General features: G+C 70.6%; 390 protein-coding genes, 19 tRNA genes, 1 other RNA gene, 4 pseudogenes and 3 riboswitches. Of the genes and pseudogenes, 208 read left to right on the forward strand and 206 right to left on the reverse strand.

Annotated elements, in window-relative coordinates:
- Positions 1-346: 346 nt before the first annotated feature.
- Entirely contained in the window at positions 347-1,276 is a 930-nt protein-coding gene (locus ACFYQ6_RS18625) for a Yip1 family protein (protein WP_361578867.1), read from the forward strand.
- A gap of 89 nt (positions 1,277-1,365) precedes the next feature.
- Here ACFYQ6_RS18625 and ACFYQ6_RS18630 read toward each other — a convergent pair whose 3' ends face one another.
- Together ACFYQ6_RS18630 and dcd are read right to left on the reverse strand one after the other, a co-directional pair.
- Complete coding sequence (locus ACFYQ6_RS18630; RefSeq protein WP_361578870.1) at positions 1,366-1,866, reverse strand: phosphoribosyltransferase; 501 nt, start codon at positions 1,864-1,866, stop codon at positions 1,366-1,368.
- 6 nt (positions 1,867-1,872) lie between these two features.
- Positions 1,873-2,448 (reverse strand): dCTP deaminase, encoded by a 576-nt coding sequence (gene dcd / locus ACFYQ6_RS18635; protein ID WP_104787147.1) that lies wholly within the window; start codon positions 2,446-2,448, stop codon positions 1,873-1,875.
- 490 nt (positions 2,449-2,938) lie between these two features.
- Between dcd and ACFYQ6_RS18640 the strand changes: the two genes are divergently transcribed.
- The 6 genes and pseudogenes from ACFYQ6_RS18640 (at position 2,939) to ACFYQ6_RS18665 (ending at position 6,601) form a co-directional block, all read left to right on the forward strand.
- A tRNA-Gly gene (locus ACFYQ6_RS18640) sits at positions 2,939-3,012 on the forward strand.
- A gap of 329 nt (positions 3,013-3,341) precedes the next feature.
- Positions 3,342-4,088 carry a hypothetical protein gene (locus ACFYQ6_RS18645; protein ID WP_388763832.1) on the forward strand — a complete coding sequence of 249 codons (747 nt, stop codon included), beginning with the start codon at positions 3,342-3,344 and terminating at the stop codon, positions 4,086-4,088.
- A gap of 127 nt (positions 4,089-4,215) precedes the next feature.
- Positions 4,216-4,464 (forward strand): type II toxin-antitoxin system CcdA family antitoxin, encoded by a 249-nt coding sequence (locus ACFYQ6_RS18650; RefSeq protein WP_329043579.1) that lies wholly within the window; start codon positions 4,216-4,218, stop codon positions 4,462-4,464.
- Complete coding sequence (locus ACFYQ6_RS18655; protein ID WP_124277768.1) at positions 4,461-4,862, forward strand: DNA-binding protein; 402 nt, start codon at positions 4,461-4,463, stop codon at positions 4,860-4,862. The genes ACFYQ6_RS18650 and ACFYQ6_RS18655 overlap by 4 nt, the downstream gene beginning before the upstream one ends.
- A 259-nt stretch (positions 4,863-5,121) precedes the next feature.
- Positions 5,122-5,289, forward strand: a pseudogene (locus ACFYQ6_RS18660) (transcriptional regulator); the annotation flags it as partial.
- Between the two features lie 562 nt (positions 5,290-5,851).
- The gene (locus ACFYQ6_RS18665) at positions 5,852-6,601 is read left to right on the forward strand and encodes an SDR family oxidoreductase (protein ID WP_329230476.1); all 750 of its coding nucleotides are present in this window, start codon (positions 5,852-5,854) and stop codon (positions 6,599-6,601) included.
- 106 nt (positions 6,602-6,707) lie between these two features.
- Here ACFYQ6_RS18665 and ACFYQ6_RS18670 read toward each other — a convergent pair whose 3' ends face one another.
- Positions 6,708-7,145, reverse strand: a complete 438-nt coding sequence (locus tag ACFYQ6_RS18670; protein ID WP_388763835.1) for a hypothetical protein — start codon at positions 7,143-7,145, stop codon at positions 6,708-6,710.
- Between the two features lie 177 nt (positions 7,146-7,322).
- Between ACFYQ6_RS18670 and ACFYQ6_RS18675 the strand changes: the two genes are divergently transcribed.
- A complete protein-coding gene (locus ACFYQ6_RS18675) occupies positions 7,323-7,634 on the forward strand; it encodes an NIPSNAP family protein (protein ID WP_388763837.1) in 312 nt (103 codons plus the stop codon).
- A gap of 68 nt (positions 7,635-7,702) precedes the next feature.
- Here the strand turns inward: ACFYQ6_RS18675 and ACFYQ6_RS18680 are convergent, their stop codons facing one another.
- From ACFYQ6_RS18680 to ACFYQ6_RS18690, 3 genes are all read right to left on the reverse strand, one after another.
- Entirely contained in the window at positions 7,703-8,335 is a 633-nt protein-coding gene (locus ACFYQ6_RS18680) for an SMI1/KNR4 family protein (protein ID WP_388763839.1), read from the reverse strand.
- Positions 8,336-8,414: 79 nt separating this feature from the next.
- Positions 8,415-9,362 carry a DMT family transporter gene (locus ACFYQ6_RS18685; RefSeq protein WP_388763841.1) on the reverse strand — a complete coding sequence of 316 codons (948 nt, stop codon included), beginning with the start codon at positions 9,360-9,362 and terminating at the stop codon, positions 8,415-8,417.
- Positions 9,359-10,177, reverse strand: coding sequence for an SDR family NAD(P)-dependent oxidoreductase (locus ACFYQ6_RS18690; RefSeq protein WP_388763843.1), 819 nt, complete (start codon positions 10,175-10,177; stop codon positions 9,359-9,361). Before ACFYQ6_RS18690 ends, ACFYQ6_RS18685 begins: the two co-directional genes overlap by 4 nt.
- Positions 10,178-10,319: 142 nt before the next feature.
- On the opposite strand from ACFYQ6_RS18690, the gene ACFYQ6_RS18695 reads away from it, so the two are divergent.
- The 3 genes from ACFYQ6_RS18695 (at position 10,320) to ACFYQ6_RS18705 (ending at position 12,400) form a co-directional block, all read left to right on the forward strand.
- Positions 10,320-10,901 carry a TetR/AcrR family transcriptional regulator gene (locus tag ACFYQ6_RS18695; RefSeq protein ID WP_388763845.1) on the forward strand — a complete coding sequence of 194 codons (582 nt, stop codon included), beginning with the start codon at positions 10,320-10,322 and terminating at the stop codon, positions 10,899-10,901.
- Between the two features lie 413 nt (positions 10,902-11,314).
- Positions 11,315-11,893, forward strand: coding sequence for a fasciclin domain-containing protein (locus ACFYQ6_RS18700; RefSeq protein ID WP_388763847.1), 579 nt, complete (start codon positions 11,315-11,317; stop codon positions 11,891-11,893).
- Between the two features lie 51 nt (positions 11,894-11,944).
- Positions 11,945-12,400, forward strand: a complete 456-nt coding sequence (locus tag ACFYQ6_RS18705; protein WP_388763849.1) for a hypothetical protein — start codon at positions 11,945-11,947, stop codon at positions 12,398-12,400.
- On the opposite strand, the gene ACFYQ6_RS18710 is transcribed toward ACFYQ6_RS18705, so the two are convergent.
- Complete coding sequence (locus ACFYQ6_RS18710) at positions 12,373-13,152, reverse strand: polysaccharide deacetylase family protein (protein WP_388763851.1); 780 nt, start codon at positions 13,150-13,152, stop codon at positions 12,373-12,375. The genes ACFYQ6_RS18705 and ACFYQ6_RS18710 overlap by 28 nt on opposite strands.
- A 194-nt stretch (positions 13,153-13,346) precedes the next feature.
- Positions 13,347-14,558: a macrolide family glycosyltransferase gene (locus ACFYQ6_RS18715; RefSeq protein ID WP_361578908.1), complete on the reverse strand. Its 1,212-nt coding sequence runs from the start codon at positions 14,556-14,558 to the stop codon at positions 13,347-13,349.
- Between the two features lie 334 nt (positions 14,559-14,892).
- Between ACFYQ6_RS18715 and ACFYQ6_RS18720 the strand changes: the two genes are divergently transcribed.
- From ACFYQ6_RS18720 to ACFYQ6_RS18730, 3 genes are all read left to right on the forward strand, one after another.
- Positions 14,893-15,639 carry a DUF1838 family protein gene (locus tag ACFYQ6_RS18720; RefSeq protein ID WP_388763853.1) on the forward strand — a complete coding sequence of 249 codons (747 nt, stop codon included), beginning with the start codon at positions 14,893-14,895 and terminating at the stop codon, positions 15,637-15,639.
- Positions 15,640-15,791: 152 nt separating this feature from the next.
- A complete protein-coding gene (locus ACFYQ6_RS18725) occupies positions 15,792-16,388 on the forward strand; it encodes a hypothetical protein (protein ID WP_388764180.1) in 597 nt (198 codons plus the stop codon).
- Entirely contained in the window at positions 16,385-17,395 is a 1,011-nt protein-coding gene (locus tag ACFYQ6_RS18730) for a nucleotidyl transferase AbiEii/AbiGii toxin family protein (protein ID WP_361578917.1), read from the forward strand. The genes ACFYQ6_RS18725 and ACFYQ6_RS18730 overlap by 4 nt, the downstream gene beginning before the upstream one ends.
- A 132-nt stretch (positions 17,396-17,527) precedes the next feature.
- Here the strand turns inward: ACFYQ6_RS18730 and ACFYQ6_RS18735 are convergent, their stop codons facing one another.
- The 3 genes from ACFYQ6_RS18735 to ACFYQ6_RS18745 all read right to left on the reverse strand — a co-directional run bounded on the left by ACFYQ6_RS18735 (position 17,528) and on the right by ACFYQ6_RS18745 (position 22,831).
- Positions 17,528-18,406, reverse strand: a complete 879-nt coding sequence (locus ACFYQ6_RS18735) for a glycosyltransferase family 2 protein (RefSeq protein WP_361578920.1) — start codon at positions 18,404-18,406, stop codon at positions 17,528-17,530.
- A 236-nt stretch (positions 18,407-18,642) separates the two neighbouring features.
- Positions 18,643-20,946, reverse strand: a complete 2,304-nt coding sequence (locus ACFYQ6_RS18740) for an esterase-like activity of phytase family protein (RefSeq protein WP_388763856.1) — start codon at positions 20,944-20,946, stop codon at positions 18,643-18,645.
- Between the two features lie 523 nt (positions 20,947-21,469).
- Entirely contained in the window at positions 21,470-22,831 is a 1,362-nt protein-coding gene (locus ACFYQ6_RS18745; RefSeq protein WP_388763858.1) for an SGNH/GDSL hydrolase family protein, read from the reverse strand.
- A gap of 569 nt (positions 22,832-23,400) precedes the next feature.
- Here ACFYQ6_RS18745 and ACFYQ6_RS18750 point away from each other — a divergent pair.
- Both ACFYQ6_RS18750 and ACFYQ6_RS18755 read left to right on the forward strand, forming a co-directional pair.
- The gene (locus tag ACFYQ6_RS18750; RefSeq protein WP_388763860.1) at positions 23,401-25,059 is read left to right on the forward strand and encodes an ABC-F family ATP-binding cassette domain-containing protein; all 1,659 of its coding nucleotides are present in this window, start codon (positions 23,401-23,403) and stop codon (positions 25,057-25,059) included.
- A 120-nt stretch (positions 25,060-25,179) separates the two neighbouring features.
- Positions 25,180-25,869: a class E sortase gene (locus tag ACFYQ6_RS18755; protein ID WP_361578932.1), complete on the forward strand. Its 690-nt coding sequence runs from the start codon at positions 25,180-25,182 to the stop codon at positions 25,867-25,869.
- A gap of 61 nt (positions 25,870-25,930) precedes the next feature.
- On the opposite strand, the gene ACFYQ6_RS18760 is transcribed toward ACFYQ6_RS18755, so the two are convergent.
- Both ACFYQ6_RS18760 and ACFYQ6_RS18765 read right to left on the reverse strand, forming a co-directional pair.
- Positions 25,931-28,360, reverse strand: a complete 2,430-nt coding sequence (locus ACFYQ6_RS18760; RefSeq protein ID WP_361578935.1) for a glycosyl hydrolase family 65 protein — start codon at positions 28,358-28,360, stop codon at positions 25,931-25,933.
- Positions 28,360-29,121 carry an HAD-IA family hydrolase gene (locus ACFYQ6_RS18765; protein WP_361578938.1) on the reverse strand — a complete coding sequence of 254 codons (762 nt, stop codon included), beginning with the start codon at positions 29,119-29,121 and terminating at the stop codon, positions 28,360-28,362. Before ACFYQ6_RS18765 ends, ACFYQ6_RS18760 begins: the two co-directional genes overlap by 1 nt.
- A 165-nt stretch (positions 29,122-29,286) precedes the next feature.
- Here ACFYQ6_RS18765 and ACFYQ6_RS18770 point away from each other — a divergent pair, with 165 nt between their 5' ends.
- Complete coding sequence (locus ACFYQ6_RS18770) at positions 29,287-29,505, forward strand: hypothetical protein (RefSeq protein ID WP_388763863.1); 219 nt, start codon at positions 29,287-29,289, stop codon at positions 29,503-29,505.
- Positions 29,506-29,744: 239 nt separating this feature from the next.
- Here ACFYQ6_RS18770 and ACFYQ6_RS18775 read toward each other — a convergent pair whose 3' ends face one another.
- The 3 genes from ACFYQ6_RS18775 to ACFYQ6_RS18785 form a co-directional block, all read right to left on the reverse strand.
- A complete protein-coding gene (locus ACFYQ6_RS18775) occupies positions 29,745-30,581 on the reverse strand; it encodes a transglycosylase family protein (protein ID WP_361578944.1) in 837 nt (278 codons plus the stop codon).
- Positions 30,582-30,752: 171 nt separating this feature from the next.
- A complete protein-coding gene (locus ACFYQ6_RS18780) occupies positions 30,753-31,502 on the reverse strand; it encodes an N-acetylmuramoyl-L-alanine amidase (protein WP_361578947.1) in 750 nt (249 codons plus the stop codon).
- Between the two features lie 138 nt (positions 31,503-31,640).
- A complete protein-coding gene (locus ACFYQ6_RS18785; protein ID WP_361578950.1) occupies positions 31,641-32,285 on the reverse strand; it encodes a ScbR family autoregulator-binding transcription factor in 645 nt (214 codons plus the stop codon).
- Between the two features lie 104 nt (positions 32,286-32,389).
- Between ACFYQ6_RS18785 and ACFYQ6_RS18790 the strand changes: the two genes are divergently transcribed.
- Complete coding sequence (locus ACFYQ6_RS18790; RefSeq protein WP_388763865.1) at positions 32,390-33,301, forward strand: ScbA/BarX family gamma-butyrolactone biosynthesis protein; 912 nt, start codon at positions 32,390-32,392, stop codon at positions 33,299-33,301.
- A gap of 24 nt (positions 33,302-33,325) precedes the next feature.
- Here the strand turns inward: ACFYQ6_RS18790 and ACFYQ6_RS18795 are convergent, their stop codons facing one another.
- On the reverse strand, positions 33,326-34,090 hold the full coding sequence (locus ACFYQ6_RS18795; RefSeq protein WP_361578955.1) for a glucose 1-dehydrogenase: 765 nt from the start codon (positions 34,088-34,090) through the stop codon (positions 33,326-33,328).
- 276 nt (positions 34,091-34,366) lie between these two features.
- On the opposite strand from ACFYQ6_RS18795, the gene ACFYQ6_RS18800 reads away from it, so the two are divergent.
- Both ACFYQ6_RS18800 and ACFYQ6_RS18805 read left to right on the forward strand, forming a co-directional pair.
- On the forward strand, positions 34,367-35,275 hold the full coding sequence (locus ACFYQ6_RS18800; protein ID WP_388763867.1) for a zinc-binding alcohol dehydrogenase family protein: 909 nt from the start codon (positions 34,367-34,369) through the stop codon (positions 35,273-35,275).
- A 39-nt stretch (positions 35,276-35,314) separates the two neighbouring features.
- Positions 35,315-36,391, forward strand: coding sequence for an acyltransferase family protein (locus tag ACFYQ6_RS18805; RefSeq protein WP_388763869.1), 1,077 nt, complete (start codon positions 35,315-35,317; stop codon positions 36,389-36,391).
- A gap of 121 nt (positions 36,392-36,512) precedes the next feature.
- On the opposite strand, the gene ACFYQ6_RS18810 is transcribed toward ACFYQ6_RS18805, so the two are convergent.
- From ACFYQ6_RS18810 to ACFYQ6_RS18825, 4 genes are all read right to left on the reverse strand, one after another.
- Positions 36,513-36,821 carry an SCO5918 family protein gene (locus ACFYQ6_RS18810; protein WP_388763871.1) on the reverse strand — a complete coding sequence of 103 codons (309 nt, stop codon included), beginning with the start codon at positions 36,819-36,821 and terminating at the stop codon, positions 36,513-36,515.
- A gap of 60 nt (positions 36,822-36,881) precedes the next feature.
- Entirely contained in the window at positions 36,882-38,444 is a 1,563-nt protein-coding gene (locus ACFYQ6_RS18815; RefSeq protein ID WP_361578963.1) for a DEAD/DEAH box helicase, read from the reverse strand.
- A gap of 303 nt (positions 38,445-38,747) precedes the next feature.
- On the reverse strand, positions 38,748-38,951 hold the full coding sequence (locus ACFYQ6_RS18820) for a cold-shock protein (RefSeq protein WP_014155340.1): 204 nt from the start codon (positions 38,949-38,951) through the stop codon (positions 38,748-38,750).
- A 305-nt stretch (positions 38,952-39,256) separates the two neighbouring features.
- Complete coding sequence (locus tag ACFYQ6_RS18825; RefSeq protein ID WP_361578965.1) at positions 39,257-39,601, reverse strand: MerR family transcriptional regulator; 345 nt, start codon at positions 39,599-39,601, stop codon at positions 39,257-39,259.
- Positions 39,602-39,996: 395 nt separating this feature from the next.
- On the opposite strand from ACFYQ6_RS18825, the gene ACFYQ6_RS18830 reads away from it, so the two are divergent.
- Positions 39,997-40,215, forward strand: coding sequence for a hypothetical protein (locus ACFYQ6_RS18830; protein WP_361578967.1), 219 nt, complete (start codon positions 39,997-39,999; stop codon positions 40,213-40,215).
- Between the two features lie 55 nt (positions 40,216-40,270).
- Here the strand turns inward: ACFYQ6_RS18830 and ACFYQ6_RS18835 are convergent, their stop codons facing one another.
- The 4 genes from ACFYQ6_RS18835 to ACFYQ6_RS18850 form a co-directional block, all read right to left on the reverse strand.
- The gene (locus ACFYQ6_RS18835; RefSeq protein ID WP_361578969.1) at positions 40,271-40,684 is read right to left on the reverse strand and encodes a hypothetical protein; all 414 of its coding nucleotides are present in this window, start codon (positions 40,682-40,684) and stop codon (positions 40,271-40,273) included.
- A gap of 52 nt (positions 40,685-40,736) precedes the next feature.
- Positions 40,737-42,431, reverse strand: coding sequence for a SpoIIE family protein phosphatase (locus tag ACFYQ6_RS18840; protein ID WP_388763875.1), 1,695 nt, complete (start codon positions 42,429-42,431; stop codon positions 40,737-40,739).
- Positions 42,432-42,568: 137 nt separating this feature from the next.
- Entirely contained in the window at positions 42,569-46,117 is a 3,549-nt protein-coding gene (locus ACFYQ6_RS18845) for a glycosyltransferase (RefSeq protein WP_361578973.1), read from the reverse strand.
- Positions 46,118-46,214: 97 nt separating this feature from the next.
- On the reverse strand, positions 46,215-46,949 hold the full coding sequence (locus tag ACFYQ6_RS18850; protein ID WP_361578975.1) for an alpha/beta hydrolase: 735 nt from the start codon (positions 46,947-46,949) through the stop codon (positions 46,215-46,217).
- Positions 46,950-47,109: 160 nt separating this feature from the next.
- On the opposite strand from ACFYQ6_RS18850, the gene ACFYQ6_RS18855 reads away from it, so the two are divergent.
- The 3 genes from ACFYQ6_RS18855 to ACFYQ6_RS18865 all read left to right on the forward strand — a co-directional run bounded on the left by ACFYQ6_RS18855 (position 47,110) and on the right by ACFYQ6_RS18865 (position 49,740).
- Positions 47,110-47,595, forward strand: coding sequence for a peroxiredoxin (locus tag ACFYQ6_RS18855; RefSeq protein WP_361578977.1), 486 nt, complete (start codon positions 47,110-47,112; stop codon positions 47,593-47,595).
- Between the two features lie 106 nt (positions 47,596-47,701).
- On the forward strand, positions 47,702-48,223 hold the full coding sequence (locus ACFYQ6_RS18860) for a hypothetical protein (RefSeq protein ID WP_361578979.1): 522 nt from the start codon (positions 47,702-47,704) through the stop codon (positions 48,221-48,223).
- An 83-nt stretch (positions 48,224-48,306) separates the two neighbouring features.
- Positions 48,307-49,740, forward strand: a complete 1,434-nt coding sequence (locus tag ACFYQ6_RS18865) for an SPFH domain-containing protein (protein WP_361578981.1) — start codon at positions 48,307-48,309, stop codon at positions 49,738-49,740.
- A 33-nt stretch (positions 49,741-49,773) separates the two neighbouring features.
- Here the strand turns inward: ACFYQ6_RS18865 and ACFYQ6_RS18870 are convergent, their stop codons facing one another.
- Positions 49,774-50,919 carry a hypothetical protein gene (locus ACFYQ6_RS18870; protein ID WP_388763878.1) on the reverse strand — a complete coding sequence of 382 codons (1,146 nt, stop codon included), beginning with the start codon at positions 50,917-50,919 and terminating at the stop codon, positions 49,774-49,776.
- A 211-nt stretch (positions 50,920-51,130) separates the two neighbouring features.
- On the opposite strand from ACFYQ6_RS18870, the gene ACFYQ6_RS18875 reads away from it, so the two are divergent.
- A complete protein-coding gene (locus ACFYQ6_RS18875; RefSeq protein ID WP_388763880.1) occupies positions 51,131-51,874 on the forward strand; it encodes a type 1 glutamine amidotransferase in 744 nt (247 codons plus the stop codon).
- Positions 51,875-51,941: 67 nt separating this feature from the next.
- On the opposite strand, the pseudogene ACFYQ6_RS18880 reads toward ACFYQ6_RS18875, so the two are convergent.
- A pseudogene (locus ACFYQ6_RS18880) lies at positions 51,942-52,148 on the reverse strand (Uma2 family endonuclease); the annotation flags it as partial.
- Positions 52,149-52,323: 175 nt separating this feature from the next.
- On the opposite strand from ACFYQ6_RS18880, the gene ACFYQ6_RS18885 reads away from it, so the two are divergent.
- Both ACFYQ6_RS18885 and ACFYQ6_RS18890 read left to right on the forward strand, forming a co-directional pair.
- Positions 52,324-52,794, forward strand: coding sequence for a TrkA C-terminal domain-containing protein (locus tag ACFYQ6_RS18885; RefSeq protein ID WP_361578987.1), 471 nt, complete (start codon positions 52,324-52,326; stop codon positions 52,792-52,794).
- A 2-nt stretch (positions 52,795-52,796) separates the two neighbouring features.
- Entirely contained in the window at positions 52,797-54,044 is a 1,248-nt protein-coding gene (locus tag ACFYQ6_RS18890; protein ID WP_361578989.1) for a cation:proton antiporter, read from the forward strand.
- A 134-nt stretch (positions 54,045-54,178) separates the two neighbouring features.
- On the opposite strand, the gene ACFYQ6_RS18895 is transcribed toward ACFYQ6_RS18890, so the two are convergent.
- Together ACFYQ6_RS18895 and ACFYQ6_RS18900 are read right to left on the reverse strand one after the other, a co-directional pair.
- A complete protein-coding gene (locus tag ACFYQ6_RS18895) occupies positions 54,179-55,123 on the reverse strand; it encodes a M56 family metallopeptidase (protein WP_388763882.1) in 945 nt (314 codons plus the stop codon).
- Between the two features lie 11 nt (positions 55,124-55,134).
- Entirely contained in the window at positions 55,135-55,749 is a 615-nt protein-coding gene (locus ACFYQ6_RS18900) for a BlaI/MecI/CopY family transcriptional regulator (RefSeq protein WP_388763884.1), read from the reverse strand.
- A gap of 148 nt (positions 55,750-55,897) precedes the next feature.
- Between ACFYQ6_RS18900 and ACFYQ6_RS18905 the strand changes: the two genes are divergently transcribed.
- Positions 55,898-56,353, forward strand: a complete 456-nt coding sequence (locus ACFYQ6_RS18905) for a TerB family tellurite resistance protein (protein ID WP_356745116.1) — start codon at positions 55,898-55,900, stop codon at positions 56,351-56,353.
- 193 nt (positions 56,354-56,546) lie between these two features.
- Here ACFYQ6_RS18905 and ACFYQ6_RS18910 read toward each other — a convergent pair whose 3' ends face one another.
- Positions 56,547-57,620, reverse strand: coding sequence for a helix-turn-helix domain-containing protein (locus ACFYQ6_RS18910; RefSeq protein WP_361578994.1), 1,074 nt, complete (start codon positions 57,618-57,620; stop codon positions 56,547-56,549).
- A gap of 315 nt (positions 57,621-57,935) precedes the next feature.
- On the opposite strand from ACFYQ6_RS18910, the gene ACFYQ6_RS18915 reads away from it, so the two are divergent.
- From ACFYQ6_RS18915 to ACFYQ6_RS18930, 4 genes are all read left to right on the forward strand, one after another.
- The gene (locus tag ACFYQ6_RS18915) at positions 57,936-58,574 is read left to right on the forward strand and encodes a hypothetical protein (protein ID WP_361578996.1); all 639 of its coding nucleotides are present in this window, start codon (positions 57,936-57,938) and stop codon (positions 58,572-58,574) included.
- Between the two features lie 99 nt (positions 58,575-58,673).
- Complete coding sequence (locus ACFYQ6_RS18920; protein WP_388763887.1) at positions 58,674-60,818, forward strand: flotillin family protein; 2,145 nt, start codon at positions 58,674-58,676, stop codon at positions 60,816-60,818.
- Between the two features lie 451 nt (positions 60,819-61,269).
- A complete protein-coding gene (locus ACFYQ6_RS18925) occupies positions 61,270-66,156 on the forward strand; it encodes a DNA repair ATPase (RefSeq protein ID WP_388763889.1) in 4,887 nt (1,628 codons plus the stop codon).
- Positions 66,157-66,173: 17 nt separating this feature from the next.
- Positions 66,174-68,186, forward strand: coding sequence for an NAD-binding protein (locus ACFYQ6_RS18930; RefSeq protein WP_388763891.1), 2,013 nt, complete (start codon positions 66,174-66,176; stop codon positions 68,184-68,186).
- A 105-nt stretch (positions 68,187-68,291) separates the two neighbouring features.
- Here ACFYQ6_RS18930 and trpS read toward each other — a convergent pair whose 3' ends face one another.
- Complete coding sequence (gene trpS / locus ACFYQ6_RS18935) at positions 68,292-69,350, reverse strand: tryptophan--tRNA ligase (RefSeq protein ID WP_388763893.1); 1,059 nt, start codon at positions 69,348-69,350, stop codon at positions 68,292-68,294.
- A 474-nt stretch (positions 69,351-69,824) separates the two neighbouring features.
- On the opposite strand from trpS, the gene ACFYQ6_RS18940 reads away from it, so the two are divergent.
- The 3 genes from ACFYQ6_RS18940 (at position 69,825) to ACFYQ6_RS18950 (ending at position 72,108) form a co-directional block, all read left to right on the forward strand.
- A complete protein-coding gene (locus tag ACFYQ6_RS18940) occupies positions 69,825-70,928 on the forward strand; it encodes an LLM class flavin-dependent oxidoreductase (protein WP_388763895.1) in 1,104 nt (367 codons plus the stop codon).
- On the forward strand, positions 70,925-71,590 hold the full coding sequence (locus ACFYQ6_RS18945; RefSeq protein ID WP_388763897.1) for an FMN reductase: 666 nt from the start codon (positions 70,925-70,927) through the stop codon (positions 71,588-71,590). Before ACFYQ6_RS18940 ends, ACFYQ6_RS18945 begins: the two co-directional genes overlap by 4 nt.
- A 95-nt stretch (positions 71,591-71,685) precedes the next feature.
- Positions 71,686-72,108, forward strand: coding sequence for a universal stress protein (locus ACFYQ6_RS18950; protein WP_388763899.1), 423 nt, complete (start codon positions 71,686-71,688; stop codon positions 72,106-72,108).
- A gap of 208 nt (positions 72,109-72,316) precedes the next feature.
- Here the strand turns inward: ACFYQ6_RS18950 and ACFYQ6_RS18955 are convergent, their stop codons facing one another.
- Together ACFYQ6_RS18955 and ACFYQ6_RS18960 are read right to left on the reverse strand one after the other, a co-directional pair.
- Complete coding sequence (locus ACFYQ6_RS18955; RefSeq protein ID WP_361579008.1) at positions 72,317-72,688, reverse strand: hypothetical protein; 372 nt, start codon at positions 72,686-72,688, stop codon at positions 72,317-72,319.
- 320 nt (positions 72,689-73,008) lie between these two features.
- Positions 73,009-73,419 (reverse strand): hypothetical protein, encoded by a 411-nt coding sequence (locus tag ACFYQ6_RS18960; protein WP_361579010.1) that lies wholly within the window; start codon positions 73,417-73,419, stop codon positions 73,009-73,011.
- A gap of 127 nt (positions 73,420-73,546) precedes the next feature.
- Here ACFYQ6_RS18960 and ACFYQ6_RS18965 point away from each other — a divergent pair, with 127 nt between their 5' ends.
- From ACFYQ6_RS18965 to ACFYQ6_RS18975, 3 genes are all read left to right on the forward strand, one after another.
- Positions 73,547-74,404 (forward strand): hypothetical protein, encoded by an 858-nt coding sequence (locus ACFYQ6_RS18965; RefSeq protein ID WP_361579012.1) that lies wholly within the window; start codon positions 73,547-73,549, stop codon positions 74,402-74,404.
- Positions 74,405-74,536: 132 nt separating this feature from the next.
- Positions 74,537-75,475 (forward strand): NADP-dependent oxidoreductase, encoded by a 939-nt coding sequence (locus ACFYQ6_RS18970; RefSeq protein WP_361579014.1) that lies wholly within the window; start codon positions 74,537-74,539, stop codon positions 75,473-75,475.
- Positions 75,476-75,512: 37 nt separating this feature from the next.
- Entirely contained in the window at positions 75,513-75,758 is a 246-nt protein-coding gene (locus ACFYQ6_RS18975) for a DUF2630 family protein (RefSeq protein ID WP_361579016.1), read from the forward strand.
- Positions 75,759-76,104: 346 nt separating this feature from the next.
- On the opposite strand, the gene ACFYQ6_RS18980 is transcribed toward ACFYQ6_RS18975, so the two are convergent.
- Positions 76,105-76,509 carry an RNA-binding S4 domain-containing protein gene (locus tag ACFYQ6_RS18980; RefSeq protein WP_388763903.1) on the reverse strand — a complete coding sequence of 135 codons (405 nt, stop codon included), beginning with the start codon at positions 76,507-76,509 and terminating at the stop codon, positions 76,105-76,107.
- Positions 76,510-76,599: 90 nt separating this feature from the next.
- Positions 76,600-78,660 carry a PhoX family protein gene (locus ACFYQ6_RS18985; protein ID WP_361579020.1) on the reverse strand — a complete coding sequence of 687 codons (2,061 nt, stop codon included), beginning with the start codon at positions 78,658-78,660 and terminating at the stop codon, positions 76,600-76,602.
- Between the two features lie 324 nt (positions 78,661-78,984).
- Between ACFYQ6_RS18985 and ACFYQ6_RS18990 the strand changes: the two genes are divergently transcribed.
- Entirely contained in the window at positions 78,985-81,246 is a 2,262-nt protein-coding gene (locus ACFYQ6_RS18990) for a VWA domain-containing protein (protein ID WP_388763905.1), read from the forward strand.
- Here ACFYQ6_RS18990 and ACFYQ6_RS18995 read toward each other — a convergent pair.
- Positions 81,180-82,373, reverse strand: a complete 1,194-nt coding sequence (locus ACFYQ6_RS18995; RefSeq protein WP_361579206.1) for a HAMP domain-containing sensor histidine kinase — start codon at positions 82,371-82,373, stop codon at positions 81,180-81,182. The two genes, ACFYQ6_RS18990 and ACFYQ6_RS18995, sit on opposite strands and share 67 nt — an antisense overlap.
- 62 nt (positions 82,374-82,435) lie before the next feature.
- Positions 82,436-83,089: a response regulator transcription factor gene (locus ACFYQ6_RS19000; protein WP_161198899.1), complete on the reverse strand. Its 654-nt coding sequence runs from the start codon at positions 83,087-83,089 to the stop codon at positions 82,436-82,438.
- Positions 83,090-83,236: 147 nt separating this feature from the next.
- On the opposite strand from ACFYQ6_RS19000, the gene metG reads away from it, so the two are divergent.
- The gene (metG, locus tag ACFYQ6_RS19005) at positions 83,237-84,850 is read left to right on the forward strand and encodes a methionine--tRNA ligase (RefSeq protein WP_388763907.1); all 1,614 of its coding nucleotides are present in this window, start codon (positions 83,237-83,239) and stop codon (positions 84,848-84,850) included.
- Positions 84,851-85,004: 154 nt separating this feature from the next.
- Here metG and ACFYQ6_RS19010 read toward each other — a convergent pair whose 3' ends face one another.
- Positions 85,005-85,760 (reverse strand): hypothetical protein, encoded by a 756-nt coding sequence (locus ACFYQ6_RS19010; RefSeq protein ID WP_361579026.1) that lies wholly within the window; start codon positions 85,758-85,760, stop codon positions 85,005-85,007.
- Between the two features lie 312 nt (positions 85,761-86,072).
- Positions 86,073-87,890, reverse strand: a complete 1,818-nt coding sequence (aspS, locus tag ACFYQ6_RS19015; RefSeq protein ID WP_361579028.1) for an aspartate--tRNA ligase — start codon at positions 87,888-87,890, stop codon at positions 86,073-86,075.
- Between the two features lie 185 nt (positions 87,891-88,075).
- Between aspS and ACFYQ6_RS19020 the strand changes: the two genes are divergently transcribed.
- A complete protein-coding gene (locus tag ACFYQ6_RS19020; protein WP_388763910.1) occupies positions 88,076-90,199 on the forward strand; it encodes a SpoIIE family protein phosphatase in 2,124 nt (707 codons plus the stop codon).
- 253 nt (positions 90,200-90,452) lie between these two features.
- On the opposite strand, the gene ACFYQ6_RS19025 is transcribed toward ACFYQ6_RS19020, so the two are convergent.
- From ACFYQ6_RS19025 to ACFYQ6_RS19035, 3 genes are all read right to left on the reverse strand, one after another.
- Positions 90,453-91,523, reverse strand: a complete 1,071-nt coding sequence (locus ACFYQ6_RS19025) for an AI-2E family transporter (protein ID WP_388763912.1) — start codon at positions 91,521-91,523, stop codon at positions 90,453-90,455.
- A gap of 89 nt (positions 91,524-91,612) precedes the next feature.
- Complete coding sequence (locus ACFYQ6_RS19030) at positions 91,613-92,569, reverse strand: pirin family protein (RefSeq protein WP_388763914.1); 957 nt, start codon at positions 92,567-92,569, stop codon at positions 91,613-91,615.
- A 151-nt stretch (positions 92,570-92,720) separates the two neighbouring features.
- The gene (locus ACFYQ6_RS19035) at positions 92,721-93,161 is read right to left on the reverse strand and encodes an SseB family protein (protein ID WP_073750539.1); all 441 of its coding nucleotides are present in this window, start codon (positions 93,159-93,161) and stop codon (positions 92,721-92,723) included.
- Between the two features lie 171 nt (positions 93,162-93,332).
- Between ACFYQ6_RS19035 and ACFYQ6_RS19040 the strand changes: the two genes are divergently transcribed.
- The 5 genes from ACFYQ6_RS19040 to ACFYQ6_RS19060 all read left to right on the forward strand — a co-directional run bounded on the left by ACFYQ6_RS19040 (position 93,333) and on the right by ACFYQ6_RS19060 (position 100,877).
- Entirely contained in the window at positions 93,333-95,159 is a 1,827-nt protein-coding gene (locus tag ACFYQ6_RS19040) for an acyl-CoA dehydrogenase (protein WP_388763916.1), read from the forward strand.
- Between the two features lie 254 nt (positions 95,160-95,413).
- Positions 95,414-96,712: a M18 family aminopeptidase gene (locus ACFYQ6_RS19045; RefSeq protein ID WP_361579038.1), complete on the forward strand. Its 1,299-nt coding sequence runs from the start codon at positions 95,414-95,416 to the stop codon at positions 96,710-96,712.
- A gap of 102 nt (positions 96,713-96,814) precedes the next feature.
- Complete coding sequence (locus tag ACFYQ6_RS19050; RefSeq protein ID WP_014155295.1) at positions 96,815-97,036, forward strand: DUF6458 family protein; 222 nt, start codon at positions 96,815-96,817, stop codon at positions 97,034-97,036.
- Positions 97,037-97,167: 131 nt separating this feature from the next.
- Positions 97,168-99,969, forward strand: a complete 2,802-nt coding sequence (locus tag ACFYQ6_RS19055; protein ID WP_361579040.1) for a BTAD domain-containing putative transcriptional regulator — start codon at positions 97,168-97,170, stop codon at positions 99,967-99,969.
- Between the two features lie 209 nt (positions 99,970-100,178).
- Positions 100,179-100,877 carry a DUF4232 domain-containing protein gene (locus ACFYQ6_RS19060; protein ID WP_361579042.1) on the forward strand — a complete coding sequence of 233 codons (699 nt, stop codon included), beginning with the start codon at positions 100,179-100,181 and terminating at the stop codon, positions 100,875-100,877.
- A 4-nt stretch (positions 100,878-100,881) separates the two neighbouring features.
- Here the strand turns inward: ACFYQ6_RS19060 and ACFYQ6_RS19065 are convergent, their stop codons facing one another.
- Complete coding sequence (locus ACFYQ6_RS19065; RefSeq protein ID WP_361579044.1) at positions 100,882-102,693, reverse strand: NHL domain-containing thioredoxin family protein; 1,812 nt, start codon at positions 102,691-102,693, stop codon at positions 100,882-100,884.
- 64 nt (positions 102,694-102,757) lie between these two features.
- Between ACFYQ6_RS19065 and ACFYQ6_RS19070 the strand changes: the two genes are divergently transcribed.
- Positions 102,758-103,264, forward strand: coding sequence for an LURP-one-related family protein (locus ACFYQ6_RS19070; RefSeq protein ID WP_361579046.1), 507 nt, complete (start codon positions 102,758-102,760; stop codon positions 103,262-103,264).
- A gap of 95 nt (positions 103,265-103,359) precedes the next feature.
- On the opposite strand, the gene ACFYQ6_RS19075 is transcribed toward ACFYQ6_RS19070, so the two are convergent.
- Positions 103,360-104,151: a carbon-nitrogen family hydrolase gene (locus ACFYQ6_RS19075; protein WP_361579048.1), complete on the reverse strand. Its 792-nt coding sequence runs from the start codon at positions 104,149-104,151 to the stop codon at positions 103,360-103,362.
- A 200-nt stretch (positions 104,152-104,351) separates the two neighbouring features.
- Between ACFYQ6_RS19075 and ACFYQ6_RS19080 the strand changes: the two genes are divergently transcribed.
- Positions 104,352-105,176 carry a maleylpyruvate isomerase family mycothiol-dependent enzyme gene (locus ACFYQ6_RS19080; RefSeq protein WP_361579050.1) on the forward strand — a complete coding sequence of 275 codons (825 nt, stop codon included), beginning with the start codon at positions 104,352-104,354 and terminating at the stop codon, positions 105,174-105,176.
- Positions 105,177-105,302: 126 nt separating this feature from the next.
- On the opposite strand, the gene ACFYQ6_RS19085 is transcribed toward ACFYQ6_RS19080, so the two are convergent.
- On the reverse strand, positions 105,303-106,610 hold the full coding sequence (locus ACFYQ6_RS19085) for an MFS transporter (RefSeq protein ID WP_361579052.1): 1,308 nt from the start codon (positions 106,608-106,610) through the stop codon (positions 105,303-105,305).
- Positions 106,607-107,290: a GntR family transcriptional regulator gene (locus ACFYQ6_RS19090; protein ID WP_361579054.1), complete on the reverse strand. Its 684-nt coding sequence runs from the start codon at positions 107,288-107,290 to the stop codon at positions 106,607-106,609. Before ACFYQ6_RS19090 ends, ACFYQ6_RS19085 begins: the two co-directional genes overlap by 4 nt.
- A 182-nt stretch (positions 107,291-107,472) precedes the next feature.
- Here ACFYQ6_RS19090 and ACFYQ6_RS19095 point away from each other — a divergent pair, with 182 nt between their 5' ends.
- A complete protein-coding gene (locus tag ACFYQ6_RS19095; RefSeq protein ID WP_388763920.1) occupies positions 107,473-108,372 on the forward strand; it encodes a D-alanyl-D-alanine carboxypeptidase family protein in 900 nt (299 codons plus the stop codon).
- A gap of 216 nt (positions 108,373-108,588) precedes the next feature.
- Entirely contained in the window at positions 108,589-109,536 is a 948-nt protein-coding gene (locus ACFYQ6_RS19100; RefSeq protein WP_361579058.1) for a serine hydrolase, read from the forward strand.
- A gap of 75 nt (positions 109,537-109,611) precedes the next feature.
- On the opposite strand, the gene ACFYQ6_RS19105 is transcribed toward ACFYQ6_RS19100, so the two are convergent.
- Genes ACFYQ6_RS19105 through pdhA (ACFYQ6_RS19115) form a run of 3 tightly spaced genes read right to left on the reverse strand, consistent with a single transcriptional unit; the run spans position 109,612 to position 113,161 of the window.
- Positions 109,612-111,006, reverse strand: coding sequence for a dihydrolipoamide acetyltransferase family protein (locus ACFYQ6_RS19105; protein ID WP_388763923.1), 1,395 nt, complete (start codon positions 111,004-111,006; stop codon positions 109,612-109,614).
- An 11-nt stretch (positions 111,007-111,017) separates the two neighbouring features.
- Positions 111,018-111,998, reverse strand: coding sequence for an alpha-ketoacid dehydrogenase subunit beta (locus ACFYQ6_RS19110; protein ID WP_361579062.1), 981 nt, complete (start codon positions 111,996-111,998; stop codon positions 111,018-111,020).
- A gap of 2 nt (positions 111,999-112,000) precedes the next feature.
- Positions 112,001-113,161 (reverse strand): pyruvate dehydrogenase (acetyl-transferring) E1 component subunit alpha, encoded by a 1,161-nt coding sequence (pdhA, locus tag ACFYQ6_RS19115; protein WP_361579064.1) that lies wholly within the window; start codon positions 113,159-113,161, stop codon positions 112,001-112,003.
- A gap of 346 nt (positions 113,162-113,507) precedes the next feature.
- On the opposite strand from pdhA (ACFYQ6_RS19115), the gene ACFYQ6_RS19120 reads away from it, so the two are divergent.
- The 3 genes from ACFYQ6_RS19120 to ACFYQ6_RS19130 all read left to right on the forward strand — a co-directional run bounded on the left by ACFYQ6_RS19120 (position 113,508) and on the right by ACFYQ6_RS19130 (position 116,065).
- On the forward strand, positions 113,508-114,167 hold the full coding sequence (locus ACFYQ6_RS19120) for a response regulator transcription factor (RefSeq protein WP_361579066.1): 660 nt from the start codon (positions 113,508-113,510) through the stop codon (positions 114,165-114,167).
- A gap of 208 nt (positions 114,168-114,375) precedes the next feature.
- Positions 114,376-114,999, forward strand: coding sequence for a pyridoxamine 5'-phosphate oxidase family protein (locus ACFYQ6_RS19125; protein WP_388763926.1), 624 nt, complete (start codon positions 114,376-114,378; stop codon positions 114,997-114,999).
- A 1-nt stretch (position 115,000) separates the two neighbouring features.
- Positions 115,001-116,065: a phosphotransferase gene (locus ACFYQ6_RS19130; RefSeq protein WP_361579068.1), complete on the forward strand. Its 1,065-nt coding sequence runs from the start codon at positions 115,001-115,003 to the stop codon at positions 116,063-116,065.
- A gap of 46 nt (positions 116,066-116,111) precedes the next feature.
- Here the strand turns inward: ACFYQ6_RS19130 and ACFYQ6_RS19135 are convergent, their stop codons facing one another.
- Positions 116,112-117,713 (reverse strand): protein kinase, encoded by a 1,602-nt coding sequence (locus tag ACFYQ6_RS19135; protein ID WP_361579070.1) that lies wholly within the window; start codon positions 117,711-117,713, stop codon positions 116,112-116,114.
- 293 nt (positions 117,714-118,006) lie between these two features.
- On the opposite strand from ACFYQ6_RS19135, the gene ACFYQ6_RS19140 reads away from it, so the two are divergent.
- The 6 genes from ACFYQ6_RS19140 to ACFYQ6_RS19165 all read left to right on the forward strand — a co-directional run bounded on the left by ACFYQ6_RS19140 (position 118,007) and on the right by ACFYQ6_RS19165 (position 125,730).
- Positions 118,007-119,641 carry a protein kinase gene (locus ACFYQ6_RS19140; protein ID WP_361579072.1) on the forward strand — a complete coding sequence of 545 codons (1,635 nt, stop codon included), beginning with the start codon at positions 118,007-118,009 and terminating at the stop codon, positions 119,639-119,641.
- Positions 119,642-120,230: 589 nt separating this feature from the next.
- Positions 120,231-120,539, forward strand: coding sequence for a hypothetical protein (locus ACFYQ6_RS19145; protein WP_361579074.1), 309 nt, complete (start codon positions 120,231-120,233; stop codon positions 120,537-120,539).
- A gap of 80 nt (positions 120,540-120,619) precedes the next feature.
- Positions 120,620-121,315, forward strand: coding sequence for a PadR family transcriptional regulator (locus ACFYQ6_RS19150; RefSeq protein WP_361579076.1), 696 nt, complete (start codon positions 120,620-120,622; stop codon positions 121,313-121,315).
- A gap of 136 nt (positions 121,316-121,451) precedes the next feature.
- Positions 121,452-122,216, forward strand: a complete 765-nt coding sequence (locus ACFYQ6_RS19155; protein ID WP_361579077.1) for an ABC transporter ATP-binding protein — start codon at positions 121,452-121,454, stop codon at positions 122,214-122,216.
- Entirely contained in the window at positions 122,213-125,077 is a 2,865-nt protein-coding gene (locus ACFYQ6_RS19160; RefSeq protein WP_361579079.1) for an FtsX-like permease family protein, read from the forward strand. Before ACFYQ6_RS19155 ends, ACFYQ6_RS19160 begins: the two co-directional genes overlap by 4 nt.
- A 104-nt stretch (positions 125,078-125,181) precedes the next feature.
- Positions 125,182-125,730 (forward strand): bacterial proteasome activator family protein, encoded by a 549-nt coding sequence (locus ACFYQ6_RS19165; RefSeq protein ID WP_361579081.1) that lies wholly within the window; start codon positions 125,182-125,184, stop codon positions 125,728-125,730.
- 311 nt (positions 125,731-126,041) lie between these two features.
- Here ACFYQ6_RS19165 and ACFYQ6_RS19170 read toward each other — a convergent pair whose 3' ends face one another.
- The 7 genes from ACFYQ6_RS19170 to pdhA (ACFYQ6_RS19200) form a co-directional block, all read right to left on the reverse strand.
- Positions 126,042-127,043 (reverse strand): NAD(P)H-quinone oxidoreductase, encoded by a 1,002-nt coding sequence (locus tag ACFYQ6_RS19170; protein WP_361579083.1) that lies wholly within the window; start codon positions 127,041-127,043, stop codon positions 126,042-126,044.
- Positions 127,044-127,173: 130 nt separating this feature from the next.
- Positions 127,174-128,316 carry a potassium channel family protein gene (locus tag ACFYQ6_RS19175; RefSeq protein ID WP_361579085.1) on the reverse strand — a complete coding sequence of 381 codons (1,143 nt, stop codon included), beginning with the start codon at positions 128,314-128,316 and terminating at the stop codon, positions 127,174-127,176.
- On the reverse strand, positions 128,274-129,878 hold the full coding sequence (locus tag ACFYQ6_RS19180) for a molybdopterin-binding protein (protein ID WP_388763931.1): 1,605 nt from the start codon (positions 129,876-129,878) through the stop codon (positions 128,274-128,276). Before ACFYQ6_RS19180 ends, ACFYQ6_RS19175 begins: the two co-directional genes overlap by 43 nt.
- Positions 129,879-130,087: 209 nt before the next feature.
- The gene (locus ACFYQ6_RS19185; RefSeq protein ID WP_356742036.1) at positions 130,088-130,963 is read right to left on the reverse strand and encodes an NTP transferase domain-containing protein; all 876 of its coding nucleotides are present in this window, start codon (positions 130,961-130,963) and stop codon (positions 130,088-130,090) included.
- A 285-nt stretch (positions 130,964-131,248) separates the two neighbouring features.
- The gene (locus ACFYQ6_RS19190) at positions 131,249-132,700 is read right to left on the reverse strand and encodes a dihydrolipoamide acetyltransferase family protein (RefSeq protein WP_388763932.1); all 1,452 of its coding nucleotides are present in this window, start codon (positions 132,698-132,700) and stop codon (positions 131,249-131,251) included.
- Positions 132,700-133,731, reverse strand: coding sequence for an alpha-ketoacid dehydrogenase subunit beta (locus ACFYQ6_RS19195; protein ID WP_361579092.1), 1,032 nt, complete (start codon positions 133,729-133,731; stop codon positions 132,700-132,702). The genes ACFYQ6_RS19190 and ACFYQ6_RS19195 overlap by 1 nt, the downstream gene beginning before the upstream one ends.
- Positions 133,728-134,891 carry a pyruvate dehydrogenase (acetyl-transferring) E1 component subunit alpha gene (gene pdhA, locus ACFYQ6_RS19200; protein ID WP_361579094.1) on the reverse strand — a complete coding sequence of 388 codons (1,164 nt, stop codon included), beginning with the start codon at positions 134,889-134,891 and terminating at the stop codon, positions 133,728-133,730. Before pdhA (ACFYQ6_RS19200) ends, ACFYQ6_RS19195 begins: the two co-directional genes overlap by 4 nt.
- A gap of 210 nt (positions 134,892-135,101) precedes the next feature.
- Here pdhA (ACFYQ6_RS19200) and ACFYQ6_RS19205 point away from each other — a divergent pair, with 210 nt between their 5' ends.
- Entirely contained in the window at positions 135,102-135,623 is a 522-nt protein-coding gene (locus tag ACFYQ6_RS19205; RefSeq protein WP_388763935.1) for an Lrp/AsnC family transcriptional regulator, read from the forward strand.
- An 11-nt stretch (positions 135,624-135,634) separates the two neighbouring features.
- Here the strand turns inward: ACFYQ6_RS19205 and ACFYQ6_RS19210 are convergent, their stop codons facing one another.
- Entirely contained in the window at positions 135,635-136,225 is a 591-nt protein-coding gene (locus tag ACFYQ6_RS19210; protein WP_388763937.1) for a TetR/AcrR family transcriptional regulator, read from the reverse strand.
- 123 nt (positions 136,226-136,348) lie between these two features.
- Here ACFYQ6_RS19210 and paaN point away from each other — a divergent pair, with 123 nt between their 5' ends.
- Positions 136,349-138,049, forward strand: coding sequence for a phenylacetic acid degradation protein PaaN (paaN, locus tag ACFYQ6_RS19215; protein WP_388763938.1), 1,701 nt, complete (start codon positions 136,349-136,351; stop codon positions 138,047-138,049).
- A 123-nt stretch (positions 138,050-138,172) separates the two neighbouring features.
- On the opposite strand, the gene ACFYQ6_RS19220 is transcribed toward paaN, so the two are convergent.
- The 3 genes from ACFYQ6_RS19220 to ACFYQ6_RS19230 are packed head-to-tail and all read right to left on the reverse strand — an operon-like array spanning position 138,173 to position 141,020.
- Entirely contained in the window at positions 138,173-138,883 is a 711-nt protein-coding gene (locus ACFYQ6_RS19220) for a TrmH family RNA methyltransferase (RefSeq protein ID WP_361579103.1), read from the reverse strand.
- A complete protein-coding gene (locus tag ACFYQ6_RS19225) occupies positions 138,880-140,151 on the reverse strand; it encodes an HTTM domain-containing protein (RefSeq protein WP_361579105.1) in 1,272 nt (423 codons plus the stop codon). The genes ACFYQ6_RS19220 and ACFYQ6_RS19225 overlap by 4 nt, the downstream gene beginning before the upstream one ends.
- Positions 140,148-141,020: a DUF5819 family protein gene (locus tag ACFYQ6_RS19230; RefSeq protein ID WP_388764182.1), complete on the reverse strand. Its 873-nt coding sequence runs from the start codon at positions 141,018-141,020 to the stop codon at positions 140,148-140,150. Before ACFYQ6_RS19230 ends, ACFYQ6_RS19225 begins: the two co-directional genes overlap by 4 nt.
- 115 nt (positions 141,021-141,135) lie before the next feature.
- Between ACFYQ6_RS19230 and paaA the strand changes: the two genes are divergently transcribed.
- Genes paaA through ACFYQ6_RS19255 form a run of 5 tightly spaced genes read left to right on the forward strand, consistent with a single transcriptional unit; the run spans position 141,136 to position 144,702 of the window.
- Positions 141,136-142,164, forward strand: a complete 1,029-nt coding sequence (gene paaA / locus ACFYQ6_RS19235; RefSeq protein WP_361579107.1) for a 1,2-phenylacetyl-CoA epoxidase subunit PaaA — start codon at positions 141,136-141,138, stop codon at positions 142,162-142,164.
- Positions 142,161-142,451, forward strand: a complete 291-nt coding sequence (paaB, locus tag ACFYQ6_RS19240) for a 1,2-phenylacetyl-CoA epoxidase subunit PaaB (RefSeq protein ID WP_356742022.1) — start codon at positions 142,161-142,163, stop codon at positions 142,449-142,451. The genes paaA and paaB overlap by 4 nt, the downstream gene beginning before the upstream one ends.
- Positions 142,448-143,149 carry a 1,2-phenylacetyl-CoA epoxidase subunit PaaC gene (gene paaC / locus ACFYQ6_RS19245; protein ID WP_361579110.1) on the forward strand — a complete coding sequence of 234 codons (702 nt, stop codon included), beginning with the start codon at positions 142,448-142,450 and terminating at the stop codon, positions 143,147-143,149. Before paaB ends, paaC begins: the two co-directional genes overlap by 4 nt.
- Positions 143,143-143,640, forward strand: a complete 498-nt coding sequence (gene paaD / locus ACFYQ6_RS19250; protein WP_388763941.1) for a 1,2-phenylacetyl-CoA epoxidase subunit PaaD — start codon at positions 143,143-143,145, stop codon at positions 143,638-143,640. The genes paaC and paaD overlap by 7 nt, the downstream gene beginning before the upstream one ends.
- Entirely contained in the window at positions 143,641-144,702 is a 1,062-nt protein-coding gene (locus ACFYQ6_RS19255) for a 2Fe-2S iron-sulfur cluster-binding protein (RefSeq protein ID WP_361579114.1), read from the forward strand.
- Positions 144,703-145,187: 485 nt separating this feature from the next.
- Here ACFYQ6_RS19255 and ACFYQ6_RS19260 read toward each other — a convergent pair whose 3' ends face one another.
- From ACFYQ6_RS19260 to ACFYQ6_RS19275, 4 genes are all read right to left on the reverse strand, one after another.
- Entirely contained in the window at positions 145,188-145,532 is a 345-nt protein-coding gene (locus tag ACFYQ6_RS19260; RefSeq protein WP_361579116.1) for a rhodanese-like domain-containing protein, read from the reverse strand.
- 68 nt (positions 145,533-145,600) lie between these two features.
- Complete coding sequence (locus ACFYQ6_RS19265; RefSeq protein WP_388763944.1) at positions 145,601-146,620, reverse strand: J domain-containing protein; 1,020 nt, start codon at positions 146,618-146,620, stop codon at positions 145,601-145,603.
- Positions 146,621-146,677: 57 nt separating this feature from the next.
- Positions 146,678-148,135: a DUF2252 domain-containing protein gene (locus ACFYQ6_RS19270; RefSeq protein WP_388763946.1), complete on the reverse strand. Its 1,458-nt coding sequence runs from the start codon at positions 148,133-148,135 to the stop codon at positions 146,678-146,680.
- A 292-nt stretch (positions 148,136-148,427) separates the two neighbouring features.
- Positions 148,428-148,775, reverse strand: coding sequence for a helix-turn-helix domain-containing protein (locus tag ACFYQ6_RS19275; protein WP_361579122.1), 348 nt, complete (start codon positions 148,773-148,775; stop codon positions 148,428-148,430).
- 152 nt (positions 148,776-148,927) lie between these two features.
- On the opposite strand from ACFYQ6_RS19275, the gene ACFYQ6_RS19280 reads away from it, so the two are divergent.
- A complete protein-coding gene (locus tag ACFYQ6_RS19280; protein WP_361579124.1) occupies positions 148,928-149,539 on the forward strand; it encodes an NAD(P)H-dependent oxidoreductase in 612 nt (203 codons plus the stop codon).
- A 547-nt stretch (positions 149,540-150,086) separates the two neighbouring features.
- On the opposite strand, the gene ACFYQ6_RS19285 is transcribed toward ACFYQ6_RS19280, so the two are convergent.
- A tRNA-Leu gene (locus ACFYQ6_RS19285) sits at positions 150,087-150,169 on the reverse strand.
- A 315-nt stretch (positions 150,170-150,484) separates the two neighbouring features.
- Between ACFYQ6_RS19285 and ACFYQ6_RS19290 the strand changes: the two genes are divergently transcribed.
- From ACFYQ6_RS19290 to pknB, 6 genes are all read left to right on the forward strand, one after another.
- Entirely contained in the window at positions 150,485-151,345 is an 861-nt protein-coding gene (locus ACFYQ6_RS19290) for a DUF3662 and FHA domain-containing protein (RefSeq protein WP_361579126.1), read from the forward strand.
- 10 nt (positions 151,346-151,355) lie between these two features.
- The gene (locus ACFYQ6_RS19295; RefSeq protein WP_145808189.1) at positions 151,356-151,871 is read left to right on the forward strand and encodes an FHA domain-containing protein; all 516 of its coding nucleotides are present in this window, start codon (positions 151,356-151,358) and stop codon (positions 151,869-151,871) included.
- Positions 151,872-152,000: 129 nt separating this feature from the next.
- Positions 152,001-153,476: a Stp1/IreP family PP2C-type Ser/Thr phosphatase gene (locus tag ACFYQ6_RS19300; RefSeq protein WP_361579129.1), complete on the forward strand. Its 1,476-nt coding sequence runs from the start codon at positions 152,001-152,003 to the stop codon at positions 153,474-153,476.
- 21 nt (positions 153,477-153,497) lie between these two features.
- On the forward strand, positions 153,498-154,898 hold the full coding sequence (locus tag ACFYQ6_RS19305; protein ID WP_388763949.1) for an FtsW/RodA/SpoVE family cell cycle protein: 1,401 nt from the start codon (positions 153,498-153,500) through the stop codon (positions 154,896-154,898).
- Positions 154,895-156,352 (forward strand): penicillin-binding transpeptidase domain-containing protein, encoded by a 1,458-nt coding sequence (locus ACFYQ6_RS19310; protein WP_361579133.1) that lies wholly within the window; start codon positions 154,895-154,897, stop codon positions 156,350-156,352. The genes ACFYQ6_RS19305 and ACFYQ6_RS19310 overlap by 4 nt, the downstream gene beginning before the upstream one ends.
- Before the next feature lie 168 nt (positions 156,353-156,520).
- The gene (gene pknB / locus ACFYQ6_RS19315) at positions 156,521-158,500 is read left to right on the forward strand and encodes a Stk1 family PASTA domain-containing Ser/Thr kinase (RefSeq protein ID WP_361579135.1); all 1,980 of its coding nucleotides are present in this window, start codon (positions 156,521-156,523) and stop codon (positions 158,498-158,500) included.
- Positions 158,501-158,581: 81 nt separating this feature from the next.
- Here the strand turns inward: pknB and ACFYQ6_RS19320 are convergent, their stop codons facing one another.
- The 5 genes from ACFYQ6_RS19320 to ACFYQ6_RS19340 form a co-directional block, all read right to left on the reverse strand.
- Positions 158,582-159,310 (reverse strand): class E sortase, encoded by a 729-nt coding sequence (locus ACFYQ6_RS19320; protein WP_388763951.1) that lies wholly within the window; start codon positions 159,308-159,310, stop codon positions 158,582-158,584.
- A gap of 26 nt (positions 159,311-159,336) precedes the next feature.
- Entirely contained in the window at positions 159,337-160,818 is a 1,482-nt protein-coding gene (locus ACFYQ6_RS19325) for a class E sortase (protein WP_388763953.1), read from the reverse strand.
- On the reverse strand, positions 160,815-161,453 hold the full coding sequence (locus tag ACFYQ6_RS19330; protein WP_361579140.1) for an aminodeoxychorismate/anthranilate synthase component II: 639 nt from the start codon (positions 161,451-161,453) through the stop codon (positions 160,815-160,817). The genes ACFYQ6_RS19325 and ACFYQ6_RS19330 overlap by 4 nt, the downstream gene beginning before the upstream one ends.
- Entirely contained in the window at positions 161,450-161,638 is a 189-nt protein-coding gene (locus tag ACFYQ6_RS19335) for a hypothetical protein (RefSeq protein ID WP_361579142.1), read from the reverse strand. The genes ACFYQ6_RS19330 and ACFYQ6_RS19335 overlap by 4 nt, the downstream gene beginning before the upstream one ends.
- A gap of 136 nt (positions 161,639-161,774) precedes the next feature.
- Positions 161,775-162,500 (reverse strand): DUF881 domain-containing protein, encoded by a 726-nt coding sequence (locus tag ACFYQ6_RS19340; RefSeq protein WP_388763955.1) that lies wholly within the window; start codon positions 162,498-162,500, stop codon positions 161,775-161,777.
- A 178-nt stretch (positions 162,501-162,678) separates the two neighbouring features.
- On the opposite strand from ACFYQ6_RS19340, the gene crgA reads away from it, so the two are divergent.
- Positions 162,679-162,933: a cell division protein CrgA gene (gene crgA, locus ACFYQ6_RS19345; RefSeq protein ID WP_073750650.1), complete on the forward strand. Its 255-nt coding sequence runs from the start codon at positions 162,679-162,681 to the stop codon at positions 162,931-162,933.
- Between the two features lie 243 nt (positions 162,934-163,176).
- Here the strand turns inward: crgA and ACFYQ6_RS19350 are convergent, their stop codons facing one another.
- Entirely contained in the window at positions 163,177-164,082 is a 906-nt protein-coding gene (locus ACFYQ6_RS19350) for a rhomboid family intramembrane serine protease (protein ID WP_361579147.1), read from the reverse strand.
- A 155-nt stretch (positions 164,083-164,237) separates the two neighbouring features.
- A complete protein-coding gene (locus ACFYQ6_RS19355; protein ID WP_361579149.1) occupies positions 164,238-164,765 on the reverse strand; it encodes a peptidylprolyl isomerase in 528 nt (175 codons plus the stop codon).
- 347 nt (positions 164,766-165,112) lie between these two features.
- Between ACFYQ6_RS19355 and ACFYQ6_RS19360 the strand changes: the two genes are divergently transcribed.
- Complete coding sequence (locus tag ACFYQ6_RS19360) at positions 165,113-165,841, forward strand: DUF5324 family protein (protein WP_361579151.1); 729 nt, start codon at positions 165,113-165,115, stop codon at positions 165,839-165,841.
- 238 nt (positions 165,842-166,079) lie between these two features.
- Here ACFYQ6_RS19360 and ACFYQ6_RS19365 read toward each other — a convergent pair.
- Positions 166,080-166,152 (reverse strand) — tRNA-Ala (locus tag ACFYQ6_RS19365).
- A gap of 170 nt (positions 166,153-166,322) precedes the next feature.
- On the opposite strand from ACFYQ6_RS19365, the gene ACFYQ6_RS19370 reads away from it, so the two are divergent.
- Together ACFYQ6_RS19370 and ACFYQ6_RS19375 are read left to right on the forward strand one after the other, a co-directional pair.
- Positions 166,323-166,871, forward strand: a complete 549-nt coding sequence (locus tag ACFYQ6_RS19370; RefSeq protein ID WP_361579153.1) for a DNA-binding protein — start codon at positions 166,323-166,325, stop codon at positions 166,869-166,871.
- A gap of 101 nt (positions 166,872-166,972) precedes the next feature.
- A complete protein-coding gene (locus ACFYQ6_RS19375) occupies positions 166,973-168,361 on the forward strand; it encodes a serine/threonine protein kinase (protein ID WP_388763958.1) in 1,389 nt (462 codons plus the stop codon).
- 4 nt (positions 168,362-168,365) lie between these two features.
- Here ACFYQ6_RS19375 and ACFYQ6_RS19380 read toward each other — a convergent pair whose 3' ends face one another.
- Positions 168,366-169,703, reverse strand: a complete 1,338-nt coding sequence (locus ACFYQ6_RS19380) for a hypothetical protein (RefSeq protein WP_388763959.1) — start codon at positions 169,701-169,703, stop codon at positions 168,366-168,368.
- A 485-nt stretch (positions 169,704-170,188) separates the two neighbouring features.
- Positions 170,189-170,323 (reverse strand): DLW-39 family protein, encoded by a 135-nt coding sequence (locus ACFYQ6_RS19385; RefSeq protein WP_003958712.1) that lies wholly within the window; start codon positions 170,321-170,323, stop codon positions 170,189-170,191.
- Between the two features lie 282 nt (positions 170,324-170,605).
- Here ACFYQ6_RS19385 and ACFYQ6_RS19390 point away from each other — a divergent pair, with 282 nt between their 5' ends.
- Positions 170,606-170,965, forward strand: coding sequence for a DUF6344 domain-containing protein (locus tag ACFYQ6_RS19390; RefSeq protein ID WP_388763961.1), 360 nt, complete (start codon positions 170,606-170,608; stop codon positions 170,963-170,965).
- A gap of 388 nt (positions 170,966-171,353) precedes the next feature.
- On the opposite strand, the gene ACFYQ6_RS19395 is transcribed toward ACFYQ6_RS19390, so the two are convergent.
- The 9 genes from ACFYQ6_RS19395 to dnaA form a co-directional block, all read right to left on the reverse strand.
- Positions 171,354-171,430 (reverse strand) — tRNA-Ile (locus ACFYQ6_RS19395).
- A gap of 71 nt (positions 171,431-171,501) precedes the next feature.
- On the reverse strand, positions 171,502-172,098 hold the full coding sequence (locus ACFYQ6_RS19400) for a DUF3566 domain-containing protein (protein ID WP_356741983.1): 597 nt from the start codon (positions 172,096-172,098) through the stop codon (positions 171,502-171,504).
- A 93-nt stretch (positions 172,099-172,191) separates the two neighbouring features.
- Positions 172,192-174,819 (reverse strand): DNA gyrase subunit A, encoded by a 2,628-nt coding sequence (gene gyrA / locus ACFYQ6_RS19405; RefSeq protein ID WP_361579162.1) that lies wholly within the window; start codon positions 174,817-174,819, stop codon positions 172,192-172,194.
- Positions 174,820-174,865: 46 nt separating this feature from the next.
- The gene (gene gyrB / locus ACFYQ6_RS19410) at positions 174,866-176,935 is read right to left on the reverse strand and encodes a DNA topoisomerase (ATP-hydrolyzing) subunit B (protein WP_361579164.1); all 2,070 of its coding nucleotides are present in this window, start codon (positions 176,933-176,935) and stop codon (positions 174,866-174,868) included.
- A 436-nt stretch (positions 176,936-177,371) separates the two neighbouring features.
- A complete protein-coding gene (locus ACFYQ6_RS19415; protein ID WP_356741980.1) occupies positions 177,372-177,932 on the reverse strand; it encodes a DciA family protein in 561 nt (186 codons plus the stop codon).
- Complete coding sequence (recF, locus tag ACFYQ6_RS19420; protein ID WP_356741978.1) at positions 177,929-179,059, reverse strand: DNA replication/repair protein RecF; 1,131 nt, start codon at positions 179,057-179,059, stop codon at positions 177,929-177,931. The genes ACFYQ6_RS19415 and recF overlap by 4 nt, the downstream gene beginning before the upstream one ends.
- Positions 179,060-179,127: 68 nt before the next feature.
- A complete protein-coding gene (gene gnd, locus ACFYQ6_RS19425; RefSeq protein ID WP_145808025.1) occupies positions 179,128-180,006 on the reverse strand; it encodes a phosphogluconate dehydrogenase (NAD(+)-dependent, decarboxylating) in 879 nt (292 codons plus the stop codon).
- A gap of 144 nt (positions 180,007-180,150) precedes the next feature.
- Positions 180,151-181,281, reverse strand: coding sequence for a DNA polymerase III subunit beta (gene dnaN, locus ACFYQ6_RS19430; protein ID WP_031090399.1), 1,131 nt, complete (start codon positions 181,279-181,281; stop codon positions 180,151-180,153).
- Positions 181,282-182,332: 1,051 nt separating this feature from the next.
- Positions 182,333-184,111 (reverse strand): chromosomal replication initiator protein DnaA, encoded by a 1,779-nt coding sequence (dnaA, locus tag ACFYQ6_RS19435; protein WP_361579166.1) that lies wholly within the window; start codon positions 184,109-184,111, stop codon positions 182,333-182,335.
- Between the two features lie 381 nt (positions 184,112-184,492).
- Between dnaA and rpmH the strand changes: the two genes are divergently transcribed.
- From rpmH to ACFYQ6_RS19480, 9 genes are all read left to right on the forward strand, one after another.
- A complete protein-coding gene (rpmH, locus tag ACFYQ6_RS19440) occupies positions 184,493-184,630 on the forward strand; it encodes a 50S ribosomal protein L34 (RefSeq protein WP_014047156.1) in 138 nt (45 codons plus the stop codon).
- 18 nt (positions 184,631-184,648) lie between these two features.
- Entirely contained in the window at positions 184,649-185,020 is a 372-nt protein-coding gene (gene rnpA / locus ACFYQ6_RS19445; protein ID WP_361579167.1) for a ribonuclease P protein component, read from the forward strand.
- A complete protein-coding gene (gene yidD / locus ACFYQ6_RS19450; RefSeq protein WP_103760661.1) occupies positions 185,017-185,376 on the forward strand; it encodes a membrane protein insertion efficiency factor YidD in 360 nt (119 codons plus the stop codon). Before rnpA ends, yidD begins: the two co-directional genes overlap by 4 nt.
- 3 nt (positions 185,377-185,379) lie before the next feature.
- The gene (gene yidC, locus ACFYQ6_RS19455) at positions 185,380-186,648 is read left to right on the forward strand and encodes a membrane protein insertase YidC (RefSeq protein WP_361579169.1); all 1,269 of its coding nucleotides are present in this window, start codon (positions 185,380-185,382) and stop codon (positions 186,646-186,648) included.
- Between the two features lie 14 nt (positions 186,649-186,662).
- Positions 186,663-187,172: a R3H domain-containing nucleic acid-binding protein gene (locus ACFYQ6_RS19460; RefSeq protein ID WP_073750684.1), complete on the forward strand. Its 510-nt coding sequence runs from the start codon at positions 186,663-186,665 to the stop codon at positions 187,170-187,172.
- A 109-nt stretch (positions 187,173-187,281) separates the two neighbouring features.
- Complete coding sequence (rsmG, locus tag ACFYQ6_RS19465; RefSeq protein WP_073750685.1) at positions 187,282-188,001, forward strand: 16S rRNA (guanine(527)-N(7))-methyltransferase RsmG; 720 nt, start codon at positions 187,282-187,284, stop codon at positions 187,999-188,001.
- A 302-nt stretch (positions 188,002-188,303) separates the two neighbouring features.
- A complete protein-coding gene (locus tag ACFYQ6_RS19470) occupies positions 188,304-189,398 on the forward strand; it encodes a ParA family protein (protein WP_361579213.1) in 1,095 nt (364 codons plus the stop codon).
- Positions 189,395-190,492 (forward strand): ParB/RepB/Spo0J family partition protein, encoded by a 1,098-nt coding sequence (locus tag ACFYQ6_RS19475; RefSeq protein WP_388763966.1) that lies wholly within the window; start codon positions 189,395-189,397, stop codon positions 190,490-190,492. The genes ACFYQ6_RS19470 and ACFYQ6_RS19475 overlap by 4 nt, the downstream gene beginning before the upstream one ends.
- Positions 190,493-190,817: 325 nt before the next feature.
- The gene (locus tag ACFYQ6_RS19480; protein ID WP_145808008.1) at positions 190,818-191,435 is read left to right on the forward strand and encodes a GNAT family N-acetyltransferase; all 618 of its coding nucleotides are present in this window, start codon (positions 190,818-190,820) and stop codon (positions 191,433-191,435) included.
- Between the two features lie 84 nt (positions 191,436-191,519).
- Here ACFYQ6_RS19480 and trxA read toward each other — a convergent pair whose 3' ends face one another.
- The 7 genes from trxA to ACFYQ6_RS19515 form a co-directional block, all read right to left on the reverse strand.
- Positions 191,520-191,852 (reverse strand): thioredoxin, encoded by a 333-nt coding sequence (gene trxA / locus ACFYQ6_RS19485; RefSeq protein WP_361579174.1) that lies wholly within the window; start codon positions 191,850-191,852, stop codon positions 191,520-191,522.
- Positions 191,853-191,899: 47 nt separating this feature from the next.
- On the reverse strand, positions 191,900-192,871 hold the full coding sequence (trxB, locus tag ACFYQ6_RS19490; protein ID WP_361579176.1) for a thioredoxin-disulfide reductase: 972 nt from the start codon (positions 192,869-192,871) through the stop codon (positions 191,900-191,902).
- 126 nt (positions 192,872-192,997) lie between these two features.
- A complete protein-coding gene (locus ACFYQ6_RS19495) occupies positions 192,998-193,936 on the reverse strand; it encodes an anti-sigma factor family protein (protein WP_388763969.1) in 939 nt (312 codons plus the stop codon).
- Positions 193,933-194,637, reverse strand: coding sequence for an RNA polymerase sigma factor SigM (gene sigM / locus ACFYQ6_RS19500; RefSeq protein WP_388763970.1), 705 nt, complete (start codon positions 194,635-194,637; stop codon positions 193,933-193,935). The genes ACFYQ6_RS19495 and sigM overlap by 4 nt, the downstream gene beginning before the upstream one ends.
- A 26-nt stretch (positions 194,638-194,663) precedes the next feature.
- On the reverse strand, positions 194,664-196,367 hold the full coding sequence (locus ACFYQ6_RS19505; RefSeq protein ID WP_388763972.1) for a serine/threonine protein kinase: 1,704 nt from the start codon (positions 196,365-196,367) through the stop codon (positions 194,664-194,666).
- A 131-nt stretch (positions 196,368-196,498) separates the two neighbouring features.
- Entirely contained in the window at positions 196,499-198,685 is a 2,187-nt protein-coding gene (gene murJ / locus ACFYQ6_RS19510; protein ID WP_388763974.1) for a murein biosynthesis integral membrane protein MurJ, read from the reverse strand.
- Between the two features lie 49 nt (positions 198,686-198,734).
- Positions 198,735-201,041, reverse strand: coding sequence for a DUF6049 family protein (locus ACFYQ6_RS19515; protein ID WP_361579186.1), 2,307 nt, complete (start codon positions 201,039-201,041; stop codon positions 198,735-198,737).
- Between the two features lie 197 nt (positions 201,042-201,238).
- Here ACFYQ6_RS19515 and ACFYQ6_RS19520 point away from each other — a divergent pair, with 197 nt between their 5' ends.
- Complete coding sequence (locus ACFYQ6_RS19520) at positions 201,239-202,681, forward strand: CCA tRNA nucleotidyltransferase (protein WP_361579188.1); 1,443 nt, start codon at positions 201,239-201,241, stop codon at positions 202,679-202,681.
- Between the two features lie 152 nt (positions 202,682-202,833).
- On the opposite strand, the gene ACFYQ6_RS19525 is transcribed toward ACFYQ6_RS19520, so the two are convergent.
- From ACFYQ6_RS19525 to ACFYQ6_RS19535, 3 genes are all read right to left on the reverse strand, one after another.
- On the reverse strand, positions 202,834-204,123 hold the full coding sequence (locus tag ACFYQ6_RS19525; RefSeq protein ID WP_388763976.1) for an MFS transporter: 1,290 nt from the start codon (positions 204,121-204,123) through the stop codon (positions 202,834-202,836).
- Positions 204,124-204,205: 82 nt separating this feature from the next.
- Positions 204,206-205,288 (reverse strand): inositol-3-phosphate synthase, encoded by a 1,083-nt coding sequence (locus tag ACFYQ6_RS19530; RefSeq protein ID WP_361579192.1) that lies wholly within the window; start codon positions 205,286-205,288, stop codon positions 204,206-204,208.
- A gap of 62 nt (positions 205,289-205,350) precedes the next feature.
- Entirely contained in the window at positions 205,351-206,052 is a 702-nt protein-coding gene (locus ACFYQ6_RS19535; protein WP_361579194.1) for a helix-turn-helix transcriptional regulator, read from the reverse strand.
- A gap of 387 nt (positions 206,053-206,439) precedes the next feature.
- Between ACFYQ6_RS19535 and ACFYQ6_RS19540 the strand changes: the two genes are divergently transcribed.
- A complete protein-coding gene (locus ACFYQ6_RS19540; RefSeq protein WP_361579196.1) occupies positions 206,440-209,136 on the forward strand; it encodes a transglycosylase domain-containing protein in 2,697 nt (898 codons plus the stop codon).
- Between the two features lie 163 nt (positions 209,137-209,299).
- Positions 209,300-210,805 carry a glycosyltransferase family 87 protein gene (locus ACFYQ6_RS19545; protein WP_388763979.1) on the forward strand — a complete coding sequence of 502 codons (1,506 nt, stop codon included), beginning with the start codon at positions 209,300-209,302 and terminating at the stop codon, positions 210,803-210,805.
- Between the two features lie 7 nt (positions 210,806-210,812).
- On the opposite strand, the gene ACFYQ6_RS19550 is transcribed toward ACFYQ6_RS19545, so the two are convergent.
- The 3 genes from ACFYQ6_RS19550 to ACFYQ6_RS19560 form a co-directional block, all read right to left on the reverse strand.
- A complete protein-coding gene (locus ACFYQ6_RS19550; protein WP_356741943.1) occupies positions 210,813-211,844 on the reverse strand; it encodes an alanine racemase in 1,032 nt (343 codons plus the stop codon).
- Between the two features lie 74 nt (positions 211,845-211,918).
- The gene (locus ACFYQ6_RS19555; RefSeq protein ID WP_145807979.1) at positions 211,919-213,037 is read right to left on the reverse strand and encodes a peptidoglycan bridge formation glycyltransferase FemA/FemB family protein; all 1,119 of its coding nucleotides are present in this window, start codon (positions 213,035-213,037) and stop codon (positions 211,919-211,921) included.
- A gap of 183 nt (positions 213,038-213,220) precedes the next feature.
- The gene (locus ACFYQ6_RS19560) at positions 213,221-213,568 is read right to left on the reverse strand and encodes a hypothetical protein (RefSeq protein WP_361579534.1); all 348 of its coding nucleotides are present in this window, start codon (positions 213,566-213,568) and stop codon (positions 213,221-213,223) included.
- A 286-nt stretch (positions 213,569-213,854) separates the two neighbouring features.
- Between ACFYQ6_RS19560 and rpsF the strand changes: the two genes are divergently transcribed.
- The 4 genes from rpsF (at position 213,855) to rplI (ending at position 215,573) form a co-directional block, all read left to right on the forward strand.
- Positions 213,855-214,145, forward strand: coding sequence for a 30S ribosomal protein S6 (rpsF, locus tag ACFYQ6_RS19565; protein WP_006604399.1), 291 nt, complete (start codon positions 213,855-213,857; stop codon positions 214,143-214,145).
- Between the two features lie 69 nt (positions 214,146-214,214).
- On the forward strand, positions 214,215-214,829 hold the full coding sequence (locus tag ACFYQ6_RS19570) for a single-stranded DNA-binding protein (RefSeq protein WP_361579532.1): 615 nt from the start codon (positions 214,215-214,217) through the stop codon (positions 214,827-214,829).
- 42 nt (positions 214,830-214,871) lie between these two features.
- Positions 214,872-215,108 (forward strand): 30S ribosomal protein S18, encoded by a 237-nt coding sequence (gene rpsR, locus ACFYQ6_RS19575; protein ID WP_003967857.1) that lies wholly within the window; start codon positions 214,872-214,874, stop codon positions 215,106-215,108.
- A gap of 18 nt (positions 215,109-215,126) precedes the next feature.
- A complete protein-coding gene (rplI, locus tag ACFYQ6_RS19580) occupies positions 215,127-215,573 on the forward strand; it encodes a 50S ribosomal protein L9 (RefSeq protein WP_014155197.1) in 447 nt (148 codons plus the stop codon).
- A 213-nt stretch (positions 215,574-215,786) separates the two neighbouring features.
- Here the strand turns inward: rplI and ACFYQ6_RS19585 are convergent, their stop codons facing one another.
- A complete protein-coding gene (locus tag ACFYQ6_RS19585) occupies positions 215,787-217,124 on the reverse strand; it encodes an MATE family efflux transporter (RefSeq protein ID WP_361579530.1) in 1,338 nt (445 codons plus the stop codon).
- A gap of 476 nt (positions 217,125-217,600) precedes the next feature.
- Here ACFYQ6_RS19585 and dnaB point away from each other — a divergent pair, with 476 nt between their 5' ends.
- Complete coding sequence (gene dnaB, locus ACFYQ6_RS19590; RefSeq protein ID WP_356742080.1) at positions 217,601-219,058, forward strand: replicative DNA helicase; 1,458 nt, start codon at positions 217,601-217,603, stop codon at positions 219,056-219,058.
- Positions 219,059-219,242: 184 nt separating this feature from the next.
- Here dnaB and ACFYQ6_RS19595 read toward each other — a convergent pair whose 3' ends face one another.
- Both ACFYQ6_RS19595 and ACFYQ6_RS19600 read right to left on the reverse strand, forming a co-directional pair.
- Positions 219,243-219,806: a dihydrofolate reductase family protein gene (locus ACFYQ6_RS19595; protein WP_361579528.1), complete on the reverse strand. Its 564-nt coding sequence runs from the start codon at positions 219,804-219,806 to the stop codon at positions 219,243-219,245.
- A gap of 183 nt (positions 219,807-219,989) precedes the next feature.
- Positions 219,990-220,706, reverse strand: coding sequence for a dienelactone hydrolase family protein (locus ACFYQ6_RS19600; RefSeq protein WP_361579526.1), 717 nt, complete (start codon positions 220,704-220,706; stop codon positions 219,990-219,992).
- A 326-nt stretch (positions 220,707-221,032) separates the two neighbouring features.
- Between ACFYQ6_RS19600 and ACFYQ6_RS19605 the strand changes: the two genes are divergently transcribed.
- Both ACFYQ6_RS19605 and ACFYQ6_RS19610 read left to right on the forward strand, forming a co-directional pair.
- Positions 221,033-221,617, forward strand: coding sequence for a dihydrofolate reductase family protein (locus ACFYQ6_RS19605; RefSeq protein WP_361579524.1), 585 nt, complete (start codon positions 221,033-221,035; stop codon positions 221,615-221,617).
- A gap of 110 nt (positions 221,618-221,727) precedes the next feature.
- A complete protein-coding gene (locus ACFYQ6_RS19610; protein WP_388763984.1) occupies positions 221,728-223,107 on the forward strand; it encodes a serine hydrolase domain-containing protein in 1,380 nt (459 codons plus the stop codon).
- Positions 223,108-223,185: 78 nt separating this feature from the next.
- On the opposite strand, the gene ACFYQ6_RS19615 is transcribed toward ACFYQ6_RS19610, so the two are convergent.
- From ACFYQ6_RS19615 to ACFYQ6_RS19625, 3 genes are read right to left on the reverse strand one after another with little or no spacing between them, the layout of a single operon-like run.
- Positions 223,186-224,349, reverse strand: a complete 1,164-nt coding sequence (locus ACFYQ6_RS19615; protein ID WP_361579520.1) for a winged helix DNA-binding domain-containing protein — start codon at positions 224,347-224,349, stop codon at positions 223,186-223,188.
- Between the two features lie 46 nt (positions 224,350-224,395).
- Entirely contained in the window at positions 224,396-224,848 is a 453-nt protein-coding gene (locus ACFYQ6_RS19620; RefSeq protein ID WP_361579518.1) for a GNAT family N-acetyltransferase, read from the reverse strand.
- 28 nt (positions 224,849-224,876) lie between these two features.
- A complete protein-coding gene (locus tag ACFYQ6_RS19625) occupies positions 224,877-225,335 on the reverse strand; it encodes a MarR family transcriptional regulator (protein WP_356741931.1) in 459 nt (152 codons plus the stop codon).
- Between the two features lie 139 nt (positions 225,336-225,474).
- Between ACFYQ6_RS19625 and ACFYQ6_RS19630 the strand changes: the two genes are divergently transcribed.
- On the forward strand, positions 225,475-226,719 hold the full coding sequence (locus ACFYQ6_RS19630; protein ID WP_388763986.1) for an MFS transporter: 1,245 nt from the start codon (positions 225,475-225,477) through the stop codon (positions 226,717-226,719).
- On the opposite strand, the gene ACFYQ6_RS19635 is transcribed toward ACFYQ6_RS19630, so the two are convergent.
- From ACFYQ6_RS19635 to ACFYQ6_RS19655, 5 genes are all read right to left on the reverse strand, one after another.
- Entirely contained in the window at positions 226,619-227,131 is a 513-nt protein-coding gene (locus ACFYQ6_RS19635) for a DUF2269 domain-containing protein (RefSeq protein ID WP_388763988.1), read from the reverse strand. The genes ACFYQ6_RS19630 and ACFYQ6_RS19635 overlap by 101 nt on opposite strands.
- Positions 227,132-227,286: 155 nt before the next feature.
- A complete protein-coding gene (locus ACFYQ6_RS19640; RefSeq protein WP_361579513.1) occupies positions 227,287-227,766 on the reverse strand; it encodes an NUDIX hydrolase in 480 nt (159 codons plus the stop codon).
- A gap of 52 nt (positions 227,767-227,818) precedes the next feature.
- Positions 227,819-228,715, reverse strand: coding sequence for a LysR family transcriptional regulator (locus ACFYQ6_RS19645; RefSeq protein WP_361579511.1), 897 nt, complete (start codon positions 228,713-228,715; stop codon positions 227,819-227,821).
- A gap of 277 nt (positions 228,716-228,992) precedes the next feature.
- Positions 228,993-230,117 (reverse strand): cystathionine gamma-lyase, encoded by a 1,125-nt coding sequence (locus ACFYQ6_RS19650; RefSeq protein WP_361579509.1) that lies wholly within the window; start codon positions 230,115-230,117, stop codon positions 228,993-228,995.
- A 65-nt stretch (positions 230,118-230,182) separates the two neighbouring features.
- Positions 230,183-230,560: a phage holin family protein gene (locus tag ACFYQ6_RS19655; RefSeq protein WP_361579507.1), complete on the reverse strand. Its 378-nt coding sequence runs from the start codon at positions 230,558-230,560 to the stop codon at positions 230,183-230,185.
- Positions 230,561-230,638: 78 nt separating this feature from the next.
- On the opposite strand from ACFYQ6_RS19655, the gene ACFYQ6_RS19660 reads away from it, so the two are divergent.
- The 4 genes from ACFYQ6_RS19660 to ACFYQ6_RS19675 all read left to right on the forward strand — a co-directional run bounded on the left by ACFYQ6_RS19660 (position 230,639) and on the right by ACFYQ6_RS19675 (position 233,083).
- Entirely contained in the window at positions 230,639-230,956 is a 318-nt protein-coding gene (locus tag ACFYQ6_RS19660; RefSeq protein ID WP_326737448.1) for a cupin domain-containing protein, read from the forward strand.
- A gap of 160 nt (positions 230,957-231,116) precedes the next feature.
- Positions 231,117-231,326: a DUF5326 family protein gene (locus tag ACFYQ6_RS19665; protein ID WP_361579558.1), complete on the forward strand. Its 210-nt coding sequence runs from the start codon at positions 231,117-231,119 to the stop codon at positions 231,324-231,326.
- A 450-nt stretch (positions 231,327-231,776) separates the two neighbouring features.
- Positions 231,777-232,544, forward strand: a complete 768-nt coding sequence (locus tag ACFYQ6_RS19670) for a helix-turn-helix domain-containing protein (RefSeq protein WP_361579504.1) — start codon at positions 231,777-231,779, stop codon at positions 232,542-232,544.
- A gap of 101 nt (positions 232,545-232,645) precedes the next feature.
- Positions 232,646-233,083, forward strand: a complete 438-nt coding sequence (locus ACFYQ6_RS19675; RefSeq protein ID WP_145807947.1) for an SsgA family sporulation/cell division regulator — start codon at positions 232,646-232,648, stop codon at positions 233,081-233,083.
- A gap of 63 nt (positions 233,084-233,146) precedes the next feature.
- Here ACFYQ6_RS19675 and ACFYQ6_RS19680 read toward each other — a convergent pair whose 3' ends face one another.
- Positions 233,147-234,502 carry a YibE/F family protein gene (locus ACFYQ6_RS19680; RefSeq protein WP_361579502.1) on the reverse strand — a complete coding sequence of 452 codons (1,356 nt, stop codon included), beginning with the start codon at positions 234,500-234,502 and terminating at the stop codon, positions 233,147-233,149.
- Between the two features lie 71 nt (positions 234,503-234,573).
- Positions 234,574-234,707, forward strand: a riboswitch (TPP riboswitch).
- On the opposite strand from ACFYQ6_RS19680, the gene thiC reads away from it, so the two are divergent.
- Positions 234,700-236,493 (forward strand): phosphomethylpyrimidine synthase ThiC, encoded by a 1,794-nt coding sequence (gene thiC / locus ACFYQ6_RS19685; RefSeq protein ID WP_361579500.1) that lies wholly within the window; start codon positions 234,700-234,702, stop codon positions 236,491-236,493. (Overlaps the previous riboswitch by 8 nt.)
- A gap of 171 nt (positions 236,494-236,664) precedes the next feature.
- Here thiC and ACFYQ6_RS19690 read toward each other — a convergent pair whose 3' ends face one another.
- The 3 genes from ACFYQ6_RS19690 to ACFYQ6_RS19700 all read right to left on the reverse strand — a co-directional run bounded on the left by ACFYQ6_RS19690 (position 236,665) and on the right by ACFYQ6_RS19700 (position 240,023).
- Positions 236,665-237,489 carry a hypothetical protein gene (locus tag ACFYQ6_RS19690; protein ID WP_361579498.1) on the reverse strand — a complete coding sequence of 275 codons (825 nt, stop codon included), beginning with the start codon at positions 237,487-237,489 and terminating at the stop codon, positions 236,665-236,667.
- Positions 237,490-237,671: 182 nt separating this feature from the next.
- Entirely contained in the window at positions 237,672-238,736 is a 1,065-nt protein-coding gene (locus ACFYQ6_RS19695) for a metallophosphoesterase (protein ID WP_361579496.1), read from the reverse strand.
- 174 nt (positions 238,737-238,910) lie between these two features.
- A complete protein-coding gene (locus tag ACFYQ6_RS19700) occupies positions 238,911-240,023 on the reverse strand; it encodes a LacI family DNA-binding transcriptional regulator (protein ID WP_361579494.1) in 1,113 nt (370 codons plus the stop codon).
- A 403-nt stretch (positions 240,024-240,426) separates the two neighbouring features.
- Between ACFYQ6_RS19700 and hisC the strand changes: the two genes are divergently transcribed.
- From hisC to ACFYQ6_RS19725, 5 genes are all read left to right on the forward strand, one after another.
- Positions 240,427-241,506, forward strand: coding sequence for a histidinol-phosphate transaminase (hisC, locus tag ACFYQ6_RS19705; protein ID WP_388763994.1), 1,080 nt, complete (start codon positions 240,427-240,429; stop codon positions 241,504-241,506).
- 312 nt (positions 241,507-241,818) lie between these two features.
- Positions 241,819-243,327: a cytochrome ubiquinol oxidase subunit I gene (locus ACFYQ6_RS19710; protein ID WP_388763996.1), complete on the forward strand. Its 1,509-nt coding sequence runs from the start codon at positions 241,819-241,821 to the stop codon at positions 243,325-243,327.
- 19 nt (positions 243,328-243,346) lie between these two features.
- A complete protein-coding gene (gene cydB, locus ACFYQ6_RS19715) occupies positions 243,347-244,348 on the forward strand; it encodes a cytochrome d ubiquinol oxidase subunit II (protein WP_361579490.1) in 1,002 nt (333 codons plus the stop codon).
- Between the two features lie 102 nt (positions 244,349-244,450).
- Positions 244,451-248,026, forward strand: coding sequence for a thiol reductant ABC exporter subunit CydD (cydD, locus tag ACFYQ6_RS19720; RefSeq protein WP_361579489.1), 3,576 nt, complete (start codon positions 244,451-244,453; stop codon positions 248,024-248,026).
- A gap of 61 nt (positions 248,027-248,087) precedes the next feature.
- Positions 248,088-249,794, forward strand: coding sequence for a GAF domain-containing protein (locus ACFYQ6_RS19725; protein WP_388763998.1), 1,707 nt, complete (start codon positions 248,088-248,090; stop codon positions 249,792-249,794).
- A 221-nt stretch (positions 249,795-250,015) separates the two neighbouring features.
- Here the strand turns inward: ACFYQ6_RS19725 and ACFYQ6_RS19730 are convergent, their stop codons facing one another.
- Both ACFYQ6_RS19730 and ACFYQ6_RS19735 read right to left on the reverse strand, forming a co-directional pair.
- A complete protein-coding gene (locus ACFYQ6_RS19730; RefSeq protein ID WP_388764000.1) occupies positions 250,016-250,858 on the reverse strand; it encodes a Cof-type HAD-IIB family hydrolase in 843 nt (280 codons plus the stop codon).
- Positions 250,859-251,177: 319 nt separating this feature from the next.
- Complete coding sequence (locus ACFYQ6_RS19735) at positions 251,178-252,089, reverse strand: LLM class flavin-dependent oxidoreductase (protein ID WP_388764002.1); 912 nt, start codon at positions 252,087-252,089, stop codon at positions 251,178-251,180.
- 188 nt (positions 252,090-252,277) lie between these two features.
- Here ACFYQ6_RS19735 and ACFYQ6_RS19740 point away from each other — a divergent pair, with 188 nt between their 5' ends.
- Positions 252,278-252,568: a hypothetical protein gene (locus tag ACFYQ6_RS19740; RefSeq protein WP_361579481.1), complete on the forward strand. Its 291-nt coding sequence runs from the start codon at positions 252,278-252,280 to the stop codon at positions 252,566-252,568.
- A 26-nt stretch (positions 252,569-252,594) separates the two neighbouring features.
- Here the strand turns inward: ACFYQ6_RS19740 and ACFYQ6_RS19745 are convergent, their stop codons facing one another.
- Positions 252,595-253,137, reverse strand: a complete 543-nt coding sequence (locus tag ACFYQ6_RS19745; RefSeq protein WP_388764004.1) for an RNA 2'-phosphotransferase — start codon at positions 253,135-253,137, stop codon at positions 252,595-252,597.
- A gap of 351 nt (positions 253,138-253,488) precedes the next feature.
- The gene (locus tag ACFYQ6_RS19750) at positions 253,489-255,315 is read right to left on the reverse strand and encodes an SDR family oxidoreductase (RefSeq protein WP_388764006.1); all 1,827 of its coding nucleotides are present in this window, start codon (positions 255,313-255,315) and stop codon (positions 253,489-253,491) included.
- A gap of 356 nt (positions 255,316-255,671) precedes the next feature.
- Here ACFYQ6_RS19750 and ACFYQ6_RS19755 point away from each other — a divergent pair, with 356 nt between their 5' ends.
- From ACFYQ6_RS19755 to ACFYQ6_RS19780, 6 genes are all read left to right on the forward strand, one after another.
- Positions 255,672-256,646, forward strand: a complete 975-nt coding sequence (locus ACFYQ6_RS19755; protein WP_388764186.1) for an ABC transporter ATP-binding protein — start codon at positions 255,672-255,674, stop codon at positions 256,644-256,646.
- Positions 256,636-257,544: an ABC transporter permease gene (locus tag ACFYQ6_RS19760; protein WP_356741885.1), complete on the forward strand. Its 909-nt coding sequence runs from the start codon at positions 256,636-256,638 to the stop codon at positions 257,542-257,544. The genes ACFYQ6_RS19755 and ACFYQ6_RS19760 overlap by 11 nt, the downstream gene beginning before the upstream one ends.
- Complete coding sequence (locus tag ACFYQ6_RS19765; protein WP_388764008.1) at positions 257,541-258,452, forward strand: ABC transporter ATP-binding protein; 912 nt, start codon at positions 257,541-257,543, stop codon at positions 258,450-258,452. The genes ACFYQ6_RS19760 and ACFYQ6_RS19765 overlap by 4 nt, the downstream gene beginning before the upstream one ends.
- A 30-nt stretch (positions 258,453-258,482) precedes the next feature.
- A complete protein-coding gene (locus ACFYQ6_RS19770; RefSeq protein WP_361579472.1) occupies positions 258,483-259,202 on the forward strand; it encodes an ABC transporter permease in 720 nt (239 codons plus the stop codon).
- Between the two features lie 289 nt (positions 259,203-259,491).
- Positions 259,492-260,187 carry a hypothetical protein gene (locus ACFYQ6_RS19775; protein ID WP_388764010.1) on the forward strand — a complete coding sequence of 232 codons (696 nt, stop codon included), beginning with the start codon at positions 259,492-259,494 and terminating at the stop codon, positions 260,185-260,187.
- A gap of 254 nt (positions 260,188-260,441) precedes the next feature.
- Positions 260,442-260,528 (forward strand) — tRNA-Ser (locus tag ACFYQ6_RS19780).
- Between the two features lie 138 nt (positions 260,529-260,666).
- On the opposite strand, the gene ACFYQ6_RS19785 is transcribed toward ACFYQ6_RS19780, so the two are convergent.
- From ACFYQ6_RS19785 to ACFYQ6_RS19825, 9 genes are all read right to left on the reverse strand, one after another.
- Positions 260,667-261,482: an HAD family hydrolase gene (locus ACFYQ6_RS19785; RefSeq protein WP_361579468.1), complete on the reverse strand. Its 816-nt coding sequence runs from the start codon at positions 261,480-261,482 to the stop codon at positions 260,667-260,669.
- Positions 261,479-262,756, reverse strand: coding sequence for a serine--tRNA ligase (gene serS, locus ACFYQ6_RS19790; RefSeq protein WP_388764012.1), 1,278 nt, complete (start codon positions 262,754-262,756; stop codon positions 261,479-261,481). The genes ACFYQ6_RS19785 and serS overlap by 4 nt, the downstream gene beginning before the upstream one ends.
- 810 nt (positions 262,757-263,566) lie before the next feature.
- Positions 263,567-264,502 carry a prephenate dehydratase gene (gene pheA, locus ACFYQ6_RS19795; protein WP_361579464.1) on the reverse strand — a complete coding sequence of 312 codons (936 nt, stop codon included), beginning with the start codon at positions 264,500-264,502 and terminating at the stop codon, positions 263,567-263,569.
- A gap of 245 nt (positions 264,503-264,747) precedes the next feature.
- Entirely contained in the window at positions 264,748-266,067 is a 1,320-nt protein-coding gene (efeB, locus tag ACFYQ6_RS19800) for an iron uptake transporter deferrochelatase/peroxidase subunit (protein WP_388764014.1), read from the reverse strand.
- Between the two features lie 5 nt (positions 266,068-266,072).
- Positions 266,073-268,217, reverse strand: a complete 2,145-nt coding sequence (locus tag ACFYQ6_RS19805) for a copper resistance CopC/CopD family protein (RefSeq protein WP_388764016.1) — start codon at positions 268,215-268,217, stop codon at positions 266,073-266,075.
- A 13-nt stretch (positions 268,218-268,230) separates the two neighbouring features.
- Positions 268,231-268,677 (reverse strand): copper chaperone PCu(A)C, encoded by a 447-nt coding sequence (locus tag ACFYQ6_RS19810; protein ID WP_361579459.1) that lies wholly within the window; start codon positions 268,675-268,677, stop codon positions 268,231-268,233.
- Positions 268,674-269,330: an SCO family protein gene (locus tag ACFYQ6_RS19815; RefSeq protein WP_361579458.1), complete on the reverse strand. Its 657-nt coding sequence runs from the start codon at positions 269,328-269,330 to the stop codon at positions 268,674-268,676. The genes ACFYQ6_RS19810 and ACFYQ6_RS19815 overlap by 4 nt, the downstream gene beginning before the upstream one ends.
- 45 nt (positions 269,331-269,375) lie before the next feature.
- Positions 269,376-270,107 (reverse strand): YcnI family protein, encoded by a 732-nt coding sequence (locus tag ACFYQ6_RS19820; RefSeq protein WP_361579456.1) that lies wholly within the window; start codon positions 270,105-270,107, stop codon positions 269,376-269,378.
- A 105-nt stretch (positions 270,108-270,212) separates the two neighbouring features.
- On the reverse strand, positions 270,213-271,019 hold the full coding sequence (locus ACFYQ6_RS19825; RefSeq protein ID WP_388764019.1) for a hypothetical protein: 807 nt from the start codon (positions 271,017-271,019) through the stop codon (positions 270,213-270,215).
- Between the two features lie 259 nt (positions 271,020-271,278).
- On the opposite strand from ACFYQ6_RS19825, the gene ACFYQ6_RS19830 reads away from it, so the two are divergent.
- Positions 271,279-271,839 (forward strand): ATP-binding protein, encoded by a 561-nt coding sequence (locus ACFYQ6_RS19830; protein WP_388764021.1) that lies wholly within the window; start codon positions 271,279-271,281, stop codon positions 271,837-271,839.
- Between the two features lie 60 nt (positions 271,840-271,899).
- Here ACFYQ6_RS19830 and ACFYQ6_RS19835 read toward each other — a convergent pair whose 3' ends face one another.
- Both ACFYQ6_RS19835 and ACFYQ6_RS19840 read right to left on the reverse strand, forming a co-directional pair.
- Positions 271,900-273,363: an aminopeptidase P family protein gene (locus ACFYQ6_RS19835; RefSeq protein ID WP_388764023.1), complete on the reverse strand. Its 1,464-nt coding sequence runs from the start codon at positions 273,361-273,363 to the stop codon at positions 271,900-271,902.
- Positions 273,364-273,461: 98 nt separating this feature from the next.
- On the reverse strand, positions 273,462-274,886 hold the full coding sequence (locus tag ACFYQ6_RS19840; protein WP_388764188.1) for a PP2C family protein-serine/threonine phosphatase: 1,425 nt from the start codon (positions 274,884-274,886) through the stop codon (positions 273,462-273,464).
- Between the two features lie 602 nt (positions 274,887-275,488).
- Between ACFYQ6_RS19840 and ACFYQ6_RS19845 the strand changes: the two genes are divergently transcribed.
- Positions 275,489-276,172 (forward strand): bifunctional DNA primase/polymerase, encoded by a 684-nt coding sequence (locus ACFYQ6_RS19845; RefSeq protein ID WP_388764025.1) that lies wholly within the window; start codon positions 275,489-275,491, stop codon positions 276,170-276,172.
- 747 nt (positions 276,173-276,919) lie between these two features.
- Here ACFYQ6_RS19845 and ACFYQ6_RS19850 read toward each other — a convergent pair.
- From ACFYQ6_RS19850 to ACFYQ6_RS19860, 3 genes are all read right to left on the reverse strand, one after another.
- A complete protein-coding gene (locus ACFYQ6_RS19850) occupies positions 276,920-277,885 on the reverse strand; it encodes a DUF5926 family protein (protein ID WP_388764027.1) in 966 nt (321 codons plus the stop codon).
- A 125-nt stretch (positions 277,886-278,010) separates the two neighbouring features.
- Positions 278,011-278,616: an ATP-binding protein gene (locus ACFYQ6_RS19855; RefSeq protein WP_388764029.1), complete on the reverse strand. Its 606-nt coding sequence runs from the start codon at positions 278,614-278,616 to the stop codon at positions 278,011-278,013.
- A 140-nt stretch (positions 278,617-278,756) separates the two neighbouring features.
- Positions 278,757-279,584: a glycerophosphodiester phosphodiesterase gene (locus tag ACFYQ6_RS19860; protein WP_361579442.1), complete on the reverse strand. Its 828-nt coding sequence runs from the start codon at positions 279,582-279,584 to the stop codon at positions 278,757-278,759.
- Between the two features lie 198 nt (positions 279,585-279,782).
- On the opposite strand from ACFYQ6_RS19860, the gene ACFYQ6_RS19865 reads away from it, so the two are divergent.
- Together ACFYQ6_RS19865 and ACFYQ6_RS19870 are read left to right on the forward strand one after the other, a co-directional pair.
- Positions 279,783-281,270: a S1C family serine protease gene (locus tag ACFYQ6_RS19865; protein WP_388764031.1), complete on the forward strand. Its 1,488-nt coding sequence runs from the start codon at positions 279,783-279,785 to the stop codon at positions 281,268-281,270.
- Positions 281,271-281,328: 58 nt separating this feature from the next.
- Positions 281,329-281,415 (forward strand) — tRNA-Ser (locus ACFYQ6_RS19870).
- 153 nt (positions 281,416-281,568) lie between these two features.
- Here ACFYQ6_RS19870 and ACFYQ6_RS19875 read toward each other — a convergent pair.
- Complete coding sequence (locus ACFYQ6_RS19875) at positions 281,569-282,324, reverse strand: GntR family transcriptional regulator (RefSeq protein ID WP_388764033.1); 756 nt, start codon at positions 282,322-282,324, stop codon at positions 281,569-281,571.
- Between the two features lie 78 nt (positions 282,325-282,402).
- Between ACFYQ6_RS19875 and ACFYQ6_RS19880 the strand changes: the two genes are divergently transcribed.
- The 5 genes from ACFYQ6_RS19880 (at position 282,403) to ACFYQ6_RS19900 (ending at position 284,474) form a co-directional block, all read left to right on the forward strand.
- On the forward strand, positions 282,403-282,681 hold the full coding sequence (locus ACFYQ6_RS19880) for a hypothetical protein (protein WP_388764035.1): 279 nt from the start codon (positions 282,403-282,405) through the stop codon (positions 282,679-282,681).
- 12 nt (positions 282,682-282,693) lie between these two features.
- A complete protein-coding gene (locus tag ACFYQ6_RS19885; protein ID WP_388764037.1) occupies positions 282,694-283,005 on the forward strand; it encodes a hypothetical protein in 312 nt (103 codons plus the stop codon).
- A gap of 199 nt (positions 283,006-283,204) precedes the next feature.
- A complete protein-coding gene (locus tag ACFYQ6_RS19890) occupies positions 283,205-283,429 on the forward strand; it encodes a hypothetical protein (RefSeq protein WP_388764039.1) in 225 nt (74 codons plus the stop codon).
- Positions 283,426-284,169, forward strand: coding sequence for a GntR family transcriptional regulator (locus ACFYQ6_RS19895; RefSeq protein ID WP_388764041.1), 744 nt, complete (start codon positions 283,426-283,428; stop codon positions 284,167-284,169). The genes ACFYQ6_RS19890 and ACFYQ6_RS19895 overlap by 4 nt, the downstream gene beginning before the upstream one ends.
- The gene (locus ACFYQ6_RS19900) at positions 284,166-284,474 is read left to right on the forward strand and encodes a hypothetical protein (RefSeq protein ID WP_388764043.1); all 309 of its coding nucleotides are present in this window, start codon (positions 284,166-284,168) and stop codon (positions 284,472-284,474) included. Before ACFYQ6_RS19895 ends, ACFYQ6_RS19900 begins: the two co-directional genes overlap by 4 nt.
- A gap of 328 nt (positions 284,475-284,802) precedes the next feature.
- Here ACFYQ6_RS19900 and ACFYQ6_RS19905 read toward each other — a convergent pair whose 3' ends face one another.
- Positions 284,803-285,636, reverse strand: coding sequence for a DUF4365 domain-containing protein (locus ACFYQ6_RS19905; RefSeq protein WP_388764045.1), 834 nt, complete (start codon positions 285,634-285,636; stop codon positions 284,803-284,805).
- Positions 285,637-286,819: 1,183 nt separating this feature from the next.
- Between ACFYQ6_RS19905 and ACFYQ6_RS19910 the strand changes: the two genes are divergently transcribed.
- Positions 286,820-287,728 (forward strand): hypothetical protein, encoded by a 909-nt coding sequence (locus ACFYQ6_RS19910; RefSeq protein WP_388764047.1) that lies wholly within the window; start codon positions 286,820-286,822, stop codon positions 287,726-287,728.
- A gap of 1,197 nt (positions 287,729-288,925) precedes the next feature.
- Positions 288,926-289,936 carry a DUF262 domain-containing protein gene (locus ACFYQ6_RS19915; protein ID WP_388764049.1) on the forward strand — a complete coding sequence of 337 codons (1,011 nt, stop codon included), beginning with the start codon at positions 288,926-288,928 and terminating at the stop codon, positions 289,934-289,936.
- Positions 289,937-290,463: 527 nt separating this feature from the next.
- On the opposite strand, the gene ACFYQ6_RS19920 is transcribed toward ACFYQ6_RS19915, so the two are convergent.
- Positions 290,464-290,928, reverse strand: coding sequence for an NUDIX hydrolase (locus ACFYQ6_RS19920; protein ID WP_026241770.1), 465 nt, complete (start codon positions 290,926-290,928; stop codon positions 290,464-290,466).
- Positions 290,929-290,946: 18 nt separating this feature from the next.
- Here ACFYQ6_RS19920 and ACFYQ6_RS19925 point away from each other — a divergent pair, with 18 nt between their 5' ends.
- The 14 genes from ACFYQ6_RS19925 to ACFYQ6_RS19990 all read left to right on the forward strand — a co-directional run bounded on the left by ACFYQ6_RS19925 (position 290,947) and on the right by ACFYQ6_RS19990 (position 300,980).
- Positions 290,947-291,726: a GntR family transcriptional regulator gene (locus ACFYQ6_RS19925; RefSeq protein ID WP_003967790.1), complete on the forward strand. Its 780-nt coding sequence runs from the start codon at positions 290,947-290,949 to the stop codon at positions 291,724-291,726.
- A gap of 139 nt (positions 291,727-291,865) precedes the next feature.
- Positions 291,866-292,225 carry a hypothetical protein gene (locus ACFYQ6_RS19930; protein WP_094211126.1) on the forward strand — a complete coding sequence of 120 codons (360 nt, stop codon included), beginning with the start codon at positions 291,866-291,868 and terminating at the stop codon, positions 292,223-292,225.
- A gap of 2 nt (positions 292,226-292,227) precedes the next feature.
- The gene (locus ACFYQ6_RS19935; RefSeq protein ID WP_388764052.1) at positions 292,228-293,580 is read left to right on the forward strand and encodes an FtsK/SpoIIIE domain-containing protein; all 1,353 of its coding nucleotides are present in this window, start codon (positions 292,228-292,230) and stop codon (positions 293,578-293,580) included.
- Between the two features lie 79 nt (positions 293,581-293,659).
- Positions 293,660-293,845 carry a hypothetical protein gene (locus ACFYQ6_RS19940; protein ID WP_388764054.1) on the forward strand — a complete coding sequence of 62 codons (186 nt, stop codon included), beginning with the start codon at positions 293,660-293,662 and terminating at the stop codon, positions 293,843-293,845.
- On the forward strand, positions 293,845-294,510 hold the full coding sequence (locus ACFYQ6_RS19945) for a DUF2637 domain-containing protein (protein ID WP_388764056.1): 666 nt from the start codon (positions 293,845-293,847) through the stop codon (positions 294,508-294,510). The genes ACFYQ6_RS19940 and ACFYQ6_RS19945 overlap by 1 nt, the downstream gene beginning before the upstream one ends.
- Positions 294,511-294,528: 18 nt before the next feature.
- On the forward strand, positions 294,529-294,714 hold the full coding sequence (locus ACFYQ6_RS19950) for a hypothetical protein (RefSeq protein ID WP_359629545.1): 186 nt from the start codon (positions 294,529-294,531) through the stop codon (positions 294,712-294,714).
- A 5-nt stretch (positions 294,715-294,719) separates the two neighbouring features.
- Entirely contained in the window at positions 294,720-294,911 is a 192-nt protein-coding gene (locus tag ACFYQ6_RS19955) for a mobile element transfer protein (RefSeq protein ID WP_388764059.1), read from the forward strand.
- A 12-nt stretch (positions 294,912-294,923) separates the two neighbouring features.
- On the forward strand, positions 294,924-295,079 hold the full coding sequence (locus tag ACFYQ6_RS19960) for a hypothetical protein (RefSeq protein WP_010060553.1): 156 nt from the start codon (positions 294,924-294,926) through the stop codon (positions 295,077-295,079).
- 27 nt (positions 295,080-295,106) lie between these two features.
- On the forward strand, positions 295,107-295,421 hold the full coding sequence (locus ACFYQ6_RS19965; RefSeq protein ID WP_388764061.1) for a SpdD-like protein: 315 nt from the start codon (positions 295,107-295,109) through the stop codon (positions 295,419-295,421).
- A gap of 91 nt (positions 295,422-295,512) precedes the next feature.
- Complete coding sequence (repSA, locus tag ACFYQ6_RS19970; RefSeq protein WP_388764063.1) at positions 295,513-296,928, forward strand: replication initiator protein RepSA; 1,416 nt, start codon at positions 295,513-295,515, stop codon at positions 296,926-296,928.
- A gap of 2 nt (positions 296,929-296,930) precedes the next feature.
- Positions 296,931-297,152, forward strand: coding sequence for a helix-turn-helix domain-containing protein (locus ACFYQ6_RS19975; RefSeq protein WP_362886506.1), 222 nt, complete (start codon positions 296,931-296,933; stop codon positions 297,150-297,152).
- The gene (locus ACFYQ6_RS19980; protein ID WP_388764065.1) at positions 297,152-298,279 is read left to right on the forward strand and encodes a tyrosine-type recombinase/integrase; all 1,128 of its coding nucleotides are present in this window, start codon (positions 297,152-297,154) and stop codon (positions 298,277-298,279) included. Before ACFYQ6_RS19975 ends, ACFYQ6_RS19980 begins: the two co-directional genes overlap by 1 nt.
- Before the next feature lie 347 nt (positions 298,280-298,626).
- Positions 298,627-298,980, forward strand: coding sequence for a hypothetical protein (locus ACFYQ6_RS19985; protein ID WP_388764067.1), 354 nt, complete (start codon positions 298,627-298,629; stop codon positions 298,978-298,980).
- A gap of 11 nt (positions 298,981-298,991) precedes the next feature.
- Entirely contained in the window at positions 298,992-300,980 is a 1,989-nt protein-coding gene (locus ACFYQ6_RS19990) for an NACHT domain-containing protein (RefSeq protein ID WP_388764068.1), read from the forward strand.
- Positions 300,981-301,349: 369 nt separating this feature from the next.
- On the opposite strand, the gene ACFYQ6_RS19995 is transcribed toward ACFYQ6_RS19990, so the two are convergent.
- The gene (locus tag ACFYQ6_RS19995; RefSeq protein WP_388764070.1) at positions 301,350-302,435 is read right to left on the reverse strand and encodes a hypothetical protein; all 1,086 of its coding nucleotides are present in this window, start codon (positions 302,433-302,435) and stop codon (positions 301,350-301,352) included.
- Positions 302,436-302,539: 104 nt separating this feature from the next.
- Positions 302,540-303,417, reverse strand: a pseudogene (locus ACFYQ6_RS20000) (bifunctional DNA primase/polymerase).
- Between the two features lie 377 nt (positions 303,418-303,794).
- Here ACFYQ6_RS20000 and ACFYQ6_RS20005 point away from each other — a divergent pair.
- From ACFYQ6_RS20005 to ACFYQ6_RS20015, 3 genes are all read left to right on the forward strand, one after another.
- Positions 303,795-304,106: a hypothetical protein gene (locus ACFYQ6_RS20005; protein WP_361579434.1), complete on the forward strand. Its 312-nt coding sequence runs from the start codon at positions 303,795-303,797 to the stop codon at positions 304,104-304,106.
- A 220-nt stretch (positions 304,107-304,326) separates the two neighbouring features.
- The gene (locus tag ACFYQ6_RS20010) at positions 304,327-304,881 is read left to right on the forward strand and encodes a SigE family RNA polymerase sigma factor (RefSeq protein ID WP_361579432.1); all 555 of its coding nucleotides are present in this window, start codon (positions 304,327-304,329) and stop codon (positions 304,879-304,881) included.
- A 152-nt stretch (positions 304,882-305,033) separates the two neighbouring features.
- Positions 305,034-306,680, forward strand: coding sequence for a long-chain fatty acid--CoA ligase (locus ACFYQ6_RS20015; RefSeq protein ID WP_361579430.1), 1,647 nt, complete (start codon positions 305,034-305,036; stop codon positions 306,678-306,680).
- A 171-nt stretch (positions 306,681-306,851) separates the two neighbouring features.
- Here the strand turns inward: ACFYQ6_RS20015 and ACFYQ6_RS20020 are convergent, their stop codons facing one another.
- Together ACFYQ6_RS20020 and ACFYQ6_RS20025 are read right to left on the reverse strand one after the other, a co-directional pair.
- Positions 306,852-311,063: a PAS domain-containing protein gene (locus ACFYQ6_RS20020; protein ID WP_388764072.1), complete on the reverse strand. Its 4,212-nt coding sequence runs from the start codon at positions 311,061-311,063 to the stop codon at positions 306,852-306,854.
- 414 nt (positions 311,064-311,477) lie between these two features.
- A complete protein-coding gene (locus ACFYQ6_RS20025; protein WP_388764074.1) occupies positions 311,478-311,948 on the reverse strand; it encodes an SSI family serine proteinase inhibitor in 471 nt (156 codons plus the stop codon).
- 415 nt (positions 311,949-312,363) lie between these two features.
- On the opposite strand from ACFYQ6_RS20025, the gene ACFYQ6_RS20030 reads away from it, so the two are divergent.
- Both ACFYQ6_RS20030 and ACFYQ6_RS20035 read left to right on the forward strand, forming a co-directional pair.
- Positions 312,364-312,454, forward strand: a tRNA-Ser gene (locus tag ACFYQ6_RS20030).
- Between the two features lie 207 nt (positions 312,455-312,661).
- Positions 312,662-312,734, forward strand: a tRNA-Arg gene (locus tag ACFYQ6_RS20035).
- Between the two features lie 261 nt (positions 312,735-312,995).
- Here ACFYQ6_RS20035 and ACFYQ6_RS20040 read toward each other — a convergent pair.
- The 4 genes from ACFYQ6_RS20040 to ACFYQ6_RS20055 form a co-directional block, all read right to left on the reverse strand.
- Positions 312,996-314,192 (reverse strand): NAD(P)/FAD-dependent oxidoreductase, encoded by a 1,197-nt coding sequence (locus tag ACFYQ6_RS20040; RefSeq protein WP_388764076.1) that lies wholly within the window; start codon positions 314,190-314,192, stop codon positions 312,996-312,998.
- Between the two features lie 93 nt (positions 314,193-314,285).
- Positions 314,286-315,230: an RNA polymerase sigma factor SigJ gene (sigJ, locus tag ACFYQ6_RS20045; RefSeq protein ID WP_388764078.1), complete on the reverse strand. Its 945-nt coding sequence runs from the start codon at positions 315,228-315,230 to the stop codon at positions 314,286-314,288.
- 184 nt (positions 315,231-315,414) lie between these two features.
- A complete protein-coding gene (locus tag ACFYQ6_RS20050) occupies positions 315,415-315,834 on the reverse strand; it encodes a hypothetical protein (protein ID WP_361579420.1) in 420 nt (139 codons plus the stop codon).
- A 124-nt stretch (positions 315,835-315,958) separates the two neighbouring features.
- Complete coding sequence (locus tag ACFYQ6_RS20055) at positions 315,959-316,738, reverse strand: hypothetical protein (protein WP_361579419.1); 780 nt, start codon at positions 316,736-316,738, stop codon at positions 315,959-315,961.
- Between the two features lie 137 nt (positions 316,739-316,875).
- Between ACFYQ6_RS20055 and ACFYQ6_RS20060 the strand changes: the two genes are divergently transcribed.
- From ACFYQ6_RS20060 to ACFYQ6_RS20095, 8 genes are all read left to right on the forward strand, one after another.
- The gene (locus ACFYQ6_RS20060) at positions 316,876-317,763 is read left to right on the forward strand and encodes a DUF2797 domain-containing protein (protein ID WP_361579417.1); all 888 of its coding nucleotides are present in this window, start codon (positions 316,876-316,878) and stop codon (positions 317,761-317,763) included.
- 56 nt (positions 317,764-317,819) lie between these two features.
- Positions 317,820-318,710, forward strand: coding sequence for an amidohydrolase family protein (locus ACFYQ6_RS20065; protein ID WP_388764081.1), 891 nt, complete (start codon positions 317,820-317,822; stop codon positions 318,708-318,710).
- Positions 318,711-318,870: 160 nt separating this feature from the next.
- Entirely contained in the window at positions 318,871-319,608 is a 738-nt protein-coding gene (locus ACFYQ6_RS20070; RefSeq protein WP_361579413.1) for a response regulator transcription factor, read from the forward strand.
- A complete protein-coding gene (locus ACFYQ6_RS20075; protein WP_361579411.1) occupies positions 319,601-321,307 on the forward strand; it encodes a HAMP domain-containing sensor histidine kinase in 1,707 nt (568 codons plus the stop codon). The genes ACFYQ6_RS20070 and ACFYQ6_RS20075 overlap by 8 nt, the downstream gene beginning before the upstream one ends.
- Before the next feature lie 26 nt (positions 321,308-321,333).
- Positions 321,334-322,638, forward strand: coding sequence for a bifunctional glycosyltransferase family 2/GtrA family protein (locus tag ACFYQ6_RS20080; RefSeq protein WP_361579409.1), 1,305 nt, complete (start codon positions 321,334-321,336; stop codon positions 322,636-322,638).
- Positions 322,635-324,806: an ArnT family glycosyltransferase gene (locus ACFYQ6_RS20085; RefSeq protein WP_388764084.1), complete on the forward strand. Its 2,172-nt coding sequence runs from the start codon at positions 322,635-322,637 to the stop codon at positions 324,804-324,806. The genes ACFYQ6_RS20080 and ACFYQ6_RS20085 overlap by 4 nt, the downstream gene beginning before the upstream one ends.
- Positions 324,807-324,983: 177 nt before the next feature.
- Positions 324,984-326,504, forward strand: a complete 1,521-nt coding sequence (locus ACFYQ6_RS20090) for an MFS transporter (RefSeq protein ID WP_361579405.1) — start codon at positions 324,984-324,986, stop codon at positions 326,502-326,504.
- 57 nt (positions 326,505-326,561) lie between these two features.
- Positions 326,562-327,353 carry a TetR/AcrR family transcriptional regulator C-terminal domain-containing protein gene (locus ACFYQ6_RS20095; RefSeq protein WP_361579403.1) on the forward strand — a complete coding sequence of 264 codons (792 nt, stop codon included), beginning with the start codon at positions 326,562-326,564 and terminating at the stop codon, positions 327,351-327,353.
- Here the strand turns inward: ACFYQ6_RS20095 and ACFYQ6_RS20100 are convergent.
- From ACFYQ6_RS20100 to ACFYQ6_RS20120, 5 genes are all read right to left on the reverse strand, one after another.
- Positions 327,347-328,294, reverse strand: a complete 948-nt coding sequence (locus ACFYQ6_RS20100) for an NAD(P)-dependent oxidoreductase (RefSeq protein WP_388764086.1) — start codon at positions 328,292-328,294, stop codon at positions 327,347-327,349. The two genes, ACFYQ6_RS20095 and ACFYQ6_RS20100, sit on opposite strands and share 7 nt — an antisense overlap.
- 8 nt (positions 328,295-328,302) lie before the next feature.
- A complete protein-coding gene (locus ACFYQ6_RS20105; RefSeq protein WP_388764088.1) occupies positions 328,303-328,773 on the reverse strand; it encodes a PPOX class F420-dependent oxidoreductase in 471 nt (156 codons plus the stop codon).
- A gap of 32 nt (positions 328,774-328,805) precedes the next feature.
- The gene (locus ACFYQ6_RS20110; protein WP_361579397.1) at positions 328,806-329,624 is read right to left on the reverse strand and encodes a YceI family protein; all 819 of its coding nucleotides are present in this window, start codon (positions 329,622-329,624) and stop codon (positions 328,806-328,808) included.
- Positions 329,625-329,799: 175 nt separating this feature from the next.
- The gene (locus ACFYQ6_RS20115) at positions 329,800-332,301 is read right to left on the reverse strand and encodes an MFS transporter (RefSeq protein WP_361579396.1); all 2,502 of its coding nucleotides are present in this window, start codon (positions 332,299-332,301) and stop codon (positions 329,800-329,802) included.
- A gap of 23 nt (positions 332,302-332,324) precedes the next feature.
- Positions 332,325-332,837, reverse strand: a complete 513-nt coding sequence (locus ACFYQ6_RS20120; protein WP_361579394.1) for a MarR family winged helix-turn-helix transcriptional regulator — start codon at positions 332,835-332,837, stop codon at positions 332,325-332,327.
- Between the two features lie 327 nt (positions 332,838-333,164).
- On the opposite strand from ACFYQ6_RS20120, the gene ACFYQ6_RS20125 reads away from it, so the two are divergent.
- On the forward strand, positions 333,165-333,380 hold the full coding sequence (locus tag ACFYQ6_RS20125; RefSeq protein WP_361579392.1) for a hypothetical protein: 216 nt from the start codon (positions 333,165-333,167) through the stop codon (positions 333,378-333,380).
- A gap of 260 nt (positions 333,381-333,640) precedes the next feature.
- On the opposite strand, the gene ACFYQ6_RS20130 is transcribed toward ACFYQ6_RS20125, so the two are convergent.
- The 6 genes from ACFYQ6_RS20130 to ACFYQ6_RS20155 form a co-directional block, all read right to left on the reverse strand.
- A complete protein-coding gene (locus tag ACFYQ6_RS20130; protein WP_104787558.1) occupies positions 333,641-334,507 on the reverse strand; it encodes an RNA polymerase sigma factor SigF in 867 nt (288 codons plus the stop codon).
- A 234-nt stretch (positions 334,508-334,741) separates the two neighbouring features.
- Entirely contained in the window at positions 334,742-335,599 is an 858-nt protein-coding gene (locus ACFYQ6_RS20135; protein WP_361579389.1) for an RNA polymerase sigma factor SigF, read from the reverse strand.
- Between the two features lie 187 nt (positions 335,600-335,786).
- Entirely contained in the window at positions 335,787-336,080 is a 294-nt protein-coding gene (locus ACFYQ6_RS20140) for a Dabb family protein (protein WP_361579387.1), read from the reverse strand.
- Between the two features lie 11 nt (positions 336,081-336,091).
- Positions 336,092-336,280 carry a hypothetical protein gene (locus tag ACFYQ6_RS20145; protein WP_145807776.1) on the reverse strand — a complete coding sequence of 63 codons (189 nt, stop codon included), beginning with the start codon at positions 336,278-336,280 and terminating at the stop codon, positions 336,092-336,094.
- 356 nt (positions 336,281-336,636) lie between these two features.
- Positions 336,637-338,244 carry an MDR family MFS transporter gene (locus ACFYQ6_RS20150; protein ID WP_361579554.1) on the reverse strand — a complete coding sequence of 536 codons (1,608 nt, stop codon included), beginning with the start codon at positions 338,242-338,244 and terminating at the stop codon, positions 336,637-336,639.
- A gap of 109 nt (positions 338,245-338,353) precedes the next feature.
- Positions 338,354-339,001 (reverse strand): TetR family transcriptional regulator, encoded by a 648-nt coding sequence (locus tag ACFYQ6_RS20155; RefSeq protein ID WP_361579385.1) that lies wholly within the window; start codon positions 338,999-339,001, stop codon positions 338,354-338,356.
- 344 nt (positions 339,002-339,345) lie between these two features.
- Between ACFYQ6_RS20155 and ACFYQ6_RS20160 the strand changes: the two genes are divergently transcribed.
- Entirely contained in the window at positions 339,346-340,137 is a 792-nt protein-coding gene (locus ACFYQ6_RS20160) for a hypothetical protein (protein ID WP_361579383.1), read from the forward strand.
- 64 nt (positions 340,138-340,201) lie between these two features.
- Here the strand turns inward: ACFYQ6_RS20160 and ACFYQ6_RS20165 are convergent.
- The 4 genes from ACFYQ6_RS20165 to ACFYQ6_RS20180 form a co-directional block, all read right to left on the reverse strand.
- A tRNA-Ser gene (locus ACFYQ6_RS20165) sits at positions 340,202-340,286 on the reverse strand.
- Positions 340,287-340,364: 78 nt separating this feature from the next.
- The gene (gene tadA, locus ACFYQ6_RS20170) at positions 340,365-340,793 is read right to left on the reverse strand and encodes a tRNA adenosine(34) deaminase TadA (RefSeq protein WP_361579552.1); all 429 of its coding nucleotides are present in this window, start codon (positions 340,791-340,793) and stop codon (positions 340,365-340,367) included.
- 81 nt (positions 340,794-340,874) lie between these two features.
- Positions 340,875-341,447: a hypothetical protein gene (locus ACFYQ6_RS20175; protein WP_361579550.1), complete on the reverse strand. Its 573-nt coding sequence runs from the start codon at positions 341,445-341,447 to the stop codon at positions 340,875-340,877.
- Between the two features lie 218 nt (positions 341,448-341,665).
- Positions 341,666-341,848: a hypothetical protein gene (locus tag ACFYQ6_RS20180; RefSeq protein WP_388764191.1), complete on the reverse strand. Its 183-nt coding sequence runs from the start codon at positions 341,846-341,848 to the stop codon at positions 341,666-341,668.
- A gap of 169 nt (positions 341,849-342,017) precedes the next feature.
- Here ACFYQ6_RS20180 and upp point away from each other — a divergent pair, with 169 nt between their 5' ends.
- A complete protein-coding gene (upp, locus tag ACFYQ6_RS20185; protein WP_073750868.1) occupies positions 342,018-342,653 on the forward strand; it encodes a uracil phosphoribosyltransferase in 636 nt (211 codons plus the stop codon).
- A 39-nt stretch (positions 342,654-342,692) separates the two neighbouring features.
- Here the strand turns inward: upp and ACFYQ6_RS20190 are convergent, their stop codons facing one another.
- The 5 genes from ACFYQ6_RS20190 to ACFYQ6_RS20210 all read right to left on the reverse strand — a co-directional run bounded on the left by ACFYQ6_RS20190 (position 342,693) and on the right by ACFYQ6_RS20210 (position 347,155).
- Positions 342,693-343,289, reverse strand: a complete 597-nt coding sequence (locus tag ACFYQ6_RS20190) for a LytR C-terminal domain-containing protein (protein WP_361579548.1) — start codon at positions 343,287-343,289, stop codon at positions 342,693-342,695.
- Between the two features lie 141 nt (positions 343,290-343,430).
- Positions 343,431-343,727 carry a type II toxin-antitoxin system VapB family antitoxin gene (locus tag ACFYQ6_RS20195; protein WP_003955420.1) on the reverse strand — a complete coding sequence of 99 codons (297 nt, stop codon included), beginning with the start codon at positions 343,725-343,727 and terminating at the stop codon, positions 343,431-343,433.
- A 202-nt stretch (positions 343,728-343,929) separates the two neighbouring features.
- Entirely contained in the window at positions 343,930-345,447 is a 1,518-nt protein-coding gene (locus ACFYQ6_RS20200; protein ID WP_388764193.1) for a M20/M25/M40 family metallo-hydrolase, read from the reverse strand.
- Between the two features lie 247 nt (positions 345,448-345,694).
- Complete coding sequence (locus tag ACFYQ6_RS20205; RefSeq protein ID WP_361579380.1) at positions 345,695-346,306, reverse strand: HhH-GPD-type base excision DNA repair protein; 612 nt, start codon at positions 346,304-346,306, stop codon at positions 345,695-345,697.
- 417 nt (positions 346,307-346,723) lie between these two features.
- The gene (locus tag ACFYQ6_RS20210; RefSeq protein ID WP_361579378.1) at positions 346,724-347,155 is read right to left on the reverse strand and encodes a hypothetical protein; all 432 of its coding nucleotides are present in this window, start codon (positions 347,153-347,155) and stop codon (positions 346,724-346,726) included.
- Positions 347,156-347,339: 184 nt separating this feature from the next.
- On the opposite strand from ACFYQ6_RS20210, the gene cbiE reads away from it, so the two are divergent.
- Entirely contained in the window at positions 347,340-348,677 is a 1,338-nt protein-coding gene (gene cbiE, locus ACFYQ6_RS20215) for a precorrin-6y C5,15-methyltransferase (decarboxylating) subunit CbiE (RefSeq protein ID WP_388764092.1), read from the forward strand.
- Entirely contained in the window at positions 348,674-349,423 is a 750-nt protein-coding gene (gene cobM / locus ACFYQ6_RS20220) for a precorrin-4 C(11)-methyltransferase (RefSeq protein ID WP_388764094.1), read from the forward strand. The genes cbiE and cobM overlap by 4 nt, the downstream gene beginning before the upstream one ends.
- Before the next feature lie 170 nt (positions 349,424-349,593).
- Here the strand turns inward: cobM and ACFYQ6_RS20225 are convergent, their stop codons facing one another.
- Positions 349,594-350,712 (reverse strand): cobalt-precorrin-5B (C(1))-methyltransferase, encoded by a 1,119-nt coding sequence (locus ACFYQ6_RS20225; RefSeq protein WP_388764096.1) that lies wholly within the window; start codon positions 350,710-350,712, stop codon positions 349,594-349,596.
- A gap of 20 nt (positions 350,713-350,732) precedes the next feature.
- Here ACFYQ6_RS20225 and ACFYQ6_RS20230 point away from each other — a divergent pair, with 20 nt between their 5' ends.
- A complete protein-coding gene (locus ACFYQ6_RS20230) occupies positions 350,733-351,473 on the forward strand; it encodes a cobalt-precorrin-6A reductase (protein WP_361579544.1) in 741 nt (246 codons plus the stop codon).
- A 258-nt stretch (positions 351,474-351,731) separates the two neighbouring features.
- On the opposite strand, the gene cobJ is transcribed toward ACFYQ6_RS20230, so the two are convergent.
- The 3 genes from cobJ to cobG are packed head-to-tail and all read right to left on the reverse strand — an operon-like array spanning position 351,732 to position 355,237.
- Entirely contained in the window at positions 351,732-353,267 is a 1,536-nt protein-coding gene (gene cobJ / locus ACFYQ6_RS20235; RefSeq protein ID WP_388764097.1) for a precorrin-3B C(17)-methyltransferase, read from the reverse strand.
- Complete coding sequence (locus tag ACFYQ6_RS20240) at positions 353,264-353,890, reverse strand: precorrin-8X methylmutase (RefSeq protein WP_099173151.1); 627 nt, start codon at positions 353,888-353,890, stop codon at positions 353,264-353,266. Before ACFYQ6_RS20240 ends, cobJ begins: the two co-directional genes overlap by 4 nt.
- Positions 353,891-353,935: 45 nt before the next feature.
- Positions 353,936-355,237, reverse strand: a complete 1,302-nt coding sequence (gene cobG / locus ACFYQ6_RS20245) for a precorrin-3B synthase (protein WP_361579368.1) — start codon at positions 355,235-355,237, stop codon at positions 353,936-353,938.
- Positions 355,238-355,458: 221 nt separating this feature from the next.
- Positions 355,459-355,614: riboswitch (cobalamin riboswitch) on the forward strand.
- Positions 355,615-355,647: 33 nt separating this feature from the next.
- On the opposite strand from cobG, the gene cobN reads away from it, so the two are divergent.
- From cobN to ACFYQ6_RS20275, 6 genes are all read left to right on the forward strand, one after another.
- Positions 355,648-359,247: a cobaltochelatase subunit CobN gene (gene cobN / locus ACFYQ6_RS20250; RefSeq protein WP_361579366.1), complete on the forward strand. Its 3,600-nt coding sequence runs from the start codon at positions 355,648-355,650 to the stop codon at positions 359,245-359,247.
- Positions 359,248-359,321: 74 nt separating this feature from the next.
- The gene (locus tag ACFYQ6_RS20255; RefSeq protein WP_361579365.1) at positions 359,322-360,077 is read left to right on the forward strand and encodes an IclR family transcriptional regulator C-terminal domain-containing protein; all 756 of its coding nucleotides are present in this window, start codon (positions 359,322-359,324) and stop codon (positions 360,075-360,077) included.
- Positions 360,078-360,384: 307 nt separating this feature from the next.
- The gene (locus ACFYQ6_RS20260; RefSeq protein WP_388764100.1) at positions 360,385-361,668 is read left to right on the forward strand and encodes a peptidase; all 1,284 of its coding nucleotides are present in this window, start codon (positions 360,385-360,387) and stop codon (positions 361,666-361,668) included.
- Positions 361,669-361,863: 195 nt separating this feature from the next.
- The gene (locus tag ACFYQ6_RS20265; protein ID WP_361579361.1) at positions 361,864-362,478 is read left to right on the forward strand and encodes a glyoxalase; all 615 of its coding nucleotides are present in this window, start codon (positions 361,864-361,866) and stop codon (positions 362,476-362,478) included.
- 42 nt (positions 362,479-362,520) lie between these two features.
- Positions 362,521-362,970 (forward strand): helix-turn-helix transcriptional regulator, encoded by a 450-nt coding sequence (locus ACFYQ6_RS20270; RefSeq protein ID WP_361579359.1) that lies wholly within the window; start codon positions 362,521-362,523, stop codon positions 362,968-362,970.
- A 5-nt stretch (positions 362,971-362,975) separates the two neighbouring features.
- Positions 362,976-363,386 carry a VOC family protein gene (locus ACFYQ6_RS20275; RefSeq protein ID WP_356741749.1) on the forward strand — a complete coding sequence of 137 codons (411 nt, stop codon included), beginning with the start codon at positions 362,976-362,978 and terminating at the stop codon, positions 363,384-363,386.
- Positions 363,387-363,487: 101 nt separating this feature from the next.
- Here the strand turns inward: ACFYQ6_RS20275 and ACFYQ6_RS20280 are convergent, their stop codons facing one another.
- Positions 363,488-364,618 (reverse strand): hypothetical protein, encoded by a 1,131-nt coding sequence (locus ACFYQ6_RS20280; RefSeq protein WP_388764103.1) that lies wholly within the window; start codon positions 364,616-364,618, stop codon positions 363,488-363,490.
- 355 nt (positions 364,619-364,973) lie between these two features.
- On the opposite strand from ACFYQ6_RS20280, the gene ACFYQ6_RS20285 reads away from it, so the two are divergent.
- Positions 364,974-365,468 carry a DUF4234 domain-containing protein gene (locus ACFYQ6_RS20285; RefSeq protein ID WP_388764105.1) on the forward strand — a complete coding sequence of 165 codons (495 nt, stop codon included), beginning with the start codon at positions 364,974-364,976 and terminating at the stop codon, positions 365,466-365,468.
- Between the two features lie 144 nt (positions 365,469-365,612).
- Here the strand turns inward: ACFYQ6_RS20285 and ACFYQ6_RS20290 are convergent, their stop codons facing one another.
- Positions 365,613-366,281 carry a TetR/AcrR family transcriptional regulator gene (locus ACFYQ6_RS20290; protein ID WP_388764107.1) on the reverse strand — a complete coding sequence of 223 codons (669 nt, stop codon included), beginning with the start codon at positions 366,279-366,281 and terminating at the stop codon, positions 365,613-365,615.
- Between the two features lie 251 nt (positions 366,282-366,532).
- On the opposite strand from ACFYQ6_RS20290, the gene ACFYQ6_RS20295 reads away from it, so the two are divergent.
- Complete coding sequence (locus ACFYQ6_RS20295; protein ID WP_388764109.1) at positions 366,533-367,090, forward strand: hypothetical protein; 558 nt, start codon at positions 366,533-366,535, stop codon at positions 367,088-367,090.
- Positions 367,091-367,567: 477 nt separating this feature from the next.
- Here ACFYQ6_RS20295 and ACFYQ6_RS20300 read toward each other — a convergent pair whose 3' ends face one another.
- From ACFYQ6_RS20300 to ACFYQ6_RS20320, 5 genes and pseudogenes are all read right to left on the reverse strand, one after another.
- The gene (locus ACFYQ6_RS20300; RefSeq protein ID WP_388764111.1) at positions 367,568-367,984 is read right to left on the reverse strand and encodes a hypothetical protein; all 417 of its coding nucleotides are present in this window, start codon (positions 367,982-367,984) and stop codon (positions 367,568-367,570) included.
- Between the two features lie 341 nt (positions 367,985-368,325).
- Positions 368,326-368,748 carry a PIN domain nuclease gene (locus ACFYQ6_RS20305; protein ID WP_361579353.1) on the reverse strand — a complete coding sequence of 141 codons (423 nt, stop codon included), beginning with the start codon at positions 368,746-368,748 and terminating at the stop codon, positions 368,326-368,328.
- On the reverse strand, positions 368,745-368,960 hold the full coding sequence (locus ACFYQ6_RS20310) for a type II toxin-antitoxin system VapB family antitoxin (RefSeq protein ID WP_361579351.1): 216 nt from the start codon (positions 368,958-368,960) through the stop codon (positions 368,745-368,747). The genes ACFYQ6_RS20305 and ACFYQ6_RS20310 overlap by 4 nt, the downstream gene beginning before the upstream one ends.
- Positions 368,961-369,162: 202 nt before the next feature.
- Positions 369,163-369,549: pseudogene (locus ACFYQ6_RS20315) on the reverse strand (transposase); the annotation flags it as partial.
- Positions 369,550-369,775: 226 nt separating this feature from the next.
- Positions 369,776-369,863 (reverse strand) — tRNA-Ser (locus ACFYQ6_RS20320).
- A 130-nt stretch (positions 369,864-369,993) separates the two neighbouring features.
- On the opposite strand from ACFYQ6_RS20320, the gene ffs reads away from it, so the two are divergent.
- The 6 genes from ffs (at position 369,994) to ACFYQ6_RS20350 (ending at position 379,229) form a co-directional block, all read left to right on the forward strand.
- Positions 369,994-370,090, forward strand: an RNA gene (ffs, locus tag ACFYQ6_RS20325) — signal recognition particle sRNA small type.
- A gap of 80 nt (positions 370,091-370,170) precedes the next feature.
- Entirely contained in the window at positions 370,171-372,393 is a 2,223-nt protein-coding gene (locus tag ACFYQ6_RS20330) for a DNA polymerase III subunit gamma and tau (protein WP_361579349.1), read from the forward strand.
- Positions 372,394-372,647: 254 nt separating this feature from the next.
- Complete coding sequence (purD, locus tag ACFYQ6_RS20335) at positions 372,648-373,901, forward strand: phosphoribosylamine--glycine ligase (RefSeq protein WP_361579347.1); 1,254 nt, start codon at positions 372,648-372,650, stop codon at positions 373,899-373,901.
- Positions 373,902-374,283: 382 nt separating this feature from the next.
- Positions 374,284-376,041 carry a hypothetical protein gene (locus tag ACFYQ6_RS20340; protein ID WP_361579345.1) on the forward strand — a complete coding sequence of 586 codons (1,758 nt, stop codon included), beginning with the start codon at positions 374,284-374,286 and terminating at the stop codon, positions 376,039-376,041.
- A 393-nt stretch (positions 376,042-376,434) separates the two neighbouring features.
- The gene (locus tag ACFYQ6_RS20345) at positions 376,435-377,898 is read left to right on the forward strand and encodes a N,N-dimethylformamidase beta subunit family domain-containing protein (RefSeq protein ID WP_361579343.1); all 1,464 of its coding nucleotides are present in this window, start codon (positions 376,435-376,437) and stop codon (positions 377,896-377,898) included.
- A gap of 404 nt (positions 377,899-378,302) precedes the next feature.
- Entirely contained in the window at positions 378,303-379,229 is a 927-nt protein-coding gene (locus tag ACFYQ6_RS20350; protein WP_388764114.1) for a phosphoribosylaminoimidazolesuccinocarboxamide synthase, read from the forward strand.
- A 41-nt stretch (positions 379,230-379,270) separates the two neighbouring features.
- On the opposite strand, the gene ACFYQ6_RS20355 is transcribed toward ACFYQ6_RS20350, so the two are convergent.
- The 8 genes from ACFYQ6_RS20355 to ACFYQ6_RS20390 all read right to left on the reverse strand — a co-directional run bounded on the left by ACFYQ6_RS20355 (position 379,271) and on the right by ACFYQ6_RS20390 (position 384,031).
- A tRNA-Gly gene (locus tag ACFYQ6_RS20355) sits at positions 379,271-379,346 on the reverse strand.
- A gap of 22 nt (positions 379,347-379,368) precedes the next feature.
- Positions 379,369-379,992: a response regulator gene (locus tag ACFYQ6_RS20360; RefSeq protein WP_388764116.1), complete on the reverse strand. Its 624-nt coding sequence runs from the start codon at positions 379,990-379,992 to the stop codon at positions 379,369-379,371.
- Positions 379,989-381,365, reverse strand: coding sequence for a sensor histidine kinase (locus ACFYQ6_RS20365; protein ID WP_388764117.1), 1,377 nt, complete (start codon positions 381,363-381,365; stop codon positions 379,989-379,991). The genes ACFYQ6_RS20360 and ACFYQ6_RS20365 overlap by 4 nt, the downstream gene beginning before the upstream one ends.
- A 92-nt stretch (positions 381,366-381,457) precedes the next feature.
- Complete coding sequence (locus tag ACFYQ6_RS20370; RefSeq protein ID WP_361579335.1) at positions 381,458-382,228, reverse strand: ABC transporter permease; 771 nt, start codon at positions 382,226-382,228, stop codon at positions 381,458-381,460.
- Complete coding sequence (locus ACFYQ6_RS20375) at positions 382,225-383,187, reverse strand: ABC transporter ATP-binding protein (protein ID WP_361579333.1); 963 nt, start codon at positions 383,185-383,187, stop codon at positions 382,225-382,227. Before ACFYQ6_RS20375 ends, ACFYQ6_RS20370 begins: the two co-directional genes overlap by 4 nt.
- Before the next feature lie 131 nt (positions 383,188-383,318).
- Positions 383,319-383,391, reverse strand: a tRNA-Gly gene (locus ACFYQ6_RS20380).
- Between the two features lie 79 nt (positions 383,392-383,470).
- Positions 383,471-383,542: transfer RNA gene (locus tag ACFYQ6_RS20385), tRNA-Gly, on the reverse strand.
- 153 nt (positions 383,543-383,695) lie between these two features.
- Positions 383,696-384,031: an Lsr2 family protein gene (locus ACFYQ6_RS20390; RefSeq protein WP_361579331.1), complete on the reverse strand. Its 336-nt coding sequence runs from the start codon at positions 384,029-384,031 to the stop codon at positions 383,696-383,698.
- A 386-nt stretch (positions 384,032-384,417) separates the two neighbouring features.
- Between ACFYQ6_RS20390 and purS the strand changes: the two genes are divergently transcribed.
- From purS to ACFYQ6_RS20430, 8 genes are all read left to right on the forward strand, one after another.
- Positions 384,418-384,669, forward strand: coding sequence for a phosphoribosylformylglycinamidine synthase subunit PurS (purS, locus tag ACFYQ6_RS20395; RefSeq protein WP_099173088.1), 252 nt, complete (start codon positions 384,418-384,420; stop codon positions 384,667-384,669).
- On the forward strand, positions 384,666-385,346 hold the full coding sequence (purQ, locus tag ACFYQ6_RS20400; RefSeq protein WP_361579329.1) for a phosphoribosylformylglycinamidine synthase subunit PurQ: 681 nt from the start codon (positions 384,666-384,668) through the stop codon (positions 385,344-385,346). The genes purS and purQ overlap by 4 nt, the downstream gene beginning before the upstream one ends.
- Positions 385,343-387,592 (forward strand): phosphoribosylformylglycinamidine synthase subunit PurL, encoded by a 2,250-nt coding sequence (purL, locus tag ACFYQ6_RS20405; RefSeq protein WP_388764121.1) that lies wholly within the window; start codon positions 385,343-385,345, stop codon positions 387,590-387,592. The genes purQ and purL overlap by 4 nt, the downstream gene beginning before the upstream one ends.
- A gap of 106 nt (positions 387,593-387,698) precedes the next feature.
- Positions 387,699-388,223: a helix-turn-helix domain-containing protein gene (locus tag ACFYQ6_RS20410; protein ID WP_361579325.1), complete on the forward strand. Its 525-nt coding sequence runs from the start codon at positions 387,699-387,701 to the stop codon at positions 388,221-388,223.
- Positions 388,224-388,328: 105 nt separating this feature from the next.
- Entirely contained in the window at positions 388,329-389,156 is an 828-nt protein-coding gene (locus tag ACFYQ6_RS20415) for a M23 family metallopeptidase (RefSeq protein WP_361579323.1), read from the forward strand.
- A gap of 40 nt (positions 389,157-389,196) precedes the next feature.
- The gene (locus ACFYQ6_RS20420; RefSeq protein ID WP_388764123.1) at positions 389,197-390,495 is read left to right on the forward strand and encodes a hypothetical protein; all 1,299 of its coding nucleotides are present in this window, start codon (positions 389,197-389,199) and stop codon (positions 390,493-390,495) included.
- 237 nt (positions 390,496-390,732) lie between these two features.
- Positions 390,733-391,533, forward strand: coding sequence for a sterol carrier family protein (locus tag ACFYQ6_RS20425; RefSeq protein WP_361579319.1), 801 nt, complete (start codon positions 390,733-390,735; stop codon positions 391,531-391,533).
- Between the two features lie 37 nt (positions 391,534-391,570).
- Positions 391,571-392,395, forward strand: a complete 825-nt coding sequence (locus ACFYQ6_RS20430; RefSeq protein WP_388764125.1) for an META domain-containing protein — start codon at positions 391,571-391,573, stop codon at positions 392,393-392,395.
- Between the two features lie 25 nt (positions 392,396-392,420).
- On the opposite strand, the gene ACFYQ6_RS20435 is transcribed toward ACFYQ6_RS20430, so the two are convergent.
- Positions 392,421-393,881 (reverse strand): sulfatase-like hydrolase/transferase, encoded by a 1,461-nt coding sequence (locus tag ACFYQ6_RS20435; RefSeq protein WP_361579315.1) that lies wholly within the window; start codon positions 393,879-393,881, stop codon positions 392,421-392,423.
- 311 nt (positions 393,882-394,192) lie between these two features.
- Positions 394,193-394,312 (reverse strand): putative leader peptide, encoded by a 120-nt coding sequence (locus ACFYQ6_RS20440; RefSeq protein ID WP_388764127.1) that lies wholly within the window; start codon positions 394,310-394,312, stop codon positions 394,193-394,195.
- A 576-nt stretch (positions 394,313-394,888) separates the two neighbouring features.
- Here ACFYQ6_RS20440 and purF point away from each other — a divergent pair.
- Together purF and purM are read left to right on the forward strand one after the other, a co-directional pair.
- Entirely contained in the window at positions 394,889-396,415 is a 1,527-nt protein-coding gene (gene purF / locus ACFYQ6_RS20445; protein ID WP_356741704.1) for an amidophosphoribosyltransferase, read from the forward strand.
- A 57-nt stretch (positions 396,416-396,472) separates the two neighbouring features.
- On the forward strand, positions 396,473-397,546 hold the full coding sequence (gene purM / locus ACFYQ6_RS20450; RefSeq protein WP_361579312.1) for a phosphoribosylformylglycinamidine cyclo-ligase: 1,074 nt from the start codon (positions 396,473-396,475) through the stop codon (positions 397,544-397,546).
- A gap of 155 nt (positions 397,547-397,701) precedes the next feature.
- Here purM and ACFYQ6_RS20455 read toward each other — a convergent pair whose 3' ends face one another.
- Positions 397,702-397,959: a DUF3073 domain-containing protein gene (locus ACFYQ6_RS20455; protein ID WP_031097368.1), complete on the reverse strand. Its 258-nt coding sequence runs from the start codon at positions 397,957-397,959 to the stop codon at positions 397,702-397,704.
- 358 nt (positions 397,960-398,317) lie between these two features.
- Positions 398,318-399,415, reverse strand: coding sequence for a Glu/Leu/Phe/Val dehydrogenase dimerization domain-containing protein (locus ACFYQ6_RS20460; protein WP_361579310.1), 1,098 nt, complete (start codon positions 399,413-399,415; stop codon positions 398,318-398,320).
- A 176-nt stretch (positions 399,416-399,591) separates the two neighbouring features.
- Here ACFYQ6_RS20460 and ACFYQ6_RS20465 point away from each other — a divergent pair, with 176 nt between their 5' ends.
- Both ACFYQ6_RS20465 and bldC read left to right on the forward strand, forming a co-directional pair.
- Positions 399,592-400,437 (forward strand): hypothetical protein, encoded by an 846-nt coding sequence (locus ACFYQ6_RS20465; protein ID WP_388764130.1) that lies wholly within the window; start codon positions 399,592-399,594, stop codon positions 400,435-400,437.
- Between the two features lie 660 nt (positions 400,438-401,097).
- Complete coding sequence (gene bldC / locus ACFYQ6_RS20470) at positions 401,098-401,304, forward strand: developmental transcriptional regulator BldC (RefSeq protein WP_003949541.1); 207 nt, start codon at positions 401,098-401,100, stop codon at positions 401,302-401,304.
- Positions 401,305-401,860: 556 nt separating this feature from the next.
- Here bldC and ACFYQ6_RS20475 read toward each other — a convergent pair.
- The 3 genes from ACFYQ6_RS20475 to hrpA form a co-directional block, all read right to left on the reverse strand.
- The gene (locus ACFYQ6_RS20475; protein WP_388764132.1) at positions 401,861-402,220 is read right to left on the reverse strand and encodes a DUF6274 family protein; all 360 of its coding nucleotides are present in this window, start codon (positions 402,218-402,220) and stop codon (positions 401,861-401,863) included.
- A 138-nt stretch (positions 402,221-402,358) separates the two neighbouring features.
- A tRNA-Asp gene (locus ACFYQ6_RS20480) sits at positions 402,359-402,433 on the reverse strand.
- Between the two features lie 117 nt (positions 402,434-402,550).
- Positions 402,551-406,483, reverse strand: coding sequence for an ATP-dependent RNA helicase HrpA (hrpA, locus tag ACFYQ6_RS20485; RefSeq protein WP_361579304.1), 3,933 nt, complete (start codon positions 406,481-406,483; stop codon positions 402,551-402,553).
- A 272-nt stretch (positions 406,484-406,755) separates the two neighbouring features.
- On the opposite strand from hrpA, the gene ACFYQ6_RS20490 reads away from it, so the two are divergent.
- Together ACFYQ6_RS20490 and ACFYQ6_RS20495 are read left to right on the forward strand one after the other, a co-directional pair.
- The gene (locus ACFYQ6_RS20490) at positions 406,756-407,517 is read left to right on the forward strand and encodes a DsbA family protein (RefSeq protein WP_388764134.1); all 762 of its coding nucleotides are present in this window, start codon (positions 406,756-406,758) and stop codon (positions 407,515-407,517) included.
- Complete coding sequence (locus ACFYQ6_RS20495; RefSeq protein WP_361579300.1) at positions 407,514-408,356, forward strand: cytochrome c biogenesis CcdA family protein; 843 nt, start codon at positions 407,514-407,516, stop codon at positions 408,354-408,356. Before ACFYQ6_RS20490 ends, ACFYQ6_RS20495 begins: the two co-directional genes overlap by 4 nt.
- Positions 408,357-408,406: 50 nt before the next feature.
- Here ACFYQ6_RS20495 and ACFYQ6_RS20500 read toward each other — a convergent pair.
- The 4 genes from ACFYQ6_RS20500 to ACFYQ6_RS20515 form a co-directional block, all read right to left on the reverse strand.
- Positions 408,407-408,483 (reverse strand) — tRNA-Phe (locus ACFYQ6_RS20500).
- Between the two features lie 22 nt (positions 408,484-408,505).
- Positions 408,506-408,580: transfer RNA gene (locus tag ACFYQ6_RS20505), tRNA-Asp, on the reverse strand.
- Between the two features lie 39 nt (positions 408,581-408,619).
- A tRNA-Glu gene (locus ACFYQ6_RS20510) sits at positions 408,620-408,692 on the reverse strand.
- A gap of 262 nt (positions 408,693-408,954) precedes the next feature.
- Complete coding sequence (locus ACFYQ6_RS20515; protein ID WP_388764137.1) at positions 408,955-410,490, reverse strand: metallophosphoesterase; 1,536 nt, start codon at positions 410,488-410,490, stop codon at positions 408,955-408,957.
- 124 nt (positions 410,491-410,614) lie between these two features.
- Between ACFYQ6_RS20515 and ACFYQ6_RS20520 the strand changes: the two genes are divergently transcribed.
- The 8 genes from ACFYQ6_RS20520 to ACFYQ6_RS20555 all read left to right on the forward strand — a co-directional run bounded on the left by ACFYQ6_RS20520 (position 410,615) and on the right by ACFYQ6_RS20555 (position 420,276).
- Complete coding sequence (locus ACFYQ6_RS20520) at positions 410,615-410,968, forward strand: metallopeptidase family protein (RefSeq protein WP_015578045.1); 354 nt, start codon at positions 410,615-410,617, stop codon at positions 410,966-410,968.
- Positions 410,965-411,462: a fluoride efflux transporter CrcB gene (gene crcB, locus ACFYQ6_RS20525; protein ID WP_388764139.1), complete on the forward strand. Its 498-nt coding sequence runs from the start codon at positions 410,965-410,967 to the stop codon at positions 411,460-411,462. The genes ACFYQ6_RS20520 and crcB overlap by 4 nt, the downstream gene beginning before the upstream one ends.
- Positions 411,459-411,833, forward strand: a complete 375-nt coding sequence (locus ACFYQ6_RS20530; protein WP_361579294.1) for a CrcB family protein — start codon at positions 411,459-411,461, stop codon at positions 411,831-411,833. The genes crcB and ACFYQ6_RS20530 overlap by 4 nt, the downstream gene beginning before the upstream one ends.
- A 127-nt stretch (positions 411,834-411,960) precedes the next feature.
- Positions 411,961-412,524: a hypothetical protein gene (locus ACFYQ6_RS20535; RefSeq protein ID WP_361579292.1), complete on the forward strand. Its 564-nt coding sequence runs from the start codon at positions 411,961-411,963 to the stop codon at positions 412,522-412,524.
- A gap of 210 nt (positions 412,525-412,734) precedes the next feature.
- Positions 412,735-414,957, forward strand: a complete 2,223-nt coding sequence (locus tag ACFYQ6_RS20540) for a DEAD/DEAH box helicase (protein WP_388764142.1) — start codon at positions 412,735-412,737, stop codon at positions 414,955-414,957.
- 306 nt (positions 414,958-415,263) lie between these two features.
- Entirely contained in the window at positions 415,264-418,368 is a 3,105-nt protein-coding gene (locus tag ACFYQ6_RS20545; protein ID WP_388764144.1) for an FG-GAP-like repeat-containing protein, read from the forward strand.
- A 185-nt stretch (positions 418,369-418,553) separates the two neighbouring features.
- Positions 418,554-420,110: an amino acid permease gene (locus tag ACFYQ6_RS20550; RefSeq protein ID WP_388764146.1), complete on the forward strand. Its 1,557-nt coding sequence runs from the start codon at positions 418,554-418,556 to the stop codon at positions 420,108-420,110.
- A gap of 92 nt (positions 420,111-420,202) precedes the next feature.
- A tRNA-Lys gene (locus ACFYQ6_RS20555) sits at positions 420,203-420,276 on the forward strand.
- Positions 420,277-420,677: 401 nt separating this feature from the next.
- Here the strand turns inward: ACFYQ6_RS20555 and ACFYQ6_RS20560 are convergent.
- Complete coding sequence (locus ACFYQ6_RS20560; protein WP_388764148.1) at positions 420,678-421,004, reverse strand: SCO4225 family membrane protein; 327 nt, start codon at positions 421,002-421,004, stop codon at positions 420,678-420,680.
- A gap of 460 nt (positions 421,005-421,464) precedes the next feature.
- Here ACFYQ6_RS20560 and ACFYQ6_RS20565 point away from each other — a divergent pair, with 460 nt between their 5' ends.
- Entirely contained in the window at positions 421,465-422,700 is a 1,236-nt protein-coding gene (locus ACFYQ6_RS20565) for a PP2C family protein-serine/threonine phosphatase (RefSeq protein ID WP_388764150.1), read from the forward strand.
- 52 nt (positions 422,701-422,752) lie between these two features.
- Here ACFYQ6_RS20565 and ACFYQ6_RS20570 read toward each other — a convergent pair whose 3' ends face one another.
- Positions 422,753-423,151, reverse strand: coding sequence for a VOC family protein (locus tag ACFYQ6_RS20570; protein ID WP_388764195.1), 399 nt, complete (start codon positions 423,149-423,151; stop codon positions 422,753-422,755).
- 93 nt (positions 423,152-423,244) lie between these two features.
- Between ACFYQ6_RS20570 and ACFYQ6_RS20575 the strand changes: the two genes are divergently transcribed.
- Positions 423,245-424,237 (forward strand): helix-turn-helix transcriptional regulator, encoded by a 993-nt coding sequence (locus ACFYQ6_RS20575; RefSeq protein ID WP_388764152.1) that lies wholly within the window; start codon positions 423,245-423,247, stop codon positions 424,235-424,237.
- A gap of 15 nt (positions 424,238-424,252) precedes the next feature.
- On the opposite strand, the gene ACFYQ6_RS20580 is transcribed toward ACFYQ6_RS20575, so the two are convergent.
- The gene (locus ACFYQ6_RS20580; protein WP_014155014.1) at positions 424,253-424,708 is read right to left on the reverse strand and encodes a MarR family winged helix-turn-helix transcriptional regulator; all 456 of its coding nucleotides are present in this window, start codon (positions 424,706-424,708) and stop codon (positions 424,253-424,255) included.
- Between the two features lie 175 nt (positions 424,709-424,883).
- On the opposite strand from ACFYQ6_RS20580, the gene ACFYQ6_RS20585 reads away from it, so the two are divergent.
- Complete coding sequence (locus tag ACFYQ6_RS20585) at positions 424,884-426,338, forward strand: MFS transporter (RefSeq protein WP_388764153.1); 1,455 nt, start codon at positions 424,884-424,886, stop codon at positions 426,336-426,338.
- Positions 426,339-426,914: 576 nt separating this feature from the next.
- Positions 426,915-428,255: an ABC transporter substrate-binding protein gene (locus ACFYQ6_RS20590; protein ID WP_388764155.1), complete on the forward strand. Its 1,341-nt coding sequence runs from the start codon at positions 426,915-426,917 to the stop codon at positions 428,253-428,255.
- Positions 428,256-428,603: 348 nt separating this feature from the next.
- Here the strand turns inward: ACFYQ6_RS20590 and ACFYQ6_RS20595 are convergent, their stop codons facing one another.
- The 4 genes from ACFYQ6_RS20595 to ACFYQ6_RS20610 all read right to left on the reverse strand — a co-directional run bounded on the left by ACFYQ6_RS20595 (position 428,604) and on the right by ACFYQ6_RS20610 (position 431,133).
- Positions 428,604-428,825, reverse strand: a complete 222-nt coding sequence (locus tag ACFYQ6_RS20595) for a hypothetical protein (RefSeq protein ID WP_361579249.1) — start codon at positions 428,823-428,825, stop codon at positions 428,604-428,606.
- A gap of 56 nt (positions 428,826-428,881) precedes the next feature.
- Positions 428,882-429,172, reverse strand: coding sequence for a hypothetical protein (locus ACFYQ6_RS20600; RefSeq protein WP_388764157.1), 291 nt, complete (start codon positions 429,170-429,172; stop codon positions 428,882-428,884).
- A gap of 67 nt (positions 429,173-429,239) precedes the next feature.
- Positions 429,240-430,625, reverse strand: a complete 1,386-nt coding sequence (locus tag ACFYQ6_RS20605) for an FAD-binding oxidoreductase (RefSeq protein ID WP_388764159.1) — start codon at positions 430,623-430,625, stop codon at positions 429,240-429,242.
- Positions 430,626-430,827: 202 nt separating this feature from the next.
- Positions 430,828-431,133: a hypothetical protein gene (locus ACFYQ6_RS20610; protein ID WP_388764161.1), complete on the reverse strand. Its 306-nt coding sequence runs from the start codon at positions 431,131-431,133 to the stop codon at positions 430,828-430,830.
- Between the two features lie 204 nt (positions 431,134-431,337).
- Between ACFYQ6_RS20610 and ACFYQ6_RS20615 the strand changes: the two genes are divergently transcribed.
- The 4 genes from ACFYQ6_RS20615 (at position 431,338) to ACFYQ6_RS20630 (ending at position 435,018) form a co-directional block, all read left to right on the forward strand.
- Positions 431,338-431,411, forward strand: a tRNA-Met gene (locus ACFYQ6_RS20615).
- Between the two features lie 137 nt (positions 431,412-431,548).
- Positions 431,549-432,295, forward strand: a complete 747-nt coding sequence (locus ACFYQ6_RS20620) for a MerR family transcriptional regulator (RefSeq protein ID WP_388764163.1) — start codon at positions 431,549-431,551, stop codon at positions 432,293-432,295.
- A 131-nt stretch (positions 432,296-432,426) separates the two neighbouring features.
- Positions 432,427-433,584, forward strand: coding sequence for a PP2C family protein-serine/threonine phosphatase (locus tag ACFYQ6_RS20625; protein ID WP_388764165.1), 1,158 nt, complete (start codon positions 432,427-432,429; stop codon positions 433,582-433,584).
- A gap of 232 nt (positions 433,585-433,816) precedes the next feature.
- A riboswitch (cyclic di-AMP (ydaO/yuaA leader) is annotated at positions 433,817-433,969 on the forward strand.
- Between the two features lie 11 nt (positions 433,970-433,980).
- Positions 433,981-435,018 (forward strand): M23 family metallopeptidase, encoded by a 1,038-nt coding sequence (locus ACFYQ6_RS20630; protein WP_388764167.1) that lies wholly within the window; start codon positions 433,981-433,983, stop codon positions 435,016-435,018.
- Positions 435,019-435,247: 229 nt separating this feature from the next.
- Here ACFYQ6_RS20630 and ACFYQ6_RS20635 read toward each other — a convergent pair whose 3' ends face one another.
- The 4 genes from ACFYQ6_RS20635 to ACFYQ6_RS20650 all read right to left on the reverse strand — a co-directional run bounded on the left by ACFYQ6_RS20635 (position 435,248) and on the right by ACFYQ6_RS20650 (position 440,579).
- Complete coding sequence (locus ACFYQ6_RS20635) at positions 435,248-436,702, reverse strand: PrsW family intramembrane metalloprotease (RefSeq protein ID WP_388764169.1); 1,455 nt, start codon at positions 436,700-436,702, stop codon at positions 435,248-435,250.
- 70 nt (positions 436,703-436,772) lie between these two features.
- Positions 436,773-437,672 carry a tRNA (guanosine(46)-N7)-methyltransferase TrmB gene (gene trmB / locus ACFYQ6_RS20640; protein WP_361579233.1) on the reverse strand — a complete coding sequence of 300 codons (900 nt, stop codon included), beginning with the start codon at positions 437,670-437,672 and terminating at the stop codon, positions 436,773-436,775.
- Entirely contained in the window at positions 437,665-438,921 is a 1,257-nt protein-coding gene (gene lhgO / locus ACFYQ6_RS20645; RefSeq protein WP_388764171.1) for an L-2-hydroxyglutarate oxidase, read from the reverse strand. The genes trmB and lhgO overlap by 8 nt, the downstream gene beginning before the upstream one ends.
- Before the next feature lie 170 nt (positions 438,922-439,091).
- Positions 439,092-440,579, reverse strand: a complete 1,488-nt coding sequence (locus ACFYQ6_RS20650) for a sporulation protein (RefSeq protein ID WP_388764173.1) — start codon at positions 440,577-440,579, stop codon at positions 439,092-439,094.
- A 943-nt stretch (positions 440,580-441,522) separates the two neighbouring features.
- Between ACFYQ6_RS20650 and ACFYQ6_RS20655 the strand changes: the two genes are divergently transcribed.
- On the forward strand, positions 441,523-443,634 hold the full coding sequence (locus tag ACFYQ6_RS20655; protein WP_361579227.1) for an asparagine synthase-related protein: 2,112 nt from the start codon (positions 441,523-441,525) through the stop codon (positions 443,632-443,634).
- A 249-nt stretch (positions 443,635-443,883) separates the two neighbouring features.
- Positions 443,884-447,114 (forward strand): ATP-binding protein, encoded by a 3,231-nt coding sequence (locus tag ACFYQ6_RS20660; RefSeq protein WP_388764175.1) that lies wholly within the window; start codon positions 443,884-443,886, stop codon positions 447,112-447,114.
- 82 nt (positions 447,115-447,196) lie between these two features.
- Here ACFYQ6_RS20660 and ACFYQ6_RS20665 read toward each other — a convergent pair whose 3' ends face one another.
- Positions 447,197-449,236 carry a sigma-70 family RNA polymerase sigma factor gene (locus ACFYQ6_RS20665; protein ID WP_388764177.1) on the reverse strand — a complete coding sequence of 680 codons (2,040 nt, stop codon included), beginning with the start codon at positions 449,234-449,236 and terminating at the stop codon, positions 447,197-447,199.
- Positions 449,237-449,883: 647 nt separating this feature from the next.
- Complete coding sequence (locus ACFYQ6_RS20670) at positions 449,884-450,687, reverse strand: helix-turn-helix domain-containing protein (protein ID WP_361579223.1); 804 nt, start codon at positions 450,685-450,687, stop codon at positions 449,884-449,886.
- Between the two features lie 384 nt (positions 450,688-451,071).
- Between ACFYQ6_RS20670 and ACFYQ6_RS20675 the strand changes: the two genes are divergently transcribed.
- Both ACFYQ6_RS20675 and ACFYQ6_RS20680 read left to right on the forward strand, forming a co-directional pair.
- Positions 451,072-452,460 (forward strand): NAD(P)/FAD-dependent oxidoreductase, encoded by a 1,389-nt coding sequence (locus tag ACFYQ6_RS20675; protein ID WP_361579221.1) that lies wholly within the window; start codon positions 451,072-451,074, stop codon positions 452,458-452,460.
- Between the two features lie 322 nt (positions 452,461-452,782).
- Entirely contained in the window at positions 452,783-454,435 is a 1,653-nt protein-coding gene (locus ACFYQ6_RS20680; RefSeq protein WP_361579219.1) for a SpoIIE family protein phosphatase, read from the forward strand.
- 6 nt (positions 454,436-454,441) lie between these two features.
- Here the strand turns inward: ACFYQ6_RS20680 and ACFYQ6_RS20685 are convergent, their stop codons facing one another.
- Positions 454,442-455,737 carry an MFS transporter gene (locus ACFYQ6_RS20685; protein ID WP_361579538.1) on the reverse strand — a complete coding sequence of 432 codons (1,296 nt, stop codon included), beginning with the start codon at positions 455,735-455,737 and terminating at the stop codon, positions 454,442-454,444.
- Positions 455,738-455,874: 137 nt separating this feature from the next.
- Here ACFYQ6_RS20685 and ACFYQ6_RS20690 point away from each other — a divergent pair, with 137 nt between their 5' ends.
- On the forward strand, positions 455,875-456,432 hold the full coding sequence (locus ACFYQ6_RS20690; protein WP_361579217.1) for a MarR family transcriptional regulator: 558 nt from the start codon (positions 455,875-455,877) through the stop codon (positions 456,430-456,432).
- Positions 456,433-456,823 lie beyond the last annotated feature (391 nt).

The raw sequence follows: 456,823 nt of genomic DNA on the forward strand, positions 1-456,823 counted from the left end.
GCCCCCCCCCACCCCCCCCCCCCCCCCCCCCCCCGCCCCCGCCCCCCCCCCCCCCCCGCCCGCCCCGCCCGCCCCCCCCCCCCCCCCCCCGCCCACCCCCCCCCCCCCCCCCCCCCCCCCCCCCGCGCCGCGCCCCCCCCCCCCCCCCGGCCCCGCCCCCCCCCCCCCCCCCCCCCTTCCCGGGGTGCCCAGGGGCGCCCGGGGGCTCCAGGGGCACGTCAGCGGGCGGTCCGGGGTGGGGTGGGCCCCCCAGGGTCCCCTTAGGGGATGTCACAGGTAGGCCGCAAAGGGCCCCTGTTCCCCCGGCTCCCGCCCCGCACCCGTACGGACCAGGTACGTTCGATGTGTGGCTGGATTCAGGATCGGACGCGGCCGGGACAACCGCACACCGCAACAACACCCGCAGCAGCAACAGCCGTACGGCGCGCAGGCACCATCGCAGCAGCCGTACGGCGGGCAGTCGTGGCCTCCGGCAGGAGGCAACGGCGCACCGTACGGCGGCCCTCAGGGAGCCCCGTACAACGGCGGGCACGGCGGCACCGCACACGGGGGTGGCAACGGACACGGAGGCGGGCACGGCGAGCCGGAGTACTTCGGCGACCCGTACCACCAGCCCGCGCAGCACGACCCGTACGCCAACGCCCCCGGGCACACCCAGGCGTTCAGCATCGGCGAGGACCCGTACGGCGACGGCAGCACCTACCAGGGCGGCCAGGCCCCCGCGCAGCCGTCGGGGCCCAGGCTGCACTGGAAGCAGCTGCTGAGCGGCATCGTGATGCGGCCGGGACCGACGTTCTGGCAGATGCGCGACTACCCCGTCTGGGGCACCGCGATCACCGTCACGTTCGTCTACGGCCTGCTCGCGCTCTTCGGCTTCGACCAGGCCCGCGACGAGGCGATCCACGCCGAGGTCTCCACGGCCGCCCCGTACGTGATCTTCACGGGCCTGGGCTTCGTCCTCGGTGGACTGGTCCTCGGCGCGGTGACCCACACCCTGGCCCGCCAGCTCGGTGGCACCGGCTCCTGGCAGCCGACCGTCGGCCTGTCGATGCTGATCATGTCGATCACGGACGCGCCCCGCCTAATCTTCGCCCTCTTCCTGGGCGGCGAGAACTCCCTGGTCCAGATCCTGGGCTGGGTCACCTGGCTGGCCGCGGGAGCGCTGTTCACGTCCATGGTGAGCAAGTCCCACGACCTGCCGTGGCCGAAGGCGCTGGGCGCCTCGGCGATCCAGCTGATCGCACTGCTCTCGATCATCAAGCTGGGCACCATCTGACCGACCCGGTCCGGACGTGGGAGGACCCCGGTGGCATGACGCCACCGGGGTCCTCCCGTATCCGCGCCATGTCCCGGCGCGGGCTGCTGCTACGAGTCGAGAACCTGTCCCTCACGGCGCACGACCGGCTTCTCCACGCTCCACGGGAAGTTGATCCACCGGTCGGTCTTCTTCCACACGTACTCGCACTTCACGAGCGAGTGCGGCTTCTCGTAGATGACCGCGCTGCGCACCTCGGCCACATGATCGATGCAGAAGTCCCGGACCAGCTTCAGCGTCTTGCCGGTGTCGGCGACGTCGTCGGCGATCAGGACTTTCTTTCGGGTGAAGTCGATGGCGTTCGGGACGGGCGCCAGCATGACGGGCATCTCCAGGGTGGTGTTCACCCCGGTGTAGAACTCCACGTTCACCAGGTGGATGTTCTTGCAGTCCAGGGCGTACGCCAGACCACCGGCGACGAAGACCCCGCCCCGCGCGATGCTCAGCACGACGTCCGGCTCGTAGCCGTCGTCGGCGACCGACTGGGCCAGCTCACGCACGGCACGCCCGAAGGCCTCGTAGTCGAGATTCTCCCGCTCTTCAGCAGCCACGCAGCATCACACCTGAGTCCGATGGAAATTCATGAACGAACGCGAGGCGGTCGGCCCTCGCTGCCCCTGGTAACGCGATCCGTAGCGCTCGGATCCGTACGGGAATTCCGAGGACGAGGTCAGCCGGAACATACACAGCTGCCCGATCTTCATTCCCGGCCAGAGCTTTATCGGCAGCGTCGCCAGATTCGACAGCTCCAGGGTCACGTGCCCCGAGAATCCGGGGTCGATGAAGCCGGCCGTCGAGTGCGTCACCAGCCCGAGCCGCCCCAGCGAGCTCTTCCCCTCCAGCCGCGACGCCAGGTCGTCGGGCAGCGAGATGACCTCGTACGTCGACGCCAGGACGAACTCCCCGGGGTGGAGGATGAACGCCTCGTCGCCTTCCGGCTCGACCTGACGCGTCAGGTCCACCTGCTCGACGGCGGGGTCGATATGCGGATAGCGGTGGTTCTCGAACACCCGGAAGTAGCGGTCGAGCCGCACATCGATGCTCGAGGGCTGCACCATCGAAGCGTCGAACGGGTCAATGCGAACCCGCCCGGCATCGATCTCGGCCCGGAGGTCCTTATCTGAGAGAAGCACGCACCGAGGATACGCAGAACGCGCGAGCCGACCCCAACCGGACCGTCCCGCGCGTCCCCGCCTCAGATCTCCGACGCCCCGCTAACGCTCCTCGAACACCACGGGAACCGCCTGCCGCAACCGCGCACAGCGCGGACAGCGGATGAGCCGCCCGGGACCGATCCGCTCGGACCCGAGCTGCTGCATCGGGAACGACGAGGTAGCGAAAACGTGCCCTTCGGCACAGCGGACGACGGTGCGCTCCATCGACTCCATCAAGTCCCTTCCCCAACAAGCCTTGGACGAGACCGCCACATTAGGGGATGAACAGGACGCCACTCCAGGCGGCACTCCGACCACCCACGCTACGCCCCCAACTCACCGCCCCCGCACCCGCGTCCACCTCACGACCCGCGCCCCGGCACGACACACAGACCCCACGGCGACGACGCCGGGGGCCTGCGATGGGGTACAGTGTGGGCGATGCACTGCCGGATGATCGGCGCGCTTCGCGGGTGTAGTTTAATGGTAGAACATGAGCTTCCCAAGCTCAGAGCGCGAGTTCGATTCTCGTCACCCGCTCCACGAAAAGCCCCAGGCCAGCGGCCGGGGGCTTCTTTGTTGTCTGGACCAGTTCAGGTATCTCGTGCCATGTCCGTGCCAGATGCCTGGTCATCCGCCTCTTCACGCCGGGCTCGCACGAGCTGGTCGAGGCCGGCCACAACCTCGCGCTGCCGCTCCAGGCGAGAAAGGCCAACAGAACGACGGCCCGCATGCCCGCTTCCGACGTGGTGGCCCCTTCAGCACGCCTGCCCGTGGTCAGCTCCGCGGCCCGCCTGGCACAGACGGCGACGTCCGTCCGCACCGCCGTAGACCATGAGAATTGCATCCGCCGTCTGGTCTAGGTTTTGCCTGTGAACCACAGCTGTTCCAACGGCGGCGCACCCCGCGAGCCCGACTTGCCGCCTTACCAGATAGTCCTGTCGGAAACTGATTGGGATTCGCTCGAGACGCCTTTCGGGAACGGTGAGAACCTCCCCGAGGTCCTCACACGGCTGCTGACACCCGACCCCAGGGCCCAGGTCAACGCTCTGTCAGAGCTAGGTGAGATGGTCGGCCACCAGAACACCATCTACGAAGCCACCGCTCCCGTCGCCATGTATGTCGCCGGCATCCTCACCCACCCGGCGGCTACGACCCCCCGGCCCTATCGCAAGGCCCCCATCCGCGCGGCACTGTTGAACTGGTTGGTTTCCACGGCTTACGACGCCTCCGACGAGGTTGCGAGCCGCACGGAGCAGTACTTCCCTGGCTTCCTGGCCCCCGGCACCGTCGTGGCGTCCTTCCGGGACCTGCGCCCGATGCTCTACCAGGCGGTCTCGCCCTTCCTCCGAGACAGCCATGAGGACGTGCGCGAAGCCGCCGTTGTCGCCGCGCTCATCCTCGCCGAGCACCCCGCGCTCGCCGAACACCGCGATCACCTCGCCGTGCACGCGCGCGCCATCCTGGACACCAGCGGCGACGACCCCAACCGGCGTGTTGCCCGGAGGGCGCTCGAAGCGTGGGGCCACGACGCCCCCGACTCCGAGCCTTTCCTGGAGGAGTCCTGGGACTGGGGGCCGCACGGTGATGGCCGCAGCCATCTCGAACCGCCCTTCTGACCGATACGCGCATGGTCGGCGGGCTCGTACTCCCGGCGCCGGAAACCGCACTCTCCGGTCGCGAAACCTTGACCAGAAGGATCGGTGCCGCAAAAAGCCTGCACGCATACTCCAGTATGCTTACCGCATGTCCTCAACGACTCGCATCACCGTCACGCTCCCCAGCGACCAGGTGGCGGAGCTTCGCAAGCTCACGGACAACGTCTCCGGCTATGTAGCGGAAGCCGTGGCCCGCCAGATCCGGCACCAACTGTTGGGCGACGACCTTCGCCGGCACGAGGAGGAGCATGGAGGCTTCAGCGACGAGGAGCTCGCCGAGGCCCACTCGAAGATCTTCGGCGCCACCAACTCCTCCAAGGGCGCGGACGCAGCGTGAGCGAGCGCATCGAAACCGTCGTCCTGGACTCGGAAGGACTCTCCGCCTGGATCGCGCAGGACCGCAAGCTCCTCGCGATGCTTCAGGTCTTCCACGACATGGGAGCCGACCTGGTGATCGGGGCGAACACCATCGTGGAAGTAACCCACCCCCGTACCAACATGCCCCGCCTGAACTGGGCCCTGTCCCGCATCAAGGTGGAGCCGGTCACCGAGCAGGCGGCGAAAGCGGCAGCGGAGCTGCTCAAAGGTGCCGGACTGCACGGGCACAAGTACGCCATCGACGCCACGGTCGCCGAGGTCGCGCTCCGCCAGCCGAAGCCCGTCGCCCTGCTGACGTCCGACAGCGATGACATGACCAAGCTCTGCGGCAACCAAGTCCGCATCATCCCCCTGTGACCAGTCCGCACGCCCGGAGCACGCGTCGCACTGCCAGCTCTCGTGCCCCATCCGTGCCCAGCAGAGCGGACAACAGCGGTCAGATACGGCTCCCAGAGACCGGGAGCCATCCACCTACCCAATCCAAAATCGCAGGTCAGAGCCCTCCAACAGCGTAAGAACCGTTGATTCCCAAGCTCAGAGCGCGAGTTCGATTCTCGTCACCCGCTCCACGAAAAGCCCCAGGCCAGCGGCCGGGGGCTTCTTTGTATGCGGCACCTTGCCGCTGCCCGCCCGGCGCCTGCCCACAGCGCTCTCCGAGCTTGCCGGCCTCGAGCACGGCACAGTGAGCTTGCCGCTTCACCTGGCGTGGTCGGGACTGACTACGTTCGATCTCGATCAGCCCCGGCTGCGGATGAGCTACTACCGCATCGTGCTGACCGAGGGCCAGTGGATAGGAGGTGCGGTCGAAGGCGAGGCGGCTGGTGGATCGGGGCCGGGCACCGGCAGCAACGGCCGGATCCAGTGATACGCGGCATCCGCCAGATCCGAGTCGTAGGGCCGGGCCCGGTCGGGCCGGTCAGCCGCGATCCCGAACCGGGGAGCGAGCCAGTCGCACGACACGTCGGACGAGTTGAGGGCCACGGGCACCGGCACCGGCACGTGCAACAAGGACAACAGGGCCTCCTGTCGCACCCGAGCCTCAGCACCTCCGAACTGCACCAGGGGCCCTGTCCTCATGCACAACGACCGCGGAACCACCCGGCCTATCAGCCACTTTCGATCCCACCGCACTCAAGATCGATACGGCAACCGCCTCTTACGGTCCGTTCCGGATCGGTGACCTGAGGCGAAGGGGCGGATGTCGGGCACGTTGGACCGGTTCGCGGCTCCGCCATCCGGGTGAGGAGCCTGCGGCACCTGCCCGTTGACTCCGACGATCGGCGGTCGTACCGTGCGGCGGGCAGAGATGTGACCGTCGTTCATAACCGAGGACGTGGGGTGGGGTCGTGGGGCAGCGCAGGGTCGTGGTGTCGGGTGGCGGTACGGGGATCGGGCGGGCGGTGGCCGAGGTCTTTGCGGCGGACGGCGACCACGTCGTCCTCATCGGGCGGCGCGAGGGGCCCCTGGAGAAGGCCGCCGGAGAGCTCGACGCCGCGCATGGTGCGGGAACGGCCTCCTGGGTCGCCGCCGATCTGAGCGATCCCGGCCAGGTCCGCAGAGCCGTGGAATTCTGCAGCGCGGGCGGCGCACAGGTCGACGTGGTCGTCGCCAACGCCGGCGGCAACGTCGCACCGGCCCACGACGGCACCCTCGAAGGCGTCGCGGACAGCTTCCGCCGCAACTTCGAGGCCAACGTCCTCACTGCCGTGCTGCTCACCGAAGGGCTGCTGCCGCACCTCACCCGGCCCGGCGGCCGAATCATCCAGATGTCGTCTATCGCCGCGCTGCGCGGCCCCGGTTCGTACGGCGGCTCCAAGGCCACCGTCAACACCTACACCGTCGATCTGGCGCAGAAGCTCGGCCCGCAGGGCATCACCGTCAACGCGGTCGCCCCAGGCTTCGTCGCCGACACCGAGTTCTTCGGCGACCGGGCCACGCCCGAGTTCGTCGCCGCCCGGACCGAGCAGTCGCTGACGGGCCAGGCGGGCCGACCCTCGGACATCGCCGCCGCGGTGCACTATGTGGCGTCACCTGAAGCGGCGTACATGACGGCGCAGATCGTGCATGTGAACGGAGGTGCGGCGCTGGGGCGATGACGGTCCGTTACCGGATCGCTGCCGCCACGCGCGCGACCAGCCCGACTCCGCACTCGCTGCGCCGGCATGGGGATCTCGCGGCCATGGGCCCCGCCGGCCTTCGCGATCAGCGCCCGTAGATGTGGCCGCGTACCAGCGGGTCGTGTTCCAAGATGAAGTCGGACACCTTCCAGAACTCCGACAACCTCGGGTGCTGGAGAGCAGCCTCACGATCGAGCTTGGTGCCGAACAGTGGACCGTCGGGTTGCGCAAGCCCGGCAGTCACCAAGCTCGAAGCCGGGGTGTCCTGCCCAGCCACTGGACCGACGCGGCATGCGAACGACACGTGATCGCTCCACTGATCAGATCCAACGCCCCAGGTTCCGAAGATCACGTCTATCCACGCATCGTGGTCCTTGTCCCTGTGGTGGTAGCAGTTCGCGAAGTAGACGGCGTACGCGGCATCGTCAGCGTGGATGAAGTTCCACGCCCGTTCGATCGGAGCTTGGCAGCAGTCGCACTGGAACTCACGAGTCTGCCGGTCCGGGCCAAAGGTCAGTGACATGCCGGCCATCATGCGGCACGATCGATCACCCCCGACCAGCAGCCCCGTTTCCGTGCCCACCCGCCCCCGACCGGACAGGGAACCGCGGGGACAGCGGTCGCCGAGGCGTCGGACAGCGGAACGTCGCCACGGCCCCGTGCGTAGGGGCGCCCGCGCGTGACACGGCATCATGCAGGCATGATCACTGTTCACCTGAAGTACGAGATCGACGCTGACAAGGTCGAGGATTTCGAGGAGTACGGTCGCCGCTGGGTCCGGCTCGTCAACCGGTTCGGCGGAACGCACCACGGCTACTTCCTGCCGAGTGAGGGCGACAGCGACATTGCCTACGCCTTGTTCTCCTTCCCCAGTCTGGCCGCGTACGAGCAGTACCGCTCGGACAGCATGTCCGACCCGGAGTGCCAGCAAGCGTTCGACCTGGCTCGGCAGACCCGCTGCATCAAGCGCTACGAGCGCCGGTTCCTGAGGCCGCTCGACGGGGTGTCCTAGGTGGGCTTCGCGGCCATGCCCTGAGCCTCCATGAACAGGGCCCATCCGTGCGCAGCGGACAGTAGCGGTCATGCCGTCCGTTCACTCAGCGGTGCGAAGTCCCATCTCAGGCACCGCTGCTCATTCACTGCGGGTACGTAGTCGCCCAAGGGCTGGTCGGTCTCGAGGGACGTGGCGAGCGTGTCCATGAGCACCGGCAGGGAAGCCCACATCGCATGTGGTCTGCGCATGACGCCTTCGGTGGCCTCGGTTTCGTGCACGCGTCCCCGGTCGATCTCGGGTCGGTGGTCCAGGACGAGGTGACCGCCCCCTTGGTCCCGGGCGATGGGGATCAGCTGCGGATGGCCGTACAGGACGCTGCTGACCCCGATTTCCATGAAGTCGTCGTCCACCTCGTCGCCCTTGTCCTCTGCCGTGGCCTTGTCGTGGAAGCCGGTGCAAAGGGTCCACTCGGCCGCTGTCTGACGGGCACTCATCAGCCTGTAGGACCCCGGCAGCAGCGAGTGTCGTTGGTCGAGGAGGCCGTCGTGTCGCAGTAGCGATGTCACCAAGGGCTTGAGAAGCGGTCTGCCGATGACACGTTCGGTCGCGGCGATGACCGCCGGGTCCGCGGGTGGTGCAAGCGCGGCGTAGGTCGCCGACGCGTGCTCTGCCAGCCAGTTCTCGATGCGGGTCCACGACTCACTGATCGAAGCGGTCATGGCTGGGCATCCTGCCACCTGGCGCTGACAGCCCCCGGGCGCAGCCGGTCGGTGGCCACCCCGTCGTGATGCTCCTGCGCTACGAACGTTCGAACAGCTGCGGTGCTCGCTGTCCGGCGTCGGTGCGGTCCGCTGGGCGGTCGGCCCGCTCCGCGCCGCCGGTCCGCGCGGGCTGCCGCATACCGATCAGGACGCCCGTGCCGACGAGCAGTGCGCCGGCGACATCCGCGACGCCTGGCTCGCCGAGTCCGAGTACGACCGTGGTGATCAGCGCGCCCACCGGGACCAGACCGGCGAAGAGCCCGGCCCGCGCGGCGCCCAGGCGGCGCAGCGCGTCGTACCAGAGGAAGAAGGCGGTGGCCGTGACGAGTACGCCGAGGTACCCGAAGGCGGCCGCTTCTGTGGGGGTGGGCAGGCGGAGGGAGCCCGTACCCTCCAGGGCGATGCTCGCGGCCAGCAGCATGGGCACGGCCAGCGCCGCGGGATAGGCGGCGACTCGCAGGGGGCCGAGCTTGGGCAGCAGCGGAAGAGCGAGCAGCGAGAAGGCGACCTCTCCTGCGAGGGCTCCCAGCGACAGCAGCACACCGCGCAGGCTGCCGCCGCCGAAGCCTGCGGCGACGGCGGCGCCCAGCGTGACGACCGCCGCGGCGGCGACGGTGCGCGCCGCCGGACGGCGGCCTTCCGTCAACGGCCCGACGAGTGCGAGGACGATGGGGATCGCTCCGACCACCGTGCCGATCGTGGCGGGGCTCGCGTGCCGGGTGGCTTCGACCAGGAAGATGTTGAAGCCCGCCAACCCGGTGGCGGCCAGCGCCAGAAGCAGCAGGAAGTCACGGAAGGTCAGGCCGGCGCGCGGCAGACGGCGGTGGCGTACCACGGCCAGGAGGATCGCCGCGGCGAGCGCGTAGCGCAGGGCCTGTCCGCTGAGAACGGGGTGGTCGGCGATCGTCGCGGAGACGGCCGTCGAGGTCCCGACGAGCAGCATCGCGGCGGCCGCGCCCGCGGCCGGAACGGTGGAGGAACTCACGCCGCGTACTCCTTCGGCTGTGGGGCGGTGCCCTCAGGGCCGAGGACCTTACGGGTGACACGCTCGGCGAGGGCGGCGACCAGGGTGCGCGGGCGGCGCGGCAGCAGATGCGCGGACAGGGCGTTGCCGAGGCCGGGCGTGACGTAGCCGCGGTCGCGGTCGAGTGCACGCAGTGCGGCCCGTACGACCGGCTCCGGTGTGGTCATCGAGCCGTTGACCGCCGCTTTGCGGGTGCCGATGGCGTCGAAGAAGGGGGTGTCGACCGGCCCGGGGCACAGAGTCAGTACGCGAATGCCCCGCCCGCGGTACTCCTGGCGCAGGGCGAGCCCGAAGTTGAGCACGAAGCCCTTGGCCGCGCTGTACACGGCGAAGTACGGGGACGGCTGGAAACCCGCGGTGGAAGCGACGTTCACCACGGCGCCCTTGCCGCGCTCCAGCATGCCGGGGAGCAGTTCGTGCGTGAGGTCGACGAGCGCGACGACGTTCACCATCAGCTGGTCGTGGTCGCGGTCCGCGGCGATGTCCTCGAAGCGACCGCACGTGCCGAAGCCGGCGTTGTTGACCAGCAGGTCGACGCTCAGGCCGCGCGAGGCGAGACGTCCCGCGATCTGCCGGGCCGCATCGGGCTCGGCGAGGTCCTGGACCAGGACGTGGGTCCGGATGCCGTGCTCCGCGGTGAGGCGCTCGGCGAGGGCGGTGAGCCTGCCCTCGGAACGCGCCACCAGGATCAGATCGTGTCCACGGGCCGCGAGCTGGGCGGCGAACTCCGCCCCGAGGCCGGATGAGGCACCGGTGATGAGCGCTGCACTGTGCACGGGAAATCTCCTCCACTCAGCGGGTAACTGAGACTGAAGCGTACTCACTTTCCACCAAACTGCAACAGCGTTGATGCAGTTAACTCAAATATAGCTCGGAGGTGTATCTTTTCGAAGGCCAAGCAGAAGAGCGGGAGGCGCCATGAGTGAGTCAGCGGCACGGCCGTTGCGGGCGGACGCGGAGCGCAGTGTCCGCGCGATCCTGGAGGCAGCCGAGCGCGTGCTCTCCAAGGACCCCGGCGCGTCGATGGAGCAGATCGCGGCTGCGGCGGGGGTGGCCAGGACGACGATCCATCGCCGGTTCGCCCATCGGCAGGCGCTGATCGAGGCGCTGGCCTCCTCCGCCGCCCGCCAGCTCGTCCAGGCCGTCGAGGACGGCCGGCCGGACACCGCCCCTCCGCTGGTGGCACTGCACCGGATCACGGCCAACGTGCTCGAGGTCAAAGGCGCCTGGACCTTCGCCCTGGAACTCCCGGCCGACCCCGGCAGCGAAGCGGCGGCCCTCCACGAGGACCTCGGCCGGCACTGCATCACCGTGCTGGAACGGGCCCGGGCGGACAAGCTCATCGACGAGGCGGCCGACCTGCACTGGGTACGGCGCGTCTACTACGCGCTCCTCGGAGAATCCCTGCACGGGAGCCCGGACGACACCGGCATCGACACCGACACCCTCGCCGCCCGCATCATCGACACCCTGCTGCACGGTGCCGGCCCACGCACCTGAGCTCGCCGTGGACCCGGGGGCGATCACGCGGAATCCGGATCATTCCGATGCCCGGTGGGGTCCGCTCCGGCAGGCCCCGGACAGCGGACGGGTCGTCCACAGCCGGTTCGCCGAACAGTTCTTCGTCCCGGCTTCGGTGGCCGAGCTGGTCGGCGCCTCCGGACAGGGGACGCCGGTCGGCATTTCTGCGTCGACAGCGCAGGTCTTGGGGTGCCCGGGGCGGACGCACCCCGCCCCCATCCGCAACCCGAACGGCTCCACCAGCGGGAACGAGGCATCTGTGTGACGCTGGATGACGGGCGTACGGGATACGTAGGGCGTGCGCCGTGGTGGCTGCGACACCGGCCGGGCGAGCGTTCGCGGGCCGGGTGCCGGACCAGTCCAGGCAGAGACCTCCCCGGAGGAGATGACTCATGAACAGCACTCGAATCCGCCGATCCGTCCTCGCCACGTCAGCGGCAGTGGTCCTGCCCGTGGCGCTGGGAATCGCCGCCCCGGCCGCATCGGCCGACAGCAGCTCGGAGCCGTTCGGCCCAGGCTGTTCGTCCGTGCCGAAGGAAGGTACGGGCGGCCTCGACGACATGGCCGACGACCCGGTGGCCACCGCGGCCTCCAACAACGCCGAGCTGTCCACGCTCGCCAGCGCGATCAAAGCCGCCGGTCTGGTCGACACGCTGAACGACTCCAAGGACATCACGGTGTTCGCACCGACGAACGCAGCGTTCGAGAAGATCCCGAAGGCGGACCTGGACGCCCTGCTGGCCGACCAGGACCAGCTGACCAAGGTCCTCACCTACCACGTGGTGGGCGAGACGATCACGCAGAAGGAGCTCGCGGACGGAAACTTCAAGACCCTGGAGGGCAGCAACCTCACCACCTCGGGGTCGGGAGACTCCTTCACCGTGAACGACTCGGCGAAGATCGTCTGCGGCGGCATCCCGACCGGGAACGCGACGGTGGAGCTCATCGACACCGTGCTGATGCCCGAGTAGCAGGCGAAGGGCAGCGCGACGTGCTGCCCGCTCGCGGCGCGCGGGATGGTCGTGGCACAGCGTGCCCGCAGGAAGCCGCGGACCTGCTGGACATCCGCCGGGGAAGACCGCCGGCCCGGTGACCTCCAGGCCCAGGGCGGTGGTCCGGTTCTCGTACCGGACCACCGCCCTTCCGGCTGCCCGGCGTGGAGGCGCGCCGAGTCCGGCGCAGGGTCGTCCCCGGCCGCCCCCTGCCGTTCGCTTCCGCCCGGCACGCTCGGCCAACTCGCGGGGCACGAAACGTCATACGTCCCGCTGAGCTCCGACTGCCTGCCGGCCGACGGCCGGGTCGTGGCGGCCGAGGGCTCCTACGGCTCGCTCAACGCCCTGACCGTCGGTTTCGCTCTGGCAGCGGTGCTGTGCCTGCTCGCCGTGGGGTCTCTGGACGAGTACCGAGCGCGGGCCGGGACCGAGGCCGACCGGCAGCGGGGGCCGTTCGCTCACCGCGCGGGGAAGCCGAAGACGTAGCCCTGCTCCCTCAGCCAGGGCAGCACCTGGCGCAGGGCCTCCACGGTCTGGGAGCGTTCCCCGCCGGCGTCGTGGAAGAGGACGGTGGGCCCGTTGGCGATCTCGCTCTTGACGGTGGCGACCATGGCGTCCGCGCCCGGACGTTCGAAGTCCCGGGAGTCGACGTTCCAGCCCAGCGGACGCATCCCGTGGGAAGCGGCGAGCTGTCGGCTGTACGGGGTGAACGCGCCGCCCGGGGCCCGGTAGTACTGCGACCGCACGCCTCCGGACGCCTTGATGATCATGCGCTCGGCGTCCAGGATCTGCTGGGACTGGTACGCCTCGGACTTGGTGTCCATCGTGGTGTCGTGCGAGACCGTGTGGTTGCACAGCCTGTGCCCGTCCGCCACGACGGCCTTGACCAGGTCGGGGTACGCCTGCGCCTGGGTGCCCACCATGCAGAACGTGGCCTTCACACCGCTGTCCTTCAGCAGCCGCAGCACCTGCGGCGTCCAGTTCGGGTCCGGGCCGTCGTCGATGGTGATGTTGACGCCCTGGTCACCGCGGTCGGAGGCGTGCACGATCTCGGCCGACACCGCGGCCACCTTCTGGTCCTCGCCCCGGGTGTCCGGCGCCGAGACACCCGGCTGCGGCCGCCCCTCGCCGGGGTCGGCCTGCGCGGTCCACACCGAGGTGGCGGCGGCCAGGGTGGTCACCCCGAGTGCCGCCGCGAGAAGACGGCCGTTCCATCCCCTTCCCTTGTGCTTCGCCATGTCCGCCCGCCCCTTTTGCCGTCTCCGCCGATGCAGTGCACCCATGAGGACATGCGAACGCCCCGGCAGGCTCCGTCTGTTACCGACCACGGACGAATCCACAGGGGACCGGCGACAAACAGAGGAGTTCCGCGACAGCCGGGGACGACGCCGGCAGGACAGCTGCACGCGTACGCCCCCGGAGTGCGGGAGGCTCAGGTCAGCATGTTCTCGATGAGGTCGGCGGCGCGCGAGGTACCGCCCTCGGCCAGGGCTTCCGCGCGGAGCTGTGCCAAGCGCCGGGCGACCTCCGCGTCGGTGGTGAGTTCCTCCAGGGCCGCCCTGAGGGCCCCCGCCGTGGCGTCGGGGGTGTCGATACGACGAGCCACGCCCAGTTCCACGAGCCGGTCGGCGTTCATGAACTGCTCGGCGGCCTGCGGTACGGCGATCATGGGGACGCCTGCCAGCAGCCCTTCGCCGCAACCGCCCATGCCCGCATGGGTGACGAAGGCGTCCGCCTGGGCCAGGATCGCCCGCTGCGGGACCCACGGGTGCACCTCGACGCGGGGCGGGATGCTGCCGAGTTCGCGCGCGTCGGTGTACCGGCCGATCTGGAGGACGACGTGCCAGCCGGGCAGGTCGCCGTACGCCGCGAGGCACTGGCGGTAGAACTCCGGCTGCCTGGTGTACGCCGAGCCCAGCGAGATCAGCAGGACGTTCTCCGCGTCCGCCGGGCGGGTCCAGCCGCCGTCGCCCGCCGACGCGTCGAAGCAGGGTCCGACGAAGGTCACCTTGCCGGCGTCGACCTTGTCGGCGTACGGCTGCATCGCCCGGGAGATCAGCGCCAGGGCCCGCGCGGGAGGCCCGGAGAACGCGTCCACATCGGTGGTGGACGCCCCGCAGCCGGCAAGCCACCGCGCGAACCGTGCCCGGTAGGCGTCGGCTCCCGGCAGTTGCCGCAGCTGTGCCGCGACCTCCTGCTCGTAGCCGTCCCAGGCCACGAACGTCGGGGACAGCTGCACGACCGGCCGGTTCTGCGACTCGGCGAGGGCCCGCGCGGCGTAGGCGCCGATGTCGTACAGGTACAGGTCCGCCGGATCGTCGTCGTACGCGGCGCGCAACTGGGGAAGCGCCTGGACGGCGTCGTCGAGGAAGAGGCCCATCGCGGCGATCGGGTCGGCGGGCCAGTCGTTGTCGGCGACCGGCAGTCCCGATGTGCAGGGGACGAGTTCGGCGCCGGTGGGCGCGATGAGTTCGGACACCGCGGGGTCGTTGGCGTAGGTCACCCGATGCCCACGGGCGACCAGCTCGCGGATGATGTCGAGGCTGGGCAGGACGTGGCTGACGGCGGGGATGCCGGCCATCGCGATGTGGGCACGGCGGCGCGAGGTCGAAGACGTGGAAGGCGCGGAAGGCGCGGAAGGCATGGACGGCATGGAAACTCACTCTTCTCAGGGCTACGGCGAAAGGGACACGGCGAGCCGGCGCGCCGGGCCGGGCCTGTGAGGGCTCGGCCGCAGGCGGCGCACATGGACTCGCGGGGGCCGGGGCACGAGGGCCCCAGCCGCTGTCAGCCGTAGATCTGAGGGAGATGCATGCCGGCGACTATAACCGCCGCGCGTCCCCGGGGCCTTCGATTTTCGCCATCCTCCGTCCGCTGCCGGTGGAGCCCACCATGGCCGGCGGGCTCCACCGGCTCACGCCCACCGGCCCTGGCCTGATTCACCTCCCGCCGGGGCGAGGGGAGCGCAGAGTGGTTGCATGACGACGCCCGCAGAGCAGCTCCGATCCTTCGCCCGCACCCGGGCCTCGCTCGACGGCGAGGAGGTCACGTACTGGTGGTCCGGAGACGTGTACTCCTGGGCGCCGGACGAGCCCTACCGGCGCGTCTTCGGCTTCGAAGGGCTCAACGTCGCCCGGCTGGTCGAGGACGCCGAGGCGGGACCGGACGCCTACCGACTGCTCACCCGCGAGGCCGCCTTCTACCTGGACCCCGTGAGCCGCGAGATCCTGGAGACCTGGCAGGACCTGCCGGTGGTGCACGTCTGGAACGACCCGGCGAACCAGAAGTGGCGCCCCTTCCCGATCCCCCGGACCGATCTCGGCGGACAGGTCTGCTTCAGCCTGGAGATCCCCCTGGCGTACCCCTCGCCGCTGCCGGTGGCGGAGTACCCCGTCCACTCGGCAGGCGACACGTACAAGGCACTTGAGCTCTTCCAGTTCTTCGCCGACAAGGCCGATCTGGCCGGCCCGGCACCCGGAGTCCCTGCCACCATGTCGTGGTCCCGGATGTCCCCGTGGCTCCCTTGGATGGCCCGGGGCCAGGCACCCGGCGGCCTCACCTTCCACTGCCGGGGACGCAAGCTCGGCTCGTACGCCGAGGTCCCCGAGCGCACGCGTGCCTACATCGCCGCCCGTCACCCGGAGTTCGCCCGCGCGCCGGAGGAGTGGAGCGAGCCGAACGAGACCAGCTGGACCTACTTCCGCAATCTCAACCCGCCGAAGTAGCCCCGGAGCAGGCGTGGTCGACCCGCCCGCAGCGAGGTACACGTGCCGCCTCGCACGCGCCACCGCCGACGCGTGCGCGAGGCGGGACCCCGTATATCCGGATGCCGCGGGCTGACGGACTGCGGCAAGCTTCAGGGGTGTACGAGAGCCATATGACGGTGCTGTGCGACGGGGACGAGCTGCACAGACTGGAGCAGTGGGCGGAGCGCCGCAGTGGTGTGAAGTTCACGCACATCCAGCTGGCCCGGGGCCGGACGGCTTCCCAGCCGATGCTGACGCTGCGCGGAACGCGGGCCACCTACGCCGAGGAAATCTCGGCCGTGCGGCACGCCGTGCGGTCCCTCGCCGGGGACGGCTTCGACGTGGCGCGGGTCAAGGTCGAGTGCCCGCCGTGGGCGGAGGAGGTGCCGCAGGCGGACGCGGACATGGCAGCTCAGGACGGCGGGCGCCACTTCGAGCACCATGTGAAGCTGCTGCTCGGTCCGTCCCACGACCGGGAAGCCCTGGTCGCCGTGGCCGTACGGCACGGCGCCCACGTCTCCTGGAACGCGCGAAGGCGGCACGCGGACGGCCGGGAGGAACGGTTCGTCACGCAGCGCTGCCACGCGGTGGGAGCGAGCAGCGCGGAACGAGCCCTGCACGCCCTGCTCTCGGAGCTGAAGGCGTACGAGGTCCTTGCGGTGGAGCGCGAATACGTGCTGCTCGACAGTGGGCCGAATCTCGACGAAGGGTGGCTGGAGCCGGTATGAGCACGCACGAGGACAACGCATCGGACGAGCCCGGCAGGCAGGACGCGCAGGCGCCCTCGGGATCACGGCTCGCCTGGGTCCGCTCCGCTTCCGATGTGCCCCGGACCCTCCTGCGGGTGATGGACGCCGACGCGGTGCAGAAGGAGGTGTTCGATCCGGCGCTCAAGCAGTTCCCCTACGCCTTCCGCGCTTCCGACCCCGCCTTCCCGTCCCCCGTGGCGACGCGGGCGTGGCAGGCCGCGCGGGCCGAGGCGCTCGCCGCGGTACGGGACGGAGCGGCAGCCTCGCGGTGGGCACCCTCGCTGGTCCTCCGCGGCAGCATGCTGATGGCCCTGTGGTTCGGCGAGGAGGCCCGGGAACCCGGTGACCTGGACTTCGTGGTCGCTCCACCGTCGTGGCGGATGGAGGAGGAGCGGACCTCGGAGCTCCTGGCCGGCGTCGCCGCGGCGGCCGGGGAACGGGCCGCGGCGGGTTCGCACGGGGTGCGTATCGACGCCTCGGGCGCCGTGTGCGAGGACATCTGGACGTACGAGCGGGTGCCGGGCCGCCGGATGATGCTGCCGTGGGAGGCGCCTGGGACCCCGGGCGGCTGGGTACAGCTGGACTTCGTCTTCGGTGAGTCGCTTCCCGAACCGCCGGAGCGCATTCCGGCGCCGTCCGGGGGCCTGCTCCAAGGGGCCACCCCAGCACTGTCGTTGGCGTGGAAGGTGCTGTGGCTGGTCGTCGACGGCTGGTCGCAGGGCAAGGACCTCTACGACGCGGTCCTGCTGGCCGAGCGCCACCCACTGCCGAACGCCCTGCTCCAGGAGGTGTTCCGGCTGGGCGGTGAGTGGCCGGTACCCGGGCGGGACCGGGTGCTCGGTGCGGACGTGACCGATGCCCTCCAGTACGTCGAGTGGCGCCACTTCGCCGACGAGTACCCACAGTTCGCGGGGCGGGAGCAGGAGTTCGTCGCGCGGCTGGAGGCGGCACTCGCGCCGACGTTCGCGGACGACCCGGCGGAATGACCGGCGGACGTCCGAGCCGGGCCGTGAACCCGCGTCCGTGGGCCCGGCAGGCAGGCGTCCAGATGAGCGGCGGGCGTCCGAGCCGGGCCGTGCGCCAGGCCGTGGACCTACCTCCGCGGGTCCGGCAGGCGCCTAGATGACCGGCGGGCGTCCGAGCCGGGTCATCCGCCACGCCGTGGACCAGCGCATGGGCCGCCTCACGCCGCACGGCCGTCGCACGCCCTCGACGAAGCCGCCGGACCAGGCCCGGAGTCCCGGAAGCGATCTCGTGCGGGCGACGGTGAGGAGGGTCCACACGCCGAGGTAGAGGGGGACGAGCAGGGCAGGGAGGTTGCGCTTGGCCAGCCACACCCGGTTGCGGGCCGTCATCCGGTAGTAGACGGCGTGGCGGGCCGGGCTGGTCCTCGGGTGCTGGAGCAGCAGTTCCGGTTCGTAGAGCACCGTCCATCCCGCGTCGAGCGCACGCCAGGCGAGGTCGGTCTCCTCGTGGGTGAAGAAGAAGTCCTCGGGCCAGCCGCCGGTCTCGTCGAGCATGCGCATGGAGAGGCCGTGGCCGCCGCCGAGAAAGGTCGTCACCTCGCCCCGGCGCATCGGGTCCTTCGCGCCCAGTCGGGGTACGTGCCGGCGCTGGGTCTCGCCCGTCTCGTCGGCGATGCGGAAAGAGACGATGCCCAGCTTCGGGTCGGCCGCGTACAGGTCGGCGAGTCGGCGGAACACGTCGGTGTCGACGAGCAGTCCGTCGTCGTCCAGGTCCACCAGGACGTCGACGTCACCGGACGAGCGGAGCATCTCGATGGCCACGTTCCGGCCGCCCGACACCCCCCGGTTCTCCGGCAGCTCGACCCCGGTCACGCCTTCCGGCAGTTCGGGGAGCGATCCTCGGCCGTTGCCGACCACGACGACGCGGGCGGCCGGCTCGTCCTGTGCGGCCACAGAATCGAGCAGCGCCCGCAGCTCGGCGGGCCGCGTCCCCATCGTCAGCACCGCCACACCCACACGCGGTCGCGCCACAGCCCACTCCGTCCCACCGCTCGGCAACACCCGGAGCCCGGATGCTAGCGGCTGGACGGCCCCGGCCATCAACCCGGTGGGTGTCCCCACCTCGGTCTTCGTTCACCTGGCGCTCAGTCGGACTTCCTCGGTGCTGCGTCGGCCGGGCGCCCGCTCCCGCACAGCACTACGGCCGCCGGCTGGGTGCCGGCGGCCGTTGCGTGCTGTCGTGCGTATGGGCGCGCACTGCGGTGGAATCAGTCGCGACCGAAGATCTTCCTGCCGGAACCGAGGCGCAGGAAGGCCGTCTCGCCGGTGGCGTCGTCCACGCCGTCGTTGTCGGTCACGGCGTAGAGCTGACCGTCGCCGCCCACGGTCAGTCCTTCCAGCTTCTCCTGCGTCCAGCCGTTCGTGGCCCGCAGGTCGGGCAGTACGTCGTGCGCGAGCTTCTTGGGCAGGACCCGCAGCTCGCCGGCGGGGGCGGCGGACTTCGGGAGGCCGACCGTGTACACCCGCTTGATCCTGGCGGACGGGCCGTTCAGCTTGTCCCGCTCGATCACGGCCAGCTTGTCACCGACGACGGTGATCTCGGAGAGGCCGATCCAGTCGCCCGGGGTGTCGGTGGTGCCGATCCGGTAGCCGTACCAACTCCAGGTGCCCGTCGCCACGTCGTACCGGCCGAGCCGGACGAGACCGGCCGGGTCACCCTTGACCTCACGCTGCAGCGTGGCCCAGACCACCTCGTGACCCTTGCGGTCGGTGGTGGCCGTGACCCCTTCGAAGCCTTGCTTCGTCAGCCCCGCTGCGATGTCCGCCGGGAGCGGGACGACCTGCCGGGTCACGCCGTCGCGGTCGAGCCTGACCAGCTTGTTGCCGTCGCCGGTGGCGCCTTCCACGGCGAGCCAGAAACCGCCCTGGGGCCGGGCGAAGATGCCTTCGGCGTCGTAGCCGGCCGGCCGGCCCTCGGCGTCCTCGACGGTGAGCGCCCGGGTGATGACCGCCGGCCGGCGCGAGGTGTCGACGGTCAGGATCCGCGTGTCGGAGTACGCCGCGTCCGTGACGCTGTACAGCTGGTCCGGCCTGCCGGGGGCGGCGGACAGCGCACCCAGCGCGCCCCAGCCGATCGGTGCGCCGGTGGGGTCCGGGGCGGAGACGACGCCGGGGGTGGCGGGGGTGCCCGTGCCCAGCCGGAAGAGGCTCACCGAGGCCCGTACGTTCACCGAGGCGTCGTCCTCCTCGCTGGAGACCGCGAGCAGATCGCGTGACGGGATCGGCAGCAGGCCCTCGGGGCCGTTGGAGGTGGGCAGCACCTGCCGGAGGACGGGGGCCGTCGGCCGGGTCAGGTCGTAGACGGCGACGAAGTTGCTGCGTTCCGAGCCGACGAAGGCGTAGCGCACCCCGCGGTAGGTGGCGACCACGACGCCCTCCGGCTCGGTGCCCTTCTTGCCTGCGCGGTCCTCGTTGTGGAGGCCGTACCGGACGGCGAGCCGCTCGAAGCTGTTGCCCGCGTCCCAGGCGACCTTGCCCGTACGGCTGTCGAAGACGGACCAGCCGCGGGTGCCGCCCTTCCAGTCGCCCTCGTTGGCCGTCGCGAGGTAGCGGTCGTCGATCCAGCTGACGGCGTCGGGCTCGCGGGGCACGCCGGTGATCGAACCGGTCTGGTCGATCACGCCGTCCTTGACCGTGTCGATGCCGTCCACCGTGGCCGTACCGGCGCTGAACGCCTTGGTGACACGGCCCGTCGGCAGGTCCACCAGCGCGATGCCGTTGTTCTCCTGAAGGGTCACGGCGAGCTGGTCGCGGCCGTTGACGGAGACGTACTCCGGCTCCGGGTCGGCCGGAGCGGCGATCCCTGCGTCGGCCAGCACGGGCAGAGCGGTGCCGTCGGGCCGGGTCAGAGGTACGGCCCGGGTGCTCCAGGTCTGCGGGGAGCCGCCCTTCAGGTCGACGATCTGCACGAATCCGGCAGGAGCCTGGGGGAGGTCGCCCTCCTCGCCTCCGGGCGGGGTCGCCTCCTCGTCGCGCTCGTTCTCGATCGCGACGGCGGCGTACCGCTTGTCCTCGGTGACGGTGACGGAGTCCGGCTGGCCACCCAGGTCGAAGCTGCTGACCCGCTTGCGGTCGCGCAGCGAGATGACGTCGAGGCGTCCGGACGGGTCCGAGTAGCCGGCGCTTGTGTTCACCACGACCAGGACGTACCGGCCGACCACGGCCACGGAGGTCGGCTCGTCCTCGGCGTCGCCGAGTTCGGCCAGCGACAGCGTGCCGAGGCCGCGCGGCTTCCCGGGCTCACTGATGTCGAGGAATCCGATGCGGCGCGCGAGGGCGTCCGTGTAGACCAGGGTCCGGCCGTCCTCACTGGCCGCCGAGATCTCGGCGACGGTCGGGGAGGCGGGGTCCTCGCCGGCGGGCCGGTTCTGGAAGACCGGGTAGGTGGCCGTGCGGTCGAAGGCGACCGGCCACCGCGGCGTCTGGTGCGCGCTCGCCGTACCCGTACCGGCCAGCAGGCCCGCGGCGACAGCGACGGCTGCCAGCGCGGCGTGGGTTCTCTTCGGGGGCATCGATTCTCCGTTGCACGACAGTGGCACGACAGTGTCGGAGCGAGATGGTCCCACCTGTGGGCGAGCGGGAAGCGGCGCCCGGGTGAACAGCCGTCCAACCACCGGTTCCGCCCCCGGTCGCCATCCGTTCCGCCCCGTTGTGGAGCGGCGGTCGGGGGGCCCGTCCCGCGCACGAGGAAGCCCCAGGCCTGGTGGATCGGCCTGGGGCTCGTGGTCCGTGGCGGGCGGCCAGGGGTGTGCCGGGCTTGTGGCGTGCCGCGGCGGGCGCCCGTTCGCGGGTGTGCTGGGTGGGCTGCGGGTCGAGGAGAGGATCGGAGATCGGGGTCGGGGTCGGGGCCTGGGCCGGGTCTCAGGGGTGGGCGCAGCAGACGTTCGCGAGGTACGGAGTGCCGCGGTGCCCGGATTCCACCCTCGGCCACGGAGATGAACGGCACCTGAAGAACTGCTTTGTACCGGCTGTGGGAACCCGCCCCGACCGGCCTCCTGCCGTCCGTCCGGGATTCCGCCTCCCCGGCCGCCGGCCTCAGCGGAGCAGCCGCAGCGGGACGGCTCGGGCCATCGCCTCGGCCCCCTCGTCGTCGGGGTGGAGGTGGTCGCCGCTGTCGTAGGCCGCGAGGAGGCGCTGCGGGTCGGCGGGGTCGCGCAGCGCCTTGTCGAAGTCGATCACCGCGTCGTACTCCCCGCTCGTGCGGATCCAGCGGTTGAGTGCCTGGCGGGCCGCCTCGTTCTCCGGGGTGTAGAAGCCGAGGGTGTCGTCCTTGAACGGCAGGATCGTCCCGCCGTACGCCTTCAGGCCCAGGTCGTGCGCGCGGGCGATGATCTGGCGGTGTGCCTCGACGAGGTCCGCGGCCGTGACCCGCTCCGATTCCGGGGCCACGGTGCCGGGGTGGCCGAGGTCGTTGACACCGAGCAGCACGATCAGGTGCTCGGCGCCCGGCTGGGAGGCGACGTCGCGGTCGAAGCGGCGCAGGGCGCTCTGGCCGAAGTACGCGGCGAAGTTCTCGGCGTCGGAACCGGCGGACGGGTTGGGGTCGTGCAGCAGGCGGTTGCCGCTGATGCCCTCGTTGAGCACGCCCACCGCGTTCGGGCCCTCGGCCGCACGCAGCCGGCCCGCGAGGAAGTCGGGCCAGCGGTGGTTGGCGCCGACATCGGTGTCGGATCCGTCGGTGATCGAGTCACCGAGCGTGACGACGGCCGAGGAGGGCCGGGCGGTACTCACGCTCACACCGGTGAGAAAGTACCAGCGGTCGAAGGTCGACGTCGGCTCGATGACGGTGTCGTCCGTGACGTTCCCGGCGGCCACGTGGTTGTGCTGGAGGGCGAAGGCGTGGAGCGTCGAGCCCGGAGTGGGCTCGGGAAGGTGGATGCTCACCACGAGGTCCGTACCGGCGGGCACCTTCAGGGCGACGGGGTCGCTGAGCAGCGGGGCGCCCGCGGGGACGCTCACGGAGGTGCGTCCGCCGAAGGTGAGCTGCCTGTCGGTACGCGGGTCGATGCGGGTGCCCGCTCCGCCACCGGCCGCGCGGGCCACGCGGGCCTCGCCGATGACCAGGGGCGCGCTGCCGAACTCGTTCGACAGCCGGATGCGGACCCGGTCCCCGCCGATGCTGGTGCGGACGGTCTGGCGAATCGTCTCGTCGTCGAACGCCGTGGTGTCCGACGCCGGAGTCGCGGTCGGCGTGGTGGCCCATGTCCCGGTCCACGCAGGGGCGCCGGCGCCCGGCTTCGGCGCGGGCTCGGACGAGGAGGCGGGAGCGTTCGCGGCGGCGAGGAGCAGTGCGCCGGTCAGCACGGCGACCAGCGGGCGGGCAGCCCGTCGTGCCCGTGAGCGGATACGTCGTACGGGGCCATGGCGTGCCGGAAGGTGCGCGGAGTTCGGTCTCATGGAGGTGCGGCTCCTGGGCTGGGAGACGGGACGAGGGTGTCGACGTGCCTGGGTCGCGCTCACGCGGTGCAACCGAAAGTTTCGGACTCTTCTTCGATCGAGCGAGCAGACGCTAGGGATTTCCGCGGACCCCCGTCAAGAGGGCCTGCCACCCACGCGCCGCTTCACACCCGCCCAACGCGCCGCTCCAGACCCGCCTGTGCGCCCGTACCCACCCCGCCCGTGCGCCCGTTCCCCACCCCGCCCGTGCGCCCGTTCCCCACCCGGCCTGTGCGCCCGTTCGCCACCCGCCCGAACCACTCGCGGTGTACAGTTTTGGAGTCCTGTTGTCTCCGATAGAGGTGGACGTTGCGCATCTGAGGTCCGCGATCATCGCGCGGTACGGCCCCTGCCGTAGCCCGTCACGCCCTGTCGGCTTTCCTGCCGCCCGTGACCCCGCGTGGATGCGACCTCGGTGCATGAACCGTCCCCCGTTCGCCGGAGGACCGCACCCCTTCTCCCTCGGCCGGTCGCCGCGTGGTGCTCGCACACGAAGCCCCTGTTCACATGCTTGCGACCGCGAGGATCACATGTCTCAGCCCACCACGCCCGCCGCTTCCCTCAGCTGCTCCGCCCTGGTCTTCCGCCACCCGGACGGCACGGAGGTCTTCGACGGGCTCTCCCTCAGCATCGGACGGGGCCGGACCGGCCTCGTCGGGACCAACGGCTCCGGCAAGTCCACCCTGCTGCGGCTGCTGGCCGGCCGGCTCCGGCCCGCCTCGGGGTCGGTGGCCGTCGAGGGGCGCCTCGCCTACCTGCCGCAGAACATCACCCTCGACACGGATCTGCGCGTGGAGGACGCCCTCGGCATCACCGAGCGGCGTGCGGCGCTGCGCGCGATCGAGGCCGGAGACGTCTCGGAGAAGCACTTCGAGACGGTCGGCGACGACTGGGACGTCGAGGAGCGGGCTCTCGCGACCCTGGGCGCGCTCGGCCTCGGCGATGTCGGACTCGACCGCACCGCCGGGGAGTTGTCCGGCGGTGAGACGGTGCTGCTGCGGCTTGCGGCGCTGCTGCTGGAACGCCCCGACGTAATTCTGCTCGACGAACCGACGAACAATCTCGACGTGTTCGCGCGCCGCCGTCTCTACGACGCCGTCGAGTCCTGGCGCTCCGGTGTGCTCGTCGTGGTCAGCCACGACCGTGACCTGCTGGAACGGGTCGACCGCATCGCCGATCTGCGTGCGGGAACGGTGAGTTGGTACGGCGGCGGCTGGTCGGACTACGAGGAGGCTCTGGCCACCCAGCAGGAGGCGGCCGGGCGCATGGTGCGGGCCGCCGAGTCCGACGTACGCCGCCAGAAGCGCGAGTTGGAGGAGGCCCAGACCAAGGTCGCCCGCAGGCAGCGCCACAACAAGAAGATGGACGCCCAGCGACGCGCGCCGAGGATCGTGGCGGGTGCGCACAAGCGGTCCTCCCAGGAGGCGGCCGGAAAGCTCCGCGGCCTGCACGAGGACCGTCTGCAGGAGGCACGCGAGCGGCTCGACACCGCCTCGGAGGCGATCCGCGACGACGCGGAGATCCGGGTGCGGCTCCCCGGGACCGCCGTACCCGCGGGCCGCACGGTCCTGACCCTGGAAGGGCTGCGGCCCCGCTTCGGCAGCCTGCGCGACGCGGGCCTCCACGTGCAGGGCCCCGAACGCATCGCGCTCATCGGCCGCAACGGCGCGGGCAAGACGACGCTGCTGCGCACCCTCACCGGGGAGCTGGCACCGGAGGCGGGCGAGGCCAGGACCTTCGTGCCGCTGCGCTTCCTGCCCCAGCGGCTGGACGTGCTGGACGACGAGCTGAGCATCGCGGCGAACGTCGCCCGCTTGGCGCCCGGGACCACGGACAACGAGATCCGCGCCCAGCTCGCGCGCTTCCTGTTCAAGGGGGCGCGCGCCGAGCAGCAGGCGGGCACGCTCTCGGGCGGCGAGCGGTTCCGCGCCACCCTCGCGGCGACGATGCTCGCCACCCCGGCACCGCAGTTGCTGATGCTGGACGAGCCGACCAACAACCTGGACCTGGCGAGCGTGCGGCAGCTGACGAGCGCGCTCGGTTCCTACGAGGGCGCGCTCGTGATCGCCGGCCACGACCTGCCCTTCCTGGAGTCGGTCGGGATCACCCGCTGGCTGCTCGTGGGGGAGGAACTCACCGACACGACCCTCGACGAGGTGCGTGAGCTGCTGGACCCGGGCGCGGCCTGACGACCGGTGGTGTACTGGAAGGTGCGGGCCGCTCCCGCCCCGCCTGCCAAGCCGGGCCGCTCCCACGGCCCTGCCAGCCAGACCTCCACCGGTCCCACCGGCTACCGATCCGGAAGCGCCATGCACGCTCGCCGTGTGATCCGCCGTCTCCCCCGCGCCTGCGCCACCGCCGCCGTCGTGGCCCTGGCCGCCGGCTGCTCGGCAGCGGCGGCGGCCGGGCCGCCCCCGGCCGCCGCCGTGCCGGCTCCGGTGACGGTGACGACGGCGGCCGTCACCCCGGCGGACCGGACCGACCCGCGCACCGTCACGGCGGAACTCGGCATCCCTTCGATCGGTGTCGCGGACCTGCCCGTGGTGCCGTACGAGGGCACGACCGACGACACGGCGGGGACCCGTGTGCAGGACCGCGGTGTGGCCGCCAGCCCGTACGGCGAGCACGGCGGCGTCGGCCCGGGCGAGGTCGGGAACTACCTGGTGACCGCCCATCGGCTCTCCGCCGGCGGCCCGCTCCGCGACCTGCCGTCGCTGGAGAAGGGTGACGAGGTCGTGGTCACGGAGGGTGGCACGGTGTACGAGTACCGGATCACCGGGACCCGGCAGACGTCGTTCCGCTCCGAGCGCTCGCTCGCCGAGCAGCGGGCCGAGGTCCCGGGCGAGCCCGGCGAGAAGCCGACGAAGGCCATGATCACCCTCTCCACCTGCGCGACCCCGGAGGACGACGCGGCCGGGAACTTCTGGCGCGACGCGCACCACAATCCGGAACACCGCATCGACAAGATCGGCGTCCTGGTCTCCTCGCGGCCCTCGTGATCCGCGCGCCCGTCCGCGCCGGGACCCGTACGGCGAACGGGCCCGGGCCGCCGTCATGCGGTCACGCGCCGCCGGGCATGTCGGTCGGCAACTCCAGCCAGCGCGCCGTCCCCGGCTGGACCACGTACGAACTGCCGTCGAGCCGCACCCGGACCCCCGGCCGTTCCGAGTCCGGTACGGCGATGCGGAGGCGCTCGGCGCGCAACCGCAGGTCCACGTCCCAGTGCCGGCGGAAGCGGAGCCGCATGCGGAACTTCGAGAGCTGCGGCAGCGTGGCCGGGGCTAGCCACAGGGCGTCGTCGCGGGTCTCCAGTCCGGTCATCCCGCGCTGCACGAAGTCGAGGGTGCCGGCCATCGCGCCCAGGTGGATGCCCTCCTCCGTCGTACCGCCCTGGATGTCGGCGACGTCGCCGATCAGCGCCTCCTCGCAGTACACCCAGGCGTCGTCGCGGTGCACCCGGGCCAGCACCCAGGCGTGGACGAGGGAGCTGAGGGTGGAGCCGTGGCTCGTGCGCTTCACGTAGTAGTCGACGGTGGCACGCCAGGTCTCGTCGTCGAGTTCGTGTCCGAGCCTCCGGAACAGCGAGGCGAGTTCCCTGGGTGAGAAGAGGTAGCCCAGCATCAGCACATCGGCCTGCTTGGACGCCTGGTAGCGGTTGACGGTGTCCCCCTCGGCCTCCAGGATCCGGTCCAGGCGCCGGATGTTGCCGTACCGCTCCCCGTAGCCCTCCCAGTCCAGCTCGGCCAGGTCCCCGTAGCCGGCGAACTGGCTGATGACGCCCCGGTGACGGGGCACGTACAACCGCCGCGAGATGTCGTCCCAGCGGTCCAGCTCCGCCGGGTCGAGCCGGATCAGGTCGAGGAGCTGACGGCAGCGGCTCGGCGGCAGCGAGCGGCAGAGTTCGCCCGCCCGTGCCAGCACCCAGGCCGCCGTCACGTTCGTGTACGTGTTGTCGTCGAGCCCCGCCGCGTCGGAGTCCGGATAGGCGTCGTGATACTCGTCCGGCCCGACGACCCCCCGGATGCGGTACCGCCCGAGGCCGTCGTCCCAGGTGGCGCTCTCCGCCCAGAAACGGGCGATCTGCATCATCATCTCGGCGCCCTTGGAGTAGAGGTACTCCGTGTCACCGGTGGCCTGGCAGTACTGCCACACGTTGTACGCGACCGCCGAGCCGACGTGGTGCTGCAGCCGCGAGCGGTCGGGCAGCCAGCGCCCCGAGCGCGGGTTGAGGTGGACCTCCTGGGTCTCCTCGCGCCCCTCGTCGGCGCTCTGCCACGGATACATCGCGCCCTTGCGGCCCACGGCGCGCGCGGCGGCGCAGGCCGCGGGGAGCCGCCGGTGGCGGTAGTCGAGCAGGCCCCGGGAGATCTCGGGGAGATGCAGATTCAGGAAGGGCAGGACGAACAGCTCGTCCCAGAACACGTGCCCCCGGTACGCCTCCCCGTGCAGTCCTCTGGCGGGCACCCCGACATCGAGTCCGGCGGTGTGCGGGGAGAGCGTCTGGAGCACGTGGAAGAGGTGCAGCCGCAGGATGCGCCCGGACTCACCCGGCACCTCCAGCTTGACCTGCTGCCACAGGTCCGCCCAGGCCCTGCGGTGCGAGGTCAGCAGCCGGGAGTACGCCGGAGCCGCGTCGACCGCGGACACGGCGGCCCGCAGCGGGCTGCCGATCGCCGGGTCCCGTGAGGTGTAGAGGGCCACCGTCTTGTCGACGACGGCATCCGCGCCCGGTGCCAGCGGCAGCATCATCGTCTGGTGGACCGCGCGCGGCTCCTGCCGGGGCTCGGCCCGGTGCTCGCCGTCGCGTTCCGGGCCGCAGGAGGCCAGGGTGCGGGCGGCCAGCGCGATGCCGATGTCCGACTCCACGGTGCGGCAGCGCAGCCACACCGCGGACTCCGCTTCCGTGCCGGTCTCCCAGCCGGTGAGGTGCCGGTCGGCCAGCTCCCGGTAGCGCGCGACCCCGGTGTTGCGGACATCGCCGTCGATCCCGGCCTCCACCTCCAGCTCCCCCGACCAGCCCTCGGCGGAGAACGTCGTGTGGAGCGCGGCGAGATGGGGGTCGCCCATGTGCACCAGCCGCTCCTGCTCGACGGTCAGCCTGCGGCCGTGCCGGTCCGCGTAGACCGAGCGACGGGTCAGCGTGCCGCCGCGCAGGTCGAGGAACTGGCCGTGCTCCACGAGGTACGCGTGGTCGGGGGCCAGCCACGGGCCGGGTCGGGTTCCCGCCGGGTGGATGCGGTAGCGCAGGGGCAGCCAGTTGGGGAGGTTGACCAGGTCCTCGTTCTCGACCTGGCGCCCCTGCACGGACGACGTGAGCCGGTTGTAGCAGCCCGCCACGTACGTGCCCGGGTAGTGGACGTCGCCCGAGGCTGTCTCGGGCGCGGCTCCCCTGGTGGCGAAGTAGCCGTTGCCGAGGGTGCACAGGGCCTCGCGCAGCCGCTCCTTCTCCGGGTCGTACCCCTCGTACGACCACACCCAGCCCCGTGCCATCAGTTCGCCCCACTGATCAGCAGGTCTCCCGGATCGGACACCACCAGGTCCGCGCCGTGCCGGCGGAGGGCGGCGGCGCCGTCGGCGGTGTCGGTCCGGTCCACCCCGACGACCAGGCCGAAGCCTCCGCGGCGGCCCGCCTCCACACCGGCCAGCGCGTCCTCGACGACCGCGGTGTCACCCGGGGGGACCCCCAGACGCCGTGCCGCCTCGGTGAACAGGGCGGGATCGGGTTTGCCCGGCAGGTCCAGGCGGCGCGCCTCGTTGCCGTCGACCACGGCGGTGAACAGGTCCAGGAGGCCGGCTCCGGAGAGCAGCTCGGTCGCGTGCCGGGAGGCGGACGCCGCCGCGAACGGCACCCTCGCGTCGCGCAGCACGTGCAGGAGACGGACCGTGCCGGGCCAGACGGCGATCGGGGCGGTGCGCATGCTCCGGGTGAACGCCTGGTCCTTGCGCGCGGCGACGGACCACACGGTCCCGGTGCCTGGGGGGTCGTCGGGGCTGCCTTCGGGCAGATCGATCCCGCGGGCCGCGAGGAAGGCCGCCGCACCGTCCTTGCGTGCTTTGCCGTCGACGTAGCGCCGGTAGTCGTCCGCCTCGTCGAAGGGCTGCTGTCCCTCGTGCACGGCCAGGCAGGCGTCGAACGCCTCCTTCCAGGCCGCGGCGTGTGCCGGAGCGGAGTCGGTGATCACTCCGTCCGTGTCGAAGACCACCGCGTGCACGGAGAGCAGGACTGCGGCCGGTGACGGTGCGCGTGCCATGACCGGGTGGTCCCTTCGTCGAGGCGTCCCCCGTTCCATGGCACCAGGTTCCGGGCGTCACCGCTTCCTGTGGCTCCGGCAGGCGCTCCTCGTGCCTCACCGAGTCGCGTGGGGTAAAAAGTCTGGAAAGTTTCGCTTTGTTCCCCTGAGGGCTACCGTGAAGGCATGGCCAGTACCGAGCGTCAGACCGATCGGCAGGCTGAATACGCATGTCCGGCCTGCAAGAAACCCGTCGAGACCGTGCTCGCGCGGCACAAGACCCTTGGCATCTTCGTCCCGCACTGGGGACCGGGCCCCTGCCACAATCCCGCGTGCCACAGGTACACGGAAAGCCCCGGGGCGCAGAGCGGTCACATCGAGGACTCGGGCGCCGTCGGACGCTGAGACCCACCGCGAGCCGGACCCGCGCGCGCTTCGTGCCCTTGCCGCGCACCGCGTGTCCTTGATCCGCGCCGCCTCGTACGGCCGGGGCGTGTCCGCCCGCCGGGCCTTCGAGGAGATGGTCTGCCGTCCGCACCATCGATGTCTCCTTGCGTGGGGTGCCGTTCACCGGCGAAGCCGTCAGGACCTCGGGGAGCTCAGGCCCTGGGGAAGCCGGGCCCGAAGGTGGTGCCGGTGTGCGTTCAGGCGTTCAGGCGCAGGCGCTGACCGGGGAAGATGAGGTCCGGGCCACGGTCCAGGACCTCACGGTTCAGCTCGTACAGCGCGTGCCAGCCACCGGACACGTCGGCCCGCTCCGCGATCGTCGAGAGGCAGTCGCCGGACTCGACCACGTACGTCTCCTCGTCGGCGAGGTCCTCGGAGTGATGCTTCGCACTGCTGCTCCCGCTCGCGGAGCTGCTGCCGGAGGCGCTTCCGCTGCCGGAGCTGCCGTACGAGCTGCCGGAGGAACCGTCGGACGAACCGCTCGTGGTGCTGCCGGACGAGCCGCTGCCCGAACCGCCGGACGACTGCCGCTGCGGAGCTGCCTGCGCCGTGTCGTTCTGACCGGAACCGCCGGAGCCGTTCGACGAGGAGGTCGACGAGCCGTTCGCACCGAGACGTCCGCAGGTGGGCCAGGCGGAGAGTCCCTGGGAGCGGGCGACGCGCTCACCGACCGCGATCTGCTCGGACCGGGTGGCGAGGTCGGCGCGCGGTGCGTACTGCCCGCCGCCGTAGGCCTTCCAGGTGGAGGGCGCGAACTGGAGCCCCCCGTGGTAGCCGTTGCCGGTGTTGATGTTCCAGCGGCCGTTGCTCTCGCACTCGGCGATGCGGTCCCAGTCGGTCCCGGCGACGAAGGCGGGCGCCGTGACGGTGGGGGCGGTCGCGGTGCGGGCGGTCACCGTGGGGGCGGCGACGGCCTGGGCGGGGACCTGTGCGGCCTCGGCGCTGCGGCCGGAGAGGCCCAGCACGCTCAGCAGTACGAGCAGAAGGGCGAGCACCGATTCGACGGGCCGCTGGGCGAGGGGTGATGCCGGCATGACGGTAGTCCTCCGCTGTGCTCCGAAAGGTGTGCAAGGGCACGAACAGATAAGCCGCCGATATGCTTTTAGCTTGGCTTTGACGCGTGCGACGCCCGCACTTTCACCCGGGTGGTGGGTCCGCCACGGTCCCGCCCCCGCCCCGCGCGCCGACGGGCGCGGGGTGCGCGCTCAACCGCTGCGCCGCGCCTGGGCTGCCGCCCTCAGCCGGACCATCTCCGCCCGGATGGCGGGGAGTTGAGTGTAGAGCGCCTCACCGGGGCAGTACGTCTGGAAGGTGTCCCGGTGGCCTGCGACGGCGTGGAGGTAGACCTCTTCGCCACGCTTGTAGAGACTCTCGTCGTTCGTGGAGACCATCCGCACGAAGCCCTCCGGGTCGATGTCCCGGCTGAGCTTCCACGCGCCCACCTTCGCGATCCCCTCGATGAGCGCCTTCGGCACCGGGACGCCGGGGTCGTAGGTGCCCAGGGCCGCGATCCCGACGCTGTGCGCGTTGAAGCCGGTGGCGTGGGCGCCGCGCACGGAGCGTCCGACGCCGCCCGCCCTGCCCTCGTAGATAGTCCCGCAGCGGTCGACGACGAAGTTGTAGCCGATGTCGTCCCACCCCTCGCCGCGGACGTGCGCCTCCTCCATCGCCCGGAGCATCTCGGGGGCGTCGGCGCAGTCGTAGCGGTTGGTGTGCCCGGTGTGGTGGACGAAGACCGCCCGCACCGTCCCGGTGTACACCGCGTCCTCCTTGACCAGACTCTCGTCCGCGTGCCAGGCCGCCCGGCTCACGATCGGGGGCCTCGGCGCCGCGGGAGGGGCCGCCGGCTTCGCGGTGGCGGGTGCGGGCGCGGCGAGCCGTACCGGCGCGTCCCGCAGGACCAGGAAGGCGAGCGGCACGACCATGGCACCCACGGCTGTTCGGCGAAGCCACATAGGCCCACCATGCGTGCTGACCAGCCATTTCGCAGATGCGCGCATCCGGACGGGTGAACACGGCGGTACTCCCCGCGCACCCGGCCGGATGCACACGGCGACGCCCCCGCGAACCTCCCCGGACCGTGGACCCGGAGGTCAGGAGACGGCGACCACCCGCTGCTGCTCGATGATGCGTGCCGCGCGGTGCGGGGACGTGTCGAGCCGGGCCAGCACGCCCGGGACCGCGTTGTTGGGGAGGATGAGCTCGAAGAGAGCGGAGATCTCGGAGACCAGGTCCAGCGGCTCGGCCATGGACTCGGTCACCAGCTGCACACCGGTCCACGCACCGACGACCAGCCTGGAGGTCGCTTCGGGATCGACGTGCGGAAGGAGCTCGCCGCGCTCCTTGGCCTCGGTGAGTATGTCGGTGCCGAGAGCGATCCAGTCCGGCCAGCGGGTACCGAAGAGCCCGCGCGCCCGGGGGTCGACGGAGAGCCGGATCGACGCGCTGAGCAGCGGTTCCCGTGGCAGCCGGTAGGCGAGCAGGAGGGCCATGTCCACCCATTCCTGCAGCTTGAAGGTCTGCGGGGTCACCCCGTCCAGGGTCACAGCCTCCTGGAGGACCCCACGGGCCAGCTCTTCCTTCGACGTGAAGTGGAAGTAGAGGGCGCCTCGCGTGAGACCCGCCCGGGCGAGGATCGCGGCGATGGTGGCGGCATCGTAACCGTGCTCGTCGAAGACCTCGGCAGCGGCTTGCAGAAAGATGCGGCGCGTGCGGATCGCCCGTTGCTGTCGTGCCAACTCGCGCCCCCCTTGAACGTGCATGACGCTACTTCAAAAAGTACCGGTGAACCGGTATCCTATCAGCGCTGCAACGACCATTTTGCGCCAGGTCCGGGGGGGCCGTGCCCGACATATCTCCCGTTCCGCACCCACCGCTCGCTGCGGTCGAGGGGCAGAACGGAATCCTCAAGGACCACGTCCACCTGCAACGTTCCGACATGGTTCTCCTCACGTCCTGGCAGCGCGTGGAAGATGGCGAGTTCTCGCTGCACGGGACCTGGCCGGCCCCAGCCGCCGGCCTCCCGTACGACCAGCGGATGCTCACCCAGACCGTCCGCCAGAGCGGCCTGACCATCGCGCACGCAGCCTACGGTGCGCCCCTGTCCGATCACACCGTTCTGAACTACTTCGACCTGACCGTTGCTCCGGGATTCGGGATACCGGCCGGCGCGCCCTGCGACATCAGCGTCGACGTCTCGGTCAAGCACGCCAAGGAGCGTGGCGGAAAAGTCAGTTCACTCGACATGGAGTTCCGCATCTTCCAGGGCGGCAGCATGGTGGCCCGCGCGGAATCCGAGTTCGGCTGGCTCTCCACGCGTGTCTACCGACGGCTTCGCGGCGAGCACTTCGTCATCGACTGGAACGCGTGGCCGCTGCCCGCTCCGGTCGATCCCCGCACCGTCCGCAGGACCGAACCCGCCGACGTGGTCCTGTCGGCCGGCGACAGGCCCCTTCGCTGGCAGTTGCGCAACGACATCGGCAACACCGTGCTGTACGACCACCCGGTCGATCACGTCCCTGGTCTCGCCCTCATAGAGGCGGCTCACCAGGCCGCGATCGCCGCCGTGTATCCCGCCACCCTCGAAGCGACCACCGTGAACTGCGCGTTCGAGATGTACACCGAGTTCGACCGCCCCTGCTGGATGGAGGCGGAGGTGCTGCCGGCCGCCCCAGGGGAGGCCTCCGTCCTGGTCACCGCGACGCAGGACGGAAAGACGGTCTTCCGGGGAAGGCTCAGCGGTCCCTGCGCCTGACGGCCCCGAACGGGCCGCAGCCGCTCACTGGTTGATGAAGCCGCCGTCCACCGGGAGAACCGTGCCCGTGAGGAACGGGCTGCGGTCGCTCAGCAACCAGGCGGCGGCGTTGGCGATCTCCTCCGGCTCGGCCGTACGCCCCTGCGGGGTCATGCTGTTGACCATCTCCTCCAGACCAGGGTTGCGCCCGAACCAGTCGGCCGTGATCTCGCTGCGCGTGGTGCCGGGCGCCACCGCGTTGACCCTGATGCCCTGTTGGGCGTACTCGTCCGCCGCGGCCCTGGTGAGCCCGACGACGGCGTGCTTGGCCGCTATGTAGGGTGCGGCGGCGGGTATGGCGACGAGTCCGCCCACGCTGCTGTTGTTCACGATCGCGCCGCCCGACGCGTTCGTCAGCATGGCCGCGATCTCGTGACGGAGGCAGTTCCACACGCCGCGCACATTGGTGTCCATGACGGCGTCGTAGACGTCGTCGCCCATCAGGTGCAGGGGAGTCCGGTCGCCGCCGAGCCCCGCGTTGTTGAAGGCCGCGTCCAGGCGCCCGTAGGTGTCGACCGCGAAGGCCACGGCCCGGGCGGCGTCCTCGGCAACCGTGACATCGCAGACGACATAGGAGGCTTGTGCCCCCTTCTGTGTCAACTCGTCCGCCAGCGAGGCCAGTCGGTCCTCCCTGCGTGCGGCCAGGACGACCGTCGCACCCTCCTGGGAGAACACTCGCGCCGCCGATGCGCCGATACCGCTGCTCGCCCCGGTGATCAGGACGACTTTGCCGTTCAGGAGATCGCTCATGGGCGCAGTCTGGCAGGCCTCCCCGGCCACGACCACGGCCTTCCCGTACCGCCCGGTCCTGCCCGGAGCAGCCGGGACTCCGGTGCGTGCGGGCCGGCGGACACTACGGGACCCGGTGCCCGAAGCGTGCCCCTGTGCCGCGACGCAGAGTCACCCGCAGAACAAACCGCTCGTCCCGTTTCTGTCGCACTGGTATTCGGCCGAATCCGCAGCCAGGACCGCCAGCGCGTTCCGGAACACCGGGCGGCCCTGGATGGCCGCGCGATACCGTGCGGCATGCTCGCCATCCAGTTCGACCATTTCGGTGGTCCCGAAGTCCTCCGCCCCGTCGAGCTGCCCACCCCGGTGGCGGGCCCCGGCGAAGTCCTCCTCACCGTCGAAGCGGCCGGGGTGAACTTCGCGGACACCCACCAGGTCGACGGTTCCTACCTCGCCGCCGATGCGCTGCCCCACGTCCCCGGCAGCGAGGTGGTGGGTCGCACCCCCGAGGGCAGGCGGGTGCTGGCCCGTGTCTCCCACGGCTACGCGGAGCAGGTGACCGCCAAGGAGTCCGCCGTCCTGGACATACCCGAGGATCTCGACGCCGCACAGGCGCTGGCCCTGATGGTCCAGGGTCTGACGGCCTGGCACCTGCTGCGCTCCGCCGCCCGGCTGCGCACCGGGGAGAGCGTCGTGGTGCATTCGGCGGCGGGCGGCGTCGGCAGCCTGGCCATCCAGCTGGCCAGGGAGTTCGGAGCGGGCCGGGTGCTGGCCCAGGTCTCCACCCCGGCCAAGGAGCGCCTCGTCCTGGGCCTCGGGGCGGACGCGGTGGTGAGCTATCCCCTCGCCGACAAGGCGGACATCGTCCTGGACGGCGTCGGCGGGGAGCTCTTCGACCAGGCGCTGGGGTCGCTGGCCTCCTTCGGCCGGCTCGTGACCTACGGCAACTCCGCCCGCACGGGCTTCACCCCGGTCGACCCGGCCCTCCTGAACCGCCTCAACGCCTCCGTGGCCGGATTCTGGCTGCGCCCCACGCTCGCGCTCCCGGGGGCGGTCAGCGGGCCCCTCAAGGAGCTCTTCACCCTCGTCGCCGAGGGCCGCCTCCGGCCGGTGACGGGCAGCAGCTATCCACTCGCCGAGGCCCGGAGGGCCCACGAGGACCTGCTGGCCCGCCGGACCACCGGCAAGGTGATCCTGACCACGTGAGGGGGCTCGGGGCCCGGCGGAGCTTTGTAGGGTGACCGGATGCCCTCGCTGACCTCACGCTCCCCGGGTCCCGCCGCCGACGGCGCCGGAGCACCGGCCCCCACGTCCGCCCGGCCGGGCCGTGACCCGTACTTCGACAACGCGAAGTACCTGGCCATCGTGCTCGTCGCGATGGGGCACGCCTGGGAACCGCTGCCCGGCAGCGGTCGTCTGGTCGAGGCGGTGTACACCTTCGTCTACACCTTCCACATGCCGGTCTTCATCCTGATCGCCGGATACTTCTCGCGCGGCTTCGAACTGCGGCAGGACCGGGTGTGGAAGCTCGTCACCAGCCTCGTCGTGCCCTACATCGTCTTCGAGATCGCCTACACCCTCTTCGAGCGCCTCACCGGAGCCCCCGGATTCCCGCTGAGCCCGCTCACCCCGTACTGGCTGCTCTGGTTCCTGCCCGCGCTGTTCCTGTGGCGGCTCACCACCCCGTTCTGGCAGACGGTCCGGTGGCCGGTCGCGGTGTCTCTGGCCGTCGCGGCCGTGGGGGCGGTGACCAGCAACATCGGGGGCGACCTGCAGCTCCAGCGCATCCTGCAGTTCCTGCCGTTCTACGTGCTGGGACTGCGACTGCGGCCCGAGCACTTCGCGTTCGTACGCCGCCGCGCGGTGCGCATCGCGTCCGTGCCCGTCTGCCTGGTCGCGCTGGCCGCCGCCTACTGGGCGGTGCCGCGCACGACGACCTCGTGGTTCTTCCGCCGGTACGGCGCCGAGCAGCTCGGCTCACCCGCCTGGACCGGCGCCCCTGTGACCCTGCTGCTGTTCGTCTGCGCCGTGGTGCTCAGCGCCTGCTTCCTCGCCTGGGTCCCCGGCCGCAAGCTGTGGATGACGGCGCTCGGCGCGGGCACGCTGTACGGCTACCTGCTGCACGGCTTCGTCATCAAGGGCGCGGTGAAGCTGGACCTCTTCGAGGCGGACGTACTGTCCACGCCGCCGGGCCGGATCCTGGTGTCGGCCGCCGCCGCGCTCATGGTCACCGTCCTGTGCAGCCCGCCTGTACGGCGGGTGTTCCGGTACGTCGTCGAACCCCGGCTCGACTGGGCCAGGAAGCCGGCGACGGCGCCCTGACGGGCTCGTCCGCGACGCCTCCGCCATCCTGGACGGGGATCCGGGCCCCGGCGGGCCGGGAACGCACCGCACCCCCGGAGCCGACGGCCCCGGGGGTGCGGTGTTCGCGGTGCTCGCGGGCTCAGACGACGCCGGGCGAGCCGAGCAGCGCGGACGCGTTCTCCAGCGGCGTGAGGGGCACCGCGGGAGCGGGCACCTCCGCCGGCCGGCAGGTGAAGCCGAGGCGCGACAGCGCCCTGGTGACCTCGGCGGCACTGAAGTCACGGCGGTCCTGCCGGGTGATGACTTCGCCGACCTGCTTGACGGGGTAGACACGGCGGCCGACGACCACCGCGTCACCGATGACGGGTTCGGGCTTGATGCCCTTCATCGATGCCTCCACCTCGTTCTTGAACAGATCGAAGGGGAAACGGGCGATGACACAGCGCATGGGGCCTCGACAAGGTCGTAGAGAAAGCCGGACGGGGGCGGCCGGATCACGGCCGGACCGCTACGCGGCCTTGTTGGTCCGGCGCTGGGCCGCCGCCGCACGGGCCTGCGGCGTCGCCGTGTTGGCGTTGGAGCGGCGTCCCTGACCGGGACGCGCACCGCGCCGTCCACGGGGGCCGGAGCCACTGCCCTTGCGCTCCGTCACGGGTGCGCTGATCGTGACCGGCACGCCCGAGGGCGCCTGGGCGCCGGTGATACGGCTGAGCTCCGCCTCACCGGAGCGCACCTGGGCGACCTGCGGCGTGATTCCGGCGTCGACCATCAGCCGGGTCATGTCACGGCGCTGGTTGGGCAGCACGAGCGTGACGACGCTGCCGGACTCCCCGGCCCGCGCGGTACGCCCGCCGCGGTGCAGGTAGTCCTTGTGGTCGCTGGGCGGGTCCACGTTGACGACGAGGTCGAGGTTGTCGACGTGGATGCCGCGCGCGGCCACGTTCGTGGCGACCAGGACCGTGACGTGGCCGGTCTTGAACCGGTCCAGCGTGCGGGTCCGCTGCGGCTGCGACTTACCACCGTGCAGCGCCGCCGCCCGCACACCGCTGTTCAGCAGGTGGTCGGTGAGCTTGTCCACGGCGTGCTTGGTGTCCAGGAACATGATCACCCGGCCGTCGCGGGCCGCGATCTCCGTGGTGGTGGCGTACTTGTCGGCGCCCTGGACGTAGAGCACGTGGTGCTCCATCGTCGTCACCGCGCCGGCCGCGGGGTCGACGGAGTGGACCACCGGGTCGTGCAGGTAGCGGCGGACCAGCAGGTCCACGTTGCGGTCCAGCGTCGCCGAGAAGAGCATCCGCTGGCCGTCGGGGCCGACCTGGTCGAGCAGCTCGGTGACCTGCGGCATGAAGCCCATGTCGGCCATCTGGTCGGCCTCGTCCAGGACGGTGATCGCGACCCGGTCGAGCTTGCAGTCGCCGCGCTCGATGAGGTCCTTGAGCCGGCCCGGGGTGGCGACCACGATCTCGGCGCCGCCGCGCAGCGCGCTGGCCTGGCGGCCGATCGACATGCCGCCGACGACCGTCGCCAGCCGCAGCCTGAGCGAGCGGGCGTACGGGGTGAGCGCGTCGGTGACCTGCTGGGCCAGTTCCCGGGTGGGGACGAGCACGAGGGCCAGCGGACGGCGTGCGTCGGCGCGGTTGCCCGCCGTGCGGGCGAGGAGGGCCAGACCGAAGGCGAGCGTCTTGCCCGATCCGGTGCGCCCACGCCCCAGGACGTCCCGTCCGGCGAGCGAGTTCGGCAGGGTGGCCGCCTGGATGGGGAAGGGCACCGTCACGCCCTCGGCACCCAGCGCCGCCAGCAGGGGCGCGGGCATCTCCAGGTCCTCGAAGGACTCCACGGCGGGGAGGGCGGGGGTGATGGTCACCGGCAGGGCGAACTCACCGGACGGGGCGGAGCGCCGGCCGTAGCCGCCGGAGCGCTTCGGCCCGCCTGAGCGGCCCTGCCCGCCCGGGGCGCCCGGCCTGCCGGATCCCGCGGAGCGGAATCCGTTGGCGGTGCGACTGCCGTTGGACCCACCGGAGCGGGTCCGGGAAAATCGGTCGTTCGTGCGAGATGTGCGATCGCGGTTCAATGGAGAACCTTTCCCTCGAATGGCACGTGTCGAGGGATTCTTTCCGGGCGGCTGCAGCCATGTACGGCGCCAAGAATCGCAAGAACGAGCCGGTGAAATAACTGAGAACGAAGTCCGTCCACCGGATGAACCAGCAGTATTCGGTACTCCATATGACTGCATGAACCGACCACTTCACGGTCGGCGCACCTCGGGGATTACCGCGACGGTGCGACGGCCGTGGTCACGGCCGGGAAAAACACAACGAGCTGGGGCCCGCACCCCAAGGTGCGGGCCCCAGCTGCGTCATGCGACCTGAGCAGATCAGGCGGGGGTGATGTTCTCCGCCTGCGGGCCCTTCTGGCCCTGCGTGACGTCGAAGTTCACCTTCTGGCCTTCCTGCAGCTCACGGAAGCCCTGGGCGGCGATGTTCGAGTAGTGGGCGAAGACGTCAGCGCCGCCACCCTCCTGCTCGATGAAGCCGAAGCCCTTTTCCGAGTTGAACCACTTCACGGTGCCAGTAGCCATGTCATATCTCCTTCGGGGCGTTGCCCGTGGACCCGCACTGTGCGAGTCCTACGTCGCCGCAAATGATTGCCCCGTCCGGAAGAGACCGGAAATACAAAAGCGCACCCACCGGAGTGAAAACGGCGAGAGCACTTGAAGTTTTGGGAACCACAACTGCAACTGAGATCAACCGTAGCACGATTCGGGCACAGACGAGCTGTACGCCATATCACTCGCCCGGCGCTCCGTCGCACACGGCATAAACTCTCATCGCTGATTGCGCGCATTTCTGTGCCGACGGAAACAGATATACACCCGCGCGCCGGTCAGGAATCGGCGCCACTCCGGCCGGCCGCGGGCCGTCGCAGCTCTTCGTTGAGGCGCAGGGCCTCTTCGAGCTGGTCCTCCAGGATGACGATGCGGCAGGCCGCGTCGATCGGCGTGCCCCCGTCCACCAGCTCGCGGGCCCGGGCCGCGATGCGGAGCTGGTAACGCGAGTAGCGGCGGTGGCCGCCCTCGGAGCGCAGGGGGGTGATCAGGCGGGCTTCACCGATGGCCCTCAGGAAACCCGGCGTGGCACCGATCATCTCCGCGGCTCGCCCCATCGTGTAAGCGGGGTAGTCGTCGTCATCGAGACGGTCCGTGGCATGCGACGGAGATTCCGGGGGCATCTGCACCTCTTCTGTAGCGCTCCGGGCCACCGATATGGCCTGGCTGCACAAGAAACCCTAGGCGTAGGGGTAGGTCATGTCTATTGCCGCCGGAACAGCTTTCCGCCGGCCCGGGTGTCCGCCACCGCGCGCGAGGCGCCGCGCGGGCACCCGCGGAAGCGGTCCGTAGCCGCATGATCACCCCAACAGGGCTGACCGACCGGTCAGTTGTCGGCAGCCCTGGGAAGGGTCATACTGCTCCCGGTAGCCCTTCACGCATCCCCCGTCGTGAAGGGCTACTTCACGTGGGCCCCGTATCCACCGGCCCCGGCCGGCGGCCCCGATTGCGCTCCCGCACAGGACCCGGTTACGTGGTCCGGAGGGAAGGGTCAGCGACGCGACCGGGAGGCACGCAGATGCCCAGGACACCCTCGAACTCCAAGGCCGGTCTGCTCCTGAGCCTGGGCGGAAGCGCGGTCGCCGTCGTCCGCACCGTGAAGCAGATGCGCAGGGCCAGAGGAACCCAGGACAAGCTGACCACCCTGAACACCGCGGCGGGACTGCTGCCCCTGATCACGTCAGCCCTGCTGGTCCTGCGCCGGCTGCGCGGGCGCTCCCGCCGGAAGGCCCGATGACCTGAAGGCCGGGGCGCATCCGCCGGAAGGCCCGATGACCTGAGGACAGGGGCGCTCAGAGCGCCCCGGCCGGCGAGCCCGCCCGTGTCCGCCCGCGAAGCCGCTCCAGCACCCGGCCGCGCAGCAGCTCGTACTCCGCGCGGAGCCGCACGATCTCGGCGGGACGCTCGATCACCACACCCCCGGTCACGATCTCGTGCGCGGCGAACTGCTCGCGCGTCAGGTCGATCTCGACTCCCTCGCCCAGCCGGTTCCACCAGTGGAAGTCGACCTGCTCGCCGTCGACCCGCACCTCGCCCCGGATCAGCTCGCCGCCCAGCAGGTCGTTGACCACGAGCGCGGTGACCCCGCACTGGTCCCGGGCGGGGTTTCCCGGATTCCACCGCGGGCGGTGCTCGGGCGTGGTCGTGTCCGCGTCCCAACTGCTGCGGACGGCGGCTTCGACATCGGTGAGAAGCAGAGGTTCCATGCAGCCGATCCTCGCACCCGCCACTGACAACGGCCGTGGCCGAGGAGGGCGTTCAGTATCCCCGGCTGCGTGAGACGAGTACCGCGATGTCGTCCTCGGCGGTGTCGGCGAAGCGGTCCACGACCTCCTCCAGCAGGTCCTCCAGACGCCCGCTCGCCGGAAGCGTGAGCCGGGCGAGCCGTTGGATCGACGCGTCGATGTCCTCGCCCCGGCGCTCCACCAGACCGTCGGTGTACATGAAGAGCACCGTCCCGGGACCGCACGGCAGCACCGTCGTCACGTACCCCCCGAAGCCGGTGCCCAGGGGAGGCCCCACCGGTATCCGAGCCACCCGCGCCGCAGGCGCCCCCGGGTCGATGAAGGCCGGCGGCGGATGACCCGCGCTGGCCACCTCGCAGACGCCCTCCCGCCGGTCGACGACCGCGACCAGGCAGGTCGCCGCACGGTCGAGGCCGGACTGCTCCACGGCCCGGTCCAGCCGCTCCAGGATGCGGTGCGGCGGCTGTTCGTCGTCGGCCATGATGCGGAGCATCGAGCGGTAGTTGCTCATGGCGACGGCGGCCTCCACCCCGTGGCCCATCACATCGCCCATCACCTTGAGGTGCCGTCCGCCCTTCAGCGGGATGGCGTCGAACCAGTCGCCCCCGACCAGCGCCCCCTCGCCCGCGGGGAGGTAGAGGGACGCGATCTCGATGCCGTCGTTCGGCACGCGCGGCTCGGAGAGCAGCGAGCGCTGGAGCTCACGGGCGACGCCGTGCTCGTGCGTGTAGCGGTAGGCGTGGTCGACGTCGACGGCGGCGCGGCCCGCGAGCGTCCGGGCGACGACGACGTCCAGTCCTTCGGTGAACGGCGGCGAGTCCCCTGCCCGCAGCAGGCTGAGCGCCCCCATCGGGCGTCCGCGCGCGGTGAGCGGCACGACGACGGCCGAGTGCAGTCCGACCGCGCGGTAGGCGGCAGCCCGCTCGGCGCCGGGCGCGGCCCGGGCGAGCTCGTCGTCGCCGCTGAGGTCCACGAGCACCGGCTCGTCGTCGGCGAGGCAGCGGGGCACCGCCGCGTCCTCCTGGTAGTCGACGTCCGCCCCCGGACCGCCGAAACCCTCGATCGCGTCGTGCAGCGCCGGAATCGCCGCCGCCCCGCAGCGCTGCAGCCGGATCGCTCCGGACGGCGGCTCCCGCCTGCCGTGTCCGTTCTCCTGCGGGATCATCTCGACGACGGCCGCGTCGGCCATCACGGGCACCACGAACTCCGCGAGCTGCTGGCAGGTGGATCGCGCGTCCAGCGTCGTACCGATCCGTGCGGCCGCGTTGTCCAGCAGCGTCAGATAGCTCTTGGCCCGCCGCAGCTCCTCCCGCTCGTTCTCCTTGGCCGTGACCTCCTGGGCGATCCCGACCAGCCCGCGGACCCGGCCGTTCTCCTCCATACGGTGGAGGCCGACACGCCAGTACCGCCGCTCGATGAGCGAGTCCACCCAGGTCCGCCCGGTGACGGTGATCTCCCGGGGCCGCCCGTCGGCCAGGACCTGGCGCATGACGTCCGTGCGGACGTCCATCTCCGGAAGCACCTCGGAGACGGACCTGCCGAGGTGTGCGGCGGCAGGCACCCCGTTGAGCCGTTCGAGTGCGGGGTTCACGTAGACGTAGCGCAGCTCCGTGTCGAAGACCGCCACCCCGGCCGGGCTGTTGCTGATCACGGCGGCCAGACCGGACACGTCGAAGGGCGGCGGGTGGGCGTGCTCTTCGGCCTGCAACGGAGCCTCCGGAGGGATGCGTACCCGGCGAGTGCGAGCGGTCCGCACCCCCTGCGGCCCGGCGCCCTGGCTCCTCATCGTCCGCCGCTCCGCCGGGCCCCGCATCTCAGCGCCCGGCCCGGCGGAGCGCGCAGGTGTCAGCCGGTCACCGCGGGCGCGACGGGCGCGTCCGGTGCGGCGTCCGCGGTCTGCGCGAGCACGGAGGCCGCGGCGTCCGCCCAGGTCACCTCGCGGGCCAGCACCTCCCGGAGCTCCGCGGCCCGGCGGAACGCGCTGGGCAGGTCGGCCAGGACCATGTCCGTCTTGCGCGCCCAGGCCTCGGCGTCCACGTCGTCGTCCCCGGACATCGGCACGACCACCCGGGCCGCCACCTCGTCGCCGAGCTTCTCCCGCAGCAGCTCGGCCAGGCCGCTCGCCTCGCTGATCAGGACCGGGACACCCGCGGTGAGCGCCTCCAGACCGACCAGGCCGAAGCCCTCGGCCCGTGAGGGCATGAGGACGATGCTCGCCCGCCCCATGTCCTCCGCCAGTCGCGTCCGGTCCGCCGAGTAGACCCGCACCACGACCTCGAGCCGGGAGTTGTCGGCCCAGCCCTCGATCGCCTTCCGCTGCTGGTCCGCCCCGGTCCTGGGCACCCCCCGCACCACCAGGCCGATCCGGCTGAGCCGTTCCCTGTCGCGCCAGGCGGCGACCTTTCCGCAGGCGCGGGCCGCCAGGTCCAGCCCCTTCAGGTGGTGGTCCTCCATGCGCCCGACGACGAGCACCTTCAGGGGGGAACCGGCGGGAGGCGTCCTCGGGGTGCCGTCCGCGACGTCGAAGCCCGGATCGAGACGCAGCGGCGCCTTCTCCAGCTCGCCGAGGAAACGCCCGTACAGGTGGGGGCCCACCGTGACCACGCGGTACGCGTCCTTGCCGAGCCGCCGCTCGGTCTCCGTACGGTCTTCGGCGGCCAGCGCCATCTCGGTGTCACCGCCGGGCTTGAGCCACTCGATCTCGTCCGGCGCCATGTGGATGAAGTGCAGACGCCGGGCGTCCTCGAAGAAGTGGTTCACCAGCAGCGCCGCCGCCTGTCCGGTGATGCGGCTGTGCCCGATCACCAGGTCCACGGAGGTGCCGGCCGGCAGCTTCGGCCGCATGGTCAGGCGCACGTCGTCGCCGACGTCACCGGCGCCGGGCGCCACGAGGAGGTTGACCCCGCTCTCGCGCGCGGCGGTCAGCTCGGCGTCCGATGCGCTCAGCACCACGCAGTGGACGACCGCGCCCGCAGCCGCCAGGGCCGTGCACAGGTCGCGGTTGAAGGTGCTGAGCCCGCCGTGGGCCGACCACCATTCGGTCGCGACCACCAGGACGACCTTCGGCCCACGCACCACGGGGGCGGTGGCGGCGGCCCGGTGCCCGGCCACCGCGGGAGCGGAGGTGCCCTGCGGTTCGGAGGCGGTGGGGGCGACGGCGTCGGCCCCCGGCCCTGCCTCGCCGGGCGCACCGGCTCCCGGGCCGTCCGGCACGGGGGCGATGCTCCGGACGAGCTCGGCCGCCCGGCCGATCGCCGCGAGGAGATCGACCCCGGCCTCCTCCGGGAAGTCGATGCCCCCGCCCTCCGGGCGAAGCTGTGGCATCAGCAGATAGCCGACCCTGGCGTCGGGCACGGCGAGCGGCGCGACATCCGCCGCCGCCAGGCCCAGCATCTCGGCGGCGGCCTGCCAGTTCTCGTTCATCAGGTGCGCCATCGCGGCGTTGTACCTGCTCAGCGCCTTGGCGGTCGGGTCCTCCGCCAGCTCGACCGCGTGCTCGGCCCAGGTGAGGGCGGCGTCCGGCTCGCCGCTGGTCAGGGAGAGGTACAGCAGGTTGTTGGCGGCCTGGCCGGACCGCTCCAGTGCGAAGGCCTCGCCCAGCAGTTCCAGCGCGCCGGCGCGGTCCCCCCGCTCGTACGCCGTGTACGCGGCGGTCACGTAGTTCTCCGCGAGATCCGCGCGCAGCGGGCCGGTGGCCTTGCGCAGCCACGCCGTCAGCTCGTCCCAGCGCCTGACCGGCACCCTGACCCGGTCGATCCGCAGCTCGCCGCCGAGGGCTGCGACCCGCTCCGCCGCGGCCAGGAACGCCTCGTCCCGCGACAGGTCGTAGTCTGCGGCGTCCGGCGAGTAGAGCCAGCGGTCGGCCGTGTACTCGCCGTACACACAGGTCACCGTGGTGAGGTCGAGGGCGGCGGGGCGTCCGGCCTTGAGGACGGCCTGGTGCAGGAACTGCACCGTCGGCGGGATGGGGTTCGTGTCGCTCGCCGTCAGGCCCTCCAGCGCCAGCAGCGCCCCGTCCACGTCCTCCTGGCTCATCCCCGGGCAGCAGGTGGACAGTCGGCGCACCTCGCCGCCCGCCAGCTCGCTGAGCAGGCAGGAGAGCCTCATCGTCAGGAGTCCGGCGGTCTCACGCCTGCCCAGGAGCGGGGAATGCGGCTCACGTTCGACCCGGCCGACGGTCCACAGCCGTACGTAGATCTCGTCGAAGAGGTCCGGCCCCTCCTCGAAGCGGACGGTCTCGGAGTCCGCCAGGACACCCGCCGCGATCATCTCGGCCCGGCACTCGACGAGCTCCTCGCGGGTGACCGACCCGCCGCCCAGCACGCTGTACGCGAACCAGATGTCGTCCAGGGTCGCGCGGTCCAGCGCCCAGCACAGCACGTTGAAGGCCCTGAGCCGCTCGGGCGGCATCTCACGGACCGCGCGGATGAGGGCGCGGTCGCGGACGTCCCGGTTGCTCTCCATGCGGGAGCGCACCGCCTCCAGCATGTCCGGTGTCAGCGCCATGGTGGAGGCGGCGCCGGTCTGCCAGCGGGCGAACATCTCGTGGCAGTAGAGCTGGATCTCGTACGGATTGCCGTCCGTGAGCCGTACGAGTTCGTGTGCGGTCTCCCGCAGCCCTTCGGAGAGCAGCCGCAGGAGGCCCAGGTGGAGCAGGGGCTGGAACACGCAGGCGGCGATGTCCGACGGCTCCTCGAAGCGCTCGACCTTGATCTCCGTGAACTGACGGAGCAGCGGTGAATACACCTCGTCGATCGTGCTGAGCAGGCTCTGCGTGCCGGCGAGCACGAAGACGAAGCCGTCGAGCCGGGTGCCGAGCGAGCGCAGGACGGAGAGGACCTCCTGCTCCCCCGCGATCAGCTGGGCCTCGTCGATGAGCAGGGCGATGGGCCGGCCGAGGGACTTCACGAAGTGGGCGAGGTCCAGCCGCAGCGGGGTCTCCGGCACCACACCGAGCGGCCCGGCGAGGGCGAGGGCCTCGGGGAACTGGAGCGGGCACCCGGGCTCCGGGGCCGCCCCCGCGAACATCCTGCGTATCAGGGCGCCGGAGAGGGGCACGGGGTCCGTGAGCACACCCTCGGCCATGACGGCTTCCGCGACCTCCTCGTACACCTTGCGGAAGAAGGCCGAGGCGGAGGCGTGGCCGGGGACGAGATCCACCCGGACGGGCAACAGGCCCCGCTCCCGGGCGAGATGCTCGGTGCGGTTGAGGAGGCTCGTCTTGCCCGACGCGCGCTGTCCGTGCACGGCGATGTGGATCGACGCCCGGTCGAGGCCCGCCTGACCCAACTCGTAGTCGATGGTGGCCAGTTCCGCGGCGCGGCCGACGAACAGAGCGGCATTGCGGACGGGGTTCCGGTAGTCGTACGGGTTGGGCACTTGGGATTTGTCCACGGGCTCCCCCTCACCTCGCCGACCATGCTACGCGCAGCCGCCGACACCGTAACGGGTCAGCTCCCGGGCGGACTTGGGCCTCGAAGCCGCCGTGTCCTCACTCCTGGCACGACCGGCGCGCGAATCTGCCACCCGGTCCGGCGGGCAGACCCGCCAGGGCTATCGTGCCGTCGGCCGCACGCGCGCCGGCCGGCAGATCCAGGGCGGCGGCGACGCGGTCGGGCACCGGTCCCTGGCCCAGCAGGCCCCGGACGAGGGTGGCGGCCAGGTGGTGCCAGACGCCTGCCCTGCGGATCATCGCGTGGTCGCTTCCCGGGATCGTCACCAGGCAGGTACGGGCACCCGCGCGGCGGGCCCTGGCGGTGAGCGACTGCGACGCCAGGGGGCTGGTCACCCGGTCCCGGGTGCTGTGCAGCAGCACGACGTCCCGCCCCGACAGCTGCGTCACCGGGTCACCGGGCGGGCACCAGGGGGCCAGGCCCACCACCGCGCGCACGAGCGGGTGCCCGGCGGCGTGGAGAGCGGCGCGGGCGCCCATGGAGTGCCCGAGCAGCACCACGGGGACGTCTCCCGCCTCGTGCCGCAGGTCGTCCAGTACCCGTAAGGCGTCGTGCAGGGGGTCCTCGCGGGGGCCGTTCCACCCTCGGTGGGTGTAACGGACCCGCTGCACCCGCACCTTGGAGTCGTCGCTCACCGCGCGGGACACCGCGCGCGAGACGGGCAGCATCCGCAGACCCGGCAGATTGAGAGGTCCGGGCGCGGGAGCGGCGAGGCCCGTCTCGTAGCCGCCGTGGAGGACGAGCACTGCTGCCGACGGCGGTCTTGCGGTCACACGTGTACCTCCGGTTCGGTGTGCGGGGCACCGGTGCCCCGCACACCCCATATTCGGTCCCGGACGGCGTACGGATGGGTCGAACGTGTCGATGCGTGGAAAGTGCCGTTCACTGTACGAGGCCCGAATCCATCCGTATGCGACCCAAGGAGGCGCTCCCATGGCGTCAGGACCCCAGATCGGCTCGCCCGCACCGGACTTCACGCTCCCCGGCGGCATACTCGCCGACGACACCTTCGACCGGGGCGACTACACCCTGTCCGCCGCGCGCGGCCGCAGCGTCGTCCTCGCCTTCTACCCGGGCGACAACACGACCGTCTGCACCAAGCAGCTCTGCTCGTACTCCTCGGGCTTCGAGACCTTCGAGGGACTCGACGCCGAGGTCTGGGGAATCAGTCCACAGGGTGTGGACAGTCACGAGTCCTTCGCCCGGGGCCACGGCCTGCGCATGCCGCTCCTGGCCGACACGGGACGCGAGACCGCCCGGGCCTACGGGGTCACCGCCCCCGGCATCGGCGTACGCCGCTCGGTCTTCCTGATCGGGCCGGACGGTGTGCTGCGGTGGAAGCACGTGGCCCTGCTCGGTGCCACGTTCCAGTCGCTCGACACGCTCGCCGAGCAGCTCTCCGGCATCAAGTCGGCCTAGAAACTGCCGGACTCCGGCAGTACCCGTGGCGGGCACCGTATGGGACCATTCAGCCAGTTCGACGGAAACATCTCGGGGGATCTGCGAACGCTGGGGGAGTGATCGCGTGACCGTCCTTCTCGGTCTCGGCATTGCGGGAATCGTGCTGCTGGTCCTCTCCCTGATCTTCGACGGAATTCTCGAAGGGCTGCTCGGCGACGCGCTGGGCGGGCTGCTGAACGGTTTCTTCGACGGCCTGCTCTCCCTGCCCGTCATCGCCGGCTTCCTCTCGATGCTCGGCTTCGGTGGCGCGATCGTCCTGGGCACCACGGATGCGGGCACCCCGGTGGCCGTCGCCGCGGGTGCCGGGGCGGGGATCGTCGCGGCCTGGCTGACCTGGAAGTTCAGCCAGGCCCTGATGCGGGATCAGACCACGGCCACACCGCGCGGCGAGGACCTCGTCGGCACCTCGGGATCCGTCGTCACGCCGATCCCGGCCGACGGCTACGGCGAGGTCCTGCTGCGGCTCGCGGGCCAGACGGTGAAGTTCGCCGCGAAGAGCGCCGTTCCGGTCGAGCGCGGCGCCGAGGTCTGGGTCGAGGCCACCCTCTCGACCACCTCGGTCACGGTCCGCCCCGTCGAGCGCTGACCACCACCGAGCCACACGCCTGTGCGACACCCGTACAGCCGAACAACTGCCGTCCCGTCGGGAGGGCAGGGGGGACACCTCTCATGAGTCCAGTAGTGATCGCCATCATCGGCATCGTCGTCCTCGTCGTGCTCCTGGCCCTCGCCGTGATCACGCGTTACAAGGTCGCGGGGCCCAGCCAGGCCTTCATCATCACCGGCCGCCGCGGCAAGAAGTCCGTCGATCCGGTGACCGGCCGCACCAGCATCGACAACAGCGGCCAGAAGGTCGTCGTCGGCGGCGGCGTGTTCGTCGTGCCGTTCGTCCAGCAGAAGTTCACCCTGGACCTCTCCAGCCGGCACATCCCCGTCGCGGTACGCGGAGCCGTCACCCTGCGCGGCGTGAAGTCGAACCTCGAAGGCGTCGCGATCGTCAAGGTCGGCGGCAGCGAGGACGCCATCCGCGCCGCGGCCCAGCGCTTCCTCCAGCAGCAGAACGGCATCGTCGGCTTCACCCAGGAGGTGCTCTCCGGCGCCCTCCGCGCCATCGTCGGGCGCATGTCCGTGGAGGACATCATCCGCGACCGGGCCGCCTTCGCGGGCCAGGTCGCCGAGGAGGCCGAGGCCAGCCTCTCCGGTCAGGGCCTCATCCTGGACGCCTTCCAGATCCAGGACATCACGACCGAGGGCTCCTACCTGGAGGACCTGGGCCGCCCCGAGGCCGCCCGCGCCAAGCAGGAGGCCGACATCGCCGAGGCCATCGCCCGGCGCGCCTCCGAGCAGGCCCGGCTGAAGGCGGCCGAGGAGATCGCCATCGCCGAGCGGACGTTCTACCTCAAGCAGGCCGAGATCAAGGCCGAGACCGAGGCGGCCGCCGCCAAGGCCAACGCCGCGGGACCGCTCGCCGAGGCGGCCCGCCAGCAGGAGGTCCTCGCCGAGCAGGAGAAGGTCGCCCAGCGCCAGGCGGCACTGACCGACCGCGAGCTCGACACCAAGGTCCGCAAGCCCGCCGACGCCGCCCGCTACCGCGCGGAGCAGGAGGCCGAGGCCCGCCGCATCGCCCAGGTCAAGGAGGCCGAGGCGGACGCCGAGCGCTCCCGTCTGACCGGTCAGGGCGAGAAGCTCCACCGCTCGGCCCTCGCCGACGCCGTACGCATCGAGGGCGAGGCCGAGGCCGCCGCGATCGCGGCGAAGGGTTCCGCCGAGGCCGAGGCCATGCACAAGAAGGCCGACGCCTTCGACCGGTACGGCGACGCGGCCGTCCTCCAGATGCTGGTGGAGGTGCTGCCCCAGGTCGTCGCCAAGGCGTCCGAGCCGCTGAGCGCCATCGACAAGCTGACCGTCATCTCGACGGACGGCGCGACCCAGCTGTCCCGCACGGTCACGGACAACGTCACCCAGGGCCTCGAACTCCTCAGCTCCACCACGGGAGTCGACCTGGCGGCACTGCTCCGCACCCTCCAGGCGAAGACGGGCGCCACCGCACCCGCCGTGCCCTCCCCCGCCGCGAACGGCGAGAAGATCGAGATCAGGGACTGACCTCGCCCGCCCCCGTGCCCGGCCGGCCGAGGTTCACCGGCCGGGCACACCCGCGTCCGGAGCCGTCCCGGCCTCGGCCGCCCGGACGGCCGCGAACCTCTCCCGCCAGGGGATTCGGGCGTACGGATCGGAGTCGTCCGCCGCCTGGGCGGCTGCTTCCGCGGCGAGCTGCGCGGACCGGGCCTCGGACCACGCCGCCCACGCGGCGTCCCGCCTGCACGGCCCGCACTGTGTCTCGCCGTCCTTGCCGTCCTCGCCGTCCTCGCCCGGCTCCGGCCGGAAGACGTGCTCCTCCCCCGGCCCGGTGCAGACGGCCAACGGCACGGCCGCCACCGGGAGCCGCGGCGCAGGCACGGCCGCCTCCGTCACGGACGGGCCGGGCGGCCCCTCGGGGAGCTTCTGCACCAGCCTGTGCCGCAGGAACCCGATGGCGGACCGCACTCCGTCCACCGGCAGATCGCTGGTCAGCACCCTGCGCATCTCGGCGGCCGTGACCCCGCGCCGCAGCCACACCACGGCGAGCTTCACCAGCTTGCGGGCCTCCGCCACGCCCAGATGCAGCGAACGGTGCACATGCCGCAGCGAGAGCAACACCCGCTCGGCCTCGGCCGCTTCCGGCTCGGCAGCGGGCAGGTCCGCCTCGGGAAGGTCCGTCTCCGGGATGTCCGCCTCTGGGCTGTCCGGTTCGGTGGGTGGGCGGGAAGAGTTCTTCTCACGTTCTTCGTCCACCGGTTCATAGCCACCGACAACGCGAACCCCCGGCTGACCGACCGTCGGATTCCGCTCACCCGGAGACACCACCACGGGTACCGGACTCCCGTCCTGGACCGCTCGGGCCTCCGGGGCCTCCCGGGCCTCCCGGGCCTCCCGGGCCTCGTCCGGGCTGAGGACGACGTTCGCGAGGAGCTGCTCGGTCGTCCAGAACCCCCGCCCGCCCTGCTGCCGCCACTCGTACAGGAAGCCGTGCACGACCAGCAGTTTCTTGGCCTTCTGGTACGCCCGCCCGGTGATGCCGAGGGCCCGCGCGTGCTCGCTGAGCGCCGCACCGCGCCGGTCGGCGGGGAGCCCCTGCACGTAGAGGAGGAGGATCTTCGCGTCACTGCTCAGACGCTGATTGCGGACCAACTCGTTCGCGGCCTTCGTATAGCCGCGAGAGGGCGCGATAGCATGCCAAAGCATCTCTGGTGGGGTCCTTGTCCACTGGCGATGAAGGTCCTCGGGCTGTGCTCCTACACACGTCCGGGGACCGCGCCATGTGCGCGCGTGCACACAGCGTGATGACGCGATCACGCTACCGCAGCCGAACCCCCGTACCTGACCTACGGCGTGACGTTCACACCTGGGAGTGACCGGGGCATATTCCGGTCATGGACGACGGCAGGAGCAGCCCATGAGCGTCACCGGCACGACGGCCACGGCACTGGCGGTCCAGCACCAGCCCGGCGGCGGGCTGGGCCGGTGGGCGCAGTGGCTGGCGGAGCGTGGGGTGACGCCCCGTGTGGTCCACGCGTACGAGGGCGAACCCCTCCCGGACCGGCTGGAACACTCAGCCCTCATCGTCCTCGGCGGCGCCTACCTGCCCGACGACGACGTCAACGCGCCCTGGCTGCCCGCCACTCGGAAGCTCGTACGCCAGGCCCTCGCCGAGGAGACACCGATGTTCGGCATCTGCCTGGGCGGCCAGATGCTCGCCCAGGTCGCCGGTGGCGACGTACGCGGAAACCACGGGACACCCGAATTCGGCAGCACCCGGCTCAGCCTGCGCCCCGAGGCCGCCACGGACCCGGTGTTCCAGGGCCTGCCCGCGCACCCTGTGGCCATCGAGAACCACGTCGACGCCATCACCGCGCTCCCTGCCGGCGCCCACTGGCTGGTCCACAGCGAACACTGCCCCTACCAGGGCTTCCGCGTCGGTTCCGCGGCATGGGGCGTGCAGTTCCACCCCGAGACGACGGCCGAGCGCATCCTCGGCTGGAACCGCGACCGGCTGGACCGCCACGGCGCCCCCGCTCCGGAGACGCTGCACGCGCTGGCCCTGCGGGACGAACCGGCGGCCACCGGCAGCTGGCGCACCGTCGCCCACCGCTTCGCCGACGTGGTGACCGCGACGGCCGGGCGGGCGGGCCTGCGGTAGCGGGTACCGGCGGTCGCATCGGGTCCGCCTTCTTGTACCGGGGGCCCTGACACCGCCGGAGGCATCGTCAGGCGGACGGCAGAGCGCTCGTGTCGATGTCCACCTCGAACGGGGCGGGCAGGCGCACCACCGCGCCGAAGGGATGCGGTCCGTCGACGCGGGTGTAGCCCAGCCGGCCCGGCTCGGAGAACAGCGTCACGCTGCCCTCCATCCGGTCGGCGAGGAGGGACAGAGGCGCCCCGTACTCCGCGTATCGACGGCGCTTCACCACCCGGCCACGACATCGTGCCCGTCCGGTACCGCCCCTGACGCCATCCGTCGCCGGTGGGCCCGTCCCGTCGTCCCCGCGCTGCCGGACGGCCGGATTCGGCCTCCGGTTAGGGTAATGAGCGGATAAAGAGTTGACCAAAAGCGTCGCCCCGCCGCCGCGCGCTCCTCGGGAGGAAGCCATGGGAACCCACCGCACATCGCTGCCAGGAGTCGGCGTGCAGTACGACTACACCACCGAGTCGGGGCAGCACATCTCCGTGGTGGTCCACCACGACGGGCGGAGGTTTCTCGGGTTCTACGAGAAGGACGACCCAGATTCGTGCGTACTCTCCGTGCCCCTGACCACCGCCGAGGCCACCGGGCTCGCGCACCTCATAGACGCGGCGCCGATCGACGCGGTGCGGACCGAGGGGATCGACCTGGTCACCGAGCACATTCCGCTCGGCGCCCGGTCTCCGTACGGCGGCCGGCTGCTCGGGGACACACGGGCACGGACACGGACGGGCGCCTCGATCGTGGCCGTGCTGCGCACGCACAGTGCGCATCCGTCGCCCGGGCCGGACTTCCGGCTGGCCATCGGGGACACGCTCGTCGTCGTAGGTACGCGTGAGGGCGTCGACACGCTCTCCGAGATCATTGCGGAGGGCTGACCGTGCACGACACGACCGCACTGCTGGTGGAGCTGGGCTCCGTCATCCTCGGGCTCGGCATCATCGGAAGATTCGCCGGGCGAATAGGGCTCTCGCCGATCCCCCTCTATCTGCTGGCCGGGCTCGCCTTCGGTGAGGGCGGGCTGCTGCCGCTCGGCGCCAGCGAGGAGTTCACCGCCATCGGGGCGGAGATCGGCGTCATCCTGCTGCTGCTCCTGCTCGGGCTGGAGTACAGCGCCTCGGAGCTCGTCACCAGTCTCAAGACGCAGTACCCGTCCGGAGTCGTCGACTTCGTCCTGAACGCGACACCGGGCGCAGCCGCCGGTCTGATGCTCGGCTGGGGGCCCGTGGGGGCCGTCGCGCTCGCGGGGGTCACCTGGATCTCGTCGTCCGGTGTGATCGCCAAGGTGATGACCGACATGGGACGGCTCGGCAATCGCGAGACGCCCGTCATCCTCGGCGTCCTCGTCATCGAGGACCTCGCGATGGCCGTCTATCTGCCGCTGCTCACCGCGATGCTGGCCGGGGTCGGTCTGGCCGGTGGCAGCATCGCGCTCCTGATCGCGCTCGGGACGGTGGGCTTCGTGCTCTACCTGGCGCTGCGTCACGGGCGGCTCATCAGCCGTGCCGTGTCGTCCGACAACCCGGAGATGCTGCTGCTCGTCGTGCTGGGGCTCACCGTCCTGGTGGCCGGCGTCGCCCAGCAGCTCCAGGTGTCCGCGGCCGTCGGCGCGTTCCTCGTGGGCATCGCGCTCTCCGGTGAGGTGGCCGAGGGCGCACGCAAGCTGCTGACGCCGCTGCGGGACCTGTTCGCGGCCGTGTTCTTCGTGTTCTTCGGGCTGTCGACCGACCCGGCCGAGATCCCTCCGGTGCTGCTCCCCGCGGCGCTGCTGGCGATCGTCACGGTCTTCACGAAGATCGGCACCGGGTGGTACGCCTCGCGCCGTGCGGGCATCGGTCCGCGTGGCCGTTGGCGCGCGGGCGGCACCCTGGTGGCGCGCGGGGAGTTCTCGATCGTCATCGCGGGGCTGGCCGTGGCGACGGAACCCCGTATCGGGCCTATCGCGACCGCCTACGTACTGATCCTCGTGATCGCCGGGCCGCTCACCGCCCGGTGGACGGAGCCGGTCGCCTCCAAGCTCCAGGCCGCACTGGCCGCCCGGCGGAAGAAGCCGGTCGCGGTGGCCGACGAGCCGATGCCGTCGCACGACGACCTCACTCCGGAGCACGCCGGGCGCGACTCCGACTGACGCAGCACGCCGGGCGGGACCCCGCCTGGCGGTGTACGCCGGGCGGGACTCCGGCTCACGGAGCACGCCGGGCGCGACTCCGGCTCACGCAGCACGCCGGGTACGACTCCGGCTGACGGGGCGTCCGGCAGGGGTCAGAGCGGTGTCGCCGCATGCAGGATGCGCACGAGCGTCACGGTCGCGTTGAGCGACGACACCGCCGAGGCCGCCGTACCCATGGTCGCGACCAGCGCCGCGAGGCCCAAGTGCGCCGAGGCGGGCGGCCAGAGCCCGGACGGGGGCTCGGGGTCGAGCAGCGCCGCGACCCTGCGGGGGACGGGGCCGGCCGTCGCGAAGGCGGGGAGCGCGCCGGGTCCCGGCGGGCGTTGCGAGAACAGCGCCGCCTTGCCGACGGCCGTGGCGACCGCCCGCCGGCTGCGGACCGCGTAGGCCGCCTCCTCGTCCGCCCAGCGTTCGGTGCTGTACGCCACCGCCGTGCGCAGGGGCAGGAGGAACGGGTTGGCGCGCGCCGCGAGCTGCGTCGCCAGCAGGTGGCGGTGGTGCCCGGCCGTCAGATGCGCGCGTTCGTGCGCGACGAGCGCCTGTCGCTCACGGAGGTCGAGGCAGTCCAGCATCGCGGTGGAGACGACGACCCGGCCCTCACGACCGCGCGTTCCCGGCAGGGCGTACGCGTACGGGTCCGGGGACTGCACCACCGCGAGGCCGTCGGGGCCGGTGGAGGGCGGCAGGGCCCGGGCGGCGCGTATCCGGGTCCTGATGTGCCGCGACAGGGTGCTGCCACAGGCCACGAGCACCACCGCCAGGACACCGATGGCGACCGGGCCGGTCCTCTCCTCGTAGGGCAGAGCCGCGCGCACCTCGGGGTCGGACCAGCTGTCGGGGAGCGGGTTGCCGGGGAGCTGCGCCGTACCCACCACCACGAGCAGGGCCAGGCACAGGGTGCTGCACAGCGCCAGCGTCGTCCCGACGGCGGCCAGCAGGCGGGTGGCGCTCCTGGGGTGCAGGTGCTGTTCGGCGAGGCGCGCCATGGGCAGTGCGGTCAGCGGCAGGACCAGAGGCAGGTAGACGAAGACGCCCATCGTGGTGGCTCTCAGCCTTCCGGAGCGTCGGGGTCACCGGGGGCGACGGGCCGCGCGGGACCGCCGGGCGCGGCCGGGCTGGGGCTCCCGGGTGCGGCAGGGCTCCCGGGCGCGGCGCCGGGGTCTTCTGCGCCGGGCGCGGCGAGAGGGTCCTCTGCGCCGGGCGCGGCGGGCTCGCCGGCCTCGGCGCGCTCGTCGGCCGCAGCGGGTTCGTCGGCCTCGTCGGCCGCGCGGGAGAGCAGCTCGCGCAGCCGGGCCTCGTCGCCCGGGGAGAGCGCGGAGACGAAGCGGGCGAGGACGGCCTCCCGGTCGCGCTCCCCGTCCAGGACCCGGCGCATCCGCAGGGCTGCGAGGCCCGCCTCGTCCGAGGCGGAGGTCCAGACGTAGGAGCGGCCCTGACGGGTGCGGGTCACCGCGTTCTTCGCGTAGAGGCGGGAGAGGATCGTGATGACGGTGGTGTAGGCGAGGTCGCCGTCGAGGTGTTCCTGTACCCACCCCGCCGTCGCGGGGCCGCCCGCGGACCGCAGCACGGTGAGGACCTGTGACTCCAGCTGTCCCTGGCCACGCCTGGGCAGCCGTGGGCCGTCCGGGGTGGTGCCGTCGTCCCTGGCTCCGCTCCTGTTCATCCGCCGCATCCTACTGAGTGCCCGGACCGATCGTCCGAACACGCGTATGTCGGCCACCGTGCTGCCGGGGTCCATCCACCGTTCTTCTACACCGCTGTAGAGTTTGATGCGTTCCCGCACCACCCGCACCGCAACGTATGGAGACGACATGGCCCTCTGGGATCGGATCAAGGAATCCGCGTCGACGATGCAGACGCAGTTGGAGGCGAAGAAGAACGACCTCAAGAGCGGGGCGTTCCGGGACGCGAGCATGGCCATGTGCGCCCTGGTCTCCGCGGCCGACGGTTCCATCGACCCGTCCGAGCGGCAGCGCGTCGCCACGCTGATCGCCACCAACGACGTGCTCCAGAACTTCCCCGCGGACGACCTCCAGCGCCGCTTCAACGCCTACGTGGACAAGCTGACCGCCGACTTCGCCTTCGGCAAGGTCAGCGTGCTCCAGGAGATCGCCAAGGCGAAGAAGAAGCCCGCCGAGGCGCGCGCCGTCATCCAGATCGGCATCGTCATCGGCGGCGCCGACGGTGACTTCGACAAGTCCGAGCAGGCCGTCGTGCGGGAGGCGTGCTTCGCACTCGACCTCCCGCCGCACGAGTTCGACCTGTAGGCGCGACCGTCGCGTGCGGCCCGGAGCACCGGGCCGCGCGCCCTCGCCGGGGCCGCGCGCCCTCGCCGGGGCCGCGCGCTCTCGCCGGGGCCGCGCGCCCTCGCCGGGGCCGCGCGCTCTCGCCGGGGCCGCGCGCCGTGCGCTCCTCGCCGAGCCGGGACCGAGCCCTCTCTCCGGGCCGGGGCCTCCCCGTTCAGAGGTCCTTCGCCGGCCAGTCCAGCAGCCTGGCGCCGATCACCGCGGTCTGGAGCGTGTACCGGTGCATCGGGTCGGAAGGGTCCGAGCCGGTGAGCTTGTGTATGCGCTCCAGCCGGTACGTCAGCGCGCGCACGCTCAGCGACAGCCTGCGGGCCGTCTCCGCCGCGACGCAGCCCGCGTCGAAGTACACCGACAGCGTCCGCAACAGCGGTTCCGCGCCGCCACGCGCCCGCCGGAGCGGGCCGAGCTCACTGCGCACGAGGTCCGCCATCGCCTGCCGGTCCCTGGTCAGCACCGGGTAGACGAGGAGGTCGGCGGCGTACAGCACGGGGTCGTCGAGCTCCATCCGCCGCGCCAGATCGAGGGCTTCGAGCGCCTCGTCGTAGGAGTGCACCACCCCGCCGGGACCGCGGTGAGGGCGGCCGACCGCGACCTGACCGCCGTCCGTCGCGGCGTGGGCCTGCTTCGCGAAGTACCGCAGGACGTCCGGCTGACTGCCGGGGGCTATGCAGACCAGCCGCCCGTCCTTGGTGGTCAGCAGGATCTTGCGTCCGCTGAAGCGCGCGAGGAGTGCGGACTCCACACTGCGGGGCACGCCGTCGGACTCGGTGTACGCCTCGGGACCCGCCGCCACCGCGACCGCGTGGGCCCGGGACAGCCTCAGCCCGAACCGGGTGGCGCGCTCCGCGAGCCGGCCCAGGTCACTGCGTCCGTACAGGAGGTCGTCGATGAACTCCCGCCGTGCCGCCTCCTCACGCCGCACGGTCAGGCGCTGCGCGCGCTCGAAGCCCTCCGCGAAGGCATCGACAGCCTGCTCCACCGCGGCCAGCACGGCATCCGTGGCGGCCGGCCCGCCCCGGGAGGCGGCGGACGGCCAGGCGGTGCGGGTGGCGGCGAGGTGGCGGTTGACCAGGGCCCTCAGCTGGTGCCCGGCCTCCGCGGCCTCCCGGCCCAGCATGCGCCTCGTGTCCAGCTCGTCCCGGGTGAGCCGGCGGCCGGTGTCCGCGACCTCGGCCAGGATCGGGCCATAGCCCTCCAGAAACCGCTCGGGGATCTCGGGCTCCGCCACGGCACACTCCTCCGCACTCTCTCCGGCAATGTCATCTCCTCAACGCACGAGGGCCGGTGCCGGTGCCCGGCAGGCCGGCTCCGCGAAGGCTGCCGGATCCCGGCAGTGCGAAGGCGCCGTCCGGCTGACAGGATTGCTTCAGCAACACACGGGGGAATCACGGGGGTTGCGGGGGACCCACGGGGGATCACGGGGGAAGGAACCGGTTGCTGCGGCGCCGTACGCGGTGACGCAGCGCCGGTGCCCCTGCTCACGCGCCACAGACCCGGCCCCCAGGACTGTACGGCGTGCGACGGGGACGGAGGGCAGGGCCGGATGACCGACTTCCTTTCCGCCGCACTCACGTTTCCGGCCGTCGTTCTCGGCGGGGCACTGGTCGTCGTCGTCTGCTTCTGGCTGCTGGTGCTGGTGGGAGCGGCGGGACACGACTCCTTCGACACCGACCTCGACAGCGAAGCGGTCGGCTTCGGCGGGATGCCCGTCTCCGTGTCGGTGTCACTGTTCGTCGTCGTCGCCTGGTTCACCGGCCTGGCCGGCTCGGTCCTGGTGCTCCGCAGCGGAGTCACCGGCACCCTCCGGGCCGTGTCGCACCTCGTCGTCCTGGCGGGGGCGCTCCTGATCGCCTGGGGGGTGGTCCGCATGCTCGCACGCCGGCTCCGCCGGTACTTCCCCGCGGAACCTCCTCCGTCCCGCGAGGACTTCGTGGGCCGGATCTGCACCATCCGCACGGGCTCCGTCAGCGACGACTTCGGACAGGCCGAGGTCGCGGCGGACGACGGATCGACCGCGATCGTGCAGGTACGGCAGCCACTGCGGCCGTCGGCGCCCGCCGAGGTGTTCACCTCCGGCAGCACGGGCCTTCTCTACGCGTACGACGCCGACGGCGAGTTCTTCTGGGTCTCGCCGTACGACGCCGAGCTCGCCCCGCGCCCCCTGCCGCGCGAGGCCCGCTGACCCGCGGCTCCACCTCCCCGGGCCCCTGGCCCGTGGTTCCGCGCGCCCTGATGCGGGGCGCCCCTCCCTCCTCGTACCTCTCCACCCGCAAGGACTGACATGGATGCCATCTCCTGGGGCATCGGCGTGATCGTCGCCGTTGTCCTGCTCGTCACCATCGCCCTGCTCTTCGTCGTCACCCGTCTCTTCCGCAAGGTCGAGCAGGGGAAGGCGTTGATCATCTCCAAGACGAAGAAGGTCGACGTCACCTTCACCGGTGCCGTGGTCCTGCCGGTGCTGCACAAGGCCGAGACCATGGACATCTCGGTGAAGACCATCGAGATCCGCCGGACCGGGCGTGAGGGCCTGATCTGCCAGGACAACATCCGCGCCGACATCCACATCACGTTCTTCGTCCGCGTCAACAAGACCGTCGAGGACGTCATCAAGGTCGCGCAGGCCATCGGAACGGAGCGGGCCAGCGACAAGGCCGCCATCCAGGAGTTCTTCGCCGCGAAGTTCTCCGAGGCGCTCAAGACCGTCGGCAAGCAGCTCGACTTCGTCGACCTCTACACCAAGCGCGAGGAGTTCCGGGACCGGATCATCCGGGTCATCGGGACGGACCTGAACGGCTATCACCTCGACGACGCCGCGATCGACTTCCTGGAGCAGACGCCGATGGCGCAGCTCGACGGCGCCAACATCCTGGACGCGCAGGGCATCCGGAAGATCACCGAGCTGACGGCGATCGAGCACGTACGGACCAACGAGTTCCAGCGGACCGAGCAGAAGGAGATCACGCGGCAGGACGTCGACGCCCGCGAGACCATCCTGGAGCTGGAGCGCCGGCAGGCCGAGGCGGAGATCAAGCAGCGGCGCGAGGTCGAGACCCTGCGGGCCCGTGAGGAGTCGGCCACCGCCCGGGTGCAGGAGGAGGAGCGGCTCGGTTCGCAGAGCGCGTTCATCCGTACCGAGGAGCAGCTCGGCATCCAGCGGGAGAACCAGGCGCGCGAGGTCGCCGTCGCGCAGAAGAACCGTGAGCGGGTCATCGCGGTGGAGAACGAGCGCATCGAGAAGGACCGTCTGCTGGAGGTCATCGGGCGCGAGCGGGAGACCGAGCTGAACCGGATCGCCGCGACGAAGGAGGTCGAGGCCGAGCGCCGTGAGGTCGCGGACGTGATCCGGGAACGGATCGCGGTGGACCGTACGGTCGCCGAGCAGGAGGAGTCGATCCTGACCCTGCGGTCCGTCGAGGAGTCCGAGCGCACCCGCAGGTCGGTGATCATCGCGGCCGAGGCGGAGGCGCAGGAGAAGCTGGTCAAGGACATCAAGGCCGCCGAGGCCGCGGAGGCGGCGGCGGTCCACCTGGCGGCCGAACAGCTGACGCTGGCGGATGCCCGGTTGAAGACGGCCGACCTCGACGCGCAGGCGAAGCTGCGGCTCGCCGAGGGCATCCAGGCCGAGTCGGCCGCGGCGGGGCTGGCCGAGGTCCAGGTCAGGAACGCGGAGGCCGAGGTCACCGAGAAGGCCGGTCTCGCGGAGGCCCAGGCGACCGAGGCCCGGCTCAGGGCAGAGGCGGAGGGGGCCCGGCTCAAGGCGCTCGCGGCCGCGGAGGGCACGCAGGCGCAGGCCACGGCGGACGCAGCGGTGATCGGCGAGAAGCTGAAGGCGGAGGCGGCCGGGCTCACGGAGAAGGCCGCGGCGATGGCCGCGCTCGACGAGGCGTCCCGCGGGCACGAGGAGTACCGGCTGCGGCTGGCCGCGGAGAAGGAGATCCGGCTGGCGGAGTTCGACGTACGGCGGCAGGTGGCCGAGGCGCAGGCGACGGTCCTGGCGACGGGGCTGGAGAACGCGGACATCGACATCGTCGGCGGGGACTCGGTCTTCTTCGACCGGCTCGTCTCGTCGATCTCGCTGGGGCGGAGCGTGGACGGGTTCGTGGAGAACTCGAAGACCGCGCAGGCGCTCGCCGGGCCGTGGCTGGACGGCAGCGGGTCCTTCACGGACGACCTGACCCGGGTCCTCGGGTCCGTCTCCTCGGGGGACGTGCAGAACCTGACGGTGTCGGCACTGCTGATGCAGCTGATGCGGGGGACGTCGGGGGCGGCGTCGGGGCAGGTACGGCAGTTGCTGGCCGCGGCGGAGGAGCTGGGGCTGGCGGGGATGACGGTGTCCTCGCTCGCGGGGGGTGTGGCTGAGGCTTCGCCGGTGCCTTCCCCTTCGTCCGCGGCGTCCCGGAACGGGGCCCCGGCGGGGGTGGCGTAACCGGACCGGGTCCGCTCCGGCCCCGGTCCCGCCCAGGGCCGCGGCCTCCGGCGGGGCCCGGGGCCGTGGGGGCCGGGGCCGTGGGGGCCGGGCCGTCCTGGCCCCGGGCCCTGGCCCCGGGCCCTGGCCCCGGGCCCTGGTTCCGGCCCCGGACCTGGCCCCGGACCCTGGCCCTGGCTCCGGGCCAACGGCGTAAGGGTTCCGTCCTCGAACGCCGGACGGGCTCGATTTCCGGCCCCGGGGCCGAGGGGAGGCGGCTCACCCGGGGCCGAGGGGCAAACGGCACCCAGGGCCAAGGGGCAGACGGCACCCGGAGCCGAAGGCCAGGCGGCACCCGGAGCCGAAGGACAGACGGCTCACCCGGAGCCGAGGGCAGGCGGCTCATTCCGGGAGGGGCGGGCGGCTCACCCGGGGCCGTCCAGTAGTTGAGATCTCGTAGGGAGCCGTAGGCATGGACCGTGACACCACACTCACCGATGGCGGTGCCCACGAGGTGCTGCGGCGCCGGCTCGGGGCGCAGGCCGACGAGCTCGTCCGGCGGGCCGAGGCGCTCAACGCGCGCCGCACCGAGGAGTTCGGGTCGGCCGGGCTGCGGCTGACGGCGACCGAGCAGGTGCACACCGAGCGCCCCTCGCTGGCCCGGGACCTCGTGGCGGTCGGCAGCCGGCTGCTGTTCGGCTTCGAGCGGGGGCCCGGGGCGGGCGGCGAGGCAGGCGTCGGTGACGTACTCGTCCTGCGGGAGGCCGGCCTGGACGAGGTGACGCGCGAGGGGCCGCTGGCGGACGAGGCGTTCGTCCGGGAGTTCGCCGGCCTGCACCGCTACTTCCGTGACGCCCGGCTGCTGCGTCTGCGCAAGGCCAACGGCCGGCTGATCGCCGTCTTCCGTACCGGGGACGGCGCCGAGGACGTCCGCGTCCTGCGGTGGGCCCTGCATCCGGACGGGACACCCGGGGAGTTCCTCGACGCCCGGGGCGAGCGCGACCACGTCTTCCCGCCCACGCACGACTTCGACTGGACCCCGGCGGGCAGGGACGCCCACCGGCCAGGCCGCCATCCGCACATCTCCGTCGCCGGCGGCGCGCTCTTCGTCGACACCCTGGGCGGCACACTCACCGTGAAGACGGAGGACGACACCGAGAGTCCCGACGGGATCTACGAGGAGCCCGTCGACGAGCCCCTCCAGTCCCTGGCGGACGCCGACGTCGAGTACGCCACGGCCGGCCCTCTGATCCTGCTGCGCGTGAGGCCGTACAAGGAGGAGGTCTGGCGTCACCTGGTCTTCAACACGCTGCTCGGCGCGGTCCGGCGGCTCGACGCGATCGGGCCGTCGTGTCACCGGCTCCCCGAGGACCAGGGGATCATCTTCCCCGGCGGCTACTACCTCACCACGGGCGCGGCCAAGACCTTCGACACCGCCGAGGAGCTCACCGACCCGCTCTTCGAGGGCACGGTCAGCTCACCGAACGGCGAGGACGTGCTGTACGTCTTCCGCTCCCGCGACGAGAGCCGCACCCTGCTCCTCCCGTACAACCTGATCCGCCAGGAGGTCGCCACCCCGCTGCTCGGCCGGGGCCACGCACTCCTGGACGACGGCACCCTCGTCCTGCTGAAGGGCGGCGGGGAACGGCCCGCCCGTGTGCACCCCCTGCAGCGCTGGCAGACCCCGTACGTCTCCGAGACCTACGCGGCCTCGCGCCCCGCGGGGACCGGGCCGCTCGCCCGGACGGGCAATGCCGACCTGGTCCGCGGGATCTCCGACTGCCTCGCCCTGGCCCACGGCATCCGCGACATGACGCCGACCACCGCGGTGTACACCCGGCTCGTCGCCGACTGCGCGCGGGCCGGCGACCGCTACCACTGGCTGACCGAACCGGAACTCGGTCTGCTCGCCGAGCCGTTGGGTGAGATCGCGGAGACCGCCCAGCAGGTGCTCGCCGAGTTCGGGACGGTGCAGGAGCTGACCCGGCAGGCCGCCGAGGCCCTGGACACGACGGCCGCCCGGCTCACCGCCCTGGCCCGCCGCACCCGGGGCGAGGCCCCGCGCTCGGCCGCCGCCTGGGTCGAGCGGCTCACCGAACTGCGCCTCACCCACGGCCATCTGGCGACGCTCGCCGAGATGCGGTACGCCGACACCGGGCGGATCGCCGAGCTGTCCGCCGAGGCGGAGGACGACCTGGCCTCGGCCGCCCGCCGGGCGGTCTCCTTCCTGGCCCGGGAGGACGCCTTCGCGGGCTACCACGAGGAGCTCACCGCCCTCACCGGGACCGCCGCGGCCCTGACCACCGTCGCGGAGGCGCCGGCGACCGGTGACCGGCTGACGGAGATCACCGAAGGGCTGGCGACCGTCACGGACGTGGTGGCCGGGCTCGACATCGGGGACGCGACGGTCCGCACGTCGATCCTGGAGCGGATCGCCGGGGTGCTGGGACACGCCAACCGGGCCCGCGCCACCCTCGACGCCCGCCGCAGGGAACTGCTGGCGCAGGAGGGCAGGGCGGAGTTCGCCGCCGAGTTCGCCCTGCTCGGGCAGGCCGTCACGGGGGCGCTGGCCGCCGCCGGCACCCCCGAGGCCTGCGACGAGCAGCTGGCGCGGCTGCTGCTCCAGCTGGAGAACCTGGAGGCGCGGTTCGCGGAGTCCGACGACTTCCTCGACCGGCTGACCGACCGCAGGACCGAGGTCCACGAGGCGTTCTCGGCCCGCCGGCAGACCCTCCAGGACGCCCGTGCCCGCCGCGCTGAGCGGCTCGCCGGCTCGGCCGCCCGGATGCTGGAGACCGTCACCCGGCGTCTGGCCACGCTGGAGGACCTGGACGCCGTCCACACGTACTTCGCCTCCGACCCGATGGTCGCGAAGGTCCGGCGCACCGCCGACGAGCTGCGCGGCCTGGGCGACCCGGTGCGCGCGGAAGAGCTCGACGGGCGTCTCAAGGCGGCCCGCCAGGAGGCCGGCCGCGCGCTGCGCGACCGCGGCGAGCTCTACGCGGACGGCGGCACGGTGCTCAGGCTGGGCCGCCACCGCTTCGCGGTGAACACCCAGCCCTTCGACCTGACCCTGGTCCCGCACGGCGACCGGCTCGCCTTCGCGCTGACCGGCACCGACTACCGGGCCCCGGTCGACGACCCGGCGTTCGCCGCGACCCGCCCGTACTGGGACCGGCTGCTGCCCTCGGAGTCACGCGACGTCTACCGCGCCGAGCACCTGGCCGCCCGGCTGCTGGACGAGCACGGTGCCGACGCCCTGGCGGGCGCGCCGGACCTAGCCGCGCTCGTCCGGGAGGCGGCCGCGGCGGCGTACGACGAGGGGCATCAGCGCGGTGTCCACGACGAGGACGCCACCGCGATCCTGACCGCCCTGCTGCGGCTGCACGCCGAGGCCGGGTTGCTGCGGTACGAACCCGCCGTACGCGCCGCCGCCCAGCTGTTCTGGGCGCACGAGGCCGACGACGCCCTGCGCACGTCCTGGACGCGCCGCGCCGTGTCGCTGGCGCGGGCCCGTGACACCTTCGGCCTCGCCCCGGCGATCGCCGTCCTCCAGGAGGAGTGGGCGGCGGCGATGGGCACGGGGGCCGCGGCCGCCGCATACCTCTTCGAGGAGCTGACGAGCGGCCCCGCGGGGTTCGTCACGAGCGCCGCGACGCGTACGTTCCTGGAGAAGTTCCGCCGGGCGACCGGCACATCCGCGTACGACGACGACCTCGCCACGCTCCACGCGGACCTGCCCGCCCGGCGCCAGCTGGTCGAGGGCTGGCTCGGTTCGTACGCCGCCGCGTCCGGGACCGGGACGACCGCCGGGGACCTGGCGGAGGCCGCGGCGGTGGAGCTCTGCCCGGACCTGCGCCGGTACGACTGCGACGCCCCGCTCACCGTGACCGTGAGCGGGCTCCTCGGCGACCATCCCCGCGTGGACCGGGGCACGCTGCCGGTCCGGCTGGACGAACTGCTGGCGCGCACCGCGGAGTTCCGGGCCGATGCGGTGCCCGGGTTCCGCGCCTACCAGCGGCTGCGGACCTCGCTGGTCGACGAGGAGCGTGCCCGGCTGCGGCTGGACGACCACCGGCCGCGCGTGATGCCGGCCTTCGTCCGCAACCAGCTGCTGGACGAGGTGTACCTGCCGCTGATCGGCGACAGCCTGGCCAAGCAGCTCGGCACCGCCGACGCGGACCGCCGCACCGACTCGCAGGGCCTGCTGCTGCTCGTCTCCCCGCCCGGCTACGGCAAGACGACGCTCATGGAGTACGTCGCCGACCGGCTCGGCATGGTCCTGGTGAAGGTCAGCGGCCCGAACCTCGGCCACGACGTGACGTCCCTCGACCCGGCGCAGGCGCACGGTGCGACCGCCCGCCGCGAGGTCGAGAAGATCAACTTCGCGCTGGAGTCGGGCAACAACACCCTGCTGTACCTGGACGACATCCAGCACACCTCGCCGGAACTCCTCCAGAAGTTCATTCCGCTCTGCGACGCCACCCGCCGTGTCGAGGGGGTGCGGGACGGTGAGCCACGGAGCTACGACCTGCGGGGCAAGCGGTTCGCGGTGGTCATGGCGGGCAACCCGTACACCGAGTCCGGGGCCCGGTTCAGGATTCCGGACATGCTCGCCAACCGGGCAGACGTATGGAATCTCGGCGAGGTCCTGACCGGGCGGGAGGACGTCTTCGCGCTGAGCTTCGTGGAGAACGCCCTGACGGCCAATCCGGTGCTGGCGCCGCTCGCGAGCCGCTCCCGCACCGATCTCGCGCTGCTCGTGCGCATGGCGTCCGGCTCCGGGCCCACCGCACACGCCGACCGGCTGGAGCACACCTACGCACCGGCCGAGCTGGAGCGGATCGTGTCCGTCCTGCGCCATCTGCTCACCGCCCGGGACACCGTCCTCCGGGTGAACGCCGCGTACATCGCCTCGGCGGCGCAGGCGGACGCGTCGCGCACCGAGCCGCCGTTCCGGCTGCAGGGCTCGTACCGCAACATGAACAAGATCGCCGAGCGGATCGTGCCCGTCATGAACGACGCCGAGCTCTCCGCCGTGATCGACGACCACTACGCGGGCGAGGCCCATACGCTCACCACGGGCGCCGAGGCGAATCTGCTGAAGCTCGCCGCCCTCCGGTCGACGCTCACCCCGGCGCAGGCGGAGCGCCTGGCCGCGATCACCGCCGCCTACGTGCGCACCCAGGCACTCGGCGGGCCCGACGGGGACCCGGCCACCCGGGCGGTCGGTGCGCTGGGGCTGCTCGCGGACCGGCTCGCGGCGGTCGAGGCGGCCATCGAACGGGCCGGCAGCCCGCGCGCGATGCCCGCGGACCCACGCCTCCGTCACGCGATGATCACCGACACGCCCGACTGAGCCAGGGGGAGCAAGGCATGCTGGGTTCCGTGTCCTCACTTCCGCAACAGCCCCAACACCCGCCGAGCAGAGGCCACATGGTGGTCTGCGGCGACGACACCCTCGCCCGGCGGCTCGCCGTCGAACTGCGCTATGTGTACGGGGAGCGCGTCACGCTCCTGCTCCCGCCGGGCCGTGACACCACCAGGCCGGAGCTCCCGCTGACCCAACGGGCGCGCGCGGTAGCCCTGTTCGGCAGGATGTCGGCGGCGATGAACCGCAACGGGGCGGGCGGCGGAAGCGGCGCCGGCGACACGAACGCCGGGGTCGAGGCCGTCCGCATCATGGAGGCGCACGAGCCCTCCGACGAGGTGCTGGAGGAGGCGGGGGTCGACCGCGCCGCCGCGCTCGCGCTCGTCTACGACGACGACGAACTCAACATCCGTGCCGCCCTGACGGCCCGCCGGCTCAACCCGCGTCTGCGGCTGGTCATCCGGCTCTACAACCGCAAGCTCGGCCAGCACCTGGAGACCCTGCTCGACCAGGCGGCAGCCGTCTCGATGCCCGGTATCGACCCCGCCGTCCTGGACGCCTCCACCACCGTCCTGTCCGACGCCGACACCGCGGCCCCGGCCCTTGCGGCCACCGCGCTGACGGGCAGCAGCAAGGTCATCCAGGCCGAGGGCCTGCTGCTGCGCGCCGTCGAACGCACCCCGCCCCGGCCGGGCGAGCTCGCCGACCCCGGTCTGTGCACACTGGCCCTGCTCTCCTCCACCAGCCAGGACCCGGCGGGCACCGAGGGGTCCGACAGCAGCGGGGACGAGGGCCCGCAGCTGCTGCCCGACCGGGAGACCGTGAACGCCGCCACAGGCAGGGGCACCGTCGTCCTGGAGGCGATCAGCCAGGCCGGACCCGACCGGGGACCCAGCCGGATGGGCGGCAGGGGCGCCCCGCTCGGCCAGGTCTTCTCGCGCCGGCTGCGCTGGTCCGCCCTGGGGGTGGCGGCGGCCGTGGTCGCCCTCGCCGTGGCATCGGTGATCACCACGGGCGACAGCCCGCTGCACGCCGCCCACATGACCCTGCTCGACCTGCTGGCGATGGGCGACCCCGCCGTGGAGGACGCCGACTCGCAGTCCCGCCAGATCATCCAGCTGCTCTCCGGGACCGCCGGGCTCCTGCTGCTGCCGCTGCTGGTCGCCGCGGTCCTGGAGGCCTTCGGCACCCTGCGCACCGCGTCCTCGCTGCGCCGGCCGCCGCGCGGCCTGTCCGGACACGTGGTGCTGCTCGGTCTCGGCAAGATCGGTACGCGCGTCCTGGTGCGGCTGCGCGAGCTGGACATCCCCGTGGTGGTCGTCGAGGAGGACCCGGAGGCGCGCGGCATCCCCCTGGCCCGCAGCCTGCACGTCCCGACGGTCGTGGGCGACGTGACCCAGGAGGGCGTCCTGGAGGCGGCCAAGATCCGCCGGGCCCGCGCGCTGCTCGCCCTGACCAGCGTCGACACGACGAACCTCGAAGCCGCGCTGTACGCCCGCTCGGTGAAGCCGGACCTGCGGGTGGCGCTGCGCCTGTACGACGACGAGTTCGCCACCGCCGTCTACCGCACCCTGCGCACCGCACACCCGCAGGCCCTGACCCGCTCGCGCTCGGTGTCCCATCTGGCGGCTCCGGCCTTCGCGGTCGCCATGATGGGCCGGCAGATCCTGGGCGCGGTCCCGGTCGAGCGCAAGGTGATGCTGTTCGCCGCCCTGGAGGTGGCCGGGCACCCCCAGCTGGAGGGCCGGACCGTCGACCAGGCCTTCCGCGCGGGCGCCTGGCGGGTCCTGGCCCTGGACGCCACCCCGCCCGCCGACCGCGTCCCCGATCTGGCCGCCGTACCGCCGTACGACCCCCTCGGCCCCTCGGGGCCCGGCGGCCCGGACCGCCCCGCCGGGCTCGTCTGGGACCTGCACCCGGGCTACGTGCTGCGGGCGGAGGACCGGGTGGTGATCGCGGCGACCCGGCGCGGCCTGGCCGAGCTGCTGCGCGGACAGCACTCCGTGGCCCGGCGCTGAGCGGGGGCGGTCGCGCACGCGGGGCGGCCGTGCGCGTCGATGACGATGTGGTGCGGCGAGAGAGGCGTGCCGGCGGTGTGCCCGGAGGAACCGCCCCTTCATGCCTCAGCGGAACATCCCCATGGCGTCCCGCACCTCCCGCAGGGTCGCCTCGGCCACGGCGTTCGCCCGCTCGTTCCCGGCGCGCAGCACCTCGCGGACGTACTCCATGTCCCGCGCGTACTCCACCCGGCGGGCACGGATCGGGGCCATCCGCGTGTTGACGGCGTCCGTCACGGTCCGCTTGAGCCCTGACGCGCCGCCGCTCCCGATCTCCTCGGCGAGCTCGGACGGGTCGCGGTCGAGGCAGAGCGCGGCGAGCAGCACCAGACTCGACACCCCGGGCCGCCGCTCCGGCTCGTAGGTGATGTGCCGTTCCGCGTCGGTGGTCGCACCCTTGATCAGCCGGGCGGTCTCGTCCGCGTCGGCCCCCAGCGCGATGGCGTTGCCCCGGCTCTTGCTCATCTTGGTGGCGTCGGTGCCGAGCAGCAGGGGGGCTGCGGAGAGCAGGGCGTCCGGTTCGGGGAAGACGGCTCCGTACCGCTCGTTGAAGCGCCGGGCGACGGTGCGGGTGATCTCCAGGTGCGGCAGCTGGTCCTGGCCCACGGGCACGAGGTTGCCCTTGCAGAACAGGATGTCGGCCGCCTGATGCACCGGGTAGGTGTACATGAGCCCGCTGACCGCGGCCTGCCGTGAGTGCGCGATCTCGTCCTTCACCGTGGGGTTGCGCCCGAGTTCGGCGACGGAGACCAGGGACAGGAACGGCAGCATCAGCTGATTGAGCGCGGGGACCGCGCTGTGGTTGAAGACCGTCGCGCGGACGGGGTCGATGCCGATGGCCAGATAGTCCAGGAGCAGCCCCTCCACATGCTCGGTGAGGCGCTCGGCGACGTCCCGGTCGGTCAGGACCTGGTAGTCGGCGATGAGGACGAAGACGTCCACACCGAGGTCCTGGAGGCGCACCCGGTTGTGGAGGGTGCCGAAGTAGTGCCCCAGGTGCAGGGCGCCGGTGGGCCGGTCCCCGGTGAGGACGCGGAAGCGGCCCGGATCGGCGGCGAGCTGCCGCTCCAGTTCGGCGCTGCGGCGCTGGGCGGGGCTGACGGTCAGGTCGGCGGTGACGGTCACGTGGCTCTCCTCGCTGGTGGTCTACGCGTGGAGGACGGCCCGCCGGAGGGTGCCGGGGCAGCAGAAAGGGCCGTCCTTGTCAGAACGGCCCTGGTTCCGTGCAGATGAGTGGCCGCTCCTAGGAGGAGCGCCACCAGTTTCGGCACGGCACGGAGGTCATGGCTCCGAGTGTAGCGGGCACCGGTCTCCGGGCCCAGGAACCGGCGACCGGGGCCGGCGCGGTGGCGGCCGGCGGGCCCGGCACACGGCGGCACGGGCGGGGACAGCGCGGGAAAGGGCGGCGATGACGCGGCACGGGCGGCGCGGGCGGCAGCGGGCGGCGAAGACGCAGCGCGGGCGCCGGGCGGCGATAACGCGGCACGGTCGCGCGGGCCTTCGGGAGGGGGCGGAATAGGTGAGGGGGGCACTCCGTTGTAGGGTGTGTCCAGATAGTTCAACGTTCAACCAACCGCTCTACGCTTGGAGGCGGGCGCCATGCAGTTCGGGATCTTCACCGTCGGGGATGTCACCACCGACCGCACGACAGGTACGACACCGAGCGAGAACGAGCGGATCAAGGCGACCCTCGCGATCGCGCTCAAGGCCGAGGAAGTGGGCCTGGACGTCTTCGCGACCGGCGAGCACCACAACCCGCCGTTCGTCCCGTCGTCGCCGACGACCACGCTCGGCTACATCGCCGCCCGCACCGAGAAGCTGATCCTCTCCACCTCCACCACCCTGATCACCACCAACGACCCGGTGAAGATCGCGGAGGACTACGCCACGCTCCAGCACCTCGCCGACGGCCGCGTCGACCTGATGATGGGCCGCGGCAACACCGGACCGGTCTACCCCTGGTTCGGCAAGGACATCCGCCAGGGCATCCCGCTCGCGATCGAGAACTACGCGCTGCTCCACAAGCTGTGGCGCGAGGACGTCGTCGACTGGGAGGGGAAGTTCCGCACCCCGCTGCAGTCCTTCACCGCGACCCCGCGCCCGCTGGACGGCGTACCGCCGTTCGTCTGGCACGGCTCGATCCGCTCCCCGGAGATCGCCGAGCAGGCCGCCTACTACGGCGACGGCTTCTTCCACAACAACATCTTCTGGCCGATGGAGCACACGAAGAAGATGGTCGACCTCTACCGGCGCCGCTACGCCCACTACGGGCACGGCACCGCCGAGCAGGCCATCGTGGGCCTCGGCGGCCAGGTGTTCATGCGGAAGAACTCGCAGGACGCGGTACGGGAGTTCCGCCCGTACTTCGACAACGCCCCGGTCTACGGACATGGTCCCTCGCTGGAGGACTTCACCCAGCAGACCCCGCTGACCGTCGGTTCCCCGCAGGAGGTCATCGAGCGGACCCTGTCCTTCCGCGAGGACGTCGGCGACTACCAGCGCCAGCTCTTCCTGATGGACCACGCGGGACTTCCGCTGAAGACGGTCCTGGAGCAGCTCGACATCCTCGGCGAGGAGGTCGTGCCCGTACTGCGCAAGGAGTTCGCCCGCCTGCGCCCGGCCGGAGTGCCGGACGCCCCCGTCCACCCGGCGGTCGCCTCCGCCCGTGCCGCCGCCGACGCCGACCCGAAGGAGCTCCGATGACCACGCCCGCCACGGCCCCCCTGAGGATCGTCGCCGTCGCGGCCGGGCTCAGCAGCCCGTCGTCCACACGGCTGCTGGCCGACCGGCTCGCCGAGGCCACCCGCGAGAGGCTGGCCGCCGGCCAGGACCGCCGGGTCGAGGTCGAGGTCGTCGAACTGCGCGATCTGGCCGTCGACATCGCCAACCACCTGGTCACCGGCTTCCCGCCGGCCGGCCTGAAGAAGGCGATCGACGCGGTGACCGGTGCGGACGGGCTGATCGCCGTGACGCCCGTCTTCACCGCCTCGTACAGCGGACTGTTCAAGTCGTTCTTCGACCTGATCGACAACACGGCGCTGACCGGGAAGCCCGTCGTCATCGCGGCGACCGGCGGGACCCCCCGCCACTCGCTGGTCCTGGAGCACGCGATGCGCCCGCTCTTCGCCTATCTGCGGGCCGTGGTCCTGCCGACCTCCGTGTACGCGGCGTCGGAGGACTGGGGCTCCCAGGGCGACGAGTACACCGAGGGGCTGCCGTCCCGGATCCGGCGCGCGGGAGGCGAGCTCGCCTCCGCCGTCACCGGGCGGACCGTCTCGGGCGCGTCCCGGGCCCTCACGCTCGACGACGGCGAGGACGCGGTCGTTCCGTTCGCGCAGCAGCTCGCGGAGCTGAGGGTCGGCTGACGGTGGGCATCGGGGGTCCGGAAGGGCCCCCGATGCCCGATTTGACTAGAGTTGCCGATGAATGCCGGAGAAGTTCGAGAACATCGGAGGCAGACATGGGCAGGATCGTCGTGGGCGTGGACGGATCGGACGCGTCGGTCAAGGCGCTGCGCTGGGCGGTACGCCAGGCGGAGCTGACCGGTGACACGGTCGAGGCCGTCAACAGCTGGGAGTACCCCTCGACCAGCTGGGCGTCCATGATGCCGGGCATGCCCGAGGACTTCGACCCGCAGGCCGTGGCGACAGTGGCCCTCACCGAGGCCCTGGAGGAGGCCCTCGGCGCCGAGGGCGCGGCGGCCGTCGAGAAGATCGTGGTGATCGGCAACCCCGCCCAGTCCCTGCTGGACCGCTCGAAGGGCGCGAACCTGCTGGTCGTGGGGGCACGCGGCTACAGCGGCTTCAAGGCGACGCTGCTGGGCTCGGTCAGCCTCCACGTCACCCAGCACGCCACCTGCCCGGTCACCGTCGTACGCGACTGAACCGGGCGGGACCGTACGACGAAGGGCCTGGCCCCTGCGCACGCTCCGTGCCCCGTGCCTGGGGAGGCGCGAGGCATGCCGGCGCGGTGGGCCCGCCGGGTGCCGGACGCACGTGGACGCCCACGAGACGTGAACTTCACGGTGCGCGGCGTCGCGGTACGTCAGGCCCCGGCGCCCACGGGGGCGCGGTGCGCGGTGTCGCGGTACGTCAGGCCTGAGAGGTGATGTGGCTGATCACCTGGTCGAACTCCTTCGTGGGCGAGAAGTCCACGAAGTCGCAGTCCTCCAGCGCCTCGGGCACGTGCCCGGGTGCCCAGTAGAACGCCTGGCCCTCCTCGTAGACCTCGTACGCCTCCGCGTCGGTACCGGTCCGCAGCTTCAGCCGGCCCTTGAGCACATAACCCCAGTGATGGCAGGGACACATGTCGTCGGGGAGGCCCTTGAGCGCCGGGCCCATGTCCGCGCCCTTCACGAGCCGGATGAAGGCGACCATCAGATCGCCGCCGATCTCCTTCTTGCGCAGCTCCACGTCGGCGGTCTGCATCGCAACGGGCGTCTCGTTCCTTGTCGTTGCCGTCATGGCTCCTCCAGAGCCTTACTCCGCCCCTCCATCAGTCTGGTACCGGCCCGGGAGCGGCGCGACGGCAGAGGGCGGCGGCAGCCGACGAGAAGGAGGCGCCGTCACTTCCGGTTGCAGAACCGCATCGTCGCCGGGCCGGACACGACCACGAACAGCGCGGACCGGCCCAGCGACCAGGCGATGTCCGTCGCGGGCCAGTTGCCTGCCGTCAGCGCTCGCACACCGCCGCCCGGGGCTGTGGGGCGTATCGCACGGAATGCACTCGTCCGGCCGCCGGTGCTGCTCCGGCGGCCGTACGGGCCGGTACCGGGCCCCGGAGGTCAGTTCTCGCGCGTGTAGTAGCTGTAGAACATCGTGCAGAACGTCCCCGCGGCGACCACCAGACCGATCACGGTGGACGTCAGCACGCTGTTGCCGTTCAGGCTGGAGAGGAACCCGACCGTGCCGCCGGCCAGCACTCCGTAGCCCGCGGCGCGCAACTCCCGGGGCAGGGCCCACCTGACCCGCATGAGCGCGTAGCAGAGCACGGCGAAGACGACTCCGGAGACGACGCCCAGCCAGATCTGCCCGGCCGTCGTGGTCCCTCCGTCCCGATTGATGAAGAAGGCCCAGAACCCGACGATCACACCGAGGACCACGGGCACCGCCCAGGCGAGCACGGTGGGCTCCCGCCCGGCAGGGGTGCGGGCGTGCGTACGGCGGCGCGTCGGCATCGTTGCGTGTGTGGCCATGACGGCACAGCTCCTTCCGTCGCCCCCGTCCCTGTGTCCCTCCAGCGCACACCCGGCCGGGGCCCTCGGCAACTCGAACGGCCTACGGCCCGGGGCGCGCCGCCGTCGCGCGGGATTGGCTGGTCCCGTGCGGACCACTCTCTCAGCGGCGCTCTCGGCGGTACTGCTCGTGCTCCTCGCCGTGCTGGTGCCGGTGAGTGCTCTCTCCGCGTGGGTCGACCTGGAACTGGACGACACCGACCGCTACCTCGCCGCCGTGTCCCCGCTGGCCTCGGACGAGGACGTCCGGGAGACCGTGGCGGCCCTGGTCACGGACGAGGCGATGAAGAACATCGACGTGGGGCCGCTCCAGGACACCGTGGAGGAGTTCCTGCACGAGGCCGCCCTGTCGTTCACCGCCACCGAAACCTTCCGGCGCGCCTGGGGCAGCGCCAACCGCGCGGCGCACCAGGACGTGACCGCCGCCCTGCGCGGCGAGGACGGCCAAGCCGTGACCATCGACCTGGCGCCCGTGATCAGGGAGGTCAAGCAGGAGCTGACCAGCAGGGGCGTGCCGTTCGCCGACCTGATCCCCGTACAGGAGACGTCGATCACGGTGCTCCCCGCGGACCGCGCCGACGATCTGCGGTCCTCGTTCGGGTGGCTGCGCCACTGCAGTGTCTGGCCGGCGGTCGGGACGGTGGTGCTGCTTGTCCTCGTGCTGGGCCTCACCCTGGTACGCGGCGGCCTCCGCGCCGGGTTCGTGACGGCGGCCGTGGCGGGAGGCGGGCTGGTGCTCGGTGCGGTCCTGCTCAGGATCGCCGTCGCCGTGGGCCGTGACCGGGTGCTGGACGAGGTTCCGGGCACCGACCGGGGCGCGGCGGCGGCGGTGTACGACGCGCTGACCGCCTCCCTGCGGACGACCGTGTGGATCGTGCTCCTGGTGGGGGCGGTCCTGGCCGTCGTCGGCCTGGTCGGACGGGTGGCGGCGGCCCGCCGGGGGTAGGGCGGCGGGACGGGCGGCGACGCCGCCGAAGTGCCGACGCCCTCACACGCCCCGGGCCCGACATGCGCGGGTGCGTGGGCCGGGCGAGAGTGGGATTCGTGAGAGCAGGGGGTCGACTGAGAGGTCTGCCGTATGCGAGCCGTCGCTGTCAGCGCTTTCCGTGCGGAGCCGTGTCTCGTCGAACTGCCGAAGCCTGACCCCGGAGCGGGCGAGGTCCGGGTGAAGGTCGAGTACGCGGCGCTCAACCCTCTCGACTGGCAGACCGCGGACGGGGCACTCGACGGAGTCGCCCCGCACGTCTTCCCGCTGGTACTGGGCACGGACTTCGCCGGCCGGGTCGACATGGTCGGCAGCGGCGACAACCGCTTCCGGGTCGGCGACCCGGTCCTCGGCAGGGTGACGGCGCCGCCCGTCGGGCGCTGCGGAGCCTACGGCGAGTACGTGTGCGTCCCCCAGGACTCGCCGATCTCACTCGTGCCGCGCGATCTGCCGCTCCGGACCGCGGCGGCCCTCCCCACCGCGGGGGCGACCGCCGCGCAGATCCTGTCGAGCTCGGCGGTCCGCGGCGGGGTGAGCCTGCTCGTCGTCGGTGCCACGGGCGGCGTCGGCAGTTTCCTGACCCAGCTCGCGGCGGCACGCGGCACGGGTGTCATCGCTGCCGTGCGGGGCGACGAGGGGCGGCGGATGGGGGCGCTCGGCGCCACCGCCACCGTGGACACGACCGACCCGGGAGCGCTGGAGGCGAGGGTGCGGGAGCTGTACCCGGGTGGGGTGGACGCGCTCGTCGACCTCGTCTCCACGGACGCCGCCACGTTCGCCTCGTACGCCGCGCTGCTGGCGGACGGCGGGGTCGCGGTCACCACCAGGGGCGTGGCGGCCCCGGCGGGCATCGCCTGGACCGACTTCCGCCTCGCCCCGACGGCCGCCCTGCTCGACGAACTGACCTCCGCGGTGGCGGACGGGGCACTGGAGGTCCCCGTCGAGATGGAGCTCCCCCTGGAGAAGGCACCGCAGGCGCTCATCCAGAACCGCGCGGGCGGGGCGCGGGGCAAGACGGTCTTCGCCGTCTGACGCGCGCCCGTCACCCGAGAGAGACCGGGAGAGGCTCATGGCCGACCAGGACATATTCGAGCGCATCGACGTGCTGGTCACCGAGGAACGGGCGCTGCGCTCCCGCCCCACCGCCTCGCTGGGCCTCTCCTCCGAGGAGCGGTCGCGGCTGCACGAGGTGGAGGTCCAGCTCGACCAGTGCTGGGACCTGCTGCGGCAACGGCGTGCGCTCGCCGAATACGGCGGGGACCCTTCGACGGCGAAGGTGCGGCCCGCCGACGAGGTGGAGGGGTACCGGAGCTGACACCGCCCACCCGGACCGGATCGGACCGGCCACTTCGGCTTCTGCGGATGGTGTCGGACCGCATCGGACCGGGCCGGGCTCGCACGGGGCCGGTGCCTGTTCCGGACCGGCCACTTCGGCCTCTGCGGATGGTGTCGGACCGCATCGGACCGGGCCTCGCTCGCACGGGGCCGGTGCCTGTTCCGGACCGGCTACTCCGGCCTCTGCGGATGGTGTCGGACCGCATCGGACCGGGCCTCGCTCGCACGGGGCCGGTGCCTGTTCCGGCATGGCACGGCACGGCCTGATCCTTGTCTGGCCCGTCCGACAACGGGCGTCAGTGTCCCCGGCCTCAGCCCCTCAGGCTTCAGACCGGGTTCGGGCCGCGCCCCTGGAGGCGCTCGATCTCGCGGCGGTCCCGCTTGGTCGGACGCCCCGCGCCCCGGTCGCGGACCGGGACCTGGACCGCGGCCTCACGCGGGGGCGGGGGCGGGCTGTTGTCGACGAAGCACTCCACCGCGACCGGCGGACCCACGCGCTTCTTCACGATCTTGGACACGACCACGATCCGGTCCCGGCCCCCGTGCCGCAGCCGCACCTCGTCCCCCGTGCGCAGGGACTGCGCGGGCTTGGCCCGCTCGCCGTTGACCCGCACATGCCCTGCCCGGCAGGCGGCAGCGGCCTGCGACCGGGTCTTCGTCAGCCGGACCGCCCAGATCCAGGCATCGACCCGGACACTTCCCTCCGCCTGCGGCGCCTCACCGGAAACCATGGGACCGACTCTAATCCGGTGAGGCGGCGCGGTGGGGCCGGGAGCCGAAAGCGCTCACGGCCCCACCCCTGTCGCAGGCGTTCTCCCGTCTCAGACGCCGATGTCGCTGCCGTCCTTGCGCCACACGGCGACCACCGAGGGACGCACGATCTTGCCGGGACCGTCCGGCCAGGTGCTCGCCGGCTTCTCGACGGACGCGCCGTCGACCTCGCCCGGGTGCTGCACGGCGACCAGGACCCGGCGGTCCTGGATCACCGGGCCGCAGGTCTCGGCGCCGGTCGGCACGGTCAGGAACTGCTTCAGCTCACCGCGCCGCTCGCCCTGCGTGGCGACCCCGAACAGCCCGTCGTGCGATCCCAGCTGGTTGCCGTCCGTGGAGATCCACAGGTTGCCGTGGTCGTCGAAGGCGACGTTGTCCGGGCAGGAGATGGGGCTGACCTTCTCCTTCGGGAACCCGGAGAAGTACGTCGCCGGGTCCTCCGGGTCGCCCGCGACGAGGAAGAGCCGCCAGGCGAAGCCGTCGCCGGCCGGGTCGTCCCAGTGCTCGGCGAGCTCCAGGATCTGACCGTGCTTGTTGGCGTTGCGCGGGTTGGCCTCGTCCGCGCCGGCCTTGCCCGCCTTGCCGCGGTCGGTGTTGTTCGTGAGGGCGACGTAGACCCGGCCGGTGCGCGGGGAGGGCTCGACGTCCTCGGGACGGTCCATCTTGGTCGCGCCGACCTTGTCACCGGCCAGCCGGGTGAAGACGTAGACCTCCTCGGCCGTCATGCCCGGCACGTGCGAGGTCGTGCCGGTCGCGAGCGGGATCCAGACGCCGCTGCCGTCGAACTCGCCGTCGGCGGGGAGCTTGCCCGTGCCGTCGAACTCCGCCGTGGGGGAGTCGCCGGTCAGCTTGGCGACGTACAGCGTGCCCTCGTCGAGCAGCGTGAGGTTGTGCTCACGGGCGGCCCGGGAGTTGCCCTTCTTCATCCGCTTGCTGGAGACGAACTTGTAGAAGTAGTCGAATCGTTCGTCGTCGCCCATGTAGACCACGGGACGGCCGTCGGCGGTCAGCCGCGGCTGCGCCGCCTCGTGCTTGAAGCGTCCGAGCGCGGTCCGCTTGCGCGGCGTCGAGTCGGGGTCGTACGGATCGAGTTCGACGACCCAGCCGAAACGGTGCGCCTCGTTGGGTTCCTGCGCCAGGTCGAAGCGCTTGTCGAACCGCTCCCACTTGCGCTCCGTGGCGGCCGTCCCGATGCCGTAGCGCTTGTCGGTGTCGCTGGAGCCGTTGGCGAAGTACTGGTTGAAGTTCTCCTCGCCGTGCAGCGTGGTGCCCCAGGGGGTGGTGCCGCCCGCGCAGTTGTTGAGCGTACCGAGCACCTTGCGTCCGGTGCGGTCGGCCGAGGTACGCAGCAGAGGGCTGCCCGCGGCCGGGCCGGTGACCCTGAACTCGCTGGTGGCGGTGAGGCGGCGGTTCAGCGGGTGGCGGCTGACCGGGCTGAGCCTGCCGGTGCGGTTCTCCTCCTGGACGACGACCACGGAGAGTCCGTGCGCCGCCCAGGCGATCTCGACCTGCTCACGGGTCGGGCTGGCCGGATCGTATCCACGGAACATCAGGATCTCGTCCGTGTACTCGTGGTTGGCGACCAGCACCTGACGGCCCCGCTCACCACGCAGCGGCAGCAGGGAGAGGAAGTCGTTGTTGTAACCGAACTGGCCGGCCTGGGCCTTCGCGGACTGCTTGTCCGGATCGAAGGCGGGGGCTCCGCGAAGAATCGGTTCGCCCCAGCGGATCACGACGTTCTGGCCGTAGCCCTCCGGGATCGTCACCACGTCGGCCTTGTTCGGCGCCACGGCCGCGAAGCGCAGGCCACGGGCGCCCGACGCGCCGGGCTTCGGCCTGTCGCTGTGGCGGCCCTGGAGCGCCGCCGCCTCGGCGGCGGGCGCCACCGGGCCGGCGAGAGCGGCGGTTCCGGCGGCCGTGGCGACGGTCACCACGGCTGCGGCGCGCATCATCGACCGGCGTGACAGGGCACCGGCGATGATGTCGCCGGCGTACTCGTTGTCGCTGGTGTTCGGAATGTCCTGGAAGCAGGCGTCACCGCAGCGGTAGCGGCAGGTCAGCGCAGAACGCCCGCCCGGGTGCGAGCCGATGAGCGGCAGCAGGTTGCGCACGTTTTCGTCCCTCCGTCTGTGTGTCGCACGTGACGGTAGGAGCGCATACGCGCCATACGTGGGACTACTGATGAACGGAGGGTGAAGTCCAGGACACCGCTGTCCGCCGGGCGGATCGCCCCTCACCCAGGCCCTGTTCAGGTCCTTTTCCTGTTCCCGCTCCGGACCGGGCCGGGACCCGGCCGGAGCTCGGCCGACGCGGGGGCGGGCCGCGCCACCGAACGGCCGGATCCGGCCGCTAACCTTACGTATCCGCCCTGGCCAGGGATCAATTCCCGCAGTACGGACATTTATCGCACCCAACTCATGCGAAAGGCCTCGCCCATGGGCATTCGGAGCTTGCTGCGCAAGGTGTTCGGCCGCACGGAGCAGGATGAGCCGGCCACGGCCACCGTCCCGCCCCAGGCCGAGCGCACCCAGCCCACGGAACCGGAGGCGGAGCCCACGACTTCGGCGCCCGCGTCCGTGAAGGCCTCGGTACCGGCACCGTCCTCCCCCTTGCCGGGCGGCCGGTCCACGGACGTCGAGCATGACAGCGGACAGGCGTCGGACCTGGTGGCAGCGGCCTTCGACAAGGCGGCTGCCACTCCCGCCCCGGCCACCACGCCGAAGGTGCCGGCCCAGGCGACCGACCCGGAGACCCGGGCGGCCGCGGAGGCGGGCACCTCCGACGCCTCGGACGCCCCTGCCGCGCCTGCCGCGCCTGCCGCCTCGGACGCTTCGGACGCCCCGGTCGTCCCTGCCGCCTCCGACGCGCCTGTCGAAGCGGCGACTTCCGACGCACCTACCGAGCCGGAGGCTTCCGAGCCGCCTGTCACGCCTGTCGCGGAGGTCGAGGACGAGCCGGTCGCGCAGGCGCCGATCGCGAGCGACGTCGCCCCTGAGCCGGAGATCGCGGCACCCGCCGTGTCGCCGGAGCCGAAGGACGCCCCCAGGTCGGCAGTCGAGGCCGAACCCGCCGAGCCCGCCGCCGAGGCACCGGCCGTCGAGACCCCCGCCGCCGAGGCACCGGTCGTCGAGGCACCGGCCATCGAGGCACCCGTCGCCGACACTCCTGCGGTCGAGACCCCCGCCGCCGAGACCCCCGTCGCCGAGACCCCCGTCGCCGAGACCCCTGCGGTCGAGACCCCCGCCGCCGACACTCCTGCGGTCGAGACCCCCGTCGCCGAGACCCCCGTCGCCGAGACCCCTGCGGTCGAGACCCCCGCCGCCGACACTCCTGCGGTCGAGACCCCCGCCGCCGAGACCCCCGCCGCCGAGACCCCTGCGGTCGAGACCCCCGCCGCCGACACTCCTGCGGTCGAGACCCCCGCCGCCGAGACCCCCGCCGCCGAGACCCCCGTCGCCGAGGCACCGGTCGTCGACACTCCCGCGGTCGAGGCACCCGCCGCGGAGACCACCGTCGTCGAGGCACCTGCGCTCGAGACCCCCGCCGCGGAGGAGACCGTGGAGACCACGGCAGCGGAGCCCGCCGTCGAGGAGCCGGTGGCCGCGACGCCCGCTGCCGAGCCGAAGGCCGAGGTCGCCGCCGAGGAGCCCGCCACCGGCTCCGCCCCGGAGGCCGACCCCGCACCGGTCGCCGAGCCCCAGGCCGCCGCCCAGGAGAAGCCGGTCGCGGCCCCCGAGTCCGTCACCGCGGAGCCGGCAGCCGTCACGGAGTCCGAGCCCGTCACGGCCCCCGAGCCCGTGGCCGAGGCCGAGCCCGTCGCCGCCGCGCCGGTCGCCGAGGCCCCCGCGGAGCCGGTCATCAAGATCACTCCCGAGCTGGCCGCCGCCACGTCCGTCCCCGCTCCGGAGACCGGAACCGAGCCCGGAACCCCGGCCGATCCCGCCGCCGATCCCGCCGCCGAATCCGCCGCCGAATCCGCCGCCGGCTCCGCCGACGTACCCGCAGGCAAGCCCGCCGTCACCCTCGCCCGGGTCAAGGCCGCCGCCCCCGAGCTCGTCACCCCGTACAAGGCCGCCCAGGCCGCGCTCAAGGCGCACGGACTGACGGGTCTGCGGGCCACCGTCTACCTGGTGCTCGACCGCTCCGGTTCCATGCGGCCGTTCTACAAGGACGGCAGCGCCCAGCACCTGGGTGACCGCACCCTCGCGCTCGCGGCGCACCTGGACGCGGACGCCACCGTGCCCGTCGTCTTCTTCTCGACCGACATCGACGGCACCGGGGCGATCGACCTCACCGCGCATGAGGGCAGGATCGACGAGCTGCACGCCGGCCTCGGCCGCCTGGGCCGTACGAACTACCACCGGGCCGTCGAGGAGGTCGTGACGCACTACGAGAAGTCCGGTGCCACCGGCCCGGCTCTGGTGATCTTCCAGACGGACGGCGCTCCGGACGCGAAGGTGGCGGCCAAGCAGGCGCTCGCGGACGCGGCGCGGCTGCCGCTGTTCTTCCAGTTCGTCGCGTTCGGCGACGAAGACGCGAAGGGCTTCGACTTCCTGCGCAGGCTGGACACGGCGAACGCCGGGTTCTTCCACGCCGGCCCCGCCCCGCGCGAGGTGCCCGACGCGACGTTCTACCGGGAGGTCCTCGCCGGACTGCCCGCGTGGGCGGCCGCCCGAGGAGCCCTCGCGCAGGACTGATCGACCGGCAGCCGCACGGTCACGGCGAGCCCGCCCCCCGGGCAGGGTTCCGCCGTGGCCGTGCCGCCGTGAGCCAGCGCGATGGACCGCACGATCGACAGGCCGAGCCCGGAGCCCTGGCCCATACGGTCCCGCCCCTCACCGCGCCGGAACGGCTGGAAGAACCCCGCGATGTCCGCCTCGGCCACGACCGGCCCCGTGTTGCGGACCACCAGCTCCCCGCCCGCCGACAGCGACACCCGCACCGAGCCGCCGGGCACGTTGTAGCGCACCGCGTTGGAGAGCAGATTCGCCACCAGCTGCGCGAGCAGCTGCCGGTTCCCCCGTACGCCGCACGGCTCGGCCTCCACCGTGAGTTCCGGACGGAAGGCAGCCCGCTCCGTCACCGCCGTCGGCCGGGCGGCCTCCTCCGTCACCACCTGCGCGAGATCGACCTCCTCGCGCTCGCTCTTCGCCAGCCCCCGCTCGCTGCGCGCCAGGACCAGCAGGCCCTCGATGAGCCGCTCACTGCGCCGGTTGCTGTCCAGCAGCGTCTGCCGGGTGCGTACGAGATCCTCCGGCGAGGGGTCGTCGAGACCCACCTGGATCGCGGCCCGCTGCGTGGCCAACGGGGTCCTCAGCTCGTGCGAGGCGTTGGCGATGAAGCGCCGCTGGCTGTCGAACGCCTTCTCCAGCCGCGCCAGCAGCGCGTCCAGCGTCTCCCCCAGCTCCTTCAGCTCGTCGTCGGGGCCGCTCGACGCGATCCGCTCGTGCAGGGTGTGCTCGGAGAGCCGCCGCGCCTTCGCCGTCATCGCGTGGACGGGCCGCAGCACCCGGCCCGCGGTCCACCAGCCCACTCCGACCGCGCACCCCGTCATGACGAGCAGGGCGGCGGCCGACCAGTACAGGAGTTCCCGGCTCGCGGCGTCACTCACGTCGTCGGTGACGTCGTAGACCGTGGGCGGGCCGAGGCGGCCCCGGGCGTGCAGCGGGCCGTTGACCGCGAAGCCCGGCTGGGAGACGGCGGCGGAGGTGGCGATGGCCCGCGCCTGGGAGTCCGTACCGGCGCGGGAGGCCAGATTCACCGTGGTGAGCAGCGCCGTACCGAGGACCAGGAAGACCCCGCCGTACACCAGCGCGATCCGCATCCGGATCGTCGAGTGCCGCCCCGGGGGCACACCGGTGGCGCGCACCAGCCTCAGCAGCCGGCTCACAGGGCGTACCCGACGCCCTGCACCGTGCGGATCAGCGCGGGCTCACCCAGCTTGGCCCGGAGCTTGCTCATGCAGACGCGGACCGCACCGGTGAAGGGGTCGGCGTTGGCGTCCCACGCCCGCTCCAGCAGTTCCTCCGCGCTGACCGTTCCCCCGTCGGCCTCCAGCAGCAGCTGGAGCACCGTGAACTCCTTCGGCGACAGGTCCAGGTCCCTGCCGTCCCGGGTGGCGGCCCGCCGGACGCTGTCGAGCCTGATGCCGTGTCTCTCCAGCTGCGGCGGCACCGGCCTGGCGCTGCGGCGTCGCAGGGCACGCACCCGGGACACCAGCTCGGGGAACTCGAAGGGCTTGCTCACGTAGTCGTCGGCCCCGAGGTCGAGCCCCTCCACCCGGTCCTCCATGGTCCCGGAGGCGGTGAGCATCAGGATCCTGGTCCGTGAGCCGGCGGACACGAGCCTGCGGGCCACGTCGTCGCCGTGGACCCGGGGGAGATCACGGTCGAGTACGACGACGTCGTAGTCGTGCAGCCCGAGGTAGGCGAGGGCCGCGTCCCCGCTGTACACGGTGTCGACGGCGAATCCGGCCCGCCGCAGTCCGGTCGCCACCAGCTCCGCCAGAATCTCCTCGTCCTCGGCGACCAGTACCCGCATCGTGTTGTCCCCTGCCTCGCGCACGCGTGCCCACTCCTCCCAGGATGCGTCTTTGGTACGGGAAAGGATGTTTCGCAAAGCTCTCCACGGGCGGGCCGGCCGTTATCGATGTGAGTGGATCTCCCACGGGCCGTTAGGATTTCGACCATGGCGGCCACTGGATCCGAGAAGCAAGGGGGCGACGGCGTGAAGAGTTTCTACGTATCGACCCCCATTTACTACGTCAACGACGCTCCTCACCTGGGCCACGCCTACACGACCGTCGCAGGCGACGTGCTCACCCGCTGGCACCGCCAGCGCGGCGAGAAGGTGTGGTACCTCACCGGCACGGACGAGCACGGTCAGAAGATCATGCGCACGGCCGAGGCGAACGACGTCACCCCCCAGGCCTGGTGCGACAAGCTCGTCGAGGAGGCCTGGAAGCCCCTCTGGGAGCACCTGAACATCGCGAACGACGACTTCATCCGGACGACGGAGAAGCGGCACACGGACCGTGTGCAGGAGTTCGTGCAGGACCTGTACGACAAGGAGCAGATCTACAAGGGCGGGTACGAAGGCCCGTACTGCGTGGGCTGCGAGGAGTACAAACTCCCCGGCGACCTGATCGAGGCCGAGGACGGCACGAAGCTCTGCCCGATCCACAAGAAGCCGGTGGAACTCCTCAAGGAGGAGAACTACTTCTTCAAGCTGAGCGAGTACGGCCCGAAGCTGCTCGAGTTCTACGCGGCCAACCCCGGCTTCATCCAGCCGGAGTCGGCCCGCAACGAGGTCGTCAACTTCGTCACCCAGGGCCTGCAGGACCTGTCGATCTCGCGCTCCACCTTCGACTGGGGCGTCCCGGTGCCGTGGGACGAGAAGCACGTCATCTACGTGTGGGTCGACGCGCTGCTCAACTACGCGACGGCGGTCGGCTACGGCGCCAACCAGGAGAAGTTCGACGGCACCTTCCCGGCGAACGTGCACCTGGTCGGCAAGGACATCCTGCGCTTCCACGCGGTGATCTGGCCGGCCATGCTGATGGCGCAGGGCCTGCCGCTGCCCGGCAAGGTCGCGGCGAACGGCTGGCTGATGGTCGGCGGCGAGAAGATGTCCAAGTCGAACCTGACGGGCATCAAGCCGCAGGACCTGACCTCGCACTTCGGCGTGGACGCCTACCGCTGGTACTTCCTGCGCGCCATCGCGTTCGGCAGCGACGGCTCGTTCTCCTGGGAGGACTTCACCGCCCGCTACACCTCCGAGCTCGCCAACGACTACGGCAACCTCGCCTCGCGCGTCGCGGCCATGGTCGGCAAGTACTTCGGCGGCGCGCTCCCGGAGGCCACGGCCGCCGGTGACGCGGAGCGCGCGGTCCAGGAGGGTCTGGCGAAGGCGGTCGCCACCGCCGACACGAAGATCGGCGAGGAGCTGGACTTCCAGGGCGGCATCCTGGCGATCTTCGACTTCGTGAAGCAGGTCAACGGCTACATCACGGAGCAGGAGCCGTGGAAGGTCGCCAAGGACGAGTCGCCGGAGGGCCAGGCCCGGCTCGCGACCATCCTGTACACGGCGGCCGAGTCGCTGCGCGGTGTCGCGGTCCTGCTGAACTCCGTGATGCCCGACACCTCGCAGAAGCTGTGGGACTCCCTGGGCGCCGAGGCCTCCCTGGGCGCCCTGGCCGACCAGCGGGTGCAGGACGCGGGCGACTGGGGCCTGCTCCCGGTCGGCTCGACGGTGACGAAGGGCGCGGTGCTGTTCCCGCGCCTGGAGGAGAAGCCCGCGTAGGCGGTGTGCACGACGAAGGAGCCCGGCCCCCGAGCACATCGGAGTCCGGGCTCCTTCGCTGTACCCGTTCGTGCCGCACACCGTCGGGCGGCGGGCGGGCCCTCGTCCCGGTGCCGCCACCTGCGTACGGGCGGATCACGACGCGCTGCGCCTCTCACCGGGCCAGCGATGCGGCGTCCCCCATCACGATCACGGGGTACTTCGCGGGATCGAGGGTGCGCAGCAGCTCCCGCATCCGGTCCTCGGTCACCGATACGCAGGCCTGCGTGGGGCCGTCGTGGTCCACATGGATCCAGATGCCTCCGCCCCTCTCCTCGCCGAGCGGCCGGGTGCGGTCCAGCGGGCTCGTGCCCGGGGTGCGGTTGTAGTTGATGGCGACGACATGGTCGAAGGACCCCTCCAGCGGTTCCCCGAGGAAGCCCTCACCACTCACCGCGAACCGGGACTCCTGGTCGTACGGGAGCAGCGAGCCGGGGTCGGGCAGCAGACCGCCGGCGTCGGTCAGACCGAAGACCCCCACGGGTGACCGCAGGTCGTTCGCCAGATGGTGGTCGGTCCAGCCCTCCATACCGTTGTGGGCCGGCCAGGGCCCCGCCCCGGGTCTCCAGCCGCGGGCGGGGTCCTCGCGGCTGTAGATCACGACGGTGGAGCGGTTGGAGTCACGGCCCTGGCCGGTCACGACGACCGCCTGCCGTGCGGAGGCGGGGATCTGCCCGCGGGTCTCCGGGCCGAGTCCGGGGATCTCCGCGGGAGGGACGGCGGGTTCCACCGGAAAGGGCGACGCGGCCGGGGACCCGGGGCCGGCCGCGCCGCGGGGCGTGGAGGCGGTCTGCACGGCACCGGCGGAACAGCCGATGACCAGCAGGAACAGGGTGACGAGCATGACGTAGGGGCGACGCGGGGCGGTCACGGTGCGGGGCTCCTCGGTGACGGGACGACGGGCGCTTCCGGTGCCAGTCTTTGCCGGGCCCGGCGGCGCCGAATCCGAACCGGGGCCATCCGGATGTACCCGCTCCGTGTACCCGGAGTCCGGAAAGTTCAGACTGTCCCCCGTACACGCGCAGAGGGCCCGGAACCATGGGTGGTTCCGGGCCCTCTGCTGGGGTCCGTCGGCGTGGGTGTGCCCCTGTGCGACTCCGGAGCAGACCGGCGGCACCTACGGAAACAGCCCCCGGGCGACCGGGGGCTGTTTCACGTGGAACCGAAGCGGAACCGCTGACGCCTACTTCGCGCCGGTGTCCCTCGCGACCGAGTCCTTGGCCTCCGCCTTCTCCTTCGTCGCCGCGACAGGCTTGCGCAACTGGATGTGCAGCTCCCGCAGGCGGGTCTCGTCCAGCTCGCTCGGGGCGCCCATCATCAGGTCCTGGGCGTTGCCGTTGAGCGGGAAGGCGATCGTCTCGCGGATGTTGGGCTCGTCGGCGAGCAGCATCACGATGCGGTCGACGCCCGGGGCGATGCCACCGTGCGGCGGGGCGCCGAGACGGAACGCGCGCAGCATGCCCGCGAACTCCCGCTCGACCGTCTCCGCCTCGTAACCGGCGATCGCGAAGGCCTTCAGCATGACCTCGGGCTCGTGGTTACGGATGGCGCCGGAGGACAGCTCGATGCCGTTGCAGACGATGTCGTACTGCCACGCGAGGATGTCGAGCGGGTCCTTCTCCTCCAGGTCCTTCATGCCGCCCTGGGGCATGGAGAACGGGTTGTGCGAGAAGTCGATCTTTCCGGTTTCCTCGTCCTTCTCGTACATCGGGAAGTCGACGATCCAGCAGAAGCGGAAGACGCCTTCCTCGAAGTGGCCGGCGCGCTTCGCGGCCTCGACGCGGACGGCGGACATGATCTTCGAGACCTCGTCGAACTCACCCGCGCCGAAGAAGACCGCGTGGCCGGGGACGAGGGACAGCCGCTCGGTGAGCGTCTTGACGTCCGTCTCCGTGAGGAACTTCGCGATCGGTCCGGCCAGCGTCCCGTCCTCGCCCACACGGACCCAGGCGAGGCCCTTGGCGCCGTGCTCGACGGCGTACTCACCCAGGCCGTCGAAGAACTTGCGGGACTGGCCGGCGGTGTCCGGCACCGGCAGGGCGCGGACGTGCTTGCCGGCGAACGCCTTGAACCCCGAGTCGGCGAAGACGTCCGAGATGTCGACGAGCTCCAGCTTGGCCCGCAGGTCCGGCTTGTCGTTGCCGTACTTCAGCATCGACTCGCGGAACGGGATGCGCGGGAAGGGCGAGGTGACCTCGCGGCCGTTGCCGAACTCGGTGAAGAGCTCGGTCATCAGCTTCTCGATCGGCTGGAAGACGTCCTCCTGCTCGACGAACGACATCTCGACGTCGAGCTGGTAGAACTCGCCGGGCGAACGGTCGGCGCGTGCGTCCTCGTCGCGGAAGCAGGGCGCGATCTGGAAGTAGCGGTCGAAGCCGGAGATCATCAGCAGCTGCTTGAACTGCTGCGGCGCCTGCGGAAGGGCGTAGAACTTGCCCGGGTTCAGGCGGGAGGGCACGACGAAGTCGCGGGCGCCCTCGGGGGACGTCGCGGCGAGGATCGGGGTCGCCATCTCGTTGAAGCCGAGAGCCACCATCTTGGAGCGGATGGAGGCGATCACGGACGAACGCAGCATGATGTTGCGGTGCATGCGCTCGCGGCGCAGGTCGAGGAAGCGGTACTCCAGGCGCCGCTCCTCGTTGACCCCGTCCTCGGCGTTGATCGTGAAGGGCAGCGGGGCGGCCTCGCCCAGCACCTCGACCTCGGTGACCTCGATCTCGATCTCACCCGTCGGGAGCTCCGGGTTGACGTTGTCGGCGCCACGCGCGGAGACCTTGCCGTCGATGCGGACGACGGTCTCCTTGGTCAGCTTCGACAGGGCGTCGTTGCCGGGGGTGCCGGGGCGCGCGACGAGCTGCACCAGACCGTAGTGGTCACGCAGATCGATGAAGAGGATGCCGCCCAGGTCTCGGCGATTGTGCAGCCAGCCGCTCAGCCGGACGTCGGTACCGACGTCAGAGGCGCGGAGCTCGCCGCAGGTGTGGGACCTGTACCGATGCATCGTCGTTCATCCAGTCTTCGCGGTCGGGGGTGGATTGACACCCCAGGCTACCGCCCGTAGGGGCACCACTTCATTGCCATTGACGCCGCACACCCGCCCGGGACGCCCGTGCGGGCCCCGCCATGCCCTTCCGGGCGGCCGTCCCTCGGTGGCGTCGAGGGGAAACATCTTCCTAAAGTGGGGCAATGCGCACCGAGGAGATCCTGGCTGCGATCGGGACCGGTCTGTGGAGCTGGGACAGCTCGGCAGGCACGGTCACGCTCGACGCCGAGGCGGCCCGGCTGCTCGGACTGCCCGCCGAGCCCACGGTCCGCCCCGGTGACGAGGTGCGCCCCCGCTTCCACCCCGCCGACTGGAACGAGATCGACGGAGTGGTGAACTTCGCGATCGCCGAGGACACCGTGGCCGAGGCGAGGATGCGGATCCTGGACGAGAACGGCGAGGTCCTCCGGACGGTGCGCAGCCGCTCGAAGCCGGTCCCGGTCAAGTCACCCGGCCGCCATGTGTACGTACTGATGGGCACCCTCCAGGAGGTCGCGGAGCCCCAGGCGGGCTCGGCCGCCGCCACTCCCCTCACCGGTGACTGGCGCCGCTCGCGCGAGGCGTTCCTGCTGGACGCGGGCCGGGCGCTGGCCGAGGCGGGGTCCACGGAGGAGGTACTGCGGGTCGCGGGGTCGCTCTCCATGCCCGGCTTCTCACCGGACGGGCTCGCCCTCTTCGGGGTGGCGGGGGACCGGCTGACGGTCATCGGGCACCACGGGCACAACGTCGGCGACGAGGAACCGTTCACCGAAATGCTGCTGGAGACCGACTACCCGGCGGCCGAGGTCGTGCGGACCGGCCAGGCGATCTACCTCTCGTCGCCCGAGGAGTACCGCAAACGCTTCCCGACCACCTGGCCCCTCGCCCAGGGCTTCGGCCGCCAGTCCTGGGCCTTCCTGCCCCTGATCTCCTCGGGGCACACCATGGGCGCCTGGATGGCCGGCTTCCGGCACAGCGTGGCCTTCTCCCCCGACGAGCGCTCCGTGCTGACGACGGTCGCGCGGATGCTGGCGCAGGCACTGACCCGTGCCGGGGTGGCGGAGACCGAGCGCGAGCTGTCGCTGGGCCTGCAGAAGGCGATGATGCCGTCGCTCGGCCCCGGCGTGCCCGGGCTGACGGTGGCGGCGCGCTACATCCCGACGGGCGGCGGGCTCCAGGTCGGCGGCGACTGGTACGACATGATCCCGCTCCCCAACGGCCGTATCGCCCTCGTGATCGGTGACGTGCAGGGTCACGACGTGCGGGCGGCGGGGCTGATGGGCCAGCTGAGGATCGCCCTGCGGGCCTACGCCACCGAGGGGCACCGCCCCGACGCCGTACTCGCCCGGGCCTCGCGGTTCCTGTCCGGGCTCACCGACGCCTACGGCGTCGCCGACGGGGAGGACGCGTCCGACGCGATGCGCTTCGCCACCTGCCTGTACGCGGAGGCCGACCCGGAGACCGGAACCCTCGACATCGCACGGGCAGGCCACCCCGACCCGGTGGTCATCAGCGTGGACGGCACCGCCGTGATCCGGCAGACGGCGGGCGGGCTGCCGCTGGGCATCGACAAGGACGCCGACTACCCCACGACCCGTGTCGTGCTCGGGCCCGGCGAAACGATCATGCTGTGCACGGACGGGCTCATCGAGACGGGCGGCCACGACATGGCCACCGGCTGGACGAGGCTGCGGCCGGTCCTCGAAGAGCCGGTCGAGGACCTGGAGAGGCTCGCCGACGCCCTGGTCCAGGCCGTGCACGGTCCGGGTTCGCACTACACGACGGGGCCGCTGGTGGACCGCCGTGAGGACGACATCGCGGTCCTGGTGCTTCGCCGCGACGGCGCGCGTACCCGCAGGAGCCCGGGCCGCCGCTCGGCCATGACCATCGCCCAGGCGGAACCCGAGCGGGTCGCCGCGGCCAGGCAGCAGCTCCGGGAGCTGCTGCACGACTGGGCGGACTCGGAGCAGATCGACTCCGCGGAGCTGATGGTCTCCGAGATGGCCACGAACGTACTGGTCCACACGGACGGCGACGCGCTGCTCGTGGCGGAGGTGAGGGGCGAACGCGGCGAGCGACGGCTCCGCGTCGAGGTGGCCGACACCAGCGACGAGCTGCCGCACAAGCGGCGGCCGGGCGAGATGGCGTCCAGCGGCCGGGGCCTGGTGCTGATGGAGATGCTCGCCGACGCGTGGGGGGTCGACCCGCGGGGCGAGGGGAAGTCGATCTGGTTCGAGCTGTACGAGTCGGCCGAGCCCGCGGAGTTCGCGGCGGCCGGCGGGTCCTGACCAATGGGGGTGGCCGGTTGGTCCTGACCACTCGGGGCGGCCAGCGGGCCCCGACCTCTCGGAGTGGCCGGCAGGTCCTGACCCTCACCGCGGCCGGCAGGTCCTGACCCCTGACGGCGGCCGGTGGGTGCCGACCCTCACGGCGGCCGGTGGATCCCGACCCTCAGGCGGCCGGCAGGTCCCGACCCTCAGCGCGGCCGGCGGCTCCCGACACCGGGCCCCGGCACACCACGCGCCCCTCGGCTCCGGCGCGTCACGGCCCCTCGGGCGCTCCGCCGTGCTCCGCCTCGTACCCCTTGCGCAGTTCGCCGATCACTCCGAACGCCGCGGCGCACACCGGCACCGCGAGCAGCATGCCCAGCAGTCCGGCGACGCTCGCTCCCGCGGTCAGCGCGATCATGATCATGGCTGGGTGCATCTGCACCGTGCGGCTCTGGATGGCGGGCTGGAGCACGTGCCCCTCCAGCACCTGCACGGCGAGCACCACGCCCAGCGCCCAGAGCGCGATCACGAAGCCCCGGTCGGCGAGCGCGACCAGCACGGCGACCGCCCCGGAGATGAACGCCCCGAGATACGGGATGTAGGCGCCGACGAAGACCAGCGCGCCCAGCCCCACCGCCCCCGGCACCCGCAGGATCAGCAGCCCCACCGTGATGCACAGCGCGTCGATCAGAGCGATGAAGGTGGTGCCGCGCATGAAGCCCTCGACGGCCTCGAAGGCCCTGCGCCCCATGGCCTCCACGAGATCTCCCGTGCCACGCGGGGCGACGGTGTGGGCGAGGCTCACCGCACGGTCGGAGTCGCGCAGGAAGAAGAAGGTCAGCAGCAGGGCCAGGACGCCTGTGGTCACCAGTGAGCCGATCAGGCTGATTCCCGTGAGCAGCCCGCCCGCCGCGCTCGCGCCGAACTTCTCGACCAGGCCCTTCGCGTTGTCCGCCAGGTCGTCGACATTCGCGACGCCCTCGATGTCGAAGTGGTCGACGACCCACTGCGCGGTGTCCTTCAGGGAGGCCACGATCTGGTCGCCCGTGTCGACGAGGGCGGTGACGACGATGTACCCGGCGCCCCCGCCCACGGCGACGAGCAGGACGCAGGTGAGGCCGGCCGCGACCGACCTGTTCACCTTCCGCGCGGTCAGCCAGCGGTGCACGGGCCCGAGCAGGGCCGTCCCCAGCAGCGCCAGCAGGACCGGCGTGACCGCGGTCTTGAGCGCGACGCACAGCCAGATGGCCACCGCCGCGACACCCGCCACGAGGAGCAGAACGCCGCACCAGGCGGCCGTCCGCCGCGCGACATCGGGCAGGAGGGGCTTGCGGGTAGGCACTCTCCCACCCGATCACGGGCCGGGAACGGTGTCCTTCCCGCACGGGCGTACGGGTGACGAACCGTCACCCGTACGCCCTCAGGATCCGGTCACATGCCGTGGACGGCGGGGACCTTGCCGAGACGGCCGGCCTGGAAGTCCTCGAAGGCCTGCTTGAGCTCGTCCTGGGTGTTCATGACGAACGGCCCGTAGTGCGCCATCGGCTCACGGATCGGACGTCCGCCGAGCAGCACGACCTCCAGGTCCGGGGTGTTGCCGTCCTGCGTCTCGTCGGCGCGGACGGTCAGCGAGGACCCCTTGCCGAAGACCGCGGTCTGGCCGGTGTGGACGGGGCGCCGCCCCTCACCGACGCTGCCGCGCCCGGCGAGGACGTACGCGAGGCCGTTGAAGTCCTCGTGCCAGGGGAGCGTCACCTCGGCACCCGGCCGGATCGTCGCGTGCACCATCGTGATCGGGGTGTGCGTGATGCCCGGGCCCTCGTGTCCGTCCAGGTCACCGGCGATGACGCGCAGCAGCGCGCCGCCGTCGGGGGAGGTGAGCAGCTGGACCTGACCGCCTCGGATGTCCTGGTAGCGGGGGGCCATCATCTTGTCCGCCTTGGGCAGGTTCACCCAGAGCTGGAGGCCGTGGAAGAGGCCTCCGGACATGACGAGCGCCTCCGGCGGCGTCTCGATGTGCAGCAGACCGGAGCCGGCCGTCATCCACTGGGTGTCGCCGTTCTCGATGGCACCACCGCCACCGTGGCTGTCCTGGTGGATGAAGCTGCCGTCGATGATGTACGTGACGGTCTCGAAGCCGCGGTGCGGGTGCCAGGGAGTCCCCTTCGGCTCGCCTGCCGCGTACTCCACCTCACCCATCTGGTCCATCATGATGAACGGGTCGAGGTGCCGGTAGTTGATCCCGGCGAAGGCGCGCCGCACCGGGAATCCCTCGCCCTCGAAACCGCTGGGCGCGGTCGTGACGGTGAGCACGGGACGTGCCTGTGCGTCGGCCGGGGCCGCGACCTTGGGCAGGGTCAGCGGGTTTTCGACGGTCACTGCGGGCATGGGAGCCACCTCCGGGTTTCTTCTGGTCCTAATTTAGTTGAACGATGAACATCTTGCAAGGCCGTATCCATTCCCGCCCTCCCCCGGACAGCACCGAGGGCCCGCACCGGATCGGTGCGGGCCCTCAGAGTGCCCTGACGGGGGAAGCGTCTCAGCCGTACATGCGGCGCATCGCGAAGTCCACCATCTGTTCGACCGCCTTGGCGTCGAAGACCATGCGGTGATCACCCTCCATGTCCAGGACGAAGCCGTAGCCCGTGGGCAGGAGGTCGATCACCTCGGCCCCGGTGATCACGAAGTACTTGGACTCCTTGCCCGCATAGCTCCGCAGCTCCTTGAGCGTGGTGAACATGGGGATCACCGGCTGCTGGGTGTTGTGCAGGGCCAGGAATCCGGGGTTGTCGCCACGCGGGCAGTAGACCTTGGCCGTGGCGAAGATCTGCTGGAAGTCCTCCGCGGACAGCGAACCGGTCGTGAAGGCCCGTACCGCGTCGGCCAGGGACGGCGGCGAGGGCTCGGGGTACAACGGCTGCTCGCCGTAGCCGCCGCCCATCTGCTGCTGTGCGCCTGGGTTCTGGTCGTAGCCATACATGCCGCAAAGAGTAATCGGACACATCTGTGCCTCGAGGGGTTGCGTCTTATTACTGACGGGTAGCATCATCGTGGGGGTCAGGTGATATACCCACGCCAGGCCGTCCGTCGCCCGATCCTCACTCCTCCACGGGGCGCTGCGCGCCACTGCTATTGATTACGGAGCCTTCCCATGGGGCACTACAAGTCGAATCTCCGCGACATCGAGTTCAACCTCTTCGAGGTGCTCGGGCGCGACAAGCTGTACGGCACGGGCCCGTTCGCGGAGATGGACGTCGACACCGCGAAGAGCATCCTGGACGAGGTGACCCGCCTCGCGGAGAACGAGCTCGCCGATTCGTACGCCGACGCCGACCGCAACCCGCCGGTCTTCGACCCCGAGACGAACACCGCGCCGGTCCCCGCGTCCTTCAAGAAGTCCTACCAGGCCTTCATGGACTCGGAGTACTGGCGCCTGGGCCTGCCCGAGGAGATCGGCGGCACGACCTCCCCGCGCTCCCTGATCTGGGGCTACGCGGAGCTGCTGCTCGGCGCCAACCCGGCGGTCTGGATGTACTCCTCCGGCCCCGCGTTCGCCGGCATCCTCTTCGACGAGGGCAACGACGCGCAGAAGAAGATCGCCGAGATCGCCGTCGAGAAGCAGTGGGGCTCGACGATGGTGCTGACCGAGCCGGACGCCGGCTCGGACGTGGGCGCAGGCCGCACGAAGGCGGTCGAGCAGGAGGACGGCTCCTGGCACATCGAGGGTGTGAAGCGCTTCATCACCTCGGGCGAGCACGACATGTCCGAGAACATCATCCACTACGTACTGGCGCGTCCCGAGGGTGCCGGCCCCGGCACCAAGGGCCTCTCCCTCTTCATGGTCCCGAAGTTCCACTTCGACTGGACCACCGGCGAACTCGGCGCGCGCAACGGCGTGTACGCGACGAACGTCGAGCACAAGATGGGCCTCAAGGCGTCCAACACCTGCGAGATGACCTTCGGCGACCAGCACCCCGCCAAGGGCTGGCTGATCGGTGACAAGCACGACGGCATCCGCCAGATGTTCCGCATCATCGAGTTCGCCCGCATGATGGTCGGCACGAAGGCCATCGCGACGCTGTCCACGGGCTACCTCAACGCGCTGGAGTACGCCAAGGAGCGCGTCCAGGGCACCGACCTGTCGCAGTTCATGGACAAGACGGCCCCCAAGGTCACCATCACGCACCACCCCGACGTGCGCCGCTCGCTCGTGACGCAGAAGGCGTACGCCGAGGGCATGCGCTCCCTCGTGCTGTACACCGCCTCCGTCCAGGACGCGATCCAGGTCAAGGAGGCGGCCGGCGAGGACGCCAAGGCGCTCAACGGCCTCAACGACCTGCTGCTGCCGATCGTGAAGGGCTACGGCTCCGAGAAGTCCTACGAGCAGCTCGCCCAGTCGCTCCAGACCTTCGGTGGCTCCGGCTACCTCCAGGAGTACCCGGTCGAGCAGTACATCCGTGACGCCAAGATCGACACCCTGTACGAGGGCACGACGGCGATCCAGGGCCAGGACTTCTTCTTCCGGAAGATCGTCCGCGACCAGGGCGCCTCGCTCAACACCCTCTCCGAGGAGATCAAGAAGTTCCTCGCGGGTGCCCAGGGCAACGAGGAGCTGGCCGGTGCGCTGGACAACCTCGCCAAGGCCGCCGTGGACCTCGAGGCGATCGTCGGCACGATGATCACCGACCTCACCGCGACCGGCGAGGACGTCAAGAACATCTACAAGGTGGGCCTCAACACCACCCGCCTGCTGATGGCCTCCGGCGACGTCGTCGTGGGCTACCTGCTCCTCAAGGGCGCGGCCGTGGCCTCCGAGAAGCTGCGCAACGCCTCCGCGAAGGACGCGGCGTTCTACCAGGGCAAGATCGCCGCCGCGAAGTTCTTCGCCGCGAACATCCTGCCGGGCGTCTCCGCCGAGCGCGCGCTCGCCGAGACCGTCGACAACTCGCTGATGGAGCTGGACGAGGCCGCGTTCTGACAGCGCCCGGCCCCCGACGCCGCCGCCCGGACCTCTCCGGGCGGCGGCGTCGTCGTACGCCGGGAACCGGCCCGGCCGCGGGGGCTGCCCGGGCGGGGCCCCCGGTGGACGGGAACGCCGGCCGCCGGCAACGGCGTTGCGCACGGCCGCCGGGCCTCCTTCGGCACAGGCCAGGGCTGCTTTCCGGACACCCCCGGTCGGTGGCCGCCGTCCGCGGTGGGGCGTCCCCGTCCGCCGTCGTTAAAGTGAAGAACATGAGCTCTCCCCTCCGCTTCGACCGCGGCCACACCGACGATCTGATGGCCTTCCTGATGGCCTCCCCCTCCCCCTACCACGCTGTTGCCACCGCCGCCGCGCGTCTGGAGAAGGCCGGTTTCCGCCGGGTCGAGGAGACGGAGGCGTGGGACGGCTCCACGGGCGGCAAGTACGTCCTGCGCGGCGGAGCGATCGTCGCCTGGTACGTGCCGGAGGGCGCCTCGGCCCACACGCCGTTCCGGATCGTGGGGGCTCACACCGACTCCCCCAACCTGCGCGTCAAGCCCCTGCCGGACACGGGGGCCTACGGCTGGCGCCAGGTCGCTGTCGAGATCTACGGAGGCACGCTCCTCAACACCTGGCTCGACCGCGATCTCGGGCTGGCCGGGCGGCTCTCGCTGCGCGACGGCACGCACCGGCTCGTCGACATCGACCGGCCCCTGCTGCGGGTGCCCCAGCTGGCCGTGCACCTGGACCGGTCCGCCAACCCCGAGGGCCTCAAGCTCGACCGGCAGCGGCACATGCAGCCGATCTGGGGCCTGGGCGAGGTCCAGGAGGGCGACCTCATCCGCTTCGTCGCCGAGGAGGCGGGCGTCGCCCCCGAGGACGTGACCGGCTGGGACCTCATGCCGCACCCCGTCGAGCCGCCCGCCTACCTGGGCCGCGACCGTGAACTGCTCGCCGGTCCGCGCATGGACAACCTGCTCTCGGTGCACGCCGCGACCGCCGCTCTGGCCGCCGTGGCCGGGCAGCCGGACGACCAGATCCCGTACATCCCCGTGCTCGCCGCCTTCGACCACGAGGAGAACGGCTCGCAGTCCGACACGGGCGCCGACGGCCCCCTGCTCGGCACGGTCCTGGAGCGGTCCGTGTTCGCCCGCGGCGGCGCGTACGAGGACCGCGCGCGCGCCTTCGCCGGGACCGTCTGCCTCTCCTCGGACACGGGTCACTCGGTGCACCCGAACTACGCGGAGAAGCACGACCCGACGCACCACCCGGTGGCCAACGGCGGGCCGATCCTCAAGGTCAACGTCAACATGCGGTACGCGACCGACGGCGGCGGCCGTGCGCTCTTCGCCGCGGCCTGCGAGAAGGCGGGCGTGCCCTGGCAGACGTTCGTCTCCAACAACTCGATGCCGTGCGGGACGACCATCGGCCCGATCACCGCGGCCCGGCACGGCATCCAGACCGTCGACATCGGTGTGGCGATCCTGTCGATGCACAGCGCGCGCGAGCTCTGCGGCGCCGACGACCCGTATCTCCTGGCCAACGCCCTCGCCGCGTTCATGGCGGGCTGAACCCACCGTCCCAACCGTCCTCATGGACATGGTTGTTGCCTCGCCGGGTACGCGACTCCTACACCGGCCCGGAGTCACCGGGCCGTCGAGGAGGCGGAAATCATGGGACTCGGAGGATGCATTCTCCTGATCGGTGCCGGGGCGATTCTGGCGTTCGCCACCGACTGGGAGATGGACACCGTCAACGTCGACCTGGTCGGCTGGATCATGATGCTCGTCGGCCTCGTCGGGGTCTTCGTCTACGTGAGCATCGCGCGCCGCCGGCGGATGGTCGTCCCGCCCACCACCACGGTGGTGGCGGACGACGAGCGCCGCTACCAGTGACCTGACGGGCGGGCGTCCGCCCCCTGGCAGGAGCGTGCGTGACGGTGCGTCGGCCCGGCGGTGGCCGGATATTCTGGGCACCTGTCCGGGCCCACACCCCGGGTGCGTCCTGCCCGGAAGGAAAGCCGCTCGTGGAGTTCCGGCTGCTCGGCACGGTCTCCGTCGACACCCGCACCGGGCCCCTGCCGCTCGGGCCCGCGAAACGGCGCAGCCTGCTCGCCGCCCTGCTGCTGTCGGCGAACACCCCCGTCCCGGTGGCCCGGCTGACGGACTCCCTGTGGGGCGAGGAGCCCCCTCCGCGCGCCCGTGGCGTCATCCAGGGACACGTCTCACGCCTCCGCGCCCTTCTGACGGGTGCGGAGGCACAGGCGTACGGGGTGGAGCTGCTCACGCTCGGCGACGCCTACGTGCTCCGGGTCCCGGAAACCCTGCTGGACTACCAGCGGTTCGAGGAACTGCTGATGCTGGCCCGGCAGCAGCGCAGCGCCAACGACACCGTGCGCATGCTCGACGAGGCCCTGTCCCTGTGGCAGGGCCCGCCGCTCGGCGGAGCGTTCACGGAGGGGCCGCTCCAGGCCGCGGCGCACACGCTGGAGGAGTCGCGGCTGGCGACCGTCGAGGAACTGGCCAGGGCCTACGGGAACCTCGGCGAGCACCACCGCGCGGCATCCGTACTACGGGCGGAGGCGGTCGCCCATCCGATGCGGGAGTCGCTGGCGGCGGCCCTGATACTGGCGCTGTACCGGGCGGGGCGCCAGTCGGAGGCCCTGGACTGGTTCCACCGTACGAGGCGGCTGCTCGCGGACGAGCTGGGCATCGACCCCGGACACGAACTCGCCGACGCGTACGCGCTGATCCTGCGCGGCGATCCCCGGCCCGGGCCCGCCCCGGCCGGGGGCTCGGATGCCGACCCGCCCGGAGCGGTGCGGTCCGGTACCGGTCCGGCGGCGGAGCCAGGCGCCGCCGCGGCTGCCGGCCCCCCGCGTGTCCCCACCGCGCACAGTCACTCCGTGCTCCCGCACCCCACCGATCTGCTGCCCCGCGCTCCCCGTGGCTTCCACGGACGCACCACCGAGCTGGCCGCGCTCACCCGGGCCGCCGCGGGTGAGGCACCCGTGTGCCTGGTCACCGGCCCGGCGGGGGTGGGCAAGACGTCGCTGGCCCTCCAGTGGGCGCACCACAGCCCCGCCGCCTTCCCGGACGGCCGGCTCTTCGCCGATCTGCGCGGGTTCAGCGAGACGGGCGAACCCGCGCTCATCGACGTCCTGCGTGAGTTCCTGCTGGCCCTCGGCGTCGCTCCGCGCCGCGTCCCGGAGTCCGTGAGCGCCGCTGCCGCACTCTTCCGCTCCCTCACCGACCGGCGCCGGCTGCTCGTGGTCCTCGACAACGCCCGGGACTCCGCCACCGTCCGGGCACTGCTGCCGGGCGGTACGGACTGCGTCACCCTCGTCACCAGCCGCAACCGGCTGGAGGGCCTGATCGCCTCGGACGCGGCCCGGCCCGTCCCTCTCGGCACCCTCGAACCCCAGGACGGCACGGCTCTGCTGGCCGGTGTGCTCGGCGAGGAGAGAATCCTCGCCGAGCCTGTGGCGGCGCGCCGGCTCGCCGAACTCTGCGGAGGGCTGCCGCTCGCCCTGCGTGTCACGGCGGCCCGGCTGGCCGGCCGGCCGCAGTGGACGCTCGCGGGTCTGGCCGACGAACTGGCCGACGAACGCGGCCGGCTGACGTTCCTCGACGTGGACGACACCGGTGTCTCGGCCGCGCTGCGGCTGACCGTCCAGCAGCTTCCGGCGGACGCGGTGCGGCAGTTGGCCCGGCTCGGCCACCATCCCGGCGGCCACTTCGATCCGCACACCTGCGCCGCTCTCGCGGGGACCGATCCCGTCGCCGCCGCGGCGGCCCTGGAGCGTCTCGGCTCCGCGCACCTCGTCACCGAGACCGCGCCGGGACGCTGGGTGCTGCACGACCTGGTGCGCCTGTACGCGCGCGGTCTCGACCCGGATTCCGGGGCCGAGGCGCTGATCAGCGTCCTCGACCACTACATCGCCACCGCGCTCGCCGCCGCCGACACGGCCGAGCCCGGGGGCGAACCGTGCTTCGTACTGCCGGAGGACTTCCGCCCCGCCGCCGTACGGGACTTCGCCGACCGCGCCGCGGCGATGCACTGGCTGGCCGCCGAACGCGACGACCTGGCCCGGGCGGCCGTGGCGGCCCGGGGCGCCCGTCTGCACGACAGGGCCTGGCGGATCATCCTGCTCCAGTGGCCGCAGGTGGTGTGGCGGGTGCGGGACAGCTGGGCTCCCCTGCTGGAGCTGGCGCTCGACTCCGCCCGCGCGCAGCAGGACCTGTACGCCGAGTCGAGGGTGCTGAACCTGCTGGGGTGGGTGCTGACGGAGGAGGGAAGGACGTCCGAGGCGCTGACCCTCCTGGAGCGTTCGCCCGGCCTCGCGCGGCGGGCCGGTGACCGGCTGGGCGAGGCGACGGCCCTGATCAACCTGGCCGTCGTCCAGGCCGGGCAGGGTGAGCTCGACAGGGCGCTGGAGGGCTGTGGCCGGGCCGTCGCGCTGGCTCAGGAGGAGAAGGACCGGCACACGGAGATGCTCGGCCTTCAGCACCTGGCCCGGCTGCAACTCGTCGCCCACCGCCCCGGGGACGCTCTCGAATCCGCGCGTACGGCGTTGGCCCTGGGGCCCGAGCACGAGGAGGCGGCCCGCCGGTCCCTGCTGCTGGCGGTGTCCGGTGAGGCCCGTCTGGCGCTCGGCGACGAGGAAGAGGGAGTCCTGCTGCTGGACCGGGCAGCCGAGGAGGCGGAACGAGCCGGATACGACGAGGGCGCCGTACGGGCCCTGGAGGTCCTGCTGCGGGTCTCACCGCGCGCGGATCACCGGACACGGCACGCCCAGGCACTCGGCCGGCTCACCGACGTGGGCTGACCCGGCACGGCCCGTGCCGCAGGCTCCCTGCCCCGGGCGGAGGGGGGACGGGAAGGACCGCGCGAGCGCCCGGGGAACGGACGTCAGCGGTACGGCAGCGCGACGGCAGCGGAACGTGAGCGACGCGCTCCAGACTCAGGGATGTCAGCAGCTCACGGCGCTTCGGTCTCGACCGGCCGACCGCCTCGTCCCACTCCGGGGGAGTCTCCATGCGCACCTTCCGCACCCGCAGCACCGTTCTCACCGCCGCGGCCACCGCCGTACTCGCCCTCTCCCTCACCGCCTGTGGCGGGGACGGCACCGGTACGAAGTCCGCCGGCCCGGCGGAGAGCGGCTCCACGGCTGCGGCCTCCGCGGTGAAGTCCGCGCAGAACGCGGGCTCCACGGAGAGCGACGGTGCGCAGCAGGACACCGGCGACGCGGGCGACGCGAAGACCACCGGCAGCGCGAAGACCGCGGGTGGCACGAAGACCGGGAGCGGCGGCGGTGTGGCGGCGTGCACCACCAAGGGCCTGGCGATCAGCGCCGAGGTCCAGGACGGCCCGCCCTACACCCACATCGTTCTGACCGCCGAGAACACCTCCGGCCACAGCTGCCAGATGCAGGGCTTCCCCGAGATCCGGTTCCTGGAGAACGCCCGCGGCACCGTGCCGGCGGTCGGCAAGAGCAAGCCGGCCGGCCCGGTGGTCCTCGCCCCCGGTGCTCCCGCCTACGCGGCCGTGAGGCTGTCGGACGGGGGTATGGACGAGGACGTCGAGACCGTGAAGGACTTCTCCGTCACGCTCCAGGGCAACGCCGGCATGGCCATCGTGAAGGCTCCCGGCGCCGAGGGCATCTCCGTGGACCCGGCGAAGTGGGCGACCGGCTACTGGACGCCCGAGCTGCGCAGCGGCGCGGACGAGTTCTGAGCCGTCAGCCCTGCTCGTCCATCCCCGCCAGCACCAGCGGGAGCCTGGACGTCCCTGTGGCGGTGACGTTCACGGGGACGCCCCAGTCCTGCTGGTGAACATGGCAGGCCGGGTACTCGTTCTCCGGATCGTCGTCGCAGGACGCCGCCATCGCGGACACGTGCAGGACGCCCTCGCCGTGGCCGTCCGCCAGGACCAGGTCACGGCTCAGGTCCGTACCCTGCCCCGCGCCCTCGGCCAGCAGTTCCGGCGGGGTCGACGAGACCAGCAGCCGGGTCGAGGGGCCGTAGCGGGTGTCCAGCTTCTGCCCGGCGGGGGCCTGGAAGACCACGTCGAGCCGCAGCGTGCCCGGAGCGATCTCGGTGGCCGCCCGCTGCGTGCGGTGGGCCGTGTCGGCCACCCGCACCGCCTCCTCGGGGAGCCGCAGCCGGGTCAGCCGGTGCCGTGCGGACTCGACGACGACCAGATCGCCCTCCACGAGCACCGCGTCGCTCGGCTCCCGGAGATCGGTGGCCAGCGTGGTGACCTCGCCGCTCTCCGGGTCGTACCTCCGCAGCGCGTGGTTGTACGTGTCGCTGACCGCGACGGAGCCGTCCGGGAGGGCCGTGACGCCCAGCGGGTGCTGGAAGAGTGCCTGGGCGGCGGGGCCGTCGCGGTGGCCGAAGTCGAAGAGGCCCGTCCCGACGGCGGTGTGGACGCCGCCTTCCAGGTCCACGTAGCGCAGTGCGGAGGTCTCCGAGTCGGCCACCCAGAGCCGGTCCCCGGCTGCGGAGAGGCCGGACGGCTGCGCGAACCACGCCTCGTCCGCGGGCCCGTCGACGAGACCCTCGTTGGTCGTCCCCGCGGCGACCCGCACCGTGCCCTGCTCCGGGTCGTAGGTCCACAGCTGGTGCACCCCCGCCATGGCGATCCACAGCCGGTCACCGAACCAGGCGATGTCCCACGGCGACGACAGGTCCACCTCGGTGGCCGGACCGCTGGTGGCCGAGCCCTGCCACCACTGGCGGCCGGTCCCGGCGAGGGTGCTGGTCACCCCCGTGGCGAGGTCGAGAGCCCTGATCGCGTGGTTGACCGTGTCGGCGACGGCGATGCGGCCGTCGGGCAGGAAGGCGAGCCCTTGCGGCTCGCTGAACCGGGCCTGACCGGCTCCGCCGTCCGCGAATCCACGCTCCCCCGTACCGAAGTGGCCGCGCACGGTCTCGCCGTCCGCCTCCAGCTCGACGAGGCGGTGACGGGTCGTGTCGGAGACCAGGAAACCGCCGTCCGGCAGGGCGAGCGCCTTGCCCGGGAAGCGCAGGTGCGTGGCGACCGGCTCGGGGGCCACGTAAGGGCCGTCCCCGCGCCGGAGCGTGCCCTTGGCCCCGTGCTCGGCCTCCAGCTCCTCGACCAGCTTCTCGATGGCGTGCGCGTGCCCCTCGCCGGCGTGCTGGGCGACGACGTACCCCTCCGGGTCCACCACGACGAGCGTCGGCCAGGCGCGTACGGCGTACTGCTTCCAGGTGGCAAGCTCGGGGTCGTCGAGGACGGGGTGGTGCACCTCGTAGCGCTCGACGGCGTCCACCACGGCCTGATGCTCGGCCTCGTGCACGAACTTCGGCGAGTGGACCCCGATGATCACCACGGTGTCGCGGTGCTTCTCCTCCAGCTCACGCAGCTCGTCGAGCACGTGCAGGCAGTTCACACAGCAGAACGTCCAAAAATCAAGGATCACGATGCGTCCTCGCAGGTCAGCGAGGGTGTACTGCCGGTCGCCTGTATTGAGCCAACCGCCCCTGCCGACCAGTTCGGGGGCGCGGACGCGTGCACGTGCTGTCATGACACCAGTCAACAGCACCGTGGCCTGCACGCATTCCGGTCAGGCGTCGGGGAACCTGTGATCCATGAGACTTCTCGTACGTGAGCGACTGCTCGGCGTCGGCGACGACTACTGGATCGAGGACGCCGACGGGCGGAAGCTCTTCCTCGTCGACGGCAAGGCCATGCGGCTCCGCGATACCTTCGAGCTGAAGGACACGAGCGGCAGGGTGCTGGTGGAGATCCGCCAGAAGCTGATCAGCCTGCGCGACACCATGGTCATCGAGCGCGACGGCGAGGAGCTCGCCCGGATCAAGCGGAAGCGGCTCTCGCTGCTGCGCAACCACTACCGGGTGACCTTGGTCGACGGCACCGAGCTGGACGTCAGCGGGAAGATCCTGGACCGCGAGTTCGCCATCGACTACGACGGTGAGCTGCTCGCCCAGATCTCCCGGCGCTGGCTGACCGTCCGTGACACCTACGGGGTCGACGTCGTGCGGGAGGACGCCGATGTGCCGCTGCTGCTCGCGGTGGCCGTCTGCGTGATCGTCCTCGCCGACAAGGAACACGACAAGGAGCACGGCGAGGACTGACAGGCCGATGGCCCTGTTTCACGTGAAACAGGGCCATCGGGAGGCTGGGCGGACACGGGGCTCAGCGCGGTGCGGCGAGCCCCAGGACACGGGGCTCAGCGCGGTGCGGCGAGCCCCAGGCGCCGGTCCTTCAACGCCGGGAACTGTGCCCGCGTGGTGGCCGTCCTCCCCGGATCGAACTCCACGGTGAGGACCTCCTCGCCCGCTCCCGCCTCGGCGAGCACCTCGCCCCAGGGGTCGACGACGATGCTGTGGCCGGCCTGCTCGACCCCTGCGTGGGTGCCGGCGGAACCGACCGCCAGGACGTACGCCTGGTTCTCCACGGCGCGCGCCTGGGCGAGCAGCGTCCAGTGCGAGCGGCGGCGCTCCGGCCAGCCCGCCGAGACGACCAGGGTCTCGGCCCCGGCGTCGACGAGGCCCCGGAACTGCTCGGGGAAGCGGAGGTCGTAGCAGGTGGCGAGCCCCAGGGTGGTCTCCGGGAGCGCGACGGTCACGAGCTCCTCGCCTGCCCCCATCATCACCGCCTCGCCCTTGTCGAAGCCGAAGCGGTGGATCTTGCGGTAGGCGGCGGCCCGCTCCCCCTGGGGCGAGAACACCAGCGTGGTGTTGTAGAGGGTGCCGTCCCCGGCCCGCTCGACGAACGAACCGGCGTGCAGCCAGACCCCGGCCTCGGCAGCCGCCTTCGCCATGATGTCGTGCGTGGGGCCGCTCAGCGGCTCCGCCTCGTCGGCGAAGGCGGTGTAGGCGAATGCTCCGACGGGCCAGAGTTCCGGAAGGACCACCAGGTCCGCCCCCCGCTGGGCCACGACCAGTGAAGCCGCGCGCTCTCTACGGGAATTGACCGATTCATCCGGGTTTACTGCGATCTGGATGAGGGAGGCGTGCACACTACCACCGTCCTGGCATGAGAGTCGTCAACACGGGCCTACGATCGTCACACGAAAGCACTGCCGGGGTGCCTGCTCGCAGCGTAACTTAGCGAGCGAACCTCCCACGCAGCCCGCAGACAGCACCGTCGGTGCCGGCCGCCAGCCGGCGCACTCCCTGCTCTCCAGCCCATGCACCGCAGAACCGCACGAGGGGTCCCGTGACCGTCCATCCCAGCCTCCAGACCTACGCCGATGCCTGGACCCACTCCATCGAGTCGATAGCCGAGCTGGTCAAGCCACTCGCCGAGGGGGAGTGGAACGGCCGGACGCCCTGCCCGGGATGGTCGATACGCGACATCGTCTCGCACGTCATCGGCATGGAGTGCGAGCAGCTCGGCGACCCCCGCCCGATCCACACCCTGCCGCGCGACCTCTACCACGTGCAGAACGACCACCAGCGCTACATGGAGATGCAGGTCGACGTCCGGCGCCACCACACGGCGCCCGAGATGACCTCCGAGCTGGAGTACACGCTCATCCGCCGCATGCGGCAGCTGCGCAACGAGACACGTGCCCCCGAGACCATGGTGCGGGCCCCCCTCGGCGCCGAGCAGACGCTGGAACTGGCGCTGCGCATGCGGGCCTTCGACGTCTGGGTGCACGAGCAGGACCTGCGGACGACGCTGGGCCGGCCCGGCAATCTGGATTCCCCCGGCGCCCTGATCGTGCGCGACACCCTGCTGCTGGCGCTGCCGAAGGTGGTCGCCAAGGACGCGGGCGCTCCGCCCAACTCGGCCGTCGTCTTCGACGTGCACGGCCCGCTGGAGTTCCTGCGCACCGTCCGGGTCGACGCCGAGGGCCGCGGTTCGGTCGACGGTGCGCCGTCGCTCGGCCCCGCGGCGACGCTGGCGATGGACTGGGAGACGTACTACCGGCTGGCGTGCGGCAGGGTCCGGGCGGCGGCCGTGGAGGACCGGATCAAGATCGACGGTGACCAGGAGCTGGCCGGGGCGATCCTGCGCCACTTCGCCGTCACCCCGTGAGCGGGAAGGGCGCCCGGGGACCGGCCGGGGCGCCCTGAGCGCGGGCCGGGGCGCCCGTCCCGCCGCGGGGCCGGGACGGGCGCCCCGCGGGGAGCGGCTCAGGCGGGCACGTGCTCAAGGAGCGGCTCAGGCGGGCACGTGCACGGCTTCCACCCTGCTGACCACGTGGTGGTCGCGTTCCCGGTGCGTGGCACGGACGTAGAGCCGCAGGATCTGCACGACGCCGATCGCCTCCAGGACGAAGACCGAGGAGAACGCGACGCGGTAGTCGTCCCCGGTCGCGTCCAGCAGCACGCCGACCGCGAAGAGCGTGGTCATCGAGGCGATGAAGCCTCCCATGTTGACGATGCCCGAGGCGGTGCCCTGCCGCTCCGGCGGGTTGGCCGGGCGGCCGAAGTCGAACCCGATCATCGACGCGGGGCCACAGGCACCCAGCACCACGCACAGCGTGATCAGCAGCCACATCGGCGCGTGGTCGCCGGGGTAGAAGATCGCGCACGCCCAGACGAGCGCGGTCATCGCGACCGTCCCGAGGGCGAGCGGCGCGCGTGCCGCGTGGTGGCGGGCGATGACCTGCCCGTAGACGAGGCCCACCACCATGTTCGAGAGCACCACCAGGGTGAGGAGTTCGCCGGCGGTGCCCCTGCTCAGCCCCTGCGCCTCCACCAGGAACGGCATGCCCCACAGCAGCAGGAAGACCATGCCCGGGAACTGCGTGGTGAAGTGCACCCACATCCCGAGCCGGGTGCCCGGTTCGCGCCAGGACGCGGCGATCTGCTTGCGTACGTACGTCGCTCCGGCGTGCTCCGCGGGCGGCGGCTCGTGGCCCTCAGGGTGGTCCTTGAGGAAGAGAAGCAGCAGGACCAGTACCACCACGCCCGCCAGCGAGCTGCCGACGAAGGTCGTGGTCCAGCCGAACCCGTGCAGCGCGCGGGCGATGAAGAGCGTCGAGACGAGGTTGCCCGCCATGCCGAAGAGCGCGGCCACCTGCCCGATCATCGGCCCCCGCCGGGCGGGGAACCACCGGGCGCCGAGCCGCAGCACGCTGATGAACGTCATCGCGTCGCCGCAGCCGAGCAGAGCGCGGGAGGCGAGCGCCATCCCGTACGAGGGGGAGAGCGCGAAGCCGAGCTGGCCGAGCGTGAACAGCACCGCCCCGATGGTGAGGACCCGCTTCGTCCCGAGCCGGTCGACCATCAGGCCCACGGGTATCTGCATGCCCGCGTAGACCAGCAACTGGAGGATGGAGAACGTCGACAGGGCCGACGCGTTGACGTCGAACCGGTCGGCGGCGTCGAGCCCCGCGACACCCAGGCTGGTGCGGAAGATGATCGCGACGAAGTAGACGGCGACCCCGATGCCCCAGACGCGGACGGCGCGACGGCCACCGGGCGGGTCTCCGGGCAGGGAGAGGGTGGGCGCGGCCGAGCTCATCGGTCATCCCCCCGGACCAGCACCTTGACCCGGCTGACATGGCGCCGTACGACCTGCGCGGCTTCCTCGGCGTCGCCGGACCTGATGGCTTCCAGCAGCTCGCTGTGCTCCGTGATGTTGGCCGCGATCCTGCCGGGGTGCGCCTCCATCACGGCCACGCCCATCCGCAACTGCCGGTCGCGGAGCTGGTCGTAGAGGCGCGAGAGGATCTCGTTGCCCGCGTTCTTCACGATCTCCGCGTGGAAGCAGCGGTCCTTGACGGACACGGCGGCCAGGTCTCCCGCCTCGGCGAGTTCCCGCTGCTCCTCCAGGAGCTGTTCGAGCCGGGCGATCAGCCGCGGCGGGGCGGGGACCGCCTTGCGCGCGGCGAACTCCTCGACGAGCAGCCGGGTCTCCACCACGTCCGAGATCTCCTGGGCGGAGACGGCGAGCACCAGGGCACCCTTCTTCGGATAGAGCTTGATCAGCCCTTCGACCTCCAGGCGGAGCAGCGCCTCGCGCACCGGGGTCCGGGAGACGCCGACGGCCTCGGCCAGGTCGCCTTCGGTGAGCAGGGTGCCGCCCTCGTACCGGCGGTCGAGCACCGCTTCCTTGATGTGGGTGTAGACGCGCTCGGCGGCGGGCGGGGGCTTGGGGTCCGCCTTGCGGGCGGCTGGGGGGACAGGGGGTGCGGCAGGCATGCACACAGCATAGATACAAGATGGGTACGTACGCCGCCGCGTCCGCGATCCGGACGCCGGAACCACCCGAACTCACCCGAACTCACCCGTTCGGGCGTACAGCCATCCGCCGCGCTCGCGAGTCTCATGTCAGGGCGGCACTCCCGTGCGACAGCCCTCAAGGGACATTTGGAGCGTCTACTTTGACACACGGCATTACGGGCACCCGCCGCGCCTCCGTCGCGGCCACGGTCGCCCTGACGGCGAGCGCCGTCATCGCGAGCGCGGCATTCGCCTCCACCGCGCAGGCCGCCACTCCGGCCGTTCCCAAGATCGTCGCCCCCGGCGGCTTCGTGATGAACGACGGCACGACCAAGACCCTCTACAGCAAGGCGGCGGACACCCGTCGCCCCACGGGCTCCACGGCCAAGATCATGACCGCCCGGGTGGTGCTCGCGCAGAAGAACCTCAACCTGGATTCCAAGGTCACGATCCAGAAGGCGTACAGCGACTACATCGTCTCCAAGGGCGCCTCGTCCGCCCGGCTGATCGTCGGCGACAAGGTGAGCGTCCGTCAGCTTCTCTACGGTCTGATGCTGCCGTCCGGCTGCGACGCCGCGTACGCGCTGGCCGACAAGTTCGGATCGGGCACGACCCGCGCCGCACGCGTGAAGTCCTTCATCGGGAAGATGAACGCCTCCGCCAAGTCCCTCGGCCTGAAGAACACGCACTTCGACTCGTTCGACGGCATAAGCAATGGATCGAACTACTCGACCCCCCGCGATCTCACGAAGATCGCCAGCAGCACGATGAAGAACTCCACGTTCCGCTCGATCGTGAAGACGAAGTCGACGAAGCAGAAGGTGACCACGAAGAGCGGTGGCTACCGCTACATGTCGTGGACCAACACCAACAAGCTGCTCAGCACCTACAGCGGCATGATCGGCGTGAAGACGGGCTCCGGCGCGAACGCCAAGTACTGCCTCGTCTTCGCCGCGACCCGCAGCGGCAGGACGGTGATCGGGGCGGTCCTCGCCTCCACGTCCGAGACCACGCGGACGTCCGACGTCAAGAAGCTCCTGGACTACGGCTTCAAGAAGTAGCCCCGCGCCCACGGGCAGGCAAAAAGGCAGGTGGGCACGCGCGGTCGTCGCGCGGGCCCACGCGTCACGGGTCCACCGAAAGTGTCTTTGTCATGTCGGCGTACATCCATGCGGGCCGCTCATGAGTCTCGTATCGGGGCCTCTCCATATCCCGGTCCCCTCTACGCATTCGCGAACTCGGAGCGTTCATTGATATCGAGCCGCAAGACCCGCCCCATGGCCGGCCACAAGGCCCGCAGCAAGCGCCTGCGCAACGCCGTCGTCGCAGCGGTCGTGTCCGGTGGCGTGATGCTGGCGGTCACGCCCCTCATGTCCTCCGCCGAGGCCGCTGTACCCCTGCCGACGCTCAGCGCCAAGGGCGCGTACCTGCAGGACAGGGCCACCGGCGTCAAGAAGTACGGCAAGAACGCCGACATCAAGCGGCAGATGGCCAGCACCACCAAGGTCATGACCGCCGCCGTGGTGCTCAACACGCCCGGCGTCGATCTGTCCCGCAAGGTGACCATCTCGCAGACCTACCGCGACTACGTCACGGCCCAGGGCGCCAGCACCGCGGACCTGAAGACCGGTGACAAGGCCACGGTCCGTCAGCTGCTCCACGCCCTGATGCTCCCGTCCGGCTGCGACGCGGCGTACGCCCTGGCCGACACCTACGGCGTGGGCACCACCCGGGCAGCCCGGACGAAGCAGTTCATCGGTCAGATGAACAAGAAGGCCGCCGAGCTCGGGATGACGAACACCCTCTTCGACTCGTTCGACGGCATCTCGTCGACCGGGAACAACTACTCGACCCCGCGCGACCTCGCGCAGCTCGCCAGCTACGCGATGCGGGGCTCCACCCTGCGCGGCATCATGAGCACCACCAAGTACGTGACCCCCGTGACGACCAGCACCGGCGCGCTGCGCACGTACACCTGGTACAACACCAACAAGCTGCTCGGCTCCTACAGCGGCGCCGTCGGCATCAAGACCGGCACCGGCACCGCGGCAGGCCCCTGCCTCATCTTCGCCGCCACACGAGGCGACAAGACGTACGTCGGCGTCATCCTGAACGGCACCGACCGCTACAACGACGCGGCCAAGCTGCTGGACTACGGCTTCGGTTCCACCACCGCGACGACCATGAAGCTGCGTACGCTGCCCCCGGGCGCCCAGCGCGACTGATCCGGCACCGGACACGGACAGCTGGACACGAACAGAAGGGTGCGGCCACCGACCGGTGGCCGCACCCTTTGTCCGTCAGGCCCAGGTGATCAGGCGCTTCGGCTGCTCCAGGACCGCCGCGACGTCCGCGAGCACCTTGGAGCCGAGCTCTCCGTCGACGAGCCGGTGGTCGAACGACAGCGCCAGCGTGGTGACCTGGCGGGGCTTCACCTTGCCCTTGTGCACCCACGGCTGGAGCTTGATCGACCCGACCGCCAGGATCGCGGACTCCCCGGGGTTGAGGATCGGCGTACCCGTGTCGACGCCGAAGACGCCGACGTTGGTGATGGTCACCGTCCCGCCGGCCATGGCGGCCGGGGAGGTCCTGCCCTCACGCGCCGTGGAGACCAGCTCGCCCAGTGCCTCGCCCAGCTCGGGGAGGGTCTTGGCGTGCGCGTCCTTGATGTTCGGCACGATCAGACCGCGCGGGGTGGCGGCGGCGATACCCAGGTTGACGTAGTGCTTCTGCACGATCTCCTGGTTGGCCTCGTCCCAGGCGGCGTTGATGCCCGGGTTCCGCCTGATCGCGACCAGGAGGGCCTTGGCGATGATCAGGAGCGGGTTGACCCGGACCCCCGCCATGTCCTTGTCCTCCTTGAGCTCCGCCACGAGCTTCATCGTGCGCGTCACGTCGACGGTGACGAACTCGGTGACGTGCGGAGCCGTGAAGGCACTGCCGACCATGGCCTGGGCGATGGCCTTGCGCACTCCCTTGACGGGGATGCGGGTCTCCCGCCCGTCCGTGCTCGCGGGCACGGCGACGGGCTCGGCGGTCACGGCCCGCGCCGCGGCCTGCTCGGGGACCTCGGCGGGGGCCGGGGCCGCCGCCGCGTGGACGTCCTCACGGGTGATGACGCCGCCCTCGCCGGTCGGGGTGACCGTGGTGAGGTCGATGCCCAGGTCCTTCGCGAGCTTGCGCACCGGCGGCTTCGCGAGCGGGCGGGCCTCCCGCATAGCCGCGCTGTGGCCGTTCATCTCCGCCTGCACCGCCGCGGCGGCCGGGCCGGGGATCTCGACCCCCTTGCGGGCCCGGCGCTTGGTGGAGGTCTCGGCCACGCCGTAGCCCACCAGCACCGGCTGGCGGCCCTTGGGGGCCTCCGGCTCGGCGTCGGGAACGGGCTGCTGGACGGTCTCCGCAGTCGCGGCCGGAGCGTCACCGCTGCCGGGCGCCACGTCCACCGCGATGATCACTTCGCCCACGTCGACGGTGGTGCCCTCGGGGAAGCGCAGCTCGTGCACCACCCCGTCGAAGGGGATCGGCAGCTCCACGGCCGCCTTCGCGGTCTCGACCTCGCACACCACCTGACCGTCGGTGACGGTGTCGCCGGGCTGGACGAACCACTTGAGGATCTCCGCCTCGGTCAGTCCCTCGCCCACATCGGGCATCTTGAACTCGCGGAAACGAGCAGACGTCTCGGTCATCGTCGTCACGACCCCTCTCCTCAGAACGCCAGCGAGCGGTCGACGGCGTCGAGCACCCGGTCGAGACCCGGAAGGTACTCGTCCTCGAGCCGGGCGGGCGGGTAGGGGGCGTGATAGCCGCCGACCCTCAGCACCGGGGCTTCGAGGTGGTAGAAGCAGCGCTCGGTGATCCGGGCCGCGATCTCGGCGCCGGAGCCGTAGAACACCGGCGCCTCGTGGACGACCACGAGCCGGCCGGTCTTCTCGACCGAGGCCTGCACGGCGTCGAAGTCGATCGGGGACATCGACCGCAGGTCCAGGACCTCGATCGACTTGCCCTCCTCCTGCGCCGCGGCGGCCGCCTCCAGGCAGACCTTCACCATCGGGCCGTACGCGACGAGCGTGAGGTCGGACCCCTCACGTGCGACGACGGCCTTGTGGAGCGGGAGAGGGATGGACTCGGTGTCCAGCTCCCCCTTGTCCCAGTACCGGCGCTTGGGCTCGAAGAAGATGATCGGATCGTCGCTCTGGACGGCCTGCTGCATCATCCAGTAGGCGTCGGCCGCGTTGGACGGCGAGACGACCTTCAGGCCGGCCACGTGCGCGAACAGGGCCTCGGGCGACTCGCTGTGGTGCTCGACGGCACCGATGCCGCCGCCGTACGGGATGCGGATGACGACCGGCAGCTTGATCTTGCCGAGTGCGCGCGCGTGCATCTTCGCGAGCTGCGTGACGATCTGGTCGTACGCGGGGAAGACGAATCCGTCGAACTGGATCTCGACGACGGGCCGGTAGCCACGCAGGGCCAGGCCGATCGCCGTACCGACGATGCCGGACTCGGCCAGCGGGGTGTCGATGACCCGGCCTTCCCCGAAGTCCTTCTGGAGCCCGTCCGTGATGCGGAAGACCCCTCCGAGCTTGCCGACGTCCTCGCCCATGACGAGGACCTTCGGGTCGGTCTCCAGTGCCTTGCGGAGCGACTCGTTGAGCGCCTTCGCGATGGACATCTTCTCAACGGCCATGGCTAGTTGCCCTCCTCGGCGAACGATGCCTGGTAGGCGGCGAACTGGGCGCGCTCCTCGTCGACCAGCGGGTTGCCGTCGGCGTAGGCGTGGTCGAAGATCGCCAGCCGGTCCGGGTCGGGCATGGCCCGTACCGCTTCGCGGACCCGCTTGCCGAGGGCCTCGCTCTCCTCCTCAAGCGCGGTGAAGTAGGCCGCGTCGGCGAGGTCCTGCTTCTCCATGTACGCGCGCAGCCGCAGGATCGGGTCCTTGGCCTCCCAGGCCACCCGCTCCTCGTCCGCCCGGTACTTGGTCGGGTCGTCGGAGGTGGTGTGCGCACCCATGCGGTAGGTGAACGCCTCGACGAGGGTCGGCCCCTCACCACGCCGGGCACGCTCCAGCGCCGACCTGGTGACGGCCAGGCAGGCCAGGACGTCGTTGCCGTCGACCCGGACGCCGGGGAAGCCGAAGCCCTGCGCACGCTGGTAGAGCGGCACGCGCATCTGCTTCTCGGTCGGTTCGGAGATCGCCCACTGGTTGTTCTGGCAGAAGAACACGACGGGGGCGTTGTACACGGCGGAGAAGGTGAAGGCCTCCGCGACGTCGCCCTGGCTGGACGCGCCGTCACCGAAGTACGCGATCACCGCCGAGTCCGCGCCGTCCTTGGCGACGCCCATGGCGTAGCCGGCGGCGTGCAGGGTCTGCGAGCCGATGACGATCGTGTACAGGTGGAAGTTGTTGGTGCTCGGGTCCCAGCCGCCGTGGTTCACGCCTCGGAACATGCCGAGCAGATTGGTCGGGTCGACGCCCCGGCACCAGGCCACGCCGTGCTCCCGGTAGGTCGGGAAGACGTAGTCGTCGTCGCGCAGTGCACGGCCGGAGCCGATCTGCGCGGCCTCCTGGCCCAGCAGGGAGGCCCACAGGCCCAGCTCACCCTGACGTTGCAACGCGGTCGCCTCGGCGTCGAACCGCCGGGTCAGGACCATGTCCCGGTAGAGACCGCGGAGCTCGTCCGCGCTCAGGTCGATCTCGTAGTCCGGGTGCTCGACGCGGTCGCCCTCCGGCGTCAGCAGCTGCACCAGCTGCGGGCCGGAACCCTCCGTCGTCTTCGCGGGCGTCTTCGCGGCGCTGGTCCGCTTGCTGCTGCGTCGCGGTTTGCGCGCGGCAGTGCTCTCCACGGTCACGTGCGTGCTCCTCCGTCGGTCCGGCCCCCGGGATGGCCGGGAACCAGTGCGGCTCGCCTGTGTCCGGACCCGTGCACGGGGTGGGTGCCGCTCGGCCGGGAACAGGCGTGACAGGTGCCCCGGCGAGCGTCCTGCCATAAGCACGTTACCCAGTGCATCGCATAACTGCGAAACACCTTGTGACCTGCGATTTTGCTTGGATTTCCAAGTAAATCGCAAAATTCGTGAACTCCTGCTGGTCACAGCACTGGCAACAGCCTGGCAGGCGGCCGGAACAACGGCACGTTATCCCGGCCGACAGCCCCAGGGAAGGGCGGACGACCAGCGAGTGTGTGAGACTGCGAATGTGCGCGAAGAAGGAAAAATCACGGTATTCCTGCTCGATGATCACGAAGTCGTCCGGCGTGGCGTCCATGAGCTGCTCTCCGTCGAGGAGGACATCGAGGTCGTGGGCGAGGCCGGCACGGCGGCGGACGCGCTCGCGCGCATTCCGGCGACCCGGCCCGATGTCGCCGTCCTCGACGTGCGCCTGCCGGACGGCAGCGGGGTGGAGGTCTGCCGCGAGGTGCGCTCGCGGGACGAGAACATCAAGTGCCTGATGCTCACCTCGTACGCCGACGACGAGGCCCTCTTCGACGCGATCATGGCCGGGGCCTCGGGATACGTCCTGAAGGCGATCCGCGGCAACGAACTGCTCAGTGCCGTACGGGACGTGGCGGCCGGGAAGTCCCTGCTGGACCCCGCGGCCACCGCCCGCGTACTGGAGCGGCTGCGTGAGGGCAAGGACGGCAAGGGCGACGAGCGGCTCGCGAGTCTGACCGACCAGGAGCGCAAGATCCTCGATCTGATCGGTGAGGGTCTGACGAACCGCGTGATCGGCGAGCGGCTGCATCTCGCGGAGAAGACCATCAAGAACTACGTCTCCAGCCTGCTCGCCAAGCTGGGCATGGAGCGGCGCTCGCAGGCGGCGGCGTACGTGGCGAGGCTTCAGGCCGAGAAGCGCTGACCGCCCGGCGCTCGCAGGCGGCGGCTTACGTGGCGAGGCCTCAGGCCGAGAAGCGCTGACGGCCCGGCGCTCGCAGGCGGCGGCTTACGTGGCGAGGCCTCAGGCCGAGAAGCGCTGACGGCCCGTGCTCCGTCCGGGACCTTGGTCCCGGCCCGTCCGGGGCGGCGGACTCTTACCCGGCCCCTACACGTCGCGGACAGTGGGAAGCATGCTTTCCTCCCGCCCCTCCGACACCTCGGGCCGCACCGGCACCTCCGTCACCGCGAGCTCCGCCGCCGGGGCCGGTCCCGGCGTGCCAGGTGGCTCCCACGGCGCCGGACCCGGCGTGTCAGGTGGCTCCCACGGCGCCGGACCCGGCGCGTCGGGCCGCTCCCGCCACGCGGGCCCCTCCGCGACCTCCAGCTCGGACACCTCCCGTGCCATGGAGCTGCTCGGGAGCGTCCGCTACGGCCGGCTGGCGATGAGCATGCGCGCCCTGCCGTTCCTGGCGGTGGCCCGGCACCTGGTGATCGAAGGGCGGGTGGTCCTGCGGATGCACCGGGGGCTCGGCTTCCACGAGTCCTGCGACGGAAGCGTCATCGCCTACGGGGCGGACAACTTCAACTCCCCGGCCTCCGGCGCCGTCCAGGACCTCTGGTCGGTGCAGTTCACGGGGCCCGCCGAGATCGTCCGCCCCGCCCCCGACCAGCGCGAACGCTTCGGGACCGGCCCCGCCGAAGTGAACGGGGAGCACTTCGATCCCGTGTACCTCCGGCTCGATCCGCACGTCGCGCACATGCACACTCTGGCCTTCGACGCAACTCCGTCAGGGCGGACACACAGCGTCACCTAACATGTGGCGAGTGCTGCGCTCATCTGTGACCCTCCCACCTGTTCCTCCGGTCGGCGAGGTCATGCGCCGCTACCCGGACGCCGGTGAACCCCTGGCCTGCGAGCCCCTCACCAAGGGCCTGCTCAACCACGGTTACCGCGTGTCCACCACCCGCGGGTCGTACTTCCTCAAGCACCACCTCGACAAGCACCACCTGGACGACGCCAGCGGCGACCACGCCACGATCGTCCGGCAGCACCGGGCCACCCAGCAGCTGCACTCCCTCGGCGTGCCGGTCGCCCCGCCCCTCGCGGACACACAGGGTCACACGGTGACGGTCATCGACGGGCAGCGCTACGCCCTGCACCAATGGGTGGACGGCCTCCACCGGGACGGCACTCAGCTCACGACCGCCCAGTCGCGGCGGCTCGGGGCGCTCCTCGGGACCGTGCACATGGGCCTGGACCAGGTCATGGAGGCGGACTCGCCGCCTCCGGTACGGCGGGGGCAGAGCACCAGCCCCGACCCCGCCGAGACGTTCACGCTGATCGACGAACTGCTGACGGCAGCGCGGGGCATGGGGCCGAGGGATGCGTTCGACGAGCTCGCCGTGCACCGTCTCGTCGAGCGGCGCGCCCTGCTGGAGCGGCACGCGCACCGGCGTCCGCCCACTCCCGGCGGGGCGGCCAGAGGCTGGGTGCACGGCGACTTCCACCCGCTCAACCTGCTCTACCGGGGCGCCGACCCAGTCGCGATCGTGGACTGGGACCGGCTCGACGTGCAGCCGCGCGCGGAGGAGGCCGTACGTGCTGCGGCCATCTTCTTCGTCCGCCCGGACGGGAAGCTGGCGCTGGAGAAGGTGCGGGCGTACGCCCGCGCGTACCGACGCTCGGCCGGCGCGGGCGCGGCGGAGATGGCGGCCGCTGTGCACCGGGTGTGGTGGGAACGCCTCAACGACTTCTGGATACTGAGCTGGCGCTACCGCTTCCACGACCGCAGGGCCGACCCGCAGTTCCCTGCGGTGTCGGCCCTGGCGGTGTGGTGGACGCGTGAGTACGAGGCGGTCGGCGAGGCGTTCACCGGGTGAGGGGCGCCGGGTGAGGGGCGCCCTCGTGTCCCGGTGGTGGCTTCCCTCAGCCCGCGGTGGTGCCGGCGGCCCCGGCAGCGGATCCGGCCGCGGCCCCGGCCGACGTACCGGTCGTGGTGCCCTCGGTCGTCGTGCCTCCGGTGTCGTCACCGGTGCCGCCGTCGTCGCCACCACCCTCGGTGGTCCCGCCGTCGTCGCCGGTTCCGCCGTCCGTCGTCGTCCCGCCGTCGCTGGTGCCCGGGTCGGGTGACGTGGGAGTCTCCGACGGCTTCTCCGTGGGCTCGGTCGGCTCCTGCGTCGGGGTCCACGTCGGGTCGTCGGTGGGCCACGTCTGGCCACCCGAGGAACTGTCCGGCTCCTCGGTCTCCTTCGTCTCCTCGTCCGTCGGCTCCGCCGACGAAGGGGTCGGCGAGGGGCTCACCGAGGTGGAGGGCGCGGTCGGGGACTTCTTGGTGCCGCCGCCGTCGTTCGCCGCCTGGACGGCGAACGCCACACCCGCGCCGATCGCGATCAGCGCAAGGAGCACGAACAGCCACATCTTGCCGCGGCCGCCCCCGTTGTGGTGACCGCCGGCGTACGCCCCGTCGTCGGGGTTCATGGGCGGCAGGATCGGCCCCTGCGAGGTGTCCCCGTGCATCGGGCGCCCCATGGCCGCCGTGCCGCCGCCGATGTTCATCGCGGCCGTGCGGTCGCCGCCGTGCGTCTCGACCGGGCCGGTGTTCCACGTGCCCGTGTGGCCGCCCTGTACCTGGAGCATCTGCAGGCTGTACTGGACGAGGCCGCGCATCTCCTCGGCGCTCTGGAACCGGTCGTCCGGGTCCTTCGCGAGAGACCGCATCACCAGGCCGTCCAGCTCCGGCGGGACGGAACCGGCGACGTCCGAGGGCGGGACCGGGATGTCCTGGACGTGCTGATACACCACCGAGAGAGGGGTCTCACCGGTGAACGGAGGCCGCAGGGCGAGCAGTTCGTAGAGCAGGCAGCCGGTGGCGTACAGGTCGGAGCGGTGGTCGACCGCCTTGCCGAGGGCCTGTTCGGGGGAGAGGTACTGCGGCGTGCCCATGACCATGCCGGTCTGCGTCATCGTCGACTGCGCGCCGTGCAGCGCGCGGGCGATGCCGAAGTCCATCACCTTGACCGCGCCGGAGTGCGTGATGATCACGTTCGCCGGCTTGATGTCACGGTGCACGATGCCGTGCTGGTGGGAGTACGCCAGGGCTTCCAGGACGCCCGAGACGATGATCAGCGCCTGCTCGGGCGGCGGGGCCTCGGCCTCGAGCAGGAGGTCCCTGATGGTGTTGCCCTCGACGAGCTCCATCACGATGTAGGGCACGGTCGCCCCGCCCACGACGTCCTCGCCGGAGTCGTACACGGCGACGATCGCGTGGTGGTTGAGCCCCGCGACCGACTGCGCCTCACGCGTGAAGCGCGCCTTGGAGACCGGGTCCTCGGCGAGATCGGAGCGGAGCAGCTTCACCGCGACCGTGCGGCCCAGACGGACGTCCTCCGCGGCGTAGACCTCGGCCATGCCGCCGCGGCCGAGCCGGTGCGTCATGCGGTACCGGCCGTCCCCGACCACACCTCCGACGCCCCAGGAGTCGGTGCCATCCGAAACTCCGCCGCCGTTTGCTTCGGATTCGGGTGCCATCAGTCCTCGCCGTCGTTTCTGTCCGCGCGTCCGCGGGTTCTCACGGTGCCTTGCTGCATTGCCACGTCACGCTACAGCCTCCGTGCGACGCGCCGGTTCACAGAGTGACGGGCCATCCAATCGGCTGGCGCGCCGCTCGCGCAAATTCCATGCGGTTCCTGTAACGCTTCCGAGACGCTTCTTGTGCGTAGGGTCACGGAACGGGCACCTGGCTTGACGTGTCGTACCCCTCGGGCAGACTTGGCCCGTAACAAGGATGATCGCGTCCGTCGGGCGCCGAGGGGGAGCAAGTCATGAGCCACGACGGCGCACACGGCGCACAGGGGCGCTACGCGGGCGGTTCCGTGGCCGGCGGCCGCTACCAGCTGCGCGACCTGCTCGGCGAAGGCGGGATGGCATCCGTCTACCTCGCCTACGACACGGCCCTCGACCGCCAGGTCGCCATCAAGACGCTGCACACGGAGCTGGGGCGCGAGCAGTCCTTCCGCGAGCGGTTCCGGCGCGAGGCGCAGGCCGTCGCCAAGCTCCAGCACACCAACATCGTCTCGGTGTTCGACACGGGCGAGGACGAGCTCGGCGGCGCGCTGATGCCGTACATCGTCATGGAGTACGTCGAGGGGCAGCCGCTCGGCTCCGTGCTCCAGTCGGACATCCAGCAGTACGGCGCGATGCCCGCCGACAAGGCGCTCAAGGTGACGGCCGATGTGCTGGCCGCCCTGGAGACCAGCCACGAGATGGGCCTGGTCCACCGCGACATCAAGCCCGGCAACGTGATGATGACCAAGCGTGGCGTCGTCAAGGTGATGGACTTCGGCATCGCCCGCGCCATGCAGTCGGGCGTCACGTCGATGACCCAGACCGGCATGGTCGTCGGGACCCCGCAGTACCTCTCCCCCGAGCAGGCGCTCGGCCGCGGCGTCGACGCGCGCTCCGACCTGTACTCGGTCGGCATCATGCTCTTCCAGCTGCTCACGGGACGTATCCCGTTCGACGCGGACTCGCCTCTCGCCATCGCGTACGCGCATGTGCAGGAGGAGCCGGTCGCCCCGTCCAGCATCAACCGTTCGATCACTCCCGCGATGGACGCCCTCGTCGCCCGCGCGCTCAAGAAGAACCCGAACGAGCGCTTCCCCAGCGCCGCGGCGATGCAGGACGAGATCGCGCGCGTGCTGAACGCGAGCGGCCCCACGGGCGCACCGGCGATCGTCGGCGGCGTCAGCCCGGCGAACAGCGGCTCGGGTGTCGGCTCCGCCGTCTTCCCGCCCGTCGACCAGGGCACGCCCGCGCCGCAGAGCGTGCAGACGCCGTACGCGCCCCACCCCCACCAGCAGCACCAGCCTGGTCCGTACGGTGCGCCCACTTCCGCGCCCACGCCGGGATATGGCTACCCGCAGGCGCCCCAGCCGTACGGAACCCCGGGGCCTCTGGGGCACCAGACGCCTCCTCCGTACACGATGTCCCCCCAGACCACGGGCGGGGCGGGCGGCGGCGGCTCCAAGCGGAACATGCCGGTCCTGGTCGGTGCGATCGTCGTCGCCCTGCTCGCGATCGGCGGTCTGGTCACCTTCCTGAACATGGACGACGACTCGTCCGGCAAGAACGACGACCCCGGCTCCGGCGAGACCACGGTGGCCGGCGAGCACAAGGCCCCCGAGCGGAACCGGACGATGGACACGGAGGACTGCACCGACGCCACGGAGGACACGGACGACCCGGCGAAGGTCCAGGCTCCGAGCTTCCTCTACAAGGACATCCTTTCGGTGAAGGAATGTGCCCTGGCCGCTGGTTGGACGATCAAGGAAGTCGAGGAGCCCGGAAACACGTACGCGGAGGGTCAGGTCGTGGACCAGTTCCCGTCCTCCGGCACGGCGGTTTCCGAGGACGGCGCCCACTTCGAGCTGAGGATCTCCACCGGCGATCCGGCCTGACCGGCAGTCCGGTTCGAGCGAGGATCCGGCCCGAGCGGCAGTCCGGTTCGGGCGACGATCCGGACTGAGCGGCATCCGGTTCGAGTGACGATCCGGACTGGGCGGCAAATCGGTTCGAGCCACGATCCGGCCTGGGCGGCAAATCGGTTCGACCGGCAGTCCTGCTCGACCGGTGATGCGGCTTCGGCCGGCCGATCCGGCTCCGCCGGTGATCCCGTCCGGAGCCGGCTCGACGGTCCGCGGGGTTCCGGGCGGGGCGACCGGGCCCTGCGCGCCGCCTGAAGCCGCTCGACGTCCAGCGGTCGGCCGCACCCAGGATGCCGGACAAATTCGGGCATGTGACGCTGATTCCATGCCTCCAGGACTCCCGGCTTCACGGTCGTCACGGTGCGTGGTCTGCCTCGTGACGGCGGCCGGAGTCGCGTTCGGCCCCGTCACCTGGGCGCACGGCGAGGGCGCCGGGGCCGCCTCCCCACGTTCGGCCCTGTCGGCGGCCACGGCACATTCCGAATCACCCTCCCCCGATGCCGGCTCTTCCGGCGATGTCGGCTCTTCCGGCGGAAAGAGCCCCTCCGCCGGGGAGCCGTCCATGGCCGGGCGGCCGGCCGGGGAGGGCCGGGCCCGGCCGGGCCGGTCCCTGTCGCCGCTGGAGCTCGCGGAGTCCGAGGCCGCGGCCGACGAGGAGCCCCCCGAGGCGGATCCCGAGGCGGATCCCGGTGCGGTGCCCCCCTTCACGCCCCCGCCCGGCGCCTTCCCCGAACCGGGCGAGACGCGGCAGCGGCAGGCACTGGACGAGCCCGCCGTTCGCCAGGTGCGCGACGTGTCACTGGGTACCGGAATCACCTTGGTCGGCCTGGGGCTGGCGTTTCTCGCGTTCCGCATGCGCCGCGCCAACTGACCCCGCGAGGGCCCGTAGCCGTCACCGGCCCGGACCGGCGGAGCTTGCGTCGACCAACATACTGGGTATACATACTCAGTATGTCGATCCGTCACGGCCTGCTGGCCCTCCTGGAGCGAGGGCCTCGGTACGGCTCCCAGCTCCGGACCGAATTCGAGTCCCGCACCGGTTCCACCTGGCCGCTGAACGTCGGGCAGGTCTATACGACGCTCAATCGCCTGGAACGCGACGGACTGGTCGCCCAGGACGGCGAGGACGACGCCGGACACGCGCTCTACTCGATCACCGACGGCGGCCGCGACGAGCTGCGCAGCTGGTTCGAGACGCCCGTCGACCGCACCAGCCCTCCGCGTGACGAGCTGGCGATCAAGCTCGCGATGGCGGTCGGGGCTCCTGGCGTCGACATCCGGGCCGTCATTCAGGCCCAGCGGAGCCACACGCTGAGGGCGATGCAGGACTACACCCGGCTGAAGGCCCAGGCCCTGGCCGATGTACCCACCGACCGCGACGAGGTCGCCTGGCTGCTCGTCGTGGAGCAGCTGATCTTCCAGGCCGAGGCCGAGGCCCGCTGGCTGGACCACTGCGAGTCCCGTCTCGTCCGGCTGGCCGCAGCCGCCGCCACCGAGCCCTCGTCCGGATCGCAGCCGGGTCCGGGACCGGGACCGGGCGCAGGGTCGGGCGCCGCGCCGGGCGACGGATCGAGCACGGCCTCCGGTCCGGGCGCCGGTCGCGGTGCCTCCCGTGCCGACAGGAGCCGGTCCCGGCTCCGGCGCTGACCGGCTCCGGCGCCGACCTGCCTGGCCGCCGCCGCCTCCTCTGACTCTGCCGCCGACTCCGCCGTTGCCTGCGCCTCCACCTCCCGTACGTCACGTCCCGCTCGTCGTCCGTCGTTCCTAGGGGGAACACGCCGCCATGCCCTCATCCGTCTCCTCCCCGCCCGTCGCCGTGCCCGGGGGCACGCCCGTCCTGGAACTGCGGGCGCTCACGCGCACCCACGGCTCCGGCATCGCCGAGGTGCACGCTTTGCGCGGCGTCAGCCTCTCCGTGCACGCCGGGGAACTCGTGGCCGTCATGGGCCCGTCCGGGTCCGGCAAGTCCACCCTCCTGACCCTGGCCGGCGGTCTCGACACCGCGAGCAGCGGCCAGGTCGTCATCGAGGGCCAGGACATCTCCGCGCTCGGCCACAAGGACGTCGCGGCCCTGCGCCGGCGCAGCGTCGGCTATGTGTTCCAGGACTACAACCTGATCCCGGCCCTCACCGCCGCGGAGAACATCGCCCTGCCGCGCGAGCTCGACGGCGTACCCGTGCGCAAGGCCCGCAGGGAGGCCCTCGCAGCGCTGGAGGAGATGCGCCTCTCCGAGATCGCCGACCGTTTCCCCGACGAGATGTCCGGTGGCCAGCAGCAGCGCGTCGCCATCGCCCGCGCCCTCATCGGTGACCGGCGTCTGGTGCTCGCCGACGAGCCGACCGGTGCGCTCGACTCCGAGACCGGCGAAGCCGTCCTCGCCCTCCTTCGCAACCGCTGCGACCGGGGCGCGGCCGGGGTCATGGTGACCCACGAGCCCCGGTACGCCGCATGGGCCGACCGGGTCGTCTTCCTCAGGGACGGCTCCATCGTCGACCAGACGCTGTCGTCGGGCGCCGACTCGCTCCTGACCGCCGAGGGTGCCCGGTGAGCGTCCTGACGGGGTGGCGAGCCGCCCTCCGGATCGCCCGGCGTGACGCCCTGCGCGCCAAGGGCCGCAGCGCGCTCGTCGTCGCGATGATCGCCCTGCCCGTGCTCGGGGTGACCGCGGCGGACGTCACGTACCGCAGCTCCACGTCCACGGCCGCCGAGGAGCTGACGGCGGAGATGGGGGCGGCGGACGCGGTGTTCAGCACTGCGGGAGCCGGGCGCGTACCGGTGGAACAGCTGCCGGACCGCACGCTCTGGGAGACCGCGCCCGGGGGACCGGTGCCCCCGGACGGCGCCCCGGAGGCCGTCGACGTGCGGGGCGCTCTGCCGAAGGGCTCGACGTACCTCACCGAGCAGTCCGTGCCCGCGGCCGTCACCACCCGGCACGGCATCACCGACACCGAGATCGTCGAGCTGCGCACCTCCGCCCCCGCCGTGCGCGGCAAGCTCGAACTGGTCGACGGCGCCTACCCGGCCCGCGACGACGAGGTCGTCGCCACCGAGCCCTTCCTGGCGTCCACGGGACTCCACATCGGATCGCGTACGACACTGCGGGGCCCGGGGCTGACGTACACGATCACCGGCAGCGTGGAGCTGCCCGCCGATCTCGGCAGGAAGGCCCTCTACGCCGATCCGGGCACCGTCGTCGCGCCGTGGAAGAAGGCGGCCCAAGGCGACCCGAGGATCGCACCACCCCGCCCGGACGACCCGAAGTGGCTGGTCGACGGGCCGGCCGGGACGGGTATCCGCTGGTCGGACGTCCTCGTGGCCAACCGGATGGGCCTCCTCGTGCTGTCCCGTCAGGTGGTCCTCGACCCGCCACCGGACTCCGAGGTCCCCTACGCCACCCGCCTCGCCCCCGCCTACGACTACGGCGACGGTTCGGCGGAACTCGGCGCCGCGGTCGTGACGGTCGTCGCCATGGCGGTCCTGGAGATCGTGCTGCTGGCCGGCCCGGCGTTCGCCGTCGGCGCCCGGCGCTCGCGCCGCCAGCTCGGGCTCCTGGGTGTCTGCGGAGGCGACCGGAGCCAGGTACGGGCGGTGGTCCTGGCCGGAGGCGTGGTGCTCGGGGCCGCGGGCGCGGTGGCCGGTGTGGTCGCGGGCCTCGCGCTCACGGTCCTGTTCCGTCCGCTGATCGAGGACTGGACCGGATCCCGGTTCGGGGAGCTGGAGATCCGGCTGTGGGAGGTGCTGGCGATCGCCGTGATCGGCCTCGTCACGGGTGTCCTCGCGGCGCTGGCCCCGGCGCTCGTGGCCGGGCGCCAGTCCGTCCTGGAGTCGCTGACCGGCCGGCGGGGGACGCGGCGGAGCTCCCGTGTCCTGCCGGTCGTGGGCTGTGTGGTCATGGCGGGCGGGGTGGCCGTCGCCGTGTTCGGCGGCACCGAGGGCGACACGACGCTGGTCGCCGGTGGCTCGGTCGTCGCCGAGCTGGGAGTGCTCGCCTGCATCCCGGTCATCGTCGGCTTCCTCGGCCGGCTCGGGGCGCGGCTGCCGCTCTCCCCGCGGATGGCGCTGCGTGACGCCGCCCGCAACCGGGGACGCACGGCTCCGGCCGTCGCCGCCGTGATGGCGGCGGTCGCGGGCACTGTCGCCATCGCGACGTACACGAGCAGCGTGATGGCTGAGCACACCTACGACCACATCCCCACGCTCACCCCCGGCACCGCCGCGCTCGTGGCCGGCAGTCCGTCGGCCGTCGACCAGCTGGGCCACGCGAGGGCGGCGGCACGACAGCACCTGGCGCTGAGCGGCGGCCGCGCCGACATCGCACGGGTCTGGGCCGGCTCCGACTGCGGGGTCTACTACGAGGAGGAGAACGGCTGCGGCACGCTCACCCTGGTCAAGCCCACCGGTGAGGGGCACAGCTGCCCGCTCCAGGGCGCGGGCGCCGGAAGGCTCGCCGAGAAGCTCTCCGCCGAGGCGCACCAGAAACTGATGCGCACCCCCGCCTGCATCGACGAACACATCAGCGCGGCGGCCTTCTACACGAACGAGAGTCACATCGTCGTCGGCGACGCCTCACTGCTCGGTTCGTACGTGAAGCTCGACGATCCCGCGGCCGCCGAGGCGCTGGCGGCCGGAACCCCCGTACTGCTCAACTCCGCCTACGCGCGGAACGGCCAGGTCACCCTGAAGGCCGTGCACAGGTACAACCCCCGGGACAAGAAGAACCGGGAGCTGCACCCGGGCAAGGCCAGGACCACGACGGACCGGCTGAAGGTGTACGTCGCGCCGGCGGAGTACGCCGCCACACCCGGGATCCGCATGATCCTTCCGCAGAGCGCGGCGAAGCGCCTGGGCCTGCACACGGAGGACTACGCCAGCGTCTTCCCCGTTTCGCACACGCCCACAGAAGCGCAGCAGCAGACGATGTCGGCCGCGTTCGCCCAGGCCGGGGACGGGGTGCACCTCCAGACGGCGGAAGGGCCCCGGTCGCGGGACGAGGATGTGATCCTGCTGATCCTCGCCCTGTTCGCGGGAGTGGTGACGGTGGGTGCCGCCGCCATCACCACCGGGCTCGCCAAGGCCGACGCCGAGGCCGACCTCACCACGCTCAGCGCGGTGGGCGCGCCCCCGGGGGTGCGGCGCTCGCTCTCCGGATTCCAGTGCGTGGTGGTGGCGCTCACGGGCGTCCTGCTCGGCACGGCGGCCGGGATCGTGCCCGCGGTGGCGCTGCGTCTGGTCGACCTGCGCGAGGCGATGGCTGCCATGCGGGAGCAGCCCATGGACTCCGCGTACACCCCTGTCGTGCTGCCCTGGGAGACGATCGGGCTGCTGGCGGTGGTCGTACCCCTGGTCGCCGGGTTGCTGGCCGCGGCGTTCGCCGGGTCGCGTCAGGCCCTGGCGCGGCGCGCGGGGTGACCGGCAGCGGCTGATCGGACGGCCTGGTGCCTCCGGAGAGGGGTGATCATCCCTTACCGGGGGCACCACCATGTGGGGAGGCCCGTGTGCGAGACAATGGCGTCATGGAGATGCCGAGGAATGAACGGTCGCAGGAGCACCCCCAAGTCCTCGTAGTGGGACAGGACGGAATGGCTATCGGCGGCGGTGGCGGTGACGACGACTCGCGCGAGGTCCCGGTGACGGAGATGGTCGAACAGCCCGCGAAGGTCATGCGCATCGGCAGCATGATCAAGCAGCTTCTCGAGGAGGTCAGGGCGGCACCTCTCGACGAGGCGAGCCGCGTCCGCCTCAAGGAGATCCACGCGAGTTCGGTGAAGGAGCTGGAGGACGGCCTGGCTCCCGAGCTCGTGCAGGAGCTGGAGCGGCTCTCGCTGCCGTTCACCGAGGAGTCCGTGCCCTCCGAGGCCGAGCTGAGGATCGCTCAGGCCCAGTTGGTCGGATGGCTGGAAGGGCTCTTCCACGGAATCCAGACAGCTCTCTTCGCCCAGCAGATGGCGGCCCGCGCACAGCTGGAGCAGATGCGCCGGGCCCTCCCTCCGGGCGTCGGCCATGAGGACGAGGACGGTGCGGTGGATCCGCACGGCCCGGCACGCTCCGGCCCGTACCTGTAGGTCCGAGCCACCGACCACCGCTCACCCCAGGGGCCCGGCACACATGGCGTGTGCCGGGCCCCTGTGCGGTCGTGGGGCGGTCGGGCCCCGGGCCTCGGGCACCCCGCCCCAGGGCCTCGGGGCTCGGGGCTCGGGGCTCGGGGCTCGGGGCTCGGGGCTCGGGGCCAGGCGGACAGGCTGGTCCGGCGGCTCGGGCTGCTCTGCGTCAGCCCGCTGGGAGTGTCAGGCCTTCGGGTGTCGGGTCCTTCGGTGGCAGCCCGATGGGTGTCAGCCTGCGGGTGCCAGGGCCTTCGGGTTCAGCCCGCTGAGTGTCAGGCCTTCGGGGTGTCAGCCTTCGGCGCGATGAGGAGGATCTTGCCGATGTGGCTGCTGGACTCCATCACCCGGTGGGCTTCCCCCGCCTCCGCCATCGGCATCGTGCGGTCCACGATCGGCCGGACGACGCCTCCGGCGATCAGCGGCCAGACATGCTCCCGTACCGCTGCGATGATCGCGGTCTTCTCCGCGAGCGGGCGGGCGCGCAGCGACGTGGCCGTGACCGCAGCCCGCTTGCTGAGCAGGGCGCTCAGATTCAGTTCGCCCTTCGCTCCGCCCTGGAGTCCGATGATCGCCAGCCGTCCGTTCACGGCCAGGGCCCGGACGTTCCGGTCCAGGTACTTCGCTCCGACGATGTCGAGGATGACGTCCGCACCGGCGCCGTCCGTCGCCTGGCGCAGCTCTTCCACGAAGTCCTGCTCGCGGTAGTCGATGAGGATGTCGGCGCCGAGTTCCTGGCAGCGCGCCAGCTTCTCCGGGCCGCCCGCCGTCACCGCGACGCGGGCTCCGACGGCCTTGGCGAGCTGGATCGCCATCGTGCCGATGCCACTGGAACCGCCGTGGATGAGGACGGTCTCACCGGGGCGCAGATGGGCCACCATGAAGACGTTCGACCAGACCGTCGCCGCCACCTCGGGAAGCGCGGCGGCATCCGCCAGATCCACACCCTCGGGTACGGGCAGGAGCTGTCCGGCCGGTACGGCGACCTTCTCCGCGTAGCCGCCACCTGCCAGCAGCCCGCACACCTCGTCGCCGACAGACCACCCGGTCACCCCGGGGCCGAGCCCGGTGATCCGGCCGGCGCACTCCAGACCGGGGTAGGGCGAGGCGCCGGGGGGCGGGTTGTAGAAGCCCTGCCGTTGGAGGACATCGGCACGGTTGACCGCGCTGGACACGACCTCGACGAGGACTTCACCCTCGCCAGGTACAGGATCGGGGACCTCGGCCCATACGAGCGCTTCGGGGCCGCCTGGTTCGGGGATCGTGATCGCATACATGGCCGCGAGGCTACTCCGTGCGAGCTCCAGGACGAGGGTGGACCTGCCCGCGCCACCGCACGGCCGTCAACCGGGGGCGCCGAAGGACCTGCCCACGCCACCGCCCGACACGGAACCGGGGCGCGAGACCCTAGTGACGCTGGTTGGGACCCTGAGGGAGCCCTGTAGGCGACGCGTGGAGCGGTGAGGCACGCACGATCGTGATCACCCGGTCCGTCAGCTGCAGAGGGCTGGCTGCCGGATCGTCGTAGCCGAGCAGCCGGTGGCCGCGCAGCACGCTGACCACGAGGTCGTCGGTCTCCCGGACGTTCTTGCCCACCTCGGCCTTTATGACCGGCCGTTCGACGAGGTCGAGTCCACTGCCCTGCTGGATCAGATCCTCCATCACCGTGCCCGCGCTCGGGCTGAGGACGGAGAGGCCCAGGAGCCGTCCCGCCGCACTCGCACTGGTGATGACGGCGTCCGCTCCGGACTGCCGCAACAGGGGCGCGTTCTCCTCCTCGCGCACGGCCGCCACGATCTTGGCGCCCTTGTTGAGCTGACGCGCGGTCAGTGCCACCAGTACGGCGGTGTCGTCGCGTTGCGTGGCGATGATGATCTGACGCGCCTTCTGGACCTCGGCACGCAACAGCACGTCACTGCGCGTCGCGTCTCCCAGCACACCCACGAAGCCTTCGCTATTGGCCGCTTCGATCACTTTGCCGGCCGGATCAACGATGACGATCTGTTCTTTCTTCAGACCCGTCGCGCAGAGCGTCTGAATCGCCGAACGGCCCTTCGTGCCGAAGCCGACGACAACGGTGTGTTCACGCAAGTTGGTTCTCCAACGGTTCAGCCGGAAGTCCTCCCGGGTCCGTTCCGTCAGGACCTCGAGGGTGGTGCCGACCAGGATGATCAGGAAGAGCACGCGCAGCGGCGTCACCAGCACCACGTTGACGAGCCGGGCCGGGTCACTCTGCGGGACGATGTCGCCGTACCCGGTCGTCGAGAGGGTCACCGTCGCGTAGTAGACGGCGTCGAGGAAGTCGACCTTCTCGTCGGCGTTGTCGTAGTACCCGTCCCGGTCGGCCCAGACGATGAAGACGGTGGTGGCCAGAACCGTGAGAGCCATCGCAAGTCGCTTGGCCACCTGGCGCAGCGGTCTGTCCACCACCCTGCGCGGAAGCAGCACCCGGGTGGGTACGACGTTCTCGTCTGCGCGCCTGGCCATCGCGTCGTGGCCGGGAAGTTTCACGTGAAACACCCTTCCGTCCAGGGCGTCGCCGAGGCCCACGGTAGATCGAGGATCTCCACCTCGGTGCCGGACCGTACCCCGCCGGGCGGCACCACGGCCAGCCCGTCGGCGGCGGCGATCCCACGAAGCATCGCGGGGCCGTTGTAATGCAAGGGCACAACCTTGTCGTCGCGGTGGACTACAGGGACGAGTCGCGTGTCGTGCGGATGTCCGTGCACCTCTTGATGGACGGGCGTGCGATACGGGTTCTGGGCAGCCCGGCCCGCGAGCCCTCTGAGCAGAGGTTCCGCCAGCGTGAGCAGTCCGGAGACCGCGGCCAGCGGATTACCCGGCAGGCCCACCAGACAAGGGCCGCCCCCGGCGAGCCTGGCCAGAAGCATCGGATGGCCGGGGCGTACGGCCACACCGTCGACCAGCAGCTCGGCTCCGATCCTCGCCAGAACCGGGTGGACGTGGTCCACCGGGCCGGCGGCGGTCCCGCCCGTGGTGAGGATGAGGTCGGCGTCGGAGGAGACGAGAGCGTCATGAAGTGCCGCGGCATCATCTCCGAGGCGCCGGGGTTCGGCGACCTCCGCACCCAGGGCCTGAAGCCAGGGGCCGAGCATGGGGCCGAGCGCATCCCGGATCAGCCCCTCGTGCGGCAACCCCGCCGTGAGCAGCTCGTCCCCGAGAACGAAAATGTCCACGCGTGGGCGCGGTACGACGACGAGCGCGTCGTACCCGGCGGCAGCCGCCAGCCCGAGCACGGGCGGGGTCACCACCGTCCCGACGGGCAGCAGCTCGTCGCCGGAACGGCACTCCTGGGCCCGGGGCCGGATGTCCTGCCCAGGAACCACCTCGCGAGTCGCGTGCAGCAGCCCTCTGACCTCGTCGAAGTGCGCGTGCTCGCTGCGGATCACGGCGGTCGCCTCCGCCGGGATGCGGGCACCCGTGGCGATCCGTAGCGCTTCCCCGTCCGGCAGCGGTGACACGGCGCCACGCCCGGCGAGCAGGCCTTCGGCCTGCGCTGCGGCCCACGGCCCCGGCCCGGCGACGACCCAGCCGTCCATGGCCGAGGTGTCGAAGGAGGGAAGGTCGGTGAGAGCTACGACCGCCTCGGCCAGCACATGCCCGAGGGCCCGGTTCAGGGGGAGCCGATGGGCCGCGAGAGGCGCCTCGCGGCCGAGGGCACCAGCCAGGCCGCGCGCACGGGACCAGGCCGTGGCCGCGGTGCGGTGGGAGTGCGTGGAGGAGGCAGAACCGCCGGCCGGCGACGGCTCGGGAGTGCTGTGGCTATGAGAGGTGCGGTGGGTACCGCGAGCGTCGGAGGTGTTAGAGGCGCCGGAGGCGCCAGGGATGCCGGGAGTGCCGGAGGCCTCGCTGCTGTGAGCAGCAGGCCCAGGAGCCGCCGCGCCCTGGGACGAACCCGAAGCCCTGGGACCGGGAGACGCGGGGCGGCCCGACGCGGGGCCGGCCGACGCGGGGCCGGCCGACGCGGGGCGTGAGGTTGCAGAAGGACCCAGGGTTGCCGGGCCGGACGCCGGGCCGGAGGGCGCGGGGCCAGGAGACGCGGGCCCCGGTGTCTCCTCGTCGGAGGACGCGGGGCCTGGGGGAGTGCTCATACGCACGCCCGAGTCCCGTGGCGTGGGCGAAGAGGCCGGGCTTGCCGTTCCAGGCCGGTCCGGCGTGGAACGAGCGGTTTGCGGCTGACGCCCGACCAGAGCCAGCGCCTGTTCGACCGCGCGCTCCTCCTCAGCCGCCCGCTCCGCCTCGGTGGCACGCCGGACCTCGGCCGCGGCAGCCGCTGCCCGGGCCTCGCCTCCGTCAGCCGTCATGGCGTGCCGGGGCCGCTGCCCGCCCCCGTTTCCTCCTCCCACCGGAGCGCGAGGGCCGTGGCCTTGCGAGAGGCGTCCGCCACTGCCTCGGCTGCGGCCTCCGGGCTCAGGCCGCTGCTTGCCTTCGCCGCGGCGTACCCCACCAGGAAGGTGGTCAGCGGCGCGGCAGGCCTGGCGACGCCGTGGGCGGCATCACGGGCGAGGTCGAGCAGGACGCCGGTGTCGACGTCGAGTTCGATGCCCAGTTCGGTCTTGACTGCGGTGATCCATTCGTCCAGCACGGTCCCATGCTCCCTGATCCGCGCCCTGGCGGCACCAATGTCCTCCCAGGTGTCGCAGTCGAACGAAGCGAGGGGCCCCGCCTCGACCCGGGCCAGGTCCAGTTCGGCCGTGAGCAACCGCAGCGGAAGGCCGGCCAGGCTGCCGTGCTCGGTGGCCAGGAGGGCGAGCTCGCGGCGCAGCGGCTCGGCTCGGTACGCCGCGACCAGCGGCTGGTCCCGGCCGTCCGGATCGACACACAGGGCGCCTTCACGGCCTTCGGCCCGGCTCGCCTCCAGCAACGAGCGCACGGTCGCCTCACCGAGGAACGGCAGATCCGCGGACAGCACCAGCACGCTCTCCGCACGCGTGTGCCGGACCCCGGCTCCGAGAGCGGCCAATGGCCCTCCGCCCTGCGGCACTTCTCGCGTCCAGGAGACCGGCCGCGCCGTGGGTCTGCGCCCACCGACCACCACGGTGGATCCGGCGTCGGCACAAACGGCGAGCACCCGGTCGAGCAGCGCGCGGCCACCCACCCGGAGCCCTGGTTTGTCGGCTCCCCCGAGGCGTTTCGCGGCCCCGCCGGCCAGGACGATGGCGTCATACGCGGTCATGCCCCGAGTATGCGGGCCGTCCGCTCACGACGATCCCCGGGGGACCGAAGTCACGGACCGGGCCCGGGCCCGTTCTGACCGGAGGGGGCTGCCCGCACAGGCCCGCGTCCGAGGCCGACGGGACGGACCCGGCCCGCGTCCTTCCCGCCGCGTTGCCCGGCAGCGGCCCGTTGCCCCTCGCCGCCGCGTTGTCCCGGCACCGAACCGTTGCCCCTCGCCGCCGCGTTGCCCAGCACCGGCCCGTTGCCCAGCGCCGGGCCGTTGCCCAGCGCCGAACCGCCTCCGTCACAGGGAGCGCAACAGCACCGCCGGTTGCTCCACGCAGTCGGCCACGTACCGCAGGAAGCCACCCGCCGTGCCGCCGTCACAGACCCGGTGATCGAAGGTGAGCGAGAGCTGGACTACCTGGCGGACCGCCAGCTCGCCCTCGTGCACCCAGGGCTTGGCCACGATCCGCCCGACTCCGAGCATCGCCGCCTCCGGGTGGTTGATGATCGGCGTCGAACCGTCCACGCCGAACACCCCGTAGTTGTTCAGCGTGAACGTCCCGCCCGTGAGCTGCGCCGGGGTCAGCTTCCCGTCGCGCGCCGCCTCGGTCAGCCGGGCGATCTCCGCGCCGATCGACTCCGTACTACGCGTATGCGCGTCCCTGACGACCGGGACGACCAGGCCTCGGTCCGTCTGCGCGGCGAATCCCAGATGTACCCCGGACAGCCGCACGATCTCCCGGGCCTCGGTGTCCACCCGGGAGTTGAGCTCGGGGAAGCGGGCGAGAGCGGCGGTGCAGATACGTGCCAGCAGGGCCAGCACCGACACCTTCGGCTCTGTGGCCTTGCCGTCGGCGGCGTTCATCGCGGCTCGTGCCGCCATCAGTTCGGTGGCGTCGGCGTCCACCCAGCACGTGGCATCCGGAATCTCCCGCCGGCTGCGCGCCAGCTTCTCCGCGACAGCCCCCCTCACCCCACGCAGCGGGATGCGCTCCTCCGCCGTGTCCCGCACATGCCCGGCCACCGATGCCGCTTCGGCCGGTGCCGCTTCGGCCGTGCGCTCCTCGTCCATGGCACTGATCGCGGACTCCACGTCGGTACGCAGAATCAGCCCGTTCCGTCCCGTGCCGACGATCTGCCGGAGATCGAGACCGTGTTGACGCGCCAGCTTCCGCACCAGCGGGGAGATGACGGCGACAGGACCCTGGGTCAGCGCCGCACCGGGAGCGGAGGCACGCTCGGCAGCCGCAGTGAGCTCCGCCTTTCCGGACGGCGCGTCCGACGACGTCCCGCCCGGAGACGTCGCGCCCCGAGAAGCCGTGCCCGGTGTCGACATCGGCGCGGGCCGTACCCGTCGGCGCCGGGCGACCGGTGCGCCCGTGCCGTACCCGACCAGCACGTTGCCGGACGTCCCGCCGCTCCTGTCCGCGTCAGCTCGCGATCCGGCGCCCGTGTCCGCGTCGGAGCGCGCTCCGGCCTCCGCGTCCCCCGTCACCGGCTCGACCGACCCGACCGCCACCGTCAGCAGCGGTGCACCGACCGGCAGCTCCGTGCCCTCCGCCCCGAATCTGGCCGTCACCACGCCCCCGTACGGGCACGGCACCTCGACCATGGCCTTGGCCGTCTCCACCTCGACGACCGGCTGGTCGATCGCCACGACGTCGCCGACCTCCACCAGCCAGCGCACGATCTCGGCCTCGGTCAGCCCTTCCCCGAGGTCCGGCAGCTTGAATTCGAGCACCTGCGCCATCAGCTCTCGGCCTCCCACTGAAGACGGGCGACCGCGTCGAGCACCCGGTCCACACCCGGCAGATGGTGCCGCTCCTGCATGGGCGGCGGATAAGGGATGTCGAAGCCCGCGACGCGCAGGACCGGCGCCTCCAGATGGTGGAAGCACCGCTCGGTGACCCGCGCCGCGATCTCGCCGCCAGGGCCGCCGAACCCCGACGACTCATGGACGACCACCGCACGTCCGGTGCGCCGGACCGACGCGGTCACCGTCTCGTCGTCGAACGGCACCAGCGAACGCAGGTCGACCACCTCGAGATCCCAGCCCTCGGCCGTCGCCGCCTCGGCGGCTTCCAGGCACACCGGGAGGGAGGGACCGTAGGTGATGAGGGTCGCGCTGCGGCCGGGGCGCCGGACCACGGCTCGTCCGATCGGCTCGACCGCGACCGGCGCGTCCGGCGACCAGTCGGCCTTGGACCAGTAGAGGCGCTTCGGCTCCAGGAAGACCACAGGATCGTCGGAGGCGATCGCCTCCCTCAACAGACCGTAGGCGTCCTCGACCGTGGCCGGCATGACGACGTGCAGACCGGGAGTCGCCATGTAGTAGGCCTCCGAGGAGTCGCTGTGGTGCTCGACCCCGCCGATACCGCCGCCGTACGGCACCCGCACCGTGATCGGCAACGGCATGGCGCCCCCGGTGCGGTTCCGCATCTTGGCGACATGACTGACCAGCTGCTCGAACGCCGGATAGGCGAAGGCGTCGAACTGCATCTCCACGACAGGACGCAGGCCGTACATCGCCATGCCCACGGCCGCACCGAGGATCCCCGCCTCGGCCAGCGGGGTGTCCGTGCAGCGCTCGTCGCCGAACTCCTTCGCCAGCCCGTCGGTGACACGGAAGACTCCGCCGAGCGTGCCCACGTCCTCGCCGAGGACATGCACCGACGGGTCCTGCGCCATCGCGTCGCGCAAGGCGCGGCCGAGAGCCTGCGCCATCGTGGCGGGCCTGGCGCGGTCCGTCCGATCGCCGGGCGCCGCCGCAACCGTGCTCATCGGCCGCCCTCCGCACCGGTCTCGTCGTGCCCGGCGGCTTCCGCGTCGAGCTCGGTGCGCAGCCGCGCGGCCTGCTCACGCAGCTGCTCGGTCTGCTCCCCGTAGACATGGGTGAACAGGTCCATCGGGTCGAGTACCGGATCCGCGTTCATCTGCTCACGCAGACCCGCCGCCATCCGCTCCGCCGCTTCCCGCACCTTCTCCACACCGTCCTCGTCCAGCAGCCCTCGCCCGGTCAGTTCCCTTTCGAGAAGGCTGATCGGGTCGTGGGCGCGCCACGTCTCCACCTCGCTGTCGACGCGGTACCGCGTGGCGTCGTCCGCGTTCGTATGGGCGTCCATGCGGTACGTGACGGCTTCGACCAGCGTCGGTCCTTCACCACGCCTGGCCCGCGCCACGGCCTCGCTCAGCACCTGGTGCGTCGCCGCCGCGTCGTTGCCGTCGACCAGCCGTCCCGGCATCCCGTATCCCACGGCCTTGTGCGCGAGGGACGGCGCAGCCGTCTGCTTGGCCAGCGGGACGGAGATCGCGAAGCCGTTGTTCTGTACGAGGAAGACGACCGGCGCCTTCCACACGGCCGCGAAATTCAGTGCTTCGTGGAAGTCGCCCTCACTGGTGCCGCCGTCACCGACCATCGCGAGTGCGACCACGTCGTCGCCCTTGATACGAGCCGCGTGCGCCAGTCCGACGGCGTGCGGCAACTGTGTGGCCAGCGGTGTGCAGAGCGGGGCGATGCGGTGTTCCCGCGGGTCGTACCCGGTGTGCCGGTCCCCCCGCAGCAAGGTCAGCGCCTGGACCGGGTCCAAGCCACGCGCCACCGCGGCAAGGGTGTCGCGATAGCTGGGGAAGAGCCAGTCACGGTCCTCCAGGACGAGCGCCGCCGCGATCTCGCACGCCTCCTGACCGGTGCTGGAGGGGTACACCGCGAGCCTGCCCTGCTTGGTCAGGGCGGTGGCCTGCGCGTTGTACCGCCGGCCGCGCACCAGCTCTGCGTAGAGCCGCAGAAGCAGCTCGGGATCGGCGTCGGCCGCGGCGTCCGTACCGAGCACCCGGTACGGCTCGGGGTCCGGGAGCAGCGGCGCGGGGTCGGTGAGCGGCTTCCAGGCCGGGGGCGGCGTGGGCCGGTAGGCGGCTGCGCCGGGCAGCTCTTGGACCGTCATGACAAGCACCTCCTGGCATCGGGTGGGAACGAGGGGTGTCGATATCTGCGGGGATGTCCGGACGTGGGTGGGCACCGGTGTGGTGTGCCTCACCTACCGATTGTTCGGTCGCGGGCGCAATTTGGCTACAGGCACCTTCAGCCTGTGGACAAACGGTTATCCACAGCCTGAGATAGAGGCAGGTCGTCCACAACAGGGAGGCGCGGGCAGATGGCAGCTGAACAAATGGCCGACCGGAGCGGGGAGCCGGTCCGCACTCCGCCTCCACGCCCGCTGGACTCCACCGACCGCGCGATCCTGCGCATCCTCCGGACGGATGGCCGGGCCTCGATACGGGCGGTCGCCGAACGCGTCCACGTGTCGAGGGCCAACGCCTACGCCAGGATCAACCGCCTCGTCGAGGACGGCGTCATCCGTGGTTTCAGCGCACGCGTGAACCACGAACGGGCGGGGCAGGCCGCCTCCGCCTACATCACGCTCAAGATCGTCCAGAACTCCTGGCGCACTGTGCGCGAAGAGCTCCAGGCGTTGCCGGGCGCCACCCACATCGCGCTGGTCAGCGGCGACTTCGACGTCCTGCTGCTTGTGCACACCCCTGACAACCAGGCGCTGCGCGAACTGGTCCTGACCCGGATCCAGGCCATACCTGAGGTGCTCTCCACCCGCACCCTGCTGGTGTTCGAGGAGACCGACCTGGGCCCGCGCCCGGACCGCCCCTCCGAGCTCGCCTGAGGCGCCGGGAATCAACCGGCTCGCATGCCCTCGAAGGCGAGCTGCACGACCGTGTCGGCGAGCTGATCCGCCTCCGCGGAACCGCCCGGCTGCGGCCGGTACCACTCGACCAGGGAATTCACCATGCCGAAGAGCAGCCTGGTCGCCAGACGTATGTCCACGTCGGCGCGCAGGTCACCCTCGGCCACCGCCGCCTTGAGCAGATCGGACACCCTCTGGTCGAACTCACGCCGCCGTTCCAGGGCCCAGCGCTCCGTCGTGGTGTTGCCGCGTACGCGCAGCAGCAGCGTGACGTAGGGCAGCTCGTCCATGAGCACCTCGACCGTGCGGCGCGTGACGTACTCGACCCGGGCGATCGCCCGTCCCTGTATCGCCCCCGCTTCGTCGAGGATGCCGAACAGACCGTCGATGGCCCGGCTCACCGCACGCCTGAGCAGCTCCTCCTTGCCCGCCACGTGGTGGTAGATGGAGGACTTGGAGATGCCCGCCGCCTTGGAGAGGTGCTCCATGGACGTGCCGTCGTAACCGCGCTCGTTGAACACACGGACGGCAACGCTGAGGAGTGTCTCCGGGGTGTACGTGTCCCGCTTGGCCGTGGTCATGAACGCGATCCTCCCCCATGAGTTGTCCACAGGTTCCTTGGGGCCCCTTGTCCCGACCGATCGTTCGGTTACTCTAACTCCGTCCGCACATCCCTGCCCAGCTCGACGAGGAGTTGGTCCGTCATGGCCGCCGCGCTTTCCCCTGAGAAGCTGTCCGACACCCATCGCACGACGCTCGACCAAGCCCTCGACGCGATCCGCACACGCGCCTACTGGTCCCCCCATCCTGAGCACCCGAAGGCCTACGGCGAGGGCGGGCTCGCCGGCAGCCTCGGAGCCGCAGAGGGCAAGGCCGCGTTCGAGGCCGTCCTCGGTACCCGGCTGGATCTCGGCCAGCCCGGCACCGACGGCTGGACCGGCGGGGAGGTCTCGCCGTACGGGCCGGAGCTGGGCGTCGAGTATCCGCACTGCGATCCGGACGTCCTGCTGCCCGCGATGAGCGCGGGCGTGGCGTCCTGGCGTGCGGCGGGGCCCGAGACGAGGGCGCTCGTGTGTCTGGAGATCCTCGCCCGGATCAGCGCTCGCACCCACGAGCTCGCCCACGCCGTGATGCACACGAGCGGGCAGGCGTTCGTCATGGCGTTCCAGGCGGGCGGCCCGCACGCCCAGGACCGTGGCCTGGAGGCGGTGGCGTACGCCTACCAGGAGCAGACCCGCACCCCGCAGTCCGCCGACTGGTCGAAGCCGCAGGGCAAGCGCGACCCGCTCCAGCTACGTAAGTCGTTCACGGCGGCAGGGCGGGGGGTCTCGCTCCTGATCGGCTGCAACACCTTCCCCACGTGGAACGGCTACCCGGGCCTCTTCGCCTCGCTCGCGACCGGCAACCCCGTGCTCGTCAAGCCGCACCCACGGGCTGTGCTGCCGCTGGCGCTCACCGTCCAGCTGGCCCGCGAGGTGCTCTCCGAGGCGGGCTTCGACCCGAATCTGGTCGCGCTTGCGGCCGAACGGCCCGGCGAGGGCATCGCCAAGACCCTTGCGGTACGGCCCGAGATCAAGATCATCGACTACACGGGTTCCACCGCTTTCGGTGAGTGGCTGGAGACCAACGCCCGCCAGGCCCAGGTCTACACGGAGAAGGCCGGCGTCAACACGGTCGTCCTCGATTCCACCGACGACTACCGGGGCATGCTCTCCAACCTGGCCTTCTCACTCTCGCTCTACAGCGGCCAGATGTGCACGACCCCGCAGAACCTGCTCATCCCGCGCGACGGCATCACGACCGACGCGGGCCCCAGGTCCTACGAGGACGTCGTGACGGACATCGCGGAGGCGGTGAACGGCCTCCTCGGCGACGACGCCCGGGCCAACGGCCTGCTGGGTGCCCTGGTCAACCCGGACGTGAAGGCGCGCCTGGACGGGGCCGCGGCCCTCGGTGATGTCGCCCTCGCTTCACGCCCGGTGACGAACCCCGACTATCCCGACGCCGTCGTGCGCACCCCTGTCCTGGTCAAACTGGACGGCTCCAAGCCCGACGACGGCGCTCCCTACCTGTCGGAGTGCTTCGGCCCGGTCGCGTTCGCGGTCGCCGTCGACTCGACCGCCGACGCCTTGGGTCTGCTGCGCCGTACAGTCCGCGAGAAGGGCGCCATGACCGTCGGCGCGTACACCACATCCCCCGAGGTGGAACGCGCGGTCGAGGACGTCTGCTTCGACGAGTCGGCTCAGCTCTCGCTGAACCTCACCGGCGGCGTCTACGTCAACCAGACGGCGGCCTTCTCCGACTTCCACGGATCCGGCGGCAACCCGGCGGCGAACGCGGCGCTCTGCGACGGGGCGTTCGTCTCCAACCGCTTCCGCGTGGTGGAGGTGCGCCGCCAGGCCTGAGACGCGGGCTCTCCGGCGGGCGGGTACAGACCCGGTGGAGCGGGCTTCCGCTCCACCGGTGACCACGCGCGGGCCCCGTCGATCACCGCGCCCGGGCCGTCGGGCACCGCGCTCGCCCGCCCGTCACGGTGTCCGGGGATCCGGGATGTCCGCGTACCGCTGCACCCAGGCATGCATCGCGATGGCGGCAGCCGCTCCCGCGTTGATCGACCGCGTGGAGCCGAACTGCGCGATCGAGCACACCATGGCAGCGTGTCGGCGGGCTTCCTCCGTCAGCCCGGGCCCCTCCTGGCCGAACAGGAGCACACACCGGCGCGGCAGTTCCGTGCGCTCCAGAGGGACGGCACCGGGAAGGTTGTCGATCCCGATGATCGGCAGTCCCTCCGCTTCCGCCCAGGCCGTCAGATCAGCCGTGTCGGGGTGGTGACGGACATGCTGGTAACGGTCGGTGACCATCGCGCCGCGGCGGTTCCAGCGGCGGCGACCCACGATGTGGATCTCCTTCGCGAGGAAGGCGTTGGCTGTGCGTACCACCGAGCCGATGTTGAAGTCGTGGCCCCAGTTCTCCACCGCCACGTGGAAGTCGTGCCGTCGCAGATCGAGGTCGGCGACGATGGCCTCCCGCGTCCAGTACCGGTAGGCGTCCCCCACGTTGCGCCGGTCACCCGCCGCGAGGAGCTCGGGGTCGTAGCGCTCCCCCTCGGGCCACGGCCGCGGGTGCGGCCCCACTCCGACCGGTTCGCCGTATCCGTCGTCGTACTGGACGGGTTCCGCGGACGGATCGGAGGCCGCTGTCGCCCTGGGCTCTTCTGTACTGCCGGTCTCGCTGCTCACCTGACGAGCGTATGGCCACTGCCGTCATCGCTGCGCGGGGCCTCCTCCTCGCCGGCCTCCGCCCGCCGCTGGCCCGGAACACGCAGCTTGCCCGCCGCGCCCGAGAGGAGCCGCTGCCGGCCGAGGGTCACTTTCCGTCCGACCCACACCAGGAAGACCGTCGGCAGGAAGACGGCGTCCGCGGCGATCATCGCCATCGAGAAGAAGGGAAGCCCCAGCAGAACGGCGATCCCCGCGTGCTCACCGATCATGAGGACCAGCAGGACGTTCTTGACGCGCCGGTTGAACAGCGTGAACGGGAAGGCGACCTGCACGATCACCGTGGCGTACGTCAGCACCAGGACCGCCATCGCGCTGGACGCGAGGATGCCTGAGAGCTCGGGCCACGGCGTGAAGTAGTCCAGCTTGAGCGGGTAGTAGAGAGCTGTCCCGTCCTGCCAGCGGGAGCCCTGGATCTTGTACCAGCCGGCGGTCGCGTAGATCAGACAGACCTCGGCCATGATCACGAGCAATGCCGCGTTGTGGGCGAGGTTGGCCACCACGTCGAAGAGCGCCTGCAGCTCGCGGTCCGGCGCGTACCTGTTCGCCGCCCACCAGGCTCCGTTCCCCAGCCACAGGACCCACAGCAGGGACGGCAGCCACCACGTGCCGCCGAGGCCTCCCGTCAGCGAGGCGGGCAGGAGGAAGGCCCCCAGCACCACCCACAGGACCGGCCCAGCGATGTCCCGGGGGCGTCCGCCGCCTTCCGAGTGCCACGCGGCGTTTCGTGCGGCACGGCGCGCGTCCAGGGACCACACGCGCGCGCAGCGCGTCAGCATCAGGTAGATCGCCATCAGGTGGATGACGTTGTCGCCGCCGTCTCCCATGAAGATGCTGCGGTTCTGCAGGGAGAGCACACCGGCCATGAACAGCACGGAGGTCGCACGGGTCCGCCAGCCGGCCATCAGCAGCGCGGCCGAGATGAGCGTCAGCGCGTAGACGGTCTCGAACCAGAGCCTGCTGTCCGACCACATGAGGGCGGTGAAGGCGTCGTTGTTGCTGATGAGCCGACGGGCCATGTCCCAGCGCCACGGGCTGTCCGGGCCGTACAACTCGTGCCGGTGCGGCAGCTCGCGCAGCAGGAACAGCAGATACGTGGCGGAGACACCGATCCGCACCACGGCGCTCTGGTGGGCACCGAGCGGCGAAGCGGTGATGTGCTGGACGGCCTCGGCGAGCGAACGGCGGCGGGCTCCGACCTCATTCCGGAACTGTGCGGATGCGCTCATTTCCCGGCCTGCCCGCCCTGTGCCCTGGATGTCCGATCCGCGCCCGGCGTATCCGGGAGATCGGAGGGCGTGACGGTCCACCACGGGAGTACCCGGTAGTCCGGTCGGGTGCTGATCTTCTCGTCGCTCCACGCAGGAGCGCCGACCGACCGGACGGCGGACCGCACCTGGATGCGCTCGACCGTGCCGCCGTGGCCGCCTTCGAGGAGGCGCAGCATCACGATGCGGCGGATGTAGCGCTCGGACAGCTCTCCGCGCAGGCCGTTGGGGCGGTTCTCGCCGTCGTGCGAGGCGGTGTAGAAGTCCCAGGCGCGTCGGAGTTCGTTCTGGTCCACATGGCTGGGGAGGAGGTTGCCGCGTATCGCCTCGCCGTCCTGCTGCGACAGATCGATCCATCGTGTGGTGGTGCGGCCCTCGGCCCCCCACACCTCGGCGCGGGCGTGGACGGAGATGTTCTGCTGGAGCGGATTGGGAGCGAAGAGCTTCCAGTTCTGCTCGAACTCGGGGTAGACCCAGTCGTCCACCACCTCGCCGTGCTGCTTCGTCAGCGTGTTGGACGGTGCGACGTGCAGAAAGATCACGGCCAGATGCCCCACCGCCAGCAGCCCGATGACGGACAGGGCCAGGGCCGCGACCACCTGGTACGGAAGCGGGAGAGCCGCCATACCGCCGCCCGGGAGGAAGGCCGGGCCGTGACCTTCGGCGGCGCCCGGCGGCGTCTCGGCGGCCGGAGGGCCCGGAGCGCCGGTCCGGGCGTCCGGTATGCCTACCGGCGCGGCCCTCTCGTCCTGATCGGCGTACGGGCGGCTCGTCACGCCGGGCCAGGCGGTTTTCTCGTTTTCGGTGCGCCCACCGCGGTCCGCGTCCATCCCGCCCCGATCGCCGTCGATCACCGCTCAGTTATCCACAGGGTTGACACCCTACGGGCCTGCGACCCACCATTGAAGTCAAGGAACCGAACGATCGGTCGGTAGGGAGCCCGGGATGGCGGCAGTGACTGCGGACCAGACGACGCAGAGGACGGCAGGCACCGCGGATGCGGCGGATGTGGCACGCCTGGCGGTGTTCGACGCCGCCGTGGCCGCCGACGACCGCATCGAGCCGCGAGACTGGATGCCCGACGCGTACAGGGCCTCGCTCGTCCGCCAGATGGCGCAGCACGCACATTCCGAGATCATCGGCATGCAGCCCGAGGCCAACTGGATCACGCGGGCGCCTTCGCTCCGCCGCAAGGCGATCCTGATGGCGAAGGTCCAGGACGAAGCGGGGCACGGGCTGTATCTGTACAGCGCGGCGGAAACGCTGGGGACCAGCCGCGAGGAGATGCTCGACAAACTGCACGCCGGCCGCCAGCGCTACTCCTCGATCTTCAACTACCCGACGCTGACCTGGGCGGACGTCGGAGCGATCGGCTGGCTTGTGGACGGCGCCGCGATCACCAACCAGGTGCCGCTCTGCCGCTGCTCCTACGGCCCGTACGCCCGCGCGATGGTCCGGATCTGCAAGGAGGAGTCCTTTCACCAGCGCCAGGGGTACGAACTGCTTCTCGCCCTCAGCCGGGGCACGCCTGCCCAGCACGAGATGGCACAGGACGCGGTGAACCGCTGGTGGTGGCCGTCGCTGATGATGTTCGGCCCGCCCGACGACGCGTCGGCGCACTCGGCGCAGTCGATGGCCTGGAAGATCAAGCGGCATTCCAACGACGAGCTGCGCCGGCGCTTCGTGGACATCTGCGTCCCCCAGGCCCAGGCCCTGGGCCTCACGCTCCCCGATCCGGACATCCGGTGGAACGAGGAGCTCGGGCAGCACGACTACGGCGCGATCGACTGGACGGAGTTCCAGGAGGTCCTCAAGGGCAACGGCCCCTGCAACGAACAGCGGCTCGCCCAGCGGCGCACGGCTCACGAAGAGGGCGCCTGGGTCCGCGAGGCGGCAGCGGCATACGCGGACAAGCACGCGGCACGGCCCGGCACAGCCGGACCGGCCGCCCAGCCAGTGGAGGCCACCGCATGACCAGCTCGACCGACTGGCCCCTGTGGGAGGTGTTCGTGCGCTCCCGGCGCGGTCTGTCCCACACCCACGCCGGCAGCCTGCACGCGCCGGACGCCGAGATGGCCCTGCGCAACGCACGCGACCTGTACACCCGGCGCTCGGAAGGTGTCTCCATCTGGGTGGTTCCCTCGACGGAGATCACCGCTTCCTCGCCCGACGAGAAGGACTCGTTCTTCGAGCCCGCCGGTGACAAGCCCTATCGCCACCCCACTTTCTACGAGATCCCGGAAGGGGTGAAGCACCTGTGAGCGCTGCCCTCGCCCTCGGCGACGACGCACTGGTGCTCTCGCACCGCCTGGGGGAGTGGGCCGGTCACGCTCCCGTCCTGGAGGAGGAGGTGGCTCTGGCCAACATCGCCCTGGATCTCCTGGGACAGGCCCGGATGCTGTTCTCGTTCGTGGGGGACGAGGACGAGCTGGCCTTTCTGCGCGAGGAGCGCGCTTTCCGCAACGTGCAGTTGGTGGAGCAGCCGAACGGCGACTTCGCTCACACCATCGTCCGCCAGCTCTACTTCTCCGTGTACCAGCACCTGCTGTACGAGCAGTTGGCGGCCGGGGAGGGCGAGTTCGCGGATCTCGCGGCGAAGGCCGTCAAGGAAGTGGCCTACCACCGCGACCACGCGGAACAGTGGATCCTGCGACTCGGTGACGGCACCCCGGAGAGCCATGAACGCACACAGCGCGCTCTGGACGCGCTGTGGAGGTTCACCGGCGAGCTGTTCGAGCCCGTCGAGGGCATCGATGTCGATCACCGCTCCCTGAGCGACGGTTGGCTGGCCGCTGTGACCTCCGTGGTGGAGCGGGCCACCCTCACCGTCCCGTCGGGTCCGCAGGCAGGCGCCTGGACGGCCGGAGCGGGGCGGCAGGGTCTGCACACGGAGCCGTTCGGGCGCATGCTCGCCGAGATGCAGCACCTGCACCGCAGCCACCCGGGGGCGTCATGGTGACCGAGACCCCACTGGAAGCGGAGCTCCACCGGCTGGCGGGATCCGTGCCCGATCCCGAGTTCCCGGTTCTCACCCTCGACGAGCTCGGTGTGCTCCGCGAAGTGCGGGCGGACGGGCGGGACAGGGTCACTGTGCGGCTCACCCCCACCTACACCGGATGTCCCGCCATCGAAGCCATGTCCAGCGACATCGAGCGCGTCCTGCGCGCCCACGGTGTCGAAGAGGTGTCCGTGGTCACCGTGCTCGCCCCGGCATGGTCGACGGACGACATCAGTGACGAAGGACGCCGCAAACTCGCGGAGTTCGGGATAGCGCCGCCACGGCCCGGAGGCCGAGCGGGCGGACCGGTTCCGCTCACGCTCTCGGTCCGCTGTCCCCACTGCGGCTCCACGGACACGGAGTTGCTGAGCCAGTTCTCCTCGACGGCGTGCAAGGCACTGCGCCGCTGCGTGGCCTGCCGCGAACCCTTCGATCACTTCAAGGAGTTGTAGATGTTCCATCCGCTCCGGGTCAGCGCGATCGAACGGATCACGGACGACGCGGTCGCTGTCACCTTCGCCGTGCCCCCAGAGTTGCGCGAGACCTTCCGGCACAGGCCCGGCCAGCACCTGAATGTGCGCTACCGGACCGACGGCGAGGAGATCCGGCGGTCGTACTCGATCTGTGCACCAGCGGCGCGACCGCCGGCCGATCCCGCCCTGCGGGTGGGCATTCGCATGGTCGACGGTGGAGCGTTCTCCACTTATGCCCTCAAGGAGCTGGCCGTCGGAGACCAGGTGGAGGCGATGGCCCCGATGGGCCGTTTCATCCTCGACCCGCGTCCCGGGCACTTTGCCGCGATCGTCGGCGGCAGCGGAATCACACCGGTGCTGTCGATCGCGTCGACGCTCCTGGCGCGGGAGCCTCAGGCGCGCTTCTGCCTGATCCGCAGCGACCGTACGGCGGCCTCGACGATGTTCCTCGACGAGGTGGCAGAGCTGAAGGACCGCTATCCGGACCGGTTCCAATTGGTCACCGCACTGTCCCGTGAGGAGCAGGCAGCCGGGCTCCCCTCCGGTCGGCTGGATCGCGAGCGCCTCACAGGGCTGCTGCCCGCGCTGCTGTCCGTGCCCGACGTGGACGGCTGGTTCCTGTGCGGGCCACTCGGGCTGGTCAAGGCGGCCGAGGGCGCGCTCCGTGAACTCGGCGCCGACCGCTCACGCATCCACCAGGAGATCTTCCACGTCGCCGACGAGGGTGCGGCACGGACGCCTGCCGCCAGAGGGGACGCCCCTGCGGAGAGCACGCTGACGGCGACCCTCGACGGCAGGTCGGGGAGCTGGCCGGTGGCGGCGGGCGAATCCCTGCTGGACACCGTGCTGAGAAGCCGCGCGGACGCTCCCTACGCCTGCAAGGGGGGAGTGTGCGGAACCTGCCGGGCCTTCCTGGTCGCGGGCGAGGTCAGGATGGACCGCAATTTCGCCCTGGAACCTGAGGAGACAGGAGCCGGCTTCGTGCTCGCCTGCCAGTCGCACCCCGTCACACCGGAAGTGGAGATCGACTTCGACCGCTGACGGCTTCACCACCGCCGGGCATCACGGGCGGCACCCCACGGCCTCGCCCGTGGAAGCTCGCCCGTGAGGCAGGCCCGGCAAGAGCGAACCTCTCGGGCGGGTGCGCCCTCCGACGCCCGAGACGCGGCCTCGGACATAAGGGCCGAAGAGACGCCGCTGCGGCCGCACGGGCCTGTACCCGTCTCTGGTGTGCCTCCCGTCGGCATCAGGGGGGCACCACCCGCCCGCCTGACCACCCGCCCGTGGGCCCGTCTGGACAGACCGAGTGACCGACGGATCGAGTGACCGACGGACCGAGTGACCAACGGACCGAAGGACCGACAGGCCGAGTGACCGAGTGACCGACGGATCGAGTGACCAACGGCCGGGCACCCACGGCGAGACGGCCAGGCGGCCCCGGTGGACCGACGGTCGGTCACTCGGTCTGTCGGTCCGTCGACCGTCGACCGTCGGTCCGTCTCGCTGTCTGACCGTCTGGCCGTCCGTCAGAGGACGAAAGCCGCGTTCCCGGTGTCCGTGACCATCGGACGGCCTGCACCGTCCCAGGCCAGCATGCCGCCATCGATGTTCACGGCATCGATGCCCTGCTGCACCAGGTACTGGGTGACCTGGGCGGACCGACCGCCCACCCGGCACATCACGTGCACACGCCGACCGTCGTCGGCCGCCTCGGTCAGCTCGCCGAAACGGTTCACGAAGTCGCTCATAGGAATGTGCAGCGCGCCCTCGACATGCCCGGCCGCCCACTCGTCGTTCTCCCGGACATCCAGCACGAAGCCGTCCGACGGAACCGCCGCGGCATCAACCGAGGGCAGCGGAGCGAAATTCATGGGTCATGCCTTCTCTCGTAGATACACGCCAGGGCTGTCGCAGATACGCGCCAGGGCTGTCGGAAACGCTACTGCACCAGGCCCGCGAGCTCCGCCTCACGCTCTGCCACCGTCGCCAGAAGCTGCTCGCCGATGTCGTCCAGCAGCCGGTCGGGGTCCTCAGGCGCCATCCGCAGCATCGAACCGATGGCACTCCCCTCCAGCTCCTGCGCCAGGACCGTGAGCAGTTCCTTACGCCGGGTGAGCCACTCCAGCCGCGCATAGAGCTCCTCGCTCTCGCTCAGCCTCAGCTGCGGCGCCACCGGCCCTGCCTCCCACTCGGTGGACAGTTCCCTCAGCAGGGCCACGTCGCCACGCCCGTAGGCCGCGTTGACACGAGCGATGAACTCGTCCCGCCGCGTCCGCTCCTTCTCGTCCGGCGCCAGGTCCGGATGGGCCTGGCGGGCCAGCTCCCGATAGAGCTTGCGCGCCTCCTCGCTCGGCCTGACCCGCTTCGGCGGCCGGACGGGCTGTTCGGTGAGCATGGCCGATGCCTCGGGCGAGAGCCCGTCCGAGTCCATCCAGTCGTGGAAGAGCTCGTCGACGCCCGGCATAGGCATCACGATCGCGCGCGCCTCCTGAGCCTTGCGCACATCCTCCGGATCACCGGTCCTCGCGGCCCGCGCCTCCGCGATCTGCGCATCGAGCTCGTCCAGGCGCGCGTACATCGGGCCGAGCTTCTGGTGGTGCAGCCGGGAGAAGTTCTCCACCTCGACCCGGAAGGTCTCGACCGCGATCTCGAACTCGATCAGTGCCTGCTCGGCCACGCGGACAGCTTTCGCGAGCCGCTCCTCCGGCCGGGGCGCGCCCGCCTCACCGGTCGGTGCGCCACCAGTCCCCGCCTCACCGGCTGCGTCCGAGTTCGGCTCACCGGCCCCGTCACCCGCGGCAGGCCCTGACCGCAGATCACCCTGGGTCGCCTCCGGCGTTCCCTGCGCATGCTGCGGCTGTTCCTGCCGGTCCTGGTCCTGGTCCTGCCGGTCCTGGTCCTGGTCCTGCCGGTTTTCGTCGTTCCGGGTGGTCGGCACCCCGGCGGCTTCGTGGGTCACCCGTCCAGCGTATGGCCATGCCCGACCTGTGAGGACACGCGGCGGACACGAAACCGCTCAGACGCCGAGCTCGGCGGCTATTCGTCCGTTTCGGACGGCCCGGACGAGCTCGGCATGATCCGCCTCGGTCCTGTCCGCGTACGTCACGGCGAAGTCGGCCACCGCCGAGTCCAGCTCCGCGTTCTTTCCGCAGTAGCCGGCCAGCAGCCGGGGGTCGGCGCTGTGCGCGTGGGCCCGCGCCAGCAACGCCCCGGTCATCCGCCCGTAGTCGTCGACCTGGTCGGCCGAGAGTGCGGCCGGATCCACGCTCCCCTTGCGATTCCTGAACTGGCGCACCTGATACGGCCTGCCGTCGACCTCGGCCCAGCCGAGCAACATGTCACTGACGACCTGCATCCGTTTCTGCCCGAGCACCACCCGGCGCCCTTCGTGCACGACATCGGGAACGTCGAAGCCGGCCTGCGGAAGGTACGGCGCCAGGGCTGAAGGACGGGCTTCCTTGACCTGCAGGACCAGCGGCTCGCCTCGGTGATCCAGGAGCAGCACCACGTACGACCGGGTCCCCACGCTTCCGGTGCCGACCACCCGGAAGGCGACGTCGTGGATCGCGTAGCGAGCCAGCAGCGGAACCCTGTCCTCCGAGATCGTCCCGAGGTAGCCCTCGAGCCCTGCCGCAACCGCTGCGGCCTCCGCATCGGGCACCCTGCGCAGTACGGGCACAGCGTCCACGAAGCGACGGCCGCCGTCCTCGCAGACCTCCGTGGACCTGGCCGCGAATCGGGCGCTCGTGTTGTTGCGTGCCTTGGCCGAGACCCGCTCCAGAGTCCCCAGCAGGTCACGCGCGTCCGTGTGGGAGACGAGTTCCTCGTCGGCGATCGCGTTCCACGCGTCAAGCGCCGACAGCCCGGCCAGAAGACGCATCGTGCGCCTGTACGCGCCGACGGTGTCGTAGGCAGCCTGTCGGCACGTCGCCTCGTCCGCCCCCACTCCACGGCCCGCGAGGACCAGCGAGGTGGCGAGCCGCTTGAGGTCCCACTCCCACGGGCCGAAGACGGTCTCGTCGAAGTCGTTGAGATCGATGACCAGGCTGCCGCGCGCGTCGCCGTACAGACCGAAGTTGGCCGCGTGCGCGTCGCCGCAGAGCTGGGCACCTACACCCGTGACCGGCGTGCCCATCAGGTCATGGGCCATCAACCCGGCCGCCCCGCGCAGGAACGCGAACGGCGTCGCAGCCATGCGCCCCACCCGGATGGGCGTCAGACCGGGCACCCGGCCCTGGTTCGACTCCTCGACGGCCCGCACCGCGTCCGGCCGGCCGGCGGGCAGGACCAGTGAACTGTGCGAAGACCTGGGGACCTTACGCCGCAGGGCCTTGCCGGCATCCTTGGGGGAGACCGGAGCGGGTCCTGTCTGCCGCGCCCCTGCGGGCACCCGCGGCGCGAAGCCGGGCACCACCGGGATGCGCCCGTCCCCCGCTGCCCGTTGTTCCGGCACCGTCGTCCTGACTTCGCCCATGGAGCGCCGCCTCCCCCGCCCTTGTCCAGCCGTTCCGTCCGACCGACATCAACTTCGGACGACCGTACAACTGTCCTGCCGCAGCCGTCGTCCCCTGTGGACAACTACCGGGGCAGCCTGTGGACAACCAGGTGGGGCGGGCAAGAACACCCCCGTGACCTGCGCCGCCCGGCGGGTCACCGGCCGACCGTCGCCCTGATGCTGCGGTACGACACGGCCGACGAATGAAGCCGGCCCCCAGGGCCGTTCACGCACACCCTCGTCCGGCCGCTGCCCTGCCTGGCGTGGCCGATCAGCAGGCGCCGCCCGGGTCCCTCAGGTACGAGTTCGCCCACTTGCCGAGCTCCGCGAGGGCAGGCCCCATGGCGGTCCCGGCCTCGGTGAGGCTGTAGGACACACGCAGCGGCGGCCCTTCGTCCACCTCGCGCAGCACGAGACCGGCCGCACCCAGCTCGGTGAGGCGGTCCGACAGCATGCGTTCGCTGATGCCTGGAATCGCCCGGCGCAGATCCGCGAAGTGGACGGGCTGCTGCATGAGCACCGACACGATCGGGCCGGTCCAGCGCTTCCCGAACAGCTCGAAGACGCGGGTGATGCCCACGTCGACCCGCCGACAGGCCTGCTCGCTGTGATCCGCCATGGCACCAGGGTACTGCGTCACCGTGAGGGGCTTATTTTTAGTAAGCAACTGTGTTATTAATAGCTACGTACAAATCAAACAGCCCTCCACGTCAGCTTCACGGCTCCTGCGATCCGCTCCGGGCCGTCAGTCCGATTCATCTGGAGATCACCATGGCCACGCTCCTCCACCTCGATTCCGCCGTATTCCCCCAGGGCTCCGTTTCCCGTGAGGTCACCGCCGCGTTCGTCACGGCATGGCGCGAGCAGCACCCGGAGGGACGCGTCGTGTATCGCGACCTCGCAGCTGATCCTCTGCCGCACCTGGACGCCTCCGCCGTGGCCGCCGGCGCCGACGACGCGCTGCGCGGGGAACTGGCCTCCGAGCTGACGGACGCGGACGCAGTGCTCATCGGGGCACCGATGTACAACTTCTCGATCCCGTCCACCCTGAAGGCGTGGCTGGATCAGGTGATCATCGTCGGCCACAACTCCGGCCCTGACGGTCCCGTCGCCGGCACGCCCGTCACGGTCGTGGCGAGCCGCGGCGGTTCGTACGCGCCTGGCACCCCGCGCGAGGACTTCGAGTTCGTCCAGAACTATCTGGAGAAGGTCCTGACGGGCATGCTGGGAGCCGAAGTCGACTTCATCGTGCCGGAGTTGACGCTGGCCCATTCGAAGCCGGAGATGGCCGAACTCATTCCGCTCGCGGACGCGTCCCGCGCCAAGGCGTTCGACGACGCGGCGGAGAAGGCCAAGGCGCTGGCCGCACGCTTCGCCGCCTGACAGTTCCCCACGCCGCCAGCGGGCACAACCGGACAGCCGCCAAGCGCTTCGCACCACCCGCGGGCGCCGCCTGGGCAGCCGACAGCTCCGCACGCAGGAACGCCCCGCGCCACCCGAGGAGCAAAGCGACTCACTCCGCCGCCGCGCCCGGCGCACCGAGCGCACCTCTGGCGCCTGAACGCCCCTTTCGGCATGCATCCGACGTTTCACGTGAAACAGAGGCAGCAGACCACCGCGGGCGGCCCTCTCATCAAGAGGCACCCTCCACCCCAACCGGCCTCACAGCCACAGCCTCAAGCGCACTCCCCCGGACGCAACGCCGCGCAGACCCGTCCGCACCCGTCCGGCCCCGCCGGCAACGGCGCTCCGGATTCACAGCAACTCGACAGGCCACGCGCCGACCGGTGATTCCCACAGCCGCACGAGCCACGCCGACCGCGCAGAGGACATACAGACAAATTCACACAACGAAGAACCCCCGCACCGGATGAGATCCAGTGCGGGGGTTCTGTCGAACCAACCTGACAGTTGCAGCAACTGCCCGTTGTGCGCGAGGGGGGATTTGAACCCCCACGTCCCTAAGGACACTGGCACCTGAAGCCAGCGCGTCTGCCGTTCCGCCACTCGCGCAAGAGTGGTGCTTTCAAGCTCTCCCACCGTGTGGTGCGAGCGCCTGGCGACAAACGGAAGATTAGCACGCTGGACAGGGTGGATTCACATCCGTTGTTTCGCGGGACCCACGGAGGGAACCGGGAACGCGGGAAGCCCGGCCCCACTCCTCCTGAGTGCACCCGGAGTGCGGGACACTGTCAGGAGGCCACCTCTACGATCCGTGTGAGAGGTGACACTCATCCACTGTGCAGACAAGGGGAACCAGCCGATTTCCCGACGCGTGGATACGATCAGTAAGCAGTACAGGGATGACGACACCGGAGGAGGTGCCCCATGGGAGTCATGAAGCGTTTCGAGCAGCGTCTCGAAGGTCTGGTCAACGGCACCTTCGCCAAGGTCTTCAAGTCCGAGGTGCAGCCGGTCGAGATCGCCGGAGCTCTCCAGCGCGAGTGCGACAACAACGCGACGATCTGGAACCGCGAACGGACCGTGGTGCCCAACGACTTCATCGTCGAGCTCAGCACCCCCGACTTCGAGCGCCTCAGCCCGTACTCCGGACAGCTGGGTGACGAGCTGGCCGGCCTCGTACGCGACTACGCCAAGCAGCAGCGCTACACCTTCATGGGCCCGATCAAGGTTCACCTGGAGAAGGCGGACGACCTGGACACGGGTCTCTACCGCGTGCGCAGCCGGACCTTGGCGTCGAGTTCGTCACAGCAGCAGGGGCACCAGAGCGGCCCCGCTCCTCACGCCCAGCCGAACCGGCCCGGCCCCCAGGGGCAGGGTGGGTACGGCTACCCTCCCACCTCCGCTCCTCCCATGCCCGCGGCACCGCCGCCGGGATCCGGGCGGCCCGGAGGCCCTTCCAGCGACTGGCGCCAGCCGGCCGCGTCCGGCCCCATGCCGGACGCGCAGGTACGGCGCTGGATCGAGATCAACGGCACCCGCCATCAGATCTCCCGCCCGACGTTGGTGATGGGACGAAGCACCGACGCCGACGTGCGGATCGACGACCCCGGTGTATCCCGCCGGCACTGTGAGATCCGGACCGGAACGCCCTCGACGATCCAGGACCTCGGGTCCACCAACGGCATCGTGGTGGACGGGCAGCACACCACCCGCGCTACGCTCCGCGACGGCTCGCGGATCGTCGTGGGCAGCACCACCATCGTTTACCGGCAAGCCGAAGGGTGAAGCGGGGGCAATGTCAGAGCTGACCCTGACGGTCATGCGGCTAGGTTTCCTGGCTGTTCTGTGGCTATTCGTAATCGTGGCCGTCCAGGTCATCAGAAGCGACCTGTTCGGTACGCGTGTCACGCAGCGCGGCTCTCGCCGCACTGCCGGTGACGCCCGCCCGCAGCAGGCGCGCCAGCAACAGGCGGCGCCGCCTCAGCAGCGCCAGCAGTCCGGGCGCCAGCGGCGCGGGGCGCCCACCAAGCTGGTCGTCTCCGAGGGCACACTCACGGGCACCACTGTCACGCTCCAGGGGCAGACCATCACCCTGGGCCGGGCGCACGATTCAACGATCGTGCTGGATGACGACTACGCGTCCAGCAGGCATGCCAGGATCTACCCGGACCGTGACGGCCAGTGGATCGTCGAGGATCTCGGGTCCACCAACGGCACCTATCTCGACCGGACCCGGCTCACCACCCCGACACCTGTTCCGCTGGGCGCGCCGATCCGCATCGGCAAGACCGTCATCGAGCTGCGGAAGTAGTACGACAATGAGCGAGCGGAGCGAGCGAGCCTCGGCGGCCCTGACGAAGGACCCCGCCCGGCTCCCGACCGGAGGGTGGGCAGTGTGGCTCGAGACCGGCTGTACCCCGAACCGACGGGCGAGGTGCGCATGAGCTTGTCCCTGCGCTTCGCCGCCGGATCGCACAAGGGCATGATCCGGGAAGGCAACGAGGACTCCGGTTACGCCGGACCCCGGCTTCTCGCCATCGCCGACGGCATGGGCGGCCAGGCGGCCGGCGAGGTCGCCAGCTCCGAGGTGATCTCCACCCTCGTCCAGCTCGACGACGACGTACCGGGCTCCGACATCCTCACCTCGCTCGGCACGGCGGTCCAGCGGGCCAACGAACAGCTGCGCGTCATGGTCGAGGAGGACCCCCAGCTCGAGGGCATGGGCACGACGCTCACCGCCCTGCTCTGGACCGGTCAGCGTCTCGGGCTCGTCCACGTCGGTGACTCCCGCGCCTACCTGCTGCGCGACGGCGTCCTGACGCAGATCACCCAGGACCACACCTGGGTCCAGCGCCTCGTCGACGAGGGCCGGATCACCGAGGAAGAGGCCACCACACACCCGCAGCGCTCCCTGCTGATGCGCGCCCTGGGCAGCGGCGACCACGTGGAGCCCGATCTCTCCATCCGCGAGGTCCGGGCCGGCGACCGCTACCTGATCTGTTCCGACGGCCTCTCGGGCGTGGTCTCCCACCAGACGATGGAAGAGACCCTGGCCAGCTACCAGGGCCCCCAGGAGACCATCCAGGACCTCATCCAGCTCGCCCTGCGCGGCGGCGGTCCCGACAACATCACCTGCATCGTCGCCGACGTCCTGGACGTCGACAGCAACGACACCCTGGCCGGGCAGCTCAACGACACCCCCGTCGTCGTCGGCGCCGTCGCCGAGAACCAGGCGGCCCAGGCGAACGACGGCCGGGCCATGGAGACCCCGGCGGGACGCGCGGCCGGCCTCGGCCGCCCCGTGCCTCCTCCGGCCGGGGGCTTCGGCCCTCCCGGCAGCGGTGACGACATGGGCTACGGCTCAGGTCCGGACGGCGCCTTCAACTCCTACAGCGACGACGACTTCGTGAAGCCCCGCAACGGGCGCAGGTGGCTGAAGCGGTCGTTCTACATCGTGCTGGCGCTCGCCGTCATCGGCGGCGGCGTGTACGGCGGCTACCGCTGGACCCAGACGCAGTTCTACGTGGGCACGAAGGACGACAACGTCGCGCTGTTCCGCGGCATCAGCCAGGACCTCGCCTGGGTGTCTCTCTCGAAGGTCGAGGAGAACACCGAGATCGAACTCAAGTACCTCCCGCCCTACCAGCGCAAGAAGGTCGAAGCGACCATCGCCGAGGGCAACATCACCGACGCGCGCAAGAAGATCGGCGAGCTCGAAGCCCAGGCCTCCGCCTGCAAGAAGGACGCGCAGCGCCGCGCCGCCGAGGCGGACGCCGCCAAGGACCAGAACGAGACGGCCGACAGCAATTCCGCCAAGTCCCCCGCCGAGGGGACCAAGACGAACGCGACTCCCACTCCCGGCCCCAGCCTCTCGGAGGAAGAGAAGAAGCTGGCCCTGCAGTGCGGTAAGCAGTAAGCCGTAGGGGGCCTTCAGCACATGAGCGTTGTCACCAACACGACCACCATCGGCGCGATCGACGCACCGAGCCGCCGCAACACGGAACTGACGCTGGTCGCCTTCGCCGTCCTCATCTCGGTGTTCGCGTACGCCAACGTGGGCCTCGCCATCAACGGGGAGCTGCCCTCCGGCATGCTCGGCTACGGGCTCGGACTCGCCCTGCTCGGTGGCGTCGCGCACCTCGCCATCCGGAGATTCGCGCCGTACGCCGATCCGCTGCTGCTTCCGCTGGCCACCCTGCTGAACGGGCTCGGTCTGGCATTCATCTGGCGTCTGGACCAGTCGGAACGCTTCCAGCAGACCGAGAACTTCGTGGCAGCTGCCTCCAAGCAGCTGCTGTTCTCGGCGGCGGGCGTCGCCCTGCTGGTCGTGGTCCTGCTGGTCCTCAAGGATCACCGCATCCTGCAGCGCTACACCTACATCTCCATGCTGGTCGCGCTGTTCCTGCTGATCCTCCCGATGTTCTTCCCCGCCGTGAACGGCGCCAAGATCTGGATCAAGATCCCCGGTGTCGGCACGATCCAGCCGGGAGAGTTCGCGAAGATCATCATCGCTGTCTTCTTCGCCGGGTACCTCATGGTCAAGCGTGACGCACTGGCCCTGGCCAGCCGCCGCTTCATGGGGCTCTACCTGCCCCGCGGCCGTGACCTGGGACCGATCCTCATGGTCTGGGCCTTCTCGATCCTGATCCTGGTCTTCGAGACCGACCTCGGATCCTCGCTCCTGTTCTTCGGCATGTTCGTCGTCATGCTGTACGTCGCCACGGAGCGCACCAGCTGGATCGTCTTCGGTCTGCTGATGTCGGCTGCGGGGGCGGTGGGTGTGGCCACCTTCGAACCCCACGTGCAGCAGCGAGTCACCGCTTGGCTCGACCCGTTCGCCGGATGGGGGAAGTACGACGCCAGCGAGCAGATGTCCCTGTCCCTCATGGCCTTCGGCTCCGGGGGCACCCTCGGTACCGGCCTCGGTCAGGGCAACTCGGACCTGATCGGCTTCGCCGCCAACTCCGACTTCATCCTCGCCACCGTCGGCGAGGAGCTCGGTCTGGCCGGGATGATGGCGGTGCTACTTGTCTACGGCCTGATCGTCGAGCGCGGCGTCCGCACGGCGCTCGCCGCCCGCGACCCCTTCGGCAAGCTCCTGGCGATCGGGCTCTCCGGTTCCTTCGCCATCCAGGTGTTCGTCGTCGCCGGCGGCGTCATGGGGCTCATCCCGCTGACCGGTATGACCATGCCGTTCCTCGCGGCCGGTGGTTCCTCCGTCATCGCCAACTGGGCCCTCATCGGCATCCTGATCAGAATCAGTGACACCGCCCGCCGTCCCGCCCCGGCCCCCGCACCGTCCCCGGACGCCGAGATGACCCAGGTGGTCCGACCGTGAACAAGCCGCTCCGCAGGATCGCGATCTTCTGCGGGATCCTGGTCCTGGCCCTGCTGATCCGCACCAACTACATCCAGTACGTCCGTGCCGACGAGCTCAACTCGAACGAGCACAACCGCCGCGTCCAGATCGAGCGCTACGCCCACGAGCGCGGCAACATCATCGTCGACGGCGAACCCGTCACGGACTCCGTGGAGACGACGGACAGCGACTTCAAGTACAAGCGGGTCTGGAAGAACGGGCCCATGTGGGCACCGGTCACGGGCTACTCCTCGCAGGCCTTCGACTCCTCCCAGCTGGAGAGCATCGAGGACGGCATCCTCACCGGCAACAGCGACCAGCTGTTCTTCGACCGCACCCTGTCGATGTTCACCGGCGAGAAGAAGACCGGCGGGAACATCGTCACCACCCTCGACGGTGCGGCCCAGAAGGCCGCCTTCAAGGGCCTGGGCGACAAGAAGGGCGCCGTCGCCGCGCTCGACCCGCAGACCGGTGCGATCCTCGCCCTGGCCAGCACCCCCTCGTACGACCCCTCCGTCTTCGCGGGCAACTCGATGAAGGACTCCGACGCGCGGCAGAAGCTCCTGGAGGACGAGGACAAGCCGATGCTGAACCGGGCCCTGCGGGAGACCTACCCGCCCGGCTCGACGTTCAAGGTCGTCACGGCCGCTGCGGCTCTGGAGAACGGCCTCTACACCGACATCGACGCGAAGACGAACTCCCCGCTGCCCTGGAAGCTCCCGCTGTCGACCAACCTGCTGCAGAACGAGGGCAGCATCCCCTGCAAGGACGCCTCGCTCCGCGAAGCCCTGCGCTGGTCGTGCAACACCGTCTTCGGCAAGATGAGCGACGACCTCGGCAACAAGAAGATGATCGAACAGGCCGACAAGTTCGGCTTCAACGAGGAAGTCTTCACTCCGGTCAGGGCCGACGCCAGCGTCTACCCCGAGGACAACCGCCCGCAGAACGCCATGGCGGGCATCGGGCAGGCCTCCAACCGCGCCACTCCGCTCCAGATGGCCATGGTGGCGTCCGCGATCGCCAACGACGGCAAGCTCATGCAGCCGTACATGGTCGCCGAGCGCCAGGCACCCAACCTGGACGTCATCTACACGCACGAGAAGGAGCAGCTCAGCCAGCCGCTCTCGGCGGAGAACGCCCAGAAGGTGCAGCAGATGATGGAGACCGTCGTCGCCGACGGCACGGGAACCAACGCGCAGATCGACGGCGTCACCGTGGGTGGCAAGACCGGCACCGCGCAGCACGGCCTCAACAACAGCGAGAAGCCCTACGCGTGGTTCATCTCGTACGCCAAGACCGACAGCGGCTCCCCGGTCGCCGTGGCCGTGGTGGTCGAGGACGGGAACGCCAACCGGGACGACATCTCCGGTGGCGGTCTGGCGGCACCGATCGCCAAGAGCGTGATGAAGGCGGTACTCGACGGAAAGAAGTGACAACCGTCACAACTTCTGTCCACACCAGCACATTGGGATACCGGTCGGATATCAGCTGAAGGGTGCGGGCCGATCACGCCGGGCGTGCCCGGTAGCGTATGCGCGAACAGCGCACCGCCGGACCACACACGGGTGCGGTCGGGACTGACGGAGAGGGCTGGATCAGTTATGGAAGAGCCGCGTCGCCTCGGCGGCCGGTACGAGCTGGGCTCGGTGCTCGGCCGTGGTGGCATGGCCGAGGTCTACCTCGCGCACGACACCCGGCTCGGCCGCACCGTAGCTGTGAAGACGCTGCGGGCCGATCTCGCCCGCGACCCGTCCTTCCAGGCACGGTTCCGCCGTGAGGCCCAGTCCGCCGCCTCGCTCAACCACCCCGCGATCGTCGCCGTCTACGACACCGGCGAGGACTACGTCGACGGTGTCTCCATCCCGTACATCGTGATGGAGTACGTCGACGGGTCGACCCTCAGGGAGCTGCTGCACTCCGGCCGCAAGCTCCTGCCGGAGCGGACCCTCGAGATGACCGTCGGGATCCTCCAGGCGCTGGAGTACTCGCACAGGGCGCAGATCGTCCACCGCGACATCAAGCCTGCGAACGTCATGCTGACGCGCACCGGACAGGTCAAGGTCATGGACTTCGGCATCGCCCGGGCCATGGGCGACTCCGGCATGACGATGACCCAGACCGCCGCCGTCATCGGCACCGCCCAGTACCTCTCCCCGGAGCAGGCCAAGGGCGAACAGGTGGACGCGCGCTCCGACCTGTACTCCACCGGTTGCCTGCTCTACGAACTGCTGGCCGTCCGGCCCCCGTTCGTCGGTGACTCTCCCGTCGCGGTCGCCTACCAGCACGTACGCGAGGAACCGCAGCCTCCGAGCAACTTCGACCCCGAGATCACGCCCGAGATGGACGCGATCGTGTTGAAGGCGCTGACCAAGGACCCCGACTACCGCTACCAGTCGGCCGACGAGATGCGGGCCGACATCGAGGCCTGCCTCGACGGCCAGCCGGTCGCGGCCACGGCGGCGATGGGTGCGGTCGGCTACGGCGGCTACGACGGCTACAACAACGACCAGCCGACCACCGCTCTGCGGGCGGCCGACCCGGGTGGCGCGCAGACGTCCATGCTGCCCCCGGTCAACCCCGACGACGGCGGTTACGGCTACGACGACCGTCCGGACCGCCGGCGCCAGAAGAAGAGCAACACCTCGACGATCCTCCTCGTCGTCGCCGGCGTCCTCGTGCTGATCGGCGCGATCCTGATCGGCCGCGCGGTGTTCAGCGAGACGGACAGCGGCGGCGGCAAGTTCGACGTGCCGAACATGGTCGGCTCCACGGTCGAAGAGGCGCAGAGGCTCGCGGACAACGCCGACATCGTCCTGAAGGTCGGCCCCAGCGAGCCCTGCGAGACCCAGGAGAAGGACTCGATCTGCAGCCAGAGCCCGTCCGCGGACGAGCAGATGGAGGCGGGCGAGACGGTGACGGTCGTCGTCTCCTCCGGTGCCCCCAAGATCGAGGTCCCGGACGTCCTGGAGAAGTCCGAGGACAGTGCCCGTAAGGCGCTGGAGGACAAGGGCTTCACGGTGACCGTGAAGACGGCCGAGTCCGACAAGACCAAGGACACCGTCATCGCGCAGGACCCCGAGGGCGGCTCGGAGGTGGAGAAGGACACCGAGGTCACGATCACGGTGGCCAAGGAAGCCACCCAGAACGTCCCCGGCGTGGTCGGCCGGTCCTACGCGGACGCGGAGGCCCAGCTCAAGGGTGTCGGATTCGCCAACGTCTCCAGGACCGACGTCGAGTCGGACCAGCCTGCCGACACCGTGATCGAGCAGACTCCCGAGGCGAACAGCAAGCAGTCCAAGGACGTCCAGATCGTTCTCAAGGTCTCGAAGGGTCCCGCTCAGCCGGAGCAGGTCACCATCCCGGGCGACATCCTCGGCAAGCGGTACCAGGACGCGAAGGCCACGCTCGAAGGCATGGGCCTCGTGGTGGCGCTCGCCCCCAACTCGCCGGACAAGCCGAACGCCCTGGTGATGAAGGCCGAGCCCGGAGGCAACTCCCAGGTACCGAAGGGAAGTACCGTCACGCTCACCACGGTCGGGGGTGGGGACGCGAACCTCTTCGGTGGAGCGTCAGGCGACTGACCGCACGGCTTCGTACCTACGCGCACGCAAGGGCCCCGGTCACCGTTCGGTGACCGGGGCCCTTGCGTGCGTCCGTGGCTGCTACCGAAGCTCCGCCGGCTTCGTGCGGTCCCGGTCCACCTTCTCGGTGCGGACCAGCTCGCCCCACACGATGTAGCGGTACTTCGACGTGTAGACGGGCGTGCACGTGGTCAGCGTGATGTAGCGGCCGGGCTTCTTGACTCCCGACTCCTTGGGCACCGCGGCGATCGCGTCGACGTTGAACTTGGAGGTCTCCGGCAGCTTCGCGTAGACCTTGTAGACGTACCAGGTGTCCTTGGTCTCGAAGACGACCGCGTCGCCCTTCTTCAGCTTGTCGATGTTGTGGAACTTCGCGCCGTGGCCGTCCCGGTGGGCGGCGAGCGAGAAGTTGCCCTGCTCGTCCGAGGGAAGGGCCGACTTCACGGGATCCGTGTAGTAGCCGGCGATGCCGTTGTTCAGGGTCGTGGTGTCGGTGCCCTTCTTGACCAGCACCTCGCCGTTCTTCATCGCCGGGACGTGGAGGAAGCCGATGCCGTCCCTGGTGTCCAGATCGCCCGGCCCGCCGGCCCAACGGTCGCGGACGGTGTTGCCCTCCTTGTCGGCCGCGCGGTCGGCGAGGACGTTGGTCCACCACAGCGAATAGACGACGAAGAGCCCCAGCACCAGACCGGCCGTGATCAACAGCTCACCGAAGAGACTCACCGCGGTCGCGACGGGATGCCGCTTCCTGTACCGCACCGGGGTCTCCGACTCGCCGGTGCGCTCCGCCTGTTCGGTCCTCGCTGCCACCGCACCCGTCCCTGTCGTGATGATGTTCAGCCGACGAGCGCGTCGGGCTTCCCCTTGCTCCGCGGGCGTTCGTCGACCATTTTGCCCCACACGATCATTCGGTACGTACTCGTGAATTCCGGGGTGCAGGTGGTCAGCGTGATGTACCTGCCCGGCCCCGTGAAGCCCGAGCCCGGGGGCACTTCGTCGATCACGGCCACATTGGACGGCGACGTCTGCGGAAGGATGCTGGCCATCTCGTACGTGTAGTAGGCGTCCTGCGTCTCCACGACGATCGGGTCGCCCGGCTTCAGCTTGTTGATGTAGCGGAAGGGCTCACCATGGGTGTTGCGGTGGCCCGCCACCGCGAAGTTCCCCTGCTCCGCCGAGGGCATCGCCGTCTTCAGCTTGCCCTCGCCGTAGTGACCGATCATGCCGCGGTCGAGGACCTTCTCCTTGCTGATGCCCTCGGCGATCGGCGCGACCACGTCCAGCTTCGGGATGTGCATGATGGCGAATCCCTGTCCGGGCTCGAAGGCTCCCGGGGAGCGTTCGCCGTTCGCCCAGTCGTCCTGGATCTTGTTCGTCTCACGGCCGGCTATCTGATCGGCGCGGACGTTGGTCCACCACAGCTGGTACGTGACGAAGAGGAGCATCAGCACACCGAAGGTGATGAACATTTCGCCGACGACCCGGCTGGCCACGACCGCGGGGCTGTCCTTGGCCGCGCGTGCCGCGCGCCGGGCCTCGAGCCGTGACATCGGAGCCGCGGGCTCCGCCGATGCCGACGCCGACGCGTCCGTGGCCGGCCGCGGTTCCGGCCGCCGACGCCCGCGCCCCTTGGCCGCCCGTCTGCGCTCCGCCCGGCCGCCCGTCGGCGAGGGCTCCGGCACGGGCGCCGGGGCATCGGGGGTGGCCTGCCGTGAGGCCTCCCGGGCGTCGGCCGACCGCAGTGCGACCGTCTCGTCGTGCCGGACCCTCCGGGCGCTGGGCACCGGCCGTGCGGGAGCGGGAGCGGACCCTTCGATCCCGGATCCTTCGGGAACGGACCCTTCCGGAACGGATCCTTCGGGAGCGGAGACGGGCATGACGGCCGTGACGTCAGGCATCGGCGTGGGCACCGGCGTCCCGGCCGGGTTCCCGGGCACTGACGCCGGTGCGCGCCCAGCCTGCTGAGGCGGGGGCGCCGCCCCGGGGCCGGGCATCGTCGCCGTGCCCTGGACCGTGTTCGCCGTGGGCGCCTCTCCGGGCCCCTGCTGCCCGTACCAGTCCCGTTGGTAGCCCTCGGGGTCGTACCACTCGCCCGGGGGCTCAGCGGGGCCCTCAGCCGCCGGACGGGGCATCTGCCGGCCCCCGCCGTCGGCCGGACCGCCCTCCGCCCGGAACCACGGCGAGGCGTGCTGCCCCGGCAGCGGATCGTTCAGCGGGTCCGCGAGCTGCTCCACCGCCGCCGCGAAGGTGCCGTCGGGCTCGTACGCACCCTGCGGGTACGAGCCTTCCTGCCCGGCGCCGGGGCGGAGTGAGGTCACGCCGCGGCCTTGCCCACCACCGGGGCGAGCCCCGCCGATCTCGCGACAGCGCCCGCGTCACCGCACTGCTCCAGCCAGTTGGCGAGCATCAGGTGGCCGTACTCCGTGAGCACCGACTCGGGATGGAACTGCACGCCCTCCACGGCGTGTTCACGGTGCCGCAGCCCCATGATGATGCCGTCGGCGGTACGCGCGGTGACCTCGAGCTCGGGCGGGACCGTCGCGGGTTCCGCGGCGAGCGAGTGGTAGCGGGTCGCGGTGAACGGGGACGGCAGGCCGGCGAACACGCCCTTGCTCTCGTGCAGGACGGGTGAGGTCTTCCCGTGCAGCAGCTCCGGCGCCCGGTCCACGACTCCGCCGTAGGCGACCGCCATCGACTGCATGCCCAGGCAGACACCGAAGACCGGAACGCCTTCGCGCGCGCAGTGATGCACCATCTCGATGCAGACGCCCGCCTGTTCTGGGGTGCCGGGGCCGGGGGACAGCAGGACGCCGTCGAAACCGTCGTCCGCGTGGTCCGTGGTCACCTCGTCGTTGCGCACCACTTCGCACTCGGCGCCGAGCTGGTAGAGGTACTGGACGAGGTTGAAGACGAAGCTGTCGTAGTTGTCGACGACGAGAATGCGTGCGCTCACTGACCGGACCCCGCTCCGCTGGTGCTCTCGCCGTCCACCGTCACGTCACCGAACGGGAGCAACGGCTCCGCCCAGGGGAAGACGTACTGGAAGAGCGTGTAGACAACGGCCAGGGCCAGCACGAGCGAGATGAAGCCCCGCACCCATGCGTTGCCCGGCAGATGCCGCCAGATCCAGCCGTACATGCTGTTGCCTCCATTCGGTACGGCACCAGACTAAACGGCCGGGGCACGGGCGTGGGTCAGCTGTGGAAAGCCGCCGGGACGCGTCCTTCACGGAGCGGCGGACCCGTCGAAGCCACCGGCGCCGGCGTCCCGCGGACTAGTCCACAGGCTGTGCGTAGTGGAGGTCGACGGTGCCCGAGTAGCCGGGGAGCGTCGTCCTGTCGTCCTCCTCGACCTTCCAGCCCAGGCCGTACGCCTTCACGTACAGCTGGTAGTTCTGGATCGCCGTGGAGTCGTCGAGCGCCTGCCGCAGCTTCTCCTGGTCGCCGACGGCTGTGACCCTGTACGGAGGCGAGTAGACGCGCCCCTGGAGGATCAGGGTGTTCCCGACGCAACGTACCGCGCTGGTGGAGATCAGCCGCTGGTCCATCACCTTGATGCCCTCCGCCCCGCCCTCCCAGAGGGCGTTGACGACGGCCTGCAGGTCCTGTTGGTGAATGACCAGGTCGTTGGGCTGCGGCTCGGGGTATCCGGGGTTCGCGGTGGCGTCCGGCGGGGCGTCGTTCAGCGTGACCGAGAGGGCCTCCCCGGTGACCGGCGTCGTGCCCGCGGCCTTCTCCAGCGCTTCGAGTTCGGCGTCCTCGGCGCGGGTGCTCCCGTCGTCCCGCCGGGCCAGGGTGTCGATGTCCGCGCGCACGGAAGCGGTCGACTCGTCCAGCTCCGCGTTCTTCTCGCTGCGCTGCTGGATGAGATCGGAGAGCTTGAGCAGCGAGGAGTCCGTGCGGATGTCGGTCCCTTTGGCCGTGTTCGCGCTGGTGACGAAGATCAGTCCGGCAAGGGCGAAAACGGCAGCGGTGAGGCTTTGGACCGGCCACCGGGACATGCGCCGGGCCGGGCCTCGAGGAGAGTCGGCAGAATTGCTCAACGTACCCTTATCTCCTTAGGCGCCACGGAAGCACTACGCTAACGGACGCCCCGGGGAGGCAGCATTCCCCCTCGCGCCCCGGCGCCAGCCACAGATCCCTGCGCGGTCACGCAGCGCATCGACAGGAGAGTCCCTCGTGCCGAAGTCACGTATCCGCAAGAAGGCAGATTTCACGCCTCCGCCGGCCAAGCAGGCGACGAGCATAAAGCTGACCAACCGCAGTTGGGTGGCGCCGGTGATGCTGGCGCTCTTCCTGATCGGTCTGGCCTGGATCGTGGTCTTCTACGTCACCGAGGGCGACCTGCCGATCAGCGCACTGGGCAACTGGAACATCGTCGTGGGCTTCGGCTTCATCGCAGGCGGCTTCGGCGTCTCCACACAGTGGAAGTAGCTCTGCCCTGAAGTTACCCACAGAGTTATCCACAGGTAGGGGAAAAGGTCAGACGATCTGTGGATAACTTCCCTCGAAGTTGACGCCGGTGTGACTACACACTTGCGCATCGCGGGAGCCTGCGCCCCTTGTCCTGACTGGGAAAACCCGGTTCAGCGACAAGGGGCACACCTGTTCCACACGTCATGCACAAGATCCGGCACGCTCTGTGGACAACCACACCTCTGGAGCAACGGCTTCCGCTCAGGTGAGCGCAGCGCTCCTGGCGAGGACGATGGCCACGACCGCCCCCAGGACCAGCGCGCACGCGCCGTACTGCACGAGCTTCCTGCGCTCCCGCGGCGCGTGGACCATGGCAATCGCGATCAGTGCACCGGCGACCAGCCCGCCCACGTGAGCCTGCCAGGCGATCGCGCCCCATGGGTTGAAGGTGAAGATCAGGTTCACCACGAGCAGCGCGATCACCGGCCGCATGTCGTAGTTCATCCGGCGCATCAGGACGGCTGTCGCACCCAGCAGTCCGAAGACGGCTCCGGACGCTCCGAGCGTTCCCTGCGCGGGGTCGGAGATCCAGTAGGTGAGGGCGCTGCCCGCGAGGCCCGAGAGCAGGTAGAGCGCGAGATAGCGGGCACGGCCGAGGGCGGCCTCCAACGGGCCGCCGAGCCACCACAGCCCCAGCATGTTGAACGCGATGTGCCACACCTCCTGGTGCAGGAACATCGAGGTGACCAGCCGGTACCACTGCCCCTCGGCCACCCCCTGCACCCCGGCCGAGGCATCCCCCGTGTGGGCCCGGCCGAACAGCAGCAGCTCGTCGACCAGTGGACGCCCTGCCACCGAGACCGCGATGAAGACGGCGATGTTGATGACCAGCAGGATCTTGGTGATCAGCCGCGGATCCTCCGCGACGCTGCCGCCCGCCAGCGTGCGCGGCCGGCTCGCCGCCGGGTGATGACCCGTGCCGGAGCCCTCACGGACGCATTCCGGGCACTGGAAGCCCACCGAAGCCTCGATCATGCAGTCCGTGCAGATCGGCCGCTCGCACCGCACGCAGCGGATCCCCGTCTCCCTGCCCGGATGCCGGTAGCACGTGGGAGGACCGCCCGCAGCCGCGGACGCGTCCTGGTCGTTCGGCGGCTGCTGCTCCATCGGTCACGGCCCCTTCGGTCCTCGTCCGTGGCGGTGGCACAGATGCGTCCGCCCCGCACGCCCGTTATGTAACAGTACGGACGAGCAGGGCGGTTGGTTCCCCGCACGGTGACGCGCCTCTTCGGGTGGCGGCCGCACTCACGCCCGGCGAGAGGTCAGCGGGTCTCGATGGCGACCGATTCGAGCACCACGTCCTGCAGCGGGCGGTTGGTGCGCGGGTTGGTGGGAGCCGCCGCGATGGCGTCCACGACCTTCCTGCCCGCGTCACCGGCGACTTCCCCGAAGATCGTGTGCTTGCCGGTCAGCCACGCGGTCGGCGCCACGGTCACGAAGAACTGCGAGCCGTTGGTCCCCGGTCCCGCGTTGGCCATCGCGAGCAGGTACGGCCTGTCGAACGCGAGGTCCGGGTGGAACTCGTCCCCGAACTCGTAGCCGGGACCGCCCGTCCCGTTGCCCAGCGGGTCGCCGCCCTGGATCATGAAGCCACCGATGACGCGATGGAAGACCGTGCCGTCGTACAGCCTGTCCGTGGACTTCCTGCCGGTCTCGGGATTGGTCCACTCGCGCTCGCCGGTGGCGAGCTCGACGAAGTTCTTGACCGTCCTGGGAGCCTGGTTCGGCAGCAGCCGGATCTCGATGTCACCCAGGCTGGTCCTCAAAGTGGCGTAAAGCTCCTCGGCCACGGTCTGCCTTCCGTAAGTCCTCGCTGGTGACCCCCGATCCTCGCACGGAGCACCCCTCGGACAGCCCGGTCGCAGCCCGGGACATGAGGCACTCACCTCGTTGCCCGCTTTCCTGCACCTTTCCCACACTTCCTGCGGGACGGATACGGCCAAGTGCCCGACGACGCGAAGCGCCCCGACACGAACCGTGGAATCGTCGGCGGCACGCTCCCCTTGCACCGTATTGCCCGAGAATGACGTTCATGACCCGGATGCCCGTCCCGCATGGCGCTCGATGCCTCAGCGGGCATGATTTTCAAATGGGTGGATAGGCGGAGTACCTACCCGCCACCAAGGAGGAGGATCCCGTGACCCGCATCGACAGCGTGCGCGCCGCAACCTACTCGGCGAAGGACAGTGCGCAGCACGCCGCGGAAGTGGTGGCGCCTTACGCCGACACGGCCAAGGAACAGGCCGCGCACTACGCGCAGGAGGCTCGTGCACTGCTCGCGCCCAAGGTGTCGAAGGCAGCCGCCCAGGCCCGCGTCCAGTACAGCGCGCATCTCGCACCGCGCATCGAACAGGCACTGACCCACGTACCCCCCAAGGTCGACCACGCCGCGCAGAAGGCCGCGGCACGGACGCGCACCGCTGCCCGCACCGCAGCGGACTACACCGTGCCGCGCGTCGAGTACGCGGTGGCCGCGAGCCGGCCCATGGCCGAAGAGGCGACGGCCCGCAGCGCTGCCGCACTGGCCGCACTCCGTGGCCAGGTGACGGCCAAGGAGATCCAGAAGCTCGTCAGGAAGCACGAGCGACGGGCCAGGGCGGGCAAGCTGGCCAAGGGCTTCATCATCCTGGGAGCCCTGGCGGGTGGAGCCTTCGCCGCCTGGAAGTGGTGGGACAAGCAGGCCAACCCGGACTGGCTCGTCGAGCCGCCCGCCCCCACCGAGGTGGGCGACGACCGCGCCCCGCTGACTTCGGTCGACGGCAGCGGCCAGCCCGTGCTCGACCCGGAGGTCCGGGTCAAGCAGGACGACGCCGAGGCCGGGTCCGACCCGACGGACGGCGACGGGCGCGACGACCGCCACCAGTAGAAGCATCCACTGCCCTCCCGGGCAGGGCGCCTCGGAGGGGCGCCGGACGACCTCACGGTCTCCGGCGCCCCTCCGTCGTTCCACGTGAAACAGAGGGCCCGCCGGAGAAGCCAGAGAAGTCTCCGCGTTTCACGTGAAACACGGCCCCCACGTGAGACCGGACATCACGCGGGCCCCGGACACACGGGAGAGCCCCCCGGACCCGCGCTGACGCGGGTCCGGGGGGCTCTCCGGAATGTGGAGCCTAGGAGATTCGAACTCCTGACATCTGCCTTGCAAAGGCAGCGCTCTACCAACTGAGCTAAGGCCCCGAAATGCGGACACCACGGGACACATTCATGCCGCGCCATCCGTCGCAGAACAGAGTACCGGGTGACCCCCTGATTCCTCCAAAACGATTGGGACTCCCGGTCCGCAACGGCTCTCCGTAAGATGCACGACGAGGTTCGCAGCAGCGAAGCCGCAGCGAAGGGGAGACGCAATGGACGCAGCGCAGCAAGAGGCCACGGCTAGAGCCAGAGAGCTCCAGCGCAGCTGGTACGGGGAGCCGCTGGGGGCGCTCTTCCGCAGACTGATCGACGACCTCGGCCTCAACCAGGCGCGCCTCGCCGCCGTGCTCGGGCTGTCCGCTCCCATGCTCTCCCAGCTGATGAGCGGCCAGCGGGCCAAGATCGGCAACCCTGCGGTCGTCCAGCGGGTCCAGGCCCTCCAGGAACTCGCCGGGCAGGTGGCGGACGGCAGCATCAGCGCGGGAGAGGCCACCGAACGGATGGAAGAGATCAAGAAGTCTCAGGGCGGCTCGGTCCTCACCAACACCGGTCAGACCGCGACCACCGGCGGAGCCCCCACCGTGCGACGTGTGGTCCGGGAGATCCAGTCCCTGCTGCGCTCGGTCGCCGCGGCCGGAGACATCATCGATGCCGCCGACTCCCTCGCCCCGGCCCACCCCGAACTGGCAGAGTTCCTCAGGGTCTACGGAGCGGGGCGCACCGCCGACGCGGTCGCACACTACGAGGGCCACCAGAGCTAGAGCAGGACCCGAGGCCGGGAGCCGACCCGAGGCGGGGCGGCCGGGGCAGTACCGACAGCCGGGGCACGAACCGATACGTGAACGGGAGCGGGCGCAGCGCAATGGGTGAGGTCTTCGCTGGTCGGTACGAGCTGGTGGATCCGATCGGACGTGGTGGGGTCGGCGCCGTATGGCGCGCATGGGACCACAGACGCCGCAGGTATGTGGCGGCGAAGGTCCTCCAGCAGAGCGATGCGCACACGCTGCTGCGCTTCGTCCGTGAGCAGGCGCTGCGCATCGAGCATCCGCATGTTCTCGCGCCTGCCAGTTGGGCGGCCGACGACGACAAGGTCCTCTTCACGATGGATCTGGTCAGCGGGGGATCGCTGGCCCATGTCATCGGCGACTACGGCCCGCTGCCCCCGCGCTTCGTGTGCCTGCTGCTCGATCAGTTGCTCTCCGGGCTGTCCACCGTGCACGCCGAGGGGGTGGTGCACCGGGACATCAAGCCGGCCAACATCCTCATGGAGGCCACCGGCACGGGCCGGCCGCACCTGCGGCTCTCCGACTTCGGCATCTCGATGCGCAAGGGCGAACCTCGGCTCACCGAGACCAACTACGTGGTCGGTACGCCGGGTTACTTCGCACCCGAGCAGATGATGGGTGCGGAGCCCGACTTCCCGGCGGACCTCTTCGCCGTGGGCCTCGTCGCGCTCTATCTGCTCCAGGGGCAGAAGCCCGACTCCCAGGCGCTGATCGAGTACTTCGCCGCGCACGGCACTCCCGGTGCCCCACAGGGTGTGCCGGAGCCGCTGTGGCAAGTCCTCGCGGGTCTGCTGCAGCCGGACCCGCACGCCCGCTTCCGTACGGCCACCGGTGCGCGTAAGGCCCTGACCGCGGCCGTCGAGATGCTGCCGGAGGCGAGTGCCGAGGACGAACCGGTAGAGGTCTTCGACCAGATCGGCCCGCTGCCCGCCGGTTTCGGCCCCGAGGGGCCGGAGGGCCCCGCCGGCCGCGGCGGCCCCGTCGGCTCGCTGAGCGGCCCTCAGGCGCCCGCTCAGGCGGTCGGCCCCACGCCAGTGCCCCAGCCGTCGCCACAGCCGTCACAGCAGCCCCAGGGCGCTGGACAGCAGCCGTACGCGCCGCACCCCGCGATGTCGGAGACGGGCAGCTTCCATCTCGCACCGCCCCCTCAGTCACAGGCACCCCAGGGGGTGCCAGGGGCGCAGCCACCCTCGCCTCCCGTTCCGCTCCAGGGTTCCCCCTACGCCGACACCCCTCCGGCGGATCTCGCCCACGCCGTCACGGCGGCCGTGCCGTACGGCTCGGCACCCACCCGGGCCTACACCGCTCAGCATCCCCAGGCTCCCCGGACGGTCACGCCTCCCGCTGCCGCCCCGCAGACATCGCCCGTAAAGCGACCGGGACCGCCACCGAAGGTGGCGATCCCGGTCCTGCTGGTGGCTCTGATCTGCTTCGCGGTGGGCATCTGGGCTCTCACCCAGACCTGACCGGCTACCAGGCCTGCGGGGGCGGCCCTCCGAGCGGCTGGTGCCCGCCACCCGTACCGGGCGGCATGGCGGCCGCCCTGCGCCTGGCCAGCAGCGTCCACACCCCGAGTCCGAGCACCAGCACGGAACCCGTGCCGATTCCGGCGGCGGCCACCATCTTCATGGTGTCGCTCTCGCCGGCCTCGGGTGCGCTCTGACCGCTCTTGGCCATGTCCCTGTCGTCGTCGGTGACGCCGAAGATGCCGGCGTCTCCCTGATAGGGCGAGGGCTTGCTGTCGTTGACGACATTGACCTTGAGCGTCAGGCCGATGGGGTCCTGCCCGTAGTGCTCAGCAACCTTGGGGGAGAGCGTCACCGACAGGTAATACCAGCCCGCGAAGCGCATCGCGCTCACGTCCGACGCCACGTCGTACCGGTTCTCGTACGCGACAGGAGGCAGCGGGTTCAGCGCCACCGAGGTCGGAGCCCCGGAGTACGACAGGGTCGCGTCCTCCACGTGACCCCGGACAGGATTGTCCAGCGCCACCGCCAGGGCGTTGCCGAGGAACTCGGTCGACTTACCGCTGTTGCTCAGCGCGGCCGTGGCGAAGATCTGCTGGCCCCAGTCCACGGGCACCCGGTAGAACCGGGTCTGGCCGGGCGCGACGGCGTCCACCCACTCGCCGGCCTCGAGACTGGTCGCGTCGTAGTAGCTGCTTCCGCCGGCCCGCTTCTGCTTCCCCGCGGCGGGAGCCGGTGACGAGGAGGGCCAGTTCTCCGGCGCCTCGGTCGGTGGCGTCTCACCTTCCTTCAGGGCGGGCTCGGTCTCGAAGCGCAACTCGAGGTCCCACGCGCCCGGCGAGGAAGTCGCCTTGCTCTCCCGCTCGATGAGGACGTTGTACGTACCGCCCGCCTTGCAGATGGTGCTGTCCTTCCGCACCGTCCGATGGGCGTACGCGGCGATCGGGCGCGGGAACTCGGCCGACCCGAAGGCCGCGTCCCCGGAACTGCACCGGTTGTCGTCGAGGTCCCTGAGGCTGATCGTGATGCCGTCCCCGTAGGCGACCTTTCCGCCGGTCTTCGGTACCACCACCGCGGAGACGTACGCATCGGTGCCGGCGTCGAGCTCCAGCCGGTAGTACAGCTTCTGGCTCCCCTCGATGGAGCTCTTGTAGACCGATCCCGGCTTCAGTTCCTCCGCCTCGGCGTTCGACTCCGCGCCCTGGACCGATGTCGCCGCCGGATCGAACGTGTACGCCGCGGGGCCGTCGGCCGCGTGCGCCTGGCCCGGCAGCGCCGCCACCGCGCACATCGCCGCGAGCGATGCCAGCGTCACCCGGCCCCTGTTGCGCTGCCTGTTCACGCGCTTCCCCTCGTCGTCTGCGTGCCTGCCCTGCGCCGGCTGCGACGAGCCCGGCGGCCGGGTGCGGCCCCGGCGCCCGCGCCGGCAGCGGGCACGATGCCGGTCCATCCTGCACCGCCCGTACCGCCGGTGTCTTCCGCCGCCCCTGTTTTGCCGTCGCCGCCTGTGCCGAGGGTCAACGGGCGCTGCCGGAAGCCTGTTTGCCCCTCCACTCGAAGGAGCCGAAGACCTGGCCGTCGGTACCGTCCCCACCAGGGCGAACGGGCCTGGTCCGCCACTCTCGACGCACGGCGTCGCTCCGCCTCACCCGTGCTCCCGCCGAGTCCTCCTCGACCCCGGCCCACCACGCACCTTTGCTCACGCAAGCCACCGATGTGCCGAGGTGACCTCAAGGGAGCGGGGGTCACGGGCGCGCCACAGCGCACCCGGGGCAGCACAAAGCCCCGGCCGCTCGGCGACCGGGGCTTTTAGCAGACTGTTCCGTCTCACACACCCGAACCTGCGGGCACGGAGTCGGTCGCCTCCGTCCACAGATCCTGCTCGGCGCGATCCGCCTGGATCTGGCGGTACACGAGGAGCCCGCCGATGGCGGCCAGTGCGACCAGGAGAAGCTTCTTCACCGCGCGACCTCGTCTTTCCTTGACGTAAGGGACTTCTGCCGCCCGACTATACACACCGGCCGATACCGTTCGGTGACCTGCCCGGAAGCCTGTGGCCGCTTGTTCCCGGCCCTCTTCCGGACCCCTCACGACACCTCGGAAGCGGTTTTTCGGACCGGTTGAACCATACGAGTGGTGTTCATCAGAAGATCGGCGCACCGGGGGCGTCGGTACCGGATTCCCCGGCCCGGATCCACATCATCGGAAAGGTAAGCAAACCGGACCACCTGAAAGCGAGGGGCCATGAGCACCTTCAGGGTCAAGAGCATCTGGACCGCCTTCATCACCGCCTTCTTCGCACTTCTCGCCTCGATGGGCCTGGCCACCGCGCAGGCCACGGCCGCGGAGCCGGCGACCACGACCCACGAGCACACGGGTGCGACCGCGGCAACCGCGACCACCCCGTCCGTGCGATGGACCCTTCCGCGTGACAGGGCGCTGCCACCGACGATGAAGCAGCGCATCCGCGCCGAGGCTCACGGATCCTCCCCCGCCACGCGCCAGCTGTCCCCGGACGCCACGGACACCGCGTACGCGACGAACAGCACCCGCTCCACCCACGGCGCCGCGCCTGCCGGGGACTCGTCCCCGCTGCCACCCTGAGCGCCCCGCACACTCGTTCAGGCCCCCGCCCCGGTACACACCGGCGGGGGCCTTTTCCGTGCGCCCGTAACGGCATGCGTCCATGCGGCATGCGCCTGTGCGGCATACGTCCGTGCGGCACCCCTGGACCGAACCGGGGCCAGGGGCCCGCCCGGCGTCGGCGCGCACCCCGTCCACGCCCCCCCCGGGGGGCGGACGAGCCACTCCCGAGGGCCGTGGCGCTGCGGGCCCGGCAGTACCGAGGGCACACCGACAGGCGCCACAGGTGAACTGGCTCACATCACGGCCTCCGCGGCCGGTGAACAGCACCCACAGTGCGGTGAGCCCGCACGAGCAGCCCTGGATACGCGAGAACCCCCCACCGTGATCGGTGAGGGGTTCTCGTGTCTGGTGGGGCTAACAGGATTTGAACCTGTGGCCTCATCCTTATCAGGGATGCGCTCTAACCAACTGAGCTATAGCCCCGCCGCGCTGCTGCGCTGACTTCTGAAGATTAGCGCACGTCGGGGCCAGTCCCAAAATCGATACCCGGTCGCCTACTCGTCCTCGGCGAGAGTGAGCTCCACGCCACCCACGAAGCCGGCCGACAGGTTGTAGATGAACGCGCCCAGCGTCGCCAGCGCGGTGGCCAGCACCACGTCGATCACCGCGATGACCGAGGTGAAGATGAGGACGCGCGGCAACGACAGGAACGACTGCAGATCGAAGCCGTTGCTCTCGTTCGAACCGGTGGCCTCGCTGATCGTGCCGCCCACGGTGGAGAAGACGCCCATCGCGTCCATCACCATCCACAGGACCGCGGCGGCGACCACCGTGCAGATGCCGAGCGCGATGGAGAGCAGGAAGCTGACCTTCATCACCGACCACGGATCGGCCTTGGCCACCCTCAGCCGCGCCTTACGGGTACGCGGAGTGGTCCGCGCCCCCGTGCGGGGCAGCCGGGTCGCCTGTACGCCGCCCACGCCCTGCGCTCCGCCCTGTGTGCCGCCGCCCTGCGTACCGCCCGCCGGGGACGGATACGCCTGCGGCGGGTGGTAGGGCCCCGCCTGGCCCGGTGCGGGCTCACGCTCGCCGGGCAACGGCCCGGTCGCGTACCCCTCGTACTGCGGCTGCGGTCCCCGAGTGTCCGTCACAGTGCCCCCTTGGGAGTCCGTGGCAGGACCACGGACGCCGCTCGCGCCTGCTCCGGAAGCGGCCGAACCGGCGCCCGTGGCTCCACTCACGCTCTACTCCTCGTGCTCCCCGGCCGAAGGCGCCGTGCCCTCGACTGTGCCCTCGACCACGTTCTCGGCATGGGCCTCGACCGTGGCGCCTTCGGCCTCATCGGTCCCGTCGACCTCTTCGGCCTCACGACCGGCCTCGGCGTTGCGCGCGATGCCGACGACGGCATCACGCTTGCCCAGATTGATCAGTTGGACGCCCATGGTGTCACGGCCCGTCTCCCTGACTTCATTGACTCGCGTACGAATCACACCACCGCCGAGCGTGATGGCGAGGATCTCGTCCGCCTCCTCCACCACCAGCGCTCCGACCAGCGAACCCCGGTCCTCGACGATCTTGGCAGCCTTGATGCCCAGACCGCCACGGCCCTGGACGCGGTACTCGTCCACCGCGGTGCGCTTCGCGTACCCGCCGTCGGTGGCAGTGAACACGAACGTACCGGGCCGGACAACATTCATCGAGAGCAGTTCGTCGCCCTCACGGAAACTCATGCCCTTCACGCCGGACGTGGCGCGGCCCATGGGGCGCAGCGCGTCGTCCGTCGCGGTGAACCTGATCGACTGGGCCTTCTTGCTGATGAGCAGCAGGTCGTCCTCGGCAGAGACCAGCTCCGCGCCGATCAGCTCGTCGTCGCTGCCGTCCTGCGTCTCGCGCAGGTTGATGGCGATGACACCGCCGGAGCGTGGGGAGTCGTAGTCCTTGAGCGCCGTCTTCTTCACCAGGCCGCCCTTGGTGGCCAGGATCAGGTAGGGCGCCGCCTCGTAGTCTCGGATCGCCAGGATCTGCGCGATCTGCTCGTCCGGCTGGAACGCCAGCAGGTTCGCGACGTGCTGGCCGCGCGCGTCCCGGCCGGCGTCCGGCAGTTCGTAGGCCTTGGCCCGGTAGACCCTGCCCTTGTTCGTGAAGAACAGCAGCCAGTGGTGCGTGGTGGACACGAAGAAGTGGTCGACGATGTCGTCTTCCCTGAGCTTCGTGCCGCGGACGCCCTTGCCGCCGCGCTTCTGCGAACGGTAGTCGTCCGTCTTGGTGCGCTTGACGTAACCGCCGCGGGAGATCGTGACGACGATGTCCTCCTCGGCGATCAGGTCCTCGATGGACATGTCGCCGTCGAAGGGCACGAGCTTGGAGCGCCGGTCGTCGCCGAACTTGTCGACGATCGCGGCCAGTTCCTCGCTCACGATCTGCCGCTGCTTCGCGGGCGAGGCCAGGATCTCGTTGTACTCGTTGATCTTCGCCTGGAGTTCGTCGTGCTCCGCGGTGATCTTCTGGTGCTCCAGCGCGGCCAGGCGGCGCAGCTGCATCTCCAGGATCGCGTTCGCCTGGATCTCGTCGATCTCCAGGAGGCCCATCAGGCCCTCACGCGCGATCTCCACCGTGTTGCTGCGGCGGATGAGCGCGATGACCTCTTCGATCGCGTTCAGCGCCTTGAGCAGCCCGCGCAGGATGTGCGCCCGCTCCTCGGCCTTGCGCAGGCGGAACTTCGTGCGCCGGACGATGACCTCGATCTGGTGCGTCACCCAGTGACGGATGAACGCGTCGATGGAGAGCGTGCGCGGCACCCCGTCGACGAGCGCCAGCATGTTCGCGCCGAAGTTCGTCTGCAGATCGGTGTGCTTGTAGAGGTTGTTCAGCACGACCTTGGCGACCGCGTCACGCTTCAGCACGACGACCAGTCGCTGGCCCGTGCGCGACGACGTCTCGTCACGGACGTCCGCGATGCCGCCGATCTTGCCGTCCTTCACCAGGTCGGCGATCTTCTGCGCGAGGTTGTCGGGGTTGGTCTGGTACGGGAGCTCCGTGACGACCAGGCACTGCCTGTTCTGGATCTCCTCGACCGCGACGACCGCCCGCATGGTGATCGAGCCACGGCCCGTGCGGTAGGCCTCCTCGATGCCCTTGCGGCCCACGACCAGCGCGCCGGTCGGGAAGTCCGGGCCCTTGATCCGCTCGATGAGGGCGTCCAGGAGCTCCTCGTGCGAGGCCTCCGGGTGCTCCAGGTACCACTGCGCGCCGGCGGCGACCTCACGGAGGTTGTGCGGCGGGATGTTCGTCGCCATACCGACCGCGATGCCGGCGGAACCGTTCACCAGGAGGTTCGGGAAGCGCGCCGGCAGAACCGTCGGCTCCTGGTTGCGGCCGTCGTAGTTGTCCTGGAAGTCGACGGTCTCCTCGTCGATGTCCCGGACCATCTCCATGGACAGCGGCATCATCTTGCACTCGGTGTACCGCATGGCCGCGGCCGGGTCGTTGCCCGGAGAACCGAAGTTGCCGTTGGAGTCCACCAGCGGCATGCGCATCGACCAGTGCTGCGCCAGTCGCACGAGCGCGTCGTAGATCGAGGAGTCGCCGTGCGGGTGGTACGTACCCATGACGTCACCGACGACGCGGGCGCACTTGTAGAAGCCCTTCTCGGGCCGGTAGCCGCCGTCGTACATCGCGTACAGCACGCGGCGGTGGACGGGCTTGAGACCGTCCCGTACGTCGGGCAGCGCACGCGACACGATGACGGACATCGCGTAGTCGAGGTAGGAGCGCTGCATCTCCGTCTCGAGCCCCACGGGCTCGACACGCATGCCCACGCCCGGGACAACGGGCTCCTCTTCGGGCATCACAGGGGTGTTCTCGTCGGCCATTGCTGGTCAAAGTCCTTTCGCACTGCGGCTTGCTTGTACGGCCGACTCAGATGTCGAGGAAGCGGACGTCCTTGGCGTTGCGCTGGATGAACGAGCGCCGCGCCTCGACGTCCTCGCCCATCAGCACCGAGAACAGGTCGTCGGCCTGCGCCGCGTCGTCCAGCGTGACCTGGCCCAGCACACGGTGGTCGACGTCCATCGTGGTGACGCGCAGCTCCTCGGCGTTCATCTCGCCGAGACCCTTGAAGCGCTGGATCGAGTCTTCCCTGATGCGCTTGCCGTTCTGCTTACCCAGGGCCACCAGGGCGTCGCGCTCACGGTCCGAGTACGCGTACTCGAAGTCGTCGCGGCCCCACTTGATCTTGTAGAGCGGCGGGCGCGAGAGGTAGACGTGCCCGGACTCCACCAGCGGCCGCATGAAGCGGAACAGGAAGGTCAGCAGCAGGGTGTTGATGTGCTGGCCGTCGACGTCGGCGTCCGCCATCAGGATGATCTTGTGATAGCGGAGCTTCTCGATGTCGAAGTCCTCGTGGACCCCGGTGCCGAAGGCGGAGATCAGCGCCTGCACCTCAGTGTTCTGCAGGATCTTGTCGATACGGGCCTTCTCGACGTTCAGGATCTTGCCGCGGATGGGCAGGATGGCCTGGTACATCGGGTTACGGCCGGACTTCGCGGAACCACCGGCGGAGTCACCCTCGACGATGAAGATCTCGCACTTCGTCGGGTCGTTGGACTGGCAGTCGCTCAGCTTGCCGGGCAGCGAGGCGCTTTCCAGCAGCCCCTTGCGCCGGGTGAGGTCCCGGGCCTTGCGGGCCGCGACACGGGCCGTCGAGGCCGCGATGCCCTTGCGGATGATGTCGGCGGCCTCGTTGGGGTTCCGGTCGAACCAGTCCGTCAGCTGCTCGTGGACGACCTTCTGGACGAAGGTCTTCGCCTCGGTGTTGCCCAGCTTCGTCTTCGTCTGGCCTTCGAACTGGGGCTCGCCCAGCTTCACCGAGATGATCGCCGTCAGGCCCTCGCGGACGTCCTCACCGGTGAGGTTGTCGTCCTTCTCGCGCAGCAGCTTCTTGTCGCGCGCGTAGCGGTTGACCAGCGAGGTCAGCGCCGCGCGGAAGCCCTCCTCGTGCGTGCCGCCCTCGTGCGTGTGGATCGCGTTGGCGAAGGAGTAGACGCCCTCGGTGTACTGCGTGTTCCACTGCATGGCGATCTCGGCCGAGAGGAGGCGGTCCTTGTCCTCGGCCTCGATGTCGATCACCGACTGGTGGATGAGGTCGCCCTTGCGGGAGTTCAGGTACTTGACGAAGTCGACGATGCCGTTCTCGTAGTGGTACGTGACCGTCCGGTTCGGCTCCTCCTCGGAGACCTCGACCGCCTCGGCGCTGTCGGCGCCCGCCGTGGCCTTCGCCGACTCGCGCTCGTCGGTGAGCTTGAGGGTGAGCCCCTTGTTGAGGAACGCCATCTCCTGGAAGCGGCGCGAGAGCGTCTCGAAGGAGTAGTCGGTGGTCTCGAAGACGTCTCCGTCAGCCCAGAAGCTGACGCTCGTCCCCGTCTCGTCGGTGGCCTCGTGACGCGCCAGCGGGGCGGTCGGGACACCGAGCTTGTAGTCCTGGGTCCAGCGGTAGCCGTCCGTCTTGACCTCGACGGAGACCCGGGTGGACAGGGCGTTGACCACGGAGACGCCGACGCCGTGCAGACCGCCGGAGACGGCGTAACCGCCGCCGCCGAACTTGCCGCCGGCGTGCAGGACGGTGAGGACGACCTCGACGGCCGGCTTGCCTTCGGACGGCACGATGCCGACGGGGATGCCGCGACCGTTGTCGATCACGCGCACCCCGCCGTCGGCGAGGATCGTGACGTCGATGGTGTCCGCGTGTCCGGCCATGGCCTCGTCGACCGAGTTGTCGACAACCTCTTGCACGAGGTGGTGGAGACCGCGCTCACCGGTGGACCCGATGTACATGCCGGGTCGCTTGCGGACCGCGTCCAGGCCTTCGAGCACGGTGATCGCGCTCGCGTCGTACGAGGCGGTCACCTCGCCGTGCTCACCGGCTGTGGACGGAATGTTCTCGTTGGGGTTGCCGGAATCGGCCACGAAGCGCCCTTTCTGGCACAGCACAGGCCGTTCTCCGGCAGGCGGGAGCGGCTGCGTCGTTCGGCTTGTATCGACGAATCCCGCGAGGAAGCGGGATTGTCCACCAGTCTACCGGTAGCGCCGACATGAATGGGGGTTTGCCGGTGCCTGAGTACGCATGTGCCGCCCTGAATGAGGCGCTGACGACTCCCCATATTCAGGAAGGGGCCCTGAGAGGCTCACGAGGGCATTGCGCGCTTCGGGCTGTCAACCTCCCGCTACGGTGAGGGACGCCTCGCGCTCCCCGTACGGAGCAAAAGCAGACATAGCCCCACAGAACGGAATAGCTGAGTCGTCGGCAAACCCGGACAGAAGCGGGCGGGCCGGCTGCGGGGCCGTCCGGGAACGCACCGGGGCCCGGACGGGACCGGGCCGGAGCACGGACCGCATCCCGGAGGCCCCGGGGGACCAAAAGGCCTGCTCAGCCGTAGGTGTCCCCGGGACCCTTGCTCCCCGGAGCACGAAGAGGGCCGAAATTGCGCTGTGGGCCGCCGGGGCCGAGCACCTTGATCATCCGCACCGTTCCGTGCCCGAGATCCGTGTTCAGCCTCGCGACGAGCTGCGGTGCCAGCAGCCGCAGCTGCGTCGCCCACGCCGTCGAGTCGCACTGCACGGTCAGAACCCGCTCGGCCGGATCCTCGTCGTACCGCACGGGCACGCAGTGATTGGCCAGATCCTCACCGACGATCTGGGGCCACCGCCCCATCACGCCGCCCACCGCGGCGGGCGTCTCCCACCCGCGCTCGGTGATCAGTCGGTTGATCGCCGACCCCAGCGGCAGCGGATCACGGCCGTCGGAGCGTGCTCCCGAACGGAGCCCGCCACCGCGCCTGGCCTGCTTCTTCTGCTGCGCCGCGGCGCCCCGCGCCCGGGCCTGCTCCTTCGCCGCCCGCAGCGCCACGCGCGCCAGGTCGACGCCCGACACCTCCGGCTGCTTCGCCGGGCCCGGTGTGGCCTCGCCCTGCTCGCCGGAGCCGCTCACAGCCGCTCCACCACCCCGGCGGAGACCGCGTAGCGCGCTCCCGCCAGTACTCCCGGGACGTCGTCGTCCACAGCCGCCGTCACCAGGACCTGTTCGCCGGGGGCCACCAGTTCCGCCAGCCGCTCACGGCGACGTGCGTCGAGCTCCGCGAACACGTCGTCGAGCACCAGCACCGGCTCGTTCCCCTCGGTGCGCAGCAGGTCGTAGGAGGCCAGGCGCAGCGCCAGTGCGTACGACCAGGACTCCCCGTGGCTCGCGTACCCCTTCGCCGGCATGCCGCGCAGGCCGAGCACCAGGTCGTCCCGGTGGGGGCCCACCAGCGTCACGCCTCGCTCGATCTCCTGCTTGCGGGCCTGGACCAGCGCCGCCATCACCTGTTCGTACAGCTCCTCGCGGGTGCGCGCCGGCTCGACATCGGCCCCGACGGAACTGCGGTACTCCAGAGTCACGGGGCCCCCACCGGGAGCGACGTCGGCGTACGCCTTGTCCGCGAGCGGCTGCAGGGTCGCGATCAGGTCCAGCCGCTGCGCCAGCAGCTCGGCACCGACACGGCCCAGATGCTGGTCCCACACGTCCAGAGTGGACAGGTCCATCGACCGGCCGCCGTGTCTGCGGGCCATGGCCGCGGACTTCAGCAGGGTGTTGCGCTGCTTGAGCACCCGTTCGTAGTCGGAGCGGACGCCCGCCATGCGCGGGGACCGGGCCGTGATCAACTCGTCCAGGAAGCGACGCCGCTCACCGGGGTCGCCCTTCACCAGGGCAAGGTCCTCGGGGGCGAAGAGCACCGTCCTGACGATCCCCAGGACATCACGCGGTCTGACCTGCGACGACCTGTTGATACGTGCCCGATTGGCCCGGCCGGGGTTGAGTTCGAGCTCGATCAGCTGGGACCGCTCGCCCTGGGTGACCGCGGCGCGTACCACGGCGCGCTCGGCGCCCATCCGCACGAGCGGGGCATCCGACGACACCCGGTGGCTGCCGAGCGTCGCGAGATAGCCGACGGCCTCGACCAGATTGGTCTTGCCCTGTCCGTTGGCTCCCACGAACGCGGTGACGCCCGGGTCGAGAGGAACCTCGACCCGGGCGTACGAGCGGAAGTCGGCCAGCGAAAGATGCGTGACGTGCATGGTCGCCGACCCTTCCGACTGCGTGCTCTGCTGTGTACTGCTGTGCCCGACGCCTTTCGGCGTCCGGCCTACTTCTTGTTCTCGACCGCGTGGCCGCCGAACTGGTTGCGCAGGGCGGCGATCATCTTCATCTGCGGCGAGTCGTCCTGCCGCGAGGCGAAGCGGGCGAACAGGGACGCGGTGATCGCGGGCAGCGGCACGGCGTTGTCGATGGCGGCCTCGACCGTCCACCGGCCCTCGCCCGAGTCCGCGGCGAAGCCACGGAGCTGGTCGAGGTGCTCGTCGTCGTCCAGCGCGTTGACCGCCAGGTCGAGCAGCCAGGAACGGATGACCGTGCCCTCCTGCCAGGAGCGGAAGACCTCACGCACGTCCGTGACGGAGTCGACCTTCTCCAGGAGCTCCCAGCCCTCGGCATACGCCTGCATCATGGCGTACTCGATGCCGTTGTGGACCATCTTGGCGAAGTGGCCGGCGCCGACCTTGCCCGCGTGGACCGAACCGAAGTCACCTTCCGGCTTCAGGGCGTCGAAGATCGGCTGGACCTTCTCGACGTTCGCGGTCTCGCCGCCGTACATCAGGGCGTAGCCGTTCTCCAGGCCCCAGACGCCGCCGGAGACGCCGCAGTCGACGAAGCCGATGCCCTTGATGCCCAGCTCGACGGCGTGCTTCTCGTCGTCGGTCCAGCGGGAGTTACCGCCGTCGACGACGACGTCGCCCGGGGAGAGCAGCTCGGCCAGCTCGTCGATGGTGGACTGCGTCGCGGCGCCTGCCGGGACCATCACCCACACGACGCGCGGGCCCTTGAGCTTGCCCACAAGCTCTTCGAGGCTGTGGACATCGGCGACGTCCGGGTTGCGGTCGTAACCGATGACCGTGTGCCCTGCGCGGCGGATGCGCTCGCGCATGTTGCCGCCCATCTTGCCGAGACCGACGAGACCGAGCTCCATCAGAGATTCCTTTAGCGTTGTGCCGATTCGTACCTGGGACCGAGCCTACGCCCGGCCGGCACGCACGGCGGGGTGCAGCCCGGCGGGCTCGCTCGGCGCTGAGCCTGTCCACCGAAAGCTGCCATGACAGGGACGACGGCCGGATCAGCCCGAGAGGCGCACCGGCATGATCAGGTACTTGTACGCGTCGTCCGCCTCGGCGTCGACGGCGGGACGGCCGCTGAGCAGGGCCGGCTTCGTCGACGTCGTGAAGGAGAGCTGGGCGACCGGGGAGTCGATCGCGCTCAGGCCGTCCAGCAGGAAGGTCGGGTTGAAGGCGATCGAGATGTCATCGCCCTCGAGCACGGCGTCGACGCGCTCCACAGCCTGTGCGTCGTCGCTGGAACCGGCTTCCAGGATCAGCACACCCTGCTCGAAGCTGAGACGCACCGGCGTATTGCGCTCGGCGACGAGGGCGACGCGCTTGACGGCCTCGACGAACGGGGCGGTCTCGATGACGGCGACCGAGTTGAACTCGGTGGGGAAGAGGGTGCGGTACTTCGGCAGGTCGCCCTCGAGGAGCCGCGTGGTCGTACGGCGGCCCGCGCCCTCGAAGCCGATGAGCCCCTCGCCCGCGCCGGACCCGGAGAGCGCCAGAGTCACCGTGTCACCGCTCGTGAGCGCCTTGGCGGTGTCCAGGAGCGTCTTGGCGGGCACCAGGGCCACTGCGGAGGCGTCGGGGTTCTCCGGCTTCCACAGGAACTCGCGGACCGCGAAGCGGTAGCGGTCGGTGGACGCGAGGGTGACGGTGTCGCCCTCGATCTCGATCCTCACACCGGTCAGGACGGGCAGGGTGTCGTCGCGTCCGGCGGCGATGGCGACCTGGGCCGCCGCGGAGGCGAAGACCTCACCGGGAACGGTGCCCGTGGCGGTCGGCATCTGCGGCAGTGCCGGGTACTCCTCCACAGGAAGGGTGTGGAGTGTGAACCGCGAGGAGCCGCAGACCACGGTGGCCCGTACACCGTCTGTGGAAATCTCCACCGGACGGTTGGGGAGAGCGCGGCAGATGTCGGCGAGGAGCCGGCCGGAGACGAGCACCGTGCCGTCCTCCTCGATCTCGGCGTCCACGGAGACCTTGGCCGAGACCTCGTAGTCGAAGCTCGAGAAGCTGAGGGCACCGTCCTCAGCCTTCAGGAGAAGGCCCGCAAGAACGGGCGCCGGCGGACGGGCCGGGAGGCTGCGGGCCACCCAGGCCACCGCCTCCGCGAGTACATCGCGCTCCACCCGGATCTTCACCGGAACCGCCTCCTGCTGTTGCTCGCTCGCCCTGCTGGCCTTCGTCGTCTGACCGGGGCTCCCTGCCGAAGGGCTGGGGAGGCCGCCGGGGTCCAGTCTGACGTACGGCACCGACACTCGTTGCTGCTCGGGGTCAAGTCGCGCCAAGAGGTTCGCCGAGCTCGCCGCTCGAGTTGTGCACAGGTCCCACTTCGAAGCTGATTCCTGGCTAACTCTGAGTGGTAGTAGTAGTAGGCCCTGTGGAAACCGTGGATAACGTCATCTGCGCAGGTCAGAACCGGTTTTTTGTCCACCGGACCTGTGGGCGACACCGGTGGACAACCAGGCGCTTCTGTGGACACGCGAAAGTTCTGCACACCCGATGCACAGGGCTGGGTGACTTCTCCCCAGGGCTGTCCCCAGCTTTACCCACGTTCCCCACAGCTCAACCGAGGCCCCTGGTGTGACGCCTTTCACTCTCGGCAGTGAAAGGCGGTGTCGGGTTGCCGAACAGTGGACAGGGGTGTGGAGAAGCTGGGGACAACGAGCCGCTGCCTGTGGGCTGCCGGTGGACAACAGCGATGACGCCCTGTGGACGAAATTTCTGTCCACAGGCTGTGGATCATCGTTGACCACAAATCCCCAGGGGTCTGACCTGGCCTGATGGAGTATCGGCAGCGGGCTCTGTGGACGCAATCTGAACAACTTCACAGTCCCCAGGCTGTGGACGCCAGATTCTCCCTTCATCTGTGGAGAAGGGCCGTGTGGGCGCCCGTATTCGAACACTCCCTCTCGGCGGGGCCGTGCCAGGGGCCGTCCACCGGGAGCGGATCGGGTGCGCCGCGCCGTATCCGGAGCTGTTCCCCGGTACCGGTCCGGTCATTCCTGGAGCCGCTCCCGGAGCTTGCCGAGTCTGGCGCCGGGGTCTCCACGCCAGGCTCTCGAGCCGAGCCTCCGGGCACAGCGACTGGCTCTGGTGGCGGGGCCCGGCCCGGTGCCGGGTACGGCGAAGGGCGCCCCGCGAGGACGTCGTACGGTCCCTGCGAGGCGCCCCGGGGCGCGGCCCGGCCGGTCAGCCGTTCTTGATGCGGTTGGTGAGCTCGGTGACCTGGTTGTAGATGGAGCGGCGCTCCGCCATCAGCGCGCGGATCTTCCGGTCGGCGTGCATCACCGTGGTGTGGTCCCGGCCTCCGAACTGGGCGCCGATCTTGGGCAGGGAGAGATCCGTCAGCTCGCGGCACAAGTACATCGCGATCTGGCGTGCCGTCACCAGGACACGGCTGCGTGACGATCCGCAGAGGTCCTCGACCGTCAGTCCGAAGTAGTCCGCGGTGGCCGCCATGATGGCCGGCGCGGTGATCTCAGGAGCGGAGTCCTCGCCGCCCGGGATCAGGTCCTTGAGCACGATCTCGGTCAGACCGAGGTCGACGGGCTGCCGGTTGAGGCTCGCGAAGGCGGTCACGCGGATGAGCGCGCCCTCCAGCTCGCGGATGTTGCGCGAGATGCGGGAGGCGATGAACTCGAGCACCTCCGGCGGGGCGTTGAGCTGCTCCTGCACCGCCTTCTTGCGGAGGATCGCGATACGCGTCTCCAGCTCGGGCGGCTGCACATCCGTGGTGAGGCCCCACTCGAAGCGGTTGCGCAGCCGGTCCTCGAGCGTCACCAACTGCTTGGGAGGACGGTCCGAGGACAGCACGATCTGCTTGTTCGCGTTGTGCAGCGTGTTGAAGGTGTGGAAGAACTCCTCCTGCGTCGACTCCTTGCTCGCCAGGAACTGGATGTCGTCGACCAGAAGGATGTCCACGTCGCGGTAACGCTTGCGGAAGGTGTCGCCCTTGCCGTCGCGGATCGAGTTGATGAACTCGTTGGTGAACTCCTCGGAGCTCACGTACCGCACGCGGGTGCCCGGGTAGAGACTGCGGGCGTAGTGCCCGATGGCGTGGAGCAGGTGAGTCTTGCCGAGCCCCGACTCCCCATAGATGAAGAGAGGGTTGTACGCCTTCGCGGGGGCTTCGGCCACGGCGACCGCCGCCGCGTGGGCGAAGCGGTTGGACGCGCCGATGACGAAGGTGTCGAAGAGGTACTTCGGGTTCAGCCGCGCGTGCGGCTCGTTGGTGCCGGGCGGAGGCGCGGACTGCGTGCCCATGGGGCCGGCGCCGGTTCGTTCGGGCCCGGGCCGGCGGTGCTGCGGCTGCTGGTCCTGGAGATCGTGACGGTCGCGGCCGTCACGCTGCTGTTCATAGCCCTGGTGCTCGGGCTGCTGCGGCCGGTAGTCGTGCTGCGGCTGCTGCGGACGCGGACTCGCGTACGGGTCGCGGTCCTGGTAGCCGCCGTGCCGCGGTTGCCAGGACAGGTCCTCCTGGACCCGGGGCCAGGCTCCGGGCTCGGGGCGGTGCTGCTGGTAGTCCGGGTAGGCGGGCCGGGCCGTCGGCATGCCGTCGTCGGAAGACCTCGGTCCGTAGGCGTCGTACGCGTCGATGTGCGGAGAGTCGTCGCGCTGTGGCCCCTGGTAGCGGTGGGACTGCTGGCCCTGGTGCGACGAGTGCATGGGCGGCGCGGGCGGAGCGGGAGGCTCGTTCGCGGAGTCGTCGACGGTGATCGCGATGCGGATCGGGCGCCCGCACTCGCGGGTCAGCGTCTCGCTGATGAGCGGGGCGAGCCGGCCCTCCAGGACACGCTTGCCCCACTCGTTGGGTACGGCGAGGAGCGCCGTGTCCGCCACGAGGGCCAGAGGCTGGCAGCGCTCGATCCACTGCTTGTCCTTCGGCTCGATGCCCTGCTGGCCCTCCCCGAGGAGTTGTTCCAGCACTCGTGGCCACACTGCGGCAAGATCGGCAGGTACGTCAGCCACAAGGCACGCTCTCTCGCATGTCCCACGAATGTGTGCTTCTCGGGACGGGATGGGTCGGGTCGGGTGAGGCCCGGCAGTCAGGAAGGAAAAGAACCGGAGTTCAGCCACGGTAGTCAGGCCGACCCGCGTGGTTCAAGTTGTTGTCCACAGGCTGTGTACAGCACGGGCCCCCGAGGAGCCGGTTTGACCGGATGGCGTAGCCGCGCGTACCGTGACCAGGTCGAGTTGTCGATGGCTGCTGCCGCCTGCCTCCGATGGGCAAAGATCACGATCTGTGATTGTGAAGCGGTGCACTAAGGCGTTTACGCGAGTTCCTCGTGGGCGCACGGTGACAGCCAGGCGATGTCCCGCCAACACACGAATCATTTCTGGAGCCCCCGAGTGAGCAAGCGCACCTTCCAGCCGAACAATCGTCGTCGCGCCAAGACCCACGGCTTCCGGCTGCGTATGCGTACCCGTGCCGGCCGCGCGATTCTCGCGAACCGCCGTGGCAAGGGTCGCGCCAACCTGTCCGCCTGATCGCGGTCAGGTCATGACGTGCTGCCTTCCGAGAATCGGCTGAGGCGGCGCGAGGACTTCGCAGCCGCTGTACGTCGGGGACGTCGGGCCGGACGCCCGCTACTCGTCGTGCATCTACGCAGCGGTGTTACGGACCCGCACGTGACAGGGGAGAGTGCTCCCCCGCCACGTGCGGGTTTCGTTGTCAGCAAAGCAGTGGGTGGAGCGGTCGTCCGGACCGCGGTGAAGCGTCGGCTTCGCCATCTGGTGCGCGAACGGCTGGCTCAGCTGCCCCCCGGTAGCCTTGTTGTCGTACGAGCGTTGCCCGGATCAGGTGACGCCGACCATGCACAGCTGGCCCGAGACCTGGATGCCGCACTTGAGCGGCTGCTGGGAGGGGGCGCGCGATGAAGTACCCGCTGCTGGCCCTGATCAAGCTGTATCAGTGGACGATCAGCCCGCTCCTCGGGCCTGTCTGCCGTTACTACCCGTCGTGTTCCCACTATGGATATACGGCGATCGACCGGCACGGTGCGATCAAGGGAACTGCGCTGACCGCTTGGCGCATCCTGCGGTGCAATCCGTGGTCACCCGGCGGCGTGGATCACGTACCGCCACGCAAACGTCCGCGTTGGCACGAACTGCTGCGCAGCTGTGTGCGCGGCGGCAAGGGCGGGGACTCCGCCGCCGATGTGCCTTCCGGGGGGTCGGTCTCCGAACCCCTGAGCCCGGCCACAGAGACTTCGCCCAATGCTCAAGGAGCCTGATTAGTGGACACGATTGCCAGTCTGTTCAGCTTTATCACCACACCTGTCTCGTGGGTCATTGTCCAGTTCCACAAGCTGTACGGAGCCCTCTTCGGCGATGACACGGGCTGGGCCTGGGGCCTGTCCATCGTGTCCCTCGTGATCCTGATCCGGATCTGCCTGATCCCGCTCTTCGTGAAGCAGATCAAGTCGACCCGGAACATGCAGGTGCTCCAGCCGAAGATGAAGGCGATCCAGGAGCGCTACAAGAACGACAAACAGCGTCAGTCCGAAGAGATGATGAAGCTGTACAAGGAGACGGGTACCAACCCCCTCTCCTCGTGCCTTCCGATTCTGGCGCAGTCCCCGTTCTTCTTCGCCCTGTATCACGTGCTGTCGTCCATCGCCTCGGGCAAGACCATCGGCGTGATCGACCAGCCGCTGCTCGACAGCGCGCGTCAGGCGCACATCTTCGGCGCCCCGCTGGCCGCGAAGTTCATGGACAGCGAGGAGAAGGTCGCGGCGCTCGGCGCCTCGCTGACCGATGTCCGCGTCGTCACGGCGATCATGATCGTGATGATGTCGGCCTCGCAGTTCTTCACGCAGCGCCAGCTGATGACGAAGAACGTCGACCTGACGGTGAAGACCCCGTACATGCAGCAGCAGAAGATGCTGATGTACATCTTCCCCGTGATCTTCGCCGTCATGGGTATCAACTTCCCCGTCGGTGTCCTCGTGTACTGGCTGACCACCAACGTCTGGACCATGGGTCAGCAGATGTACGTGATCAACCAGAACCCGACGCCGGGCAGCAAGGCACAGGACCAGTACCTGGGCCGTGTGCTGAAGAGCGTGACCTCTCATGGTCAGGTGCGGGGCAGGACGCGGCGTAACACCGTGAAGCGGATCGTGGCCAAGGGCCCGGACCGGAACGACATCGAGCGCAAGTTCATCACCGGTCTGGGCAAGCTGGGCCTCGCCGCCCAGGAGGACGGGACGGTGGCGAAGAGCGAAGCAGCCGTCATCGAGGCCGAGGGCGGCGCCGCGCACAAGCGTCAGCAGCCCAAGCGCCAGACCAAGGCGAAGCGTCAGACTGCCGCCACGCATCCCGGCGCGGCGAAGGACTCCGACTCCACCGGCTCGGAGTCCAAGACCTCGCTGGAGAAGCAGGACGCAACGCAGGACGACAAGCCGAGCACGGCGGGCAAGCCCGCCGCGTCCGGCTCCTCACGCCAAGCCAAGTCCGGACCGCGCAAGGGCCCGCAGCGGCCCAAGCACCCGTCCAAGAAGTAAGAAGGAGTCCATCCGTGACGGAAGGCACCACCACCACAGCCGCTGAGGGCAGCGACACCCTGACCCGCCTCGAGCAGGAAGGGGAGATCGCGGCCGACTACCTCGAAGGCCTGCTCGACATCGCCGACCTCGACGGCGACATCGACATGGATGTGGAGGCGGACCGGGCCGCGGTCTCGATCATCAGCGAATCGGCGCGTGACCTGCAGAAGCTCGTGGGCCGCGACGGCGAGGTGCTGGAGGCGCTCCAGGAGCTGACGCGCCTGGCCGTGCACCGCGAGACCGGGGACCGGAGCCGTCTGATGCTGGACATCGCCGGCTTCCGGGCCAAGAAGCGCGAGGTCCTCGCCGCACTGGGTGCCAAGGCTGCGGACGAGGTGAAGAGCTCTGGCGAGCCGGTGAAGCTGGAGCCGATGACGCCGTTCGAGCGCAAGGTCGTGCACGACGCCGTAGCGGCAGCAGGTCTGCGCAGCGAGTCAGAGGGCGAGGAGCCGCAGCGCTTCGTCGTCGTCCTGCCGGCCTGACCGGATCCTTGTACTGTCGGCCCCGTCTGTTCGCAGGCGGGGCCGATCTTTGTCAGCCTGATAGTCAGCCACCCACAGTGCGCTAGTGCGGAACGGAAGGACGGTCCCCGTGACGGAGGCAGCAGCAGAGCTCCCTCAGGCGCCCAAGGAGGCGCAGGCGGTATTCGGTGAGTTCTTTCCAGAGGCTGTCCGGTACGCGGAGCTGTTGGCGGACGCGGGGGTCAAACGAGGACTCATCGGTCCTCGCGAGGTGCCGCGACTCTGGGAGCGCCACCTGCTGAACTGTGCGGTTCTCTCCGAGGTGGTGCCCGAGGGCGTCACGGTGTGCGACGTGGGTTCGGGGGCCGGGCTTCCCGGTATCCCGCTCGCGCTGGTGCGTCCTGACCTGAAGATCACGCTGCTCGAGCCGTTGCTGCGGCGCACGAATTTCCTTCAGGAAGTCGTCGAGCTGCTGGGCCTGGACCACGTGACGGTGGTCCGGGGCCGCGCTGAAGAGGTGCTCGGGACCCTGCAGCCGGTGCATGTGGTGACCGCGCGGGCGGTGGCTCCGCTCGACCGGCTCGCAGGATGGGGCGTACCCCTGCTCCGCCCGTACGGAGAGATGCTGGCCCTCAAGGGGGGAACCGCCGAGGAAGAGATCCAGGGCGCCCGTGCTGCTCTGAGCAAGCTGGGCGTGGTGGAGACAGAGGTGCTCCACGTCGGCGAAGGGCTGGTGGATCCGGCCTCGACGGTGGTGCGTGTGGTGGTCGGGGAGAGTCCGGGTGGTGTGAGGTTCGCCGCAAAGCGGGCCAAGGCTGCCAGGGTCGGCCGGACGCGTCGGCGCCGTTGAGGGCGGGGCGCCCTCGTTGATCACGAGGCGCTCAAACCCTTTTGTGTAGTTAAGGCATTTTTGCGTTGATGCTCCATGCAAGCAGCGATATGTGCTGGCTGCGGAGTGTCGGGAGTCTGCCGCTGGACCGCAGAGGCATCGTGTTTCACGTGAAACGTCGCTCTCTGCTGCAGGGAATCATCGGCCGCGGTCGTGCGGCTGCCGCGCCGCGCGACCGCAAGCCCGTAAGGGCTACAGAGTTGTCCACAGAAGCGGATTCATCCACAGAACAGTCGGCCTCGCTGGTTCGCAACCCCGAAAGCATGGCAGGCTCTGTTCATTGCGAGCCTGAAGTCGAGGAGAGTGAATCCTTGCGGTCCGACGCCAACATCGCGGGACCGATGACCGATCCGGTCCCCGGTCCCCGTACCGAGTCCTTGGGGGACGGTGTTTCACGTGAAACACCACCGCCCATGGACGACACACCCATTGGTCGTGCGGCTCAGCTGGCGGTCGAGGCCCTTGGCCGCGCTGGCGAGGGTCTGCCACGACCAGACCGGACACGCGTCATGGTGGTTGCCAACCAGAAGGGTGGTGTCGGCAAGACGACCTCGACGGTCAACCTTGCCGCCTCGCTCGCGCTGCACGGGGCGCGCGTCCTTGTGGTGGACCTCGACCCGCAGGGCAACGCCTCAACGGCTCTGGGGATCGACCACCACGCTGAGGTCCCCTCCATCTACGACGTCCTCGTGGAGAGCATGCCGCTCTCCGAGGTGGTTCAGCCCGTTCCGGACGTCGAGGGCCTCTTCTGCGCGCCGGCAACCATCGATCTCGCCGGTGCGGAGATCGAGCTGGTCTCGCTGGTCGCGCGGGAGAGCAGGCTCCAACGAGCGATCCAGGCGTACGACCAGCCGCTGGACTACATCCTCATCGACTGCCCGCCCTCGCTCGGCCTACTCACGGTCAACGCTCTCGTGGCTGGTGCCGAAGTGCTCATCCCGATTCAGTGCGAGTACTACGCACTGGAGGGTCTCGGACAGCTACTGCGCAACGTCGACCTGGTCCGGGGGCACCTGAACCCCGACCTTCATGTCTCCACCATCCTGCTCACCATGTACGACGGCAGGACGCGACTTGCGTCTCAGGTGGCCGAGGAGGTGCGCAGTCACTTCGGCAAGGAGGTGCTGAGGACCAGCATTCCGCGATCCGTGCGCATCTCGGAGGCGCCGAGCTACGGGCAGACCGTTCTCACCTACGATCCGGGCTCCAGCGGCTCCCTCTCCTACCTCGAGGCCGCCCGCGAGATCGCCCTGCGGGGCGTGGGTGTGCACTACGAGGCCCACCACGCCCCTGCGGGTGAGCCTGCCCACACGGGCATTCAGAACAGTCAGCAGAGCAATCCGGAGGGCATGCAGTGAGTGAACGTCGTAGAGGGCTGGGGCGTGGACTCGGTGCACTGATCCCCGCAGCTCCGCAGGAGAAGCAGGTCACTGGTCCCGCGGCCGGTGCGAACGCGTCGGGCTCCTCGCCCGTCCTTACCGCTGAGCGGGGAGTGGCCGCCGCGAAACTGGCAGGGCTCCCGTCCGGGACGGTGGTTCCGGAGCCGAGTTCGCCTGTCGCGGACCTGGAATCCGTTCCGGAGCAGACCGATTCCGCAGGTGCGTACTTCGCTGAGCTGCCTTTGGCGTCGATCACGCCGAACCCCAGGCAGCCGCGTGAGGTCTTCGACGAGGATGCCCTGGCAGAGCTGGTCACCTCCATCAAGGAGGTCGGGCTCCTCCAGCCCGTCGTCGTCCGCAAGGTTGCCGATGACCGCTACGAACTCATCATGGGTGAGCGCCGGTGGAGGGCTTGCGGCGAGGCAGGTCTGGAGCGCATCCCGGCCATCGTCCGGGCGACGGACGACGAGAAGCTGCTCCTCGACGCGCTCCTGGAGAACCTGCACCGGGCGCAGCTGAATCCCCTTGAAGAGGCGGCGGCGTACGACCAGCTGCTGAAGGACTTTAAGTGCACTCACGATCAGCTGGCGGACCGGATCGGCCGGTCCCGGCCGCAGGTGTCCAACACTCTCCGTCTGCTGCGGCTTTCCGCGCCCGTGCAGCGCCGGGTCGCCGCCGGTGTTCTTTCGGCCGGTCATGCACGGGCGCTCCTGTCGGTGGACGACTCGGATGAGCAGGACCGGCTCGCTCACCGCATCGTGGCTGAGGGGCTGTCGGTTCGCGCGGTGGAGGAGATCGTGAATCTCCTCGGCTCGGAGCCCACGAGCTCTGCGAAGCCTCGAGGCCCTCGGGCCGGTGGGAGGGTCTCACCGGCCCTGACCGATCTTGCTTCGCGTCTCTCGGACCGCTTCGAGACGCGGGTGAAGGTCGACCTGGGGCAGAAGAAGGGAAAGATCGTCGTCGAGTTCGCCTCGATGGAGGATCTGGACCGCATTCTCGGCAGCCTCGCTCCGGGTGAGGGCCGTGTGCTGGAGCAGAGTGTTGAGGAAGAGCACGCAGACGACGACGCCTGAGCCTGTTGCTGAAGGCGGCGTCGAGTCGTAGCCGACGGGCGGGTCTGGTTCCGGGAAGTTCTCCGGAACCAGACCCGCCCTTTGCTCTCTCTCGGTATCCCCATCACCTCTGGGTGGATACGATGCGTTCTGGTATGGCGTATCCACCACCGTGATCCACCTCAGAGGAGGCGGCGGCCGTGCGATCAGTGAATCGCAGCCACCTGTTGTCAGTCGGGTTGGGGCTTGGAGCTGTCGGGGGGTTCGTCGGCAGCCTGTTCCGAGAACGGAGTGCGCTGGCAGCCGCACGCGATGCGGCGGGCGAAGGAAGTGAGGAACCGCCTTCATGGGGCGTCGGCTCGTACCGCTCACATTGGACAACCTTCCGGATCTCCCCAGGCGCTGCCGCTCGTGTGTCTTCTGGGAACTTGATCCGGTCAGCGGAGAAGCTGCGGTAAAGGCGGGCCGGCCCGAGCTCGAGAAGGAAGCCTGGATCTCCGCCGTGCTCCTCGAATGGGGTTCGTGCGGGCGGGTCGTCTATGTGGATGATGTAGCGGCAGGCTTCGTTCTCTATGCACCGCCCGCGTACGTTCCCCGCTCCACCGCGTTTCCCACCAGCCCCGTCTCCCCCGATGCCGTGCAGCTGATGACCGCGTTGATCACACCGGGCTTTCAAGGTCAGGGACTGGGCCGCGTGATGGTGCAGACGGTGGCCAAGGACTTGCTACGCCGAGGCTTCAAGGCGATCGAGGCCTTCGGTGACGCCCGGTGGAAGGAACCTGCGTGTGTACTGCCGGCCGACCATCTGCTGGCCGTCGGCTTCAAGACCGTGCGTCCCCATCCAGTTCATCCGCGGCTTCGGCTCGAACTGCGTACGACGCTCTCCTGGAAGGAAGACGTCGAGCTGGCCTTGGACCGGCTGCTCGGCGCTGTACAGAAGGAGCCGGCGCTGAGGCCTCTCTGAGGGGTTGCGCATGGCAGGCACGGAGAACGCGGAACGGGCCCACCCCGGAGGGTGGGCCCGTTTCACGTGAAACAACGGTCGCTGCTACTCGCTGATGAAGCTCTCCAGGTCGCGAAGAATCGCGGCTTTCGGCTTGGCACCGACGATGGTCTTGGCGACCTCGCCGCCCTGGTACACGTTGAGCGTCGGGATCGACATCACGCCGTACTTGGCTGCGGTGGCCGGGTTCTCGTCGATGTTGAGCTTGACGATCTCGATCTGGTCGCCGTGCTCGGCTGCGATGGCCTCCAGCGAAGGCGCGATCTGGCGGCACGGGCCGCACCAAGCGGCCCAGAAGTCCACCAGCACGGGCTTGTCGTTCTTCAGGACGTCCTCGTCGAAGGAGTCGTCGGTCACGTTCTTCAGGGCGCCGGCCACGGCGGCCTCCTTAACTTCGCGGGGGTGTGGGGTCGAGGGGGATGCAGTCAGACTGCCGGGGTCTTCTCCGGCTCGGCGAGCTGCTCGTCGGAGAGTGCGGCCAGGAAGCGCTCTGCGTCGAGAGCTGCCGAGCAACCGGTACCGGCTGCGGTGATGGCCTGTCGGTAGGTGTGGTCGACGACGTCGCCCGCGCCGAACACACCCTTCAGGTTGGTACGCGTCGAGGGGGCCTGAACCTTGAGGTAGCCCTCGTCGTCGAGGTCGAGCTGGCCCTTGAAGAGCTCCGTGCGCGGGTCGTGGCCGACGGCGATGAACAGGCCGGTCACCGGAAGCTCAGAGGTCTCACCGGTCTTGGTGTTGCGCAGGGTGAGGCTGGAGAGCTTCTGGTCCCCGTGGACCGTGGCGACCTCGCTGTCCCAGGCGAACTTGATCTTGGGGTCGGCGAAGGCACGCTCCTGCATGGCCTTGGAGGCCCGCAGCGAGTCACGACGGTGGACGATGGTGACGGACTTGGCGAACCTGGAGAGGAACGTCGCCTCCTCCATCGCGGTGTCGCCGCCGCCGACGACGGCGATGTCCTGGTCCTTGAAGAAGAAGCCGTCGCAGGTGGCACACCAGGAGACGCCGCGTCCGGAGAGGGCGTCCTCGTTGGGCAGGCCCAGCTTGCGGTGCTGGGAGCCCGTGGTGACGATGACAGCCTTGGCGCGGTGCACCGTGCCAGCGGTGTCCGTGACGGTCTTCACGTCTCCGGAGAGGTCGACGGAGACGACATCGTCAGGGATGAGCTCGGCGCCGAAGCGCTCGGCCTGGGCCCGCATGTTGTCCATGAGCTCAGGACCCATGATTCCGTCCTGGAAACCCGGGAAGTTCTCCACGTCGGTGGTGTTCATCAGCGCACCGCCCGCGGTGACGGCGCCCTCGAACACCAGCGGCTTCAGCGACGCGCGAGCGGTGTACAGGGCGGCGGTGTAACCGGCCGGCCCGGAACCGATGATGATCACATTACGGACGTCGCTCACGGGTTATTCCTCGTCTCTGCAGACTGCCTACTGCCTACTGGGGTCGGTTCCACGACTCTCACCCCACCCAACGGATCCTACGGGGCATGCATTCCCGAAGTCCCGGACCGGCTCTCGGCTCCGTCCTCAGGGGCGCGCGTAGGACTGCGTGAGCAGCAGCTGTCCCTTTGCCGCGGGGGTGGAGGTCACGCACGAGGCATCGACGACGTAGGCCTGCACACGCCTGGAGTCCGTGGCGTGGGGCAGTACGACAAGGAAGGCGTCAGTGCCCTGGTAGCGGCCCTCTTCGACTGCCAACGCGGGTGCGGTCCGGCCGGTGCCCTGCTGTACGCACGGGGGGACGTTCACGACCGGCGTGCGGAGAGGGGTGCGGGGCGACGCGGTGCCGGGGGGCACGTGTTCGGGGGAGGACTTGGTGTCCATGGAAGGCTTGTCCAAGGCCTCAGGGGACTCGGATACCGCCATCCCGGCCAGGAGCGTGCGGACCTGTCCCTCCAGCGTGCGCTCCGAGAAGTCCTCGCCGCTCTTCTTGGCGGAGCTGGCCCCCTGATCAGCCATCACGCCCGCTGAATGCCCTGAGAGCTGTGTCGACTGCAGAAGGAAGACGCTCATGCCGACGGCTGCCGCACCGAAGGCGGTGCCCAGGATCACGGTGCGTCGACGACGCCGGGTGGAGCTCCTGCCGGGACCGGTGGTGCCCCTGGGTCGCCCTGCGGGCCTGGGCACGGACGGGCTCTCCGTTGACGGTGCCTCGGATGTTTCACGTGAAACATGGCCTTCGGAGGCGGGCTCTTCGGAGGCGGGGCCTTCGGGGGCCGAGGCCGCTTCCACTGCCAGAGCGACGTCGATCCGGTCGGCGACATCGTCGGGCATGGGTTCATGGACCGAGAGGGATCCGACGAGTGAGCGGATCTCCTCCAGCGAGGCGTGGAGCTCGGTGCACTGCTCACACGTGTCCAGGTGGCGGCGGAGTTCGGCCTCGCGCGCCGGCGGGAGGAGGCCCTCGGTGAGGTCCGAGATCTCCGAGACGTCTGGGTGCTGAGCTGTGTCGGCTGTGGATGTCATGCGAGCCCACCTCCACCTTTCACAGCCGCAGGGTCGCCGTCGCCTGCATCTCTTGGTCCTGACGCCGGTGGGACGGATGTCCCCCGTGCACGGTTCCTTTCCATGATGCCGTCCTCCCTGTCCCCTCTATCGACGCGTAGATGGGTGAGCAGAGGGAGGAGTCTGGCCCGGCCCCGAGCGCAACGGCTCTTCACCGTCCCTGTGGGTACGTCGAGGATGCGGGCCGCCTCGGCGACGGGATACGCCTGCATGTCCACGAGGACGAGTGCGGCACGCTGCTCTGCGGGCAGCGTGGCGAGTGCGGCCAGGAGCTCTCGGTGCAGATCCTGCCGTTCGGCGGGTGCCTCGGCGGACTCGTGCGGCTCCATGAGCTGGTCCAGGCGTTCGGCGTCGTCGACCGGCGCGGTCTTGCGTGAGGCCGACTTGCGGGCGCGGTCGAGACAGGCGTTGACGGTGATCCTGTGCAGCCACGTGGTGACGGCGGACTGGCCCCGGAAGGTGTGGGCCGCTCTGAACGCGGATACGAGAGCGTCCTGCACCGCGTCGGCCGCTTCCTCACGGTCTCCCAGCGTCCGCAGGGCCACGGCCCAGAGGCGATCACGATGCCGCCGTACGAGCTCACCGAACGCGTCGGGTTCGCCGGCGACGTGCTGAGCCAGGAGATCCTGGTCGCTGGTGTCGGCGAATCTGGCGTCGTCCAACGGTGAGCCCCCCTCCCCTGGTGCGGTCAGCTGGTGACCTTGATGTCCGAGATCTTGCCTCGGTAGTTCCCGTCGTCGCTCGGCGGGAGTTTGGTCAGCCAGACCAGAAGGTATCGCGCCTTCACCTGCTTGTCGGGCTTGAGGGAGACCTTTGCTCCAGAACCGTGGGCGGCCTTGGTGAAGCCGTCGGGCATCTGCGGGACGGACGAGTCCTCGGTGGTCCTCAGCTCGACGGAGGTGGTGCCCCCGAGGAAGGACACATCGACCGTGCCCACCTGCTGAACCTCGCCGAGGTCGAGGACGACCCCGACACCTTCCTTGAGCCTGCCGAAGTCGGCGCTGTAGTAGCCGTCGGTGCTCCAGTAGGAGCCCTTGTCCCCGTCGTAGACGTTCTTTATGGTGGCCGGCTTCTCCGACCCGTCAGCGCCCAGCGGATCGTAGTCCTGGGCTCCCACGACGGTGAGGGGCTTGTTCGGCGCGACGGCGTTGTTGTCGTCGCCTCCGTCGTCGTCGGTGGTCTGTGTGGGGGCCGGCTCTCCGGAGTCGTTGCCCCGGTCGAGGACGGTCTCCGCGAGCTGCCAGCTGCCGAGGCCCAGAGCGGCGATGAGCAGCGCGGAGACGGCCCACTTGAGTGCCTTGCCGGTGCGGCTCTGCAGAGGGGGCGGAGGAACCGCGATGACCGGCTGAGTGGCCGACGACGGACGCGCCGAGGGACGTCCGTAGGTGCCCTGCTGATACGTCGTGCGCTGGTACTCGGGTGGTGCGGTGAAGGTCGGCTCCGGCGGCAGGATGCGGGGCATGGCCGCGACCGCCTTGGCCAGCTCGTCAGGCGTGGTGCACGGCTGCTCCTGGCGCGACGCGGTGGCGCCGTCGTTGGCGAGCGCACGCATGGCGAGTTCGGAGAGGCCGCGGTGCACGCCTGCCCTCACCTGGTCCGGAGGGATCAGGCCCAGGTCCTTGGGGAGCCCGGAGAGGCCGTACGCGTCGCTCTCGTAGGGCCAGCGCCGGGTCAGGGCGGCGTAGAGGAGGGCGCCGATGGCCTCGGTGTCCGTGCGCAGCGGCTGGTCAGCGGTGATGCCACGCAGCGCGGCGTTCACCGCGAGTCCGCGAATGCGGTACTGCCCGGTCGAGCTGCGCAGCACGGCACCGGGGGTGAGGCGCAGATGGGCGAGCCCTTCGCGGTGGGCGGCTGCCATGGCCTGGGAGATCTGGCTCACGAGCTGGTAGGCGTCATGGGCTTCCATCGGCCCGGCCGCCAGCAGCGCGGTGAGCTCCGTGGCGTCGGGGAGCCATTCGTGGACGACGTAGACGAGGTCGTCCTCCTCCACGGCGTCCAGGACCTGGACGAAGCGCGGGTCGCCGAGCAGCGCTGAGGAACGGGCCGCGGCCAGCACGGAGCGTGCGCGCGGATGGTCGGCGGGCAGAAGATGCACGCCCACCGCACGGCGCAGCTTCTCGTCCACGGCCCGCCAGCTGCTGAAACCGTCCAGCCGGGTGACGCACTCTTCGAGGCGGTAACGCCTGGCCAGCTTGTGGCCGCTGTGGAGATCGGGCGACGCCGGTACGGCGGCCGAGCCGTCACGCCCGCTCTCCGCGTCCTTGGAGCTCGCGCCCTCTGCGTCCTGGGTTTGTGCCGTCCCGTCGGTCGTGGCCGCGTCCGCCTTGGCGGTCAGCGGCTCGTCGCCGCTGTTGTCGGCCACGTCGACAGCAGCCGTGCTACGTTCCGCCACCGTCGTTCCTGCCTCCCCATCCGTTGCGCGATGCCAGCCAGCTCTGCACAGTCACGCCAATTGTGCCCACACTCCGGCGCTATGCACGACACGCGGTGTCCGGCGATGGTTGTGCGCGGCCCGGAGTCCGTTCAGCGTCCGAGCCGTCCCCGGACCATGCCGACCATGCCGTTGAGCTCTTCGATCCGCATCTTCTTCGCCGCGACGAAGAAGATGCCCAGGAGTACGACGCTGCCGCAGACGAGGGCCACGACCGAGCCGCCCGCCCCCTCACCGAGCGTCCGGAGAAGGGCGAAGCCCACGCCGCCGCCCACGACTGCCGCGGGGACGGCCGCCAGGCAGAGACGGGCGTAGGTACGCACCACGCGGGCCCCGTCGAGGTCGCCGCCGAGCCGGTTGCTCAGTCGGCGCCATGCGATGCCCACGCCGACCGCGTAGGCCAGCCCGTAGGAGGCCGCCATTCCCACGACTGCCCACTGGGCCGGAAGAATCACGTAGCAGAGGGCGGACGCCGCCGCATTGACCGCTGCGACGATGACCGTGTTGTAGAACGGGGTCCGGGTGTCCTCGTACGCGTAGAAGCCACGCAGGACGACGTACTGCACGGAGTACGGGATGAGGCCGAGGCCGAACGCCATCAGGATGAAGCCCATGGAGCGGGCTGCTTCGGTGCCGCTGGACGCGTAGAGCAGCGTGCACATCGGCAGACCGAGCGCCAGGAACGTGAAGGCGACCGGCACGATGGCCACCGCGGAGTTGCGCAGCCCTTGCGAGATGTCGTCGCGGACGGCGCCGGGGTCGTTGTCATGCGCCGCACGGGAGATGCGCGGCAGCAGGGCGGCCATGACCGAGACGGTGATGATGGCCTGCGGCATGCCCCAGATCAGCTGCGCGTTGGAGTAGGCGAGGAAGCCCGAACCGTCCTTGTCCGCGAGCTTGCCCGCGGACGTGGCGAGCTGCGTGACGACCAGCACGCCCGCCTGGTTGGCCAGAACGAACAGAACCGTCCACTTGGCGAGCCTTATCGTCTTCCCGAGCCCGTGGCCCCGCCAGTCGAAGCGGGGGCGGAAACGGAACCCTGCTTCGCGGAGATACGGGATCATCGCCAGGGCCTGGACGACGAGGCCGAGCAGCGTGCCGATGCCCAGGAGGCGGACGCCTTCCGCCGGGATCGTCTCCACGCCCATCCTGGACTCGGCCGACGTGCCGTAGACCCAGATGAACAGGCCGAAGGTGAAGATCATGACGATGTTGTTCAGGACCGGGGTCCACATCATCGCGCCGAATCGTCCGCGGGCGTTGAGGATCTGGCCCATCACCACATGGACGCCCATGAAGAAGATGGTCGGCAGGCAGTACCGGGCGAAGGTGACCGCGACGGTGTCCGCCGCCGGCTCGTTCGCGATCGTGCTCGACATGAGGTGCACGAGCCACGGAGCGGCGAAGACCGCGATCGCGACGATCACGCCGAGGGCGACCATGACGAGGGTCAGTAGCCGGTTGGCATAGGCCTCGCCGCCGTCCTCGTCGTCCTTCATGGAGCGGACGAGCTGGGGGACGAAGACCGAGTTCAGCCCACCGCCCACGGTGAGGATGTAGATCATCGTGGGGAGCGTGTACGCGATGGTGAAGCTGTCACCGAGCAGTGCGGCGCCCAGCGCCGCGGTGATCACCAGGCTGCGGATGAACCCGGTGAGGCGGGAGACGAGGGTGCCGGCCGCCATCAGGGCGCTCGACTTCAGTATCCCCGCGGCCCGTCCCCCGGACTTCGGAGGCACGGGAGCGGGAGCGGCCTGTGGCTCGGCAGGGGGCCCTGGAGGCCTGCCCGAGCCTTCCTGGTCACGGAAGAGGTGGGCGAAGGCGTCCTGGTCCCCGCGGTCGTCGGACGCCTGGGTCACCAGGTCGTCGACCCCCACGTACTGGGTCGTGGCGGCATTGTCCCCGTACGGGAGGTGGCGGGAGGGGCCTGCGGGCTCCGGTGGGGGCGTCTGGGCCCAGATACGGGGGTCGGGGGCGTGCTGGGCGGCGGGAGGCTGCTGGTAGAGCGCCTGCGGCTCCTGATAGGTGCCTGGAGGCGGCGGGGGGTGGGCGGCGCGGTCGTAGAGCGCCTCGGCCACCGGGTCCTGCGCGGCGAGGTCCTGAGCGCGGTACGGATCGTGGTCGTACGCGTGCTGGAGGTACGGGTCCGGCGTCTCTCCGGACGGGAGATACGGGTCGGGATCCCCGGGCCGGCCGCCGCCCTGTGGCACCGGCGGACCGCCGGAAGATCCAGCTCCGCCCGCGCCCTGGCCGCGGTCACCGTCGTACGGCGCGTTCATCGAAACCCCACCTCATTGTCCCCGGCCGACCGGCCCCGACAGACATCGCTCAACGGTCCACTTTCTCACCCGGGCCCGACGGGGCCTCGCTCACCGGACCGGTGTCCGGGGTCGGGTCACTCGGCTGCTCGGGTTCACCGCCGTTGTTTCCGCCCGTGTCGCCTGTCCCGCCCGCGGCGGCGCGCTTGCGGTGGGTGTACATCCTGATTCCTGCCAGCACCAGCAGCAGCAGCCCGCCGGCGATGACCAGCAGCACCGTCGGTGTGACCTCCGAGACCTTCACCGTGAAGGTCATCTCCTCGCCGTACGGCGCCCCGTCCTCCGTGAAGAGCCGCGCGGTGACCTGCGCCTGTCCGTTCGCGTTGGCGGCGGCGTCGAACTTCACGGACTGGCTGTGACCGCCCGCGATCGTGACCGGCTGCTCGGCGACGGCACCGCCGCCGTTGAGCTTGAGGCGGGTGGCGTTGCCCGACGTGAGCCGGAGCACGAGGTTGTCCACACCCTGGACCAGTTTGTTCTGCACGGTCACGGGGATCGTCGCGCTGCGCCCGGACAGGGTGACGTCCGACTTCGCGATCAGCTGGACCTCGTTGGTCAGGCCCTGCAGATAGGTTCGGACCGCGTCGCGGTACTGCTGAGCCTCCAGCTGCCTGCCACGCCACGACGTGGACACGGAGCGGTTGATCGCGTTCCCGAAGGGGGTCACCACCCGGTCCGGCTGGGTGAGGATGACCTGGAAGCTGTCGAGCGAGTCCTGAGTGGTCCGGATGTCCTGGAACGCCTGGGTGGGCAGCTCCTGGCTGCGCAGCTTCTTCGGGTACTGAGAGGCCCGCGGCACCTTGGTGGTCGCCTTCGCGTCCGGCTTCTGTTCGGCCGCCGCCGTCAGGTCGAGGGGCTGTGTCCAGCGCTCGCCGTCGAGTGCCTGGAGGGCTCGCGCCATGCTCTGTGCCTGCGCGGCCGTGGGCGTACGCTGCGGCGCCACGACGATGCTGCGCTCGTTGTCCGGCGCCTGTTCCGTCAGTGCCAGCGTCTGGGCGAGGAACTTCTGCACGGCGAGCGTGGAATTGCCGGCCTTGGCCATCTCGCCCGTGAACGCCGTGGAGAGCCGGTAGTCGGAGACGACCGCGGTGGTGCCGCCACCGATCGGCCTGGCCGCGGTCGGCGTGTAGAGCAGCCCGCCGGTCTCCTCGAGGCTGTCGCTGCGGGCGATCACCTTGTGGGCGCCGGCCGAGGTGGCGACATCGACCACGGAGGGATCGATCGCGCCGTTCACCGGCCAGGCGAAGTCGGTGGACGGCTTCACGTGCAGGACGGTCTCCACCGTTGTGCTCGCCACCTCGGTGGCCGTCTGCAGGTGGCTGAGGGTCCCTGAGACGTTCTTCCCGCGATGGGCGATGGAGGCCAGATCGGGGTCGGCGAACGGCAGGGCCACCACCTTGCCGTCCTTGACGGCCGCTTCCAGAGCCGTGAGCCACTTCTTGGCGATGGCCTGGTTCGTCCCCGCGACGGTGGTGTCACCGACGCGGACGCGGTAGTTCCTCGTCATCGCGTCGACAGAGGCGAGCAGGTCCGGGTCGATCACCCACGTCACCGGGAGCTGGCGACCGAGCGCCACCAGCTGTTCCAGCCGGCCGCCGGGCGCGAGTTCGAGGGCCAGGTCGTCGCTGGCGAAGACGGGAGTCTGCTGTTCGTCGGACCCCGTCTCGGCGGTGACGTGGGCCGAGGCGATCAGCGGCCAGAGGAAGGTCAGCTTGGTCTTGCTCGCGGTGTCCTCGGGCTGCCAGGGAAGGAAGGTTCGTTGGATCCCGAGAACCTGGTCGTAGGCGTAGTCGGTGGTCCTGCCGGTGATCGAGACCCCGAGCTGGTAGACGCCCTCGTCGTCCAGACCCAGCTTGTCCACCGGGACGGCGAGCGTGAAGTCCTGGCTGACCCCTGAGGCGAGCTTCGCGACCTTCACCGTGTAGGAGCCGCCGAGCTTGGCCGGGTCACTGCCGGGCTGGTAGCCGGTGCGTCCGGCCGCCTCGTCGATCGCGGCTCTTCCGGACAGCCTCGGCCCGACGCGCAGGTCGACCTCGGCGTCCGTGATCGTCTTCTTGCCCTTGTTGGTCAAGGTTCCGGAGACGCTCAGGGTGTCGCCCTCGACGGGTGCGCTGGGTGAGAGCGTGTCCAGGGACACAGCGACGGTGCGCGAGCCGGTCGGGGCCTTGGCTGCCGCCTCGGCATGTGCGGAGGGGGCCGCGGGCCCTGCCAGGAGGCCGGCGAGCAGCGGCGCACCGACGATCAAGGAGGCTGTGCGCCGGAGCCACCGGCGGGCAGGGGAGGGAGTCATCCCCTGAAAGTCTGCCGCCTCGGCCACGCGTATCCGTCCCTCGTCGTCGTCAGCTGGTATCGGTCTTGCCGGTCTCTGCGTCCCCGCATGGTAACGATGTGCCCGAGTGCTGAGTGCCGGGGTCCGCGTCACATGATCGCGAGAGTCTCGTGATCGGGAGAGTCTCGCAGGGCGGCAAGAAACGATGACGCCCGGGCCGGTCCGTGCACGTACCCTTTTCTGTTGTGCCGAACGCCAACGAAGACAGCCCCCGTGCACTGAGCCAGGTGCAGCACCGCGCAGTCAGCGAACTGCTGCGGGTGTCCCCGGTCGCCGACGACCTCGCCCGCCGATTCCAGGAGGCCGGGTTCGGCCTCGCCCTGGTCGGTGGGTCGGTCCGCGATGCGTTGCTCGGCAGGCTCGGAAACGACCTCGACTTCACGACCGACGCCCGCCCGGAGGACGTTCTCAAGATCGTCCGCCCTTGGGCGGACTCGGTCTGGGAGGTCGGAATCGCCTTCGGCACCGTCGGCTCGCAGAAGGACGGCTACCAGATCGAGGTCACCACCTACCGGTCGGAGGCGTACGACAGAACCTCGCGCAAACCCGAGGTGTCCTACGGCGACTCGATCGAGGAAGACCTCGTACGCCGCGACTTCACGGTCAACGCCATGGCCGTCGCGCTGCCGCACAAGGAGTTCATCGACCCGCACGGCGGACTCGACGACCTGGCGCAGCGTGTACTGCGCACTCCGGGCACGCCGGAGGAGTCCTTCTCCGACGACCCGCTGCGCATGCTGCGCGCGGCCCGCTTCGCTGCGCAGCTGGACTTCGAGGTCGCCCCGGACGTCGTCAAGGCGATGACGGACATGGCGGGACGCATCGAGATCGTCTCCGCCGAACGCGTCCGTGAGGAGCTCAACAAGCTGCTGCTCTCCGCGCACCCCCGCAAGGGCCTGGGGCTGCTCGTGGACACGGGCCTGGCCGATCAGGTGCTGCCGGAGCTTCCCGCGCTGCGTCTGGAGAGTGATGAGCATCACCGTCACAAGGATGTCTACGAGCACTCCCTGACCGTCCTGGAGCAGGCCATCGACCTGGAGGAGGAAGGCCCGGACCTCGTGCTGCGCCTGGCCGCCCTGCTCCACGACATCGGGAAGCCCAGGACGCGGCGCTTCGAGAAGGACGGCCGCGTCTCCTTCCACCACCACGAAGTCGTGGGGGCGAAGATGGCCAAGAAGCGGATGACGGAGCTCAAGTACTCCAACGACATGGTCAAGGACGTCTCCAAGCTGGTGGAGCTCCATCTGCGCTTCCACGGATACGGCGACGGTGAATGGACCGACTCCGCCGTGCGCAGGTATGTGCGGGACGCGGGGCCGCTGCTGGAGCGGCTGCACAAGCTGACGCGCTCGGACTGCACGACGCGGAACAAGCGCAAGGCGAACGCCCTGTCGCGCACCTATGACGGACTCGAGGAGCGCATTGCGCAGTTGCAGGAGCAGGAGGAGCTGGACGCGATCCGGCCCGACCTGGACGGCAACGAGATCATGCGGATCCTCGGCGTGGCACCGGGGCCTGTGATCGGTAAGGCCTACGCCTTCCTGCTGGAGCTGCGCCTGGAGAACGGGCCCATGGGGCATGACGCCGCGGTGGAGGCCCTCAAGGAGTGGTGGGCCGCTCAGGACTGAGGCTGGAGCCGGCGGTCCGATCCATGCGGCAGACCTTGGCCCGCATGTTCTGGGCCGCATGTTTCACGTGAAACATGCGGCGTGCTTCAGGGCTGGGAGCCGGAGGGGCGGAAAGTGAGGGGCGTTGTTTCACGTGAAACAACGCCCCTCACTCATTTCTCGGTGCGGGCGCGCTGGGGCGTGGCACGCACACGACGCCAACGGAGCAGGGCCACCGAGACGGCGGCATAGAGAGTGGCCACGGTGAGGACCACGGCGATGGACCGCCCGTCAGGGGGGAGGGCGAGAGCGGACATGGCTGCCGCCGCGACGAAGGCGACATTGAACAGCACGTCGTAGAGCGAGAAGACCCGGCCGCGGTAGGCGTCGTCCACAGAGGTCTGCACCTCGGTGTCTGTCGCGATCTTCGCTCCTTGGGTGACGAGACCGAGGACGAACGCGGCCGCCAGCATCGGTGCGGGCGCGAACGGCAGGCCCAGCGCCGGTTCCAGGACAGCAGCCGATCCGGCGCAGCCCGCCATCCAGCCGTAGCGCCCGAAGCGGCTCACGGCCCAGGGGGTGATCAGGGCGGCGACGAAGTATCCGGCGGCCGAGGTGCCGAGCGCCAGGCCGAGCAGGGCCAGGCCGTCGGACTCGTTGTCGGACCAGGCGTAGCGGCACAGCATCAGGACCATGACGGTGAGCGCCCCGTAGCAGAAGCGCATCACCGTCATGGCGGCCAGCGCTTGGGCGGCGTTCCGGCGCTCGGCCAGATGGCGCAACCCCGCGACCAGCCCGCGCGCCGTGGTGGCCAGTGCTTCCCGCAGGCGCACACGGTGCTCGCTCAGGTCGGGCCCCAGGAGCGGGCGCGGCAGAGTCAGCGAGGCCAGAGCCGAGAGCAGGTAGAGGGCCGCGCCCAGCAGGACCACGGCGGCATCGGATCCATCGGTCAGCAGACGGATGCCCAGGGCCAGACCTCCACCGGCCGTGGCCGCCAGCGTGCCGGCGGTCGGGGAGAGGGAGTTGGCGAGGACGAGCCGGTCGGCGTCGACCACGCGAGGGAGGGCGGCCGACAGGCCGGCCAGTACGAAGCGGTTCACGGCGGTGACGCAGAGGGCCGAGGCGTAGAAGAGCCAGTCCGGTACGGAGCTCAGGAGCAGCAGAGCCGTACAGCAGGCCAGGGCGGCACGGAGCAGGTTCCCGTACAGGAAGACCTGACGGCGCGGCCAGCGGTCGAGCAGGACTCCGGCGAACGGGCCGATCAGTGAGTACGGGAGCAGCAGCACGGCCATGGCCGAGGCGATGGCCGCCGGCGTCGCCTGTTTCTCCGGGGAGAAGACGACGTAGGTGGCGAGCGCGACCTGGTAGACACCATCGGCCGACTGGGAGAGCAGTCGTACGGCGATAAGGCGACGGAAGTTCCGAAGGCGCAGGAGTACGCCCAGATCACGCACGACAGGCATGTGGGCAAGGGTCACACACGTGGGGGGTCCCGCGGCGCATTGCCCCGGGACCCCCCAGATGAAGAAGCGGTGAGCTGCTGGATCAGCGCTCGACGTCGCCGCTGATGAACTTCTCGACGTTCTCGCGGGCCTCGTCGTCGAAGTACTGAACCGGCGGGGACTTCATGAAGTACGAGGAAGCCGAGAGGATCGGGCCACCGATGCCGCGGTCCTTGGCGATCTTCGCGGCGCGCACGGCGTCGATGATGACACCGGCCGAGTTCGGGGAGTCCCAGACCTCGAGCTTGTACTCGAGGTTCAGCGGAACGTCACCGAACGCGCGGCCCTCGAGGCGCACGTACGCCCACTTGCGGTCGTCCAGCCAGGCCACGTAGTCCGAGGGGCCGATGTGGACGTTGTCCGCACCGAGCTCGCGGTCACGGATCTGCGAGGTGACGGCCTGCGTCTTCGAGATCTTCTTGGACTCCAGGCGCTCACGCTCGAGCATGTTCTTGAAGTCCATGTTGCCGCCGACGTTCAGCTGCATGGTGCGGTCCAGGATGACACCCCGGTCCTCGAAGAGCTTCGCCATCACGCGGTGCGTGATGGTGGCGCCCACCTGGGACTTGATGTCGTCGCCGACGATCGGGACGCCGGCCTCGGTGAACTTGTCCGCCCACTCCTTGGTGCCGGCGATGAAGACCGGGAGGGCGTTGACGAAGGCGACCTTGGCGTCGATGGCGCACTGCGCGTAGAACTTCGCAGCGACCTCGGAACCGACGGGCAGGTAGCAGACGAGGACGTCGACCTGCTTGTCCTTGAGGACCTGGACGATGTCGACGGGGGCCTCGGCGGACTCCTCGATCGTCTCGCGGTAGTACTTGCCCAGGCCGTCGTGGGTGTGGCCGCGCTGAACGGTCACGCCCGTGTTCGGCACGTCGGCGATCTTGATGGTGTTGTTCTCGCTGGCGCCGATGGCGTCCGCGAGGTCGAGGCCGACCTTCTTCGCGTCGACGTCGAAGGCGGCGACGAACTCGACGTCGCTCACGTGGTAGTCGCCGAACTGCACGTGCATCAGACCGGGCACCTTGCCGGCCGGATCGGCGTCCTTGTAGTACTCGACGCCCTGCACCAGTGAGGCGGCGCAGTTGCCCACGCCGACGATGGCTACGCGAACCGAACCCATGCCGATTGCTCCCTGTGTGTTCTCGGTGTTCCCCGATGACGCCGTGCGGGTCCGCGGGGGTTTCACTTGGTGTCGTCGGACGGATCCGGCCGGGTGTTGTCCCGGTGCCGGGGCAGGCCGCCCGTCTCTCCTGTTGTGTCTTCTTGAGAGGAGCTCTCGGGTGAGGATCGTCGCTGATCCCGCCCCGAACGCTCACTCTCGATGAGCTCGTTCAGCCAGCGCACTTCGCGCTCCACGGACTCCATGCCGTGTCGCTGCAGCTCAAGCGTGTAGTCGTCGAGTCGTTCGCGGGTCCGGGCGAGAGAGGCGCGCATCTTCTCGAGGCGCTCCTCCAGCCTGCTGCGGCGGCCTTCGAGGACTCGCATCCGCACGTCGCGCTCCGTCTGGCCGAAGAAGGCGAAGCGAGCGGCGAAGTGCTCGTCCTCCCAGGCATCCGGGCCGGTGTGCGAGAGCAGTTCCTCGAAGTGCTCCTTACCTTCAGCCGTCAGCCGGTAGACGATCTTGGCGCGTCGCCCGGCCAGTGAGGACGCGGGGGCGACCCCACGGCCCGCAACGGGCGGCGACGCCGGAACGCTCCCCGGTTCCTCGATCAACCAGCCGCTGGCCACCAGCGTCTTGAGGCAGGGATAGAGGGTGCCGTAACTGAAGGCGCGGAAGATCCCCAGCGAGGTGTTGAGGCGCTTGCGCAGCTCGTACCCGTGCATCGGGGACTCGCGGAGCAGGCCGAGTACGGCGAATTCGAGGATGCCGGAGCGTCTGCTCACCTTCGCTTCCTCCTTCGCCTGGTGCTTCCGCGGGGCCGCTGGGCCGACCTTATGCCGTGCTGATGTATCGACTCGATACATCAGCACGATAGATCGGCTTGTGATGTTCGACAAGGGGCCGGTTCGTGAGCGGCGTCACATCAAGGATTCATAGGGAGTGACTTGCGTAATTTGGGGTGAAGTTCGGTCCCCGGAGGTTTTTGACCGTGCGTAGTCTGTGCGGCATGCAGACCACCGGGAACCGCGAGACGCCGCCGAGCGTCAGTCATCGCGGACTGCCGGATGTACTGCGGGTGAGCCTTCCGCAGGGCTTGTCCGTAATTCGGGGGGACCGGATCTCAACTGCCGCTTCCAGGCGCTCTCGCCTGCCCGAGGAGTAGTCGTTCCATGAGCGAGCACCGTCGCAAAGCGCCGCAACCTCAAGGTGGCGGGCGCGCAGCGGCCAGACGAGCCGCCCAACAGCCTGCTGGACGTCGCACCGACTCGTCACGCAGAGCAACGTCAGCATCACCTTCCGAAGCGCACGGCGAGGAGCCGACGTACGGAAGCCGTGCCGAGGCCCGCCGCGCCGCGCAGCGCGGCGGAGGCAGGCGGCGGGGGGCCGGGGACAGCACCGGTCACGAAGGCCGCGGCCGGGGTCGCGCGGACTCCGGCAAGAAGCGCTTCATCGACTACCCGAGAGCCGGAAAGTACGGCTTCCGGCGCTGGGTGCCCTCGTGGAAGCTGGTCTCCGGACTGTGCCTGGGCTTCCTGGGCCTCATGATGGGCGCGGCCGGCATCGCGTACGCCCTGGTGGTGCCTCCCGAGGTCAACGACCTGGCCAAGGCCCAGAACAACGTCTACTACTGGGCCAACGGAAAACAGATGGTCGCCACGGGCGGGTCCGTCAACCGCCAGGCGATCGAGTACGCCCAGATCCCCGAAGCGATGCGCAACGCCGTCATCTCGGCCGAGAACAAGACGTTCGAGACCGACCGGGGCATCGACCCCATGGGTATCGCCCGCGCGGTCTGGAACATGGCCAAGGGCGGTGAGACCCAGGGCGGTTCGACGATCACCCAGCAGTACGTGAAGAACTCGCGCCTGACCCAGGACCAGACCCTGAGCCGGAAGGTCAAGGAGCTCTTCATCACGCTCAAGGTCGGCGAGACCGTGGGCAAGAAGAAGGTCATGGAGGGGTACCTCAACGTCTCCTACTACGGCCGGGGCGCTTCCGGACTTCAGGCTGCGGCCCGTACGTACTACGGCAAGGACGCCCAGGAACTGGACGCGAGCGAGTGCGCCTTCCTGGCGACGCTGCTCAAGGGTGCGAGCTACTACGACCCCGCGGGTGCTCCCGACGTCGACCCGGTGCAGGCCACGAAGGCGAAGAACACCGCGCGGGCGAAGGCACGCTGGGCCTGGATCCTCGACGAGGAGGTCAAGGACGGGCGCCTGAGCGCCGCGGAGCGCGCCAAGTTCAAGACCTTCCCGATGCCCAAGCCCAAGATGGCGGACGCCAAGCTGGGCGGCCAGACCGGTTACCTGGTCGACCTCGCCACGAAGTACTTCCTGGCGCACAACGACCGGAACGTCACCGAGAAGGAACTGGCCCTCGGCGGCTACGAGATCCACACGACCTTCGACGAGAACAAGGTCAAGCAGCTCCAGAAGTCGGTCAAGCGCGTGTACGACGAGAAGATCGACGAGGAGAAGCGCCCCGACCTGGACTCGCACGTCGAGTTCGGCGGCGCTTCGGTGGACACCGAGACGGGCGCCATCGTCGCCACGTACGGCGGCCAGAACGCGACGGAGCACTACACCAACAACGCCGACGCGACCGGTGCGCAGGTCGGTTCGACCTTCAAGCCGTTCGTGCTGGCGGCCGCGATGCAGTACGGGAAGCGCAACCCCGAAGGCGGCGAGACGCAGAGTGAGTCGGAGCGCACCCTCGTCTCGCCGAAGAGCGTCTACAACGGCGACAACAAGCTGCAGATCAAGAAGTACAACGGCGAGGTCTGGCGCGACAAGGACCAGAACGACTGGCGCCAGACCAACGACGGCGACCACAACTACGGTCCGATCACCCTGCGGTACGCCATGCAGGAGTCCGCGAACTCCCCGTACGTCCAGCTCGGCATGGATGTCGGCACCGACAAGGTGAAGCAGGCCGCCCTCGACGCGGGACTGCGCGACGACCAGTACCTGGCGGACTCGAACTACCCCTCGTTCTCCATCGGTACCTCCTCGCCCAGTGCCATCCGGATGGCAGGCGCGTACGCCACCTTCGCCACCAGCGGCAAGCAGCGCGAGCCCTTCTCGGTGACCGAGGTGAAGCACGAGGGCACGGTCATCTACCAGCACAAGACGGTGACCAAGCCCGCGTTCTCGAGTGCGATCGCGGACAACGTCACCGACGTGCTGAAGAACGTCGTCGAGAACGGGACCGGCACGCCGGCCCAGCTGGAGGGGCGTGACGTGGCCGGCAAGACCGGTACCACCGACGGCAACAAGTCGGCGTGGTTCGTCGGCTACACCCCGCAGCTGTCCACGGCCGTCAGCATGTTCCGGCTGGACGACGACGAGACGAAGAAGAACCGCGAGTTCCTGGAGATGTTCGGGACGGGTGGCGAGGAGAAGATCCACGGTGCCTCGTTCCCCGCGCAGATCTGGCACGACTACATGGCCGAAGCGGTGAAGGGAACCAAGGTCAAGACCTTCCCGAAGCCGGAGCCCCTCGGCGACCTGGTCTACGGAGGCGGCGCGCCCAGCCCCAGCCCGACGCCCAGCCCGACGCCCTCGCCCTCGGCGTCCAGCGAGATGCCCGAGAGCCCGTCGCCCACCCCGACCACCCCGTCCCCCTCGCCGAGCAACACGTGCGCGCCGCTCGACTGGGAGTGCAAGAACAACCAGAACGGCGGGACCACCGACGGATCCACGGACGGCGGGACCACGGACGGCGGGAGCACCGACGGCGGGACGACCGACGGCGGGACGACGGACGGCGGGACGACGGACGGCGGGACCACCGACGGCGGGACGACGGACGGCACGTCGAACGGCAACGCCAACGGCAACGGCGGATTCATCGGAGGCGGCGGATAGCAGTACGGAGGGCGGTGGCCGGTGCCACCGCCCTCCGGGAGCCCGCTCAGGGCCCCGCACGCGCACGACGAGGGCCGTCGGCACCTGCCAGGTGCCGACGGCCCTCGTGTGTCCCGCACGCGGCCCACGCCCGTCCACAGCGCCGTACGGCAGGATGTGCGGCATGCCAAGCGCAGAAGACACGAGCGTGCACCAGGAGCCGTCCGTCGTACCGCCCACGCGGCAGGACGAGATCGCCGCGGCGGGGAGCGAGCTGATCGGCGGGCCCGCGGGCCGCTGGGCGCGGTTCGGGACGGGGCCGCTGACGCCGGTGCGGGTCATCGTGCTGGTGATGATCGGGATGTTCGCACTCGGCATGGTGCAGAAGATCCCCTGCTACGACTGGGCGTGGTTCCGCGGTACCAGTTCGCAGTACACGCACGCCTGCTACTCCGACATCCCGCACCTCTTCGCCGGGCGAGGCTTCGCCGACGGCCTCGTGCCGTACGCCGACCGGCTCAGCGGCGACATGGCGTACCTGGAGTACCCGGTCCTGACCGGCCTCTTCATGCAGATCGCGTCCTGGCTGACGCTGACGTCCTCGTCGGATCCCATCCAGCAGCGGGAGCAGATGTACTGGATGGTCAACGCGGGCATGCTGATGATCTGCGCGGTGATCCTCGTCGTCTGTGTCGCCCGCACCCACCGGCGCCGGCCGTGGGACGCCCTGCTGGTCGCCCTCGCTCCGGCTCTCGCGCTCACCGCGACGATCAACTGGGACCTGCTGGCCGTCGCGCTGACGGCCGCCGCGATGCTCGTGTGGTCCCGGGGCAGGAACCTCGCCTTCGGCCTCCTCATCGGCCTGGCGACCGCCGCGAAGCTCTACCCCGTGCTGCTCCTCGGCCCTCTGCTGGTCCTGTGCTGGCGGGCGGGGAAGTGGCGGGCGTACGGGGCCGCGCTCTTCGGCGCGGCGGCGGCCTGGCTACTGGTGAACCTTCCGGTCATGGTCTACGCCCCCGAGGGGTGGAAGAAGTTCTACACGTTCAGCCAGGAGCGGCAGATCGACTACGGCTCGTTCTGGCTGGTCATCACCCAGCGCACCGGCAGGCCCATCGACGTCGGCACGGTGAACACGGCCTCCGTCCTGCTGATGATCGTGCTCTGCGCGGGGATCGCCGGCCTCGCCCTCACGGCCCGGCACCGGCCTCGCTTCGCCCAGCTCGCGTTCCTGGTGGTGGCGGCCTTCATCCTGACGAACAAGGTCTACTCGCCGCAGTACGTGCTCTGGCTGATCCCGCTGGCGGCGCTGGCCAGGCCCCGCTGGCGGGACTTCCTGGTCTGGCAGGCCTGCGAGGTCATGTACTTCCTGGGGATCTGGTTCTACCTCGCGTACACGACCAGCGGCGACAAGCACCAGGGGCTGCCGCAGGAGGGCTACCAGGTCGCGGTCGCCCTGCACCTGCTGGGAACGCTCTACCTGTGTGCTCTCGTCGTCAGGGACATCCTGGCGCCGGAGAAGGACCCGGTGAGGCGCGACGGGTCCGACGATCCGTCGGGCGGGGTGCTCGACGGGGCGCCGGACCGGGGCGCCCTGGCACAGGTGCGCACCCGCCCGGCCCCGCACGCCGAACCCGCGGTCGAAGGACCGCGGGTCGAGTGGGGGGCCGCCGGCCGAGAGGGCTCCCGATAGGGGCCGTCTACCGGTCCACGAGGCGGTCGAACTGGGTGGTCGTGTGGCGCAGATGGGCCACCAGTTCGTCGCCGACCCTCGGCTCCTGCGCGTCCGAGGGCACGAAGAGGATGGACACCTGCATGTGCGGCGGCTCGGCGAACCAGCGCTGCTTGCCCGCCCAGACGAACGGTGACAGGTTGCGGTTGACCGTGGCCAGCCCGGCTCGGGCGACACCCTTGGCACGCGGCATCACGCCGTGCAGGGCCTTGGGGGCCTCCAGGCCGACGCCGTGGGAGGTCCCCCCGGCGACGACCACCAGCCAGCCGTCCGACGCCGCCTTCTGCTGGCGGTAGCCGAACCGGTCCCCCTTGACGACGCGCGTCACGTCGAGCACCGCCCCCCGGTACTCGGTCGCCTCGTGGTCACCGAGCCAGAGCCGTGTGCCGATGCGCGCGCGGAAGCGGGTCTGCGGGAACTGCTGCTGGAGCCTGGCCAGTTCCTCGGCGCGCAGATGGCTGACGAACATCGTGTGCAGCGGCAGCCGGGCGGCACGCAGCCGGTCCATCCACGTGATGACCTCCTCGACCGCGTCCGAACCGTCCGTGCGGTCGAGCGGCAGGTGCAGCGCGAAGCCTTCGAGGCGCACGTCCTCTATGGCGGCGTGCAGCTGGCCCAGCTCCTCCTCCTTCACGCCGTGCCGCTTCATCGAGCTCATGCACTCGATGACCACCCGCGCGCCCACCAGGGCGTGTACGCCGTCCACGGAGGAGACGGAGCGGATGACACGGTCGGGCAGCGGCACCGGCTCCTCGCCCCGGCGGAAGGGCGTGAGCACCAGGAGGTCGCCGCTGAACCAGTCCTTGATGCGGGCTGCCTCGTAGGTGGTCCCGACGGCCAGCGTGTCGGAGCCGAAGCGGATCGCCTCGTCGGCCAGCCGTTCGTGCCCGAAGCCGTATCCGTTGCCCTTGCAGACCGGGACGAGCCCGGGGAACTGGTCGAGCACGGACTTCTGGTGCGCCCGCCAGCGCGCGGTGTCGACGTAGAGGGAGAGCGCCATGGCCGGCCCGGAACCTTTCTGGTGGCTGCGGTGTGAGAGAAGGGGGGAACTGATGGATGGGGGTCGGGACGCGGTCAGCGTCGCGACATGTACATGTCCAGCGCCTTGTGCAGGAGCTTGTTCAGGGGGAAGTCCCACTCGCCGACGTACTCGACGGCTTCCCCGCCGGTGCCGACCTTGAACTGGATCAGACCGAAGAGATGGTCCGTCTCGTCCAGGGAGTCGCTGATCCCGCGGAGGTCGTAGACGGTGGCGCCCATCGCGTACGAGTCGCGGAGCATGCGCCACTGCATGGCGTTGGAGGGGCGGACCTCGCGGCCGATGTTGTCCGACGCTCCGTACGAGTACCAGACGTGCCCCCCGACGACCAGCATCGTGGCGGCCGAGAGGTTCACGCCGTTGTGCCGGGCGAAGTACAGCCGCATGCGGTTGGGGTCCTCGGAGTTGAGCACCGTCCACATGCGCTGGAAGTACGAGAGCGGGCGCGGCCGGAAGTGGTCGCGCACAGCGGTGATCTCGTACAGCCGCTGCCACTCGGCGAGGTCCTCGTAACCGCCCTGGACGACCTCGACGCCGGCCTTGTCGGCCTTCTTGATGTTGCGGCGCCAGAGCTGGTTGAAGCCCTTGAGCACGTCCTCGAGCGAGCGGTTGGCCAGCGGGACCTGGAAGACGTAGCGGGGCTGTACGTCGCCGAATCCGGCGCCGCCGTCCTCGCCCTGCTGCCAGCCCATCTTCCGCAGCCGGTCCGAGACCTCGAAGGCCCGCGGCTCGATGTGGCTGGCCTCGACGTCACGCAGGCGCTTCACGTCGGGGTCCTGGATGCCCGACTTGATGGCGGCCGAGTCCCAGCGGCGGATGACCACGGGCGGGCCCATCTTCACCGAGAAGGCCCCCTGCTGCTTCAGGTGGGCGAGCATCGGCTGGAGCCACTCGTCCAGGTTCGGGGCGTACCAGTTGATGACCGGGCCCTCGGGGAGGTACGCGAGGTACCGCTTGATCTTGGGCAACTGGCGGTAGAGCACCAGTCCGGCGCCGACCATCTCGCCGTTCTTGTCGAACCAGCCGAGGTTCTCCGAACGCCACTCGGTTTTCACGTCAGCCCACGCCGGGACCTGGCAGTGACTGGCCGAGGGCAGATTCTGGATGTAGGCCAGATGCTGTTCTCGGCTGATGGTCCTCAGGGTCAGGCTCATGCGGGGCGCTCCTCGGCAGGTGTGTCCCCATCGGTCAGGGGCTCCGGCTCTCGCGCCGAAGCCTACTGTGACCGACGGGCGCCCGGTCTGGCCCGTCTGGACCGGATCGGGCGCCACTCCCGCGGGACCGCCCCGCTGTGCGCTGCGTGGGGCGGTCGGCCTCGCCTGGTGCGGCTGTGCCGGTCAGGTGACGACGCCGCCGAAAAGGCCGCCGTGCGCCATGCCGAGATAGAAGCCGACCGCGGACGATCCGATCCCCATGATCAGACCGAACCGCTCCCAGGTGGTCCTGGAGATGTACTGCCCGTAGGCACCGGTCAGGATGCCGATCAGCCCGGCCCACGAGCTGATCAGGTGCAGGCTGTGGAACATCGCCGTGACGAACGCGAGGATCCCGAGGACCCCGGTCACCACCATCAGCGTTTCCTGGAGCGGGTGCGGCCTGCCGTCCGTCGCGAAGAGCGAACCGGTGGCCGGACGGGTCGCCCGGCGACGGACGGGGCTGCCGGCAGGTCGGAGTGTCTGTGCCATGGAGCACCTCCTGGCGGGAAGGGCGGTGCAATGTAGCGCCTCTCACACCGCATCTGTCTCGATTGTGCGCCCTGAACACCGGATTTCAACCGGAAGCCTGTCTGCGGGTACTCTGTACGGTCTGCACCGGTGTCTGCCCTGAGCCAGCACTGCGGCCCCCCTCGACTCTCGAAGACGGGCGTTGTCAGTGGCGGCTGTTTTACTCGGAGACACTGATGCTCACGCATCACGACCCTCCTGCCACGGAACGACCGTGGCCGCTGAGTCCAAAGGAGGTGGGTTCCACATGCGTCACTACGAGGTGATGGTCATCCTCGACCCCGATCTCGAGGAGCGAGCAGTCTCCCCGCTGATCGAGAACTTCCTTTCCGTCGTCCGTGAGGGCAACGGAAAGGTCGAGAAGGTCGACACCTGGGGCCGTCGTCGTCTCTCTTACGAGATCAAGAAGAAGCCTGAGGGCATCTACTCGGTCATCGACCTGCAGGCCGAGCCTGCGGTCGTCAAGGAGCTCGACCGACAGATGAACCTGAACGAGTCGGTCCTCCGGACCAAGGTCCTCCGTCCCGAGACCCACTGAGCATCTAGCTCAGCGGTCATCGGGTTCGAGTAGCAAGCAGCCAGAAGCAATCCCGCCGAGAGGTTCACCATGGCAGGCGAGACCGTCATCACGGTCGTCGGCAATCTCGTCGACGACCCCGAGCTGCGCTTCACCCCGTCCGGTGCGGCGGTCGCGAAGTTCCGTGTCGCGTCCACTCCCCGCATCTTCGACCGGCAGACCAACGAGTGGAAGGACGGCGAAGGCCTGTTCCTCACCTGCTCGGTCTGGCGTCAGGCGGCGGAGAACGTCGCGGAGTCGCTCCAGCGAGGCATGCGCGTCGTCGTGCAGGGCCGGCTGAAGCAGCGGTCCTACGAGGACCGTGAGGGTGTCAAGCGCACGGTCTACGAGCTGGACGTCGAGGAAGTCGGCCCCAGCCTGAAGAACGCCACGGCCAAGGTCACCAAGACCACCGGTCGCGGTGGCCAGGGCGGCGGCCAGGGTGGATACGGCGGCGGCCAGCAGGGCGGCGGCAACTGGGGCGGCGGTCCCGGTGGCGGCGCCCAGCAGGGCGGCGGCGGTGCTCCCGCTGACGACCCGTGGGCCACCGGCGCTCCGGCCGGCGGCCAGAGCGGGGGCCAGCAGGGCGGCGGGGGTGGCTGGGGCGGAAGCTCCGGCGGCTCCGGCGGTTCCGGCGGCGGCTACTCGGACGAGCCTCCCTTCTAGGGCTGCTCGTACCCCACTTCTTGATCACACAGGAGAAACACCATGGCGAAGCCGCCTGTGCGCAAGCCTAAGAAGAAGGTCTGCGCTTTCTGCAAGGACAAGACCCAGTACGTGGACTACAAGGACACGAACATGCTGCGGAAGTTCATTTCCGACCGCGGCAAGATCCGTGCCCGCCGCGTCACCGGCAACTGCACGCAGCACCAGCGTGACGTCGCCACGGCAGTCAAGAACAGCCGTGAGATGGCGCTGCTGCCCTACACGTCCACCGCGCGATAAGGGAAGGGTGACCGAATCATGAAGATCATCCTCACCCACGAGGTCACTGGCCTCGGTGCCGCCGGCGACGTCGTGGACGTCAAGGACGGGTACGCCCGTAACTACCTGGTTCCGCGTGGCTTCGCCATCCGTTGGACCAAGGGTGGCGAGAAGGACGTGGCGCAGATCCGCCGCGCCCGCAAGATCCACGAGATCGCGACGATCGAGCAGGCCAACGAGATCAAGGCCAAGCTCGAGGCCGTCAAGGTTCGTCTGGCTGTTCGCTCCGGCGACGCCGGCCGTCTCTTCGGCTCCGTCACCCCGGCCGACATCGCCTCGGCGATCAAGTCTGCCGGTGGTCCGGACGTCGACAAGCGTCGCGTCGAGCTCGGTTCGCCGATCAAGACGCTCGGTGGGCACCAGGTGTCCGTCCGTCTGCACCCCGAGGTTGCCGCGAAGCTCGGTATCGAGGTCGTTGCTGCCTAAGGGCACAGCTCAGCAGAGCTAGGTGAAGGGCCGCACCCCCTGGGTGCGGCCCTTCGTCGTGCTGCTCGCCGTTGTGTTCGTTGGGTCGTCGACGTGCGGCGATGGTCTTCGCGCCTGAAGGCGCCCTGTTTCACGTGAAACGAGGTGCAGGGTGCGTGGGCGGCTCCTGAGACCGGCCATCGAAGTCGGCCGTCGAAGGCGCGGAAGGGGCGCTCAGCGGGAGGCGCCGGTCACGATCCAGCGTCCTGACCGCATGCGCAGCCAGAGCGTCAGCAGGCGGACCACCATCATGAGGGCCATCGCCCACCACAGTGCGGTGAGGCCTCCTCCGAGGCTGGGGATGAGCAGAGCGACCGGGGCGAAGACCGCCAGAGTCAGGATCATGGCCCACGCGAGGTAGCGGCCGTCACCTGCTCCCATCAGCACCCCGTCCAGGACGAAGACCACCCCGGCGACGGGCTGGGAAAGAGCCACCACGAGCAGGGCGGGCAGCAAGGTGGCCCGTACGGAGGCGTCGGCGGTGAACAGCGGGATGAACAGAGGTCTGGCGAGCACGATCAGCAGCCCGAGGACCACGCCGGAGGCGATGCCCCACTGGACCATGCGGCGACATGCCTCTCGCGCCCCCTTGGCGTCGTCCGCACCCAGGTAGCGGCCGATGATGGCCTGTCCCGCGATGGCGATCGCGTCCAAGGCGAAGGCGGCGAGGCTCCAGAGCGACAGGATGATCTGGTGAGCGGCGATGTCCGTGTCACCGAGCCGAGCGGCGACGGCGGTGGCGATCATGAGCACAGCGCGGAGCGAGAGCGTACGGATGAGCAGAGGGGCGCCTGCCTGGGCGCTGGCCCTGATACCCGCGACGTCGGGACGCAGTGAGGCTCCGTGCCGGCGCGCCCCGCGCACCACGACGATCAGATAGGCAATGGCCATGCCTGCCTGGGCGATGACCGTGCCCCATGCGGAGCCGGCGATCCCCAGCCCGGCGCCGTAGACGAGTACGGCGTTGAGAGCTCCGTTGGCGGCGAACCCGCCGATGGCGACGTACAGCGGTGTACGTGTGTCCTGAAGTCCACGCAGGACCCCGGTCGCCGCCAGCACCACGAGCATCGCCGGAATGCCGAAACTGGAGATCCGTAGATAGGTGATGGCGTACGGGGCCGCGGTGTCGGACGCGCCGAAGACCTCGACCAGCCAGGGAGCCAGGGGAAGCGTGGCCGCGACGACGACGGCGCCGATCAGGAGCGCGAGCCAGATGCCGTCCATGCCCTGACGGATGGCGGACGCCAGATCTCCCGCGCCGACACGGCGGGCGACGGCGGCCGTCGTGGCGTAGGCGAGGAACACGAAGATGCTCACCGCGGTGGTCAGCAGGGCTGCCGCCACCCCGAGGCCGGCCAGTTGTGGAGTGCCCAGGTGGCCGATGATGGCGCTGTCCACGATGACGAAGAGCGGCTCCGCCACGAGCGCGCCGAATGCCGGGACGGCGAGTGCGATGATCTCGCGGTCGTGTCGTCGGCGGGAGGGCGGCTGCGCTGCGGAGGCCTTGGTCATGGGGGTCAATCTAATCTTCCACAGGTAAGAGATGCAATGCGCTCGTGGTCCTTACTTCTCCCTGGGTTTCAGGTTCGGCCGGTGGTCGGTTCCGGTGATCTTGTGCCGGGGGCAAAAGTTTTTCTCCCCCACAGCCGGTGGACGGAGAAAGGCCAGGTCAAAGCGGTCAAGCCTGGCCGCGTATGAGTTTGTCCACAGTGCTGTCCCCCGGTCCGTGCACAGGATCCGACGGGTTCTCCACAGCATCTGGTCCGTCGTCCACATGCCCTGTGGATAACCAGATTGGCTGACGGTGGAGACCGGCCTACCGTGGTGCGGCGCCCGCACTCCGTTCCGGCTTGGAAACCAGCAGAACTTGACGCGCCGGAACCGGAGTCGGGCGTCTTGTTTGTCGGTGCCGTGCCGTAAGAAAGAGTGGCACGGCTAGGTCCGCGAAGCGGACGGGAGGAGGTGGCCCGGTGAGCATTCCCGAGCCTTTGGACGATCCCTGGGCCGATGTCGGTCCCAGTGACCGTCTGCCCGTCTCCCGTCAGCGCCGCGGGGAGGGCAAGGGGCGCGACGAGCAGCACGAGCGAGGCCGGGAGAGCGGCTGGGACGGCGGGTCGTCGGGCTTCGAGCGGGTGCCTCCGCAGGATCTCGACGCCGAGCAGTCCGTCCTCGGCGGCATGCTGCTCTCCAAGGACGCCATCGCCGACGTCGTGGAGATCATCAAGGGCCACGACTTCTACCGTCCGGCACACGAGACGGTCTACACGGCGATCCTCGACCTGTACGCCAAGGGGGAGCCCGCCGACCCGATCACCGTGGCGGCCGAGCTGGTCAAGCGCGGCGAGATCACCAAGGTCGGCGGGGCGCCGTACCTGCACACGCTGGTGCAGTCGGTGCCTACCGCGGCCAACGCCTCGTACTACGCCGAGATCGTCCATGAGCGGGCCGTCCTGCGGCGCCTCGTGGAAGCCGGCACGAAGATCACCCAGATGGGATACGCGGCCGACGGCGACGTCGACGAGATCGTGAACTCGGCGCAGGCCGAGATCTACGCCGTCACCGAGCAGCGCACCAGCGAGGACTACCTGCCGCTCGGCGACATCATGGAGGGCGCTCTCGACGAGATCGAGGCCATCGGTTCCCGCAGCGGTGAGATGACCGGTGTGCCGACCGGCTTCACCGACCTCGACGCCCTGACGAACGGCCTGCACCCCGGCCAGATGATCGTCATCGCGGCCCGTCCCGCCATGGGTAAGTCGACCCTCGCCCTGGACTTCGCCCGCGCGTGCTCGATCAAGAGCAACCTCCCGAGCGTGATCTTCTCCCTGGAAATGGGGCGCAACGAGATCGCGATGCGCCTCCTGTCCGCCGAGGCCCGGGTCGCCCTGCACCACATGCGCTCCGGCACGATGACCGACGAGGACTGGACGAGGCTCGCCCGTCGCATGCCGGACGTGTCGGCCGCGCCGCTCTACATCGACGACTCGCCGAACCTCTCCATGATGGAGATCAGGGCGAAATGCCGACGCCTCAAGCAGCGCAACGAACTCAAGCTGGTGGTCATCGACTATCTGCAGCTGATGCAGTCGGGTGGGGCCAAGAGGGCCGAGAGCCGTCAGCAGGAGGTCTCGGACATGTCGCGAAACCTCAAGCTGCTCGCCAAGGAGCTGGAGCTTCCCGTCATCGCCCTCTCGCAGCTGAACCGTGGTCCCGAACAGCGCACGGACAAGAAGCCGATGGTCTCCGACCTCCGCGAGTCCGGTTCCATCGAGCAGGACGCCGACATGGTGATCCTGCTGCACCGGGAGGACGCGTACGAGAAGGAGTCCCCCCGCGCGGGCGAGGCGGACCTGATCGTGGCCAAGCACCGTAACGGCCCGACGGCGACGATCACGGTGGCGTTCCAGGGCCACTATTCCCGCTTCGTGGACATGGCCCAGACCTGAGTGTTCCCTGCGGGGTCTCGGATTGCGTGGCCGGATCTCACGGCCGACGGCCGAGCGATGGCATGTCCGCCACGAATCCGAGACCGGCAGGTCAAGCCGTTCGTTCGTAGAGGTGATCGGGCCGTGATGCCGGTGCCCGGCATCCGCCGGTCCGCTCAGGTGGACCGGATCTGCGGGAAGTCGCTCAGCGCCTTGTCTCGTATCTGGTCAGGACCACGCCGTCGGGAAACGTCCGCGTCTCCACCAGATTCAGGTTCACCCAGCTGTCCAGCACGGTGAAGAACGGCGTGCCGCCGCCCACCAGGACCGGCGCGGTGGCCAGCACGTACTCGTCGATCAGCCCGGCCCGCATGGCCGCCGCGGCGAGCGTCGCGCCGCCGATGTCCATCGGGCCGCCGTCCTCGGCCTTGAGCCGGGTGATCTCGGCGACCGCGTCTCCGGGGACCAGGCGGGTGTTCCAGTCGGTCCTGTCGATCGATGAGGAGAACACCACTTTCGACATGTCCCGCCAGCGGCGCGCGAACTCGATCTCCGCCGGGGTGGCGCCGGGCTGCTGGTCACCGGTCGGCCAGTACGAGCTCATCGTCAGCCACAGCTTGCGCCCGTACAGCGTCAGGTCGGTCGCCCGCAGCTGGTCGGACCAGTACTGGAACAGCTCGTCGCTCGGCACGCTCCAGCCGATGTCGTCGCCGGGGGCGGCGATGTAGCCGTCCAGGCTCAAGTTCATGCCGTAGGTCAGTTTCCGCATGACGCCAGCCTTCCGTGAGTGGGTCTCACGCGTACAGACCGACACGGCGCGGGAAACTCATCGGAGGACCTCGTCGGAGATCGGCATGTCGTCGGCGGCGAGACCCCCTGTGCCCGCGGCTCTCGGAAGCCGTGTGGCCCCCGGGCGGCCGTGCCGGGGCGACAGGGACCCAGGCACCTCCGCTCACGGCATGCATTCCGCGAGCAGGCCGACGACGTCGTTCCAGGCCCGCCGAGCGTGCTGCGGGTGGTGGCCGACGCCCGGGAGCACGGTCTGGTCGACCGGCGGGTGGTGGAAGGCGTGCAGGGCGCCGCCGTAGACCACGAGGCGCCAGTCGACGCCTGCGGCCTGCATCTCGGCGGCGAACGCGTCCCGTTGTTCCGCCGGCATGATCGGGTCCTCCGATCCGACCCCGGCCCACACAGGGCAGCGGATGCGTGCGGCATCGCCTGGAGGGCCCGTCGTCAGTGCGTTGACCGTCGCGATGGCACGCAGGTCGACCCCGTCGCGCCCGAGTTCCAGGGCGATCGCGCCCCCGGTGCCGTAGCCGACAGCGGCGATGTTGCGGGGATCCGTCCGCGGTTCGGCACGCAGCACGTCCAGCGCCGCGTGGCCGATGTTCCGCATCCTGTGGGGATCGGCCAGGAGCGGGTTCACACGGGCCAGCATCTCCTGGGGGTCGGTGAACCAGTGCCCGCCGTGGATGTCGAAGGCCAGGGCCACATAGCCCAGTTCGGCAAGGGCGTCCGCGCGTCGGCGCTGGAAGTCGTTCAGACCTGGACCCTCGGGCCCGATCAGTACGCCCGGCCGTCGAGCGGTACCGGCCGGGAGCGCCAGATGTCCGATCATCGTCATGCCGTCGGCCGGATACTCGACCGTGCGTGTCGTCACCGTAGTCATGGTCCGGACGTTAGTGAGGACGAGGGCCGGTCGGGGCGGACTTGTCCGTCAGCAGAAACGGGGGCGAGCCCGGCAGAAACGGGAACGGGGGCACCACGCTCTCCTGGGCGGCCTCCCCGGAACGCCTCCTGGCTGCACGCGTGCCTTCCCGGTCGCCATGAACCGGCGGGCGAGCGACCCAACCGGGGTACCCCCGCGCCGACTTCGAGGACACCGGCGGAGGCTTGCGCGATCACTGTGGCTGAAGCAGTGTGAGCGCGGTTATCGTGCCGGAACCCGCGGTGTGGTCCGTTCACGGCCGACAAGCCTTTTACGAACGGGGATCCATGCGCAAGCTCACGTACTTCGTCGCCTGCTCGATCGACGGCTTCATCGGGGATCCGGCCGGTGACGCCTCCTCGATGATGTCCTACGTCACCGAGGAGTTCCTGGAGTTCCTGAAGTCGGAGTATCCCGAGACGATCGCGGTGCAGGGGCGCGAGATCCTGGGAGTCGGTGACGCCAGGAACCAGCGTTTCGACACCGTGGTCCAGGGGAGGGCCAGCTATCAACTGGCCCTGGACGCGGGCATCACCAGTCCGTACGGCCAGATGCGGGAGCTGGTTGCCTCGCGGTCACTCGGTGAGTCCCCCGATCCGAATGTGGAGATCATCTCCGAGGACCTGGTCGGCCGGATCAGGAAGCTCAAGGCGGAGGAGAGCGGCCAGGACATCTGGCTCTGCGGAGGCTCCCGGCTGGCCGGTGAGCTGATCGACGAGGTCGACGAACTCGTCGTCAAGACCTATCCGCAGGTGTACGGAGCGGGCATGCCGATGTTCGGGACGGAGTTCGCGGCCATCGACTTCACTCTGGAGAGTGTGCGCACCTTCGACAACGGCGTGCTGGTCAGGACGTACAGCCGTATCCGCTGAGCCCGGACACCGTGTCCTGCCGGGCATGGGGCGCGGCTGATGCCGACAGGGGCCGGCGGCGCCCGGTAAATGGGTTCGTCACGCGGTGAGGGCCCGGGTCATCCTTGGGCATGACCTCATCCGATGCACTGCTTTCCAGTACCCGCCGAGCCCTGCTGCACCGCATCGCCAGGGCGCAGGCCGAAGGCCGGACCCCGTCCCTCGCCGCCGCCGTCCAGCGCGAGGGGCGGGTCGCCTGGAGTGGTGCGCGGAGCTGCGTGGACGGCCATGAGCCCGACGGCGACACGCAGTACAGGATCGGCTCCATCACCAAGACGTTCACCGCGGTTCTGGTGATGCGTCTGCGCGACGAGGGGCTGCTCGATCTGGACGACCAGCTGGAGAAGCATCTGCCCGGTACGGGGGCCGGGCAGGCGACCATCTTCCAACTGCTGGGACACAGCGCAGGTCTGGCGGCCGAGACGCCGTCCCCCTGGTGGGAGCGGACGCCGGGGAGCACCCGCCCCGAGCTGGCCGATGTGCTCGGTGAGAGGCCGGTGGTCCACCCGGCGGGGCACGGGCACCATTACTCGAATCCCGGCTACACCCTGCTCGGTTCGCTCGTCGAGGAACTGCGCGGTGCGACGTGGGCGGAAGTGCTGCGCCGCGAGATCCTGGAACCGCTGGGCATGGATCGTACGGCTCCGCACGCGTCGGCTCCGCACGCGGGAGGATGGGCGGTCCACCCATGGGCGGATGTCATGCTGCCCGAGCCGGCCGAGGACCTGGGGCTGATGGCGCCCGCAGGGCAGCTCTGGTCGACCACCACTGATCTTCTCCGGTTCGCCTCTTTCCTGGCGCGGGGTGATGAACGCGTGCTGAGTGCGTCCTCGGTCGAGGAGATGCGTGCCCCCGCCGCCCCGCCCGAGGCCGGCGACTGGACAGGAGCCTATGGGCTCGGCCTCCAGTCGGTACGGCGGCAGAGTCGCACACTCATCGGCCACTCGGGATCGCTGCCGGGCTTCCTCGCCACCCTGTGGTTCAGCGTCGAGGACGACGTGGCTGCCGTGGTGCTCTCCAACGCCACCTCGGGTCCGCTCACGGGGACGGTCGCGGGGGACCTCGTGGAGATCGTCGCCGAGGCGGAGCCGAGGATCCCGGAACCCTGGCGCCCCATGCCCGAGGTCGACGAGGAGCTGCTGGCGCTGACCGGTCCCTGGTACTGGGGGACCTATGCGTACGGCCTGAAGCTGCTGGCGAACCGCGGCCTGGAGCTCCTCCCGTTGCGAGGCCCCGGCCGGTCTGCACGCTTCAGGGCGTGCCCGGACGGGACGTGGACGGGCCTCAACGGTTACTACGCGGGAGAGACGCTCCGGGCCGTGAGAGCCGACGACGGCTCGGTGGACCACCTCGATCTGGGTTCGTTCGTCTTCACCCGGGAGCCGTACGACCGGAGCGCCGCTGTCCCCGGCGGTGTGGACGACGGTGGTTGGCGAGGTCTTCCCGTCTGAGCGCGCCGGTCCGCCGTTTCACGTGAAACGGCGGACCGGCCGGGCCGGGCGTGGGCCCTTTCGCTCCACGAGGACGGCTCAGGCCGTCAGCTCGCGCTCCAGAGGCGTACGGAAGCGGGGAGTGACCCGGGCTTCGCCCACCCATGCCGACAGTCGGGAGGCCTCCGCCTCGATGAGCTCTGCGGCCTCCCTGCCCACATCGGAGAGCAGCCGCCAGACCGGCTCGCCGTCTGCCCGCTGAGCCCAGCCGCCGACGATCTCGCCGTTCCACCAGACCGTGGGCCCGATGTTGCCGGCGCGGTCGAAGAGCGCGGGACGGTGGGCGGCGGGCAGGTGAAACCCGCGGTCCGCCCATCCCATCGCGCTCGGGTCCAGGCCGGGCAGCAGAGCAGCCCAGGGCTCGGGGGTGGGCTCCGCGTCGTGGTCGCCCGGGGCCACCCAACCGGACGCTCCGCTGTCGAGCAGAACCTCTTCGGCACCGCAGGCGGCCAGAGCCGCACGCGTCTGGCGGATGCCCCAGCCCGTCCACCACTTGAGGTCGGCCTCCGTCGCGGGGCCGTACGAGCGGAGCCAGCGGCCGGCGACGTCGGCCCGTGCCCGGTCGGGGTCGGCGGTGGGCCAGGGCTCGGAGGCCGTCCAGCGGAACTGGCTGGAGGTCCAGGAGCCGCGTGGCCGGTCCCGCCGGATGCGCCCGTCGGCGGCCAGAACCCGGATCACACGGGAGGCCACGCCCTGCACCGTCTCCTGCTTGGTGCCGGGGAAGGCGGTGATCTTCGTCCGCAGCGCCGGTACGGCGGCTGAGAGCTCGCTTCCCGTGGCCTGGCCGAGGGAGGCCAGAGCGGCCACGGTGTCCCGCTCGGTGTCGGCGAGCCACCGTTCGTCCAGCCCTTGCCCGTCCTCTCGGAGATGCTTGAGGAGCCGGCGGCGCTCGTCGGCTGCCACGGAACGGGCGTTGGACGCGTCGACGGCGGGCGCTACCTCCGTGGACATGGTGAAGAGGGTGTTCCGCATGGACAGCAGCCGCACCAGGGAGACGTCCTCGTAGAGCGCCCGCTCCACCGCCGCGACCGAGGGATCGGCCAGCCTCGCGCACGCGGAGAGGTACACGGTGGCGGCATCGGTCGCGTGCAGGGCCACCACGGCGTCGGCCACCGTGACCACGGAGGCCGCCCGCACGGAGGGAGCCAGCAGATGGCGTCGGCCGAGCCTGGCCCGGCGCTGTTCGTCGTCGATGCGCTGCACGTGCTTCCTTCCGCAGTGCTGAGAGCCGCCGCCCGGAGGCACAGGGTCAGAGTGCGAGTTTGAACCCCACATGGCTCGGGGTGAACCCGAGCCGCTCGTAGAAGCGGTGGGCGTCGGTGCGGCTCGCGTCCGACGTCAGCTGCGCCAGCTGGCAGCCTTGGCGCCGGGACTCGTCCACCGCCCACTGGATGAGCTGGGTACCGAGGCCGCTGCTCCGTTCATCGGCGTGGACGCGGACGCCCTCGATGACCGACCGGGTCGCGCCTCGCCTGGACAGCCCGGGCACGATCGTGAGCTGGAGGGTCCCCACGACGCGCGTCTCGCGCACCGCCACCACCAGGTGCTGGTTGGGATCGCCGGCCAGCCGCCGGAAGGCGGCGTCGTACGGGGCGAGGTCGTCCAGGGACTCACGCTGTGCACCGAGGGGGTCGTCGGCGAGCATGGCCACGATGGCCGGGATGTCGGTGAGTGCCGCGGGGCGTATGTCGAGATCGTTCATGATCGGCAGACTACGCAAACCGTCCGGTTCAGGCGGGGACCTTGAGTGCCTCGACCGTACGGACCAGAGGGGCGAGCTCCGGATTCTCGGCGGCCTCGTCCAGTGCCGCGCGCAGCGCGGTGTCGTTGGTCGGCCTGGCCTGGCTCAGCAACTCGAGCCCCGCTTCGGTGACGTCCGTGTAGATGCCTCGCCGGTCCGTGTCGCACAGATACCGGGTGAGCAGGCCCCGGTCCTCGAGTCGTGTGACCAGCCGGGTGGTGGCGCTCTGGCTCAGCACCACGGCGTCCGCGACCTGCTTCATCTGCAGGTGGCCGCCCGTGCCGCTGTGCTGGCGGCTCAGGACGTCGAGCAGCGAGAACTCGCGAGCGCTGAGGTCGTGGTGAGACTGCAGCGCCCGTTCGATGCGGGCCTCGATCTTGCCGTGGAGCAGGGAGAGGGCGCACCAGCTCTGGGCGAGGGCCGTCAGTGCGGGATCGGTCGCTGTCATGGGTCTCTCCTCCGGGCGGGAGCTGCTTGCCTCCAGGATAGGGCACGTACGCAATAGCCCGCGTTTGCAATTATCAGGCGTCTGCAATTATTGTGGACGCTCGTAAGGTGCACGCGCAATCTTCAGGGAAGGTGAACCCATGCCGCTCGCGCTCCTCGCCCTCGCCATCGGGGCATTCGGTATCGGAACCACCGAGTTCGTGATCATGGGGTTGCTCCCTGATGTCGCGGCGGACTTCCAGGTCTCGATCCCGACCGCAGGGTTCCTGGTGACCGGCTACGCGCTCGGCGTCGTACTCGGCGCTCCGCTCATGACGTTCCTGGGCACCCGGGTGACCCGCAAACGCATGCTGATGGTCCTGATGGGCCTCTTCATCGTCGGCAACATGGTCTCCGCACTTGCCCCGGTGTTCGGGGTCATGCTCGCCGGCCGGGTCATCGCCTCACTCGCCCACGGAGCCTTCTTCGGCATCGGTTCGGTCGTGGCCGCGGACCTGGTCGCCCCGGCGAAGAAGGCCGGTGCCATCGCCATGATGTTCACCGGGCTCACTGTCGCCAACGTCGTCGGAGTCCCCTTGGGGACGTACGTCGGCCAGAACTTCGGCTGGCGCATCACATTTCTCGTCGTCGCCGCACTCGGCGTACTGGGGCTCCTCGGTGTGGCGAAGCTTATTCCCGAGCAGCCCAAGCCCGAAGGCGTGCGCATCCGCCACGAACTGGCCGCATTCCGGAACGTCCAGGTGCTGCTCGCCATGGCGATGACCGTGCTGGGCTTCGGTGGCGTCTTCGCGGCGATCACCTACATCACGCCGATGATGACGGAGACCGCCGGCTACGCGACGTCTTCCGTCACCTGGCTGCTGGTGCTCTTCGGGCTCGGCATGGTCGGCGGGAACCTGCTCGGAGGGAAGTTCGCCGACCGTCATCTGATGCCGATGCTCTATGTGTCGCTCGGTGCGCTTGCCACGGTCCTGGCCCTGTTCACCCTGACCGCACACAACAAGGTCACCGCCGCGATCACCATCGTCCTCATCGGAGGACTGGGTTTCGCGACCGTGCCCCCGCTCCAGAAGCGTGTACTCGACCAGGCCGCGGGCGCGCCCACCCTGGCGTCGGCAGTCAACATCGGGGCCTTCAACCTCGGCAACGCGCTCTCCGCCTGGCTCGGCGGGATCGTCATCGCGGCAGGTCTCGGATACACCGCGCCCAACTGGGTCGGCGCGGCTCTGGCTGCCTCGGCACTGCTTCTGGCGCTGCTCTCCGGTGCGCTCGAGCGCCGCACGGTCACCCCAGGCCGGCTGGTCGCGACACACTCTCCCGAGCCGGCCGCAGCCGTCGGCCCCGGCGAGTCGGTCCCCACGGCTTCAGCACCGATATCGCGGTGACGAAGAGATAGGTGGCCGTGGCCACCGAGGGCGCGATGACGAGGTCGATGTCAGCAGCGCCCCGGGCCGCGGCCTCGTCGATCGCCGGGCGTAGGGCGAAGACCGACAGGCCCGCTGTGATCAGCGTCAGCCAGAACTTCGCCCAGACCCACCGGTGCCTGGCCAGGCCCCACGAGGTGCCGAGCGCCAGGGCCAGGCCGCTGACCAGGGACAGAAGAGCGACCGGCACGACGAGCCAGTCGCTGAAGACCTTCATGGCACGGGTGGCTGCCTCGGCCGTAGCGGCGTCGTGGGTGAGGAACGCGGTGAGGCCCAGAGCGAGCAGCCCCACAGCGAGGCCCAGCCAGCCCACGGAGATGGCCACATGGGCGACGAGGATGCTTCGGCGAGCCGGACGCTTGAGTGGTTTCACGTGAAACACAGTGGCAAGCACGCAGCGCCAGGTCATCTGACAGCGGGAGTATCCGCGTCTACCGGCCCGGGCGTACACGCAGTGCCGGGCTACCGGGCTCGGCCCGCCCCGGGTGCTGGGTCGCGGGCATCAGCCCGCGGGTCGGGTACCGGGTATCAGCCCAGGTCCGGTGCGTGCATCGCTCGCACGCCCTCGATGTTGCCGTCCAGGTAGTGCCGCAGGGACAGTGGCACGAGATGGACGGCCGCGATACCGACGCGGCTGAAGGGCACGCGCACGACCTCGTACTCCCCACAGGGTTCGTCGATCTCCGGGCCGTGCCGGAGCGACAGGTCCATGGACGCCAGTCGGCAGACGAAAAAGTGCTGCACCTTCACGCCGGTGACGCCGTCACCCGCGATGTGTTCGACGGTGTCGACGAAGCAGGGAACGACGTCGACGACCTTTGCGCCGAGTTCCTCGTCGAGCTCGCGGTGCAGCGCTTCGACGACGGTGGCGTCCTCCGGCTCGACGCCGCCACCGGGCGTGAGCCAGTACGGGTCTACTCCTGGCTTTGTCCGTTTGATGAGGATGAGGTCGTCGCCGTCGAGCAGGACGGCCCGTGCTGTGCGCTTGACCACTGGACGTTCGGTCATGGCAAGAGAGTGGCCCAGGAAACCCGGTCTGAAACTCCCCTGAGCCGACCGGTCACCAGTCCACGGCAGCGCGCACCAGCCACTCGTGCGCCCGCGCGATGTGCGGGAGACCGAGTGTGCCGGTGCGCGCGACGAGGAAATACGTGCGGAGCGGCGGCACCGGCGGGTCGAGCAGCGCCACGACCTCACCCCGCTCAAGTGCGGCGGCGCAGAGATAACGCGGCAGTACGGCGAGGCCGGCGCCCGCTGCCGCGCATTCCAGCACGCTGCGGAGATCCGGCGCGATCACGGCGGCGGAAGCGGCGGGGCGGCTGTCGAACACGGCTGCCCAGTAGCGGGCGACCAAGGGGAGACTTTCGTGCACCTCCACGACCGGAAGCTGTTCCAGGATGACGGGCCCCTTGTGCCGCAACGCCCCTGGCCCCAGGCGCCCGGCCCAGCGGGGCGCCGCGACCAGCACGTGTTCCTCGTCGCAGAGTGTGGTGGAGGTGAGCAGCCCACCGCGCGGACGGGCTGTGGTGATGGCCAGATCATGGTGTCCTGCGGCCAGGCCCTCCAGCGCCTCCTCGGAATGGGCGAGGAAGCTGCTGCGCAGGGCGAGCCCTTGGGCGACCAGCGGGGTAAGGGCGGGCAGCGCACGCATGGACGTGAATTCCGGAGGCCCGGCCAGGTGCAGGGTCCGTACCCCGGACTCCTCGTCGAGTCCGGCCTCGACGATGTCGACCAGCGCGTCCAGGTGCGGCGCGGCCCGGTGCGCGAGCTCGTCGCCGACCGTGGTCGGGGTGACTCCGCGGGCCCTGCGCAGGAACAGAGGGCGTCCCAGCTGGCGCTCCAGCGTCCGTATCTGCGAGGTCACGGCCGGCTGGGAGAGACCGAGCAGCGCGGCTGCCCGGGTGAAGGAACCGGCTCGGTGCACGGTGACGAACGTGCGGAGCAGGGCCAAGTCCATGGTTCGCCCCCCTCCGACACTGCGCCAGCCCGCACCGTCCGTCGCGATCGCCCAACCATAAATATGTCGATAGGCCGCTGTCGCTACTGTGATTGGACACTGACGCACAGTCAACTAGCCTTGTCCAGGCGGTTCTCGGCGCTGGAACCGGGGCGGTCCGAGCCATGAGGGGGGAGGCCCGGACCGCTCGTCCCGGGCGGGGCCGGTCCGGTGGACGGGGACGCCCGTCCCGGACCGGCCCCGCCAGGACCGGTCGTGCTCAGGGGGAGCGCGTCGGTCAGAGCGCGGCCTCGTCGAGCGCGCGCACGACGTCCGCCAGCAGGTCCTCGGGGTCCTCCGCTCCCACCGAGAAGCGGACGAAGCCCTCCGGCACGGCGTCTCCGCCCCAGCGCGCCCGGCGCTCGGCGGTGGAACGCAGTCCGCCGAAACTCGTCGCGTCGTCGACCAGTCGCAGCGCGGCCAGGAAGCGCTCAGCGGTGTCCGCGTCGGCCAGCACGAAGGAGACCACGGAGCCGAAGCGCCGCATCTGCCGGACGGCGGTCGGATACGAGGGGTCGCCGGGCAGCCCTGGGTAGCGCACCCCCGACACGTCCGTCCGCTCGGCCAGCACCTCGGCCAGGGACAGCGCGGTCGCGCACTGACGGTCGACGCGCAGCTGGAGGGTGGCCAGCGAACGGTGTGCGAGCCAGGCCTCCATGGGGCCGGGGATCGCCCCGACCACCTTGCGCCAGCGGCGCACGCCCGCAGCGAGCTGCGGATCCCGGCAGGTCACATGGCCGAGCAGGATGTCCCCGTGGCCCGTCATTCCCTTGGTGTCGCTGGCCACGGAGAAGTCCGCGCCCAGTTCGAGGGGGCGCTGTCCCAGCGGGGTGGCCAGGGTGTTGTCGACGGCGACGAGCACACCCGCCGCACGGGCCGCCTCGACGAGCCTGCGGACGTCACAGACGTCGAGTCCGGGGTTGGAGGGGGTCTCGATCCAGAGGAGCTTCGCACCCTGCAGGAGCTCCAGCTGGGCATCGCCGCCGGTGGGCGCGGTCCGCACCTCGACGCCGTACGCCTCCAGCTGTTCCCGCACCAGAGGAAGAGCCTGGTAGCCGTCGTCCGGGAGGACCACGACGTCGCCCGCGCGCGCCTGGGACAGCAGCACGGCGGAGACGGCCGCCATGCCGGAGGCGAAGACCGTCGTCTCGACCTGCTCCCCCGGCGCCTCCAGCTCGCCGATGGCCCGCTCCAGGTGGGTCCAGGTCGGGTTCGTCTCACGGCCGTAGGTGTAGGGGCCGACCGGTTCTCCGGACAGGTGGAAGTGCGCGGCGAAGACCGGACCGGGAAGGGTGGGTTCGTACTGTTCCGGCGCCGGCAGGCCCGCTCGTACCGCCAGTGTTCCGTCGCCCGTGGTGCTCATTCTTGATTCCTCATCTCTCCCCGGCGTTCACCGGACCGCTCTGCACTGTGTCACCAGGGGACGGATCAGTCCTCGTCGGGGAGCACGACATTGAGGGCCCAGGACACGACCGAGATGATCAGACCGCCCAGCACAGCCGTCCAGAAGCCCTCGACGTGGAAGTTCAGATCGACGAGGTCGGCCAGCCAGGAGGTCAGCAGCAGCATCAGCGCGTTGACCACGAGTGTGATCAGGCCGAGCGTCAGGATGAACAAGGGGAGCGTGAGCAGCTGCACGACCGGCTTGACGACGAAATTCACCAGGCCGAAGAGGAGCGCCACCAGGACCAGGGTGAGCGCCTTGCGCCCGGTGTCGTCCCCGGTGAGCGTGATGTCCTGGAGCAGCCAGATGGCCACGGCCAGCGCACCCGCGTTGGCGATCGTCTTGACTACGAAATTCTTCATGTGTCTGATCGTGGCAGACATGATCGGTGGCGGACACCGGCACAGCAGACCGGCACGGGCGCGAGGGGCGGACGGACGATGAAGGCATTCAGACTCGACGAGCTGGAGGCGGAACGCGCCGCCAACGACGGTGCTTATCTGCAGTTCATCCGGGAACGCAACATGTCGGTCGGCCTGTACGCCCTCGACGCCGGCGAGCTCGACCCTCAGCAGCCGCACAAGCAGGACGAGGTGTACTTCGTCGTGAGTGGGCGCGCCTCGATCACGGTCGGCATGGAGACCACTCAGGTGGGGCGGGGGAGCGTCGTCTACGTACCGGCGGGGACGGCCCACAAGTTCCACCACATCACCGAGGACCTCCGGGTGATGGTGGTCTTCTCGCCGCCGGAGGGCTGAGCGACCCGAGGTCTCCCTGGTGCCGGGCGCTCGCGGACCCGGGCGTTCCCTAGGGGATCGCTCAGGGGACTTCAAGGGCTCCCGGCACCCCGCCGGCCCCCCTCGCGCCTCTAGCATCGAAGCAGCAGGAACTCACAGAGACGAGGTAGCGGCGATGGCGGTGCGGGAGATTTTCGCGGGGATGCCCTGGTGGGTGAAGTGGGTCGCGGTGCCCCTCATCGCGATCGTGGTGTTCGGCGGACTGATCGCCAGTGTGATCGGCTTCGTCATCGGCCTGCTGTTCAAGGTGCTGGTCTTCGTCGTCCTGGTCGGCGGTCTGGTCTTCGTGGTGCGGAAGTTCCTGTCCTCCTCCGAGCGCAGCGACTGGTAAGGGGGCCGGCAGGCGTACGGTCGCTGCCGACGAGCCGGGCGCACGATCGTGGCCCGGCACGCCCAGGGCCAGGTTGACGATCTGGCCGCGCCCGCACTGACCAGGCGCACGACCGGCGCAGGCGCACGTACGGGGGCCTGCGCGCAGGGCCGGGCCGGCGCGCGGGCGGCAGGCGCACGCCGGAGCGCGCGGGGCCTGCGGTCCGGTTATGGGGCCGCGCATTCGGCGATTAGCCCAGCAGAGCTAAGTCCGGGACGAAACCTCACCCGTGACTGAACGTGCCGATACAGTGACGTAACGCTGCCGCCAGCTGGGAAATGACGGCCCGTCACCATCCTGCCCAGTGGTTTGTGCGACCGTCCGGTCTCCGGACCCCAGGCTCGCGGCGGGCCCGTGGGGGCGGCCCCCGCGGGAGGGCTGAGAGCCCGTCACCATGCCTGGGGGTGACCTGTGACCACGGCATCGAGTACCGCTGTCCCGACGTTGATCGGTTCGGTTCAGCGTGCGTTGAGACTTATGGAGGCTGTGGGCACTCATCGGGACGGGGCTCCGGCGAAGCAGCTCGCCCGTGAGGCGGGACTTCCCCTTCCCACCGCCTATCACCTGCTGCGCACCCTGACGCACGAGGGCTACCTCCGCAGGGAGAACGGCGTCTTCCTCTTCGGCGACGCCGCGGAACGTCTGGGCGGTGGTCCTGCGACCCCGCGGCCCGGCGTGATCGTCGACTCGCTCGCGCACTGGGCGGACGTCATCGGTGCCCCCGTCTACTGCGCCCTGTACCGGGACGGCGAGATCGAGATGGTCGCGGTCGCCGACACCCCCTCACTGCCCGCGGTGCGTGAGTGGGCCTCGTTCCGCGAGACGGGTCATGCCCACGCCCTCGGCCAGTGTCTCCTGAGCCAGCTCGACGAGCGTGCGCGGGAGGATCATCTGGACCGGCACCCCGTCCGCCCGTTGACTCGTTACTCCGTAAGGGACCGTCAGGCGTTTCTGGCCAGGCTGAGATCGATGAAACGTACGGAACCTGTCATCGAACGACAGGAGTACGTGATGGGAACGGTCTGTGCCGCCATTCCGATCACCGTCGGCTCCGCTGTGGCGGCCATGGCTGTTTCTCTCCCCTTGCGCCAAGAAGAACGGTTGCTCCCCGCAGTCGAACAACTACGCTGCGAAGTGACCACCCTCTTGCGCTCGTTCGTGTTCTCTATCAGTATCTGAAAAATCACTCCTTGTGATCTGCTATCGCTTGCACCACGATGGCGTCAATAGGGCCACGGGGGATCATTCCTGGCCAGTTTCATCTACTGCGGGGTTGAACGATGCGCGAGTCGGTTCAAGCAGAGGTCATGATGAGCTTCCTCGTTTCCGAGGAGCTCTCCTTCCGTATTCCGGTGGAACTCCGGTACGAAGTCAGCGATCCGTATGCGATCCGGATGACCTTCCATCTGCCCGGTGACGCCCCCGTCACCTGGGCGTTCGGCCGTGAGCTGCTGCTCGACGGCCTCAACAGCCCCAGTGGTGACGGCGATGTGCACATCGCCCCCACCGAGCCCGAAGGGCTCTCCGATGTACACATCCGCCTGCAGGTCGGTGCCGACCGTGCGCTCTTCCGGGCCGGGACAGCACCCCTTGTGGCCTTTCTCGACCGGACGGACAAACTGGTGCCACTGGGTCAGGAGCACACGCTGGGTGACTTCGACGGCAATCTCGAAGAGGCTCTGGGGCGCATCCTCGCCAAGGAACAGAACGCCGGCTGAGCTCGAAGGCCCGGCTGAACATCGAACACCGGAGGCCCGGCTCCATGTCTCCGGCCTCGCGGCTCACGCCTTGCGGCGCCGGCCCCTCCCGGTCCGCGCGGGTGCAGGAGCTCCGGCTTCCGCGCCGGGCCCCGTGCGGTCCGCGGAGACCACCAGGGCCGCGAGCACCGTCGTCACCGGCACCGAGGCGACCAGCCCGATCGATCCGACCAGTGTCCGGACGATCTCCTCCGCCACCAGTTCACTGTTGGCGACGGTCCCCACGCTGCTCTGGGCGATGGAGAAGAGCAGCAGCAGGGGCAGGGCGGCGCCCGCGTAGGCCAGGACGAGGGTGTTGACGACCGAGGCGATGTGGTCGCGCCCGATCCTGATGCCCGCCCGGTAGAGCCGCCGCACGCCCATTGTCGGATCGGCCTGGTGCAGCTCCCAGACCGCCGACGTCTGGGTGACGGTCACGTCGTCGAGCACACCGAGCGAACCGATGATCACACCGGCCAGGAGCAGGCCGCTCATGTCGATCTCCGGATAGAGCCCGTGGATGAGACCGGTGTTGTCGTCCGTGTTTCCGGACAGGCTGGCCCAGTCGATGAACAGCGAGCCCAGCAGCCCGATCAACAGGAGTGAGATGAGGGTGCCGATGACGGCCACGGATGTGCGGGCCGTCAGGCCGTGGCAGGTGTAGAGGGCGATCAGCATGATGGCGCTCGCCCCGATCACCGCGACGACGAGCGGATTCGAGCCCTGCAGGATGGCCGGCAGGATGAACACGGTCAGTACCCCGAAGGAGACGGCGAGCGCGATCAGCGCCATGAGCCCGCGCATCCTCCCGACCACGACGACCGCGAGGGCGAAGATCCCGGCCAGGATGGCCATCGGCAGCGCGCGGTCCACGTCCGTCACCGAATACTGCAGGTCACGAGGGGCGTCGGGGGCGTATGCCACCACCACGCCCTGGCCTTCGTGGAGTTGGCGGGGGGCGTCGGGCTGGACGACCTCGACGAACGTACGGCCCTTGTCCTTGCCGGTGGTCACCTCGACCGTCGCCTTCTTGCACTGCCCCGACTGCGCGTTGACGGCCTCCTGCCCCGAAGCGGTCGACGTGTCGCCGGTCGGCGGGACCTGCGACGCGTTGACGTCCGCGCAGTCCACCGACACGACCTTCGTCACCCGGCCCTCCTGGGTCTGCCGGTCGAAGCCGACCCCCGTGCGCTCGTGGGCGGGGGCGCCGCCCGGCCAGAACGCCACGAGACCCACCAGGACCGCGGTGGCGAAGGGGATGACCACGGCAGCGATGACCTTGCGCAGATGCTTGGACACCGGCGCGGCGGGGCCATGGGTGTGGCTGTGGGCGTGCACATGACTCTGCGTACTGCCTGTTGCGGGGCCGTGGGGTTCGGGGGCGCTTCCGGGAGACGTCACGGGGCGATCATCCCAAGAACCCGGGAGGCCCTCTGGCCAGCACGCCAGACGGGAGGTTAGCGTTGAGGCACATTTGTACACGCGGGAGCTCGGAGCACCGGGCTGAGAGGGCGCTGACCTCCGTACATCCGTACGGAACACGCTGCGCCGACCGCCGAACCTGTTACCGGGTAATGCCGGCGTAGGGAGTAGGTCTCATGACCACAGCGGACGCACGCACGCCTGCCTCGGGGCGGATTGCGCAGAATGCGCAGAACGACGAGGCCGGGAAGTCCATCGGCTGGCACAAGGGATACGTCCAGGGCTCACGCCCGGACCTCCGGGTGCCGGTCCGTCAGGTGCACCTCACCAACGGCACGGACGTGACGCTGTACGACACGTCCGGGCCGTACACCGATCCCGCCACCGACACCGACGTACGCCGCGGCCTCGCGCCCCTCCGGGAGAGCTGGATCATCGCCCGCGGGGACACCGAGGAGTACGCGGGCCGCCCCGCGCGCCCCGAGGACGACGGTCTCAAGCACACGTCGCCCCGTGGCGGGCTGCGCAACCTCGACGCGGTCTTCCCCGGCCGCCCACGCCAGCCCCGGCGCAGCAGGGACGGCGGGCCGGTGACCCAGCTCGCCTATGCCCGGCGCGGCGAGATCACTCCGGAGATGGAGTACGTGGCGATCCGGGAGAACGTCGGACCCGAGGTGGTGCGCGAGGAGATCGCGGCGGGCCGGGCGGTACTGCCGGCGAACGTCAACCACCCGGAGATCGAGCCGATGATCATCGGTAAGCGCTTCCTGGTGAAGGTCAACGCCAACATCGGCAACTCGGCGGTCACCTCGTCCATCGAGGAGGAGGTGGACAAGATGACCTGGGCCACCCGGTGGGGCGCCGACACGGTCATGGACCTCTCCACCGGCCGCAACATCCACACCACCCGCGAGTGGGTCCTGCGCAACTCCCCGGTGCCGATCGGCACCGTGCCCCTCTACCAGGCACTGGAGAAGGTCGACGGCCGCGCCGAGGAGCTGACCTGGGAGATCTACAAGGACACGGTGATCGAGCAGGCGGAGCAGGGCGTCGACTACATGACGGTGCACGCCGGGGTCCGCCTTCCGTACGTCCCGCTGACGGCCCGTCGCAAGACGGGGATCGTCTCCCGCGGGGGATCGATCATGGCGGCGTGGTGCCTGGCGCACCACAAGGAGTCGTTCCTCTACGAGCACTTCGAGGAGCTCTGCGAGATCCTCGCCGCCTACGACGTGACGTACTCGCTGGGCGACGGGCTGCGTCCGGGCTCCATCGCCGACGCCAACGACGAGGCGCAGTTCGCCGAGCTCCGTACGCTCGGCGAGCTCAACACGGTCGCCAAGCGGTTCGGCGTCCAGACGATGATCGAGGGTCCGGGCCATGTCCCGATGCACAAGATCAAGGAGAACATCGATCTCCAGCAGGAGATCTGTGAGGAGGCCCCGTTCTACACGCTGGGCCCTCTGACCACCGACGTCGCTCCCGCGTACGACCACATCACCTCGGGCATCGGCGCGGCGATGATCGCCTGGTGGGGGACGGCGATGCTCTGTTACGTCACACCCAAGGAACACCTGGGTCTCCCCAACCGCGATGACGTCAAGACGGGCGTCATCACGTACAAGATCGCGGCTCATGCGGCGGATCTCGCCAAGGGGCACCCGGGGGCACAGGAGTGGGACGACGCGCTGTCGGACGCCCGCTTCGAATTCCGCTGGGAGGACCAGTTCAACCTGGCGCTCGACCCGGACACGGCACGGGAGTTCCACGACGAGACGCTGCCGGCCGAGCCGGCGAAGACGGCGCACTTCTGCTCGATGTGCGGCCCGAAGTTCTGCTCGATGAAGATCTCCCACGACATCCGGCGGGAGCACGGGGACGAACAGGCCGACATCGAGGCGGGGATGGCCGAGAAGTCCAGGGAGTTCGCGGCAGCCGGTAACAGGGTCTACCTGCCGATCGCGGACTGAGGAAGGGCCGCTGTCCTCCGGGTGCGACCGGGGGACAGCGCCGGTCTCCCTCCCGGCGTGACCGGGGGACAGCGCCGGTCTCCCTCCCGGCGTGACCGGGGGCATGGCCGGGGTGCCCGCCGCTGCCGGTGAACCGCGCGCACTCCCGCGCGTGCTCACGGGCCGTTGCGGTTACTCCGGCTGGTGCTCGGGGCCCCCGAAGTCCGGGCTGGTGAAGTCGGGGCTGGTGAACGTCGGGCGCGGGCCGGCCGACGGCCCGTCCTGCGGTCCGGTGAAGTCAGGCCTGCTGTAACCGATCTTCGGGATGCGACCGGCCGAACGGTGCGGTGTGCGCGAGGCGGGTCCGGCGGTCGGGTCGGCCAGGGCGTCCCGCAGGAAGGGCAGGATGCCGCGTTCCAGCAGGGCGTGCCGCCAGGCTTCCCGGGCGCGCGCCACGTCCTCCGGAAGTTCCTCCTCCTCGTCCACGGCGGGCAGCGCGGTGGCGCCGTTGTGCAGCGCGGTGAGAAGGAGCCCCACCGCCGCGACGAGGATGGCCGCGGCGGCGACAGCCGCGAAGAACCATCCGGCGGTGACCATGGTCCCGGCGAAGGCGAGGGCCGGGCTGACTGCCTTCAGCACATAGCCGACCAGCAGAAATATCAAGGCGGCCGCGCCCGCTAGAACGGGAGCGAGCGCGGTGATCACCGCCAGGGTGCCGGCGCCCTCGGTGTCCGGTTCCCCGGTGGCGGGTTCGAGGACGGAGTCGCGATCCCCCGGATCGTCGGGCCCACGCAGCTCGCCCCGGACCTTCACGTAGTGCTGGTACTCGGTTGTGGCCGCCGCGGTGATCAGCGGTGTGGCTTCCAGCGCCATGGTCCGCAACTGTTCCGCATTGAGTCGGTCACCGATTCCGGCCAGATCCGGTCGTTCGTGAGCGTGACGCAGCGCGTCGGCAAGGATCCGCTCGTATTCGGGGCGGTCCTCGGCCAGCAGGTGCGGAGCGCTATTCATGTGCATCCCCCGATGCTCCGTAAGGCCTGACCGACCGCGCAGGGCCGGGCGATCGGGCGGAAACGGAGGAGAGCCTGCTACTGATAGGCCGATGGTAGAGCGCCTACGGCACGGCGTGACAGGGGGTTTCCGGAAATAGGCCCAGCAGCCCGCGGTGTCAGGTCGTGATGCGTCTTCCCTCGCGGGCGTCAGTCATGCAGGGGGAGTTGGACGACCAGCAGCTTTCCGGCCATGGTCACTCCGCCGTCCATGGCGATGGCCAGCCCCTCCGCGTAGACGTGCGGACCGTCCACCACGGGACGTGCCGCCTCCTCGCCGTCCTCCGAACCGACCTCGCCCAGCAGGTACGGAATGGGGCTGTGACCGTGGACGACGCGCTGTCCGCCGTACGTCGACATCAGTTCACGGACGGCCTGCGCCCCGCCCTCGTCGCGGAAGGCGAACCGCTTGGTGAGCTTGCGGAAGAGGTCCCAGCACTCGTCGGCGTCGTTCCGCGTGAGGATGGCGTGCACGGTGTCGTTGACGTCCTCGATGGTGGACCCGTAGTCGAGGTAGGCCGTCGTGTCGGAGTGCATCAGCAGATGCCCGTCCTCCTCGACCACCGCGTCGAGCCGCGCCATCCACTGGAGGTGGACGTCCTGAAGCCGCTCCATGTCCGTCTTCTGGCCGCCGTTGAGCAGCCAGGCGGCCTGGAAGGTCGCGGTGCCCGCACCGGAGTTCACCGGGGTGTCGCCGAACTTCTTGGCGCCGATCAGCAGCAGCTCGTGGTTGCCCATGAGGGCCTTGCAGTACCCGCCCGCCGCCGCGGCCTCCGCGGAGAGACGCATGACGAGATCGATGACGCCGATGCCGTCCGGGCCTCGGTCGGTGAAGTCGCCGAGGAACCAGAGTCTGGCGTTGCCGGCCGCCCAGCTGCCGTCCGCGTCGACGAGACCCTGCTCGCCCAGGGCGGCCAGGAGCTCGTCCAGATAGCCGTGGACGTCTCCCACGACGTACAGCGGTCCGCGGCCCTGGTCGTCGGCCGGCCGGGGCTCCGGGACGGCCTGCACCTGGACGGTGTCACCGCGGTTGATCACCGGAAGATCGCGCTCGGTGGGGGTGTACCCCTCCGGCGGCTCGTCGCCCACCGCGGCGTTGCCGGGGTGCGGCACCGGCGGGGGCGGCGGCATCGGCGCCTGCGCATACGGCGGTACGCGGAAGTCACGCAACGTCGCTGTCCGCACTACGGGTTCCTGACCGGCCCCCTGAGTCATCGACCCCTCCACCACCGTCGCGCCGCCGTACACCTGACGGGCCCTGCCTGGTAGAGGTGGTCCGCGGTGTCGTGCGCCCATCATAGGAATGCGGATCGTGCTGTGTGACGCACCAGGGGTGGTGAATCCTCGCGCGCACCAGGTTCACCGACCCTTTGGTCCGGATTGGACCGATCAGTCCCCGGCGGGCGACCGCGGTGCGCTGACCGTGGTGCGTGGCGGACGCCGCTGGGAGGACGTCCGGACGATGAGCTCCGTCGGTATCACCTGCTCCACCGGCCCCTCGTGCTCGACCCCTTCGATGGCGTCGATGAGGAGCTGGACGACTGCCGTGCCGATTCTGCGGGGCTTCAGCGAGAGCGTCGTGATGGGGGGCTCGGTCGACGCGTACACGGTGGACTCGCTGCAGCAGACCAGCAGGAGGTCGTCAGGGACCCGCAGACCGTAGCGGCGGGCGGCGGCGAGCAGATCGGTCCCGTTGGGATCGAAGAGCCCGTAGACGGCGTCGGGGCGGTCCGGGCGGGCGAGGAGACGGTCGGCGGCGACGGCCCCGGCGCAGGGGTCGTGGGCGGGGTAGGACTCGTAGACCGGGTCCTGGCCGACCCGCTCGCACCAGTGGAGGTAGGCGGTGGTGGAGAGGCGGGTGTACGTGTCGGTGGTGGTGCCGGTCAGCAGGCCGATACGGCGTGCTCCCGCGGCCGCGAGGTGGTCCAGCAGGTCGAGCACCGCCGCCCGGTGATCGTTGTCGACCCAGGCCGTGACCGGGAGCGACCCGTCCGGGCGGCCGTCGGAGACGACGGGCAGCCCCTGGCGCACGAGTTCGGTGACCACGGGGTCCTGGTCGGAGGGGTCGATCACGACCGTTCCGTCGAGGGCGACGTTCGACCAGACGTCGTGTCGTGAGGTGGCGGGCAGGATCACGAGCGCGTAGCCACGGGCGAGAGCGGCCGAGGTCGCGGCCCTCGCCATCTCCGCGAAATACGCGAATTCGGTGAAGGTGAAAGGTTCATCCCCGTAGGTGGTCACGGTCAGGCCGATAAGTCCTGACTTGCCGGTACGGAGGGTTCGGGCCGCCGCGGACGGGCGGTAGCCCAGGCGTTCGGCGACCTCGCGGACATGGCGGCGGGTGGCATCCGGGAGCCGGCCCTTGCCGTTGAGGGCGTCGGACACGGTCGTGATGGAGACCCCGGCCGCCGCGGCTACATCCCGGATGCCCGCCCGTCCTTGCCGGCCGTTGCGCCGGGGCGTATCTGTCCGGCTCACCTGGTGCTTCCCTGCTGCTGTCATAGCGAGCCGATAGTAGGGCTCCGACGCGGGGTCGGGGCGGACGCATATGCACGCATTGACAGGCACGTTTCTGCATGGTCAGTAAGGTGTAAATGCCTTGTGAAGCAAGGGCGTTGAGGCCCTGGAGGTTGATGTGTCATGCATCGACGCGCATGGACCTGCTGAATGGCCCATATCTCGAAGAGGTCTCAACTCACCTGTTCGAGGGATGCGCGCCACGGAGTGAGCGACCGGCGCGCGGCGGTATGCGTGACGCTCCCCCTCTCGGGTGGGGCGTCGGAGCCACGCGTGCCCGGCACCTCGTCCGCGGCGGACGATTTCGGATTCCGGCCATTCGCAGGAGAGCCCAATCCTCATAAGGTGAGCAGTATTGCTGTGAACGGACGGTCGAGGAGGACCTGCGGTGAGCGAGACGAGCCCCAAGCTGCGCGCCGAGCTGGACGGCGTCCCTGCGTATGTGCCGGGCAAGCCGGCGGGTGCCGAAGGAGCGGTTGCCTTCAAGCTGTCCTCCAACGAGAACCCCTATCCCCCGTTGCCGGGCGTCATGGAGTCGGCGCTCGCCGCCGCCTCCACCTTCAACAGGTACCCGGACATGGCCTGCACCGGCCTGATGAACGAGCTGGCCGACCGGTTCGGCGTGCCCGTCTCCCATCTGGCCACCGGGACCGGCTCGGTCGGTGTCGCTCAGCAGCTGCTCCAGGCCACGTCCGGGCCGGGTGACGAGGTCATCTACGCCTGGCGCTCGTTCGAGGCGTACCCGATCATCACCCAGGTCAGCGGCGCGAGGTCGGTCAAGGTGCCGCTGACCGGCGGAGAGGTGCACGATCTCGACGCGATGGCCGGAGCGGTCACCGACCGGACCCGGCTGATCTTCGTCTGCAACCCGAACAACCCGACCGGCACCGTGGTGCGCAGGGCGGAGCTGGAGCGGTTCCTGGACCGGGTGCCCGCCGATGTGCTGGTGGTGCTCGACGAGGCGTACAAGGAGTTCATCCGGGACGCCGACGTGCCGGACGGCATCGAGATCTACCGGGAGCGGCCGAACGTCGCCGTGCTCCGTACCTTCTCCAAGGCCTACGGCCTCGCGGGGCTGCGGGTCGGCTTCGCGGTGGCGCACGAGCCCGTGGCCGCGGCCCTGCGCAAGACGGCCGTTCCCTTCGGCGTCAGCCAGGTCGCCCAGGACGCGGCGGTGGCGTCGCTGCGTGCCGAGGACGAGCTGCTGGGGCGGGTCGGCACGCTGGTGGGCGAGCGCACCCGGGTGTACGACGGCCTCGTGCGCCAGGGCTGGACCGTTCCGGAGTCCCAGGCGAACTTCGTCTGGCTGAGGCTCGGTGACCGCACCCTCGACTTCGCGGGCGTCTGCGAGCGGGCGGGGGTGGTGGTGCGGCCGTTCGCCGGTGAGGGCGTACGGGTCACGATCGGGGAGACCGAGGCCAACGACGTGTTCCTGAAGGTGGCGGAGGCCTACCGACAGGAGCTCTGACGGTTCCCGTCGTCCAGGATTTCCGGTGGCCCCGGCCCTCGCTCGTCGAGGTCCGGGGCCACCGCCGTCCCGGGGTCACCGCCGTCCCGGGCGCGCGCCGACGCGTCAGCGTCACCCGGTGGAAGCTGTCCGGTATCCGGGTGTTCGGGGGGTCGGCCGGAAAGCACCCCCCGGGCGAATGGCTCGATCAGGTGTGCGCCATAATTGCTTGTGAATGTGAACGCGTTCACAAGCGGGTCCCGTTTCTCCCATGATCGGGGGAATTCACGAGGCAAGCCGCGGCTGTGACACGGCGACGTAAGGAGAAGCGGCGTGGACCTGGCTCTGGCACCGGAGACGCTGGCGCGATGGCAGTTCGGCATCACCACCGTCTACCACTTCCTGTTCGTCCCCCTGACGATCTCGCTCGCCGCTCTCACGGCCGGCCTGGAGACCGCGTGGGTGCGGACGGGCAACGAGAAGTACCTCAGGGCCACCAAGTTCTGGGGCAAGCTGTTCTTGATCAACATAGCCATGGGCGTGGTCACCGGCATCGTCCAGGAGTTCCAGTTCGGCATGAACTGGTCCGACTACTCGCGCTTCGTCGGCGACGTCTTCGGAGCTCCGCTGGCCTTCGAGGCGTTGATCGCGTTCTTCTTCGAGTCCACCTTCATCGGGCTGTGGATCTTCGGCTGGGACAAGCTGCCGAAGAAGATCCATCTCGCCTGTATCTGGATGGTCTCCCTCGGCACCATCCTCTCGACGTTCTTCATCCTGGCCGCCAACTCCTGGATGCAGCACCCCGTCGGCTACCGCATCAACGAGGAACGCGGCCGTGCCGAGCTCACGGACTTCTGGCACGTGCTCACGCAGAACACCGCGCTCGCCCAGTTCTTCCACACGATCACGGCGGCCTTCCTCGTGGGCGGGGCGTTCATGGTCGGCGTCGCCGCCTTCCACCTGGCCCGCAAGAGGCACATCCGGGTGATGCGGACCTCGCTCCGGGTCGGCCTGGTCACGGTGGTGGTCGCCGGACTGCTCACCGCCGTCAGCGGGGACATCCTCGGCAAGGTGATGTTCAAGCAGCAGCCCATGAAGATGGCCGCGGCCGAGGCGCTGTGGGAGGGCGAGTCCGGGGCACCCTTCTCGCTCTTCGCGGTCGGTGACGTCGCCGAGGGACACAACACCGTCGAGGTCTCGATCCCCGGAGTGCTGTCCTTCCTCGCGGACGACACCTTCACCTCGTACATCCCCGGCATCAACGACATCAACAAGGCGGAGCAGGAGAAGTACGGCCCCGGCGACTACCGGCCCAACATCCCGGTGGCGTTCTGGAGCTTCCGCTGGATGATCGGCTTCGGCATGGCCTCCTTCAGCCTCGGCATTCTGGGGCTCTGGCTGACGCGGAAGAAGTTCATGCTGCCGGAGGCGCTGCGCACCGGTGAGGACGACGTACCGAATCTGGTGCTCTTCAAGAGCAAGGCGCTCAGCCCGAAGCTCGCCAGGCTCTACTGGATCACTGCTCTGTGGACCATGCTCTTCCCGCTGATCGCCAACTCCTGGGGCTGGATCTTCACCGAGATGGGCCGCCAGCCCTGGGTGGTCTACGGCGTCTTCCAGACCCGTGACGCGGTCTCCCCCGGAGTGTCGCAGGGCGAGGTCCTCACCTCGATGATCGCCTTCACGGCCCTCTACGCGGTGCTCGCCGTCGTCGAGGTCAAGCTGCTCATGAAGTACATCAAGGCCGGTCCGCCCGAGCTCACCGAGGCCGACCTCAACCCGCCCACCCGGATCGGCGGCCATGACCAGGACGCCGACCGGCCGATGGCCTTCTCCTACTGAGAACAAGCGGAGCTGAGAGATGGAACTCCACGACGTCTGGTTCGTGCTCATCGCCGTTCTCTGGATCGGCTACTTCTTCCTGGAGGGTTTCGACTTCGGCATCGGTGTCCTCACCAAGCTGCTTGCCCGCGACCGCAAGGAACGCCGTGTCCTGATCAACACGATCGGCCCGGTCTGGGACGGCAACGAGGTGTGGCTGCTGAGTGCGGGCGGAGCGACCTTCGCCGCCTTCCCGGAGTGGTACGCCACCTTGTTCTCCGGTTTCTACCTGCCCCTGCTGATCATCCTGCTCTGCCTGATCGTGCGCGGGGTGGCCTTCGAGTACCGGGCGAAGCGGCCCGAGGAGCGCTGGCAGACCAACTGGGAGCACGCGATCTTCTGGACCTCGCTGATCCCCGCGGTCCTCTGGGGTGTGGCCTTCGGGAACATCGTCAGGGGCGTGAAGATCGACGCCGACATGGAGTACGTCGGCAACCTCTGGGATCTGCTGAACCCGTACGCCCTCCTGGGCGGACTGGTCACGCTCTTCCTCTTCACCTTCCACGGCGCGGTCTTCGCCGCGCTCAAGACCGTCGGGGACATCAGGGCCAGGGCGCGTGGGACGGCCCTCAAGCTGGGCGTTGCCACCGCGGTGCTCGCGCTGCTCTTCCTCGTCTGGACCCAGGCGGAGAACGGGAACGGATGGAGCCTCGTCGCCATGGCGATCGCCGTGGTGGCGCTCGTCCTGGCCATCGGAACCATCGCCGCAGGACGTGAGGGCTGGTCCTTCGCCTTCTCCGGCGTGACCATCGCCGCGGCCGTCGCGATGCTCTTCCTGACGCTGTTCCCGAACGTCATGCCGTCCTCGCTGAACGAGGCCTGGAACCTGACGGTCAGCAACGCCTCGTCGAGCCCTTACACCCTCAAGATCATGACCTGGTGCGCCGGCATCGCCACTCCGGTGGTGCTGCTGTACCAGGGCTGGACGTACTGGGTGTTCCGCAAGCGCATCGGCACGCACCACATCGCCGACGCGCACTGAACCCGCCGGCGCGCGCCCACCGCAGGGCGCGCGCCGACATCCGCTGACGCGAGGCGTGTACGCCGACGCGCCAGACATGAGCTCACTGGGGAGCTGTTTCACGTGAAACCGATCGACCCGCGCCTGCTCCGGTACGCCCGCGCCACCCGTTCCTTCCTGGCCGCGGTCGTGGCACTCGGGCTGGTCGGAGCGGCTCTGGTCATCGCCCAGGCCATGCTCATCGCAGAGGTGGTGGTGGGCGGATTCGAGGACGGGCTGACCGCTGCCGGTCTCCGCACCCCCCTGCTCCTGCTGGCGGTGGTCGCGCTGGGGCGGGCCTTCGTGGCGTGGCTCACCGAACTGGCCGCGTACCGGGCGAGCTCCGCGGTCAAGTCCGAGCTGCGCGGACGGCTCATGGAACGCGCGGCGGACCTGGGCCCCGGCTGGCTGAGCGGGCAACGCACCGGATCCCTGGTCGCGCTGGCCACCCGTGGGGTCGACGCGCTGGACGACTACTTCTCCCGTTACCTGCCGCAGCTCGGCCTCGCCATCGTGGTGCCGGTGGCGGTGCTCGCCAGGATCGTCACCGAGGACTGGGTGTCGGCGGCCATCATCGTGGTGACCCTGCCACTGATTCCGCTCTTCATGATCCTCATCGGGTGGGCGACCCAGTCCCGGATGGACCGTCAGTGGCGACTGCTGTCGAGACTCTCCGGGCACTTCCTCGACGTGGTCGCCGGGCTGCCGACCCTGAAGGTCTTCGGCCGCGCCAAGGCGCAGGCCGAGTCGATCCGCACGATCACCTCGCAGTACCGCACGGCGACGCTGAAGACGCTCCGGATCGCCTTCCTGTCGTCGTTCGCCCTGGAGCTGCTCGCGACGCTGTCCGTGGCCCTGGTCGCGGTGACGATCGGGATGCGGCTCGTCCACGGAGAGCTGGATCTCTACACGGGGCTGGTGGTGCTCATCCTGGCGCCCGAGGCCTACCTGCCGATCCGCCAGGTGGGCGCGCAGTACCACGCGGCCGCGGAGGGACTCTCGGCCGCGGAGGAGATCTTCGCGGTGCTGGAGACCGAGACCGTGGCCGGTGGCACCCGGGAGGTGCCGCAGTCGCTGCGCCTTGAGCTGGAGGGTGTGACGGTCCGGCACGAGGGTCGCGTCGACCCCTCGCTCGACGGCGCGTCCCTCGTGGTCGAGCCGGGAGAGACCGTCGCCCTGGTCGGCCCGAGCGGGGTCGGCAAGTCCACGCTCCTCGACGTGGTTCTGGGATTCGCCGTGCCCGACGAGGGGCGGGTCACGGTCGGAGGGACCGAACTCTCCGCCCTCTCCCCCGAACGCTGGCGCGAGCAGATCGCGTGGGTGCCGCAGCGTCCGCATCTCTTCGCCGGGACGATCGCCGAGAACGTACGGCTCGCACGTCCGGACGCGGATGACGAAGCGGTACTCGCCGCCCTGCGGGACGCGGGGGCGCACGACTTCGTGACCGCCCTGCCGGACGGTGTGAGGACGCCTCTCGGTGAGGAGGGTGCCGGGCTGTCGGCGGGCCAGCGTCAGCGGATCGCTCTGGCCCGGGCGTTCCTCGCCGACCGGCCGCTGCTGTTGCTGGACGAGCCGACGGCGAGCCTGGACGGTGAGACGGAGGCCGGCATCGTCGACGCGGTGAGGCGTCTGGCGGCCGGGCGCACCGTGCTGCTGGTGGTGCACCGGCCCGCCTTGCTGTCGGTCGCGGACCGGGTGGTGGAGCTCGCACCGAGGGCCTCGGGCAGGCTGCCGGCGCGCGCGGCGTCGGGGGTGGGTGCGGGCGGCGTGGGTCCTGTGGCTTCCGCCGCTGTCTCCCGCGCGGGCCTTCAGGGCGACGGAGAACTGCCGGACGTGGGAGAGACCGGGCTGCTGAAGGACACCTCCCCGGGCGCGGGCGGCCGGGTGCTCGCACGGGTCCGCGAAGCCGCGGGTTCCCAGCGCGGGAAGTTGGGCCTGGCACTGCTGTTGGGCAGTCTCGCCGTGGGGTCGTCCGTCGGCCTCATGGCCGTCTCCGGATGGCTGATCTCGCGCGCCTCCGAGCAGCCACCCGTGCTGTATCTGATGGTGGCCGTCACCGCGACCCGGGCCTTCGGGATCGGCCGGGCCGTCTTCCGCTACGCCGAGCGGCTGGTGTCGCACGACGCGGTGCTCAGGATGCTCGCCGAGCTCAGGGTCGCCGTCTACCGGGGGCTGGAGCGCATCGCGCCCGCCGGTCTCCGCACGACTCGGCGGGGCGACCTGCTGTCCAGGCTGGTCTCCGACGTGGACGCCTTGCAGGACTACTGGCTGCGGTGGCTGCTGCCCGCCGGCACCGCGCTCGCGGTCGGGGTGGCATCCGTCGGGTTCGTCGGCTGGATGCTGCCGGAAGCGGGCGCCGTCCTGGCGGCCGGACTGCTTCTCGCGGGTGTGGGGGTTCCGTGGCTCACCGGCGTCTGCGCCCGGCGGGCCGAGCAGAGGCTGGCCCCGGCCCGGGCCGCGCTGGCCGTCCGGGTCGCCGACCTCCTCGGCGGGACGGCCGAGCTGACCGTCGCGGGCGCGCTGGGCGCCCGTAAGGAGCAGGTGCGGGCCGCGGACACCGTCCTCACGCGGATCTCCTCGCGGGCGGCGACGGCCACCGCGCTCGGCGGCGGGCTCTCCGCGCTGATCTGCGGGCTCACCGTGGTGGCGGCGGCGGTCGTCGCACTGCCCGCGGTGTTCGACGGGCGACTGGAGGGCGTCGAGCTCGCCGTCGTCGTCCTCACCCCGCTCGCCGCCTTCGAGGCGGTCACGGGGCTGCCGCTCGCCGTGCAGTACCGCCAGCGGGTGAAGAGGAGCGCCGAGCGGGTCTTCGAGGTCCTGGACGCACCCGTGCCGGTCAGGGAACCGGCCGAGCCCGTCAAGGCGCCGTCGTCGCCCTTCCCGCTCGACGTACGAGGGCTCTCGGCCCGGTACGAGGGAGCGGAGCGCGACGCGTTGTGCTCGGTGGATCTGACGTTGCTCCCCGGCAGGAGAGTCGCGGTCGTGGGGCCGTCCGGATCGGGCAAGACGACGCTCGCACAGGTCCTCCTGCGCTTCCTGGACGCGCGGGAGGGGACGTACAGCCTCGGCGGTGTCGAGGCCTCCGCGCTGGACGGGGACACGGTCAGGAGTTTCGTCGGGCTGTGCGCCCAGGACGCGCACGTCTTCGACAGCTCCATCCGCGAGAACCTGCGGCTCGCCCGCACCGACGCGACGGACGGCCTGCTGCGGGACGCTCTCGCCGGGGCCCGGCTGCTGGACTGGGCCGAGTCGCTGCCGGACGGGCTCGACACACTGGTGGGTGAGCACGGTGCCCGGCTCTCGGGCGGGCAGCGGCAGCGACTGGCGCTGGCCCGCGCGCTCCTTGCCGACTTCCCCGTACTCGTGCTCGACGAGCCCGCGGAGCATCTCGACCTGGCCACGGCCGACGCCCTGACCGAGGATCTGCTGGCCGCCACCCGAGGGCGTACGACCGTGCTCATCACGCATCGGCTCGCGGGACTCGACGCGGTGGACGAGGTCCTCGTGATGGACGAGGGCCGGGTGGTGCAGCGTGGCCCGTACGCCGCACTGGCCGCCCAGGACGGGCCGCTGCGCCGGATGCTCGAACGCGAGCAGGAGCCCGTGCGGGCGGGGGCGGAGGGAATGCGTCCGGTGGAGGCGGCGTCAGTGCGGGCCTGAGCACGGTGCACGGCCCCACATCCGACTTTCCGGACCTTTCCTCGCTCATTAGGCTCGGGGCATGCCGGAGCAGGAACCGAATGATTCGACCGAGGCCTCGCGGCCGACCGCCGCGAGGCTTCGGGGGCTCTCCGCCGAGCTGACCGCCCGGGTTCCCGCCCTGCTGGAAGCCACCAGGTCCGTCGGCACGGGACTCGAACTCCACTCCACCCTGGAGCGCATCTGCGAGACGGCGGCGGAGCTCGCCCGCGCCCGGTACGCGGCCATCGGGGTCGTGGACAGGCCGGGGGAGAGCCTCTGCGACTTCGTCACCTTCGGCGTTCCGGAGGGGACCGCCCGGGCCGTCGGGCGTCCGCCCGACGGTCACACCGGTCTCATCGGCGCGCTGATCACGGAGGGCGTCCCCATCGGTCTGGAGGACCTGGGCGCCGACCCGCGCTTCTGCGGCTTCCCGCCCGGCCATCCGCGGATGCGGACGTTCCTCGGTGTCCCGATCCGGGTCCAGGGCAAGATCTTCGGCAATCTCTACGTGATGGAGAAGCAGGACGGTGGCGCGTTCGGCGAGGACGAACTGCAGATGCTGCGGGTACTCGCCACGGAGGCCGGGATCGCCGTCGCCCACGCGCGGACGTACGAGGCCGCCCGTCAGCGCGAACGGTGGATCAACGGTTCGGTGGCCGTCACGACCGCCCTCCTCTCGGGAGGGGACGCCGACGAGGCCCTGACCGTCGTCGCCGAGCAGGCCCGTCGCCTCGCCGATGCCGCTGCGGGCATCGTGATGCTCCCGGCCGAAGAAGGGGGCCTGGAGATCGTCGCCGTCGCCGGGGACAAGCCGGCCGCGTCACTCGGGGTGATCATTCCGCCTCGGAGTCCCGTGGTGGCGGCGCTCCTCAGGGGCGAGGAGGTCTTCCTGGACGATCCGGCCACCGACCCTCGCATGATCACCAGGGTGGCCGACCAGTTCGGCCCGCACATGCTGCTCCCCCTGCGCAGCGGCGGCCGTGTGCTGGGCGCGCTCGCCATTCCGCGGGAGCGGGGCGGACGGCCGTTCACGCAGACGGAGCGGACGCTGGCGACGCACTTCGCCGCGCAGGCGGCACTCGCGCTGAAGCTGGCCGAGGCCCAGCGGGACAGGGAGCGGCTCGCCGTCTACGAGGACCGGGACCGGATCGCCCGGGACCTCCACGACCTGGTGATCCAGCGCCTGTTCGCCACCGGGATCATGCTGGAGGGCGCCCAGCGGCGCTCGCCCGTCCCCGCGGTGCGGGAGGGGGTCGGGCGGGCGGTCGACGAACTGGACGTGACCATCCAGGAGATCCGCACGGCGATCTTCGCGCTGCAACAGGAGCCCGCCGAGGCGCCGTCCGGGCTGCGGACCCGGGTGCTACGGGAGATCAACATGGCAGCGGTGCCGCTGGGGTTCACGCCCTCGCACCGCTTCCTCGGGCCCGTGGACTCACTCGTGGGGGAGCTCGCGGGCAAGAACCTCATCGCCGCGCTGCGCGAGGCGCTGTCCAACACCTTCCGGCACGCCAGGGCCTCCCGGGTCGAGGTGGGCGTGGACGCGACCGCCGTGCTGCCGGACGGCCGGGAGGCGGTACGGCTGTCGGTCACGGACGACGGGGTGGGCATCCCGGAAGGCGGCCGGCGCAGCGGTCTGCGCAACCTCGCGAGGCGTGCGGAATCGCTGGGCGGCTCCAGCTGGTTCGGGCCGGGTGCCGGGGAGGACGGCGGCGGTACGACCGTGATCTGGCAGGTCCCGCTGTGACGGCGAGCTGAGCGCCTCGAGGGGCCCGTGCCTGTTGCGCGGGCCTGCTCGGGCACCAGCCTGTTCCGCCGGCCTGGCGCGCATGTGCCTGTTCTGCTTCCGCCGGCCCGGCACCTGCCGGCGCGCACGTGCCTGTTCTGCGGGCGCCTGTGCATGCGCTGTCTGCGAACGCGCCGTTCCGCGGCCCCCCGCTCGCTGCTCTGTCGTCCCGGTACGCGGGCTCAGCGCGTGGCGAGGATCCGCTCGATGACGACCGCGACCCCATCCTCGTTGTTCGTGAGCGTCACGCCGGAGGCGGCGGCCACGGCGTCCGGATGGGCGTTGCCCATGGCGAACGAGGCTCCCGCCCAGCTCAGCATCTCCACGTCGTTGGGCATGTCGCCGAAGGCGACCACTTCCTCCGCGGCGATGCCGCGCTCCGCGCAGCACGTGGCGAGGGTGCCCGCCTTGGAGACCCCGAGGCCGCTGATCTCCAGCAGGGCGGTCGGGCTGGACCTGGTGAAGGACGCACGGTCCCCCGCGGTCTCGCGTGCCAGCGCCAGGAAGGCGTCCGGGGCGAGCTCGGGGTGGTGGGCGAGGACCTTGAGGACCGCGGTTCCGGTGCCCGGGGCCTCCTCGTGCAGCAGCTTCTCCGCGACGGCGACCGTGGCGCCCGGGTCCATGTGGAACGGCGGGTAGGCCGGTTCGTAGTGGATGCCGGTGGCCAGTTCGACGGCGAACGACACCCCGGGCGCGGCCTCGCGCAGGACCCCGACCACATCCAGGGCGACCGCGCGGTCCAGTGGGAAGACCTCGAGGAGCCGGCCGTCGTGGAGATCGGCGACGGCGGCCCCGTTCGCGCAGATGGCCATGCCGTGGCCCTGGACGTGGGCGCTGACGACGTCCATCCAGCGGGCGGGCCTGCCGGTGACGAAGAAGACCTCGATCCCCGCTGCTTCGGCCGCCGCCAGAGCGGCGATCGTGCGGTCCGACAGGGTCTTGTCGTCGCGCAGGAGGGTGCCGTCCAGATCGGTGGCAATCAGACGGGTCACGGCAGGCAGGGGTGAGTCGGAGGCTGAGGTCACCCGGTCATTCTCCCGTACGAAGTCGCACGGGCGTGCAGAGGGTCGCACATTTGAGAGCACAAGCCCCTGAACTGGGGTACATGACCACGGTATATGCCAAGGGCTCGCGGCCCGCCGCCTGGGCGGAACACACCGCGGGCCACGAGGCGGATCACGCGCCGGCCATCAGGCGGGAACGACTGACCACATGAGGTCCCGACGGCCCGTACCCAGAGCCGGGTCGCCCGTTCACCAGGGCCCGAACGGCCCTCGCAGGGCCGGGAAGGGCCGTCCCCCAGGCCGGGCGCGGACAGCGTCGGCCTGGGGAGAGGGGCCGGGCTCAGGTGAGCTGGGCAATGCCTTCCGTGGCGATGCGGTCGAACACATCGAGGTCCGCTGCGAAGTCGGAGTCCGGTACGGGCCAGTGGACGACGATCTCGGTGAAGCCCAGCTCGAAGTGCGTCCCCGCGAAGTCCACGAACGCGTCGAGGGACTGGAGCGGACGGTCCGGCGTGAAACCGGTGAGGAGGATCTTGTCCAGCTCGCCGGCGTCCCGCCCGACCTCGTCGCAGGCCGCGCCGAGCCGGCTGACCTGGCCGCGGATGGCGGCCACGGACTGCTCGGGGGTACCCGCCTCGAAGAGCTTCGGGTCACCGGTGGTCACCCACGCCTGGCCGTACCGTGCGGCGAGCTTCAGCCCGCGAGGTCCGGTGGCGGCGATCGCGAAGGGAAGCCGCGGCCGCTGGACGCAGCCGGGGATGTTCCGTGCCTCGTTGGCCGCGTAGAACTCGCCCTCGTGCGTCACGGAGGGCTCCCGGAGCAGACGGTCGAGCATCGGGACGAACTCGGCGAAGTGGTCGGCACGTTCCCTCGGCGTCCACGGCTCCTCACCGCTCCTGCGCAGGGTCGTGGCGTCGAAGCCGTTGCCGCCGGCGCCGATGCCGAGCGTGATCCGGCCGTCGGACACGTCGTCGAGGGTGATGAGGTCCTTGGCGAGCGTCACCGGGTGCCGGAAGTTGGGCGAGGTGACAAGGGTGCCCAGGCGCAGCCGGTCGGTGGCCGAGGCAGCGGCCGTCAGGGTCGGGACCGCGCCGAACCACGGGCCGTCACGGAAGGTGCGCCACGCCAGATGGTCGTAGGTGTACGCGGCGTGGAAGCCCAGGTCCTCGGCCCGCGCCCACAGGGCCCGGCCGCCGTCGTTCCAGCGGTGGATGGGCAGGATCACGGTGCTCAGTCGGCGGGAGGAGGTCATGGCCACGACTCTACGGCGACGGCTGCGGGGCTACGCGAGGCGCCTCGGGCAGGGGAGGAACGCCGGGCAGGGCGGGCGGCAGTGGTTGCCGGGGCGGGGGGCCGGAGCGACGCTGGAGAGGAACCCGGCCGGTCCTGCCCGCGCAGGTGCACGGCGCCTGCCGGGGTTCGCCGGAAGGAATGGTCGCCATGAGGATGCTGCTCACCGCGCACATGGACACCGAGACCGCCAACCACGCGGTGTCCGACGGAACCATGTCGAAGGTCATCGAGGAGGTCGTCGAGCACCTCAAGCCCGAAGCGGCGTACTTCACGCTCCAGAACGGTCAGCGCACCTGCCTGATGGTGTTCGACATGGAGGACTCCGCCCAGATGCCGCCGCTCCTGGAGCCCTTGTTCCACGCGAACTCCAGCATCAGCCTGCAGCCGGCGATGAACCTGGAGGATCTGAAGGCGGGGCTGGGTGGCATGAAGCGCTGATCCCCCGGGGAGCCGGCGGCGGGCGGTCATTCGCGTAGACGCAGGAACTCGGGCGGCACCGAGTCGATGAGCCATACCCCGTTGGCGCTGACGTGGAAGACGTGGCCGGCCCGGTGCATGGCCCCCGAGTCCACGGAGAGGACGACCGGCGCGCCCCGTCGCGCGCCGACGCGCACGGCCGTCGCGCGGTCGGGGGAGAGGTGGACGTGGTGCCGGTTCATGGGCCGCAGCCCTTCGGCGCGGATGCCGTCGAGAACCCTGGCCACCGTGCCGTGGTAGAGGTACGCCGGCGGCACGGCGGCGGGCAGGTCGAGGTCCACGGTCACCGAGTGGCCCTGGTTGGCCCGGATGCGGCCGGCGTCGACCGCGAAGCGCTGCTTGTCGTTGGCGGCGACCACGTGATCGAGCTCCTCCCGGGTGATGACGAAGCCGTTGCGGGCGCACGCCCTCAGCAGCTCGTCCACGTCCACCCAGCCGTGCGGATCGAGGCTGATGCCCAGCCGCTCCGGCTGGTGCCGAAGATGCTTCGACAAGTACTTGGACACCTTGACGGTGCGTTGTTCGTCCATGCCGTCAGCGTCCCGCGCCGGCATCCAGTGGCGCACCCACATTTCACTCGACGTTTTCGGCTTTCGTTACTGCTCGAAGGTTTGATCCACAGCCAACTCCACTTATCCACAGGTAATTTGACAATTCTGTGGACAAGTGGCGTGTCCTTCAAGGCATTTGCGCAACTAGACGCATGCTTACGTCAATTGTCCGCTCGGGGGCCGGCTGGGCGCTCCAGTCCTGCTTCCGTACAAGGGAGATGTGCAAGTGCACGCGCACAAGCTGGAGTTGGCTGCATCCTCGCCCCGCGGGGCCGAACGACGCAGTAAAGGGCGCCGGTTCGGCAAACAAGCCGCCAACTGCCGTTTGGCTCAGAGCGGCGGTTTCAGTCGTGCCACCCTCCGAAGCGCCCGAGGGCTGTACCGGGACAGCAGGCGCGCGCCACGCGCTTCGGGTGTCACCGGCACCACGGCGCGGTTGTGTGCCACCGCCTCCAGGATCGTTTGAGCGACCTTCTCGGGCGGGTAGTTACGCAGTCCGTAGAGCCGCCCGGCGCGTGCTCGCAGGCGCTCCTCCTCCGCCTTCTCGGTCCCGGCGAATCGTGCCGTGGCGGTGATGGAGGTGTTGATGAAACCGGGGCATACCGCACTGACGCCGATCGACTGCTCGGCCAGTTCGGCACGCAGGCACTCGCTGAGCATCAGCACCGCAGCCTTCGACGCGCTGTACGCGGGAAGCGCGCGCGACGGCTGATACGCCGCCGCCGAAGCGACGTTGACGATGTGGCCGCCTTGGCCTCGGTGGCTCATCCGCTCACCGAAGACCCTGCAGCCGTGGATGACTCCCCACAGATTGACGTCGAGGACGCGCCGCCAGTCCTCGGTGGTGGTGTCGAAGAAGGACCCCGAGACTCCGATGCCGGCATTGTTCACCAGGACGTCGACGACGCCGTGCTCCGAGGAGACCCTCTCGGCGAGCTCCTCCATCGCCTTCTCGTCCCCGACATCGGCCACTTCGCTCCACGCGCCGGGTGCACCGGCCTTCAGGGCCGCCTCCACGGTCCGGGCCACGCCCTCCTTGTCGACGTCCACCGCCACGAGCCGTGCGCCCGCCGCCGCGAAAGCCAGAGAGGTGGCGCGCCCGATCCCTGAGGCGGCTCCCGTCACCAGGACCAACTGGCCGCCGAATCGGTCCGCATGAGTTCCGGTCGCGCGCATGGGCGCCGTCACGGAACGTGCGGAGAGCTCACGACCGGGTTCCACGGGTGCGTCACGGCCGGGTTCCGCGCCTCCGGCGGGACCGGAGCCCTCGGACAGGACGAACTCCGACACCCAGGACGCGATTTGGTCGGGCCTCGTACGTGGAACCCAGTGCTTCGCGGGAAGGCTGCGGCGCACCAGTCGGGGCACCCACGCGTCCAGCTCGTCGTAGAGGACAGGTGAGAGGAAGGCGTCGCCGGTGGGCGTGATCAGCTGGACCGGGACGTGGGCGTGGGCGTCTGGACGCGGGCGGCGCAGGCGGAAGCGGATGTTGTCGCGGTAGAGCCAGGCACCGTTGGCCGCGTCCTGAGGGAGGGAGGACGTCGGGTACCCGTCCGCAGGAAGCTTCTCCATCCGTTGCAGGAGCCGTGGCCACTGCCTGCCGAGCGTCCCGCGCCAGGCGAGCTCGGGCAGCACCGGGGTGTGCAGTGCGTAGACGTACCAGGACTTGGCTCCCTGGCCGAGCAGCTGCGCCACGCGGCGTGGGTTCGGGTGCGACATCCTGCGCTTGATCCAGTGCCCGAAATGGTCCAGGCAAGGTCCGGACATCGAGGTGAAGGACGCGATCCGGCCTCTGGTCCGCTCCACCGTCGCGAATTCCCACGACTGTACGGAGCCCCAGTCATGGCCGACCACATGCACCGGATCGTCCGGGCTCACGGCGTCCGCGACGGCGAGGAAGTCGTCGGTCAGCTTCTCCAGGGTGAAGCCACCGCGCAGCGGGAGGGGAGCCGTCGATCTGCCGTGCCCCCGCACGTCGTAGAGCACCACGTGGAACCGGTCCGCCAGGCGTCGCGCGACCTCGGACCAGACCTCCTTGCTGTCCGGATAGCCGTGCACCAGCACGATCGTCGGCTGCGCCGGGTCGCCCAACTCGGCTACACACAGCTCGATTCCGCCCGTACGAACCCAGCGCTCACGCGCTTCTCGCAGATCCACGCCGTCTCCTCGTCCTGTTCCGGCGTCGCGGTACGCGTCCGTAACGTGACAACGACGAATGTGGCAACCGCCGGGCGGCCGCGTCAAGGGATGCCCGGAACCTGTGAACGGCGCCCTGTGGACGACATCCCCTGGACGACGCCCTGTGGAAACGGTCTGTGGATGTGTCGCCCCCCATGCCCTGCCGGTGGACCCCGGAGCCGCGTCCACCTCCGTGGGGTCCCCCTACGGGTCCGTACACCTGGAGTCGGACGCCGATACAGGCGTCTGGTCTGACGACGCCCGGGGCGCGCGCCACTACCTTCGTAGACGTGACTGTGATCGCAATCGAAAGCCTGAGCAAGCGGTTCCCGAGGGTGACCGCGCTTGACCGGCTCTCCTTGGACATCGGACCGGGCGTGACCGGTCTGGTGGGTTCCAACGGGGCCGGCAAGTCCACACTGATCAAGATCCTTCTGGGTCTCTCCCCCGCCACCGAAGGCCGGGCCGCGGTGCTCGGGCTCGACGTCGCCACCGAAGGGGCCGCGATCCGGGAACGGGTGGGGTACATGCCGGAGCACGACTGTCTGCCGCCGGACGTGTCGGCGACCGAGTTCGTCGTGCACATGGCGCGGATGTCCGGGCTGCCGCCGACCGCGGCGCGTGAGCGCACGGCGGACACCCTGCGCCACGTCGGCCTGTACGAGGAGCGCTACCGGCCCATCGGGGGCTACTCCACCGGTATGAAGCAACGGGTGAAGCTGGCGCAGGCGCTGGTCCACGACCCGAAGCTCGTCCTGCTCGACGAACCGACCAACGGTCTCGACCCTGTCGGACGCGACGAGATGCTGGGCCTGATCCGCCGCGTGCACACCGACTTCGGGATCTCGGTGCTGGTCACCTCGCATCTCCTCGGCGAGCTGGAGCGGACCTGCGACCACGTCGTCGTCATCGACGGCGGCACCCTGCTGCGCTCCAGTTCCACGAGCGATTTCACCCAGACCACCACGACACTGGCCGTCGAGGTCACCGACAGCGACGCCCACCCCGACGGGACGGACGCCCTGCGCGAGGTCCTCACACGCGCCGGGATCAAGCTCGTCGGACACGACGGCCTCGACGCCGAGGGCCTGCCGGGCGCAGGGCACATCCTCCTGGTGGAGGCCACGGGCGAGGAGACGTACGACCTGGTCCGCGACAGCGTCGCCGGGCTCGGACTGGGACTTGTCCGGATGGAACAGCGGCGCCACCGCATCGCCGAGGTCTTCCGCACCGAAGAGGCACCCCAGGCGGCCGTGGCCGCGGCGGCGGGTGCCGGACAGCAGAAGGGGAGCGGTCGCGATGAGCACTGAGACCGGGACCGTGGCCGGGAACGAGACCTCCCGGATCCACAACATCGGATACCGCTCCTACGACGGCGTCCGGCTGGGAAGGGCCTATGCCCGCCGTTCGCTCTACTCGCAGTCCCTGCGGGGCTCGTTCGGGCTGGGGAGGTCCGCCAAGTCCAAGGTGCTGCCGATGCTCCTGTGCGGGGTGATGTGCATGGTGGCGCTGATCCTCGTCGCGGTCGCCATGGCGACGCCCGGCATGACGAAGCTCCCCATCGAGTACACGGCCTTCGCGATCTACCTGCAGGCCGTGATCGGGCTCTTCATCGCCTCCCAGGCGCCCCAGTCGGTGTCCAGGGACCTGCGCTTCAAGAGCGTGCCGCTGTACTTCTCACGGCCGATCGAGCGCGTCGACTACGTGCTCGCCAAGTTCGCCGCGATGGCCTCGGCCCTCCTCATCCTCACCGGGCTGCCGCTCGTCATCCTCTACGTGGGCGCGCTGCTCGCGAAGTTCGACTTCGCCGACCAGACCAAGGGCTTCGGACAGGGGATGGTCTCGGTGGCGCTGCTCTCCGTCCTGTTCGCCGGGCTCGGGCTGGTGGTCGCCGCACTGACACCGCGACGGGGCTTCGGGGTCGCCGCGGTGATCGCCGTCCTGACCATCACCTACGGCGCGGTCTCCACCGTCCAGGCGATCGCCTGGGAGACGGACTCCGCGAACGCCATCACCTGGCTCGGACTGTTCTCCCCCATCACGCTGATCGACGGGGTGCAGACGGCCTTCCTCGGCGCCTCCTCCGCCTTCCCCGGTGGCGAGGGGCCCGGAGCCGCCGCCGGTGTCGTCTATCTGATCGTTGTCCTCGCGCTCGTCCTCGGCTCGTACGCCGTGCTGATGCGCCGCTACCGGAGGGTCGGGCTGTGACCACCATCGAGATCGATCACACCTCCCGCTGGTTCGGGAACGTGGTCGCCGTCAACGACGTGAGCATGACGGTGGGCCCCGGCGTCACCGGTCTGCTCGGCCCCAACGGAGCCGGCAAGTCCACGCTGATCAACATGATGGCCGGGTTCCTCGCGCCGTCGACCGGCACGGTGACGCTCGACGGCACGCAGATCTGGCGCAACGAGTCGGTGTACAAGGCCATCGGGATCGTTCCGGAGCGGGAGGCGATGTACGACTTCCTGACCGGCCGGGAGTTCGTCGTGGCCAACGCCGAGCTGCACGGACTCGGCGACGCGGCGGCGCACAGGGCGCTGGCCACGGTCGAGATGGAGTACGCGCAGGACCGCAAGATCTCGACGTACAGCAAGGGCATGCGCCAGCGCGTCAAGATGGCGTCGGCGCTGGTCCACGACCCCTCGGTGCTGCTTCTGGACGAGCCGTTCAACGGCATGGACCCGCGCCAGCGGATGCAGCTGATGGACCTGCTGCGCCGCATGGGCGCGGAGGGCCGCACCGTGCTCTTCTCCTCGCACATCCTGGAGGAGGTCGAGCAGCTCGCCTCGCACATCGAGGTCATCGTGGCGGGCCGCCATGCGGCGTCCGGTGACTTCCGGAAGATCCGGCGGCTGATGACGGACCGGCCGCACCGCTATCTCGTACGCTCCAGCGACGACCGGGCCCTCGCCGCCGCGCTCATCGCCGACCCCTCTACGGCCGGGATCGAGGTCGACGTCACGGAACAGGCCCTGCGCATCCAGGCGGTCGACTTCGGCAGGTTCACCACGCTGCTGCCGAAGGTGGCACGTGAGCACGGGATCCGGCTGCTGACCGTCTCACCGTCCGACGAGTCCCTCGAATCGGTCTTTTCCTATCTCGTAGCGGCCTGAGTAGTGGCCTGAAAGGAGCTGTGAAGCGTCATGTACGACCCCACAGTCGCCCGGCTCACCTACCGGGCCCTGCTCGGCCGGCGCCGGGCCGCCATCCTGTTCGTCCTGCCCGTCCTCCTGATCGCCATCTCGGTGGCGGTAAGGGCGTTCGCCGGCGCCGACGACGGTGTGGCCTCCGGCGTGCTGGGCGGATTCGCCCTGGCCACGATGGTGCCGCTGATCGGTGTCATCGCCGGGACGGGCGCCATCGGGCCCGAGATCGACGACGGTTCGATCGTCTATCTGCTGGCGAAGCCGGTGAAGCGCCCCACGATCATCCTGACCAAGCTGATCGTCGCGATCGCGGTCACGATGGTCTTCTCCGCGCTGCCGACCTTCGTCGCCGGCCTGATCCTCAACGGCAACGGCGGGCAGATCGCCGTCGCCTACACGATCGCGGCGCTGGTCGCCTCGATCGCGTACAGCGCGCTGTTCCTGCTGCTGGGCACGGTCAGCCGGCACGCGGTGGTCTTCGGTCTCGTGTACGCGCTGGTGTGGGAGGCACTCTTCGGCAGCCTGGTGCCGGGCGCCCGGACGCTCAGCGTTCAGCAGTGGTCCCTCTCGATCGCCGAGAAGGTGGCCGGGGACGGCCTGGTCACCGCGGACGTCGGTCTGCCGCTGGCGACGGTCCTGCTGGTCGCGGTGACGGTCGTGGCCACGTGGTACGCGGGCCAGAAGCTGCGGGCGCTCAAGCTCGCCGGCGAGGAGTGAGACCGGACCCCTCGCACACGCAGCCCTCGCCCTTCTCCTTCGGGCGGGGGCTGTCCTCTGAGCGGACAGTGACGGAGTAACTGTACGGTTATCGGCTCGTTGGTCCGGTTGCGTGGAGGCAACTGGAATCTGTGGCGTCGAGCTTTCGTGAATTCGGGGAATGCCGGAAGCGGTGAGGCGAGCGCCCCCACCGGCCGGTCATCGAGCAGTGGCAACCGTGAGCGACCTCCGCCCTCGCAGCCCGGGGACAGGGCTCTCCCTGCCGTTCCCCCGCACGAGAGGCACACCCATGCCCACGGAAGTCGCCCTGCTCGAATCCCAAGCCCTCCGGGCCGAGCAGATGGGCCGCGTCGAAGTCCTCGACAAGATCAAGAGCCTCGTCATGCTTCCTGATGGAATGCACCTCCGCGCGGAGGAAGTGGCTCGCTACTTCGAAGTATCCACAACCTCGGTCAGGAGGCTGACGGACCGGCACCAGAGGGAGTTGGTCGGTAACGGCATGACGGTGCTGCGGGGCGCTGAGCTGCAGTCCTTCCATAGCGAGATGGTGTCGCTGTGGAAGGGCGAGGGCCTGGGAAGTTATCCACAGGCCGCAGCCACGCAGCTCCGGCTCTACACCCGCAGGGCCGTGCTCAACGTCGCCATGCTTCTTCGCGACAGTGACATCGCGCGCAGCGTCCGCACCCGCCTGCTCGACGCGGAGGAGGACCTCAGAGCCCCCTGTGTCTCGCTCGAGCGGCGCGTCACCCGGATCGAGGGCTGCCTCGCCGACGTGGGGAGCGCGCTCCAGGAGCTCGGCCCCGTGCTCGGCCGGATGTCGCAGCGACTCGACTCCCTGGACCGGAAGCTCGATGTCACGCACCAGGTCGTCAATGCCGTCAGCATCCGGCTCACCGACGTATCGCACGACGTGATCCGCCTCGATGCCCGCATGGACGACCTCGCGCACCGGCTGAGGGATCTGGGCCGCCGTACGAGCGGCTGACGTGCGTCCGGGTGCAGCCGGAAAATGGGTGGCCCCCGGACTCCGGTCTCCGGCACAGTGAGGGGGCGGCGCGGGGAGGCGCCGTCCATGAGGACCGGGAGAGGAGCGCGGCGATGACCAGGAGTCCGAGTCCGTCGTGTTCCCGACAGGGCGGTCCGCAGCCGGCGCCGCGGTAGCTTCATCAGCTGCCCGCGCAGCCGCCGCAGCAGGACACCCGGGGTGGCCCACAGCGCGTGACGCGTGGCCACCCTCCCGGAGGATTGGCCGAGTGGTAAGGCAGCGGCTTGCTAAGCCGTCGTCGGGGCGCGAACCCCGCGCGCGTTCGATCCGCGCATCCTCCGCACTGGCCCGGAAGCGTCACTGCCCTCCGGGGCCACCACCTGCGCCGGTGGCCCGGAAGCGTCAACTGCCGCAGAGGCCACGACGAGCGCCGGTGGCCCGGAAGCGTCAGCTGCCCTCCGGCCCTCCGGACTCACCGCTCACGCGCGGGTGGCCGTCCGGAGCAGTTCCTCCAGCACCACCGCGATGCCGTCGTGCTCGTTCGACGCGGTGATCTCGTGCGCCACGGCCTTCAGTTCGTCGTGGGCGTTGGCCATGGCCACGCCGTGCTGGGCCCATCCGAACATGGGGATGTCGTTCGGCATGTCGCCGAACGCCAGCGTGTCCGCCGCCTTGAGACCCAGCCGTCGGGCGGCCAGGGAGAGACCGGTCGCCTTGCTCAGTCCCAGGGGCAGGATCTCGACGACCCCCGGGCCTGCCATGACCACGTTCACCAGGCTGCCGACGGCCTGCCGAGCCGCCTCCGCCAGGGCGTCGTCGTCGAGCTCCGGATGCTGGATGTAGACCTTGTTCAGCGGAGCGGTCCACATCTCGGCCGGATCATCCATGACGTGGGTGGGCAGCGGCCCCTCCTGCACCCGGTAGCCGGGCCCGACGAGAACCTCGCCCTGGAGTCCGTCACGGCTCGCGGCCAGCGCGAGCGGACCGACCTCCGCCTCGATCTTGGACAGCGCGAGTCCGGCGAGCTGCCGGTCCAGGGTCAGGGAGGTCAGCAGCTTGTGCTCGCCGGCGTGGTAGACCTGCGCGCCCTGGCCGCACACGGCCAGTCCTTCGTAGCCCAGGTCGTCCAGGATGTGCCGGGTCCAGGGCACTGCCCGTCCGGTGACGACGATGTGGGCCGCGCCGGCCGCGGTGGCCGCGGCCAGCGCCTTTCGCGTGCGCTCGGAAACAGTGTGGTCGTCGCGCAGCAGGGTCCCGTCGAGATCCGTCGCGACGAGCTTGTAGGGGAAGGTCACTTGGAGACCGGCTCCAGAAGCTCGCGCCCGCCCAGGTACGGACGGAGAACCTCCGGCACCCGCACCGAGCCGTCGGGCAGCTGGTGGTTCTCCAGGATGGCGACGATCGTGCGCGGTACGGCGCAGAGCGTGCCGTTCAGCGTGGCCAGCGGCTGGACCTTCTTGCCGTCGCGCATGCGGACGGAGAGCCGGCGGGCCTGGAACCCGTCGCAGTTCGATGCGGAGGTCAGCTCGCGGTACTTGCCCTGGGTCGGGATCCACGCCTCGCAGTCGAACTTCCGCGAGGCCGAGGCCCCCAGGTCGCCGGTGGCGACATCGATCACCTGGAACGGCAGCTCCAGGCCGGTGAGCCACTGCTTCTCCCAGTCCAGGAGCCTGCGGTGCTCGGCCTCGGCGTCCGCGGGGTCGACGTACGAGAACATCTCGACCTTGTCGAACTGGTGGACGCGGAAGATTCCCCGGGTGTCCTTGCCGTACGTACCCGCCTCGCGGCGGAAGCAGGGGGAGTAGCCGGCGTACCGCAGGGGCAGCTTGTCGGCGTCGATGATCTCGTCCATGTGGTACGCCGCGAGGGGCACCTCGGACGTGCCGACCAGGTAGTAGTCGTCCTTCTCCAGGTGGTACACGTTCTCCGCGGCCTGGCCGAGGAAGCCCGTGCCCTCCATGGCGCGGGGACGCACCAGCGCGGGGGTCAGCATGGGCACGAATCCGGCCTCGGTGGCCTGGGCGATCGCCGCGTTGACCAGGGCCAGCTCCAGCAGGGCGCCGATGCCGGTCAGGTAGTAGAAGCGCGATCCGGAGACCTTGGCGCCGCGCTCCATGTCGATGGCGCCCAGCGCCTCGCCGAGCTCCAGGTGGTCCTTCGGTTCGAAGCCCTCCGCCCCGAAGTCACGGATGGTGCCGTGCGTCTCCAGGACGACGAAGTCCTCCTCGCCGCCGACCGGAACGTCTTCGTGGACGATGTTGCCGAGCTGCAGGAGCAGCCGCTTGGCCTCGGCGTCAGCCTCGTCCTGTGCGGAGTCGGCGGCCTTGACCTCGGTCTTGAGCTGATCGGCCTTCTTGAGGAGCTCGGCACGCTCCTCGGGGGAGGCCTTGGGGATCAGCTTGCCGAGCGACTTCTGCTCGGAGCGGAGTTCGTCGAAGCGGACGCCGGACGACCTGCGCAGCTCGTCGGCGGAGAGCAGGGCGTCGACGAGTGCGACGTCCTCTCCACGGGCGCGCTGGGAGGCGCGAACACGGTCGGGGTCCTCACGGAGCAGGCGAAGGTCAATCACCCCTCAAGGCTACCGGTGCGGCCGTCCGCTGCTCGAACCGATATCGACAAGCGTGGCGCTTTGCCCGAATTGCCGGAATAAATAAACTTGAGGGGAATCGAGGTGCCGGTGGGGGTGACGCTCGTCAATAAAAGGGCTCCATTGCCTCGAAAAGGGAGCAACCGTGTCCGTTGTTTGACCCATCGGCGGTGCGAGGTGGGGGAGTTGGGGCCCTGGGGGCGACCTGTTGTCCACAGGGGGTGTGTGATCCGATTAGTTATCCACAGGCTGTGAAGAAGATCTGTGGATGCCGGAACTGATCGTTCCGAAACCGGCGAGACGGGGCAGAGATTCGCCGCTCAAACCTCTTCCGTGCACTCATTCGGGTGGGTATTCCTCGTTCCAAAGCGTTGATCTTGGGAATTGGAGTGACACGGGGGGAGCTGTGGGGCCGTGAGGGGTCTAGGGCTCCTGGGTGATTTGTCGACCATGTCGCGTTGCGGTGTCGACTTGTCCCCAGGTGCAGTGCCTGCCCTGTGGATAACTCTGTGTGAAGCAGCGGTCCGAAGACAGGACCGGTGAGCCACCCCGGCAGCCGCTCTCGGAACTGAGCCTCGGTCCCGCGCCTCTGTCCCGTGCCTCGGCCCTGAGCCTCGGTCCCCGCGCCTCGGTCCCGCGCCGGGCTGAGCCTCGGGCCTGAGCCTCAGTTCCCGCGCCGGGCTGAGCCTCGGGCCTGAGCCTCAGTTCCCGCGCCGGGCTGAGCCGCGGACCGAGCCTCGAGCCTGAGCCGCAGGCCGAGTCGCAGCCCGGGGCGGATATCGCCTCTGCCGCTCAGACCCGGCCGTCCTGGCTGCGGGCCAGCCAGTCGGACGCGTCCGTGAAGTCCCTGTCCGACGTCCCGATCCGCAGCGCCCGCACCTCTTCCGGTGTCACTCCTGCACGGGGGTACGAACCCAGGAAGCGCACATTGGGACAGATCCGCTTCAGCCCCATCAGGGCCTCTCCGACCCTGCGGTCGGCGATGTGCCCCTCGGCATCCACGGCGAAGCAGTAGTTCCCGATGCCCTCGCCGGTGGGCCGGGACTGGATCAGCATGAGGTTGACCCCGCGTACGGCGAACTCCTGGAGCAGTTCGAGCAGAGCACCGGGACGGTCGTCGCCGAGCCAGATGACCACGGACGTCTTGTCGGCCCCCGTGGGAGCGGACGGCCTGGCCGGGCGCCCTACCAGCACGAAACGCGTCTGCGCGTTCTCCGCGTCGTGGATCTCCGTCACCAGCGGTTCCAGCCCGTAGGTCGCCGCCGCGAACTCGCCGGCGAAGGCGGCGTCGTAGCGCCCCTCCTGGACCAGCCGGGCACCGTCCGCGTTCGACGCCGCCGACTCCCACAGTGCGTTGGGCAGATGCGCCGCCATCCAGTTGCGCACCTGCGGCTGCGCGGCGGGGTGGGCCGTGACGGTCTTGATGTCCGCCAGCTTCGTCCCGGGGCGCACCAGCAGCGCGAAGGTGATCGAGAGCAGCACCTCGCGGTAGATCATCAGCGGGGCGCCCGTGGTCAGCTCGTCGAGCGTGGCGCTGATCCCGCCCTCGACAGAGTTCTCGATGGGGACGAGTGCCGCCGCGGCCTCTCCGCCCCGCACGGCGTCCAGCGCGGCCGGGACCGAGACCATCGGGACGAGTTCACGGGTCGCGGCTTCGGGGAGGGTGCGGAGGGCCACCTCGGTGAAGGTGCCTTCGGGACCGAGGTAGGCGTAGCGCGTCGCTGACATGCGGTCAGCCTAAAGGGCTACCGGACCGTGCCGCGCGCCTCGCGCCACGCTGAGGGGCGGCACCCGCACGCCATGCCCTGGCTCGCCCGGGTGCCGCCCCGCGCGTCACGTCTCCGCTCGCCCGGGTGCCGCCCCGCGCGTCACGTCTCCGCTCGCCCGGGTGCCGCCCCGCGCGTCAGGTCTCCGCTCGCCGGGGTGCCGCCCCGTGCGCAGAGCCCCTCGGCTCCCGCGGACACCGCTCCGCCTCACGCCTCCAGCAGGCGCTGCCCCACGTACTCCCCGGCCGCAGCACCGCCCGGGACGGCGAAGAGGCCGCTCGCTTCGTGCCGGATGAACGGTGAGAGCGCGTCCCCGCGGTCCAGTTTGCGCTGGACGGGGATGAACCCCTTGAACGGATCCGCCTGCCAGCAGATGAAGAGCAGCCCGGCGTCCGGGGTCCCGTCGTCGGCGATGCCGTCGTGGTACGAGAACGGGCGGCGCAGCATCGCGGCGCCTCCGTTCTTCTCGGGGGAGGAGATCCGGGCGTGGGCGTTGGCCGCGATCAGCAGCTTTCCGTCCGGACCTGTCTTGTCCAGGTCCATCTCGGTGTCCTCGGAACCGCCGCTCAGCGGGGCGCCGTCCGCCTTGCGACGGCCGATGATCTGCTCCTGGCGCTTGACCGTGAGTTCCTCCCAGTCGTCCAGGAGCATCCTGATCCGGCGGACCACGGCGTAGGAGCCGCCCGCCATCCAGGAGTTCTCCGCCGAGCCGCCGGACGGCACGAAGATCCGCTCGTCGAAGTCGCTCTCGGCCGGCTTCGGGTTGTTTGTGCCGTCGACCTGGCCCATGAGGTTGCGTGCGGTCATCGGGCGGGCAGTGGCGCCCGGGGTGCGGTTGAAGCCGTTCATCTGCCACCGCACCCTGGCCGTCGGGCCGGCCTCCTTCTGGAGGGCGCGCAGCGCGTGGAAGGCCACGAGCGCGTCGTCCGCACCGATCTGCACCCAGAGGTCGCCGTCGGACCGCTTGGAGTCGAGGTGGTCGGAGGAGAAGGCCGGCAGCGGGTCCAGGGCGGCCGGCCGGTGGCTGGTCAGGCCGGTACGGGCGAAGAAGGTGCGTCCGAATCCGAAGGTGACGGTGAGGGAGGACGGCCCCGCGTCCAGCGCCACACCGGTGTCGTGCCCTCGGCCGCCTTCTGCCGGTTCCCCGGCCATCAGCCGTTCGGCCACCGCAGACCAGCGCCGCATCAGGGCGGCGGCCTCCTTGCGGCCCGCGTCGGCTGCCAGATCGAACGCGATCAGGTGGCCGCGTGCCTGGAGGGCCGTGGTGATCCCCGGTTGATGTTTCCCGTGAAACATGGCCTCGGTCGAGCCGACCGTGGTCAGGGCGGTCGGATCGTCCCCCTGGGCCGCGGCATGTCCGCCCACGCCGCCGGCCGCGCCCAGGACGAGCCCTGCCGCACCGGCCGCTCCGACGCCGCCGATCAGCTGTCGCCGGGAGACGACGCCCTCCCCGCGAGCGGCGTCGTCGAGACGGCCTGCGCCGCTCGCGGTACCGGCCTCTGCCCGGACATCCTTCTTCTTGCTCACCCTGCTCAGCCGATCTTCACGTTCTTGTCGATGGTTGTCTGGTCGATGTCCGAGGTACGCACCGTCACGGCGACCTTCCAGTCACCCGCGATCGGGATCTGTACGTTGCTCGCCGTCCAGTGCCCCTCGGTGAGGCGATCCGGGGCGACCGGCAGCGGGCCGATGTCCTTGGACTCCAGGGTGAAGGCGAGCTTCACCTCGGGTACGTCGAGCGGGCGGTTGCCGGGGCCGTCGACCCAGAGGTGCACGTTGTTGGAGCCGGTCCCGCCGGGGGAGATGTCCAGGCGGACGGTTCCCTTGCCGTTCCGGCCGCCGGTGTCGAACGGCAGGCTCAGACTCACCTGTCCGCCGGTCACCGGTGTGGCGGCCGCCGGGGCGGCGCCGCGCGCGGCTTCCTCCTCGGTGCGGCCGGGCTCGGTGGACGTCAGGATCGTCGTGACGGCGAGGAGCACCACGGCGACAGCGGTCTCCACCAGCACCGAGCGTCGCAGCCCCGCTCGTTCCGGATCGGCGTCGCGGGCGCGCTTCTCCTTCGTCGCCGTCAGGGCGGCGCGCTGCCGGGCGAGCTGCGCCGCGCGCTCAGGGGCGACCTCCTTGCCGGATCCCGGTCCTTCCCCGTCGGACCGCGGCTCCTCCTCGGCCACGCCCTGGGGCGCGGAGGAGACGGGAGCGGAGGAGACCGAAGCGGAGGAGACCGAAGGGTCGGAGGCCGAAGCGGCGGACGCCGAAGTGGACGACGCCGAAGCGGAAGAGACCGGAGTGGCGGACGTGACCGAAGCGGCGGAGGCCGCGGACGCATCCGACCCGGCCGAGGGCTCGGAGAGCTCCGGGTCCGCCGAGGCCCGGGCATCCGTCCGGTCCGCGTCGGCGGGGCCGGCACCGCTCCGCTCGATCAGCCGCGCCGTCCATCGCCGGGAGATCCAGGCGACCCCGACGAGCACGGCCACGAGCGCCACCTTGATGAGCAGCAGCTGCCCGTACCGCGTACCGGTCAGCGCGGACCACGAACCGACCTGCCGCCAGGACTGGTACAGCCCGGTCGCGGCGAGGACGAGAACACTGCCGAACGCCAGGCGAGAGAAACGCCGTACCGCGCCGCCGGTGATGTCCGGTGTGCGGTACAGGGCGACGAGCAGCGCGGCGAGCCCGCCCAGCCAGCCGGCGACTGCGAGCAGGTGGAGCACGTCGACGGGCATGGCGATGCCCGGCTGGATACCCGTGGAAGCGTGCTCCGCCAGCGCCCATGTACCCGCGATCCCGGTGGCGATGACCGCGCCGCCTGTCGCCAGCCCGAAGGTGAGGTCCTGCTTCTCCTTCTCGTCCTCGCGCTTCGCGTACGCCCCGAAGAGGACGGCGATGAAGAGCGCGGACGCTCCGAGGAGCAGCAGCCGGGAGACCAGCGCCGCCCCCGGCTTGGTGTCGAGCACGGCCTGCAGACCGTCGAGGTCGAAGGCGTCCGAGAGCTTGCCGGAGCCGGTGTACGGGCTGCGCAGGAGCAGCATGACCAGGGTCGCCGCGGTGAGCGCGATCCAGCCGCGCACGACGAGACGCTGGAGGGGCCGCGCGCCGGCGCCACGCTGCCAGCAGGCGAGCACGAAGGCGGACCCGCCCGCGAGCAGGATGAAGCCGGCGTAGGCGGTGTAGCGCGCGATGCCGTAGAGCGCGCCCACGAGACCGCCGCCCGCCTCGCCCGAGGGGAGCGCCACCGTCGTCTCCGAGGGTGCTCCGACCGAGAAGGTGAAGGCACCGGAGACGGGGTGGCTGTCCGCGGAGACGGCCTGCCAGGCAACGGTGTACGTGCCGTCGGGCAGCCCGCTGTGGAGCTGGACGCCGTACCGTACGGCGCCGCCGCTCGTCAGGTCGCGGGGAGCGCCGGAGTCGGCGCGCTTCCCACTCGGGTCGAGGACCCGGATCGAGTCGTCACCCATGGCGATCTGTTCGGAGAAGGTGAGGGTGACCTCTGCGGGGGCGGTGGCGACCACCGCCCCGTCCTGCGGGTCGCTCCCGGTGAGGGCGGCATGCGCGGACGCGGGACTCGCGCCGGCCAGCACCAGGCCGAACAGCAGGCTGATCAGTGCGGCGAAGGGCGCGACCGCGGCGAGCGGCCGTCGTATCGGGGAGGGCCCGGAGCGCGGGGCGGTGGCCGTCATGGGTGTCAGTACCTCACTGCTTCTTCGGGTCGTAGGTGGTCTCCTTCACGGGAATGTCGACCGTGATGGGGTCGGCCTTCTCGAAGTGCAGTTCCACGGAGACCGTCTCTCCTTGCTTGGGCTGCTTCTTGAGGTCGGTGAACATGATGTGGCTGCCGCCGCGTTCCAGGTCGAGCTCGCCCCCGGCGGGCACCTCGAAGGAGGAGACCATGCGCATCGTCCGGTTCACCGTCTCGTGGATCGAGACGTGGTCCGAGAGAGCACTGGTCACCGAGGTCAGCCGGTCGGTGGCGTCACCACTGTTCTTCACGAGGAGGAAGCCGGCCGCCATGTCGCTGACGGGCTGCGGCATGAAAGCGCCGGACACCTCCAGCCGCGGTGTGCTGTCCGAGGAACACCCCGTCAGTGCCAGCGCGGTGGTGAGGGCCAGGGCACCGGCGACGGCGGTACGGCGGTTCACGGGGTCTCCCCCTCGACGAGCTTCGGGAGGTCCTTGGTGTAGTCCTCCGCCGTGGTGTCCTCGCTGTAGAGCACGTAACCCTTGTCGGTCTTCGGGGAGAACGCGATGACCTGGGCGCCGTGCATCGAGACGACCGTGCCGTCCTTCTCCTTCTTCGGCGGGTCGATGCCGATGCCGATCTGACGCGCTCCCGCCTGGATGGTCGGGAAGTCGCCGGTGAGACCGGTGAAGTCGGGATCCTGGGCCTTGAGCCAGCTGCCCAGTGACGCGGGGGTGTCCCGCTCGGGGTCCGTGGTGACGAAGACGACCTGGAGCTTCTCCTGGTCGGCCTGGGGCAGGGCCCGCTTGGCGAGCGCGATGTTGCTCATGGTCAGCGGGCACACGTCGGGGCAGTTGGTGTAGCCGAAGTAGATGAGCGTCGGCTTGCCCTTGGTCTGCTCGCGCAGGTCGTACTTCTTGCCGTGGGTGTCCGTCAGGACGAGGTCGGGCTTGGTGAACGGCTGGTCGAGCACGGTCGCGGGCTCGGATCCGGTCGCGCCGGAGACCTCGGCGACGGACGTGTCCGCCGAGTCGCCGCCGCTGCCGCAGGCGGAAAGGGTCAGTGCGGCCACGGCGGCGAGCGCCGCGGCCAGCACCTTCTTCTTGCTGTGCATGGAGAGCTGATTCCTGGTCTGTGATGACGTGCGGGGCGGGGTGGATCAGGCGGCGCGGCGACGGCCGGCGAGGACGCCGAACGCGACACCCGCCACGCCGATGACGATGCCGACGATGCCGAGCACACGGGCGGTGCTGTCGCTCGTCGAGGAGGCCGTGTCGTCCGAGGACGCCGTCGTCTCCTTCGCGTGTGCGGTCTCAGCGCTCTTGTCGTCGGCCGCCGCGCCGTGGGCGTCGGCCGTCCCGGCGGTCAGGGCGAGGACGGGAGCGGGGTGCTCGGGCTCCTCGCCGCCCTCGGGGGTCTCCTCGATCCAGCGGACGACCTCACCCTCGCTGTACGTCTGGAGGGCCTTGAAGACCAGCTGGTCGGAGTCCTCGGGCAGCTGCCCGACCGAGAGCGGGAACTGCTCGAAGTAACCGGGCTCGATGCCGTCGCCGTCCGCGGTCCAGGTGACCTTGGAGACGGCCTCGGTGATCTTCTTGCCGTGTACGTCGAGCGGCTCGGCCAGCTTGCTCTTGGTGACGGCGATCTTCCAGCCCGGCACCGGCTGCGGGCTCACGGACGCCAGAGGGTGGTCCGTCGGGAAGCTGACCTCGAGCTTGACGGTGGAGGCGTCGTCCCGCTCGTTGGGGACCTTGAAGTTGACGGTCGCGTAGCCGCCCTTGGCGGCCTCTCCCTGCGGCTGCACGCTGACGTGCGCGGAGGCGGGGCCGGCGAGCAGCAGGACGGTGGACGCGGCGACACCGGCGGCGACGGCGATACGGGAAACGTTCATGGCAGGGATCACTCCACAGGGCACAGGGAAAAGGTGGTCCGGCGCGCGGACGCGCGACGGCATCACGACCACCTCTTCACCGGAATCCCCGGCGGAGGGGTCGCGTCAGGCTGCCTGTACGTATACGGGCGGCGGCCCGCGCCTGATCACCATGTGCAGCAGAGGGTCCCCGGAGGCGGGCGTGGGAGCGTCCACCACCTCACGGGGTCGGCGCGGCCCGGTCGTGGGCCGCCCCGGAAGACCCGCACGCAGTACGCGTACGAGTGCCATGGCCGCCCGGAGCGCCCGCAGCCGGGCTCCGGCGGCGAGCTGCCGACCGCCCTGGGCGGAGAGCTCGGCCAGCCGGAAGAGCGCGATCTCGCCGCGGCGCAGCAGCCAGCCCGTGGCGAGGGCGGCGAGCAGGTGCCCGAGGAACATCGGCAGGCTGGGCAGGCAGGCCGTCACCGTGGCCAGCGCCCCGGGATCGGCCGCACCAGCTGCCAGGTGGGTGTGGCCCTGGGCGACGGTGGTGGGGTCGATGCCCGCCGTGGTCACGATGCGGTGGGCCTCGCCGGCACTCAACTGCGCGGGGCCCGCCCCGCACACGAGTCCGGCGGCGAACCGGATCAGCGAATCGTCCCCGGACGCGGCGGTGGTGTCGGCCGTGTGCCGCCACGCTCCGAAGAGGACGTGCAGGGCGATCTGCCCGGCCGCCAGAGCGGCTGTGATGGAGAGCAGGGTCCGCTCACGTCCGGCGAGCGCCGCCGACACGGCGAAGACGCCGAGGAAACCGGCGAGCAGGGTCCAGCCGGACACACCCGAACCGCCCGCGATGCCGTGCCCCGCGGCGGCCAGCACGACGCAGACCGCGGTGAACACCGCGGTCCTCAGAAGCCGCATTCCGGCTCCGGCGCGTGCGACAGGCATAGACATGGCCGGGCCATCATCCCACTGGCCCCCCGGTTCCCGTACGGCAGGTCCGGAAGGTCGGCATCCGTCCCCATCGGGGAGTGAACGGGAGGTGTTGCGCCTGTTCAGGCGGGCCTGAGACCGGACACGGAACCGGGCATACACCGGCGAACGGAATATTCGCATCCGCCGAATGAGCGCTCTCACAGCGGATCCGTGCTTACGAAGCGCCTACCGAGGCAATACGTAACGGTATGTCGAGCCGCAGCCAGGAGGCTGGAGCATGAGCATGTGGTGGTCACTCCATTTGCGGCGCGAAGCTGCGAGCGTCCCGCTCGCCCGTCGTTTTCTGCTCGGCACCATGGAGACCGCGGGGGTGGATCCGGACATCTCCTACGACCTCTCGGTCGCGCTCAGCGAAGCCTGTGCGAATGCCGTCGAACACGGCGGCGACCGACAGGACGTGGGTGGCGCCACGGACGCCGCGCCCGGTCCCTCGGACGACGAGCAGCTGCCCGGGCGCGCCTGCGGGCAGTACCGGGTCACCGCTTATCTGGACGGCGAGAAGTGCCGTATCGAAGTCGCCGACTCGGGGCCCGGGTTCCCCGCCCGGCGCACGCTTCGCACCGCCGCACAGCCGCACGCCGGGTATCCGGCGGGCGAGTCCTCGTACGCGCGTGTGAACCCGCATCCACCGGCGACGGCGGAGAGCGGCCGAGGGCTCTGCCTGATCGAGGAGCTCGCCGATCACGTCCACTTCGGCAACGGTCCGGGGCGCGGCGCGGTGGTGAGCTTCGACAAGATCCTGAAATGGCGGAAGGGCCCGCTGCTCATGGTGTCCTGAGCAGCGCGCCCTTCCGGCGCACGGGCCCGCTGTCCGCGGCCCGTGCGTGGCCCCCGGCCGTCAGCCCTTGAGCCCGGCCATCCAGGCCTCGACCTCGTCGGCGCGGCGCGGCAGCGCGGCCGACAAGTTCCGGTTGCCGTCCTCGGTGACGAGGATGTCGTCCTCGATGCGGACACCGATGCCCCGGTACTCCTCGGGCACGGTCAGGTCGTCGGCCTGGAAGTACAGGCCGGGCTCGACGGTCAGGCAGACCCCGGGCTCCAGGATGCCGTTGACGTACGACTCGGTGCGCGCGACGGCGCAGTCGTGGACGTCCATGCCGAGCATGTGGCCGGTGCCGTGCAGCGTCCAGCGGCGCTGCAGACCCAGCTCCAGGACCTTCTCCACGGTCAGGTCGCCCAGCAGGCCCCACTCGACGAGCTTCTCGGTGAGGACACGCTGAGCGGCGTCGTGGAAGTCGCGGAAGGCGGCACCGGGCTTCACCGCGGCGATGCCCGCCTCCTGGGCCTCGTACACCGCGTCGTAGATCTTGCGCTGCAGCGGGCTGAACGTGCCGTTGATGGGCAGCGTCCGCGTCACGTCGGCGGTGTAGAGCTCGGTGGTCTCGACGCCTGCGTCGAGCAGCAGGAGCTCGCCCGGGCGGACCGCGCCGTCGTTGCGGACCCAGTGCAGGGTGGTGGCGTGCGGGCCGGCGGCGCAGATCGAGCCGTAGCCGATGTCGTTGCCGTCGACGCGGGCGCGCAGGAAGAACGTGCCCTCGATGTAGCGCTCGCTCGTGGCCTCGGCCTTGTCGAGGACCTTCACGACGTCCTCGAAGCCGCGCGCGGTGGCGTCGCAGGCCTTCTGCAGCTCGGCGATCTCGAAGTCGTCCTTGACGAGGCGTGCTTCCGACAGGAAGACGCGCAGCTCCTCGTCGCGCTCCGCGGTGACCTTGTCGGTCAGGGCGGACTCGATGCCCGCGTCGTGGCCCCGGACGTTGCGCACCGGGCCGGTGGCCTCCGCCAGTGCGGCGGGGAGCTCGCGGACGTCCTTCGCCGGGATGCCCAGCAGCTGCTCGGCCTCGGTGAGGGAGTTGCGGCGGCCCACCCAGAGCTCGCCCTGGCCGTCGAGCCAGAACTCGCCGTTCTCGCGGTCGGAGCGGGGCAGCAGGTAGACGGTCGCCTCGTGGCCGTCGCCGGACGGCTCCAGCACCAGGACGCCGTCCTGCGTGAGGTCGCCGGTGAGATAGGCGTACTCGGTCGAGGCGCGGAAGGCGTACTCGGTGTCATTGGAACGGGTCTTCAGGTTGCCCGCGGGAATGACGAGACGCTCGCCGGGGAAGCGCGCGGAGAGCGCGGCACGGCGGGCGGCGGTGTGCGCCGCCTGGGCGATCGGCTCCAGGCCGTGCAGCTCCGTGTCGGCCCAGCCGGACTTCATGTTCTCGGCGAGCTCATCGGAAATGCCCGGGTACAGGCCGTTCTTCCGCTGCTTGATCGGCTCTGCTTCAGCTTCTTCCGGGGTCTCCGGGATGAGCTCCTCAGACACGGTTTGTCCTCCTTGTACGACACTGGACCCTCTCCATCGTACGGGCGTACGGAAGGGGGCCCAGGGCCGGAAGACCTCTTACAGCTCCTACGGCCCCGTCAGTCGAAGCGAGCGGCCAGGACGACGACGTCCTCGGTGCCGTCGCTCCGGTCCGTGCCCTCGGGAAGGACGGTGTGCAGGATGTGGTCCGCGACGGCCCCCGGGTCCTGCCGTACGGCCTTCGGTACCCCTGCCGCCGCCGCGTGCAGCCGCGCGAACGCCCGGTCCGTGGAGTCGCCGGTGCGGCGCAGCAGCCCGTCGGTGTAGAGCAGCACCGTTTCTCCTGGGCGGGGCGTGAACTCCACACTGGGCGCCTCCCAGCACGACAGCATGCCCAGCGGTGCGGAGAGGGAGGTCTCCACGAACTCGGTGCGCCGGTCGCCGATCACCAGGGGCGGGGTGTGCCCGGCTCCCGCGAGCACGATCGAGCGCCGGTCGGGCTCGCAGTAGGCGTAGAGGGCGGTCGCCGCGCGGGAGGGTTCGGTGAGCCGCAGCAGCAGTTCCAGGTCGGAGAGCACGGCGACGGGATCCTCGCCCTCCATCACGGCGTAGGCCCGCAGCCCGGCGCGGAGTCTGCCCATGGCCGCCAGGGCTGTCGGTCCGGAGCCGCCGACCGAGCCGACGGCCAGGCCGAGTGCGTCGTCCGGCAGAGGGAGCGCGTCGTACCAGTCGCCGCCGCCCCCGGGCGCGGCCCGATGGCGGGCGGCGAGCCGTACTCCGGGAATCCGGGGCAGCCGGCGGGGGAAGAGTTCCTCGGCGATGACGGCGGCGTCCGCCCTGGCGCGCTCCAGTTCGAGCAGCCGGGCCAGGTGTTCCGCCGCGTAGCGGCCGTACACCCCGACGAGGTGGCACTGGCGCTCCAGAGGTTCCGCCGGTTCGTCGTAGAGCCAGACGGCCGCACCCAGGCGTCCGGCGGTTCCGGTGGCCAGGGGCAGGGAGTAGCTGGCGGCGTAACCGAGGCGGGCCGCGACCTCGCGGCAGCGGGGGTCCAGGCCGGTGTCGCCGAGGATGTCGGGACTGGCCAGGGGGGTGTCGGCACCCGCGTGACCGTCGAGGAAACGGCCGTAGGGGGTGGTGCCGCGGGGCACCGTCTCGATGTGCCCCAGGTCGGCGTGGCTGAGGCCGAGTCCGATCGTGCGGCACGGCCCGCCTCCGTCGGCGGGTTCGAGGACGAGGAGCCCCCGGCCGGCTCCGACGAGGGCCGCTCCGGCGTTCAGGAGTTCGCTCAGGGCGCTGTCCAGCGTGCTCGTCGCGGCCAGTCGCTCGGTGAGTTCGTGCAGGGTGGTCAGGTCGGAGACCCAGCCCGCCAGCCGGTCCTGGATGAAGGCTCCCGGTGCGGAGAGCGCACCTTCCGGAGGCAGTGCAGTGTGCGTTGAAACGGGAACCATGGGATCGATTCCAGCCACTTTCGGAAGGTGGGGGGCGCTCATGGCAGTCGGCTTCCCGACCGGTGTGTTGTGTCGAATAGCATCGCAAACCCCCATGTCGTTCTGCGCCGCTATCGGTGCAACCACATGTACACGCCCCCACATGTACACGCACAAGGAAGGTGATGTCCAGTATTGTCCTTACGATATTTATGGTGTCCGTTGGCCAGTTAACTTGGCCAAAAAGTGCACCCCTGGGCGGCTATTTGCGGTCGACTGGGGGCGGCTCGACAGTGGGGACCCTCGGGGTGAAATGCCGGAGGGAGCGTCATCCCGGGCATGCTGGGTACGTAATCGTGGACGGCCAGGGGCAGTTGTGACTGCTCCAGGAACCCGACAGCGCGCCCGAACGTCCCTACCGATGACGGCCGCCCACCCACCCCGAGTGTCGGGGTTGCACCAGGGACGGCACGCGCCCGATGCGCACGCCGGCCGCGCGATGTTTTGACTGGACTCGGTTCGGTGCGACTCGGTTCGACTCGGCTCAGCTCCATTCTGTTCGGTTCCACTCTGCTCGGCTCAGCTCATGCTCGGCACGGCTACTCGTCCGTACCGCAAGCCCGATGAGCAAGCACGCACAGCGAAGAGACACACACGTGGTGTAACGAGCACGTGCTGTGATGTGGACCTCGGCGTTCAACGGAAAGGAACGAGCGCTCATGCGCGAGATCCTCGGAAGGCGACGCAGGCACCGGCCCCGGCGCAAGGCAAGTCCCGCCCGGCTCGACGCCGCACTGACCTGCGCCACCGCCTGGGAATGGCCCGTCCTCCCCGGAGTGGGGCTGGCGACCACAGGCGTGCGCGGCGAACGCGGCCGTGACTGCGCCTGTCCCGACCCCGAGTGCGCCGTGCCCGGCGCACACCCCTTCGACCCCGGTCTCCTCGCGGCGACCACCGACGCGCGCATGGTGCGCTGGTGGTGGACCAACCGGCCCGCCGCACCCGTCGTCCTCGCCACCGGCGGCCGGGCGCCCTGCGCGCTGAGCCTGCCGGCCGTGGCGGGCGCCAGGGCGCTGGCCGCGCTCGACGTGATGGGGCTGCGGCTCGGCCCCGTGGTGGCGACCCCCACCCGATGGTCACTGCTGGTGGCCCCGTACACCCTGGAGCGGCTCGGTGAGCTGCTGCACGCGAAGGACTGGGTGCCCAGCTCCCTGCGGTTCCACGGGGAGGGCGGCTATCTCGTCCTGCCCCCTTCCGAGATCGGCACGGGGCAGGTGCGCTGGGAGCGGGCTCCGGCGGCCGGGGACCGCGCGCCGTGGCTCCCGGACGTGGAATCCGTCCTGGACGCGCTGGTCGAGGCGAGCAACAGCGCGCCGGACGGCGGCAGCAGACTCGCGTACTGACCGGACCGGCCCGGATGCTGACCGAATGGGCTTGCGTACGGACCGAATCGGCTCGCGTGCTCGCGAAGTCGGTCGGGTATCGCGCGAGTCCGGTCAAGCGCTGACCGGCTGAGGCGGTGCGCACCTGGCGTCCACCGTCGGTGGTCCATGGACCGGCCGTCTGCGAAGCGGTACGGAATCGGGCACGCGTGGATGCCGGTACGGGCGCAATTCATTCCGCACAAAAGCCCCTGACGGCAGGCCTTCTGATGACCTTTCCGCAGATTGCGTAATCGGTGCGCGGGGTGATGCGGGTGCGAATGTTTTCCGAGGTGCGGCTGTCGCATTCGGGAGGCCCGAAGCGCATCGCGCATTTCTGTCCGAAAGCGAACGGCTCCGGCGGCCGCCGCGTTCCGGGGAGCGCGCGCTCCTCCGGTGCGGCCGGCGGTCCGGGGTGCGTGAAGGGCCGTCGAGGCGTGGACCTGTGGCGCAACGGCGCGGGAGGGGTGGGGCCGAGAAGGGGGCCTGGCGGTCGGCGCAGGTCTGCGTCCGCTACGCGCTCCGGCGTGCGCCCTGGTCGTCGGCCGGGCCAGGAAACGAGGACGCCCGGCCGCTGGCGACGGGGGATGCACCAGCGACCGGGCTTCCAGAACCGTAACAAGAGATCTGCCGTTAGCAAATTCGATCTCGCCTATTCGGACAGGTATTTACCGACGAGTACGAGGCGTTGTGACGGGAGTCACGACGGCAGGGCGGCTCTCGTCACTGTCAGCTGAGCGTCACTTGGCGGTTGGTGAGCCCGCCGCGCGCCCTGCGCTCCTCACCCGTGAGCGGAGCGTCCGACGCGAGTGCTTCGGCGAGCCGCTCGGCGAACTGCGCCGCGGGCTTCTCGCACTCCTCGGCACCCATCCCGGTCGGCAGGTCCCAGACGGGCACCATGAGGCCGTGGGCGCGGAACGAGCCCACCAGGCGGGTGCCTTCGCCGAGCGAGGACGCTCCCGCCGCGTGCAGCCTGGCGAGGGCGTCGAGGAGCTGCTCCTCGGGGTGGGGCATGACCCAGCGCAGGTGGTTCTTCTCGGGCGTCTCGCACCAGTAGGCCGCGTCCACCCCGGAGAGCCGGGTGGTGGGGATCGCCGCCGCGTTGGCGCGTTCCAGGGAGGCGGACACCTCCGTCGTCGCGTTCTCCGCGTCCGGCACCCAGAACTCGAAGCCCGCGTGCACGACCGGCTCGAACGCCCCCTCGGGGTCGAGCAGATCCTGCAGCCGCGGGCCGTCGGCGGGTACCCGGCGCGCGGTCACGGGCGAACCCGGCTCCGCCTCCAGTGCGCGCTGCAGGGTGTCCGCGAGGTCGCGGCTCAGGTCGCCGGAGGAGGTGTCGTTCTGCAGGGCGAGCAGGACGGAGCCGTCGTCGCGGCGCAGCGCCGGCCACGCCATCGGGAGTACGGTCGCGAGCGCCACGGAGGGAACACCCTCGGGGCGGCCGCCCTTGAGCGCCAGCTCGACGGTGGCGGCGGGGACGAGCTCGCGCAGGGCGATCCAGTCGCACTCTCCGGCGAGTCCCTCGAAGGGACGCTGGACCAGCTCGGTCACGGCCTGGGCCGCGGCACGGCCGTGACATGCCTTGTAGCGACGGCCCGAACCGCACGGACAGGGCTCACGAGCCCCTACGACCGGGATCTCACCATCCTTGAGCTGCGGCTTTCCGGCCTTGGACTGAGGGCGCTTCTTGGCCATGGTGGGCGTTCTCCCGATTGCGACAGTGCGGTCTCGGGCGCGAGCCTAGCCGTCCCGGTCGGCGCCGGGGCCCACGTGCCGTGGTGGCTCGCGTCCCGCCGCTTCCCGCCGCGCCCTTTCCGCTCTCAGCCCGCGTCGTCAAAGGTGTCGAGGGCGTCCAGGGCCTCGGCGAGGTCCAGCCCGTCGAGTGAGCCGAAACCGATCGGTCCGCCCAGCCCGTCCAGCCCGGTCCGCCCGCGGCTCACGGGTGTCACGCGCTCGGGCGGCGCCGCCGGGAAGCCCCGGTGCCCGTGGTCCGCGGAGACCAGGGCCCAGACCGTGACCTCACCCGCGGTGTCGTCGCGTACGCCCCACTCCTGGGCCAGGGTGCTGATGATGGTGAGCCCTCGCCCGCCCCGCGCGGTCACCGACGGGGTGGCCGGAACCGGCCGGGTCGGCCCCCCGCCGTCCGTGACCTCGACGGTCAGATCGCCTCGCCTGTCCACGCGCCACGCGGCGCGGACGTCACCGTCACCCATGTCCGAGTGCTGTCCCAGCGGCCTGCCGTGCCGGCAGGCATTGCTGAGGAGCTCGGACAGGATCAGTACGGCGTCGTCGACCACGGTGTCCGAGACCCCGTTGCTGCGCAGCTGCTCGCGCATACGGTGCCGCGCCCGCCCCACGCCCGCAGGGCCGTGGGGTACGGCCATGCTCGACGACGTCGGCACTTCCTGTGCCACCACAAACGCCACCCCCGAGACCTCCTTCGCCCCACGCCACGGATTGGATGCCCTCCTGGACTGCGCCGGAAACCGGCCACGGCACAGTCAGTGATGCACTCGTAACGATCGATTGCGGAGCGAATGCGCCGGTGCACCCCCCGTAACTGATGTTAAGAACGACCAAGTTGTGACAGCACTTGTTTGGGGCGGTTCGTGATGATCGCCTCCACGCCCAGACCGGCGCAGAGTTCCACGTCCTCCGGCTCGTTCACGGTCCAGACGTGCACACGGTGGCCCGCGCGGTGGAGGCGCTCGATGTACGCGGGGTTGTTGCGTACGATCCGCATCCCCGGACCGGCGATCCTGGCGCCGGCGGGGAGCCGTCCGTCGCGCAGCCGCGGGGAGACGAACTGCATCAGGAAGACGGTGGGCAGGGTCGGGGCGGCCGCCCGGATGCGGTAGAGGGACCGTGCGGAGAAGCTCATCACGCGCACCGGGGAGGGCCCGTCGGCCGGGGGATCGTCCAGGCCGAACCGCTTCAGCAGATGGAGGAGGCGTTCCTCGACCTGGCCGGCCCAGCGGGTGGGGTGCTTCGTCTCGATGGCCAGCTGGAGGGGCCGCCCGCTCGCCCGGACGTCGTGCGCCAGCTCGAGGAGCCGCTCCAGGGTGAGTACGGAGGTGAGCTCGCCCGGTACCGGATCCCAGTCGGGAGACTCCTCGTGGTCCTTCCAGGACCCGAAGTCGAGGGCTGCCAGATCTGCCAGCTCCAGGGCGGAGACGGCTCCCCGGCCGTTCGACGTGCGGTTCACCCTGCGGTCGTGCACGCAGACGAGCTGCCCGTCCGCGGTGAGGCGCACATCGCACTCCAGGGCGTCCGCCCCGTCCTCGATGGCCTTCCGGTAGGCGGCCAGGGTGTGCTCGGGGGCGTCGTCCGAGGCCCCGCGGTGCGCGACGACCTGGATGCCGGGCTGTTCGGAGGGTAGGCGTGCGTGGGTCACTGCGACATGGTGTCACCGCGACGCGTCGGGTGCTGAGACCCTTGTTGCGTAGGACCGTTTTGCCTGATGTAAAGATTGGTGTGCGGATGCACAGGTCCTGCTTACAGTGGCCTGACGTGCTGTGGGAAAAGCTGACCGCAGACACGTGCACAGCGGATCTCTTGCCGAATGCCGAGTGGAACCGAGGAGTAAAGAGCTGTGAGCACCGAGAACGAGGGCCACGAGAACGACGCGGTTCCGTCCGTACCGTCTGTTCCGACCGCGCCTCCCGTGCCGGCCGCCGCTCCCGAGGGCTCTCCGCAGGGAAACCGGCCCGCCCCTGAGGTCCCGCAGGCCGCGCCCACGGACGCGCCGACGGCTGAGGTCCCGGCCGCGACGTACCAGGAAGGCGCCGGGTCCTTCTCCCAGCACGAGCAGCCCTACGCGCCGCCCGCGCCGGAGCAGCCGCCGGCCGCTTCGGCCGCCTGGCCGCCGCCCCCGCCGGCCGTCCCGTCGTACGCCGACGGCGGCAGCCCGCCGGCCTGGGGCGCCCCGGCGCACGCGGCGGAACCGCAGCCCCCGCGCAAGCGCCGCGCGGGAGGGCTCGTCGCCGCCGTGGCGGTCGCGGCACTGGTCGCGGGCGGGGTGGGCGGAGCGCTCGGTTACTGGGCCGCCGACAGCAACGACAGCGACTCCTCCGGGTCCACCACGATCTCGGCCTCCGACAGCCCCAGGGAGTTCAAGCGTGCGGCCGGCACCGTCGCGGGCGTCGCGGCGAACGCGCTGCCCAGCGTGGTCACCATCGACGCGCAGTCCGGCGACGGCGAGGGCGGCACGGGTACCGGCTTCGTGTACGACAAGGAGGGCCACATCCTCACGAACAACCACGTGGTGGCCTCCGCGGCGGACAGCGGCCAGCTGACCGCGACCTTCTCCAACGGCAAGAAGTACGACGCCGAGGTCGTCGGACGGGCGCAGGGCTACGACGTGGCCGTGCTCAAGCTGAAGAGCGCCCCCGACGGGCTGACCCCGCTCGCCCTGGGCAACTCGGACAAGGTCGCGGTGGGCGACTCCACCATCGCGATCGGTGCTCCGTTCGGTCTCTCCAACACGGTGACCACCGGCATCATCAGTGCGAAGGACCGCCCGGTGGCCTCGGGTGACGGTTCGAGCAACACGAACTCCTACATGAGCGCGCTCCAGACCGACGCCTCGATCAACCCGGGCAACTCCGGTGGTCCGCTCCTGGACGCCGGCGGCGCGGTCATCGGCATCAACTCGGCCATCCAGTCCACCAGCGGCAGCGGCGCGGGCCAGTCCCAGGCCGGCTCCATCGGCCTCGGCTTCGCCATTCCGATCAACCAGGCCAAGAACGTGGCCGAACAGCTGATCAAGACGGGCCAGCCGGTCTACCCGGTGATCGGTGCGACGGTGACGATGGAGGAGAAGACCGGCGGCGCCGTCATCTCGGACGAGGGCGCGGGCGGTACCCCGGCCGTCACCCCGGACGGCCCGGCGGCCGAGGCGGGCCTGAAGGCCGGCGACGTGATCACCAAGTTCAACGACACCGTGGTCGACAGCGGGCCGACCCTGATCGGTGAGATCTGGACGCACAAGCCGGGTGACAAGGTCACGCTCACCTACGAGCGCGACGGCAAGACCGCGACGGCCGAACTCACCCTGGGCGAGCGCAAGGGCGACAGCTGACCGGCTAGGCTGTTCCACGCATCGCGCCGGACCGGTCACGGACACGGCGCCGATGCGGGGTGGGTTGCCCGAGCGGCCTAAGGGAACGGTCTTGAAAACCGTCGTCGCAGCGATGTGACCGTGGGTTCAAATCCCACACCCACCGCAGTGCGAGAAGGCCCCTGACCAGTCGATACGGTCGGGGGCCTTCGTCATGGTCATTGCCCGCCGGTGACCGCTGTTCCCTCTGGTTTCCCGCTCTATCGGGCACGGATGGGGCACGCGGGGGGCACGGCTTTGGAGGTGCCGGGACAGCTCGTCAGCGGCTGATCGGGATCTCGTAGACGATCTCGCAGTGGGCTGCGGGCACCACGATGTCCGCCGTCTCCACGGGACGGCCCTGGTTGCTGTAGTACGTCCGCCGGATGTGCGTCACGAGCGCGGCTTTCTGGATGCCGAGTAGTGATGCCTCCTCGGCGGTCGCCTGCCGTGGCTCCGGCTGCTCCACGGCATGGCTGACGGTGATTCCGATCGCGGCCATGCGGTTCACGACACCTGCCCCAGCGTGCGGCCCTCCCTCGGGGAGGACGACGAGAGTGCCGGCGGTGAGGTCGTACGGCTCCCAACTCGTCGACAGCTGCACGGGCCTGCCGTCCGCCAGGAACTCGTACGTCGTCCGCACGCACAACTCGCCCTCGGCGATCCCCAGCCGCGCGGCGATCTCCGCCGGAGCCGGCACCTTCGCCTCGGTCCGGCTCTCCCAGTCGCTCTGCCTGCCGAGGGCCTTCATGTCCTGGCGGAACGGTGAGCCGCTGGGCTGCTCGCGGGCGGTTGACCGGACGACTCTCACGCGCTGCCGGGGCTCGGCGACGTAGGTGCCCGATCCGGCCCGGCCCTCCAGCACTCCCTGGGAGATCAGCAGCTCCTGTGCCCGGCGCACCACGTTCTCGCCGACGCCGCACTCCTGGCCGATCTGGGCGCGGGAGGGGAGGCGGTCACCTGGTTCCCAGACGTGCTCCGCGATGCGTTGCCGGAGTTCGTCGGCGATGCGGAGATACGGCGGTTGCTCAGACATATGGAAAATCTAGTCCACTAGCTCTAATCTAGTTAACTAGCTTTACTGAAAGTGATCGCTGGTGACGGAGGCTGCGCTGTGTCCGCTTCGGGAGTGACTGCGGCGGCTCTCGCTGCCCGCTTGTCTGCTGCTGGCCTCCGCCCGCGGGTGGAGGAGCACACCCGGTTCACGACGGTCGAAGCAGAAGTACCGGACACGCTTTCCGCCGAGTCATGGCGGGAGGTCCTGGACGCGGTGGCCGTGGCCGATCGATTCGGACTCCTGGCCACCAGCTTGAACGGCCGCACCTTATGGGCGGTCGTACGCAAAGCGGTCCCCACGACGGGCGATGTCGGGGGACCGGGCTATCAGCGATAGGAGCTGAACAGCATGCTCAACCGTATCCGCCGTGCTGCCTCGCGCACCAGAGAGCGGTACTTCTCCAAGGGCCGGCACCGCCGCCCCTTAACGCCTTCCCGGCCACTGGCCGCTGCCACTCGCCTCGCGCCCGCTAAAGCGTCGAGCACCGCCCTCGGGCGGGCTTCGGCCGCCGCGGTTCACCGTTACTCGCTGAGGGGCGAGGACGTCGCGCTTGTCCGTCCGTACCTGCTGGCGTGGGAAGAGCGTGTACGGACGCGCACGGTGCTCGTCGCTCCGCACCTGCCGGCCGAGGCCTGGTCAGCCCTCGCGGGGGCCCACTGATGCCACCTCGCCGACAACCACACCCCACGGGCACAGCTCCCGTCCCCTACCGCTCGATCGCCTGCTGGATCGGAACGCACCACTCCTGCATCGAGCCCTCCCCGTCTCTGGCGCCGACTGACGTACCGGTGATCTACGAGGTGTGTGGCTGCCCGTGCCACTCGACCCCAGACTCGTGGGTGCACGTGGAGGTGCCGGCGTGAGGGACCGAGCCCCCGTGGGTGCGCTGGCCTCCCCCGTCGAGGTCACCGCGGCAACCGTGCAGCGCGGCGACATCATCCAACTCGGCGGCCAGGCCTGCCGAGTGAGAGACCTCTTCCAGCTCCCCCACGGAGCCAAGCAACTGGTCTTCGAGTCGGGCGAACTGCTGGCCATACATGCCCGTACCCGGCTCGTCGCACTGCGACTGCTGAGAAGGCGGTGACCCGCTCCGTGCCCCGCCGCCATCACGACATCGCCGACGACCTACGCCACAAGATCACGACGGGCAGCATCAAGCCTGGCGAACGCCTCCCGTCCGAAGCCGGCCTGGCCGCCCGGTACAAGGTCAGTACCGTGACCTTGCGACGTGCTCTCGCCGTGCTCCAGGGCGAAGGACTCGTCGAGAAAATCCACGGCAAGGGCAACTACGTCCGTCGCCTCCGACGCAAGATCATGTACGTCGGAGGCTGGGGCACGCTGGACCCCTGGACCGCCGCTGAGCCAACGTTGCGCATCACGGTTCGCAGCACCACGGTCCCGGCTTCCGTGCACCTGACCACGTTGCTGAAGGTGCCAACGGGCAGCCCCCTCGCGGAGTACACCTGCCTCAGCCTCGAACAAGGATCACCGCACGGGCTGGCCCGCATCTACATCCCGCGCGACCTGGCCCCGGCCGGAGTCCTCGACGACGACTCCGTATGCCGGGAGGCAGTAACGCGATTCGCCGTCCTAGGCCCGTCGCCAGCCACCATCCGAGAGACGGTCTCCGCCCGCTCTCCCACTCCAGACGAAGCGTCGGCCCTCCGGCTCGGAAACAACATGGCCGTCCTCGCGATCACGCGCATCGCCACCGACACCAACGGTCGCGTCGTTGAAGCCGCGCTCCTGGCCTTTCCGGGAGACCGAGTCGACGCGGTCTTCACCGCCCACCACGTGCTCAACGAGAGGCCAACCCAAGGATGACGACACCGAACGAACTTCGGCTCCTCCCGTGGTCGGGCCCGGGGGACAAGCCCTGTTACCTGAGCACCGACGACCCGGACGGATACATGTCCCGCCTCGCGGACAGCATCGAAGCGATCCAACTCATGACGGCAAGCGCACTGTTGGAAGAAGCCTCAGAAGCTCTCGATGACCGGGGCACGTCGCTCGACGAGATGCGGTGCCTGATCACAGAGCTGACCGGGGCTCTGCGAGACGTCTTCCGCATCGCAACAAGCCGCGGTCGCCTCCTGGCAACGAGCGATCCGCGTGAGTCCGCCTATTGATCTACGATCCCGCCGAGCAGCACAGAGTGAGGCCCATGGCATCTGACCAGTTCAGATGCCATGGGTATTTGGCTTTCGGCCGACTTCCGTCGATCGGCCTGAGGACTGCTTCGTCCCGAAGCAACTTGGGATGGTCGCCGCCCTTGGCCTGCTGTGCCTGTCACCTGTGCTGATGGTCCGCTGACGTCCACGGTTGTTCGCGGTTGTGCATTGTGGTTGTCACGCAGTTAGACAACTCAGTGTGCTTAGTACGCAGCCCCTAGAGGGACGCGGTCCGGTGCGTCGATCTTAGTCCGCCGGTCGAGCGCGTGCGCGGTTGGCAGCTACGTCATGTCGGCACTTCAACACCTCGCCGGGCCCGCTCTGTGGCGGAGAAACAGGAGGCGAGCCACAGGGCCTCCGGCATGTTCAGGATCACCCCACTGATGACCGGGATCGGCGTGCTCCGCCGCAGCTCCTCTGGAAAGTCTCCGCCGAAATTGAGTCCCTGAGACCAGGCACCCGGCAGGAGCAACCCGCTAGGCATGATCGGGATTGGATCCCAGTCGAGGTCGCTGTGAAGAAGCGTGGCGTTGAATTCCCCAGGGCGCTGCCAGAAGATCAACTGCTCGTCGAACTCATTGACCCAGTACAGGACATGGTCCGAGCGATCGAAGACGACGCCTGCCATCTCCCCGAGGTGACTTAGGACAGCGTTCCGGCCCCGGTACCCTCCGACGTACGCACGGGCTTCATGGACGAAGGTCCCCACCGTGCTGGCGTCCAGCACCGATGTCCCAGACAGTCTGATGGTGCGCGGCCGGCGGCCCTTCTGCCCTCCAACACGGAGCTGTTTCGTAGCGTTTGCCCAGTACAACTGCTCTGTGTCCGGATCAAAGACGACACAGAAGACAGGCACATTGCCGTTTGCCCAAGTCTCGGAGTGCTGTCGCACCGGTACTGCGTAGCCGTATGACCGTCTCCATGAGACGCCGCCCTTCACCTGAACCTTGATGACGTCATTGGTCACCCGCCCGGCGTCAGCGAAGGTGACATACAGGTCCTCGCCATAGTCGTTCTGCCCCGAGATCTCCTCCACGACGTGATCGTGACTCTGCAGGAGAGTGCGCAAGGCGTTCACTGCTGCCTGTTCCATCCGCCGCCCACTCGGAATCACCGTCATGTTCCGTCCCCCTCCATCCGCATGGATACCCGCCTACCGTGCCATCCGGGTCTGACAATGGGGCGTTGCCAAGGCTGCTTCCAGAAGCTCGATCGCGTGCCATGAGCTTGGGAATCACTGGCGGTCGGGGCGACTTCGGTGCTCTGACCCGGTCAAACGTCTCCCTGAATAGCGCGACACACGCTCAAGTGGAGCCGGTGTTGACCGCGGCCTCCCCGCTTCATCTGGTGCACTTCTGGTGCGCAGCGTGAAGCCCCAGGACTGCAGGCGCAGGGCCGCCCGGGCGCCGAGAGAAACGGGCAGGCGACTCGACCGATAGTCGGATGCCGCCTGCCAAGTACGCCGAGAGTATCGACGCTGTGGCGCATAGCGGTCCCTGATCTCCGTCTCCGCAGATCAGGGACCGCTTCATCGCTCGACGCCGTCCAGCGGCGGAGTGAAAACGCCGGCCTACACGGCTGTGACGACTACCAGCCGACTGACCTTGTGATCATTTCCATCAGTGCTTGGGCTCCACCCCCCAGGATGCCCCCGAGCACGGCCATGAGTAGTTGGCTCCATAGGGGATGACGCACCATCTTGGCTTTTCGCCCCCGCATGTCCGACAACACTGCCTCCCTCAGCTAGCTGTACCTACGGCGAAGCACCCCTGACGGGATAACCGCTGTATCCATTGAGCCTGGACCGCAGGGGCGGCTCACCACCCGCTGACATCGACTACCAATGACGGTGCAGAGGCCTGCTGTTGTGCCGTTCGAGCTTCGTCTAGGCTCTGACACTTCGGGACAGTCAGTGACAGCAGGGGGCAGTGATGGGCACGCGGGGATCTGGAGGCATCGCGATGCCGAGCGCTGCGCTGGTACCTCCCGGACCTCGGCGCACCCTCCTCCAAGAGCTGCACAAGCTGTACCAATTGGGCGGTCGGCCCGGGGTGCGCTCGATCAGTTCATGGATCCAAGACGCAGACAGCCTTCCCGCTACCTTGAACCGGGATCTGGTATCAAAGATCCTCTCCGGACGACGGTGGCCTTCTGCGCCACAATTGGTCAGCCTTGTCCGCGTATTAGCGATTCGGGCAGTCACTAGACCCGATCCGACATCGGAAGCTGCGCGATTCATCGAGCTGTGGTCTGCCGCAGAGAATGAGATCCACGCAAACGCGCCGGATGGTGATCCAGCGAGAATGGAAGACCCGTACAGTAAAGTTCTGCGGGAATGCAGTGAGACAGGTTCGATTTCCGGACTGGTCGAACTCGCGCTTACTCAGGATGCGAAGTTCATTGTTAACACAGTTGAAAGTCTCCGCGCTCGCGGTTGGAGGCGATTTGCGCAGCAGCTCTTGACGGAATTGGCTACGCAGCACGAAGTGCGAAAAGTCCCGTCAATTGCAGCTGAGCTGAAGGTGGCAGATTACGACGATCACGCGCGAGGTATGCTCACGGGTTTCGGGGGCCGACGGACACCCGGTGAGGTGGCAGACCTAGTAGAGCTGCTGATGCGTGCCGGCGCTCGCGACTATGCCGATGTAGTTCTGTCTACGGCGAAAGAGAGGCGCCCCGCAAGGGACGTCGCGCAGTTGCTTAGCGTGCTAACGCAGCGGGAGCGGCCATGGGCGGTGGCGACAGGAAGTTCCACTCACTCAGAGCGCTGGTGTAGGTCGCATGAGTTCGTCGCTGATATTTTTCTTGAGTTTGATCGAATGGGATTTAGAGATGGCGTCTCGCTATTCCGTACGCATGTAGGGGAGGTAGGGGGGCAACCGGATATCCTCGAGTTGTGCGAAGCCCTAAAGGTGCGAGGGTTGGGGCGTGAACGGGAGAGCTGCCTTACTTGGGCTGGGGTGTTTTCCATTAAGTATGTGCAGCAGGCCTTTCGTGACGAGCGAATCTCCAAGGAAGATTTTGAAGTTGTGGTTCGTTCCGCAGTAGCTGAAAGTTCGGAACGATCATTGCGCTACTTGGTCAACGGTATGGGTGAGGAAGTGGCAACAGCAGTGCGTGACATCATTTCAACGTATGGACTGACGCCTGGGCTCGGAGCCACAGAATTGGAGGTCACGTTTGGTCTTGTTGCTGATACCTCCGACACCTGATTTGTAAGTTCGACCGATCGCCGCTGAGGCCCCCGCCTCCCGCCACCGCGACGGCCGGACGGGAACGCCCACGTGCACCCATGTCCAGCGTCGTTGATGTCAGCGGTAGATGTCAGAGACCTTCTGATCCGTAGCTCTAGCCGGATCGGTCATCGACGGCCATACCGGCTGCTACGAGGTCCCGAAGAGACGGTGGTGGGCGGGGGCGGTTGCTGTGGTTGCGGTACCCCGCTGCTGTACAGCAGCCCCAACCCTGGACGGACCCTTCGGATTCACGTCACCGTCATCATCGCTCGGCCTTGGCACCAAGCCAGTCAGCGGCAGGACCTCCCCCACCTCGTCACGACGACAGGCTCCGTCCGCTGCCGAGGCTCTGCTCACGCCTCATCCCGACCGGTGCCGGCCCGTGCCGAGCGACGTATCACCACCCGTTGCCCACGAGGAGTGACAAGACCCTTGTCTCGCTGCGTCATAAGGTGGCCGACCTCTGACTCCGCACTAGGTTGCCGAGCTGCGCATCTGTCACATCTCCTGACACGTAGGGGGAGTTGGCGTATATTCACGTCAGCTTGCTCACATCGGCCATGAGGGGATCGTGGGGTTGAATAGATCCGAACAGCCCACCACAGACCCAAAGAAACACTTTGAAAGTTTTCTCCTTGCTGAACCGAGTGACAAACGAATAGTAAATTCCAAGCTTCTCCACGGAGGGAGCTTCGCGCTTTCAGATGATCAGCACTTCGCCCTCAAGGAAGCCATCTCGGAGCGATTCTCAATCGCACCACATCAAGATATCTTTCTTGTCGGATCAGCGCGACTCGGTTTCAGCATCGCTCCCCACAAGAGATATCGACGATTCGGAGATGCGTCGGATATTGATGTTGCGATCGTGAGTCACGATCTTTACGAGCGGGTCTGGCATGAAGCGCACGTCTATGCAGACTCGGGAGCTGACTGGCCAAGAAGAACTCGGTTCGAGCAGTACATCTCTTGGGGGTGGATTCGCCCGGACATGCTACCAAGGTCACCCTCTTTCCAATTTTCCGAAGATTGGCGACAGTTTTTCCGGAAGCTTCAACAAAGCCGAAAATTCGGCCCGTACAAGATTGCCGGAGCCCTGTACCACGACATGCGCTTCCTAACTCAATATCAACAACGAGCAGTTCAGTCCTGTCGCGAGGCTATGGAGGATTTGTGATGCAGACTTCAGCGACGAATAAGAGGCTGCGCATGTTGCTCACCGGAATTCGAGACAAGACGCTCATCCCTAATCCCCACTTCCAGCGCCGCCTTGTATGGTCGAACGAACACAAAGTCGCCTTCGTTGCGACCGTCCTGGACGGGCTTCCATTCCCGGAAATCTTCATCTCGGCCGGTGACGTAAATCCCGACACGGGTGACGGAACCGAGTTGATCGTGGATGGTCAGCAGCGCATCACTACGCTCCATCAGTATTTCACGGCTTCGACCGAGTTGCGCATCACTAATAACGTTATTCCCGCATACAGGGAACTCGCGGACGAAAAGAAGCGCGAGTTTCTCGAATACGAGGTGGTAATCAGAGACCTCGGCCCCCTTGACGAGGAGGAAACTCGACAGATTTTCCATCGAATTAATTCTACTAATTACTCACTCAATGCGATGGAGGTAAATAACTCCCGTTTCGATGGAGCCTTGAAGCGCTTCTCCGAGGAAGTGGCGAATCATCAATTTTTTCAAGGCAGGAAGATCTTCACGTCGCTCGATGGTCGACGCATGAACGATATCCGATTCGCGCTAACACTGACTATTACCGTTCTGAGTGGCTACTTCAGGCGTGATGAAGATCACGAACAGTATCTCGATCAGTACAACGATGACTTTCCTGCGGGTGAGGAGGTGAAAGAAGGATTCGAGAAAGTATTTTCATTCATCGAAGAATGCAAATTCCCCACCAAAAGTCGCGTATGGCAGAAAGCCGACTTGTTTACGCTGATTGTCGAACTCTATCGCACGCTCGTGTACGAAAAGAAATCACTGCCGTCTGCTGATGTGGCAGCCAGGCTCGTCGCCTTTTACGAAGAAGTCGAGGGTGTCACGCACGCACCGAATCCATCACCTCAGGCAGCTGAATACTACCGGCGCGTAAGGTCGGGAATCAACGATCGGAACAGTAGGATTAATCGCGGTGAGGTTATTCAGGGGATTCTTACCACGATTTCTTCGTGACTGCCTTGGTCCGGGGAGAGGAACGCTTCGAAATAGGCCTCTTGGTCGAGCGCCGCTTTACCCCAGCCATTCGCTGACCAGGGCACGCTCACCTCATCCCAAGACCTACCTCAGCTCCCATCCCGTCCGCCTTCGACCCACACACCATGGAGCGGTCGTGGTTCAGGGCGTCAAGGTGGAGCGCGCCACTGTACGAACGACCTTGACGCCCTGGGCCGCGACTGCTCGGCTCTGCCTGGGTCGAAGGTGGTCGGGATGGGAGCCCCACAACGCTCACCACGCACCGGCCGGCACTCGCGAACGGCGCCCTTCCCATCCCGGAGTCTGAGCGCCCCCGCCGGAGGCATCCTCTTGAAGCCGCGGGCTTGGTTCTCGTCTCATGCCCCCGGGTCTATCCAGTTGTGGGCGCGCGTCGGCGGCGGCAGCGCCGAGCGGGCCGAAGGCAGGAGCGCGGGCGCAGCCAGAGCCGGGAAGCGCGCCCGGCGGAGCGGAGCGCAGCCGGGTGCCTTGATGAAGTAGAGAAAGTCTTATCCCGCTGTGATGAGCTGCTTGCCGTCGTGGCTCCGCACGTGAGGGCCGTTGCCGTCCAGGGCGTCCAGGAGGCGGACCGCGTAGACCTCGGCCATGCGCTCGCTGACCTCGTCGGGTGTGAGCCAGGAGACGGCTGTCGACTCGCTTGATGTGCGCTCGGTGCCGCCGGAGGGCTTGCAGCGGAAGACCAGGGCGACGATGCCGCGGGTCGTGTTCTTGTAGACGCCGGTGAGCTGGTCCACCTCGACGTGGATGCCTGTCTCTTCCCAGACCTCGCGGGCGACGCCGGCCTCGGGTGTCTCGTTGAGTTCGAGGATGCCGCCGGGGAGCTCCCAGGTGCCGTTGTCGGCTCGGCGGATCGCCAGGAGGCGGCCGTCCTCGCGCACCACTACTCCGGCGACGGACACGGAGTGCAGGGGAGTGGGTGCCGCTTCCTGTGATTGACTCATGTAGAGGAGCATAGGAGGCAGGGAAGGACTATGGGAACTGCGGCGGGAGGGGCCGGTTCCGGTCCTCGGTATGTACAGATCGCTGATGACCTCGTGCAGCAGATCCGGGCGGGGGTGCTCAAGGCCGGCGACATGGTGCCGAGCGAATCCGAGCTGGTGGACCGCTATGGCGTCTCCGGCGGGACGATCCGTAAGGCCATGGTCGAGGTCCGGGCGAGTGGGCTCGTCGAGACCAGGCACGGCAAGGGCTCGATCGTGAAGAACCGGCCCCCCGTACGGCACCGCTCCTCCGATCGCTTCCGGCGCTCGCTCCGGCAGGGTGGCCAGGCCGCCTACCTCGCGGAGTCCGCACAGTCCGGCGCCACCGCCAAAGTTAGCGTCCTCTACATCGGTCCTATGGACGCGCCCGAGGATGCCGCCGAGCGCCTGGGTGTTCCCGCCGGTACACAGGTGTTGGCTCGCCGGCGCCTCTACTTCCGTAACGGCACCCCGGTGGAGACCGCCTCGTCGTACCTGCCCTGGGACGTGGTGAAGGAGATCCCCGAGCTGTTCGCCGAGAACCCCGGGGGCGGTGGCATCTACGCCCGACTCGAAGACCACGGGCATGAGTTCGCTGAGTTCGTCGAGACGCTGCAAGCGCGCCCGGCCTCTAAGTCGGAGGCGTCGGAACTGGCGCTCAGCCCTGGTGCGCCCGTGGTTCACCTGATTCGGGAGGCTCGTACGACTGCGGGCCGGGTGGTCGAGGTATGCGACACGCTCATGGCCGCTGACCAGTTCGTTTTCGAGTATCGGATCCCTGCCGACGACTGACGTCCGCTCAACTCCCCTCAACCCGTCGCGAGTTCTTCTTCGCGGCGGGTTGACTCATGTACAGGAGTCATGCACTCTTCTTCATGTCACTCATATACATGAGTGGCGGAGTCCAGCATCTATAGAGGAGTGATCTGCTGTGCGTCAGATTCCCGTCGACACCTCCAGCGCCGTCGTGATGGTCGCCAAGATTCCGCAGGTCAAGGTCCGTGATCGCCGCACCGGTGAGATCGCCACCGACATGGAGACCGGTGCTCAGCTCATGACCGTGGACGTGATGTTCGCGGCGAACGAGGAGGTGGAGATCCTGTCCGTCACCGTTCCGGAGCCCGGGATCACCGGTGAGCTGGCCATGGGTACGCCGGTCGCGCTCACCGGCCTGGTCGCCCGTCCGTGGGAGAACGACTTCAACGGCCAGCGGCGGCACGGCATCGCGTTCCGCGCGGTCGCGGTCACCTCGCTCGCCGACGTCGCCGCCGCAGGGTCGAAGGCGGCCTGATCATGACCGCCTTCACGGTCGCTCTGGTGCTGGTCGTCGCCGCTGCGGGTCTCCTGCGGTGGCGGCGGCCCGCCTGGTACTGGCTGGCCTTCGGGGTCACTCTGGCCGCGCTGCGGGTCTTGGTCCGGTACCGCTCGGTCATGGACGCGTGCGGGTTGACCGTTCCGCCGGCGCGGTGGCGGTTATCTCTGGCTCGGGCCACCAACCGGCCGATATCTGAGCCCCGCCCGCCGCGTATCCGACGACTGCGGCCGACTCGCACCGGCCTGGTCCTCCGACTCAAGCTCCGTCCCGGACAGGACGTTTTCGACATCGCCGCGGCCTCGGACCGGCTTCGGCACTCGTTCTCGATGTTCGGCGTGACCTCGCGTGAAGTGCGGTCCGGGGTCGTCGAGGTGCGGATGACCGGATACGACGTGCTCAAGCGGGTGCAGATGCCTGCTGAGACGGAGACCCGGGCGATGCGGGTACCGGTCGCCCTTCGGGAGGACGGGTCGGTGCACTACCGCGACTACCGCGCGATACCTCACGCCCTCACCCTCGGCGCCACGGAGTCCGGCAAGTCGGTCTACCAACGCAACCTGGTCGTCGGCCTTGCTCCTCTGGACGTTGCCCTCGTCGGCATCGACTGCAAGCAGGGGGTCGAACTCTTTCCGCTGGCGCGCCGGTTCTCAGCGCTGGCCGACAGCCCGGACACCGCTGCCGAACTCCTCGATGCACTCGTGGCGCGGATGGCGGACGTCTACCGCCTCATCCGTACCCAGCAGCGCATCACCGTCGATGTACCGGACGCGGAGATCGCCGCCGACATCTGGGACCTGCCCGATGAGCTCCGCCCGACCCCGGTCGTCGTCCTGGTCGACGAGGTGGCCGAACTCGCTCTGTACGCAACGAAGGAGGAGGAGAAGCGGCGGGACCGCATCATCACCGCCCTGGTCCGTCTCGCGCAGCTCGGCCGCGCCGCCGGTATCTACCTCGAAATCTGCGGACAGCGCTTCGGCTCCGAACTCGGCAAGGGCATCACCATGCTCCGCGCCCAACTCACCGGCCGCACCGCTCACCGTCTCAACGACGAGACCTCCGCCAACATGGCCTTCGGCGACATCGCCCCGGACGCGGTCCTCGCCGCCATCCAGATTCCCGCCGAACTGCGAGGCCTCGCCATCGCGGGAGACGCGTCCGGCGGTTGGCACCGTGTCCGCGCTCCGCACACCTCGCTCCGCCAGGCCGTGAACCGCTGCAACCGGTACGCCGACAGGACCCCGGACCTGCCCGAGCTGGCCCCTTTCCGGCCGACCACCGGCACTGCCACCGAGCTCGTGCCATCAGCGAAGGCCTCTCCGGCCACCGCCTGATCTCTCCCCCACCCGGTAGGCGTGACCGTCTTCGCGCCGAGTCCCTACCACTGCCATGCCCAGAGAAGGGAGAACCGCCATGTGCCCTGACTGCGAGGACTTCGCCCGGACCGTGCTTCTGCTCGGCCAACTCGCCCTGTACGCCGACATGGTCGGCGCCGACCTCGACTTCGTGGACGCCGTCAGCCCGTCCCTCGCCGTGTCGCTGCCGAAGCCGCCGCCGGGCACGTTCCCGGACGACTCCGACCCCGCTGAGGACTCCTGATGGGCGCCCGGCACGGTCTCCGGATCGACGCGGTGTTGATCCAGGCGGTTATCGCCGGAGCCTTGTCCTTCGCCCACCTGCACGACCTCGCCGCCGCAGCCGGACAGGACGGCTGGAAGGCATGGGCCTACCCGGTCAGCGTCGACCTGCTCCTTGTTGCCGCGTGGCGTCGGCTGCGTGGTGAGGGCCCGTCTCGGTTGGCCTGGTGCTGGTTCCTTATCGCCCTGTTCGCGTCGCTCGGCGCCAACGTCGCCACCGCCGGGTTCCTCGACCTGGCCGACCCGCCGGCCCCGCTCCGTCTCGGCATCGCTGGATGGCCCGCGCTCGCCTTCCTTGGCGGCACTCTCCTCGCCCACTCGTCGGGGAGGCCGGAGCCAGCTCCGCCAGCCGCCGCCACGGAGACGAGAGACGCCGGGCCGGCGCGTGTGCCTGACGCCGCCCCGATCCCATCCCCGGCCGATGAACTCCCTGCGCCAACGGCCCTGTCCTCGCCACCGGCCCCGTCCCCGGATACGCCCGTTCCCGCCGTGCTGATCGACCACGCCCGCAAGGTCGCCGACGAGTACCGCACCCGTACCGGATCACCGATCGACACCGACACCCTCCGCTCCCGCCTCGGCGTTCCGCCCCACCTCGCCGATGCCATCGCCGCCCGCCTCAGCTGACCGCAAAGGAGAACTGAGATGACCCACGATCCCGCCGACCTGACCGTGGCCGATTACCTCGACGGAGCGCGTGAGATGGCCGCAGCCGGACGCCCCTTCCTCGCCCATCTGCTCGCCGAGGAAGCCGCACGGCGCGTCGACGACCCGGCCACCGCCCGCGGCATCCGCGCCCAGTACACCGACCCGACGACCGACAGGGGCTGACCGGCATGCCCGCCCGCGACAGCTTCCACTCCGTGCTGCGTATCGGCCCCGTGCAGATCGGCACCCACCGCGACCGCACCGGCCGCACCGCCCACGCCGCCGTCTGCACTGCCGACCGCTGCGGCTGGTCCGCCGACTACTCCAGCCGGACCGCCGCCCAACTCGCCGCCCGTACCCACCGCTGCACCGTCCGTTAGGAGACAGCGTCCATGGACGTCCCCCTCTGGATCGCCCTGCTGGTCGTCGGCTACCTCGGCATCAAGCTCTTCCGCCCGCCTGTGTGGCTGATCTGCGTGCTCCTCCTCGGCGGCTACCTCCTCGCCGACAGCCTCTTCGCCTCCGTCATCGACACCGCCGTCAAGTAACCCGCGCCCGGGAGAGGAGAACCACCCATGTTCCAGCCCAAGATCCCGACCATGCCGCAGCCCTCGGGCCTGGTCACCCCGCCCGCCGTCGTCCAGCCGACCACCATCACGCCGGGCACGCCTGCCCCGGCACCCGCCGTCGCCCCTGAGCCGTCCCGTCCGGCCGCACAGCTCACCCCCGGCACCGCGGTCGCGCTCGTCGGCGCCGGTACTGCCGTCGTCCTGGTCGCCGGCACCGTCCTGGTCTCGCTGCTCCTGGCGGTCGCCGTCACCAGCGCATCGGTCGCCGTCTGCGCGGTCGTCCTGCGCTCCCTGATCGCGTCCGACGCCAAACGCCGCTGACCGGCCCCCGGGCGGCCTCGATACCGCCAAGCATCCGCCGCCCGGGAGCCGTGCCCACCGATCGATCTCTCAACCGGAAGGAACCCCCAGCATGGCCCACCGGCCCTCACCCTCGAAACAGAAGCGGTCCATGCCCGCCCCACAGCTCGACCCGACCGTCCTCGGGGACGTCCTCCGGGTGGCCTCGGCCTCCGACTACACCCGCTGGGAGGACCAAATCCGCCGCACCGGCGGCTGTGCCGACCCCGTCCATCTGAGCGGCTGGGTAACCCACAAAGACAAGACCACCGGCGAGACCCTGCACCGCTACTCGACCGCGTACGAGCCTGGCGGGCGCCTCCGTATCGCCTGCGGCAACCGCCGTGCCTCCCGCTGCCCCTCCTGTGCCTGGACCTACGCGGGCGACACCTACCACCTGATCCGTGCCGGCCTCGCCGGGGACGATCGCCGCGACATCACCGCCGCTGTCCGCGACCACCCGCGCGTCTTCGCCACCCTCACCGCCCCCTCGTTCGGCCCCGTCCACAACCGCCCCGACCGGGGCACCTGCCGGTGCGGCACGGCGCACGCCTCGGACTCCGGGGACCTGGGCTCCGCCCTTGACCCGGAGACCTACGACTACGCGGGCGCCGTGCTCTTCAACAACCACGCCGGAGAGCTCTGGCAGCGTTTCACCACCCGACTCCGTCGCGAACTCGCCATCCATGCAGGAATCCCACGCCGTGAGCTGGGTGACCATCTCCGCGTCTCCTTCGGCAAGGTCGCCGAATTCCAGAAGCGCGGAGCCCTCCACTTCCATGCTGTCGTACGTCTCGACGGCCCGGACGGACCCGGCACACCTCCACCCGCCTGGGCCACGGTCGACGCCCTCACCAACGCGATACGAGCCGCCGCCGCGCACTCGTACACGTCGGTCTCCGTCCCGGCTGCTGGCGACCAGCCGACCCGGTCGTTCCGTTGGGGCCGACAGCTCGACGTTCGCCCGGTCAAGGCCTTCGGCGACGGATCCGACGTCACCGAACAGGCAGTCGCCTCCTACGTGGCCAAGTACGCCACCAAAGCCGCAGAGAACACCGGCACCCTGGACCGTCGCATTGGAGAGCTCGCCGAACTCGACCGCCACCGGGTCCCCGATCACACCCGGCAGCTCATCACCGCATGCCGTGAGCTCGACAGCCTCTATCCGGATCGGCGCCTCTGGGCCTGGGCGCACATGCTCGGCTTCCGCGGCCACTTCTCGTCGAAGTCGCGCACGTACTCCACGACCCTCGGTGCCCTCCGCCAGGAACGCGCCGACTACCGCGCCGCCCAGGAAGCGCCCGCCCTCGGCCTCGCCGACCGCGAACCGGACACCGTTCTCGTCCTGACGGACTGGCAGTACGTCGGCCACGGGCACACCCCCGGTGAAGGCGCACTCGCCGCGACCATCGCCCGTGACCTCCAGACCAACCGCGAGACCGCCCGTGACGCACTGAAGGAGCGCACTGCCGACGAGGGGGAGTGGTGACCGTGGCGGACCGACTGCTCACCGTGAACCAGGTCGCCGAACGCCTCGGCACCGGTCTCCGCTTCCCTCGCCGGCTCATCGAGGAACGCCGCATCACGTTCGTCAAGGTCGGCCGACACGTCCGTATCCCCGAGAGTGCCGTGGAGGAGTACGTCAGTGCCCACACGGTGGCGCCGATCGTCCTGCGGCCCGCCTCGGCGTACCCGTACCGGAGGGCTGCCTGATGGCCGCGAAGCGTAAGTCCCGACGCACCTTCGGTCGGATCCGGAAGCTGCCGTCCGGCCGGTTCCAGGCTCGGTATCCGGGACCTGACGGCGTGCTGCGTGCCGCTGATCAGACGTTCGCGACAACGACGGATGCCGATCGCTGGCTGGCACGGAAGCGAATCGAGATGGAGGAGGGCCGCTGGCTCGACCCCGCTGAGGGGAAGACCACCGTCCGCGACTGGTCGGCACGATGGCTCACCGCTGTCTCCCCGCAGCTCAAGCACAAGACACAGGCGTCGTACCGGTCCCTGATCAACTCGCTGATCGTTCCGGCGCTCGGTGATCGTGAGCTTTCCAGCCTCCGGCCGATCACCATCGTCGAATGGGTTGGTGCGATGAAGACCCGTGGTCTCAGCGCCTCGCGGATCAGGCAGGCCTACCGGGTGCTCTCGCAGATCATGCGGGCCGCCGTCGACAACGAGATGATCGGGCAGACCCCGTGCAGGAACGTGAAGCTGCCTCGCATGCCGCAGACTGAGCCGCACATCCTCACCCCGCTGGAAACCTCACGGATCGTGCGGAGCGCGACGAAACCGCATGACCTGCTGATCTCCTTGCTCGCCTACGCGGGTCTGCGGGTCGGGGAGGCGTTCGCGCTCCGGCGAGCGGACATCGATGTGTCCGGCGGCCTGGTCCTCGTCGATGAGAACCTGGCCGAAGCGAACGGCACCCTCGTCTTCGACACTCCCAAGTCCCATCAGAAGCGGGTCTTGCGGATCGGGCCGTCACTCGCGGCGCGGATCGGCCGGCACCTGGAGACGCTGCCCGGCGGGGAGGACGCTCTCCTCTTCGTCACGCCCGGCGGCAAGCCTCTGCGCTACAACCAGTGGCGCAAGGCGTACTTCGATCCTGCCGTGGCGGCTGCGGGGCTCACTGACGTCACGCCGCACGATCTCCGCGCCTCGCATGGGACGTGGGTCGCCGACCGGTACGGCGTCATGACCGCCGCGCACCGCCTGGGGCACTCGAACGCGAGCGTGACCACTCGGCACTACGCCCGGCCGGTCGCCGGTCGTGATGAACAGGTGGCAGCGGCTGCGGATGTTTGGCTCAGTGGCGGCGATGCGGCGGGTCCCGTCGACTGAGTTGCCACTGCATGCGAAATCCCCCTGATCGCAGGCTGGATCAGGGGGATTTGTGTGACCCGGTGCCTGACTGGGCCGATCACAGGGCCGAAATGTGACTGGTTACCGCCTGTTGCGACTGGGCGACAGTCACTACTGTGCGTGGTCATTGAGTAGTCATGCGGCTGCACTAGGGGTTCTACCGGTGGGCATCTCGGGCCTCTTGAGTGCCTGACTGGTCTGAGACGGCGAATCGAGACGGGGAACGTACTGCCACCACTACGACTACGGGGTGCTGTTTCGCTACATTCGCCGTGCATTCCCTCGTAGGGTAAGAGGGAACAGATTTGGGCCTACGGGGAGGGTGTATGGATCTGGCCACTTTGGCTGATGCTGCAGCAACCGCATACGTCACTGGCGTAGCTGGACACGCTGCAGCGAGCACAGATGGTGCAATCCGAGTGCGCTTCGGGCAGCTTCGCTCGTATCTTGCTTCGCGTCTGATCGGCGAAGGGCATCTTGAGAACGAAGAAGAATCAGTTCTATCCGCCCGAATTCTGAGATTGCTAGAAGCGGACCCTGATAGCGTCTCGGAGCTTGAGGAAATCCTGAAGGGGATTTCTGATTCAGCAAAGATTGAGGGTGCAGGAACCGTATATGGCAATGTGACACTTCGAGGAAAATATGTAGCAGGGCGCGACATCAGGTTTGATGGACGTTGATTCGAAACTTGATGCCCAAGTCATGGGCCGCACGTACAAGGAGTGCTCGGACCACCTTTGGTGACATCGACATCTCCGGCTACTTTGCCGCGGGTCGAGATATCAATGTGCGTAGTGTCACCGTTGCCGGGGCGGTGTTGGGTAAATCGGATATGCAAATCCGAAAAAAAATCCTCACCAAAGTGTTACCTGCATGGCTGAATGAGGGGGATTATTGGGAAGGTGCAGTAGAAGTTGAATTTCCCGTCTCGGCAGAGTTCTCTACTGATCAAGTTAGCTATCGGCGGCCGGACATCAATCTCATCAGTGAGAGTAATAGGGTTAAGCGTTGGCCGGGCGTAGACGTAGGACAAGCTATAGATAGGTCCTCTGGAAAGCTACTCGTTCTCGGTGATCCTGGATCGGGTAAGACGCGAAGCCTTCATCAGGTAATGCATTTGGCCATTGAGCGCGCCCTCCAAGATGATCAGGACCCGGTGCCTTTCTACCTCCACTTGTCTGACTGGTCGAGCACGCGTAAGGACATGAGGATCTGGCTCACGCGTTCAATTCGGGAGAACTATGGAATTCTTCCGAGTATGTGCGGGCGGTGGATTGACCGTGCGGAAGTGATGGTAGTTCTTGACGGATTAGATGAACTGCGGCTGCGTGAGCGGCGTGAGTGCATCTCTGCAATCAATCGCTTCGTTTCAGAATATCCGGCAGTTCAGGTAGTCGTGGCATGCCGTTTTAGTGAGTATCGAGATACCGGGAGGAAGCTGCACCTCAGGGCTTCCCTGGTGATCGAGAAAATCGAAGAAGGTGCGATCTCCGAAGTTCTTAACAAAGCGGGAGATGGGTTAGGTAGACTGAATCAGGCTCTGAATCGAGATAAAAAACTTCGGGACCTACTGCGCAATCCGCTGTTCTTTCGACTGGCAATCTCTCTTTACTCGGAGGGTGGCGACGTAGATCTTTCCAGCTCTACGGACCGGCGGAAGGGGCTGTTGGCGGCCTATGTTGACTACGCCGAGCGAAGGATGGCAAGTAGCGGTATCCAGGCCGACCGGTGGCTATATTTTATGGCGCGTGCCCTGAGAGGCCAGCAACGCGTCACGTTCTGCCCGGACCGCCAGTCAGTCGAGTTTCTGCCTATCCAGTTCAAGCGCATTGCAGAAAGGCGCATTCTGCTAACGGCGAGTCTGTTTGTGGCTGTGCCGTCCTTTCTGCTGCGCGGGGTTATGATTTTACTCGCTTCGGATTCCCCGACCAAAGCCACGTATATAGCTATTACCCTTATGGTTCCGTTGAGTTATGGATTCTTGGCCTGGAAAGTGGTGAAGGATGATCTGTGGGCTCCCCTTGTGGGGCGGAAAACGTCTGTAGTTAAGGCATTGCTGCTGTACGCGAAACGATCACTCATTGCCTGCTTGGTGGAGGGGGGTGCGGCGTGGGCCCTTGTCACCTCGGGTGCGGCAAATACTGCAATGGGTGGTGTGGCGCTCCTTCTGATGGTTTTAGTCGCTATATGGCCGGCTCTTCAGATGGCGCGCGAGTCGGACACTTCCGATCCGAGCGAGTTGCCAGACCGGGTGGGTGGAGAAATTCGCAGCCTTGTGAGAGCGACCGTCGTCGTTGCGTCTCTCGTGGCGGGCTCTACGTACATAACGCTGACTGTTATTTTTGAGGCTCTGAATCCTGTTCCTGTAGTGGGTGAAGGCTTGCTCTATTCTCCAATGCTGAATGCCTTCTTCTTTGTTGCCCCAATCGCCTTGATTGCAGCGCTGAGAAACGGAGGCGTGGATCTGATCCGAAGGTATCAATGTCGGCGTATCATGATCAAGTTTGGGTATTTGCCTAAGGCTCACAAGGCGGCCTTCGAGGCGGTTAGAAGGTCTTCGCTAGTGGTTCCACGGCGCGGTGCGCTGGAGTTTAGGCATGCCCTAATCAGGGACCATCTTGCGGAACGGTTTCGCGATGACGTGAACTTGTTGTCGTTTGTGACCATTCGAAGTGACTGAACCGGATTTGAATAGGCCTCGTCCGCTAGTCCTTCCCCAGAAGTGCAAACATGGATAAGGGGCACGCAGCGGGCACGATGACGACGGAAGTGGCTTTCCCGGAGTGCATGCGCCCGTCTGACCTGCGGCGGAGTTCAGAAGGCGTTCGCTCTGCAAAAGGTCTTGAAAACCGTCGTCGCAGCGATGTGACCGTGGGTTCAAATCCCACACCCACCGCAGGCGAACGGCCCCCGACCGGATGAACCGGTCGGGGGCCGTTCCTGTGTGCGCGGGATCCCGCCGTGGCCGTGAGGCCGCGGAGGCGGTGTCGTCGGCCGGGCGTCGTCTGCGCGGCCCGTGGTACGGCTCCCGGAGGGGGAGTTGCGGGAGTTACCGCGCCTCTGGACGGGAGTGCCGTAGCGCGCCGAGGACCAGGGGCATGTGCTTGCGGTGGGTCACGACGAGCACGGCCTCACCGTTGTCCTCGCACTCCAGGACCAGGGCGCGGCCCCCGTGGTCGGGGCGGTCGGCGGGGTCCGTCCGGTAGGGCGGGCGGACGCGGACCGGTGTCAGGGTGTGGGGGACCTCGCGCCGGTAGGCGGAACCGGTCGGGTCCGGGGTGGAGGCCAGACAGCCGGGCCCGGCCACGAGGAAGCCGCCGCCGCTGTCGGCGTACGGGGTCCCGCCCATGACGCGGCCCGGGAACACCTTCTCCTTCAGGAGCGGGCACGGCGTCAGGGTGACGGTGTCGTCGCCGGCCTGACGTCGCTTCAAGAAGGGTGCGAGCGCCAGCGAGACCAGCAGGACCACGATCGTGCCCAGTGCGACGAGCCGGAGCGCCGGTCCGATGCCGTCGGTGACGAAGGGGGCCGCCATCCCGAGCAGGGTGAGGGCGAGCCCTCCGCCGACCGGCAGCGCCGCCTGCCAGGGGTACGCCCTCAGGGAGGTCCAGGAGCGCCGGGACATCCAGTACGCGCCCCAGAGGGCGAGCGTCCCGTAGAAGGCGAGACCGAGGCCGGAGGAGGAGGCGAGCCGGTAGTCGTCGCGTGGGTCGGCGTTCGTGTAGCGGTGCGTGGTCCCGAAGTCGACGAACCGGATCTGCCCTCGCCAGTACGTCACCTCGACGTGTGCGCCCTTTCGGGCGTGTGGGGGCTCTTGCGGGCTGCCGTCGATGCGCGTGCGGGTGGACGACCCGTCCGCCTCGGTGACGTACAGCCAGTACATGGGTGTCTTGCGGCCGGACACGACGTGCGTCCGCTCGATCCGTGCGGGGGCGGTCCGCAGGCAGTCGTCCCCCTGGTCGTTCGGAGCGCAGGTGGCCGCGGCCCTGAAGTCGTGTCCTTCGGCGAGTTCGGCGCGGGTCGTGATCAGCAGCAGCCATGCCGCCGCCAGCACGCACAGGGTGCCGGTCACCGCGGCGGCACGTGTCGTCCCCGGGCTCCCGGGGCTGGGTGAACCGTTCTTCGCGAGTGTCACCGGCGCATTCTGCGCATGTGGCGGCAGGTGGGGGCAGGGGGGATGTGCGTACGCACGGGGGCCCGCTCGCTGCCGGGACACGGCAACGGGCGGGCCCGCCGGGGTCAGGGGGTGCGCGGGGCGGTCAGGCGGGCGGCGGAGGCGATGGCGGCGCGTGCCTCCTGTTCCGTGAGGCCGGTGCTGCGTGCGGCGTCGGTGAGGGCGTCCGCGAGGGCGTCGCCGAAGCCGTGCTCGTACGCGCGGCAGGCGGCCCAGAACAGGCGGGTGTTGCGCTGGCCCTCGTGGGCGGCGCGTACGAACTGCACCAGGCCTTCGCCCTGCCGGGCGGGAGTGACCCGGCCGGCGGGACGGCTGGGGCGCGGTGCGGGCGTGAGCAGGCGCAGGAGGGCGCGGGGGCAGGGGGCCGGTGGCAGATGGGCCGTGCCGGGCGCGAGCCGGTACCTGCCGTGGGTGGTGACCGAGCCGGGGCCGACCAGGTAGCCGCCCGCTCCGCGGACGTCGATGCCCGGGGCGAGGCGGCTGGCCGAGTTGGACACGGAAACGCCGGACGGCCCGGTCAGCCAGAGGTGCCGGCCGCCGCTCGGGGTGAGAACGGTGACCGTGGCCGGGATGGTGAACAGATGCTGGAGGGCCAGCTGCTGGAGCGCGGCCACGGAGTCGTTGCCGTGGGCGGTGTCGATGTCGAGGTCGATGCCGATGAGGCGGTGCGGCGCGCGTCCGCAGGCGATGCCGTATCCGGTGGCCCTGGGGGCGGCGGCGAAGAGCGCGCGGACGGTGGCGGGGTCGGTGGTGGCGTCGTGGACACCGTGGCCGGGCAGCCCGCAGGCGCCCCGGCAGTGCACGGGCGGGTCCTCGTCGTGGTGCGGCGAGCGCAGGGCGGGGAGCTTGGTGGCGGACAGGGGAAGACGGGGAGCCCGCGCTCGGCGGCGGAGAGCGCGTGCGCCAGGGCCAGGGTGGCGGTCTGCCGGTCGGTGGTGGCCATACGGCCATTTTCGTACACGCGTTCGAAGAAGGGAAGGGGCTTTTACCGGGCGGCCCGCGGAACCTCGTCCGGCTCTTACCGGGCGGCCCGCGGAACCTCGTCCGGCCCCGCTGCCACGGTCGCCGCCGAGGTCCTGCCGCCCTGCTCCGGAGTCCGGTCCGCCTCCTCGCGGCGGGAGGTTTACCGGGCGGTCCTCATACGTGCGAGGGAATCGCGCGGTGCGGGCGGTTCGCCGGGGACGCGGTGGGCAGTTCTGCTTCCGCGACGTCGTGACCAGCGCCGGAGCGGTCGGCCGGCCGCTTCGGAGACAGGCAGTCATATCCAAGACGTATCGAAGCCGTAGCAAGTCGCGTTCCCGGTTCCTGGAGGAAATTGACATGGCACGTATCCGCACCGCTCGCGCCCTCGCCGCCGTCGCCGCCCTGCCTCTCACCGCGGCCCTGTTCGGGGGCGTCGCGGCAGCCGACAACGGTGCGTTCGCGAGCGACGGATCGAACGCGGGGGTGGCCACCATCGGATCCGGCGGCGTCGGAGGGGACAACTCCGGCAACTCGTCCACTTCGCAGCAGCAGGCCGTGGGGGACGGTGCCTCCAACCACAGCAACCTGGCCCAGGTGAGCGGTTCGTACTTCACGTGGATCGACCAGTCCACGCACATCATCACGGTGAACTTCTCGCCGCTCTGGTGACCCGGCCGGGGCGGGCCCGTACGGCGGTTGCCACCGGCGCCGGCGTACGGGCCCCTCCCGTGCGGTGGGGTGCCGGGCCTCGGGGTGGGGACCCTGAGGGGGTGGAGTGCTCCTCCACCTTCAGGAGGTGGGGACCGCCCCACCCCTACAACCTGAGGCGGACGTGGCTTCGGGACCTGGGGCCGATCCCCTCCCGCGCGCCCGCTCCTAGCGTGGAGACATGACCACGCCAGTCTGCACCGGCGCCTCCAGGGCGGCCGCTGCTTCCGCCGGACACCGCCGCTATCCGTCGTTCTCGTCGTACGTGCGGGCGCGGGGGCCTGTGCTGCTGCGCACCGCCCGTTCCCTCACCGCGAACCCGAGCGACGCCGAGGACCTGCTGCAGACCGCGCTCACCAAGACGTACGTCGCCTGGGAGCGGATCGAGGACCACGGGGCGCTCGACGGATACGTCCGCCGCGCCCTGGTGAACACGCGCACCTCGCAGTGGCGCAAGCGCAAGGTCGACGAGTTCGCCTGCGAGGAGCTGCCGGAGAAGGAGGCCGCGCCCGCTCCCGACCCCGCCGAGCAGCAGACGCTCCACGACGCGATGTGGCGGGCCGTGCTCAAGCTTCCGGACCGCCAGCGGGCCATGGTCGTCCTGAGGTACTACGAGGACCTCAGCGAGGCGCAGACGGCCGAGGTGCTGGGCGTCTCCGTCGGTACGGTGAAGAGCGCCGTCTCCCGGGCGCTGGGAAAGCTGCGCGAGGACCCGGAGCTCAGCCCGGTCAGGTGAGAAGGTCCCGGCGGGACCGCCGCAGGTCGTGCGGGGCCCGGTTTCCGGCGGCCGACACCGATTCGTACTCCCGGAAGTAGTGACATACCGCGTGGTATGTGAGCAGAATCAGCGCACCCTTACTGCCGCGTAGCGCCCACCGGGAGGACGCCGTGCTGAGCACCATGCAGGACGTACCGCTGACTGTGACCCGCATCCTGAACCACGGGATGACCATCCACGGGAAGTCGCAGGTGACGACCTGGACCGGCGAGCCGGAGCCGCACCGGCGCACCTTCGCCGACATCGGCAGGCGTGCCTCGCAGCTCGCCCACGCCCTGCGCGACGAGCTGGGAATCGACGGTGACCAGCGGGTCGCGACTCTCATGTGGAACAACTCCGAGCATGTCGAGGCATATCTGGCGATCCCGTCCATGGGCGCCGTACTGCACACGCTGAACCTCCGGCTGCCCGCCGAGCAGCTCGTCTGGATCGTCAACCACGCCGACGACAAGGTCGTCCTCGTGAACGGGTCGCTGCTGCCCCTGCTCGCGCCGCTGCTCCCCCATCTGCCCTCCGTCGAGCACGTGGTCGTCTCCGGCCCCGGCGACCGCTCCGTGCTCGAGGGCATCGCGCCCCGGGTGCACGAGTACGAGGAGCTCATCGACGGCCGCTCCACCACCTACGACTGGCCCGAGCTGGACGAACGCCAGGCGGCGGCCATGTGCTACACCTCCGGGACCACGGGGGACCCCAAGGGCATCGTCTACTCCCACCGCTCGATCTACCTGCACTCCATGCAGGTCAACATGGCCGAGTCCATGGGGCTGACCGACAAGGACACGACCCTGGTCGTCGTGCCCCAGTTCCACGTGAACGCCTGGGGTCTGCCGCACGCGACGTTCATGACCGGCGTCAACATGCTCATGCCCGACCGCTTCCTCCAGCCGGCACCGCTCGCCGACATGATCGAACAGGAACGGCCTTCGCACGCCGCCGCGGTGCCCACCATCTGGCAGGGACTGCTGGCCGAGGTCACCGCCAAGCCGCGCGACCTCTCCTCGATGGCCAGTGTCACGATCGGAGGCGCCGCCTGTCCGCCCTCCCTGATGGAGGCGTACGACAAGCTGGGCGTCCGGCTCTGCCACGCATGGGGCATGACGGAGACCTCGCCGCTCGGGACGATGTCCAACCCGCCCGCCGGACTGACCGCCGAGCAGGAGTGGCCGTACCGCATCACCCAGGGCCGCTTCCCGGCCGGTGTGGAGGCACGGCTGACCGGCCCCGGAGGCGAACACCTGCCGTGGGACGGCGAGTCCGCGGGCGAACTGGAGGTCCGGGGGCCCTGGATCGCCGCCGCGTACTACGGCGGTGCGGACGGCGGGGAGCTGCGCCCCGAGGACAAGTTCAGCGAGGACGGCTGGCTGAAGACCGGCGACGTCGGCGTGATCAGTGACGAGGGCTTCCTCACGCTGACGGACCGTGCGAAGGACGTCATCAAGTCCGGCGGTGAGTGGATCTCCAGCGTCGACCTGGAGAACGCGATCATGGCCCACCCCGACGTGGCCGAGGCCGCGGTCGTGGCCGTACCCGACGACAAGTGGGGCGAGCGCCCCCTCGCGACCGTCGTCCTCAAGGAGGGCGCCACCGCGGACTACGGGGCGCTGCGGACCTTCCTCGCCCAGTCGGTCGCCAAGTGGCAGCTGCCCGAACGCTGGACGATCGTCCCGGCCGTGCCGAAGACCAGCGTGGGCAAGTTCGACAAGAAGGTGATCCGCAAGCAGTACGCGGACGGGGAGCTGGACGTCACCCAGCTCTGAGTGGCCGCCCCGGGCCGACCGCCGAGTGTGCGCCGGCCGCTCCCCGGGGCCGCTGCGAACGACGAGGGCGGTACGGGGTCTTCGAAGCGACGAGGGCGGTACGGGGTCTCCCGTACCGCCCTCGTCGTGCACCGTTGCCGCGCGTCCGCGTCGTAGCCGGGCGGCAGGCCGTCAGTTCGTCCCTATCTTCGCGAGGAGGTCCACGATCCTGGACTGCACCTCGTCGCTCGTCGAGCGTTCGGCGAGGAAGAGCACCGTCTCGCCGGAGGCGAGCCTGGGAAGGTCGGCCTCCTCCATACCGGCCGAGGTGTAGACGACGAGCGGCGTGTGGTTCAGCGCGCCGTTCGCGCGGAGCCAGTCGATGATCCCGGCGCGCCGGCGGCGTACCTGCATCAGGTCCATCACGACCAGGTTCGGACGCATCCGGGTCGCGAGATCGACGGCCTCGCTGTCGCCCGAGGCCCGCGCGACCTGCATGCCGCGGCGTTCCAGCGTCTCCGTGAGGGCCAGCGCGATCTCCTCGTGCTCCTCGATCACGAGGACCCGCGGCGGGTGCTGGTCGCTGTCGCGCGGGGCGAGCGCCTTGAGGAGCACGGCCGGGTCGGCGCCGTACGCCGCCTCCCTGGTCGCCTGCCCCAGACCGGCCGTCACGAGCACCGGCACCTCCGCCGCCACGGCGGCCTGCCGCAGCGACTGCAGGGCCGTACGGGTGATCGGCCCGGTCAGCGGGTCCACGAACAGCGCGGCGGGGAACGCGGCGATCTGGGCGTCGACCTCCTCGCGGGAGTGGACGATCACCGGACGGTAGCCACGGTCGCTGAGCGCCTGCTGGGTGGAGACGTCCGGCGCGGGCCAGACGAGCAGCCGACGCGGGTTGTCCAGCGGCTCCGGGGGCAGTTCGTCGTCGACGGGCTGCGGCTGGGGCCGGTTGGCGACCTCCACGGCGCCCCCGGGGCCGTCCAGCGGCTCCGGGCCCTCCGCGCCCTCGTCGGGCGCTCCTATGGCGTACGAGCGCCCCTCGGACGCGGGCGCGGACAGCAGCCGGCCCGTTCCCGAACCCTGCACCGTGCCTCCCTGCGCACCGACGGGCTGCGGCGGGACGGGTGCGGGAACGGGCTGCGGGGGCACGGGAGCCGTCGCGGCCGGTGTCTGGCGCTCGGGTTCCGGCGGGGCGGCGAGCTTGCGGCGCCGCCCGGCGCCGCCGAGCGTCTGGTTCTGCTGATGTGCGAGGTGCTGTGCGAAGGGCACGCCCTGACCCAGCGTCCGGACGCTGAACGCCCGGCCCTGGGTCGAGTCCGAGGACGTCGGCATGGGCGCCTCGGCCGGCAGCGGCTGCCGCCGCGCGTCCGGCGCGGGGGTGCGCGCGTCGGCGTCGGCCGGACGGGGCTCAGGCGTGGGACCCGCGGGAGTGGCGGTGCCCGTGGTGTGCGTGGTGCTGCCGGGGGTGGTGCCCGTGGTGTGCGTGGTGCTGCCGGGGGTCGTGCCCGGGGCGGGCGTGGTGCTGCCGGGGGTCGTGCCCGGGGCGGGCGTGGGGGTGCCAGGGCTCCCCCACGGCGCGTCAGCCGCCGGAGCCACGCCCTCCTCGTCGACCAGCGCGGCCAGCCCCTGGCCCGACGTGCCGCCCTGCGCCCAGTCGGGCTGCGGCGGGACGGCGGGCAGCGGCTGCCCCGGAACGGGGTGCCCGGGGCCGGTCGGCGGCTCGGGCGCCTCCGCGGGCCGTGCCCTCCGGCGGCCGGAGGGCAGCGGGTGCGGCTGCGGCGGGGTGTGGTCGGCGTCGGGCGCGGTCCGTACGGCGTCGTGGCGCTCGGCCGGCGGACCGTCGTCGATCACGACGGGCCGAAGGCCGCCGGGGGCGGGCACGACGGGCTCCCCCGGCGCCTGCTGGGGGTTCGCCGCCATGGGCAGCGGCTCCGGACCGGCCTGCTGGACGGCATCCGGGAGCGGAGGCGCGACGGGAGACGCGGCCGGAGGCACGGGGGCGGCCGGGGCCACGACGGGTGAGCCCGGAGCGGTCGGAGGGATGCGGTCCGCGGCGGCGGGCGGCAGCGCGAAGGCGGTACGGGGCCCGGTGGGCTCGGCCGCGGCAGCGCGTTCCTGAGCCGCCGCGAGGGCCCGGCGGGCGCGCCGCCCACCAGGCGGCTGCTGGGCCGGCTGGTCGTGCCGAGCCTGCTCGCCAGGGGTCTCGGGAGAGGCCAGGGCGGGCAGCGCGGGCTGGTTGCCCCCGGCCTGCCGCCCGGTCCGCCCGGCGGCGTTCTGCGGCACGCCCTGGGGCGGCACGGTCTGCCCGCGCTGCGGACGTCCGCCGCCTCCCTGCGCGCCCTCGGCCGCGGTCACCACGGCTCCCTCCGAGGGAGCGGGCTCCGCGGCGACGGGGGTCTCCGCGGGGGCGCCCGCCGCGGGGAGCGCCAGTGCCTGCCGGGGCTGGTTCCCGGCCTCCGCGGGACTGGGCCTGCCGCGCCTGCGACCGGAGCCCTCACCGCGCTGAGGCGGGGTCAGCTCCTGCCCCTGCTGCTGCTCCTGCGGGGCCGCGGCCTCCCGGCGCGCCCTGCGCCGGCCGGTCGGCTCCGCGGCCGCGGTGTCACCGCTCGCCGCGGCCGGGTCCACGGCGCTGTCCAGGAACGCGTCCGTGGACGACCTGCGCGCCCTGCGCCGGCCGCCCTGCGCGGGCTGGGGCACGGCTTCCGGGACGACGGGTTCCTCGACGGCCGGCACCGGCGGCGGCGCGATCGTCCCCGCGCCCGTGCCGATCGGCACCTCGAGGACGTACGCGCTCCCGCTCATGCCCGGCATCTCGTGCGTCTGGAGCACGCCGCCGTGCGCCCGCACGATCCCGCGCACGATCGGCACGTGCACCGGGTCGCCACCGGCGAACGGGCCGCGCACCTCGATCCGTACGACGTCACCGCGCTGGGCCGCTGCGACCACGACCGTCGAGTCGACGTAACCGCCGCCCGGCACCAGCCGGGCCTTGCCGGTCGAGTCGACACCGGCCACGTCGGCGACGAGGTGGGCGAGCGCCGTGATCAGCCGCCCCGCGTCGACCTCGGCCTCGATCGGCGGCGCGTGCACCGCGAACTGCGCCCGCCCGGGCCCGATGAGCTCGACGGCCCCGTCGATACCGGCGGTCACCACGGAGTCGAGCAGGACCGGCTGCTTGACGAGCTCCTCGGTGCCGCTGTCCAGGCGCTGGTAGCTCAGTACGTTGTCGACGAGCGTCGTCATGCGCGCGTAGCCGGCGGCGAGGTGGTGCAGGATCTGGTTCGCCTCGGGCCAGAGCTGGCCGGCCGGGTCGGCGGCCAGGGCCGAGAGCTCGCCGCGCAGCTCCTCCAGCGGCCCGCGCAGGGACTCGCCGAGGACGGCGGTCAGCTGGGTGTGCCGCTCGCCGAGGTCGGCGAGGCGCTCGGTCTTCTCCTCCAGCTCGGAGGCGTACCGCTCGGTGCGGTCGGCGATCTCGGCTGCGTGCTTCTCGGCCAGCGCGGTGACTTCGGCGCGGTGGCTCTCGGTGAGTTCGGCGATCTCGGCCGCGTGCCGCTCGGTCAGTCCGGAGACCTCGCCGGTGTGCTGCTGGGTCAGTTCCTCGTAGGGCCTGCGGTCGGTGAACGTCATGACCGCGCCGACGAGCTGGTCCCCGTCGCGTACCGGGGCTGTCGTCAGGTCGACCGGTACCTGGGCACCGCTCTTGGACCAGAGCACCTGACCCCGCACCCGGTGCTTGCGGCCGGACTTCAGGGTGTCCGCGAGCGGGGACTCCTCGTACGGGAAGGGCTCGCCCTCCGCGCGTGAGTGCAGGATCAGCGGGTGGAGTTCCTTGCCGCCGAGATCGCTGGCCCGGAAGCCGAGGATCTGTGCGGCCGCGGGGTTGACCAGGACGACGCGGCCGTCCGTGTCCGTGCCGACGACGCCCTCGGAGGCCGCCCGCAGGATCATCTCGGTCTGCCGCTGCGAACGGGCCAGCTCGGCCTCGGTGTCGACTGTGCCGGAGAGATCCCGTACGACGAGCATGAGCAGCTCGTCGCCGGTGTAGCTGGAGTGGATGTCGTTGTACCCGGCCTGGCCGCTGTCCAGGGCAGCGCTCGTGACCTCGACGGGGTACTCGGTCCCGTCGGTGCGGCGCGCGATCATGCGCGTCGGCTTGGTCCTGCCCTGCTCGTCCGCAGCATCCGGCCTGCGCATCGACCCCGGGATCAGCCTGGAGTCGAACTCCGGAAGCAGATCGAGCAGTCCGCGCCCCACGAGCGCGGTGCCCGGGGTCTCGAACATTTCGAGGGCGATGGTGTTGGCGTTGACGACCGTGCCGTTGCAGTTGACGAGCAGGAGCCCGTCCGGGAGGGCGTCGAGTATGGCTGCGAGGCGAGCAGCGCCTCGGGATGGCCTGCTGCTCACGAGACGCTTCCTCCCTGAATACCGCACCTTGCCGACAGCGGGCCCCATCCTGCCCCTCGGGCCTCAGGCTGTCACTGGAGGAGTCTAAAGGCAGGAGGCGCATGTCTGGCGGCGGATGAGGGGGAGCTCTCACCAAGGTTCTGTGCACACGGTGTACGCCGGTAGCTCGGCCTGCGACCCCGCGCGCCCCCCGTGACGGGCGCGGATACATGCCGGCGTATGCCTGGAATCACCCGAACTGCGCCTGGAACGAGGCCGTCAGGGATCTGAAGCCGCTCCGCGAGCGCCCCCGCGCACGCCGTCCGGCCCGGCCGAAGTCCCCGGCGTGCGCCCCGCCGAACCGGGGACGTCAGGGCCGGAAACCGGCTGCACCGGGGGACAGGCCCCGGGGGACGGGCCCCGGGGTCCGGACCGCTACCTCGCGGAGGGGAGCACCGGTACGAGCTTGTTCCAGCGCGAGATCTCGCAGCCGTTAGCCCGGCTGAACCGCGCGTCGACCTCCTCCCCCTGCCACGTGCCCTCGACCCGGGCGGCGGCCGGTCCGCCGGCCTGCTGGGTGCACATGGCATTGCGGTCCGTCGCCACGAAGGGGTTGTCGCCCGACTCGGCGGCCTCGTCCAGCAGGTCGCAGGCCCGCTGCGCCTCGGGGTGGCTGCCGGCCGCCGGACCGCACTCCAGTGTGAAGGCCCCGTCGGCCGCCGGGTTGCCCGACTCCGACACCGTCACGGTGAGCCGGGTCCGCTCGTCCGACTCCACGGGCCAGTCGCCCTGGAGCAGCGGCAGCGGGGGCAGCGGGACGAGGGGAGCGGCGGCCATGGCCGCGGGGGCCGCCGCGGACAGCGCGGCGAGGGAAGCGACGGCGGTGAGGGCGAGACGGCGAAGCATGCGGGGCTCCTGTTGTTCTGGCGCACCCTGGGGGCACGCCGGCCTGCTCCGGTGCACGCCCCGGTTCGAAGCATGCGCGCCGGACACACGAGGTGACGGACAGAGGGCGGAGCCCTCGCCTTCTCTAACGCTCCTCACGCCCGCACGTTGCGCAACTCATGGGGGGCCGACCGGAACGCCGGACCATTCGTGGGTACCTGGCCGTCCGCGCGGGCTTCCGCCGGTCCGCTCGACCTCCCGGCCGTCCGCGCGGTCCTCCGCCGGGCCACACGGCCACCCCGGCCGTTCGCGCGGCCCACCGCAGGGCGCTTTGCCTCGCCGCCCACCTGCCTAGTACCGTGGGCGGCGATTGGTGACAGCGCGCTCGACTGTGTCATCATCTGCACGCACCACTCGCGCTCGCGCGGGGTGTGCTGGAGGCGTCGCCTAGTCCGGTCTATGGCGCCGCACTGCTAATGCGGTTTGGGTCTTAAAGCCCATCGAGGGTTCAAATCCCTCCGCCTCCGCAAGATCCCGAAGCCCCGTGCCCCTGGCACGGGGCTTCGGTCGTCCCCGGGCACCTGAACCACGCCTCCGGAGGGCATTTCCGCAGGTCAGGCGGCCTATGGGTAATGGATTTCGCGTCACGGCGCAGGTCATGTAATGTTGTTCTCGCAACGCCGACCGGGGAGAAAAACCCGGGGGGCGGGACCGAGGCTCAGGCCGAGGAACAAGCACTCGTAGCTTAACGGATAGAGCATCTGACTACGGATCAGAAGGTTGCAGGTTCGAATCCTGCCGAGTGCACAGCACGCGAGAGGCCCTCAGGAGAAATCCTGAGGGCCTCTCGCGTTTCCCGGACGGCAGCGGGCATCGGGCGGTGAGCCGGGAGCCGTCGGTGGCCAGGGGACGCCCGTGACGTCACATCAGGATTGCCCGGCCCGGATGTACTGCGAGATCGAGGAGCGTACGAGGCGCTGAAGGGCCACCCTGATCGCTGAAGGGCTGCCGTCGGCGGGGGCCTGGGGCCGGGTCGGCGCGGCCCCCGCCGGCTGATGTTCGCCGCGGTCAGGCGGACTCCTGGACGGGCGCGCCCGTCCGCGCCGGTTCCCGCAGGAGGCGGCGGCTGCTGGCCGGCATTCCGAGCAGGGGGTTGGCGACGGCCCAGGCCGCGCCCTTGCAGATCAGTTCCTTGTAGACGGCGGCGACTCGGCCGGTCAAGGCCGCCCGGACGGCGCGGTCGTCGGCGGTGACGTACTGGATCAGGCCTTCCCTGCGGCCCAGGGAGATGCACTGGTTGAAGTAGCGCGGCTTCGTGGTCGGGAGCTTTCCGCCGGTCAGGCGTGCCGCGAGGGCGTCGGCGGCCTGCCACGCGGCGGGGGTGCCCGAGGCGCACGACATCCGCAGGGGCTTGTCGCCGGGGCCCATGGCCATGGCCGCGTCGCCGACGGCGTACACGTCCGGGTGCGAGACCGAGCGCATGGTCGAGTCGACCACGATCTGGCCCGTGCCGGAGACCTCCAGCGTGGTGGCCTGTGCGATCGGGTGGACCGCGAAGCCGGTCGTCCACACGGTGACCGCGGCGGGGACGGATGTTCCGTCGGCCGTGGTGACGTGGTCGGCCTCCACCCCGGCGACGGAGGTGTGTTCGTGCACCGTGATGCCGAGCTTGCCGAAGACCTTGCGCAGGTGCCTGCGGCCCTTGGGCGAGAGCCAGTCGCCGAGCTCGCCACGGGCGGCGAGGGCGACGTCGAGGTCGGGGCGGGCCTCGGCGATCTCGGTCGCGGCCTCCACGCCGGTGAGGCCGCCGCCCACCACGAGCACGGGCTGTCCGGCGTCCAGCCCGGCCAGGCGTTCGCGCAGGCGGAGCGCCCCGGGGCGGCCGGCGATCTGGTGGGCGTGTTCCGCTGCCCCGGGGACGCCGTGGGTGTTCCAGTCGCTGCCGAGGGCGTAGACGAGGCTGTCGTAGGCCAGTTCCTCGGCTCCGTTCGCGCCGGCGACGGTGACGGTCCGGCGGTCGACGTCGACGCCGGTGACCTTCGCGAGCTTCAGTTCGACGCCGGTGCCCGCGAACATCTCGCTGAAGGGCCGCGGGCGGAGGTCCTGGCCGGCCGCCAGCTGGTGCATCCGGACCCGCTCGACGAAGTCGGGCTCGGCGTTGACGAGGGTGATGGCGACGTCGTCGCGGTGGAGCCGCTTGGCGAGGCGCCCGGCGGCGATGGCTCCGGTGTATCCGGCTCCGATGACGATGATGCGGTGCTGCATGTCCTGGCTCCTGTCTCGCGCGGGTTCGTCCCTTGAACCGGACAGCCCGTCGTTTCCTGACAGGACCGCGATGTGAAGCAGCTCACAGTGCGGTCAGAAGGCGCGGAGCAGGGGTTCTCCGTGGTCGGTGGCCGCCCACTGCCTGGTCGCCCGTTCGAGCTTGTCGGGGTTGACCTGGTTGCGGAGCGCCGCGATGCCGTCGGCGGTGATCTCCAGGCACATGACGCCGATGACCCTGCCGTCGACGACCACCACGAGGGCGGGGGTGTTGTTGGCGGTCGAGGCGTAGACCTCGGGGGAGCCGCCCACGAGGGCGCGCTTGGCCGGGCTCGGCTTGAACAGCCCCCGGATGAACTTCGCGACCGCGACAGCGCCCTCGAACGCCTTCGCGCGGGCCGGCACCTTTCCGCCGCCGTCGCCGATCGAGACGGCGTCCTCGGCGAGCAGCCGCACGAGGGGCTCGGTCCGGCCGCTGGTGGCGGCCGAGAGGAACTCCTCGACGATCCGGCGGGTCGCGGCTTCGTCGATCTCCGCGCGGGTCCTGCCCGCGGCGAGGTGCTTCTTGGCGCGGTGGAAGATCTGCTGAGCGGACGCCTCGGTGATGTCGAGGATCTCCGCGATCTTCCGGTGCGGGTAGTCGAAGGCCTCCCGCAGCACGTACACCACCCGCTCGTCGGGGGAGAGGCGCTCCATGAGGGCGAGGACCGCGTACGAGACCGACTCGCGCTGTTCGGCGGTCTCCGCAGGGCCGAGCATCGGGTCCCCGGCGAGCAGCGGCTCGGGCAGCCACTGGCCCACGTAGGTCTCGCGCCGGGCGCGGGCCGAGGTGAGCTGGTTGAGGCACAGGTTGGTGAGGACCTTCGTCAGCCAGGCCTCGGGAACCTCGATGCGCTCGACATCGGCGGCCTGCCAGCGCAGGAAGGTGTCCTGCACGGCGTCCTCCGCGTCGCCGGCGGAGCCGAGAAGGCGGTAGGCGATGGCCTCCAGGCGGGGCATGAAGGCCTTGAACCGGTCCATGTCGTTCATGGTCAGTGCCATGGCCCGGATCCTAGTCCTCGCGGCGTGCGACCGGCCTCGGACCGGCTTCCGGGAGCGTGGCCCGGATGCACCGCCGCCGGTGGAGGCCGGAGGTACGGGGGAGGCCCGCAGGGGGAGTTCTGCGGACCTCTCGTGACGTACAACAGGCCGGAGTCGCGGGGGCGGGGGTGTGGCGAAGGGGGGGTCAGCCCGTGAGGCCGACCGCGCCTCCGGGGCGTCCGCCCCGCGTCACGGCAGCGATCAGGAAGGACACGGCGGCGGTCGTGACGAGACTTCCCACCATGATCATGCCTACGCCGATCACGAAAAGGCCGCTGGCGTCGTCGGACCAGTCGTACGCGGAGGCGGCGGTCAGCCCGGCGGTGATGCCGGCGACGGGCCCGGCGATGCTCTGCCGGGAGGCCGCCCAGTACAGCGGTATCAGGAGGGTCAGCACCAGCCCGGCCACCTGCCAGGCCGCGTAGGGCCCGGTCGTCGAGCCGTCGGGGTGCACGTCGTACTGCTGGTCCCAGCCGAGCCAGGCGGCCCAGAGGGCGGGTGCCGCCAGGGCCGGTACCAGGAACGCCCACAGCGGGAGGGAGGGATCGTCGAGTCGTCGTCGCATGGCTCCAGCATTCCGCCCGCCGTCCCGGCGGGCCGGAGCGCACGTACTCGTCCGTCCCTGAGTACTTCAGGCAACCGGCGTGGTCATGTCGCTCACGGACGGCAGGAGTTCACGGTTCTGGCCGTCAGCGTGCGTACGATCCCAGGCCGACCAGGCAGTACACGTATTCGTTCAGGGTGGCCCCGTTGAGGGTGTAGCGGTACGAGAAGGCGTACTGCGTGCGGGAGTTGGAGTCGCACCTGCTCATGTCGGAGGTCGCGGGGATCGTCTCGATCACCTGGTAGTGGGCGTCCGCGGCCGAGCAGGAGACCTCCTCCACGTCGCTGACCTCCTGAGCCGTGGTGGAGTCGGGCAGAGTGCCGTTGAGGCAGGTACCCGATGTGTACGGGTCGGGAGCGGCGCTCCCCGTGTCGTACGGGTCCTCGGTGTAGGTGTCCTCCGTGTCCTCCGTGTCGGCGGTGTCCCCGGCGTCGGTATCGGACGTGTCGTCCGTCGCCTCGGTGGAGGGCGCCTCGGTGTACGGGTCCTCGGCGTAGGGGTCCTGCGAGGAGGGGTCATCGGTGGAGGGCTCGTAGGCCGAGGACCCCGAAGAGGGCGGCGACGCGGTGCTGCTGTCGTCGATGACCGCGCTGACCAGCAGCACGGCACCGACGAACGCGGTCGCGACCGCGAGGACCGCCAGCCATTTGACCCCGTCCGACGGCCCTGCGACCCGGATGCGCAGGAGCACCTCACGGTCACCTGCGTAGGCCCGGACGAGGTCGCCGTCGTCCGTGGGCGGGATGCGGATCCGGGCGTCGCCGGTGGGCAGCGGCACCGTGACGACGGCGCCGTCGGCGGCCTGCCGCGGCGTGAGCGAGAGGGAAATCTCCGGCGGCGTGACGGGCATCTCCGATGAGGGCACGAGGCCAGTGTGGACTGCTGGGCCGACGAATTGGAGGTCTTTTCTAGAACTTCACTTCAGAAATGCCGCGGTCCTACGCTGGCCGTCGCAGCGGGCATCGTCCGCACGCCGGGCTGAGCGGGGAACGGGGAGCGGACATGGGTGGCTGGCAGTGCACGGGGCTGAGCTGGCCGCACGACGGGCCCGTGCTCCGGTGGGCGCGGGACGAGGGGGCTGGACGGGGGCGGTCGAGCGTACTGGCGTACGGGAAGGAGCTCGGGTTCCGTGCCGAGGGGGAGCGGCACTGTGTGGGGGCGCGCGGCAACGTGTGCCCGCTGGGGGCCGTGGTGCCGGTGCGGAGTACGGGAGCGCGCTGCGCGGAGTGCGCGCGTCTGGACCGGGCGCACTCGGTGGCCGCCGACACGATCGCCGACGACCCGCGCCCCTACCGCGTCTATCTGGCCTGGTTCGGGCCGGGCATGGTCAAGGTCGGGATCACCGGGGAGGCGCGGGAGGCGGCGCGGCTGCGGGAGCAGGGCGCGGTGGTGTTCAGCTGGCTGGGGCGCGGGCCGCTGATGGCCGCGCGGCGTACGGAGGAGCTGCTGCGCGCGGCGCTCGGGGTGCCCGACCGCATCCCGTACGCGCGCAAACGGGCGGTACGGGGTGAGCTGCCGGGGGCGGCGGAGAGGGCCGCCGAGATCGAGGAGCTGTACCGGCGGGCCGCCGCGCTGGAGGGTGCCGGCTGGCCGGAGGCCCTGGAGCGGCTGCCGTTCGAGGCGGTCGACCACGCCGGGGTGTTCGGGCTCGACGGTGCGCGTCCGGCGGCGCGGGTGGTGACCGGACTGGTGGACGGAGGCGTGGTGTCCGGGCGGCTGGTGGCGGCGGCCGGGCCCGATCTCCATCTGGAGACCGTGGACGGCGAGATCGTCGTCCTCGACACGCGGCTCATCACCGGATGGGACCTGGTGGCAGCCGGCGCACGGGAGGGGATGAGCGTGCCGCTCGTCGCTGTGGGGGGCGGTGGCGTGCAGGACGGGCTGTTCTGAGATCGTCGCCGGGAGCTCTCCCGAGCTGTACGAGGCGCACGAGGCAGGTGGGGCGGATGAGTAACAGCGACGACCGTGACCGTGATGACGTCGTCCGGTTCTGGCAGCGGCTCGGGCTGCCGGGGATCATCGACGTACACACGCACTTCATGCCGGAGCGGGTCCTCCGCAAGGTGTGGGCGTACTTCGACTCGGCGGGCCCGCTGACCGGCCTGGAGTGGCCCATCACCTACCGGCAGGACGAGGACGAACGCCTCGCGCTGCTGCGCTCGTTCGGTGTCCGCCGGTTCACCTCGATGCTCTACCCGCACAAGCCCGGCATGGCGGCGTGGCTCAACGGCTGGGCCGCCGGCTTCGCGGCAAGGGTGCCCGACTGCCTGCACACCGCGACCTTCTTCCCGGAGGAGGAGGCGCGGGTGTACGTGCGCGAGGCGGTCGAGGCGGGGGCGCGCGTCTTCAAGGCCCACCTCCAGGTGGGGGCGTACGACCCGAACGATCCGCTGCTGGATCCGGTGTGGGGGCTGCTCGCCGAGGCCGGGGTGCCGGTGGTCACGCACTGCGGTTCCGGGCCGGCGCCCGGCGCGTACACGGGACCCGAGCCGATCGCCCGGCTGCTGGCCCGGCATCCGCGGCTGCGCCTGGTGGTCGCGCACATGGGGATGCCGGAGTACGCGGAGTTCCTGACGCTCGCGGCCGGGTATCCCGAGGTGCGGCTCGACACGACGATGGCGTTCACGGACTTCACCGAGGGCCTCACGCCCTTCCCCGCCGGGCAACGGGGGCGGCTCGCGGATCTGGGGGACCGGATCCTGCTGGGCACGGACTTCCCGAACATCCCGTACGCCTACGCCCACCAGCTGCGTTCCCTGGAGCGGCTGGGTATGGGCGACGCGTGGCTGCGGGCGGTCTGTCACGGGAACGCGAGCGAGCTGTTCCGGCTGGGGTGAAGCAGCTGTACAGGCGGCTGTTCGGCTGAGGTGAAGCGGCTGTTCCTGCTTGAGGTGAGGCGGCTGTCCCTGCTGGGTGAGAGGCCGGGGACGGCCGTTTCTCAGGAAATTCACAGGTAGGCGAAAGGTCTCTCTCACGGCTGTCTCACAGGCTTGGGCCATGACGACGACCACGCCCCAGGGGCGCACCGAACTTCTCAGGCCGGACCGCAACCCCGTACGCGTACTGGTGGTGGACGACGAGGCTCCGCTCGCCGAGCTGCTGTCCATGGCCCTGCGTTACGAGGGGTGGGACGTGCGCAGCGCCGGGGACGGCGCCGGCGCGCTCCGTACGGCACGCGACTTCCGCCCCGACGCGGTGGTGCTCGACGTGATGCTCCCCGACATGGACGGGCTCGCCGTGCTGGGCCGGCTGCGGCGCGAGCTGTCCGACGTCCCCGTGCTGTTCCTGACCGCGCGGGACTCCGTCGAGGACCGGATCGCCGGGCTCACGGCGGGGGGCGACGACTACGTCACCAAGCCGTTCAGCCTGGAGGAGGTCGTCGCACGGCTGCGCGGGCTGATCCGTCGCTCCGGCACGGCCGCGGTGCGCAGCGAGTCGACCCTCGTCGTCGGTGACCTGGTGCTGGACGAGGACAGCCACGAGGTGAGCCGGGGGGACGACTCGATCCACCTCACGGCGACCGAGTTCGAGCTGCTGCGCTTCCTGATGCGCAATCCGCGCCGGGTGCTGAGCAAGGCGCAGATCCTGGACCGGGTCTGGAACTACGACTTCGGTGGCCAGGCCAACGTCGTCGAGCTGTACATCTCGTATCTGCGCAAGAAGATCGACGCGGGGCGCTCCCCGATGATCCACACCCGGCGCGGGGCGGGATATCTCATCAAGCCGGGTGAGTGACTCCGTGAGCGGGAAGAGCACGCGCCGCCCCTGGACGCTCCGCACCCGTCTCGTCGTGTACGCGGTGACGCTCATCGCGGTGGTCGCCGCCGTGATCGGTTCGGTCACCGCGATCGCCTTCCACGGCTACATGTACGGGAAGCTGGACAACCAGCTCCATGACATAGCGATGCGCGCGACGATCCAGGCTCCGGTGCAGAGCGGGCCGGCTCCGGGCGAGCTCAGGAGTGACGATCCCCTGGACTTCATCGGCCTCGGCGGCCAGCCCTTCAAGACGGTCGGCGCCGTCACCGTGGACGGCGCCGTCACCGAGTCGAAGTACCTCAAGGACGGCGGGCCGGGCGCGCAGCAGAGCGCGGAGTCCCTGACCGAAGCCCAGGAGAACGCCCTGGAGTCGGCCGGGGCCGTCGTGAAGGGCGAGCCCCGCGACGTCGAGCTGCCCGGACTGGGCGGCTACCGCGTCGAGGCCGTCGGCGCGAGTGACGGCACGACCGTCCTCGTGGGTATTCCCACCGCCGAGGTGAGCGGCGCACTCACCACCCTGATCCTCGTCGAGGTCTGTGTGACGGCTGCCGGGCTCATCGCCGCCGGGATCGCCGGTGCCGCGATGGTCGGTGTGGCCCTGCGCCCGCTGCGCAGGGTTGCGGCCACCGCGACCAGGGTCTCCGAACTTCCGCTGCACAGCGGCGAGGTGGCCCTGTTCGAACGGGTTCCCGACACCGAGGCTGATCCACGCACCGAGGTCGGTCAGGTCGGCGCGGCGCTCAACCGGATGCTGGGGCACGTCGGTTCGGCGCTGGACGCGCGGCAGAAGAGCGAGATGCGGGTGCGGCAGTTCGTCGCGGACGCCAGCCATGAGCTGCGTACACCGCTCGCCTCGATCCGTGGTTACGCCGAACTGACCCGGCGCGGGCGGGAGAACGCCGGACCGGACACGCGGCACGCTCTGGGGCGGATCGAGTCCGAGGCGGAACGGATGACGGGCATGGTCGAGGACCTGCTGCTCCTCGCCCGGCTCGATGCCGGACGGCCGCTCTCGTACGAGAGCACCGATCTCTCACCGCTGGTCATCGACGCCGTGAGCGACGCGCGCGTCGCGGACCGCGCGCCCGACGGCGCCTCCGGAGCGACCCACCACTGGCGGCTGGAGCTGCCCGACGTGCCCACGACGGTACGGGCCGACGCGACCAGGATTCAGCAGGTGCTGGTGAATCTGCTGGCCAACGCCCGTACGCACACCCCGCCCGGAACCACTGTCACCGTCCGCGTGCGTCAGGCGCGCCGGGAGGTGCCCTGGGTGACCCTGGAGGTCCAGGACGACGGCCCGGGAATCCCGCCCGAGCTCCAGCCCCGTGTCTTCGAGCGGTTCGCGCGCGGCGACGCCTCGCGCTCCCGTCACGCCGGGTCGACCGGGCTCGGCCTGGCCATCGTGCAGGCCGTGGTGGCCGCACACGGCGGCCTGGTCGAGGTGCGGTCGGTGCCGGGGAACACGGTGTTCGCCGTCCATCTGCCGGCGGACGCGCTGTACGACAGCGGGGGCGGTGCCGGGGGTGCGGCGGAGCCGGCGGACAGCTGGGCCGACGCCTTCGGAGCCTGGGGAAATGATGCCCAAGGCACCCCTGCGGCCTGGGAGAACAGCCTCGTGGGCACCCCCGCTGCGCACTCACAGGCCGACCACAGGCGCAGCACACGGATGTGACAGCGCGGTTCGCGAGTGTCTGTGTCATGCGAACCGACACTCCTTGGAGCACCCTGCCGGCCCGGGAACATCTCCTGGCCGCAGCGGTCGGCGCTGCCGGCGCTCCCGTACTCGACGTGGTGGTCCCCGTCTACAACGAGGAGAAGGACCTCGAAACGTGTGTACTGCGCCTGCACGACCACCTGGCGCGGACGTTCCCCTACGGCTTCCGGATCACCGTCGCGGACAACGCGAGCACCGACCGTACGCCGCAGGTGGCGGCCCAGCTCGCGGCCCTGATCCCGGAGGTCAGGTCCTACCGGCTGGAGGAGAAGGGCCGGGGCCGGGCGCTGCGGACGGTGTGGTCCCACTCGGACGCCCCGGTCCTCGCCTACATGGACGTCGACCTCTCGACCGACCTCAACGCCCTTCTGCCGCTGGTCGCCCCGCTGATCTCGGGCCATTCCGACCTGGCCATCGGCTCGCGCCTCGCCCGTAGTTCCCGCGTCGTGCGGGGATCGAAGCGGGAGTTCATCTCGCGGGCGTACAACCTCATCCTGCGTTCCTCGCTGTCCGCCAGGTTCAGCGACGCCCAGTGCGGATTCAAGGCCATACGGCGCGAGGTCGCGCAGCGGCTGCTGCCGATGGTCGAGGACACCGGCTGGTTCTTCGACACCGAGATGCTGGTGCTCGCCGAGCGGGCCGGGCTGCGCATCCACGAGGTGCCGGTCGACTGGGTGGACGACCCGGACTCCACCGTGCACATCGTGAAGACCGCCACCGAGGACCTGAAGGGCGTCTGGCGGGTCGGCCGGGCCCTGGCCACCGGCGCGCTGCCGCTCGACCGGCTGGCGCGGCCCTTCGGGGACGACCCGCGCGACCGGGCGGTGCCAGGGGTACCGCGCGGACTCGCCCGGCAGCTGGTCGGTTTCTGCGTCGTGGGCGCGCTCTCCACCCTGGTCTACCTCGCCCTGTACTCCCTCTTCCGGCTGGGCGCCGGCGCGCAGTTCGCCAACGCCGCGGCGCTCCTGGTCTCCGCCGTCGCCAACACCGCGGCGAACCGGAGGCTCACCTTCGGCGTACGCGGCCGGGGCGGTGCGGTGCGCCACCAGGCCCAGGGGCTCGTCGTCTTCGCGATCGGGCTCGCTCTCACCAGTGGCTCGCTCGCCGCGCTGGGAACGGCGTCCGGAGCGGCGTCGCACGGCACCGAACTCGCCGTGCTGATCGCGGCCAACCTCGCGGCAACGGTGCTGCGGTTCCTGCTCTTCCGCGCCTGGGTCTTTCCCGACCGGCGCAACGCCCACCAGGACGCCCGCAAGGGTTCCGCACATGAACTGAGGGACGCCCGATGACCGCCGCAACGCACTCCGATCATGGGCAGGCCCCGCCCGGCACCCCGTCCGGCGTCGAGCCCGGCACCCCGGCTCCGCCCGCTCACGCCGCGAGCCGCAGGGAACCGCTGTCGCGGCGCGTCCTGAGGGGCAGGCCCGAGGACCCGCGGTGGGCGCGGCCCGCCTTCCTCGGCATGCTGCTGGTCATCGCGCTCGCGTACCTGTGGAATCTGAGCGCCTCCGGTTACGCCAACTCCTTCTACTCCGCGGCCGTGCAGGCAGGCAGCCAGAGCTGGAAGGCCTTCTTCTTCGGCTCGCTGGACTCCGCGAACGCGATCACCGTCGACAAGCCCCCGGCGACGCTCTGGCCGATGGCCCTGTCGGTCCGGATCTTCGGCCTGAGCTCCTGGGCGATCCTCGCGCCCCAGGTCCTGATGGGCGTCGCCACGGCAGGCGTCCTCCACGCGTCCGTGCGCCGCCGCTTCAGCGCCGCCGCCGGTCTGATCACGATGGCGGTCTTCGCGCTGACCCCGGTCGCCGCGCTGATGTTCCGCTTCAACAACCCCGACGCACTGCTCGCGCTGCTGATGACCGTCACCGTCTACTGCGTGCTGCGCGCCCTGGAGGGCGGCCGGACGAAGTGGCTGGTCTGGGCAGGCGTCGCGGTGGGTCTCGCGTTCCTCTCGAAGACCCTGCAGGCGTTCCTGATCCTGCCGCCGCTGGCCGTGCTGTACGCGGTGTTCGCGCCGGTGTCCGTGCGGAAGAGGTTCGGGCAGATCGGTCTGGCCGCGCTGGCGGTGATCGTCTCCGGCGGCTGGTGGGTGGCGATCGTCGAGCTGTGGCCCGCCTCCTCGCGGCCGTACATCGGCGGTTCGCAGAACAACTCCTTCCTGGAACTCACCTTCGGCTACAACGGACTCGGCCGGATCAACGGCGAGGAGACCGGCAGCGTCGGAGGAGGCGGTGGCGGCGGCCAGGGCGGCGGCTGGGGCGAGACCGGCATCGGCCGGATGTTCAACTCCGAGATCGGCGGCCAGATCTCGTGGCTGCTGCCTGCCGCGCTGATCCTGCTGGTGGCGGGCGTCTGGCTGACCTGGCGGGCGAAGCGGACCGACACGGCCCGCGCGGCGTTCCTCGCCTGGGGCGGTTCGCTGCTGATGACGGCGCTCGTCTTCAGCTGCATGGCCGGCATCTTCCACCAGTACTACACGGTGGCGCTGGCGCCCTACATCGCGGCGCTGGTCGGCATGGGAGCCACGGTCCTGTGGGAGGAGCGGGCCAGGTGGTGGGCGGGCGCCGCGCTCGGCGCGACCGTCGCGGTGACGGCCGTCTGGTCGTACGTCCTGCTGGGGCGCACGCCGGACTACTTCTCCTGGCTGCGCTGGGCCGTCCTGATCGGCGGTCTGGTGGCCGCGGTGGGGCTGCTGCTCGCCGCACGGCTGGGGCGCGCGCTGGCGCTCGGAGTGCTGGGGCTGGGCCTCGCGGTGTCGCTGGCCGGGCCGACGGCGTACACGATCAGCACGCTGAACACCGGGCACCAGGGTTCGATCGTCACGGCGGGGCCGTCGAGCGGGGGCATGGGTGGTCCCGGCGGCGGCGGTAACGGCGGTGGTCCCGGCGGCGGTGGCGGTGACGGCGGTGGTCCCGGCGGTGGCATGCAGCCTCCCGGCCAGGGCACCCAGCAGGGCGGCGGCGGCTTCCCCGGCGGCGGGACGCCTCCCGGGCAGACCCAGGGCCAGCAGGGCCAGGGCCAGGCGCCCGGCGCAATGCCCGGTGGCGGCGGTACGGGTGAAGGCGGCATGGGTGGCGGCGGGATGGGCGGTCTGCTCAACGGCGCCTCCGTCGACTCCGAGGCCGAGACCCTGTTGCAGCAGAATGCCGACGCCTACACCTGGACCGCCGCGGCCGTCGGCTCGCAGAACGCCGCGAGTTACCAGCTCGCCACAGGCGACCCGGTGATGGCGATCGGCGGCTTCAACGGCAGCGACCCGTCCCCGACGCTCGCGCAGTTCAAGAAGTACGTGGAGGACGGCAAGATCCACTACTTCATCTCGGGCGGCATGGGCGGCGGGATGGGCGGCGAGGGGACCTCGTCCCAGATCTCGTCGTGGGTGGAGGAGAACTTCGAGGAGGTCACGGTGGGCAGCGCGACCTTCTACGACCTCACCACGCCGGCCGACGCCGAGTAGGACCGAAGCCGGACGGAAGCGAGAGGGCGGTGGCCCGGGTGATCCCCGGGCCACCGCCCTCTGTCGCGCTTCGGGCGCCCTGCCCCAGAACTGGGTTGTACGGCGTACAGGACTGCCATACGGTGTACGAGAAATCGTCCCGTACACCGTACAAGTGCACCGGAACCAGGAGCCCGCATGACGGCGACCGCCGCCGAGCAGCACGACCTCGCACCCCGGAACGGCCATGCGCAGCGCTGGCTGATCCTGGGTGTCATCTGCCTCGCCCAGCTCACGGTGCTGCTCGACAACACCGTCCTGAACGTCGCGATCCCCTCCCTCACCACCGAACTCGACGCCTCCACCGCCGACGTGCAGTGGATGATCAACGCCTACGCACTCGTCCAGTCGGGTCTGCTGATCACCGCGGGCAGTGCCTCGGACCGCTACGGCCGCAAGAAGCTCCTGGTGGCGGGTCTCGTCGTCTTCGGGGTCGGTTCGCTGGCGGCCGGACTCGCGCAGTCCTCCGGACAGCTGATCGCCGCCCGCGCCGGGATGGGCGTCGGAGGCGCGCTGCTGATGACGACCACCCTCTCCGTCGTCGTCCAGATCTTCGACGACGCCGAGCGCGTGAAGGCGATCGGTATCTGGTCGACCGTCAACTCCCTCGGCTTCGCCGCCGGCCCGCTGCTCGGAGGGGCGATGCTGGCCCACTTCTGGTGGGGTGCGATCTTCCTGATCAACATCCCGGTGGCGGTCATCGGCCTGATCGCCGTCGTGCGGCTCGTCCCGGAGTCCAAGAACCCCAGCGGCGACCGTCCCGACCTCTTCGGAGCCCTGCTCTCCACCGTCGGCATGACGGCGGTCGTGTACGCGATCATCTCCGGCCCGGAGCACGGATGGGGCTCCGGGCAGGTCCTGCTGACCGCCTTCGCCGGGGTCGCGGTGCTCACGGGGTTCGTCCTCTGGGAGCTGCACATCCCCCACCCCATGCTGGACATGCACTTCTTCCGCAACCAGCGGTTCACCGGCGCGGTGGCGGGAGCGATCCTCGTCGCCTTCGGGATGACCGGCTCGCTCTTCCTGCTCACCCAGCATCTGCAGTTCGTCCTCGGTTACGAGCCGCTGGAGGCGGGCCTGCGCACCGCGCCGCTCGCCCTCACCGTCGTCGCGCTCAACCTCACGGGGATCGGCGCCCGGATCGTCGTGCGGGCGGGGACGCCCGTCACCATCGCCGTGGGGATGGGCCTGCTCTCCGCGGGGCTCGGGGCCATCGCGCTGCTGGGCGGTCACGGATACGGCGGCCTGCTGCTCGGCCTGGTCGTGATGGGGGCGGGCATCGCGCTCGCCATGCCCGCGATGGCCAACGCGATCATGAGTTCCATCCCGCCGGAGAAGGCGGGGGTGGGCGCCGGGGTGAACGGGACGCTCGCCGAGTTCGGCAACGGGCTCGGGGTCGCCGTGCTGGGCGCCGTACTCAACTCGCGGTTCTCCGCGCTCGTCCCGGGTGCCGTCGGTGCGGCATCGCTGCCCGCGGTGCTCTCCGTGGCGGACGGACCCTCCGAGCGGGAGCGCATCACCGACGCGTTCGCCTCGGGTCTGGAGACCAGCCAGCTCGTCGGCGCGTTCGCGGTCCTGGCGGGGGGACTCCTGGCCGCGGCCCTGCTGCGGAGGGCGGAGCGCGCGGACGCGGACCGAGAGCCCCGGGGGCGGGCATAGCATCGGACGGGGGTACCGGTACACAGAAGTGCCGCCGTAGGACGAGGAGCGTGTGTCATGGGGTCCGCCGCAGACCGTGTGAAGAACCCTTCGCGGGTCAGTGTGTGGCTGGACCGGCGGACACCGTCGCGCACGCGCAGGACGGACCAGCCGGCCGGCCTCGACCGGGAGCGGATCACGGCGGCGAGCGTGCGGCTGCTGGACGCCGAGGGCCTGGCCGGGTTCTCGATGCGGCGCCTCGCCGCCGAGCTGGACGTCACGGCGATGTCTCTCTACTGGTACGTCGACACCAAGGACGACCTGCTGGAACTCGCCCTGGACACCGTCTTCGGCGAGCTGCCGGCCACGCCGGAGGACGCCGACTGGCGGGATCGGCTGCGCGAACTGGCCACCCACTACCGCACGTTGCTGGTCCGCCACCCCTGGGTGTCGGCGCTCATCGGCAGCTTTCTGAACATCGGCCCCCACTCGATGCTCTTCTCGTACGCCGTCCAGGACGTCATCCGGGCCACCGGACTGCCCCCGGCGACACGGACGGGAGCGATGGCGGCCGTCTTCCAGTTCGTCTACGGATTCGGCTCCACCGAGGGGCACTTCGTGCAGCGCACGGTGGCGGCGGGGCTCAGCCAGGACGAGTACTACCAGCGGGCCATGGGCACCATCCGTGCGGATCCGGAGCTCAAGAAGGCCATGGAGCCCTCGGAGGACCTGATGGACGCCCGCGGCGGGAACACGGTGGAGGAGATGCGCGAGCGGGACTTCGAGGTCGCGCTGGACCTCCTGATCGCCGGCATCGAGGCGATGTGTGGCCGCCCCGCGCGACAGGGCGGTGCGCCCGGCGCTCAGTAACCGCGCCGTGTGTCCACCGCCAGTGCGGGCGTGCGCCGGTCCTCGACCGCCGCCCAGCAGGCCGCGAAGTCGGCCACGACGTCCTCGTCGGCCGTGATGCCCGCCGAGTGCGAGGTGATCACCGTGCGCGGCAGCCGCCACACGGGGTCCCCGGGAGCGGCGGGTTCGCCGGGCAGCACGTCCAGGACCGCCCCGCGCACCGTCCCGGCGTGGAGCGCGGTCTCCAGCGCGGCCATGTCGACGGTCGCGCCCCGGCCCACGTTGATGAACGTCGCTCCCTCCATCGCCGTGAACCGGCCGCTGCCGTGGAAGCGGTGCGTGGCCGCGGTCGAGGGGAGGGTGGACACCACCCACCGGGCCTCACCCAGCGCCGTGGCCTCCTCGTCGGAACCGGCCGTGACCACCAGATCGAAGCCGGGTGCCGTCCCGCGCGCCGTGCGGCCGACGCCCACGGTGCGCAGGCCGCAGGCGCGCAGCAGCCCGCCGACCGCGGAGCCGATGCGACCGGTGCCGTGGACGACGGCGGTCCGGCCCGCGGCGAGTTCGGAGGGGAGGCGGCGCCACTCGGCCCGGGCGTGCTGGGCGGTGTGGAGCGGGACGGCCTGGCACTCGGCGAGCACCCAGCCCAGCACGTACTGGGCGATCCGCTCGCCCATCCGCCCCACCGTCCGTGTCAGCAGGGCCCCTTCGGGCCAGGCCCCGGCGGAGAGCAGCGCGTCCGTGCCGGCGTTGACGCTGTGGAACCACAGCAGCAGGGGTGTCCGCAGCGCCTCGGGCAGCGAGTCCCCGACGTACACGAAGGGCCCGTCGGGCACCGGCGCGTGCGCGGACAGGGTCGGCCGGCCGGCGATCCGTTCCAGCTCACGGACCACGGACGGGCTCACGGACGGAGAGGTCAGCAGCCGGGCCCGCGCGAGCGGACCCGGGTGGGGCGGTTCCATGGGTACGGTCAGCCGCCGTCCGCGAGGCGGGCCGGGAAGCCGCCGGTGGCGACGGGGCCCCAGCGCTCCGGGGTGATCCGGATGATCGACTTCCCCTGCTTGACCATCGCGGCCCGGTACTCGTCCCAGTCGGGGTGTTCGCCGGAGATGTTGCGGAAGTACTCGACGAGGGGTTCGACCGACTCCGGCGAGTCGATCACCTCGGCCGAACCGTCGATCTGGACCCAGGGCCCGTTCCACTCGTCCGACAGGACGATGACGCTCACCCGCTCGTCCCGCTTGGCGTTGCGGGTCTTGGCCCGCTCGGGGTAGGTCGACACGACGATCCGGCCGGCGTCGTCGACGCCGCAGGTGAGCGGCGAGCCCTGGGGGCGGCCGTCGGACCGGGTGGTCAGCAGGATCGCCCTGTGCCTCGGCCGCACGAAGTCCAGCAGTTCTGCGAGCTCCACGGCGGTGTTGGTCGCGATGTCGGGTGCCATGCGTCCCACCCTAGGCCCTGGTCCCGGGCCGTCTACCGGACCTGGACCGCGTCGCCCTGCACGGCCTGGATGTCGAGCTCCACGCGCAGGGTGGTGCCGATCGCGGAGATACCCGCCTGCACGACCTGGTTGTAGTTCATGGCGAAGTCGTCGCGGCGCAGTTCGGCGGCGGCGTGGAAGGCGGCACGCACCCCGCCCCACGGGTCGGGTCCGGTGCCCAGGTAGCTGAGGTCCAGGTCCACGTCCCGGGCGACGCCGTGCATCGTGAGCACGCCGTGCACGGTCCACCGGTCGGGGCCGGCGGGGGTCAGCGCCCGCGAGCGGTAGGTGATCTCCGGGAACGTCTCCACGTCGAGGAAGTCCGCCGAGCGCAGGTGCTTGTCCCGCATGGCGTTGCCGGTGTCGATGCTGTTGGACGCGATGAAGGCGTCCACGCGGGAGCGCTGGACGTCCTCGGCGATCTCGATCCGGCCACCGAAGTCGGTGAACCTGCCGTGCACGCTGGAGATCCCCAGGTGCTGCGCGACCGCTGCCACCGACGAGTGCACCGGATCGAGCGACCAGGTGCCCGGGGGCGGCAGTTCCACACCGCCCTGACGGGCCAGCACCACGGTGCCGGCCTCGACCCGGCCGCTGGCCGTGACGAGCGCGGTGGACGCGGCGGGGGCGTAACCGACCGCCGTGACGATCACCGTGTACGCGCCGGCCTGCAGGCGGTCGTCGGTGCGGACGGCCCCGTTCTCGTCGGCGGCGGCCCGGAGCACCTGGGTGCCCGTCATGTCGGTCACCGTCACGATCGCGTGCTGGACAGCCCAGCCGTCCCGCGTGCGTACCTGTGCGCGAAGTCCCATCCCGTGTTCTCTCCTTGCTCGATCACTCGTGAAGCGCGACTCGATGAGTCGGGCCCCGGGCGGGATCGGCAGGCCGTCCCCTGCCTGCCGATCCCGCCACGGGGCCCATTTCCGCCGGCGGCCACAGCCTCTCCGCTCGAAGCGCTGTTCCGCCAGTGGTCTTTGTGGATCTTTCCTACTCGCCCGGGTGGGCGAGCTCGATGTCGTGACCGTCGACTCCGCCGCCGGTCACGCTCAGGGCGGCGGCCACCGGCGGGTAGCCGGTCGCGATCACGGAGTACTCACCGGCGTCCAGGTCGGTGAAGGCGTACGCCCCGTCCTCCCCGGTCGTCGAGGTGGCCACCACGTTGCCGGCCGCGTCGATCAGCGTGACGCGGGCGTCGTTCAGCGGCGCCCGGCCCGAACCGGCCCGGACGACACCGCGCACCAGCGCACCGGCCCGCAGGGCCACGTCGACCCGGGTGACACCCTGGCCGCCGACCTCCACCGGCAGGGCCAGCGGACGGTAGCCCGCGGCCGTCACGGCGACGGTCACCGAGCCGGGGACGAGCTCACCGAAGGTGAACTCACCCGCGTCGCCCGAGACCCCGGTGGCCAGAACATCGCCGCGCACGTCGGTCACGACGACCATCGCGCCCTCGACCGGAGCACCGCCCTCGGCGGACCGCACGGCTCCGGAGAGGCCGCTCGTACCGGCGAGCAGGATGTCGTAGGCCAGCGGTTCACCGGTGACGACCACGGTCGACGCCTGCGGCTGGAAGCCGTCGGCCGACGCGATCAGGACGTAACTGCCGGCACCCGGTGCGTCCAGTACGTATCCGCCGTCGGCCTGGGCGACGGAGCGCCCCAGCTGCCGGCCGCCCAGCGAGATCAGCGTGACGGCGGCCCGGGCGACGGGTGCGCCCTCGGCGCCTCGCACCACACCGCGTACGGGGGTGCCCTGGACGGTGAGCTCGCTCGTGACCGCCGGGTCCTCGGACGCCGCGACCGAGGTGATCCCGGACGCCGCCTCGGCGACCGGCGCGGTGCCGGTGGTGGCCTCGACGGACTCCGTGGCCGCGGTGGCCGCAGTGGCCGCGGAGGTCTCGGTGTCGTTGCCCGCCCTCGTCTTCAGGGCGACCTCCTTGATGAACAGCGTCAGGACGAACGCCACCAGCGCGGCGGGCGCGGCGTACAGGAAGACGTCGGCGACACCGTGGCCGTAGGCGACCTCCATGACCGTGCGGAAGGGGGCGGGGAGCGTGTCCAGGTCGGGGATGCCCCCGCCGCCCGTTCCGCCGTGGCCCAGCGCGGCGCCCTCGGGGCCGAGGTCGGCGAGGCCGTCCTTGACGTAGTGGGTGACGCGGTTGGCCATGACGGCGCCCAGCGCCGAGACGCCGATCGCACCGCCGAGCGAACGGAAGAACGTCACGACGGAGCTGGCCGCGCCGAGGTCGGCGGGTGCCACCTGGTTCTGCGTGGCGAGCACCAGGTTCTGCATCATCATGCCGATGCCGAGACCCATGACGAACATGAAGATCGCGATGTGCCAGTACTCGGTGTCGTACCTGATGGTGCCGAGCAGGCCGAGGCCCGCGGTGACCAGGAAACCACCGGTGACCAGCCAGGCCTTCCAGCGGCCCGTCTTGGTGATGACCTGGCCCGACACCGTCGACGACAGGAAGAGACCGGCGATCATCGGGATGGTCATGACGCCGGACATCGTCGGCGACTTGTCCCGCGCCAGCTGGAAGTACTGGCTGAAGAAGACGGTGCCCGCGAACATCGCGATACCGACGAACAGCGAGGCCGCGGAGGCCAGTGTGATGGTGCGGTTGCGGAAGAGGCGCAGCGGGATGATCGGCTCGCTGGCCTTGGACTCGATCAGCAGGAACAGCGCGATGAGCACGACGGTTCCGCCGAGCATCGTCCAGGTCTGCCAGGAGATCCAGTCGTACTTGTCGCCCGCGAAGGTGACCCAGAGCAGCAGCAGGGAGACCGCGGCGCTGATGAAGAACGCGCCGGACCAGTCGACCTTGACGTCGCGCTTGACCACAGGGAGCTTCAGGGTCTTCTGGAGCACGATCAGGGCGATGACCGCGAACGGCACACCCACGTAGAAGCACCAGCGCCAGCCCATCCAGCTGGTGTCGGTGATGACGCCGCCGAGCAGCGGGCCGCCGACGGTGGCGACGGCGAAGACCGCGCCGAGGTAACCGCTGTAGCGCCCGCGCTCGCGCGGGGAGATCATCGCGGCCATCACGATCTGGGCGAGGGCGGAGAGACCGCCGACGCCGATGCCCTGCACGACACGGCAGGCGATGAGCATGCCGCTGCTGGTCGACAGGCCGGCGACTATCGAACCGCCGACGTAGATGATCAGGGCGATCTGGACCAGCAGCTTCTTGCTGAACAGGTCCGCGAGCTTGCCCCACAGCGGGGTGGTGGCGGTCATGGCCAGCAGCGAGGCCGTCACGACCCAGGTGTAGGCGCTCTGGCCGCCGCCGAGGTCGGAAATGATCTCCGGCAGGGCGTTGGAGACGACCGTCGACGACAGAATCGCGACGAACATGCCGAGCAGCAGCCCGGTCAGCGCTTCCATGATCTGCCGGTGTGTCATCGGCGCGCCCGACGAGGCCTCTGCGGCCCCGTGCTTGGCGTGGCCGCCCCGCACACCGGGTGGTGTGGTCGTAGCCATGAAATTCCTTGTCTTTGCTTCTGTTACACGGGTGTACGGGTGTGCGAATCGTCGGAGTGCCCCGAGCGGCAGTCGCCGCTGTGCCTTCCGGGGGTGCACCCTCCGGTGCCACGACAGGAGAAGCTGTCGCGCAGCCGGGACAACAAAGTGTTGAGCTGACCGACTTCCTCGTCGGTCCAGTCGATGAGGTTGTGCGCGAACATCTCGGTCGTCCGCAAGGTCAGCTCGTCGAGCAGTTCGTCACCGGCGGGGGTCAGCCGCAGGATGCGGGACCTCTTGTCCGCCGGGTCAGGAGACCGTTCGATCCAGCCGTTCTCCACCGCGTGAGCCACATGACGGCTGGTCACCGACATGTTCACGGCCAGGAGCTCGGCGAGCCTGGTGATCCGCATCTCGCCGTACTTGGCCAGCAGCGTCAGCACGGTGGCCGAGCCACCGGGACACTCGGCGGGCAGGATGCGGGCGATCCCCCGTTTGACGGCTCCGACGGCGCTGAGCTGCCGGGCCAGTTCTTCGTACTGGCTCCGTGCTGCCACCGGCCCTCCAGCCATCTCACGGGGTCATCTTGTTGCTTAGGGCAACGATAGAAGCGGTTGGTTGCCGCAGGCAAACGAAACGGGGCTTGCAGAAGTAAAGGAACGCAAAAGCCTGCGTAGAGGGCGGGTCAAGCGTGCAGCGCACAGGGGGTGGGTCCCGCCGGATGTGTTCCTCGCCACAGGCGCGGGGGGCGCGGAGAGGGTCCGTGGAGGCGGTGCGGAGCACTCCGGCGGACGGTGAAGAGGGCGTGCGCGGGCAGCAGGGGCATCGCCCCTTGTGGGCCCGGGGGTTGGGCGGAAGGCCCGCGTTCGCTAGGGTCCTGGACCATGGCACACAACCCCCACGCCCCTCAGCCGGGCCCCGAGGGCACTCACGACCCGGCGGGCAGTACGCAGATGTTCCGCGCGTTTGTCGACGAGGGCGAGCCGCAGCGCGGGCCCCAGCCCGCCGCGACCTCGTCCGGTTCGAAGACGGGCGTGATCGTCGCTGTCGTCGCGGTCATCGTCGTCCTCGGCGCGGTCGCCTGGCTCGCGCTCGGCTGACCGTCCGCTCTCATCCGTCGTGGCCGGCCCCGCCCCTCCTCGGGGCCCGGGGACCGGCCGGCGTCCGTGCACGCGGGACGCCGTCCTCGCGGCCGCTCCCGCACCGCCTCGTCGGTGCGGGAGCGGCCGCGTTCTCGTTGCGGTCCCCCTGCTCCCCGCGGGGCGCAGCCCGCTGGCCGGGGCGGTGGCCCGGACGCGGCGAGGCCGCCGGGGCAGCGGTCAGGATGCCCCGGCGGCCGGGTCTCGGTGTGCCGGGCAGGTCAGTCGGCGATGAGCCCTTCCCTGAGCTGGGTCAGGGTCCGGGTCAGCAGCCGGGAGACGTGCATCTGAGAGATGCCGACCTCCTCGCCGATCTGCGACTGCGTCATGTTGGCGAAGAAGCGCAGCATGATGATCTGCCGCTCGCGGGGTGCGAGCTTGGCCAGCAGCGGCTTCAGGGACTCGCGGTACTCGACGCCTTCCAACGCCGCGTCCTCGTACCCCAGGCGGTCCGCCAGCGAGCCCTCGCCGCCGTCGTCCTCGGGGGACGGTGAGTCCAGCGAGGAGGCCGTGTAGGCGTTGCCCACGGCCAGACCGTCGACCACGTCCTCCTCGGAGACCCCGAGCGCCTTGGCCAGCTCCGGCACCGTCGGCGAGCGGTCGAGCTTCTGGGCGAGCTCGTCGCTGGTCTTGGTCAGGGCGAGCCGCAGCTCCTGGAGGCGGCGCGGCACCCGCACCGACCACGAGGTGTCGCGGAAGAAGCGCTTGATCTCTCCCACGACGGTCGGCATCGCGAACGTCGGGAACTCCACGCCCCGTTCGCAGTCGAAGCGGTCGATCGCCTTGATCAGGCCGATCGTCCCGACCTGGACGATGTCCTCCATCGGTTCGTTACGGCTCCGGAACCGCGCCGCCGCGTACCGCACGAGCGGGAGGTTGAGCTCGATGAGTGTGTCCCGCACATAGGCCCGCTCAGGGCTGTCCGTTCCGTCGGGGCCCGGAGCGGGACCCAGCGCGGCGAGCCGCAGGAACAGGGAGCGGGACAGGGTGCGGGTGTCGATGGCTTCCGGCGAGCTGGTGAGCACGGCAGGTGCCGGCACGCTCTTCGTGAGCGTGAGCACCTTCGAGCTGCCCTGTTCTGCGGACATGCCACCCCCTTGAGGTCGCGGACGGTCGCGGTGGCCACGACCATCGGAGGAACGCAGCCTCCACCTGAATACCGGCGGTGGGGCTGCGGCAAACGCGGTTCCAGCAGAATGTCACATGTCGGCAACACGCTGTAGTGACAAGTCGACAAGTCAGCGCTGAAACTGCGCAGGAAACAGGGGGTGTGCGGCATTTACGCCCCCGGAACAGGCCCGTTGAGGGTCTACCCGTTCCGGTTATGCTTCGATCCTGTTTGCGGATCGCAATCGAGCGAAACTTCTGGCCAGAAGCCTTGACACATGCATCTGGGAGACGCCCAGTTCGGCGCTGATCTGAGACTGGGTCAGGTTGTTGTAGTAGCGCAGCAGCAGGATCCGCTGCTCGCGTTCGGGCAGCTGTACGAGCAGATGCCGTACGAGATCGCGGTGCTCGACCCCGGCGAGCGCCGGGTCCTCGTAGCCGAGCCGGTCGAGAAGGCCGGGCAGCCCGTCACCCTCCTGTGCCGCTTCGAGCGAGGTCGCGTGGTACGAGCGTCCCGCCTCGATGCAGGCGAGGACCTCCTCCTCGGAGATCTTGAGCCGCTCGGCGATCTCGGCGGTGGTCGGTGAACGCCCGTGGGCGGTCGTAAGGTCCTCGGTCGCGCCGGTGACCTGGACCCAGAGCTCGTGCAGCCGGCGCGGGACGTGCACGGTCCGTACGTTGTCCCGGAAGTAGCGCTTGATCTCGCCGACCACGGTGGGCATGGCGAACGTCGGGAACTGGACGCCGCGTTCCGGGTCGAAGCGGTCGATGGCGTTGATCAGGCCGATGGTGCCGACCTGGACGACGTCCTCCATCGGCTCGTTGCGGCTGCGGAAGCGGGCCGCCGCGTACCGCACGAGCGGCAGGTTGGCCTCGATCAGCGCCGTGCGCACCCGGTGGTGCTCCGGTGATCCCGGTTCGAGGTCCTTGAGCCGCCCGAACAGCACCTGGGTGAGCGCCCGGGTGTCCGCGCCCCTGGTCCTGGTGGGTGTCGTGGGGTCGGGTGTCTCGGTCTGGATGTCGTCCGTCTGGACGTTCTGGGGCGGGACTTGAGGCGCTGTACTGGCCGGCACGGTGTCGCCACCCCTTTGCGGTCAACTACGGTCAACTCATCCGTCAAAAGCGGTCATAGCATCACAAGACATGTCCACTGTGTGCAAGCACCGCATAGAGTCGTGTTGGGCATGTTTTGGTTTAAACATGCCGAAAAGCCCCTCTCCTGAAAGGGAGGGGCCTGCGGGACCGGTTGCCCGAAAGAAATCAGAAGGGGTAGTCGGCGATCACCCAAGTGGCGAACGCGCGCCACTGCCCGGCCGCGGCCTGATGGTCCGGGTGCTCCACGTAGCGCTTGAGCGCGTCCTCGTCGGCGACCGCGGAGTTGATGGCGAAGTCGTAGGCGATCGGCCGGTCGGTGATGTTCCAGGCGCACTCCCAGAACTCCAGCTCGGGGATCTTCCCGCCGAGTTCCTGGAACGCTCGCGCGCCCGCCACGACCCGGGGATCGTCCCGCTCGACGCCGTCGTTCAGCTTGAACAGGACCAGGTGGCGGATCATGGGGCTCTCTCCTACTTCACCAGCTCGGACATGAAGTCTCCGACGCCCTCGGCGGCGCTGGAAATACCTTCGAAGCCTACTTGGACGAGGTCGGCGGCCCGCTCGGGAGAGGTGATGATCGTGTACAGCACGAAGACCACAACCATGTAGAGCGCGATCTTCTTCGCTTGCGCCACAGCCCTTCTCTCCCTCTCGATCACCTGTGCAGTCGCGTGATTCTAGCCGCACGTATGGCCGTATCTACTGGCTGTTTCCGATCACTGATGACGCTTTTAGGGCCGAAGGACCCGACGATTCAGGCCCTTTGCCCACGGGTGCGGCTTACGCCGAGGAGGAGGATGGGAGACGAGCCCGCAGCACGGCAGGATTGCGCGGGCCGAGGAACGGGACCTCCACCAGGTCCGCACCGCGTGATTCCCCCCTGACCGCGGCGAGGACCTCAGGTCCCTGTTCTCACCGGGGGAAGCGGCTTGTCCCCCCGATGCCGCTTCCCCCGACCTGACGCACGAAGGGCCCGGCGACGCGCCGGGCCCTTCTGCGTACCTACGGGTGCGGATCAGTCCTTGCGCAGACCGACCGCGCCGGTGTCCTGGACGCCGGAGTCGTCACCGCTGCGGGGGGCCGGCACGACGGCCTCGGCCACCGCCCCGCCCTCGGCGGCGAGACGCTCCATTCCGCTGGTCGTCTTGAGGGGCTTCTCCTTGACGAAGAGGACCGCGAGCAGGGCGAGGAAGGCGAACGGTGTGGCGATGAGGAAGAGGTCGCCGGTCGCGACTCCGTACGCGTGCTCGACGATCTGCTTCATCGGCTCGGGCAGCGTCGTCATGTCGGGCACGGCGCTGCCGTGACCGCCGCCGGTGACCGGGATCCCGCTCTCCGCGAGGCCCTTGGTCATCTCACTGGCGACCCGGTTGGCGAGGATCGCACCGAGCACGCTCGTGCCGATGGTGCCGCCGAGGCTGCGGAAGAACGACAGCACGGAGGTCGCGGCGCCCAGCTCGTGCGCGGGCACGTCGTTCTGCGCGGCGAGCACGAGGTTCTGCATCAGCATGCCGACGCCGATGCCCATGCAGGCCATGTAGAGGCTGAGCAGCCCGAAGTGGGTCTCGGCGTCGATGGTCGAGAGGAGGCCGAGGCCGGCCGTCATGATGACGGCACCCGCGATGAGGTAGGCCTTCCACTTGCCGGTCGCGGAGATGAGCTGCCCGGCGACCGTCGAGGAGACCAGCAGACCACCGATCATCGGAAGGCTCATGAGCCCGGCGACGGTCGGGGACTTGCCCAGCGAGATCTGGAAGTACTGGGACAGGAACACCGTCCCGGCGAACATCGCGATACCGACGAAGAAGCTCGCCAGGGTCGTGAGGGTCACCGTGCGGTTGCGGAAGATGTCCAGCGGGATGACCGGTTCCGCGGCCCTGGACTCGACGAACACGGCGGCGGTGAGCAGCACGACGCCGGTGGCGACCAGCGCCGCCGTCTGCCAGGACGCCCAGTCGAAACTGTTGCCGGCGAGGGAGGTCCAGATCAGCAGCGCGCAGACGCCCGCCACGATCAGGAAGGCACCCAGCCAGTCGATCCGGACCTGACGGCGCACGGTGGGCAGCTTCAGGGTGCGCTGGAGCAGCACGATGCCGGCCAGCGCGAACGGCACGCCGATGAAGAAGCACCAGCGCCATCCGAGCCAGGAGGTGTCCACCAGGACACCGCCGATCAGGGGTCCGGCGACGGTACCGACGGCGAAGACCGCGCCGAAGATCCCCGCGTACTTGCCGAGCCGGCGCGGCGGGATGATGGCGGCCATCACGATCTGGGCCAGCGCCGTGAGACCGCCGGCGCCGATGCCCTGGATGACCCGGCTGACGATCAGGGTGACGACGTCCTGGGAGAAGCCGGCCACCAGCGAACCGACCACGAACAGGCCGAGCGAGAGCTGGAGCAGCAGCTTCTGGTTGAACAGGTCGGCGAGCTTGCCCCAGAGCGGCACGGTGGCCGTCATGGCGAGCAGCTCGGAGGTCACCACCCAGGTGTACGAGGACTGGCTGGCACCGAGGTCGGCGATGATCCGCGGCAGGGCGTTGGCGACGACGGTACCGGCGAGGATGGCGACGAACATCCCGGCCATCAGGCCGGACATCGCCTGGAGTATCTGCCGGTTGGACATGGAGGTGGGCGCCTGTCCCGGCGCCTCGGTTGCGGTCACGGAGTCCTTCTTCGGTGCTTGTGCAGAACGGGGTCGGGGATGTGGGGCGTGGTCACCGGCGCAGGCCGGGTCACTCCGTCGGCCGCTGGAGGCCGTGGGCCAGGTGGACGAAGGCCTCCTGGAAGGCCTCCGAGAGCACGGATCCGCCGGGGCGGTCGCAGCAGTGCTCGAAGGCGACCCGCAGGGCGGTGTGGCTGACGGCGGCCAGCAGCCGGGGGTAGATCCCGGCGTCCTGGGGCTCCTCGGAGTCGGGCCGGGTGGCGTCGAGCCACTCGGTGACGGCGACGGCGAGGGCCCGCTCGTCCGCCACATGGGCGTTGAGGCCACGCTGGATGAGGTGCGGTGACCGCTGGAAGACCTTGGACTGGAGGGCCCACAGCTCCTGGCGGTCCTCGAAGCCGTCCAGTTCGGCCACGAACGCCTCACGGACGGCGTCGAGCGGCGCCAGCCCGGCGGGGGCGCGGCGCACGGCTTCCCTGATCCGCTCGCCCACCTCGTCGTCGATCAGGACGAACGCGTCGTCGTGGCTCGGGAAGTAGTTGAAGAACGTCCTGGGCGAGACACCGGCCGCCTCACTGATGGCCTCGACCGTCACGTTCTCCACGCCGTGCTCGGCGGCGAGTCGTACGGCTGCCTCCGCGATGGCGTTCCGGGTCGCCTGCTTCTTGCGCTCCCTGAGCCCGGGTACGGATGCCGTCGTCTTCGCCACATCGTGCATGGTAGGCAAAGATGCACATCCTGCAAAATTATTTACGCCCGGTTCGACGCGTTTCGGCCCAGCCCTGTCCAGGCCGTGAACCCCGAACGGACCCTCGGCTGCCCCGGACGGAGTGCCGCCGTCTCCCCGGTTCCCGTTCCCTGGGGCCGGGTTCCTGCCGGGGGAGCCGCGTCGCGCGTGCGGCACAGGGGCGGTGCTCGCCCTCGTTTTCTCCGTTGCGTGACGGCCGTTCATGCCCCCATATGGTGAATATGCCGCTACGTAGAGCCACTGAATGCGTGTGCTCCGTGACGGTCGGGCGTCAGGCGCAGCCGATCGCCCTCGACTACTTGGAAGGAGTGGGTGTGAGCACTCGCTTTGGCACGACTCGGTGGAAGGCCCTCGCGGCCACAGCAATGGCCGCGATCGTCGCCGCGACGCTTTCCGGGCCGGTGTCCGCTGCCGCGGACGGTGACGGCGGGGACCACGGGCGCGCTGCGGACCACTGGGGCGTGATCACCCGTAACACGATCGGCTCTCCCGTCGCCGATCTGCGGAACGGTCCGTTCGGCTCGTTCGGCGTGACGGGTCCCTCCGCCAGGCCGCCCTACGGACAGGGAAGCCTCGGTATCGAGGTGGCGGACGCCTCCACCTCGCTGACCCCTCCCAGCGAGAAGGTCGACTTCGGGAACGAGGTGGACTTCTTCGGAGATCCCGTGCGGGGCCTGCGGAGGGTCGGGTTCCACGTCTTCCAGACCGGGGAGAACGAGGCCTACGGAGGCAAGGAGAACATGCCGAACATCAGGTTCGAGATCGACCCGAACCTGAACACGTCGAACAGCAACTACGCCTCGCTGGTGTGGGTGCCGGACGCCGCCCCGGTGACGAACCGCTGGAGCGGCTTCATCGATGCCACCTCGACGGGCCACTGGTTCCTCACGGGCAACGTGGCCCCGGCGTGCAACCAGGCCGCCCGGTGCTCGTTCGAGCAGGTGCAGGCCGCACTCGACGACGGCGGTGCGGGAGCGACCGTCCACACGGCCGCGGTGGGCAAGGGCCGCGACCACATGTGGATCGGGGCGGTCGACGGCCTCCGCATCAACCGGAACGTCTACGACTTCGAGCCCGGCGGCGTCAGGACCCTCAGGGCGGGCTGAGAGGGATCGGGACGGCAAGCAGAGAAGGGACCGGCCCCAACGGGTCGGTCCCTTCATCCATCTGCGGTAGCGGAGGGATTTGAACCCTCGGTGAGTTTCCCCACACTCGCTTTCGAGGCGAGCTCCTTCGGCCGCTCGGACACGCTACCGAGAGAGAGCTTAGACCATGCCGGGCCTGGTTCGAAATCCGATTCCCGGCGCCCCGCCCGAAGCCCGTCCGGAAGGGGTCAGCGTTCCCGGAAGAACGCGGTCAACAGGTCGGCGCAGGCGTCCTCCAGGACGCCGTGGATCACCTCCGGGCGGTGGTTGAGCCTGCGGTCGCGTACGACGTCCCAGAGGGAACCCGCGGCTCCGGCCTTCTCGTCCCGTGCCCCGTAGACCACCCGGCCGACCCGGGACTGGACCAGCGCGCCCGCGCACATGGTGCAGGGCTCCAGGGTGACCACCAGCGTGCAGCCGGTCAGCCGCCAGGAGCCCAGAGCCGCAGCGGCGCGGCGCAGGGCGAGCACCTCGGCGTGCGCCGTCGGATCGCCGGTGACCTCGCGCTCGTTGTGGCCGGTGGCCAGGAGTGCGCCGTCCGCGCCGAGGACGACGGCGCCGACCGGCACATCGCCGGCCGACGCCGCCAGCGCCGCCTCGTCCAGGGCACGGCGCATGGTCGCCTGCCACGGGTCCCGTACGGGATCGGGGGGAGACGGTGAGGAGGGTGTGGGTGGTGGTGCGTTCACCCGCGGACCCTAACGGACGGCCTCCAGGACCTCGGCCGCTCCCAGCGCGTCCGCGATCTCCGCCAGCGCGTCGGTGCGCAGGGTCAGCAGATCCTTCTCGGACAGCCCGAGGTCGGCCAGGACCCCGAGATCGCCCAGCGGCCCCGCCGGTACGGCGTCGGGGTCGTCATCCAGATCGGTATCGGTGGCAGCGGCGCCCGGGCGGCCGTCGTCGCTGTCGTCTTCGTCAGGCTCGCCGTCCTCCGTACCGTCGAGGTCGACGAGCTCCTCCAGTGCGGCGATCTCGTCCTCGGCCCCCGGTTCGCGGCCGAGCAGTTCATCGGTGAGCAGGATCTCCCCGTACGAGGAGCGGGCGGCGGCGGACGCGTCCGAGATGTAGATACGGGGGTCCTCCTCACCGTCCACCCGGACGACGCCGAACCAGGCGTCCTCCTGCTCGATGTAGACGAGGACCGTGTCCTCGTCCACCGAGGCCTCGCGGGCCAGATCCGTCAGGTCGGACAGGGTTTCCACATCGTCGAGCTCTGTATCGCTCGCTTCCCACCCGTCTTCGGTGCGCGCGAGCAGTGCGGCGAAGTACACCGTGACTCTCCCACTGGTCATAGGTGAATCGGTCCGACGGGAGGGCAGACGGTCATCCGGCTGCTCTGGGCCCCGCCCAATCGGCATCGTGGCAGAAACGAGCGCGATGCGAGACCTCTTCGACCGTTGCGTCGGCCATCTGTTGTCCGGGCGTCCGCCGGTGGACGGAATCCGGCCGCGCCTGCCGGAGGCCGTCCGGCGGTCCCCGGCGGGCGCCTTCACCAGCGGAACGTACGCATCCGCATCTGTTGGCGCATACGGGCCGCACGGGCACGGCGCGGCTGGACGCGGTCGCGGAGCTGCTTCGCCTCGTGGAGTTCACGGAGGAACTGGGCGCGGCGCCTCCGGCGCGCCGCGTCACTCTCCTGCGCGTCCGTCACGTTCTCCTGCGCGTCGGGCAGGTCGCGCGCGTCGCGTCGGGCCTGCCGCTCTCCTGCCTGCTCCGCGTCGGGCAATCGTCACACCACCCCGTGCCTGGGTCCGTATGCCCCCACCTTCCCCCCGAACAGGTGCTTGATGCCAGTGCGGACCGGCGAGAGGCCGTCGCGGGGCCCGGTTACTGTTGAAGGCATGCGGATCCACGTCGTCGACCACCCGCTGGTCGCGCACAAACTCACCACGCTGCGCGACAAGCGCACCGACTCCCCGACCTTCCGGCGGCTCGCCGACGAGCTGGTCACCCTTCTCGCCTACGAGGCCACCAGGGATGTGCGGACCGAGCAGGTCGACATCGAGACCCCGGTGACGCCCACGACCGGCGTGAAGCTGTCCCACCCGCGTCCGCTGGTCGTGCCGATCCTGCGTGCCGGGCTCGGCATGCTGGACGGCATGGTGCGGCTGCTCCCGACCGCCGAGGTCGGCTTCCTGGGCATGATCCGCAACGAGGAGACGCTCCAGGCGGAGACGTACGCGACGCGGATGCCCGAGGACCTCTCGGGCCGTCAGGTCTACGTCCTGGACCCGATGCTGGCCACCGGCGGCACGCTCGTCGCGGCCATCCGGGAGCTGATCAAGCGCGGGGCGGACGACGTCACCGCGGTCGTGCTGCTCGCTGCGCCCGAGGGCGTCGAGGTGATGGAGCGCGAGCTGGCCGGCACGCCGGTCACGGTGGTCACCGCCTCGGTCGACGAGCGGCTCAACGAGAACGGCTACATCGTCCCGGGCCTCGGCGACGCGGGCGACCGGATGTACGGCACCGTCGACTGACCCGGCCGCTCCGGCCGGATCCCGCCCGGTGCCCGCCGGTCAGCAGGCCGACGGGGCCGGGGCCGGCTTCGTCAGGGCCGTGAGCGCCGATGCCGCCGCCGCGGGGGTGCTGAACGCCTTGAACTTCGTGCCGATGATCAGATCGACGTCCGCCGTGCTGCGGGCGTCGGTCTTCTGCGCGGCCCCGGGCAACTGGGTGGAGAGCACCGGGAACGAGCCGTTCATGGCCGCCGGGCCGCCGAGCAGCATGCCGGTGCCGGGCACCTTCTTGTCGTACGCCGCCGGAGCGTTGTCCACCTTGCCGATGACGAAGCCGCGCTTCTTGAGCTCGTCGGCGGCGGCCTTGGCCAGCCCGCTGCGGGGCGTCGCGTTGTAGATGTTGACCTTGATGGCGGCCGGCTTCGGCAGCACCTTCGCGGCGGCCGAGGCGCTCGGCGAGGGGCAGGCCTTCGGGTGGCCCGCCGCGTTGGCCGTCTCGTCCCCGCCGGTGAACACGTCGATGAGCTGGAGGGTGCCCCAACCGGCCAGCCCGAGGGCCACCACCGCGGCGGCAGCCGAGAGGACCAGCTTGCGGCGATGACGGGGGCGGCGCATACGCGGGTAGGTGTTGCCCGTGATGCGGTACTTTCCGCCCATGCCGGGAGGGGTCAGCATGCTCATGGGCGCAGCGTAGTGCGACCTGGGAGTGATGCCTACTAAACGATCAACCTATGGCACCCATATGAGCATAAAAGCACTCGAAAGGCCCGAAATGCTCCGTGGGTGGGAGTGGCGGGTTCAGCCCAGTTCGAGCACGCGTGCGTGCAGTACCTGGCGCTGCTGCAGGGCGGCGCGCACGGCCCGGTGCAGCCCGTCCTCGAGGTACAGGTCGCCCTGCCACTTCACGACGTGGGCGAACAGGTCGCCGTAGAACGTGGAGTCCTCGGCGAGGAGGGTCTCGAGGTCCAGCTGGCCCTTGGTGGTCACCAGCTGGTCCAGGCGGACCGGACGCGGCGCCACATCCGCCCACTGTCGGGTGCTTTCCCGGCCGTGGTCGGGATATGGCCGCCCATTTCCGATGCGCTTGAAGATCACACGGAAAGCCTACCGGTCAAGGCCCCTCGGGCGCAGCCAGGGAACGGGACCGTAATCCAGGGCAAATCCGGAGCAAACGAATGAAAGCTCCGGGCTGCCCGTCCCGTGACCGGTGGTGCCGGTGTGCCGTTCCGCCGACCGTGAGCGGGGCTCACGGCCGACGGAACGGCGGGTGCGGCTTCTCCGGGCCGCCCCCATACCCCTACCGGGTGAGGCCGTGCGCGTGGCCTTCACGAAGGGTGCCCTCGGCCCGGGGCGTCGCGGCGGCGGCCGGGACCGGGCGGGTCAGGGAGCTCAGATCGTAGGCGTAGGTGCCCACCGCATTGGCGATCACATCGATGTTGGTGTCGAAGTGCGCCATGTCGATGTTGTCCAGGTCGTCGCAGGCCGCGTGGTAGCAGGGGTCGTACGCGACGCCGGCCGTCCCGCCGTACGTCTCGGCCTCGGCGGCGGTCTTGATGCCTTCGGCGCCCGTGTCCGTGCCTCCGGACGGGATGCCGACCTCGATGAACGGCCCGTAGTCGGAGCGGCCGGTGAAGTCCGTGCCGGTGTGCGGCTTGCCCTTGCTGTCCAGGAACGCGTTGATGTCGCGCTCCAGTTGGGCGGAACCATCGGGCCCGGGGCCTTCGCCCTCGCCGTCGGAGTTGTCGCCGTCGAAGACGAACTGTGCGCCGTTCGGCGAGGCGATCATGTCGAAGTTCAGGTAGAGCGCGACGTTCGCACGCTGCGCCTCGGAGAGCTTCGCGACGTACGCCTCCGAGCCCAGCAGTCCGTTCTCCTCGGCCGACCACCAGGCGAAACGCACCTTGTTGGCGGGAGTCCGGTGCGACGCGGCCAGTTCCAGGGCGACTTCGAGGAGGCCGGCCGATCCGGACGCGTTGTCGTTGATGCCGGGGCCGTCGGTGACCGAGTCGAGGTGTGCGCCGAGCATGACCGTCTTCGAGGCCTTCCCGCCCCGTGTCTCGGCGACGACGTTGCGCGTGGTGCGCTCCTCCTGCAGCTCGCGGATCTCGAAGGAGACCTTCACCTCGCCCTCGGCCAGGTCCGCGACGAGCTTCTCCCCTTCGCCCTGGGTGAGTCCGCCGGTGGGGATCTTCCCCGACGCCACGTCGCCCAGCGTGCCGGAGAGGACGCCTTCGGTGTTGTTGTAGATCACCGCGCCCACCGCGCCCGCCACCGAGGCGGCCGCCTGTTTCTCCGCGAACGAGCAGCCGCCCCGCTTGATCAGGGCGATCCGGCCGGTGAAGTCGGAGGAGGCGTAGTCGGCCGCCTCGCACCCGGTGGTGTCGTCGGTGGGAACGGCGGTGAGGGACGCCGAGAGACCGCCCTCCGGGGTGGAGGGGGTGTACGTCATCGCCTTGATCGTGACGTCCCGGGGCGCGGGGGACACCACGGAGAGCTTCTCCGCGAGGGTCTCGGTGTAGATGAAGTCGAACGCCTGGTAGCCGACCCGGTACCCGGCCTTCTGGAGCAGTCGGTACACGTAGGCGGCGGAGGCGTCGTGCCCGAGCGAGCCTGCCGCGCGGTGGCCGTCCGCCGAGTCGGCTATCGCCTGGAACTTCTCCAGGTGCCGGTACGCGTCCCTGGCCGACGAGCGCTCGACCAGCTTCCGCGCGAGCTTGGACGCGTCCTTGGCCGAGTCGTGCGGCGCGTGTCCCGCGTGCGGGGAGGCGCCGAGAAGGAGCGGTGTGGCCAGGGCGGTGGCGGCCACGACAGCCATGGCTCTGCGACGAGTTGCGTGCACAGGAGTCCTTCCGGTGTGAACGGATGTGGGGGAAAGTTAGCGAGTCGGCTGTCGTCTGTGAACAGTGCGAGACGGATTCTGATCGCGATACCGGGCCGCTCTGATCAAGGCCGCGGACCGGGCTTCGTGGGATTCACCGCGGGCGGCACGCTCACCGGGACCGGGCTCACCGGGAGCGGCAGCACGCTCACCTGGACCGGGCTCACCGGGACCGGCGGCACGCTCACCTGGACCGGGACGCCGACCTGGCCGCCGCCTTCGCCTGCTGCTTGTACGCCCGCACCTCGGCCAGTGACTCGGGTCCGGTGATGTCGGCCACCGACCGGTGCGAGCCCTCTTCGCCGTACGCCCCCGCCGCCTCCCGCCAGCCCGCCGGACGCACGCCGAACTGCTTGCCCAGCAGGGCCAGGAAGATCTGCGCCTTCTGGGTGCCGAAGCCGGGCAGCGCGTTGAGCCGTTTCAGGAGATCGGCGCCTGTGCCGGCGTCCGCCCAGACCGCTTCGGCCTGCCCGTCGTACTCGGCCACCAGGTACTGGCACAGCTGCTGCACCCGCTTGGCCATGGAACCCGGGTAGCGGTGCAGGGCGGGTTTCGCGGTGAACAGCGCGGTGAACGCCTCGGGGTCGTACGCGGCGATCGCGCGTGCGTCCAGGTCGTCCGACCCCATGCGCCGGGCCAGCGTGAACGGGCCGCTGAAGGCCCATTCCATCGGCACCTGCTGGTCCAGCAGCATGCCGACGAGGGCGGCCAGGGGGCTGCGGCCCAGCAGTTCGTCCGCGTCCGGCTGCTGGGCGATCCGCACCGTGCGGGCCTTGCCGTCGTCGCTCTTGGTCATGTCTTCGATGATCGCGAGGTGTGCGGGGATCGGCGACTCGGTGTCACGCCCCGCCACGGCTGCCGGAGGCGGCGGGACCGGGCCGCCCGCGCCCGCCGGTCCCTGGCGCTGGAGTGGGCCGGGCGTGTGGCCCGTCCTCCGGCACCGGGGCGGACGAGGCATGTGGCCCGGCCCCGGGCGGGCGTGCGGCGCAAGGATGGGGGTGCCTGCCCTCCGGGGGCGGTGCGGGCGGCGCGTGGCCCCCGTCCGGGCCACGCGTCCCCCGGGGTGCGACCGGCCCGGCTCTCAGGCGGAAGCGGCGGTGAGCTCGCTCGCGACCGGCCCGGCTCTCAGGCGGAAGCGGCGGTGAGCTCGCTCGCGACCGGCCCGGTTCTCAGGCGGTGGCGGCGGTGAGCTCGCTCGCGACCGGCCCGGTTCTCAGGCGGTGGCGGCGGTGAGTTCGCTGCCGTCGTCCATGACCGGCCGGATCAGCACCGGGTGGACGGGCGCATCCGCGGGCTGGGGGCACTGCGCGATGCGCGCGGCGATCTCGGTGACCCTCTCCAGGCTCGCGCAGTCGAGCACCCAGTACCCGGCGAGCCGCACCTCGTCCTTCTCGCCCGGTCCGTCCGAGACGACCGGGCGTCCGTCCTTGCCCGGCGGCAGCACCGCGCGGGTCCTGGCGGGCTCGGCCAGGCCCTGGCCGTCGAGCAGCTCGCCGGACTCGACGAGCTCGCCGTTGAGCCCCTCCATGAAGGTGAACATCGCCTGTACGTCCTGCTCGTTCCACGCGGGACTGCTGTCCGACGGCGTGCCCGCCATGGCGTCGTAGTCGGCCTGCGAGCCCTGAACCATCACGAAGTACTTCACGGTGCCGCTCCTCGGCTTCGTCGGTCGCCGCCCCGTGCGAGCGGCCCTCCCAGGGGACGCCGGAGCCCGTGACCGGTGCCTCGCACCACGCGGCACACCCACCGAAATCACTCCGCCGCGCGGGCCCGGATACGGCCCCCGTAGAGTTCGGCTGCGTCGTCCCGCCAACCCCGAGGTAACGGTCGTGTCCCCCGCTTCGCCCCCGCCCGCAGTCCCGGCTCCCGCGTCCGCCGTGAGCGTCGTGGGCATCGGCGCCGACGGCTGGGCGGGCCTGCCCGGGACGGCACGCGCGGTGCTCCTGGACGCGGAAGTCCTGATCGGCGGTGAACGCCAGCTTCGGCTGCTCCCACCGGAGTGCGCGGGCCGGCGGGTGTCCTGGCCGTCCCCCCTGCGGCCCGCCGTGCGGGGCCTGCTCGCCGCGCACACCGGGCGCAGGACCGCCGTGCTGGCCAGCGGCGATCCCATGTTCTACGGAATCGGCCGCGCCCTCACCGAGGAGCTGGGGGCGGGCGCACTCAGGGTGCTGCCGCACCCGTCCTCGGTCTCGTACGCCTGCGCCCGGCTGGGCTGGCCGGTGGAGGACACCGAGACGGTCACCCTCGTCGGCCGCCCCACGGCCCGGCTGGCCGCGGCGCTGTACGACGGGCGGCGGCTGCTGGTCCTGTCGGCGGACGCGGCCACGCCCGCCGCGGTCGCCGCCCTGCTGCGGGACCACGGCTTCGGACCCAGCCGGATGCGGGTGCTGGAACAGCTCGGCGGTACGGCCGAGGACTGCCTGGACGGTACGGCGGACACCTGGGAGCACCCTCCGGGCGATCCCCTCAACGTCATCGCGGTGGACTGCCGGAGGGACCGGGACACTCTGCGGCTCGGATCCGTCCCGGGGCTGCCCGACGAGGCGTACGAGCACGACGGCCAGCTCACCAAGCGCCATGTGCGCGCGGCGACGCTCGCGGTACTCGCGCCGGCTCCCGGTGAGCTCCTGTGGGACATCGGAGGCGGCTCCGGCTCGATCGCGGCGGAGTGGATGCGGGCCCATCCGTCCTGCCGCGCGGTCACCGTGGAACGCGACCCGGTACGCGCCCGGCGCATCACCCGTAACGCGGACCGGCTCGGGGTCCCCGGGCTGCGCGTGGTCACCGGCAGGGCGCCGGACGCCCTGGCCGGGTTGCCCGTTCCCGATGCCGTGTTCATCGGTGGCGGGCTCACCGCGCCCGGTCTGCTCGACACCTGCTGGGACGCGCTGTCCCCCGGCGGGCGGCTGGTCGCCAACACCGTGACGCTGGAGTCGGAGGCGCTGCTCGCCGACCGTTACCGGCGGCTCGGTGGAGATCTGGTCCGGCTCGCCGTGGCCCACGCGGTGCCCGTCGGCGGGTTCACGGGCTGGCGCCAGGCGATGCCCGTCACCCAGTGGTCCGTACGGAAACCCGTTGCCGAGCCGCAGGACACCGCACCGGCGGATCCGTCGCCCGGCCCTTCGCCCGCCCCCGCAACCACGCACGCTCCAGGAGACGACAGATGACCGTGTACTTCATCGGCGCGGGACCCGGTGCCGCCGACCTGATCACGGTGCGCGGTGCCCGGATCCTCGCCGCCAGCCCGGTCTGCCTGTACGCGGGCAGCCTCGTGCCGCGCGAGCTGCTCGCCGAATGCCCGCCGGACGCCCGGCTGGTGGACACGGCTCTGCTCGACATCGACCAGATCACCGCCGAGCTGGTCCGGGCCCACCAGGAGGGCCATGACGTCGCCAGGCTGCACTCGGGCGACCCGTCGGTCTTCAGCGCGGTGAACGAGCAGATGCGGCGGCTCGACGAGGCGGGCGTGTCCTACGAGGTCGTGCCCGGGGTGCCCGCGTTCGCCGCCGCGGCGGCGGCGCTGAAGCGGGAGCTGACCGTGCCCACGGTCGGCCAGACCGTGATCCTCACGCGCATCGCGCAGCAGGCGACCGCGATGCCCGAGGGCGAGGACCTGGCCACACTGGGCCGCAGTGGCGCGCTCATCGTGCTGCACCTCGCGGCGCGGTACGTGGACCGTGTGGTCGGCGAACTGCTGCCGCACTACGGGGCGGACTGTCCCGCCGCCGTGGTCGCCATGGCCTCGCGCCCCGACGAGATCGTCCTGCGCGGCACGCTGGACGACATCGCGGAGCAGGTGAAGTCGGCCGGAGTCGTCCGCACAGCGGTGATCATGGTCGGCAGGACGCTGGGCGCGGAACAGTTCCGGGACAGCCACCTCTACTCCCCGGCGCGGGACCGCCACACCTGCTGACGGGGCCGTACGCGCGGGGCGACGGGTGCGCGCCCGTACGTGCGCGCGGGGCGAGGAGAGCGCCCGTACGTACGCGCGGGGCGACGGATGCGCGCCCCTACATGCGCGCGGGGCGGCGAGAGCGCCCGTAGGTGCGCGCGGGGGGAAGAGAGCGCCCCGTACGTGTGCCGTCAGCGCACCTCGCTGCGCCCCACGACCGCCCCCGCACGGTCGATACAGATTACGTCCACGGCCACCGGCGCGCCCCGCAGCACCGAAAGTGCCTGGTCCCGGGCCGCCACCGCCACCAGGTCGCCCAGTGGCACACCGGCCGCCATGCACAGCTGGAGCGCGGCGAGGCCGGTGTTGGCGGACTCGATCTCGGCCGCCAGTTCCTCGCTCGCCCCGCCCTGCCGTGCCAGCCCCGCCAGGAACGGCTTGTCGACCTGGGAACGGCCCGAGTGCAGGTCCAGGTGCCCGGCGGCCAGCTTGGACAGCTTGGCGAAGCCGCCGCAGACGGTCAGCCGCTCCACCGGATGCCTGCGCACGTACTTCAGCACCGCACCCGCGAAGTCCCCCATGTCCAGCAGGGCGATCTCGGGCAGTCCGTACTCGGCCACCACCGTCTTTTCCGAGGTCGAGCCCGTGCACCCGGCGACATGCCGGTGACCGGCCGCGCGTGCCACGTCCACACCGCGGCGGATGGAGTCGATCCAGGCCGAGCAGGAGTACGGCACGACGATGCCCGTCGTGCCCAGGATCGAGATTCCGCCCAGGATGCCCAGGCGGATGTTCCACGTGAAACGTGCGATCTCCTCGCCGTCGTCCACGGAGACCGTGATCTCGACGTCGCCGGTACCGCCGTGCTCCGCGGCCACCCTCGCGATGTGCTCACGCATCATCTGGCGGGGCACGGGGTTGATGGCCGGCTCTCCCACCTCGAGCGGCAGCCCGGGCAGCGTCACCGTGCCCACGCCAGGGCCGGCCCGGAACACCACGCCCGACCCGGCGGGGAGCAGGCGCACGGTCGACCGCACCAGCGCACCGTGCGTGACGTCGGGGTCGTCGCCCGCGTCCTTGACCACTCCTGCTGTGGCCTGCCCGTCGGCCAGTTCCTCGACCGCGAGTGCGAAGGCGGGCGTCTGGCCCTTGGGCAGCGAGATGGTGACCGGGTCGGGGAACTCGCCGGTCAGCAGGGCCGTGTACGCCGCGGTGGTCGCAGCGGTCGCACAGGCACCGGTGGTCCAGCCCGGCCGCAGACCGGTGTGCTTGAGTTGGGCGGCGCGCCCGCCCTGCGCCTCACTGCTCATGGATGGACCGACCGATGCCCTTGCACATACTCGTCCTCGGCGGCACGACGGAGGCCCGTCGGCTCGCTGAGGACTTGGTGGCCGTGGACGGGATGAGGGTCACGAGCTCGCTCGCGGGCCGTGTGGCCCGGCCGAAGCTCCCGCCCGGGGAGGTCCGCGTCGGCGGCTTCGGCGGTGCGGACGGCATGGCCGAATGGCTTCGCGCACACCATGTGGACGCGGTCATCGACGCCACCCATCCCTTCGCCGGCACGATCAGTTTCAACGCGGCCTCGGCCGCCGCCGCTGTCCATGTTCCCCTGCTCGCTCTGCGCCGGCCCGGCTGGGTGCCCGTCGAGGGCGACCGGTGGCATGTCGTCGAGTCTCTCCCGGCGGCGGCGCGGCTGCTGCCCGAGCTGGGGCGGCGCGTCTTCCTCACCACCGGCCGGATGGGTCTGGCCGCCTTCGCCGGGCTGGACTCGCTCTGGTTCCTGATGCGCTCGGTGGACGCCCCGGAGGCCCCGTATCCGTCGCGGATGGAGGTCCTGCTGGAGCGGGGCCCGTTCTCCCTGGAGGGTGAGCGGGAGCTGATACGACGGCACCGTGTCGACGTCCTCGTCACGAAGGACAGCGGCGGTGAAGCCACGGCTCCCAAACTCACCGCCGCGCGCGAGGCGGGAATCCCGGTGGTCGTGGTCGGGCGGCCGCCGGTCCCGCCGGGTGTGCCTGTGGCCGCGACGCCGGAGGAAGCTCTGGACCTGCTGCGGGGGCTTCTGCGGTGACGCGATGACCGGCAGCGGGTCCCGGGCGACCTAGGCCCCCCGGCGCTGTCGGCAGGCTCTGGGGCGCCTCCGCCCCGGCCCTGTCGGCAGGCACCGGCCGTCGCGACTCCGTTCGTACGGCGTCACGACGGCCGGACGTCTTGACCCCGTTCCGCAGGGCGTCACGACGGCCGGACGTCTTGACCCCGTTCCGCAGGGCGTCACGACGGCCGACCGTCGCGACTCCGTTCCGTACGGCGTCACGACGGCCTGGCCGGTTCAGGCCTCCGGGTAGCGGCGGGGCGTCCAGACGATCTGCCGGCCGTCGCCCCGCCGCACCCATCGGGTCTGCGAGGACCCCACGATGAGGATCGTCCGCATGTCGACCTCCATCGGGTCCAGGTCGGCCAGCCGCACCGTGCGCACACTCTCCGACGGGCCCCCTACATCACGGCCGAGCACCACGGGCGTGTCCGGGGAACGGTGTTCCAGCAGCAGGTCGCGGGCCTTGCCGACCTGCCAGGTCCGGCTGCGGGAGCCGGGGTTGTACAGCGCCATCACCAGGTCGGCCGAGGCTGCCGCGCGCAGCCGTGCGGCGATGACCTCCCACGGCTTCAGCCGGTCGGAGAGCGAGATGGTGGCGTAGTCGTGGCCGAGCGGCGCACCCGCCTTGGCGGCGGCGGCGTTCGCCGCGGTCACTCCCGGCAGCACGCGTACCGGGATGTCCGCGTACGCGTCCTGCGCGGCCACTTCGAGTACGGCCGTCGCCATCGCGAAGACTCCCGGGTCGCCCCCGGAGACCACGGCCACGCGATGGCCCCGGCGTGCCAGGTCCAGCGCGAACTCGGCGCGCTCCGACTCGACCTTGTTGTCGGAGCCGTGGCGCCGCTGGCCCGGCCGGACCGGCACCCGGTCCACGTACGTCGTGTAGCCGACCAGGTCGTCGGCCGCGGCCAGCGCCCCGCGTGTCTCGGGCGTCAGCCAGAGCGGGCCGGCCGGGCCCGTGCCGACGACGACCACCTCGCCGTTGCCGGGGCCCGCTGCCGGCGCGGGGCGGGGTGCGTCGATCCGGCTGGGCAGGACCGCCACCGCGAAGTACGGCACGGAGTCCGCATCGGTGTCCGCGAGTTCACCCGTGCGCTCCCCGGCCATCGTGGCGCGCTCGACGTACCGCGCCTCGGACAGCCGCCCGGACGCCTCGAACGCCCGGCGTACGGCGGGGAAGGTGCGGCCCAGCTTCATCACCACCGCGGAGTCCGTGGCCGCCAGACGTGCGGTCAGCTCCTCCTCCGGCAGGGTGCCGGGCAGGATCGTCAGCACCTCCTCGGCCTCGACGAGCGGGGTGCCGAGGCGGGCGGCGGCGGCGCTGACCGAGGTGACGCCCGGGATGACCTCGGTGTCGTAACGGTCCGCGAGGCGCTTGTGCATGTGCTGGTACGAGCCGTAGAAGAGCGGGTCGCCCTCGGCGAGCACGGCGACGGTCCGCCCGGCGTCGAGGTGCGCCGCGAGCCGGGCCGCCGCCTCGGTGTAGAAGTCGTCCAGCGCCCCCCGGTAACCGCCCGGGTGGTCCGTGGTCTCCGTCGTGACGGGGTAGACCAGAGCCTCCTCGATGTGGTCGGCGCGGATGTGCTGCGCCGCGATCGAGCGGGCGATGGAGCGGCCGTGCCGGGCGGAGTGGTACGCGACGACGTCGGCCTCGCCGATGATCTGCACGGCCCGCACGGTCATCAGGGCCGGGTCACCCGGGCCGAGTCCGACCCCGTACAGGCGCCCGGTGCCCGTGCCGTCGGTCCGCTGCTGCTCGGGCACGCTCACTCCTCCTCGCTGGCGATCGCGTTGAGCGCGGCGGCGGCGATGGCGCTGCCACCGCGCCTGCCGCGCACCACGAGGTGCTCGAGCCCGGACGGGTGGGCGGCCAGGGCTTCCTTGGACTCGGCGGCGCCGATGAACCCGACGGGCACCCCGATGACGGCGGCGGGGCGCGGGGCACCCTCCTCGATCATCTCCAGCAGGCGGAAGAGCGCGGTGGGGGCGTTGCCGACGGCGACGACGGCGCCCTCCATCCGGTCCCGCCAGAGCTCCAGCGCGGCGGCGCTGCGCGTGGTGCCGAGCTCGGCGGCCAGCCCGGGGACCGCGGGGTCGGACAGGGTGCAGATCACCTCGTTGCCGGCGGGCAGCCGCTTCCGGGTGACCCCGCTGGCGACCATGGCCACGTCGCACAGGATGGGCGCGCCGGACCGCAGGGCCGCGCGGGCGTCGGCCACGGCGTTCGGCGAGAAGGCGAGATCGCGTACGAGGTCGACCATGCCGCAGGCGTGGATCATGCGGACGGCGACCTGGCTCACATCGGCGGGCAGCCCTGCCAGATCCGCTTCCGCGCGGATGGTGGCGAAGGACTGGCGGTAGATCGCCGGTCCGTCCTTCTCGTACTGATGCACAGTGCTGTCGCTTTCTTCATCGAACAGGGGGGTCGTACCGGATGGTCAGGTGTGCGTGTCCCGGGCCGCCGCCACGGCGGCGGCGAGCGCGGCCGGGTCGTCCCGGACCGTCGCCGCCTCGGTGCTCCGGTCTCCCCGCACATGGGAGATCCGGTGTCCGCCGGGAGTGACGACCACGTCGATCCACTCCCCGTGCGGGTGGCCGCACCGGCGTTCGCACCCGGACCAGTACACAGGGAGCCGTCCGGCGGGTCCGACGGCGGCCCCCGCGTCGGCCCGTACGTCGGCCAGCGACTTCGCGCAGCCGGGGCGGCCGATGCAGGCCCCGACACCGGTCCAGGGGGAGCCGGGGCCGGTGATCAGCCCGGCTCCGGAGAGTTCGGCCAGCAGGTCGTCCGCCCGCGCGGGCGGGATTCCGGTGAGGACGGCTCCGCGCCAGGGTGTGAGGCGCAGTTCACCGGCGCCGGACAGCAGCCGCCACTGCGCCGGGCCGAGCCGGCCCAGCGGTACCCCCACGGACAGAGCGGCCGCGTGCGGGGGGCCCGGGACGCGTCCGGGGGCCGGGGGCAGGGCTTCGGGCGGCCGGGGCCGGTTCCCCGTCACGCAGGTGATGCCGGCCGGCCCGAACCGTCGTACGACATCGCCGGTCAGCGCGGTGACCGCGGCGGCGGGCAGGTCCTTCGTCCGCCAGGCACCGGTCTCCTCGGCCGCGTCCAGGAAGGCCTCGGCGGCGAGGAGCGCCGCGCGGGGGCCGTCGGCGCCGGGGACGCGGAGGACGGCCTCGCCCTCCCCGACGCGCAGGAGCGCGTCACCGCCGGCGTGGCCTATGAGTGTGAGGTCGGCGCCGAGCGCGTCCACGTCGCCACGGCCGTCGTCGAGGGCGAACAGGAAGCGTCCGGAGAGCGCCGTCGCTCGGTCACTCGCGCACAGGAGCTGGTCCAGCTCGGTCAGCCACGGTCTGACGTCGACGGCTCCGAGGCCGTCCAGCCCCGAGAGCGGGGAGGCGACCACGTTGCGCACGCGCTCGTGGCGTTCGGAGGGCAACAGCCCGGCCCTGCTCAGCAGTCCGGCCAGCTCCGCACCGCAGTCCTCGGCGAGTCCGCGCACCTGCACGTTCCCCCGGGACGTGAGATGCAACTCACCGTCACCGAGCCGCTCGGCGGCCTGCCCCAGCGCCGCCGCCTGACGGGGTGTCAGCACCCCGCCGGGTATGCGGATCCGCGCCAGCGCACCGTCGTCCGCCCGGTGCAGCCGCAGTGCGCCGGGGCACGCGTCACCGCTGCTCCGGGTGCACGCGGCGCCCGGAGACCGGGGCGTAAGGGGGGAGGCGGACATGGCGGCGAGCATACCGACCGTGACCGGGGCGCAGCCCTACGGTCACTGTGACCTACGGGACACCTCGCCGCGGGCCCGGCGCCGGACCGTCGGCCAGAACCCTGGGGCCGTGCCATGACCCCGTCCGGTCCGAACGCCCCCGGCCCGGCTCGCCAGGCCCCGTGTCGTCCGGCCGGAACCCCCTCGGGCCCTGCCGGGCCGGGGGCCGTCTGGTCAGGACCCCCCACCTGCCGCCTACTATGCCTAGCGGCGGTCCGTTCGGCCCGCCATCGCCAGACGGCGACATGGGAGGAAGCCCGGTGAGATTCCGGCGCGGTCCCGCCACTGTGAGCCCGGCCCCGCGAAGGCCGTGCGAGTCAGGAACTCCTGCCGTCCGACACACCGCCCGGGGCGTGGACACCCCGAGGAAGGGCTGACGCCGCATGATCCTGCTCCTGTCGACGTCCGACACAGACCTGCTGAGCGCCCGTGCCTCCGGTGGTCCGGTCGGCTTCCGCTACGCGAACCCGTCCCGGCTCTCCGTCGAGGACCTGCCGCAGCTCCTGGACGGCACGGACCTCGTCGTCGTACGTCTCCTCGGTGGCGTCCGCGCCTGGCAGGAAGGGCTCGACCAGGTGCTGGCGACCGGCCGGCCCGTCGTCGTCCTCACCGGTGAACAGGCCCCCGACGCCCAGCTGATGGCGGCCTCCACCGTGCCGATCGGCATCGCGGCCGAGGCCCACGCCTACCTCGCGCACGGTGGCCCCGCGAACCTGGAGCAGCTGGCCCGCTTCCTCTCCGACACCGTGCTGCTCACCGGCCACGGGTTCGAGCCGCCCGCCCCGGCCCCCGCGTGGGGACCGCTGGAGCGGACCGCCCGGGAGGTCGACGGCCCGACCGTGGCGGTGCTCTACTACCGGGCCCACCACATGAGCGGGAACACCGCGTTCGTCGAGGCGCTCTGCACCGCCGTGGAGGACGCGGGCGCCCGCCCCCTCCCGCTGTACGTCGCCTCGCTGCGCACCCCCGAACCCGAACTCGTCGAGGAACTGCGGGCCGCCGACGCCGTCGTGACGACCGTCCTCGCGGCCGGCGGCACCAAGCCCGCCACCGCGTCGGCCGGCGGGGACGACGAGTCCTGGGACGCGGGTGCCCTGACCGGGCTGGACGTCCCCGTCCTCCAGGCGCTCTGCCTCACCAGCCCGCGTGCCGCCTGGGAGGAGAACGACGAGGGCGTCTCCCCGCTCGACGCGGCCACCCAGATCGCCGTACCCGAATTCGACGGCCGCCTGATCACCGTGCCGTTCTCCTTCAAGGAGATCGACGAGGACGGCCTGCCCGCGTACGTGGCCGACCCCGAGCGCGCCTCCCGGGTCGCCGGGATCGCCGTACGGCACGCGCGTCTCCGCCACATTCCCGCCGCCGAGAAGCGGATCGCGCTCGTCCTGTCCGCCTACCCGACCAAGCACTCGCGCATCGGCAACGCGGTAGGCCTCGACACCCCCGCCAGCGCCGTCGCCCTGCTCCGCAGGCTGCGCGCCGAGGGTTACGACTTCGGGCCGGAGGAAGAGATTCCGGGCCTGGTCTCCGGTGACGGCGACGAGCTGATCTACGCGCTCATCGACGCCGGTGGCCACGACCAGGAGTGGCTCACCGAGGAGCAGTTGGCCCGCAACCCGGTCCGCATCCCCGCCGCCGACTACCGCCGCTGGTTCGCCACGCTGCCCGCCGAGCTCCGCGAGTCCGTCGAGGAGCACTGGGGCCCGGCACCCGGCGAGATGTTCGTCGACAGGTCCCGCAACCCCGAGGGCGACATCGTGCTCGCGGCACTGCGCCGGGGCAACCTGCTGATCCTCATCCAGCCGCCGCGCGGCTTCGGCGAGAACCCGATCGCGATCTACCACGACCCCGATCTGCCGCCCTCGCACCACTACCTGGCCGCGTACCGCTGGATCGCCGCGTCCGCCGACGACAACGGCTTCGGCGCGGACGCGATGATCCACCTCGGCAAGCACGGCAACCTGGAGTGGCTGCCCGGCAAGAACGCCGGCCTCTCCGCCGCCTGCGGCCCCGACGCCGCGCTGGGCGACCTCCCCCTCGTCTATCCGTTCCTGGTCAACGACCCCGGTGAGGGCACCCAGGCCAAGCGCCGCGTGCACGCCACGCTCGTGGACCACCTGGTGCCGCCCATGGCACGCGCGGACAGCTACGGCGACATCGCCCGCCTGGAACAACTCCTGGACGAGCACGCCCAGATCGCCGCGATGGACCCGGCGAAGCTCCCCGCGGTCCGCGCCCAGATCTGGACGCTGATCCAGGCCGCGAAGCTCGACCACGACCTCGGCCTCGAGGACAGGCCGGAGGACGAGGGCTTCGACGAGTTCATCATGCATCTCGACGGCTGGCTCTGTGAGATCAAGGACGTCCAGATCCGGGACGGCCTGCACGTCCTGGGCGGCGCCCCCGCCGGGAAGGACCGCGTCAACCTGGTCCTCGCCGTCCTGCGCGCCCGCCAGATCTGGGGCGGCACGGCCTCGCTGCCCGGCCTGCGCGAGGCACTCGGCCTCGACGAGTCCGCGGCGACCCGTACCGCGGCCGACGAGACCGAGGAGAAGGCCCGCGCCCTCGTCCAGGCGATGGAGGACGCGGACTGGGATCCGGAAGCCGTCACCGGTGTGGCCCAGGGGCTCCCGCAGGCCGTCGCCGACATCCTCACCTTCGCCGCCACCGAGGTCGTGCCGCGTCTCGCCGCGACGACCGACGAGCTGGACCACGCGGTCCACGCGCTGAACGGCGGCTTCGTCCCCGCCGGCCCGTCCGGATCCCCGCTCCGCGGCCTGGTCAACGTGCTGCCGACAGGCCGCAACTTCTACTCGGTCGACCCGAAGGCGGTCCCGTCCCGCCTGGCGTGGGAGACCGGCCAGGCCCTCGCCGACTCGCTCCTGGAGCGCTACCGCGCCGACAACGGTGACTGGCCCACCTCCGTCGGCCTGTCCCTGTGGGGCACCAGCGCGATGCGCACCGCGGGCGACGACATCGCCGAGGCGTTCGCCCTGCTCGGCGTACGCCCCGTCTGGGACGACGCCTCGCGCAGGGTCACGGGTCTGGAGGCGATCCCGTACGAGGAACTGGGCCGGCCGCGCATCGACGTCACCCTGCGCATCTCCGGATTCTTCCGCGACGCCTTCCCGCACACGATCGGGCTGCTCGACGACGCCGTCCGCCTCGCCGCCTCGCTCGACGAGCCCGCAGAGCGGAACTTCGTACGCGCCCACACCCAGGCCGACCTGGCCGAACACGGCGACGAGCGGCGGGCGACCACCCGCATCTTCGGCTCCCGGCCGGGGACGTACGGCGCGGGGCTGCTCCAGCTCATCGACTCCCGCGACTGGCGCACGGACGCCGACCTCGCCGAGGTGTACACGGTGTGGGGCGGCTACGCCTACGGCCGTGAGCTGGACGGGCGCCCGGCCCGCGACGAGATGGAGACCGCGTACAAGCGGATCGCGGTGGCGGCGAAGAACACCGACACCCGTGAACACGACATCGCGGACTCGGACGACTACTTCCAGTACCACGGCGGCATGGTCGCGACCGTGCGCGCGCTGAAGGGGACCGCCCCCGAGGCGTACATCGGGGACTCGACCCGCCCCGAGACGGTCCGTACGCGGACGCTGGTCGAGGAGACGTCCAGGGTCTTCCGCGCCCGGGTGGTCAACCCGAAGTGGATCGAGGCGATGCGCCGCCACGGCTACAAGGGCGCCTTCGAGCTCGCCGCTACCGTCGACTACCTCTTCGGCTACGACGCGACGACCGGCGTGGTCGCGGACTGGATGTACGACAAGCTCACCGAGACGTACGTCCTGGACCCGGCGAACCGCGAGTTCCTCCAGCAGGCCAACCCCTGGGCCCTCCACGGCATCGCCGAGCGCCTCCTGGAGGCCGAGTCGCGCGGTATGTGGGCGAAGCCCGACCCGGCGGTGCTCGAAGCGCTGCGCCAGGTGTTCCTGGAGACGGAAGGCGAGCTGGAGGGCGAGGACTGAGCGGGGAGTGAGAGGCACGCGGTGGGGCGCGGCCCTGCGTTGCCGCCTCCCCGCGCCCGGTCCACTCTGGTGGAATGGGTGACCAGCCGAGCCCTCCGCTCCGCACGTCCGTGCGGCGAGCGTCCCGCCTGATGGAGGCCGCGGGGGCCCACACGGGCGGCGCCCCCGCAGGGCGCCTGGCGCGGGAGGCGGGACTCGAACCGGACTCCGCGAACCGCCTCCTGCGCGCGCTCGCCGACGACGGGTATCTGACCAGGCTGGAGGACGGCGGGTACGTCGTCGGAGGCATGCTCGACCGGCTGCGGACCGTGAGCCGGAGGGAGGGGGCGCTCGCCGGTGTCCGGCCCGCCCTCGCCGCGCTGCGGGACGAGATGTCGGCCGCCGCGTATCTGACCTTCTACGAGGACGGTGAGATCCGGGTCGCCGAGATCGTCGACGGGCCCAAGGCGCCCCGTGTCGACCTCTGGGTGGGCTTCGAGGACGCCGGTCACGCCACCGCCCTCGGGAAATGCGTCCTGCGCGAGCTGGACGAGGGAGCGCGCGGCGAATACCTCTCCCGGCACCTTCTCGGTGACCTCACGCCACGCACGATCACCCGCCGTGAGGAGCTGGTCCGGCAGCTGGAGACGCTGTCGACGCCGTCCGTCATGGACCGCGAGGAGTACGCCCTCGGCACGGTCTGCATCGCCGTGCCCGTGTACGACGGCGACAAGCTCGGCTCGCTCGGTGTCTCCTTCCGGGCCGACCGGATGTACCGGATCACGCAGCTCCGCGAGTCGCTGCTCTCCTCGGCGGCCCGGGTGAGCCGGGGCCTGTCGTTCGTCCTCTGACGGGCCCGGCCGCACGGCTGAGCCCGTGGCCAGCACGAACACCGCCTCGCCCGTCATTCCTGCGCACACCGTCGATCACGGGCTCGATGTGCTGTGGCATTCCTCACAGGGAAATCACAGAGCGCGTAGGCAACTGCACCCATTCGTCTGCTCTGTCTCTCCCGATGTTGTGGTACTGGGCGGGAGAGGTGAAAAATCCGTGACGGCAGATCGTTGCCCCGGCCATACGATCACCTCCGAGTCGCATCTGCGTGTCCCATTCCGCTGCGACCCCTTCTTCTCATCTTTCGGACCCTGAAGGGCACTTGTGAAGATTCGCCGGATTCTCGCCACTGCTGTAGCCGCAGCGGTGACCACGCCCGTCCTCCTGCTCTCCGCGGCCCCCGCGTTCGCCGACGCCAAGCCGGCGGCGCAGACGCAGGAGAAGCCGTCGATCGCGGAGCTGGAGAAGGCGGCTGCCGCGGCGCAGACCGCGTACGACGCCGCTGTGGCGGCCGAGGCCGCCGCCGAGGCGGAGCTCGAGGCGATCCTGTCGGACACCGCCCCTCTGGCCGTCGCCGCCAAGGCCGCCGCCACGGCCGCCGCGGATGCCGCCACCGCGAAGACCGCCGCCGACCAGGCCGTCGTCGACGCCAAGGCGGAGCTGGCAGCCCTCCCGGGCACGGCCACCGACGAGGAGAAGGCCGCCGCGACGACGAAGGTCACCGAGGCGGAGACCGCCGCCGTGGCCGCCGACGAGGCCAAGACCGCAGCCGACGCCGCGCTCGTGGAAGCCAACGACGCGCGGGACGACGAGCGGGTCGCCGCTGTCCGGAAGCTCGGCCAGGCCCAGAAGGCCACCGAGGACGCCCTCGCCGCCAAGACCGCCGCCGACGAGGCGCTGGCCAAGGCGAAGGAGGAGGCGGCCGAGGAGGGCGAGGAAGGCGAGGAGGAGGGCGACTGCGTCCCCGAGGCCAAGCTCACCACCGTCGTGACGGGTCTGCCGTCCGTGGTCGTCGCCGGCAAGAAGGTCGACTTCAAGCTCCGGGTGACCAACGGCACCGACAAGACGATGGACGAGGTGTTCCCGTTCGCCTACGTCCACGCGACCGACAAGAGCGGCCTCAAGGACCTCGACGAGCTGGTGCGTCTGCAGTGGTCCAACGGCTCGAAGTGGAAGACCGTCGACAACGAGCACTACATGGACGCCATCAGCCCGCTGAAGGCCGGTGCCCACGCCGACGTCAAGATGCGCCTCACGATCGACGCCTCCGCTCCCGCGGGCAACGGCGTCACCTTCGTCGCCGGTGACTACTGGAACGACAACGGCACCTGCGGCGGGACGCCCGACCTCGAGGGCTACGAGTTCCTGATCGCCGCCGCCGGTACCGACCCCGGCAAGGTCGACGACGCCAAGCCCGGCAAGACCGAGCCGAACAACTCGAACCTCACCCCGCAGACCGGCACGTCCGCCGCCCCGACGGGCAGCCTCGCCGCGACCGGTACGTCCTCCGCGATGTCGCAGGCCGCCCTCGCTGCCGGCGCCGCCGTGGCGATCGGCGCGGGCGCCGTGTTCGTCGTACGCCGCCGCAAGGCCGGCTCGCACGCCTGACGCGTGAGGCGGGGTACCGGCCAGGCACCCCGCCCCGCACGCCGACCTCCGGTGGGCCCGGCACCTCCAGGTGCCGGGCCCACCGGCGTCGTGTGCGGGCGGGTGCAGGCCCCCGCCGCCGTGTGCGGCAGGGGGCCGGCCGGACCGGTCAGGAATCGAGAAGCGCACCCTGGCTGCCGCGCATAACTTCGTCACATGGCTTCCATCGCATCCGTCACCCTCGAGGTGGCCGACCCCACCGCTGCCGAACGCTTCTACTCCGCCGCCTTCGGGCTGGGCCCCGAGCTGCGCTTCCGGGCCTCGGAGGCGCCGACGAGCGGCTTCCGCGGCTTCACGCTCTCGCTCACGGTCTCCGGCCCCGCCACCGTCGACGGCTTCATCGAGGCCGCCCTCGACGCCGGTGCCTCGCCGGTGAAGCCCGCCACCAAGTCCTTCTGGGGCTACGGCGGCGTCGTACGCGCCCCGGACGGGGCCCTCTGGAAGATCGCCACCTCGGCGAAGAGGGACAAGAGCCCGGCCACCCGCGAGATCGACCAGTTCGTGCTTCTGCTGGGCGTCGACGACGTGGTCGTCAGCAAGCATTTCTACGTCGAGCAGGGGCTCACCGTCGGGAAGAGCTACGGCCGCAAGTACGTGGACTTCGACATGGCGTCGGGTCCCGTCAAGCTCGGCCTGTACGGCCGTCCCGCACTCGCCAAGGACGCCGGGGTCTCTCCCGACGGCAGCGGATCGCACCGGCTCGTGATCGGCACGGACACCGGGCCCTTCACCGACCCGGACGGCTTCGTCTGGGAGAAGGAGCAGTCCTGAATCCGGCTGCGCCACCCGGCGGGGCATGGCACGATCACGCGGGTGACGAGCAGACCCGCCGGGACCCCGCAGCTGCGTGACCTCGCCCGGCTGCGGCGCGTGCGTGACCGGATCGACCGGGAGTACGCGCAGCCGCTGGACGTCGAGGCGCTGGCCCGGGGCGCGAACATGTCGGCGGGCCACCTCAGCCGCCAGTTCCGGCTCGCCTACGGGGAGTCCCCGTACAGCTATCTGATGACGCGGCGCATCGAGCGGGCGATGGCGCTGCTGCGCCGGGGGGACCTCAGCGTCACCGACATCTGCTTCGAGGTCGGCTGCTCCTCGCTGGGCACCTTCAGCACACGCTTCACCGAACTGGTCGGTATGCCGCCCAGTGCCTACCGGCGCCAGGTGGAGAGCGGGGCGGAGGGGGTGCCGCCGTGCGTGGCGAAACAGGTGACGAGACCCGTCAGGAATCGAGAAGCCCGTACCCCCGAGCCGCCGCTAGCGTGACGGGCATGGACATCACCATTCACACCAGCGTCCTCCCGCACGACGACCCGGACGCCTCGCTGGCCTTCTACCGCGACACCCTCGGTTTCGAGGTCCGCAAGGACGTCGGTTCCGGCGCGATGCGCTGGATCACGGTCGGCCCCGCCGACCAGCCCGGCACCTCCATCCTGCTGGCCCCGCCGGCCGCCGACCCGGGCATCACCGAGGAGGAGCGGCGCACCGTCCTGGAGATGATGGCCAAGGGAACGTACGGCTGGATCCTCCTGGCCACCAAGGACCTCGACGCCACCTTCGAGCGGCTGCAGACGGGCGACGCCGAGGTCGTCCAGGAGCCGACCCAGCAGCCCTACGGGACCCGCGACTGCGCCTTCCGCGACCCCGCGGGCAACCTGATCCGCATCCAGGAAGTGCGCTGAGCCGTCCGCACCCCGGTCCGCCCGTGAACCGCTGACGTCGGGGGCGCCCATCGCGAACGGTGCGCGCCCCCGACGGGGCGGGACGGCTGCCGGGGAACTCCTCAGCCGGCGCTGGGCGCGGTGGAGGGGGACGTCGTGGTCCGTTCGACGAGGCCGTTGACCGACTGGTCACCCTGGGAGTTCAGGGGCGTGGAGTAGTGGCCGACGGCCCAGAACCCGTCGGAGCCCCCGGTCGGCGCCAGGTCGTAGAAGGTGTACGAGGGCCACCGGGTGTCGCCGTCGGGCGCCGTCGCTCCGGATTCCTTGGTCCAGCTGGTGCCGTCGAAGTGCCAGAACACCGGGCTCGCGTCGGCGGGTTCGGTCTGGTCGTTGCCGGTGACCCACAGACCGCCGTGGCCGTCGGACGCGATGGCGTGGACGTAGAGGGCGGAGAGCTCGCCGGTGATGTCCTCCCAGGCGGAGCCGTTCCAGTGGGCGACGCCCGGCACGGGCTCGGTGATCTCGGGGTCGGTGGCCCACCCGGCGACGTAGACGCTGTCCGCGGACGCGGCGGCGATCTTGGCGGTGTCCGTGCCGGTGCGCACGGGAGGCGTCTCCATGAGCGTCCAGGTGGTGCCGTCCCAGTGGTACGTCACCGGGTGCCCGCCGTTCACCGGGTACTTCATCCCGGTGGCGTACGCGTCGTCAGCCGACAGTGCGTCGATGTCCCGGATGTCGACGAGGGCGGGGAGCGCGAACGTGTTCCAGACGCCGTCGGAGTAGGTGTAGAGGGCGTTGCCTCCCTTGAAGAGGCGTCCGGGTACGGCGTCGATCGGCACCTCGGGCCAGTTCTGATCGGCGGCGCCGGCCGCCGTGACGGTGTTCCAGCGCGTGCCGTCGTAGTGCACGAGCACCTGGTCCCTGCCCACCGTCCCGTAGGCCCAGACGTCGTCGGCGGCTGCCGCGCTGACCGCCGACCACTGCCAGACCTCGGGCAGTCCCGGAGCGGTGTCCTTGCTCCACCTCGTCCCGTCCCAGCGCATGACGGCGCCGCGGCCGTCCTTGCTGCCGACCGCCCAGGCGAGGTCCTCGTCCACGGAGGAGACGGAGAGCAGGGACCCGGCGGGGCTGGTGCCGGAGAGGGAGACCTCCCAGCCGGAGACCTCGGCGGCGCCGGCGCCACCGGCGGTGAGCAGGGTGGACGCGAGGGCCAGCGAGACGGCCGCGGTGCGCAGGAGGTGCCGTGGGAGCATCGGTGAGCGTTCCTTTGCGATGGGGGAGGACTTCTCCGGAGCCCGAGTCGGGCACATGCCCTCCTCGACCACGGGACGAGACTCGCGGGGCGCGCCGATGGTTGTAATGGGCACGGCATGTGACGCGTCCGACTCAGGGTGTCTGCCGTGGTCCGGGCGCACGGCACGCGGGGCCGGACTGCGGCCGGCGCCCCGGACGCCACCGCAGATGACCGAGATGCGGGGGGTGGCGGAGGGCGTTTTGATCACAACAGAGTGACGGTATCCGAGATAAAGCCCAACTAAGCGCACAGAACCTTCACTTGATGTCATGCTGCTCCGGCTGAAACCAGAACCAGCAGATGGAGCAGGGCACATGGCCGAAACTCAGCCCAACACCGCTACCAGCCAAGGCGCTTCCGCTGCGGCTGGAGGCGTAGTCGCGACCGGTGACGCCGGCGCCGTCCAGTTGTCAGGGGTGGCCATGAAGCGCCGCGGTCCCGTCGCCGTGTGGCTCGGCCTGACCCTCATCACCCTCGGGATCTACCAGCTGGTCTGGTACTTCAAGATCCACAAGGAGCTGCACGAGTTCGACCGCCGGCGGCCCCTGAACCCGGGTGGCAGCCTGATGGTCCTGCTCTTCCTGGGCTGGACCGTGATCGCGCCGCTGATCTCCTTCAAGAACACCGGCAAGGCGATAGCGAACGCCCAGCGCGCGGCCGGCCTGCCGGTGACGTGCAGCCCCGCCGCGAGCATGTGGCTGATGTTCGTCTTCGGCCTGAACGTCTGGTACATGCAGCGCCAGCTCAACCTGGTCGTCGATGCCTACCCGGGCGCCGAGCCGGGCGCGCAGGTCACTCTCGCGGCCTGAACCCGCTGCCGCGTCGCGCCCCCGGGCGGACCGTGCCGCGCATTCCGGAGGCGCCCACCGCACGCGGTGGGCGCTTTCGCGTGTCGCCTTCCGGCGTGCACGAACCGAGACGGAGGCGGGGTCCCGATGGAACGGGTGGACTGCTCAGGCGCCGCGCGCCCGCAGGATTCCGTCGACGCCGTGGTGGAAGGTGTCGGAGATCAGTTCCGGGTCGAAGAGGCAGCCGGCGGCCATCGCGCCGTCGCGGAGCATGACGAGATGCCGCCCGGCCGCATCGGCGGGCTCGTCGCCGACCTGGGCCAGCAGCCCGGTGACGGTCTCCAGGAACCACTGGCGATGGGTCAGGACGGCCTGGTGGATGGGGTGGGCGGGGTCAGGGTATTCGGCCACCGCGTTGAGGAAGGCGCAGCCGCGGAACCCGGGGCTCTGAATGCCTTCGGTGATGAATCGGGCGATCGCCCGGACCGTATCGGCCGCCGACTGCCCGCCTGCCGGTGAGCCGACTGCCGGCTGCCCGCCTGCCGGTGAGCCGGGCCCGTCCACCGGTGAGCCCCCCGGAGCCGGCTGCCCACCCGCTGTAGCCGCCTCGATCCCTGCCCGGATGCCCCGGTCGGCCTGGTCGAGGTAGGCGAGGACGAGATCCTCCTTGCCCGCGAAGTGGCGGTACAGCGTGGCCCGGGTGACCTGGGCCTCCGCGATGATCCGGTCGATGCCGACGGAGTGGATCCCCTCCGCGTAGAAGAGTTCGGTCGCCTTGCCGAGCAGCCGCGCTCGTGCCGCGGACGTACTGCTGCTTCCCGTGCCCTGACCCATGCGGCCCAGAGTACTCCAAGGGTGAGGGAGAACGGTCGGTCTTGACAGCTGGAGAACCCGCCCCTTGAATAGCAACGAGACCGAACGTTCTCCCTCGCAATGCCTGTATCGCCGAGCGCGAGGCATGCAGACCTCTCCCGCGCTGTGACGATCGGCTGCCCGGCGCGGTGACGCGCTCGATCGGGAAGCGGGCTGGGCCACCGATGAACGATCCGACCGGCACCACCACACCTGAACCGAAAGGCACTGCCGTGGACACCCTCGTCCGAACCACTCCTGCCGACGCGACCGCACCCCTGCGCAAGCTGTACTTCCTGCGCTTCGCCTTCGCCGCAGTCTGGGCCGCGCTGCTGTTCGCGACCGCCGAGCCGCTGGGTGCGCTCACCGCCACGCTGCTGGTGATCTACCCGCTGTTCGACATGGCGTGCGCGGTCGTGGACATCAGGGCCGCCCGCAGGAACGGCAGCCCGGCGCGCGGCCTGTACGTGAACATCGCGCTCAGCGCCCTCACCACCGTCGGCCTGGCCGTCGCGGCCACCTCCGGCGTCCCGGCGGTCTTGCGGGTATGGGGTGCGTGGGCCGTCACCGCCGGCATCGTCCAGCTCGTCGTCGGCGCCGCCCGGCGCCAACTCGGCGGCCAGTGGGCGATGATCGCGAGCGGCGCCATCTCCACCCTCGCCGGAGCCTCGTTCTTCGCCCAGGCCGGCAAGGACGGCGCCTCCCTGACCAACCTGGCGGGCTACGCCTTCCTCGGTGGGGTCTTCTTCCTCGTCTCCGCACTCCGCCTGGGACGCACCCGCCAGGCGTGACCCCTCGCCCTGACACGGCCGGTGCCTGGAGGGCCACACCGCGAGCGGTGTGGCCCTCCAGGCACCGGGCCTGCGTCGCACGCCGCCACATGGCTCTACCGATGATGCGGGCGAGGCGCTCGACGAGGTCGACGGCTCCGGCGCTGCGATGCTGACCACGCGGGGTCAACAGCGCCCGCACCTGCCGAGCGCGAGCGGGCCCCGCGCCGCCGGGCACAGGGTGAAGACCCGTTCGTCGTCGCTCAGGTGGCACCAGACGTACAAGGGTCCTGGACCAGCAGTCCCCGCTCCAGTGCCCAGCGCGCACCCCGCTCGGAGTCGGCCGAGGGGGCCCTGAACGTGATCAAACGCGCCGGTGATCGAGCCTGTTCACCCTGGTGAGACGCTTGCCGCGCAAGCAACTTCCGGGTGACACAGATGCCGAAGTGATCACCGCGGTCATCCGCTCCGGATTGCTGTGGTGTTCCAGCAGGGCGGTCAGCCGATGCTTCTTGCGGTGCCGGGCGCCGGGATGCCCAGGGCCACCAGCATGCGGTGCAGTTCCTCGGAGGTCGTGTTCGCCAGTAGCCGGGTGAGCCGAGCGTCCGGCCCCAGTGGCGAGCCCCACGCCTGCCGCAACGGCGCCGCCATGCGCAGCAGCCCTTCTCCGTCCGGCCGGACGAGTGCGCGGTCGGCCGGCGCCTCCAAGGCCGAGTCCAGCCCGCGAGTGCTCTCCGTTCCGGTCGCCTCCAGCAGATCGGCCAGGGCGGCACATGGAACGGGTCCCAGTGCGGCCAGTGCCTCGGCTACCTGCAGGTGTGGCAGCGCGAGTCCGGGCAGCACCGGGGCCACCGACGCCGGGCGCTGAAGGCGGTCCGCGAGTTCGCCGAACGACCGTGGTTCCGGCGGGGACACGGCATCCGGGCGAGCTGCCAGGACCCGCTCAAGCCCGGTCGACCTCCAGATCACTCAACCACGTGGCCAGAGTCGATCCGCTGGGCTTCTGCAACCAGCAACGTCGCAGGGCCCCGCAGCAAGCTGCGGGGCCCTGCGACGTATTGCCCGGTGAGAGCAATGGCGGAGGATACGAGATTCGAACTCGTGAGGGGTTGCCCCCAACACGCTTTCCAAGTCTTCGCTCGGCCGTTCGGCAACAGTCGCGGGCGTCTGGACCTGTGGCGGAGCCGGCGGCTACAGGCTCGATGAACTGTGGTGAACGCCTGCGAATGCGACCGGAACTGAGACCAGGCGCTCGTTCATTTACCGGACACCGGGCCGTACCACTGCATGGCCTGACCGGTGATTGCGGCGATACATTCGAAGTCGTGGTCGCGGTGCAGGAGGGTCAGCCCCTGGAGTTCCGCTGTGGCGGCGACGACGAGGTCAACAGCTCCTGCACTGCGGTGCTGACCGCGTTCGGTCAGCAGCTCCTGAACCCGCCAGGCGCGGTCGTACGCGCGGTCATCGACGGGCACCCAGCCGAACAGCAGCCGCATGTCCTCGATGCCGCGCGCACGGTCGGCGGCGGAGCGGGCGCTGTAGAAGAACTCCAGCTCGGTAACGGGGCAGGTCGCGATGAGCCCTGCTGTGGCGGCCTGATCCCATCCGTACTGTTCGGCGTCGTCGCGGAAGAATCGGGCGAGCGCACTTGTGTCGATCAGGAACTGTGCCGCGCTCACCGCCGGTAGTCCCTCTTCTCCTCGAAGGCATCCAGATCGAACGCGCCCTCGCCCGCTGCGGCCCGCAACCGAGTGAGAGCGAGGGCCCGTCGGCGGTTGTCCAGCACCTCGCGCAGAGCAGTGTTGACCGTCTCCTTCTTGGTGCCAGTCCCCAGCGCCTGAGCCACGTCGGCCAGCAGTTCGTCGTCCAGGTCGATCACCGTTCGACTCACTCGCGCACCTCCTGAGATATCAACTGTGGAGTCAAATGTATCATGGTATGCGCCTTAGGTGATGTCGCGGGCGGCCGGGAAGGCGGACCGGTGGCCGGGATCATGTTGCGGAATCACGCAGGGGCGGTGACTCCTCCCAGCTCGTGATCACCTGCAGGCAGTACCGTCCCGAGAGGGCCTTGACCGGTCGGAACAGGCCAAGGCCTTCTTGGTATTGCCCGGTGAGAGCAGTGGCGTCGCCAGAAGCGCTGACCGGAGGCTTGTCCGTCATGCCGACCGAGTGCGACAGCCACCGTCCGAGCTGGGCGAGCCGGGCGACGAACTCGTGGGTGCCGCCGCAGCAGTCGGTACGGATCAGCGTCCGGCGTCCGCGCCGGTACTTCTTCGGCGTTTGCGCCCGGGCGAGCCCAGCCGTGGTGATGTGGTCGGCGGCGGTGTTGCTGCCTGCGTTGCCCGGTCTGAGCAGGCCGGGGACCGGCTCACCGCTCCCGCCGCTTCCGTGATTCACGAAGCGCATCAGGGGGTGGTGTCCGAAGGTCTTCTTACAGGTCGCGGTGGCGTCCTGCTTCTCGGAGTGGGCCGGCACGAGTACCCCGCGCTGCACGCCTACTACGCGGCGCGAGGGCTTCCCGTGAAGGGCTGATGCGCATCAGCAGTAACCGATGAGCCCAACATCGGAGCAGGGTTCGACTCGGGACGGGAGAGCCCTGCAGACAGCCCTGTGGCCAAAGACCAGAACAACGAGGACTGAGACAACGTCGAAGGGCCCCACCGCAAGCGGTGGGGCCCTTCGACGTATTGCCCGGTGAGAGCAATGGCGGAGGATACGAGATTCGAACTCGTGAGGGGTTGCCCCCAACACGCTTTCCAAGCGTGCGCCCTAGGCCACTAGGCGAATCCTCCGCCGCAAACAATACAAGACGTTGGAGGGTGCTCGCGAACACGTTCCCCAAAGATCGTTCCGGACCGTCCTCCGGGAGGGCCTAGGCCGGAGCGGGTGGACGGCGGGGGGGCCGGATCGGCTAAGGTGGGCGTCAGCCCCTCACGTGGCGCTATCTGACTGAACTCCCCCAGGGCCGGAAGGCAGCAAGGGTAGGTTGGCTCTGGCGGGTGCGTGGGGGGCCCTTGCGTGTCCGGGGTGAGGTGTCCCGCCGGGTGCCGCGTTCCGGGGCGGGACGGTTTGTCGGTCCTCCCCGATAACCTCGTATGTGTGTCGTCCCTTGCGCTGTACCGCCGCTATCGCCCCGAGTCCTTCGCCGAGGTCATCGGGCAGGAGCATGTCACTGACCCGCTGCAGCAGGCCCTGCGGAACAACCGGGTCAACCACGCGTACCTGTTCAGCGGGCCGCGCGGCTGTGGAAAGACGACCAGCGCGCGCATCCTCGCCCGTTGCCTGAACTGCGAGCAGGGGCCCACACCGACCCCGTGCGGGGAGTGCCAGTCGTGCCGTGACCTGGCGCGCAACGGACCGGGTTCGATCGACGTCATCGAGATCGACGCCGCCTCGCACGGTGGTGTCGACGACGCTCGTGACCTGCGGGAGAAGGCGTTCTTCGGGCCCGCGTCGAGCCGGTACAAGATCTACATCATCGACGAGGCACACATGGTCACCCCGGCAGGGTTCAACGCCCTGCTGAAGGTGGTCGAGGAGCCGCCGGAGCACCTCAAGTTCATCTTCGCGACCACCGAGCCCGAGAAGGTCATCGGCACGATTCGGTCGCGCACGCACCACTACCCCTTCCGGCTGGTTCCGCCCGGGACGCTGCGCGGTTACCTCGCGGAGGTCTGCGGCAAGGAGAACAGCTTCGTCGAGGACGGCGTGCTGCCGCTCGTGGTGCGGGCCGGCGCGGGTTCCGTGCGTGACTCGATGTCCGTCATGGACCAGTTGCTCGCCGGCGCGGGCGACGACGGTGTGACATACGCCATGGCGACCTCGCTCCTCGGCTACACGGACGGGTCCCTGCTGGACTGCATCGTGGACGCCTTCGCGGCCGGTGACGGGGCCGCGGCCTTCGAGGTCGTCGACCAGGTGATCGAGGGCGGCAACGACCCGCGGCGCTTCGTCGCCGACCTGCTGGAGCGCCTGCGTGACCTGGTGATCCTGGCTGCGGTGCCGGACGCGGGGGAGAAGGGACTCATCGACGCCCCCGCCGACCTGGTCGAGCGGATGCAGGCCCAGGCCTCGGTCTTCGGCGCCGCGGAGCTCAGCCGTGCCGCCGACCTGGTCAACGAGGGGCTCACCGAGATGCGCGGGGCAACCTCTCCCCGGCTCCAGGTCGAGCTGATCTGTGCCCGGGTGCTGCTGCCCGCCGCCTTCGACGACGAGCGGTCGCTCCAGGCCCGTCTCGACCGGCTCGAGCGCGGCGCGTCCTTCGCGGCGGCCGGGCCGGGCCCGGCCATGGGTTACGTACCCGGTCCTGAGGCCCAGGCCCATGGCGCAGGGGCGGGCCTGCCCGCCGGAGGGCCCGCCGCCGCCCGTGCCGCGGCCCGGGGGGACGTGCCCCCGGCGGCGGCCCCCGTCGACGTACGTCCGGCTGCGCCGGTGGCCGCCGAGGCCGTCGCGCCGCCCGCCGCGCCTCAGGAGGCGCCCCCGGCAGCTCAGCAGCCCGCGCCGGCCGGGCAGCGCCCCGGGGCGTGGCCGACCGCGGCCGGGGCGGGCAGCGGTGCGGAGCCCGCGCGGCGGCCCGGCGGCTGGCCGACCGCTTCCGCGCCCGGCAGCGCACCGCAGGTGCAGTCCCCCGCGCCCGCCCCCGCCCCCGCCTCCGCCTCCGTTCCCGCGGCCCCGGCCCCCGCCGCGCCGGCCCCCGCGCCGGGCGGGCAGAACATGGCCCAGGGCGCGGCCCAGGTGCGGAACATGTGGCCGGACATCCTGGAGGCCGTGAAGAACCGCCGCCGCTTCACCTGGATCCTGCTCAGCCAGAACGCCCAGGTCACCGGCTTCGACGGCAGCACCCTGCAGCTCGGCTTCCTCAATGCCGGAGCCCGTGACACCTTCGCCAGCAGCGGCAGCGAAGAGGTTTTGAAGCAGGCTCTCGCCGAGCAGTTCAATGCCACCTGGCGGGTCGACGCGGTGGTCGACCCCTCGGGTGGTGGCGGACAGCCCGCGCAGACCGGTGGCGGCGGTGGCAGGCCCCCGGCCGCCCCGTATCAGCCCGCTCCGGCCGCACAGGCCCCGGCGTACGAGTCCCGGCCCGCCCCCGCCCAGTCGGCTCCGCCGCCGGCGCAGCAGCAGAGTGCGCCGCAGCAGGCCCGGCCCGAGCAGTCCTCGTCCTCGTACGACAGAGCCGCACCGGAGCCGCCTCGGGCGGTCGCGCCCGAGGACGACACCGCCGAAGCGGACGACCCCGACCTGGTCGACTCCGCGCTCTCCGGCCACGACCTGATCGTCCGCGAGCTGGGCGCCACGGTCGTCGAGGAGTTCACCAACGAGTAGCGACGGGTAGGTACCGCGCGCCCCGGGCCGGGTCGGTAGGTACCGGCCGCCCTTGGGCCCTGTCCCCGGACTCCCTGCCCGCGCCGCCCCCGGGCAGCCTGTGAGCGGCCCCGGGGCTCCCTGCCCGCGCCGCCCCCGGGCAGCCCGTGAGCGGCCCCAGGGCTCCCTGCCTTCGCGCCCTCCGGCGGCCCGTGAGCTGTCCACGGAGCGGAGCCCGTCCGGGCTCCCGGCTCCCGGCGGCTAGGCTGCACCCCGTGAAGGTCCTCGTCATCGGCGGCGGCGCCCGCGAACACGCCCTGTGCCGCTCTCTCTCCCTCGACCCCGATGTCACCTCTCTGTACTGCGCCCCCGGCAACGCCGGAATCGCAGAGGTGGCCGAACTGCACCCGGTCGACGCGCTCGACGGTGACGCCGTCGCGCGCCTCGCCACCGAACTGGGCGCCGAGCTGGTGGTCGTCGGCCCGGAGGCGCCGCTCGTCGCCGGTGTCGCCGACGCCGTGCGCGCGGCCGGCATCCCCTGCTTCGGGCCCTCGCGCGAGGCCGCCCAGCTCGAGGGCTCCAAGGCGTTCGCCAAGGACGTCATGGCAGGTGCCAACGTCCCGACGGCCCGCAGCTACGTCTGCACGACGCCCGCCGAGATCGACGAGGCCCTCGACGCCTTCGGCGCCCCGTACGTCGTCAAGGACGACGGTCTTGCGGCCGGAAAGGGGGTCGTCGTCACGGACGACCTCGAAGCCGCCCGCGCCCACGCCCTGGCCTGTGACCGGGTGGTCATCGAGGAGTTCCTCGACGGCCCGGAGGTGAGCCTCTTCGCGATCACCGACGGGACCACGGTTCTGCCCCTGCAGCCCGCGCAGGACTTCAAGCGAGCCCTGGACGGCGACGAAGGGCCGAACACCGGCGGCATGGGCGCCTACTCCCCGCTGCCGTGGGCCGACCCGAAGCTGGTCGACGAGGTCATGCAGACCGTCCTCCAGCCGACCGTGGACGAGCTCCGGCGCCGGGGCACCCCGTTCTCCGGTCTCCTGTACGCAGGCCTCGCGATCACCTCGCGCGGTGTACGGGTCATCGAGTTCAACGCCCGTTTCGGCGACCCCGAGACGCAGGTGGTCCTGGCCCGGCTGAAGACTCCGCTGGCCGGGGTGCTGCTCGGCGCCGCCGACGGCACGCTGGACGTCGTACCGGCGCTGACCTGGCGTGACGACGCGGCCGTCACCGTGGTCATCGCCTCGCACAACTACCCGGGTACGCCCCGCACGGGAGACCCGATCGAGGGCCTGGCCGATGTGGCGGCCAAGGATGAACCCCACGCGTTCGTCCTGCACGCCGGCACCCGTCAGGACGGCGACGCCGTCGTCAGCGCCGGAGGGCGCGTGCTCTCCGTCACGGCGACCGGCAAGGACCTCACGCAGGCCCGGGACCGCGCCTACACCGCGGTCGGCCGGATCCGGCTCGACGGTTCCCAGCACCGTACGGACATCGCCCGCAAGGCCGCCGAAGAGGCCTGAGGCCTCCGCCCGTCGCAGACCTGTGCCCGGCATCTCCCCTTGGAGGTGCCGGGCACAGGCATGTCCCCTCGGAGCGCCCGGCACAGCCCTGGCGGAGAGCTGGACAGGCATGAGGGCGGGGCCCGGGCGACCCGTCGCGCAGGGCACCCGGAACGCCGGTGGTATCACCGAACCCCCGTACCCCGGCGCGTCAGCAGCTTTGCCCAAAGCCATTCCATCGGGTGACGACTCAGCCATCCGGATGACGCCCGGCGAGGCCCCAACTAGGGTGCGGCGCAGGCATTCCGGCACTTGGCCCACCGGCATTGCGATGTCGGTGGCGGGTGCCACAGTGGGGGAGTGACCAACACCGTCGCGGGGGCAGAGGGGGTGACGTCCAGCCGTGTCCGGTTCCGGTTCGGTTGAGGAGTTGGGTGCGCACGCAGCGCGGGCCAGAGCCATGGCTCTGCTGCGCATCCGCAGCAGAGCGACGGCCCTGGCGATCCTGCCGACGGGCGCGGCTGTCGTGCTGCTCGTCGCGGTTGCCCAGGGACGCATCGGCGGTGACGCGTGGGCGACGGTGAGCTGGGTCGTGACGGCCTGCGCCGTCGCGGTCCTGCTGATCGCCGCCGCGGTCGCCCTCGCCGTGGCGCGCGCGAGGCCCGCCGTCAGCCCGACCGTTCCCCTCACGGAAGCAGCTGCCCCCGACCTCTACCGGCTGGTCCGTGATCTCGCCGACCGGCTCGACGTCCCGGTCCCCTCCGCCATAGAGCTGACCCCGGACTGCGACAGCTGGCTGGAGGACCGCACGCACCCCGCGGCACAGCCGAAGGTGACGGGCCTCGCCAAGGGCGCCAGGGACGCCGGGGGGCCGGCAGGCGCCCGGCGCGGCCGTCGGGTGCAGGCGGCTCCCGTTCTCGTCATCGGCTCCCCCTTCCTCTGGTGGATGCGCGTCGCCGAGCTGCGCGCGGTGCTCGCGCCCGTCGTGGCCGGCACCGGGCCGTCCGCGCACCCCGACATAGCCGCCGCCCGCCGCTTCGTCCGCGGGCTGGACGCCGCGGTCGCCGAGGCCACCCAGCCGGGCCGGGGAGCCGTACGCCGGATGTACGCGGCCTTCGTCGGCTGGATCGCCCGGCTGATGCTGCGCGGCTGCCGTGGCCACGCGGCCGAGATGGAGCGCTGTGTCGCCGCCGCGGCCTCGGGGCGCGCCCAGGACGTGGACTACGGGCTGCGGATCGTCGCCCAGGAGCAGGTCGGCCTGGCCTACGCCGGCTGGGACCGCCTGCTGACCCGGGTCGCCCTGCCCGCCTGGCGGATGGGCCGGTGGCCGTCACAGCTCGATGCCGGAGTCGTCTCCGCGCTCACGGAGCTCTCCCGCCGCGACAGCCTCGCCGAGGGCTTCGCCTCGCGGCTGGGTGAGCGCCCCGCCTGCGATCTGATCGAAGAACCGGGCGCGGCCGACGAGGCGGCCTCGCTGCTGGCCGCGCGGCTCTTCCACGGCGGTCCTGCGGAGGCCGGCCCCGGTTGGTCCCCTGTCGACTGGCAGCAGTACCCGGAAGAGGTCGTGGACCGGAAGTGGCGTACGGAGGCCGCCCGCCTGCACCGGGTGCTCGACACCTTGGGCGTGACCACGAGCGTCTCCGTGGGCGGGCCGGAGGCGCGCGGCGCCGAGGGCTCTGCCGTGCCCACGCTGGCGCGCGTCATCGACCACCTCGCGACCCCCGGTGCCGACAGCGAGGCGCTCGCGGCCGGGATCGGCGCCGCCGTCGCCCGCGACGAAGCGGCGGAGACGGAGCGGCCCCGCACCGACGGCGGCTCCGGCGCTCCGGAGACCGGCGCCTCGGCCGGAGCGGACCCGGACCCTCTCGATCTCTGGGGCCCCGCCCCGCTCCCGCTCTTTCCTCTCCAGCCGCCGCGTACGGGCACCGAGCTGCTCACCGACCACGTCGTGGCGATGGTCTGCTGTGCCGCGGTGGACACGGCGGGGGCGGCCCCCGGGCTCGACTGGCTGGACGGCCCCGCGCTGCTGGTCGACGGCGGGCGCAGATCGGACCTGGGCGCCCCCGTCCTCAGTCTCGTCGAGGACGGCGACGCGGAGCCGCTGCGTACGTGGCTCACCGCGGTCGGCGTGCGGACCGACAAGCCCGTGCGCCTCGGCTGAGGCAAACTCCGCACAGTGGCTGAAGCGCACATCCCCCTCGGCTGATGCGCACGTCGCCCCGAGGCTGGGGCACATCGCCCCGGAGCTGGGGCACACATCGCGCCGGAGCTGGGGCACACATCGCGCCGGAGCTGGGGCACACATCGCGCCGGAGCTGGGGCACACATCGCGCCGGGGTGGGCACACATCGCGCCCGGGGCGCTCGGTTGAACGACCGTGCGTCCATGCAGATGCCCATATGTCCTGCATGTGCGCCTCATACCCGGAAGATTTCGCTCCGCTCGCGTCAATTCGCGACGAACGGTGACGGAGTGCGTGCGTTATGTGATGTGCTGTGAACGGCGTCGGTGTCCGGCGCTCCACAGCTTTCGGGGGACGAGGGAGGGGTGCGGGATGGGGGCGGAGCAGATCCGGCGATGGGAATCGGGAGCCCTCGCGCACGCCGTGAGCGACCCTTTCGGGCAGGGCCCGCTGCCCTGGCTTCGCGGCAGTGAGACCTACTTCGACGACACCGGCCAGGTGGTCCCCTGGTACGCCGACCCGGCCCTCGGCCGCGGCGGAACCGGCGGCGGCACGCGCACCGCCGACGACGTGCACCGGCAGATCAAGGGGTTCGCGTCCCCCGGAGCGGCGGCACCCGGCGAGGCGATCGACTTCCACATCACCGTGGACCCGCCCCAGCAGTTCTCCGTCGACGTCTACCGCATCGGGCACTACGCGGGCGACGGCGCCGCCAAGATCACCACGAGTCCGCGTCTCTCCGGCATCGTCCAGCCGCCGCCGCTGACCGCCGAGCGCACGGTGTCCTGCCACCACTGGTGGCTCTCCTGGCGGCTCCAGATCCCCAGTTACTGGTCGGTCGGCGCGTACGTGGCGGTCCTCACCACCGCCGACGGACACCGCTCGCACGTCCCCTTCACGGTCCGCGACAACCACCCGGCCGATCTCCTGCTCCTGCTCCCGGACATCACCTGGCAGGCGTACAACCTCTACCCCGAGGACGGCCGTACGGGCGCGAGCCTCTACCACGCCTGGGACGAACAGGGCCGGCTGCTGGGTGAGGAGGACGCCGCCGTCACCATCTCCTTCGACCGTCCGTACGCGGGCGCCGGTCTGCCCCTCCACGTCGGCCACGCCTACGACTTCATCCGCTGGGCCGAGCGCTACGGATACGACCTCGCGTACGCCGACGCACGCGACCTGCACGCCGGCCGCGTGGACCCCAGCCGGTACCGCGGCCTGGTCTTCCCCGGCCACGACGAGTACTGGTCGCTGCCCATGCGCCGTACCGCCGAGCTCGCCCGGGACACCGGCACCTCACTCGTCTTCCTCTCGGCCAACACCATGTACTGGCAGGTCGGCCTCGGGCCGTCCCCCTCCGGTGTCCCCGACCGCCTGCTCACCTGCCGCAAGCGGCGCGGCCCCGGAAAGCCCGCCCTGTGGCGCGAGGTGGACCGGGCCGAACAGCAACTGCTGGGCATCCAGTACGCGGGCCGGGTCCCCGAACCCCACCCTCTGGTCGTACGGAACGCCGGGCACTGGCTCTGGGAGGCCACCGGGGCGGGCGAGGGCGACGAGATCGACGGTCTGGTCGCCGGTGAGGCCGACCGCTACTTCCCGCGCACGTCGCTTCCGGAGCACGAGAACCGCATGCTGCTCGCGCACTCCCCGTACGCCGACAGCGAGGGGGCCACCCGGCACCAGGAGACCTCGCTGTACCGCGCTCCCTCGGGGGCGCTCGTCTTCGCCTCGGGCACCTTCGCCTGGTCCCCCGCACTGGACCGGCCCGGCCATGTCGACACGAGGATCCAGCGGGCCACGGCCAACCTGCTCGACCGGATCTGCAAGCGCGACTGAGAAGCATGACCGGAGCACGGGACCGGGACGCGTGACCGGAGCGCGGGGCGAGACGCATGACCGGAGCACGGGGCCGGGACGCGTGACCGGAGCACGGGACCGGAGCGCGGGGCGGGACGCATGACCGCCGCGTGCGACCGGGGCGCGTGACGGAGCGCGGGACCGGAGCGCGTGACCCCGCGCGACCCGACCGGGAGGCTGGGCCACGAGCCGGGACGGAGAAGCGGAACCCCGCCCTTTCCCGGCCGCCGGCCGCCGCGTACGAGCGTTCCACCGCCAGCGCTCCCCTCCAGCGCTCCCCTCCAGCAGCCCCGACCTGGTCCACCTGGCGACCCCTGTCGGCGCGCTCTCCTCGCATGCGGGACAATCGGAACGACTCCTGGATCAACCTACGCGGAGGCAGCGTGTCCGGTTTCGTAGAAAAGCCCGAGCCCGTGCAGGTGCCGGGGCTCACCCATCTGCACACCGGCAAGGTGCGCGACCTGTACAGGAACGAGGCGGGCGACCTCGTCATGGTCGCCAGCGACCGTATCTCCGCGTACGACTGGGTCCTGCCCACCGAGATCCCGGACAAGGGACGCGTGCTCACCCAGCTGTCGCTGTGGTGGTTCGACAAGCTCGCCGATCTCGTCCCCAACCACGTCCTGTCGACGGAGCTGCCCGCCGGGGCACCCGCCGACTGGGCGGGCCGCACGCTGATCTGCCGCTCGCTGCGGATGGTCCAGGTCGAGTGCGTGGCGCGCGGCTATCTCACCGGCTCCGGCCTGACCGAGTACAACGCGACCCGCACGGTCTGCGGCCTCGGCCTTCCCGAGGGCCTCGTCGACGGCTCCGAGCTGCCCGGGCCCATCTTCACCCCGGCCACCAAGGCGGCGGTGGGCGATCACGACGAGAACGTGTCGTACGAGGAGGTCGCCCGCGAGGTGGGCGCCGAGACGGCGGCCCTGCTGCGCAGGAAGACGCTGGACGTCTACGGCCGGGCCAGGGACATCGCCCGTGAGCGCGGGATCATCCTCGCCGACACGAAGTTCGAGTTCGGCTTCGCTCCCGCCGCGGACGGCGGCGAGGAGCTGATCCTCGCGGACGAGGTGCTGACCCCGGACTCCTCGCGCTTCTGGCCGGCCGAGAGCTGGGAGCCGGGCAAGGCGCAGCCTTCGTACGACAAGCAGTTCGTGCGTGACTGGCTGACCTCTCCGGCCTCCGGCTGGGACCGGCACAGCGAGCAGCCGCCGCCGGCGCTTCCGCAGGAGATCGTCGACGCGACGCGGGCCAAGTACCTTGAGGCGTACGAGCTTCTGACCGGTCTCAGCTGGCCGGCCCAGGGGATGTGACGGAAGAAGGCCCCGGTCCTGAGGACCGGGGCCTTCTTGTGTGGAGCGAACGACGAGGTTCGAACTCGCGACCTCAACCTTGGCAAGGTTGCGCTCTACCAGCTGAGCTACGTTCGCATGCGCCGCAGCGCGCTGCCTACTATACCCAACCTCTCTCCCGTGCGAGACGCACTGCCGCGTGACGGTTCTCGGCCCCGAGTTTGGAGACGGCCGCCGACAGGTAGTTGCGCACCGTGCCCTGCGACAGCGACGCCCGTGCGGCGATCTCGGCGACCGACGCACCGTCGGCGGCCAGCTCCAGCACCTCGGCCTCCCGGGCGGTCAGCGGAGAGTCCCCGGCGGAGATGGCGTCGGCGGCCAACTCCGGGTCCACATAGCGGTTTCCGGCGTGCACGGTACGGATGATCTCCGCCAGGCGCCGGGCGCTGACCGTCTTCGGCACGAAAGCCCGGACCCCCGCCGCGAGGGCCCGCTTGAGATGGCCGGGTCTGCCGTGGCTCGTCACGATCATGGTCCGGCAGCCGGGCAGTCCGGTGCGCAGGGATGTGGCGACCTTCACACCGTCCGCCCCCGGCATCTCCAGGTCGAGGACCGCCACGTCCGGGCGGTGCGCCAGCGCCATGGCGAGCGCCTCCGGACCGGTGGCCGCCTCGGCGACCAGCACGATGTCGTCCTCCAGCGCGAGCAGTGCGGCGAGCGCGCCGCGGATCAGATGCTCGTCGTCGGCGAGGAGGACCCGCACGGGCTGTTGTCCTGTGGTCATGCGGCGACCTCGTCGTCGGTGGGGCGGCCGGGGGCGTGATCCTGTTCCGGCAGGGGCACCCGCGCCGTGAGGCGGAAGAAGTCCCCGGACGGGTCCGTGCCCGCTTCGAGCGTGCCGTCGTGCGCGGCCAGCCGCTCCCGCAGCCCGGCCAGACCGGTTCCGGGTGCGGCGCGGGTGCCGGTTTTCCCGCCCGTGACCGGGGCGGCCGGCCCGGGCACGCCGTCGTTCTGCACCATGAGGACAACCTCCTCCTGCCGCGCGTTCCCGCGCTTCTTCCCTCCGCCGGACCGGCCGGCCGTGGAGACGCGGATGACGCAGTTACGGGGGTCACCGTGCCGCAGGACGTTCGTCGTCGCCTCCCGCACCACCCATCCCAGCGCGGACTGGAGCTCGGCGGGAAGCGCCGTGTCCTCGTCGTCGAGGCCGTGGACCACGCAGTCGATCCCGGCAGCCTTCAGGACACTGATCGCACCCTCCAGTTCGGTGCGCAGGCTCGCCTCCCGGTATCCGCGGACGATGTCGCGGATCTCGCGCTGCGACTCCTGCGCGATCCGCTGCACCTCGGCCATCTGCGACACGGCCTCCGGCCGTCCCCGTTCGGCGAGTTGGACGGCGAGTTCGCTCTTCAGGGCCATGACCGCCAGATTGCGCCCCATCACGTCGTGCATGTCCCGCCCGAACCGCAGCCTCTCCTCCGCCACCGCGACCCGGGTCTGGAGCTCGCGGGCGGCGTCCAGCTGCCGTACGACACCGGCCAGCCAGGCCGAGAAGACGTAGGTGACGACGAACAGCGCACCCGCGCAGGCGACGCCGACGAAGTCGAGCCAGGTCTGGTGCCATCCCATGCCCAGCGCGGCCGTCGCCACGGCGGTGGCCGTGGCCGCGCCGAGCACCAGCCACACCCGCTCGCGGGTCGTGCGCAGACCTACGGAGAGGGCCCCCAGGCCGAACGCGGAGACACCCATCAGCAGCATGCCGAAGTCGTCCTCCTTGCTGACCGTCCCGGTGTCGAGGAGCAGGACGAGCACGAGGAGAGAGGCACCCGTCGCGACGGCGGACGCCACCGTCAGCCGGACCGGGCGTTCCCGGTGCCCGAGCCGCCAGTCGAGCGCCCTGCAGGACAGCACGGCGCACAGGGCGGAGTGGACGAGGAACAGGAGGCACAGCCAGGCGCCTGAAGGCTGCCGGTCCTGGAAGAGCAGCGGCACGCCGAGCGCCCCGAATTCGAGACCCGCCATCGCCTGGAAGGTGGCGCGCGTGTACAGCTCGACCTTCGCCGCGTCGCTCCTGGCGAACCGCCCGTCCCCGAAGCCCATCGCCCCGGCCCACCCGCGTGTCTTTCCCGGGCCGCGGCCCGTCATCACCTCTGCCACGGTGTTCCCCGTCCTCACCCGGGCCTCGGCCCGATGTCGTGATCCGGCTCCGCCGGCCCCGGCAGCGCCGTGCTCCCGCAGGGAGTCCTCCCTCAGCGCCGCGGGTCCCACCGGAACCACCGCTGGACAGCAAACACGGAGAGCGCGGTCCAGGCCAGCGCCGACAGCCCCGCCCCCAGGACGTCGTCGCCCGCTCCGGTGCCCAGCCAGCCGGCCCGTACGAGCGTCATCACGCCGGTCAGGGGCAGGAGTTCGCACAGCGAAGCGGCCAGGTCGGGGAAGATCTCCAGGGGCAGGAAGAGCCCGGAGCCCAGCAACGAGACCATGAACAGCGGCAGGGTGGTGAGCTGGGCGGTCTGCACCGAGCGGGTCAGCGCGGACGTGGCCGCCGCGAGCGCCGCCATCAGCACGGCTCCGAGCAGCAGCCCCGCCAGCAGCAGGTCGGGCCGCTCGGGCGCCCCCAGATCGAAGGCGAGCCCGCCGACAACGATCATCAGCGCCGACTGCGCGAACGCCAGCAGCACGGAGGGGAGCGCGGTCCCCGTGAGGATCTCGCGGTCGGAGACCTCTCCGGTGCGGAGCCGCTTGAGTACGAGTTCCTCGCGGCGGGCCACATAGGAGGCCACCAGGTTCATGTAGACGACCTGGAGCAGGACGATGCCGAGTCCTCCCGTCAGCGCGAGCCCGGCGACGGAGAGTCCCGTACCGCCGAGGTCGATCCGATCGAGGGAGGACTTCACCGCGACGATCATCAGCAGAGGCATCAGCAGCGCCACGAACACCGCTGTCCTGTTGCGTACGAGGAGGGTCAACTCCGCCCGTCCGAGGGCGGTCAGCCTTCCCGAAACCGTGGTGCCCGTCATGCCGTCTCCACCCTTCCTGCCGTTGCCCGGGTCTGTGCGATGTCGAGGAACGCCTCTTCCAGCGAGGCGGAGCGGGCATCGAGCTTCTGCAGGTCCACCTGCGACTCCTCGGCCCAGCAGAGCAGTTCGTGCAGCGATTCCTGGAGCCGGTGGGTGCGGATGTCGATCCGCCGGCCGTCTGCCGCCGCTTTCAGGGACAGCGGGAGGCGGGCCGCCGGCACCCCCTCGGGCAGGTCGAAACGGATGCGCGCGGGCCGCGCCGCCGTGACGTCGGCGATCGTGCCCGAGGTGACGATGCGGCCCTGGTGCATGATCGCCAGCCGGTCGGCGAGCGCCTCGGCCTCCTCCAGGTAGTGCGTGGTGAGCAGGACGGTGGTGCCGCCGTCCCGCAACTCCCGCACCAGCCGCCAGGTGTCGCGTCTGCCCTCGGCGTCCAGACCCGTCGTCGGTTCGTCCAGGAAGAGGACCTCGGGCCGTCCCAGCAGGGCCAGCGCCAGGTCGAGCCGGCGGCGCTCACCGCCGGAGAGCTGCTTGACCCGGACCCGCGCCCTCGGCGTGAGCCCGACCAGGTCGAGGACCTCGCCGGGCGGCCTCGCTCCGCTCGTGCACCCCGCCCACATCCGCAGGGTCTCGGCGACGGTCAGATCGGACGGGAAGCCGCCCTCCTGGAGCATCACCCCGGTCCTGGGCCGGACGGCCGCCCGTTCGCGGTACGGATCATGGCCGAGGACGCGCACCGTTCCGCCGTCCGGCCGCGCCAGGCCCTCCAGGAGCTCGACGGTGGAGGTCTTCCCGGCGCCGTTCGTGCCGAGCAGGGCGAAGAGTTCACCGCGTGCCACCGAGAATGAGATCCCTCTCACTGCCTCGAATCCGCCCGCGTACCGCCGCCGGGCGGATTCGGCCTCGATGGCGGCGTCGGGGTCACCGGTTTTCGTGGTCGGAATGTCGTCGCTGGTCATACCCCCAGACTTCCGCCGGAGCGGGGCCGCGGGCAGTGCTTGCTGTCATCACCGCGCATGACAAACGTCATGACCTACACCGGGAAACGTCAAAGGCCCCGGTCGATATCGACCGGGACCTTTGAATCAAGAGCGGACGACCAGGTTCGAACTGGCGACCTCAACCTTGGCAAGGTTGCGCTCTACCAACTGAGCTACGTCCGCATTGCCGCCACTCGGCTTTCACCGGTGGAGCGCTCACTACTCTACCTGATCCACTGAGTGGATCGGTAAGGCAGTGCAGAGCGGGTGACAGGAATTGCACACTGCGCCTTCCCCCTGGAAGGGGGATGTTCTACTACTGAACTACACCCGCACGCTGCGTCGGACCCGGCTTTTCGGCCTTGCCCTTCGGCGTGCTCCAGACTCTAGCCGACCTGCAGGGGTGTTGTGCAAGTCGGCTCTCCGTGGCGTTGCTCGGGGGGTCTGGCGGAGGGGGAACCGGAAGGGGGCATTCCGGGCGCTGCCCTCAACTCGCGGCCTGGAACGCCTCGTAGACCTTCTTGGGGATGCGGCCGCGGGCCGGCACCTCCATCCGGTGCGAGCGGGCCCAGGCGCGTACGGCCGCGGGGTCGGGCGCGAGGGAGGTGTGGTGGTACGAGGCGGGGGCCCTGCCACGCTTGCCGGTATTTGTCTGCTTTCGGCCGGCGGCCACGTACGGGGCCAGCGTCTTGCGCAGTTTCTTTGCGTTGGCGGGATTGAGATCGATCTCGTACGACTTCCCGTCCAGGGCGAAGGTGACCGTTTCCGCCGCTTCTCCCCCGTCGATGTCGTCGGAGAGCGTGACCACTACGCGCTGAGCCACGGATATCGGTCCTTTCCTACGGCACCGTCGCGTCTGACATGCGTCGATGCCGGCCTTCGGGCGGCTGGGCGGATACGGATCGACTGGTGTCGACTGTTCCGGGGCAATCGTGCTTTCCCCGGTATTCATTTGTACAGCGGCAGGAGCCGCATTGTGAAGCCCGGGCAATTGCGTCAGCGTGTTGCCTCCGCCTGCCCGTACGCAATACGGCCGAAGATTTTTTTCCTGAACTTTTCCTGTGTGTTGTCTGCGTCCGTTATCACGGCGTGATCGGGTCCGCCCTATATCTACCCGCGTAGAATTTCCGGCCAGGTACGCTGATAGGACCCGCGGGGATCTGGGGAACCCCTCGGAGACACAGCCGCACCACACCACCGGGAGTGCCAGTGGCACGCGTCGTAGTCGACGTCATGCTCAAGCCGGAGATCCTCGACCCGCAGGGACAGGCTGTGCAGCGCGCACTGCCCCGTCTCGGCTTCGACGGAATCGCGGACGTTCGTCAGGGAAAGCGTTTCGAGCTCGAGGTCGAGGGGCCGGTCGACGATGCCGCCCTCGCCCGTATTAACGAGATCGCCGAGACCTTCCTCGCCAACACCGTCATCGAGGACTTCACCGTCAAGGTGGAGGAGGAGAAGTGACCACCCGTATCGGCGTCGTCACTTTTCCCGGCACGCTCGACGACCAGGACAGCCTGAGGGCCGTACGGATCGCGGGCGCCGAGCCCGTATCCCTCTGGCACCGTGACAAGGACCTCCACCAGGTCGACGCGGTGATCCTGGCGGGCGGATTCAGTTACGGCGACTATCTGCGCGCCGGCGCCATCTCGCGTTTCTCGCCCGTGATGGAGACCGTCATCGAGCAGGCGAAGGCCGGCCTGCCGGTCCTCGGGATCTGCAACGGCTTCCAGATCCTGACCGAGGCACACCTGCTGCCCGGCGCGATGCTGCGCAACAACCACCTCCACTTCATCTGCCGCGACCAGAAGCTGCGGGTGGAGAACGCGGAGACGGCCTGGACCTCCGACTACTCGGTGGGCCAGGAGATCTCCGTACCGCTGAAGAACGTGGACGGCCGGTACACCGCCGACGAGCGCACGCTCGACGAGCTGGAGGCCGAGGGCCGCGTCGCCTTCCGTTACGCCGACGTCAACCCGAACGGCTCGCTGCGCGACATCGCCGGCATCACCAACGCCGCGGGCAACGTCGTCGGTCTGATGCCGCACCCGGAGCACGCCGTCGAGCCGCTGATCGGCACCGGTCGCACCGACGGCCTGGGTTTCTTCACCTCGATCATCAAGAAGCTGGTCAACGCATGAGCCTGGACACGGTCAAGCACGCGGCCGAGACCCCGGACGCCGGGCAGCCCTGGAAGGAGCTCGGCCTCAAGGAGGACGAGTACGCCAGGATCCGCGAGATCCTGGGCCGCCGCCCCACCGGCGCCGAGCTCGCCATGTACTCCGTGATGTGGTCCGAGCACTGCTCCTACAAGAGCAGCAAGGTCCACCTCAAGCAGTTCGGCGAGAAGGTCCCCGCCAACGACGCGATGCTCGTCGGCATCGGTGAGAACGCCGGTGTGGTCGACGTGGGCCAGGGTTACGCGGTCACCTTCAAGGTCGAGTCGCACAACCACCCCTCGTACATCGAGCCCTACCAGGGCGCGGCCACCGGCGTCGGCGGCATCGTCCGCGACATCCTCGCCATGGGCGCCCGCCCGGTCGCGGTCGTCGACCCGCTGCGCTTCGGTGCGGCCGACCACCCCGACACCCGCCGGGTGCTGCCGGGCATCGTCGCGGGCATCGGCGGCTACGGAAACTGCCTCGGCCTGCCGAACATCGGCGGCGAGGTCGTCTTCGACGCCTGCTACCAGGGCAACCCGCTCGTCAACGCCGGCTGCATCGGCGTGATGAAGCACGAGGACATCCACCTCGCCCAGGCCTCCGGTCCTGGGAACAAGGTGATCCTCTACGGCGCCCGCACCGGCGGCGACGGCATCGGCGGAGTCTCCGTGCTGGCCTCGGAGACCTTCGACGACACCAAGCCCACCAAGCGCCCCGCCGTCCAGGTCGGCGACCCGTTCCAGGAGAAGCTCCTCATCGAGTGCACCCTGGAGATCTTCAAGGAGAAGCTCGTCGCGGGCATCCAGGACCTCGGCGGCGCCGGGCTCTCCTGCGCCACCAGCGAGCTGGCCTCCGCGGGTTCCGGCGGCATGCGCGTCGAGCTGGACACCGTGCCGCTCCGCGACTCCTCCCTCTCGCCCGAGGAAATCCTCATGAGCGAGTCGCAGGAGCGCATGTGCGCGATCGTCGAGCCGCAGCACGTCGACCGCTTCATGGAGATCTGCGAGAAGTGGGACGTCATCGCCACCGTCATCGGTGAGGTGACCGAGGGCTCGCAGCTGGAGATCTTCTGGCACGGCGAGCAGATCGTGGACGTACCCCCGCGGTCCGTCGCCCACGAGGGCCCGACGTACCACCGGCCGTTCGCCCGCCCGTCCTGGCAGGACGCGCTGCAGGCCGACGACGCCGGCAAGCTGGCCCGCCCGGCGAACGGCGCCGAGCTGCGCGAGCAGGTCCTCAAGCTGGTCAGCTCCCCGAACCAGGCCTCCAAGTCCTGGATCACCGACCAGTACGACCGCTTCGTGCAGGGCAACACCGTGCTCGCGATGCCCGAGGACGCCGGCATGGTCCGGATCGACGAGGAGTCGAACCTGGGCGTGGCGATGGCGACGGACGGCAACGGCCGGTACGCCAAGCTCGACCCGTACACGGGCGCGCAGCTGGCGCTCGCGGAGTCGTACCGCAACGTCGCCGCCTCCGGTGCCAAGCCGCTCGCGATCTCGGACTGCCTGAACTTCGGTTCGCCCGAGGACCCGGACGTCATGTGGCAGTTCGCCGAGGCCACGCGTGGTCTCGCGGACGGCTGCCTGGAGCTGGGCACCCCGGTCACCGGTGGCAACGTCTCGCTGTACAACCAGACCGGGGAGACGGCGATCCACCCGACGCCGGTCGTCGCGGTGCTCGGCGTGATCGACGACGTCACCCGGCGTACGCCGGTCGCCTTCGCCGAAGAGGGCCAGCTGCTCTACCTCCTGGGTGAGACCCGCGAGGAGTTCGGCGGCTCGGCGTGGTCCGAGGTCATCCACCAGCACCTCGGCGGCATGCCGCCGAAGGTGGACCTGGGCCGCGAGAAGCTGCTCGGCGAGATCCTCATCTCGGCCTCGCGCGACGGCATGATCGACGCGGCGCACGACCTCTCCGACGGCGGCCTGATCCAGGCGGTCACCGAGTCCTGCCTGCGCGGCGGGAAGGGTGCCCGGCTGGTCGTGCCGGACGGCCTGGACGCGTTCACCTTCCTGTTCTCGGAGTCGGCGGGCCGTGCGGTCGTGTCGATCCCGCGCAGCGAGGAGCTCCGCTTCAACGACATGTGCGGGGCGCGGGGCCTGCCCGTGACCCGGATCGGTGTCGTGGACGGGGAGGAGATCGAGATCCAGGGCGAGTTCAGCATCCCGCTGAGCGAGCTGCGCGAGGCGCACGAGGGGACCCTGGAGGGTCTGTTCGCCTGATCTCCGCCTTTTCCGAAGCCCCCGTCCGGGTCGACCGGGCGGGGGCTTCGCCGTGCTCACCGGAAACCTTTGATGGATGTTACGTAATTACGTAAGGTTGTGTTCTGTGGATCTCGAGGAACGCGTCGCCGAGCTGGAACGCCGGCTGGCCGTGCTGGAGCGGGCGGCGGACGGCGGGCCGCCGAGCCTGGGCGACGGCGACTTCTGGGCGCTGGACGGGCTGAAGGACCAGCTCGGGCAGGTCGGGGAGGCCGCGGCCGACGGAGGAGTGCTGTTCACGGGCGCGGTGAGGCTGCCGGCCGGTGAGCGGTACGAGTGGCAGTACGGCGCGCTGACCGCGGGGCTCCTGGGCCAGGAGGGGGACCGGCCCGACTGGTCGGAGGCCGCGGAGCCGCTGGCCGCGCTGGGGCACCCGGTCCGGCTGCGCCTGCTCCGCGAGATCCTCGGCGGCCGCCGCACGGCGGCCGAGCTGGCCGAGCTGGACGAGACGGGGACGACCGGCCAGATCTACCACCATCTGCGCCTGCTGACCACGGCGGGCTGGCTGCACACGACCGGGCGCGGACGCTACGAGGTGCCCGGACCCCGGGTGGTGCCACTGCTGGTGGTCCTCACGGCCGCCCGGCCCTGAGGAGCCCTACCGGCCCCGCGGAGCCCGACCGGTAGGCACGCATGACCCGGTACGCATGACCCGACCGACACGAGCGAGCTGTCCGACACGAATGAGGGGGACGTCATGTCCGCACGCAAAGCCGCGATGGTCCTGTACCGCTGTTGCTGGATCGCCTTCGTCGCACTGGTGGTCGTCACGTCCTTCACCGGGCCGCTGGACCCGTTCGCCCTGGTGTTCCTTCCGGCGGGGGCGGCCCTGGTCATCGGTTTCGTCGTGAGCCGTTCCGGCGGCCGGGCCGGGGCGCACCCCCGGCCCGCCGTGGAGGTCGGTCCGCCGGTGGCGGGCCGCTGGACCGCTCTCAACAGCCCCGCCGACAAGGTGCCCAGCCATGGCACGCACGCGTACGGGCAGTCGTACGCGATCGACATCGTCGCCGAACCGGAGGGGGAGAGCCGCCCGCCGTTCCGTTGGCTGTGGCCCGTCGTGCGGCCCAACCGCGACTTCCCTGCCTTCGGTGCCCCGCTCCTCGCGGTGGCGGACGCCACGGTGGTGCACGCGAGCGACGGGCAGCGCGATCACCTCAGCCGGAACTCGGGTCCCGCGCTCGCCTATCTCATGCTGATCGAGGCGGCTGTCCGGGATCTGGCCGGTGCGAGCCGGATCTGCGGCAACCGTGTCGTGCTGGACCTCGGTGACGGGACGTACGCCGCGTACGCCCACGTCCGGCGCGGTTCGCTCCTCGTGCGGGCGGGGGACTCCGTGCGGGCGGGCCAGCAGATCGCGCGGTGCGGGAACTCGGGCAACTCCACCGAACCGCACGTGCACTTCCAGCTGATGGACCACCCGGACCTCGACACCGCACGGGGAATCCCCTTCACCTGGCGGGGCATCGGCGTACCCGCCGGAGGAGAGACGTTCACCGTCGACGAGGCTGTCAGTACCGGCTGTTAGCTTGGAACCCGTTGCGTGCGGTGTGTACGGGGGGACGACGATGGACGATCTGCGCGGTCCGCAACAGGCGGAGCCACCGGAGCTGTCGCCTTGGTGCGGGCGCTGGCGTGGTGCCACGAACAAGCTGCTGTGCGTGCTCGCCGTGGCGGGCATCGGCCTGAGCCTCTGGGTCTTCGTGCAGGAGGTCATAGGCCTCCGGGACCGGGCCGAGAGCCGTGAGCGCATCACCGAGGCGTGCGGGGGCCTCATCGACCCCGACCCGGTCCTGGGGCTGAACGGCGGCGGGATCGACCGGGTCAAGCTCTCCGACGAACACGAGACCGACCTCGGCGAGCGCTCCAGCGGTTGTCTCGTCTACCGGGTCGGCGACCCGGGCACGACCTACGGGCACTTCTCCATGGCCGTGCTCCGCCGTTCGGCCGAGCCGGACGCCGACGAGACCGCACAGGACCGGACCGAGATCGACGAGCAGAGCGACGAGCCGTTCCGCCGTCCTTACCGCGACGAGAAGAGCTCGCCCGGCCCGGTGGTGAGCCACGCCCTCCCGCACCCGCTCGGAGACGGCGCGCTGGGCGAGTACGACGAGTACAAGGTGACGGCGCGGGCGGTCTGCGAGAAGGGCGGGAAGATCTCCTCGATAGAGGTCTCCGCCGTCGCCCAGTACGACGAACCCGTCACGGCCGAGGACCGGCGCACGCTGGCCGGCCTGGCACGCCAGGGCGTGGACCGGGCCGCGGACCGCACCGGCTGCCGGGCGGATCTTCCCGGGCTTCCGGCGGAGCTCGCCGAGCCTGAGATGAAGTTCGGTTCGGCGGCGAGCACCGGCGGCACCTGCGACTGGTACCGGCGCTTCCTGGCCCAGGGGGAGCGCGGCAGCCTTCCGGACCGCGCGTTGGCCGCTCCGGCGGGGATGGCGAGCGATCATGACGCCTGTGTGCTGGCGGTGGGGGAGAAGGAGACCCGCAGGATCTATCCCGGTTTCGTGAAGACCTCGGACTACCCGCAGTCGCTGGAGGACGTGCTGAAGTACCTCCCCTGGTGGGTGAAGACCGAGACGTACGTCGGCGACGGGACGCGAGGGCTGCGGACCGGTCACTTCAAGCAGCCGACCGAGCTCACCCCGGGCTCGGCGGGCACCGACTCCGACCAGACCTGGTGGGCGTCCTCCGTCTGCGGCGGCCGGCCGGCCGTGCATGTGCTGTGGGTGGCCTATCCGTACGACCGCATAGCCGCCGACCGGCTGGAATCGCTGTTCCTGGCGTACGTCGACGATGTGACCGAGCGCCGGGGCTGCACCGATGTCGTCCTTCCCGACGCGAAGGACTTCGCCAGGAGCTGACCGCCGGCACGAGGCCACCCCGGCCCGCGTATGCGTGGTCCGGCTGCCACGAGGAACGGGCCCCGGAGGTGCGGCCCAGGTGCGGCCCGACTGCCCGACTGCCCGAGGACGGCTGGGCGGCTGGGCGGCCCGACTGCCCGAGGACGGCTGGACGGCTGGACGGCTGAGCGGCCGGTGGTGTGGCCGCACTGGCCGAGGGCGGCCGGACTGTCGGAGGCACCGATTAGTCTCGCCTCCATGCCACCGGCCAAGAAGCGCCCCCGTTCGTACGACTTCTCCAGGACCCGGACCGCTGTCCTGGCCCAGTTCGGCCACGTACAGGACGCCGTCCGCGCCCTGACGCCCGAACAGCTCGCGCTGCCGGGGCTGGGGGAGTGGACCGTGCGGGAGCTCGCGGCACACCTGACGACGGCCCTGGAGCAGGTGAGCAGGTCGATGGAGCTCCCGGCTCCGACCGGTGGGCCCAAGCCGGAGATCACACTGCTCCAGTGGCCGTCCTCCACCGCCCGGAACGCGGCCGGGACCGCCGGTTCCACCCAGGCGCTCACCGCCGACCGGCCCGACCTTGACGCCCTCTACGAGGAGACGGCCGCCCGGTTCGCGGAGCTGGTGCCCGCCGACGGCGCCGAGCGGCTGGTGGCGACCCGCGCGGGGACTATGCGGCTGGGCGACGTCCTGGTGACCCGCACCGTCGAGCTCGTCGTCCACACCGACGACCTCCACCGGGCGACCGGCCTCGACATCCCGTACGACCGGCAGGCACTCGCCGCCTGCACCCGGCTGCTCGCCGACGCGCTGGCGGACAGGGCACCCGGCGGCTCGGTCGAAGTGCGCGTCCCGCCCTTCGCCGTCGTCCAGTGCATCGGCGGCCCCAAGCACACCCGTGGCACACCGCCCAACGTCGTGGAGACCGACCCGCTCACCTGGATCCGGCTCGCCACCGGTCGTACGGGGTGGACACAGGCTCTCGAATCGGCGCAGGTCAGGGCGAGCGGTGAGCGGGCCGAACTCGCCCACCTGCTCCCGCTGATGGGCTGAGGGGAACCGGATCGACCACTCGATCCGTCCCAGGGCCATGCGCAAACCACGTATGGCCGTCAGCGTCCTGGCCCTCCTCACCCTTGCCGCCTGCGGTACGGATCCGGGCTCCGGTGGCGCCGGGGACGGAAGCGGCACCGTACGGAACGAGGAGCCGGTGACCGGTGTCCACTGGAACGTGTCCTCCCTGACCGTCGGAGGGAAGACGACTCCTGCTCCCGCCGCGGCCCACGTCTCGATCGACTCCGCGGGGAAGGCCACGGGCAACCTGGGCTGCAACCGCTTCACCGCCGACGTGAGGGTCGAGGGCGACCACGTCACCGTCGGGCCGGGCACGACCACCGAGATGGGCTGCGAGAAGGATGTGCAGCAGTTCGAGAAGGCGCTGGGGGCTGCCTTCACCGGGAAGCTGAAGGCAGCCGTGGCGGGCAGCGGTGACGAGAAGACGCTGACGCTGACCACGGCCCAGGGCGACTCCATCGCCCTCACCTCCGAGCCCCCGGCCCCGCTCACCGGCACGGCCTGGAAGGTGACCGGACTGACCTCGGCCGGCCTCGCCGCCTCCCTGCCCGCCGGTACGGAGGACAAGGCGCACCTGACCTTCGGCAAGGACGGCTCGGTCGAGGGCAGCCTCGGCTGCAACCCCTTCCACGCGAAGGCGGCGGTCGCCGGGTCCACCATCACCTTCGGCCCGCTCTCCTCCACCCGGAAGATGTGCCCGGGCCCGCGGATGAAGCTGGAGCGCGCGCTGATGGGCGTACTGGAGGGGAGGACGACGTACACGATCGGCCACCGCTCCCTCGCGCTCACCGCGCAGAGCGGCGAGGGCCTCCACGCGTCCGCCCCGGCGGCCGGGAACTGACCGCCGGGAGCGTGACGGCGGCGCCTCAGGAACCCGTCGGATACGGGAGCAGACCGGCGTTCGTCCTCTCCCACGCGGCCTTGAGCTCGGCCAGCCGCTCCGGCTCGGCGGCTGCCCGGTCCGCCTGCTCACGCTGGTCGTCGGCCAGCTGGAAGAGCTGGTCGGTGCCGCTCCTGCCCCTGTAGTACTTCCAGTCGCCGCGGCGCAGCGCCCGCTCGCCCCGGACGCGCCAGAACAGGTCGCGCTCCTTCGGCTTCTCGTCCCGCAGCAGGTATCCGGCGAGGCTGACGCCGTCCAGCGGATAGGCCGGGTCAGGGCGCGCGCCGCCGAGTTCCAGCAGGGTCGCCGTCCAGTCGGGCGAGAACACGGGAAGGTCGCTGACCTGGTGGCCGTCGATGCGCGCCGGCCAGCGCAGCACCGACGGGACCCGGATGCCGCCCTCCTGGAGCGAGCTCTTGTTGCCGGACAGCGGCCAGTTGTAGGAGAAGCGCTCACCGCCGTTGTCGCTGGCGAAGAAGACCAGGGTGTCCTCCTCCTGGCCCGAGCGCTTCAGCGCCTTCAGCACCTGACCGACCGAGCGGTCCAGGTCCTCGACCATCTCGGTGTACTTCTCGACCGAGCCGCCGTCGGCGTTCCAGAGCGCGGAGCGGTCACCGGCCTTGATCCGGCGGACGATCTCGGCGGAGGCCTCCGTGTCCCCGTCGGCGATCCACGGCCAGTGCGGGGTGGTGAAGTTCAGATTGAGCAGCCAGGGCTTCTCGTGGTCACGCTGGACGTACTCGCTCGCCCGTTCCGTCAGGACCCGGGTGTAGTAGCGGAGGTCCTTGTACTCGGCGTCGCCCTCGTACAGGTCGTACTCACCGCCGAGGCCGAGCTTCGAGTAGTACTCCAGCGCTCCGCCGAAGTTCCCGAAGAACTCGTCCCAGCCCGACCTGACCGGGCTGTAGTCCGGCAGGTAGCCGCAGTGCCACTTGCCGATCAGCGCGGTCGAGTAGCCGGCGCCGCGCAGCAGGGAGGCCAGGGTCGGGTGGGTCGGCTCCAGTCCCACCGATCTGTCGGCGATGGGCTCGGCGAGCCCGCCCTTCGTGCGACCCGGGTATCGGCCGGTGTAGAGGCTGAAGCGGGTGGGGGAGCAGGTCGCGGATCCTGAGTAGGCGTCGGTGAACCGCACTCCCTGGCGCGCGAGGGCGTCGAGGTTCGGTGTGCGGATGTGCGGGGCCCCGTACGAGGAGAGGTCCGCCCAGCCGAGGTCGTCGCCCAGGATGAACAGGATGTTGGGCCGCCGCGCGTGCTTGCCGCGTGCGGCGCGGAACGGCTTCTCCCGGGCCGCGCTCCCGGACTCCGCCGCGGCTGCCGGGGCCGCGGCGGCCTGTATCCCTACGGCCGCGGTTGCGGCGGTCGCGCCGACGGCGGTGGTGAAGGCACGGCGGCTCAGTGCGGCGCCGGAAGGCTCGTCCGCACTGGTGCTCGAATTTGCAGAGGTCATGAGGTCTCCTGGGCAGGCCTCGGGCGCCGGCCGGGCCGGCGTACGAGAAGGGGAACGAGGCGGGGAACGAGACGCGAACCGCGACGGACGGCTACGCGGAAAGCAGCGGCCGGACGTCAGGGTGAGATGAGGACGAGCGGAGCAGAGGCCCTGATCCGGAAGACGGAAGCTCTCGGGAGACGAAGTCCCGGGAAGACGGCGCCCCGCGGAAGCCCGGCAGTAGTTCCGGGCGAGCCTCACGGCTGCTCGGTGGAACGGCTGTCCGGCTGGGGGCCCACGGACAGGGCCGGGGCTTCAGGGGTGCGGCAGGCTCAGGCGTGGCGACAGATGGCGCTCGACACACGTCCCAGATCGACGTGGCGGCGCTCCACGAGCGTGACCGAATGATCACCGAGGGGCTGCATGGGGGAGGAGCCTGCCAAGAGGCCCATGGCCTGTCAACGCCGGTCTCGAACTGCGGACAAGAGCCGTCCGGCGCCGGAACGCCACCTTCCTCGCCGGTACCCGAATCCGTACCCGGTCTGGGCGCTCCGCGGCATCCGGAACCGTTCGCCGCGGCGCCCTCCGAACCTTCGGCCCGTCCTCCGGCACGGCTTCCGGGCCGGCTTCCGGGCCCCGGCTCCCGGCTTTCCGGAGTCTCGAAGCGGCCCTCAGAGCTCCGCCCAGAGCGCCTTCGATGTGAGGCTCGCCACGAAACGAGCGTTCGGCCAGCGCCCGGGCCGGGCCGCACCCCGGCTCACCGAGCGCCACGAGAGAGGCCCGCGTGGGCGCGATTCCGCCACCTGCCCGGACCCGCCGGTAACCGCCGTCCATCCCGGCATCAGCAGCCCTGCGAGGGTCCCGGGGCCTCGCAGGGAAGCGGGCCATGATCACGTGGAGTGATCGATCGACGCCACCTGGAACCGGCACGGAGACCGCCCCTCGGGCCGGGTCCCACCGGTCGGTGCACCCCTGCGGGGCGGTCACCCAATTCGGACCGGTGGTCGATCTCGCCTACACTCGGTGCCGTGCCTCGTGGTGATGGACGACTCAACCACGACCTGCTCCCCGGAGAGAAAGGCCCCCAGGACGCTTGCGGCGTCTACGGTGTCTGGGCTCCGGGCGAAGAGGTCGCCAAGCTCACCTATTTCGGACTGTATGCCCTGCAGCACCGTGGACAGGAGTCCGCGGGCATCGCAGTGAGCAACGGGTCCCAGATCCTGGTCTTCAAGGACATGGGACTGGTCTCGCAGGTCTTCGACGAAACGTCTCTGGGATCGCTCCAGGGCCATATCGCGGTCGGTCATGCCCGCTACTCCACCACCGGTGCCTCGGTGTGGGAGAACGCGCAGCCGACGTTCCGTGCCACCGCGCACGGCTCGATCGCCCTGGGTCACAACGGCAACCTGGTCAACACGGCCCAGCTCGCCGAGATGGTCGCCGACCTCCCTCGCAAGGACGGTCGCGCCACCCAGGTCGCGGCGACCAACGACACCGATCTCGTGACCGCTCTGCTCGCCGGTCAGCGGGACGAGAACGACAAGCCGCTCACCATCGAGGAGGCCGCCGCAAAGGTGCTCCCCGAGGTCAAGGGCGCCTTCTCGCTCGTCTTCATGGATGAGCACACCCTCTACGCCGCCCGTGACCCGCAGGGCATCCGCCCGCTGGTCCTCGGCCGGCTGGAGCGTGGCTGGGTGGTGGCCTCCGAGTCCGCCGCCCTCGACATCTGCGGTGCCAGCTACGTCCGGGAGATCGAGCCCGGGGAGCTCGTCGCCATCGACGAGAACGGCCTGCGCACCTCTCGCTTCGCAGAAGCGAAGCCCAAGGGCTGCGTCTTCGAGTACGTCTACCTGGCCCGCCCCGACACCGACATCGCCGGGCGCAACGTCTACCTCTCCCGGGTGGAGATGGGCCGGAAGCTGGCGGCCGAGGCCCCCGTCGAGGCCGATCTGGTCATAGCGACGCCGGAATCGGGAACCCCCGCGGCCATCGGCTACGCCGAGGCGAGCGGAATTCCGTTCGGGGCCGGACTGGTCAAGAACGCCTACGTCGGCCGGACCTTCATCCAGCCCTCGCAGACCATCCGTCAGCTGGGCATCCGCCTCAAGCTGAATCCGCTCAAGGAAGTCATCAAGGGCAAGCGCCTGGTCGTGGTGGACGACTCGATCGTCCGCGGCAACACCCAGCGTGCCCTGGTGAGGATGCTCCGCGAGGCGGGCGCCGCCGAGATCCACATCCGGATCTCCTCCCCGCCGGTGAAGTGGCCCTGCTTCTTCGGGATCGACTTCGCGACGCGCGCCGAGCTGATCGCCAACGGCATGTCCGTCGACGAGATCTCCACGTCCATGGGTGCCGACTCGCTCGCGTACATCTCGCTCGACGCGATGGTCGAGGCGACGACGATCGCCAAGCCGAACCTGTGCCGTGCCTGCTTCGACGGCGAATACCCGATGGAGCTGCCGGACCCGGAGCTGCTCGGCAAGCAGCTGCTGGAGACCGAGCTGGCGGCCGGCCCCGCCGCCACCGCGGCGGCCGACGCGCTGCGTCGTCCGTGACCCGGACCGGCCGGCTTCCCCACCAGCCCCGTATTCCCACACGAAAGATCCCGGGCCATGTCTGAGACAACAGGTGCTTCCTACGCTGCGGCGGGCGTCGACATCGAAGCCGGTGACCGCGCCGTCGAGCTGATGAAGGAGTGGGTGAAGAAGACGCAGCGCCCCGAGGTCGCCGGCCTCGGTGGTCTCGGCGGGTTCGCCGGCCTCTTCGACGCCTCGGCGCTCAAGCGTTACGAGCGTCCGCTGCTCGCCTCCGCCACGGACGGCGTCGGCACCAAGGTCGACCTGGCCCGGCAGATGGGCGTGTACGACACGATCGGGCACGACCTGGTCGGCATGGTCGTCGACGACCTGGTCGTCTGCGGCGCCGAGCCGCTCTTCATGACCGACTACATCTGTGTCGGCAAGGTGCATCCCGAGCGTGTCGCGGCCATCGTGAAGGGCATCGCCGAAGGCTGTGTCCTGGCGGGCTGCGCTCTGGTCGGCGGCGAGACGGCCGAACACCCGGGCCTGCTGGGTCCGGACGACTTCGACGTCGCGGGCGCCGGTACGGGTGTGGTCGAGGCCGACCGCCTCTTGGGCCCGGACCGTATCCGTAAGGGTGACGCCGTGATCGCGATGGCGTCGTCCGGTCTTCACTCCAACGGGTACTCGCTCGTCCGCCACGTGGTCTTCGACCGCGCCGGCTGGACCCTGGACCGGCAGGTCGAGGAGTTCGGCAGGACGCTCGGCGAGGAGCTCCTGGAGCCCACCAGGATCTACTCCCTGGACTGCCTCGCGCTGACCCGCACAACCGAGGTGCACGGCTTCAGCCACGTCACCGGCGGTGGTCTGGCCAACAACCTGGCCCGGGTGATCCCGGACGGGCTGCACGCCACTGTCGACCGTGCCACCTGGACGCCGGGCGCCGTCTTCGACCTGGTCGGCAAGGCCGGACAGGTCGAGCAGCTGGAGCTCGAGAAGACGCTCAACATGGGTGTCGGCATGATCGCGGTCGTTCCGGCCGACTCGGTGGACGCGGCGCTCACCACGCTGGCCGACCGGGGAGTCGACTCCTGGGTCGCCGGCGAGATCACGGACCGTGGCGACCACGCCACAGGCGCCGCGCTGACCGGCAGCTACGCACGGTAGGACCCCGTCACGCCGGGCCCGGTGCACCACCGGTCCCGGCGGCGGGCGGACGACCGTACGGAGGTCCGGCGGGCCCGTCCGTCGGCGTTCCGCGCTTGGACAGCACAGAACCCGGTCCGGGCAGGCCCGGACCGGGTTGATGTGTCAGCGCGAGGTCAAGCGCCGCGGCGCTGTGACGACGGACCGGACTGGCCGTCCTCGTCCGCGTCCTCGTCGTCGTTGTACAGATCCGCGTACTGTGCGTACGGGTCATCTTCCTCGTCGTCGTCCTCGAACGGCTCGGCGTTCGGTGGTTGACTCGAAGGCGATGCGCCCAGCTCATTGGCCAGACGCGACAGGTCAGTCCCGCCGCTGCTGTACTTCAGCTGGCGGGCGACCTTGGTCTGCTTGGCCTTTGCCCGGCCGCGCCCCATGGCTCGACCCCCTCGGTGACGGGGCTCGACGGCCCCAGAGTCTTGACACGCGTTCATGTTTCAGGACGGACTCTCGGCTGAGAGACCGCGCCCGTGGCTTTAACGGTACCTGCTTCCTCGGCCATACGGTACGCCGCCCGCATCACGCGCCTCCGTGCAGGACCGCAGAGGAGCCCGTCCTCGCTGGTCAAGCCCGATTTTAACCTCTTGTGGACGGCCGACCCGCCGACCGGAGTGAGTCTTGTCTCCCCCGGTCGGCGGGTTGGCCCCACAGGTACGGCTCCCGGCCGTCACCGGGCCGGTCGCACCGTCGGGCCCCACCCGGTCCTGTGACGGAGTCCCGACGCCGCGTCACGCGTCAGGGCCGACGCGCTTCGGCCATCCGCTGTTCGGCGATGCGGTCGGCCGCCGCGGCGGGCGGAATTCCATCCGCCTTCGCACGTGCGAATATGGCCAGCGTGGTGTCGAAGATCTTCGCCGCCTTCGCCTTGCACCGGTCGAAGTCGAAACCCGCGAGCTCATCGGCGACCTGGATCACGCCACCGGCGTTCACCACGTAGTCGGGCGCGTACAGGACCGAGCGGTCGGCAAGGTCCTTCTCCACACCCGGGTGCGCGAGCTGGTTGTTGGCCGCGCCGCACACCACCTTCGCGGTGAGCACGGCGACGCTCTCGTCGTTCAGCGCGCCGCCGAGTGCGCACGGGGCGTAGATGTCCAGGCCCTCCGTGCGGATCAGCGCGTCCGTGTCGGCGGCGACGGCGACCTCGGGGTGCAGGTCGGTGATCCGGCGTACGGACTCCTCGCGCACGTCCGTCACCACGACCTCGGCGCCGTCGCTCAGCAGGTGCTCGACCAGGTGGCGGCCCACCTTGCCGACGCCCGCGACGCCGACCTTGCGCCCGCGCAGTGTGGGGTCGCCCCAGAGGTGCTGTGCGGAGGCCCGCATGCCCTGGAAGACACCGAACGCGGTCAGCACGGAGGAGTCACCCGCGCCGCCGTTCTCGGGGGAGCGGCCCGTCGTCCAGCGGCACTCCCGGGCGACGACGTCCATGTCGGCGACGTACGTGCCGACGTCACAGGCAGTCACGTAACGCCCGCCGAGCGAGGCGACGAACCGGCCGTAGGCGAGGAGGAGTTCCTCGGACTTGATCCGCTCCGGATCGCCGATGATGACGGCCTTGCCGCCGCCGTGGTCGAGGCCGGCCATGGCGTTCTTGTACGACATGCCGCGCGACAGGTTCAGTGCGTCCGCGACGGCCTCGGCCTCGGAGGCGTACGGGTAGAAGCGGGTGCCGCCGAGGGCCGGGCCCAGGGCGGTGGAGTGGATGGCGATGACGGCCTTGAGGCCGCTGGCGCGGTCCTGGCAGATCACGACCTGCTCGTGGCCGCCCTGATCCGAGTGGAACAAGGTGCGCAGGACGTCGACAGGGGCTGGCACGCCGGTCACATCGGTCACTGTGGTGACTCCCAAGTACGAAGCGGCGGATGACCCTCCTGAAGGTGGGGAGGGCCCCGGACCGACCGGCTCCGGCCGGTCCGACTGGGCAAGAGCGTAAGTCCTCGGGACACGTGGATCCGCCCACTGCCGGGGATCACCTCCCTGTGGCGTGGCGGCGTGACACGATCTGCCGCATGTCGGTGGTGTCTTCGGTGCTCGTTCCCTATACGTCCTACCTGCGGGTGTACGAGCCGCTGGCCGCCTTCAGGGAGCCCGAGCGGACTCACTGGACGCGCTACGCGCAGCGCTCCGAGCTCCCCACGGCGCAGGACGAGCTGCGGCGCTCGCTGGCCGACCTGGTTCCTACGCCGCCGGTGCCGGTGCCGGTCCACGAGAGCGACGACGCCTTCGTCGCCGTGCTCGACGGGGTGGTCTGCGTCTGTCCGTGGCGGACCCGGATGCGGAGCTGGCTGGCGCTGAGTGAACTGGGGGGTCTGTTTCCGGCCACGGTGCTGGACGCCGTGCTGCCTCCGGTGGTGCGCGGTCAGGCGGCCGCCGACCACGAGCGCTGGGCCGAGAGGAACCCGGACGCCCGCCCCTGGATCCGGACCACGGTGTGGCACGTGCCGGTTCGCTGGTTCGTCCTCTTCGACAACGAGGAGCGGGAGTACGCGGCGGGCGGCGCCGACGGCGGCGGGCCGATGCTGCGCTACCGGACCCCGATGGTGCAGGCCCGGCGCCGGCTGGCGAGGGCGCTGCGGACCCTGCGGGAGACCGTGGACGAAGGGCCGCTCACCGAGGGGCTCGTGGAGGTGGGGCGCTGGCTGGAGGAGTTCCATCCGCGCGCCCTGGTCGAGCTGGACTACGGCGGTCTGGTGCACGCGCTCAGCGGGGAGCAGCTCGCGGCGGACCGGTCGGCCGCCGATGTGGCCGAGGGCATCGCGGCGTTGCGTTCCGGGGACAGCGACGCTGCGGGTGCGGCGTACGGGCGTCTCGCCGACCGCTGGCGGGCCGTACGCGACCTGCAGTCGGCTAACTAGGCTGAAGCTGTGTGAAATGGCATGCACCGCCGCATAGAGGCGCTTTCGGCAGGGAAGGGACACCGTATGAGGTGTCCGACATCTGCGGGCGCCGAGGGAGTGCGGCGGAGGTGAACAGAGATGTCCCGAGGGGATCTGACGGCCCGTGAACCGACACCGGATGTGACGCGTGTGACAGGCGAGGCATGAAGTGACTCACGAGGCGCGGGACCTACGTCCCGAACCGGGCCTTTGCCTCAAGCGTGACGGACAGCACTAACGGGGCCCTTGCGCCCTTCCCTACTCCTCATGCCAAAATAGGACAAGGAGTCCGGGGAGGACTCTGTCCGTCCAACTTTGGGCGGAATGCTCAGCATTGCACGCTATGGGGGGTCTGACGACTTCTGGTGACTCCTGGTTGTCCTGTGACTGATCGTTACTGGGGCGTGACTGTCCGCTATGGCATGGTCCATCGGCTTCCGTCGCTGATGAACACCTGGGAGGGCAATTCCATCGGTTTGGCCGACGTGGCTGGACGGATGGTGTAGTTGTAGTGCCGAGGACAAGCCGTTCGTCCTATAACCGACTCGGCCCGCGTCCGCCATTTCGGGCAACGCGGGTCAAGGTGCAGAATTTAGAGGAAAGAACCGAGAAGGTTCGGTTCTCCCGAGGAGGCCGCTCATGACCGCTCGCACCCCTGATGCCGAGCCGCTGCTGACCCCGGCTGAGGTCGCCACGATGTTCCGCGTGGACCCGAAGACGGTCACCCGTTGGGCAAAGGCTGGCAAGCTCACGTCCATCCGCACGCTCGGTGGACATCGCCGGTACCGCGAGGCAGAGGTCCGCGCACTGCTTGCGGGTATTCCGCAGCAGCGCAGCGAGGCCTGACACACCCCTGTCGCCGCAGCCACAACAGGGCGCTGAAGGGTCCCCCAACCCCCGGTGTTCCTACTCATAGCTCCATACGACGGGCGCCTGCCCCAACGGGCGCCATACCTGTGACATGCGGGCTCGTCGTCGATCGCGCTGGACTCCGCCGGGTCCAGCGCGATTTTTTTGTGCTCCGTGAGGATGCTGTGCGCCCCGCGAAGTCGCCGGCGTGGCGCCGGGGGTGGCCGGGCGTCGGGGCGCCCGAACCGGGCCCGAAGGGTCCGAGGGCTGCCCGAACCTGCCGACGGGTCGGTTTGCGGAGACTTCGCGTGCGACCGTGGGCGAGCCTGTTCGGGCCTGTTCGCCCGGGTCCCTGGCGCCGTGGGCGGCTCGGGTGGAACGGTCCGGGATGTGCTGTGGAGAGAGTGCAATTGCACATATTAAATTCGTCAGTTGTAGGAAGTGCGTAAAGTACCCCCTGCCCAAAACTGATTCGGTGACTCCCGTCACACCGGCGGGGCCTTGCCAACTACGAGCCTGCCACTGTGCGAGGCGTGCCGGCTGCGGCACTTGGTCATGCGGCGGGAGGGCTTTCGTCCTTCGGCTGGTCCCTGAGGATGCCCACCGTGTGGTCCCTCGGCCGGTCCGTGGGCCCCTCTCCGGCCTCCGCCGAGGGGCGGAGCGGGCCGTGGGCCGCCTCGTGGTCCTCCCCGGAGGCGCCGGCGGCCGTCTCCGGGTCCGGTGGCGCGCCGTCCGTCGCGCGGGGCTCCCTCGGCGCGTACGGCGCCTGTGGGGCCGTCAGGGGCTCCATGGCGAGCCGCAGCAGGCGATAGCAGATCGGGCAGTTACGGGTGAGGTGGCGGTAGCCGGAGGCCGCTGCCAGGTGGGCGCGCAGGAGCGCGCGGGTCTCGTGCCTTTCCGTGGACGCAGACATGCGTGCCTCCCGGTGGACCCGGCCGCCCCGCGTCGGGAGAACAGGGGCGGACTCCGTCCTACGGAGTTACTCGCGGCGGGCTCCGGCGTCAAGACGCGTGAAAGCCCGGATCCAGGGGATCCGGGCTTTCGTCTACTGCGGTCCTGACGGGATTTGAACCCGCGGCCTCCACCTTGACAGGGTGGCGAGCACTCCAAACTGCTCCACAGGACCTTGCTTTCGCTGCCTGGCCTTGCGGCCTGCTGCGAAGCAAGACTGTACAGGAGGTCCGGCGGCCAGGTCGAACTCACTCTGCGTGCGGGTCCCGTCACGGCCCCGCGAGGGGCCGGTTCAGGGTGCGGCCGCGTCGATCGCCTTCACGATCCGCTTGTCCGAGACGGGCTGTGCGGTGCCCAGCGCGTGCGCGAAGTAGCTCACGCGGAGCTCCTCGATCATCCAGCGGATGTCCAGCACCTCCTGCGGCACGGGCCGCCCCTGCGGCAGCTGTTCGAGCAGCCAGGCGTACTCGTCCTGCATCTCGTGGACCTTCTCCATGCGCGTGGTGTCGCGCTGGACGTTGGTCGGCATCTGCTGGAGCCTGCGGTCCTCGGCGACCAGGTAGCGCATCAGGTCGGGCAGCCTGCGCAGCCCGGTCGAGGTGACGAAGCCGGGCGGCACGAGGCGGGCGAGGTGGTCGCGTACGTCCGTGACGTTGTTGATCAGGACCAGGCTGTTCGTGGCCTTCAGCCGGCGCTCACAGGCCTGCCAGGCGGCCAGGATCTGCTGCACCTGGCCCACCGTGCGGACCGTGAGGTCCACGAGCTCGGCGCGCACCTTGTCGTACAGCTTCCGGAACGACGCCTCGTCCCAGGCCGGGCCGCCGTGCGCGGCGATCAGCCGGTCGGCCGCCGCCGTCGCGCAGTCGTCGAACAGTGCCTGGACCGAGCCGTGCGGATTGCGGGACAGGGCCAGCTTCTGCTGGTTGGAGAGCTTGTCCGAGGCGAACTTCGCCGGGTTCACCGGGATGTTCAGCAGGATCAGCTTGCGGGTACCGCGCCACATCGCCTGCTGCTGCTCGGCCTCCGTGTCGAAGAGCCGTACGGCCACGCTCTCGCCCTGGTCGACGAGGGCGGGATAGGCCTTCACCGGCTGGCCCGCCCGCCGGGTCTCGAAGACGCGGTCGAGAGTGCCGATCGTCCAGTCGGTGAGGCCCGAGCGCTCCACAGACTCGCCCGAGGGCCCGGCGGTGGCCGCGGCGGCCTTGGAGAGTGCCTGGCGCGCCTTGGGGCGCAGCTGGATCTTCAGCGCCTCCAGGTCCTTGTCCTCCGCGACCTTGCGGCGCCGCTCGTCGGTGATCCGGAAGGTGATCTTCAGGTGGTCCGGGATCCGCGTCAGATCGAAGTCGTCGGCCGTGACCGGTACGCCGACCATCCGCTGGAGCTCACGCGCCAGCGTCTGCGGCAGGGGCTCCTGGAGCGGGACGGCCCGGTCGAGGAACTTGTCCGCGTAGTTCGGCGCGGGGACGTAGTGCCGGCGGATGGGCTTGGGCAGCGAGCGGATCAGCTCGGTGACCACCTCTTCGCGCAGGCCCGGGATCTGCCAGTCGAAGCCCTCGGACGTGACCTGGTTCAGGACCTGGAGCGGGATGTGGACGGTCACACCGTCGGCGTCCGCGCCCGGTTCGAACTGGTAGGTCACCCGGAACTTGAGCCGTCCCTGGCGCCAGGAGTCCGGGTAGTCGTCCTTGGTGACCGCCCCGGCCTTCTCGTTGATGAGCATCGAGCGCTCGAAGTCGAGCGCGTCGGGCTCGTCGCGCCGCTTGTGCTTCCACCAGGAGTCGAAGTGCGCGCCGGAGACGATGTGCTCGGGAATCCGTTGGTCGTAGAAGTCGAAGAGCGTCTCGTCGTCCACGAGGATGTCGCGGCGCCGGGCACGGTGCTCCAGCTCCTCGACCTCGCCCAGCAGTTTGCGATTGTCATGGAAGAACTGGTGATGTGTGCGCCAGTCCCCCTCGACCAGGGCGTTCCGGATGAACAGATCGCGGGACGCTTCCTGGTCGATACGGCCGAAATTGACCTTGCGCTGGGCGATGATGGGCACTCCGTAGAGCGTCACCCGCTCGTACGCCATCACCGCCGCCTGGTCCTTCTCCCAGTGCGGCTCGCTGTAGGTGCGCTTCAGCAGATGCTGGGCGAGGGGCTCGATCCACTCCGGCTCGACCTTCGCGTTGACGCGCGCCCAGAGCCGGGACGTCTCGACCAGCTCGGCCGACATCACGAACCGGGGCTGCTTCTTGAACAGCGCGGAACCCGGGAAGATCGCGAACTTGGCGCTGCGGGCGCCCAGGTACTCGTTCTTCTCGGTGTCCTTCAGCCCGATGTGCGAGAGGAGGCCGGCCAGCAGCGAGGTGTGCACCGCCTGTTCCGGGATGCCGGCGTCAGCCTTGGGCTCCTCGACGGTGATGCCCATCTGCTTGGCGACCGTACGCAGCTGCGCGTAGATGTCCTGCCACTCGCGGATCCGCAGGAAGTTGAGGTACTCCTGCTTGCACATCCGGCGGAAGCTGGAGGAGCCGCGCTCCTTCTGCTGCTCGCGGATGTAGTTCCAGAGGTTCAGGAACGCCAGGAAGTCCGACGTCTCGTCCTTGAAGCGGGCGTGGTTCTGGTCCGCCTGGGTCTGCTTCTCCGAGGGGCGCTCGCGCGGGTCCTGGATGGAGAGCGCCGCCGCGATGACCATGACCTCGCGGGCACAGCCGTTCTTGTCGGCCTCGAGGACCATGCGGGCCAGCCGCGGGTCCACGGGCAGCTGGGAGAGCTTGCGGCCGAGCGGGGTCAGCCGCTTCTTCGGATCCTTCTCCGCCGGATCCAGCGCGCCGAGCTCCTGGAGCAGCTGGACGCCGTCGCGGATGTTGCGGTGGTCCGGCGGGTCGATGAAGGGGAACTTCTCGATGTCGCCGAGGCCGGCCGCGGTCATCTGGAGGATGACGGAGGCGAGGTTGGTCCGCAGGATCTCGGGATCGGTGAACTCCGGGCGGGTGAGGAAGTCGTCCTCGGAGTACAGCCGGATGCAGATGCCGTCCGACGTACGGCCGCAGCGGCCCTTGCGCTGGTTGGCGCTGGCCTGGGAGATGCGTTCGATCGGCAGCCGCTGGACCTTGGTGCGATGGCTGTAGCGGGAGATGCGTGCGTTGCCCGGATCGATCACGTACTTGATGCCGGGGACGGTCAGCGAGGTCTCCGCGACGTTCGTCGCCAGCACGATCCGGCGCCCCGTGTGGCGCTGGAACACGCGGTGCTGTTCGGCGTGCGAGAGGCGCGCGTAGAGGGGGAGCACCTCGGTGTGCCTGAGGTTGCGCTTGCTCAGGGCGTCCGCCGTGTCGCGGATCTCCCGTTCCCCCGAGAGGAAGACCAGCACGTCGCCCGGGGCCTCACCCGACAGCTCGTCCACCGCGTCGCAGATCGCCGTGATCTGGTCCCGGTCGGAGTCGTCCGAATCATCCTCGAGCAGGGGCCGATAGCGGACCTCGACCGGATACGTCCTGCCGCTGACCTCCACGATCGGCGCCTCGCCGAAGTGCCTGGCGAAGCGCTCCGGGTCGATGGTCGCCGAGGTGATGACGACCTTCAGGTCCGGGCGCTTGGGCAGCAGCCGGGCCAGATAGCCCAGCAGGAAGTCGATGTTCAGCGACCGTTCGTGCGCCTCGTCGATGATGATCGTGTCGTACGCGAGGAGCTCGCGGTCCGTCTGGATCTCGGCCAGCAGGATGCCGTCCGTCATCAGTTTGACGAAGGTCGCGTCCGGATTCACCTGGTCGGTGAAGCGCACCTTCCAGCCGACGGCCTCGCCGAGCGGGGTCTTCAGCTCGTCCGCGACCCGCTCGGCGACCGTGCGCGCGGCGATCCGGCGCGGCTGGGTGTGCCCGATCATGCCCCGGACCCCGCGCCCCAGCTCCATGCAGATCTTGGGGATCTGGGTGGTCTTGCCCGAGCCGGTCTCGCCCGCGACGATCACGACCTGGTGGTCGCGTATCGCCTCCAGGATCTCGTCCTTCTTCTGGCTGACCGGAAGCTGCTCCGGGTACGACAGTGCGGGCATCCGCGCGGCACGGCCGGCGAGCCGCTCGGACGCCTTTCCGGCCTCGGCGGAGATCTCGTCCAGCACGGACTGGCGGGCCTCGGGCTTACGGATGCGGCGGGCACCCTCGAGTCGACGGCCGAGCCGGTGTGCGTCGCGGAGCGAGAGCTGCCCGAGCTGGGACTGGAGATCGGCGAAGGAAGTAGACATACGGACCCCAGGATCTCACCCGGGCGCGAGGAGTGGCGAACGTATTTCACCCGGCCCCGTCACTTCTTCCGGCTCCCTGCCGGAGGCCGGTCACCGAACGGGTCGGCGGGGTCACAGCACGTACTATTCCGGGCAGCTGATCACCCGTTCCCCACGCAAGGCGGTCCCATGCACCGGGGCATACCCGACACCGCCGAGCGCTCCGTGCCGAGGGCGCAGGCGGACCACACGCCTCTCCCCGCCCGTCCCCACGCATTCGCACGGAGCGCCGCATGCCCGCACCCACCCGTTCCTCGTCCTCCGCGAAGAAGCCGGTCCTCATCGGCCTGGCGGTCGTGACCGCCGCCGGGATCCTCGGCTACGTCTCCTACCGGGCGACGGCCCCCGAAAGCCCGGCCTCCGGGACCCCTGTCACCGCCGCCACCGCCGGTCCGGACTCCGACCTCTACCGGGAGCTGGCGGAGCTCGCCCGGCGCGACGCGGACGACAAGCTGGCCCAGGGGCGCACCGACGCCCCCGTCGTCCTCATCGAGTACGCCGACTTCCAGTGCGGCTACTGCGGGAAGTTCGCGAGGGAGACCGAGCCCGAACTGATCAGGAGGTACGTCGACGACGGCACCCTGCGCATCGAATGGCGCAACTTCCCGATCTTCGGCGAGGGGTCCGAAGCAGCCGCGCGCGCCTCCTGGGCGGCCGGTCAGCAGGACCGCTTCTGGGCCTTCCACCGGGCCGCCTACGCCGAGGGCGCCAAGGAGAAGGGCTTCGGCAAGGCCCGGCTGAGGGCGCTCGCGCAGCAGGCAGGCGTGAAGGACCTCGACCGCTTCGCGCGGGACACCGACAGCACTGCGGCGGCGAACGCGGTCGGCGAGGACCGCGAGCAGGCGTACGGCATCGGTGCCGGCTCCACCCCGTCCTTCCTCGTCAACGGCCGCCCCCTCGCCGGTGCCCAGCCGACGGCCGTCTTCACCCAGGCCATCGAGGCGGCGGCCGCGGAGGCCGCGAACGTCGGAAGCGCCGGGGACCCCGCGAAGTGACCCCGGACATCGGCTACTTCGCCGCACTGCTCGGCGGTCTGCTCACCCTGGTCAGTCCGTGCAGCGCCCTGCTGCTCCCCGCCTTCTTCGCGTACTCGGTCGACTCCGCCTCACGGCTGCTGGCACGTACGGGCATCTTCTACGCGGGTCTCGCCACCACCCTCGTGCCGCTCGGTGCCGCGGGCTCGTACGCCGGGCGGCTCTTCCACGGTCACCGGGACGCACTCGTCCTCGGCGCGGGCCGGCTGATCATCGCTCTCGGCCTCGCGCAGATCCTCGGCCTCGGCTTCGCCTCCCGCCGGCTCGCGGCCGTCGGCGGCCGGATCCGTCCCACGACCGCGCTCTCCGTGTACGCCCTCGGAGCGGTCTACGGACTGGCGGGCTTCTGCGCGGGCCCGATTCTCGGCAGCGTCCTCACGGTCGCGGCCGTCAGCGGCAGCCCCGTCTACGGAGGGCTGCTGCTCGCCGCCTACGCGCTGGGCATGGCGGTGCCGCTGTTCGTGCTCGCCCTGCTCTGGGAACGCTTCGACCTCGGCCACCGGGCCTGGCTGCGCGGGCGGCCGTTGCGCGTGGGCCGCTTCGCACTGCACAGCACCTCGCTGCTGTCCGGCCTCTTCTTCATCGGCCTCGGGGCGCTCTTCCTCGTCCACGACGGGACGGCCGGACTGCCCGGACTTCTCGACGTGGACGACTCGTTCGCGGCCGAGCAGTGGGCCCAGCGGCTGGGGGAGCGTGTGCCGGACGCGGCGGCGCTGGCGGCCGTGGTGCTCGTGACGCTGCCGGTGCTGGTCCTGAAGGCGGTGCGGCGGCGCCGGCACGGACGGGAGGAAGCGGGGTGAGCGGTCGCCCGGAACGGCGAAGGCCCCGTCCGGTGGACGGGGCCTTCGGGTGGTGGCTGGGGCCGGGATCGAACCGGCGACCTATCGCTTTTCAGGCGATCGCTCGTACCAACTGAGCTACCCAGCCACGCAGCTCATACGGGCTGCAGCGGTCCTGACGGGATTTGAACCCGCGGCCTCCACCTTGACAGGGTGGCGAGCACTCCAAACTGCTCCACAGGACCAAGCTAATGTGCGAGACAAGTCTCGCACACGGTAAAGCGTGCCCCCAACGGGATTCGAACCCGTGCTACCGCCTTGAAAGGGCGGCGTCCTGGGCCACTAGACGATGAGGGCTAAGGGCCCACCTGCGCGCTTTCCAGCGCGTCGGGGACGTGAGAAGCATATGGGATGCGGGGAGGTATCGCCAAAACGGTTTGGGCCTCGTTCGGATCAGGCCGGGCTCGCGTGCCCTGGCACCGCACTCCCCCGGACTCCGTCCGGGGGTACCCCCACGCGGCGTTGTCGTCGGCGACGCTCCGCGTCGACTCCCTCCTCCGCCTTGCGATGCACGGCACCAGGCCCCGCTCCCTGATCCGCCTGATCCGAGCGAGAGGCCCTACGGGGAGGTCGTCGAGACGCTCGGGGAGGGGGACGTGCTCTTCAGGTTCTCCTCCGGGAGATGGCGGCTGACCTCGGCCGTCGTGAGGCCGAGGCCGCCGAGGGTGATCTCGTCCCAGGCCTGGAGATGTCGGGTGGTGCGGTCCAGGTAGAGCACGGACGCCCGCACCTTCTCGGGCTTCTCGTTCTGCACCGCGCGCAGTCCGCCACCGCCTGTGGAGCCCTCGACCTTCAGTCGCGTACCCAGCGGCATCAGTTCGTTGACCCGGTGGTGCACATGGCCGGCCAGGACGAGCGGAACCGTTCCGTCGGTCTCCCGGGCCGCGTTCGGGTCGTGCGCCACCGCGATGTCCACGGGCGTGCCCGCCCGCTTCTGGTCGCGCAGCGCGGAGGCGAGGCGCATGCCCGCGAACTGCTCGGACGCCTTGCCGCCGGTCGGGCGTGAGCGGTCGGGCGTGAACTGGGGGTCCCCGGTGCCGGCGATCCGCAGCCCGGCCACGTCGACCGCGCCGCCCTCGTCGAGTACGTGGGCGTTCCTGGTCTTCTCCAGGTAGGCCTGGGTCTCCTTGGAGTCGTGGTTGCCCCGCACCCACACATAGGGCGCGCCCAGATCGCTCACGGGGTCCAGGAACCCGTTCTCCGCGGCCGTGCCGTGGTCCATGGTGTCGCCGGAGTCGATGATCACGTCGATCTCGTACTGCTCGACGAGCGAGCCGATGATGTGCCAGGCGGCCGGGTTGAGATGGATGTCGGAGACGTGCAGGACCCGGATGGTCGCCGGGTCCGGCTGGTAGACGGGGAGCGTGGACGTGGCGTCGTACAGCTTGGTGACGTTGGTGACGAGGCGGGCCAGTTCCTGCTGGTAGACGTCGAACTCCGTGACGATCGAACGGGCGTCGCCCACGACCGAGGGGGCGCTGGAGAGCAGGCCCGAGAACTTCGGCTCCAGGACGGACTTCGGGTTCCAGGTGGCGTACGCGCTGATCCCCGAGGCCGCCAGCAGCGCCAGCGCGAGCCCCCCGGCGGCCAGGGCGCGGCGCGGCCGGCGGTAGACGACCAGGCCGAGGGCCGTGGCTCCCGAGACGACGGCCACGCAGGAGCGGACGGCCAGCTCGCGGGTGCCGGAGGCGACGTCGCCGGTGACCTCGTCCTGGAGTCCGGAGAGGCGTTCGGGGTGCTTGACCAGGGCCTGCGAGCGCTCCGGGTCCAGCTGGTCGACGTCCACGTCGAGGCGGACCGGCGCGTGGTGGGAGTCCAGTTCCAGGGCGCCGAGCGGTGACACGTTGATCTTGGTGCCGCCGCTCACCGAGGGGCGCAGGGTCATGGTGGTGTCCATGGGGCCCACGGGGGTCCGCACGCTTCCGACGACCAGCAGCCCGAGCCACGCACCCAGGACGACCACGGCCAGCAGGCCGAACGCGCGCTTCCAGGGGTGCGCTGCGGGAACGAGTCCGCCGGCCGGTGCGGCGGAGCGTGAGCGGGAACGGCGGAGGCGGCGGAATCGGACGGCTGCTGCGTGGAACGGGCGTGCCATTGGGCGCGTATGCCCCGTCCGGACGGCAGGCATGCGGCCGGGGCGGCGGAGGTGGGCCGGGCGGGTGGCCGCAGGGGCGGGTGCGGCCCGCCCGTCCGAGGCGTACGTGCGTGACAATGGCGGAGTGCTGGAGATGACGCGCGAGGAGTTCGAAGAGCTGGTGAGCCTGGCTCTTGACCGTGTCCCGCCTGAGCTGATGCGGCTGATGGACAACGTCGCGGTGTTCGTGGAGGAGGAACCGGAGGACCCGGAGGACCGGGAGCTCCTCGGCCTCTACGAAGGCACGCCGCTCACCGAGCGCGGTGAGTGGTACGCCGGGGTGCTCCCGGACCGGATCACCATCTACCGCGGCCCGACGCTTCGGATGTGCGAGACCCGGGAGGACGTGGTCGCCGAGACGGAGATCACCGTGGTCCACGAGATCGCCCACCACTTCGGCATCGACGACGAGCGGCTGCACGAGCTGGGGTACGGGTGAGCGACCGGAGCCGTCCGGCGGAGCGGCCGGACGCCGGGCCGGAAGACGGCCCGTCCGTATCCGGGCAGCGGGCCGGGCAGCGCGGCGGCGGCAGGTGGCGGGTCCTGGCGGTGATCGCCGCGGGCGGGGCGGCGGGGGCCACGGCGCGCTACGCGGCGTCGCTGGCCTGGCCGGCCGCCGAGGGGGAGTTCCCGTGGGCGGTGTTCGCCGTCAACGTGGTGGGCTGCGCCCTCATCGGCGTGCTGATGGTGCTGACCGTCGAGCGTGGGGTCGTCACCCGTCCGCTGGTGCGGCCCTTTCTCGGGGTCGGGGTGCTCGGCGGGTTCACCACCTTCTCGACGTACGCCGCCGACGTGTCGCACCTGCTGGTGCGTCAGGAGGTGGCGACGGCCGTGGCGTACATGGCGGGGACGGCCGTGGCGGCTCTCTGCGCGGTCTGGGCGGCGGCCGCGATGACCCGGGCAGTGGCGAACCGTGCCGGGAGGGCCGGGTGAACTGGCTGCTGGTCGTCCTCGGCGGCGCGGCGGGGGCCCCGTTGCGCTATCTGACCGACCGCGCCGTCCAGGCGCGGCACGGGGCGGGGCTGCCGTACGTCTTCCCCTGGGGGACCTTCACCGTGAACGCGGCGGGCAGTCTGCTGCTCGGGCTGCTGACGGGAGCCACGGTGTCCACACCTGTGTACGCCCTGCTGGGTACCGGCCTCTGCGGGGCTCTGACGACGTACTCCACGTTCTCGTACGAGACGCTCCGGCTGGCCGAGGCGGGGCGGGGCTTCCTGGCGGGTGCCAATGTGCTGGCTTCGCTGCTGGTGGGGCTGGGGGCGGTGTTCCTGGGGGCCGAACTCGCGGGCGGTTCCGGGGCCTGAGAGGGGCGAGCCGACGGGGGCCGCGGGTGTGCGGGTGTTGTGTCCGGGCGTGTCCCCGGCGGGGGCGCGGGAGTTGAACACATCGCTCCCCCTCCCGCCGTCCCTCTCCGTCCCGGAGGTGCACCCCGTGCGCCAGTTGTCCGTACGCGTCCGCTGGGCAGCCGTCACCGCCCTGACGATCGCCGCGTCCACAGGCTGTATGAGCGTCGGCGGCGACGCCGGGAAGCCGGCTCCCTCCCGCCCGGCGGGTGAGAAGGGGGTCTCGGCCGAACGCCCCGGCGGCGAGACGGTGTCCGGCACCGGCCGTTCCGGCGGCTCCGGCAGCCGGGGTGCCGAGGCGCAGTCCGACCGGGGCGCGTCCCGCGGCCCCGGCTCCAAGGCCTCGGGAGCCGCGCCGTCGGCCGGCTCCGGCACGGCCCGTCCGCAGCCCGTGGGTCCGGGCACCCCGGAGCCGACGCCGGGCGGCCATCTCCCGACCCCGGAACCCAGCGCCCCGGGCCCCGGCGAGCCTCCGCCCCCGGAGGCCAGCCCGGAGCCGCCGCCGCCCTCGCCCGAACCCGAGCCCTCGGTGCCGCCGGAGCAGCCCTCGGCTTCGCCGGCCGCGCAGTTCCGTACGGACGCCATGGGCGCGCCGGGGCGGGTGGAGGTGTGGCCCACCCCGAGGGCATCGCCGCAGGTCGCGCCGGTGTGAGGGCGGTCTCGGCCGACCCGGTTTGCGCAAAGTGGGGGAGGGTGCGTATGGTAGTAGATCGTTTGATCCCATTGCCCGGCGCCGACACAGAAGAGCGCCGTGTGGCGCGTACTCTCCCTTGCCGTGGCTGGACCGCATTGAGGCGGTCGAAATTGCGAAAACACGGAGTTACGGGCGCGTGCCGAGACTCCGGAAGGTTTCGCATTTCGCATGTCAATTTCCAGTTCTGACCGCACCGTCATGCCCGAGAACGTCGAGAACGACGTCGAGAACAACGTGGCTGTCGAGGCCGCCGAGGCCGTCGTCGCCCAGGCCCCCGCCTCCGCCGAGGCCACCGTCACCGTCGCCGACGTGATCGAGGACGCGGTCGCCGAGGACGTGAAGGACGCCGAGCCCGGCATCACCTTCGCCGACCTCGGTCTGCCCGAGGGCATCGTCCGCAAGCTCGCCCAGAACGGCGTGACGGCGCCCTTCCCGATCCAGGCCGCGACCATCCCGGACGCCCTGGCCGGCAAGGACATCCTGGGCCGTGGCCGCACCGGCTCCGGCAAGACGCTCTCCTTCGGCCTGCCGACCCTGGCCGCGCTGGCCGGCGGTCACACCGAGAAGAAGAAGCCCCGCGCGATCATCCTCACGCCGACCCGTGAGCTCGCGATGCAGGTCGCGGACGCGCTGCAGCCCTACGGCGACGTGCTCGGCCTGAAGATGAAGGTCGTCTGCGGCGGTACGTCCATGGGCAACCAGATCTACGCGCTGGAGCGCGGTGTCGACGTCCTCGTCGCCACCCCGGGCCGGCTGCGCGACATCATCAACCGTGGCGCCTGCTCCCTGGAGAACGTCCAGGTCGCGGTCCTCGACGAGGCCGACCAGATGTCGGACCTGGGCTTCCTGCCCGAGGTCACCGAGCTGCTCGACCAGATCCCCGGTGGCGGCCAGCGCATGCTCTTCTCCGCCACGATGGAGAACGAGATCGGCACGCTCGTCAAGCGCTACCTGAGCAACCCGGTCACCCACGAGGTCGACAGCGCCCAGGGCAACGTCTCGACCATGTCGCACCACGTCCTCGTCGTGAAGCCGAAGGACAAGGCGCCGGTCACGGCCGCGATCGCCGCCCGCAAGGGCCGCACGATCATCTTCGTCCGCACCCAGCTGGGCGCCGACCGCATCGCCGAGCAGCTCATCGAGTCCGGCGTGAAGGCCGACGCGCTGCACGGCGGCATGACGCAGGGTGCCCGTACCCGCGTCCTGGAAGACTTCAAGAAGGGCTACGTCAACGCCCTGGTCGCCACCGACGTCGCCGCCCGCGGCATCCACGTCGACGGCATCGACCTCGTGCTGAACGTGGACCCGGCCGGCGACCACAAGGACTACCTGCACCGCTCGGGCCGCACCGCCCGCGCCGGTAAGTCCGGTGTCGTCGTCTCGCTGGCGCTCCCGCACCAGCGTCGTCAGATCTTCCGCCTCATGGAGGACGCGGGCGTCGACGCCTCGCGCCACATCGTGCAGGGCGCGGGCGTCTTCGAGCCCGAGGTCGCCGAGATCACGGGTGCCCGTTCGCTGACCGAGGTGCAGGCCGACTCCGCGAACAACGCGGCCAAGCAGGCCGAGCGCGAGGCCGCCGACCTCACCAAGCAGCTGGAGCGCGTGCAGCGTCGCGCCGTCGAGCTGCGCGAGGAGGCCGACCGCCTGGTCGCCCGTGCCGCCCGCGAGCGGGGCGAGGACCCGGAGGCGGCGGTGGCCGAGGTCGCCGCCGAGGCCGAGGCCGCGCTCGTCGCAGCCGCGTCCGTCCCCGAGCAGCCGGCCGCGCGCGACGACCGTCGCGACGACCGGGGCAACTTCAACCGCCGTGACGACCGCCGCGACGACCGCGGGGGCTACCGCGGTGGCAACGACCGTGTCGGCGAGCGCAGTGGCCGTCCGTCCGGTGGCACCGGCTACCGCGGCAGCAACGACCGGCCGTCCTTCCGTGGGAGCAACGACCGTCCCTCCGGCGGCTTCCGCTCCGGCGGCGACCGCCGTGACGACCGTCGTGACGACCGTGGTGGCCGTTCCTTCGAGCGTCGTGACAACGACCGCCCGGCGTTCAACCGCGACCGTCGTGACGACCGCCCCTCGGGTGGGTTCCGCTCCGGTGGGGGTGACCGTCGTGACGACCGTGGTGGCCGTTCCTTCGAGCGTCGTGACAACGACCGCCCGGCGTTCAACCGCGACCGTCGTGACGACCGCCCCTCCGGTGGTTTCCGCTCCGGTGGCAGCGACCGCCCCTTCAACCGCGACCGTCGTGACGACCGCCCCTCGGGCGGCTTCCGCTCCGGTGGCGGCGACCGTCCGCACGGCCGCCGTGACGACCACCGTGGTGGCACCGGCACGGGTACCGGTACCGGCACCTTCGGCCGCCGTGACGACAAGCCGCGCTGGAAGCGCAACGGCTGACCGTCGCTGACCGACTGACGCGGGGCCCGTACAGCACTCTCAGGTGCTGTACGGGCCCCGCTGCCGTTGTGAGGGCCTGCCGGGTCGTGGAGGCCCGCTGCCTCGAACGGGTTCGAAACGCATCTCCGTTCCTGTGCGCGGGCTGTTAGGATCCGTCCACTCGCGTGGGGGGTACGTGCCGGGGGGCAGGTACGGGCGGCCAAGTGCGCCCGACAGCGGTCCAGTTCCGATGACAGCCGTTCTTCGATGACAGCCGTTCGCCGGTCCTCCATGCCTGTGTACTCATCAGCCAGGGGAGGAACCCGAGTGGCCAACCGTGCCCTCAGATCCGGCGTCGTCGCCGCGTCGCTCGTGCTGTCCGTCACCGCGGGACTCGCGCCCTCGGCCGTCGCCGCGCCGCAGGCCGCTCCCGCCGCCGCACCGGCCGCGACCGCCGCGGCGGCCGACCCCGTGGTCGTGCCCGCCGCGCTGAGCAGTTCCGTACAGCCCTTCACTCTCGTCTCCACGGGCGGCGCCCGGGAGGCGGACGCCGTGGGTGAGCAGGGTGTCTTCAGCCGTGTACCCGGCTCGTCCGCCTACCGCTGGACGCGTTTCTCCGACGGCGCCCACCTCTCCGCGGCGCCGACGGGCAGCGGCACCGTCACCCGGATGTACGGGACCGGGACCGACACGATCGCCTATCTGCGGGCGAACGAGGTCGAGCTGCGCGACATGGTGGCGGGCACCACGACGTTCGTGACCATCCCCGAGGGGCTCACCTTCTCCGGTGTGTACGGGCACACGGTCGTCGCCGTGAAGCTGGTGACCGTGGAGTCCGGCGGGACGACCAGCACGGGGGCGCCCGAGGCACACCTCCTCGACGTACGGGAGGACGGGACGACCCGGGACCGTACGGTCGGAGGGCTTCCCGAGGGCGCCAAGTACTGGCTGTCGCAGGCCGCCGCGGCGGGTGACGAGAACGGCATCCTGCTGCGCTACGTCCACGAAGGCGTCGGCCGGATGGCGCTGGTCGACGTGGAGACCGGCCAGATGTCCGCGAGTTCGGCCCACATCCGGGGAGCCGCGCCCGGATACCTCCTGACGCCCCGGCACGTGGTCTGGTACTCCTACGGCGCCGACTCGACGATCAGCGTGGTCCCCCGGTCGGACCTGGGGGCCACCCCGAGGGTGCTGACGGCACCTGCGCCCACCGAGCGCAACGGGTACCACCTCGCCGTCGTCGGCGACTGGCTGCTGCACAACAAGGGCGGGAGCGCCCTCATGGCCACCCCGCTCGACGGCGGCCCCGCCCTCCGGCTGCTCGGGACGGCCAGGACGGACATCGCGGCGGCCCAGGACGGTTCCGCCGTGGTCGTCGGCGGAGCCACCGGTTACGCCTCGGACAGGACCTGGGGGGCGTACCGCGTCGTGGAGGGGCCGGACGGCGTGCCGCAGCTCACCCGCGTGGTCGACCTGGCCGCCCTGCCCGTGGACCTGGAGGGGATTGGGCTGTCGTCGGGCAAGCTGACCGTCGCGTCCAGCCGCGGCTCGGTCCGTGAGGGGACGGAGAGGGAGCTGGCGGTCCAGGGGACCCCGTCCTACGGGCCCGCGTCCGACTCGTTCATCTCCTTCTCGACCGACTGCGGTCCGGAGGACCCGGACTGCCACGCGATCCACGGCACACCCTGGGGAGCCCCCGTGGTCCTCAACCGGCAGCCGTCCGGAGGCGGGGACGAGATACGCGTATCCGGCTGGGGTTCCGTCCGCACCGGCCTGTCCGGAGGCACGATCACGGACACCGACGGCTCCTGGACCGTCTACACGCACGCCGCTTCCGGGCAGCAGATCGTCTACCGGGGCTCCGACCGGGAGAAGGTACTGACCCGGGCTCCCGTGGCCTCCGCCGTGTGGGCCGGCACACTCTGGAGCGCCGGGACCACGCCGGGCACGGTCACCTCGTACGACCTGGCCGCGCGCAGGACCACGGCGACGGTGTCCCTCGGCACGGACTGCGTGCCGGACGAACTCCAGGCGCTGGGCCGCTGGCTGTACTGGTCGTGCGCCGGTTCCGGCCGGGCCGGGGTGCTCGACCGTACGACGGGGAAGTCGCAGACCGTGCCCGTCGGCGAGGCGCTGCTGGGGGACGGATACCTCGTACGCCACGACAAGGCCGCCGGGAAGCTGGTGCTGACCGACCTGGTGTCCTCGGCGGCGACGGGATCCTCGGTGAGCCGTGTGGTGGCGGACCTGCCCGCGACCGCGAGCCCGCAACGCCGGGTGGACTGGACGGTGGACAAGTACGGCGGGCACCTCGCCTACGCGGACGCCGGCCAGCAGGTGCACGTCGTGCCCACCGGGGTGCCGACCCAGCCCCTGTCGGCCGGCGCGGAGTCCTGGGCCGACCAGCACTGGACGTACCAGGCCACCCTCTCCAAGCCCGCCGCCTCCTGGAAGGCCGTCTTCACGGACCTGCGGACGAAGAAGGTGGTCCGCACGGTCACGGGAGGCGAGGTGCGGGGACAGCTCTACGCGGACTGGGACGCACGCACCGACGGCGGCACACTCGCCGTCAACGGCCCTTACGGCTGGAAGCTGACCGTGCAGCCGGCCGACGGCCACGGCGCGGCACTCGTCCGGAGCGGGGAGGTCGCCCTGATCCGGGGTGCCGCCGCCTGGCGTGACTTCGGCCGGGACGGGCTCGGGGACCTGTTCGTCGCCGTGGACGAGGGCTCGGTCGGGCAGCGCCCGGGGAAGCTGCCCGGCACGGTCGGGCCGCTCACCGGCTGGTGGGGTCAGGAGGACACGGCCGCGAAGCGGATCCTGCCGACCGGAGACCTCACCGGGGACGGGTGCAACGACTACCTGGCCGCGAAGAACGACGGCACGCTGCTCCGGCTGGACGGCACCTGCGGCGAGGGCCACGGCTTCCCCACGGAGTACGTGAAGATCGGCACCGGCTGGAAGGCGTACGACATGTTCGCGCCGGGGGACATCAACGGTGACGGGGTCGCGGACCTGCTCGCGCGCCAGCAGTCCACCGGCTACCTCTTCCTGTACCCGGGCGACGGCAAGGGCAGGCTGAAGGCCCGCACGCAGATCGGCACCGGCTGGAAGGGGCTCACGGTCGTGGGCGCGGGAGACCTCACGGGCGACGGCGCAGGGGACCTGCTGGTCCGCGACGGCGCAGGGGTCCTGTGGCGCTACGCCGGGACGGGCAAGGGCAGGCTCGCGGCCAAGGTGCGGATCGGCACGGGCTGGCAGCAGTACAACGCGCTCGCCGCGGTCGGTGACATCACGGGCGACGGGAAGAACGACCTGCTCGCACGCGACAAGGCCGGGGTGCTCTGGCGCTACAACGGCACGGGCACGGGCACGTTCGCCGCACGGTCCAGGATGGGGCCGGGCTGGCAGAAGTACCCCGCGCTGTTCTAGGCGCACGAGCGGGGTCTCCCGCGGGGTTCCCGGTGGGCCTCCCGCGGGTTCCTGGTGGGGACCTCCCGCGGGGCCCTCGCCGGGTTCCCGGTGGGCCCCACAGGGCCTCTCGCGGGCGCTCCGGCGGGGTAACGGGTGGAGGGCGGGGCGCATGTGATGCCTCCGGCGAGGGCATCGCTGGGGGCATGACAAACGACGAAGCCGCCGTGGCGGTGCCACCACCCGACGCTCCCGCGGGCGAACCCGCTCCCCCGTCCGACGAGGAGCGGCTTGCCGAACTCGGCTACACCCAGGTGCTCGCGCGCCGGATGTCCGCCTTCTCCAACTACGCCGTCTCGTTCACGATCATCTCGGTGCTCTCCGGCTGCCTGACCCTGTACCTGTTCGGGATGAACACGGGCGGTCCTGCCGTCATCACCTGGGGCTGGGTCGGCGTCGGGCTGATGACGCTGTTCGTCGGCCTGGCCATGGCCGAGATCTGTTCGGCGTATCCCACGTCCGCCGGTCTGTACTTCTGGGCGCACCGGCTGGCCCCGCGGCGCTCGGCCGCGGCGTGGGCCTGGTTCGCCGGCTGGTTCAACGTGCTCGGCCAGGTCGCCGTCACCGCGGGCATCGACTTCGGGGCGGCCTCCTTCCTCGGGGCCTATCTGAACCTCCAGTTCGGCTTCGAGGTGACACCCGGCCGCACGATCCTGCTCTTCGCGGCGATCCTGGTCCTGCACGGCCTGCTGAACACCTTCGGCGTCGGCATCGTCGCCGTCCTCAACAACGTCAGCGTGTGGTGGCACGTGGTCGGGGTCGCCGTCATCGTGGGCGCGCTGACCTTCGTACCGGACTCGCACCAGTCGGCGTCGTACGTCTTCACCGAGTTCGTGAACAACACCGGTTGGGGCAGCGGGTTCTACGTCGTGATGATCGGCCTGCTGATGGCGCAGTACACCTTCACCGGCTACGACGCCTCCGCCCATATGACCGAGGAGACCCACGACGCGGCCGTGGCGGGCCCGCGCGGCATCGTGCAGTCCATCTGGACGTCCTGGATCGCCGGGTTCGTGCTCCTGCTGGGCTTCACCTTCGCCATCCAGTCGTACGAGGGCGCCCTGAACTCCCCGACCGGCGCCCCGCCCGCCCAGATCCTCCTGGACGCGCTCGGCGCCACGAGCGGCAAACTCCTGCTGCTCGTTGTGATCGGCGCCCAGCTCTTCTGCGGCATGGCCTCCGTGACCGCCAACAGCCGCATGATCTACGCCTTCTCGCGCGACGGGGCGCTGCCCTTCTCCCGCGTCTGGCACACGGTCAGCCCCCGCACCCGCACCCCCGTCGCCGCGGTCTGGCTGGCCGCACTCGGCGCCCTGGCCCTCGGCCTCCCGTATCTGATCAACGTCACGGCGTACGCGGCGGTGACCTCCATCGCGGTCATCGGCCTCTACATCGCCTACGTCATCCCGACCCTGCTCCGCCTCCTGCGCGGCGACGACTTCGTCCGGGGCCCCTGGCACCTGGGCCGCTGGTCCCGGCCCATCGGGATCGTCGCGGTGTCCTGGGTCGCGGTGATCACGGTGCTGTTCATGCTGCCCCAGGTGTCCCCGGTCACCTGGGAGAGCTTCAACTACGCACCCCTGGCCGTCCTGGTGGTCCTCGGCTTCGCCGCCGTCTGGTGGCTGGTCTCGGCCCGCCACTGGTTCCTCAAGCCGTCCGCGGCCGATCACAAGCGCACGATCGCGGACGAATCCACGGACTGACCGGCCCCGTCTCCGGCCACGACAGGGCCCGGCACCGATACCCGATCGGCTGCCGGGCCCGGGGCGGCTATGCTCGGGGGGTGATCGATCCGGGGCCGTTAGCTCAATTGGTCAGAGCAGCGGACTTTTAATCCGTTGGTTGTGGGTTCGAGTCCCACACGGCCTACCGACAGCGGGGGAGGGGAAACCCTCCGACCTGCTACTGAGCGCCCCCGACCGGCTTCGGCCGGTCGGGGGCGCTCAGTCGTACCCGGACGGGATCGTGAGCGGGTGCCTCCGGCGCCGGCCGCCCGTGCCCCCGGCGCCGCCGTGAGTGGTTCCGGTCAGCCGATCGCGCGCAGTGCCAGTCGCACCATGGTCATGACGCCTCGCCCGATCCAGCCGAGCAGCCCCAGTTCCGCAGCCAGTTCCGCGCCCTCCACGGCCGTTTCCGCCCGATCCGACGACGTGGAACGGCACCGGGAACAGGAGCGGGGCCAACGGCGCTTCCGCGTGCCGCACTTCTTGCACTTCGTCATAGCCTCAGGTTCCGTCCGCGCGGGGGTCGTGTCCGTCGATGATGCGTGCTCAGGCGCCGGCGGCGGCGGTGCGCCGTGAGGTCCGGCCGAGAGCCCAGCGGTACGCGGCACCGAGGGCCAGGGCGTGGACAACGGCCCCGACGGCGACACCGGCGAACGGCAGTACACCGGGAAGGGCCGAGAACAGCAGCGAGGTCGGGGCGGTCACGGCGAACAGCCAGACCCCGGCGAAGCTGCTGTCCGCCTGCTCGACGAGGAGCGTGTCCAGTCCGACCCATACGCCGACGGCGGCCACGACGGCCAGGTAGCCGAGGGCGACGGGGTTCGTCAGGTAGCGGCGAAGGGACTGGGGCAGGGTGCGCGACGGGGCGGTCATCTCTGACTCCGATGTGAGGAAGCCGTGTTGCTCGGTGTATGACCCACCATGCCGTCGGGGCGCGGCTGCGGCATGAGTACTCATACCCATGTTCGTACAGTGACGGCCGACTCGGCTCCGAGGACGGTGCTCAGGGGGGGGTGCTGCCGGGCTCGCGACGCCGCTCGGATCACCTTCGCCGTTCAGCCGGCGTCTCCCTGTGGCGTACCCGCACATCCCGCGCACAATGAGAAGTGGGTCCGCCGACCGGCGGGTGCCCGAGCGAGACCTCGGGCCGGGTGCTCCCGCCCGTCCGTTGCCGATCGCGCCGTGTGAGGCGGGTCGGTCCATGTCGGTTGCCTGCTGCCTCCTTGTCGGCACGTGCCCGTGTCGTCCCGTCGACGATCCCCATCGATCAGCGGCCCCCGAGGCGCCTGCTCCGGCTGCCTGCGTCTTGCCTACCCGAGGAAGGGCCGTGGCCATGGCATCCAGGCAGAGCCGACTTCCCCAGTTGCTGACAGCGGCGGAAAAGGCGGCACCGGTGGAGGCCGTCGACGTGTTCGCGGAGAACCTGCGGCGCCGGTTCGGGGCTACACAGGTCTCGTTCCTGATCGTGGACCTGACCGGCAGGGCGGTGGCGCGGCTCACCACCACCACCGCTGCCACGACGGTCGGTCATGAGGCGGAGCACATCCCCATGCGCGGCAGCGTCTACGGGCAGGTGATCCGCGCCCAGCGGTTGTATCAGGAAGCAACCGGTGAAGGACACAGGGTGATCACTCCGGTCACCAACAGAGGAGACGCCATCGGTCTCCTGGAAATAATTCTGCCGACCCGTCCCGACGAGAACGTCCTGCACGCAGTCGGTGAAGCCGCCCACGTCCTGGCCTACGTCGTGATCGCCAACGGGCGTTTCACCGACCTCTACACATGGGGCAAACGCACGAAGCCCCCCACCCTTGCGGCGGAGATCCAGTACCAGTTGCTGCCCCAGTCGCTGTCGTGCGAAGGCGCGCAGTTCACGCTGTGCGGAAATCTGGAGCCTTCAGCAGACCTCAGCGGAGACACCTTCGACTACGCCGTCGAGCGCGACGTCCTGCACCTGTCGGTGACCGATCCCATGGGGCACGACCTCGCGGCAGCTCTCGCCGCCACTGTTCTGGTGGGCGCCCTGCGTGGTGCCCGCCGCGCGGGAACCGGCCTGGCCGAGCAGGCCCGCCGGGCCGACCGGGCGCTGGCGGACTACGGGCGGGGCCATGCCACCGGTCAGCTGTTGCGCATCGATCTCCACACCGGGCAGGCCCAGCTGGTCAACGCCGGCCACCCCTGGCCGCTGCGTATACGCGAGGGGGCGGTCGAGGAGATCCCCTGCGAGGTGGACCAGCCCTTCGGGCTGTCGGTGGTCGCCTCCCAGCACTACAGGGTCCAGGACATCGACCTTCGCCCCGGTGACCGCATCCTCATGCTCACCGACGGCATGCTGGAACACCACGAGGAGGACATCGACCTCCCGGCCCTGCTGCGGCGAACCCGCAACCTGCACCCCCGGGAGACCGTTCTGACGATGGCGTCCGCGGTCCGGCAGGCCGCCGGCGGCCGGCTCGAGGACGACGCCACGGTGATGTGCCTGGACTGGCACGGCCCCCAGGAGACGCAGCGGCGCGTCAGCTCAGGCGCAGACGTGCAGCAGGCCTCGCCCGGCGTCGCGCGGCTGTGACCACTGTTTCCCCCGGACGGCGCGGCCGGCCGGATCTCGGCTGCGCTCGATGTCAGCGTGCGAACTTCTCGACAGCCGCTGGGGTGACGGGGGTGAAGAAGTTGACGAGGTTGCCGTCCGGGTCCCGGAACAGCAGCGAACGGTTGCCCCAGGGCATCGTGGTGGGCCCGGTCACGAGGTCGGTGACGAAGCCGCTCAGGTTCTGGTGCACACGGTCCACGTCGTCGACGAGGAACTCGGTGATCACGCTGCGGTTCTCCGCCGGGCTCGCGGAGCCGGGGGCGAACAGGGGGACGGTGCGGGTGCTCGCGATCGCGAGGGTGGCGGTGGGTGTCCTGAGTTCGGCGAAGTCGTCGCTGGCCCACTCCGCCCGCACGTCCGTGACCCGCTCGTAGAACGTGACGAGGCGTGCGACGTCACTGGTGATGATGCGGATCGAGACGAGGTTCATGAGGTTCTCCCTGGTCGTGCCGGTGTCGTGCACGTCGGAGGCTAGGGGAGATAGTGGACAGTTTCCGCCCTGTATCGCTTCTAGGCTGTGCCCATGACCCGACCCGCCGGACGTGTGCTGACCCTCCTGGAGTTGCTGCAGTCGGGCGGCACCCGCACGGTTGCCGAGCTCGCCGGCCGGCTCGGCGTCGACGGGCGTACCGTGCGGCGGTACGTGGACCAGTTGATCGACCTCGATGTGCCGGTGGAATCGGTGCGGGGCCGGTACGGCGGGTACAGGCTCGGCGCCGGCTACCGCCTGCCGCCCCTGATGCTGAGCGACGACGAGGCGCTGGCGGTGCTGCTCGGCCTGGTGGCCGGGCGTCGGGCGGGGCCGGTCGCGGGACACACGGCGAGCGGGACGGCCTCGGCCAAGATCCGGCGCGTGCTGCCCAGGCACCTCGCGGGCCGGCTCGACACGCTGCTCGAGTCCCTCGCCTTCACGGACGGGCCCGGTGAGCTCAGCGTTCCTGACGCCGGGGTCCTGCTCACGATCGCCGACGCGGTGCGTCACGGCCGGCCGGTCTCGATGAGATACACCGGCGGCGACGGCCGGCGCGGCGAACGCACGCTGCACGCCTACGGGATCGTCGCCCACGCGGGCCGGTGGTACGTCACCGGCAGGGACCCCGGGACCGGCGAGGACCGGACCTTCCGGCTCGACCGCATCACCGGCGCACGGGCCCTCCCGGGATCGTTCGAGGTGCCCACGGGTACCGATCCGGCCGCGCGCGTGCTGTCGGGGTTCGCCACGGCCGAGTACCGGTACGAGGTGGCCCTGCGGATCCATGGAACGGCCGAGCAGATCCGCGCCCGGCTGCCCGCCGCCGTCGCGGTCCTGGAGGAGGAACAGGGGCCCGCGGCCCGGGACGACCCGACGCCCGGACGCTGGTGGCGTGTCGGCATCAGGGCGGAGCGGCTCGACTGGCTGCCCCCGGTGCTGGCCGCGCTCGACCGGCCCTTCGTCATCGAGCGTCCCGACGAACTGCGCGGCCTGGTCGCCGCGCTCGCCGACCGTCTCGCGTCCTTCGCCCGCCGGGCCCCGTGAGGAACCGCCGCCGGCTCAGGGGCGCGGCCAGGGGCGGCCGCCGATGCGCTCGATGTCGGAGTTGAAGCGCCGCAGGTAGCCGGCGAAGGCGGAGATGTCCTCGTCGGCCCAGTCGGCCATGACGCGCTCCAGGGAGCTGACCATGCCCTCGCGTTCCGCGTCGAGGGTCCTCGCGCCCTCCTCCGTGATGCGGAACTTGCGGGCCATGCCCCCGTCCGGGTCGGGGATGCGCTCCACGAAGCCGGCGCGCATGACCGCGGCGGTCTGCCGGTTGAGGGTGGAGACATCGAGGTCGAAGGCCTCGCTGAGCTCGCCGACGGACATGGGGCCCTGCACGCGGATCCGGCTGAGCAGGACATACGCGCTGCGCTCCAGGAGGCCGTCCTTGCGGCGCCCCTTTCTGTGGGTCAGCAGGCCGTGTCGGCTGAGCAGCATCTGCTCGTACTCGACCTCATGCGTTGCCCTCTTCATCGTGGGCACCTCCTGCTTCCTGCCGGGCGGGCCGGTGTGTCGTCGTGCCGTCGTGCGTGCCAGCTTCATCGTATGTTTACCAAGGCTTGCATAAGCCACACGACATGCATGATGCAATAGGTGTGTACGATACCAATCTTCCCATCGAACCGACCGGATAGCCGAGGACCGAGATATGGACACACCCCAGCCCGCAGCCCGCGCAGGCGGTGTGATCACGACGCTGGCGCTCGCCGGCACCGTCGCGGCCGTGATGCAGACGCTGGTGACCCCGCTGATCGCGGAGCTGCCGCGGATCCTGGACACGTCGTCCTCGAACGCGGCCTGGGTGGTCACGGTCACCCTGCTGGTCGCCGGCGTGTGCGTGCCGGTCACCGGCCGGCTCGGCGACCTCCTCGGCAAGCGCCGCATGCTGCTGGCCTGCTCGGTCCCGCTGGTCGTCGGGTCCGTGGTGTGTGCGCTGGCCTCCTCCGTGGTGCCGATGATCGTCGGGCGCGGGCTCCAGGGCATGGGCATGGGCATGGTGCCGCTGGGGATCGCGCTGCTGCGTGACGTGGTGCCCGCGGAGAAGCTCAGCAGTTCGATCGCCCTCGTCAGCGCCTCCATGGGGATCGGCGGCGCCCTCGGCCTGCCGATCTCCGCCGCCGTCGCCGAATACACCAGCTGGCGCGTGCTGTTCTGGGGATCCGCGGTGCTCGCACTCATGATCGCCGTGCTCGTCTTCGTCTTCGTCCCCGACGTCCCGGCCGGTGCCAAGGGGCAGCGCTTCGACGCGCCCGGAGCGGTCGGTCTCGCGATCGGCCTGGTCTCGCTCCTGCTGGCCATCTCCAAGGGTGCCGACTGGGGCTGGGGTTCGGGCACGACGCTCGGCCTCTTCGCCGTCGCGGTCGTGTCCCTCGGCCTCTGGGGCTTCTACGAGCTGCGCACCCGTGACCCGCTGGTCGACCTGCGCACCACTGCCCGCCCGCGGGTGCTGCTGACCAACGTGTCGTCGATCCTCGTCGGCGTCGGCATGTACTCCTTCATGCTGATCGCCCCGCAACTGCTGCAGTTCCCCGAGGCCACGGGATACGGCCTGGGCCAGTCGATGCTCGCCGCGGGCCTCTGGATGGCCCCCGGTGGCGTGATGATGATGATCGTCTCACCGCTCGGCGGGAAGCTGATCAACGCGCGCGGCCCGAAGATCGCCCTCGTGCTCGGTGCCCTGGTGATCTCCCTCGGCTACGGGCTCTCGCTGTTCCTGATGGGCTCCGCCTGGGGCCTGATGATCGTCGGCATCGTCATCAACAGTGGCGTCGGCCTCGCCTACGGCGCGATGCCCGCGCTGATCATGAGCTCGGTCCCGCTCTCGGAGACGGCGGCAGCCAACGGCTTCAACACCTTGATGCGGTCGCTGGGTACCACCATCGGCTCGGCCGTCATCGGTGTCGTGCTGGCCCAGATGACCATCAGCCTCGGCGGCTTCTCGCTGGCCTCCGAGGACGGCTTCCGCGTCGGCCTGATGATCGGCTGCGGGGTGGCCCTCGTGGCCGCCGCGGTCGCCTCGTTCATCCCGGGGCTCCTGCGCCCCGCGGGTGACGGCGACAAGACGGGTCCGGCAACGGCCGGCAAGGTCTCCGTCGAGGCCTGACGGAAGGCCGGCAGCACCTGCGGTACCTGCGGCACCTGCGGTACCTGCGGCACCTGCGGTACCGGCAGTACCGGCGGTGCCCGCAGTACCGGCGGTGCCCGCAGTACCCGCAGCGCCCGCAGCACCCGCAGTACTCACAGCACCCGCAGCGCCCACAGCACCCGCGGTACCCGCAGCGCCCCGATCGGTTCGCCGGTCGGGGCGCTGTCGCGTCCCCGCCTCCCGGAACTTTCTCGTGCACGGGCATTGACCGTGGGTGTGGGCCGACTTACGTTCTTCGCGTTGTCCTTCGTATGTCATATATGAGACGCGATATGAGAGCCGAGAGCCGTATGCAGTCAGCACCGCGCCCTCTTCCCAGCCGTCCCCGGCGCCGCGGAAGACGCTGAGGAGCGCCTGCCGCAGTCCCGCCCTGCGGACCGGCCCGCATCCCGCCCCGCAGGGGAGGGAGCGCCGGCCCCCGCCCCCCGTTCGCGCCCCCTTTAGGCCCCGAAGAACACACCCCCGCACGGCTTCACCCCGCGGCGCCCTGCCGTCCCGCGCCCCGCCGGTGAGCACCCAGAGAGAGAGCCGACCATGAACAAGCCACGCAGCCGCCGCCTCGCCGCCGCCGTATCCCTGGTCTCCGCCCTTGCCCTCACCGCGACCGCCTGCGGTGACGACGGCAGCGGCACGGCAGGCGCCAAGGGCGCCGAGGGCTCGGGCACCGGGAAGATCGTCTTCTGGGACGAGAACGGCGGGGTCCGCACGGCGATCTGGAAGGAGATCATCGCCGACTTCGAGAAGGCCAACCCGGACATCGACGTGCAGTACGTGGGCATCGCCTCCACCGAGGCGCAGTCCAAGTACGACACCGCCATCCAGGGCGGCGGGCTGCCGGACGTCGGCGGGGTGGGCGCCGCCATGGTCGCCGGGATCACCGCGCAGGACGCGCTGGAGCCGCTGGACGACCGGATCGAGGGCAGCTCACTCAAGGGCAAGCTCAACGACGCGATGATCGAGAACGTGCGGAGCGCGGCCGGCCGGGACGAGGTGTACACGGTGCCGATCTCCGCCACCAACGGCGTCCTGTACTACCGCACCGACCTGTTCGAGAAGGCCGGGCTCGACGAGCCGGACACCTGGGACGAGTTCTACGCGGCGGCGGCGAAGCTGACGGACAGGAAGAAGAACCAGTTCGGCTACACCATCCGGGGCGGCCCGGGCTCCATCGCCCAGGCGCTCGACGCGATGTACGGGCAGTCCGGCATCGAATCCTTCTGGGACGCCTCCGGGACGAAGACCACGGTGAACGACCCGAAGAACGTCGCGGCCCTGGAGAAGTACGTCGGGCTGTACAAGAAGGTCACCCCGGAAGCCGACCTGAACAACGACTTCACCAAGATGGTCGCCCAGTTCGACTCCGGCAGCATCGCCATGCTCAACCACAACCTGGGCTCCTACCAGGACCATGTGAGCTCGCTGGGCGTGGACAAGTTCCGTGGCATCCCGCAGCCGGAACTCGCCGACGGCACCCGGGTGATGGTCTCCAACCCGGTCTCCGGCCTCGGTCTGCTCAAGTCGTCCGAGAACAAGGCGGCGGCCTGGAAGTTCATCGAGTTCGCCGCGTCGCACGCCTCGAACTCGAAGTTCAGCGAGTCCGCGGGCCTCATCCCCGCCAACAAGGAGGCTGCGGAGGACCCCTGGCTCGACAAGGCCGAGACCACCAAGCTCGGTGCCGAGGCACTGTTCTCCGGCGACACCAAGATCGTCCAGCTCCCGTACTACCTGCCCGACTGGAACACCCTGTCCAAGGCCGACAGCGAATCGGGCTTCCAGAAGGTGCTGCTCGGCAAGACGAGCGCCGAGGAGTTCCTGAACACCTTCGCCGAGGACCTCGACGCGGCCCAGGCGGAGTGGAAGGAACAGCAGGGCTGAGAAATCTCCCGGCCTCCGGGGGCCCGTGGTCCCCGCCCCCGGCATGCGGCTCCAGCCGGTCGCCCCGCACGACGTGGCCGCCCCGGCTGGTCGAACGGGCCCCGGGGGCCCCGCGGGGCCGGGTCGCCGGCCTGACCGGGCCGACGGTGTACGAGCTGTCCGACCTGATCCGGGGTCACCTGAAGGCGCGCGGCAAGCGCCGTCCCGTGATGCCGGTCAGGATGCCCGGGAGGCAGGGCGGGCCTACCGGGCGTGCGAGAACCTGTCGCTCGACGGCGCCGGCACGGGCAGCCGGACCTGGGAGGACTTCCTCGCGGAACGCGTGCATGTCTGAGCGCGGACCGGCCTTCAGTCCAGGCCCTCCTCCCGCAGGTCGTACATCAGGAGGAACGTCCGGTAGGTCTCCTCGGACACGTCCAGGCAGACGTCCGGCCGGTCGGTCCACGTCGACGTGTTGTCGAGGGCCCGCCGGCAGGCCGCCTCGGTCTCGGCCCGGGTCGGGATGTTCGAGAGGAACGCGGCGATCAGCAGGACCACTGCGAGGACCAGCACGCCGATACGGATGCGCATGGTCTCCCAACGACCGTACGGCCGGGCCGGTCACTGGACCGGTCGCGGCCGTCCGGTCATTCCGCTTCGTCGGTGACCGGCGGCAGGTCGGGTTCGATGAACAGCCCCGCGTACTGCGGCGAGGGCAGCGGCGCCGACGCGCCCGTCTCGGCAGTGGCGGTCGCGCCGTCGGGGTGCCGCTGGGTCGTGCGGACGGGCATGTCGGTCATCTCGGTGTCCTGTACGTAGGTGTGCGGTGAGAGCCCTGTGACCGTGCCGCTGGGAGAAACAACCGGACTGGTCCCGACCGGTACGGCGAACGAGGTGCCGCTACCGGTGCCGCGCCGCTCCGGGGGCGTCCGGTTCATGCGGTGCATGCAGACTGTAACCCTCCCGGCACGGCTTTCCCCCGGAATTGCGAGCCCGGCGTCAGGGTCAGTGTGGCGGTGCGGGCTCGATGTTCTGGTTTGCGTGGAAGAGGTTGTGCGGATCGTAGACCCGCTTGACCTCGGAGAGACGGTCGTAATGGCCGCGGTAGGTGGCCTTCACCCGGTCCTGGGACTCGCCCGCGCCGATGAAGTTCACGTAGGAGCCGCCCATGGAGTGCGGGTGGAGCGCCTCCCAGTAGGCGACGGCCCAGTCCCGCAGCGCGGGGGCGTTGGCCGGGTCGGGGTCGATGCCCGCGATGACGCCGGACCAGCGCGCGTCACGGTAGGCCCAGGCGGTCTCGTCGGGCCCGACGCGGCCCGCAGCGCCGTCGACGGGGTACAGGTGCATGGTCGACAGCCCGGTGGGGAGGTTCTCGGCGAAGGTGGCGTGCACGTCGACGGCCGCGTCGGTGATGTCGTCGAAGAAGTCGCCGCGCCAGTACCACTGGAGCCCGGTCGGGAGCAGCTCGTCGAACATGGTCTGCAGGGCCGGGTAGGGCATCGGTGAGGTGAAGTGGAAGGCAGGGGCCCCCGGTTCCGCCACCACGGCGAGGGTCTCCTCCAGTGCGTCCGGGTCCGCGGTCGAGGACCAGACGACGCCGCACATCTTCTGCCCGTGGATCTCCTCGGGGAAGGGCGGTCCGGGCGGGACGGTCAGCGACGCGAAGAAGCCGTACAGGTCGTCCGGGGCCTGCGGCAGGAACTCGCGGTACCAGCGCATCACGTCGTGGAAGCGGTCCAGCGGCCACAGAGTGATCCCCACGCCCACGGTGTCCACGGGATGCAGCTCGAAGTCGAACGAGGTGACGATGCCGAAGTTGCCGCCCCCGCCGCGCAGCGCCCAGAAGAGGTCCGCGTGCTCGCTCGCGTTCGCCGGGACGAAGGTGCCGTCGGCCAGGACCACGTCGGCGGAGACCAGATTGTCCGCCGTGAGGCCGTACTTGCGGGTCAGGTAGCCGTGGCCACCGCCGAGGGTGAGTCCGCCGACACCGGTCGTGGACATGATGCCCGCCGGGGTGGCGAGGCCGAAGGCGTGGGCGGCGTGGTCGAGATCGCCGAGCTGCGCGCCGCCGTCGGCCTGGGCGGTCTGGGTGGCGGGGTCGACGCGTACGCCACGCATGGGCGACAGGTCGAGCGTGACGGCGTCGTCGGCGAGGCAGAGGCCCGGTCCGCTGTGCCCACCGCCGCGTACGGCGACGGTCAGGCCGTTCTCGCGGACGAAATCGACAGCCGCCATGACGTCCGCCGTGTCGTGGCACTTGACCACCGCGCCGGGCTTCTTGTCGATCATGGCGTTGTAGACCGTGCGGGCCTGGCCGTACTCCTGGTCGTCCGGACCGATGACGGGGCCGCGCAGCCGGCTTCTCATCGTCTCGAGGGTGGTGCCGTCCATGGTCGTCTCCTAGCGCGCGTGCGCCCGGCCTCCTCTGGGCTCCCTGCATCGGGTGAGGCTGCTGGGCCGACGCCGGCACCTCAGGATGCCGCGCAGACGGGACCGAACACCGAAGGGCTGTCCCTCCAGCGTCCCGCCGTGGCCGAGGGCCCGCAATCGCGGGACGCCGTGCCCCGGCCGGCAGCCGGGGCACGGCGCGGGATCACGCCTGCGGTGGGGCGGTCGCGCTCTCTCCCGGCACCGCCTCGGACGCCTCCGGCACCCTCGTGTCCTTGCGCAGATGCACCATGAGCCCGATGAAGCCCGCCGCGAACCCGCTGAGCAGGCCCGATATCCCGTGGTTGAGCGCGTTGACCGAGGCGCTGCCGGGCACACCGACGAGCAGGTAGTTGACGGCGGCGCTGATCACCGCGCCGAACGCGGCGCCGATCAGCCCGTTGACGAGAGAGGCACGTACGGGTGACGGCGCGGAACCGGGGATTCGGGCAGGTCTGTGCGATGTGGACATGGCAGGAGGCCCTCCAGACAGGCGGGAAGCGAGTTCGGGGGGCGTGAGAACCCCCTTGGGCACGGCACTATGCCTGCCAACTGCGCCCGGCGCACCCTCTGTTGGCGCGACGGGCCGGTGACGAGGGGCCTCGCCTCCGGGGGCGGCGCGGGCGGGAGTGGTCAGGACCGCGTCCCGGATGGCGTAGAGTTACAACCACAACGACGCGGGGTGGAGCAGCTCGGTAGCTCGCTGGGCTCATAACCCAGAGGTCGCAGGTTCAAATCCTGTCCCCGCTACTGAAGACAGAGGCCCGGATCCTTCCAAGGATCCGGGCCTCTGTCGTGTGCCCGCGCCGTCCGCGCTGCGGGCCTCTGTCGTGTGCCCGCGCCGCGCGCTTGACCTTGACGTTACGTAAAGATCTACCGTTTCCCGCATGGAGTGGTCCATCCAGGAAATCGCCCGGCAGGCCGGCACCACGAGCCGGACGCTCCGGCACTACGGGGACCTCGGCCTCCTGACGCCGAGCCGTACGGGCGCCAACGGCTACCGCTATTACGACCAGGAGGCCCTGGTCAGGCTCCAGCGCATCCTGCTGCTGCGGGAGCTGGGACTCTCGCTGCCCGCGATCAAGGACGTACTGGAGGGGCAACGGGACACCTCGGCGGCGCTGCGGTCCCATCTGCGGCTGCTGGAGCAGGAGCGGGAGCGCATCGGGCGGCAGATCGCCTCGGTGCGGACCACTCTCCACAGGACCGAGGAAGGGGAAGGGCTCATGGCCGAGGAAGTGTTCGACGGCTTCGATCACACGGTGTACGAACAGGAGGTCACCGAGCGCTGGGGCCGCGAGGCGTACCAGCGCGGCGACCGGTGGTGGAAAGGACTGGGCCCGGACGGGCGCGCGCGTTTCCAGGAGGAGCACGAGTGGATCGCCCGGGACTACGGCGAGGCCAGGGCGGCCGGTCTCGACGCGGGCTGCGACGAGGCGCAGGACATCGCGCGCCGGCACTGCGAGTGGCTCGCGGTGACCATGGAACCCACCCGTTCGTATGTAACCGGCATCGCCGAGATGTACGTCGCCGATCCGCGCTTCGCGAGGAACTACGATCGGTACGGGGACGGAACAGCCGTCTTCGTACGGGATGCACTGACGATCTACGCGCGGCACCGGCTCACCGGCTGACCTCCGGGGGCGGGCCCCGGCGCGCTCCTCCCTTCGGCCGATGACGGGTCGCGGTTCGGCGCGGCTCCGGCGAGCCTGGGTGGGGCGCGGTACCGTCCGCAGCCGTGGACGGACCGGGCAGGAGCACACAGGTGGGGAAGCGGGACGGACGGCGAACGAGCGCTGCCGGGAACGCCCGTGCCCGGCGCTTCGTGCGCGCGCTGCCCGCCCTGATGATCGGTGTCGGCGTGGTCTTCGACCTGTTGACGCCGACCGAGGTGTCCGCCGTACCGCTCTTCGCGGCGGCCCCGCTGATCGCCGCCCCGTTCTTCTCGCTGGCCTCGACCGTGCGCACCGCGGTGGCCGCGGTCCTCGTCGTACTCGCCATCCGGATCTCGGACGGCCTGCTCTTCAAGGTCGTACCGCTCACCGACCTGCTCACCCTGCTGACGGTGTCCGTACTCGCTCTCGTCATCAACGGCGTCGTGCGGCGTGGGAACGAGCAGCTGGCCTCGGCCCGGGTCATCGCGGAGACCGCGATGCGCGCCGTGCTCCCCACGCCCGAGTCACGGATCGGCGGGTTGCAGGTCGCGGCGCGCTACGAGCCGGCCCAGGCCGACGAGTTCGTCGGCGGTGATCTGTTCGCCGTGACGGACACGCCCTACGGGGTGCGGCTGGTGCTCGGGGACGTACGGGGCAAGGGACTGGACGCGGTGGCGGCGGTCGCCGTCGTGATCGGGGCGTTCCGGGAGGCCGCCGAGCAGGAGCGTTCGATCGAGGGGGTGGTCCAGCGGCTGGAGCGGGCGCTGGCGCGGGAGGGCTCACGGCGCGGCGGGTTCGACTCCGTGGAGGGCTTCGTCACCGCCGTGCTCGCCGAGATCCCGGCCGGCTCGGAGACCCTGCGAGTCGTCAACCGCGGGCACCCCGAGCCGCTGGTCCTGCAACCGGACGGGGCGGTCGACGCGCTGGCGCCGACCGTGCCGGCCCTGCCGCTGGGCATGGGGCTGGGTGCCTGGCCGGACCGTGCGGACGAGTGGCCGCTGCCGGCGGGGGCGACGTTCCTCGCGTTCACGGACGGCCTGTCGGAGGCGCGGGACGCGCACGGTGTGTTCTACGACCCGGAGGCACGGCTGCGTGGCCGGATCTTTCCGGGGCCGGAGGAGCTGCTGTCCGCACTCACCGACGACGTGCGTCTGCACACCGGGGGCCGGTCGACGGACGACCTGGCGCTGCTCGCGGTCGGCAGGCCGTCCCGGGGTCAGCCGGAGCGGCGGACGACCGTGAAGATCGTGGGGCGGGACAGTGAATGACGGACAGCGACCGTCCGTAATCGCGGGGCACCTCTCCGATAACATTTGACACACCATCAGAAACTGACAGCGTGTCGTGGGCCGCTCAACTCGCCCGTTTGAGCCCGTTTGACCCCTGAAAGTCCAGGCCAAGGCCGTGAACGATCTGCCGGAACAGCTTGGAATCGGACCCGGGTGTCTATTAACGTTCGATAACGCAGCGCGGTTGTACCTGTCGTCGCAAGAGGCGGCACCGTGCGCAGCGCCGAATTCCGCAAGGGAACCGGGGAACCACCTACATGGGGTGAATCGGGCACCTGTGTCTCGTGAGAGACGAAGGGGCCCGTAGGAGACCTTCCTGCTCCGAACCCGTCAGCTAACCCGGTAGGCGAGAAGGAAGGAAAGGAGTGCGCCCACGTGGCGTCGAATCAGCCTGCCCCCGAGGCCCCGTCACCCTTCAGGACCGACAGCCTCGGTACCGAGGACAGGACTTGGGAGGAATGGAACCCCACCGAGGAGTCCATCCGTCCCGTACGCGGTCGGCACCGTGTAGCCAAGCAGCGCGGTCTCGCCCGTAGCTCCACCGTCCTCGGCGTCGGCGTCATCGCGGCCGTCGGAGCGGGTGGCATGGCCACCGCGCAGAGCAAGCCGCCGGTCTCCATCTCCCTTCCCGATTCCATCGCGGACAATCTCCCCGACGCCAAGTCCCTTCCCGGCGTGGGCGCGTTCATGTCCGGCGACTCCGACGCGGACCAGCAGACGGTCGCCTCCTCCCCCCTCACCTCCGCCGGCATCACGGCAGCCGAGGCCGAGCAGGGAACCACCGACGCCGGCGAGGCGCTGCGCGCCCGCATCCTCCAGCAGGCCGAGCAGCAGCAGGCCGGAGCCGATGCCGAGGCCAGGGCCGCCGAGGAGACGGCGGCAGCCGAGGCAGCCGCGGCCCAGGCGGCGAAGCAGCAGACCGTGGCCGAGGCCGAGGCCGCCGCGAAGAAGAAGGCGGCGGAAGAGGCGGCGAAGAAGAAGGCGGAGGCCGAGCGCCTCGCCAAGCTCGCCGCCAGCTACGCCGTCCCGACCTCCTCGTACTACATCAGCTCGAGCTTCGGTCAGGCCGGTTCGATGTGGTCCTCCGGCTACCACACCGGGCTGGACTTCGCGGCCCCGACCGGTACGCCGGTCAAGGCGGTCCACAGCGGCACGGTGAAGTCCGCCGGCTACTCCGGTTCGTACGGCTACCGCACGGTCCTGGAGCTGGAGGACGGCACCGAGGTCTGGTACTGCCACCAGTCCTCGATGGACGTGACCGCGGGTCAGAAGGTCACCACCGGCCAGACCATCGGCCGCGTCGGGGCGACGGGCAATGTGACCGGCGCGCACCTGCACCTGGAGATCCACACCGCTGACGGCACGGGCATCGACCCGATGGCCTGGCTGCGCGGTAAGGGCCTCACGATCTGAACCCGCGCGCCGTCACGCGGCGCACCGGACCCCGGCGGCCCTGACGCACAACCCCCCGACGTCAGGGCCGCCGGTTCGGCGTTTCCCGGCTGTGTGTCCCGGTCGTTCATGCCGTCGGACCCTGTGTGTCCCGGTCGTTCATGCCGTCGGACCGTGTGTGTGCTCGTTCGTTTGTGCCGTCGGGTTCGTGCGGGCCCTCGCTGAGCTCACGCTCGCAGTCCTGACGGGCTCACGACGGCGGGGGAGCGCGGTGGCCGGCACCGTCCTCCAGGTAGGGGTTGTAGCCGCCGTAGTGGCGATGCGGCGCCGGCGGCTGCTGCGCCGCGACGGTCCCGTGGGAGAACTGACGGGGGAACGGCTGCGGAGCGGCCGGCCTGGACGGCCGTACCCGGCCCGTCGCGTGGGCGGCGTACGTCAGGGCGGGGCCCGCGACGGCCCGGCGCTGCCACAGGTGGTGCAGCAGCTCCTGCTCGCGGAGTGCGAACTCCGGCCCCGCGCCGTCGTGGCGGGCCCTTCGGCGGAGCATGGCCAGGGACGTCGCGAACGACTCGTACTCGGCGACGGCACGGGCCGCGGCCCTGCCCCGGTTCCGGTCGGGGTGGCTGTGCCAGTGCCTGGCCATGTCGCGGGCCATACCCCGCGCCCGCATCGAGGCGAGCGCGAGCGGCTCGGCGGGGGCGAGCCAGCCGGCCGCCGCGTACACCGGAAGCTCGGTCGACAGGGTGCGCAGCTCCCGCTGGCGCGACCAGATGGCCAGCCAGGTCACCAGAGCGAAGCACGGGACCATGAACGCGCCGTACACCGCGTAGAAGCCGTACGGGCCGAACGTCGACGAGCCGTTCCACACGGCGTGCATGCCCATGGCGAGGACGAGTCCCAGCAAGGGCGCCACGATCCGGCGTACGCGGTGCCGCGCGCCCCCTAGGGCCGCGATGCCGAGTCCGATGCCGGAAAGCACCGTGAACAGGGGGTGCGCGAACGGCGACATGACCACGCGCACGAAGAACGTCCCCGCCGTCACGGAGGCGAGGCCCGTGGTGCCGAGCTGCTGATCCTCACCGAAGGCGTTGCCCAGGTAGAGGATGTTCTCGGTGAAGGCGAAACCGGTCGCGGTGAATCCCGCCACCACGATGCCGTCGACGATCCCGCCGAACTCCCGTCTGCGGAACAGGAAGATCAGCAGGACGGCCGCGGCCTTCGCGCTCTCCTCCACGACCGGGGCGATGACCGTCGCACCGAGGGTGTCGGCGCTTCCCGGATCAGCGGTGGCCGTCGCTATCCAGCGCGTCGCGAAGGAGTTGGCGATGATCGCCACCAAGGCGGCGGCGCACGCACCCCAGAAGAAGGCGAACAGCAGGTTGCGCCAGGGGCCAGGCTCGACCCGGTCGAGCCAGCGGAACGCGGACATCAGCAGGGGGACCGGCAGAACGGCCAGGCCCAGGCCCACCAGAAAGCCCTCGGTGCCGGTCTGTTCGCGGACCAGGGCCAGAATGACGAGACCGCAGAGCGTCAGGACGGTGATCACCGCACCGGCGCGGAAGGCCTTGCTGCGCCAGACCATGCCGACGCGGCGCGGCCGGTACCACTGGCCACGCTCCGGGACGGCCCCCAGGAACTCGTCGAGCCGCTGCTCCTCGAGAACCGGGACGGCCGGCTGCTGATGCTGCACGGACCCCTCGGACACCTGACGACCCTAACGAGGGGGACTGACACCTGGCCACGGTGCGATGGCCGATGCGCCGGCCGTTGGCCGATCAGCGACGGGTGAAGAGCACGTCGTGCACGACGTGGCCCTTGTCCAGGCCCTGACCCTCGAAGCGGGTGAGGGGCCGGAACGCCGGACGAGGGGCGTAGCCGCCGTCCGCCTGGGTGTTCTCGAACAGCGGGTGCGCCGTCAGCACCTCGAGCATCTGCTCCGCGTACGGCTCCCAGTCGGTCGCGCAGTGCACGACCGCGCCGGGCTTCATGCGCCCGGCCACCAGATCGAGGAACTCCGGCTGGATCAGCCGTCGCTTGTGGTGCCGCTTCTTGGGCCACGGGTCGGGGAAGTACACCCGCAGCCCGTCCAGCGCCTCGGGCTCCAGCATCTCGCGGAGCAGGATGATCGCGTCACCGTTGGCGACCCGGACGTTGGTCAGTCCCGCCCGGTCGGCGAGTCCGAGCAGGTTGCCCTGGCCGGGGGTGTGCACGTCGACGGCGAGGATGCCGGTGCCGGGGTCGTCCGCCGCCATCTGTGCCGTCGCCTCGCCCATGCCGAAGCCGATCTCCAGGACCACCGGGAGGCCGTCGAAGAGCGTGGGCAGATCGAGGACGCTGCGGCCGTCGATGTCCAGGCCCCACTTGGGCCACAGCCGCTGGAGGGCGTCCTCCTGGCCCGTGGTCACCCTGCTGCGGCGTGGCTGGAAGCTGCGGATGCGGCGCTCGTGGTGGGAGCCCGCCGGGTCGGCGGCGGGACCGCCGGGGAAGCGGGGCTCCTGGCGCAGCCTGCGCTGGCGCTCGAAGGAGGCGGCGCGCCGCGCCGCCGCGTCGGAATCGGCGTCGCCGGGCGTCACCGCCTCGGCGTGTGGCTCCGCGCTCGTCCCGGGGTGGGTCTCCGCGTCCGTCCCGGGGGTGGAGCCGGGCGTCTCTGGGGTGGGGTTCACAGGCTCAGACACAATGCCCCGATTCTACGGCGGGAGGAGTCCACCCCGTCGCGCGTGCCCGCAGCAGAGCCCGCCGCGCCACCTCCCTCCCGATGGGCAGCGACGCGGTGGCCGCGGGCGAGGGCGCGTTCAGCACATGCACGGTGTGCGGCGCGTCCCGGATCAGGAAGTCGTCGACCAGGGTGCCGTCACGCAGGACCGCCTGGGCCCTGACCCCGGGGGGTGAGGGGCGCAGATCGTCCTCCGTGACCTCGGGCAGCATGCGGCGGACGGCCCGGGTGAACGCGCTCTTCGACAGGGACCGGTGCAGTTCGCCCGCCCCGTACCGCCAGTGCCGCCGGGCGATCCGCCAGGAGCCCGGCCAGGCCAGGGTGGCCGCCAGCTCGCCCGGGCGCACGACCGTCCGGCCGTACCCCTCACGGGCCAGGGCCGGCACCGCGTTCGGCCCGACGTGGACCGTGCCGTCGACGCCCCGGGTCAGATGCACCCCCAGGAAGGGGAAGGCGGGATCGGGCACCGGGTAGACGAGCCCGCGCACCAGCTCCGGCCTGGCCAGCTCGTAGTACTCCCCGCGGAACGGCACGATCCGGGCCCCGGGGTCGTCGCCGGCGAGCAGCGCCACCCGGTCGCTGTGCAGTCCGGCGCAGTTGACCAGCACCCGGGCCCTGACCACCCGGCCGTCGGCCGTGCGCACCGCGACGCCCCACGGGCGCCGGTCGACGGCGACGACCTCCGCGCCGTAACGGACCTCTCCGCCCGCCGCGCTCACCTCGGAGGCGAAGCGGCCGGCGACCGCGGCGAAGTCGCACACGCCCGTCGTGCCGACCCTGATCGCGGCGAGACCGCGCACCTGCGGCTCGTACTCCGCGATCTGGGCGGGACCGAGCTCCCGGACCGGCAGCCCGTGCGCCCGCCCGCGCTGCACCAAGGCGTGCAGCCGGGGCAGCTCGGCGCTGTCCGTCGCCACGATCAGCTTGCCCGTCACCGCGTGGGCGATGCCGTGCTCCTCGCAGAAGTCGACCAGCTCGGTGGCACCCCGCACCGCGTAGCGCGCCTTGAGCGAACCCGGCGCGTAGTAGATCCCGCTGTGGATCACCCCGCTGTTGCGGCCGGTCTGGTGCCGGGCCGGACCCCACTCCTTCTCCAGCACCGTGACCCTGGTGCCGGGCGCGGTGCGCGTGAGCGCGTACGCGGTCGACAGACCGACGATTCCGCCACCGATCACCAGCACATCGCAGTCGTACGCCGCGTGCGTCATCATCACGCCACCTCCCACCCCGATAGTGCACTGACCCACTGACAACGAGCTCAAACCAGGGAGTGCCACGGGCGTGGCGCGCGGCGTGTTCCATGACGGGCCATACCGGGGCGTTCCGGTCCCGGCGGGGTGCAGGGCCCCGGACGCGCCGTGCGGGCAGGTGCGCGGACGGGTCAGGCCGGTGCGACGAGCAGAGGGCGGGCGCGTTCCCTGAGCTCGGCCACGCGCGGCTCGTCCCCGTACGGCTCCAGTCGGTGCAGCAGGTCGCGTACGTACTCGGTGGTGCGCGCCGAGGAGATGCGGCCCGCCACCTCCACCGCACGCGTCCCCGCGGCGCAGGCGGCGTCGAGGTTGCCCGACTCCAGCTCGGCGACCGCGGACACCACGAGCCGCAGTCCGTGCGAGCGCACGAACTCGTCCGTGGGTTTCGACAGGGCCTGCTCGGTGAAGCGGCGCACCTGGCGGGGCGCCTTCAGATCGCGGTAGCACTCCGCCGCGTCGGCAGCGAACCGGTCGTACGAGTAGAAGCCGAGCCAGGCCGGGTCCGAGTCGCCGGTCCGGGAACGCTCCAGCCAGCTCTCCGCCGCCCTGAGCGCGGCCCCCGCGGCCGGTGCGTCGCCGGCCTTGGCATGGGCGCGCGCCTCCACCAGACGGAAGAAGCTCATGGTCCGGGCGGTGGCGAGCCCCCGGTTGCGTTCCACCGCGGCCTGCGCGAGGTCCACTCCCTCGTCGGCGAAGCCCCGGTAGGTCGCCTGGAGTGACATCGATGCCAGGACGTAGCCGCCGAGCGGTACGTCGGCCGCGGCGCGGGCCAGACGCAGCGCCTGGATGTAGTAGCGCTGGGCTGCTTCCTGCTGGCCGGTGTCGAAGGCCATCCAGCCGGCGAGCCTGGTCAGCTCGGCGGAGGCGCCGAAGAGGGCGCGGCCCACCTCGTCGCTGTAGGAGCCCAGCAGGAGGGGAGCGGCATCGACGCGTAAGCACTCCGGGACCATGGAGGAACGCCAGTCGCCGCCGCCGTACTTGGAGTCCCAGCGGCGCGCGTCCTGGGCGGCCTCGCGCAGTTTGGTCACGTCGCTGTGCCCCACACGCAGGAGCGAGGTGGCGGCGGCGGTGTCCGGACCCGGCTGGACGGGCAGCACCCCGGGGGAGCCGTCCGGCCCGACGGCGGACGGCTGCGCGGCCGAGGGACCCCGGGCGACCGACGGATCGGCAGGGGTTATGAGCCAGCGGGACGCGGGGGTCGCATAGGCGCTGACCGCGAAGGAACCGGCCAGCGACTGCCAGATCCCGCCGCCGCCCCTGCGGCCCGCGAGATCCAGCCGGTACAGATCGGTCGCCGATCGCACCGCCTCGCCGACGTCACGGGGGAAGGCGAGGCCGACCTCGGGGGCCGGATCGGCATCCGCGAGACCGATCTCGTGCAGCGGGACGGGGCGGCCGAGTTTGGCCCCTATCGCCGCCGCGATGAGATGGGGCGCGGCGCCCTGCGGCACCATGCCCTTGGCGACCCACCGGGCCACCGAGGTCTTGTCGTAACGAAGTGTCAGACCGCGCTGCGCTCCGAGGTCGTTGACCCGCCGGGCGAGCCCGGCGTTGCTGATTCCCGCGAGGGCGAGAACCGTGCCGAGCTTCTCGTTCGGCCCGCGTTGCTCCCTGGACATGCGCCACCCCTCGACACACAGACGGCCGCCGCGTCACCGTCGGGCGCGCGGCATTCGTACCGTGTCCTCCCCAGCTACGGCCCCGGGCACTCCGGCCGCACACGCATTTGGCCGAGCCCCGTGGAATATGCCGCTCTGCTGAGAACATCGGTACACCCAGCGTAGTTCGCCGCATCCCCACCGTTAAGGGGCAGACCTCCGTATGGCGGGAATGTTGTCCGTGTGCCCTGCGGGCCCGGGGCCCGTGCTCCTGGTGTGTGGCCGTGCGCCCGGCCGTGCGCTCTGGTCCGGCCTGTGCGCAAGCGCTTCGATGGGTCCTGCGTGGGTCGGCCCGCCGAACTGGACACGGCGGGCTGGGGGAGACCGCCGCCCCAATCCCCGCGGGCGGCGAACCGGTCCGGGAGGTGACGAACACCTCCCGGACTGTGCGCCGTACGGGCAGTGCCACGGGGACGGACGTGCGGGCCGGCGCACCGGGGGGATGCGCCGGCCCGCACGTCACCGCCGCGAGGCGAACCGGCGGGCCTGAGTCGCCGGGGCGCGTCCAGAGGCTGTTCCCATGGGGCGCACGGGGTCGGGTGAGGCCCCCCCCGAAGGGCTCCGGAGGGCGAAACGCGCGGTTCCTCCACGATCGGAGAATGGCCGAATAGCGCCGGTCGGGCGGAGCGTCGGGAAGTGGTCCGACTATGGCCGGATTACGTCTGTTGCGTGAACCCGCCGAGGCGGACCCGGGTTTCGCGTCCGTCTCGCGCAACTCCCGGAAACCCCAATTCCGTTACCGGGGGATCCCGGCGGCGTGGCCAGGCCTTTGCCAGGGGCGCATGCGCATCCGGTGTGCGCCGCCCGTACCCCCCTCCGGGCCGCCGTTGTCGTGGCAGCATGTCCCGCAGCGGCGTTCCCGTGTCCTGGTGCGCCGGTTCGTCCACAGCCTGTGGAGGCGGCGGTGCGTTGGTTGGTGGGGTGGAGCAGTATCGCCGCGAGCTTCGGCACCGTGGGCGCGGTCGGCCACCACGGGGAGGGGCGCACGGTTCAACCCGTGGGGTCACAACTCCTGTGGGGTGACCCCGATCCGCTGTGGGCCGTGGGTGACTGGCGGCCCGACGAGATCCGCGTCATCACCGTCGCGACCCCCGAGGGCGCGCCCACGACCCGCCTCGCCGTCCTCGGCTGCTGCGGAGCGACCGACGAGCAGCTCAGGGTCGGGCTGCTCGCCGCACGCGGAGGGGCGCTGCGCCATCTCACCGCCTGGCCGGGCAGTTACACGGCCGTCGTGCAGATCGGCCGCCGCATCACCGTTGCCGGAGACCTCGCCGGAGCCCGCCCCGTCTTCCACACCCCCTGGGCCAACGGAACCGCGTACGCCACCGCCGCCCTCCCGCTCGCCGACCTCATCGAGGCGCAGCTGGACATCGGGCACCTGGCCGCGCTGCTGGCCTGCCCCGAGACCCCGGAGGCGCTGGGCGACGGCACACCGTACGCGGGGGTGAAGCGGATCCCGCCGGGGCATGCGCTGATCCTCCGCGAGGGCTCACGCGAGATCACGGGATACGAGGCGGTGGCCTCCCTCGCCGTGGCGGCCCCGCAGGCCGACCCGGTGAGCGCCGTCGAAGGGGTGCGGGACGCGCTGGTCGAGGCCGTACGAGCCCGCCTCACCGCGCCCAGGCACGCCCCGGAGACCATGCCGCCCGATCCGGGCCCGGTCCCGGGGATGGGCCCTGCCGAACGCCGTGCGGCGCGCGGGGCGCCCGTGCCCGGCATCGGCGCGGACCTCTCCGGCGGCAGCGCGTCCGCGACCCTCGCCCTGCTGGCGGCCGGGCTGCCCGGACTGCCGGGCACCGTGCTGGGCCATGGCACGGGTGCGGGCGAGCGGCTGCTCGCCGTCACCTTCAACGACCTCTCCACGCAGGGACGCGAGGACGAGCTGGAGCGCGCCCGGGTCATCGCGGCCAACCCCCGGCTGCACCACGTGGTCGTGGCGGCGGGTGAGGAGGCCCTGCCCTACGCGTCCCTGGAGAGCGGCCCGCTCACCGACGAGCCTGCTCCCACCCTCGTCGTCGCCGAGCGCCACCGCCGCAGGCTGGCGGCGGGGAGCGCCGACCACTTCGTCGGCCACGGCGCACGCCAGGTCCTGGACGCGCACCCCGCACGGCTGGCCGACCTCCTCATGGACCGGCGCAGACGCCATCTCCTGCGGCCCGTCGCGGCGCTCGCCCGGGCCGAAGGACCCTCCCCCCACTCCCTGTTCGTCCCGCTGGCCGTCTACCGCGCAGCCCGCAGACTGGCCCGTACGTCGTACCGCACCGGTCTCGAGACGGCGGCGTCCCTCCTGCCGGACGCCAATCGCGACACCCCCGACCTCGACACCCCGGCGGACGCCTCCCTCGCCTCCCTCGCCTGGTCCCGGCCCGGTCCGGCCGCGCGCTGGCTCACCGGGGAGGCGCTGGCGGAAGTATCGGTTCGCCTCCAGGAGGCGGCGATCCGGCCCGCTTCGGTCCAGCGTCCGGGAGACGCCCGCGCCCGTGCGGCGCTGGCCCGGCACGCGGCCGACCAGCGGATCCTGGAACAGGCCGCGGAGATCCGAAGCCAGCGGCTGCACGCCCCCTTCCTGGACAACCAGGTCGTACGCGCCGCCCGAGCCCTCCCCGAATCGCTCCGGGTGCAGCCCGGCGCCCGGGCCGCGATCCTGCGCCGGGTGCTCGCGGGTGCCGGCATCCACGACCTGCCGCCCGGCTGGGGGACCCCGTCGCAGGCCACCGCGAACGCGGCCGGCCGCATCGGGCTGCGTACCGCCCTCCCCGAACTGATCGCGCTCTTCGACGCGCCGCTGCTCGCCGACGCCGGTCTGGTCGAGGCCCGCGTCGTACGCAAGGCCCTCCGCGCCGCCTCCGAGGGCGAGCCCCTGCCCCTGGACGGCCTGGCCGAGCTGGCGGCCACGGAACTCTGGCTGCGCCGCCTGGTCACCCGCCGGGGCACCTGCTGGACGGGCACGGCCGCCCCGCGCCAGCGGGCGGTGGCGGGCGGCGTGGTCCCGGCCCGCCGCACGCTCCAGCCGTAGCGGGGGAAACCCGACCGTGGTGGTCTGCCTTGCTGGGCGCGTCGGCCGTGGTGGGGAACCCAGACGCGGCGGCGTGCCTTGCTGGGCGCGTCGGCCGTGGTGGGCGGGCACGGGTCCGGCGTTCTCCGGCCGTGGTGGGCGTGCCGCACGCTCCCCTTCGCGGGCCGGCCGGAACAGGAAGCGCGCGCTCCGCCCTCGCGCGTCCCGCCGTGCGTCCGGGTAGGGAGCCCGCCGCGACACAATGGCCCCGTGCGGTATCTGATCCTGGGCGTCACCGAGGCGCGAGACGAGCACGGCACGGTGCTGCCCGTCGGCGGTACGCGCCTGCGCACCCTGCTCGCCGCACTCGCCCTGCGCGCGGGCCGCCCCGCTCCCGTGCCCGCGCTGATCGACGACGTATGGGCCGGCGAACCCCCGCAGGACGCCCCCGCCGCGCTGCAGGCACTCGTCGGCCGGCTGCGACGCGCCCTGGGTAAGGAGGCGGTCACCGGAACCCCCGGCGGTTACCGGCTCGCAGCCGGTCCCGAGGACATCGACCTGTACGTCTTCGAGCGACTCGCCCGCCGGGGCGCCGCCGAGCTCGACTCCGGAGACCCCGAGTCCGCCGCGCGCACCCTGCGCGACGCGCTCGCCCTGTGGCGCGGGCCCGCTCTCGCCGACCTCCCGGGAGACGCACACGGACTCCAGGCCGAGGCCGGACGGCTCACCGCGCTCCAGCAGCGCATCGAGGCCGACCTCCGACGCGGGGCCCTGACGGGCCTCGTCCCGGAACTGGGAGAACTCACCGCGGCCCATCCGTACCACGAGCCCCTGCACGCCCAGCTGATCCGAGGTCTGCGGGCCGAAGGCAGGCAGGCGGACGCACTCGTCGCGTACGAGACCGCCCGGCGCGCCCTGGCGGACGGCCTGGGCACCGACCCCGGACCCGAACTCACCGCGCTGCACCGGGAACTCCTGACCGCCGGGGACCCCCGCACAGAGGGCCCCGGCGATCCGTGGCCGGCCGAGGGCAACATCCGCCCCCGGCTGACCTCCTTCGTGGGCCGCGAACCCGAGATCCGCCTCATCCGCTCCGACCTTTCCCGTGCACGCCTGGTCACCCTCACCGGGCCCGGCGGCTCCGGGAAGACCCGGCTGGCCGAGGAATCGGCGGCGGGCCAGGGCGCCTGGATCGCGGAACTCGCCCCGGTCGACGATCCCTCCGCCGTCCCGGGAGCCGTGCTCTCCGCCCTCGGCCTGCGCGCGACGGCTCTCCTCCAGGGCGGCTCCCGCGACGGGCACGCCGTGCCCGCGGACCCCACCGCACAGCTCGTCGACCACCTCTCCCACCGGTCGCGGCACAATCCGTTCCTCCTCGTGCTCGACAACTGCGAGCACGTCATCGCCGCGGCGGCGACCCTTGCCGAGACCCTCCTGACGCACTGCCCGCGGCTGCGCATCCTCGCCACCAGCCGTGAACCCCTCGGCGTGCCCGGCGAAGCCGTCCGGCCCGTCCACCCCCTGCCGGCGGACCCGGCGCACCGTCTGTTCGCCGAGCGCGCCCGCGCCGTGCGGCCGGACTTCGACCCGGACGCCGTGCCGGCCGGCCACGCGGAAGCCGTCGCCGAGATCTGCCGCCGGCTCGACGGACTCCCGCTCGCCATCGAGCTGGCCGCCGCCCGCCTCCGACTGCTCACCCCGCGCCAGATCGCGGGCCGTCTCGACGACCGCTTCCGGCTGCTCAGCAGCGGCAGCCGCACCGTGCTGCCCCGCCAGCAGACGCTCCGGGCGGTCGTGGACTGGTCCTGGGATCTGCTTGCCGAGGACGAGCGGACCGTGCTGCGGCAGGTCTCCGTCTTCGCGGGCGGCTGGGACCTGGCCGCCGCCGAGGCGGTGGCCGGCCCGGACGCCGCCGGGCTGATCGGTGCGCTCGTCGACAAGTCACTCGTGGTCGCGACACCCACCGACGGCGCGGAGATGCGCTACCGCCTCCTGGAGACCATCCACGAGTACGCCATCGAGCGCGCCGCCGAGACCCCCGGCATCCTGGCGGGTGCCGTCGACGCCCACCTCGGCCACTTCACCGCGCTGGCCGAGAAGGCCGACCCGCAGCTGCGCTCACGGGACCAGCTGGTCTGGATCCGGCGCCTGGAGACGGACCTCGACAACATCCGCGCCGCCCTGCACCGCACGGTGTCCTCCCGCCCCTCCGAGCCGGACGCGCTGCGCCTGGTGCTCGCCATGGGGTGGTTCTGGTGGCTGCGCAACTTCCGTGACGAGGGCCTGGGCTGGGCCGACCGTGCCGTCGCGCTGGGCGAGGACCCCGAGGACCCGGAGGACCCCCGCTACTGGCCGCGCATGCACACGCACATGCTCCGGTTCTTCCTCGCCGTGGAGAGCCGGCCGGTCGAACACATCTACGAGGATGAAGAGTTCCAGGACCTGGTCAGCAAGGTGACCGAGGTCTTCAGTGCGGGCGGCCCGGAATCCGTCCGCTTCCCCGGCCTGCTCTGGCCGATGACCTCGTACATGCGCCGCGAGTACACCCCCGACGCGCACGCGACCTTCGACGCGGCCATCGCACACACCCGCGAGTACGGCGGCGACTGGGAGTACGGCGTCATGCTCATGGCCCGTACTCACATGCTGGTGGACACCCCTCGGGGCATGGACGGCATCGACGAGGACATCGCCGAGCTGCGTGCGCTGAGCAGACGGGTCGGCGACCGCTACCTGCTCGCCCAGGTGGCGAGTGCCGTGGCGGAGGCAGGGATGACGCGCGGGAGGTTCGACGAGTCGCGGGCGGCCTACCAGGAGGCGCTGGACCTCGCCCGCGAGGTCGGCGCGCACGCGGAGACGCCCTTCCTGCTGGGGCGCCTCGCCGAACTCTCCTACCGGAGCGGGGACCTGGAGGCCGCCCGCAAGGGGCTCGACGAGGCCGAGGCGGAAGCGGAGCGCCGGCAGGTCCGGGACGCCCGTGCCTACGTGGACTACCTACGGGCCGCGATCGCACTCACGGCGGGCGAGATCCCACTGGCGCGCCGGTACGCCGACGCGGCACTCGAAGGCCAGGCGTACGGAAGCAGGCCGCCGCAGTTCACGGCCGCGCTCCAGGGGGTCTCGGCGCGCATCAGCGTGTTCGAACCCTCGGGCGGACCCGCTGAAGGGCTGCGCGAGGTGACGGGGGCGCTGGCCCTGGCCGTGGCGGCCGGCTGCGCGGAGGTCTTCACCGCCCATCTGGCGGAGGCGGCCGGGACCATGCTGGTGAAGCTGGACCGGTTCGAGCAGGCGGCCCGGGTCCTCGCCGCGACCGAGGTGTGGAGGGTGCACGGCCCCCGCTCACCGGTCGAACAGGCCGAGGTCGCCGTGGCGACGGAGCGGCTCCGGGACGCCCTGGACCCCCACCGGTACGAGGAGGAGCGCGCCGCGGGCAGCAGCCTGACGGCGGAGGACACGGTCGTCCTTCTGCAGCGCATCGCCGGAGAGCTCAGCGACAGCTGAGCCGCAGGCCCGCCCGGGTCGCCAGCAGCTGATCTGCGGGTCCGCCCGGTTCGCCAGCAGCTGAGCTGCGGGTCCGCCCGGCTCAGCGGCAACTGATACGGGAGTTCGCCCAGTCGGCCAGCGCGACTCCGCCGAGCGTCCCGGACGGTTCCACCACGAGCCGGATCGTCTCCTGGCCCTCGATGCCGACGCTCAGCGGCACGGCCGGCTCTCCGCCCCGAACCACGGGGGACTGCCACAGCTGGGCTCCGCCGCCGTCGTACACCGAGAAGCGCACGGCGCCGAGGCCCAGGGTCATGTCGTCGACCCCCACCATGGCTTCGTAACGGGTGCACGACCGGTTCAGCTGGACGGTGACCGACGAGCGGGAGTGCGCGGTCACTCCGTGGGCGTACGTCGTGGAGGCGATCGACAGTCCGCTGCGCTGCCAGAACAGGCCGTTGCTCCGCCCGAGCAGGATCTCCGGCCCGGTGTGGTCGCCCAGGACCGAGTACGCGAGTTCGTTCACCTGGTAGACCTCCGGCGCGGGTGCCGGGGCCGGTGTGGGTTCGGGCGGCGTCGGCGAGGGCTCCGGCGTGGTGGGCTCGGATGTGGGCTCCGGAGCCGGTGGCGTGGGAGTCGGTGGGGGCGGCGGTGTGGGCGCTGGCTCCGGCGCTGGCTCCGGCGCGGGAGCGGGTGTGGCGGACGGGGTGGGCGTCGGCTCCGGGGGAACGGACGGGGACGGGGTGACCGGTGCGGCCGCCGGTGGCTTGGCCACCGGCGGTGGTTCGGGCGCGGGCCGGTCGTCGCCTGCCATGGCCCACACCAGGCCGGCCGCAGCGGCCATGGCGAGCGTCGCGGCGATACCGGCCTTCACGGGGGCACCGAGACCTTCCGACGCGGCGGCGCCACCAGCCGCCGCGCCGCCACCGGACGACGCGCTGCCCGTGGCCGCGGCAGCGGCACCCGCCGCGGCTCCGGCACCGGCCACACCGGCCGCGCCGCCCGCTACGAGACCTGCCGCCTTGACCGTGTACCCCGCGGCGAACCAGCCGATGACGGCGATCGGCAGCAGGGCGGGAATGCCGGCGTTCACCCGCTCCAGCTCACCTGCGGCGACCCGGCACTTCGCGCACTCCTCCAGATGCTTGCGCAGTCCGCGTTCGGCTCGGGTGCGCAAGCCACCGCGGGCGTGGGCACCGAGCCGGTCGGCGTAGCGCGCGCAGTCGCCGCCCGCTGTCAGCGACTGGCTCACGTGGGCCTGCAGATAAGCCTGCTTGAGGCCTTCGCGGGCCCGGACGGCCAGGACCGCTGTGGCGTTGGCCGTCAGGCCGAACAGCGGAGCCACCTCGCTCGGCGACTCCTCCTCCACGGTGGTGTGCCACAGCACGGCCTGCCATCGCTCCGGCAGGCTGCGGAAAGCCTGCATGGCCATCGACCGGTCCGCTTCGTGCATGGCCAGGACATCGGCGCCGAGTTCGAGGGTGTCGGCCTCGGACAGTTCGGCGGAGCGCGTGGCCTGCGCGGCGAACACCGCGAAGTCGTCGACCAGATGCTCGCGCTTCGAGCTCTTCGTCCATGCGGCGGCGACATGCCGTACGGCTGTCATGAGGTAGGCCCGGACGGCCTCCTGCGGCCCCTTGCCGCCCCGCACCGCCTGGAGGGTCCGCGCGAACACCTCGGCCGTCAGGTCCTCGGCCGTGTCCGCGTCGCGGCAGCAGGTGCGGGCGTAGCGGCGCACCGCTCCTGAGTGGCGCCGGAACAGCACCTCGTACGCCTGGTCGTCACCGGCGCGCATGCCCTCGATCAGCTGCGCGTCGGACGGTTCGAGGTCGGCGGAGCCCGCGCGGCCCTCCCGCTGCAGCGGAACGACGTACGGCGAGTCGCCGCCGCCCCCCGGTTCCGCTGCGTCGACGGCCGCAGGCCAGGGGCCGGGGAGCACCGTGCCACCCTCGGCGGTGTCCTCCGCACGGCCAGGGCCGGAGGGGGAGGTCCGTGACCTCGGCTCCGGTGCCGGGCCCGCCGTGCGCGCGGCTCGGGTGCCTTCGGCCTCCACGCTCCCGCTGCCGCCGCCCGGGGTCTCGACGCCTTCGGCCGGTTCCTCCTGCTGCGCGTCACCGCTCATCGCGGAAGCCCCCGTCATGCGTCCTCGGACCCGTAATACCGGGGCCAGAGTGCCACAGGCCCTTGCCGTCGCGACCCCTGGGAAGGGAGGCAACCACTCGTCCGGGGTGTCTTCCCGGGTCCGGAGGTGCGACGTCACTCCTACGGGGCAGGAGCAACAGCCCACATTCGCACCGGTGTCCGGGCGGACAGAGCCGCCATCTCTCGGGGCGGTGTACTGAGCCGGCCCAGGGATGCCCGGCGCACCCGTTACGCCTGCGAGCGAACCAGGCGCCCCCTGGCAGCACTTGTCGTGCCCGGGCGCATGCAAGCGTGCCTGGGCGAGGCCGGTCGCTCCCGGGCGCGATCAGCCGCACCCGCGCGGGAGTCCTGCCGCCCCCAGGTCACCCACCGACCCGTCGCCGGGCCGCCCGCATCCGAGGGGCCGCCCGCATCCGAGGGGGAGGCCCACAACCGCGAGGCCCGCCCGCATCCGAGGGGCCCGCCCGCATCCGAGGGGGCCGCCCACAACCGCGCCGCCCGCCCGCATCCGCGCGGGATGCACGATGCCCGCAACCGCGCAGGGTGCCCGTACGCCGTGCTCGGCCGCCCGCGCCGGAACCGGCCCGCCCGCACCCGAGCGTGAGCTCTGGCCGCAGGGCGGGGCGGGACCGCCGGAGGCGTCGGCTACGCGGGCCGGGAGCGGAGGCCCTCCAGGAGGATGTCCAGCAGCCGCGAGGAAGCAGCGGCCTGGTGAGCGGGGTCCGGCAGAGCCGGCGCCGCCGTGGCGATGACCAGCAGCACATCGCCCACCGTCACATCACCCCGCAGCTCACCCGACTCACGGGCCCGGTCCACCAGCCGGCCCACGACCTCGAGCAACTCGGTCGCCCCGGGGTCGTCGTGGAGACCCTCCTCGACATCGGAGCGCTGCCCGGCCACCCGGAGCCCGGGCTGTCCCACGCCCTGCCGCTGATGCGGCACGCGGCTCTCACCCTCGGGCGCGCCGGGGCCGGATATCGCTTCCTGGTCGTCCGGCCCGGCCCCGACCCGGAGCACCTGCGGCGGCAGCAGCCGTCCCGCACCCGATGCCACCGACGTCCGCAGGAAACGGGAGAGCGCCGACCACGGCTCCTCCTCCTGCCCGAGAGCCGAGCGCGCCTGGTCGGTCAGCCGTGACGTCTCCTCCTCGGCGATCCGGCGCACCAGCACGTCCTTGCTGGGGAAACGCCGGTAGACCGTGCCGACACCCACGCGTGCGCGGCGCGCCACGTCCTCCATCGGCGCCCCGTAACCCAGCTCCCCGAACACCTCGCGCGCGGCGCGAAGGACGTGTTCGAGATTGCGCTGCGCGTCCACGCGGAGCGGGACGGAACGGCTCGTGTCGCCCGACATCGCTGCGGCAGCGACCGTGCCGACCGATCCCAGCCGCGCGTGCCCCTCGGCAGAAGAGGTGACAGCGCTCGGCCCATGCAAATCCTGAATGTGCATAACTTCCCCCGGTTATGACGTCTCCCCCCGGAGACTTCCCCGCCTGTCGGCCGGCGTGCGGACCTTCGTTCCGAACCCGACACCCCGACGAGACACGAACATAGTTGAGCCCGGCTCAATTCAGAAGGGGGTAGTTCCGCACGGTGCGCCCCCCGTTCGGAGCAAGGAGCGTTCAGGCCCTGTTCCGGCCCCCGCGGGACCACCCTTCCGGCCTACCTGACCTGCGCGGCTCCGAAGCCGCACGGCGGCCGGACCCCTCCCGGTGATCGAAGAGCTCCGGTCACACAATTTGCCGGGCCTGTGGACAAACTCAGGACTCCGTTGCGTCATGGGATGGTGATGGCACCAGATTCCCGGGGGACGTCCCCCGGCACCCGGCCAAGTGTGCGCATTCTCGTCGTCGGCGGCGGCTACGTGGGGATGTACACCGCCCTGCGTCTCCAGCGGAAGCTGCGGGAGAGACTGAAAAGCGGCGAGGCCGAGATCGTGGTGGTCACGCCCGAGCCCTACATGACGTATCAGCCGTTCCTGCCGGAGGCAGCCGCCGGGTCGATCTCGCCCCGCCATGTCGTCGTACCGCTGCGCAGGGTCCTCAAGCACTGCACGATCGTCATCGGTGAGGCGGAGCGCATCGACCACGCCAAGCGCACCGCCACGGTCACGACGCTCGCCACGGGCGAGGACGGCACAGGCGCTCTGGAGATTCCGTACGACGAGCTGGTCCTCGCTCCCGGCTCCGTCTCGCGCACCCTCCCCGTCCCCGGGCTCGCCGACTTCGGCATCGGCTTCAAGACCGTCGAGGAGGCCATCGGCCTGCGCAACCACGTCATCGAACAGATGGACATCGCCTCGGCCACCAGGGACCCCGCCATCCGCGACGCCGCCCTCACCTTCGTGTTCGTGGGCGGCGGCTACGCGGGCGTCGAGGCCCTCGCCGAACTGGAGGACATGGCGCGCTACACCTCGCGGTACTACCACAACATCAAGCCCGAGGACCTGCGGTGGATCCTGGTCGAGGCGACCGGACGCATCCTGCCCGAGGTCGGCGAGGCGATGGGCAAGTACGCGGTCAGGGAGCTGCGGGGCCGCAACATCGACGTGCGGCTCGACACCCGGCTCGACAGCTGTGAAGGGCGCGTCGCCGTGCTCAGCGACGGTTCGAGCTTCCCGACCCGGACCCTGGTGTGGACGGCCGGCGTGAAACCCGCCCCGATCCTCGCCGCCACCGACCTCCCGCTGACCGAGCGCGGCCGGATTCGCTGCACGGCCGCGCTGCGGGTGGAGGGGGTCGAGCACGCCTGGGCGGCCGGAGACGCGGCGGCCGTCCCCGATCTCACCTCGTCCGAGCCGGGCACGGAGACCGCGCCCAACGCCCAGCACGCGGTACGCCAGGCCAAGGTCCTCGCGGACAACGTGGCCGCCGCCCTCGCAGGCCGGCCCGCCGAGGACTACCGGCACTCCTACGCCGGGTCCGTCGCCTCGCTCGGTCTCCACAAGGGCGTCGCCCATGTGTACGGCCGCAAGATCAAGGGGTATCCGGCCTGGCTGATGCACCGCGTCTACCACCTCAGCCGCGTACCCACGTTCAACCGGAAGGCGCGGGTCCTTGCCGAGTGGACGCTCGCGGGACTGTTCAAACGCGAGATCGTCTCCCTCGGTTCGCTCGAACACCCGCGCGCCGAATTCGCTCTCGCCGCCGGTGGACACGCGCAACCGAACCCTCCGGACGACCGCCGTCCGAAGGAGGACGGCCCGCCGGGAACGTCGGACTGACGCCACGCCAGGCACGCCCGGTTCCCCTGGAGAACGGCCGTAATTCAGCGGTCGGACCCGCAGCCGTAGGGCAACTGTCAGTACGGTCGGTCACACTGGGCGTGTGACCATAGGTGGGCCCACACCTGCGCAGAGTGACCCGGCGGGCAGTCACCTACAGTGACCGCCAGCGAGATCAACCGCAATGAAGGCCCGGCTGCGCATTCCGGGAGTCCCGCCCCGCCGCTTCCACCAGGGAAGAAGCAACGGGGCGCGGCACAGGACCGGCAGACGAAGCAGCTCGCCCGAGCGGACCAGACCGACACACGAGGCCAGAATTTCCGTGAACTTCACGCGCTGGAGTGCCCGCCTTCCCGGAACGCCGCGCCGAGCCGCCGCGCGGGACGAGCACGGTTCCGTACCCGCCGCCCGGGCCGAGGTGCCGTCCGCGGTCTCGCCCCCGGACGGCCCCTCGGAACCCTCCGCCCCTGTGCCCGGCAGCTCCCTGGAGGGCCTGCCCGCCCGTGAGCTCCTCGGCCGGCTTCCCGCGCCCGTGGCGCTGCTGCACGGCCCCGATCACCGCGTCACCTACGTCAACGCCGCCTACACCGCGGCTTTCGGCCCCCGGCCGTGCGGCGTGCCCGCGGCCGAGGCGATGCCCGAGCTCGGCGAGCTCAGCCTGCTGCCGCTCCTGGACCAGGTCCTGCGCAGCGGCACCCCGCGCACGGTCAAGTCACGCAAGGTCCTCGCCGGCAACTCGTACACCGTGACCTGCACCCCCGTGGCGACCGACGACCCGGACGGCGGAGCGGGCGTCCTCGTCTACGCCACCGATGTCACCGATCACGCCGAGGCGGCGGAGCGGCTGCGCGCCAGCGAACGCCGCCACCGCGAAACGGCCGTGACCCTCCAGCGCTCCCTGCTGCCGCAGGACCTCGAACAGCCGGACGACCTGCGGATCGCCGCCACGTACCAGCCGGGCGGCACCGACGCGGCGGTGGGCGGCGACTGGTACGACGTCATCACCCTGGGCGCCGGGCGTACGGCGCTCGTGATCGGGGACGTGATGGGACGCGGTGTGCGGGCCGCGGCCGTCATGGGCCAGCTGCGCACCGCGGTACGCGCCTACGCCCGGCTCGACCTGCCGCCCCACGAGGTGCTCCAGCTCCTCGACGTCCTGGCCGCCGAGATCGACGCCAGTCAGATCGCCACCTGTGTGTACGCGGTGCACGATCCCAACGAGGGGCACCTCGTCTACGCCTCAGCGGGCCATCTCCCCATCCTCGTGTGCGACGAGGACGGCACGGTACACCGGGCGGAGGACCCGACAGGGCCACCCCTCGGCACGGGCGGCTGGCTGCACACCTCCGGATCGATCGCGCTGCCGCCCGGTTCCACCGCGGTGCTCTACACGGACGGGCTGGTCGAACGCCGCAGTGAGGACATCGACGAGGGCGTCGCCTCCCTGGAGCGGGCCCTGTCCGGTGCCAAGGGCTCACCGCAGGTGGTCTGCGACAGACTCATCCGCTCACTCGGAGTGACCGCGGAACACGACGACGACGTCGCGGTGCTCGTCGTCCAGCACCCCGCTCGCACGGGCACGAGCGCGGAGCTCTTCCACAACGCCTCGCTCGAACTGCTCGGCGGTATCGAGGCGGCGCCCCGGGCCCGGGCCTTCGCCACGGGCGTGCTGGCGTCCTGGCGCTTCCCGGTGGAGCTCTGCGACCGGGGTGTCCTCGCCGCGAGCGAACTCGTGGCGAACTCCCTCCAGCACGGAACACCGCCCATGCGGCTCGGCCTGCGCCGCACGGACCGGCGGCTGATCATCGAGGTGACGGACGGGGACGACCACCTGCCCCGCAGGCGCCGCGCCGAACCCGCCGACGAGGCGGGACGCGGCATCTCCATCGTGGCGAGCATCGCCTCGTCGTGGGGCAGCCGCCGTACCCCCGGCGGGGGCAAGGCGGTCTGGTGCGAGTTCTCGCTGCCGGGCTGAGCCCTCTCAGCGCACGGCGGCGGAAGCGGCGGCCGGCTCGCTCCCCGGGAGGGACACGGCGACGACCCGGGACGGTGCCGCCGCGAGCGGCGCGTCCTGGACGGGAGTGAGCTGCCGGCCGAGCTTCAGCGCCAGCACGGTGATGCCCAGGGAGAAGAGCACGAAGGTCACGATGTACGGCCCGTGCAGCGTCGCCCCCATGGGCCCGCCCACAGCGGGTCCGACGGCCAGTGCCAGCTGCTTCACCAGGGCGAACGCCGAGTTGTACTGGCCGACCATGGCCTCAGGCGCCAGATCGGCGACCAGCGGGGCGACCGTCGGCGACAGCATCGACTCACCGAGGCCGAACAGGGCGTACGTCGAGATCATCGCCGCGGTGGCCATGGTCTGGCTGCCGTCACCGAGCCCCGCGTAGCCCGCCACGATCCAGGCGAACGCCCAGATCAGCCCGACCCATGCGATGACCCGGCTACGGCGCCGGCGCTCCACGAGACGGAGCACGACGAACTGCGCGACGACGATGACCGCGGTGTTGGCGGCCAGCGCCACACCCAGGGTCGACGGCGCGATTCCAGCGGCCTCTGTGCCGTAGGCGGCGAGGCCGGACTCGAACTGCCCGTAGCAGGCGAAGAAGATGACGAAGCCCAGCACGCACAGCTGCACCATCGCCCTGTGGGAGAGGAGCACCCGCAGCCCGCCCTTGGGGCCGGAGCCCTCGACGGACGCGGTCCCGGTGAGGGAGGGGGCGCGGGGCATGCGGACCGTCGCCGCGACGACGCCGAGCACCAGGAACATCGCCGCCTCGATCAGGAACAGCATGGTGAAGCTCGACGGGCTGCTGACGTCCACCAGCTGGCCGCCGACGAGACCACCGATGCCGAGGCCGAGGTTCTGCAGGAAGAACTGAGTGGCGAAGGCACGCGTACGTGTCGCGGCGGTGGAGCACCACACCAGCATGGTGGCCAGTGCCGGCTGCATCACGGCGGTGCCGGCACCGAGGACCGCGGCGGAGAGCACCGCCGCCGTCACGCTGCCCGAGACCCCCAGGGCGCAGGCACCCACGGCGGCGGCACCGGCGGCGACGATCAGTACCGGCAAGGGGCCGCGCCGGTCGATGGCCCGTCCCGTGAACGGCAGCACGGCCAGCGCGGCCATGGCGAAGACAGCCAGCACGACACCTGCCGTACCGGCACCAAGATCCCGGACCTGTGCCACGTAGACGTACAGATACGGGACGGTGAACCCGAGACCGAACGCGCTCAGCGCGCTGCCCAGCTGGATCCGCCGCAGCGCTGCACCCATCTCCCTGGTCACACTCACCTACCTCAGACATGAAGTTCGAACAACACAGACCCGTAGACTTTAACACTAAACTTAGACGCTGAACTCTTCAGGTCGAAGGACTTCGATGGCGATGAAGAGCGTGCGATACTCCCGCCATGTCTGACACCACCGAGCAGCCCGAGCTCCAGGAGCCGAGCCTCGACGAGCAGATCGCGGCCTACCAGCGCGAATTCCGGGACCTCGACCCGCAGGTCGAGCAGATCGTCTCCGCGCTGGGCCGGCTGAACCGGCGGATGAACGTCGCGTACGGCAGACAGGTCGCGACCCTGGGCATCAGCAACGCGGAGTGGGAGGTGCTCAAGACCCTCGTCCTCTCGGGCTCCCCGTACCGCCTGGGTCCCGGTGAACTCGCCAAGCGCCTCGGGCTGACCCCTGCGGCGATGACCCATCGCATCGACCGCATGGCGGGCGAAGGCCTGGTGACCCGGGACCGGGACGAGAACAACCGGGTGCGCGTCATCGTGGAGCTGACCGACGAGGGCCGGACGAAGTGGCTCGAGGCGATGCGGATGGCCACCACCTTCGAGGAGGACCTCCTCCAGGACCTCTCGGGCGACGAGCGCGGAGCACTCGGCGAGATACTGATCCGCCTTCTGCGGCGTGTGGAGCACGAGCAGCCGGACGCCGGCGGCAGGCTCACCGACCTGGACTGACGGTGGCCAGGGAGGGGTTGACACGCCCCTCCCTGGTCCGTAAGGTTCTTCGAGTTGTCACGGAGCCGGTACGGTCCGGCGGCAACCGATTCCGCCGCGAATGCGGCAACCAAACTCAGCACGATCTCCCATCGGGGAGAATTTCGGCGTGCCCGGAATTCAATTCGAAGGCTCGATTATGAGCTGCCGGGAGAATCCGCTAGAGTTTGAGCGTCGGAACGGCCCAACGGCCGGGATGGCAAAGCCCGCTGACTGGGAATCAGGCCCGAAAGGATCTGATAGAGTCGGACTCGCCGGAAAGGGAAACGCGAAAGCGAAGAACTGGAAAGCGAAACAAGCAGTAACCCGCTTCGGCCGGGAATCGGACACGAAAGAGTCTGATAGAGTCGGA

This window comes from Streptomyces sp. NPDC005494, assembly GCF_042872025.1.
Taxonomy (GTDB): domain Bacteria; phylum Actinomycetota; class Actinomycetes; order Streptomycetales; family Streptomycetaceae; genus Streptomyces.

Excerpts from the sequence above, each read along its gene's own strand:
- cobG (WP_361579368.1), bottom strand. The coding sequence starts at position 355,237 with ATGCTCGCCGCCATGTCCGCCTCCCCCCTTACGCCCCGGTCTCCGGGC.
- ACFYQ6_RS19280 (WP_361579124.1), top strand. The coding sequence starts at position 148,928 with ATGGCCACGCTCCTCCACCTCGATTCCGCCGTATTCCCCCAGGGCTCC.
- ACFYQ6_RS19525 (WP_388763976.1), bottom strand. The coding sequence starts at position 204,123 with ATGCCTGTCGTGCGTGATCTGGGCGTACTCCTGCGCCTTCGGAACTTC.
- ACFYQ6_RS19760 (WP_356741885.1), top strand. The coding sequence starts at position 256,636 with ATGAGCACTGAGACCGGGACCGTGGCCGGGAACGAGACCTCCCGGATC.
- recF (WP_356741978.1), bottom strand. The coding sequence starts at position 179,059 with ATGCACGTCACGCATCTTTCGCTGGCCGACTTCCGCTCGTACGCCCGG.
- ACFYQ6_RS20565 (WP_388764150.1), top strand. The coding sequence starts at position 421,465 with ATGGCATCCAGGCAGAGCCGACTTCCCCAGTTGCTGACAGCGGCGGAA.
- ACFYQ6_RS20100 (WP_388764086.1), bottom strand. The coding sequence starts at position 328,294 with ATGGAACCGCCCCACCCGGGTCCGCTCGCGCGGGCCCGGCTGCTGACC.
- ACFYQ6_RS19530 (WP_361579192.1), bottom strand. The coding sequence starts at position 205,288 with ATGGGTTCGGTTCGCGTAGCCATCGTCGGCGTGGGCAACTGCGCCGCC.
- ACFYQ6_RS19545 (WP_388763979.1), top strand. The coding sequence starts at position 209,300 with ATGCCAAGCGCAGAAGACACGAGCGTGCACCAGGAGCCGTCCGTCGTA.
- ACFYQ6_RS20425 (WP_361579319.1), top strand. The coding sequence starts at position 390,733 with ATGCCACCGGCCAAGAAGCGCCCCCGTTCGTACGACTTCTCCAGGACC.
- ACFYQ6_RS18760 (WP_361578935.1), bottom strand. The coding sequence starts at position 28,360 with ATGGCACGGGGCTGGGTGTGGTCGTACGAGGGGTACGACCCGGAGAAG.
- ACFYQ6_RS19340 (WP_388763955.1), bottom strand. The coding sequence starts at position 162,500 with ATGTCCCGGTGGCCGGTCCAAAGCCTCACCGCTGCCGTTTTCGCCCTT.
- ACFYQ6_RS19820 (WP_361579456.1), bottom strand. The coding sequence starts at position 270,107 with ATGAACGTTTCCCGTATCGCCGTCGCCGCCGGTGTCGCCGCGTCCACC.
- ACFYQ6_RS19100 (WP_361579058.1), top strand. The coding sequence starts at position 108,589 with ATGGCCGGCCACAAGGCCCGCAGCAAGCGCCTGCGCAACGCCGTCGTC.
- ACFYQ6_RS20205 (WP_361579380.1), bottom strand. The coding sequence starts at position 346,306 with ATGACCAAGAGCGACGACGGCAAGGCCCGCACGGTGCGGATCGCCCAG.
- gyrA (WP_361579162.1), bottom strand. The coding sequence starts at position 174,819 with ATGGCCGACGAGAACACCCCTGTGATGCCCGAAGAGGAGCCCGTTGTC.
- ACFYQ6_RS19830 (WP_388764021.1), top strand. The coding sequence starts at position 271,279 with ATGAGCATGTGGTGGTCACTCCATTTGCGGCGCGAAGCTGCGAGCGTC.
- ACFYQ6_RS19980 (WP_388764065.1), top strand. The coding sequence starts at position 297,152 with ATGGCCGCGAAGCGTAAGTCCCGACGCACCTTCGGTCGGATCCGGAAG.
- ACFYQ6_RS19645 (WP_361579511.1), bottom strand. The coding sequence starts at position 228,715 with ATGGACTTGGCCCTGCTCCGCACGTTCGTCACCGTGCACCGAGCCGGT.
- ACFYQ6_RS19170 (WP_361579083.1), bottom strand. The coding sequence starts at position 127,043 with ATGTATGCGATCACGATCCCCGAACCAGGCGGCCCCGAAGCGCTCGTA.
- yidD (WP_103760661.1), top strand. The coding sequence starts at position 185,017 with ATGAAGTACCCGCTGCTGGCCCTGATCAAGCTGTATCAGTGGACGATC.
- rpsF (WP_006604399.1), top strand. The coding sequence starts at position 213,855 with ATGCGTCACTACGAGGTGATGGTCATCCTCGACCCCGATCTCGAGGAG.
- ACFYQ6_RS18810 (WP_388763871.1), bottom strand. The coding sequence starts at position 36,821 with ATGCGCTGTGTCATCGCCCGTTTCCCCTTCGATCTGTTCAAGAACGAG.
- ACFYQ6_RS18990 (WP_388763905.1), top strand. The coding sequence starts at position 78,985 with ATGGGCATTCGGAGCTTGCTGCGCAAGGTGTTCGGCCGCACGGAGCAG.
- ACFYQ6_RS20575 (WP_388764152.1), top strand. The coding sequence starts at position 423,245 with ATGACCCGACCCGCCGGACGTGTGCTGACCCTCCTGGAGTTGCTGCAG.
- ACFYQ6_RS19050 (WP_014155295.1), top strand. The coding sequence starts at position 96,815 with ATGGGACTCGGAGGATGCATTCTCCTGATCGGTGCCGGGGCGATTCTG.
- ACFYQ6_RS19740 (WP_361579481.1), top strand. The coding sequence starts at position 252,278 with ATGAGGATGCTGCTCACCGCGCACATGGACACCGAGACCGCCAACCAC.
- ACFYQ6_RS19135 (WP_361579070.1), bottom strand. The coding sequence starts at position 117,713 with ATGGCACCCGAATCCGAAGCAAACGGCGGCGGAGTTTCGGATGGCACC.
- ACFYQ6_RS18895 (WP_388763882.1), bottom strand. The coding sequence starts at position 55,123 with ATGGGCGTCTTCGTCTACCTGCCTCTGGTCCTGCCGCTGACCGCACTG.
- ACFYQ6_RS20010 (WP_361579432.1), top strand. The coding sequence starts at position 304,327 with ATGACCACGCCAGTCTGCACCGGCGCCTCCAGGGCGGCCGCTGCTTCC.
- ACFYQ6_RS19985 (WP_388764067.1), top strand. The coding sequence starts at position 298,627 with ATGGATCTGGCCACTTTGGCTGATGCTGCAGCAACCGCATACGTCACT.
- ACFYQ6_RS18755 (WP_361578932.1), top strand. The coding sequence starts at position 25,180 with ATGCACGCTCGCCGTGTGATCCGCCGTCTCCCCCGCGCCTGCGCCACC.
- purL (WP_388764121.1), top strand. The coding sequence starts at position 385,343 with ATGAGCCTGGACACGGTCAAGCACGCGGCCGAGACCCCGGACGCCGGG.
- ACFYQ6_RS20140 (WP_361579387.1), bottom strand. The coding sequence starts at position 336,080 with ATGATCCGCCACCTGGTCCTGTTCAAGCTGAACGACGGCGTCGAGCGG.
- ACFYQ6_RS20070 (WP_361579413.1), top strand. The coding sequence starts at position 318,871 with ATGACGACGACCACGCCCCAGGGGCGCACCGAACTTCTCAGGCCGGAC.
- ACFYQ6_RS20435 (WP_361579315.1), bottom strand. The coding sequence starts at position 393,881 with ATGACCTCTGCAAATTCGAGCACCAGTGCGGACGAGCCTTCCGGCGCC.
- ACFYQ6_RS19905 (WP_388764045.1), bottom strand. The coding sequence starts at position 285,636 with ATGACGGTGATTCCGAGTGGGCGGCGGATGGAACAGGCAGCAGTGAAC.
- ACFYQ6_RS19875 (WP_388764033.1), bottom strand. The coding sequence starts at position 282,324 with ATGTCTGAGCAACCGCCGTATCTCCGCATCGCCGACGAACTCCGGCAA.
- ACFYQ6_RS20200 (WP_388764193.1), bottom strand. The coding sequence starts at position 345,447 with ATGGCTGTCGTGGCCGCCACCGCCCTGGCCACACCGCTCCTTCTCGGC.
- ACFYQ6_RS20190 (WP_361579548.1), bottom strand. The coding sequence starts at position 343,289 with ATGGGCGGAAAGTACCGCATCACGGGCAACACCTACCCGCGTATGCGC.
- ACFYQ6_RS19290 (WP_361579126.1), top strand. The coding sequence starts at position 150,485 with ATGGGAGTCATGAAGCGTTTCGAGCAGCGTCTCGAAGGTCTGGTCAAC.
- ACFYQ6_RS19145 (WP_361579074.1), top strand. The coding sequence starts at position 120,231 with ATGGCCGGGCGGCCGGCCGGGGAGGGCCGGGCCCGGCCGGGCCGGTCC.
- ACFYQ6_RS19555 (WP_145807979.1), bottom strand. The coding sequence starts at position 213,037 with ATGAGCCTGACCCTGAGGACCATCAGCCGAGAACAGCATCTGGCCTAC.
- ACFYQ6_RS19275 (WP_361579122.1), bottom strand. The coding sequence starts at position 148,775 with ATGGCGGATCACAGCGAGCAGGCCTGTCGGCGGGTCGACGTGGGCATC.
- paaB (WP_356742022.1), top strand. The coding sequence starts at position 142,161 with ATGACCAGCTCGACCGACTGGCCCCTGTGGGAGGTGTTCGTGCGCTCC.
- ACFYQ6_RS19650 (WP_361579509.1), bottom strand. The coding sequence starts at position 230,117 with ATGAGCACCACGGGCGACGGAACACTGGCGGTACGAGCGGGCCTGCCG.
- murJ (WP_388763974.1), bottom strand. The coding sequence starts at position 198,685 with ATGAACGCGCCGTACGACGGTGACCGCGGCCAGGGCGCGGGCGGAGCT.
- ACFYQ6_RS18730 (WP_361578917.1), top strand. The coding sequence starts at position 16,385 with ATGAGCACGCACGAGGACAACGCATCGGACGAGCCCGGCAGGCAGGAC.
- ACFYQ6_RS20610 (WP_388764161.1), bottom strand. The coding sequence starts at position 431,133 with ATGTCCACATCGCACAGACCTGCCCGAATCCCCGGTTCCGCGCCGTCA.
- ACFYQ6_RS18915 (WP_361578996.1), top strand. The coding sequence starts at position 57,936 with ATGACCGACTTCCTTTCCGCCGCACTCACGTTTCCGGCCGTCGTTCTC.
- ACFYQ6_RS18855 (WP_361578977.1), top strand. The coding sequence starts at position 47,110 with ATGGCGTCAGGACCCCAGATCGGCTCGCCCGCACCGGACTTCACGCTC.
- ACFYQ6_RS19370 (WP_361579153.1), top strand. The coding sequence starts at position 166,323 with ATGGACGCAGCGCAGCAAGAGGCCACGGCTAGAGCCAGAGAGCTCCAG.
- ACFYQ6_RS19825 (WP_388764019.1), bottom strand. The coding sequence starts at position 271,019 with ATGTCTATGCCTGTCGCACGCGCCGGAGCCGGAATGCGGCTTCTGAGG.
- rplI (WP_014155197.1), top strand. The coding sequence starts at position 215,127 with ATGAAGATCATCCTCACCCACGAGGTCACTGGCCTCGGTGCCGCCGGC.
- ACFYQ6_RS18740 (WP_388763856.1), bottom strand. The coding sequence starts at position 20,946 with ATGCCCCCGAAGAGAACCCACGCCGCGCTGGCAGCCGTCGCTGTCGCC.
- ACFYQ6_RS19695 (WP_361579496.1), bottom strand. The coding sequence starts at position 238,736 with ATGACTCAGGGGGCCGGTCAGGAACCCGTAGTGCGGACAGCGACGTTG.
- ACFYQ6_RS20670 (WP_361579223.1), bottom strand. The coding sequence starts at position 450,687 with ATGCACATTCAGGATTTGCATGGGCCGAGCGCTGTCACCTCTTCTGCC.
- ACFYQ6_RS20275 (WP_356741749.1), top strand. The coding sequence starts at position 362,976 with ATGGACATCACCATTCACACCAGCGTCCTCCCGCACGACGACCCGGAC.
- ACFYQ6_RS20465 (WP_388764130.1), top strand. The coding sequence starts at position 399,592 with ATGTCGGTGGTGTCTTCGGTGCTCGTTCCCTATACGTCCTACCTGCGG.
- ACFYQ6_RS20110 (WP_361579397.1), bottom strand. The coding sequence starts at position 329,624 with ATGGGACTTCGCGCACAGGTACGCACGCGGGACGGCTGGGCTGTCCAG.
- ACFYQ6_RS18980 (WP_388763903.1), bottom strand. The coding sequence starts at position 76,509 with ATGGTTTCCGGTGAGGCGCCGCAGGCGGAGGGAAGTGTCCGGGTCGAT.
- ACFYQ6_RS19610 (WP_388763984.1), top strand. The coding sequence starts at position 221,728 with ATGACCTCATCCGATGCACTGCTTTCCAGTACCCGCCGAGCCCTGCTG.
- ACFYQ6_RS20090 (WP_361579405.1), top strand. The coding sequence starts at position 324,984 with ATGACGGCGACCGCCGCCGAGCAGCACGACCTCGCACCCCGGAACGGC.
- ACFYQ6_RS20115 (WP_361579396.1), bottom strand. The coding sequence starts at position 332,301 with ATGGCTACGACCACACCACCCGGTGTGCGGGGCGGCCACGCCAAGCAC.
- ACFYQ6_RS19595 (WP_361579528.1), bottom strand. The coding sequence starts at position 219,806 with ATGCGGAAACTGACCTACGGCATGAACTTGAGCCTGGACGGCTACATC.
- ACFYQ6_RS18750 (WP_388763860.1), top strand. The coding sequence starts at position 23,401 with ATGTCTCAGCCCACCACGCCCGCCGCTTCCCTCAGCTGCTCCGCCCTG.
- ACFYQ6_RS19040 (WP_388763916.1), top strand. The coding sequence starts at position 93,333 with ATGGGGCACTACAAGTCGAATCTCCGCGACATCGAGTTCAACCTCTTC.
- ACFYQ6_RS18875 (WP_388763880.1), top strand. The coding sequence starts at position 51,131 with ATGAGCGTCACCGGCACGACGGCCACGGCACTGGCGGTCCAGCACCAG.
- ACFYQ6_RS18745 (WP_388763858.1), bottom strand. The coding sequence starts at position 22,831 with ATGAGACCGAACTCCGCGCACCTTCCGGCACGCCATGGCCCCGTACGA.
- paaN (WP_388763938.1), top strand. The coding sequence starts at position 136,349 with ATGGCCGCCGCGCTTTCCCCTGAGAAGCTGTCCGACACCCATCGCACG.
- ACFYQ6_RS18975 (WP_361579016.1), top strand. The coding sequence starts at position 75,513 with ATGGCCGACCAGGACATATTCGAGCGCATCGACGTGCTGGTCACCGAG.
- ACFYQ6_RS18695 (WP_388763845.1), top strand. The coding sequence starts at position 10,320 with ATGAGTGAGTCAGCGGCACGGCCGTTGCGGGCGGACGCGGAGCGCAGT.
- ACFYQ6_RS19630 (WP_388763986.1), top strand. The coding sequence starts at position 225,475 with ATGCCGCTCGCGCTCCTCGCCCTCGCCATCGGGGCATTCGGTATCGGA.
- ACFYQ6_RS19805 (WP_388764016.1), bottom strand. The coding sequence starts at position 268,217 with ATGACGGCCACCGCCCCGCGCTCCGGGCCCTCCCCGATACGACGGCCG.
- ACFYQ6_RS19495 (WP_388763969.1), bottom strand. The coding sequence starts at position 193,936 with ATGACATCCACAGCCGACACAGCTCAGCACCCAGACGTCTCGGAGATC.
- ACFYQ6_RS19915 (WP_388764049.1), top strand. The coding sequence starts at position 288,926 with ATGCAGACTTCAGCGACGAATAAGAGGCTGCGCATGTTGCTCACCGGA.
- ACFYQ6_RS19180 (WP_388763931.1), bottom strand. The coding sequence starts at position 129,878 with ATGAGCACTCCCCCAGGCCCCGCGTCCTCCGACGAGGAGACACCGGGG.
- ACFYQ6_RS18900 (WP_388763884.1), bottom strand. The coding sequence starts at position 55,749 with ATGAACAGGAGCGGAGCCAGGGACGACGGCACCACCCCGGACGGCCCA.
- ACFYQ6_RS19190 (WP_388763932.1), bottom strand. The coding sequence starts at position 132,700 with ATGGCGCAGGTGCTCGAATTCAAGCTGCCGGACCTCGGGGAAGGGCTG.
- ACFYQ6_RS20490 (WP_388764134.1), top strand. The coding sequence starts at position 406,756 with ATGCCCGCACCCACCCGTTCCTCGTCCTCCGCGAAGAAGCCGGTCCTC.
- ACFYQ6_RS18940 (WP_388763895.1), top strand. The coding sequence starts at position 69,825 with ATGCAGTTCGGGATCTTCACCGTCGGGGATGTCACCACCGACCGCACG.
- ACFYQ6_RS19990 (WP_388764068.1), top strand. The coding sequence starts at position 298,992 with ATGCCCAAGTCATGGGCCGCACGTACAAGGAGTGCTCGGACCACCTTT.
- ACFYQ6_RS20095 (WP_361579403.1), top strand. The coding sequence starts at position 326,562 with ATGGGGTCCGCCGCAGACCGTGTGAAGAACCCTTCGCGGGTCAGTGTG.
- ACFYQ6_RS18680 (WP_388763839.1), bottom strand. The coding sequence starts at position 8,335 with ATGACCGCTTCGATCAGTGAGTCGTGGACCCGCATCGAGAACTGGCTG.
- ACFYQ6_RS19965 (WP_388764061.1), top strand. The coding sequence starts at position 295,107 with ATGTTCCAGCCCAAGATCCCGACCATGCCGCAGCCCTCGGGCCTGGTC.
- ACFYQ6_RS18970 (WP_361579014.1), top strand. The coding sequence starts at position 74,537 with ATGCGAGCCGTCGCTGTCAGCGCTTTCCGTGCGGAGCCGTGTCTCGTC.
- ACFYQ6_RS20690 (WP_361579217.1), top strand. The coding sequence starts at position 455,875 with ATGTCTGACACCACCGAGCAGCCCGAGCTCCAGGAGCCGAGCCTCGAC.
- ACFYQ6_RS19745 (WP_388764004.1), bottom strand. The coding sequence starts at position 253,137 with ATGGACGAACAACGCACCGTCAAGGTGTCCAAGTACTTGTCGAAGCAT.
- aspS (WP_361579028.1), bottom strand. The coding sequence starts at position 87,890 with ATGCATCGGTACAGGTCCCACACCTGCGGCGAGCTCCGCGCCTCTGAC.
- ACFYQ6_RS19020 (WP_388763910.1), top strand. The coding sequence starts at position 88,076 with ATGCGCACCGAGGAGATCCTGGCTGCGATCGGGACCGGTCTGTGGAGC.
- paaD (WP_388763941.1), top strand. The coding sequence starts at position 143,143 with ATGGTGACCGAGACCCCACTGGAAGCGGAGCTCCACCGGCTGGCGGGA.
- ACFYQ6_RS20225 (WP_388764096.1), bottom strand. The coding sequence starts at position 350,712 with ATGAGCAGTGAGGCGCAGGGCGGGCGCGCCGCCCAACTCAAGCACACC.
- ACFYQ6_RS20475 (WP_388764132.1), bottom strand. The coding sequence starts at position 402,220 with ATGTCTGCGTCCACGGAAAGGCACGAGACCCGCGCGCTCCTGCGCGCC.
- tadA (WP_361579552.1), bottom strand. The coding sequence starts at position 340,793 with ATGCGCCGTGCCCTGGACGAGGCGGCGCTGGCGGCGTCGGCCGGCGAT.
- ACFYQ6_RS20360 (WP_388764116.1), bottom strand. The coding sequence starts at position 379,992 with ATGACCACAGGACAACAGCCCGTGCGGGTCCTCCTCGCCGACGACGAG.
- ACFYQ6_RS19655 (WP_361579507.1), bottom strand. The coding sequence starts at position 230,560 with ATGAAGAATTTCGTAGTCAAGACGATCGCCAACGCGGGTGCGCTGGCC.
- ACFYQ6_RS19660 (WP_326737448.1), top strand. The coding sequence starts at position 230,639 with ATGAAGGCATTCAGACTCGACGAGCTGGAGGCGGAACGCGCCGCCAAC.
- ACFYQ6_RS19150 (WP_361579076.1), top strand. The coding sequence starts at position 120,620 with ATGTCGATCCGTCACGGCCTGCTGGCCCTCCTGGAGCGAGGGCCTCGG.
- ACFYQ6_RS19570 (WP_361579532.1), top strand. The coding sequence starts at position 214,215 with ATGGCAGGCGAGACCGTCATCACGGTCGTCGGCAATCTCGTCGACGAC.
- ACFYQ6_RS19625 (WP_356741931.1), bottom strand. The coding sequence starts at position 225,335 with ATGACAGCGACCGATCCCGCACTGACGGCCCTCGCCCAGAGCTGGTGC.
- rpsR (WP_003967857.1), top strand. The coding sequence starts at position 214,872 with ATGGCGAAGCCGCCTGTGCGCAAGCCTAAGAAGAAGGTCTGCGCTTTC.
- ACFYQ6_RS18925 (WP_388763889.1), top strand. The coding sequence starts at position 61,270 with ATGGACCGTGACACCACACTCACCGATGGCGGTGCCCACGAGGTGCTG.
- ACFYQ6_RS20280 (WP_388764103.1), bottom strand. The coding sequence starts at position 364,618 with ATGCTCCCACGGCACCTCCTGCGCACCGCGGCCGTCTCGCTGGCCCTC.
- ACFYQ6_RS20285 (WP_388764105.1), top strand. The coding sequence starts at position 364,974 with ATGGCCGAAACTCAGCCCAACACCGCTACCAGCCAAGGCGCTTCCGCT.
- ACFYQ6_RS18905 (WP_356745116.1), top strand. The coding sequence starts at position 55,898 with ATGGCCCTCTGGGATCGGATCAAGGAATCCGCGTCGACGATGCAGACG.
- ACFYQ6_RS18720 (WP_388763853.1), top strand. The coding sequence starts at position 14,893 with ATGACGACGCCCGCAGAGCAGCTCCGATCCTTCGCCCGCACCCGGGCC.
- ACFYQ6_RS18945 (WP_388763897.1), top strand. The coding sequence starts at position 70,925 with ATGACCACGCCCGCCACGGCCCCCCTGAGGATCGTCGCCGTCGCGGCC.
- ACFYQ6_RS20085 (WP_388764084.1), top strand. The coding sequence starts at position 322,635 with ATGACCGCCGCAACGCACTCCGATCATGGGCAGGCCCCGCCCGGCACC.
- ACFYQ6_RS18675 (WP_388763837.1), top strand. The coding sequence starts at position 7,323 with ATGATCACTGTTCACCTGAAGTACGAGATCGACGCTGACAAGGTCGAG.
- ACFYQ6_RS18775 (WP_361578944.1), bottom strand. The coding sequence starts at position 30,581 with ATGCCGGCATCACCCCTCGCCCAGCGGCCCGTCGAATCGGTGCTCGCC.
- ACFYQ6_RS18885 (WP_361578987.1), top strand. The coding sequence starts at position 52,324 with ATGGGAACCCACCGCACATCGCTGCCAGGAGTCGGCGTGCAGTACGAC.
- ACFYQ6_RS20105 (WP_388764088.1), bottom strand. The coding sequence starts at position 328,773 with ATGGCACCCGACATCGCGACCAACACCGCCGTGGAGCTCGCAGAACTG.
- ACFYQ6_RS20370 (WP_361579335.1), bottom strand. The coding sequence starts at position 382,228 with ATGACGGGCACCACGGTTTCGGGAAGGCTGACCGCCCTCGGACGGGCG.
- ACFYQ6_RS18930 (WP_388763891.1), top strand. The coding sequence starts at position 66,174 with ATGCTGGGTTCCGTGTCCTCACTTCCGCAACAGCCCCAACACCCGCCG.
- ACFYQ6_RS19030 (WP_388763914.1), bottom strand. The coding sequence starts at position 92,569 with ATGCCCGCAGTGACCGTCGAAAACCCGCTGACCCTGCCCAAGGTCGCG.
- ACFYQ6_RS19305 (WP_388763949.1), top strand. The coding sequence starts at position 153,498 with ATGAGCGTTGTCACCAACACGACCACCATCGGCGCGATCGACGCACCG.
- metG (WP_388763907.1), top strand. The coding sequence starts at position 83,237 with ATGGCGGCCACTGGATCCGAGAAGCAAGGGGGCGACGGCGTGAAGAGT.
- ACFYQ6_RS20515 (WP_388764137.1), bottom strand. The coding sequence starts at position 410,490 with ATGGCACGCCCGTTCCACGCAGCAGCCGTCCGATTCCGCCGCCTCCGC.
- ACFYQ6_RS20455 (WP_031097368.1), bottom strand. The coding sequence starts at position 397,959 with ATGGGGCGCGGCCGGGCAAAGGCCAAGCAGACCAAGGTCGCCCGCCAG.
- ACFYQ6_RS20570 (WP_388764195.1), bottom strand. The coding sequence starts at position 423,151 with ATGAACCTCGTCTCGATCCGCATCATCACCAGTGACGTCGCACGCCTC.
- ACFYQ6_RS19735 (WP_388764002.1), bottom strand. The coding sequence starts at position 252,089 with ATGACCTCCTCCCGCCGACTGAGCACCGTGATCCTGCCCATCCACCGC.
- ACFYQ6_RS20650 (WP_388764173.1), bottom strand. The coding sequence starts at position 440,579 with ATGTCCAGGGAGCAACGCGGGCCGAACGAGAAGCTCGGCACGGTTCTC.
- ACFYQ6_RS20065 (WP_388764081.1), top strand. The coding sequence starts at position 317,820 with ATGAGTAACAGCGACGACCGTGACCGTGATGACGTCGTCCGGTTCTGG.
- ACFYQ6_RS20595 (WP_361579249.1), bottom strand. The coding sequence starts at position 428,825 with ATGCGCATCCGTATCGGCGTGCTGGTCCTCGCAGTGGTCCTGCTGATC.
- ACFYQ6_RS18725 (WP_388764180.1), top strand. The coding sequence starts at position 15,792 with ATGACGGTGCTGTGCGACGGGGACGAGCTGCACAGACTGGAGCAGTGG.
- ACFYQ6_RS18955 (WP_361579008.1), bottom strand. The coding sequence starts at position 72,688 with ATGACGGCAACGACAAGGAACGAGACGCCCGTTGCGATGCAGACCGCC.
- ACFYQ6_RS19605 (WP_361579524.1), top strand. The coding sequence starts at position 221,033 with ATGCGCAAGCTCACGTACTTCGTCGCCTGCTCGATCGACGGCTTCATC.
- ACFYQ6_RS20060 (WP_361579417.1), top strand. The coding sequence starts at position 316,876 with ATGGGTGGCTGGCAGTGCACGGGGCTGAGCTGGCCGCACGACGGGCCC.
- ACFYQ6_RS19700 (WP_361579494.1), bottom strand. The coding sequence starts at position 240,023 with ATGACAGCAGCAGGGAAGCACCAGGTGAGCCGGACAGATACGCCCCGG.
- ACFYQ6_RS19110 (WP_361579062.1), bottom strand. The coding sequence starts at position 111,998 with ATGGCCGTTGAGAAGATGTCCATCGCGAAGGCGCTCAACGAGTCGCTC.
- ACFYQ6_RS18715 (WP_361578908.1), bottom strand. The coding sequence starts at position 14,558 with ATGCCTTCCGCGCCTTCCGCGCCTTCCACGTCTTCGACCTCGCGCCGC.
- ACFYQ6_RS18800 (WP_388763867.1), top strand. The coding sequence starts at position 34,367 with ATGCTCGCCATCCAGTTCGACCATTTCGGTGGTCCCGAAGTCCTCCGC.
- ACFYQ6_RS18765 (WP_361578938.1), bottom strand. The coding sequence starts at position 29,121 with ATGGCACGCGCACCGTCACCGGCCGCAGTCCTGCTCTCCGTGCACGCG.
- bldC (WP_003949541.1), top strand. The coding sequence starts at position 401,098 with ATGACCGCTCGCACCCCTGATGCCGAGCCGCTGCTGACCCCGGCTGAG.
- ACFYQ6_RS19550 (WP_356741943.1), bottom strand. The coding sequence starts at position 211,844 with ATGGCGCTCTCCCTCTACGTCGACACCGCGCGCTGGCGGGCGCACCAG.
- pheA (WP_361579464.1), bottom strand. The coding sequence starts at position 264,502 with ATGTCAGCGACGCGCTACGCCTACCTCGGTCCCGAAGGCACCTTCACC.
- ACFYQ6_RS20415 (WP_361579323.1), top strand. The coding sequence starts at position 388,329 with ATGTCCGCACGCAAAGCCGCGATGGTCCTGTACCGCTGTTGCTGGATC.
- ACFYQ6_RS20550 (WP_388764146.1), top strand. The coding sequence starts at position 418,554 with ATGACAAACGACGAAGCCGCCGTGGCGGTGCCACCACCCGACGCTCCC.
- ACFYQ6_RS19725 (WP_388763998.1), top strand. The coding sequence starts at position 248,088 with ATGCCGGAGCAGGAACCGAATGATTCGACCGAGGCCTCGCGGCCGACC.
- ACFYQ6_RS19045 (WP_361579038.1), top strand. The coding sequence starts at position 95,414 with ATGAGCTCTCCCCTCCGCTTCGACCGCGGCCACACCGACGATCTGATG.
- ACFYQ6_RS19935 (WP_388764052.1), top strand. The coding sequence starts at position 292,228 with ATGACCGCCTTCACGGTCGCTCTGGTGCTGGTCGTCGCCGCTGCGGGT.
- ACFYQ6_RS20050 (WP_361579420.1), bottom strand. The coding sequence starts at position 315,834 with ATGCGACGACGACTCGACGATCCCTCCCTCCCGCTGTGGGCGTTCCTG.
- ACFYQ6_RS20420 (WP_388764123.1), top strand. The coding sequence starts at position 389,197 with ATGGACGATCTGCGCGGTCCGCAACAGGCGGAGCCACCGGAGCTGTCG.
- ACFYQ6_RS19210 (WP_388763937.1), bottom strand. The coding sequence starts at position 136,225 with ATGACCACGGCCAAGCGGGACACGTACACCCCGGAGACACTCCTCAGC.
- ACFYQ6_RS19620 (WP_361579518.1), bottom strand. The coding sequence starts at position 224,848 with ATGAACGATCTCGACATACGCCCCGCGGCACTCACCGACATCCCGGCC.
- ACFYQ6_RS20290 (WP_388764107.1), bottom strand. The coding sequence starts at position 366,281 with ATGGGTCAGGGCACGGGAAGCAGCAGTACGTCCGCGGCACGAGCGCGG.
- ACFYQ6_RS20150 (WP_361579554.1), bottom strand. The coding sequence starts at position 338,244 with ATGTCCAACCGGCAGATACTCCAGGCGATGTCCGGCCTGATGGCCGGG.
- ACFYQ6_RS18710 (WP_388763851.1), bottom strand. The coding sequence starts at position 13,152 with ATGGCGAAGCACAAGGGAAGGGGATGGAACGGCCGTCTTCTCGCGGCG.
- ACFYQ6_RS19600 (WP_361579526.1), bottom strand. The coding sequence starts at position 220,706 with ATGACTACGGTGACGACACGCACGGTCGAGTATCCGGCCGACGGCATG.
- ACFYQ6_RS18770 (WP_388763863.1), top strand. The coding sequence starts at position 29,287 with ATGGCCAGTACCGAGCGTCAGACCGATCGGCAGGCTGAATACGCATGT.
- ACFYQ6_RS19000 (WP_161198899.1), bottom strand. The coding sequence starts at position 83,089 with ATGCGGGTACTGGTCGCCGAGGACGAGGAGATTCTGGCGGAGCTGGTG.
- ACFYQ6_RS19085 (WP_361579052.1), bottom strand. The coding sequence starts at position 106,610 with ATGAGCTCGGCCGCGCCCACCCTCTCCCTGCCCGGAGACCCGCCCGGT.
- ACFYQ6_RS18805 (WP_388763869.1), top strand. The coding sequence starts at position 35,315 with ATGCCCTCGCTGACCTCACGCTCCCCGGGTCCCGCCGCCGACGGCGCC.
- ACFYQ6_RS20620 (WP_388764163.1), top strand. The coding sequence starts at position 431,549 with ATGGAGTGGTCCATCCAGGAAATCGCCCGGCAGGCCGGCACCACGAGC.
- ACFYQ6_RS19925 (WP_003967790.1), top strand. The coding sequence starts at position 290,947 with ATGGGAACTGCGGCGGGAGGGGCCGGTTCCGGTCCTCGGTATGTACAG.
- ACFYQ6_RS18670 (WP_388763835.1), bottom strand. The coding sequence starts at position 7,145 with ATGTCACTGACCTTTGGCCCGGACCGGCAGACTCGTGAGTTCCAGTGC.
- ACFYQ6_RS18920 (WP_388763887.1), top strand. The coding sequence starts at position 58,674 with ATGGATGCCATCTCCTGGGGCATCGGCGTGATCGTCGCCGTTGTCCTG.
- ACFYQ6_RS20590 (WP_388764155.1), top strand. The coding sequence starts at position 426,915 with ATGAACAAGCCACGCAGCCGCCGCCTCGCCGCCGCCGTATCCCTGGTC.
- cydB (WP_361579490.1), top strand. The coding sequence starts at position 243,347 with ATGGAACTCCACGACGTCTGGTTCGTGCTCATCGCCGTTCTCTGGATC.
- ACFYQ6_RS20025 (WP_388764074.1), bottom strand. The coding sequence starts at position 311,948 with ATGCTTCGCCGTCTCGCCCTCACCGCCGTCGCTTCCCTCGCCGCGCTG.
- ACFYQ6_RS19940 (WP_388764054.1), top strand. The coding sequence starts at position 293,660 with ATGTGCCCTGACTGCGAGGACTTCGCCCGGACCGTGCTTCTGCTCGGC.
- cobN (WP_361579366.1), top strand. The coding sequence starts at position 355,648 with ATGATCCTGCTCCTGTCGACGTCCGACACAGACCTGCTGAGCGCCCGT.
- ACFYQ6_RS19945 (WP_388764056.1), top strand. The coding sequence starts at position 293,845 with ATGGGCGCCCGGCACGGTCTCCGGATCGACGCGGTGTTGATCCAGGCG.
- gnd (WP_145808025.1), bottom strand. The coding sequence starts at position 180,006 with ATGGAGCTCGGTCTCGTCGGTCTCGGCAAGATGGGCGGCAACATGCGC.
- ACFYQ6_RS19255 (WP_361579114.1), top strand. The coding sequence starts at position 143,641 with ATGTTCCATCCGCTCCGGGTCAGCGCGATCGAACGGATCACGGACGAC.
- ACFYQ6_RS19480 (WP_145808008.1), top strand. The coding sequence starts at position 190,818 with ATGGGGCGTCGGCTCGTACCGCTCACATTGGACAACCTTCCGGATCTC.
- ACFYQ6_RS18865 (WP_361578981.1), top strand. The coding sequence starts at position 48,307 with ATGAGTCCAGTAGTGATCGCCATCATCGGCATCGTCGTCCTCGTCGTG.
- ACFYQ6_RS20440 (WP_388764127.1), bottom strand. The coding sequence starts at position 394,312 with ATGGGCCTCTTGGCAGGCTCCTCCCCCATGCAGCCCCTCGGTGATCAT.
- ACFYQ6_RS19335 (WP_361579142.1), bottom strand. The coding sequence starts at position 161,638 with ATGTACGGCTGGATCTGGCGGCATCTGCCGGGCAACGCATGGGTGCGG.
- ACFYQ6_RS18700 (WP_388763847.1), top strand. The coding sequence starts at position 11,315 with ATGAACAGCACTCGAATCCGCCGATCCGTCCTCGCCACGTCAGCGGCA.
- repSA (WP_388764063.1), top strand. The coding sequence starts at position 295,513 with ATGGCCCACCGGCCCTCACCCTCGAAACAGAAGCGGTCCATGCCCGCC.
- ACFYQ6_RS19775 (WP_388764010.1), top strand. The coding sequence starts at position 259,492 with ATGCCCACGGAAGTCGCCCTGCTCGAATCCCAAGCCCTCCGGGCCGAG.
- ACFYQ6_RS18820 (WP_014155340.1), bottom strand. The coding sequence starts at position 38,951 with ATGGCTACTGGCACCGTGAAGTGGTTCAACTCGGAAAAGGGCTTCGGC.
- ACFYQ6_RS19540 (WP_361579196.1), top strand. The coding sequence starts at position 206,440 with ATGAGCGAGCACCGTCGCAAAGCGCCGCAACCTCAAGGTGGCGGGCGC.
- ACFYQ6_RS18795 (WP_361578955.1), bottom strand. The coding sequence starts at position 34,090 with ATGAGCGATCTCCTGAACGGCAAAGTCGTCCTGATCACCGGGGCGAGC.
- ACFYQ6_RS20375 (WP_361579333.1), bottom strand. The coding sequence starts at position 383,187 with ATGACCAGCGACGACATTCCGACCACGAAAACCGGTGACCCCGACGCC.
- ACFYQ6_RS19950 (WP_359629545.1), top strand. The coding sequence starts at position 294,529 with ATGACCCACGATCCCGCCGACCTGACCGTGGCCGATTACCTCGACGGA.
- ACFYQ6_RS19960 (WP_010060553.1), top strand. The coding sequence starts at position 294,924 with ATGGACGTCCCCCTCTGGATCGCCCTGCTGGTCGTCGGCTACCTCGGC.
- ACFYQ6_RS20585 (WP_388764153.1), top strand. The coding sequence starts at position 424,884 with ATGGACACACCCCAGCCCGCAGCCCGCGCAGGCGGTGTGATCACGACG.
- ACFYQ6_RS18825 (WP_361578965.1), bottom strand. The coding sequence starts at position 39,601 with ATGCCCCCGGAATCTCCGTCGCATGCCACGGACCGTCTCGATGACGAC.
- ACFYQ6_RS19845 (WP_388764025.1), top strand. The coding sequence starts at position 275,489 with ATGCGCGAGATCCTCGGAAGGCGACGCAGGCACCGGCCCCGGCGCAAG.
- ACFYQ6_RS20345 (WP_361579343.1), top strand. The coding sequence starts at position 376,435 with ATGGGGGCGGAGCAGATCCGGCGATGGGAATCGGGAGCCCTCGCGCAC.
- ACFYQ6_RS19640 (WP_361579513.1), bottom strand. The coding sequence starts at position 227,766 with ATGACCGAACGTCCAGTGGTCAAGCGCACAGCACGGGCCGTCCTGCTC.
- ACFYQ6_RS19225 (WP_361579105.1), bottom strand. The coding sequence starts at position 140,151 with ATGAGCGCATCCGCACAGTTCCGGAATGAGGTCGGAGCCCGCCGCCGT.
- ACFYQ6_RS19070 (WP_361579046.1), top strand. The coding sequence starts at position 102,758 with ATGAGACTTCTCGTACGTGAGCGACTGCTCGGCGTCGGCGACGACTAC.
- ACFYQ6_RS19815 (WP_361579458.1), bottom strand. The coding sequence starts at position 269,330 with ATGCACAGCAAGAAGAAGGTGCTGGCCGCGGCGCTCGCCGCCGTGGCC.
- cobM (WP_388764094.1), top strand. The coding sequence starts at position 348,674 with ATGACCGTGTACTTCATCGGCGCGGGACCCGGTGCCGCCGACCTGATC.
- ACFYQ6_RS19195 (WP_361579092.1), bottom strand. The coding sequence starts at position 133,731 with ATGAGCACGGTTGCGGCGGCGCCCGGCGATCGGACGGACCGCGCCAGG.
- paaA (WP_361579107.1), top strand. The coding sequence starts at position 141,136 with ATGGCGGCAGTGACTGCGGACCAGACGACGCAGAGGACGGCAGGCACC.
- ACFYQ6_RS20130 (WP_104787558.1), bottom strand. The coding sequence starts at position 334,507 with ATGTCCGCAGAACAGGGCAGCTCGAAGGTGCTCACGCTCACGAAGAGC.
- ACFYQ6_RS19675 (WP_145807947.1), top strand. The coding sequence starts at position 232,646 with ATGCGCGAGTCGGTTCAAGCAGAGGTCATGATGAGCTTCCTCGTTTCC.
- ACFYQ6_RS20125 (WP_361579392.1), top strand. The coding sequence starts at position 333,165 with ATGGCACACAACCCCCACGCCCCTCAGCCGGGCCCCGAGGGCACTCAC.
- ACFYQ6_RS19470 (WP_361579213.1), top strand. The coding sequence starts at position 188,304 with ATGGCAGGCTCTGTTCATTGCGAGCCTGAAGTCGAGGAGAGTGAATCC.
- ACFYQ6_RS20265 (WP_361579361.1), top strand. The coding sequence starts at position 361,864 with ATGGCTTCCATCGCATCCGTCACCCTCGAGGTGGCCGACCCCACCGCT.
- ACFYQ6_RS19035 (WP_073750539.1), bottom strand. The coding sequence starts at position 93,161 with ATGTATGGCTACGACCAGAACCCAGGCGCACAGCAGCAGATGGGCGGC.
- ACFYQ6_RS20040 (WP_388764076.1), bottom strand. The coding sequence starts at position 314,192 with ATGCAGCACCGCATCATCGTCATCGGAGCCGGATACACCGGAGCCATC.
- ACFYQ6_RS19300 (WP_361579129.1), top strand. The coding sequence starts at position 152,001 with ATGAGCTTGTCCCTGCGCTTCGCCGCCGGATCGCACAAGGGCATGATC.
- ACFYQ6_RS19155 (WP_361579077.1), top strand. The coding sequence starts at position 121,452 with ATGCCCTCATCCGTCTCCTCCCCGCCCGTCGCCGTGCCCGGGGGCACG.
- ACFYQ6_RS19585 (WP_361579530.1), bottom strand. The coding sequence starts at position 217,124 with ATGACCAAGGCCTCCGCAGCGCAGCCGCCCTCCCGCCGACGACACGAC.
- hrpA (WP_361579304.1), bottom strand. The coding sequence starts at position 406,483 with ATGTCTACTTCCTTCGCCGATCTCCAGTCCCAGCTCGGGCAGCTCTCG.
- ACFYQ6_RS20605 (WP_388764159.1), bottom strand. The coding sequence starts at position 430,625 with ATGGACGGCACCACCCTCGAGACGATGAGAAGCCGGCTGCGCGGCCCC.
- ACFYQ6_RS19090 (WP_361579054.1), bottom strand. The coding sequence starts at position 107,290 with ATGCCTGCCGCACCCCCTGTCCCCCCAGCCGCCCGCAAGGCGGACCCC.
- ACFYQ6_RS19270 (WP_388763946.1), bottom strand. The coding sequence starts at position 148,135 with ATGGGCGAAGTCAGGACGACGGTGCCGGAACAACGGGCAGCGGGGGAC.
- lhgO (WP_388764171.1), bottom strand. The coding sequence starts at position 438,921 with ATGATGACGCACGCGGCGTACGACTGCGATGTGCTGGTGATCGGTGGC.
- ACFYQ6_RS18650 (WP_329043579.1), top strand. The coding sequence starts at position 4,216 with ATGTCCTCAACGACTCGCATCACCGTCACGCTCCCCAGCGACCAGGTG.
- ACFYQ6_RS19850 (WP_388764027.1), bottom strand. The coding sequence starts at position 277,885 with ATGGCCAAGAAGCGCCCTCAGTCCAAGGCCGGAAAGCCGCAGCTCAAG.
- ACFYQ6_RS18830 (WP_361578967.1), top strand. The coding sequence starts at position 39,997 with ATGCCCAGGACACCCTCGAACTCCAAGGCCGGTCTGCTCCTGAGCCTG.
- ACFYQ6_RS20255 (WP_361579365.1), top strand. The coding sequence starts at position 359,322 with ATGGGTGACCAGCCGAGCCCTCCGCTCCGCACGTCCGTGCGGCGAGCG.
- ACFYQ6_RS18960 (WP_361579010.1), bottom strand. The coding sequence starts at position 73,419 with ATGGCCACACACGCAACGATGCCGACGCGCCGCCGTACGCACGCCCGC.
- ACFYQ6_RS20600 (WP_388764157.1), bottom strand. The coding sequence starts at position 429,172 with ATGAACCGGACGCCCCCGGAGCGGCGCGGCACCGGTAGCGGCACCTCG.
- ACFYQ6_RS20560 (WP_388764148.1), bottom strand. The coding sequence starts at position 421,004 with ATGACCGCCCCGTCGCGCACCCTGCCCCAGTCCCTTCGCCGCTACCTG.
- ACFYQ6_RS19885 (WP_388764037.1), top strand. The coding sequence starts at position 282,694 with ATGCTCAACCGTATCCGCCGTGCTGCCTCGCGCACCAGAGAGCGGTAC.
- ACFYQ6_RS19955 (WP_388764059.1), top strand. The coding sequence starts at position 294,720 with ATGCCCGCCCGCGACAGCTTCCACTCCGTGCTGCGTATCGGCCCCGTG.
- ACFYQ6_RS19185 (WP_356742036.1), bottom strand. The coding sequence starts at position 130,963 with ATGACCGCGTATGACGCCATCGTCCTGGCCGGCGGGGCCGCGAAACGC.
- ACFYQ6_RS19165 (WP_361579081.1), top strand. The coding sequence starts at position 125,182 with ATGGAGATGCCGAGGAATGAACGGTCGCAGGAGCACCCCCAAGTCCTC.
- ACFYQ6_RS19900 (WP_388764043.1), top strand. The coding sequence starts at position 284,166 with ATGACGACACCGAACGAACTTCGGCTCCTCCCGTGGTCGGGCCCGGGG.
- ACFYQ6_RS18780 (WP_361578947.1), bottom strand. The coding sequence starts at position 31,502 with ATGTGGCTTCGCCGAACAGCCGTGGGTGCCATGGTCGTGCCGCTCGCC.
- upp (WP_073750868.1), top strand. The coding sequence starts at position 342,018 with ATGCGGATCCACGTCGTCGACCACCCGCTGGTCGCGCACAAACTCACC.
- ACFYQ6_RS19205 (WP_388763935.1), top strand. The coding sequence starts at position 135,102 with ATGGCAGCTGAACAAATGGCCGACCGGAGCGGGGAGCCGGTCCGCACT.
- purM (WP_361579312.1), top strand. The coding sequence starts at position 396,473 with ATGTCTGAGACAACAGGTGCTTCCTACGCTGCGGCGGGCGTCGACATC.
- ACFYQ6_RS18870 (WP_388763878.1), bottom strand. The coding sequence starts at position 50,919 with ATGCTTTGGCATGCTATCGCGCCCTCTCGCGGCTATACGAAGGCCGCG.
- ACFYQ6_RS20430 (WP_388764125.1), top strand. The coding sequence starts at position 391,571 with ATGCGCAAACCACGTATGGCCGTCAGCGTCCTGGCCCTCCTCACCCTT.
- ACFYQ6_RS20155 (WP_361579385.1), bottom strand. The coding sequence starts at position 339,001 with ATGCACGATGTGGCGAAGACGACGGCATCCGTACCCGGGCTCAGGGAG.
- ACFYQ6_RS19840 (WP_388764188.1), bottom strand. The coding sequence starts at position 274,886 with ATGGGGGTTTGCGATGCTATTCGACACAACACACCGGTCGGGAAGCCG.
- ACFYQ6_RS20665 (WP_388764177.1), bottom strand. The coding sequence starts at position 449,236 with ATGACGGGGGCTTCCGCGATGAGCGGTGACGCGCAGCAGGAGGAACCG.
- pdhA (WP_361579094.1), bottom strand. The coding sequence starts at position 134,891 with ATGACGGTCCAAGAGCTGCCCGGCGCAGCCGCCTACCGGCCCACGCCG.
- thiC (WP_361579500.1), top strand. The coding sequence starts at position 234,700 with ATGACCACAGCGGACGCACGCACGCCTGCCTCGGGGCGGATTGCGCAG.
- ACFYQ6_RS19920 (WP_026241770.1), bottom strand. The coding sequence starts at position 290,928 with ATGCTCCTCTACATGAGTCAATCACAGGAAGCGGCACCCACTCCCCTG.
- sigJ (WP_388764078.1), bottom strand. The coding sequence starts at position 315,230 with ATGGCACTGACCATGAACGACATGGACCGGTTCAAGGCCTTCATGCCC.
- pknB (WP_361579135.1), top strand. The coding sequence starts at position 156,521 with ATGGAAGAGCCGCGTCGCCTCGGCGGCCGGTACGAGCTGGGCTCGGTG.
- ACFYQ6_RS19375 (WP_388763958.1), top strand. The coding sequence starts at position 166,973 with ATGGGTGAGGTCTTCGCTGGTCGGTACGAGCTGGTGGATCCGATCGGA.
- ACFYQ6_RS20005 (WP_361579434.1), top strand. The coding sequence starts at position 303,795 with ATGGCACGTATCCGCACCGCTCGCGCCCTCGCCGCCGTCGCCGCCCTG.
- ACFYQ6_RS19350 (WP_361579147.1), bottom strand. The coding sequence starts at position 164,082 with ATGGAGCAGCAGCCGCCGAACGACCAGGACGCGTCCGCGGCTGCGGGC.
- ACFYQ6_RS19140 (WP_361579072.1), top strand. The coding sequence starts at position 118,007 with ATGAGCCACGACGGCGCACACGGCGCACAGGGGCGCTACGCGGGCGGT.
- ACFYQ6_RS19910 (WP_388764047.1), top strand. The coding sequence starts at position 286,820 with ATGGAAGACCCGTACAGTAAAGTTCTGCGGGAATGCAGTGAGACAGGT.
- ACFYQ6_RS20580 (WP_014155014.1), bottom strand. The coding sequence starts at position 424,708 with ATGAAGAGGGCAACGCATGAGGTCGAGTACGAGCAGATGCTGCTCAGC.
- ACFYQ6_RS20540 (WP_388764142.1), top strand. The coding sequence starts at position 412,735 with ATGTCAATTTCCAGTTCTGACCGCACCGTCATGCCCGAGAACGTCGAG.
- ACFYQ6_RS19260 (WP_361579116.1), bottom strand. The coding sequence starts at position 145,532 with ATGAATTTCGCTCCGCTGCCCTCGGTTGATGCCGCGGCGGTTCCGTCG.
- ACFYQ6_RS19295 (WP_145808189.1), top strand. The coding sequence starts at position 151,356 with ATGTCAGAGCTGACCCTGACGGTCATGCGGCTAGGTTTCCTGGCTGTT.
- ACFYQ6_RS19690 (WP_361579498.1), bottom strand. The coding sequence starts at position 237,489 with ATGCACATGAATAGCGCTCCGCACCTGCTGGCCGAGGACCGCCCCGAA.
- ACFYQ6_RS19125 (WP_388763926.1), top strand. The coding sequence starts at position 114,376 with ATGCTTTCCTCCCGCCCCTCCGACACCTCGGGCCGCACCGGCACCTCC.
- ACFYQ6_RS19060 (WP_361579042.1), top strand. The coding sequence starts at position 100,179 with ATGCGCACCTTCCGCACCCGCAGCACCGTTCTCACCGCCGCGGCCACC.
- ACFYQ6_RS19560 (WP_361579534.1), bottom strand. The coding sequence starts at position 213,568 with ATGGCACAGACACTCCGACCTGCCGGCAGCCCCGTCCGTCGCCGGGCG.
- ACFYQ6_RS19065 (WP_361579044.1), bottom strand. The coding sequence starts at position 102,693 with ATGACAGCACGTGCACGCGTCCGCGCCCCCGAACTGGTCGGCAGGGGC.
- ACFYQ6_RS19770 (WP_361579472.1), top strand. The coding sequence starts at position 258,483 with ATGTACGACCCCACAGTCGCCCGGCTCACCTACCGGGCCCTGCTCGGC.
- ACFYQ6_RS18950 (WP_388763899.1), top strand. The coding sequence starts at position 71,686 with ATGGGCAGGATCGTCGTGGGCGTGGACGGATCGGACGCGTCGGTCAAG.
- ACFYQ6_RS20685 (WP_361579538.1), bottom strand. The coding sequence starts at position 455,737 with ATGGGTGCAGCGCTGCGGCGGATCCAGCTGGGCAGCGCGCTGAGCGCG.
- ACFYQ6_RS19390 (WP_388763961.1), top strand. The coding sequence starts at position 170,606 with ATGAGCACCTTCAGGGTCAAGAGCATCTGGACCGCCTTCATCACCGCC.
- ACFYQ6_RS19130 (WP_361579068.1), top strand. The coding sequence starts at position 115,001 with ATGTGGCGAGTGCTGCGCTCATCTGTGACCCTCCCACCTGTTCCTCCG.
- ACFYQ6_RS20080 (WP_361579409.1), top strand. The coding sequence starts at position 321,334 with ATGCGAACCGACACTCCTTGGAGCACCCTGCCGGCCCGGGAACATCTC.
- ACFYQ6_RS19230 (WP_388764182.1), bottom strand. The coding sequence starts at position 141,020 with ATGGACGCGGACCGCGGTGGGCGCACCGAAAACGAGAAAACCGCCTGG.
- ACFYQ6_RS18995 (WP_361579206.1), bottom strand. The coding sequence starts at position 82,373 with ATGCGGATCGCGCTGGTGTACGGCGGGGTCTTCCTGGTCCTCGGTACG.
- ACFYQ6_RS18835 (WP_361578969.1), bottom strand. The coding sequence starts at position 40,684 with ATGGAACCTCTGCTTCTCACCGATGTCGAAGCCGCCGTCCGCAGCAGT.